The organism is Stutzerimonas stutzeri, from assembly GCF_000952685.1.
GTDB lineage: Bacteria > Pseudomonadota > Gammaproteobacteria > Pseudomonadales > Pseudomonadaceae > Stutzerimonas > Stutzerimonas stutzeri_E.
In genome coordinates, this window is the sequence record NZ_JYHV01000011.1 from 57,672 (window position 1) to 429,018 (window position 371,347).

A 371,347-nucleotide genomic window follows, 5' to 3' on the forward strand; every position below is an offset into this window, starting at 1 on the left:
AGCCATGCGGGCCTGCCGATCTGGCAGGCTCCGTGCGTGGTGGTGCACTCTGGTCGATGTTGCCGGTATCGTGGGCGTCTCAGTCGAACAGGCCGAAGGTCAGATAGCTCCACCAAGAGCGGCCTTCGTCTTGTTGTTCATTTTCCGCTCCAGCATCCCTCAATACCGGACGCAGCTCATCCGGAAGATCCTGGGCGGCGTTCTCATACTGACGTACCACGTCGCGGTTGGATTGCGAACTGTCCGGGGCCTTATTTTCCGTTTCGATCAGGCCGAGGGTGGCGCGGGACAACCAGCTCCGATTGTCGGCTTCCTGCTGGCGAGGCACGAACTTGCCGTCTTCCAGGCTTGGATGTTCCGGGTAGTTGAGCTTGAGCGTTTCCAGGCTGGTGTTCGCGAGGTCGTCCAGCCCCAGGCGCTGGTAGGCTTCGGTCATGACCGCCAGGCCATCGCCAACGGCGGGGGTACCCTGGAAGTTTTCTACGATGTAACGCCCGCGATTGGCAGCGGCGACATAAGCCTGGCGGCGCAGATAATAGTCGGCGACATGGATCTCGTTTGCGGCCAGCAGGTTGCGCAGGTAGACCATCCGCGCCTTGGCGTCCGGCGCGTAGCGACTGTTCGGAAAACGTGTGGTCAGTTGAGCGAATTCATTGAACGAGTCGCGCGCGGCGCCCGGGTCACGCTTGGTCATGTCCAGCGGCAGAAAGCGTGCAAGCAGGCCGCGATCCTGGTCGAAGGAGGCCAACCCTTTGAGGTAATAGGCATAGTCGACACTAGGGTGCTGCGGGTGCAGGCGGATAAAACGGTCTGCGGAAGAGCGAGCGGCTTCTGGCTCTGTGTTGCGATAGTAGGCGTAGATCAGTTCCAGCTGCGCCTGTTCGGCGAAACGGCCGAAGGGGTAGCGGGATTCCAAAGCCTTCAGTTTGTTGATAGCGCTGGTGTAGCTCTTGCTGTCCAGGTCGGCCTGCGCCTGACGGTAGAGTTCCGCTTCGCCGAGGTTTTCGCTAATAGTTTCGTTGGACGAACAGGCAGCGGTAAGGGCGAAAATGGCGATCAGCAGCAGGTGTTTCACTCGCATGGCGGCTTGCGTCCCTGTGACGGCTGGCTGTCTCGCGCGGAGCCGTCCTGTTATGATGGGCGCCCCGGCTGGCCGGGACAAAGACGCCGTATTTAAACACAAGCGTGTTGTCGAAACCAAAGCCCCACCTGTGTCTCCGTCGAAGAGGTTCCTTGGCGGGTTGCCCAACCATGCGGCATGCCAGTCGACCCGAACATCGCGACCATTGTCGCGCGCAGTTGCCGATCGCCTGTCTCGTCGAACCGCATTATTGCCTCTCCCTATTTATGAAGCGCCCTTAATTATGTCCACGATCTCCACCCAGGCCATTCATCTCCGCGCCGAGGTGCCGTTCGCCCTCGGTGGACAGCGCCTCGATCAGGTCGCGGCTCAGCTGTTTTCTGAGCATTCCCGGTCACGCCTCGCCGCATGGATCAAGGATGGGCTACTTACGGTCGATGGCGCCGCGCTGCGCCCGCGTGACACGGTGCATGCCGGCGCGGTTCTGGAATTGTCTGCCGAACAGCAGGCACAGGGTGAATGGGTGGCCCAGGACATTCCGCTGGATATCGTCTTCGAGGACGAGCACATCCTCGTATTGAACAAGCCGTCTGGCTTGGTGGTGCATCCCGCCGCCGGTCATGCCGATGGCACCCTGCTCAATGCCCTGCTGCATCATGTGCCGGACATTATCAATGTGCCGCGCGCCGGTATTGTGCATCGCCTGGACAAGGACACTACCGGGCTGATGGTCGTGGCCAAGACGCTGCAGGCGCAGACGCGTCTGGTCGAGCAGCTGCAGGCGCGCAGCGTCAGTCGCATCTACGAGGCCATCGTCATTGGCGTGATCATCACTGGTGGCACGGTCGATGCGCCGATCGGGCGCCACGGTCAGCAGCGTCAACGCATGGCTGTGGTCGAAGGCGGCAAGCCCGCCGTCAGCCATTACCGCGTGCTCGAACGCTTCCGTTCGCATACGCATGTCAGGGTCAAGCTGGAGACCGGCCGCACGCACCAGATCCGTGTGCACATGACGCATATCGGCTATCCGCTGGTGGGCGATCCGCTGTACAGCGGGCGCTTCCGCATTCCGCCGGCGGCAAATCCGACCATGGTGCAAACGCTGCGCGATTTCCCGCGCCAGGCCCTGCACGCGCGCTTCCTCGAACTCGATCACCCGGTCACGGGGAAACGGCTGAAATGGGAGTCGCCATTGCCGGACGATTTCGTCTGGTTACTCACCCTGCTGCAGCAGGACCGTGAGGCGTTCGTCGGGTGAGCGACTGGCCAGCGGACTGGATCCGTCCCGAGTGGCCGGCGCCTGCCCGCGTGCGGGCGTGCGTCACGACCCGTGGCGGTGGGATGAGCCCGGCGCCTTTCGATAGTTTCAATCTGGGCGACCATGTTGGCGACGCCGCGGATGCAGTGGCTGCCAATCGTCTGAATTTGCGCCGCGTGCTCGGTTGCGAGCCGGCCTGGATGAGTCAGGTTCATTCGAATATCGCAGTCGAAGCCGATCCGCGCGGCTGTCCTACCGCCGATGCCAGCTGGACGGGCGCGCCGGGCATCGCCTGCGCGGTATTGACCGCCGACTGTCTGCCGGTGCTGTTCTGTGACCTCGTCGGGACCCGGGTCGCGGCCGCGCATGCGGGTTGGCGCGGGCTGGCCGCGGGCATACTCGAGGCTACCGTTGCATCCATGAGCACTCCTGGCACACAGCTGATAGCCTGGCTCGGCCCAGCGATCGGACCCGAGGCCTTCGAGGTCGGTGCGGAGGTGCGCGAGGCGTTCGTGTCACAGCATGCCGTCACAGCCGAAGCCTTTTCCCTCAGCCGCAACGCCGGCCGCTACATGGCTGACATCTACCAGCTCGCCCGCATCCGTCTGGCCGCTTGCGGCGTCACGGCGGTGTTCGGTGGCGGCTTCTGTACGGTCAACGACCCGCGTTTTTATTCCTATCGCCGTTCTGCCCGCACCGGTCGCTTCGCCAGCCTGATCTGGCTCGACTGAGCGCCGGTTCTGTTTCGGTGCCTCCGCTGAGGTGGCCAGGTCGCGCGGTGCGTCGCCGAGATGACCTGCGTCAATGCCATTCGGCTTGAATCTCCAACAATCAACCTCATCTAAGTTCCATCTCGCAGGCTTTTGTCGAGGTGCGATTGAGTGCGCCGGCCTGCCAAACCAGAAAGGGTGATTACATGCGTATCGATCGATTGACCAGCAAGCTGCAGCTTGCGCTCTCCGATGCCCAATCCATCGCCGTCGGCCTCGACCATCCGTCTATCGAACCGTTGCACTTGATGCAGGCGCTGCTCGATCAGCAGGGTGGTTCGATCCGGCCGCTGTTGATGCAGGTGGGCTTCGATATCAACGGCTTGCGCCAGGCGCTGACTAAGGAGCTGGATCAGTTACCCAAGCTCCAGAACCCTACGGGCGACATGAACATGTCGCAGGATCTGGCGCGCCTGTTGAACCAGGCTGACCGACTGGCGCAGCAGAAGGGTGACCAGTACATCTCCAGCGAACTGGTGCTGCTCGCCGCGCTGGATAGCAATACCCGACTGGGCAAGCTCTTGCTGGCCCAGGGAGTGAGTAAGAAAGCACTGGAAAACGCCATCAGCAATCTGCGCGGTGGCGATGCGGTCAACGATCCCAACGCCGAGGAGTCGCGTCAGGCGCTGGACAAATACACCGTCGATATGACCAAGCGCGCCGAGGACGGCAAGCTCGATCCGGTGATCGGTCGCGATGATGAGATCCGCCGAACCATTCAGGTGCTGCAACGGCGTACCAAGAACAACCCCGTGCTCATTGGCGAGCCTGGCGTCGGCAAGACCGCGATCGTCGAAGGTCTGGCCCAGCGCATCGTCAACGGCGAGGTGCCGGATGGGCTCAAGGACAAGCGTCTGCTGGCACTGGACATGGGCTCTTTGATCGCTGGCGCCAAGTTTCGCGGTGAGTTTGAGGAGCGTCTGAAGGCGGTGCTCAACGAGCTGAGCAAGCAGGAAGGGCGGGTCATCCTGTTCATCGACGAGCTGCACACCATGGTCGGTGCCGGCAAGGCCGAGGGCGCCATGGATGCGGGCAACATGCTCAAGCCGGCGCTGGCCAGAGGCGAGCTGCATTGTGTTGGTGCGACCACGCTCGATGAGTATCGCCAGTACATCGAAAAGGATGCGGCGCTGGAGCGGCGTTTCCAGCGCGTGCAGGTCGATGAGCCGAGCGAGGAGGACACCATTGCCATTCTGCGAGGCCTGAAAGAGCGCTACGAAGTGCACCACGGCGTTTCCATCACCGACGGCGCGATCATCGCCGCGGCGAAACTGTCGCATCGCTACATCACCGACCGGCAGCTGCCTGACAAGGCCATCGATTTGATCGACGAGGCGGCCAGCCGCATTCGCATGGAAATCGACTCCAAACCGGAGGAGCTGGATCGCCTCGATCGCCGCCTGATCCAATTGAAGATCGAGCGTGAGGCGCTGAAGAACGAGGACGACGAAGCAACCAAGAAGCGTCTGGCCAAGCTCGATGATGAAATCGTCAAGCTGGAGCGTGAATACGCCGACCTGGAGGAAATCTGGAAGTCGGAAAAGGCTGAAGTGCAGGGCTCGGCTCAGATGCAGCAGAAGATCGAGCAGGCCAAGGCCGATCTGGAGGCTGCGCGGCGCAAGGGCGACCTGTCGCGTATGGCCGAACTGCAGTACGGCATCATTCCCGATCTGGAGCGCAGCCTGCAAATGGTCGACCAGCACGGTAAGACCGAGAATCAGTTGTTGCGCAACAAGGTCACCGACGAGGAAATCGCCGAAGTCGTTTCCAAGTGGACCGGCATTCCAGTGTCGAAGATGCTCGAAGGCGAGCGCGAGAAGTTGCTCAAGATGGAAGACCTGCTGCATCAGCGCGTAATCGGGCAGCACGAGGCAGTTGTCTCGGTCGCCAACGCGGTGCGTCGTTCGCGCGCCGGACTGGCAGATCCGAATCGTCCCAGCGGTTCCTTCCTATTCCTTGGCCCGACCGGCGTGGGCAAGACCGAGTTGTGCAAGGCGCTGGCCGAATTCCTCTTCGATACCGAGGAGGCGATGATCCGCATCGACATGTCGGAGTTCATGGAAAAGCATTCGGTCGCACGTCTGATCGGCGCGCCGCCGGGGTACGTCGGCTACGAGGAAGGCGGTTACCTGACCGAGGCAGTGCGCCGTAAGCCTTATTCGGTAGTGCTGCTCGATGAGGTCGAGAAGGCGCATCCCGATGTGTTCAATATTCTGCTGCAAGTGCTTGAGGACGGCCGCCTGACGGATAGCCATGGGCGTACGGTGGACTTCCGCAACACCGTGATCGTGATGACGTCGAATCTGGGATCGACCCAGATTCAGGAGTTGGTGGGTGATCCTGATGCTCAACGCGCAGCCGTGATGGATGCGGTAAGCAATCACTTCCGCCCCGAGTTCATCAATCGTATCGACGAGGTGGTGGTGTTCGACCCGCTGGCCCGCGAGCAGATCGCAGGTATCGCGCAGATCCAGCTCGGTCGTCTGCGGCAACGCCTGGCAGAGCGCGAGCTCAGCCTGGAACTCAGCAACGAGGCCATGGACAAGCTGGTTGCCGTTGGCTACGACCCGGTCTATGGTGCGCGACCCCTGAAACGCGCCATCCAGCGCTGGATCGAGAACCCGCTCGCGCAGAACATACTGTCTGGCGCGTTCGAGCAGGGTTCTTCCATCGTCGGCAAAGTGGAGGGCGACGAGATCCGCTTCGCCAAAGCGTGAGCCTGGCAAAGAGCCGCCCATGCGGGCGGCGCTGAGGTCATTGCGACGGGCTCGTTGCCGTCGCTCGACGGGAGGGCTGAGGTAACTCGCAAAGCATTGTAGTAAATCGCATTTTTTCTGTTGACAGGCGCGTCGAGAACCGTAAAATGGCGCGCCTCTGAGGGGGGTTTGCAAGGCGGCACAGCAAACCATCCAACGAGCTGGAAGTGATAGTTCCGCGATAGCTCAGTCGGTAGAGCAAATGACTGTTAATCATTGGGTCCCAGGTTCGAGTCCTGGTCGCGGAGCCAATTTCCAATCGGGGTATAGCGCAGTCCGGTAGCGCGCCTGCTTTGGGAGCAGGATGTCGGGAGTTCGAATCCCCCTACCCCGACCAATTTTGGGTCGTTAGCTCAGTTGGTAGAGCAGTTGGCTTTTAACCAATTGGTCGTAGGTTCGAATCCTACACGACCCACCAAACTGCCTTGCAGAAAGGCATGAGAACCGGAAGATTCCGAGCGAATCTTCCGGTTTTTTATTGCCTGCCAATTATTTCGCGGTCACCCGGTCATGGTTGCGCCATGTTCTGCCGGCACCGTCCTCGTGTAGGGCGGTGCTGGCTCTGTGCGTTCGGTCAGTGCAGCTTGAGGCGGGGTACCGTGCTGGTCGTGAGCTTGTCACCGATCATCATCAGCCCCGTGCGCGCGACTCCGTACAGCGCGATCTGGTGCATTCGGTACAGCGAAACATAGAACATCCGGGCCAGCCAGCCCTCGAGCATGACATTGCCGGTGAGGTTGCCCATCAAATTGCCGACGGCGGAAAAGCTCGACAGGGAAATCAGGGAGCCATAATCGCGGTAGCGATAACTGGGCAGGCTCTGCCCTTGGAGTCGTCGGGCGAGCGATTTAGCGAGCATGGAGGCCTGCTGATGTGCGGCCTGTGCACGCGGTGGTACGTTGCGGTCGCTGTCCGGTTGCGGGCAGGCCGCGCAGTCGCCGAAGGCGAATATGTTTTCGTCTCGCGTGGTCTGCAAGGTTGGCAGTACCTGCAATTGATTGATTCGATTGGTTTCCAGGCCATCTATTTCGCGCAGGAAGTGTGGCGCTCTGATGCCGGCCGCCCAGACCTTCAGCGTAGCTGGTACGAAGTCGCCATTCTTGGTGTGCAATCCTTCATCCGTCACTTCACTGACTGCGGCGTCGGTGAGCACGCTCACGCCCAGGTCGCGAAGAGTCTGGTGTACCGGTTGGCTGATGCGCTCCGGTAACGCTGGCAGAACCCGCGGGCCAGCTTCTATAAGCGTGATATGGACGTTTTCCGGCTTGATGCCGTCCAACCCGTAGGCGGCGAGTTCGCGCGCGGCGTGGTGCAGTTCCGCGGCCAGCTCGACACCGGTAGCGCCAGCACCGACGATGGCCATGTCGATGGTGCTGTGGTGACCTTCGCTGGCGTGGGCGCGCATGTAACGGCTGAGCAGTTGGCGGTGGAAGCGTTCGGCCTGCTCGCGGGTGTCGAGGAAAATGCAGTGCTCGGCCGCGCCCTTGGTGCCGAAGTCGTTGGTAGTACTGCCGACTGCGATCACCAGGGTGTCGTAGCTGAGCGTGCGAGCCGGCACCAGTTCGACGCCATGCTCGTCGAACGAGGCGGCGAGATGTACGCACTTGCGTTCCCGGTCCAGGCCACTCATACGGCCCATCTGAAACTCGAAGTGGTTCCACTTCGCCTGGGCGACGTAATTGAGCTCATCGGCGGATGAGTTCAGCGAGCCGGCGGCCACCTCATGCAGTAAAGGTTTCCAGATATGCGTCAGGTTGGCGTCGATCAGCGTGATGCGGGCCTTGCCGCGCTTGCCCAACGTTCTACCCAGGCGGGTGGCAAGCTCCAGGCCGCCGGCGCCGCCGCCGACGATTACGATGCGATGTGTCATGAAATGAACTCATAAGGCTTTGCGGAATTCGGTCGTCATCTGGGCGAGGAACGGCTTGCTCATAACACCAGATGGCTCAGGAAGCGGCTCAGCAGGCCTAAGCCGGCGACCACGACCAGTACCAGCACAAGAAGCAGCCAGGGCCGAAAGGGTCGGCGCTCGACTTGATGCTGCGGCGCGCTGAGGTACTGATCAACGCGTTTCTGGTCTTCTGGATTCAGGCGGCTGGGCATACGCACCTCGAAAGGGAATGCAGGCATTCTAGCGGTGCGACGGTAAAAGCCAAGCGCGATGGCAGAACGCCTGAGGCTTCGGTGGAATGGCGGGACGGTGTGGGGCGGTGCTGCGGTTTCAAAATGGCACGGCACGCAGGCTTTTTCCTGCATGCCGTGTGGGGGCTATCGACCGTTGTTTTTCAGGTTTCGAAGGTTGCCGATCACGGATTCCAGTGCGCGGTCGAAGAGCAAGGCATCGTTGAGCAGGCGTATGGCGTTGCGACGGAACTCGATGGCGAGTCCCATCCGGGTCTTTTCCAGGACCTTCATGCCGGTGCGATTGACGAAAATGTATTTGCCCGTGGGTTTGATCACGGCGGCCAGCTTGCAACGAAGCTTGTGGTCCTCGTCTTCCTGAAATTCGACCCAGCTGCCGACGCGCAGATTGTCAACCTGGATCAGCGCTTCGTCATTATCAGCCAGGTTGATTTCGGGTTCCTGCTCACGACTTTCGCCGGGAGCCAGCAGGACGATTTCCTCGTTTACCTCGACCATTGCGGGAACAGCGGTCTCATCGGCGTGATCTTCACGCGGAGGTAGCTCCAGCTTGTCTCCGGTGAGGATCTTGTCGCGAGCGAGCGGATTTGATTGAGCCTGCTGCGCCGGCGGGTTGAGTTGCTGCAGTGTCTGTACGTGCAGCGCTTCGAGTCGGGTGAAGAAGTCGCTGGTGGAGAAGGGGTCGAACGCCGCGCTGACCAGTCCTTCACGAAGGTTCTTTAGCAGGCTTGGAACCAGCTCAAGCAGCTGTTCCCGGGACTCGGGATCATCATGCGGTGTAACGCTCCAGATTAGATCGTCCATGGTGGCAAGAGCGGCCTGCCACTGCTCGGATTGGGTGCCATGTTTCAGGCAGGTCAGCAGCAACACTTTGCTCCAGGCTTCCTGCAGCAGGCGGACGACCACCTCGGGGAGGGTTTTGCCAAGCAAGCGCTGGTTGAGCGCGTGCTCCACTTCCTGACGGGCCATTTCGGCCTTGGCGCGTCCTTCCTCAGCGTCGCGTGTGCGCTGTTCGAGAAGCTCGCTGCGTCGGCGCTCGTCACCTGTGAAGGCAAGGAAATCGGCAAGCAGCTCGGAAAAGATGGCAGGGTCGTCGACGAAATCGTTCAGCAAGCGAGACACGACCTGCTCGATCTTCTGGTACAGGCTGTCGCGTTGGGCTGCGTCCTGATCGACCCAACCCATGGCGGCTGAGGCGATCTCGTTGAGCAGACGGCGTGCCGGATGACTGCCACGGCTGAAGAAGGTCTTGTCGAGAACGGCAACCTTCAGTACAGGGATCTGCAGGCGTCCGATCAGGGCCTTGAGTGAGTCGGGCAGGGTGCGGTCGTCGAGAATGAATTCGAACAGCATCGACACCAGATTTATGACGTCTTCGTCGACCTCGCCGACCACGCGTGATTTGCCGCTCTTGGCGCTGACACGATGCAGGAGCTGCTCGAGCTGGCTCTGCAGATCGTATTCATCGATCTGCTGAGGTGCGCGTGACTGAAGATGCGACAGCAGGCGCATCAGGTCATTGCTGGAAATCGGTACGGCGTCGCTGGGCATGTTGCGAGCTGGCAGCGCGCTTCCACGCAGCTCTGAAAGCAGCGCCTGCAGGGTGCCGAATGCTTCCTGGGCGCCTTCATCGGCGAATGCCGGGGCCTCGCTGAATCCTGTGCCTGAGCGCGGTGCGCTGCCGCTCGAGGCACCGGGGCGGCCATGCGAGCGGCGCGGCTGGGCGGATTGCAACTCTGGAAGGATGCCGGCTGCGACCAGTGTCTGGTTCGATTCAGCGTAGAGCTGGTCGAGGTCCGTCAGCACGTAGCGCTCGAACAACTTGAGAATGATCAGCTTGACCTTGATCTCAACGCCCAGGCTGCGGCAGGCCTCGAGGAAGTATTCACAGAGTTGCTGGGGGCCGAGCGGGTTGTTCTTGTCGTCCAGCTTTCTGCTGACCAGCACATTCATGCGAGTGGTGAGGTGGCTGAGTGACTGGCTGGCGCGGCTCATGACCTTGGCGACCATGGTGTCGATCGCGACCGACTCTTCCAGCTCGTCGTTCTGCACCAGTGCCAGGCTTTCAAAGGATGTTTCCGGCTGTGCCGGTTTGCCGATTTCGTACTGGTTGAGCTTGGCGAACGACTCGAAAACCTGCTGCAGGAAGCCGCGCTCGATACCGCGGCGCTTCATGCGCAGGTCGCGCATGGCCTCGAAGAACGCATTCTGTTCGGCATTGCTGGTGGCGCGATCGGCGATTTCAAAAAGTGAGTCGTCGGCGTTATCGAACAGGGTTTGCAAGGCCAGGCGCAGCTGCTGTGCCGCTTTGTCGCGCACGCTGATGAGCGCGACAGGTAGTCTACCTGCCGGCGAGGTCGGCTTTTGCTCAGGGGCGGCCTTGAGGTGCACCACTTTCGCATCGGTTCGCATCGAGACTCTCCGGTCGCCTGTGATTCAGGCGCTCAACACCGCGTAGCATGCCGCTGATCACGGGCAGGGGCAACGGCTTGTCAATTCGGCAAGGGTTCGCCATTTCCGTGGCGCCAATTTACGGGTCCATTATATGCACCTTGTTAATAAGCCTAGCGCGGATTTGTTATGGACATGATGCAGCTCACACATACTCGCCAAATTCCTACAGGCGGTCGGAAAAGGCATGAGACGGTGGCATTGGCCTGACGTCATTCATCCCCGTCTCCAGTCCCATGCTGCATGATCGGCCGAAGCTTTATACTCTCGCCGAATTATATGGGAGCCCGTCGTGACCAATATCACCCTTGCGGACTTGTCCGCGGAAATCGAAACCAATGTACGCAAGGCGCTGGCCGAGGATGTCGGCAATGGCGATATCACCGCGCAGCTGATTCCGGCAGAGCGACTCGCTCATGCCTCGGTCATTACCCGTGAACCGGCCGTGATCAGCGGTACGGCCTGGGTCGACGCGGTGTTTCGGCAGTTGGACCCGCGGGTTGCGGTGCATTGGCAGGTGACGGATGGCGAGCAGGTGGCGGCCGACCGTGTGCTGTTTCACCTTGAGGGTCCTGCGCGTGCGTTGCTCAGTGGTGAGCGCGCGGCGCTGAATTTCCTGCAGATGCTGTCAGGCGTCGCAACCCGTTGTCGACACTATGCCGATCTCGTCGCAGGCACTGGTGTGCAGTTGCTCGACACCCGAAAAACCATTCCCGGCTTGCGTCTGGCGCAGAAGTACGCGGTTACCTGTGGGGGCTGTCATAACCATCGAATAGGTCTTTACGACGCCTTCCTGATCAAGGAAAACCATATCGCCGCCTGCGGCGGAATCGCCGAGGCCGTTGCGACGGCTCATCGTATCGCGCCCGGCAAGCCGGTCGAAGTCGAGGTGGAGAATCTTGATGAGCTGGAGCAGGCGCTCGGGGCCGGTGTCGATGTCGTGATGCTCGATGAGTTGAGTCTGGTCGACATGCGTGCCGCGGTTGGCATTGCGGCGGGGAGGGCGAAGCTGGAGGCGTCGGGGGGAATCGATGATGAATCGCTGCGCACGATTGCCGAAACCGGCGTGGATTACATTTCGATCGGTGCTCTGACCAAGCATGTCAGAGCAATCGACCTGTCCATGCGTCTGACCCAATAAGGAATGCACGAAAGCGGCACCAAAGTGCCGCCGATTCGACTCAATGCTTGCTTTTCAGTCCGAAGTTCTCGTGTAGCGTGCCGGGAACATCGGTGTCCTTGGGCGCGTAATCCTTCGGTGGCTCGGTGAACGTCGGTGAGGTAAGACGCTCCCGGTGGCTGTGGCTTTCCTCGCTGTGCAATGCGGCGAGCAGGCGCTGCCGGGTCTGTTCGTCCAACGCGAGCTTATCGGCGCCCTCGGACAGATGATCCTGCATGTCCTGATAGCTGTTGGTCAGCTTGCGCAGCAGGCTTGCGGTCGTGTTGAAATGAGTCACCACTTCGCTTTGATAGGTGTCGAAGCGCTCCTGCAGCTCATCTACCTGACGCTGTGTGCTGGTCGGCGCGCTGTTGCGCGCGATCAAAAAACCAATAGCGATGCCGACAATCACGCCGACAATTGGGAGCAACCAGGTCGCGAGGGTCTGTTCCACGAGTACTTCCTCTATATAAACGGCTTGCCTTCAGGCCGCGAAAAACCGTGTGACGGCGCTCAAATGGGGCGGCTATCAGGCCAGGACACAACTGATAGCCGGGTTCTGCAGCGCCTTGTGCAGTGGTTTTCCCACGGCCTGATACGTTAACGTCTCGTACCTGCCCTGTATACCGCGATGCGATGCGAGCGGCCACAGGCGACGTCTATGCAAGACGAGTCGACTTGCCCCAAGGTCACGGAGTTACTTTCTTGAAACGTGAAAACCCTATATCGATCGACGGTCCGGCCGGCGTGCTCGAAGGCTTGTATTTCGATCAGCCGGATGCACGTGGGCTGGCATTGATCTGTCACCCCAATCCCGTCAAGGGCGGGACCATGCTGAACAAAGTGGTGTCGACGCTGCAGCGCACGGCCCGCGATGCGGGCTATGTCACGCTTCGCTTCAACTTTCGCGGGGTCGGCGGCAGCGCGGGCAGCCATGACATGGACACGGGAGAAATCGACGATGCAGAAGCGGCGCTGCAGTGGTTGCGGGCGCAGCACCCCGAGTTGCCTCTGACATTGCTCGGGTTTTCATTTGGAGGGTTCGTTGCGGCGGCGCTGGCCGGGAGAGTCGAAGCGAGAGCCGAGCCGCTGGAAAAACTGTTCATGGTCGCGCCGGCGGTGTCGCGACTTGCAGATCAGCCGCTGGCCGAGCGTTGTGCGCTCACCATTATCCAGCCGGACGATGACGAAGTGATCGACCCGGCCTCGGTGCATGCCTTCTCCGCCGAGCTTCAACGTCCCCACGAGCTGCTGAAAGTGGCAGAATGCGGCCACTTTTTCCACGGCAAGCTGGTGGACCTGAAAGAGCTGGTGGCACCGCGGATGGCGTAGCGCGCTGACGGTGTGCGGGCGATCTCGCCTAGCCCCGCGTGCACGCCCGCTCAACGGTCCACTGGCCGTTTGCGCTGACTGAATCGAGATGATCGTATGAAAACCCGAATCCTTACCGGTATCACCACCACCGGCACGCCCCACCTGGGCAACTACGCCGGTGCCATCCGACCGGCTATCGTGGCCAGCCGGGAGGCTGATGCCGACTCCTTCTATTTCCTCGCTGATTACCACGCATTGATCAAATGCGACGATCCGTTGCGTATCCAACAGTCGCGCCTGGAAATCGCCGCCACGTGGCTGGCCTGTGGATTGGATGCGGATCGGGTGACCTTCTATCGCCAATCCGACATTCCGGAGATTCCAGAGCTGACCTGGCTCCTGACCTGCGTTGCTGGCAAAGGGCTACTGAACCGCGCGCACGCCTACAAGGCCTCGGTGGACAAGAACCTCGAACTGGGCGAAGACCCGGATGCCGGGGTCACCATGGGATTGTTCAGCTACCCGGTATTGATGGCCGCGGACATTCTGATGTTCAACGCACACAAGGTGCCGGTCGGTCGCGACCAGATTCAGCACGTGGAAATGGCTCGTGACATCGGTCAGCGCTTCAATCACCTGTTCGGCAAAGGCAAGGAGCTGTTTACCCTGCCAGCCGCCGTGATCGAAGAGGGCGTGGCGACACTGCCGGGGCTCGACGGGCGCAAGATGTCCAAGAGCTACGACAACACCATCCCGCTGTTCTCCAGCGCCAAGGCACTCAAAGGCACTATCGCCCGCATCGTCACCGACTCGAAGTTGCCCGGGGAGCCGAAAGATCCGGACGATTCCCACCTGTTCACGATCTACCAAGCGTTCGCAACACCGGCGCAACTGACCGAGTTCCGCGCTGATCTGGTCGGCGGCTTGGCGTGGGGCGAGGCCAAGGAACGTCTTTTCCAGTTGCTCGACAATGAGCTGGGCGAGGCGCGCGAACGCTATCACGGGCTGATGCAGCGCCCCGGCGAGCTGGAAGACATCCTGCAAGCGGGCGCCGCCAAGGCGCGGAAGATCGCTAAGCCGTTCCTCGGCGAGTTGCGTGAGGCGGTCGGGTTGCGCAGTTTCCGTAGCGAAGTGACGAGCGCCGCGCCGGTCAAGAAGAAGGGCGGCAAGGCCGCTCGATTCGCCAGCTTCCGCGAGAGCGACGGCAGCTTTCGCTTTCGCTTTTTCGCCGCTGGCGGTGAAGAGCTGTTGCTGTCGCTCCCATTCAGCGATCCCAAGGCGACAGGCGTGATCAGTCAGCGCCTGATTGCCCAGGGCGTGGACGCGTTGGAACTCCGTGCCGACGAAGACAATCAATTCACCGTGTGGCTGGATCACGAATGCATCGCGAAAAGCCCGGTCTACGGCGATGAACAGGCACTGGATGCCGCCATGCAGCGCCTGCGCCAGGCGTTGGCCACGCTTTCCGTGTAATCCCACACGGGTTCGCCGGTCGCGGCTTGGCCGGCGCATTTCTGCCGAAATCCTGTTACCACTCGAGGCTCGAGCGCTTGAACGACCTGCGTAAATTGCCAACCACCGAGGGCACGGCTAAAGTGTCGGCCCCGTTTCACTACCCAGACCCCGCCATGACCCCTCTTGAGCGCTATCAGGAAGACCTGAAACGTCCCGATTTCTTTCACGATGCCGCCCAGGAAACTGCTGTGCGACATCTGCAGCGTCTGTACGACGACCTGATTGCCGATGACCGCAACAAGTCCGGGCTGTTCGGCAAGCTATTCGGCAAGAAACAGCAGGAACCGGTCAAGGGCCTGTATTTCTGGGGCGGCGTCGGTCGCGGCAAAACCTATCTGGTCGATACGTTTTTCGACGCTCTGCCGTTCGAGCAGAAGACGCGCACCCACTTCCACCGCTTCATGAAGCGCGTGCACGAGGAAATGCGTACCCTCAAGGGCGAGAAGAATCCGCTGACTATCATCGGCAAGCGCTTCGCCGACGAATCGCGGGTGATCTGTTTCGATGAGTTCTTCGTATCCGACATCACCGACGCGATGATCCTCGCCACTCTGCTCGAAGAACTGTTCAAGAACGGTGTGAGTCTGGTGGCGACCTCCAACATCGTTCCGGATGGCCTGTACAAGGATGGACTGCAGCGCGCTCGCTTCCTGCCGGCGATCGAACTGCTGAAGAAGCACACAGAGATCGTCAACGTCGACAGCGGCATCGACTATCGTCTGCGCGCACTCGAACAAGCCGAGCTCTACCACTTCCCGTTGGATGCCGAGGCGGAGCAGAGTCTGGAAAAGAGCTTTCGTAGCCTGCTGTCGGAACAGTGCCGCGTTCAGGAGAACGAAGCGCTGATGATCGAGAACCGCGAAATCGTCGCGCGCAAGACGGCCGGCGGCGTCGCCTGGTTCGAGTTCCGCGAGCTCTGCGACGGTCCGCGCAGTCAGAACGACTATATCGAGCTGGGCAAGATCTTCGATGCGGTGCTGGTTTCCAATATCGAGCGGATGGACGTTTCCAAGGACGACATGGCGCGGCGCTTCATCAACATGGTCGACGAGTTCTACGACCGCAACGTGAAGCTGATCCTCTCCGCCGAGGTCGAACTCAAGGACCTATATGCTGGCGGCCGCTTGGAGTTCGAATTCCAGCGCACGCTGAGCCGCCTGCTGGAAATGCAATCGCACGAATATCTGGCGCGTCCACATAAGCCGTAGAGAACCAGCGGTAAGCCTGAAGCTATAGGCTTGAAGTAAGCGCGAAAAGGTTGACAGCGTTGCGGCTGCGACCTTCTTTCCAGCTCCCAGCTCTTAACTGCTCTTATACCGATACTGCTGCCGGTACTGATTCGGCGATAGCTCGGTATGCTGGCGGAACAGCCGTGCGAAGAAACTCGCATCGTCATAGCCGACTTCATAGCTGATGGTTTTGATGCTCTTGCGGGTGGTGGAGAGCAAGGTCTTGGCCGTCTCGATGCGCAGTCGCTGCAAGTAGTGCAGCGGCTTGTCGCCGGTCGCCGTCTGAAACCGCCGCATGAAGTTGCGAATGCTCATGCCATGATCGCGCGCGACGTCCTCGAAGCGGAACTTCTCCGCGAAATGCTCTTCGAGCCACTCCTGAATCTGCAGGACCCGGGTATCCAGGTGGAGCTTTTGACCACCAAAACCGATGCGGCCAGGACTGTAGTTGCGTCTTACCTCGAACAGGATGTCGCGCGCCATGCCCTGCGCAATATGCGCACCGCAGAAGCGCTCGACCAGATGCATGTAGAGATCGCACGCCGAGGTGGTGCCGCCTGCACAGTACAGATTGTCGCTGTCGGTCAGATGCTTTTCCTGCGTAAAGAGCACGCGCGGAAAGCGCTCGGCAAACTCGCGGGCGAAGCGCCAGTGTGTAGTGCCTTCGCGGTCGTCGAGCAGTCCTGCGGCAGCCATCCAGAATGCTCCCGAGGCTTCACCGCAGATGGCGCTGCCGGCCAGGTGCCGCGCCTGTAGCCAGGGTGCTACCTGCGGATATTGGCGGCTGAGTGCGTCGAAATCGCCCCAGAACGCTGGCAGGATCACCGCATCGGCGTCGTCCAGCATTCCGTCGACTTCGATGCGGGGGCCGCTGAAGGTACTGACAGGCAGCCCATCGGGGCTGACCAGCACCGTTTCGAAGGCGGGTGTGAGATCCAGGCCCAGTTGCTTGCCATATCGCAGGCTGGCCATGTGAAAGAAATCCTTGGCATGCAGCAGGGTCGATGCAAATACCCCGTCGGTGGCCAGAATACTGATACGTTTCAATGGTGGGGCTGTGTGCATGCCGTGTCTTCTGACTATTCGGATTATTTTTTGTACGGGCAAAGCAGGGTGTAACTGCCGCAGTTCGGCGGGAGCGTCTTATTTTTTTGCGTGACTGTCCAGTCGCTCTTCAGTCTAAGTCGGGGAACCGCTCTGGGGTGCTGCTGATCTGACAGGCAGGAGGGCTTTTCATGACAGTCAACATACCGTTGGTTCGCCCCGATGCATTCGACGGCTGGGACGGCAGCCCTGCCGCCGCCCGGGAGATGCAGAAGCAGCTGGCCGGCAAGGTCGTATTGGAAGATGATTTTGGTTTGCTGCGGCTGATTGCGGGCGTCGACGTCGGCTTCGAGGAGGGTGGCAACATCACCCGCGCCGCGGTGGTTCTGCTCGATGCAGAGTCCCTCGCGCCGGTGGCGCAGGCATTGGCGCGAATTCCGACCCGCATGCCTTACATCCCTGGTTTGCTTTCCTTTCGCGAGCTGCCGGCGGTGCTGCAGGCACTCGAATCGCTCGGGCAGACGCCCGATCTGATCTTTTCCGATGGGCACGGCATTGCCCATCCTCGTGGCCTCGGCATTGCCGCCCATCTTGGCGTAATCACGGGTTTACCAACCATTGGCGTGGCGAAGAAGATTCTCACGGGCCACCATGCGCCGCTTGGCGAGCGGCGCGGCGATCAGGTCGATCTGCTGGACAAGGGCGGCAAGGCGATCGGCACCGTGTTGCGGAGCAAGGACAAAGTACGCCCGCTGATCATCTCGCCGGGCAACCGCGTCAGTCTCGCCACCGCGCCGGAACTGGTGATGCGCTATGTCACCCGCTATCGATTGCCGGAACCGACACGACTGGCCGACCGCTTGGCCTCGCGTCGCGATGAGAAGCGTGTCGGCCCTCAGCAGGCCATGGATATCGAATAGCCTAGGCCGCTTGCAGGCTGACACTCGCAGGCGCTAGCCTGCAGACCCGCAGGTTACCCAGGTCTCGCCACGATGCAGCTGGATCACGCGACAGGCTGGTGCCGAGGCATTCACCATTGCCCCTCGCCCAATTTCAACCAGCGCCCCGATGGTGAGATTTCGCTGCTAGTCATCCATAACATCAGCTTGCCACCGGGGTGCTTTGGTACCGGTAAGGTCCAGCAGTTCTTTCAGAACTGTCTGGCCCGCGACGAGCATCCCTTCTTCGAGGAGATCGCTAGCCTGCAGGTCTCGGCGCATTTTCTGATCGAACGTGATGGCGCGATCACCCAGTTCGTCTCCTGTCTGGATCGTGCCTGGCACGCTGGCGTGTCGCGCTTCGGCGGGCGTGAAAGCTGCAACGACTTCTCCCTCGGCATCGAACTGGAAGGCACTGATGAAGCGCCATTCAGCGAGGCCCAGTACGACAGCCTGATCCGCCTCTGCCAGTTGTTGCAGCAAGCGTACCCGGCCATCAGCCCGGAGCGAGTCTGCGGCCATAGCGACATCGCACCTGGGCGCAAGACCGACCCGGGCCCGGCATTCGACTGGCAGCGCCTGCGCGCGGCCTCGATCGTTGCCTGAGAAGGCCTTCATAGGATACGAACATGATTTTTCTGGTGCTGCTGCTGGTTCTGCTCATCGACAAACTCACCGATTGGCGGCGTGATGTGCAGCACGACGGCCCCTGGCTGAGCCTGCTGCGGCGAGTCGAAGGCCATTCGGAAGTGGCGTCCAGGCCATGGCTGGGCCTATCGCTGTCGGTGCTCCTGCCCGTGCTGTTATTGGGGCTGCTGCTGATGGCACTCAAGCCGCTGGCGTACGGTTGGCTCAGCCTGCCATTGCATCTGCTGGTGTTGCTCTACAGCTTGGGTCGTGGGCAAGGGAAGCTCGAGTTCGGGGCCTTTCGCGACGCCTGGCGTCGAGGCGATGACGAGGCCGCCGTGCTGGTGGCCGAGCGCGACCTGGGGCTTACTGCGTCGGATGCTCCGAGCCTGCTGCACGCCGTCGAAGCGCAACTGCTCTGGCGCAGTCACCAGGGCTTTTTTGCGGTGATTTTCTGGTACGTGCTGCTGGGTCCGATAGCTGCGCTGGCCTACCGGCTGCTTGCATTGACGATCGAGCATGCCAGCAGCGAGGCCATGCGCGAACGCGCCGGGCAAATCCGGCACGCCTTCGATTGGTTGCCGGTGCGCGTCCTGCTTGCCAGCTTCGGCCTGGTCGGAAACTTCGTCGCGGTCAATCGCGCCTTGTTGCACGACCTGCTGCACTGGGAGATTCCCGCTCAGCGGCTGTTGGCCGAGGTTGGTCCGGTTGCGGCCGACCTGGGCGAGCGCTGTGAAGGCGAGGCGGGCATCTCCCGGCTCGACAGCCTGGCCGCGCTGCTGGTGCGTGCCCGCATGCTCTGGTACGCCGCCATCGCGCTTTGGGTTCTTCTTCTATAGCCCTATTCAGAGCCCCGCTGCGGAACGCATCTGGCTTCATCTGGCGCGGCTACCGGACGTCGGATAAGCCGGGTGGATATGCCGGAATCGGCGCGCTTTCTGCCAGTTGCTGGGCCATCATCCTGCCATTACCTTAAGTTACATAAACCGCGACCGATATCCCGTATAAGTTTCTCGCGCCACTTCTCTGACGAGCCCTGCTGCGGCCTCGATGCTGCCGGCAATACAACAATAATTGGGAGACGTCTTTTGAAACGTTTGTTGTATCCCGCGATCGCGTTCATGAATCGCTTGAGCTTCGGGATGAAGTTCAGCCTGATCAGTGTCCTCTTCTTCGTCCCCATGCTGTTAACCAATTTCTATCTGGTGCGCGACTCGTACCGGGAGTTCGTTGGTACCCGCACCGAATTGCAAAGCCTGGAACTGCTGGGGACGGCGTTGCAGATGCGTCGCGAGATGGAAAGCTGGAAAGACCTGGTGGAAATCGAAAGCATCATCGGTCAGGCCGGCGAAGTACAAGCGCTGGTGACCCGGCTGACCAATGCCGAAGGTGAGCTCTCGACGCTGATGCAGAGCCTGGCGCCAGTCAGCGAAAACCCTGAGCAGGTCGCCGAGTTCAGCACGCGCCGAGATGAGCTCGATGCGGCGTTGCGCGAGGCAAAGGCGCAGCAGTCGTTGCAGGCCAAGGTAGCGATGGCGCGCGCACTGCTGGGCAAGGCTCAAGTGATGATCAAGCTGATCGCCAGCCAATCGGGCCTGAGCCAGGACGGCCAGCGCGATGTGCGAATGCTCGCCGAATTGCTGACTTCGGTCACGCCCACCATTACTGCGGCGCTCGGCGAAGGCAGGGCCGTGGGCTCCTACACGTTCGGCCAGGGCTACCTGAACTCCGACGCGAGCAACAAGCTGGACAACCTGCTCCTTGAGCTTGAGAAGCAGCAGGCGCAGTACAATGCCCAATTGCAGGACGTGCTTGGCAGCAGCGCTGCGGCACTGCGCCAGCTCGAACGCTATACCGAAGCCAGCCGCGCGTCCCTGCAGAACAGCAGTGATATCTTTCAAGATCAGGTGATCATGGCCGAGGCCATGGATCGCCCCTGGGAGAGCTTTTACGACCAGATCAGCGCCGAAATGGCGAAGACCTACGCGCTCAATGACGCCATTCTCGCTTTTCTCGATGATGAGCTCGAACAGCGACTGGAGCAAAAGCGTCGGCTGATGACCCTCCTGCTTGTCGCCCTGGCAATGGTGTTCCTCCTCGTGGTTTATCTCTACAGCGCTTTTTACATGTCCACTCGCGCGTCGCTGCGTAGCCTCGGCGCGACCATGGACCGTGTGGCTGCCGGGGACATGACCGCCCGCTTCAAGGTGCAGAGCCGCGACGAGCTGGGCGAGCTGGGTCAGGTCTTCAACGAGACTGTGGCGCGGATCCGCGAACTGATCGAGCGTGTCGGTCAGACGGTGGGCGAGGTGGAGCGCCAGGCGTCGCGGGTCGAGACCGTTTCCGGCGAGAGCAACCAGACCGTTTCCGAACAGCGCGGGCAGATCGAGCAAGTCGCCACCGCCATGAACGAGATGTCGGCGACCGCGCAGGAGGTGGCGACCAGCGCCGAAGCCGCGGTTGGCAGTGCGCAAAGCGTCAATGACGAAACCGTCAGCGGTCGCGGTCTGGTGGCGGCCCAGGTCGATGGGATCGGGCGATTGGCCGCGGAGATCGATCAGTCGGTCAAGGTCATCAATCAGTTGGCCAGCGACAGCAAGGCCATCAGCCAGGTGCTGGACGTCATCAAGGGCGTGGCCGAACAGACCAACTTGCTGGCGCTCAACGCGGCCATCGAGGCGGCGCGTGCTGGTGAGCAAGGGCGCGGATTCGCTGTGGTAGCCGACGAGGTGCGCAGTCTGGCCAAGCGCACCCAGCAGTCCACCGAGGAAATCGAGCAGATGATCGGGCGGCTGCAAGGCGGCGTCGGCGCTGCGGTCAAGACGATGCATTCCAGCCATTCGATGGCCGAGGAAACCGTCAGTCAGTCGGCTCAGGTCCAGCAGGCTTTGGAGAACATTCTCGGTGCCGTCGGCGTGATCGTCGATCAGAACCAGCAGATCGCCGCGGCAGCTGAAGAACAAACCGCCGTCGCGCATGACATCGATCGCAACATCGTCGCCATCAACGAGGCGGGTCAACGCACTGCCGAAGGCGCAGGCCATACCGAACAGGCCAGCCGTGAACTCACCGAACTGGTTGGGCGCTTGCAACAGCTGATAGGGGCGTTCCGGGTCTAGGACCGCTTTAAGAAGGTCAGCGCCAGCCAAACAACTCGCAGCTGTTTCGGTAGCTCGCCTCGGCCAGTTGCTCAGGGCTGATGCGTTTGATGTCGGCCAGCTCGCGGCAGATGTCCGGCAGAAACTCCGGGCTGTTGCGCTGGCCGGCGTGGCTGTAGGGCGCGATGTCGGGCGCGTCGGTTTCCAGCACGATGCTGTCCAGCGGTAGCTGCTGAAGCACCCGGTGCATGCGATGCGCCTGCGGCCAGGTGCCCGCGCCACCCAGGCCGAGCTTGTATCCCAGCTTGATGTACTCCCGCGCCTCCTCCCAACTGCCGCTGAAGGCATGGGCGATACCGGCGCGCTTGAGCTTGCGCTGCTTCAGGGTGGCAATCATCTGCGCGTGGGCGCGGCGCACATGTAGTAAAACCGGTAGTTCGAACTCCTCAGCCAGTTCCAGCTGGGCTTCGAGCAATTGTTGCTGACGGGCTTTGTCGGGGGCCTCGATGTAGTAATCCAGACCGATCTCGCCGATGGCGCAGAGCTTGTCCTGTCCGCGAAGACGGCCCAGCCAATCGCGCAGATCATCGATGTGTTCCGCTTGATGGTCCTGGAGAAACACCGGATGCATGCCCAGTGCGGCGTAGACGGCTGGTTCGTCCATCGCCAACTGCCAGACGCGCGCCCAGTTCGCCTGGTGTACGCCGAGCACGAGTAGCCGTTCCACACCTGCCTCGCGGCAACGCGTGAGCACCTCACTGCGGTCTGCGTCGAACGGGTCGAAGTCGAGATGGGTGTGGGTGTCGATCAGGCGCACGGGTTCTCCTGGTCTGGTGCGGATACGGGCGGCGTTCAGCGATTCGGTTCTTCCTCGATCTGGATGTCGCTGACACCGAGTTCGGCCATACGGCTGTCCTCGCTGGGGCGCACCGGAATTTCCCAGGGGGCATCGATTGCCGCGCGTGGCTCACGGACATGATGCAGCAGAATCTCCAGTTCGGCTTGCTCCATGTCCGGTTCTTCAAAGGAGCTGAGCGTCAGCGACGACGGTTTGCCATTGATCAGGTAGTGGATGCGATAGCGTTTCAGTTCGGTCATGGCGGCTCTCGACTCCAGTGTGTGGAGTATCGGACCGCCAAATTGCCTTCAGGCTCCCGAATCCTCGCGCTCCGATTCGAGTAGCGCGGCCTTGCGTTCGAGTCCCCAGCGATAGCCGGTCAGCGATTGATTGGCGCCGACGACTCGATGACAGGGCACCAACAGCCCGACCGGATTGCTGGCGCAGGCCCTGGCGACGGCCCGGGCGTGGCTGCCAAGATGTTCGGCCAGCTCGCCGTAGCGCCGAGTCTGGCCCCTGGGGATGTCTTGCAGCGCTTGCCAGACCCGTTGCTGAAACGCGCTGCCACGCAGGTCGAGTGGCAGTCGGGCGGCGCGCGAGGGCTCTTCCAGCTGGGCCAGGATCGAGCGTAGCCACTCACCCAGTCCTTCCTGATCCCGGAGCAACTCGGCCGCGGCAAAGCGCGACTGCAATTCGTTCAGCAGCGCCTGTTCGTCGTCGCCAAACAGCAGCGCACAGATTCCTTGGTCGCTGGCGGCGATCAGTAACAGCCCCAACGGACAGGCGCTGACGGCATAGCGCAGCGACTCGCCGGCGCCTTTGCGGCGACGCTGCGCCGGGCTCAATGCCGTGACGTTCTGATAGGCGCCGCGCGTACTGCCATAGCCTGCATCCAGGGCGGCGCCCAGCACCGAGTCGGCGGCGGGCAGGCGCGTCTCCAGCCGTTCGCGGCGTCGGGCGGCGGCCCAGGCGCGTGGCGTGAGGCCGGTGCGGGTTTTGAACGCACGAGCTAGGTGCGACGAGGACAGACCGATACGCGCGGCCAGTTGCTCCAGTGTCATCGGCTCGGGGCTTTCATCCAGCAAGCGACAGGCGGCGATGACCAGCGCGTCCAGTTGCTCGGCCGGGCTCTGCCCCTGAGGGGAGCAGCGCCTGCATGCGCGGTAACCGGCGGCTTCGGCATCCGTGGCCGTGCTGAAGAAGCTGACGCCGTCACGCCGCGGACGACGTGCCGGACAGCTGGGACGGCAGAAGATTCGGGTCGAGCGAACGGCGAACACGAAGCGATCGTCGTAACCAGCGTCGCGTTCGCAGAGTGCTTGCCAGCAGCGGTCGAAATCGAGCATTGCGGTGCTCCCTGAGTGGTTGATTGCGATTGTCCGCCCAGCTCGTCCTGGATGCCAATCCACAACGCGCTTTTAAACTTGCTAGCGAGCATGGAAGCCCGCTGACGATTACCGTAACCTGCAGACCTGCATAGTCGAAAAGGGTCTGTAAGCTGCTGATGAAAACGCCAAAACGACTCGAGCCGCTGGTCGAGGATGGGCTGATCGACGAAGTGCTGCGGCCGCTGATGAGCGGCAAGGAAGCAGCGGTCTATGTGGTGCGCTGCGGTGATGAGCTGCGTTGCGCGAAGGTATACAAGGAAGCCAATAACCGCAGTTTCCGTCAGGCCGTGAAGTATCAGGAAGGCCGCAAGGTCCGTAGCAGCCGAGATGCCAGGGCCATGGCCAAGGGCTCCAAGCACGGGCGTAAGGAAAAGGAAGAGAACTGGCAGAACGCCGAAGTGGCCGCCTTGTTCCGACTGGCGGACGCCGGTGTCCGCGTCCCCAAGCCTTACGACTTCCTCGACGGCGTGCTGCTGATGGAGATGATTTCAGGCGAGGACGGCGATGCCGCACCTCGTCTCAATGACGTCGACTTGCATCCTGACGATGCGCGCGAATTTCACGCGTTCATGATTGGCGAAGTGGTGAAGATGCTCTGTGCCGGTCTGGTGCACGGCGATCTGTCCGAATTCAATGTGCTGCTCGACGAACACGGTCCGGTCATCATCGACCTGCCGCAGGCGGTGGACGCGGCAGGCAACAACCATGCGTTCGAAATGCTTGAACGGGATGTTGGCAACATGTCGGCCTACTTCGGGCAGTTTGCGCCGGAGCTAAAATTCACCCGTTACGCCAAGGAGATGTGGGCGCTCTACGAAGACGGCAAGCTGACACCGGATTCCGAGCTGACCGGGGAATTCGCCGAGCCGGAAGACGCGGCGGATCTGGATGCCGTGATGCGGGAGATCAAGGCGACCCTGGCCGATCAGGCGCGCAAGGAAGCCCTGCGCAACGCAACGGACGAACCCAGCGACGAGCCGCCCACGCCGCCCTGGATGCGTAACTGACCCTGAACCCCGAAAGGGCTCGCTCGTTGTCGTGCCACGCTTGCGTATGGGACGGGCTGCTGCACGGGTAGGCTGTTTCGCTCGGCGAAATTTCGCGTTTCCGCTCTGGTCCGGGAGTTCGCCTATGCTCAAGTGAACGGCCACTGATCCGTCTGCGGCAATGCACAGCAGCTCGCCGGCCGCCGATGGGCGTATCATGGCCGGCGTTCCAATTTCGAGCGGGAGAGTCGTGATGCAAGGTAAGCCACAGGTCGTTGAATACCTGAAAGAACTGTTGCGTGGAGAGCTGGCCGCGCGCGATCAGTATTTCCTGCATTCTCGGATGTATGCCGACTGGGGCTTCAGCAAACTCTACGAGCGCATCAACCACGAGATGGAAGAAGAAACCCAGCACGCCGATGCGCTGCTCAAACGCATCCTGTTCCTCGAAGGAACGCCTGATATGACGCCGGAGACGATGCATCCAGGCCACACTGTGCCGGAGATGCTACGCGCCGATCTGGCATTGGAGTACAAAGTGCGCGAAGCGCTGGCCAAGGGCATCGAGCTGGCTGAACAGCATGGCGACTACCCTACGCGCGACATCCTCGCGGCGCAGCTGATGGATACCGAAGAAGATCATGCCTACTGGCTTGAGCAGCAGCTCGGGCTGATCGATCGGATCGGCCTGCAGAACTATTTGCAGTCGCAGGCTTAGAACGGCCGCTCACCGTTCAGCAGCATCCTCCCGATTCCAGATCCTCGAGGATCGGGCAATCCGGGCGGTCGTCACCGTGGCAATGCTCGATCAGCTGTTGCAGCGTATCGCGCAGGCCCACCAGTTCGGCAATCTTCTGGTTCAGCGCGTCGATATGCGCGCCGGCCAAGGCCTTTACATCGGCACTGGCGCGCTGACGGTCCTGCCATAACGTTAACAGCTTGCCCACTTCCTCCAGGGAAAACCCAAGATCGCGCGAGCGCTTGATGAATGCGAGGCGGTGCAGGTCTTCCTGACCGTAATAGCGATAGCCGTTGGCGCTCCGTCCCGCAGGACTGATCAGGTCGATGGATTCGTAATAGCGAATCATCTTCGCTGAGAGTCCGGTCTTCTTTGCGGCTTGGCCAATGTTCATGATGATATCCCCAGGCGTGTCAGGGTTGTGCTGGAAAGGCGTCGCTGCGCCGGAACGCATACTGCGGGCCTGCTGGTGAGCCAGTGGCCAAGCACAGCGTCATCGTTCTATTCTTCGGGCTTCCAACGCTTGAGCAGCAGCGCATTGCTGACCACGCTGACGCTGGACAACGCCATCGCAGCCCCGGCGACCACCGGGCTGAGAAAGCCCAAGGCCGCCAGCGGGATGCCCACCAGGTTGTAGATAAAGGCCCAGAAGAGGTTCTGCTGGATCTTGCGATAGGTGCGACGGCTGATCTCCAGCGCCGCCGGTACCAGCCGGGGATCACCGCGCATCAGGGTAATGCCCGCGGCGTGCATGGCCACATCGGTGCCGCCGCCCATAGCGATGCCCACATCGGCGGCTGCCAGTGCCGGCGCATCATTGATACCGTCGCCAACCATGGCCACCACCGCGCCGCCTTGTTTCAGCTCGGAAACCGTAGCGGCTTTATCTGCCGGTAATACCTCGGCGTGCACACTGTCGATGTGCAATGCGTCGGCCACCACCCGCGCGCTGCCGCGGTTGTCCCCGGTGATCAGATGGCTGCGGATATGCCGCGCGTTGAGGCTGGCGATGGCCTCGGCTGCTCCCGCTTTGAGGCTGTCACCAAAGGCGAACAGACCGAGTATCTGCGGCTGCGGGGCCGTCTCGATCAGCCAGGACAGTGTACGTCCTTCGGCTTCCCAGGCCTCGGCCTGGGTAGCCAGCTCGCCTGGTTGCAGACCGCTGTCGTCCAGCAGCCGTCGGTTGCCCAACGCCAGTGATCGCCCGTCGAGCTTGCCAGCGATGCCACGACCGGTTAGCGACTGGCTCCTATCCACGTCAGCGATGGTCAAACCCTGTTCCGCACAGCGATCGAGCACCGCCTGTGCCAGCGGATGTTCGCTGCCGCGTTGCAGCGCACCCGCTTGTTGCAGCAGGGCGGCCTCGTTGCCATCTATTGCGTGCAGATGAACGATGCGCGGCTTGCCGGATGTCAGGGTGCCGGTCTTGTCGAAGGCCACGGCACTAACCGCATGTGCGACCTCTAATGCCTCGGCGTCCTTGATCAGAATGCCGTGGCGTGCCGCCACACCCGTGCCCGCCATGATCGCCGCCGGGGTGGCCAGGCCAAGGGCGCAGGGGCAGGCGATTACCAGGACGGCAACGGCGTTGATCAGCGCGACCTCTGCCGGCGCGCCAGCGAGTATCCAGCCGATCAGCGTGAATAGGGCAATGACCAGCACCGCCGGGACGAACACCTGGCTGACCTTGTCCACCAGCTTCTGGATCGGCGCCTTTGCCGCCTGGGCATCCTCGACCAGCCGAATGATGCGCGCCAGCACCGTCTCGCCGCCTAATGCAGTGGTGCGGACCAGCAATCGGCCTTCGCCGTTGATCGCCCCGCCGGTAATGCGATCGCCGGGCACCTTGGCTACGGGCAGACTTTCGCCGCTGATCAGCGCCTCGTCGGCCTGGCTCTCGCCTTCTACCACCTCGCCATCGACAGGGAAGCGTTCCCCGGGCTTGACCAGCACCAGATCGTCCAGCCGCAGCGCGGCGATGGCGATGTCCTCCTCGCGGCCATCAACGACGCGCACCGCGCGATCCGGACGCAACGCTTCTAGAGCGCGGATGGCGGCGCTGGTCTGACGTTTGGCGCGGCTCTCCAGGTATTTGCCCAGCAAGACCAGGGCGATGACCACCGCCGAGGCCTCGAAATACAGGTGCGGCATCTGCCCGGCCGACGCCGCCCACCATTGATAGAGGCTCAGACCGTAGCCGGCGCTGGTGCCGATGGCGACCAGCAGATCCATGTTGCCGGCACCGGCGCGTACGGCCTTCCAGCCAGCGATATAAAAACGCGCACCGAGAATGAACTGCACCGGGGTGGCGAGCGCGAACTGCACCCAGGGTGGCAGCATCCAGTGCAGACCCAGCAGGTCGCCAAACATTGGAATTACCAGCGGTGCAGCCAGTGCCAAGGCAATGATTACGGCCCAGCGCTCTTGGCGTAGGCGGCTTTCGCTGCGGTCCGCATCGGGTGGGATATCGGCGCTCGCCTGTGCCTGATAGCCGGCCGCTTCGACGGCCTGGATCAGGACCGCGGCATCGACAGCGCCAAGTACCTCGACCCGTGCGCGTTCGTTCGCAAGGTTTACCGACGCACTGCGCACGCCTGGGACCTTAAGCAGGGCGCGTTCAACGCGGCCGACGCAGCTGGCGCAGGTCATGCCCTCGATGGTCAGTTCCAAGGTCTGCACCGGCACGCCATAGCCGGCCCTTTCCACCGCCTGCACCAGTCCGGCGAGATCGGCGTCCTTGGCTTCCACTCGCACCTGCTCGGCGGCGAGGTTCACTGCGGCGGTAGCAACGCCTGGCACTTTCAGTAGAGCGCGCTCGACCCGTCCGGCACAGCTGGCGCAGGTCATGCCTGCGATCGGCAAGGTGTAGGTTGCGCTGGTCATTTTTCGCTCCCGGGGGTGATCTGATGCATCGATGGTCAACCTTCACCTAATGGCAAGGTCAAGTCGAGGGTCGGGGTGTCGCAGGCAAGTGTTTGACCTTCCCGGTATGGCAAGGTTGAGCATGCTGATCTCGTCAATAAGCGAAAGGAGCATCCGATGCAGACGTTCAATGTGAGAGGCATGACCTGCGCACACTGCCAGCGCGCAGTGGCCCAGGCGATCCAGTCCCGTGATGCCGCTGCCAAGGTCGACGTCGATCTTGAGGCGGGCATCGTGCGAGTGGATGGAAAACTGGAGGAAGCCAGCATCCGTGAGGCAATCGAGGAAGAAGGCTATGAGGTTCAATGACGGACGGAACGGGCGGCAGCAGGAGGCTGCCGCGTCTGTGTCAGTGAGCGGCGAAACTGTCCCAGTCTCTGACCAGGCCACGGAACACGGGGTCGATCAGGGCGGCGCAGTCCCTTTCCGGATCGAACAAGGTCGGGTCACGGGTCCAGTCGCTGAACAACCCGACGATCAGTGCGTGCAGGGTACGAGCGGCCAGGCGTGGTGAGATGCCCGGGTACAGACTGTCGGCGGCGCGCTCGAGCAGCTTTTCACAAAGGTCGATGAACATATTGATGAACGCATGATGGCGCTCTTCGGCTTCGCGTAGCTCCTCAGTGAACTCGCAGCGGTGCAGCAGAATGGTCATTACGCGGCGCTTCTGTTCATCACGGCCCAGCGCGCTGATCCCTTCGATGCAGAGGTCGCGCAAGGTCCGCAAGGGCTGCTGCTGGGTGCAGCTGCAAAGTCGTTCGGTCATCTGCTCCGGCGGTAGCCGTACCTGATTGAGCATCTCGTGAAACAGGTGAGCCTTGTTTTGAAAGTGCCAATAGACGGCGCCGCGGGTCACCCCGGCATCACGGGCGATCTGATCGAGGCTGGTGTGCGCCACACCCTTGTCCAGAAACAACCGCTCGGCTGATGCGAGCAGAGCAATACGGGTCTTTTCGGCGTCTTCTTTGGTTCTTCGCATGTCTGAGCTACGGCAGCATCGGGCTGCGTTGGGGCCCTTGAAGGGCGGATGATGCGGAGTTGTCCTTCAGACTCTGCAACTTTGGCTGTTTACAATCGTCTTTGTATGTAACAGCATCTCACCATCTCTGTAAATGTTCGATATCAGCCACGACCCGGTCGTGCGCTGGCGAGACGCTTTTTCTTCCTGCGAGTTGCCAATGCCTCTTCCTATTCTGCTCATTCTGGGCGCGCTTAGCGCCTTTGGCCCGTTGGCCATCGATTTCTATCTGCCCGCATTCCCAGCGATGGCGCGGGCTTTCGCCACTGACGTGGAGCATGTTCAGCTGTCGCTGGCGGCGTACTTCATCGGCCTGGCCATTGGTCAGCTGATTTATGGACCTCTGGCGGATCGGTATGGCCGTCGCTGGCCACTGTTGGTTGGTGTCGCATTGTTCACCCTGGCCTCGCTCGCCTGTGCTTTCGCGCCCTCGTTGGACTGGCTGATAGCGGCCCGTTTCGTCCAGGCGCTGGGCGGCTGTGCGGGCATTGTGGTAACACGTGCCGTGGTGCGTGACAGCTGCGATCCGGTACAGAGCGCCAAGGTCTTTTCGCAGCTGATGCTGGTGATGGGGCTGGCGCCGATCCTTGCGCCGTTGGCAGGTGGGGTTTTGATGAATGCCTTTGGCTGGCAGGCGATCTTCGTTTCGCTGACGCTCTTCAGTGCACTCTGCGGTGTTGCGGTCGCGCTGCGGCTGCCGGAAACGCTGCCAGCCGATGCCCCGAAGCATCCGTTGCGCGGCACCTTCGGCCGTTATATCGCCCTGTTCGGCGACCGCGAGTTCATCGCTTTCGCGCTCGCCGGGGGCGTCGCGATGGCGGGTATGTTCGCCTATATCGCCGGTTCGCCGTTCGTCTTCATCGAACTGTACGGCGTTCCGGCTGAGCACTACGGCTGGCTGTTCGGCAGCAACGCCGCGGGTTTCATCCTCGTCTCACAGATCAACGCTCGGCTGTTGCGTCTGCGGGGGCCGGGCTTATGGCTGCGGCGTTTCGTCTGGTTCTACTTCGCTTGTGGGGTGGCACTGCTCGCCGTCGCATTGAGCAGACCGGATGTGCTCTGGCCGCTGCTGATTCCGTTATTCGCGGGCATGGCGAGCCTCGGCAGTATCCTGCCGAACGCCACGGCCTGCGCCATGGCGAAGCAGGGCCAGCAGGCCGGATTGGCGTCGGCGCTGATGGGTAGCCTGCAATTCTGCATCGCCGCCGTTTCGTCGGCTGCGGTCGGTTGGCTGCACAACGGCACGGCCGTACCGATGGCGCTGGTGATCACGGTGTGCGCACTACTGGCGGCGTGTCTGGCCTGGTACACAGGGCAAATCGCCGCTGCGTCGCGCAGTCAGGATGCCGCCTCGTCCTGAGGCGGCACTCGCTGAGTGGTCAGAATCCCTCGAGGACAATCTTCCCCTTGGCCTTGCCGCTTTCGATGAAGGCATGGGCGCGGCGCAGATTCTGTGCGTTGATCGTCCCGTAATGCTCGCCCAGAGTGGTTTTGAGCACGCCGCTGTCGATCAGCTCGGCGACGCGGTTGAGCAGTTCGTGTTGCGCGATCATGTCCGGCGTCTGGTACAGCGAACGGGTGTACATGAACTCCCAGTGCAGCGACAGGCTCTTGCGCTTGAGCAGGCTGATGTCGAGGCTCGCCGGATCGTCGATCAACGCCAGACGGCCCTGAGGCTGCAAGGCCTCGACGATTTGCGGCAGATGCAGGTCGGTGTGGGTCAGGCTGGCCACATGGGTGACGCCAGCGATGCCCAGGCGTTGCAGTTCGGCGGCGAGCGGCTGGCTGTGATCGATCACTTCGTGGGCGCCGAGCTCACGCACCCAGGCCTGGGTATCGCCGCGTGAGGCGCTGCCGATCACCTGGAGTCCGGTCAGCTGCCGTGCCAGTTGGGTGAGGATGGAGCCTACGCCACCGGCCGCGCCGACAATCAGCAGGCGCTGATCGCGATTTTCCTTCCCTTCGCTGATCTGCAGGCGTTCGAACAGCAATTCCCAGGCAGTGATCGAGGTCAGCGGCAGCGCCGCAGCGGCGGCGAAATCGAGACGGGCCGGCTTGCGGCCAACGATGCGTTCGTCCACCAGGTGCAGCTCGCTGTTCGCGCCGGGGCGGTCCAACGCGCCGGCGTAGAACACCTCGTCGCCGGGCTGGAACAGGCTGACATCGCTGCCAACCGCACGCACCACACCCGCCACGTCCCAGCCGAGTACCTGATGCTGGCCCTGGTCCGGCTGCACGCGCATACGGATTTTGGTATCGACCGGGTTCACCGAGATGGCGCGCACCTCGACCAGCAGGTCGCGGGGGCCGGGTGTCGGCTCGGGTAGGTCGATATCGAGCAGTGAGCGTGGATCATCAATGGGTAGCGATTGCTGGTAGCCGATGGCTTTCATGGCAGTTCCTCAAGTTGGAAGGGGATACGTGCCATGTTCGGCTTTCGCGCCGGGAAGAAAAACAGCATATTCTGCAGAGGCTCTTTCAACAGAATATTGAAAATGCTGCGCAGTAATGACTTGCAAGTGTTCGTATTGACCGCTGAGTTGGGGAGCCTTTCTGCTGCCGCTCGCCAGTTGGAATTGTCACCCGCCGTTGCAAGCGCGGCTCTCAAACGGCTTGAGGCTGAGCTGGGTTGCCGTTTGCTGGTGCGCTCGACTCGCAGCCTGAGGCTGACGGGCGAAGGCGAGCTGTATCTGCCTCATGCGCGCTCGGCCTTGCAGAGTCTGGTAGAAGGTCAGCAACTGCTGGCCGGGGGAAAAGCGGTCATCAGCGGCACGCTGCAGTTATCGGCACCGTCGGACTTCGGGCGCAATGTGCTTTTGCCCTGGATGGACGAATTCCAGTTGCGCCATCCGCTGCTGACGCTTCGATTGTTGTTGGCTGATCGCAATGCGGATCTGTTTCGACAGCCGGTCGATATCGCGCTGCGCTACGGCCAACCGGAGGATTCCAGTCTAGTGGCGCTGCCCGTGGCGGCCGCTAATCGACGAGTGCTCTGCGCCGCGCCGAGCTATCTCGCGAACCATGGATCGCCGCGCTCGCTGGCTGCACTCTCCGACCATAATTGCCTGCGCTTCATGCTGGCGGGGCGGGCGCATGAGCGCTGGTGCTTTTACGACGGTCGGCATGAGCTGGAGCAGGTCGTGAGCGGTGATCGAGTCAGTGACGACGCCGATGTGGTGCGACGCTGGGCGTTGGCGGGGCAGGGGCTGGTGTACAAGTCCTGGTTGGACGTTGCCCAGGATGTGCAGGCGGGGCGTTTGGTTGTGCTGTTGCCGGAATTGCTGGGCGAGCCGGCGCCGCTGAATCTGATCTGCGCTCACCGCGCGCATCTGGGCGAAATGGTGCGGTTGCTGCGTGAGCATCTGGTCGAACGGTGCCAGGTGCTGCTTGAGCAAGCACCGTTCACCAGTTGATGCAGGTCGCGCCTGGCTACCCGCTGTTGACTACTTGGCCAAGCGGGCGTCCAGGCTGTTCTGCGCCAGGCGCCGCGCCTGGCTCTCGGTCATGCCCAGGCTATCGTGCAGGGCCATGAAATTCTCGGTGACGTAACCGCCGAAATAGGCCGGGTCGTCCGAATTCACCGTGACTTTCACGCCCTGTTCCAGGAGATTCAGGATGTTGTGCTGGCTCATGTCGTCGAACACGCAGAGCTTGGTGTTCGATAGCGGGCACACCGTGAGCGGAATCTGCTCGTCGATTAGCCGTGCAATCAGCTTCGGATCCTCGGCGGCACGCACGCCATGGTCGATGCGGCTGACCTTGAGCAGGTCCAGTGCCTGCCAGATATAGTCGGGTGGGCCTTCCTCGCCGGCGTGTGCAACCGCGAGAAAACCTTCGGCGCGCGCCTTGGCGAAGACCCGCTCGAATTTGCTGGGTGGATGCCCCATTTCCGAGCTGTCGAGGCCGACCGCGAAGAAGGCATCGCGAAACGGCATCGCCTGTTCCAGCGTCTTGAAGGCCTCTTCCTCGGGCAGGTGACGCAGAAAACTCAGGATCAGACCGCTGCTGATGCCCAATATCTCGCGCCCATCGGCGAGGGCGCCGCTGATGCCGCTCATGGCGACTTCGAACGGAATGCCGCGATCGGTGTGCGTCTGCGGATCGAAGAAAGGCTCGGTGTGCACCACGTTCTGCTCTTCGCACTTCTGCAGGTAGGCCCAGGTCAGGTCGTAGAAATCCTGTTCGGTGCGCAACACGTCGGCGCCGGCATAGTAGAGGTCGAGGAACTCTTGCAGGTTGCCAAAGTTGTAGGCGCTGCGTAGCGCCTCGACGTCGTTCCAGGGGAGGGCGATCTTGTTGCGTTCGGCCAGGCGGAACAGCAGTTCAGGTTCCAGCGAGCCTTCCAGGTGAAGGTGCAATTCGGCTTTGGGCAAGGCATTGAGCCAGTCGTACATGGTCGGGTTCTCGTCATCTGGTTTGCGAGGCATTCTAGTCATGAGTGCCTGCAACCGATATGCCGGTGTGCGGCCTGCTTCGATAGTTGAGCAGGGCAAGATTGCCGGGGCATGGCGGCAAGATGAATAAGCGATGACATTGGCGGAATTTTGATCAGTATCGCCAAGCGCAGCAACCATCAGGGCTCGGCGGGTTATTACCAGGGTTATCCACAGACTTCTCCACCTCTTTCGGGCATAACTATCGAACCGTTTTGCCATGATTGATAGCAAAACGATTGCGCGGTCGAAAAAGTCAAAAAAAGCTTGATATTCATGCGCTTGAGAGTTGCGTCTCAGGCGATAAGGCAGCTTTGTTCAATAAGTGAGCAAGTTTCCGTAAGCCGCGCCGTTTCGGTGATGCAGCCACTCATCAAAAGGTTATCCACAGCGCGCTCCACAAGAAATGTGGGCAATAAACGCGGCGTTGTCAGCATTCAGCATCCGACAGACGGCTCCGTCCGCGGCTGATATCGGCGAGCAGTTGCTGCAGCCCATCGCGTTGTGCACTCGGTAGTGCGAGGACCAGCTCAGCGCCTTGGGCATCGAAGGTTTCGCTTTCGATCAGTGCCTCGTGATCGCCCAGGCGGGCTTTGAGCAGCGCCAGTTCAGCAAAGCGGCAATGGCAGCGGCAGCGAACCCTCACCACCAACGCCAATCGCTCGCCTGCTTGCAGGCATTTCGCCGCGGAGCCGCCATAGGCGCGTGCCAGCCCGCCGGTGCCGAGCTGAATCCCGCCGAACCAGCGCGTCACCACGACGACTACCTGATCGCAGCCCTGGCCTTCGATGGCCGTCAGCATGGGCCTGCCGGCCGTGCCGCCGGGTTCGCCATCGTCACTGAAACGGTACTGATTGCCGATTTTCCAGGCCCAGCAATTGTGCGTGGCGGTGCTGTCGCTGACTGTCTGGATGAACGCCTGCGCGTCCTCCGGTTGAGCGATCGGGGCAGCCCTGGCAAGGAAGCGACTCTTGCGAATCACTTCCTGGTAGTCGCAGGGCATGGCGAGGGTAAAAGGCATAGGCGCTAGGACAGCAGCAAAAGCGTGCATTGTAACGGGTCACCCGGCCCGGTGTGCCGCTCCCGATACCGCCCAGCCACTGACGTGAACTTCCGCGGATGATGCGACACACAACTGTATGCGTCTGACTGTCGGTTCGAGACCAGACGCGACGAATTTCGTGGCTCGGTAGCGTGCGTCAGGCCCATCCGCCCGGTCAAGTGGCCAACCTTCTATCAGCGGAGGCGGCCGCAGATGGTCGGCGTTGCGCATCCCTGCTAACGAAAAAAGATCGGATACCAGAGGCGATCAAGGCCTGCGTTATCTGCCACTTACGGGAGGATCATTTCATGCTCAATTCCACCTACCAATCCTGCATCCAGGCCTGCTCCAATTGCGCCGTTGCCTGCGAGATATGCGCCGCATCCTGCCTGCGCGAGGATGACGTGAAAATGATGGCGCGCTGCATCCAGCTGGACCGCGACTGTGCCGATCTCTGCGCGCTCGCCGCGGTGCTGATGACCCGTGACAGCGGCCTGGCCAAGGAAATGTGCCGCATCTGCGCACAAGCCTGTCGTGAGTGCGCCGAGGAGTGCGGCAAACATCAGATGGATCATTGCCAGGCCTGCGCCGAGGCGTGTCGCAAGTGCGCTGATGAATGTGAAAAGATGGCCGCCTGATCGAAACCACGCTGTACCGTGGGGCCGTGCAGCTATGGCTGCCGGCCCTTTTATTTCAGGCTAGCCAGTCCAGTGTCAGGATCAGCCTGCGCTCCCCGGATCCAACCTGCGGTGAACGGTGAATGATTCCGGCGCCCTCGTTACCCTGCCATTTCTCGCCTTTGAACAATGCGACCTCACCCGCCTGCAGTCGCTCGATGTCCCCTATGTCGGCGGGCTCGGCGCTCGGTTCGCCCAAGCGCTGGCGGAGCATGGCCTCTTCGCGGAGCCACTCGCTGCCGATCCCCGCATAGGTTGTGATCAGACGTAGCGGTACGTGATCCACGTGAAAACGCGGGCACATCGCCTTATCCAGCACGCGCAGGCGCAGCCCGACGCGGCGTGCGTCTATCAGGCAGGCGAACGCGCTCGTCAGCCAGGCGACATCGGCGACAAACCCGGCGTGTCCGGCGATGTCCCGATAGGCCTCCGCCAGGGGAAGAGTCTGCAGGTTGTTTGCATCGGGTTCGAGCGTCAGCGATTCGGCCAGTGGCTGGCCCAGCGCCAACAGGGCCTGGGCGAAGTCTGCGACGGGCTGCGGCAACGGGCGCTGCCACACCGCCAGGTTGACGCCATCGCGCAACGCGTCGCCCAGCACCGCAGGCGTGCTGCCGAACACTTGCTGCGGGTACGGCCGGGCGAGAGAGGGCGCTAGCATCAGGCGACTTCCTGCTGCCACGGGCCGAACGGATCCGGCATGCGCATCCAGCGCTCCGGGCCGAGGTTCCATTCGAGTTCGCTTAGCAGGCACCCATCGAGCTCGGCGCGCAGCCGGTCGAAGTCGATGTTCTGGCCTATGAAGACCAGTTCCTGGCGGCAGTCCCCGCTGTCCTCGTCCCATTTCAGGCGAATGGCGGCGCGCGCATCATTGTCGGTGGGCCACTGCGCTTCTGGTGTGAAGCGCCACCAGCGTCCGGCATATTCGTAACGCATCAGCCCGCCAGCCTGAGACCAGGCACCGGCGTCCTGCGGACGACTGGCCAGCCAGAAGTAGCCCTTGGAGCGCAGCAGGCGGCCATTGGTCCATTCGCGATTGAGGAAGTCGTGAAACCGCTGCGGATGGAAGGGCCGCCGCGCGAGGTAGGCGGTCGACGCGATGCCGTACTCCTCGGTTTCCGGCACGTGCTCGCCGCGCATTTCCTTGAGCCAGCCGGGAGCAAGGGCGGCACGCTCGAAGTCGAAACGGCCGGTATCGAGGATGTGCGCCAGCGGTACGCGGCCCATGCTCATCGGCAGAATCTCGGCGTGGGTATTGAGACGACTGAGGATCGCCGTCAGCTCTGCGCGCTCGGCGCTGGATATCAGGTCGATCTTGCTGATGAGGATGACGTCGGCGAATTCGACCTGTTCGATCAGCAGGTCGGTAATCGAACGTTCGTCCTCTTCGCCGAGGGTTTCGCCACGGCTTGCCAGGCTCTCGGCAGCATGAAAGTCCTGTAGGAAATTCACGCCGTCGACTACCGTCACCATCGTGTCCAACCGCGCCAGATCCGCGAGACTCTGTCCCTCGTCGTCCCGGAAGGTGAAGGTTTCAGCCACCGGCAAGGGTTCGGAGATGCCGGTGGACTCGATCAGCAGATAGTCGAAACGGCCTTCGCGAGCCAGCTTGCCGACCTCCTCGAGCAGGTCTTCGCGCAACGTGCAGCAGATGCAGCCGTTGCTCATCTCCACGAGTTTTTCCTCGGCGCGGTTGAGGCTGACGTCGCGCTGGACCTCGCTGCCGTCAATGTTGATTTCGCTCATGTCATTGACGATGACCGCCACCCGGCGGCCTTCGCGATTCTTCAGGATGTGGTTGAGCAGGGTGCTCTTGCCGGCACCCAGAAAGCCGGACAGCACGGTGACAGGGAGGCGATTCATGGTGATTTCTCAGGCGGTTCGTTGGTGTTTTTCGCGCTGTTCCTGGCGCTCTTTCGCTTCAATGCAGAGCGTGGTGGTGGGGCGTAGCAACAGCCGTTTCAGCCCGATGGGCTCGCCGGTTTCGGCGCACCAGCCGTATTCGCCGCGGGCGAGGCTGTCCAGCGAATCATCGATCTTGTCGAGCAGCTTCTTCTCCCGTTCCAGCAAGCGCAGCTGCCATTGGCGCTGCTCTTCGGCGGTGCCGATATCGGACGGATCGCTGCTCGGCTCCTGCTCGCGTAGCGCCTGGAACTCCTCGGCGATACGCGCCTGCAGCTCGGCACGCTGGTGCAGCAGTAAGGAGCGGAAAAAGGCTTGCTGAGCCTCGTTCATATAGGCGTCGGCGGGTTGGGCGAGGAGTTCGGCTTCGGTCATGGGTGGCACGTGAATATCAAGATTTGATAAAAGTTATAACATAACATTACGGCGTTAGCCAATACGATCATCGAATGGCCGGTAAACAGCTTTCAACAGACGCTGTGCCTGACGAGGCGTAGGGAATCGAGGAGGGAGTTAGATGACGAGCAAAGAGCGGATCATCCAGCTTCTACAATGAATCGCGGCAGCGCCTGCGCTTACTGATAGCAAACAGGATTCAGCTGTGCCGAAGGCATACGCTGCGGATACGATCTACTGATTAGATGAAAGGAACGGTAATGTTCGAAGTAAAGGCAACCCAACATGTTCTGGCAGTCAATGACCTGGAACGTACCGAGCAATATTTCCTCAACGAACTTGGTTTTTCACTTCGATTTCGCGTGGAGGGCTGGTCGTTCGTCAGCCTGGGTAGTTTTCACGTGATGTTGGGGCACTGTGGCGACCAACTGCCGGCCCGTGATACGCATGACCATGCCTACTTCGCCTATGTGAATTGTGAAGGCATCGACGATCTTTACCGCGACTACCGGCAGCGCGACGTCATCGTTTTCCAACCCATATCCGACAAGCCGTGGGGAATGCGTGAGTTTGGCGTGGCCACACCAGAGGGGCACCGGATCGTGTTTGGCCAGGATATGCAAAGCGGTGGTTCTGTCCTGTAGACGAGACGCCATGAACGAGATGACTCGAATCCGCTTCTCCGAAATCGAACAGTTCGTGCCCGCGCGACCGGGTATCTATGAGATCCACAGCGTGGACGGGATACCTTTGAAAGTGGGTATCGGCGTCAATTTGCGAAAGCGGCTTATTCAGCATCGGAGGTCGCGGCAGAGCCGCCTGATTCTCAAGGCCGGCGGCGACTGGAGCAATCCGGCCGATGCTCGGAGCAGTCAGTCGATTCTGGCGAAGCATCTGTTTTCTGCCGGGAAATAGATGGATTCGATCTCACCTGTGAGGCCGGCCGGCAGGCGTTCCTCGAGCAGCGCTGCTACATCCTTTTTTGTCCCACTACGACGCGTGAGGAGGCGCACGAATTAGAACGGTTAGAGGTGAGCGGTGCTTTTCTGTTTACAGGACCGGTATACCCCAGCGATCTGGTGACGCTGCCCAACTGGGCTGCAGGCCTCCTTCAGGCCACCTGCCGCTTCCGATAAGCCTCGCCGATCTGCACCAGCACAACCAAGGTCACGATCGGCAGAAGCCCGACGTTAACAGCGGACCAGCCCGCTCCTGCGATAAGCGCGCCAGAGGCGAAGGACATCACGGCCGCCACGCTGCCGTTGCTCAACTCCATCAGGCCCTGCGCCCGGGCCCGCTCTTCCGGCCTGTGGCCCTGGCCCAGTTGGGTGGTACCGGCGACCAGCATGAGGTTCCAGCCGATACCGAGCAGGCAGCTGCTGATCATGAAGTGCCAGTGGCTGAGGCCGAGCAGGGCGACGACTGCACTGGATATCAGCAAACCGCCACCGACGCACGCCACCAGCCGACTGCCCAGTCTGTCTACCAGCGGACCGGCGATGAATGCAGGCAGGAACATCCCGAGCATGTGCCACTGGATTACCTGGCTGCTGGCCTGAAGATCCATGCCTTCAGCGTGCATCGCCAATGGGGTCGCGTTCATGACCAGGATCATCAGACCATGGCCGGCTGCGGTAGTCAGTACGGCAGCTCTGACGGTGGGCCGTGTGAGCAACTCGCGCCATGAGACGGCCGCCGAGGCGACGGGCGAAGCAGTCGTTCCGCTACCAGGCTTCAAGCCAGCCAGGATGACGAATCCAATTGCGGCCAATGCGGCGATCAGCAAGTAGGCGCCGGCGAAGGGCGTCGTGACCAGCCCGCTTGCCGCAGTACCAAGTGCCGGCGCAATCAGGGCGGCAACCACGCCACCGCCGATTACGCAGGCGGTGGCCCGACCCTTGAACGCTTCCGCCACCGATTCCAGGGCGGCAAAGCGGTAATACATGGCCGAGGCCTGATAGGCCCCGATGGGCAGCGCACCGAGGCAGAGCAGGGTGAAGCTGTCGAGCCAGAGCGAAAGTGCGCTCAGCAGACCACCCAGTACGCCGGCCAGCGCGCCGAACAGGAAGCCGACCCTGCGACCACGGTGCTGCATGAGCCCGGCGATGGGTTGCAAGGCGAGCAGGCCGCCCAGCATCAGCAGGGCGAGTGGCAGAGTCGCCAGACCGGCAAAGGGGGCAAGTCGCAGGCCGACGATGGACGTGAGGATGATGCCAATCATCGAGCAGGACCAGTACAGCGCCTGGGCGGCGAACAAGCGAAAAATCTGGGCGTTGCTGAATAAGAGGGGCACGGGGTTCGTCCTTTGTCTGGAGATAAGCGGGGACAGCCACGCCTGGCTTGGCGCCGCGTGCGTGAGCAAACATGTGTTCGAAGCGGGTGATGCTCGGCTGGGGTTGCCGATCAGCCGAAACGCTGGAAAAAGTCTCGAGGGCTCACCGACAAATGTTTCTGGAAGGTGCGCCTGAGGTTTTCCGGATGGCCGAAGCCGGTCAGCCGCGACACCGTCGCGATCGATGTTTCCGCGCTCAGCAACAGGCTCCGCGCGGCCTCCAGCCGTACGCGCTCGATATATTGTCCTGGCCCCATGCCCACTTCCTGACTGAACAGGCGGCACAGGGTGCGCGGGGTCATGTGCGCCTGTTCGGCCAAGGCTTCGATGGAAAGATCGTCACCCAGGTGACCAGGAATCCATTCGAGCAGCGCGGCGAGCCGTGCCACGGCGCCGGTTGGCGTGGCCAGCATGGGGCTGAACTGCGTCTGCCCGCCTGGCCTTCGCAAAAACATCACCAGCCGCTGAGCGACCGAGAGGGCCAAGGCGCGCCCCAGATCGGCCTCGACCAGGGCCAGCGCGAGGTCGATACCCGCGGTGACCCCGGCCGAACTGAACAGGTGGGCGGTCGCCGGATCCTTCGGGTCATAGGTGTGCAGACGGTCGCCTTGTACGTCCACGGCTGAGTACTCGCCGAGCGCCTGCAAGTCGGCCCAGTGGGTGGTCGCCTTGCGCCCATCGAAAAGCCCGGCTTCGGCCAGGACCAAGGCCCCGGAGCACACCGATCCCAGTCGTCGCACATGCGGTTCGGCGCGTCGCAGCCAGTCGAGCAATGGGCGATTGCGCAGCTGCGCTTTCACGCCATTGCCTCCCGGAATCAGCAGCGTGTCCAGCGTGGCCGGATCTATGCTGGACCAATCCATGTCGGCGACCAGCTTCAATCCTGCAGAGGTCGGGAAGGGGCCGGGCTGCTCGCCGATCAGCAGCAATTGGTAATGAGCCGGCAAGCCCTGGCGCTGGCGCTCGACATTGGCCGAGGCGAACACCTGCATCGGGCCGGTGACATCGAGGCTCATCACATCCGGGTAAACCAGGCAGGCAACGGTGCGAGTGGTGTCCATCGCGGCACCTCTACAGGGAAGGTGCTGGCAGTCTGCGATGGCGGCGTGTATGTCGCAATGACAAGGTTCACACGGATCTTGCCATTGCAATAATTTCAATGGCCTGGATTGTGACGGCGAGCCGGCTCGGCATGCTCTATACGCGGCGCTATTACGTCTCGGTGGGCTGCGCGCGGAGACGGTACTGGCCGGGTGTCATGCCGACCACGGCTTTGAAATCGTGGATGAAGTGGGCCTGGTCGGCGTAGCCGCAGGCCAGTGCCGTCTCCAGTAGCGACTCACCGGCCCGAAGTTCGCGGCGGACCAGCGCCACGCGCTGGATGCGGCTGAACTGTTTCGGCGTCAGCCCGACCTGATGACGGAACAGGCGCTCCAGTTGTCGCTGGCCGAGCGGTACCGCCTGCATCAACTCGTTCAGGCGCGCGCGGCCCTGGCTGTCGGCGATCCGGGTGAGCAGTTGTTGTACCGGCGCTCGTGGGTCCTGCGCATCTTTCAGGCGCGCAAGCAGCTCGCGTTCGACCAATGCCTGCTGGGCGTCCAGATCCAGCTCGGCCAATGCATCGACCAGGCTGCTCAGCCGCAGATCGGACCAGTCATCGCCATGAAAGCCGGAGAGTTCGTCTAGTCCCACGCGGAAGAAAGCGGTGCCCATCCCGGGACGAAAACGCACGCCCATCAGGTTTACCCGAGCGGCCAACTGCAATCGGCTGCTGGCCAGCTGCGGACCGGCGATCAATGCGGCAGGCAAGTGAGCGACGCCGTTGACGATCAGCGGCTCGGCGAAGTTGAAGATCACGCCGCTGCCGCCATCCGGATGCAGCAACTGTGCGTCGTAAACGGTTGCGGCATTGTCCTTCAGCCACCAGAAACGCTGCACATACGCGGCCAACGCCGGGCTCGGCGGTCGGGTGATGAAGCCCTGGATGCGTGGCAGGCGCTCGTGCAGTGAGGACATGGCAATCCCGCATTCGAAGATGTCGAAATTCTACAATAGCGCGCCTCCGCGGCTGCGTAGGCTACGCCCATATTCAATCCGAGGAGAAACATCATGCGTATGAACTACCAAGCAGCCGCTCCCGAAGCCGTCAAGGCGATGATCGGGCTGGAAACCTACCTGGCCCGCCAGAGCCGCAGCGAAGACGGCGTCGACAAACCATTGATGGAACTGGTGAAGATCCGCGTTTCGCAGATCAACCGCTGCGCCTTTTGCATCGATATGCATACCAAGGATGCCCGCGCCCACGGCGAAACCGAGCAGCGCATCTATGCACTGAGCGCCTGGCGCGAAACGCCCTTCTTCACTGATCGCGAGCGCGCCGCGCTGGCTTGGGCCGAGGCCAATACGCTGTTGCCAAACGGTGTCGAGCAATCCTTGTTCGATGAAGTGCGCCAACACTTCTCCGAAGCGCAGCTGACCAATCTCACACTGGCCATCGCGACCATCAACGCGTGGAATCGATTCGGAGTTTCCTTCGCGCCGGTGCCGGGCAGTTACCAGCCGGCGTAAGCGCGATTCGGTTGACCTCGTGCGACGCCCCTGGCTTGGCTCCCGGGGCGTTCGCCGCTCAAGACTTGAGGTCCTGATTGCTCATGGCGCATAAGCTCTGCGCCTGCCTGGCCAGGGAAAGCGCGCGCAGTTGTGCCATGCATTGGGCCTGGCTAGGGATTCGCGACACACTGAGCACTGCCTTGTCGTCGACGCTGATCAGGTACGCCCGGTTGTAGCGCGGGCCGTCCCCCCAACTGCTGAACCGTTGCTCGCTGAAGGCACAGCGGTACTGCATATGGCCGGAAAAACCTTTGAACCGGTCGCTCCGAAAGATGTGCCGGTATTTTTGCCAGTCGCGTGAGCGCTGGCCCTCACGGACCGCTTCGAGACAGCCTTCCAGCTCGGTAATGTCCGGCTCATGCAGGAATATGGTCTGAGCCAGGGTGGACCCATCCAGCTGCATCGTCGCCACTAGATAGATGCGTTGCTCGTCTGCCTGAGCCGATAACGCCATCAGTAGGCCAAGCGCCAACATCCCTGTTTTGATCATCTGTAGTACTCCGGAGTGAACCCTGCTGTCGAGGGCGGCACCCTAGCCGACGAGCGCGGTCGGAACAAGCGGGTAATGGACCAAACTCGGCCGTTCCAACCCGCGCGGCACAATCGGTCAGCAGCACGCGCTGACGATGAAAATCTTCAGGCCATCCGATCTGCAATCAGGAAATGAAATGTTGCATGCGCTTCCAGCCATGCGTGGGTCTTTGCGGTAAATTGCGCTGCCTTTGGCAACGAAATTCCTCTACATGACCCTCCTGATAGCATTCGCTGTCTTATCCATCCTCGTTTCATTCATCTGTTCCATCCTTGAAGCCGCGCTGCTATCGCTTACGCCTAGCTTCATCGCTCACCAAAGAGCGTCCCGACCCAAGCTTTATGAGCGCCTTAAAGAGCTGAAGGACAAAGTCGACCAGCCGCTTGCTGCCATCCTGACGCTGAACACCGTTGCGCATACCGTAGGCGCGACTGGCGTGGGCGCGCAGGTGACCGTTGTATTCGGCAACGGCTATGTCGGCGTCGCCTCTGCGGTCATGACCGTGCTGATCCTGGTGCTTTCGGAAATCCTTCCCAAGACCATTGGTGCTCGTTACTGGCGCTCGCTTGCACCCTACCTGCCGCCGTTGCTGAGCGGCATGATCTGGATGCTCAAACCTTTCATCCTTCTATCCGACATGATCATGCGGCTGATCGGTGGCAAGGAACCGGAGCACGACATTCGGCAGGAAATCAAAGCGCTGACGATATTAGGCCGCGAGAACAAAAGCCTCGACGAGGACGAGCAGCGCGTTATCAGTAATATTCTCGACCTGCACGAGATCAAGGTTCGCGATGTCATGACGCCGCGCACGGTGTGCGACTACACCGGACCTGATACGGCTATTGGCGCGTTCAAGGAAAAGGTTGCCGACAGCCAATTCTCGCGTTACCCGGTGATTGGTGGAGACGAAGCTCCACTGGGCGTGGTTTTTCGCTATGACGCGCTCGCGGCGACCGACGATGATGCACCTGTTTCCTCGATCATGAAGCCTATGAAGGTCGTGCCCGAAATGACCAGCGTTGAGCACCTCATGACCCAATTGCTGCATGAGCGTCAGCATATGTGTCTGGTCTACGATGAGTTCGGCAGCTGGCGCGGGCTGATCACCCTTGAAGACATCATGGAAACCATACTCGGCAAACCGATCATGGACGAAACCGACGACATTCCGAATATGCGGCGCTTCGCCAAGCGTCGCTGGGATCATCGCATCAAGCGAACCCGGGAGGGGTAAGCTCGATTGCCCCTCCGCCCGCCCAGGAAGGGCGGGCGAGGGGCTTGATCTACCTTAGCGTTCGACCATCCCCAACCGCATGAAACGCGTCTCGCCGCTGGCGTCCTCCACGCCGTCGTTGTCGGTTACCACGAACAACCGGCCCTGCTTATCGACCGCAGCGCCTTCGACCTTATCCAGCACCCAGCCGCCGGTGCTCTTCAGGTCGGGCAGAAGGTCACGTTCCAGACGTTTGTTCACCACCGGGAAACCCTGGCCTTCCGCGGCGGGCTGCATGCCGCTCAGATCGATGCGGTACAGCCGTTTGACTTCGGCGGCAGGGCCTTGCTGGTTGTCGCGTTCGATAACCAAAAACTGGCCATTGCCGATCGAGGTGAGCTCGGACAATCCGACCCAGCCGCCTTCGACAGCCGGGTCGAGCGGGTAGTGGTAGAAGCCCCATTCGCCGCTGTTCGGATTGAACACGCCGATGCGCACCTTGCCGGCTGGGTCGTTCTTCCATTCGCGCTGGAAGGCGACATACACGCGGGTGCTGGCGCCTTCCCCCACCACCGCAACGCCCTCGAAACCGTTGCTGGTCTGCTGAGCCGCCACGTTCGCCGGCAGCGCATTCTCCTCGAGTACTTCGCCCTTTGCGTTTGTGCGGATCAGCAGGTTCGGCTTGGCTTTGCCGTTGCCTTCGGAAGCCAGCCAGAAATCGCCATTGCTGGCCTGGGCGATGCCTTCCAGATCGTAGTCGACCGTTCTGCCAGCCTTGCGCAATTCGATCTGCCCGTCGATGACGGCGGGCGTCTTGCTCGTATCGATGCTGAAGATGCGCGAGGCCTTGTAGTAGCTGTCCGGGACGGCGTAGAGGCGGTCGTTCTGCGTGCGGTCGGCGGCCAGGCCGCTCAGTGCGCCCCAGGGGATCAACTGGCTCTCGGTCGAGCGGATCTCCGGATACGAGGCCGTTTTCGCGCCGTACTGGTAGATCGAGATCGTCGAACGATAGCCATCCTCGGCCGAATCCTCTTCGCTACTGACCACCAGCAGATTGCGCGACGGGATCGGCAGAATGCCTTCCGGTCCCATGCCTGCCGGTAGCAGTTGATGCATCACCGGCGCCCATGGGCGTGCGACGTCATACACGGCTACCGCATTGCCGCGCTCGCTGCCCACAAATAGAAGGTCATGCTTGCGGTAGCTCGCCGCGGCGATGCCTTCTGGCTCGATGCCCTTGTTCTCCGAGCGGCTTTCCGGGTAGTGACCGGCACGGATGAAGGCGTGCTCCATCGAGGTGCCGGCTTCGTGCCAGACGCGTCCGTTGTAATCAAACAGGGTGAAGCTTCGGCTGCCGCCTTCTTCGCCATTGGCGTCTTCGTAATCACCTTCGTTCGCCGTCGCTATCAGCGGGCCGACCCAGGCGATTGCATCCGGTTCGCGGCGCTTGCCTTTGAGCACGCCGACCGGCTCGATGCGGTCGTTCTCTTTAACGTCGACACCTTCCAGGTCGACCTGGCCCGCGCTGAAATGGCGCATGATGCGGCCGCGACGTAGATCGACCAGCACGATGTGATTGTTTTCCTGCAGCGTGACGGCTGCGACGTCCTGATCGTTGATGCTGACGTATTCGGGCTCCGGATCGCCCGGTGCGACGTCCGCCAGGCCGGTCAGATCGACGTCCCGTGTCCGCCAGCGCGAGGGCTGGCCCTTGAGGTCGACGATGCGCAGAAAGCCGGCCGGCAGTTGTGGAAGCAACCCGTCGTTCAGATCCTCATCCCGCTCGTTTTCGATCGCCACCGCGGCATAACGGCCCTTCGGGCTGATGGCGATGGAGTCCGGTTGACCGCCCATTGGCAGCGTGGCGACACGCTTGGGCTGGGCGGGATTGCGGATGTCGAACACCGCCAGCACACCGTCGGGCTGGGCGAAGCTGAGGGACGTGTTGATGGCGACCAGAGCGAAGTGCTGATGCACGGCGACCGAGGTCGGCTCGCCTTCGAGCTGCACGAAGCCAGCAGGTTTCGGCAATTTCGGGTCGCCAATGTCCACCAGGCCAATCCGCTCGCCAGGACTGTCGGTGTAGATCAGCGTGCGGCCGTCGCGGCTCACAGCGGTGATCTCGGCGACGGTCTGGCGCGCGACGTCCTCATCCGAGCCGAGGTTGCGGTACACCGGAAAGGTCGCGATCCGCTCGAAGTATTCCGCGGCCCGCGAAACGGTGGCCTGCGAGGTCAGCGGCAGCAAGGCCGCTATGAGCGCGGTCGAAAGCGCAGTGCGGGTCAGGCAGGTCGGTCTGTTCATGCGGGCCTCGGCGTTCGGTGATTGGGGTTAGCCAAAACACGCTAGGCCGGGTTTGTTACCGGACGGTGACGAGGTTGTGCTTGTTTCGCCTCAATAGGTCAGGGCACACCGAGACGGCAGGAGCGTCCCGCAAATGCCCCGGCCAAAATAGCCAGCGGTGCCATCGGCCGAAGCCGCCTGTCATTCAAACGCAGTACCTCAACCGCGAGGCTTTGGCGCGTCGGCTGCCGCGCCCGGTTGCGCCGCCGCTGCGCCGGCCTCTTCGAAGATGCGGTTCAGTTCGGAGAAGGGGGCTGCGTCTGCAAGCCCGCTAAAGCTGCCTTCTTCAGCGATCGCCCGCGCCGCGCGGATGAAGCTGCCCCACGCCGTTCGCGCGAGGGCAGATCCGACACTGATGCGGCGGACGCCAAGCGCTGCCAGATCCGCTACCGTCATGCCCATATCACCCATCACGATCGCGTTTACCGGTTTCGGCGAAACGGCGTTCACGATCGCGCGAATCTCTTCCGATGTCCGTGGACCGGGAGCGAACAGAACGTCTGCACCCGCCTCCGCATAGGCGGTCAGCCGCCGCAGTACGTCGTCGAGTGGTTCGGGGCGGCCCACCAGATAGCTTTCGGCCCGCGCCGTCAGAAGCACCTGCACGCCCTTTGCATCGATAGCCTCGCGGGCTGCTCTGATGCGCTCGACCGCAAGCGGCAGTTCATACAACTCGCCAGGCTCCCCGGTTGCATCTTCAATGGACAGGCCGGCAACGCCCGTATCGACGCATAGCGAGACATTGGTCGCGACACTATCGGGCTCATGAGCGTAGCCAGACTGAAAATCCGCGTTGATGGGCAGCTCCGTCGCCTCGACGAGGCCGGCGATGTGCTCCAGGACCGTCGTCAGGGGCAACCCCCATACCGTGTCCGGTTGACCCAGTGTGAACTGGAACCCCGCGCTGGTGGTCGCCAGCGCTCGAAAGCCGCAGTGCGCCAGAAAGCGCGCCGAGCCGACATCCCAAGGATTGGGGATGACAAAACAACCTGATTCGTGGAGTTGCGCAAATGTCGCGCGGCGGCTCGCGAACCTGTCCATAAAGAGCTCCTTGATATTTTCTTTAGGCGTATGGCTTTAAACGTATGGCACTGGCAGGCGCAGCGTTCGCCTGATCAATCGAGAAGACCCTTCGATGAAAAGCAGGCGCGCAAGCGGCGAATTGTCTCAGGTGTGAATGAAGCGACCGCCCCCGAACGACCAGTTTTCCCAGGTAGTTTCCTTGAAACAGACCATCACGTTTTCGGGGTTCAGCCCCTGCTCGGAGAGCCTGGGCATAAGGTCATCAAGGAGCTTCTTCTTGACCTTTACGCTGCGGCCGGCGGACCACAGAACTTCAATAAGAACGAAGTCAGCGGTCCTTTCCGAGGTGAGATCGGGGTAGCTGGCGTCGAAGCGGAAGTCTTCTTCGGACAGCTCCAATACGCGCTGGAATTTATCGGTCGGTGGCACCCCTGACGAGACCAGCGCAGCGTGGACTGCGTCGAGCACGCCGGATTTGAAGGCGCTGGACTTGGGCTTACGAACGGTGAGCGTGACGAGTGGCATGTGATCTCCCGGTGCGGCTGATCATGACAAGGGCTGCGGCTGACGTGAGCGAAGCGGGGTGAACAGCGCCCGCCCGATGGGAATGGCTAGGTGCTGCTGCTCACGCTGAGCCGCGTACGGACAAATGCATGAGGACGAGTCGTCCGTTCTCAGGGCTTTCGAACAGCTTGTCGCAAGGCGTTTTCTCGGTCCGGCAGCGAGCGACTCGCTTGAATATAGACGCCACTTGCGCGTTGGCTTGAGGAAATGACGAACGACTGTTGTGCAAGGTCGAAGTGCTCATACGCGACCACTGCGCAGTGCCGGTTCGGCAGAATCGCGGACCGATGTCGCTCTGATCAGCGCAAAGATCCATTTGAGCGCGCCGGCAGGCTCGGCACTGTTTCTCGTTCTGAGGTTTTTTCAGCCCGGAGCCGAGTGGCATGCGACGCACAGCTTGTTGCCTTCGGTGTCCCGAAGGTACGCCCCGTAGTAGTTGGCGTGATATTCGGGCCGCAGCCCCGGCGCGCCTTCGGATATGCCTCCGTTCGCCAGTGCGACGGTAAAGGCTTGATCGACGACGGCTCTGCTGCTGGCCAGAAAGGCAACCATCTGCCCGTTACCGACATCATGCGGCTGTTTGTCGTAGGGCTTGCCGATTACGAATAGCGGCCGGGGTTCCGGATGGGACTGCCAGCCAGCCCAGGGTTTGCCTTTGTCGCAGAAGCGCTCCTGGACGCCTAGCACTGGCATAAAGGCCCGGTAGAAGGCCAATGCGCGATCGAAATCCGAGACGCCAACGAAGATATGGGAGAACAAGCTGAGTACCTCGCGTGAAGCGTTGTAGCCGACGCCAGGGCGTAAGCGAAGAAGCCGGGCGGGCCAAGCCGTAGCCTTGGAGCGTTTTCTACCTTACTCAAACACCGGCCGGAAGAAGCTGCGCTCGTAACTAAGAATGCAGCGCGTTTCTTCGGCGTACCTGAAGGCTGCTTGGCACTCCGGATCGTGCAAGGACTTCTCTCGGTATTCCTCATAGCGCGCGAGACTCGGGAAGGTAAACAGAGCCAGAGCCACGTTATTGGCACCCTCCGATGGCATGAAATAGCCATGGTGGCTACCTCCGAATTTCTCCACCAGAGGAATCCACAGCCTCCCATAGTGCTCAAATTCCTTCGACTTGAACGGATCAATAACGTATCGGAGATAGCAGGTGATCATGTTCTGCCTCGGTCTTGTTTGCTGTCTAGGCTGGACTTAAGCCGCGCCGCGAAGCGGCGTCAGCTTAGACGCCCTGTACTGGTCCTGCATTTATTAGTGGGTGATTAGAACCAAAAGCAAGCCTATTGCGCCTGGCAGCGCCTGCACAAACAGAATTTTTCGGCTGGCTGTAACTGCGCCATAAATACCGGCCACCACGACGCATGCCAAGAAATACAACTTGAAGTCATAGCCAGCCGCTCCTTGTATCAGGCCTACCAGAAGACCCGCCGCAATAAAGCCGTTGTAGAGGCCTTGGTTGGCTGCCAATACCTTTGTATTAGCGGCTTTCTCCCTGGAATTACCGAAGACTTTAAGGCCTATCGGCTTTTCCCAAAGGAACATTTCCAAAACCATGAAATACCCATGGAGCAAGGCGACTAATAAAACTACTAAATCGGCGATCAGTGTCATCTCTATTGCCTGTTTTGCTAATCAAAGTTCGGTTTTTATTTTTATGGATAGAAACTTTCGATATGTGTTAAGCCATGCTCATCCTTTTGATCTCAATCCATATGTTGTTAGCTCCCGCAATGAACTAACGCCTCGCTTTGACCGATCGCATGGAGTGGAAAAACGCCGGTGCTGGGCTGTCCGACCAAGCCAGCCAGTGAACGAGCCTCATAGCCGAGCGACCGCAAGCCTTACAAGCTTCAAAATGTTCTCTATGTCATCAGCATTGCTGTACCGCAATTCAATCCATGGTGAGCTAGGCGACCTGTTGGGGTGATGAACAGAGCCGGGCGGGTGTGACAAGCCAAGCGCCTGGATGACTTTCTTGGTAAGCCTCAGGTCCAGCTCATTCTCGTCATGGAAGTGCGCAAACTCCCTCCCGTGAAAAAAAATCGCTGAGCCGCCTGATACCGGGGATGGCCTGTCTTCGACGCCGTCTATATTTCGCAGTCCTGCAATTAACGCTGCCTTCAATGCGACCATGGGGCTCTGGTTCCTTTGGGCCCAACGTGAACGGACTGACGCTCGGGTTGATCCTCAGCGCCTAGCGCTTGAATCTAGCTGCGACACGAAGCGACGTCGATATGAATGAACGGCCGGGCGGTAACTTGCTCCACAACCAGGCAAACGCAAGCCCGTACAGAAGCCACTGCAGCACCATTGCCGCCACTACCAGCGCTGCCGTTGGGGCCTGCCCGCCAAATGCACCGAGTGCAAAAAGCATGGTTGGCAAGTTCGCAGCCGATGCGAGATTCGTAGGCAGCGGGCGGCTGAGCACCCAATCGGCCGCTGGTGAATTTTCGCCAAGGACAAGCCAGCTAAGGAGCAAGCCAAGCGATGCTATCGCGACGCTGTGGACGATGAGTCTCGGCATCTATGCCTCGGAGCCTTGCGTTCGGTTGAGGGGAGGGCTTTAGCCCGGTCTCGGTGATATGCGTTTTATGCCGGACGACGTAAGTGCTTTTGCGCAGGACGTTTACGGTTTTGAACCTTTTCCATCGTGCTCGTTTTTCAACGACAGCACGGCTTGCGCGAACTCATGTGGAGCTTCTTGTGGGAGATTGTGGCCAACGCCGGGAATCGCCCGATGTTCGTAGTGACCGGTGAAGAAATGAAGGTGGCTGGCCGAGCCACCTAAAGGGGCAACGCCATCGTCGAGTCCATCCAAAGTGATGGATGGCACCGAGATTCTGGGTAGTGTCGTAAGGCGTCGCTCGGTTTCTTCGACTGTAGGATCGCCAGGTACCAGACCATAGCGATGTCGGTACGAATGAATGACCACGTCTGCAAAGTCGGGGTTTTCAAAGGAATCAGCCGTCTGGTTGAAATCCTCGTCGGTAAATGTCCAGGTCGGCGACCACTGCCGCCAAAGCAACCTGCAAAGCTCGCGGCGATTGTCGATGAGCCCTGCCCGGCCCCGTTCGGAGTGGAAATAGTACTGATACCAGTACCGGCACTCGTTCTCTGGAATCTGCGGTTTCACCGAGCCCGGAATGTCCTGAATGTTATAGCCACCTGCCGACACGAGGGCACGTACACGCTCAGGCCAGAGGGCAGCCACGATGCAAGCCGCACGGCCTCCCCAGTCATATCCGGCAAGCACAGCTGTGGAAATCTTCAGCGAGTCCAGGAAGGCAAGCAGATCATGCGCAAGCACTGCCTGCTGGCCGGAGCGTGGCGTGTCTGGATAGAGAAACTGCGTAGGTCCATACCCACGCAGATAGGGGACGAGTACTCGGCAGCCTTGCGAGACCAGGATAGGCGTCACCTGGTCATAAGCGTGCACATCGTAGGGGAAGCCGTGGAGGAGCAGTACGGGCGTGCCGTCCGACGGGCCGCTATCGAAATAGGCAACCCGCAAAACGCCTGCCTCGATCTGTCTCAACATGATCGGTGCTCCCCTTTGGCCACCAAGGTCAACGCCTGACTAAACCGCTTGAACACTACTCCAGCAGAATCGAGCCTGTCTATGCGGCCTCAGGCGCTGCACTTGGCACATGACCAGGTCCGTTGACTGCATCGCCTATCGTTCAGGTCACCCAGGATGGTCCCAGGTCGGGCGTGCGGGCAGCGGCTGGGCTATCTGCTTCGACGTATTGCAAGCGCTGGCGTTCAGCTGCCCGTCGCTGACGGGCCTGTCGAAGTGCGCGGGCTGGAATGGGGACGCATGGAGAGGGCGAACGCGCCGGTTTGGCGGCACGTTCGCCACAATCGCCGTTACAGCTCGATGGAAATACCCGCCTGCAGGGTGCGCGGCGCACCCGGATAGGCCCAGATGTTGCCCCAGGCGCGCTCGTCGTACTCCTCGTCGAAGACGTTGTCGAGGTTGAGGTTGAGGCGAACGCGGTCGGTGAGCGGGTAGTAGGCCAACAGGTCGACCACGGTGTAGGCGCCCATATCGAAAGCGGTGTCCGAAGTGCTGCCCTTGCGCGAACTGACGTACTTCACGCCAACCCCGAGCCCCAGTCCATCCAGCGCGCCGTTGTCGAACTCATAGGTGTCGAGCAGGTTGAAGCTGTGCTCTGGCACGTTGGCCAGGCGGCTGCCCACCGGCATGGTGGCGCTGTTGCTTTCGGTCACTTCAGCGTCAACGTAGGCATAACCGCCGATTACGCGCCATTGCGGCGTGATGTTGCCGGCAACGCTGAGGTCGAAGCCACGGCTGCGGACTTCACCGGCAGCGACTTGGAAGTTGCTGTCCACCGGATCAGCAGTCAGCACGTTTTCCTTGGTGATATGGAAAACGGCAGCGGTCACGCTCAGGTTGTGTTCGGGCAAGTCGTATTTGATGCCGGTTTCGTAAGCGACGCCTTCCTCCGGGTCGAACGCTTGGCTGCTGCGGTCCGCTCCGCGGTTGGGCTTGAACGAGCGGGCCGCATTGGCGTACACCGCCAGCGATTCGGTGAGGTCGTAGATGACGCCGAGTCGGGGCGATACCGCGTTATGCGCCTGGTCCCAGCTGCCTGCCTCTGTCAGCTTGTTGGTGTAGCTCTGCTCGAAGCGCTCCAGTCGGGCGCCCAGCTGAAGCGTGAGACGCTCGGTGAGTTCGACTTGATCCTGTACGTACAGCGCATAGGATTTCAGGTCTTCGTCGTCAAAGGTGGTGGTGCGGGTCAGGGCGGGCAGAGGCTGGCCGTAGACCGGCTCGTAGATGTCGATCGGAAAATCGTTGACGCCTCCGGCGGAGCGGTCGATGCGCGACTGGTAGTTGAAGTCGTCGTACTCGACGCCGGTCAGCAGGGTGTGGGCGAAGCCCAGCGCCTGGAATCGGCCCTCGAGGTTGAACTGGGTGGCGACGTCGTTCCACTCCAGCCATCGCTCGCTGTAGTTGCGGCCGACAGTACGGCCGTCAGCGGCCAGGCCGTTGTTCTCCACGGCGCCACCTTCCAGAGAACCGTCGAGGTATTGCACACCACCGCGCAGGGTCCATTGGTCATCCAGCAGATGCTCGATGCGCAGCTGGGTCGTGGCGTTCTCGTTCGCGAACTTGCCGGCGCTTTCCTCGCCCAGAAAGCGGTCACGTGGAAGCTGGCCTTGCTGGCCGGCGTAGCGCGTCACGCCCCGGTCGAGCGGGTGGCGGTTATGCAGATAATCACCTTCGAGGATGATGGCGGTGGCGTCGCTCAGGTCCCAGCGCAGCACCGGAGCGACGTTGTAGCGCTCACTTTCGACATGGTCGCGGAAACTGTCGCTGCCCTCGGCCACCAGATTCAGGCGATAGGTGAACTCGGCCTGCTCGTCGACCGCGCCGGTTGTATCCAGCGTGCCGCGGCGCAGCCCCTCGCTGTTGAACTGGGTGCCCAGCACGGTGCGTCGCTCGACTTGAGGCTGTTTGCTGACGATGTTGAAGGTGCCGCCTGGGTCGCCACGGCCGTAAAGCATCGAAGCCGGTCCGCGCAGCACCTCGATGCGCTCCAGCGTGGCGGCGTCCGGCATGTTGGGATAGCCGCGATTGATGGCAAAGCCATTGCGGTAGAACTCTTGGGAGCTGAAGCCTCGCACTAGAAACTCGGTCAGCCCCTGGCCGCCGAAGTTATTGCCCCGCTCGACACCACCCGCATAGTCCAGCGCATCCTCGAGCCGCGTCGCGCCGATATCTTGCACCACCTGTGCAGGCACAACACTAATCGACTGCGGAATTTCATGGATGGGCGTGTCGGTCCGCGTGGCACTGACCGAGCGGGTGGCGCGATAGCCCTCTACCGGCCCGTCGGCGCGCTCGACTTTCGAGGCTGTGATATCCATTTGGCCGAGCGCGATGGGGTCGCTGGAGGGAGCTGGCCGTTCAGCCGCGTGGGCAGTGCAAACAAGGGCCTGGAGCGACAAGACCGGTACGATAAAGCGACGCATTGCTGACTTCCCTACAAGAAGAGGTTTCGGGCGGAAAAGCGGCAAATGCTATAGATGTTGATAATTATTATCAATAAGGATCGAGACCGGTGAGCTTTGCTCAGATGGCACCGGCTGGGTGATCCTCAATCGTCCGAAAAACAAAATGAAGTGAACGGTTTCTGGTGGTTCTGGTGAGAAGCGAGACTGTCGGAATGAGCGAGTCCTGCAGCAGAGCAAGGTCATCTAACAAAGATGATCTCGGTGATCGTTTGAACGCTTAGCCCCTGCTGCGCGAACTACAGAATGGCGAGGGCAGCACCAGGAACAGGCCGGGGATTTGACCGCATCGGTTGGGTACGGCATCCGGCGGCGGCATCGAGCTCGACGCTCAATCCTCCAACCTATAGCTCCAATGCCAACAGATACCGCCGACTATCCTCACGTTACGCCGCAAGCGGCTCGGCGAGCCGCTTGCGGGCGTAATGATTGCAAAAGAGATCAAGGCCGAACCTCGGTCGGGCATATCAGCTGGCGCGGTTGGTTTTGTCGTATTACTGCGCTCGGGTCACGCGCCACAGGGTATTAGCCAGATCGTCAGCGACGATCAGTGCTCCGCTCGGGTCAACCGTCACGCCGACTGGCCGGCCGCGCGTTTTCCCATCGGCGGTCTGAAAACCGGTGACAAAATCCACTGCCTCACCCGCTGGACGGCCGTTGCTGAACGGCACGAAAACGACCTTGTAGCCGGACGGGACCTCTCGGTTCCAACTGCCGTGCATGCCTACGAACGCACCCTCAGCGAACTTTTCGCCCATAACCGCAGAGGAGAAGTCCACGCCGAGGGCGGCGACATGAGGGCCTAGCGCATAGTCCGGCTTGATGGCAGAAGCGACCAGATCGGGCTTCTGCGGCCGAACACGATCGTCGACATTCTGGCCCCAGTAGCTATACGGCCAGCCGTAGAAGCCACCTTCGCGTACCGATGTGAGATAGTCCGGAACCAGGTTCGGTCCGAGCTCGTCACGCTCGTTAACCACCGCCCAAAGCTGGTCGGAGCCAGGCTGTATCGTCAGCGCCGTCGGGTTACGTAGACCGGTTGCGTAAGGTTTATGGGCTCCCGTCTCGGCGTTTATCTGCCAGATCATGGCTCGGTCGACCTCGGCCTCCATGCCGCGCTCGGTAATGTTGCTGTTCGACCCGATGCCTACGTACAGAAAACGACCGTCGGGGCTGACCGTCAGTGCCTTGGTCCAGTGGTGATTGATCTCTGAAGGCAGGTCTGTGACCTTGACCGGTTCGCCACTGGCTTGGGTCTGGCCTTCCTGGTAATCGAATCGCACAAGCGCATCCTGGTTCGCCACGTATAGATTGCCGTCGTAAAAGGCCAGCCCGTAGGGGGCGTTGAGGTTGTCCGCGAACACGTTCTGCGTTTCGTACGTACCGTCACCATCGCCATCGCGCAGTAACGTCAGGCGATCGCCGCCTTTGACCGACGTCGTACCTTTCGACTTGATATAGCCGGCAATCACATCTTTCGGTTTGAGCTTCGGTGCATTGCCGCCTTTGCCTTCTGCAACAAGAATGTCCCCATTGGGCAGCACCAGGGTCTGACGTGGCACTTTCAAGTCGGTCGCGATGGCGGTGATGGTGTAACCCTGCGGCACAGTCGGCTTCTCTTCGCCCCAGTTGACCGGGTCGGCAATCGTCATGCTGGGCAGCAGGCCGCGCTGGGGCTCCCCGAGCTTGGGATCGGGACCGGTAACCTGGGCGATGTCATCATCCTGGCCACCGCAAGCACTCAGCAACAGTGCGACAGTCAGGGCGCTTAATGGGCTTACATGTTTCATGCTTCACCTCCATCACGCAGGTTGGTGAAACCGATCCATGTCGCAACGCAGGCCAGCAGGGTCACGATGACCGATAGGACCAGGCCTGCGGGCATCGTTGCCCAGGCGTCCTTGGCATGCTCGAGTGCATTGATGAAGCCCAGCACCCAGGTCACTAGCAGGAGAGCGAAATAAACCAGCGGCCGGCCTTTTTTGTGCTGCGCTCGAACTAGATTGACCAGCGCGAACAGGATCGCCAGCCCACAGAAAACCAAGCCTCCGACGATCAGCCACGAAGAGAAGTTGCTCCACTGAATCTCGTACGTGCGGTAGTAGGCGATATCACTCAGCATGCCGCCAAGAAACAGGGAAATAGTCCCGGCTAGCAGCGTTGCGTGCAACGGATTGGGTAGGTGGCGGGAGATGCTGTGTGTCGTGTGGTGAGTGCTATGGGTAACAACGGTCACGAAGGCGTCCTCATCGCTGGGCGACTTGGCGGGCTGTCGTAGATGCGCTGGCCCGCCATGTTCGCTCGGAATGTGCATAAGAGAGGATCATGCCGCTGGGGCGTTAGTTCACTGCGATCGCGCTTCGGCGAATAGTGGGCCGTCACTCTTGATTAAAGTTATGGTTGTTAACGTAACCCGCTGGAATAATTAGACTTCTGCAGTCAGCGATGGGGGCTTTTAGCACTGTTATAGCAGCATCTGTTGGGTTGGCTACGTTTCGCGAAAGCTGTTTTTTGAAAATGTAGTTAATTGACATAACTATATTTGCACGCTAGCTTTGCCTCACGAGCTGACAACCCCAACAAGAGGTGCGTGATGAGCAACTACGAGAATCGCTGGCAGACCGTGAAAGTCGAGGTCGAGGAGGGCATCGGCTGGGTGGTCCTCAACCGGCCGGAAAAGCGCAATGCCATGAGCCCGACGCTGAACCGTGAGATGGTCGAAGTGCTGGAGACCTTGGAGCAGGATGCAGACGTCGGCGTGCTGGTGCTGACCGGTGCCGGCGAGTCCTGGACTGCCGGCATGGACCTGAAGGAATACTTTCGCGAAGTTGACGCCGGCCCGGAGATTCTTCAAGAGAAGATTCGTCGCGAAGCCTCGCAATGGCAGTGGCGGCTGCTGCGCATGTACAGCAAGCCGACCATCGCCATGGTCAATGGCTGGTGCTTCGGTGGTGGCTTCAGCCCGCTGGTGGCTTGCGACCTGGCGATCTGCGCGGATGAGGCGACTTTCGGCCTGTCGGAAATCAACTGGGGTATCCCGCCAGGCAACCTGGTGAGCAAGGCCATGGCCGATACCGTGGGCCATCGCCAGTCGCTGTACTACATCATGACCGGCAAGACCTTCGGTGGACCGAAAGCCGCCGAGATGGGGCTGGTCAACGAGAGCGTGCCATTGGCGCAGCTGCGCGAAACCACCATCGAGCTGGCGCGCAACCTGCTGGAGAAGAACCCGGTAGTGATGCGCGCGGCGAAGATCGGCTTCAAGCGCTGTCGCGAGCTGACCTGGGAGCAGAACGAGGATTACCTCTATGCCAAGCTCGACCAGTCACGCCTGCTCGACAAAGAAGGTGGTCGCGAGCAGGGCATGAAGCAGTTCCTCGACGAGAAGAGCATCAAGCCGGGGTTGCAGGCCTACAAGCGCTAATGCGCCTGTTGCGACCGCTTTCAGGCCGCTGCTGCTGACGTGGCGCTACGCAAAAGACGGGGTCATTAGCTCTCTCAACTCCATTTTTGCCTTGGCGCGCCTTGCCGGGAACGCTTGGAAACGCTCTCGCTACGGCGATCGATTTGAACAACCACAATAAGAGGAATTTCCCCATGTTCGAGGTGCCCCTGCTGATTGGTGGTCAGTCGCGACCGGCTGCCGATGGTCGTATGTTCGAGCGCTGCAATCCTGTGACCGGTGAAGTGGTCTCTCGGGTCGCCGCCGCCACTCTGGAAGATGCCGATGCGGCGGTGGCCGCGGCGCAGGCGGCGTTTCCAGCCTGGGCCGCGCTGGCACCCAATGAACGGCGCGCACGCCTGTCCAGAGCTGCCGAGCTGCTCGAGGAGCGTGCGGCGGAATTCCTCGCGGTGGCAGGTGAGACCGGGGCCATGGCCAACTGGTACGGCTTCAACGTGCATTTGGCCGCGGGCATGCTGCGGGAGGCGGCGGCAATGACCACGCAAATTAACGGCGAGGTGATCCCCTCCGACGTGCCCGGCAGTTTCGCCATGGCCCTGCGCCAGCCTTGCGGTGTGGTGCTCGGCATCGCGCCGTGGAACGCGCCGGTAATTCTCGGTACGCGCGCATTGGCGATGCCCTTGGCCTGCGGCAATACCGTGGTGCTCAAGGCTTCCGAGCTGAGCCCGGCGGTTCATCGGCTGATCGGGCAGGTGCTGCAGGATGCCGGGCTCGGCGATGGCGTGGTCAATGTGATCAGCAACGCACCAGAAGATGCGCCGGCGATCGTCGCCCGGCTGATCGCCAACCCGCTGGTACGCCGCGTGAATTTCACCGGCTCCACCCATGTCGGGCGCATTGTTGGTGAGCAGGCCGCGCGGCATCTGAAGCCGGCGCTGCTGGAGCTGGGCGGCAAGGCGCCCTTGCTGGTGCTGGACGATGCCGATCTGGATGCGGCGGTGGAGGCCGCGGCTTTCGGTGCCTACTTCAACCAGGGACAGATCTGCATGTCCACCGAACGGTTGGTCGTCGACGCCAAGGTCGCCGATGCTTTCGTCGAGAAACTGGCGAACAAGATCGCTAGCCTGCATGCCGGCGATCCGCAGGATGCGACTTCTGTGCTCGGCTCGTTGATCGACGCTTCGGCCGGGCAGCGGATCAAGGCCTTGGTCGACGATGCCCTGTCCAAGGGCGCGCGCCTGGTAGCGGGTGGTCAGCTGGAGGGCAGCATCATGCAGGCGACGCTGCTCGACGGCGCCACGACTGAAATGCGCCTATACCATGAAGAATCCTTCGGTCCGGTGGCGGTGGTGCTGCGCGGCGACGGCGACGAGGAGTTGTTGCGCCTGGCAAACGATTCCGAGTTCGGCCTGTCGGCGGCGATCTTCAGCCGCGACGTGTCTCGGGCGCTGACCTTGGCGCAACGGGTCGAGTCGGGTATCTGCCATATCAACGGGCCGACGGTGCACGACGAGGCGCAAATGCCGTTCGGCGGGGTCAAGGCCAGCGGCTACGGCAGCTTCGGCAGCAAGGCGTCGATCGATTTCTTTACCCAGTTGCGTTGGGTCACCGTTCAGAACGGGCCGCGCCACTACCCGATTTAAGGGCGTTCGATCTGAAGCATCTGATCTCAGGAGCATTCGATGCGAGCTTCCATGCGGGATCAGCAGCGCGATCCAGAAGCAGCACCATAAGAACAATCGACCCGGCAACCCGGGGGCGCTTTGCGGAGGAGTTTCATTGGTGAACAGTCAATCCAGCACCTCAGGTGCTGCGGCCTACCGTCAGGTATCGATCGGCATGCCGGCCGTGCAGCTGCGTCAGGCCGGGCAGACGCTTTATATGCAGTCTTCCGAACCGTTGCAGGACCATCCGCCGCGCCTGCTTGACCGTCTGTTGCAGTGGGCCGATGAGCGTCCTGAGCAGACGTTTGTCGCCCGCCGCGGTGCGGATGGCGAATGGCAGCGTATCGGTTATGCCGAAATGCTCGGGCGAGTACGCAGCATCGCCCAGTGGCTGTTGGGCTTCGAGCTGTCGGTCGAGCGGCCGCTGATGATTCTCTCAGGTAACGATCTGGAGCATCTGCAACTGGCCTGCGCCGCCTTGTACGCCGGCGTGCCCTATTGCCCGGTGTCGCCGGCCTATTCGCTAGTGGCCCAGGATTACGCCAAGCTGCAGCACATCTGCTCGCTGCTGCAGCCGGGGCTGGTGTTTGCCGCTGACGGGCGAGCCTTCGCTCGCGCCATTGAGGCGGTGGTGCCGGCCGACACGCCGCTGGTGCTGACCGCGGGCGAACTGGCGGGGCGCGACTGTCGGTCGTTCGCCAGTCTGCTGAACGCACCGGACTGCAATGAGGCTGATGCGGCCTTTGCGGCAACCGGCCCCGATAGCATCGCCAAGTTCCTCTTTACCAGCGGTTCGACCAAGCTGCCCAAGGCGGTGATCACCACCCAACGCATGCTCTGCGCCAACCAGCAGATGCTCCTGCAGACCTTCCCGGTGTTCGGCGAGGCGCCACCGGTACTGGTCGACTGGTTGCCGTGGAATCACACCTTTGGTGGCAGCCACAACGTCGGCATCGTCCTGTACAACGGCGGCACCCTGTATATCGATGATGGCAAGCCGACTCCGCAGCATTTCGCCGAGACCTTGCGCAACTTGCGCGAGATCTCCCCGACCGCCTACCTCACCGTGCCCAAGGGCTGGGAAGAGCTGGTTGCCGCCCTGGAGATGGATGCCGAGCTGCGCGAGATGTTTTTTGCGCAGATGAAACTGTTCTTCTTCGCCGGCGCCGGGCTGTCGCAGGCAGTCTGGGATCGCCTCGACGAAGTGGCCGAGGCGCATTGCGGCGAACGGATCCGCATGATGGCCGGGATCGGCATGACCGAGACCTCGCCATCCTGCACTTTTACCACCGGGCCGCTGTCCATGGCCGGCTATGTTGGCCTGCCGGCGCCGGGCTGCGAGGTCAAACTGGTGCCGGTCGACGGCAAGCTCGAAGGGCGTTTCCGCGGTCCGCACGTGATGCCCGGCTACTGGCGTTCGCCTGAGCAGAGTGCAGCGGTCTTCGATGAGGAGGGCTTCTACTGCTCTGGCGATGCCTTGAAGCTGGCTGATCCCAGGCGCCCGGAGTTGGGCTTGATGTTCGACGGCCGCATCGCTGAAGACTTCAAGCTCAACACCGGGGTGTTCGTCAGTGTCGGCCCGTTGCGTACGCGGGTGATCATGGCCGGCGCGCCCTATATCCAGGATGTGGTGGTGACCGCACCGGACCGCGAGTGCATCGGTTTGCTGGTATTCCCGCACCTGCCGGCCTGTCGCGAGCTGGCCGGTTTGTCGTCCGAGGCCACGGTTGAGCAGGTATTGGCCGCGCCGCGGGTCCGGGACTGGATGGCCGAACTGCTCGCGCGCCTCAATCAGCATGCCACCGGCAGCGCCTCGCACTTGGCCTGGGCCTGTCTGATGAGCGAGCCGCCGTCGCTGGACAAGGGTGAAGTCACCGACAAGGGATCGCTCAATCAGCGGGTGATCCTCGACTGCCGCGCTGCGCATATCGAGGCGTTGTACCGTGGCGACGATCCACAGCGGGTCACGGCGGAGCGGGGTGCATAAGCGCTGGGCGAGCCAGCGGGTGGGGTTGTCGGGTTCGCCGACATGAGTAGCGACCGTAGACGCACACCCCCGGATTGCCTTCGGGCTACAAGCGCGCTCCCATTGTAAGCGTGGCTTGGCCGCGATCGGTGGTAGGTCGTGCTCGCGCCCCACGCGCTCAGACGGCGGCTGGCTCGTCTTACCGATAGATCTTGTGCAGTAGCTGCAACAGTTGCTGGCGTTCGGCGTCGTCGAGGGCGGCGGTCGCCTCGCGGTCGCTTTGTGCGGCTACCTCCTTGAGTTGCTTGAGCAGGGTTTCTCCGGCCTTGCTCAGGAAAATGCCATAAGAGCGTTTATCCGGTTTGCAACGCACTCGTAACGCCAGGCCAAGCTTTTCCAGTTTGTTCAGCAGGGTGACTACCTGCGGCGGCTCGATGGCAAGAATCCCCGCCAGGTCGGTCTGCATCAGTCCTGGGTTGGTCTCAATGATCAGCAGGGCGGAAAACTGCGCGGGACGCAGGTCGAAGGGGGCCAGTTGCTCGACCAGCTCCTGCGCGACTTTCAGCTGGGCGCGCCGCAGGGCATAGCCGATCAGTTGATCCAGCAGCGGCGCATTTTGCACCGGAGTCGTACTGCTCTGTTCCGGAGCGGGAGGGGCTTTCTTGGCCATTGGCTGGGACCGGGTACTCGCTAGAAATGGAATATAGGGTACTGATTAATAAACCTAATCAGTTTCGCACCGACAGGCCGGTTCTGGCCAGTTTCCGATTTCCGTAATGCGGCATATGGCGCTTGGAGTTTTCGGGTCGTAATTTGCCGTTCGCCGGGCGGCGCTGCAGGTGGCTGTTTTTAGCTCATCCGTAAAAAGCTAAGAAAGGAAGTTCCTCGCCTTTGCCGTACGGCACTGTAGAGCCGCTGGGGCTGCGTGCTCATCTAGCTATTTAGTGCTGACTGATAACGATCCCGAACCTAGCTGGCCAAAGGAACAAGGTCGATGCTTTCTGTTGCACGGCCTGTAACTCACTTGGTGGGTTGCAGGCCGTGCAGCAAATTCGATGGGTGTCGCCTGATTCCAGTAAAAGGGTTTCGTACGGCGGACGCTTTAGGCCTGCACGGCTGCGGAAGACTGCTGTGCAGCCTTTTCCCGATCGCGCAGCAGGAAGCGCTGGATCTTGCCGCTCGGGGTTTTCGGAAGCTCGGGGACGAACTCGATCTCGCGCGGGTAAGCGTGGGCGGACAGCCGCTGCCGCACATGTTGCTGCAGCTGTTCAGCCAGCATGGCGTCGCCCTGGTGGCTGGCATGCAGCACGACGAAGGCCTTTACCAGTTCGGTGCGTTCCGGGTCGGGCTTGCCGATGACCGCCGCTTCGATCACGGCTGGGTGCTCGACCAGTGCGCTCTCGACATCGAATGGACCGACGCGGTATCCAGAGGTGGTGATCACATCATCGGCGCGGCCGACGAAGCTGATGCTGCCATTGGCATTCAACTCGACGGTGTCGCCGCTCAGGTAGTAGTCGCCGACGAATGCTTTGGTCGGAGTGCCCGCATAGCCTGAGAACCAGAGCAGCGGCGAACGGCGGCGGTCCAGCGCCAGTATTCCCGGCGTGCCAGGTTCCAACTCACGCTGTTGGTCGTCCAACACCACGACGCGATGCCCGGGCATGGCATATCCGGCGGTGCCGATGCTGACCGCGTGGCTCAGGGCGTGGTGATTGCACAGCACCATGCCCAGCTCGGTCTGGCCGTAGTGATCGTGGATGGTGCAGCCGAGGCCGCTGCTGAACCAGCGGATCACCTCGGGCGTGAGCGGTTCACCGGCGCTGCTTACGGCACGCAGGCGGCCCTTGATCCTGCCTTCCACTTCGTCGCGGGCCGCCAGCAACAAGCGGAATGCGGTAGGTGAGCCCGCCATGTTGGTGATGCCGTATTCGCTTATCACACGGCAGGTGCTATCGACCGTGAAGCCGCCTTCGTAGAACACTGTGGCGTGCCCCATGGCGAGCGGTCCGGTGACGGCGTAGTACAGGCCATAGGCCCAGCCTGGATCAGCGATGTTCCAGAAGTTGTCATCGGGACGCAGATCGACCGCATCGCGCATGTAGGTGACGAAGGCGACGATGGCCTTGAGCGGCACATACAGTTGCTTCGCCGGCCCGGTGGTGCCGGAGGTGAACATCGCCAGAAAGGGCGCCTCGCCACTCAGCAGTACCGGCTCGAATTCGGGCGACTGGCGATTCACCTGGGTCCAGAAGTCTTCGGCACCGTGGCCGACCACCAGCCGGCGCGGTGCCGCCGCGATGGCGTCCAGCTTCTCGTTGTTACCGGCATCGGTGACGACCATCTTCGTGCCGGATTCCGTGATCCGATGCTCGACCGCTTTAGGGCCGAAGGCAGTAAACAGCGGCTGATAAATGGCGCCTACACGCCAGGTGCCGAGGATGGTGATCAGCAGCTCAGGTGTACGTGGCAGCAGACCGGCAACCGTATCGCCCGGCCCGATGCCATGGCTGTGCAGGAGATTGGCGAAGCGCGCGGCCGCTTCCTTGAGTTGTGCGAAGGTCCAAATGGCTCGCTGGCCGTCGCGCCCCTCCCAGATGAGCGCGATTTTGTCCGAATCGGCGTGGCGGTCGCAGCACTCGACGCAGGCATTCATGGCCGATAGATCGCCGGACAGGATCGCCGAGACGGTCTGGTGATAATCGAACTCGCTGGCCGCGGTGGCGTAGTCGCGCATGGCTGGCTCCTGGCTTCTTGTTATTGGGGTGCCTCGGATATTGGCTCCGCGTCCCGCACGCAACAATGGCAAAAGCCACCAACCTGGATGAGCGGTTTGGACAAGCGTCGCTGACAGAAACGAGGGGTCGGGTTCCGGGCTCGGGTCTCAGCGTAGCAGCCGGGTGACATGGCGATTCCGTTGTCGGCTTTGGCTTGCGAAGCCGGCGTGCCGCCTTCAGGTCATGTCGCGGTCAGCTGATCCGATCCGTTCGTCAAGCGCACCTCAAGGCGCCCTGGATACAGCCGATAGCTGTGTTACGGGCTCAACCCGCAGTTGGTGCGGTTTTACGTCCGGAAAGCCCGATCTGACAGACCTCCTTGCAGGTGCGTTGAATGAACATAAAACAAAAATTGACATGGGCCTTCGCAGCAATTGCCTGCGTGCCCATGGTTCTGGTTGCGGCGGTGGTGATCACGCATCTTCGCAGCCAGGCGATGGTGGGATTCACCGATAACAGCACGCGCGAGATTCGACAGATCGAAACGGCGATGAAGCTGTTCTTTGAAGGAATTTCACAAAACGTCGACTACTTGGCGAAGCATCCTGAGATCGTCCAGGCTCAAGGCCTGAAGAGTTATATCGCGGCAGACGCGGCCAGTCTTCCGTTGCCAGAGATCAACCAGCGCGTGCTGGATATATTCACGCACTTCGCCGAGACGCATCCCACAACGGCTTACCTTTCGCTTGGGCTCGTTGACGGGGGCTATGCGATCTGGCCGGACGATTCGAAGCTGCACAGCTACGACCCGCGCGTTCGCCCTTGGTACAAGGCGGCGATGGCCGAGCCAGGCAAGACGGTTCGTTCGAGTGCGTATTACTGGGCTCCGGACGACGCCGTGCTCATCGGCACGGTGCGGACCGTTCAACGTAGCGGCCAGCCGGTCGGTGTGGTGGGGCTTGACGTTTCCCTTAAGCAGCTGACTGACTTGATCAAGCAAATCAAGCTTGGCAAAAGCGGTTATCTCATGCTCGTGGAGAAAGGCGGCAACGTGCTCGTCGACCCGAGCAACGCGGAGCACAACTTCAAGCAACTCTCCGAGCTCGGTGCCGGCTACGCTGAGCTCGCCAAGGCAAACGGCACCGCCGAGGTAGAACTCAACGGTAGCGTCTACATGGCTAACGTGTGGTCGTCCGAGACGCTGGGTTGGCAGTTCATCGGCCTCATTCAACGCGATGAAGTTATGTCCACCGCGAACCGGCTGACCTGGCTGACCGCGGGCGTGGCGATTGTACTGGCCGTCGTGTTCGCATTGCTCGGCGCGGCGTTTGCCGGCCTGATCGCGCGGCCGATCCGCAGCGTCGCCGGTGGGCTCGAAGGTATCGCCCAGGGTGAGGGTGACCTCACGCGTACCCTGGAGGTGCGAGGGAAGGATGAAACAGCCCTGCTTGCCCGCTGGTTCAACCAATTCCTCGGCGCGATCCGAGAGCTGGTACAGCGCATCGGCAGTGCCTCGGCGTCGCTGCAAACCGCTTCCGAGACTGCCACGCGTGTCGCCGACGATATGAACGACGCAGCAGGTCGGCAACGCGAGGCCGTGGAGCTTGTTTCGACGGCATTCAACGAAATGGTCGCCACGTCGAACGAAGTGGCGCGCTCTTGCAGCCAGGCGGCAACGTCTGCGGATGAGGGGCAACATCAGGTCTACGAAGGTCAGCTGCAGATCGACGATGCGAGCGGAAGCGTTACCCAACTGAGCGAAAGCCTTCTGCGGTCGATGCATGCGATGAAAGAGCTGGAGCAAGACAGCCAGAACATCAACGCCATCCTGGATACCATTCGGTCGATTGCTGATCAGACCAACCTGCTAGCACTCAATGCGGCTATCGAAGCCGCGCGCGCAGGCGAGCAGGGTCGAGGATTTGCCGTCGTGGCGGACGAGGTGCGTGCGCTGGCTAAACGCACGGCGGATTCCACCGGCGAAATCGACTCGCTGCTCGGCGGACTTGCTCGCCGGACGCAAGGCGTGAGCAGCGAAATGCAAAGCAGCGTTGAAATATCCAAGTCCAGCGTCGAGCGAATCCATAAGGCACGGGAAAGCTTTGAGCGCATTCGTGGATCGGTCGACCATATCCGGGACCAGAACACCCAGATCGCGACCGCAGCGGAAGAACAGCATCATGTCGCCGAGGAAATTAACCGCCATATCGTCCAGATTCACGAAGACGCTCTGCTGGTGGAGCAACTGGCCGGGTCTTCCATGAGCGACTCGCAACGCCTCGCCCATCTTTCCGGTGAGCTGCAAGGGCTGGTTGGACGTTTCCGGACCTAAGTCCGACGATGTGCGGAATGCTTGGCGCGCTGCCAAGCAAACCCAGCTGCCGCGTGACTGGCCACGCGGCAGGCCATCCAGCGGTTGCGTGCCGGGCGTTCAGGCCCCTGTTTCAAGGTCCATGCGCGGCAAATAATGCGCAGAACAGCCGCCACCGCATCGCAGGTGATCGCGTAGCGTGCGACGGGGTTATGGCTGCTTCAAGTCGCTGCTAACGCCGACTGAGCGGCGTCGGTCACGGGGTTTTCCGATAGAGAGGGTCCATCCGTCGATCCAGTCTGATTTCCTTCGAAGGTCGGTGCCCGAAGTACTCGGTGTAGCACTTGCTGAAGTGGCTCGATGTCACGAAGCCGCATGCCAGGCCTACCTCGATGACTGAAAGCGAAGAGTGCTGCAGCAACCGTCGAGCCTCCGTTATACGAAGCTCGAGATAGTGGCGCTGAGGCGTGGTGCCGAGCTGCTCGCTGAAGAGCCGCTCGATCTGCCGACGAGACTTACCTGCGTAGTGGGCAAGCTGATCAACCTGCAACGGGTCTTCCAGATTGGCTTCCATCAGGCTGATCACTTCCTGGAGGGAGGGCGAAAGGTTTCGGTAGCGCGCACCGGTGACCGCACGCACACGGGTCATGTCGAACGCCAGGATATCGACGACTCCGTTCACCAGCCCGCAGCCGTACAGCCCCCTGATCCACTCCAAAAGCATGTAGAACGCGCCGTTGGGGCTGGCGGCCGTCAACCGGTCTCGATCAACCATGTGGGTGACATTGGTGACCTGGGTAGTGGGCGCTATTTCAGTCAGCGCCAGACGCTGTTCCGGATGGATTGCGCAGCGGTATCCGTCAAGTAAGCCGGCTTCGGCGAGGAACCAGGCGCCGTTCCATAGTCCTCCCAGCGCCACGCCCTGGGCCGCAGTCTTCTTCAGGATTTCGCCCAGCTGCCGCGTCATGTTGCATGGGGTTCGCAGGCCGCCGCAGACGATCAGCGCATCGAGCTGCGCCGTGTTGGCAGCATCTATGACTTGGTTGACACCAATCGGTATCCCCAGATCACTCAGGACATCCTCCTCCGTCAGGCCGAAGATGACGAACTCGAAAGCGTGGGCTTGGATAAGGTTGGCGGTGACCAGCGTGTCGAGCGATTGGGTGAAGGAGGGTAGCGAGAAGTTGCTGAGCAGCAGGAAACCGACTCTCGACGTGGTGCCTTCGAGACCTTCGTCGTGTCGTGCAGGCTTAATGTTTCGGCCCTGCAAACTGTCACTGAACGTGCGCGTGGACGTCATGGTGAACCTTTACCCTAAGAACCCAGGGGCTGACCGCTGGCATGGCCCGAGCCAGGCTGCATACGGATTGGGCGGCTTCGCTCGAAAGTGATCCGATGGTGCAGGGGCGCAGTGCCGAAGAACTTGCGGAATCGACGATCGAATGCGGATAGCTTTTGAATCCAGTAGCCAGGGGCAACCTCAGTCAGCGACCTGTTGCTTTTTGTAGTACCAGCTGACGGGCTCGTGTCAGCCTTTGCTCAAGATAGTAGCGCGTCGGGGGCGCACAGATGAAACGGAAGAGGCGACGTTTCAGCTGCCGTCGCCAGACACCTATGCAGGTTGTGATCTCGTCGACGCCAGTAGCTCCTCGATGTTTTGCCACAGTTCGAGGTCGACTTCTCGCGATTGTGGCGGAGTCGGGGCCCGGTCTGGGTGAATGGAAAAGACGTCGACACGCCAGCGGGGCCGATTCGTTGCGGCGGGGCTTCCGCTGCCGATTGGCAGCGGACGTTCCGGTAAATGAATCGCAGAAGGGGGGAGGACCTGTGATCAACCGAGCGCTACGGCGGGGCGGGCGCTAGGCAGCCGGAACATCAGAACGACGCAGGCAGCCGCAACGAATACCACGGCGTAAGCCATATATAGCTGGTTCGGGGTCCAGTTGGCGTCGATCAAATGGCCAGCGACTAGCGGCGAAAGGATTGCACCGATACGACCGATACCGATGCCCCAGCCCACACCGGTAGCCCTCACTGACGCGTCATAAACCAGCGGCGAGGTGGCATACAACCCGGCAACACAACCGTTGGCGAACAGGCCAATCAATGCGCCAATGACGAAAGCGGCGGTCAGATGAGATGTCGTGCCCACGAAGACGGCCAGCAGAATCGCGGTCACGATCATGAACAGCGCAAGAATGTGGTGCAGCCTGAAGCGAGCCGAGGCGAGGCCGAGCAGGGTTGACCCGAATATGCCGCCTACGCTCAACAGCACACCGCCGGTCACACCCTGCTCTGCGGAGAGACCTGCCGAGACAAGCAGTTTCGGCGTCCAGCTCATGACGAAGTAGAAACCGAACATCACCAGAAAAAAAGCGACCCACAGCAGCAACGTGCTGCTCAGCAGATCTGGTGCGAACAACCGCTTGAAGGTGCCGCCGGCGGTGGTGGGGGGTTCGCTGGCTACCGGCATCGAGCCGAGTGGCGCCTGCCCGAGGCGCACGGCCAGCTTATTCAGGCGCTCCAGTGCGCCGGCGGGGCGACGGGAGATCAGGTAATCGATGGACTCCGGCAGGCAGAGGATCGTCAGCGGAATGGCCACCAGCGTCGCTGCGCCTCCGAACATGAACACCGACCGCCAGCCGAACTGGCCGAGCAGATAGATCGCGATCATGCCGCCACAGGTTGCGCCCAATGCGTAACCGGTCGACTGCAGGCTCACTGCCAGACCGCGCCAACGCTTGTTCGAGTATTCGCTGGCGATGACGTTGCTGCTGGCCAGGATCCCGCCGATTCCCAGGCCGGTGATCATCCGCAGCAGGCCCAGCTGGGTTGGGCTCTGGCTGTAGGCAGCCAGGATCATGCTGACGCCGGAGATGGCCAGACACAGTAGGATCAACGGGCGGCGTCCGAAGCGGTCGGCCCAGGGGGCGATGAACAGAGAGCCGCCTGCCATGCCGAACAGTCCGGCGCTGAGCAGCATGCCAATCTCAGAACCGCTCAGGCCCCACTCGGCGGATACCGATGCCGCGGTAAAGGCCATCACCAGTACATCGAAGCCGTCAATCATGTTCAGTACGATGCAGATGCCAATGGCAGTCCACTGGAAGCGGTTCATCGCACCGGCATCCACGGCTTGACGCAGTTGGTTGTTCATAGGGGGTTCTCCGTCAAAGGGCCGAGCCGAAACGGCGATGCGAAGAAACAACCTGCAAAGGCGGGTAGGTGAAGCAAAGCGCAAGACGCAGCATGACGGTCAGTCCTCGTGATTATTTTTGTAATGCGAGGCTAACTTTCCACTAATGGATCCATTGAGCAATAACCGAAGACGACATCTGTTCGGTAAACGAACGGATCATTCTCCTGAGGATGATTGCGCGAGCCTTGCTCGGCGTCGCTGAGGATTCTGATAGAGGGAGTGACGCTGGCGACATGGTGTAATGCTGCAGGCCAAGCAGAAGCCGTTGGTCTTCGAGGTTCTCGCTAACGCAATGATCGATGCGAATGGCGGCTCTGATCTTCATCCAGCTTTACGGCAATGGTTTTCTTTTGTTGGATCCAATAGCCGGAAAGCATAGAAGGCCTCCGATGGCTTCTGGAGCGCTTGGTATGAGTGAGTTGCTGCGCGCAGGCGGACATTTCTCTTAGATACGGCAGGCTCGGACAGCACAAAGCCCTGGGTACGGGCTCTATGCGCCGGGGGATTTGAACCCCATAATTTGCTCCGCTTTACGTCGCAGAGTCCGGCGTTATGGGCGTTTGCGCCTCGTGTTCCCAGCATTGCTTAGCGATGATCGGCAATGATCTCGACACTTTTTTGACACATAGGGGCTGTGCCTCTAGAGATATCCTGATTTAAGCTACTCGCCACCGCCCTTCCTTCGAAGAAGGCACCAGACCGCGCCGAGCAAAATACAGGCAAGCGATCTATATTTAAAAGGAGTTATTAATGAAAAAGGAATTTTGGGCTACCTCTAAGTCCGCAAAGATAATGCAAATAGCTGGTTGGGTGTTTATCCTGGTCCTGCCCGTTTATGGTGTAACGAAAGTTGGTTTGGGCATGCCGGCGCTAATGTTCATAGCTGTTGTGTCAGGGCTGCCAGGTGTCTATTTTTTACACGCAAGCAGAAAACTAAAAACCGAGGCAATCATCCTTCTAACTGATTCAGATATAACTATACGGACGCCTTTAAATAAAACAGTCACGGTGCCGTTTTCTGAGATTTGCACGATAAAAGAAGACATGAATCAGGGTGTTGTTCTAAAAGGGAGTGGAAGGTTCAAGGTCACAAGAATTCCTGCAAAGATGCTTTCGTCTTCGGATAGGGCGGATTTGATTTACTGCTTGAATTCTTCTGTCTCGCCCACCTAAGCGTCTATAAATTTTATTTTCAATAATCAGGGTCAAAAGGATTTCACCTTGGAAACAACGAAGAAAGACAAATACATTTCCGCGACTACTCCTCTCCTAATTTTTTTATCAGGCTTGATTGACGTTTGGGTGATGCTGATAGCTCCTGTTATCCTCTATTTCGTTTACAGAAGATTCGCTCTCAGTTACGCGCAATTAACAGCGCTAAAGATCTTTGACTTATCCATTTCTCTGTTGGCGCTGGCCTTTGCCTTGGGGTTGGTAAATTCATCTCTTTTAATTGTCGCGCGTGATTTTCAAGTAGAAATTCCGCTAGTTTCGAGCGGGTTTTCAAAATACCTAATCGGAATTAGTGTGCTTGGCTACTATTTTATCTACCTAATAGTTTTCACGGTGTTATCTTTCCGTCAAAAGATCGCGTCACCTTACTTTTCTTTTAAAATTTTTGAAGCCCTTAGGGGTAAGCGCGTCGTTGCCGGCTAGGGAATGCGATTGGCAGATGGTAGAGAGAGTCGAACTCCTTTTTTTTGCCTTTCAGTGACTGGCAATCTTCAGCTTTGCTGAGCCTGCGGCGTGTGCATGCAGGCTTTGTTCCGCTCTAGACTGCAAGTGTTTTCGACACTTTATCGACACAGTAAGGGAACAAAGGAGGGGCTTGTGACGCCGCGCGGTGCAATCTATGGATTGGGATCAATTTCAAGCTTCTCGAAGCTGGTGTATAAACATGCTGACTGAGGATGGCGAAGCTAGGCCCGGAAGAAGTGAACGCAATTAAGCACCGAGACCGGTCCGCATATTATTTACAATTATTGACTAATTATAGCTATGTGATCTGGAGGAACCGCTCGTATGCCATGGAGTAGCGCACAAATCTTGCATTCCAAACAATATACTTGTGGGCATTGTGGGAACATCATAGCCACAGGAAAAGGATTTGTTTCCGATAACAGTCAGGTAATTTATATTTGCAGTCATTGTGACAGGCCAACACACTTTGATAGGTATGGACGTCAATATCCAGATGTTGCTCCCGGCAATGATGTAAATCATCTACCGGAGAATTTGGCCGCGCTCTATAAAGAGGCTAGGAACTGTGTGGCTGCGTCCTCATACACAGGCGCTGTTCTTCTATGTCGAAAATTGTTAATGAATATCGGGGTCCAGCAAGGCGCCGACGTAGGTAAACCATTTATACATTATGTTGGCTACTTAGCTGACCAAGGATATATCCCTCCGAATGGTCGGGGCTGGGTAGACCATATCCGCCGAAAAGGAAACGAGGCAACACACGAAATTGCTCTAATGGCTAAGCAAGATTGTGAGGATCTTATAGCGTTTTCTGAAATGCTCATGAAATTCATTTATGAATTTCCAAATAAAATTCCACCTGCAAAGTAGTCACATAACAAAACGAACAAGTTTTTCATTTCGCCAACTGGGATGGGCTACGGCCAACCTCAGTTCAGCGTAAGCATTGAAAAAAATGATCATTGTATGACTGCAAAAGGAGGCTGTTAAGTGGCTACCACTATGTACTTTGAAGAAACGATAAAAGATCAAGGTGGAAGGACAGAAATGGATTTGGAAATTGGCCGTTCTTCTTTTTATCCAGAGGACAGTATTTACATAACTGTTGATGGAAAGACTGTAATAATGGATCGAAAAACGGCTAAAAAGTTTGTAGAAGCCGTCAACTCTGTCGGCTTCTACCACGGCTTCGTAGACTAAAATTTTCTCACAGTGCGCAAGTCGCTCATTCCGTTTAAAGGGACGGGCTAAAGCAGCGCTTGTATTCCGTCTCATCGACCAGGGAATCGACCGGCAGACCGACCCGCCCATCGTCGCGCATCAGTGTCCAGATCTGTTCCTGGGAAACCTCGTAAGCCTGCTGGCAAGGGAGCGAGTGGGCGCTAAGAAAGCATTCGAGACCCTGAAGCTATGGGATTGCTGGCCGGTCATCCGCGATCACTACGCCGCCAAGGACATGACCGAGCGCCACCTTTACAAGCACATCAAGGATCTGCTGCAGGAACGCCATGTGAGGTGGGGCAGGGCGATATGATGGCGACTCAGCAAACCGACGATGGGTGCTGGAAAGTCGATGTAGAGCCGATCAAGGGCAAGCGCTTCCGCAAGACGTTCAAGACCAAAGGCGAAGCCCTGCGGTTCGAGGCGACGTGTCGAGCAAAGGTAATCGAGAACCGGGAGTGGTCGCCCAGCACGGCAGATACGCGACGGCTAACGGGGCTAATCGAATCCTGGTATGACCTACACGGCCAATCGCTAAGGGATGGATTGCGGCGTCGTAAGAAACTCGATGCTTTGGCTAAGCGGTTACAAGATCCCATCGCCTCGCGGATCGACCCGCAAGCCTATGCGCATGATCGTCGTGTTCGCCTGGAAGCAGGTGCTTCGCCGAAGACACTCAACAATGAGTTGGGCTATCTGCGCTCGGTATACAACGAGCTAAGGGGACTCGGGGTCATCAAGTACGAGAATCCGCTCGCGCTGGTGAAGCCATTGAAGATCCAGGAACGAGAGCTTTCCTGGCTGACGAACCCTCAGATTGCTGAGCTACTCGATTCGATCCGTAGTGGCTGCGAAAACGCTCACGTCGAACCGGTTGTGTTGATCTGCTTGGCTACCGGTGCTCGATGGTCTGAGGCGGAAAAGCTGAAGGCAACCAGTGTTCGGAATGGCGTCATCACGTTCAGCGGGACGAAAAGCGGAAAGGTGCGGTCGGTGCCGATCTCGGCCGAGCTAGAGAAGCGACTTGCGAAACATTGGAAACAGCACGGTCCCTTCATGCACACGATCACTTCGTTCCGCCGTGCTCTGGCCCGAACGACCATCAGGCTACCGAAAGGGCAAGCCGCCCATGCGCTCCGGCATACCTTCGCCAGTTACTTCATCCAGAACGGCGGAAACATCCTCACGCTACAGAAGATCCTGGGCCATTCGAGCTTGGCCATGACGATGCGGTATGCGCATCTGGCGCCGGATCATTTGCAGGATGCGGTACGGTTGGGACCGGCCTTGTCTTTGGTGGCATAATTCCATTGAAGGAATATTCCATAGGAGCTATATTTCGCATGACTTGGGATGTGGAGTACACCGACGAATTCGGTGACTGGTGGGAGTCGCTCTCGGCTGACGAGCAGGAATCCATCGCGGTTTCCGTGCAGCTGCTGGAAGAACGTGGACCTTCCCTTGGCTTTCCGCATAGCAGCGCTATCAATGGGTCACGCCATGGGCATATGCGTGAGCTGAGAACCCAGCATAACGGACGCCCGATGCGGACACTGTATGCGTTCGATCCCAGGCGTTCGGCGATCTTGCTGATAGGTGGTGACAAGACGGGCGACAACCGCTGGTACGAAATCAACGTTCCGTTGGCGGATCATCTCTACGATGAACACCTGGAACAGATTAAAAAGGAGGGCTAATAGATGGCCAGGAAATTTGCAGACTTGCGCGCGAAGATGTCGCCAGAGGCTCAGGCTCGCGTAGAAGCCAAGGCCCAGAAACTGCTTGCTGAAATGCCGCTGAACGAGTTGCGTCAGGCACGTGGTTTGTCACAGAAAATGCTGGCCGAGCTCTTACACGTACAGCAGCCGTCGATCGCGAAAATGGAAAAGCGCACCGACATGTACATCTCCACACTGCGTAGCCATATCGAAGCAATGGGCGGACAGCTCGAGGTCGTTGCGCGATTTCCGGATGGATCCGTGAAAATCAGCAACTTTGCCGAGATTGAAGTTGCCGCTCAGCAGGCGTAAGTCTTCGACACTCTTTCGACAGTCGCTACGCCTGAAAGCAAAAACCCCTGAAATCACTAGAAAAATCAGGGGTTTAGGTGTTTCGAATTGGTGGAGCCGGGGGGATTTGAACCCCCGTCCGCCAGCTCTCCACTGTCGGTACTACATGCTTAGCCAAATCTACTGAGTTAACTCCGCGCCGCCCGATTGGCAGGGTGCTTGGAGCGAGCTGCATGAGTTTTAGCCGTTACGTCTGCAGCGAACTTGGCGGCGATCCTGTTCTATCTGACAGTCATTTCGGGTTTACAGGCATCCCCTAGTGACCGCTGGCGCCGAAGCGACCAGATGAAGGTTAGGCGGCTAGCGCGTACCCTTCGTAGTTGTCGTCGTTGGCAACTATAAGTTTGCAACAGTGGATTTACGAGTTCTGTTACCAACTCGGCATGCACCTAGAGTTTTGTTACCGGCGTCGAATCCTAATCGGCCCCATGAAGCGTGTCGCAGCCTCATGTGCTGCGCAGTGTACGCCAGAAAGCCTGGTCACGTCGAACGCTTGATCCCTTAGATGGGGGGCCTTTTGTCGGTATTCAAGGGAAGGGGGAAATTGGCAAGGCCAACCGCGGGTGGCCCTGCCGAGGGTGGTGTCAGTTACTGGAACCCGAGCCGGTGCCGCTGCTGCCGGTACTGCCTGAGCTGCCGGGGCCTTCTAGCTCTTGCAGGGCTTTGGTCGAATGCGCGATGCAGGTTTCGGTATCGCCGGATTGCTGGGCTTGACGGGCCTGCTTGATGAGGTCCTCGACTTCGCTGCGTGCCGGCTCGCCGAGCGTCGCCTGGCTGGTGGCCATGTTGTCGTCGATTTCCTGCATGTTCAGCTGGCAGAGATCTTTGTCGGCGGCAAATGCAGCGGGACTGGCGATCAGAGCGGCTGCAGCAAGTAGGGCAAATTTTTTCATGAGATCCTCCAGGGAGTTAACTTCCCGGCGGGCCTGCCTGATTCTGCTATTGCGCGGCAGCGCCGAGGCGAGTCGAGCCTCTATGCAAAATGGGCTCATAACTTCGGACTGCGGCTGCGCTCGAGCGTTTCATCTTTCTGACAGGGACGCTGGCCGAGGACTATCAGGTCGGGGCGGCAACGACTCTGGCCCGGCTATTGCGATTCACGAGATAAACCAGTCCGTGATAATCGATGCCGCCGTGCTGCGACAGGCCGATTTCGCAAGTGCGGCTGGTGGAAATGCCTTCGTCGCAGATCTGTACGGCATCTTTCAGGCTGCGCAGCGCGTGCGCATTGAGCTCGGGCGTGGTGAAGCCTTTGTCGCCGGCGAAGCCGCAACAGTGGATGCCTTCGGGAATCACGACTTCCTTGGCGCAGCGTCGGGCGATGTCGATCAATGCCTGGGCTTCGCCGAGGTGCTGGGTGCTGCAGGTCACGTGCACGGCGATTGGGCCATCCTGTGGCTCGAAGTCCAGCCTGTCGAGCAGGTGGGTGCGGATGAAACGTACCGGATCGAAAACCTGCAGGCGCTCATCCGCCAGGTCCTGAACCAGGCGTAGGGTGCATGGACTGGTGTCGCAATAGATGGGGTCCAGTCCGCCGCGGCTGGCTTTGAGCAGCGCATCCAGGGTTTCCTGACGCTTGCGATCGGCTTGTTCGGCGTAGCCCTTGGAGGCGAATGGCTGGCCGCAGCAAAGACTGTTCAGGTTGTCTGGGAAGACCACTTGATAGCCGGCTTTCTCCAGCAAGACACGGGTGGTGTCTAGCAGCGGTTCCTGTTCCTGGTCACGGGCGGCAGGGCCCATGGCGCGAGACACGCAAGCGGCCAAGTAGACAACGCGTGGTCGTTCGTCTTGCGCCGTGGGTTGGGGCAGGTGCAAGCGTTGCAACGGTTGCGGCATGGCCGGCGTCCATTGCGGCACGCGCCCTTTACTGGCATTGCTGAACGTCGCAGAGGTTTTGCTCAACAGCCGCGTGCCCATCATCAGGTGCGCGCCGTTGGCCACATGCAGCATGAATCGGGTGCCTTGCACGGCGGTGCTGAAGTGATCGGCCAGCCAGCTGGCCGCGCGAGTTTTGTCGGCGTTACGACCCCGCAGTTTGCGCACCAGGTCGCCCGTGTTGATGCTCACCGGGCAGCGCTGGGCGCAAAGGCCCGTGGCGGCGCAGGTTTCGACGCCATGGTAGTCGTAGCGTCGTTCAAGTTCGGCGGTGTCGATGCCGGCGCGCTTTTTCGCCTGAATGTCGCGCCAGACCACGATGCGCTGGCGCGGTGTCAGGGTCAGTCCGTTGGACGGGCAGACCGGCTCGCAGAAGCCGCATTCGATGCATTTGTCGACGATCTCGTCGGCCGCCGGCATCGGCTTGAGGTGTTTGAGGTGGATCTGCGGATCCTCGCTGAGCACGACGTCTGGATTGAGGATGCCCTGCGGGTCGAGCAAACGCTTGATCTGCCACATCAGCTGATAGGCATCGTGGCCCCATTCCAGCTCCACAAAGGGCGCCATGTTGCGGCCGGTGCCGTGCTCGGCTTTCAGCGCACCACCGAACTCCACGGCGACCAGCTGGGTGACGTCCTGCATGAAGGCTTCGTAGCGCGCAACTTGCTGTGGATCTTCGAAGCCTTGGGTGAAGACGAAATGCAGGTTGCCTTCCAGGGCGTGGCCGAACAGGATCGCTTCGCGGTAGCCGTGCTTGTCGAACAGTTGGATCAGACGATTGACGCCTTCGGCAAGGCGCTCGAGGGGGAAGGTCACGTCCTCGATGATGACCGTGGTGCCGGTCTGGCGCACCGCGCCGACAGCGGGAAAGGTATCCTTGCGGATCTTCCAGAGCTGGTTGTAGACCACCGGGTCATCGCTGAAGTCGACCTGCTTTTCCATCGAGAAATGCGCGATCGAGGTCATGATCAGGTTGATCTGCTCATGCAGCAACGACTGGCTGGCCGCGCGTGATTCGATCAGGAGGGCGCAGGCGTTGGCCGACAATCCCTTGACCCACTCCGGCATGCCGACCTTGTTCTCCACCGAACGCAGGCTGCGACGGTCGAGCAGTTCGACTGCCGAGACCGGTTGCTGCTTGAGCACCGGCACGGCGAGGCAGCAGGTTTCGACGTCCGGGAAGACGACCAGGGCGCTGGCCTTGTGCGGGTGGTCCGGCACGGTGTCATAGGTAACCGCGCTGATGAAACCGAGCGTCCCTTCGGAGCCGACCATCAGGTGGTTGAGGATGTCGAGCGGCTCGTCGAAATCGACCAGTGCATTGAGCGAGAAACCGGTGGTGTTCTTCAGCCGGTACTTGTGGCGAATCTTCGCCGCCAGTTCGGCATTCGCACGGGTCGACTGGCCAAGCTCGGCGAGCTGATCGAGCAGCGCCGCGTGGCTTTGGCGGAAAGATTCGACGCTGGAGGGGTCTTCGCTGTCGACCACGGTGCCGTCGGCCAGTACCAGGCGCAGGCCGGCAAGCGTCTTGTAGCTGTTCTGCGCCGTGCCGCAGCACATGCCGCTGGAGTTGTTGGCGACGATGCCGCCGATCTTGGCCGCGTTGATCGAGGCTGGGTCAGGGCCGATCTTGCGCTGGAGGGGTGCCAGGACCGCGTTGGCGTTGGCGCCGATGACGCCCGGCTGCAGGCGGATCCGTTCGCCACCGTTGCGAATCTCGCGGCCGTTCCAGTTGTCGCCCAGGACGATCAGCACCGAATCGGAAATCGCCTGGCCGGAGAGGCTGGTACCCGCGGCGCGAAAGGTCACCGGAACACGCTGTGTGTGGGCCAGTTTGAGCAAACCCACCACTTCGGCTTCGGACTCGACGCGCACAACCAGTTTCGGAATCAGCCGGTAGAAGCTGGCATCGGTGCCGAACGCCAGCGTGGAAAGTGGGTCGTCGAAGCGCCGCTGCGCCGGTATCAACTGTTCGACGGCGACGAGGAAGTCGTTCGGCAGGGCGGCAGGCGCGTTCATGTGGGCTCCAGGAATTCAAGCGGGCCGCGCAAGGAGTCGCGCGGCCTCGTGAGGCTCATTCGACGTGTTTGGTGGTCTGGTACTGGCCCAGTTCACGAACCAGCGAATCGGTGGTTATCTCGCTGATCGACTTGGCGCCGGTCAACACCATGGCCACGCGCATTTCCTTTTCGATCAGGTCGAGCAGGTTGGTTACTCCGGCTTCGCCATCGGCCGCCAGTGCATAGGCGAAAGCGCGGCCGAGCATGACGGTATCGGCGCCCAGGGCGATCATGCGCACCACATCGAGGCCGCTGCGAATACCGGAATCGGCGAGAATCTTCAGGTCACCCTTCACTGCGTCGGCGATGGCCGGCATCGCGCGGGCGCTGGAAAGTACGCCGTCGAGCTGACGGCCGCCGTGATTGGACACGATGATGCCGTCGGCGCCGAAGGTCACTGCGTCGCGGGCATCTTCGGCATCGAGAATGCCCTTGATCACCATTGGGCCGTCCCAGAACTCGCGAATCCACTCCAGGTCTTTCCAGGAAATCGAAGGATCGAAGTTGGCTGCCAGCCAGCCGATGTAGTCTTCCAGTCCGGTCGGGTTGCCCCGATAGGTGGAAATGTTGCCCAGGTCGTGTGGCTTTCCATGCAAGCCCACATCCCAGGCCCAGAAGGGATGGGTCATGGCTTGCAGTACGCGGCGGATGCTGGCATTTGGGCCGCTCATGCCGGAGTGCGCGTCGCGATAACGCGCGCCGGGGGTCGGCATGTCCACGGTAAACACGAGGGTGGTGACGCCCGCTGCCTTGGCGCGCTCCAGGGCGTTCTTCATGAAACCGCGGTCTTTCAGCACGTAGAGCTGGAACCACATTGGCCGCTGGATCGCCGGGGCAACTTCTTCGATCGGGCAGACCGATACGGTGGAAAGGGTGAAGGGGATACCCTTCTTGTCGGCGGCACGGGCAGCCTGGACTTCACCGCGACGCGCGAGCATGCCGGTCAGGCCGACCGGGGCCAGCACTACGGGCATGGACAGGGTTTCGCCGAACAGTTGGGTTTCCAGACTGAGCTCGGACATGTTGCGCAACACCCGCTGGCGCAAAGCGATGCTGGCCAGATCGTCGACGTTACGCCGCAGCGTGTACTCGGCGTAGGCGCCGCCGTCGACGTAGTGGAACAGGAACGGCGGCAGCTTGCGTTTCGCGGCAGCGCGGTAATCCGTGGAGGCAGAGATGATCATCGTTGTTCTCACCAGTTGAAACGAGGTATGTCTCGTGATGCTCCCCATGTCGACGAGGGGCATGATTGTCGGGTCTGGCTTTTTGCCCTGATCGCGCTTTACGCGAAGTGCGCGGTGACGTCGGGCGGGTTCGAAGCGCCGTTGCCCCGAATTTCGTCGGGGCAACGGTTGTACCGGGTTAGACGCCGACGAGCGGGTCCGTCACGCCCATCAGGTAGATCGCCACCAAGCCGATTACGCCTGTGGCCAGCACGTAGTACAGGGTAGGCCAAACGGTCTTGCGCAGGGTGACGCCCTCGCGGCCCAGCAAGCCGACGGTAGCCGAGGCCGCAACCACGTTGTGAATCGCAACCATGTTGCCTGCTGCGGCGCCGACCGCCTGAATGGCCACGACCATGGCGCCGGAAATGCCCAGCGATTGCGCCACGCCGAACTGGAACTGGCTGAACATCATGTTGCTGACGGTGTTCGAGCCGGCGAGGAAGGCGCCCAGTGCACCGACTGAAGGTGCCAGCAGTGGATAGATGCCGCCTACGCTGTCCGCGACGTAGCGAGCCATGGCGATCGGCATGCTTGGCAGATCGCTGGCGTTGACGCCGGAGTTGATCAGGATGCGAACCATCGGCACGGTGAACAGCAGCACGAACCCGGCGCTGAGCAGCACGCCGCTGGATTCTTTCACGGCGGCTTTGAGCTCGGCTGCTCGCATGCCATGCATGAAGAAGGTGATCAGCACGACCGCGACCAGAATGCCGCCCGGCAGATACAGCGGTTCGATGCTGGCGCTGACACCGGTCTCACCGAGGATGTTGGCGAAGGCGATGGACACCGACTTCAGCGCGGCGGACACCTGTGGGAAGACGCGGCTGATCACCAGGATCGCGCCGACCAGCACATAAGGCAGCCAGGCACGGAATGCGCTCATCGGACGTGCGGCAAGGTCGTCGAGCTTCATCTCGATGGTGCCGATCCACTCTGCGGGCCAATCTTTCGCGTCGGCGAAATCCCAAGTGTTTTTCGGGACCAGGAAATTGAAGCGAGCAGCCGTCGTAACGATGGCCAGGCCGACCAGGCCACCGAGCAGCGATGGAAACTCAGGGCCGAGGAATACGCCGGTTGCCACATAAGGAAGCGTGAAGGCGAGGCCGGCAAAGATTGCGAAGGGCATCACCTCGAATCCGGCTTTCCAGCTTTTTTCCTTGCCGAAGAAACGCGTCAGCATCATCACCATGATCAGCGGCATGATCGTGCCGACGATTGCGTGGGTGATCGCGACGCTGCTGGTGATCTGTTGCAGAAAGATCGGCCAGCTGGAGCCCTGGGCGATCAGTTGTGCGCCGAGAGTGGCGGTGTCCAGGCCACTGTTAACGCCGACGATGATGGGGGTACCCACGGCGCCGAACGAGACCGGCGTACTCTGCACCAACATGCCCATCAGCACCGCGGCCATAGCCGGGAAACCGACGGCGACCAGTAACGGCGCCGCGATGGCGGCAGGGGTGCCGAAGCCGGATGCGCCCTCGATGAAGCAGCCGAACAGCCAGGCGATGATAATGGCCTGGATACGACGATCGGGACTGATGGTGGTGAAGCCCGCGCGGATGGCGGTAATGCCGCCGGAGTGCTTCAGGGTATTGAGCAGCAGGATCGCACCGAAAATGATCCATAGCAGGCCGAGAGTAATGACCAGGCCTTGTAAGGTAGAAGCGATGATGCGGGTGAAGCTCATATTCCAGATGAACAGGCCGATCGCGGCCGTGAAGATAAATACAACAGGCATGGCGCGGCTGGCCGGCCAGCGCAGACCTATCAACAACACTGCAGCGAGCAGAATCGGGGTAAAGGCGAATAGGGCGAGCAGTCCGTTGGACATGTCAGGCTCCCATGGTCGAGTTGAACGAACGGAAGCCCGAGCGGACCGGTGATGAGCAGATGGCTGGAGACCGCATTCAGTAGTCCTCTTATTGTTGGATGCGCTTCGATGTAAAGTGGTATTACCAATTTACAGCGAAGTTCGGCCAGCGTAAGAGCTCTGTCCTGTCTGCGTCAATTAGCAAGCTATAGACTTTGGTCGCAGCGATGCATGTTGCGGTGGTTCGGGCGGCTGGCTACGCTTGAATTCGTATAGTGGTCAAACCAATCGAGGTTGTCATGGAAGTGGGAGTGGTGCGTCAGCGGAGGCTGGCCGATAACATTGTCGAGCAACTCGAAGGCATGATTCTCGAAGGCACGCTCAAGGCTGGCGAGCGGCTGCCGGCGGAGCGATTGCTGGCTGAGCAGTTCGGTGTGTCCCGTCCTTCATTGCGCGAGGCGATCCAGAAGCTGGCAGCAAAGGGCCTGCTGGTCAGTCGTCACGGCGGTGGTAATTTCGTGGCCGAATCCTTGGGCTCGACGTTCAGCGACCCGCTGTTGCATCTCCTGGAAAATAATGCCGATGCACAACGCGATCTGCTCGAGTTTCGCCATACGTTGGAAGGCAGTTGCGCCTATTACGCAGCGCTGCGGGCGACAGATGTCGACCAACAGCGGCTCGGCGAGGCCTTCGCGGTGCTGCAGGACTGCTATGTGCGCGAGGGGACGGTTACTCGGGCTGAAGAAGGCGCTGCGGACGCGCGCTTTCATCTCGCCATTGCCGAGGCCAGCCATAACGCGGTGTTGCTGCATACCATCCGCGGCTTGTTCGATCTGCTCAAGCGCAATGTGGTGACCAATATCGGTGGCATGTATGCGCTGCGCAAGGAAACCCGCACCATGCTCATGCAGCAGCATCAGGAGCTCTACGACGCGATCATCGCCCGGCAGGCCAATGAGGCGCGCGAGGTGATCCATCGCCACATCAGTTATGTGCAGGAAGTGCTCGCCGAAGGGCAGCAGGAGGCGCAGCGGCTGGCGAGGGCGCAGCGACGGCAAGGCACGGCGGGGAAATCCGGGGGCGTGGAATGATCAAGGTAGGAAAGGTGTGAAGTCGTGAGCGTGGAGCGGAGGGTTTTCCGCTCCACGCCAAGGGCAGCTCAGTCTTCCTTGCCCTTGGTGCGCATGGCGCGCTGGATCTCGCGGTCGGAGTCACGCTCCTTCTCGGTGTGGCGCTTATCGAACTCTTTCTTGCCCTTGCCCAAGGCGATCTCGCATTTGATCAGATGCTTTTTCCAGTAGATCGCCAGGGCAACGCACGCATACCCCTTTTGTTGCACGGCACCGAACAGCTTGCCTAGCTCACGCTTGTTCAGTAGCAGCTTGCGGGTGCGTGTCGGGTCTGCGATCACATGGGTGCTGGCCGTCGTCAGCGGTGTGATGTGGCAGCCCATCAACCAGGCTTCCCCATCCTTGAGCAGGACGTAACTGTCCACCAGTTGGGCTTTGCCTGCGCGCAGGCTTTTCACTTCCCAGCCGGCCAGAACGAGGCCGGCCTCGAATTTCTGTTCGATGAAGTAGTCGTGTAGCGCCTTCTTGTTCAGCGCGATGGTCCCGGGGGACTGTTTCTTCTGTTTGGCCATAGGCTGCGCATTATAGGGAGTCGCGTTGCGGCTGGCGATAAGCAGTGCGCTGCGACTGTGTGAAACTTGAGAGGGGTGCGCTTATCCTCGACAATATGCCAATCTTTACGTCTGTTCGGCCACTGGAGTCGCTCTGTGGCGGAGCTGCGTGATCACTTGCTCTCGGTAAGCGCTGTTGCCATTAGCGGCTTCGGTTGCCGATGTCGAAATGAACTAGAAGGACCGAATGACGACGCATATTCAACGCTCGGCGCTGCTGCCCTATCCGGCGCGCGCGCTGTTCGACATGGTCAATGATGTTGCCAGCTATCCACAGTTTCTCCCTTGGTGTTCGGCGACCGAAGTTCTGTCCAGCAGCGAAACTGAGATGCAGGCCAGCATGACGGTGGCGAAAGCCGGCATGAGTCAGCGTTTCCTCACGCACAACGAGCTGCAGGCGGGCAAGCGCATCGAGATGACGCTCAAAGAGGGCCCGTTCAGTCACCTGCACGGTGTGTGGGAGTTCAAGGCACTGGGCGAAAAGGCCTGCAAAATCAGCCTCGATCTGACCTTCGATTACGCCGGGCCCCTGGTCCGCGCCACCCTGGGGCCGTTGTTCAATCAGGCCGCCAACACCTTGGTCGATGCATTCTGTGACAGGGCGAAGCAGCTTTATGGATAAACCGGAGTCGGTCATAGCGGTCGAGGTGGTCTATGCCCTGGCCGACAAGCAGAAGTTGCTGCGTCTGACGGTTCCGCAGGGCACAACGGTGCGCCAGGCCGCGTTGCGCTCGAAGATGGATAGTTTTTTTCCCGGCCTGGATTTGGCGAACGCCCCGCTTGGCATCTTCGGCAAGGCGGTGCCCAAAGCCGAAGAGCGTGTGCTTGAAGAGGGCGAGCGAGTGGAAATTTACCGCCCGTTGATCGCCGATCCCAAGGAAGTGCGCAAGCAGCGTGCGGCAAAGGCGGCGCAGAGCAAGGCCGCCGGGTCGGCTGAATAACCATCGCGGATAGCAAAAAGCCCGGCACGCCGGGCTTTTTCATGTGTGGTCAATGTATTCGCTAGTCGGTTTCCAGTCGGCCCGGAGTCGGGACCGGGACAGGCTCGGCGGCATCGACGTCGCGCTGGATCTCTTCGAGCAGTGAGCCGGGTTCGGGCGTCTCTGGTTCGGTACGGACCGGCGTCTCGCTAGTTGGGCGATCGGTGCCGAGAATGGCTTCGTCGCGACTCACGCCTGGCTTGAAATCGCCAGCGAGGCCGGCCAGTTGGTCGTTGGCGTTGAAGACCAGGCTGACCCGCTCCTGCTGGCGCTGGCTGCCGCCTGGCTGGATGCTGTACAGGTAATCCCAGCGATTAGCGTGGAAGGTATCGGTGATCAGCGGGTTGCCCATGATAAACCGTACTTGCGAACGGGTCATTCCCGGGCGTAACTGGTCTATCATGTCCTGCGTAACGACATTGCCCTGTTGAATATCGACCTTGTAAACCCCGGGGAATGAACAACCGGCGAGTGCGAACAGGCCCACGAGGGTGAGACTGGACAGCATGAGCTTGGTGTTTTGCATCGGTAGGTGACTTCCACTATCTTGGCTGGGCAAAGCCCGGATCATACCCGTATTGAAGGAGGCTGCGAAACAGCAGCAGCGAGAAAGCCAACCATGGTTGAAAATAGCGAACTACGCAAAGCTGGCCTCAAAGTAACCCTGCCGCGGGTCAAGATCCTGCAAATGCTGGATACCACTGATCAGCGCCACATGAGCGCCGAGGATGTCTATAAGGCCCTGATGGAGGCCGGCGAGGATGTCGGCCTGGCGACGGTCTACCGAGTGTTGACTCAATTCGAGGCGGCCGGTCTTGTGGTTCGGCACAATTTCGATGGCGGTCATGCGGTATTCGAGCTGGCTGATAGCGGCCATCACGATCACATGGTCTGCGTCGACAGTGGCGATGTGATCGAGTTTTTCGACTCCGAAATCGAAAAGCTTCAGAAAGAAATCGTCAAACGCCACGGTTATGAGCTGGTCGACCATAACTTGGTGCTCTACGTGCGCAAGAAGACCGACTGACTGTCGGCACCGAAACAAAAAGGCGACCCACGGGTCGCCTTTTTTGCCTGCTTAAGAAGTCTGGGCCGAGCCTATCATCTGTCTAGCGTGGGCCAGGGCTTGCTCAGTCAGATCGACGCCGCCGAGCATCCGGGCGATTTCTTCTACCCGTTCGCCTCCTTCCAGGGCTGCCACTGCCGTGTGCGTCTCGTCACTGCCGCGTGCTTTGTGCACGAATAAATGGTGATGCCCCTGCGCGGCCACTTGGGGCAGGTGAGTCACGGTAAGCACCTGGCCCCGCTCACCGAGACGGCGCAGCAACTGTCCGACCACTTCGGCCGTCGGCCCGCCAATGCCAACATCCACCTCGTCGAATACCAGTGTCGGTGTTCGCGAGGTCTGCGCTGTGATGACCTGGATCGCCAGGCTGATACGCGACAATTCACCGCCGGACGCGACCTTCGCCAACGGGCGCAGTGGTTGCCCCGGGTTGGCGCTGACGAGAAACTCCACCTGTTCCAGCCCGTGCGGCATAAGATCGCCAGCCGATGAGGGTTTGAGTACCACGCTGAACTTGCCGCCAGGCATGCCCAGCCGCTGTATCTCTGCTTCGACTGCGGTGGCAAGGGATTCGGCCGCTTGCTGGCGAGCGCTGCTCAGCTCTCCAGCTTTTTCCTGATAGTGGCGCGTATAGGCTTCAAGCTCTTCACTCAGCTGCTCCAGAGCATCGTCGTCTGCATTCAAGCTTTCCAGTTCTTCGAACAGGCTCTGTTGCAGTGTTGGAAGCTCCTGTGGCTGCACTCGGTGTTTGCGCGCCAGGGTATAGATGCTGTCCAGGCGTTCTTCCAGCGCCTGTTGACGCTGCGGATCGGAGTCGAAGTGGTCGAGGAAACGGTTCAGTTCGCCAACCGCTTCTTCCACCTGGATCTGCGCGCTGGAAAGCAGGTTGACCGCTTCGCCAAGCGCTCCGGGCTGGTTCTGGAATCCGGTGAGGCGCTGCAGGCTCGAGGTCAGTGCCGATAACACGTTACCTGCATCGCTCTCGCTGCACAGGTCGATAACCTGGCGGCAAGCGCCGAGCAGGTGCTCAGCGTTGGCGAGATTCTTATGCTCGCTTTCCAGTTGCTCCAGCTCTTCTTCGCCAAGCGCCAGGGTTTCCAGCTCTTCGAGCTGATAGCTCAGGAGCTGATGGCGTGCGCGCTGCTCATCGCTGCTGTTGCTCAGTCGCTCAAGCGTCTGTCGGGTCTGGCGCCAGCGCTGCGCGGCCATTTGCACCTGGCGGGCCAGGTCCTGGCAGCCGCCGTATTCATCGAGCAGGCGTCGGTGGGTGTCGAGCTTGAGCAGCGACTGATGCTCATGCTGGCTATGGATATCGATCAGCAAATCACCCAGTGCCTTCAAGTCGCCTTGCGGGCAGGGTGTGCCATTGATATAGCCGCGCGAGCGGCCTTCGGCGGTGATTACGCGACGGAGAATGCAGGGACCATCGGAGTCGAGATCGCGCTCGGCCAGCCAGGCGCGTGCATCCGGGATGTCATCGAGATCGAAACTGGCGAGGATATCGGCCTTGTCAGCGCCAATACGCACAACACTGCTATCGGCGCGGTCGCCCAGCGTCAGCCCCAAGGCGTCGAGCATGATTGATTTTCCGGCCCCGGTTTCGCCACTGATCACGCTCATGCCTCGCTTCAGCTCGAGGTCGAGGTGTTCGACGATGGCATAGTTTTGAACGGACAGATGAACCAGCATGGCAAGAACTCCCACTCGATGACTGGGTATTTATACAGTTATTTTGATTGACCTCACAAGCGTCTCGACATGGCTGGTATGTAAACAAAGCGCACTGGCAGATCGATGGTATTCGTTCTGAGGGGCTGATCTCATTGTCGCCCTTGAAGCCTGCTTCGCCGCCCCCATATAGCCGCACAAGCGCGAGCTGACCGCTCGCTGAAGTGTTGATGAGGAGGACCGCATGGCCGACGAGCAGAACCTGGAAAACCAGACCCCCGAAGAGAATGAAAGCGCACAAACCGAAGTTGCCGAAGACCTGGCTGCTCGGGTGCAATCCCTTGAGGAGCAGCTCGCAGCGGCCCAGGACCAGTCTCTGCGTGTCGCCGCTGAGCTGCAGAACATTCGTCGCCGCGCCGAACAGGACGTGGAAAAGGCGCACAAGTTCGCCCTCGAGAAGTTCGCTGGTGACCTGCTGGCCGTCGCTGACAGCCTGGAGCGCGGGCTGGAACTGTCGAATCCGGATGACGAGGCCGTCAAGCCAATGCGCGAAGGCGTCGAGCTGACGCTCAAGCTGTTGCTCGACACCCTGGCGCGCCATCAGTTGGTGCCGGTCGATCCTCAGGGCGAACCCTTCAATCCCGAGCATCACCAGGCGATGGCAATGGAAGAAAGCACCCATGCCGAGCCGGGCAGCGTGCTCAAGGTGTTCCAGAAGGGGTATCTGCTCAACGGCCGCCTGTTGCGCCCCGCAATGGTCGTCGTCAGTAAGGCGCCGGCAGAAACACCGCCTTCGATCGACGAGAAGGCTTGAATTTCGGCGGCCGACCCCCATCTGGTAGCCAAGCGTTTTTGTGTTACCGCAGCCGGTAAGCAGGCGCGGATCAATCAAAGTTCGGAGAGAAGCATATGGGCAAAATTATCGGTATCGACCTGGGAACGACCAACTCCTGCGTCTCCATTCTGGAAAACGGCAAGGCCAAGGTGATCGAGAACGCCGAAGGCGGCCGCACCACCCCGTCGATCATCGCCTACGCCAATGATGGCGAAATTTTGGTTGGCCAGTCGGCCAAGCGTCAGGCCGTGACCAACCCGCACAACACTCTGTACGCGGTGAAGCGACTGATTGGCCGTCGTTTCGATGAAGACGTCGTGCAGAAAGACATCCAGATGGTCCCTTACAAGATCGTCAAGGCAGACAACAATGACGCCTGGGTAGAAGTCAGCGGCCAGAAAATGGCGCCACCGCAAATCTCTGCCGAGATCCTGAAGAAGATGAAGAAGACCGCCGAAGACTATCTCGGCGAGCCAGTGACCGAAGCGGTGATCACCGTTCCGGCCTACTTCAACGACAGCCAGCGTCAGGCCACCAAGGACGCCGGTCGTATCGCCGGTCTGGACGTCAAGCGCATCATCAACGAGCCAACTGCCGCTGCGCTGGCCTACGGCATGGACAAGGCCAAGGGCGACCATACCGTGATCGTCTATGACCTGGGCGGCGGTACCTTCGACGTATCGGTAATCGAAATTGCCGAAGTCGATGGCGAGCACCAGTTCGAAGTGTTAGCTACCAACGGCGACACCTTCCTCGGTGGTGAGGACTTCGATATCCGCCTGATCGACTACCTCGTCGACGAATTCAAAAAAGAAACCGGCATGAACCTCAAGGGCGATCCGCTGGCCATGCAGCGCCTGAAGGAAGCTGCCGAGAAGGCCAAGATCGAGCTGTCCTCGAGCCAGCAGACCGACGTCAACCTGCCGTATATCACTGCAGACTCGACCGGTCCGAAGCACCTGAACGTGAAGATCTCCCGTGCCAAGCTGGAAGCTCTGGTCGAGGATCTGGTGCAGCGCACCATCGAGCCGTGCCGCATGGCCATGAAGGACGCCGGTATCGACGTGTCCAAGATTGACGACGTGATCCTGGTCGGCGGTCAGACCCGCATGCCGCTGGTGCAGCAGAAGGTCGCCGAGTTCTTCGGCAAGGAAGCGCGCAAGGACGTGAACCCGGACGAGGCGGTTGCCATGGGTGCTGCTATCCAAGGCGCCGTTCTGGCCGGTGATGTGAAGGACGTACTGCTGCTTGACGTCTCCCCGCTGACGCTGGGTATCGAAACCATGGGCGGCGTGATGACTGCGCTGATCGAGAAGAACACCACCATTCCGACCAAGAAGTCGCAGGTGTTCTCCACTGCGGACGACAACCAGAGCGCGGTGACCATCCACGTACTGCAAGGTGAGCGCAAGCAGGCGGCGCAGAACAAGTCGCTGGGTCGCTTCGATCTGGCCGAGATCCCGCCTGCGCCACGCGGTGTGCCGCAGATCGAGGTCACCTTCGACATCGACGCCAACGGCATTCTGCACGTGTCGGCGAAGGACAAGGCCACCGGCAAGCATCAGTCCATCGTGATCAAGGCCAACTCGGGTCTGTCCGAGGAAGAAATCGAGCAGATGGTGCGTGACGCCGAGGCCAACGCCGAGGAAGACCGCAAGTTCGAAGAGCTGGTCACCGCGCGTAACCAGGGTGATCAGCTGGTCCATGCGACCCGCAAAATGCTGACCGAGGCTGGCGACAAGGCCACTGAGGAAGATAAGGCCAGCATCGAGAAGGCTATCGGCGAACTGGAAGTGGCCATCAAGGGCGACGACAAGGCTGAGATCGAAGCCAAGATCGCAGCGGTCTCTCAGGCCTCCACGCCGTTGGCGCAGAAGATGTACGCCGAGCAGCCTCAGGGTGGCGAAGGCGCCCAGACGGGCGACAACGCGCAGTCCGGTGACGACGTGGTCGACGCCGAGTTCGAAGAGGTCAAGGACAACAAGTAAGCTGCGGCTTATGACCTCCATGACCTGGGGCAAAGCAGCGACCGCGATTATGGCCGCTGCCTTTCGCTCCAACCCGATGCGGTGATGCCGCGACGGGGGTGATCGCCGCGCGGGGGCTTGCTCCCGCGTCGGCGTGTCTGGAGGGTACGAATTGAAGGTTCAGGATATTTATGGCCAAACGTGACTATTACGAAGTGCTGGGTGTCGAGCGTGGCGCCAGCGAGGCGGAGCTGAAAAAGGCTTATCGTCGCCTCGCGATGAAGCACCATCCGGACCGTAACCCCGGAGACAAAGCCGCCGAAGACGCGTTCAAGGAAGCCAACGAGGCTTACGAAGTGCTGTCCGACGCGAGCAAGCGTCAGGCCTACGATCAGTACGGCCATGCCGGCGTCGATCCGCAGATGGGGGCGGGTGCCGGTGGTGCAGGCTATGGCGGTGCTAACTTCTCCGACATCTTCGGTGATGTCTTTAGCGATTTCTTCACCGGCGCGCGCGGCAGTTCACGCGGCGGTGCTCAGCGCGGCAGCGATCTGCGTTACACGCTGGAGTTGGATCTGGAAGAGGCTGTGCGTGGCACCACGGTGACCATTCGCGTGCCGACGCTGGTCGAGTGCAAGACTTGCGATGGTTCGGGCGCGAAGAAAGGCACCAGTCCGGTCACCTGTACTACCTGTGGCGGGATCGGCCAGGTGCGCATGCAGCAGGGCTTCTTCTCCGTACAGCAGACCTGCCCGCGCTGTCATGGCAGCGGCAAGATGATCTCGGATCCCTGCGGCAGCTGTCATGGCCAGGGGCGCGTGGAAGAGCAGAAAACCTTGTCTGTAAAAGTGCCGCCAGGCGTCGACACGGGCGACCGTATTCGTTTGACCGGCGAAGGCGAGGCGGGCGCGCAGGGTGGCCCGGCAGGCGACCTCTATGTCGTGGTCAACGTGCGCGAGCATCCGATCTTCCAGCGCGACGGCAAGCACCTGTACTGCGAGGTACCGATCAGTTTTGCTGACGCGGCGCTCGGGGGTGAGTTGGAGGTGCCGACGCTGGATGGTCGGGTCAAGCTGAAGATTCCCGAAGGGACCCAGACCGGCAAACAGTTCCGCTTGCGTGGTAAGGGTGTCGCTCCGGTTCGTGGCGGTGCCGCCGGTGATCTGCTGTGTCGTGTCGCGGTGGAAACGCCGGTCAACCTGGGTAAGCGTCAGCGCGAGCTGCTCGATGAGTTCCGCAAGACGCTGCAGAGCGACAGCTCCCATTCACCCAAGGCCAGTGGCTGGTTCGAGGGCATGAAGCGCTTTTTCGGCGATCTTTAACTCAGCGGCAGGCTGCGGTCGGCGGGCTTGTCGAAAGCGGTCGCTGCAGCATGTGGCTGGCAGCTTGGAGCGGTTTCTATGCGACGTATAGCAGTGATGGGCGCCGCTGGGCGCATGGGCAAGACCCTGGTCGAGGCTGTTCAGCAGACCGGCGGAGCCGCGGGTCTTACCGCGGCGATCGATCGGCCCGACAGTACCTTGGTCGGCGCCGATGCGGGGGAGCTGGCAGGCATCGGCCGCCTGGGCGTCCCGCTGATCGGTGACGCGGCAAAGGTGGCGGAAGAGTTCGATGTGCTGATCGACTTCACTCATCCTTCGGTGACGCTGAAAAACCTAGACGTGTGTCGCCGGGCGGGCAAGGCGATGGTGATCGGCACGACCGGCTTCTCGGTTGAGGAGAAGGAGAAGCTGGCGGCGGCGGCGAAGGAAATTCCGATCGTGTTCGCTGCCAACTTCAGCGTCGGGGTCAACCTCTGTCTGAAGTTGCTGGACACGGCGGCGCGGGTGCTCGGCGATGAGGTGGATATCGAGATCATCGAGGCGCATCACCGGCACAAGGTCGACGCCCCGTCCGGCACGGCGCTGCGCATGGGCGAGGTGGTCGCCGAAGCACTCGGGCGTGATCTGCAGAAGGTGGCGGTATATGGTCGCGAGGGGCAAACCGGCGCGCGCGCGCGCGACACCATTGGCTTCGCTACCGTCCGTGCGGGGGATGTGGTCGGTGACCATACAGTGCTGTTCGCTGCCGAAGGTGAGCGCGTCGAGATCACGCACAAGGCGTCCAGTCGCATGACATTCGCCCGCGGCGCGGTGCGCGCCGCCCTGTGGCTGGAGCAACAGCCAGCCGGGCTGTATGACATGCAGGACGTGCTTGGGCTGCGTTGAAACAGCTGCCGCTTGGCGTTCGGGCTGATTTCGGCTAGACCTGAAAAGGCGTTTTCTGTAAGCTTCCCGTTTTAGTGTGTCCACTAAAAGTTGCGCAGAAATGACTCAAATAAAAAGCGGGATGACCTTCACACGTCATCCCGCTTTTTTACAATCTGCGCCTGCTTCAGCCTTGATCTTTGGGAGGTCTCTTGACTAAGCCAGCCCTTGCGCCAGCCATTTTGGCCCTTGCCGATGGCAGTATCTTTCGCGGCGAATCCATCGGCGCCGACGGCCAGACTATCGGTGAGGTGGTGTTCAACACCGCCATGACCGGCTATCAGGAAATCCTCACCGATCCTTCCTATGCCAAGCAAATCGTCACCCTGACCTACCCGCACGTCGGTAACACCGGTACGACGCCGGAGGATGCGGAGTCCTGGAAGGTATGGGCCGCGGGGCTCGTTATCCGCGACCTGCCACTGATCCCGAGCAACTGGCGCGACAAGCAGTCACTTCCCGACTATCTCAAGGCCAACGGTACCGTTGCCATAGCTGGCATCGATACTCGTCGCCTGACTCGTATCCTCCGCGAGAAGGGTGCCCAAGACGGCTGTATTCTGGCAGGTGCCGACGCTACCGAAGAAAAGGCGTTGGAACTGGCGCGCAGCTTCCCGGGGCTCAAGGGCATGGACCTGGCCAAGGAAGTCAGCGTCAAGGAGCGCTACGAATGGCGCTCAACGGTCTGGAACCTGAAAGATGACGGCCATGCCGAGATCCCGGCTAACGAGCTGCCCTACCACGTCGTTGCCTTCGACTATGGCGTTAAATACAACATTCTGCGCATGCTGGTCGCGCGTGGCTGCCGCGTTACCGTATTGCCGGCGCAGACGCCCGCCAGCGAGGCCTTGGCGCTGAACCCGGACGGTATCTTCCTGGCCAACGGCCCGGGTGACCCTGAGCCATGCGACTACGCGATCAAGGCGATACAAGAAGTGCTCGAAACCGACATTCCGGTGTTTGGCATTTGCCTCGGCCATCAGTTGCTGGCGCTCGCTTCCGGTGCCAAGACCGTGAAGATGCCCAACGGTCACCACGGTGCGAACCACCCGGTTCAGGATCTGAAGACCGGTGTGGTGATGATCACCAGTCAGAACCATGGCTTTGCCGTGGACGAAGCGAGCCTGCCGGCCAATGTGCGTGCTACGCATAAGTCGCTGTTCGATGGCACCCTGCAAGGCATCGAGCGAACCGACAAGGTCGCCTTCAGCTTCCAGGGTCACCCCGAGGCAAGTCCCGGCCCGCATGACGTGGCGCCGCTGTTCGACCGCTTCATCGATGCCATGGCCAAGCGCCGCTAAGCCCGCCGAGCACAGAATTCGAGAGAGACCATGCCAAAACGTACAGATATCAAAAGCATCCTGATCCTCGGCGCCGGGCCCATTGTCATCGGCCAAGCCTGCGAGTTCGACTACTCCGGTGCTCAGGCCTGCAAGGCGCTGCGCGAGGAGGGATTCCGCGTCATTCTGGTGAACTCCAATCCGGCCACCATCATGACCGACCCGGCCATGGCTGACGCTACCTACATCGAGCCGATCAAGTGGGCCACCGTGGCCAAGATCATCGAGAAGGAGCGCCCCGATGCGCTGCTGCCGACCATGGGCGGCCAGACGGCGCTGAACTGCGCTCTGGACCTGGAAAAGCATGGCGTGCTCGAGAAGTTCGGTGTCGAGATGATCGGTGCCAACGCCGACACCATTGACAAGGCAGAGGACCGTTCGCGCTTCGACAAGGCGATGAAGAACATCGGTTTGGCGTGCCCGGTTTCAGGCATCGCGCACAACATGGACGAAGCCTACGGCGTATTGGAGAAGGTCGGTTTTCCCTGCATCATCCGCCCGTCTTTCACCATGGGTGGAACCGGTGGCGGTATCGCCTACAACCGTGAAGAGTTCGAGGAAATCTGCGCCCGCGGCCTCGACCTGTCGCCGACCAGCGAGCTGCTGATCGACGAATCGCTGATCGGCTGGAAGGAATACGAGATGGAGGTGGTCCGCGACAAGAAGGACAACTGCATCATCGTCTGCGCCATCGAGAACTTCGACCCTATGGGTGTGCACACCGGTGACTCCATTACCGTTGCTCCTGCCCAGACTCTGACCGACAAGGAATACCAGATCCTGCGTAATGCGTCCCTGGCGGTGCTGCGCGAGATCGGCGTGGAAACCGGCGGCTCCAACGTGCAGTTCGGCATCTGCCCGAATACGGGGCGCATGGTGGTAATCGAGATGAACCCGCGTGTGTCGCGTTCCTCGGCGCTGGCCTCCAAGGCCACCGGTTTCCCGATCGCCAAGATCGCAGCCAAGCTAGCAGTCGGCTATACCCTCGACGAGTTGCAGAACGACATCACCGGCGGCCGCACGCCGGCGTCCTTCGAGCCGGCGATCGACTACGTGGTTACCAAGATCCCGCGTTTCGCCTTCGAGAAGTTTCCCAAGGCGGATGCCCGTCTGACCACTCAGATGAAGTCCGTTGGCGAAGTTATGGCCATCGGTCGCACTTTCCAGGAATCCGTACAGAAAGCGCTGCGCGGCCTGGAAGTAGGTGTTTCGGGCTTTGATCCGAAGTTGGATCTGGCCGATCCGGAGAGCGAAAGCACGCTCAAGCGTGAGCTAACCGTGCCGGGTGCGGACCGTATCTGGTATCTGGCTGATGCCTTCCGTGCTGGCAAAAGCGTCGCCGAAGTCTTCGACCTGACACGTATCGATGAGTGGTTCCTGGTGCAGATCGAGGATCTGATCAAGGACGAAGAGCGGATCAAGACCATGGGTCTGTCCAATATCGATCGCGACGTCATGTACAAACTCAAGCGCAAGGGCTTCTCCGATGCGCGCCTGGCCAAGTTGCTCGGCGTAACCGAGAAGAATCTGCGTAATCATCGTCACAAACTCAAGGTGTTGCCGGTCTACAAGCGCGTCGATACCTGTGCCGCCGAGTTCGCTACCGACACCGCCTACATGTATTCGACCTACGAGGAAGAATGCGAGGCCAACCCGTCGAGCCGCGACAAGATCATGATCCTCGGCGGTGGCCCGAACCGCATCGGCCAAGGCATCGAGTTCGACTACTGCTGCGTGCATGCGGCCCTGGCGATGCGTGACGACGGTTACGAGACCATCATGGTCAACTGCAACCCTGAAACCGTCTCCACCGACTATGACACCTCGGATCGCCTGTATTTCGAGCCGGTGACTCTGGAAGACGTGCTGGAAATCGTCCGGGTCGAGCAGCCCAAGGGCGTCATCGTGCAGTACGGCGGCCAGACTCCGCTGAAGCTGGCTCGAGCTCTGGAAGAGGCCGGCGTGCCGATCATCGGGACCAGTCCCGACGCTATCGACCGTGCCGAAGACCGCGAGCGCTTCCAGCAGATGGTCGAGCGCCTGAACCTGCGTCAGCCGCCGAACGCGACGGCGCGCAGCGAAGAGGAAGCCCTGGCCGCGTCCAAGGTCATCGGCTATCCGCTGGTGGTGCGCCCGTCCTACGTGCTGGGTGGCCGGGCGATGGAAATCGTCTATCAGGAAGAAGAGCTGCGCCGTTACATGCGCGAGGCGGTCAAGGTGTCCAACGACAGCCCGGTCTTGCTCGACCACTTTCTCAACTGCGCCATCGAAGTCGACATCGACGCGGTATGCGACGGCGAGCAGGTGGTGATCGGTGCGATCATGCAGCACATTGAGCAGGCGGGCGTGCACTCCGGTGATTCCGCGTGCTCCCTGCCGCCTTACTCGCTGCCGGCGCATATCCAGGACGAGATACGCGACCAGGTCAAGAAGATGGCGCTGGAGTTGGGCGTCGTTGGCCTGATGAACGTGCAGATGGCCGTGCAGGGGGAGGATATCTTCGTCATCGAAGTGAACCCCCGTGCCTCGCGTACCGTTCCCTTCGTGTCCAAGTGCATCGGCGTTTCGCTGGCGATGATCGCAGCGCGCGTCATGGCGGGCAAAACGCTGACCGAAGTTGGACTGACTGAAGAAATCATCCCCAACTTCTACAGTGTCAAGGAAGCGGTGTTTCCGTTCGCCAAGTTCCCAGGCGTCGACCCGATCCTCGGTCCGGAGATGAAATCGACCGGCGAGGTTATGGGCGTTGGCGACAGCTTCGCCGAGGCCTTCGCCAAGGCGCAGCTCGGTGCCAGCGAAATCCTGCCGAACAGCGGTTGCGCCTTCATCAGCGTACGTGACGACGACAAGCCGCATGTCGCCCAGGTGGCGAGAGACCTGATCGAGCTTGGTTTCGAGGTCGTCGGCACAGCCGGCACGGCCAAGATCATCGAGGCTGCCGGCCTCCCGGTGCGCCGCGTGAACAAGGTGACCGAAGGTCGTCCTCATGTTGTCGACATGATCAAGAATGACGAGGTCACCCTGATCATCAATACCACCGAGGGGCGTCAGTCCATCGCTGACTCCTACTCGATTCGTCGTAACGCCCTGCAGCACAAGATCTGCTGCACCACCACCCTGGCTGGTGGTCAGGCGATCTGTGAGGCGCTGAAGTTCGGTCCCGAGAAGTCCGTACGCCGGCTGCAGGATCTCCATGCAGGAATCCAGGCATGACTAAATACCCCATGACGGTCCAGGGCGCGCGCGCCCTGGAAGAAGAGCTCAAGCATCTCAAAACCGAACTGCGCCCGCAGATCACCCAGGCCATCGCCGAAGCGCGCGAGCTGGGTGATCTCAAGGAAAATGCCGAATACCATGCCGCCCGTGAGCAGCAAGGTATGGTGGAAGCGCGCATTCGCGACATCGAGGGGCGTCTGCAGAACGCCCAGGTCATCGATGTGGCGAGTATTCCGCATACCGGCAAGGTGATTTTCGGCACCACCGTGGATATCGCCAACGTCGAAACGGATGAAACCGTGACGTACCAGATCGTCGGTGACGACGAGTCGGACATCAAGCGCGGCAAACTGTCGGTCAGTTCCCCTATCGCTCGCGCGCTGGTGGGAAAGGAAGAGGGTGATGTGGTGACGGTAAGGACGCCCAGCGGCGTGGTCGAATACGAGATCGTCGAGGTTCGCCATATCTGACCGTCGACCGATGCGCGCAGGAATCATCAGTTGGCAGCTGGCCCAGACGTTCTGGGTCGGCGGCCTCTGGTTGCTACAGTTCGTGATGCTGCCGGCGCTGGCGAAAATTGGCCTGGCACCGCTGTTGATTGACGAGATCGCGTCCAGTCTGCGGCCATTGTTGGTAGGCTTTGCCGCGTTCTGCGTGGTTCTTCAGGCGGTCGTGTTGATCCAGTTGAGCGGCTTTCGCGCCCTCTGGCGGGACGTGCGTGGGCAGTTGCTGTTATCGGTGCTGCTGCTTGCGGCGAGTCATTTCGTGGTGCGGGCTGGTGTTGTCGAATCACCTTATTGGCTTGTATTCAGCTACTTGGTGATTGGATTGTGCGGGCTGATGCTGGTGCTGCAAGTCGCTCCCGGACGGGAGCGATAGCGGCAAGCCCGAGAGTGGCTCAGCCTTGAAAGCGATGCACGTTCGACAGCTGCTTGTTTACATTCGGGTTCTTGCGATAGACCAATGCCATCTTGCCGATGGACTGGACCAGTTCGCAGCGGCCGATCTTGCATAGTTCTTCTGTCACCGCACGACGATCATCGCGCTCGGTGATTCGCAGTTGTACTTTGATCAGTTCATGATCGCTCAAGGCGCGCTCCAGTTCGGCCTGGACCCCGTCGGTCAGGCCATTCTCGGACACGATCAAAACCGGCTTCAGATGATGGCCGATGGATTTGTACTGCTTCTTCTGCTCATTGGTGAGCGGCATAATTCGACCCTTGCGTCAGAACCCTTGAAAACGGCGGCTAGTGTAACTGACACACCCAGAGCCGCACAGATGAGGTATCAGCTTGGCACGTTCCAAGACCAGCCCGCGTTGGCTGAAAGAGCATTTCGACGATCCTTACGTGAAGATGGCGCAGCGCGACGGCTATCGGTCCCGGGCAAGCTACAAGCTGCTCGAGATTCAGGAGAAGGATCGTATCCTTCGGCCAGGCATGACCGTGGTCGACCTCGGCGCTGCGCCGGGCGGGTGGTCTCAGGTCACCAGCCGAGTGATCGGCGATCGTGGGCGGCTGATCGCATCCGACATTCTGCCGATGGATAGCATCGCCGATGTGACCTTCGTGTTGGGTGACTTCACCGAGGACGAGGTGTTTGCTGAAATTCTTCAAGCCATCGGGGAAACGCAAGTCGACCTTGTGATTTCAGATATGGCCCCCAATATGAGTGGGGTGAAGGTAGCTGACCAAGCGCGAGCGATGTTTCTCTGCGAGCTGGCCTTGGATTTGGCCATGCGGGTATTGCGCCCGGGTGGCGATTTCCTGATCAAGATCTTCCAGGGCGAAGGCTTCGACGCCTACCTGAAGGAGGTCCGGCAGAATTTCGACAAGGTCCAGATGCGTAAACCCTTGTCTTCCCGGGATCGGTCGCGCGAACAGTACCTGTTGGCCCGCGGCTATCGTGGCGATGGCAACGAGATGGATACGCCGCGGTCCTAGTAGTAAGGATACCCAGGCAGGTACCTACCGCCGGAATTACGGGCTGGTTTCATATCGGGTTACAGACCAAGCTGCCCGTTCAGCGACGTTGTGTAGTAAGTTAGGCCGAGAGCGAGCATCGGCCGTCATGCAGGCTCCCGACAACAGGCCTGCTCTAGAGGGTAGTGAATTGAACGACATGGCAAAAAACCTGATCCTGTGGTTGATCATTGCCGCTGTCCTGGTGACGGTGATGAACAACTTTTCCAGCCCGACCGAGCCGCAGACGCTCAATTACTCGGATTTCATCGAGCAGGTGAAAGAAGGTCGTGTGGAGCGCGTGACCGTCGATGGTTACGTCATTACCGGCAAACGCAGTGATGGTGAGACCTTCAAGACGATCCGTCCGGCGATTCAGGACAATGGCCTGATCGGCGACCTGATCAACAACGACGTGGTGATCGAAGGCAAGCAGCCGGAGCAGCAGAGCATCTGGACGCAGTTGCTGGTCGCCAGCTTCCCGATTCTGGTCATCATCGCGGTCTTCATGTTCTTCATGCGCCAGATGCAGGGTGGTGCGGGTGGCAAGGGTGGGCCTATGAGTTTCGGCAAGAGCAAGGCGCGCCTGCTTTCCGAAGACCAGGTCAAGACCACCTTCGCCGATGTGGCTGGTTGTGATGAGGCCAAGGAAGAAGTTACCGAGCTGGTCGAATTCCTGCGCGATCCGGGCAAGTTTCAGCGCCTCGGTGGTCGCATCCCGCGCGGTGTGCTGATGGTCGGTTCGCCGGGTACCGGTAAGACGCTACTGGCCAAGGCGGTCGCTGGCGAAGCCAAGGTTCCTTTCTTCACCATTTCGGGCTCCGACTTCGTCGAGATGTTCGTTGGTGTGGGTGCCAGCCGTGTACGAGACATGTTCGAGCAGGCCAAGAAGCACGCGCCCTGCATCATCTTTATCGATGAGATCGATGCGGTCGGTCGTCACCGTGGCGCCGGTCTCGGCGGCGGACATGACGAGCGCGAGCAAACGCTCAACCAGCTGCTCGTGGAGATGGACGGTTTCGAAATGAACGACGGCATCATCGTCATCGCCGCAACCAACCGTCCGGACGTCCTCGACCCCGCATTGCTGCGCCCCGGCCGCTTTGATCGGCAGGTAGTGGTCGGGCTGCCGGATATCCGTGGCCGCGAACAGATTCTGAAAGTTCATATGCGCAAGGTTCCGCTTGGTGACAGCGTCGAGCCGGCGTTGATCGCTCGCGGCACGCCCGGTTTCTCCGGTGCTGATCTAGCCAATCTGGTAAACGAAGCCTCGCTGTTCGCCGCGCGTGCAGGCAAGCGTGTGGTCGAAATGAAAGAGTTCGAGCTGGCCAAGGACAAGATCATGATGGGCGCCGAGCGCAAGTCGATGGTCATGTCCGAGAAGGAGCGCCTTAACACGGCGTATCACGAAGCGGGCCACGCAATCGTCGGGCGCGTCGTGCCGGAGCATGATCCTGTCTACAAGGTTTCGATCATTCCGCGTGGCCGGGCGCTCGGTGTCACCATGTTCCTTCCCGAAGAAGATCGTTACAGCCTTTCCAAGCGCGCCTTGATCAGCCAGATCTGCTCGCTGTTCGGTGGTCGTATCGCCGAGGAGATGACTCTTGGTTTCGAGGGGGTTACGACAGGGGCGTCGAACGACATCATGCGTGCCACGCAACTGGCTCGTAACATGGTCACCAAGTGGGGTTTGTCTGAAAAGCTCGGCCCTTTGATGTACGCCGAAGAAGAAGGAGAAGTCTTTCTGGGGCGCAGTGCCGGCAGCCAGCACACCAACGTCTCCGGCGACACCGCCAAACTGATCGACCAGGAAGTCCGCAGTATCATTGATCACTGCTACGGTACGGCCAAGCAGATCCTGGCCGACAACCGTGACAAGCTCGATCTGATGGCGGAAACGCTGATGAAATACGAAACGATCGACTCCGATCAGATCGACGACATCATGGCGGGCCGTACACCCCGCGAGCCGCGCGACTGGCAAGACGGCTCGGGGCCTACCGGAACGCCGGTGCAGCCTGAGGGTGGTCGCCCGCAGACGCCGATTGGTGGTCCTGCTGGCGAGCACTGAGCTAAGGCTGTTTCGATGACTGAATCGTTGCACCCAACCCGGCTGTCTTGTGGCAGCCGGGTTCTCGATTTATCCCGCCCACATGTCATGGGTATTCTCAACGTCACTCCCGATTCATTCTCCGATGGCGGTCAGCACAACGGGGTTGATGCGGCGCTGCGCCATGCAGAGGCGATGGCAGCTGCTGGCGCGTCGCTGATCGACATCGGTGGCGAGTCCACGCGGCCTGGTGCGCGCGTCGTCTCCCCTCTGGAGGAGCTTGAGCGAGTGGCGCCGGTGGTTGAGGCGATTGCGCGCGAGCTTGATGTAATCATCTCGGTGGACACCTCGACGCCTGCCGTGATCCGCGAGAGCGCGTGTCTCGGCGCGGGGCTGATCAATGACGTGCGTTCGCTCTCCCGTGATGGAGCACTGGACGCGGTGGCTGACAGTGGCCTTCCGGTGTGCTTGATGCATATGCGCGGTGAGCCGGCTGACATGCAGAACGATCCTCGCTATGAGGACGTCACCGCTGAAGTGCTGAGGTTTCTCCGCGAACGCATGGACATTTGTGTTGCTGCGGGGGTTCCGGTCGAGCGGATCGTACTCGATCCAGGGTTTGGGTTCGCAAAGACCCTTTCGCATAACCTCAGCTTGTTCAAGCATATGGAGCAGCTGCATGCGTTGGGGCGACCTTTGCTGGTCGGAGTGTCACGAAAGAGCATGATTGGGCAGGCGCTTGGGCGCGACGTCGAGCACCGCTTGCATGGCAGCCTCGCGCTTGCGGCGTTGGCGGTTGCCAAGGGTGCGCGCATTCTGCGTGTGCATGACGTGGCTGAAACGGTTGATGTGGTTCGAATGATCGCTGCAGTGCAGGCGGCAGAATAGGGAATTCTTCATGGCTAGAAAGTATTTTGGAACCGACGGCATTCGTGGTCATGTCGGGCAGTTTCCGATCACTCCGGACTTCATGCTCAAACTCGGATGGGCGGCCGGAATGGCGTTCCGCAAGCATGGGAAATGCCGCATTCTGATCGGCAAGGACACCCGTATCTCTGGCTATATGTTCGAGTCCGCTTTGCAGGCTGGGCTATCGGCCGCAGGCGCCGACGTGTTGCTGCTCGGGCCCATGCCAACTCCGGCTGTCGCTTATCTGACCCGTACCTTTCACGCGGATGCGGGCATCGTGATCAGCGCCTCGCATAATCCTCATCATGACAACGGCATCAAGTTCTTCTCTGGCCGGGGAACGAAACTTCCGGACGAAGTCGAGCTGATGATTGAGGAGCTGCTCGATACACCGATGTCTGTGGTGGAATCGGCGCAACTCGGTAAGGCATCGCGTATCAACGATGCAGCGGGCCGTTACATCGAATTCTGCAAGAGCAGCGTGCCGACCAGTACCGATTTCTCTGGTATGAAGATCGTGCTCGATTGCGCTCACGGCGCCACGTACAAAGTTGCGCCCAGTGTCTTCCGCGAGCTTGGGGCAGAGGTGGTGGTTATCGCCGCTCAGCCTGACGGCCTGAATATCAATGCTGATGTCGGATCGACCCATGTGGGGCAGCTGCAGAAGGCGGTGATCGAGCATGGTGCGGACCTCGGGATCGCCTTCGACGGGGACGGCGATCGCGTGATGATGGTCGATCATACCGGGGCTCAGGTGGACGGTGACGAGTTGCTCTACATCATCGCCACCGACCTGCAGGATCGTGATCGCCTGGCGGGAGGGGTGGTTGGCACTCTGATGAGTAATCTTGGCCTTGAGCTGGCGCTCAAAGCGCGTGATATCCCTTTCGTTCGCGCTAAGGTGGGTGATCGCTACGTGATGGCGGAAATGCTCGAGCGTGACTGGGTGCTCGGGGGGGAGAATTCAGGGCATATCGTCTGTGCACAGCATGTGACAACCGGGGATGCGATCATCGCGGCGCTACAGGTCGTACTCGCATTGAGACGTCGTGGGCAGAATCTTGCGCAGGAGCGACTGGCCTGGAATAAATGCCCACAGGTGTTGATCAATGTGCGCTTCGCCGGTGATCGAGATCCTATTTCTCACCCTCAGGTTCAAGCGGTCTGTGACAGCGTCACCGAGCGGATGGCGGGTCGTGGCCGGGTGCTGTTGCGCAAGTCGGGAACCGAGCCGTTGGTGCGTGTAATGGTCGAAGGGGATGATGAAAAGCAGGTTCGGTGTTATGCCGAAGAACTGGCGAATGCGGTTACCGAAGTTTGTGCGTGATTGTCGCTTGCCAGGTCTGTTTTCGTTGAGTACCATCTGCGCCCACTTTGACCGACGAGGTAAAGCATGCGTCGCCCCCTGGTAGCTGGTAACTGGAAAATGAACGGTACCCGCGCCAGCGTCGCAGAGCTGATCGAGGCGCTTCGTCAACAGGAAATTCCTGCCACGGTAGAAGTGGTCGTGTTTCCATCCTGTTTGCATCTGGTGCAGGTCGTGAGCGGTCTGGAAGACAAGGCGATCGCTGTTGGTGCTCAGGATTGCGCGGTACAGGCCGGCTTTGGCGCCTTGACCGGCGAAGAGTCTGTCTCTCAGCTGGCTGATGCGGGTTGCGGATGGGTGTTGGTCGGCCATTCCGAGCGGCGCCTGATTCTGGGCGAAAGTGATGAAGTGGTAAGTAAGAAGTTCTCTGCAGCATTGGAGTGTGGAATGACTCCGGTGTTGTGTCTGGGTGAGACGCTTGAGCAGCGTCAGTCTGGGCAGACTTTGGAAGTGGTGGGGCGTCAGCTGGCTCGCATAGTCGCTGATGCCGGAATTGCCGCTTTCGAGCGGGCGGTTGTGGCGTACGAGCCGGTCTGGGCGATAGGTACCGGGCTTACAGCTACGCCACAGCAAGCTCAGGAAGTGCATGCGGCTATTCGAGGGCAGTTGGCGCGTGAAGATCAACGTATCGCCGATGGTGTGCGTCTTCTCTATGGCGGCAGCGTAAAGGCGGATAATGCCGCCGAGCTTTTCGGGATGGCTGATATCGATGGGGGGCTCATCGGTGGGGCTTCTCTGAACGCGAATGATTTCGGTGCGATCTGTCGTGCCGCAGGGAACTGATCAGATGTTGCAGACTGTTGTGATTGTGGTGCATCTGCTGGTTGCCATTGGTGTGGTTGCGCTGGTGTTGCTGCAGCAAGGTAAAGGGGCGGATGCAGGGGCTTCTTTTGGTTCGGGTGCTTCGGCAACTGTTTTCGGAAGCCAAGGTTCCGCTACCTTTCTTAGTCGGTTTACTGCTATACTTGCCGGCGTTTTTTTCGTGACGAGTCTGGGGTTGGCGTTCTTCGCAACGCGGCAAGCCGATCAGATGTCGCAGGCGGGGCTACCGGATCCAGCGGTACTGGAAGTCCCGGTTAGCAAGCCGGCAGTTGAAGATGTGCCTGTTCTGGAAGCTACTCCGTCCGCACCTGGTGCAGACGATGTACCTCAAGTCCAAGAGCAGAAGTAAAAAGGTTTTTGCCGAGGTGGTGGAATTGGTAGACACGCTACCTTGAGGTGGTAGTGGCCATAGGCTGTAGGGGTTCGAGTCCCCTCCTCGGTACCAAACAAGCAGGCCCGCAGATGCGGGCTTTCTTGTTTTCAGTGTTTGGGTTGACCTATTTCAGGTGCGGTCGTATAATTCGTGCCCAGTTTGACGCGGGGTGGAGCAGTCTGGTAGCTCGTCGGGCTCATAACCCGAAGGTCGTTGGTTCAAATCCAGCCCCCGCAACCAGTTGATGAAAAGCCCCTGTCGAGGGGCTTTTTATTAGCTTCAAGCCAGGTCGCCGGCATCTACAGGCGATCATCAGGGATGGGCGTTTCGCCCATTTTTCATTTCTACGGCATGCACGAGGGACTTCGATGTCGAGCAAGCTAGAACAGTTGCAGGCCTTGTTGGCCCCGGTGGTCGAGGCGCTCGGCTATCAATGCTGGGGTATCGAATTCATTTCGCAGGGTCGGCATTCCTTGTTGAGGGTCTATATCGATCATTCAAACGGGATTCTTGTCGACGATTGTGAAAAGGTCAGCCGCCAACTCAGCGGTGTGCTCGACGTCGAAGATCCGATCAGCTCCGATTACACCCTTGAGGTGTCCTCGCCTGGTATGGATCGGCCGCTGTTCACGCTTGAACAGTATGCGGCGCACGTGGGTGAACAAGTCAAAATAAAGCTGCGCTCGCCCTTCGAGGGGCGGCGCAATTTCCAGGGTCTTCTGCGCGGGATCGAGGAGCAGGATGTGGTGGTGCTGGTCGATGATCACGAATATCTGTTGCCGATCGACATGATCGACAAGACCAACATAATTCCCCGTTTTGAGTGAATCGCGGATCCCGCGGACCCCAATGGATTGCGATAGGCGAGGCGTACGATGAGCAAAGAAGTACTGCTGGTTGTGGAGTCGGTATCCAACGAAAAAGGCGTACCGGCCGGTGTGATCTTCGAAGCATTGGAGCTGGCTTTGGCCACTGCTACCAAGAAGCGTTTCGAGGATGAGGTGGACCTGCGGGTTGAAATCAATCGGCAGAACGGTAGCTATGAGACCTTCCGCCGCTGGACGGTGGTCGAAGAGGAAGATTTCGACGATCCAGCGCATCAGCTGACCGTCGACATGAAGCAGGCTCAGGAAGCCAACGCCAAGGTCGGCGACGTTCTGGAAGAAAAGATCGAGTCGATCGAGTTCGGCCGTATCGCTGCGCAGACTGCCAAGCAGGTCATCGTGCAGAAGGTTCGGGAAGCCGAGCGTGCACAGGTGGTCGAGGCTTATCGTGATCGCCTGGGCGAGATCATCTCCGGCACCGTGAAGAAGGTGACACGCGACAGCGTCATCGTCGACCTGGGTAATAACGCCGAGGCATTGTTGGCGCGCGAAGATATCATTGCGCGTGAAACCTTCCGTGTCGGCGCCCGAGTACGTGCGCTGCTTAAGGAAATCCGCACCGAGAATCGCGGTCCGCAGCTGATTCTGTCGCGCACCGCGCCGCAGATGCTGATTGAGCTGTTCCGTATTGAAGTACCGGAAATTGCCGAAGGCCTGATCGAGGTGATGGGGGCTTCGCGAGATCCAGGTTCACGCGCCAAAATCGCAGTTCGCTCGAAGGACAAGCGCATCGATCCGCAGGGTGCCTGCATCGGCATGCGCGGTTCACGCGTTCAGGCCGTTTCCGGCGAAATCGGTGGCGAGCGTGTCGATATCGTGCTCTGGGACGAGAACCCGGCGCAGTTTGTCATTAACGCAATGGCGCCCGCAGAAGTGGCCGCCATCATCGTCGACGAAGATGCCCATGCCATGGATATCGCGGTTGGCGAAGACAATCTGGCCCAGGCCATCGGTCGTGGTGGCCAGAACGTGCGCCTTGCCAGTCAGTTGACCGGCTGGACGCTGAACGTGATGACCGAAGCGGACATCCAGACCAAGCAGCAAGAAGAAACCGGCGATATCCTGCGTAATTTCATCGAAGAGCTGGACGTCGATGAAGAGCTGGCACAAGTACTGGTCGAGGAAGGTTTCACTTCGCTCGAAGAGATCGCCTACGTCCCAATGGAGGAAATGCTCGGCATCGAAGGCTTCGACGAAGACATCGTCAATGAGCTGCGAACGCGCGCCAAGGATCGCCTGCTGACGAAAGCGATCGCAACGGAAGAAAAACTGGCAGACGCCCAACCGGCCGAGGATTTACTCGAGCTGGAAGGCATGGACAAGGAACTGGCGGTCGAGTTGGCAATGCGGGGTGTCATCACCCGCGAAGACCTGGCCGAGCAGTCGATTGACGACCTGCTCGACATAGACGGCATAGATCAAGAACGTGCCGGCAAGCTGATCATGGCCGCCCGAGCCCATTGGTTCGAGTAAGTATTTAGCGGCCTGAGGAGAGAGATGCATGACGCAAGTCACGGTGAAAGAACTGGCCCAGGTGGTCGACACACCGGTCGAGCGACTGCTGCAGCAGATGCGTGAGGCAGGACTGTCGCACACCAGCGCCGAGCAAGTAGTGACCGATAATGAAAAGCAGGCCCTGTTGGCGCACCTCAAGAGCAGCCATGGTGCCAAGGTGGACGAACCGCGCAAGATCACCTTGCAGCGTAAGACCACGACCAAGCTGAAGGTTGGCGGCAGCAAGACCATCAGCGTTGAAGTTCGCAAGAAGAAGACCTTCGTCAAGCGTAGTCCTGACGAGATCGAGGCTGAAAAGCAGCGCGAGCTGGAAGAGCAGCGTGCAGCCGAAGAAGCGGCTCGGCAGAAGGCTGCCGAGGAAGCGCGTCTGCGTGCCGAGGAAGAAGCACGTCGCGAAGCCGAAGCTAAAGCCTCGGCCAAGGTCGAGACGCCCGTCTCCGAGCCCCAGGAGCCGGTTGCGGCCGTTGCGCCTGAACCCGCCCCGGTCGTTCCTGCGGCTCCGGTCGAGGAACGCAAGAAGGACGAGGCACGTCGCCCTGACAAAGCTCGTAGCGATGATGACGAACGTCGTGATCGCAAGCAGGCTCAGCATCGTCCTTCGCTGAAAGCGAAAGCACCGCTTTCGCGTACCGTGCGCAGCGGCGAAGACGACGCTGATGGATTCCGTCGCGGTGGTCGTGGCAAATCGAAACTGAAAAAGCGCAATGCGCATGGTTTCCAGAGCCCGAGCGGCCCGATCGTTCGCGAAGTAGCGATCGGCGAGACCATCACCGTTGGCGACTTGGCGCAACAGATGTCGGTCAAGGCCGCTGAAGTCATTAAGTTCATGTTCAAGATGGGCAGCCCGGTGACCATCAACCAGGTACTGGATCAGGAAACTGCCCAGTTGATTGCCGAAGAGCTGGGCCACAAGGTCAAGCTGGTCAGCGACAACGCCTTGGAAGAGCAACTGGCCGAACTGCTGAAGTTCGAAGGCGAGGCCATTACGCGTGCGCCGGTCGTAACCGTCATGGGGCATGTCGATCATGGTAAGACGTCGCTGCTCGATTACATTCGACGCGCCAAGGTTGCAGCCGGCGAGGCGGGTGGTATCACCCAGCATATCGGTGCCTACCACGTCGAGACCGACCGCGGCATGGTCACCTTCCTCGATACGCCCGGTCACGCTGCGTTTACCGCGATGCGTGCACGGGGTGCGCAGGCGACCGACATCGTCATTCTGGTGGTGGCTGCCGATGACGGCGTGATGCCGCAAACCATCGAAGCGATCCAGCATGCCAAAGCCGCCGGTGTTCCGCTGGTCGTGGCGGTGAACAAAATCGACAAACCGGGCGCCGATCTCGATCGAATCCGCAGCGAACTGTCCGTTCACGAAGTGACGTCCGAAGAGTGGGGCGGTGATACGCCGTTCGTGCCGGTTTCCGCCAAGATGGGTACGGGCGTCGATGACCTGCTCGAGGCCGTGTTGCTGCAAGCCGAGATCCTTGAGCTGACGGCAACGCCTTCGGCTCCGGGCCGCGGCGTTGTGGTTGAATCGCGTCTGGATAAAGGGCGTGGACCGGTTGCTACCGTACTGGTACAAGACGGTACCCTGCGTCAGGGTGACATGGCGCTGGTCGGCTCGAACTATGGCCGTATCCGCGCCATGCTCGACGAGAACGGCAAGCCGATCAAGGAAGCAGGCCCGTCGATTCCGGTCGAAATTCTCGGCCTCGATGGCACACCGGATGCGGGCGATGAGCTCAGCGTACTGGCTGACGAGAAGAAGGCGCGCGAAGTGGCCTTGTTCCGTCAGGGCAAGTTCCGCGAAGTCAAGCTGGCTCGTGCGCATGCCGGCAAGCTCGAAAACATCTTCGAGAATATGGGCCAAGAAGAGAAGAAGACGCTCAATATCGTCCTCAAGTCCGATGTCCGTGGTTCCCTCGAGGCGCTGCAAGGTTCGCTCAGCAGCCTGGGCAACGATGAAGTTCAGGTGCGCGTCATCGGCGGCGGTGTCGGTGGTATCACCGAAAGCGACGCCAACCTGGCATTGGCGTCCAACGCCGTACTGTTCGGCTTCAACGTCCGTGCCGATGCCGGTGCGCGCAAGATCGTCGAGCAGGAAGGTCTGGATCTGCGTTACTACAACGTGATCTACGACATCATCGAAGACGTCAAGAAAGCCCTGACCGGCATGCTTGGCAGCGACGTGCGGGAAAACATTCTCGGCATCGCAGAGGTTCGCGATGTGTTCCGCTCGCCGAAATTCGGCGCCGTGGCAGGCTGCATGGTCACCGAGGGTATGGTGCACCGCAACCGCCCGATCCGTGTGTTGCGCGATGACGTGGTCATCTTCGAAGGCGAGCTGGAGTCCTTGCGTCGCTTCAAGGATGACGTCGCTGAAGTGCGCGCCGGCATGGAATGCGGTATCGCAGTGAAGAGCTACAACGACGTCAAGGCTGGCGACAAGATCGAAGTGTTCGAGAAAGTCGAAGTGGCGCGTTCGCTCTAACCGCAGCTGTAAGGTAATAGGCGGCAAGCTTCCAGGGGCGACCCTGGAAGCTTGCCGTTTGCCTTTGCAGCATGATGATTTCCAGGTTTGCAGCTTGCTGCTCGAGGCAGATTTTATGGCCAAAGAATTCAGCCGTACCCAGCGTATCGGTGACCAGATGCAGCGCGAATTGGCGCTGTTGATTCAACGTGAAGTGAAAGACCCGCGTCTGGGTCTGATCACCATTACCGCCGTCGAGGTCAGTCGCGATCTGTCCCATGCCAAGGTGTTCATCACTGTTATGGGTAAGGATGACGATGAAGATGCGGTCAAGACCAATCTCAGGATTCTCAACGATGCCGGTGGCTTCTTGCGGATGCAGCTGGGCAAGGCGATGAAGCTACGCACCGTGCCCCAACTGCATTTCAACTATGACGCCAGCGTGCGCCGTGGTGTCGAGCTTACATCTCTAATCGAACGTGCAGTGGCAGAAGACCGCAAGCACAGCGATGATCTCGGAGAGTAAAGCGTGGCACAGGTAAAACGCGTACGCCGAGCAGTCAGCGGCATCATTCTGCTCGACAAACCCCGTGGGTTCACTTCCAACGCTGCCTTGCAGAAGGTTCGCTGGCTGCTCAATGCCGAGAAGGCTGGGCACACCGGCAGCCTGGATCCATTGGCAACCGGTGTGCTGCCCTTGTGTTTCGGTGAGGCGACCAAGTTTTCGCAGTATCTGCTCGATGCCGACAAGGGCTATGAGACTGTTGCCCAGCTTGGCATTACCACCACTACGGCCGATGCCGAGGGCGAGGTGCTCGAGCGTAGGTCCGTCGACGTCAATCAGGCGCAGCTTGAAGCGCTACTGCCCCGATTTCGCGGCGATCTCTTGCAAGTGCCACCGATGTATTCGGCGCTCAAGCGCGATGGTCAGCCGCTGTACAAACTCGCTCGTGCAGGTGAGGTAGTGGAGCGCGAGCCGCGTTCTGTTACCATTACCCGCTTGGATTTACTGTCGCTCGAAGCTGACCGGGCTCGCCTGGCTGTTGCTTGCAGTAAGGGCACCTACATTCGCACCTTGATCGAGGATATCGGGCAGGCGCTGGGCTGTGGTGCCCATGTGGCCGAACTGCGGCGAACTCAGGCCGGTCCATTCGACCTGACCCAGACGGTCAGCCTCGAGGAACTTGAACGGGTTCATGCCGAAGGTGGAGCGGAGGCGGTAGATGCCTTCCTCAAACCGGTCGATAGCGGACTCGAGCACTGGCCGCTGTTGCAGCTTTCGGAGCACAGCGCCTTTTACTGGCTGCACGGTCAGCCGGTACGTGCACCGGAAGCGCCGAAGTTCGGCATGTTGCGGGTGCAGGATCACAACGGTCGCTTCATTGGTATTGGTGAGGTGAGCGAAGACGGGCGTATTGCGCCGCGTCGATTGATTCGGTCGGAATGACCGATACGTGGTGCGCCTCGAAGGTGTGCTGCGTGACGAGGGTGGCTGTCGGCAGGCACGGTCACTCCTCTTTTTAGAATACGGGACCCGTCCCGGCCTGTTCATTGAAGGAGCCCATCATGGCACTTAGCGTTGAAGAAAAAGTCCAGATCGTTAACGAGTACAAGCAAGCTGAAGGCGATACCGGTTCTCCGGAAGTGCAGGTTGCCCTGCTGACCGCCAACATCAACAAGCTGCAAGGTCACTTCAAGGCCAACGGCAAGGATCACCACTCGCGTCGTGGTCTGATCCGTATGGTCAACCAGCGTCGTAAGCTGCTGGATTACCTGAAGGGCAAGGACACCACTCGTTACAGCACCCTGATCGGTCGTCTGGGTCTGCGTCGCTAAGCGATGCTTGTGCGAAGCTGAATGCCAAAGCTGGAAGTGGGGCTCGTCCCTGCTTCCAGCTTTTGCCTTTCAGCGGAGCACATTCGGACAGCGTAGGGGTTCGATTCCCCGCACTGCCCAAGAATTCGCTACGAAGCGTCTCGCGCGAGGCATGGCCCGCGAGATGTAAAAACGTTTCCCCCAAGGCAACATAGAGAAGGAACCACCGTGAACCCGGTAATCAAGAAATTTCAGTTCGGTCAATCGACCGTAACCCTCGAGACTGGCCGTATCGCCCGTCAGGCTTCAGGCGCTGTTCTGGTCTCTGTTGATGATGACGTTACTGTCCTGGTGACGGTAACCGGCGCCAAGACCGCCGATCCGAGCAAGGGCTTTTTCCCGTTGTCAGTGCACTACCAGGAAAAAACCTACGCAGCCGGCAAGATCCCTGGCGGCTTCTTCAAGCGTGAAGCGCGCCCGTCGGAGAAAGAAACCCTGACCTCGCGCCTGATCGATCGCCCGATCCGTCCGCTGTTCCCAGAAGGCTTCCAGAACGAAGTGCAGGTCATCTGCACTGTCGTATCGACCAGCAAAAAGACCGATCCGGACATCGCTGCGATGATCGGTACCTCCGCTGCGCTGGCCATTTCCGGTATTCCGTTCAACGGCCCGATCGGTGCTGCACGCGTAGCTTTCCATCCCGAGACCGGCTATCTGCTGAACCCGACGTACGAGCAGCTCAAGGCTTCCAGCCTCGACATGGTCGTGGCCGGCACCAAAGACGCCGTGCTGATGGTCGAATCTGAAGCCAAAGAGCTGACCGAAGATCAGATGTTGGGTGCCGTACTGTTCGCCCACGATGAATTCCAGGCCGTAATCCAGGCGGTTACCGAGTTGGCAGCCGAAGCGGCCAAGCCGATCTGGGACTGGCAGCCCAAAGCGGAAAACACTCAGCTGCTCGATGCGATTCGTAGCGAGTTCGGTGATGCCATTTCCCAGGCCTACACCATCATTATCAAGCAAGATCGCTATGCCCGTCTGGGTGAGCTGCGTGACCAGGTCGTCGCGAAGTTCTCCGGTGAGGAAGGCCAGCCGTCCGCCAGTGAAGTCAAAGATGCCTTCGGCGAGATCGAGTACCGCACCGTTCGCGAGAACATCGTCAACGGCAAGCCGCGTATCGATGGCCGTGACACCCGTACCGTGCGTGGCCTGAACATCGAAGTCGGTGTACTGGACAAGACCCACGGCTCGGCGCTGTTCACCCGTGGCGAAACCCAGGCGTTGGTGGTTGCGACCCTCGGTACCGCGCGCGACGCGCAACTGCTCGATACCCTTGAAGGCGAGAAGAAAGATCCCTTCATGCTGCACTACAACTTCCCACCGTATTCGGTAGGCGAGTGTGGTCGTATGGGCGCTACTGGCCGCCGCGAAATCGGTCACGGCCGTCTGGCCCGTCGTTCCGTTGCCGCCATGCTGCCGAGCGCCGATGAGTTCCCGTACACCATTCGCGTGGTCTCGGAGATCACCGAGTCCAACGGTTCCAGCTCCATGGCTTCGGTTTGCGGTGCTTCCCTGGCCCTCATGGATGCCGGTGTGCCGATGAAGGCGCCGGTAGCCGGTATCGCGATGGGTCTGGTCAAGGAGGGCGAGAAGTTCGCCGTACTGACCGACATTCTGGGTGACGAAGATCACCTGGGTGACATGGACTTCAAAGTCGCCGGTACCGCCAAAGGCGTGACCGCGCTGCAGATGGATATCAAGATCCAAGGCATCACTGAAGAGATCATGGAAATCGCGCTGGGCCAGGCACTGGAAGCGCGTCTGAACATTCTCGGTCAGATGAACCAGGTCATCGGTCAGTCGCGTACCGAGCTGTCGGCCAATGCACCGACCATGATTGCGATGAAGATCGACCAGGACAAGATCCGTGACGTCATCGGCAAGGGCGGCGCCACCATCCGCAGTATTTGCGAAGAAACCAAGGCCTCGATCGACATCGAAGACGACGGCTCGATCAAGATCTTCGGCGAAACCAAGGAAGCCGCAGAGGCCGCCAAACAGCGTGTTCTGGGCATCACCGCTGAGGCGGAGATCGGCAAGATCTATGTCGGCAAGGTCGAGCGCATCGTCGACTTCGGCGCCTTCGTCAACATCCTCCCGGGCAAGGACGGTCTGGTGCACATCTCCATGCTGAGTGACCAGCGGGTGGAGAAGGTTACTGACGTGCTCAAGGAAGGTCAGGAAGTGAAAGTGCTGGTACTGGACGTGGACAACCGCGGCCGTATCAAGCTGTCCATCAAAGATGTGGCGGCTGCCGAGGCGTCTGGCGCCTAAACGCACCAGCGGTGACAGAAAGGGCCCTTCGGGGCCTTTTTTGTTTCGGGCCTTGGAGCTTAGCGTCGCCCAACACAATCGGCTCGGAGCACGCGAAATTGATTGCAACTTGCACGCTTCGCTAGGACAAAACATGCAGTGTGCTAGTGGCCTTCAGCTACTGTGATTTTGCAAACTATTGAAGTTAAAGGGTTATTTTTATAATAAAAAGTGGCATGTCACTTGCGACATTACCTGTGAACTGCGGTCGGAATAGATGCCGCAGACATCTGAAGAAAACAGGAGTGCCACTATGAACATGATCCAGAATTCTCTTACCGCTGCTGCCGTCGCCGCTGCGTTGAGCTTGCCCATGGCGGGCGCTGCCTTCGCCGACACAACTCCGGCGCTGGATAAGGCTGATACGGTCATGCTGGCTACCAACGACACCATGAAAGAGGCTGGCGACGCCACCTCTGATACCTGGATCACCACCAAGGTGAAATCCGTTCTATTGGTGGAAGACGCTACCCCAGGTATGGATATCGAAGTCGAAACCAAAGACGGCGTTGTTTCGCTGTCCGGCACTGTGGCCACCGAGGCTGAGCGCGAAATGGCGATCAACAAGGCCAAGGGTGTCGAAGGCGTTCGTGACGTGTCGGCTGACGGCCTGAAAGCCGCCGACTAAACAATAGCTGTCGCCGTAACAGTGATATACGAAACCCCACCTTCGAGTGGGGTTTCCTTTTTCAGCGACCGCGCTGGCTGTCGATCCGACGCAGACGGTTCCCTTCGAAGCGTAGGAAATGGTACATCCCGTTGGTTGGTCCATAGAGCCATTCTTCGACCTGCACTTCATGACGAAAGCCGTAGTCATCGAGGACTTCCTTGTATCCCACCAGCGAGGCACTGGAAGGCTCGCCGCATTTGCTTCTGACTTCGGCGGTGGACGCTTCAAGGCTGACCAGCGCACTGCCGCAGCGATGGGTGGAAGCGGCCTGGGCGCTACAGGCGAACACAAGCAGACTCAGCAAGATCACGACGAGTGTAGTGGGCACGAGGAATCCTTTTCCGTTCAATGATCTCGGCGAGACTCGATGCGTACAAGTCGATTGCCTTGGAAGGTCAGAATGCTGAACATGCCGTTATTGGGGCCGTAAAGCCACTCTTCGATAACCAGCTCCTGCCTGGCGTAAGGGCCCAGTGTGTGGCCGATCAAATCGCGCTGCACAGGCGTGCCGCATTTGCGTTCGACCTCGAATGTCCTGTCGCCGGTACTGATCAACTGGCTGCCGCAGCGTAGGGTTTCTGCCTGTGACAGCGGAGACGCAAGCACGAAAATAAATAGCCAGGCGAGACGAGCGTGGGTGGGCATGTCATTCGCTCCCCAAATGCAGTGAGGTCGGAATCCGTCCGGCTTCTTCGGTTTGCGTGATGCCAGTGTCCAGTAGGTAGACCCGTGAATCGTCAAGCCCGGTCTGATCGACCAGGTAGTCCTTGATCGAAGCGGCGCGAGCACGGCTCAGGCTGCGCAATAGCGCGGTGCTATCCGCTCGGCTGGCGAGCACGGCGTCGCGCATGCGCTTGCTGCGTTCCTGCTCGTCGAGTTCATCCCATTGAGCGGGTGGCTGTTTCCCGAGTCGGCTGCGATAGATGCCTTCGAGCATGGCGACCTTTTCCTCCTCACCGATTTCCAACTGTGCGGCGTCGGCAGGTACCTTGTCACCTCGGCGCTGCAGCACCTTGTACCAAGTCTCCTGAAACTCGCGCTGTAGCCATTGCTCGGCCATCAGCGGTCCATCCGCTTGCGGTGAGCTCTGCCCTTCGACTTCCAGGCGCAGCACCGGACGTTCCTGTAATGCACGTGCCAACGTGGTCAGGTTGCCGCGCGCCTGTTCATCCAATTCGTTACTGCCTGGTGCAAACAGGACTTGGCTGAGGTCGTTCTGCTCGCCGCCCGCCAGTCCCGCAAGAAACTTGAACGGCGCCTGGACAGCACGTGCCACAAGGTTGCGCAGCGTTTGCCAGACGATCGGCATGACGTTGAATTGAGGGTTGTTGAGGTTGCCCTGCACCGGCAGTTCAAGCGAGATGGTGCCATGGGTGTCCTTCAACAGTGCGACGGCCAGTCGGACAGGAAGGTCGACCGCCTCGGGGCTATCCACTTTCTCTCCGAGTTGTAACTGCTGCAGAACGACCTTGTTTTCGGCATTCAACTGGCCTTGCTGAATGCGGTAATGCAGATCGAGGTCCAGGCGGCCCTTGCGGATGCGATATCCGGCGAACTTGCCGGAGTAAGGCGAGAGTGTAGTGAGCTCGACCTGCCTGAATCGGGTGGCGATATCCAGACTCTGCAGCGGATCGAAGGGTGTGAGGCTTCCCTTGATGCTCACCGGCGCGTAGCGATCGACCTTACCTTTCACATCGACGGTGGCTGGTCGTTGGGCCCGGTTGTCAAGCGTCCCGATCTGGCCGTTGAGCTCTTGCACCGCAGTGATGAAGGGGGGGCGCAGACTGAGATCGGAGAAGTTGGCCGAGCCGTCATTGATCGCAATGCCACCGATGTGGATGCCCATCGGCTCCGCCTGCGTCGTTTCCGGCGAGGCGGCATCGGAGTCGTCCGGCGTCGATTTGTCCACCAACAGGTCATTGATATTGGTGGTGAGGTCGGGATTGATGATGAAGCGTGCGTAGGGCTGGCTCAGTTCGACGTGCTCGACCTGCAACTGCTGAGGGTGTTGGTATTTCAGCCCGTCGAGCTTCAGACGTTGCCATTTGACGAAGTCGCGATTCTTGATGGTATCCAGCGTATGCAGCTGGGTGATTTCCGCTGCCCCGCCTAGATTGAATGCCAGGGGTTCGGTGCCGGTCAGCTCGAACTCCAGCTGGCTGGCCAGCATCCCGCTGCGCAACTCGAGATGAACCAAAGGAGTCAGATAGGCTTGTGCGATGCGCAGGTCGATATCCTGCGTGCTGATCTTGAGCCGCCCCGTGGCCGGTTGCAGTTGCAGCTGCCCCGCGGCCTGCAGGACGCCTCGGTTGCCGACACCGGTGTTCAGGTCAAGGGTGAAAGGTGAGGTGCCCAGACTGTCGAAATCGGACACATCGAGGTTCAGCGGGCCTAACTCCAGGGCGACGTGTTCATCCGGGACGCGATCGCTCAGATGAACTCTGTATTCACGCAGCTGTGCATCATGCAGCAGAACCTGCCAGGCGCTTTTGTCCGCGGCCGTGCTGTCGTTTGCTGGCGGGGTTGGCTCTGCGCTTTGCGATTGGTCGGGGGTCTGGCCCGCCACAGCGGTAGCCGAAGGCGCCAGCAGTTTCAGCCAGTTCAGCTCGCCGTCCGGCTCTCGAGCCACCCAGGTTTCCAGCGCCCGGCTGCGCAACTCGCCGATCACCACTTGCTGCTTGGCCAGATCCAGCGCCGTTTTGCTGATTTCCAGGCTCTCCAGGCGAACCAGAGGCTGTCCATCGGGGGTGTCCAGTTTGAGGGGTGCCAGTTGTGCATTCAGATTGCTCAGCTGCAGCTCGATGCTCTGCGCAAGGTCGAGCCGATAGTCACTGGCGAAACTCAGCCGGCCTTCCTGCAGGCGCAGCGGTACGGTGTCATGCGCATAGGCCCAGAAGTCTTTCAGCAACAGGTTGCTGATTTTCAGCTGGCCGGATGAGCTGATCGGCGACAGATTGATTTGCCCGGTCCAGTCCACACGGGCCCCGCTAGGGCCGGTTGCGACCAGTACCGCATCGGCGGCGTCATCCGAGCGGGTGGCGAAGTTCAACAGCTCGAAGTTGAGCGAATCGAGCAGGAAATCGATGGGCTCATCGGGCCGCTGATCGGCGAAGCGGACCGACCCCTCCACCAGTTGAAGCCGGCCAATGCGTAGCGCGAAAGGCTCTTGCCCCGCCGCTTCAGGCTGCTCTTCGCTTGCGGGCAAGTCGAACAGCTGCGTCAGGTTGAGTACGCCATCCTTGTCGAAGATCACCTCGGTGTGCAGCTGAACCAGCTCGACGTCCTCGATCTGCAAGGCGCGACGCCAGAGGCTGCTCCATTCCAGGTTGAGATAAAGGCGCTCGAAGCCCAGCTGCGGCTGATCCGTCTCGCCGAGGCGCAGATTGAATAGCGTGAGTTCGAGGCTCAACGGGTTGAACTCGATTCGCTCCAGGCGTGCTGGCACCGTGGCGTACTGGATCAGCTGCTGATTGACGACACGTTGGGCGACCCCGGGCAGTATCAGGAAGCCGAGGAGGCAATAGCAGACCAGTGCGGTCATCAGGCCGATGAGTGCGCGCTTCATTCCGTTGGGCATGCGAAATCTACATTCCGGGCAGTGACTGCCTTGGAGTATGGCACGACAGACGGGTTCCTCTAAGGTCTCAGTGTATTGCTGCGCTTCACAATTGCAGCGTCAGAACCTTCAGGGGAGGTTGCCCATCGGCGGACGGAAAGTCATGTGCTGGTGACAACACCTGGCAATCGCGCACCGGTCGTCCCGTCTTTATCGCGCAACGCAAAACCTGCTCCCGCCAGTCTTCGAGGCTGATTTTCGCCAGGTTATTACAGCAGACCAGCACCCCGTCTTCCGCCGTGGCAAGTAATGCGGGCTTGAGCAGGCTCTGATAGTCGCGCAGCAGATCGACCGTGCCGAACGCGCTTTTCGACCAAGCCGGAGGATCGAGCAGTATCAGGTCGAACTGTCTGGGCATCAGGCGCGGATAGTCGGGCAGCGCGCGTGCGCGTCGTTGGGGGATAGGCAAACCCGCCAGCTGTCGGATCGCCGGAAAATAATCCGACTGAACGAATTGCATCGGGGCCAGCTCGGGATTGAGTACGCCGTTCTCCCGCCCGACCGCGAGGTTGCTCTCGGCAAAGTCCAGGTTCCACACCTCGCGCGCGCCGCCGGCTGCAGCACAGAGGCCGACGCCACAGGTATACGCGAAGAGATTGAGCACCGACTTGCCGGCGCTGTTGGCTTTGACCCAGCCGCGAGCGTTGCGCAGATCGAGAAACAACAGTGGATCCTGCCCGCTATGGCGCGCGCGGATGCGGTAGTTGAGGCCCCACTCCTGGCCAACCTGATCGTCCAACGCCGCAGGGTCGGCGCGAAACACCGAGTCGTTGCGGTCGATGCGTGAGTTGCCCTGGGAGCGGTCGTTGTAAACCAGCGACAAGGATTTGCCGAGGCTGGTGCAGAGCTGCTCATGCAGCGCCAGCAGCGCGTTGCGTTCGAGGGGTTGATGAAAGCTTTGCACGAGTAACAACGGCCCATAGCGATCAGCTGTCAGGCCTGGAGCGCCTTCCTGGCTGCCATGGAACAGTCGGTAGCAGTCGGTACCCTGTGAATGCAGCTGAGTCAGCAGCGTTTCGCGGCTGCGGTAAGCGGCGCGCAGCGCCTGTTCTAGAGAAGGCATGCGCGGCGACTCGGCGAGAAAGGCACGCAGTCTAGCGGAAAACACTAGCGGCTAGGCAGGCCCATGCGTCGACGGGCCCGGTGCACCGAGCCGCTGCGCACCGCCCAACGCAGTACGGGTGCGGTGCGTCTGACGCCCAGCTGTATCAGCTGGCGCTGGCGCGGGCTCTGCTGCAGTTCGAGCATGGCGCTCGCCCAATCCGGCAACAGCTCCACGCCAGCCTGCATCATGAGTGCGCCAAACGGCCGGGTCAGCGCGCTGGGAGCCGGGGCGTTGAACAACACACGAAGGATTTCCCGAGAGCGTTCATCGCACTGCAGCTGCGGGCGCACCATCTGCAGATAGTCGGCGATCTGCTGCCTCGAGCGCGGCACGTCGCGAGCGCCCAACGACTCGGCGATCAGCGCGACCTCCGTGTAATAGCGGTCCTGATCATTGCCAGACAGAGCAGGATTGAGATAGCGCAAGTGCGCCTTGAGAAAGCTGCTGACCTCGGCGACATGCACCCAGGTCAGTAGATCGGGGTCATAAGCGGCATAAGGTCGGCCATCGGCGGCGTGACCGGTGACGTTGAGGTGAATCGCCCGAACCCGCTCGATCAATCGTTGTGCGTCGGCCTGGCTGCCGAAGGTGGTCGCCGAGATGAACTGCCCGGTGCGACGCAGGCGTCCAAGTAAGTCTTCGCGGAAATTCGAATGATCCCAGACGCCGGCCAGCGCCAGCGGGTGCAACGCCTGGAGTAGCAGGGCGGAGATGCCGCCGACCAGCATCGAAGTGAAATCGCCGTGTACACGCCAGCAAACGGAATCCGGCCCGAACAATCCCGGGTCGCCCGGCGGGCTCTCGTAGTCGACACCGCCAATGGCCAGGCCGGTAAGGCTGAGCACCTGCGATTCGATATGACGGCGGATGAACTCCATGGGAACGTCTGGCTTGTCTGGGATAGGCGAATGTTACCCGATGCGCACATGTTACCCGGCCGGTCGATGGATATCGGCCGGGACTACGTCGAGTCGTAGAGAGAGCGATGGAAGAGGCGGGAGCCGGGCAGCGAGACGCCGCCCGGTTTGTATGGCGGATCAGCCGCGATGACGCCCGCGGAAGAAGTCGATCAGACCTTGCGTCGAGGCATCCTCGGCCGGTGGCGCATCGAAGCTGGTCATCTGGCCGTAGACGGCCTTGCCCAGGTCTTTGCCCAATTCCACACCCCACTGGTCGAAGGAGTTGATTCCCCAGATCACGCCCTGTACGAATACCTTGTGCTCGTACAGCGCGATCAGCGCACCCAGGCGACCGGGGCTGATGGTTTCCATCACCAGAGTGTTGCTCGGTCGGTTACCAGGAATGACTTTGTGCGGCGCCAGGCGTTGGATCTCGGCTTCGCTCATGCCCTTGGCACGCAGTTCGGCTTCTGCTTCTTCACGGGTTTTGCCAAGCATCAGTGCCTGGCTCTGCGACAGACAGTTGGCATAAAGCCACTCATGATGATCGGCCACCGGATTATGGCTGACCACCGGCACGATGAAGTCGGCTGGAATCAGCGGAGTGCCCTGATGCAACAATTGGTGGTAAGCGTGCTGGCCGTTGGCCCCGACGCCGCCCCAGATGACCGGGCCGGTGCTGCAAGAAACTGGCGAGCCATCCTGCCGGACGCTCTTGCCGTTGGATTCCATGTCCATCTGCTGCAGGTGTTTGACGAAGTTGCGCAGATAATGATCGTAAGGCAGAAAGGCGTAGCTCTGCGCCCCCCAGAAGTTGTGATACCAGATCCCGAGCATTGCCAGCAGCACTGGCATATTGCTTTCGAAGGGCTCGTTGAGGAAGTGGGTATCCATGCTGTAGGCGCCGGACAGCAGGTCCTTGAAGTTGGACATGCCAATAGCCAGGGCAATGGGCAGGCCGATCGCCGACCACAGTGAATAGCGCCCACCGACCCAATCCCACATCGGAAAGATGTTCTTCTCGCGAATACCGAAATCGATGGCGGCCTGCTTGTTGCTGGTCACCGCAATGAAGTGGCGGTAAAGCTTCTCCTCGGTGCCACCCTTGCCGAGATACCAGGTGCGCGCCGCCTGGGCGTTCTTCAGTGTTTCGAGGGTGCCGAAGGTCTTGCTGGAAATGATGAACAGGGTGGTTTCGACGTTCAGTTTGGCGGTCACTTCGCGGAATTCGCTGCCGTCTATATTCGCCAGATAATGAGTACGCACACCGTGCTGGGTGAACGGCAACAGCGCCTCGGATACCAGCTGCGGGCCGAGGAACGAGCCCCCAATGCCGATATTAACCACGTCGGTGATGGTCTTGTCGCTGAAGCCACGCCAAAGATTGTTGTGGATCCGGGTGACGATGTCGGTCATCTGCGCCAGCGCGGCGTGCACGTCGCGCATGATGTTGCGGCCGTCGACTTGTACGGAGTCGCCCATCGGGCGGCGCAGGGCGGTATGCAGTACCGGTCGGTTTTCCGACGCGTTGATCCGCTCGCCTTCGAACATCGCATGGGCAGCCTGTTCGACGCCGGCCTCGCGCGCTAGGTTCACCAGCAGACTGCGAGTCTCGCGAGTGATCAGGTTCTTTGAATAGTCGAGAAACAGGCCGCAGCAGGAAACCGACAGGTCATCGAAGCGAGTCGGGTCGGCCTTGAAGGCCTCGCGCATGCTGAAGTGCTGCATCGCCAGGCGATGTTCTTCCAAGGCCTTCCAGGACGACAGGCCGGTGGCATCGAGAGGGTGCTGGTAGTAGCTCATGGTTGTGCGGCTTCCTTTGCTTTGGCGGACTATCTGCGGTCCTGCAATGGGGACAAACAGTCATTCGAACATGCTGGCACGCTGGCATTCATCCTGAATGGAGCAGGCGCATACCGCTGCGGTTGAGGCCGCGGCGGCGACGGTGCTTCCTGCACCGTCGAGACTGGTCTGACTGGCAAAAACGCGCGGCGTTCCGAAGCGTCGCGTTTGCAGGGTCGTTGGGCATCGGAACACTGCGACCATTGCAGATTTACGCTGCCAGGGGAAACCCTTGACCACAAAAAAGCCCGCAGCGCGGCAGGCGTTGCGGGCTTGTTCAATCACCAGATCAATCAGGCGACCTGAACCGGAATGGCGTTGCTGGTGTGGCTGAGCTCTCCATCGGCGCCCATATAGAGGACATGGGGTTTGAAGCTGGCCAGTTCGGCTTCGCTGTAATGAGCATAGGCACAGATGATCAGACGATGGCCGACACCGGCCTTGTGCGCGGCCGCACCATTGACGGAGATGATCTTCGAGCCTTCTTCGCCGCGGATCGCGTAGGTGGTGAAACGCTCGCCGTTGTCGACGTTGTAGATCTGGATCTGCTCATATTCACGGATGCCGGCGAGGTCCAGCCAGTCGCCGTCGATGGCGCAGGAGCCTTCGTAATCCAGCACAGAGTGGGTTACCTGGGCGCGGTGCAGTTTGGCCTTGAGCATGATGGCGTGCATGGCGGGGTCCTCCGGGTGCGCAAGCGGCGCAGAGTGTGCCCGAACCCCGGGGTGCGATCAATACCGGGGCGGGCAGAGCGGGTGCCGATGATCGGCTCGGTCAGCTACGGATTAGCTGATGTGTACCTGCAGATTGTCGATCAGGCGGGTCTTGCCAAGGAATGCCGCCGCGAGGATCACCAGTTCATGGTGTTCGTCGGTGGCTGGCTGCAGATCCAGCGCATTGCGGATTTCCAGGTAATCCGGACGAAACCCCGCAGCCTGCAGCGCCTGTTTACCGGAGGCCAGCAGAGCGGGGTAGTCGCGTTCGCCGTGGCGGATGGCATCGGCCAGTTGCTGCAGCGTTCGATGCAGCGCCGGCGCAGTCGTGCGTTCGTCGGCGCTCAGGTAACCGTTACGCGAGGACAGCGCCAGCCCGTCCTCGGCGCGCACGATGGGCTCGCCAATGATCTGCACCGGCATGTTCAGGTCGCGGACCATGGTGCGGATAACCGCCAGCTGCTGATAATCCTTCTCGCCGAACACCGCGAGGTCCGGCAGCACCATGTTGAACAGCTTGCTGACCACGGTGGATACGCCGTCGAAATGGCCGGGGCGGCTACCGCCGCAAAGGCCTTCGGAGACGCCGGGCACACGGACGATGGTCTGCAACGCCTGGCCGTGGGGATACATCTCTTCGACGCTGGGAGCGAACAGCAGGTGGCAACCGGCATCGAACAGCTTGTCCTGGTCGGCGGTCAGCGTTCGCGGATAGCTGGCCAGGTCTTCGTTGGGGCCGAACTGCAGCGGATTGACGAAGATGCTGGCTACCACGAAGTCGGCGCGCTGGCCGGCCTTCTTAACCAGCGCGACATGGCCGGCGTGCAGGTTGCCCATGGTCGGCACGAAGCCGATGCGCTTGCCTTCACCACGCGCGCGGGTCACCGCGGCGCGCAGATCGGCGACAGTCCTAACCACGTTCATGCGGAGAATCCATGTTCGGCTGCGGGAAAATCCGTACTCTTCACCGCCTGGACGTAGGCGGCGATGGCGCTGGGGATGTCGTCATGCTCCTGCATGAAGTTCTTGACGAACTTCGGTGCGCGTCCGCTGAGTGACAGCCCGAGCAGGTCGTGCAGTACCAGAACCTGACCATCGGTGGCGTTGCCGGCACCGATGCCGATCACCGGCACCGTGACCGCCCGGGTGATGCGGGCGGCCAGGTCGCTGGGGACGCACTCGAGTAGCAGCATCGCGGCGCCGGCGGCTTCGAGGGCCTGGGCATCGGCAATCATCTGCTGCGCCTGAGCGTCCTGCCTGCCCTGCACCTTGTAACCGCCGAACAGGTTTACTGCCTGAGGGGTCAGGCCCATGTGCGCGCAGACTGGAATTCCCCGTTCGGCGAGCAGCCGAATGGACTCGGCCAGCCAGGCCGCGCCCTCGACCTTGATCATGTGTGCTCCGGCTTTCATCAGCGTGGCGGAGTTGTCCAGCGTCTGCTCGATGGTCGCGTTGGCCATGAAGGGCAAGTCGGCAAGAATCATCGCGCCACGGTTGCCGCGTTTGACGCAGGCAGTGTGATAGGCCATTTCTGCAACGGTTACCGGCAGGGTGCTGTCGTGTCCTTGCAGAACCATGCCAAGGGAGTCGCCGATCAGCAGCACCTCGACCCCGGCTTCGCAGGCGGTCTTGGCGAAGGTCGCGTCATAGCAGGTCAACATGACGATCTTCTCGCCTTTCTGCTTGAGGCCTTGCAGGGTGGTCAGGGTTACGTCTGGCATGAATGCCGTCCTCCTAGAGCCTCTGAGGGATCACGGTTGCACTCGGAGCGCGCTGGGGCGCCCCAAATCGATGCGTGCCGGTAGCGGGCGCTTATAGTCCCGATGGCGGCGTGCTAAGTCAATCGGGAGTGTTACCAGGACTGTTACAACTGTTACCGGCTGGTTACAAGGCCTCGTTCAGGCGTTCCAGGCCTTCGAAAGGGCAGGCGGCGAGCAGATCGGCGAGACGTCGCCCATCGGCTAATTTCAGGGTTTCAGGTGCTACTTCGGCCAGCGGATACAACACGAACGCCCTGGCGTGCAGGTGATAATGCGGCACCGTCAGGCGTGGCCCGTCGAGTTGGTAGTCGCCGAACAGCAGGATATCCAGATCCAGCGTTCGCGGACCCCAGCGCTCAGCCTTGCGTTCCCGGCCCTGGGCTCTTTCGATGGCTTGCAATGCATCGAGCAGCTCGAGCGGCACCAGTGCGGTGTCGAGTACAGCGACGGCGTTGTAGTAGCGCGGTTGGTCCGGTGGGCCCAGCGGGTCGCTGACGTACAGCGAAGACACGCCGGCGAATCGGGATGAGGGGATGGCTGCAAGTGCCTTGAGTGCGCCACGCAGCTGCTCGCGAGGCTCGGCCAGGTTGCTGCCAAGGCCAATGTAAACCCGTTCCATTTAATCGATGGACGCCGGTGCGTTTTCGTTCGGGCCGCGCTTGCGCCGTCCGCTGCGGCGCCGCTTGCGAGGTGCTCCGCTACCCTCGTCCTTGCTGCTGAGGCCGCGAATCATATTGCGGCGTTCGCTCTCGCTGGCTTCTTGGTAGTCGGTCCACCATTCGCCCAGGTTATCGGTCTGCTCCCCGGCGCTTTCGCGCAGTAGAAGGAAGTCGTAGCCGGCGCGGAAGCGCGGATTGTCCAGTAGCTGATCGGCGCGGCGGCCCTGACGGCGCGGCAGACGCTCCTGCATGTCCCATATTTCCCGCATCGGCATGGTGAAGCGCTTCGGGATGGCGGTGCGTTGGCACTGTTCCCATATCAGCTCATGGGCCGCTTCCTGCATCGCTGGTATCGGCGGCAAGCCTCTGGCCTGTGCTTCGGCGACGCGCGCCGGTAAGGCTGGCCATAGCAAGGCGGCAAACAGGAATGCCGGGGTCACCGGCTTGCCCTGGGCAATGCGCTGGTCGGTATTGGCTAAAGCGTTACGGATCAGGGTGCCGGCGTAGTCGGGATTGTCTTCCAAAGCATCGGCGCTGGCTGGGAACAGCGGGGCGAAGAGATCGTATTCCAGTAGCAACTCGAAGGTGCGTTCGGCCTTGCCACTGAGGAAGAGCTTGATGATCTCGTCGAACAAGCGAGCCGAAGGCACATCGTTCAGCAGGTCAGCCAGTTCGGCGATGGGCTCGGCGCTGTGCTGTTCGATTTCGAAGTCCAGTTTGGCCGCGAAGCGGACCGCTCGAAGCATGCGCACCGGATCTTCCAGATAGCGCTGCTCGGGATCGCCTATCAGGCGTATCAGCCGATTGCGAATGTCGCGAACGCCATGAGTGTGATCGAGAATGCGCTCGCTCGACGGGTCGTAGTACAGCGCGTTGATGGTGAAGTCGCGACGCTGGGCGTCGTCTTCCAGGGTGCCATAGACGTTGTCGCGCAGGATTCGTCCGCTCTCGTTGCGTGACGCAAGATGATTGTCCTCATCATCGTCCGCCTCGGGATGGTTGGCCCGGAAGGTGGCAACTTCAATGATTTCGCGGCCGAAATGCACATGAACCAGCTTGAAGCGACGGCCAATGACCCGGGCGTTGCGAAACTCGGCGCGTACCTGTTCGGGCGTGGCGCTGGTGGCGACGTCGTAGTCCTTCGGAGCCAGCTCCAGCAGCAGGTCGCGGACGCAACCACCTACGACATAGGCCTCGTACCCGGCATGCTGAAGCCGTTCGACGACGCTGACGGCGTGCCGGCTGAGATCGTTTCGGTGCAGCGAGTGCTGCCGGCTGGACAGTATTTCGGGTGTGCGACGGGGATGCGGGAAGCGGCGCAGGGGAGAACGAAAAGACTGGAACAGCTTTTTCAGCATGAGAGGCACTGTGTGGCGAAATGACAAGGTGGCGAAGGAAATAGCCACGAACGAGCGTGGATTCTAGCACCGGGAAAGGGGATGGTGAACGAAGCGCGGGGAGGTGTCAAAACAACGGCCAAAGCCAGAAAGCACTAGGGGGAGCCGAAGCTCCCCCTTTAAATGATGTCGCGTGCTTTGTTGTTATTAGTATTTCGGGCCTGTTGTTTTTGTTTGGTCACCCGTTCCCTTCGGCTATCGCGTCCGGGAATCGCTCCTACGTTGGGAGCAAAGAGCAAACGGATTTCTTTGGTCGCTGACTTGCCATCGATCATTGATCCAACCAGTTCAGGCACTGCTTAGGCAGTTTTTGTTGTTCTCGGCCTGGTCGTGGGGCAAAACCCCATTTGGCATTTCCTCTCCAAAAGAATCAGTTAGCTACGCCTCTGCCTTCTTGTATTTATTTTGCTAGAGCCGGTACGTCTTGTTCTTATTGTGGGTCTGCTTGTTATTGTTGTTGTGCCAGATAGAAAGCATTTGCCGTGCCAGTTTTTGAAAAGTCTTTGTAATCAACGACTTGTTTGTTTCGGTAGTTATGCCCGCTTACAAAAAACCGGGTTCCCGTTACCGATGAACCCGGTTTTTGTTACGTGTCGGTGGGGTGGGTAACAATCTGTTAGCCGGTGGCACTGGATTTGCGCCGGGGAATCCCCAGTCGCTGGCGCCGTTCCCACAGACACTTACGACTGATTCCCAGCTTGCGGGCCAGCTCGGTCTCGGTCATGTGGTCCTGGTGCTCGAGCACGAAATGCTGGAAGTAGTCTTCCAGCGAAAGATCCTCGGTCGGCTCGTTGCTGGTCGCGATGGAAGAACCAAGCGGGGCACAAGGCTCATCGTAATCGTCATCGAGGTTGTCGAGTTCGATGTCAATGCCCAGCAACTCCGCACTGATTTCCTCGCTCTCGCTGAGGATCGCTGCCCGCTCGATGGCATTCTCCAGTTCCCGGACGTTCCCGGGCCAGGCGTAATGCCGTACGGCCTGCTCAGCCTCCCGGGAGAAGTGCAACGCCTCGTTACCCATTCGTTCGCTCTGCCGTGCCAGGAAAGCCTTGGCGATTTCCAGCACGTCGGCACCACGCTCACGTAGAGGCGGCAGCTTCAGTGCGATGACATGCAGGCGGTAATAGAGGTCTTCGCGAAACTGCCCGTTCTTGGCCAGCGTCTTGAGGTCGCGGTGGGTAGCGGCAATCAGGCGTACGTCGACCTTCTGCGATTGGGTGGAGCCGACACGGCGAATTTCCCCTTCCTGTAACACCCGTAACAACCGCGCCTGCGCTTCCAAGGGCAGTTCGCCGATTTCGTCCAGGAACAAGGTGCCGCCATCGGCAGCCTCAACCAGCCCGGCGCGTCCGGCGCTGGCGCCGGTGAACGCGCCTTTCTCGTGGCCAAAGAGCTCGGATTCAATCAGTGTTTCAGGGATCGCAGCGCAGTTGACCGAGATCATCGGCGCCTTGGCGCGGCGGGAAAGATTGTGCAAGGCGCGGGCGACAAGCTCTTTGCCGGTACCCGACTCTCCTTGAATCAGCACATTGGAGTCGGTGGGTGCGACCTTGCGGATCTTGCCGAACAGATCCTGCATGGGACCACAGCGTCCAATGATGCCGATCCCGCTGTTGTCCGAGTCGGTCTCGACCGCCGCATCCGACGGCGTCGATGCGCTGCGTGAAGTTGCGGGGGCAGCGACGGCTGCCTGCTGCCGATCATGAAGGATGCGGGCTACGGTCTGCAGCATCTCGTCGTGGTCGAAGGGTTTGGCGATGTAATCCACCGCGCCCATTTTCATCGAGTCCACGGCCGAGCGCAGGCTCGCATAGCTGGTCATGATCAACACAGGAGTGCCTTCGGCGAGCTTGATCAGCTCGGTGCCGGGTGTTCCGGGCAGGCGCAGGTCGCTGACGATGAGATCGAAACCCGGAATGCTGAAGCGCTCTTGCGCTTCCTGCACCGAACCGGCTTCGCTGACCTCGTACTGATTGCGTTCGAGGAGTCGGCGCAAGGCGGAGCGGATAATGGTTTCGTCTTCGACGATCAGAATATGTGACATCAGTACTCTCTCGACGGTCTGAAGGCGGCTACAGGCAGGCGGGAAATAGCGCCCAGGAGCGCTCGTCCCATGACCTGGGCAAGCTGTCGCGATGCGGTGTGGGTCTGTCCGTGCAGGATTGCGGCGCCATCTCGCGCGGGCCTTTTTATGGCCGGTCGTTCGCTGAGTCGCTCATGGGCCGATACCGGACGAACAACGCCCATCGCTTCGTCAATCAATGGCATCTGTCGCCTCGACATACCGCGGCAGGGTAATGCGGAAACGGGTACCGCGTTGGGTCTCAGGGTCTGCCGGGCTGTCAATATTGATCTGGCCATAATGCTCTTCCACGATCGAATAGACCAGAGCGAGGCCCAGGCCTGTGCCTTCGCCGGGGTCCTTGGTGGTAAAGAACGGCTCGAACAGGCGGTCCTGAATGGACTGGGGAATACCGCTGCCTTCGTCTTCGACAATAAGGTAGACGGTCTGCTCGGATTCCTCGCTACGCACCCGAATCGCGCCGCCAGGCTCCGACGCATCGCGGGCGTTGGAGAGCAGATTGATCAGCACTTGGGCCAGACGTTGCGGATCGCCTTCGGCCAGGTGGCTTGGGTCGCAGAGGTTGAAGAAGCGTACCTCCGTCCCTCTTCGGTTGAGCGACAGCAGGGCGATTGCGTCCTGCGCCACCTCGGCCAGGCTCACCGGATAAAGATCCTGCTGCCTGCCACCGGCGTGAGCGAAGCTCATCAGCGATTGGACGATGCGCGAGACGCGCTTGGTCTGTTCGACGATCTGATTGCTGATCTCGTTGATCTCGTTATCGGCCTCTCGCTCCTCGCGCAGGTTCTGCGCCAGGCAGGCGATGCCGGTGATCGGGTTGCCGATTTCGTGCGCGACACCGGCCGCCAGCCGGCCGATGCTGGCCAGGCGTTCGGAATGTACCAGGCGGTCTTCCAGTTGCTGGGTCTCGGTGAGGTCTTCGATCAGCAGCACCAGGCCGCTGTTGCCGGGTGCCAGGGGTTCGGCAATCGCCGCCTTGTGCAGGTTCAGGCAGCGGCTGTGGCCGTCCAGTTGCAACCGCTGCTTGTGCAAATGCTCCTCGCTCTGCTGAATGAAGTCGCTCAGAAGACTCTGCCAGGGCTCGGCGATGGTCGACAGGCGTGAGCCCACCACTTGCAGCGCCGGAATCTCGGTGAGCTCCTCCAGCGCTCGGTTCCACATCAGAATTTCCTGATCCTTGGCCAGCGAGCAGACGCCCATCGGCAGTTCCTGCAACGTCTGGCGGTGATAGCGACGTAGCGCATCGAGCTCAGCGGCCAGGCCGGTCAGGCGCGAGTGATAGTCCTCCAGGCGACTTTCGATGAAATGGATATCTTCGGTGACGTAACCTTCCGCGCCGTTCTTGTAGGACAGGAAGTTCTCGACGATATCCTGGGCGACGCTCGGGCCCATCAGGCCGGACAGGTTGGCCTCGATGCGATCGCGCAGTCGGCGCAGCGCATAAGGCCGATGTTCATCGAAGGGCAGCTGGAGATCTCGCAGTGCCTGTTCCACCTCACGTTGCGCAGTCTTGGCACCCAGCGGCTTGGCCAACTGGGTGGCGAATTCCTGTGGCGAGGCGGCTGCGAGTTCGCGTCGTTGTGGTCGGCGCACGTTTTCCACCGCGCAGGCCTCGGCGGCCGCCTGCTCCTCGGCGCTGGTCTCGGTGAACAGCGAGAACAGCGAGAAAGCCAGCACATTCACGGCCAGCGAGGCGATCGCCGCCAGGTGCCAGCTAGTGTCGTCGAGTACATAGACGACGTTGAGCAGCGGAATGTAGAAGCCGTCTAGATTGCCCACCAGTGGCAACAGCATGGTGACCACCCAGACGCTGATGCCTGCCAGCAGGCCGACGATGTAACCGCGGCGGTTGGCGGTCGGCCAGTAAAGCACCGAAAGCACGCCGGGCAGGAATTGCAGTGTGGCGACGAAGGCGACGATGCCCAGGTTGGACAGGTCCTGCTCGGCGCCCAGCAGCAGATAGAAACCGTATCCGGCCATGATGATGGCCAGGATCAGGCTGCGGCGGGTCCATTTCAGCCAGCGATAGATGTTGCCTTCGGTGGGTGGCTGATAGAGCGGCAGCACCAGGTGGTTGAGGGCCATGCCCGACAGCGCCAGGGTGCTGACGATGATCAGTCCGCTGGAGGCGGACAGCCCGCCGATGAAGGCGACCAAGGTGAGTGCCTCGCTCTGTGCGGTCAGGCCCAGGCCCAGAGTGAAGTACTCCGGGTTGGTGCTGACGCCGAGCTTGAGACCGGCCCAGAGAATCAGCGGCACGGCCAGACTCATCAGTAGCAGATACAGCGGCAGCCCCCAGCTGGCACTTACCAGGGCGCGCGGGTTGAGGTTCTCGGTGAAGGTCATGTGATACATGTGCGGCATGACGATGGCCGACGCGAAGAACACTAGCAGCAGGGTGCGCCAGGGACCTTCCTGCAATGGCGTATGCAAGGCCTGCAACGCCGACTGGTTCTGCAGCAGCCAGATCTCCAGCTGATGGGGGCCACCGAATACGACATACAGCGCATACAGGCCGATGGCGCCGAAAGTCAGCAGCTTGACTACCGATTCGAAGGCGATGGCGAAGACCAATCCCTCGTGCTTCTCCCGCGTGGCGATATGCCGGGCACCGAAAAGAATGGTGAACAGCATGATCATTACGCAATAGCCCAACGCGACCCGCTCCTGCAGGGGCTCGAGGGTGAGAATGCCGATGGCGTCGGCTACCGCCTGAATCTGCAATGCCAGCAGCGGCAGCATCCCGATCAGCATGACGATGGTGGTCAGCGCGCCGCTCCAGGTGCTGCGGAAGCGGAACGCGAACAGATCGGCCAGCGAGGCCAGCTGATAGGTGCGGGTGATACGCAGGATCGGATAAAGCAAAACCGGCGCCAGTAGGAAGGCCCCGCAGACGCCCAGATAGGTGGCGAGGAATCCGTAACCGTACTGATAGGCCAGGCCAACGGTGCCATAGAACGCCCAGGCGCTGGCATACACGCCCAGCGACAGGGTGTAGGTCAAGGGATGACGGATCACCCAGCGCGGGATTAGCCCGCGCTCGCTGACCCAGGCCACGCCGAACAGCACCAGCAGATAGGCGACGCTGATCAGAATCAGGTGGCTGAGGCTAAAGCTCGTCTGCATCGCGCTGACTCTGAAGGATGAAAGTCACCACGATGAGGATCAGCCACAACAGATAGGGCCGGTACCAGGCGCCGTTGGGGTCGATCCACCAGTCCATGATCGCGGGGGAAAACAGATAGATCCCCACCACCAGGAGCAGCACCAGTCGGTAGATGTACATGCTGGAACTCGTGTCGGAAGTAGCGGAATGGTAAAGCAGCGCCAAGCGGCAAGCCACAAAAGGCAGTTAAAGCGGCTGCATCGGTCGTTCCAACCACATGAAGCTTGCTTCCAGCTTCCAGCCCTAGCGCAGCTGCGCTTCGGCCAGGGTGCGGCTGTGAGGGATGCGCTCGGCACCCCAGCGCGGAATTGCCCAGGCCAGTATCTCGCTGGGATGTGCGTCGTCGAGCTCGCTGACGGTGGGTTGGCCGAGGGCTCTCAGCGCTCTCAACAGCAGGGGCGTCGCTTCTTCCGGTTGCAGCGGTGGCGAGCGGTAACGCTTGCCGAGCTTATGGCCGTCCGGCTGGATGATCAGCGGTACGTGCAGGTAACGCGGCTGCGGCAGGCCGAGCAATTCTTGCAGATACAGCTGGCGCGGGGTGGAATCGAGTAGGTCGGCACCGCGGACGATATCGGTCACGCCCTGCCAGGCGTCGTCGAGCACCACGGCCAACTGATAGGCGATCAAGCCGTCTCGACGGCGAATGACGAAGTCGCCGACCTCGCGACCGATGTGCTGGCGGAACTCGCCCTGCAAGCGATCGGTGAAGGCGTATTCGCGATCAGGAACGCGCAGACGTATGGCGGAATCCTTCAGGTCTCGACCGGCGTCTCGGCAGAATCCGGGATAAAGCCCGGCGAAGGGCTGCAGCTGTTTGCGCGAGCAAATACAGGCGTAGGCGTCGCCGTCCCGCCACAGGCGATCGATCACCGCGTTGTAGGTATCCAGCCGCTCGCTCTGGCGAACCATCCGCCCGTCCCACTCGAAACCGTAGGTTTCCAGCGCCTGTAGTATCGCCGACTGTGCCCCGGGCATTTCACGTGGTGGGTCGAGGTCTTCCATGCGTAACAGCCAGCGGCCACCGGCCGCGCGGGCGTCGAGATAGGAGGCCAATGCGGCGATCAGCGAGCCGAAGTGCAGATAGCCGCTAGGCGTTGGGGCGAAACGGCCCACGTAGGCGGATGGGCAGGAGGCGGTCGATGGCATGGCGGGGCCGGCTCGGGTGAAGCATCAGCGAGGCGGGGTGCGCAGTACGCGAGCCCTGAAATGAAGCGGGGCGCCGTAGCGCCCCGTTCGGGATCAGGAACCGATCTGCTTTTCCTTGATCTCCGCCAGCGTCTTGCAGTCGATGCACAGTGTGGCGGTGGGGCGGGCTTCAAGACGACGGATGCCGATCTCGACGCCACAGGAATCGCACCAGCCATATTCGTTGTCTTCGATCAGCTGCAGCGTCTCGTCGATTTTCTTGATCAGCTTGCGCTCACGATCGCGGGCGCGCAGTTCCAGGCTGAACTCTTCTTCCTGGCTGGCGCGGTCGGCTGGATCCGGGAAGTTCGCCGCTTCGTCCTGCATGTGATGCACGGTGCGATCGACTTCCTCCATCAGCTCCTGCTTCCACTTGTTGAGAATGCCGGTGAAGTGAGCGCGCATATTGTCGCTCATGTACTCCTCACCCTTGGATTCCTTGTAGGGCACGAAGGCGCGAATCAGTTGGTTGCTGGGTGTCGTTTTGGTAATGGGCATGGATGAACGCCTCTCGCTATGTCCATTGCGCAGGATAGTGAAATCCCTCTGCCGGCCCGTGCCGGCCCTGCGGCTGCAAGCGGGCGAACTTACCAGATCGTATCGGGGTGCGCTACTCCCGAATATCACGGTGGCTGCGGTGTCAGAGGGACCTTCGGTAGAATTCACGTTTTGTACTCATCAGGAAGGTCAGATGACCTCGTCATATAGCGCGCGTAGCCGTGCAATCGAACCCTTTCATGTCATGGCGCTGCTGGCGCGAGCCAACGAGCTGCAGGCGCTGGGCCGTGACGTCATCCACCTGGAAATCGGCGAGCCGGACTTCACCACCGCTGCCCCCATCGTCGCGGCCGGTCAGGCTGCCCTGGCGGCCGGCCATACGCGCTATACAGCCGCCCGGGGGCTGCCGCAGCTGCGCGAGGCGATTGCCGGCTTCTATGCTCAGCGCTATCAACTGTCTATTGACCCCGAACGCGTGCTGATTACTCCCGGCGGTTCGGGCGCTTTGTTGCTCGCCAGCAGCCTGCTGGTCGATCCCGGTAAGCACTGGCTGCTGGCCGACCCTGGCTATCCCTGCAATCGGCATTTCCTGCGCCTGATCGAAGGCGCGGCACAGCTGGTGCCGGTGGGCGCCGACGTGCGCTACCAGCTGACGCCCGATCTGGTCGAGCGCCATTGGGACAGGGACAGCGTGGGTGCGCTGGTCGCCTCTCCGGCCAACCCTACCGGCACGCTGCTCGATCGCGACGAGCTGGCAGGGCTGTCCGCCGCCCTGAGAGCGCGCGGTGGGCATCTGGTGGTGGACGAGATCTACCACGGGCTTACCTACGGAACCGATGCGGCCAGCGTGCTGGAGGTGGATGACGAGGCCTTCGTGCTCAACAGCTTCTCCAAATATTTCGGCATGACCGGCTGGCGTCTCGGTTGGCTGGTGGCGCCGCCGGAGGCCGTGCCGGAGCTGGAGAAGCTGGCGCAGAACCTCTACATCAGCGCGCCGACCATGGCCCAGCACGCGGCGTTGGCCTGCTTCGATCCGGCCACGCTGGACATACTCGAGGCGCGCCGGGCCGAGTTCGGTCGTCGCCGCGATTTCCTCTTGCCGGCCCTGCGCGAACTGGGATTCGGCATCGCCGTGGAGCCTGAAGGCGCGTTCTATCTTTACGCCGATATCCGTGCGTTCGGCGGCGACGCCTACGCCTTCTGCCAGCACATGCTGGAGACCCAGTTCGTGGCCATCACGCCGGGGCTCGATTTCGGCCGCCATCAGGCCGGGCATCATGTGCGGTTCGCCTATACCCAGGATCTGCCGCAGTTGGAGCAAGCGGTCGAGCGCATCGCCCGTGGCCTGCAGAGCTGGGCTGGCTGATGCGCTTCGCAACGCCCTTGGAACAGGGCCGTCTGGTGCGACGTTACAAGCGCTTCTTGGCCGATATCGTCACTGATGCCGGCGAACACCTGTGTATTCATTGCCCCAATACCGGCTCGATGCTCAATTGCATGGGTGAAGGTGCACGGGTCTGGTTTCAGCGCAACAGCGATCCAAAACGCAAGCTGCCGGGAACCTGGGAGTTGGTGGAAACGCCACAGGGCCGGCTGGCCTGTGTCAATACCGCACGTGCCAATCGCCTGGTCGAGGAGGCGCTGCTAGGCGGTGTGATCGGCGAACTGGCCGGTTTCACGGCGCTGAAGCGCGAGGTGGCCTATGGCGTGGAAAACAGTCGAGTGGACTTTCGTCTGGATTTCGCCGGTGGCCCGGCATTTGTCGAAGTGAAAAGCGTGACCCTCGGCTTTGGCGACACGGCCGTGGCGGCCTTTCCCGATGCGGTGACGACGCGAGGCGCACGCCATCTGCGCGAACTGGCGGCACTGGCCCGCAACGGGGTCCGGGCGGTGCAGCTGTACTGCGTGAATTTGTCCGGGGTCGAGGCGGTGCGACCGGCCAGTGAAATCGATCCGCTGTATGCGGAGGCGCTGCGTGATGCCAAGGAGGCTGGTGTAGAGTTGCTGGCGTATGGGGTCGAGCTGTCGCCAGAGGAGATTCGCCTGGCGCACGGGTTACCTGTGATGCTGTGAGCCCCGTTAGCGTGAATCGATGCGGTCAGCCAGACCAGCCGACCGCACCCCTGCTCAATCGCCGCTGGGCGTCACTCGCCAGATACTGTCGCCGACGTCATCCGCTACCAGCACCGCGCCGGTCTTGTCGATGGCCACTCCCACCGGACGGCCCATGGCCTCTTCTTCGTCATTGACGAAGCCGGTCAGAATGTCTTCGGCTTCACCGTTCGGCTGGTCATTCTTGAACGGCACGAAGACCACCTTGTAGCCACTGCGGGGTTTGCGATTCCAGGAGCCGTGCTGGCCGATGAAGGCACCGTTGCGGTAACGCTCCGGCAGCAGCGAGCCTTCATAGAAGGCCAAACCCAGCGAGGCGGTATGGGCGCCGAGGGCGTAGTCCGGCACCAGGGCTTTGGCCACCAGCTCCGGCCGCTGCGGTTTGACACGCTCGTCGACGTGCTGGCCGTAGTAGCTGTAGGGCCAGCCGTAGAACCCGCCATCTTTTACTGAAGTCATGTAATCGGGGACCAGATCGCTGCCGATCTCGTCGCGTTCGTTGACCGTTGTCCAGAGCTCACCGCTGTCCGGTTGCCAGGCCAGGCCGTTGGGGTTGCGCAGCCCCGAAGCGAACGGCCGCAGGGTCTTGTTCTGTGGATCGACCTCTAGGATCGCTGCACGATTTTCCTCGGCTCCCATGCCGTTTTCGGCGACGTTGCTGTTCGAGCCGCTGGTTACGTACAGGCGTGAGCCATCCTGGCTAGCGATCACGTTCTTGGTCCAGTGATGATTGATCGGCCCGGCTGGCAGGTCGACGACCTTTTCGCCGGCACCGTCGATGCGGGTGGTGTCCTGCTCATAAGGGAAGCGCACCAGGGCATCGGTATTGGCGACATACAGCTGGTCTCCGACCAGCGCCATGCCGAACGGGGAGTTCAGTTCTTCGAGGAAGACCGTGCGCTGTTCCGGTGTGCCGTCGCCATCCTTATCACGCAGCAGGGTGATGCGGTTGGCGCTCTGGCCGCCTGATCCGGCGCGGGCCATGACCTTCTCCGTGATCCAGCCACGAATGCCCTTGCCGTCCTCCGGCTTGGGCGGGGCGTCACTTTCGGCCACCAGTACGTCGCCATTGGGCAGCACATAAAGCCAGCGTGGATGGTCGAGGTCCTGCGCGAATGCTTCGACGCGCAGGCCAGCGGCGGCTTGCGGCTTTGCTTCGTCAGGCCAGCCGGTCGCCTTGGCGATGTTGACGGTTGGCAGCAGTGACTTGTTGGGTTCAGGGAGTGATGGGTCTGGCCCGTAACCCAACTCCACGGGCACTTTCGCGGTATCACCGCACCCAACGAGGCTTAGCATCAGGGTGGTGCTGAACAGATAGGCATAGCGGCGCTGCATGTGCGACTCCTGCTGATGGCTGAACAATGATGCGTCGCGCCCAATCAGGGGGCCTGATCGCGATCGCGGCCTTTCTTTTCATCGTGCCGGGCTTTTCTGGCGGTGCGCTGTTCCAGTCGTGGCATTAGCAGAAAGATCATCATGGCGAGGCACGTTGTAAGCACGGCCGTGGCTTCATGGCCCAGTCCGGCGGCAACCCCAATGGCGGCGGTCAGCCAGATTCCGGCCGCAGTGGTCAGGCCTTTGACGTCCCGCTGGGAGCTGCCCTTGAGAATAGTGCCCGCACCGAGAAAGCCAATCCCGGTAATGATGCCCTGCATCACGCGCGACAGATCTTCGAGCGGCATACCGCCCTCTAGCGGCACCAGCACGAACAGGGCCGCGCCCAGGGCGACCAGCATATGGGTCCGCAGGCCGGCGGCCTTACCCTTGGACTCCCGTTCGTAGCCGAGCACGCCACCCAGTATCGCGGCCAACAACAGTCTTATCGATACCCGAACCCCGTGCTCGAGGTCGGGAATGTCAGAGAATTCCGATGCAACGGTGCGGCTGAGTATTTCCCACCATTCCATGAACGCCCCCCGGCTAGCTACACGATAACGGCTGTCTGAATTTCGAGTTGCGGCGCGCACGGCGGTTCACTCTGTGACCTCGAAGCGCAGCATGCCGATCATCTGTCCGGCTTCGGTCAGGACTCGCACGCGCCAGCGGCCTGCTGCCTTCGCAGGGAAGTTGCGCTTGTGAGTCCAGGCCCGGTAGCCCGCGTCACGGCCTCCGCTTATCTCCAGGGGAATGCGCTCGACCTGTCGACCGTCATGTTCCCATTCGTGGAAGATGCGCTCCTTCAGCCCACGCGGCGCATTGATCGCGGTAAAGGCGTACAGGCCATTTTCGTGCAGCTCACGGCTGGACAGCTGGCGAAGACGGTTACCCGGTTTGCGCGAGGCATCGTCCATGCTCATGGTTACCGCGACGTCGGTGAGCCACAGCGTCGCTGGCGGCACCCAGGTGCGCCCCATCCACCCGCCAAACCCGACGGCGAGCGCCAGTAGCGGTACCGCGACCAGGCTCTTCCAGTTCCAGTCGGGAAACAAATCCCTCAGGCTGGGCAGAGCCAACAGCACGGCAATGACCAGCGAACAGAGATAACTCTGCCGAGTGGACAGGTGAAAGATGATGGGCAGCGCCGTCAGCAGGACCGCGAACAGCGTCAGGGCATGGAATCCCAGGTAGATCCAGCGGCGCGGCGCCAGCCACTTGTAGTACAGCGGGTCGACCAGCGAAATCAGCGCCGCGAGCCCCAGGATCACCGTGAAAACGGACTGGCCGCTGTTCCAAGTAGTCGTGATGAAGAAGAACGGAATGATGAAGAACAGGCTTTCCTGATGCACCATCTGCGTGACGTAACGCAACAGCGGGCGCGGCACCTTCCAGCCGAATCGGCGTTCCAGGCCTTGACGCAAGCTGTTCTCTAGCATCAGCCAGAGCCAACTGACCAGCATCACCGCGGCGATGACCTTGGCCAAGCCGGCTTGGCGATCGACCAGCACGAAACTGGCGACGCCCGAGCAGAAGCCGAACAGTGCGATGGTGCCGGGGTAGCGGCGGATCAGGCGCGAGGCCAGGTCGAAAAGGAAGTAAAGCCGGGATTTCAGCAGCATGTCGATTTCACGTTTAGGAGTGTCTCCGGTTCGTCGTTCACGGGCGGCCCCAGGCCTGGGTGCCTGGCTGGGTCGCGCCGTCCGTGTAGCCGGGAAAGTGCCAGAAATCCAAGGTCTGGCGGGCGTTCTGGTTGTTCGTACCTCGAACGGGCCGATCGAACGGTGAGGCGGCTTGGGGTAGTGATGCGGGCGTGTGACAAATGATCCGCCGCCGGATTCCATTCTGTCGAGTGAAAGCCGCTCGATACCGATGAGGGCTCCGATGCCGTCATGCAGGGGGGACGGTTGCCCGATCTATCGCGGTGCGCACTTCGCCATAGGAGCGTGCCGTTTCCGGCGTCAGGCGCACCAATGGCAGGCCGATCGTCTGGCAAAGCTCATCGAGGAAGGCGTTGGTTTCGGATGCTTGTTCCATCTCGATGGCGCAGCGAGGCTCCAGCGTATCCCGGTCGCACAGAAGAAAGTCGAAGCACGCCGCCGAGATCCGGTTGACAGCCTGGTACCAGGGCGCGCGTCGGGGAATCGCTGTCACCTCGGCTACCTCGGCGAGCCGTACCTTGGCCAGGATGAGGTAATCGTCGCCTGCCGCTTGCTGCAGCAATGCCAGCAATTCCTGTTCGCTCGGTTGCAGGAAGGGGCGCTTCAGTTGGTAGGGCATCCGTAGCGCGGGGTGGTTGAATTGCCGCTGCTTGATATAGAAGACCAGCGCGAAGCAGACGAAAGCCACCAGCACCAGTCCAAGAAAAGCGGTCATCTCGCGGCTATCGACAGGGGGGCGGGCTGGACTGCCTGAACGGGTCGGATGCACATGGGGTTGTTCCTCAACGTTTAAAAAAGAGTATCGAGCCTGCACCTTGGAGCGGGCAGAGCGAGGGGAGTTCGTTCAGGCATAGGCTGTACTTATCCCGAGTATCTGTGCAGCGTTCTGTGGATAACCTATGAGCTTACCGCCGGAGGCCATGTGGCACTAGCGCTTTGCGTGTCTGGTCATGCTTTGATCAGTTGTCGAGGAGCTTGCTTCGAGGCACAGTGTCGTCTCATGCACAAGCTCTTAAACATTGATATTCAAGAATTTTTATTCAGACCAGAGCACCACGCTTACAGTTATCCCCGTTTACTGTGGAGAGTGTTGTGGATAAGTGCAGGTAAAGGTCCCGGAGGCGCCACGCCCGTTGGGCTGGAAAAAACTGTTCGTTTTTCATACAGCCGCCGAGGGCGGTCCCGGCGGCGGAGACTCTTGGAATCAAACCGCCGAAGCGTTGTGCCAACGGCTGTCGGCGCTGGGCTGCCAATCGCCCAACAGCTGCAACAGGGTTAGAGGTGATTCGCTGCGCTGCAGCATGTCGCGGTACCGCGGCTTCACGAAACCTTCTTCGACGAGGTGGTCCAGGAAGTGGCTGAGCTTGCTATAGAACTGGTTGATATCCAGCAGACCGAGGGGCTTGCTGTGATAGCCCAGTTGCCCCCAGGTCCATACTTCGAACAGTTCCTCCAGGGTGCCTAGGCCGCCCGGCAGCGCAATGAAGGCATCGGACAGTTCAGCCATGCGGGCCTTGCGCGCGTGCATGCCGTTGACGACTTCCAGCCGCGTCAGCCCGGTGTGGCCGATTTCAGAATCTTTCAGACTTTGCGGGATGATGCCGATCACTTCGCCGCCAGCAGCCATCGTGGCATCGGCTACCACGCCCATCAGACCAACCGCGCCGCCTCCGTAGATCAGCCGGATGCCGTTCGCCGCCAGCGTCTGGCCCATTGCGATGGCCGCTTCACGATAGATGGGGTTGGCGCCGGTGCTGGCGCCGCAGAATACGCAAATCGATTGCAGGGACATGATTCACTCCGTCAGTAGGACGGCTGGCAGCGTAACGCCGGCTTCCTCCAGGGCCAAGCGTCAGTAGGGCTCGCCGATGCAGGCGCCGCTGATTCCCAAGGCATAGTTGGCAAATAGGGTCTGGATCATCTCGAGGCTGGGCATGGGGACGCTCCTTGGTTGTTGAAAACAAGCCTAGTCGCTCCTTGGCGCCCAGCCTTGTAGCTTTTTCGCATCGCTCCGATAGCGTAACGGGCAAACTTATCCCCGAAGGCTGTGCAAACTTCTGTGGATAAGCTCTTCGTGTTTTGCTCAAGTAGGCGTGGGTGCTGGCATTGCTGGCGCTGATCAAGAAATGACCAACGGCTATGCGATGTCCTAAGTGCTTGTTAAGAAGGTTCTTTTGCGTTACTGCGGCTAGAAGCTCGCAGTCGGATTGCGCCGTTTTGTTATCCAGCGTTACTGTGGGGCGCTCTGTGGATAACGTGGGGAAACCAGGCGCTAGCCTGCTGCGTGTCTGGTTTGTAGTGGGGTGGTCGAAAATTGATCAATTAGCATCTTGCGAAGCGACCTCCTCAATTACCCATCGATCGGCTTCGCTGCATGCCTCGAGCAGGCAGGTCGAGCAGCGTGTCAGTCCTAAGTGCCCCCGCGCGGCGCTGGGCTGACAGCGGCGCTGACGCCGGACTCGACATCATCCCGACGCCTTATGCCGCGGCATTCATTCGTGGCGGTTTTGATTGTGGGCAGGTTTGGCCTGACTGACACTCGCCTGATCCCATACAACACATCCAATCAAAACCGCTGGAGGATATCCGATGAGTGAAGCCATTCGCTTCGAAGACAAGGTGGTCGTGGTGACCGGCGCCGGTGGTGGTCTCGGCCGCGCCCATGCGCTGCTGTTCGCCCGTCACGGGGCCAAGGTGGTGGTCAATGATCTGGGTGGCAGCGCCCAAGGCGAGGGTGCCAACGCCTCGGCTGCCGATCGCGTCGTTGAGGAAATCCGTCAGGCCGGCGGCACCGCGGTGGCCAACCATGACTCGGTGACCGACGGCGGCAAGATCGTCCAACAGGCGCTGGACAGCTTCGGCCGCATCGATGTGGTGGTGAACAACGCTGGCATCCTGCGCGACAAGACCTTCCACAAGATGGAAGACGCCGACTGGGATCTGGTCTACCGCGTGCACGTCGAGGGCGCCTACAAGGTAACCCGCGCCGCATGGCCGCACATGCGTGAGCAGGGTTATGGCCGGGTGATCTTCACCGCATCGACGTCAGGTATCTACGGCAACTTCGGCCAGTCCAACTACGGCATGGCCAAGCTCGGCCTCTACGGGCTGACCCGCACTCTGGCGCTGGAAGGACGCAAGAACAACATTCTGGTCAATGCCATCGCCCCCACTGGCGGCACGCGCATGACTGAAGGGCTGATCCCGCCGCAGGTCTTCGAGCAGCTCAAGCCCGAGCTGGTCAGCCCGTTGGTGGTCTTCCTCGCCAGCGAACAGTGCCAGGAAACCTCCGGGCTGTTCGAAGTGGGCGGCGGCTGGATGGGCAAGGTGCGCTGGGAGCGCAGCCTGGGGGCTGGTTTCGACCCGAAGGTCGGCTTCGATGCCGAAGACGTCGCAGCCAGCTGGCAGCAGATCTGCGATTTCGAGAATGCCGCGCACCCGGCTGACAACATGGAAGCGCTGAAGGAAATGATGGCCAACCTGCAGAAGCACGCCGGTTAAGGCCTCCGGGTCGGGCTGCGCTCCGTGGGCGGTCGCGCGCCCGCTCTGGTCCGGCCCGGGGCGAATCAGCTCGCGGCGGCGGTCGGTGCGCTTGCTAATAGCAGGCGCAAGGCCTTCGCCCGGGCCTGGGTGAGATCGCGCACGTAGTACAGCTGTCCTTCGAGCAGGTGGATGCCGGCGCGGCGCAGCTTGAGTCTTATCCGGGCATTGCTGCCACAGAGGATCAGCGCGATATCCTGTTTTCGGTAGTCCAGCAGAACGTTTTCCAGCGCTGCCAGAGCGGTCATGTCCAGCGTTGGCACGCCACTGATATCGACGATGACGATCTTCACTTCCGGGTTGAAGCGTCGCAGCACGCTCAACGCCTTCTCCGCAGCACCGAAGAACAACGGACCGCGAATCGCATAGGCGGCGACGTGCTCGGGCAGATCCTGCAGCAGCCGGTTCTGGGCGGATCGCAGGCTAGTGGTATCGGTCAGCTCGCTCATGCGCTTGATAAACAGACCCGCGGCCAGCAGCAGGCCGACGCCAACCGCCAGCACCATGTCGAACAGCACCGTCAGGATCAGGCACGTCAGCAGCACCAGTACGTCGCTACGAGGTGCGATGCGCAGGGTCTTGAGCACATGCGGTGCCTCGCTCATGTTCCAGGCCACCATGAGCAGCAACGCCGCCAGGGCCGCCATCGGCAGATAGCTGAACAAGGGCGCCAGCCAGAGGATGGCGACCAGCACCACGCCCGCATGAATGATCGCCGCCAGCGGTGAGAAGGCACCTGCGCGCACATTGGTGGCACTGCGGGCGATGGCTGCGGTGGCAGTGATGCCGCCGAACAACGGCGCGATCAAATTACCGATGCCCTGACCCAGTAACTCGGCGTTCGGGTCATGGCTGCTGCCAGTCATACCGTCGGCCACTACGGCGCAGAGCAACGACTCGATAGCGCCCAGCATGGCAATGGCGAACGCAGGTGCCAGCAACTGACGGAACAACTCGAAACTCAGCATCAGCGGTTGCCCGTCCGGGCCCGGCAACAGCCAGGGCCAAGCGAAATCGGGAAGAAACGGCGGTATGCCGGGATGGGAGACGCCATCGCCCATGTAGCTGAAGCGTTCGCCCAGCGTGGCCACGGCCAGACCGGACGATTCCAGTGCCATGCCGGCCAGCGCGCCGACGACCAGTGCCACCAGGTGGCCGGGTACCTTCGGCACCAGACGCGGCCATATGATCAATACCGCCAGGCAGAGCACCGCCACCAGTGCATCACCCGGCTGTGCGCTGGGCAGCGCGCGAGCCAGTTGGGTCAGTTGCTCCACGTAGTGCTGAGGTGGTTCGGTAATGGTCAGCCCGAACACATCCTTGAGTTGCAACGTCGCGATGACGATGCCGATGCCCGCGGTGAAACCCAGGGTCACCGGATAGGGTACGAAGGCAATCAACTTGCCCGCGCGCAGCAATCCGAGCGCAATCAGGATCAGCCCGGCGAGCATGGTGCAGAGCAGCAGTCCGCCAAGGCCGAACTGCTGGGTGATCGGCAGCAGAATGACCACGAACGCGGCCGTTGGGCCGGACACGTTGAATCGGGAACCTCCCGTCAGCGCAATCAACGGCGCGGCGATCAGCACGGTATACAGACCATGCTGCGGGGCAACACCCACCGCGATCGCCAGTGCCATCGCCAGCGGGATGGCGATGATGCCCACGGTCAGCCCGGCAATGATGTCACCGCGCAATGCGTTGGTGCCGTAGCCCGCGCGCAGGGCCTGACGCCAGGCAGCGAAGAGGGGCGGAAGGTTCATGCCAGACACTCCTTGTGGGCAAAGCGCGAGTATAAGCACAGCGCTCGAAGGTGCGTCTGCAGCGACGCAACAAGCTCGATAAATCGACGATATTCGAGTACGACCTTGGTCGCAACGCACGCTGGCGCGTTGAGTGCGACCGTTGCGCGGAGTAAACTGCCGCCCCCGTAAGGCTCGTCGAACCGGAGAAACCATGCGTAAAGACAAGAAACAGGTGATCGGCGAAGAGATCAGCGACGAATCGATCCGTTTGTTTCTGGAGCCGGAGCCGGCTGACGAAACACCGCCCTCGCTGCACAAGCTGATCAAGGCCTATCGAGGACTGCGCGTCGATGATTTCGAGCGTTTTCTCGGATTCTTTGTCGAAGCCGGATACGACCTGAATGCGAAAGATGCCAAAGGGCGTGATTTCGTTGCGCTGATTGCTGACCAGCGCCAGGCCGAGCCCTATATCGAGCTGATCGAGGCCGCTCGCGGCTGATTTCATTTCACTGGCGGAGCGCCTGTCGAGGCGCGATACCCGTCGGACTGGCTGCGCAACCGACAGCCGCAATCGATTTTCTCGCTGCATGCGTCCCGTAGAGCCCAGGCCTATCGCCCCGCTCCGGGAAGCCTCGGAGCGAGAGGGAGGAGGCCAAAAGCCGTTCTCCCGACAGCGGACAGGCACCCAGCGGTGACTGTCTTCGGGCACAAGCCCGAGCAGCGGTATGGAAACCTACTCCGTTTCTAGCCGCCTGGCTGGTGGTTCTACACGATCGCGTACTGCGGTCGTGACAGTTTAATGCTGTGATTCTGGAGAACGCGTTAATGACGCAACACGATAGCGAAGCCGTGGATTTGGTACTGGTGGGAGCCGGTATCATGAGTGCGACTCTGGCAGTACTGCTCAAGGAACTCGATCCCGACATCAAGCTGGAAATCGTCGAACTGCAGGAGTCCGGGGCCGTCGAAAGTTCGAATCCCTGGAACAACGCTGGCACTGGCCACGCCGGGCTGTGTGAGTTGAACTACACGCCGGACACTGGCGGCCCGATCGATATCAAGAAAGCTGTCACCATCAATACCCAGTTCGAGGTTTCCAAGCAGTTCTGGGCCTACCTGACGGGTCGTGAAGGCTTCGGCAGCCCCCGCGACTTCCTCAACGTCGTGCCGCATCTGAGCTTCGTTCGCGGCAGCAAGAACATCGATTTCCTGAAGCGTCGCTTCGACGCGTTGAAAACCCATCATGCCTTCGAAAACATGGTCTACACCGAAGACCGTGCCACTATGGAAGAGTGGATGCCGTTGATGATGCCGGGCCGCCCGGTCGACGAGCCGATTGCCGCCACCCGTGCGCTGAACGGCACTGACGTCAACTTCGGTGAACTGACTCGGCAGATGCTCGAATATCTCGCGGTCAAGCCGGGCGTGAAAATGTCCTATTTCCAGAAGGTCACCGGCCTCGAGCGCAACGGCAAGGGCTGGCGCGTGGAAATCAAGAACACGCGCGACGGCAGCAGCCGTGAACTCGATGCCGGCTTTGTCTTCCTGGGCGCGGGTGGCGGGGCGCTGCCGCTGCTGCAGATGTCCGATATCGAAGAAGGCAAAGGCTACGGCGGCTTTCCGGTCAGCGGCCAGTGGCTGCGCTGCGACAACCCGGAAATCGTCAAGCAACACCAGGCCAAGGTCTACAGCCTGGCGGCCGTGGGCGCACCGCCGATGTCCGTTCCGCATTTGGACACACGCGTCGTTGACGGCAAGACGTCCCTGCTGTTCGGGCCCTATGCCGGCTTCACCACCAAGTTCCTCAAGCATGGATCGCCGCTCGACCTGCCATTATCGATCCGTCCGAGCAACCTCAAGCCGATGCTGGCTGTCGCGCGCGACAACATGGACCTGACTCGCTACCTGATCAAAGAGGTCAGACAGTCCATGGAGGATCGTCTGGAAACGCTGCGTGGCTTCTACCCCGAAGCCAAAGCCGAAGACTGGCGTCTGGAGGTGGCGGGTCAGCGCGTGCAGATCATCAAGAAAGACCCGAAGAAGGGCGGCATTCTGCAATTTGGCACAGAGCTGGTGGCGGCGCGGGACGGCTCCATCGCCGCCCTGCTAGGGGCGTCCCCGGGTGCTTCGGTCACCGTATCGATCATGCTCGATCTGATCGAGCGATGCTTCCCGGAGCAGGCGAAAAGCGAAGCCTGGAGCCGCAAGCTTGGCGAAATCTTCCCGGCCCGCGAAAAGGTCCTGGAAACAGACGCGGTGGCGTATCGCGAAGTGGCCGCCGTGGTCGACAAGCGTCTGGGCCTGGCCGACTAAGCACGGCTTTCGGTTGTACCTGAAGCCGCGCCGCCCTTAACGGGCCGCGCGGCTTTTTATGCGTCGTGCCGAAGCGCCACCTGCGGCAATGCCTGGCCGATCCATCCAAGGTGTATTTCCATGACTTCTATCCAGCGTTCGCCTTGGGGGCGCTGGGTGGACGTCAACAGCATGCGGCAGCGCTGCTCATCGTCGAGCAGGGCGTAATGGCGCCGTATCGGACGCCTGAATAGTGCGGTCAGCAAGGTCATGAAGCGGCTTCCTGGAGGCTTCGGCGCTTTATCGCACCCTGGTGTTACCGTTCGATGACCGCAGCCTTATCGGGCCCGGGCGGGTCTTTAGCGCATCCGCTGTCAGGCGATTGCAAGGCTGGTTATACTTCGCGGCATTCATCCCTCATCTGGAGAAAGACAGCATGCTGAAACGCCTGTTGTTCAGTCTTGCCGCCGCGTCGGCCCTGGCTCTGGCAGGTTGCGCACATAGTCCGCAGCAGCTCGACCCGACCCCTAAGCTCACTGGCACCATCAATCCTGTCGGGCAGGGGCAGCCGGTATCGGTACGGGTCGTGGACGGTCGCCCCTCCGCGACGCTGGGCACCCGTGGCGGCCTGTATCCGGAAACCAGCGCTGTGATCGTGCCGAAGGAGAAGGTCATACCCAAGCTTCAGGCAGAGACCGAAGCGGCCGTACGCCTGCTCGGCTTCACACCGTCGCCCAATGCCTATAACGCCCCTCAGTTGACCCTGACGTTGGCCGAGCTGAAGTACCAGTCGCCGAAGGAAGGGCTCTATGTGACCGAGGCAACCATCGGCGCAACCTTCCGGGTCGAAGTACAGAACGGTGGCCGTCGTTATACCGGCCGTTATGGCGCCTCGCTGAACCAGCGTTTCGGTATGGCCCCGAACGAGCAGACCAACACCAAGTTGGTCAGTGAAGTATTGAGCGATGCGTTGAGCCGCGCTTTCCGCGACCAGAGCATCGGCCAGGTATTGGCTCAGTAATCAGCAACGACTGGTCATGCCTCGGTAACGCAAACCCGCATCTCGATGCGGGTTTTTTGTTTCGACGCACTCTGTGAAAGGCTTCGAAGATGCAATGCTTGGGAGCCAAGCCTTGCCGTCACGGGTGCTCAGTTGCCATAGCGAGCCAAAGGTCGAGCGCAAAAAAAAGCCCCGACAGCGCACTGCTCGGGGCGTTTTTTTATGAGCGGGCAAGTGCTCGGATCAGCGCACGCCGGAATTGCGCAGCGCAGCCGGGGTGTACTGATTGGAGTTGGCTTCGTAGTTGTAAACGTACGGATTCTTCTCCTCGTTCTTCATGCCCATCACCAGATAGCGACCGGAAACCAGGTCATACAGGGTTTCCATCGAATACAGCGGTACCTGCACGTTGAAGAAATATTGTGCATGAGCCTCGGCGACGCGCCATAGGGTGTTACGGCCGTCGTAGTGGTCGATCACCGCGGCCTGCCAGGTATCCTCGTCGATGAAGAAGTGGCGCTTGGCGTAGATGTGCCGCTCGCCGTTCTTCAATGTCGCTTCGACTTCCCACACGCGGTGTAGCTCGTAGCGGGTCAGGTCCTGATTGATGTGGCCAGCCTGGATGATGTCGTCATATTTTAGCTTCGGTGAGTCCAGGCGGTAGGAGTTGTAGGGAATGTACATCTCCTTCTTGCCCACCAGTTTCCAGTCGTAGCGGTCCGGTGCACCGTTGAACATGTCCAGGTTGTCGGCGGTACGCAGGCCATCGGCCGCGGTGCCGGGACCGTCATAGGCAACCTGTGGGGCACGACGCACACGGCGCTGGCCGGCGTTATAGATCCAGGCCATGCGGGGTTCTTTCACCTGGTCCAGGGTCTCGTGCACCAGCAGGACGTTGCCGGCCAGTCGCGACGGCTCGGTGACTTGCTGCTTGAAGTAGAAGAGGACGTTGCCGTGCTTCTCTGGGTTGTAGTCGCGCAAGGTGTCGGTATAGACCACTTCGTCGACGAACTTGACCAGGTTGTAGCTGCCATTCACCTGAGGCGTAGCCTGCGCCACCACGCGACGGGCCGAGCCGCCACGGTAGCGGGTGATATGGTTCCAGGCCACTTCCAGGCCATTCTGAGGAATCGGGAAGGCGATTGCGGTATCGAAGCCTTCCAGGCCGTTGCCGCCGCGGACCAGTTTGGTATGGGTCGCGTTCTTCTTCGCCGCGTCGTAGATTCGTTGCGGTACTGCAGCACTACGGTGGGTTTCGAAAACAGGCAGGCGATAGGTGTCGGGGTAGCGCTTGAGCATGGCGATCTGGCCAGGGCTCAGGTTGTCTTTGTATTGCTCGACGTTTTGCGCCGTGATGGTGAACTTCGGCTTGTCGTTCGGGTACGGATCGCCGACGAAGCCATCGGCGCTGACGGCTGCGGCATCCTGTGGCAAACCTCCCGTCCACGCCGGAATAGTGCCAGCGGCGTTGCCGGCTTTCTCTGCTCCGGTGGGCGTCAGGCTGTCACCCAGCTTGGCGGCCTCGGATTCGGATACCTCCGCCATGGCTCCACTTGCCAGCAGGGCGCTGGCCAGCAAAGAGACTGTGAGGGCCCCCGTCTTTAACATGTTCTTATTCATTGTTAGTCCTGTTGATCTTGGGTAACTGATTCCCTGCGAGGGGTACCGTAAGCGCGGCGTTCGCAGGTAGCGACCTCCACAACGTAGTGGCGGACCTTGTGGTCCGGTAAGTGGCGTCAGGGACGCAGCGACTTACAAGTTGCCGTTCGCTCGACTCCGTGGCAGTCCCGCCTGCTTGCTCAATTCAGGCGCACGCTCTATTCCGGTTGTCCGAGACGAGATGAGGGTGGAGCTGAGGAGGACTATAAGTCAACAATCGAGACGGGGCCTATCTGCATAAATGGCGCAAATACCCGGCAAATTGCCATCTGTCGGTTGCGTTTCGCTTTGTCGGAAATGGCTGAACCGGCGGTTGCGCTTCGGTAGACTCCGCAGCCGCATTGGCACTCGATACCGGGCCAGCATTTTTTGTGTTCGTGGAGGTTCGGTTGTTACTGAATATCGACTTTTCGGGGCTATCCAGCCTCGCCACCGTGCTCAATTCGATGGCGTTACTGATCGCGCTCAGCGGTGGCTGGTTGTTGCTGGCGACACGTTGGCGTCAGCAGCTCGCGGCCAATTCCGCGCCGCTCGCCAGCGTCAGCCCATCGACCGCCAGGCCGATCGGGGCAGCGCGAACCCAGCGCATCGATTCTTTTTTCTATGGCTTCGGCTTCAGCAGCCTGGCACTGGCCTGGCTGCTTTCTGAGCTCGCCCGGCTGACATAGTCACCCGCCGGGTCGCTCTTGGCGATCAGAGGCTCAAGCCTGCCTTCAGCCTGTGCTGATTACGTACCGGAGTGGCGTACTGCTGGATCAGGTAAGGCTGTTGCACGCTGGGACATGCGGCCAGGCGCTTGCTCCATTCAGCCTCGGCACGCGCGATTTCTTCGCGACTGAACAGTTCGCCGAGCTCGGGTATCGATAGCTCCGTATCGCGTCCGTCCCAGATCTGGTACGCCAGATAATTTACCGGGAACAGGCGGTAGTCGCAGAGAATCTGCTGGTCGATGGCGAGCGCCAGTTGCTTGGCATCGCTCGGGACGTCGGTGATCGGTGTGCCGAAGCTGACGTGCACGCGGCCTTTGTAGCCGGTGATACCCAAGGCAATGCTGGTGTCATCCTCTCCCGGTGCCTTGGTGTAGGTGCCGGTGGTGGCGCGGATGTAAAGCTCGCGAGCCTTGGCCTGATCGCAGGGGTCGTACTCGTAGCTGATCGAGACCGGGGTGGGACGCAGGGCGGCCATGGCTTCGGCAAAAGGTTCGTCCTTGCGGCTCATATGCAGCATTTTCAGTATTGCCGAGTCGGTGCGATCGTCACCATCCTTGGCGCGACCTTCGGCTTGCGCAATCCAGATCGATTCGCCGTCGTTGAGGATCGAGTGGTTGATGTAGGCGGAGAGCACCTGGTAAGCCGCGAGCTTCTCGCGTCGACCGGTCACCGAGCGGCGCACGATGAAGCTCTTGTTCAGCCGCATCAGGTCGCTGACGAAGGGGCGTTGCAGCAGGTTATCGCCGATGGCGATGCGCGGTGTGCGCATCTTGGCTTGGAATACCGCGTAATTGACGAAGGCCGGATCCATCACGATGTCTCGGTGGTTGGCCAGAAATAGATAGGCGCAGCCGGGCTGGATTTTTTCAAGCCCGGAATAAGTGATGCCATCCGTGGCTCGTTCGATGGTGCGTTCGAGATACATCTCGATCCGCGCCTGCAGCGTGTCGACCGAATGGATGCTGGCGAACTCGCGCCGCAGGCGTTGCGCTATAAGGGGTTTCAGCAACCAGCCCATCGGGCCGGCCAGCCGCGGAAAGCGGAAGTGCGCCAGAATATCGAGGAACTCTCGGTCGGCGAACAGTCGCGCCATCACGGCAGGGACTTCAGCGTCGGCGTAGGGTCGGATGGCTTCGAATTCGTCCATCATGCTCTCTGTAAGGGAAACAACTGAATGACCCCACTCATGTTGGGTCGAAATTAGGTCTGTTGGTGTTTCGGTGCGGTCTCGGCGCAAGCGCTGAGCAGGACGCGAGTCGTCCGGTTTGTTCATTCGCAACGGGCGGCGAGTTACACCGCTATGCTCCAAGCAGGGCCGCCCTTCGGGAGGCAACGCGACGGGCGCATTCTCAACAGACTGGACGGCGATTATAGCGGCAAGTCAGGCAGGAGACGCTGATGCTGGAATCACAGGACTACCAATGCCCCTATTGTGGCGAAGCAGTGGACGCGCTGCTTGACCTGAGTGGTGGGGACCAGCGTTACATCGAGGATTGTCCGGTCTGTTGCCGGCCGATCATTTTCGATCTACGGACCGACGGTACCGACTGGCAACTCGATGTGCTGCGGGAGGATGAATAGGTGCAGCGCGTTTACGAGCCGCGCGACCTGCTCGAGGCCGAGATGCTGCGCGGCATGTTGATCGCCGAGGGCATCGAGGTGTTTCTGAGCGGGCGGCACCTGATCGGTGCGATGGGCGAATTGCCGGCTGCCGGTCTGCTCGGGTTGATGGTCGACGATGAGCAGGCCGAGCGCGCGCGACGGCTGATCGCTGAGTACAATGGCGCCGAGCCGCTGCCGGGTGACGAGCCGGAAAGCTATCCGGGCGAGCTCATCTGCTGATACTGGCCGAATCAATGGCCACAGCCGTGCCCTGAGGCCGGCGCCGTCGATCTTTCTCCTACGAGTTCCGTTTCCATGTGTGGCCGCTATGCGCTGTTTCGCTGGAGCCCGGCCTTTGCCGCGCTGCCTGGTTTTCCCGCCGATCAACAACCGCACTGGAGCCTGTCGCCCGGTGCGTCGGTCTTGCTGCTGCGGCAGATCGACGACGTGCTGCAACTCGACAGTGTGCGGTGGGGGCTAACCCCGGCCTGGTTGACCGATTTCACCCGGACGCCAGCGCAGGCGCGGGCAGAAACCTTGGCCGAGCAGCCGATGTTTCGTGACGCCTATCGCCTGCGCCGGGGTGTGCTGCCCGCCAACGGCTTTTACGAATGGCGCGGCACCGCTCGCAAACGGCCCTACTGGATGACTGGAGAAGATTCGCTGCTGTATTTCGCAGCCATCTGGGAGGCCTATCCGGTGCACGGGCATACCTACCTCAGCGCGGCTGTGGTGACGCTGCCCGCAGCAAATCAGCGGCGGCCATTGATGCTGGATCAGGCTGCGATGGCCGCCTGGCTCGATCCGCAGAGCTCGCCTGAGGCGCTGCAGTCCCTGCTGGCCGCACCGCAGCCGGCGCTACGCGAGCGCCCCCTGGCGACCTTGGTCAATGACCCCAAACTGGATGCTCCAGAATGCCTGACACCGGTGAACTAGCCGCAAGCCAAGCAGGCCGGTTGCTCGGCCGCCGGGCTCGCTCTAGCATACGGCGCAGAATCAACGGGAGACGCGACATGCTCAAGCGGCATCCATTAGCTCTTTTTCTGGCGACCTCCGTGCTCGTCGGTTGTCAGGCCGTCAATACCACCAGTGGCGGTGCGGTCGGGGTCGATCGCAAACAGTACATGTTCAGCATGTTGTCGACCGAACAGGTCAATCAGATGTATGCCCAGTCCTACCAGCAGACCCTGAGCGAGGCGTCGAAGAAGGGCATGCTGGAAAAAAACAGCGCCATCAGCAAACGCGTCAATGCCATCGCTCAACGGCTGATCGCCGAAGTACCGGCCTTTCGCCCGGACGCGGCGCAATGGGACTGGGACGTCAACGTCATCGACAGTCCGGAACTGAACGCCAACTGCGGCCCGGGCGGCAAGATCATTTTCTATACGGGGCTAATCGAAAAGCTGAAGCTGACCGACGACGAGATCGCTGCGGTGATGGGCCATGAAATCGCCCACGCGCTGCGCGAACACGGCCGCGAGGCGATGTCCAAGGCTTACGGCGTGCAGATGGCTACACAGATCGGTTCGGCGTTCGGGGTTGGCGATGGCAGTCTGCAGCTCGCCAACATGGGCGTTGAATACCTGATGACGTTGCCTAATAGCCGCAGTAACGAAAACGAGGCCGACCTGATTGGATTGGAGTTGGCGGCGCGCGCGGGCTACAACCCGAATGCGGCGGTCAGCCTGTGGCAGAAGATGGCCGCCGCCGGTGGCTCGGCCCCGCCGGAATTCCTCAGCACGCACCCGTCTTCGAGCAGCCGCACGCAGGCGCTGCAACAGAACATTCCGAAGGTCATGCCGCTGTACCAGCAGCGACGCTGAGGCCGGCAGCTGTCATCGCCCGGATCAGGTCGGTGGCAGCGTTACCGGGATGGGGCTGTCCATGCCCAGTTGTTTACGCGCGCTTTCGAGGTCGAACAGCGTGTTGATTTCCTCGATGTCGCCTCCGGGGTTGAGCGTCCAGATCGACATGGCGGCGACGGTGAGAATCTTGCCGCTCGGCGCGAGGCCGAACACCGGTTTTTCCAGCGTACCGAATAGGGTGCTTGAGGTGACTACGCGATTGCCTTCGCTGAGGCATTCATCCACCACTACTTCGAGGTCCGGGAGCGCCTGGCGGATCTCGCGCACGATCAGACCGAAACCGGCACTGTTGACCGGTTGTGCGATGAACGAGCTCCTGTAACTGAAGTAACGACTCTGCAGTTGTTCGGCCAGTGCCAGACGACCTTTACTCCAGCTCAGGTCGATATGCTGCTGCACCCTCCGTTTTCGTTCCTCCGGTGACATGCCGCTTGCTCCCCTCAAGTGCCGCCAGAATGCGGTGAAGACCCACTCTAACAGCACCGGCGACATGGCAATTTGCGCTGCGTATCAGACTGGAAGCGTGCCGCTCAAGGTCAGGGCCTGATAGACGGCATACAGCGCCAACGCGGCGAAGCCAGCGGCGGCAACACGGCGAATCAGGGTAAGGGGCATGCGATCGGCTGCGAAATTTCCAGCCAGTACCACCGGTACGTTGGCGATCAGCATGCCCAGGGTGGTGCCGATGATTACCAAGACGAAATTGGGGTATTGCGCAGCGAGCATGACGGTTGCGATCTGGGTTTTGTCACCCATCTCCGCCAGAAAGAACGCGATGAGGGTGGCAGCGAAGGGACCGAAGCGCCGACCGCGCGAGGCTTCGTCTTCCTCCAGTTTGTCCGGTACTAGCGTCCACAGCGCCACGGCGGCAAAGGAGGCGGCGAGAATCCAGCTGAGAATGGTCGGAGAGACCAGCGATGAAACCCAGTTGCCGACGGCTCCGGCTGCGGCATGGTTGGCCAGCGTGGCGACGACGATACCCCAGATGATCGGCAGCGGGCGCCGATAGCGGGCCGCCAGCAGCAGGGCGAGCAGTTGCGTCTTGTCGCCGATCTCGGCCAGAGCAACGATCAGGGTTGGGATGTAGAACGATTCCAAGCGAACTTCCTTGCGGGGGCGGGTCGACGAAATCACCATGACACGCACCGCCTGCCCGCCCCGGGTCAGGTGTACGTGTCATGGGTCTTGTCAAACCAGGCGAGGCTGCGTGAACAGGCCGCGCGGGTCGCATGCGCCATGGTCTGTGGACCAAGTGTGTTGACGCATGCCAGGCGAGCAGGGCGCTCGCCGGAGACTACTCCCCCAGGACGGGCGCGAGTTTGCCCAAGCGCGGCGTGTAGTGCAAGTCGATCAGGCGCGCTGTGCACGGTAGATGCGGAAGCCCTCCGCATTGCTCAGCGTCTCGCAATGGCCCAGATGGGCCTCGATCAGTGGCGGATACTTGAGGAAGGCATTGGCTACCAGGCGCAACTCGCCGTTGGGTCGCAGATGACTGGCGGCACGTTGCAGCAGTGTTTCGCTGGCGGCGTAGTGGGTATGCACGCCCTGATGGAACGGCGGATTGCTGATGATCGCAGCGCAGTCGTCTGGCGCCGCGTCAATGCCATCGCCGGCAATGACCTGGGCCTGTAACTGGTTGGCTGCCAGCGTCATGCGGCTGCTCTGGACGGCGAACGCATCGACGTCCAGCAACACCACCTCGCTTTGCGGATAACGTCTCTTCAGCGACGCACCGATGACGCCTGCACCGCAGCCGAAATCCAGCAGCCGGCCGGTAGGCAGATCGTCGAGCCGTTCCAGCAGCAGAGCGGTGCCACGATCGAGTCGGCCATGGCTGAACACGCCGGGCAGGCTGACGACCTGCAGCGGGCCGTCAGCCAGGTCGAGTTCGAAGCGCTGTGCAAGGGTTTCCAACTCGGGCGCCGGCGGACTGTTCGCTATCTTGACCTGCCACAATTGGCAATGGCGGGCGCTGTCGAGCTTGCGAGCCTCGCCGAACGGCGACAGCTGTCTGGCGGCGCGCTCGACGCCTGCGCGCTTTTCTCCGACCAGATACAGCAAACGTCCCGGTAACCGCGCCGCCAACGCGTTCAGCAAGTAATCGGTCAGCTCACGTGACTTGGGCAGAAACAGCACGGCAGCGTCGAACGCGGCCGATGGGGGCTCGACACCGAATGTGCAGCGCCCGGCGAAGCGAGTCTGCAGCCACTGCTGTTCGCCTGCGTGCCAGCTCCAGCCGATGGCTCCGGGCAGCTGGCCGAGCAGGTCGTCGGCCGGCAGCCCGGCAAGCAACAGCTCGCCGCTGAAGAGTTCGGCCTGACGCAGCAGTACTTCGCTTCGGGGGTCCATGATGCCTCCGGACAAAAGCTGGCGAGCTTAGCAGTCTTGTCCCTGGCAGCAGAAGCGTCAGCCGACCTGACGCTTCGGCGCGCCGGCGAAAAACGCTTCGGCGTTTTCACACATTTGATCAACGATGCGCTGCCGTGCTTCACGGCTGCCCCAGGCGCTATGTGGCGTCACGATCAGGCGCGGCACGTCCGCAGCCAGCAGTGGGTTGTCGTTGCTGGGTGGCTCGCTGGTGAGCACATCGGTGGCGGCGCCGCCCAAATGTCCGCTGCGCAATGTGTCAGCCAGCGCCTGTTCATCAATTAAGCCGCCACGGGCGGTATTGATGATGAATGCCGTGGGCTTCATCAATCGCAGCTCGCGTGCTCCGATGAGGTCGCGTGTCTGCTCGGTCAGCGGGCAATGCAGCGTCAGGGCGTCGATCTGTGGCAGCAGTTCGTCGAGGTCCAGGCGGTCGGCGCGTGGCGGGCGGCCAGGCAGGTTGCCGGTCAGCACCCGCATGCCCAGCGCCTCGGCCAGTCTGGCGACGGCGCTGCCCAGCTCGCCGTGACCGAGCACGCCGAGGGTCTTGCCGGCGAGCTCGACGATGGGAAAATCCAGTAGGCAGAACTGCCCGCTTTCCTGCCAGCGACCTCGGGCGACGGCGCCTTGATAATCGGGTAGCCGTGTGGCCAGCGCGAGCAGTAGCATCAAGGTGTGCTGGGCCACGGTGGCGGTGCCATAGGCCTGGCAGTTGCAGACCGCGATGCCGCGCTGTTTGGCGGCGACCAAGTCGATGTTGTTGACGCCGGTCGCGGCTACTAGGATCAGCTTGAGCTCCGGACAGGCGGCGAGCGCTGCTTCGTTCAGTGGCACCTTGTTAACGATGGCGACTTGGGCGCCCTGCAGCCGTTCGACGATCTGCGAGTCGCTGGTCTGCGCATGGCAGCTCAGTTCATCGAAGGTCGACCGCAGCGCAGCCAGGTCCAGGTCGCCCTGGTCGAGTGGGGATAGATCGAGGAATACAGCGCGGCGATTGCTCATGGACTTTACTCGTATGAATCAGCGGGCGGATGTCCCGCCCCGGAAATAGCGGAGTCGCTAGATGTATTGGATGGAGTTTCTTACCGTGGCGCTGGTTCATCTGCTTGCTGTGGCCAGTCCCGGACCGGACTTTGCGGTGGTCGTGCGTGAAAGTGTGACCCGTGGTCAGCGCAGCGGCAGCTGGACGGCTATCGGTGTGGGCAGCGGTATTTTGCTACACGTGGGTTATTCGTTGCTTGGTATTGGCCTGATCGTCTCGCAGTCGATCGTGCTGTTCAACCTATTCAAGTGGCTGGCAGCCGGTTATCTGTTCTATCTCGGTGTTCAAGCGCTACGCGCCAAGCCCGTTGCGGTCGGCGATCTGCCACCGCCCGGCACTGGCGGAGCACAATCTTGCAGACGTGCCTTTACGGTGGGTTTCGTTACCAACGGCTTGAATCCCAAGGCCACACTATTTTTTCTGTCGCTATTCACAGTGGTTATCGACCCCCATACCCCACTCGCCGTTCAGGCGGGCTATGGGGTATATCTGGCGTTCGCTACCGGCTTGTGGTTCTGCCTGGTGGCCTGGCTGTTCAGCCGCGAGCGCGTGCGGGCAGGCTTCGCGCGCATGGGGCACTGGTTCGATCGGGTCACCGGCGCGGTGCTGATCGGCCTTGGCGTCCGCCTGGCGGCAAGCGAGATTGCCTGATCGCCGGGTTATGCAATCGGCTGTTACACAGCGGGCCTCGACGCGTTGAACGACGGCCAGGTTGACTGTCGACTCGGGACGCCGCGCGACGGTTTGCGCGGCGAACATCCGACGCCGTGTCCAGCGTGCCTCTCATAACATCAATAACAGGAAGCCCTATGTTGCAGACCCGAGTGATCAAACCCGCCGCGAATGCCTACCAGTATCCCCTGTTGATCAAGAGCCTGCTGTTGTCGGGCCAGCGTTATGAGCGCACTCGTGAGATCGTCTACCGTGATCAGGTGCGTTTCGACTATCGCACCCTCAATCAGCGCATTGCCCGGCTCGCCAACGTACTGACCGCCGCCGGGGTCAAGGCGGGTGACACCGTGGCGGTCATGGACTGGGACAGTCATCGCTACCTCGAATGTATGTTCGCCATCCCGATGATTGGTGCGGTGGTTCATACCATCAACGTGCGCCTGTCTCCGGAGCAGATCCTCTACACCATGAATCATGCCGAAGATCGCTTCGTTCTGGTCAACAGCGAATTCGCGCCCCTGTATCAGGCGATCGCCGGGCAGCTCACCACGGTCGATAAAACGCTGCTGATTACCGATGCCGATGACAAGACCTGCGATCTGCCCAACTGCGTGGGCGAGTATGAAAGCCTGCTTGCCGAGGCGCAGCCGCACTACGATTTCCCGGACTTCGATGAGAACTCGGTGGCGACGACCTTCTACACCACCGGCACCACCGGAGATCCCAAGGGCGTTTATTTCACCCATCGCCAGTTAGTCCTGCATACCCTTGCCGGAGCGATAACGGTCGGCTGTCGCGAGAATCCCCAGCTGATGGCGGCGGGCGACGTCTACATGCCGATCACGCCGATGTTCCACGTGCATGCCTGGGGGCTGCCGTACGTGGCGACGATGATGGGCCTCAAGCAGGTCTATCCTGGGCGCTACGATCCAGAATTGCTGATCGAGCTGTGGCGCAAGGAGAAGGTCACTTTCTCGCATTGCGTGCCGACTATCGTTCAGATGCTGCTCAACGCCAAGGCGGCGAAGGGCACGGACTTCAACGGCTGGAAAATCACCATCGGCGGCAGTGCGCTGACCCGTGGTCTCTACGAATCAGCCCGTGCCTGCGGCATGCAGCTGGTGGCTGCCTATGGCATGTCGGAAACCTGCCCGCTGATTTCCGGTGCCCATATCAATGATGAGCTGCGTGAGGCCAGCGAGGACGAGCAGAGTAGCTACCGCCTCAAGGCTGGGGTGCCGGTGGTGCTGGTCGATGCCGCCATCCAGGCACCGGACGGCAGTTTTCTACCAGCCGACGGCGTATCCCAGGGCGAGTTGGTGCTTCGGGCGCCCTGGCTGACTCAGGGCTATGCCGGCAATCTTGAAAAGAGCGAAGAGCTATGGGCTGGCGGATGGCTGCATACCGGCGACGTCGCGACCGTCGACGAGATGGGTAACATCGACATTCGCGATCGCATCAAGGATGTCATCAAGACCGGCGGCGAGTGGGTTTCCTCGCTGGCGATTGAAGGCTTGATCAGTCGTCACGAGGCTGTACGCGACGTGGCGGTGGTGGGTGTGCCTGACGAGCGCTGGGGCGAACGCCCATTCGCCCTGGTTGTGCTGTGCGAGGGCAAACAGCTCGATGCGCGTACGCTGCAGCGCTTTCTCGAGCCTGCGGTGGAGCAGGGGCAGATCAATAAGTGGGCGATTCCGCAGCAGATCGCGGTGGTAGCTGACATTCCCAAGACCAGTGTCGGCAAGCTGGACAAGAAGCGTATCCGGGTCGACATCGCGCGCTGGCTGGAAGAGGGCAGTCACGCCATCTCCTCGATCTAGCAACGAGACGGGAAAGGAGCTAGGCGTCGTCTGGCTCCTGACCGGGCTCCAGCATGCTGCGGACTTTGTCTTCGAGGTTCGAGATGCTGAACGGCTTGGTCAGGACCTCGTAGTCGTACGAGGCGTTGCTGCGCTGTAGCACCGAGCTCTCGGCGTAGCCGGTGATGAATAGCACGCGCAAGGACGGCCGCTTTTCCCGGGCGGCATCGGCGAGTTGCCGCCCGTTCATGCCGCCGGGCAGCCCGATATCCGATATCAGCAGATCCAGATGTGCATCGCTCTCGAGAATGCGCAGGCCGCTGGGACCTTCCGCCGCTTCCAGGGTGTTCAGCCCCATTTCCTGCAGCACCTCCGTCACCAGCATACGGACGTTTGGTTCGTCATCCACCACCAGAACGGTACGCCCTTCGACCGAAGCGGGTGGCAGGTCCGTAGTGGACGGCGCATGCAGGCTGGTCGACTGGCCGTGGTGGCGGGGCAAGTAGATCCAGACACTGGTGCCTTCGCCCACCGTGCTCTCGATACGCACGCCTCCGCCCGATTGCTTGGCGAAGCCGTAGACCATGGATAAGCCGAGCCCCGTACCTTCGCCCAGAGGTTTGGTGGTGTAGAACGGATCGAAGACGTAGCCGAGCTTTTCCGGAGGAATGCCGACGCCCGTATCGCGGACGCCGAGTGCGACGTACTCACCGGATTGCAGGCCGATTTCCTGGGCGAGCGGCTCGTCCAGTCGCAGGTTTTCGCTGATCAGCGTCAACTGACCACCATCAGGCATCGCATCGCGGGCGTTGATGGTGAGGTTCAGCAAGGCGTTTTCCAGCTGGTTGGTGTCACAGAGGGTGAGCCAGAGTTCGTCCGACAACTGCGTCGAATAGCTCACCATTGGCCCGATGGTGCGTTGCAGCAGCTCCATCATGCCTTCTATCAGGGTGTTGAGATCGGTGGGGCTGGGGTCGAGCGTCTGGCGTCGTGAAAAAGCCAGCAGGCGGTGGGTGAGCGCGGTCGCGCGAGTGGCGGAGGTCAACGCGCTGCGGATATAACGCTGCAGGTCGTCGGTGCGGCCCTGATCCAGGCGAACCGATAGCAGCTCCAGCGAGCCGATTACGCCCGCCAGGAGGTTGTTGAAATCGTGCGCCAGGCCGCCGGTCAGCTGGCCGACCGCTTCCATTTTCTGCGACTGCCGCAGCGCCGCCTCAGTCTTGGCGCGTGCTGCGACTTCAGCGTTGACGCGCTGCTCGAGGGTTTCGTTGAGGCGGTGCAGTGCTCGTTCGGTACGCTTGTGCTGAGTAATGTCGAGACAAGCACCGACCATGTATGAGGGTCTGCCGTTGGCGTCGGTGAAGGTCTGGCCCTTGTCGAATATCCAGCGCTCGTTGCCCTCCGGCAGTCTGACCCTGAATTGCATCTCGAAATCGTCCCCGTAGCGTGCACAGCGCTCGCACTGCTGGGCGATGCTGTCCCGATCGTCAGGGTGGATCGTATCGAGAAGGTCGTTGAGCCAGCCTGATGTCAGGCCCTCCAGGCCGAACAGGCGCTGCATGGGCAGGTCCATGTCCAGGCGATTGTTGCGCAGATCCCAATAGAAAGTACCGGTGCCGGAGGCCAGCAGTGCCGCGTTCAGGCGCTCGTCGCTCTCGCGCAGGCGTAGCGCCGCAGACTCCTGCTCGAGAAGGCTTTCGGTGACGTCTTCGGCCTGGTGGATGATGTAGCTGACCTGGCCTTGTTCATCCAGCACCGGCACATTGACCACGTCCCAATAGCGATTTTCGTCACGGGTGCCTTCGCCGTGCGGACGCCGCAGTGGATAGCCGACCGTCTTGAGGTGTTGTAGGCGTCCGGTGCGCGCGACCTCCGCCAACGATGCGCGCAGCAGATCGTAGCCGGGGGACGTTGACACCGAGGCGTCGCCGCCGTGATAGGCCTCGAACAGCGGGCGGCCAATGATGTCTTCACGACGCGCCATGGTCGCTCGCAAGCGCTCCTGGCTGGCGGCGACCATGGTGTAGTCGGCATCGTTGGCAACCACGAGGACGATTCCAGGCAGGGCATCGAAGATGCGCTGCAGATCCGCTATGTCGATGGCTCGGCTCTCCGTCTGAATGACACGTCTGCGTGTGCCGTATAGGTTAGTAGTGGCTGTTTTGCGGAAAAAATTCGGTTACCTGAGGAGTCAAGGTGCTAGACAAAGGCCATACGTTGATCAGTGAAACCTTTCCCGTCGGTCCGCTGCAATGCAATTGCACGATCATTGGCGATTCGTTGACGGGCCGGGCCGTCGTCGTGGACCCGGGCGGCGATCCGGAGGTGATCCTTGCGCGAATCGATGCCCTGGGATTGAAGGTCGTCAATGTCATTCACACCCATGCGCATCTGGATCACTTCCTCGCGTCCGGGCAGATCAAGGAGCGAACCGGCGCCACCTTGCACCTGCACAAGGACGACCAGTTCCTCTGGGACAGTCTTGAGCAGCAGTGCCGGCTGTTCGGGGTACCCTATACGCCGGTGCCGGCCCCGGATTGCTGGTTGGCCGACGATCAGGCACTGGCCTGCGGCTGTGGCGTCGCGCTCCACACGCCGGGCCATACGCCGGGCTCGATGTGCTTCTGGTTCCCTGACGTGAAGTTGCTGGTTGCCGGGGATACGCTTTTTCGCCGTGGAATCGGCCGGACCGATCTCTGGGGTGGCGATTATGCCACCATCGAGCGGTCGATCAGACAGAGGCTGTACTGCCTGGACGAGGACGCGACTGTCATCACTGGGCACGGACCGCAAACGCGGTTGGGTGACGAGATGCGAGAGAACCCTTTTGTCCGTGCTTAATTCGTCGTGGGTTCGTCGGCACGTTCCGGTTCTACTGCTGGCTGAGTGTTAACCTAGCGGCGCATTTCAGCCTGCGGACGTGTAGTCCCTGCAGGCTGGCGTCCCGCAGATGAAGGAAGTCACCATGAAAAAACTCAGCAATCTGACCGCATTCGCCGCCACCATCGCACTGCTGGCCGGCTGTACTAACAACCCCTACACCGGCGAACGAGAAGCGGGCAAGGCGGGCATCTACGGTGGCATCGGCGCGGTCAGCGGCGCAGTGATCGGCGCCGCTACCTCCAGCAAGAAGGACCGTGCCAAAGGCGCCCTGATCGGCGCGGCGGTCGGCGGCGCCGCCGGTGGCGGCTATGGCTACTATGTCGATACCCAGGAAGCCAAGCTGCGCCAGACCCTGCAGGGCACCGGGGTTCAGGTCCAGCGCGAGGGCGACAACCTGACGCTGATCATGCCGGGTAACATCACTTTCCCGAGCAACTCGGCAGATATTTCCAGCAGCTTCTACCCGACCCTGAACTCCTTGGTTCGGGTGTTCAAGGAATTCAACAAGAACGGCATCGACATCGTTGGTCATACCGACAGCACGGGCTCGCTACAGCTCAATCAGGATCTGTCCAACCGTCGTGCGCGGAGCGTTGCCGCCTACCTGGAAGGCAACGGCGTGGCCGCGTCTCGAATCTCATCCTTCGGGGCCGGTCCGAGCCAGCCGATCGCCAGCAACGATACCGCTGCTGGGCGTGCACAGAATCGGCGTGTAGAGATCAATCTGCGCCCTCTGTAAGCGACCTTGATAGGCGAGCCGCAATGGCTCGTCTATGTCATTTAAGTGACGTCATTTTTCCCTCTTTTCTTCATCTGTCATTGAACCTCTCGGCAATCCACGACTCTGAAGCTGGTGACAAACGAGCCATGTGGTGGCATTGAGGAGGTCGAATGGATGATCGTTCTGCTCTCCATTCTCGTAAGCCTTGGCTGCCATTGGTCGTGACGTTGGCCTTGATGGCCGGGCTTGGAGGATGGGTCGTCTGGCAGTGGCAGGTACAGGAAGCACGGATCCGCGCGGAGCAGGCGCAACGATTCAATCTGGCGGTCAATGACGTCGAAAGCAACCTGCGCGAGCGCATGCGCGCGTACGAGATGGTCATGCGTGGCCTAGCCGGTCTTTTCGTTGGCAGCGATACCGTCAGTCTGGACGATTGGAACCGGGCCTCCGATCAGCTTCAACTGCAAGATTTCTACCCCGGCATCCAGGCGATCGCCCTAGCTCGATACGTGCGTGCGGATAACCTGGCCTCACTGCTCACGGAGATGCGTAAAGAGGGTCGCAGCAATTTTCGTATGTACCCGGCTGGCGATCGCGACGAATACCTGATTACGGATTTCATTCACCCGCTCGATTGGCGCAATCGTCGCGTGCTGGGCTTCGACATGCTGAGCGAAGAGACTCGGCGAGAAGCCATCATGGCGGCGCGCAACATTGGCACGCCGATGCTCACCGGACCGTTGCGACTCAAGCAGGAAACCGAACAGAACGCCCAGGTGGGCATTCTGCTTTACCTTCCGCTGTACCGGGTCGGCGCTCCCGTCACGACCCTGGAAGAGCGCCAAGCAGCCTTTGCCGGCACGTTGCACGGGGCTTTTCGACTGACCGATCTGATGGAAGGTGTGCTGGGGTCGCGCAGCAAGCTGTTCCAGCTGCAGCTGTTCGACGCCGCCATACCAGACGAACCGCTGCTGGTGGGCCGAGCGGCGGTGAGCGATGATGCGCGCTTTCATCGCACCCGCAATATCTACATGTACGGTCGCAGCTGGCAGCTGCAGGTGGGCAGCACGCCCGAATACGAAGCCATCCTGAACAGAAGCAGCGGGGCCTTCAACCTGGCGGCCGCCATGACCGCCGCGATCCTATTCTCCCTGCTGATCGGTGGCTACCTGTATTTGCGCGAGCGCGCACTGCGCAGCAGTCAGGCGTTAGGTGCGCAGCTGCAGGAGCGCGAGGCTTGGTTTCGTCAGTTGATCGAGCAGTTGCCGGTGGCAACCTTGCTGTGTAACGACCAGGGCCGAATAGAGCTGGCGAACCAGAGCGCCGCGGCACTGCTGGGGAGCAGCGCCGGCCTGCTCGCGGGTGAGCGCCTCAATCGTTATGTTCCCGGTGCGCTGGTAGATTCCACCGGTGGACCGCGGCTGGAGGCCACTCATCAGGAGAGCCAGGCGCTACGCGAAGATGGCACGCCGATACCGGTTTCGCTGAGCCTGACCAGCTTCAGGCGCGATAACGCCATTTATCATTTGCTCAACCTGGTTGATCTTCAGCAGCGCAAGCGTGACGAAGAGCGGTTTCGCAATGTGGTCGAAGCGTCGCCGAACGCCTTCCTGCTGTTCGACCACGACGGTCGAATCGTCATGGTCAATCGGCAAACCGAGCTGCTGTTCGGCTATAGCCGGCAAGAGCTGCTGGGTCAGCCGGTCGAACTGCTGATCCCCGAGTCGATGCGCAAGATCTATCACGAGGTGCGCTACCGTTTCGGGCAGGATGCCGAATCACGCCGTCTGGGCGAAAACCGCGAACTGTTCGGTCGCCATCGGGATGGTCATCTATTGCCCGTGGAGGTTGGCCTGTCACCGCTGCGCAGCGGTGAAGAACAATTGGTGCAGGCCGTGGTGATCGATATCGGCCACCGCAAGGCCGCCGAGCGGCGTTTGCGTGATCAGGCCAATGAGCTGGTCGTCGCCAACCGCTATAAATCCGAATTCCTCGCCAACATGTCCCACGAGCTGCGCACGCCGCTCAACAGCATCCTGATCCTCAGCGACCAGTTGCGGCAGAACGCCGCGAGCAACCTGACCGAAAAGCAGGTGCGGCATGCCGACATCATCCATCGTGCCGGTCATGACTTGCTGCAACTGATCAACGATGTACTTGATCTGGCCAAGATCGAGGCCGGTCATATGCAGATCAAGCCGGAGCCGGTCAACCTGGCCGAGCTGTTGGCTGAGTTGGTGGCCGGACTCGAGCCGATGGCCGAGCAGAACGGCCTGACCCTCGGCTCTCGAATCGACCCGGATGTGCCGGTCTCGATCATCAGTGATCGCGCCCGTCTGCAGCAGATCCTGCGTAACCTCATCACTAACGCCTTGAAGTTCACCGAGCACGGCTCCGTGGACATCCATGTCTCGCAAAAACCTGCCGAAAATCCCGTCGGCGAAGATCTTTTGCAGATCTGCGTGACCGACACCGGCATCGGCATTGCCGAAGACCAACATGAACGGATCTTCCAGGCGTTCCAGCAGATCGATGGTTCGATCAGCCGACAGTACGGCGGCACAGGACTTGGCCTGGCCATCGCGCGGCAGCTGGCCGAAGTGCTCGGCGGCGGCATCCGGCTCAGGAGTGCGCCGGGCCAAGGCTCCAGTTTTACCGTCGAACTGCCCCTGAAACTGGCGACGACCACGGAGGTCCGGACGCTACGGCCGTCCCAGCGTCGCGGCCAGGGCGGCGGTTTATTGATTGTCGAGGACGACGCCGATTTCGCCTCCGTGGTAGCTGAGGTTGGGCAATCCCATGGTTTCCCCAGCGTGATTTGCGGTACCGGGCAAGAGGGGCTGGAGGCACTCGAGCAGGACCGCTTCGCGGCGGTCATTCTCGACATCCTGCTGCCGGACATCAGCGGTTGGCAGGTTCATCGTGTGCTGCGCTCCGACTCTCGGCACCAGGACACGCCGGTATACATCATCTCTTGCGTACCGCAGCCGCAAGGCTGGTCGGATGACGGCTCGCACTACCTGCTCAAACCTGTGGCTCAATCGGAGCTGGAGCGGCTGTTCATCGATCTGGCGCGTCAGGAAATCAGTTCGATGCGATTGCTGTTGGTCGAGACGGACCCTGAGCGGCGTCGGCAACTGCGTGAGCATTTCGAGCGTCTCGGCTACCGGGTCACCGAGTGCCGGCGCAGCGAGGAGGCCAGGCTGGCCTATGCCGAGCACAGCTTCACGGTGCTGATCATCGACTTCGATCTACCCGGCGAGGATGGCCTGGATCTGCTCGAAGCGCTGGATCGCCTGCGCTCGCTGAAAGATGTGCGTGTGATATTGAACAGCCGTGAACCGCTTTCGGAAAAGAATCTACAGCGACTTCGGCGCTATTCGTCGGTTGCGTTGTCAAAAACAGAGGAATTGGAGCATATGGAAGATGCATTGAAGCCCGCCGCAGCCGAGCCTGCGCCGCTGGGCATGGATGAAGTGGAACATCCTCTACTGGGTCAGCGGGTGCTGCTGGTGGATTCGGATGTGCGATCGATCTACTCCATCAGCGCCATGCTCGACGAGCAGGGGCTGCAGGTGGTGCCGGCCACCACGCGTTCCGAGGCACTTGAACGATTCGATGAAGATGCATTCGATTTGGCATTGGTGGACATGGCTATGCCGGACAATGGCGGTCCTGCACTGATCCGGCAGCTCAGAAACGACTATGGTTGTCAGGTGCCAATCGTGGCACTGGCGGTTGGTGACGATCCGACCGTCAGGGATCAAAGCATCGCCGCGGGTGCGGACGATGTGTTGTTCAAGCCGGTCGAAAATCCCAGGTTGGTCGACCTGCTGCGGCGTTGCCTCGAGCAGGCTGATGGCCCTGGCGAGAGCCCATGAAGGAGAAGTGTGTGACGCATTGTTCATGCCGGAGTGGCGCCTCTATCGACGCCATCGTGGTCGGAATCAACTGTGCATCGGGTAGGAGAGTCAGGTGATGGGCCGGGTACAAGCCAAATCACAGCCTCGTACCCGGACGTTGCTGGTCGTCGATGATCGCGAGGCGAATCTGGTTGCGATGGAGGCCTTGCTGGGCGACGGCGACTGGCAGGTGCACACGGTCAATTCCGGCGAAGCCGCGCTGCAGGCGCTGCTCGATCTGGATGTGGAGCTGGTACTGCTGGACGTGCAAATGCCGGGTATGGACGGCTTCGAAGTCGCTCGCCTGATGCGTGGCAGCCCGCACACGCGCTACACCCCGATCATTTTCGTCTCGGCCATCGCGCATACCCGTGAGTCGGTATTGCGGGGATATGCGACGGGGGCGGTTGATTTCATCCTGAAACCCTTCGATCCACAGGTGCTCAAGCACAAGATCAACACGTTGCTCAGCCACGAGCACAACCGGCGCGATCTGCAATTGCTGACCCAGCAGCTCGACAGCGCGCGGGCATTCAACGCCTCGGTGCTGAACAACGCCGCCGAAGGCATTCTGGTGGTGGGCGAGGATGGCTACATCAACTTCGCCAACCCGGCGATCGCACAAATGCTACACACCAGCGTCGACGATCTACAGGGCACGGCATTGGTCGATCATCTCGCCGCGCCGCAAATGCCCGAAGCCTGGCGCGACACCGAGTTCTACAAGCAATGGCGTAGCGGCAATACCTTCCGTCTGCACGAAGCACAGCTATATACCGCCAACGGCGGCACGCTGCCGGTGGCTTTGTCTGCGTCACCACTGCCTCGTCAACAGCGATCAATGGTGGTGATCGCCCTGGACATGTCGGTGGTGCGCAATCTGCACGTGCAGCTGGAAACCCAGGCGGTGACCGACTCGCTGACCGGCTTGCTGAATCGGCGGGGCTTCCACCAGGCGCTGGATTCGGCCTTGGCGAGGGTTGACCGGAACGGCAAGCGCATGGCCATCCTCTACATCGACCTGGACGGATTCAAGCGTATCAACGATTCGCTGGGGCACGATGCGGGCGACGAGATTCTCTGCCGCGTGGCGCGGGTGCTGGAAACCTGCATGCGGCCCTACGACATTATTGCCCGCATGGGCGGCGACGAGTTCACCGCATTGCTGGATTCGCTCGATCATCCGGAAGACGCTGCCAAGGTGGCGGAAAAACTCATCGAGCTGATTTCGGTCCGGCATACCATCGGCGGTACCGACGTGACGCTCGGCGCCAGTATCGGTATCGCGCATTTTCCGGATTGCGGCCAGAGCGTCGAGGAGTTGCTGCGTTCAGCGGACATGGCCATGTATGAAGCCAAACGCAACGGACGGCAGCAGTATCGGTTTTTCTCCAACGAAATGAACGGCCGCGCCCATGCGCGCCTGATGATGGAGGAGAATCTGCGCAGCACCATCGACCGCAATGGCTTCGGCTTGGTCTACCAGCCCCAGATCGTGCTCGAAACAGGCGAGCTACGCGGCTTCGAGGCTCTGCTGCGCTGGGATTACAGCGGTCGCGGTGAAGTCGAACCCAACGTGTTCATTCCCTTGCTGGAAGAAACGCGGCTGATCGACCGGGTCGGTAAATGGGCTCTGCGCGAGGGCCTGGCTCAATGTCGTGACTGGCGTGAGCGATTCGGTGAAAAAATGATCCTGAGCTTCAATGTCAGCCCGGTTCAGTTCGGCCGGGTCGGCTTGATCGATGAATTGCGTCGCCTGCTCGACGAGTCCCAGCTTGATCCTCGCCAGCTGGAACTGGAGGTCACCGAAGGTGCGCTGATGCAGGATCTGGAGCAGAGCTGCGACAAGCTCCGGCAACTGCGGGAGCTGGGCGTAAGGGTGGCGGTGGATGACTTCGGCACGGGCTATTCGTCACTGGCCTACCTGCGGCACTTCGATCTGGATACGCTGAAGATCGACCGCCTGTTCATCGCCAATATGCTCGATTCGCCCCGCGATGCCGCGGTGGTCAGCACCATCATCGACCTGGGGCGCAACCTGGGGCTGGAAGTCATCGCCGAAGGCGTCGAAACAGCGGCTCAACGCGATTGGCTGATTGCCAATGGTTGCCAAGTGATGCAGGGCTTTCTGGTAGCGCCGGGATTGGCCGTCGAGGATGCATTGGCGTTTCCGCGGACGGTCGACTGGGCGAAGCTCGATCACCAGGTGCGCGATTAGGCCGTCAGCGACTCGGCGGGTATTGCCGGTGCAGCGTTTCGAGCAAGGCGTCCTTGTCGCTCCAAAGCTCGTTGACCCATTCCTGGAAGCTCAGTCGATAGCGCTCGTCCTGATCGTAGCTGCGATGCAGGAACTCGGCCGGGATGGCCCGTGAGTCGATGCGCATCACTACCCGTCCGATGCGGCCGCAGAGCAGGTCCCAAAAGCTGGGATTGCCGTCCGGGTAGTGGATGGTGATGTTGATCAGTGCGGTCAGCTGCTCGCCCATGGCGTCGATCACGAAGGCGACGCCGCCGGCTCTGGGTTTGAGCAGATGGCGGTAGGGTGAAGCCTGCTCGTCATGCTTGTCCTGGGTAAAGCGTGTGCCTTCGAGAAAGTTGAATACCGACACCGGATTGGTCCGGTAGCGCTCGCAAGCCTTGCGGGTCGTGGCCAGATCCTGGCCACGTTTTTCCGGATACTTGGTCAGATACTCCTTGGTGAAGCGCTTCATGAAGGGGAACTCTAGCGCCCACCAGCACAGACCAATGACGGGTACCCATATCAGCTCCTGCTTGAGAAAAAACTTCAGAATCGGCATGCGTCGATTCAACTGGTATTGGAGCATCAGGATATCGGCCCAGCTTTGGTGGTTACTGGTGACGAGATAGGAGTGTTGCATGTCGACCTTTTCCAATCCTTGCACATCCCATTGCGTGCGCCGCACCTGATCCATCCAGAAGCCGTTGACCGCCATCCAGGACTCGGCGATCCAATGCATGCCGAAGCGCAGCGCACGCTGGACGCGAGGGATCGGCAGTGCCAGTTTCAGCAACGAAAGCGCGAAAAGGGGCCAGCACCAGAACAGCGTATTCAGCGCCAGCGTCAGGCCGGCAAGGACGCCGCGGAAGGGAGCAGGGAGGACATTCAGCATCGATTGGCTCGTATACCCGTCAATTAAGGCGGCAAGAGTACCGATTGCGCGCTGGACTGCAAGACGAATACGCCCAGCGAAAGGTGTTGCGACCTACCCAGCCGCGATGGGCCGGGCAGGTCGGATCAGCGGATCAGGCTTTCTGGCTGTCGGCCTGCAAGGCGGTGAGGGCGATGGTGAATACGATGTCATCCACCAATGCGCCGCGGGACAGGTCGTTAACCGGCTTGCGCAGGCCTTGCAGCATGGGCCCGACGCTGATCACGTTGGCGCTGCGCTGGACCGCCTTGTAGGTGGTATTGCCGGTGTTCAGATCGGGGAAGATGAATACCGTCGCCTGGCCCGCAACCAGACTGTTCGGCGCTTTCTGCTTGCCGACGCTGGCGACCGAAGCGGCGTCGTACTGCAGTGGACCGTCGATCGGCAGGTTGGGTGCACGCTCCTGGGCGATGCGCGTGGCTTCGGCAACTTTCTCCACCTCGGCGCCGCTGCCGGAGGTGCCGGTGGAATAACTGATCATCGCCACGCGTGGATTGACGCCCAGGGCGACGGCGGATTCGGCGCTTTGTAGCGCGATCTCCGCCAGCTCGGCAGCGCTCGGGTTGGGATTCACCGCGCAGTCGCCATAGACCAGCACCTGGTCCGGCAGCAGCATGAAGAATACCGACGACACCAGGCTGTAGCCCGGTGCGGTCTTGATCAACTGCAGCGCCGGGCGGATGGTGTTGGCCGTGGTATGCACGGCGCCTGAAACCAGGCCGTCCACTTCATCGAGCGCCAGCATCATGGTGCCCAGCACCACGGTGTCCTGAAGCTGTCCACGTGCGTCCTCGGCGGTCAGCCCCTTGGCCTTGCGCATCTCGCACATGGGCTCGACGTACCGGTTGATGATCAGCTCCGGATCGAGGATTTCCAGGCCGGACGGCAGCGTGATGCCTTGTTCGCGGGCGACCGCCTGGACTTCATCCGGCTTGGCCAGGAGCACGCAACGGGCGATTCCGCGCTCCTGACAGATCGCCGCAGCACGGATGGTGCGCGGCTCGTTACCTTCCGGCAGCACGATGCGCTTGTTCGCCTGTTGGGCGCGCTTGACCAACTGATAGCGGAACGCCGGAGGCGACAGTCGCAACTCGCTACGCGGTACGCTGAGGCGTGTATGCAGCAGTTCGGGCTGCAGGTGCTGGGAGATGAAATCGGTCACCTGGCTGGCGCGTTCGATATCGTCCGCCGGCGTTTCCTTGTTTAGCGCGAACAGGTTGGTGGCCGTGTCGTAGGAGCCAGTCTGCACGGTCATGACGGGCAGGCCGCCGTCGAGCGCAGCCTTGCACAGGTCGAGGATGCGCGGATCCGGGGCGAAGTCGCTGCACAGCAAGAGGCCCGCCAGTTCGACGCCATTGAGCGATGCCAGGCTCGCGGCCAAGATGATGTCGTCGCGATCGCCGGGGGTAACCACCAGCACACCCGGCTGGAGCAACTGCACGGTGTTGGGGACAGCACGGGCGCAGAGGACGATCTTGCTGATGCGACGCCGTTCGGCTTCGCCGGCATGGAGCACTTTGGCATCCAGCAGCTGGGCGATGTCCCGGGTACGCAGGGCGTTCAGTTGTTCGGCGTAGGGAACGGCGCCGAGCAACTGGAAGTCCGCGGTGCCGAGCAGTGGTAGCTGTTCCTTCAGGCGATCGATGAACGCAGGCACACCGTCGTCGCACTTGATCTTGTTGAGCACCAAGCCGAGCACCTTCGGATCCTTGGCACCACCAAACAGCTGCGCCTGGATCTCGATGCGCTCGGCCATGCGTTTGAGCGTGTCGCTACCTTGCGCAGCGATCAGAATGACTTCCGCGTCCAGGCTTTTGGCCAGATGGGTGTTGATCCGCGAGGTGTGGTTGAACTCCCGCGTCGGCACCATGCCCTCAACGATCACCACATCCTTGCCGGCGGCTACTTCCTGATAACGGCTGACCACGTCTTCGAGCAGGAGATCGAGCTCGCCATCGGCCAGTTGACGCTCCACCTGTTCCAGCGGCAGTGGCTCCGGTGAAGCGATATTCAGGGTGTTTTCCACCAGCACACAGGAACGTTCGCGGCCTTGGTCGAGCGGAAAGGGCTGGGCGATGGGCTTGAAGAAGCCGACCGTCAACCCGGCACGTTCGAGTGCCCGGATCAGACCGAGGCTGACGGAATTGAGGCCGCCACCAAAACCACAGGGGGCGAGGAAGAGCGTATGCATGGTGATCTCCTGTCGAGCGAAGGGCGATGGCGCTGTCGAATCGACTAAACCCGACGCCCCTTACGGTCGCCGGATTTTGCAATGCAATCCGTGTCGGCGCGTTGTCAGGCGTCAAGCAGAGCTAGGGTGTCCAGCGCGATCTGACGTTCCTCGTTGGTGGGCACCACCAGAACCCGCGGGCTGCCCACTGCCTGGATTTCGCCACCGACGCCGCGGGTGCAGCGTGCGTTAGCCGCTTCGTCCAGCTTGAAGTTGAACAGCTTGAGATGCTCGAGGGTACGGCTGCGCGCGGCTGCCGAGTTCTCGCCGATACCGCCGGTGAAGATCAGGCCGTCGAGCTTCGGCAAGGCGCAGGCCATGCTCGCCAGCGATTTGGCCAGGCGATAGCAGAACACCTCGAAGGCCAGCGTGGCGCCCGGATGGCCGGCAATGCGGGCTTCGTAGAGCGTGCGCATGTCGTTGGACAGGCCTGACAGGCCCTTGAGGCCGCTGTCATGGTTGAGTACGCGATCGATCTGCTCGAGGCTCCAGCCAAGGGTCCGGTTCAGGTAACTGTGCAGATTGGGGTCGACGTCGCCACTACGCGTGCCCATCACCAACCCTTCCAGCGGGGTCAGTCCCATGCTGGTGTCGCGGCTTTCGCCATTGACGATGGCGCAGGTCGAGCAGCCGTTACCCAGGTGTGCGGTCAGCCAGCAGCTGTCATCGACCGGCAGCCCGGTCATCTCGGCGGCGCGCTTGCTGACATAGTTGTGGCTGGTGCCATGGAAGCCGTAGCGGCGTACACCGTGCTCCTTGTAGAGAAATTCTGGCACGGCGTAGCGGAAGGCGTGCTCGGGCATGCTCTGGTGGAAGGCCGTGTCGAATACGCTTACCTGTGGCAGACCTGGGAAGAGCGCAATGGCCGCGTCGATGCCGACCAGGTTGGCCGGATTGTGCAGCGGGGCCAGCTGAGCGCTGTCGCGGATCGCCTGGAGCACGTCCTCGTCGATCAGGCTGGAGCCGGTGAAGTGCTCGCCGCCATGAACCACCCGATGGCCGATGCCGTCGAGCTTGCCGCCTGCAGCGTCCTGTGCCAGTGGCAGCAGCTCCTCCAACGCAGCACGATGGTCGGCTCCCGGGATATCTCGGCTCTGCTTGGCGTCTCCCAGCTGCCAATGAAGCACCGCTTCCGGACTGCCGAGGCGTTCGGCCAGGCCTTGCAAAGGGAAGGTCGCTTGCGTTTCGTTGACCAGTGCGAACTTGATCGACGAACTGCCGCAGTTAATCACCAGGATGTTTCGAGCCGACATCGGTGTTCCTCTGATGCGTATTAATTGTTGAAATACATCACTTAGCTTGCGGCGCGGATTCTGGCATAGGCCATGACGAACCGATGTTCTCCAAAGGTTGTATGCGACACCGCCAGAGGCAGGGGCTACGGATGTTCGTCAAGTCTGCTGCTGGTCCCGTTTATCCGGGCTCGGTTCGCAATCGACGCTGCTCGCGGTTAAACTTTGGTATCACATTCCCCAGCAAAGGTTTCACCTCATGCAGATTGCCGCTAAGAAGGCTGTGTCAATCGACTACACACTCACCAACGACGCCGGTGAGGTGATCGACAGCTCTGCCGGCGGCGCGCCGCTGGTTTACCTGCATGGCGCAGGCAACATCATCTCCGGTCTGGAAAAGGCGCTGGAAGGTAAGCAGGGCGGCGACGAGGTAAAGGTCGCCATCGAGCCGCAGGATGCTTACGGCGAGTACAGCCCGGAGCTGGTCGCCACGCTCAACCGCGCTATGTTCGAAGGTGTCGACGAACTGGAAGTCGGTATGCAATTTCATGCATCCGGCCCGGACGGCGGCATGCAGATCGTCACTATCCGTGATGTCGAAGGTGACGACGTGATCGTCGACGGTAACCACCCGCTGGCCGGGCAGCGTCTGAATTTTGAAGTCAAGATCGTCGATGTGCGTGACGCCACCGAAGAAGAAATTGCCCATGGTCACGTCCATGGCGAAGGTGGTCACCAGCACTGACGGCTCGCCGCCAGGCGAGTGAGTGGCGGCAAGGTTCGATCCAGATGATCGACCTATGGAAGCGCTTCGGTATGCCGAAGCGCTTTTTTACCCTCTGGAGAAGAGAGAATGAGCGCGTTCCACGAGTTGGTCCTACCCGGTATCGCTGGGCAGGAGTTGCCCCTAGCGCCGCTGAAAAATCAGGTGACGCTGGTGGTCAATGTGGCATCCGAGTGCGGGTTGACCCCGCAGTACGCTGGCCTGCAGGCGCTGCATGAGCGTTATCTGGATCGTGGTTTCGGCGTACTGGGTATTCCCTGCAATCAGTTCGCCGCTCAGGAGCCGGGCAGCGATGCGCAGATCCTGCAGTTCTGCAGCGGAACTTACGGCATCAGCTTTCCGTTGAGCAGCAAACTCGAGGTCAACGGGCCACAGCGGCATCCGCTGTACCGGATCCTGGCCGGCGAGGGTGCCGACTTCCCAGGAGACATCAGCTGGAACTTCGAGAAGTTCCTCGTCGATAAGGACGGTCGCGTGCTAGCGCGTTTTTCGCCCCGTACCGCCCCAGACGATCCTGCCTTGATTCAGGCGATCGAAAGCGCGCTCGCCTGACCGGATGCATCTTCTGCGCAGCGGCATCATCGCTGCGCTTATTCAGTTCATTTCCGTCACTCCATCGCTGCGATCATGGCGGCGCAATAAGCGCCATGGATGATGCTGTTTTCGCGAGACGACCGGTCATATGCTCAGGCCATGAGCAACCAAGCCCGAATCGACAAGCGTGAACTGATCCTTGCCAAGGGTGCCCAGGTGATGACCTTGCGTGGCTATCACGGCACCGGTGTCCTGGAAATCGTCCAGGCGGCCGGCATTCCCAAAGGCTCCTTCTATCACTACTTCGCCAGCAAGGAAGATTTTGCCCTGCAGGCGCTGGAGCACCTCTACCAGCCGCGCCTGGAGCGCTATCAGGTCGCGCTCGCCAATTCCGCGCTGAGTCCGCGTGAGCGAATCCTTGGCTACTACGCCGAACTGGTCGCTCATTTCGCCCGCCAGGAACGCCCGCAGTATCACTGCTTTATTGGCAGCCTGAGTTTCGAGATGGCCGAACTTTCCCAGCCCATAGGGCAAAAGGTCGAAGCGGTTCTGTCGCGTTCGGCCGCAATCCTGGCGAACTGCCTCGAGCAGGCTCGACAGGTCGGTGAAATCGATGCGCATACCGATTGCCAAGCATTGGCCGAGTTCGTCGGCAATGCGTGGGAGGGTGCGCTGCTACGCATGAAAGTAGGCGCACGCGCCGCGCCCCTGGAGAATTTTCTGACGCAACTGGAACGTCTGCTGACGTTCCGCTGATTTTTGTAGCGAGCGGCAAGACGACCGGTCGCTTTATTGCTTCTGCGATGAATTAACGAGGAGATAACAATGACTGCTGCCTTGAATGCCCTGTTTCAGCCGTTCCAGCTCGGCGATCTGCAATTGCCGACCCGCGTGGTGATGGCGCCGATGACCCGGTCCTTCTCGCCGAACGGCGTGCCGACCGCCGATGTCGTCGAGTACTACCGCCGCCGTGCCGCATCGGGCGTTGGGTTGATCATCACCGAGGGCACCACGGTCGGGCACAAGGCCGCCAATGGTTATCCGCATGTGCCGCGCTTCTATGGCGAGGACGCCCTGGAAGGCTGGAAGACGGTGGTTGAGGCCGTACACGCGGTCGGTGGCAAGATCGTTCCGCAGCTCTGGCATGTTGGCAACGTCCGCCGCAAAGGCACCGAACCGGAGGCGGAAGTGCCGGGCTACGGGCCGATGGAGAAGCTCAAGGATGGCCAGGTCGTCGTGCATGGTATGAGCAAGCAGGACATTCAGGAGGTGATCGCGGCGTTCGCTCAGGCTGCTGCAGATGCCAAGGCGATCGGCATGGATGGGGTCGAGATTCACGGTGCGCATGGCTACCTGATCGACCAGTTTTTCTGGGAAGGCAGCAATCAGCGCACCGACGAATACGGCGGCAGTCTGGCTAATCGCTCACGCTTCGCCGTCGAGTTGATCGAAGCCGTTCGGGCCGCAGTGGGTGCGGGTTTCCCGATCATCTTCCGCTTCTCGCAGTGGAAACAGCAGGACTACACCGCACGTCTGGTGACCACGTCAGAGGCGCTCGGCGAGTTCCTGGCGCCGTTGTCGGCCGCCGGCGTGGACATTTTCCATTGTTCGACACGGCGCTTTTGGGAGCCTGAATTCGAAGGCTCCGACCTCAACCTGGCGGGCTGGACTCGTCAACTGACCGGCAAGCCGACCATCACGGTAGGCAGCGTGGGACTTGACGGTGAATTCCTGCAATTCATGGTCAAGACCGACAAGGTGGCGCAGCCGGCGAATATCGAAGGCTTGCTGGAGCGTCTGAACAAGCAGGAATTCGATCTGGTAGCGGTGGGACGTGCGTTGATCTGCGATCCGGACTGGGCACTGAAAGTCCGGGAAGGTCGCATGCAGGACATTCTGCCGTTCAGCCGTGAGGCGCTGAAGACCCTGGCCTGACCCCTGCGATCATTGAAGCGGTGATCGAGCCGCTTCGCAGGATCGCGTTGCACCGGCCCCAAGGATGGCACCGGTGCAGTCGTGCTAGCCCGACGCGCCTGGATAGTCCGCTTGCTTGAGCAGCTTGGCCAGATGAACAGCGTTGCGTGCAAGCATCGCGTTGGTCTTGGTGATCTTCTCACCGGGATGATCGAGGTCCTTGTAGTCAATTGAACCCATCGCCTGCCCGACCCAGTAGGTACAGCCATTGGCGGGAATGCTGAAGCCCACATCGTTCAGGCCTTGAAACAACTCGGCCACCACGTGGTGGGCGCCGTCCTCATTGCCCACCACGGCTACGCAGGCGACTCGACCGTAAGACACCATGCGCTGCTGCTCATCCACTTCGCCGAGAAAGGCATCGAGCCGCTCGAGTACTCGTTGGCATACGCTGGAAGGATGACCCAGCCAGATCGGTGTACCCAGCAGAAGGATATCGGCGGCAAGAATCTTTTCGCGGATCGCCGGCCAGGCGTCGTTCGGACCTTCGTCGGAGGTCACGCCCGGTTCGATGTTGAAATCCACCACGCGTATCTGCTCACAGGCCACACCGAACTTTTCCAGTTCGCGCTCGGTCTGGCTTAGCAGCAGGCCGCAGGACGAGTCGTTGGGGGATCGCTTGAGCGTGCAATTTATCGCCAATGCGCGAAGTGCCATTTGCGAGTCTCCTGAATCCGAGGATGTCCGGATCTAGACAGCCCAGCGATTCGCAGTTCACTCCGGTGTAGCAGGCACCAGATGCTTCTTTCCGCCCTCGCGCACCCAGAACAGCGTCGCACCGGCCACCGCCGCCGGCATGATCAGCAGGTTAAGCACAGGTACGAGCAACGCAGCATAGGTCACCGCGCCGAAGCTCAGGCTCTTCCAGCGCCGCTGACGCAGCCACGCCATCATCTCGATCCAGCTCATCTTGTTGTTGTCTGCCGGATAGTCGATGTACTGCACCGCCATCATCCAGACGCCGAACAGCAGCCACAGTGGGGCGGCAAAGAGATTGACCACAGGGATGAACGAAAGGATCAGCAGCGCAATCGCGCGAGGTGCGAAATAGGCCAGTTTGCGTGCTTCGCGACCGATGGTGCGCGGCAGCATCGCCAGCAGCTCGGCCCAGCTGAACGGCGGGGAGCTGTCCTCGCCGCGCGCGACCGTTTCGACTTTTTCGGCAAGAAACCCGTTGAATGGAGCGGCGATGATGTTGGCGAGCAGGGTGAAGGTAAAGAACACCATCAGCAGCACCAGCACCACGAACAGGGGCCAGAGGATGTATTCCAGAAACATCAGCCACTCCGGCAGACTCGGCATGAAGGCATCGACCCAGCCGCTGAACTGGCGTAGAGCGAGATAGATGAGCCCACAGAACAGCAGCAGGTTGACCGTCAGTGGCAGGATGACGAACAGCCGTAGCCCCGGGCTCAAAATCAGTTTCAGACCTTCGCGCAGGTACTGCGGGCCGGAAAGGGCGGCGATGGGCATAGGGAACACTCCGGATGGGACGGTCCGGACCTTACCGGCTTTATCCGGGCGGGAAAAGCCCGGCGGCGGCTTGGGCTGTCCAATAGCGGTTGCTTATGCTGGCAATGGAGATTGAACAATGGCCGGCGTTGCGCCTGGCGATCAGACTTGGCCTCGAAAACGCTTCGTTGTTTCAGGGCCGTCCGCTATCAAGCCTTCCCCCGAGTGCCTGGCCGGCCCTTTTTTATTGCCTTATTTCTCGTCGAAGTGAATCGGTTTACGCCTCAGCGGCTGCTGATCGAAGCGCACCCCCGGGAGCCCGGTATCCATCAGAGCCCGGATATTGCGATGGTCAGTCCCGCTGGGGTTTTCCAGCACCGCTTGATAATGCTCACCGAACGCCAGCAGCGCCTCTTCGGTGGTGAAGCCTTCCAGTACGGCCAATCCAAGCGTCTTGCACGAGCCTTCGTTTTCTCCGGCGGCGTTTTCCACGTCGCCGTTGAAGAAGCGGCTTGGCTGGTAATCATAGGCATTGGCGATGAAGGCCAGCGTCTCGCTGAAGGGGTGGTTGCGATTGCGCAGGCTGGCGCGGAAGTCTCTGAGACTGGTCATGACTTCTGGCTCTTGTCGAAGGCGGCCTGCTGCTCGGGTGTCGCGTCCTTCTGGTAGCGCTTCTTCCATTCGGCGTAGGGCATGCCGTAGACCTCCTCGCGTGCTTCGTCGATGCTGACTTCGATGTCCAGGTCATCGGCGGCGGCCTTGTACCACTTCGACAGACAGTTGCGACAGAAACCGGCCAGGTTCATCAGGTCGATGTTCTGGGCATCCGGGCGGCTGCGTAGATGCTGGACCAGGCGGCGGAAGGCGGCGGCTTCGAGTTCGGTGCGTTCTTGATCGTTCATGTTCATGGGTCTCGGCATTGCAGACGTGTCTGGATCATAACCTCCCACGGAGGCCCTGAGCCAGATGCCGGCAGGGAACTTTAGCGTGCAGATCCGCCTCCGCTGAACAGGTTGGCCAGCCAACGATTCAGCAGAGGAGATCGGACGTGATCGGAAAAAGACATTGGGTAATTGCCGAGGGCTACTTGCCAGCGTTGGGACCGAAGCCCGACGAGCCGGCGCTGCGCAGTCATGAGACGGCCTGCATTCTCAATGCGGGTCCGCTGGAGGCGATGATCGAGTTGACGCTCTACTTCGCCGATCGCGAACCGGCCGGTCCATACCAGATAAGGGTGCCCGGGCGGCGCACGCTGCATCTTCGTTTCGATGATCTGCAGGTCCCGGAGAGGGTGCCCCGCGAGACCGATTACGCCAGCGTGTTTGTTTCGAGTGTGCCGGTGGTCGTCCAGCACACCCGGCTGGATGCCCGCAGCGGCGACCGTGCGCTGATGACCACCATCGCCTACGGCAGCGACTGATGCGGCGGTTCAGTCGCGATGGGAGGCCAGGGTGATCGATACCGATTCGGCGAAGCGCAATGCGTGTGGCTTGTCGACTTCGACCTCGGCGTAACGCACTTGTCGATGCGCCATCACCAGATCGAGGATCTCCTGGGTGAGCCGTTCGAGGAGGGCGAAGCGGTTGTCCTCGACGTGCTGGATGATGGCCTTGGTAATGGTGCGGTAGTTCAACGCGTGCTCGATGTCGTTGTCGCGTACGGCGTCGGCCGCCGGATAAAGCATCGTCAGGTTGATCAGAATGTCCTGCTTGTTGAGGATTTCCTCTTCCTTGATACCGATGAAGGTGCGTAGTCGCAGGTCTTTGACGCGGATGCGCGCCATGGCGGGTTCCAGTCTAGGCATGGGATTCCTTGGCAATTAGATCAGATGACGGCCACCGTTGACGGTCAGCGTGGTGCCGGTGACATAGGGATTATCCAGCAGATAGCGCAGGCTCAGGTAGATCACTTCGGCGCCGGGTTCGATACCTAGCGCGGATTTGGCCAGCGCCTTGCGCCGATACGCCTCGTCGTCGCCCTCGTTGAACTGTATCAGCGCCGGCGCGATGCCGTTGACCTTGATGGTTGGCGCCAGGCTGGCCGCAAACGAAAGGGTGAGGTTGTCCAGTCCGGCTTTGCTGGCCGCGTAGGCGATGTGCTTCTTGCTGCCTGCGCGGGTGACGTCGTCGCCAATGTGGATGATGTCCGCCGCGCCGCCGTGTCGCAGCAGCTCGGCGCAATGGAGGTTGATCAAGTAGGGCGCGAGCATGTGCACTTCGAACATGCGCTGGAATACCTCGGCTTCCGCTCCCGGTGTCTCGGGATGCCAGTCCGAGGCGTTGTGAACGATCGCGCGCAAGGCGCGGGTTTGCTGTTTCAGCGCCGCCACGAAAGCATGGATGCCTGCCGCGCCGGAAAAATCCGCCTGCAGCGTCACTGCGCCGCGATCGCGTAATCGTTCGAGGCTGGGACGGGGGGTGCGGTAGGTGACGATCACCGGCTGGCCATCATCAAGCAGTCGCTCTGCGCAATGCAGACCGATGCGCTGGCTGGCGCCGGTAATCAGGATCGGGGCCGTTGGTTGGGGCATGCTTTTCACTGAGGTTCGGCTGTCGAGGGGGTACGCATGGCCGTCAGCTTACCTTAGGGCGCGCTACCGTACCTTAGCCGACGTACTCGCAAACGGCACGCTGCGATGCCGCTAGGAGGGTTCGGGCGCGTCGGCGAGCGTTTCCGTCGGGAGTTCCGGCTGCAGCTCCGGATGCAGGCGCTGGTGCTGTTCGTAGAGATACGAGCGAATGCGCTCGGCGTCCCTGTCCCGTGGGTATTCGACTTCGTAGGCGGTCATGCCGCCCTCGGCTTCGCGAATCCGGTGTGCGTCGATCTCGAGCGAGCCCTCACCCGGAAGCGCCAGGTGCAGGTGAAGATGCTTGGGCGCCTTCCGTTTTGGTCCCGCGTCCACCAGCAGGCCATTAGGGGACAGTTCATGAACGCTCAGCGCGGTTTCGTTACCGTCGTTGGAAAGCAGCGGCAGGGGCTCATCCAGGTGCAAGCGCCAGGCGCGAAGCACCGGCCCGCGTTCGTAAATGGTCGGCGGTGCAAGCTGCAGCTGGATCGCCTGAAATTCGTCCTGGTTCAGTTGCAGGGGAAACGACATGCAATAGTCTTCGAGCTCGGCTTCAAGCGTCAGATTGGCTTTTGCTGCAAGCTGCAACAGTAGTCCGTTGGCCTTCTCGCCACCGTCCACGCGAAAGCCGGGCCGTGCTTCACCCGGCTCGACTGGCGAGCCGCTCACGAGTTCGTTGATGTACGCCAGCTCGGCGCTGGTGAGAACGGTTTTCTTTGCCATCCCGATTTCCCCCTCAAGGGCAGCAGGACAGGCCTACCCATGCCTTGAACGCTCCGGTGCCTCGGCGCCGCGAGATCCTCTACCAGGACGGCCTTGCGACAATGTTTTCGTCAATCAGTTCCTTGCAGCACGCCTTGATGGCGAGTGTAGATCGCGCGGTCGGGTACAGAGGCCGAATACGGCATAATGCTTCGCTTCAATTCGCAACGGAGCCCACCATGAAAGTCGCCATCCTCTCCGGTACGGTCTACGGCACCGCCGAAGACGTCGCTCGCCATGCCGCATCATTTCTGAAAGCGGCGGGTTTCGACACCTGGCACGACCCGCGTGCGCAACTGGCGCAGATCGTCGACTTCGCGCCGCAAGCGCTGCTGGTGGTGACGGCCACCACTGGGATGGGTGAATTGCCCGACAACTTTGTCCCGTTGTATTCGGCCATTCGCGATCAGTTCCCGGCGTGGCAGGGCTTGCCGGGCGGCGTCATCGCGCTGGGCGACGCCAGTTATGGCGATACCTTCTGCGGCGCCGGTGAGCTAGTCCGAGAACTGTATGCCGAGTTGGGCGTGCGCGAGGTGCAGGACATGCTGCGTCTCGATGCCAGCGAAACGGTAACACCTGAAAACGATGCGGAGCCTTGGCTGGAACGCTTCGCTGCAGCTCTACGGGGCTGAGTGCATTTCGCGGCGAGCGCCGATTATTTCAGCTGATCTACCGCGCTCCGGCTGGTGCCTTTGAGCCGCGCAAAATCCTGCAACTGCGGATAGAACTCGCGGAAATCCTGCTGGAGCGGCAGGTATAGCCGTTCCAGCTCGGCGACCCCGCCCGCCAACCCTTCCGGGCGCGACAGTCGTCGACTCATTCCGGCCACCACCTGCTCCATTACGGCGAAGTCCCGGTAACTGCCGAGCCAGTCCTGAGCCGCCATGCGGGGCGCGATAAATGCGAGCTTGCCGGGGAGCTCGGCCTCTTCATGTAGCACCTGATAGACCCGCGCGGTGAATCGCTGCAGGGGTTCTTCGGCATAGTCATGCCAGTGCGCGGCCAGACAGTGGTCAAAAAACAGGTCGATCAATATCCCCGCATAACGCCGCCGCTCACTGGGAAAGCGCTGCTTGGCTTGCAGCACCAAGGGATGGCTGTCGGTATAGACGTCGATCTGCCGGTGCAGGCGTATTCCAGCTTCGATGTCGGCAGGCCAGCGGCCTTGCAAGGGGCCTTTGACGAAGTCGCCGTAGAGACTGCCGAGCATCTCGCCGGGCTGCGAGCCGCCGAGATGCAGATGTGCGAGATAGTTCATACGGCGAGTCTAGCAGCGCTTCCTTGCGCTCGGCTTACATCAGGCCGCCACGGATACTGGCGTGGCTGCGTCGTACAGCGCGTCGGAGATGGCCGTGTGGCAGGTGCGTGCCAGCCGGTTGCGCTCCATGCCGCAGCTGTCGATGGGTTGCAGCAGCTGTATTTCCACGACTGCAACCTCGACCGCCAGCAGCCGGAACAGGTGCGAAAGCAGATCGTCTTCACCGATGAACGGCGTGATGAGATCGGCCTCGCCACCGCGCAAATAGCGGATTGCCACGGGTTGGATCGGTGTACCGGTTTCGATCGCGCACGCCAGCAATCGTGAATGAAAGGTGCGCAGAATCGTGCCGTCCGTGGTTGTGCCTTCGGGAAAAATCAGCAGATTGCGACCCTGCTCTAGCTCGGCGCTCAACAGCTGATTCAGCGTGCTGCTGTCGCCGCTTCCACGCCGAATGAACTGCGTGCCCGCCTCGGCAGCGAGCCAGCCGAGCAATGGCCATTGACGTACTTCGGATTTGGCCAGAAAAGTCATCGGCTGCAGCATCCCAAGCAGCGGAATGTCCGTCCAGGACAGGTGATTGGAGAGCCATAGCATTGGCTGAGCGGGGCGCTTGCCGGTCAGCCGAACCTCGTACGGCAGCGCTGCGGCCAGCCGTGCGAGAAACCAGCGGCACAGCCGATGGCGCATCCCTTGGGATGGCCTGAGTCGGAGCAAGGACAGCAACTTCAATCCGCTCGCCAGCGAGAGCCCGACTGCAATCACTCCACACAGCCGGGTCAGTCGCAGATACAAGCGCAGCCTGCCCATTCAGACGGCCGCCTTGAAGTGGCGTGCGTAGCGCGGGCACAGCTCGTCGCGTTTGAGCAGGATGAAAACGTCGGCGACCTGGAAGTCCGGGTCCCAGCACGGCTCGCCGCAGATTTTCGCCCCGAGTCGCAGATAGGCCTTGAGCAGCGGCGGGGTTTCTGCGATCACATTGTCCGGCAGCTCCAGCGTGGGCAATGGGTTCTTCGGGTTGGCGTGCAGCAGCTCGGTGCACAGATACCGCTCGCGCAGGCGCTGCATGATCGCTTGAGCCTGGACGCCGCCGTCGCGCATCGGAATGCTCGCGCAGCCCATCAGGTAGCGATAGCCGCCCTGGTTCAGCGCATCGGCCAGCGCGCTCCAGAGCACGGCGATGGTCGCCCCGTTGCGGTAGGCCGGATGCACGCAGGTACGACCGATCTCGAGTATCGGTGCGTCCAACTCCGCGAGACCCTGCAGGCTGAATTCCTCTTCGCTGTAGAAGCGCCCGAGTCCGCGTGCCGTCAGGTTATCGAGCAGGCGTGTGGTAGCGACCAGTTCGCCACTATCGAGATCGCGCACGCCGATGTGGCTGCAGTGCGCGTCGAAGTCGTCGCAGTCCAATCCAGCTTCGGCGCCTTGCAGCTGCGCGCCGAACTCGCTGCTAAACACCCGGTAGCGCAAGGCTTGGGCTTCGAGCAGCGCGGCCTGGCCGTGCAGCCGCTCTGCTTGCAGGCGTCGCGTGGTGCGAGGAAAAGCGATGGTGGTCATACCCTGTCTCCTGGTCAGCCTTGGCGTGGCAATGCATTCGGAGCGCTTGGTTGTTATGGTTGGCGTTCCGTCAATCAGTGATGCCGACTCAGGCTAGGCAGAGGCAGTGTCATGACTGTTACGGATCGATGATGCTTGGATGACGGTGATTGCCATTGGCTATCCCTTCGCTGAACCCATGGAGTGAGATTCGATGTCTTGGCATGAGCTGCTCGTCCCGCTGCAACGCCTGCCGCCGCCTGCTGCGCTGGAGGATTGGTTCGCCGATCTGCGGTCGCGAAGCGCGGAGGATCCTTTCGCGCTGGCAGTGCTGGGTGGCCGACTGGCGGCCACGCCGGGCCTGGCCTTTCTGGCGGGCTATCAGGCGGCGTTGCGGCGACTTTGGCCGGCCGCGCCAGAGGGGCTCGGTGCGTTGTGCGCCACCGAGAACCGTTCATTGCGTCCGGCCGACATGCTGACTCGTCTGGACGGGCTGCTGCTGACGGGTTGCAAGGATTTCGTCACAGCCGGCTCTGCGGCGACCTGGCTATTGGTGCCTGCGCGCGATGAGGAGCCCGGCGAGCGTCCGCGGCTGAGCCTGTGCGTCGTCGGTTCCGGTGAGCACGGTGTGATCGTCGAGTCGAGGCCGCCGTTACCCTTACTGGTCGATATTCCGCATGGTCGCTTGCGGCTGGAAGGTGCGGCATGCCACCGGTTGTCCGGTGATGGCTGGGACGACTACGTCAAACCGTTCCGCACGCTGGAAGATCTGCATGTACTGGCGGCTCTGGTCAGTTGGCTTTACGGCGTCAGCTTGGAATGTGGCTGGCCGCAACGGTTGCAATTGCAGCTCTTGGGGCTGTTGGCCGGCGCGGCTGAGGTTTCGCGACTTTCGCCTGCAGCATCCGCAACACACCTGTTACTGGCTTCTCTGAATCTGCAGTTCGCGGTGCTTGCCGATGAGGTGGACGTCGCGCTGGCGCTAGGCCCGCAGCAGTGGTTGGATCTTTGGCGGCGCGACCGCGGCGTGCTGCAACTGGCGCGTGGTGCGCAGGCCAAGCGGCTCGCACAGGCTGCGGAGGTGTTTGGGCTGACACCCGAAGGTGACCAGGCGTAGAGCAGGTAATGGCGGCAACTCGGGAACTCCTCGTTACGGTACGAACCTATAACAGGCGTGCCGCGACAGCACGGTTCAATCTTCACAGGTTTCAGGGGCGCTCGTGGTTGGCGTCCAGTGTTCACCAGACAAGGATTTCAATGTCTTTCAGCTGTATCGCCATCCCTGCTCAGCGCGCGGCGTTATTGTGGAGCGTCCTGTCATGATACTGGCCGGGGACGTTTTCCCCTGGCGAGAGGGCAATCGTTTCCAGCTGTTGATCGATGGACCGGCTTTCTTCCCGCGCATATTGGCGAGTATCGATGCCGCCGAGCGTCGGGTGGATGTCGAGCTCTATCTCGTCGAAGACGGGCAATGCGCGGATCGGCTGATCGATAGCCTGGTGACGGCCGCCGAGCGTGGAGTACGGGTGCGCTGTCTGTTCGATGGTTTCGGTTGCCTCAAGCTGGGGCAGAAGACCCGACAGCGGCTGACTGACGCCGGAGTCGATCTGCGTCAGTACAACCCGCTGAAACTTCATTTGAAGTTTCGCAACCTGCATCGAGATCATCGCAAGCTGATTCTGATCGATGACGAGCACTGTTTCGTTGGTGGCACCGGAGCCACTGACGAGTTCTGGAACCCCTCAAATCCCGAAGAGCACTGGCACGAAGCAATGGTCGAGATTTCCGGTCCGTTACTGGAGGACTGGCGGCGGCTGTTCGACGTGCAGTGGGCGTTGTGTCTGAAAAGGCGGATATGGCAGCTGCCATTGCCGCAACGAATGCCCAAAGTTCCGGCCAACCCGCCATCGGACGACGGCATGGGGCGAGTCGCCTATTCGGCGGCGCGACAGCATCGCGACATCCTCCACAGCCTGCTGCGCAACATGCGGCACGCGGAGCGTCGGATCTGGCTGGCGACACCTTATTTCCTGCCCACCGGCCGTGTTCGTCGTGAGTTGATGCGCGCCGCGAGACGCGGGGTCGACGTACAACTGTTGCTCACCAGCCGCAACACCGACCATCCCTCGGTTCGCTACGCGGGGCAGCGCTATTACCCACGATTGCTACGTGCCGGCGTGCGGATCCACGAATATCAGCCACACTTCCTTCATCTGAAAATGGTGCTGGTCGACGATTGGGTCAGTGTCGGCTCCTGCAACTTCGATCACTGGAATCTGCGCTGGAACCTGGAAGCCAATCTGGAAGCGGTCGACACTCAGTTCAGCGCTTCAGTGGAGAAGAGCTTCGAGCACGATTTCGCCCGCAGCCTGGAAATCGATATGCAGCAATGGCATTCGCGTCCGCTGAGCCAGCGCCTCTATCAGCGCATGTGGGGTCTGCTCGATAGGCTCATGATCAATATATTCAATCGAAGTGGCTGACGGCGTGGCCGAACCGCCGCAATGTTCTATGACTGGGAGAGTGTTTCGATGGCTGCGAAAAAAATTCTGATGCTGGTTGGCGATTACGTCGAAGACTACGAAACCATGGTGCCGTTCCAGGCGCTGCAGATGGTCGGTCATACGGTGCACGCCGTCTGCCCGGACAAAAAGGCCGGTGACACGGTGCGTACGGCGATTCACGACTTCGAAGGCGATCAGACCTACAGCGAAAAGCCTGGCCATAATTTCGCGCTGAACTTCGATTTCGACGCGGTGCGCGCCGAAGACTACGATGCGCTGGTGGTGCCGGGCGGGCGTTCGCCGGAGTATTTGCGGCTCAACGATCAGGTGCTAAGCCTGGTCAGGGCGTTCAGCGAGGCGCAAAAGCCAATCGCTGCGGTGTGCCATGGCCCGCAGCTGTTGGCGGCTGCCGGGATCCTCGAAGGCCGTGCCTGCAGCGCCTATCCAGCCTGCGCACCGGAAGTGAAGCTGGCTGGGGGCGAGTTCGTCGATATTGGTGTCGACAAGGCGCATACCGACGGCAACCTGGTTACCGCACCGGCATGGCCGGCGCATCCCGAGTGGCTAGCCGCCTTCCTCGAGGTGCTCGGCACACGCATCAGCCTGTAATATGGCGTGCTGTTTACAAGGTCCGCCTCGGCGGGCCTTTTTCGTTGAAGCGTTCTTTCAGGCTCGATAACACCATGACCCAGGCAAAAGATCCTCTCCACGGCGTAACGCTGGAATCCATTCTGGTGGAGCTTCAGGCACATTTCGGGTGGGAGGGGCTGGCCGAGCGGGTCGACATTCGCTGCTTCAAAAGCGACCCCAGCATCAAATCGAGCCTGACCTTCTTGCGCAAGATGCCCTGGGCCAGGGCGAAGGTCGAGGCGTTGTTCGTTCAGCTACGTCGATCTACCGCCTGATTTTTCGTAATGCAGAGACCTGTAATTCGTCCGATACCGTTTTATTAATCGAAGTCCGGCTCAAGTTAGCCTCCATCCGACCGATTCCTTGTAACAGTTTGATTCGTCATGACTGACGAGTCTGTTTTGTTATCGAATCGCCATCATGGAGATTGGGACGATGAGAAATAACGGGCCGGTAAGCAACACCGAGCGGAGTTTTCCGGCGCATCAGCGACTAATCTCGGCAACCGATACACAGGGCAAGATTCTTTACTGCAACGATGAATTCGTTGCAGTAAGTGGCTATTCCAGGGCCGAGCTGATCGGGAGTGACCATAATCTGGTTCGCCACCCAGACATGCCGCCCGCTGTGTTCGCCGCCATGTGGGGCTATCTGAAGGCAGGCAAGAGCTGGATGGGGGTGGTCAAGAACCGCTGCAAGAATGGCGATTTCTACTGGGTCAGCGCCTATGTCACGCCGATCCTCGACGATGGCAAGCTGACCGGTTTCGAGTCGGTTCGGGTCAAACCTACCGCCGAGCAGGTCGCGCAAGCCACTGGGCTATACGAGCGTCTGCGTAACGGCCAACCGGCGATTTCCTTCGGGCGTCGACTTCAGGGCTGGGCCCGTACCTTGGCGATGCCAATGTGCGCGGCATCGCTTGCAGCGGCAGGAATCTTCTGGCTACCGCCGGCAGTTGAAGTGGTAACCGTGCTGGGTTTGTTCTTCGCGCTTGGGCTCAGTTCCCATTTCGTCGCAGAGCGGAAGCTGCATTCGATACTCCAAAGCGTTCCGCAGGCATTCACCGATCCGGTCGTTGCGCTCACCTACACACAGCAACACGGCAATGCCGCCCGCCTCGAGATGGCGCTGATCAGCGAGGATGCTCGCCTGCGCACCGCACTGACGCGGCTGTCCGATTTGGCTGGGCAGGTCGAACGTGCCTCTGCGGAAACGTCCATGCTGGCCAGCCAGACCGAGAACGACCTTCGTCAGCAGCGTAGTGAAACGGACATGACTGCCACTGCAGTCACCGAGATGACCGCGTCGATCACCGAAGTGGCCGGCCATGTGCAGCAGACAGCCGAGGAGGCCATTACCGCGAATGCGCTCGCGAACGACGGTGATCGAGTCGCTGCCCAGTCGCGCCAGGCGATCGAATCGCTGGCCGGCACCGTTACCAACATCGGCAGCGCGGTGAATGAGCTGGCAGGGGAAACCCAGCAGATCATGTCGGCTGCGGGGATGATCCAGAGCATTGCCGAGCAGACCAACTTGCTGGCGCTGAACGCTGCGATCGAGGCTGCCCGCGCCGGTGAGCAGGGCAGGGGCTTTGCTGTCGTCGCAGACGAGGTGCGGGCGCTGGCGAGCAAGACCCGTGACTCGACGCAGCAGATCCAGGCCATCATTCAGTCGCTGACCAGCAAGGCTGACGGGGCGGTCGCCATCGCCCAGGTCGGCGACCGGGAGGCGGCTCAGGGGCTGGCGCAGGTGGTCAAGGCGCAACAGGCACTGCAAGGAATTCGCGAGGCGGTCAGTCGCATTACCGGCATGAGTCAGCAAATGGCCACCGCCGCCGATGAACAGGCACACGTGGCCGAAGACATCGCGCGGCAGGTCACCAGCATCGCTGTCAGCACCGACGGCAACGTGACCAAGGCTGACCAGACCATGCAGCGCGGTCGCGAGCTGGAAGACGCTGCTCGAGGGCTGCGCGCCCTGGTCGAGCGGTTCAATCGCTGATCCGGCACGCAGAAACAAAAAAGCCCGGCACTGAGCCGGGCTTTTTTGTGGGTGTTGCTTACTGCACTTCGACGGCCAGGCTGTCCGAAATCTTCTTCTGCCAGATCGCCGGCCCGGTGATATGGACCGACTCGCCGTTGGTATCGACGGCGACGGTGACCGGCATGTCCTTCACTTCGAACTCGTAGATGGCTTCCATGCCCAGTTCGGCGAAGGCCAGCACCTTGGACTTCTTGATCGCCTGGGCGACCAGATAAGCCGCGCCACCGACGGCCATCAGGTAGACGGCCTTGTTGTCCTTGATCGCGTCGATGGCGATCGGGCCGCGCTCGGACTTGCCGATCATGCCCAGTAGGCCAGTACTTTCGAGGATCTGACGGGTGAACTTGTCCATCCGCGTCGCGGTGGTCGGGCCAGCCGGGCCCACCACTTCGTCACCGACCGGATCCACCGGGCCGACGTAGTAGATGAAGCGGCCTTTGAGGTCCACCGGCAGCTCTTCACCCTTGTTCAGCATGTCGACCATGCGCTTGTGCGCGGCGTCGCGGCCGGTGAGCATCTTGCCGTTGAGCAGCACGGTTTCGCCCGGCTTCCAGCTCTGCACTTCTTCCGGGGTGATGGTGTCGAGGTTGACGCGGCGGGCGCTCGGGCCGGCTTCCCAGACGATCTCGGGGTAGGCATCCAGCGGCGGCGGGGTCAGCTCGGCCGGGCCGGAACCATCGAGCACGAAGTGTGCGTGGCGAGTGGCGGCGCAGTTGGGGATCATGCACACCGGCAGCGAGGCGGCGTGGGTCGGGTAGTCCATGATCTTCACGTCGAGCACGGTGGTCAGGCCGCCCAGGCCCTGGGCGCCGATGCCCAGCTGATTGACCTTCTCGAACAGCTCCAGACGCAGCTCTTCAATGCGGTTCTGCGGGCCACGAGCCTTTAGCTCATGGATGTCGATGGACTCCATCAACACTTCCTTGGCCATCACCGCGGCTTTCTCGGCGGTGCCGCCGATGCCGATGCCGAGCATGCCGGGCGGGCACCAGCCTGCGCCCATGGTTGGAACGGTTTTCAGGACCCAGTCGACGATCGAATCGGACGGGTTGAGCATGGCCATCTTCGACTTGTTCTCTGAGCCGCCGCCCTTGGCCGCGACGTCCACTTCCACCTTGTCACCCGGGACGATGGAGTAGTGGATAACGGCGGGTGTGTTGTCTTTGGTGTTCTTGCGGGAACCAGCCGGGTCGGCGAGGATCGAAGCACGCAGGACGTTTTCCGGCAGGTTGTAGGCGCGGCGAACGCCTTCGTTGATCATGTCGTCCAGACTCATGGTGGCGCCATCCCAGCGTACGTCCATGCCCACGCGCACGAACACGGTGACGATGCCGGTATCCTGACAGATCGGCCGGTGGCCGGTTGCGCACATCCGCGAATTGATCAGAATCTGCGCCATGGAGTCGCGCGCTGCCGGCGACTCCTCCCGCAAGTAGGCCTCGTGCATCGCCTGGATGAAATCGACGGGGTGGTAATAGGAAATGAACTGCAAAGCGTCGGCAACGCTTTGTATCAGGTCGTCTTGCTTGATCACGGTCATGCAGCGCGTCCTCTTGGCGGGGCGGAGACAAGGCGCGCGGGGAATTTGGCCAACGCGCTCAGGTTAAAAAATGCGCGGCAGTATAACTCGCTGCGCCGCAGGGTACACAGACGAGCTAAAGGTGAAGGGATGCACATCGAAGCGGGTGTCGGTGAGGCTGTGGGTCAACTGCACACTGACAATAATGCGCCTGTGGTGCTCGGGCAGAAAGCAGTTGGAATGATCGAGCAGAAGGTGGCAGAACTGCCGCACATCGGACGATCGGTAGCTCGTCCTGTCAGAAGAACCGGGGCTTGTAGGCTTTTGCAAGTGGCCAGCGTAAAGTATGTCTAATTGCCATTATGGGAAGGATTCCATGCGCGTGACTCGTGACGAAAGCGAACAGCAGGCGCTGCAGCAGCTGGTCATCAAGCGCTTCGGTATGGCAGCAGGCACCTACGGCCTCGCCTTGCTGCTGACATGGATTACCGTCGCCGGGGGCTTCTATCAAGCGCCGTTAGACACTGCTATTGCGGGCTCTGTGATGATCCTGGTCAGCCAGTTGGGGTTCTTCTGGGTGTTTTCCCGAGGCTACAACCTGCGCTTTCGCGACCCCAGTCTGACCGAGCCGCAGGTGTTGGTTGCGCTGGTGTGGCTGACCTTCTTCCTGTTCAATCTCGGCGATAGTCGCGGCTCTTTGCTGGTGCTCTATGTGCTGGTGCTGATGTTCGCCGTGTTTCTGCCGCCGAAAGTATTCATCCGCTACGCCGTACTGGCGCTCGTCAGTTTCGTCGGCATGTCGCTGTACGATGCATATCTCGATCGTCTCGGCGACTCGCAGGTAGCGCTGCTGGAGGCTGGCGTATTGCTGGTAACGCTCATCTGGATGTGCCTGTTCGTCGGTTACGTCTACAAGCTGCGTCAGCGCATGCGTCAGCGCCGTTTCGCCTTGCAGGCGCACCAGGAAACGCTGCGCGGCATGATGCGGCAACTGGAGGATCTGGCCTCCACGGACGAGCTCACCGGGTTGTACAACCGCCGTCATTTCATTCGGCGGGCCGAGGCGGAGCTGAGTCGATTACGGGCGGGCCATCAGTCCGGCCTCGCATTGATCGACCTCGATCATTTCAAGCGGGTAAACGATCTGCACGGGCACGCCACGGGCGATCGTGTGCTGCAGATGTTCGCCTCGGTAGCGCGTTCGTGCTTGCGCGACGGCGATATCCTGGCCCGCTACGGTGGCGAGGAGTTCGTCCTGCTGTTGCCGCACACCGATGCCGAGCAGTTCAGCGCTTGTTGTGAGCGCCTGCGCGAGGCGTTTGCCAATGCCCAGCCGCTGGACGTGGAGTTACAGGCGGGGCATCTCAGTCTGTCGGTCGGGCTGACGCTGCTCAATGCTGGCGACGATCTGGACGAGTCATTGCAGCGCGCCGACATGGCGCTCTATCGGGCCAAGGCCAACGGGCGTAATCGCTGCGAGGCAAGCTGGGCGGCCGTCGATGCCTGAAATTACCCATGGGGCGCGGTCCTGGACGGTGAGCGAGGGGAAGAACCTGCTCGATGCGCTCAATGATGCTGGCCTGAACGTGCCCTACAGCTGTCGTGCGGGCAGTTGCCACGCCTGTCTGGTGCGCTGCCTGCGGGGTGAGCCAAAGGATGCCCAGCCGGACGCGCTCGATGTCGGTCGGCGTTTACAGGGGTGGAGACTCGCCTGCCAATGCGCCGTCACCGAAGATCTCAGTGTCGCCGTGTACGACCCGGTGCGCGAGGGGCTGGCGGCACGAGTGGAAGGGCTCGATTGGCTCGATGGACAGGTCCTGCGCCTGCGGCTGCAGGCCGAGCGTCCGCTGCGTTACCGCGCCGGCCAGCACGTGCTGCTGTGGACTGACCGTGGCGTTGCCAGGCCTTATTCATTGGCGAGCGTGCCCGGGGAGGATCCCTGGCTTGAGTTTCACCTCGATTGCCACAATCCGGGTGCCTTCTGCGATTCGGCGCGCGCCCTGAAGATGGGAGACAGCCTGCGCCTTGGTCAGCTGCACGCCGGCGCGCTGCGCTACGAGCCCGAATGGCAGACGCGTCCCCTGTTGATGCTGGCGGCCGGTACCGGGCTCGCACCTCTTTGGGCCCTGTTGCGCGAGGCGCTGCGTCAGGATCATCTAGGGCCGATACGGCTGCTGCATTTCTGTCGAGGTGCGTCCTACCTGCGAGCGTCGTTGGAGCGTCTCGCACAGGGGCATGACAACCTGAGTATCGAGTGGGTCGATTCCGAACAGACGCATGACAGTCTGCAATCCGTACGCGCTACGTCGCGCCAGGAAATCGCACTGCTCTGCGGGGGAAGCGGATTCGTCGAGGACTGCGCCAAGCGCCTGTTTCTCGCGGGACTGCCGCGGGGGCAGGTGCTGAGCGACGCTTTTCTGGTGCGCCACGTCGAGCCTTGAGCAACGACGGCGCATCGCCCCCAAGAGATGGCTAGGGGCGCGTGATCGAAGCACGCCAAGGTATCAGGCCCCCATTGGCCGTCACCTGGCGTGCTTCGAGACCATCAACTCAATGAATCGCCTACACGCAGGATCTTCATGGTGTTGGTGCCGCCGGTGCCGTGATAGGTATCGCCCTTGGTCAGGATCACCCAGTCGCCAACGTTGACGATGTTGCGTTTGAGCAACTCATCCACCGCCGCCTGGCTGACCTTGTCCGCTGGCAGTGCGGCCGGATCGAACGGAATGGTCTGCACACCGCGGAACATGGCGACCCGTGCCTGGGTCTCGCGATGGGGCGAGTATGCAAAGATCGGTACCGACGAGCGGATGCGCGACATGATCAGCGGGGTATAGCCGCTTTCGGTCAGGCTGATGATCGCCTTAACGCCGGGGAAGTGGTTGGCGGTGTACATCGCCGCCAGCGCGGTGCTTTCATCACTGCGCTCGAAGCGCTGGCCGAGACGGTGGCTGGACTTGATGCTGGTCGGATGCTTCTCGGCTCCGACGCAGACGCGTGCCATCGCCTTGATCGCCTCGATCGGGTATTCGCCGGCAGCGCTTTCGGCCGACAGCATGACCGCGTCGGTGTAGTCCAGCACCGCGTTGGCTACATCGGAAACCTCGGCGCGGGTCGGCATCGGGTTCTGGATCATCGACTCCATCATCTGGGTCGCGGTGATGACGACCTTGTTGTTGCGGCGTGCGTGAAGAATGATCTTCTTCTGAATGCCCACCAGTTCGGCGTCGCCGATCTCGACGCCCAGGTCGCCTCGCGCGACCATCACGCCATCGCTGGCGCGGATCAAGCCGTCCAGCGCCTCATCATCGGCGACCGCTTCGGCGCGCTCGATCTTGGCGATCAGCCAGGCGCTGGAGCCGGCCTCGTCGCGCAGGCGGCGGGCCAGTTCCATATCGGCGGCATCGCGAGGGAAGGACACGGCGAGGTAGTCCAGATCCATCTCGGCGGCCAGCTTGATGTCGGCTTTGTCCTTGGCGGTCAGCGCCGGCGCAGTCAGCCCGCCTCCCCGACGATTGATGCCTTTGTTGTCCGACAGCGGCCCGCCAATCAGTACAGTGCAATGCAGTTCGTCGGCCGTGGCGTTGTCAACGCGCATGACCACGCGACCATCATCGAGGAGCAATTCATCGCCAACGCTGCAATCTTTGACCAGATCCGGGTAGTCGATGCCCACCACGTCCTGGGTGCCTGCATCGCGAGGGTGGGTGACGGAGAAGCGGAAGTTGTCGCCCTCTGCTAATTCGATACGCTTGCCGGCGAACTTGGCGATGCGGATTTTCGGCCCTTGCAGGTCGCCCAATAGGGCGACGAAGCGACCGTGTTTCGCGGCGATGTCCCGTACCAGCTGCGCCCGGGCGCGGTGCTCATCTGGAGCACCATGAGAGAAATTCAAGCGGGCGACATCGAGGCCCGCCAGGATCATCTTTTCCAGTACATCCGGTGAGCTGCTGGCAGGACCCAGCGTGGCGACGATTTTGGTACGGCGCGAGATCATTCAATGCTCCTTTTTCAGAATGGCCGGGAGGCTACTATGCCGTGCGGCTGTAGTCATTGTTGGCTTGCACTACTCTTTGGCGGCTGCATGCGAGCTGCCGCGACGTGTTCTGGTGCGCCGAGCGGGGCTGTAGTTTTTCTCGCCGCGGTCGATAAGTCGGCAACGGAGGATTCATCCATGCGCACCCTTGTCATACTGTCTCTGATCACTCTCAGCGTAGGCTGCAGCAGCCGAAGTGCACTCGATCGCCATCTGGACAGTGCTTACCAGCACTATCAATCAGGCGATTGCGAGCAGGTAATGCTCGCCCTATCGCAGGCCGAGCGCAGCAGTCGGCCACGCGACAACGTTCAGCCGGAAATATCGCTGCTACGCGGGCAGTGCCTGGAGCGCCAGGGGTTGTTCGTCGATGCGGCGCAAACCTATCGCTTCATTCAGACCCGCTATCCGGCCAGCGAATATGCCTTCCGTGGTCGCGCCAGACTGGAGACGTTGCGTCAGTTGGGGCACTATCAGCCGGAGGAGCGGGTGGTAACTCACGCCGCCAAACCCTGAGCGAAGCCGGTTAGTCGAGACCGGCTGGGAAGGAACCCATGCACATCGCACCGATACTGCTTATAGCGCTGTTGTCATCGCCGTTGGCGGCTGCCGAGATCTACCGCTGGGTCGATTCGCAGGGAAATGTGCATTTCGATGCACGACCGCGTCCCGGTGCCGAACCAGTCGAGGTCAGACCGCAGGTCATCGAGCGCGACGAGGCGACTCGCGAGCGCGAAGCGCGTACCGAGCGCTTCTTCGAGGCTCGTCGGCAAGAGCAGCAGGCTGCTGATCAGGCGGCCAGTGAACAGCATGCCCGGCGCGAGCAGGAATGCCGTCAGCTGCGTCAGCAGCTGTCGCGTCTGTCCCATGGCGGACGCTACTTTCGTGCCGATGCAAAGGAGGGGCGGGTCTACTACAGTGATGAGGAAATAGAGACGGCGCGGCGGCAGTTGGCCAGTCGTATCAGTCGAAATTGCAGCTGAGCGGCCCGAACGGCCGCTGCGATCAAGTTGGCGGCAGGGCCGGAACCGATGAACATGCTTAATCAGCGCAGCATCCAGCGGCACCAGTTGCCGTACTATCTCAACGTTTTCAACCGCTTTACCGATAAGCCATTGGGCTTCATCGGCAATCTGTCGGAGACTGGACTGATGCTCATCAGTCCATATCCGATGATGACCGATGCGTGCTTCGAGATGCGCCTGAAGATCCCCGGCCAGCACGGCCAGCTGCGTTACATCGATTTCAGCGCGATCTGCCGCTGGTCCCGCGAGGATGTCACTCCCGGCAGCTTCGATTCGGGTTTCGTACTGATTACGCCGCCCAGCGAAATTCGCCACATGATCGACGCGCTACATCACTATTTCAGTTTCCGGCCGATGCTGAGCATTCCGCCAGCTCGTCTGCCGCTCAGCGATGTCCCACCCAACCGGGCCATCGACCAGGATCACTGTCACGGGATCTGAGTGATTCGGCTTGGTTGGGTGATGTTCACGTTTCCCTGCGAAGTCGAATGATGTTCTACAGAACGCCGCCTTTTTTCCACGCCAGGTAGCGGCTGATCAACGCCGGCCCCAGCTCGTGCGGACGCGCATCGAGCACCGGGACGCCGTGCGCCATCAGCCGTTCATGCAACTGATCTCGGGCGTTCAGGTAGTTCAGCGTGCCGCAGTAGCCCAGCGCATCCTGGGCGCTGCTCACTGGTTGATGACGTAGTCCGTCGAGCACCGGCTCACGCAAGCTCACCACCAAAACCCGGTGCCGGCGCGAGAGCCGGCGGACCGCGCCGAGCAAATCCTCATCATCTTCGTCGCGCAGATTGCTCAGGATCACCACCAGCGCCCGTCGTTTCTGTCGCGTCAGAACCTCCCCGGCGGCTCGCATGAAATCGGCTGGCTGTCTCGTGTTGGTCAAATCGTAGACGCCGTTCAGCAAGGCGTTCAGCTGCAACTGGCCCTTGGCCGGCGCGAGGAAGCGGCGTTGCTCGGTGGCGAAGCTGTAGAGTCCCAGCGCGTCGCCTTGGCGCAAGGCGACATAAGCCAACAGCAGGCTTGCATTAAGCGCGTGGTCGAAATGCGAGAGTGCATCATCCTGGCTGCGCATCCGCCGGCCGCAATCGAGCATCAACAGGATCTGCTGGTCGCGGTCGTCCTGATATTCCCGGGCGATCGGCGTGCGCTTGCGTGCGGTGGCCTTCCAGTCGATCTGCCGCAGAGTATCGCCTTCGCGGAATTCGCGGAGCTGATGGAAATCCATACCCAGCCCGCGGCGCGGCTGCTGCCGCACACCCAGGCGACTCAACCAGCTGTCTACGGCCATCAGCGGTGCGCCGTGCAGTCGAGTGAAGTCGGGGTAGACGCGCGACTGTGACTCCAGCTTCAGCAGCCGGCGTTCGCGCCATAATCCCAGTGGACCGTGCAGGCGGATCTCACATTGATCGAAGTGTACGGGGCCACGGCGTTCCGGGCAGATTCGGTACGCGACCTCGCAATGTTGCCCCGGTACGAGGGTTAGATGTTGTGGCAGGTGCTGAAACGCCATCCCGGCTGGCGGATGGTCGAAGATATCCAGGCGCAAGGGACGAGTCAGCGAGGCGTGAAGCTGTAGCTGCACATCATGCCAACGACCCAGCGCCAGGTGGCCGGGTAGGGTGCGTTGCAACGTGGGCGAAGGCAGCCGGTGCAAGGAAACCGCGTCTAGGGCCGAAAGCAGGCCCAGGCACAGCAGCAGTCCCCACCAGGCCGTATTCACCGCGGCGGGCAGGGGATGGCCTAGCGCAGCCAGCACGCCCAGCGGCAGGGCAAGGACAAGCAGCAACACCAGCAGAAAGGTTTGTCGCCGTGATGGGCTCATCGCAACATCCGCGAGCTGGGCTGGATCACAGGCGCGGCGCCGTGACCTGGTCGAGCAATTGCAGCAGCAACTGATCCACCGAAGTCCCCTCGATATCCAGTTCGGGCGAGAGTCTGACACGATGCCGCAGCACCGCGAGTGCGCAGCCCTTGATGTCGTCCGGGGTGACGAACTCCCCGCCGCGTAACAGCGCGCGTGCTCGCGCGCAGCGAACCAGTGCGATCGAGGCGCGTGGTCCCGCGCCCAGCGCCAGACCGGGCCAGTTGCGCGTGGCGCGGGCCAGGCGCACCGCGTAGTCGAGTACTTGCTCGTCGAGTGGCACTTCGCTGGCGATCTTCTGCAAGGCCTGGACATCCTTTGCCTGCAATAGCACGCGCAAGCCGCTGACGTCGAGGATATCGGTACGCGCCGAGCGGGTGACTTGACGGACCAGTTCCAGCTCCTCGTCGGCCATCGGATAGTCCATGCGCAGCATCAGCATGAAGCGGTCCAGCTCGGCTTCAGGCAGTGGGTAGGTGCCTTCCTGCTCGATGGGGTTCTGCGTGGCCATCACCAGGAAGGGTTGCGGCGCCGCCAGCGCGCGACCTTCGAGCGTGACCTGGCGTTCTTGCATGACCTCCAGCAGCGCCGCCTGGGTTTTTGCCGGGGCGCGGTTGATTTCATCGGCGAGCAGCAGGTTGGTGAAGACCGGCCCTTTGCGTAGCTTGAACTGTTCGCTGGCCAAGTCATAGACGGCGTGGCCGGTGATATCGCTTGGCATCAGGTCGGGCGTGAATTGGATACGCGAAAACTCGCCACCGAAGCAACGAGCCAGCGCGCGGACCAGCAAGGTTTTACCGAGCCCCGGCACTCCCTCGACCAGCACGTGGCCGCCGGCTATCAAGGCGGTGAGAACGCCATCGACGATATCCTGCTGACCGATTACGGCCTTGTGCAATTCCTGACGCAGCGCCTGTGCCAGTTGGCTGGCGCGCTGACGCTGGCTGCTTGCGCCAGCAGCGGGGGCATTGTTCTGTTCGCTTGGGATTTCGCTCATAGGGCATTCCTGAGGCTTTGCAGGCGGGCGACCTGGCTGGTGAATTCGGCGGCGCTGACAGGCTTTTCCGCTGGCAGGCGCAAGGCCTGATCGATGGAGTCGGGGGGCAGCTGGCTGAGTTTCGCCAGCACCAGACACTGCTCGGTATAGGGCAGCGCTTCGAATCCCGGATGGCGTCGGCGCGCCTGCCGTTGTATGTCGCGCTGCAAGCCGATCAGCAGATGGCGCTGGCCGGCATGGCGGTAGAGGAAGTCGGCACTGGCGCGCAGATGTTCATGCAGTTGCCGGCGGCTACGGTCGGCCGTCTCGATGATGGGACCCTGTCGTTGGCCCAGATGCCAGGCGGCAAAGATCAGTATCAGCAGCAGGGCGGTCAGCGCTTCGGGGAAATAGCGCAGCAGCTGTCGCAACAAGCCGACGTGCTCGGTGCGATAGGCGAGGGCCACGTCACGATCCTGGGTGAGATACCAGAGCAGCCAAGCATGGTCATACTGCCCGATGCGATCGTTCTGCCAGATCCAGCTGTCTGTGAGCGCGGTGATCAGACCGTTACCGTGCTGCAGCTGCAGCATGTGCGTGGCACCGTCGCTGTTGGCCCAGGCATGAGCCCTCTTGTCGGCATCGTAGAGGTGATAGTCGGTGTCGAAGGCGAAATAGGCCGGTGCGTCTTCGTTCTCCAGATACAGTCGGGTCAGCGTGGAGCGCTTCTCCGTGCTGGCGATCTGTTTGGTGGCTTCGTTGGTCTCGTCATCTGTGGTTTCGTACTGTTGCAAGCCCAGCGTATCGAGAAGCAGATCACCACTTTTACCGGTGTGCTCGTCCCACAGGCGTTCGGCCACGAACACCAGGTGGCCGCCGTCAGAGACCCACTCAAGCAAGCGTGCGGACTGACTCGGTTTCATATCTGCACGGTCGCCCAGCAGTAGCAGGATCCGGTTGTCCGGTTGCAGCTCGAGCAGCCCGCCAAGGCCTTCGGTGTGGGTGACCGCTCTGCCTTGGTCGATGAGAAAACGTTCAGCTGCCAGGTAGGGATTGGCGCGCACCTGCGGCGCAGGACCTCGCTCAATGACCTCCTGGTAGCGTGTCGCCTTGCTCGCGACGAATAGCAGCAGGGTGACTAGCAGTACGCCCGCGACGGTCAGGCCAATTGTGCGAGCGCGGCTCATGTGGACATCCTTGTGTCGAACAATTCGCGCCAGCGATCGCAGAGCTCGTTTCTGGCGGCGCCTGGCGGGGCCTGGTGACCATAGGCGAGATTCTGCCAGTGGCGGGTCAAGGTCTCGGCATAGCGGACCAGTTCCGGTCGACCGTCCTGGCGCAGCAGATCGAGGATTTCGCCCTCCGTATGAGCGGACTTCAATGGCAGCTTGCGTTCATGCAGCAGTCGGCTGAGAAACGCCCGGTAGAGCAACCCGAGCGCTTCGCGCGGCTGCTGGTCCCAGAGTCGGCTGACTTCACCGGCGACATCTGCAGGAATGCTCTCGGGCTGGACATCGAAACCGAACAGCACGGCCGGCGTATCCTGACGCTGCCTTGCAGCGGGAGGGCGAAGTCGCCCGACATGGACTCTCAGCCACTCGCGATAGCGCCAGAGGCAAAGCGCGATCAAACCGAACAGTGCCGCCCAGAGCAGGATTTCGACACCCGTGGCGATGTGTTCCAGGCTGCGCTGCAGGCTGCCGCCGCGCAGTAGTTTGTTGAGTAGGCGTTCCAACCAGCCCGGTTCTGCAAGCGTCTGGGGCTCGCCAAAGCGCCAGCGAGTCACGGTCTCGCGGTTTTTGAACGGCGGCTGGTTCAGCAGCTCGGTGATCCGCTCGTTTGCGGCCTGACTGGTCAGTGGCTGGTTGAGCAAGCGTTCGTGTTCGGGGCTCGGCTCGGTCGGTGTCGTTTGTTCACGCTGCGGGGGCGCCGGGGTATCGGCCCGAGCGTCCTCTAGGGGCAAACCCAGCGACAGGCCGATGCTCAGCAGCAGGGCCGGCAATAAGGGCTGCAGACGCTCCTGCAATCGGCGAAAGCTCAGCTCGATATCCCAGGCCTCGAGCATGGTGCGTCGGTTGAGGTAGAGGCTGAAGCCACTGGCAACGTAAATCGGTTCCCAGATGATCAGGATCAGCACGTATAGCAGGTTGGACAGATGCTCAAGCCAAAGCCAGTCGCCTTCCACCTTCAGCAGGTCCTGCCAGGTCCAGTCAGCGAGTAACTGCGGCGGGATCAACATGTAGAGTAAGGCCAGCGCGCCCATCCACAAGCCGCTTTCCAGGTGGATGCCGACAATGGTCAACCAGCGTGCCGCGCCGGTGTCGCGTCGCTTCAAGACGGCCAGGCGATTCCGTCTGGTCGAGCCTGATAACCCTTCGAGCTGCAGCACTGGCAGATCGAAACTGCGGGTCAGGCTGAATCGGCGCCAGGTCAGGCTGGAAAACCATTGCGAGCGTAGCAGGCCAGGCAAGGCTCTGAAGCTGCGGCGCAGGGTCGGGGTATCGCCAAATAGTGACCGAGAAAGAATGAACAGCGGCAGGCGTTCATAGAGCGGTTTAAACCACCAGAACAGCAACAGTGACAGCGTTGGATGTTGCCAGAGCATCAGGCTGAGCAGGGCGAACACTGGCAGGGTCAGCAGCGCCCAGCTGGTCATCAGTAGGCGCGCTTGCCGGCGTGCCAGCAGGATGCCGAGATCCAGCGATTCCCAGGCACTGCGCGGGCGGATCTCCATGGTCGCGTCACTCAGGCGCATGACTGTTCCTGCCGCTCAGCAAGAGATACAGGCCGACCAACAGCCACAGCAGCGCGCCCACGGCATATTTGACCGACGCGGAAGGATAGGTCATCGATGACCAATAGGCTTCGACGAATGCGGCGATCAGCAACAGCAAGGTGGCGCCGGCGACCAGCCGTACCGCCTTGCTGGCGGCCAGCCGCAAGGCTTCCCCGCGGGTAAGGTTGCCGGGGGCGATGAGCGCGCCGCCGAGTTTCAGCCCGGCGCCTCCGGCCAGGGTGATGGCTGTCAGCTCGAAGGCACCGTGACCGATGACGAATGACCAGAACGGCTGGTGATAACCAACTCCGGTCAGGTGGCCCGCGATCGCGCCGATGGTCAGCCCGTTGAACAACAGGTAGAACAAGCTTCCCAACCCGAACAGAAGCCCTCCGGCAAACGTCTGGAAGGCGATGCCGATATTGTGCATGACGTAGTAGCCGAACATCACCCAGTCTTCGCTGGATCCACGCTCGCCAAAGCGACCGAGGCGGCTGGCATCGGGATCGTACATCGCCTCCATCTGTGCGATCTGCTCAGGACTGATCAGGCTGTAAACCATTTCCGGAAACGCCAGGACCAGTGCCGCCATGCCTAGCAGGCTGATATAGAACAACAGGCTGGCGGCTGCCACGTAGCGCCATTGCTCGCGAACCAGCCGGCCGAACCCGCCAAGGATGAAACCGAGCAGACGACCTGCCAGGGGACTTCGGTGACGGTAGAGCTGCTGATGTCCGCGCTGCACCAGCACCTGCAGATTATCGATCGCATGGGTGCTGTAGCCGCGTGCTTGAGCCAGCGCCAGCTGTTGGCAGATGCGTCGATAGGCGGCCGGAAATGCCACGATCGAAACGGATGAAGGCTTCTTGCGGCGCTCGAGGGCATCGAGTGTTTCGCTGAACCCTTGCCATTCGGCTCGGTGAAGGCGCTCGAACTGGCTCTGTTTCATGCTGGCCCCACCAGACCGCGAGCGATGCCGTTTAGGCGCGCCTCGGCCTGCTCGGGGGCTACCTGCAGGGGCGTCGCCAGAATTGCAGCCAGTTCCTGCCGGCGTTCCGGCGACAGATTCGACTGTCGCTCGGCGAAGCCGATCAGCGCGCGCTGTTCGGCCAGTTCTAGCGGGAAGGGTGGTGCAATGGCGTCGACGATCGGAAGCGTCGCTGCGGCTGCGCCGTGCTCGTGGTACACCACCAGCGTTCCGGCGGCCAGATCGCCAAGGCGTTTGAAGGAGGGGTGCCAGAGGCAACTGATCGCCCCCACAAAGTAGCCGAATGGCAGCATGTCGACGAAACGCAGCAGGTTGCGTGTCAGAGACGACGCCCAGCCGATCGGCGTACCGTCATCATGGATCACCTTCAGGCCCAGCCAGCGCTTGCCAGGCGTGCTGCCTTCATTGAGCACTTCGAACAACACCATGTACCACCATTGCACGACGAACAGCAGCAGGGCGCCAGCGCCTATGCCAAACGTGCCTAACGAGCCGAGACCCAGCGCCAGGGTCAGAAATAGCGCGACCCGAATCAGCAGGTCCAGGGCGAACGCCAGAGCGCGAGGCACGAGGCCGGCCGGACGAAGCACGAGATCAATACCCTCCGGCGTTTCGACCCTGTGCGTATTGTCCAGCGGTGCTGTTAGAGCGGAAGGCAATGGTTGTGCTCGACGATCGATCTGGTGGGCTGGTGCGAGGCTGCTGCTCATGGCCGATCAACCGATCGGGCGCGTTGGCCAGGCGATATCGCGGCTATGTAATCATCGAACGTGGTTTTCGGCCAGAACCTGCTCGGCATTTTCAATCGAAATGCCATCATTCATACGCTGTGATCGCCCCGTTGCGCGGACCTGTCGCACAAGGAGTCGGGCGATGCGGCCGGCGGTCGTTCAAGCGCGTTAGACTGGTGTGCAAAGGCCGAGAGGGAGGCTCCCGTGACATCCAGCATCTTCTGGTACGACTTTGAAACCACTGGCATCTCGCCGCGTTGCGACCGACCGCTGCAGGTCGCCGGGATCCGCACCAACGAGGCGTTGGAGGAAATTGGCGAGCCGCTGAATATTTACTGCCGGCTCAGCGACGACATCCTGCCGCACCCGGCCGCTTGCCTGGTGACTGGCATTACTCCGGCCACCCTGACTGAAAAGGGGTTATGCGAAGCGGAGTTCATCGCTCGGCTGCATCAGGAACTGTCACAACCGGGCACCTGTAGCGCTGGCTATAACACCTTGCGTTTCGATGATGAGGTGCTGCGCTACAGCCTGTACCGCAATTTCTTCGATCCCTATGCGCGCGAGTGGCAGGGTGGCAATAGTCGCTGGGATCTCATCGATCTGGTCCGCACCGCTTATGCGTTGCGTCCCGAGGGGCTGGTTTGGCCTGAGGAAGACGGCCGCGTGACGCTCAAGCTGGAGCGTCTCAGTGTCGCCAACGGGCTCGAGCATTTGCAGGCGCACGACGCCCTGTCGGACGTGCGGGCGACCATTGCGCTGGCTCGATTGATACGGGAACGCCAGCCGAGGCTGTATGACTACCTGTACAAACTGCGGCGTAAGAACGCGGTAGTCGAACAGGTCGAGATTTTGAAACCAATGGTGCATGTCTCCGGGCGCTTCTCCGCTGCGCGGCACTATTTGTCCGTGGTGCTGCCACTGGCCTGGCATCCGCGCAATCGCAACGCACTGATCGTCTGCGACCTCAATGCCGAATGCTCGCCGCTATGGGAGGACACGGCCGAAGATCTCCGCGAGCGGCTGTATACCCGCCGTGAAGATCTCGGTGAGAAGCTGCCGACTCCGTTGAAACTGGTGCACGTCAATCGCTGCCCGGTACTTGTACCGATGAATGTCTTACGCAAGTCGGATATCGAGCGATTGAATCTGGATTTGCAATGTTGCGAGTCCAGGGCAAGCGATCTACGTGGTCGACAAGCAGAATGGAGCGCGAAACTTGCTGACGTCTATCAGGAGCAGGCGTTCACCGGCTTGTCGGATCCGGAACAGCAACTCTATGAAGGCTTTCTGGGTGAGCGAGATCGCCGGTTATGCGAGCAAGTCAGAAGCTTTGTACCCTCATCTGGTTCGAGTGGAGTGCCGTCGTTTGATGATGCCCGTCTACCGGAACTGCATTTTCGTTACCGTGCTCGGAATTTTCCCGAATGCCTTTCGGCTGCGGAACAACTGCAGTGGCAGGAGTTTTGTCGGCAGCGTTTAACCGCGCCCGAGTTTGGCGCGCCAAACACCTTGGATCAGTTCGAGAGTTCGCTGCAGGCATTACTGGCTTCAGCCAGTTCGAACCAGATGCAGCTACTGCAGCAATGGGCCGTGCATGCCCGTGGTCTGCGTGAGCGCTACATTCGCTGAGCTTCTTATCAAACGCCCGCAAAAAAGCCATCTGACGCGGCATGCTCGGCATGCAGCGTCGGATGGCTTTAGGTCCCGCGCCGAAATTTAACCGAGCAAGGTGGCCCAGCTTTCAACTTCGTCGGAACCCCACTGGGCTTTCCATTCTTTCAGAGTCTTGTGATTGCCACCTTTGGTTTCAATCACTTCGCCGTTATGTGGGTTCTTGTACTGCTTTACGCGGCGCGCGCGCTTGGTAGCTGCCGGCGTCTTTGCGGTGCGTTGTGTTTTGCTATTTCTAGCGTCCGGATCGAGCAGGGCGATGATATCGCGAAGCGATTTTTGATATTCACCCATCAGTTCGCGCAGTTTGCCTTCGAACTCAAGCTCTTTTTTTAGCTTGTCATCTGCAGAAAGAGACTTCAGGCGTTCCTGGAGCTCCTTGATAGCTTCTTCTGTGGCGCGGTATTCATTGATTAGCGACATGTCACTTCCTTGGTATAGGTTGAACGCAAGTGTTAGCAATCATAGACAGCCACCATGCACAAGTAAATATGGCTTTGATAAAGATTAGCTACGGTTTTCTTCCGCTTTTGCGTTGATGGCTAATGTCGCTCAGTTAGTTTCATGAAGGAAAATCGAGACTCTCTTGGAAAATAGCGTCTGGAACGAATGCTTGGCTGATATATCGGTACGAAACCCCGCGGTGTTAATCATCCGCCTTGGTTGCGGGGCGGTCTAATTGGCCATGTGTACGGTTGCCTCGAGTCGATAACCTTATTGTTACTGCGCGATGACGGCGTTATCGGTTGCTTGAGCCAGCCTGTAGCAGCGGGCTAAGGCTTGGCCCGACCCAATACTCTGGCTGCAGAATTATTCGCTGCGCTAGAATGCGGCACCTTTTTAAGCTGGAGTTATTTTAATGCGCACGTTCAGGCTGGTTATTGCCTGCCCCGATGGCGTTGGCATTGTCGCCAAGGTCAGCAATTTCCTGGCCACGTACAACGGCTGGATCACCGAAGCGAATCATCACTCGGATCACCAGAGCGGCTGGTTTTTCATGCGCCATGAAATTCGTGCCGACTCGCTGCCGTTTGATCTCGCTGGCTTCCGGCAGGCGTTTGCGCCTATAGCGCGTGAGTTTTCGATGGAGTGGCGGATTACCGATTCGGAACAGCGCAAGCGCGTCGTGCTAATGGCCAGTCGGGAATCGCACTGCCTGGCGGACCTGCTGCACAGGTGGCACAGCGGCGAACTGGATTGCGATATTCCCTGCGTTATTTCCAACCACAACGACTTGCGCAGTATGGTCGAGTGGCACGGCATTCCTTATTTCCACGTTCCGGTCGAGCCGGGGCGCAAGGAAGAGGCGTTTGCCGAGGTATCGCGTCTGGTGCGTGAGCAGCAGGCCGATGTGATTGTGCTTGCCCGTTATATGCAGATTCTTCCACCCGAACTGTGTGAAGAATATGCGCAGCGGGTGATTAACATTCATCACAGCTTTCTACCTTCGTTTGCAGGCGCCAAGCCCTACCATCAGGCTTCGCTACGCGGGGTCAAGCTGATCGGCGCGACCTGCCATTACGTGACCGAGGAGCTGGACGCCGGCCCGATCATCGAGCAAGACGTCGTGCGCGTCAGCCATCGCGATAGCATCGAAGACATGGTTCGGCTGGGCAAGGACGTGGAAAAGATGGTGCTATCGCGCGGTCTGCGCTATCACTTGCAAGAGCGTGTGCTGGTCCATAGCAACAAGACGCTGGTATTCAATTAATCGTCGCCGGTGGCGCGGGAGGAATGCATGGTCGATCCGTTGGAGAAGGCTGTCGCGAACGCGCCGCCAATTATTGGGAATGGTTGTACGCAGCGTTACGATCCGGAGCGCCTCGGACCGGAGCTCGGCACCGATTTCCCAGATGCCGAAGCGCTGTGGAAGCATCACCAATCCGCTGCCGAGTTGACGGTCGAATGCACTGTTTCGACGGTTCCGGATGGCGATTGAACAAACATGAACGGGGCACCGGGTGCTGCTCGTTCGCCCTCTGCTTCCCGCTCTGGAGATCGCCAGATGACAGATAATGATCGCTTCGTGCTTGGCGCCGATGCTACCGGTGAACCCAATACTCACCCGCTTCGGCTGATCAATCGTCACGGTTTGGTTGCTGGCGCGACCGGGACTGGCAAGACGGTTACTCTGCAGCGACTCGCAGAACAGTTCAGCGAAGCTGGTATCGCTGTCTTTGCCGCCGACATCAAGGGCGACCTGTGTGGGCTGGGGGCCGTGGGGGCGCCTCATGGGAAAATCGCCGAGCGCATCGCCAGCATGCCTTGGCTCGAGCATCAACCGCAGGCATATCCCGTCACCCTATGGGACGTATTCGGTGTTAGCGGTCATCCATTGCGGACCACCCTCACCGAAATGGGGCCACTCCTTTTGGGTAGCCTGCTCGAACTGACCGATAGCCAGCAGGCTGCGCTCTACGCGGCGTTCAAGGTGGCCGATCGCGAAGGTTTGCTGCTGCTGGATCTGAAGGATCTGAAGTCACTGCTCGGCTACCTCAAAAAGAGTCCCGAGGTGCTCGGCGATGACGCTGCGTTGTTGACCAGTGCGTCTTCCCAGGCACTGTTGCGACGGCTGGCCACCCTCGAGCAGCAGGGTGCCGATGCGCTGTTCGGCGAACCGGCGCTGGCGCTTGAAGACATCCTGGAGCCCGGGCGCGATGGGCGAGGCAGGATCCATCTGCTCGACGCCAGCCAGCTCGTACACCAGGCCCCTAAAGTCTACGCGACATTCCTGCTGTGGTTGTTGGCCGAGCTGTTCGAGCAGTTGCCCGAACGAGGCGATGCGGATCGTCCGCTGCTGGCGTTGTTCTTCGACGAGGCGCATCTGCTGTTCAACGACACCCCGAAGGCACTGCAGGATCGGCTGGTGCAGGTCGTTCGGCTGATTCGTTCGAAAGGGGTAGGTGTCTATTTCGTCACCCAGTCGCCGTCCGATCTGCCCAATGAGGTTTTAGCTCAGCTGGGCCTGCGCATTCAGCACGGATTGCGGGCGTATACGATCAAGGAGCAGAAGTCGCTGCGTGCGGTGGCGGAAGGCTTTCGAGCCAATCCTGCGTTTTCTGCGCTGGACTCGCTGGTTGACTTGGGTATCGGAGAAGCGCTGGTCGGAGGATTGGAAGACAAGGGAACGCCAGCCATGGTGCAGCGTGTGTCCATTGCTCCGCCCCGATCACGCATAGGGCCGCTGGACCAGGATGAAAGGCGCGCCCTGATCGCGAACTCACCATTGCGGGCGCGCTACGATAAGGCCGTGGATCGTGAGTCCGCGTATGAGATTCTGCTTGATCGAGCGCATCGAGCAATAGAGGTCGAGCCGCAGGGGAAAGCTGCAACGGCCAAGAATGACGTAGGGGGCGCCTTCGGCGATCTCGCCGAACGAGTGTTCAAGAGCGCTGTGCGCCAGGCGGCCTCTCAGCTGGGGCGGCAACTGGTAAGGGGCCTGATGGGCTCCCTATTAGGCGGGAAACGTTGACCTGAAATCGAGTAGCTGGCCATTCGATCGCTCGTTGTATTGAGCGTTCGCCCAAGAAAGTCTTCGCTCCCGATTTATTGGCTGTCGGAAGACTGTTTCGCCATCTCTTTCTCGATCTTTTCCAATTCTTTCTTGAAAACCTGATCGTGGACGGTCTGCTTCTTGCGCCAAGGCTTTCGTTCAGGATCGGGTTGTGCGGCGTAAGTGGTTATTTCGCCCCCGTATACGGTCTTGAACCTGTTGGCCTGTCTTTCCAGTTCGGCACGTAGTTCTTCTTTCGTCACTCTTGAGCTTTTCCTTTTCTTGAAAAATTGACGCCAGCGGCTGGCAAACGGAATGCCGATTGCAGCGCAGTTAGAGAATGTCTGGCGGTTGCTTATTTAATGGTTTGGCTCATGCCATTGCAAGCAGGTCGTGAAAACAAGTGTGTGCATAAGTTAAATCGGCGAATGGCAGGCTGGTGCGCCTGTTGGCAACCTGAAGCAAATAAGAGGCACCGGTGCAGCTTGCGCTCATCGAAAGACACTGAAATTGGAATCGCACCTGCCACGTCAGTTTTCGCTGTCACAATTATTCTTGCTTGAAGCTTTCCAGTTCAACGCTATTGCGTTCTGACCTGTTCTCAAAAAAAACCGCGCCGGAGGGCGCGGTTTTTGTCATTGCACGGTCGATTCAGCGCGCCGATTGGCTCGCGACTGTGTCATGGGCGCGACCATAAACGTCGTCCAGCCGTTCGATGTCGTCTTCACCGAGATAGCTACCCGACTGGACCTCGATAATCTCCAACGGAATCTTGCCCGGGTTGGCGAGCCGGTGAATAGAGGTCACCGGGATATAGGTCGATTGATTTTCGGTCAGCAGGAAGGTCTTGTCATTGCAGGTGACCTGGGCGGTGCCAGAGACGACAATCCAATGCTCGGCACGATGGTGGTGCATCTGCAGTGACAGCTGTGCGCCTGGGTTGACGCAGATTCGCTTGACCTGGAAGCGGCCGCCCATGTCGACCGAGTCGTACCAGCCCCAGGGGCGATAAACCGCGCAGTGGTTCTGCGTTTCGGAGCGCTTCATGGCGTCGAGCTTGTTCACGAGCTTCTTGACGTCCTGAACCTTGTCCTTGTGCGCGATCATGGTCGCGTCTTTGGTTTCGACCACAACGATGTTATCCAGCCCCACGACGGTGACCAGCTTGCCGTTGCCGTGGACCAGGCAGTTGCGGCTGTCTTCGACGATCACGTCGCCTCTGGTCACGTTGCCGTTTTCGTCCTTTTCAAGTACATCCCATAGCGAGGACCAGGAGCCCACGTCGCTCCAGCCGGCGGACATCGGCACCACGCAGGCCAGTTCGGTCTTTTCCATGACCGCGTAGTCGATTGAATTGTCGGGGCAGCAGGCGAAGGTCGCCGGGTCGATCAGTACTTCGTCACCGTTCTTGGCGCTGCGCTCCAACGCAACCCAGCAAGTGTCGTAAATATCCGGGTCGTGCTTCTTCAATTCTTCCAGGAATACGCTGGCGCGGAACAGGAACATGCCACTGTTCCAGTAATAGTCGCCTGACTCGACGTATTGCTGGGCACGCGCTTCGTCTGGCTTCTCGACGAAGTTGGTGACACGGTTGACGCCTTCGGGCAGGCCGTTACGCTCGGTATGGTCGCACTTGATATAGCCGTAACCGGTCTCAGGACTGGTGGCAGGAATGCCGAACAGCACCATCTCACCGTTTTCCGCGGCGTTGGTGGCAAGAGCTAGGGAACGCTGGAACGCCTTATGATCTTCGATTACATGATCCGCGGGCAGTACCAGCAGCAGTTCGTCACGGCCATCCTCGATCAATTTCATCGCGGCAATCGCGATGGCTGGGGCAGTGTTGCGGCCGAAGGGCTCGAGCATCAGGCCCTGAATACCCAGCTTGCGTGCCGCCAGTTGCTCCTTGACGATGAAGCGATGCTCCTGGTTGCAAACCAGCAGAGGCGGCTGCATACCTTCAAAAGCGAGTCGTTCAATGGTTTGCTGGAACAGCGTCTGTTCAGCCGTCAACGCGAGGAATTGTTTGGGGAATGCTTTGCGAGAAAGAGGCCAGAGTCGGGAACCGCTGCCGCCTGAGAGGATGACCGGAATCATATTGTTTCTCCTGAATCGTTGAGAAGGGGATTTCTTCTTGTCCATTTGGGCGGCCAGAGGTCTGGTGCTCGCCGTACGCTTCTGAGTCGAGCCTTCAGGCGGCGTGCGCCGTCAAGCTCCGTTCTCCAGCAGGGAAACTGCTTTCGGGGCGAACTGCTTGCTCCGAGCCTGAACGGGGAAATTCTGTCGACTGGCCGATAACCGCCGAAGGTGAAGCTGCGGCACTGATTGCCGCTTTGAAATGGAATGGCTGCAGGCCCCCTATCGATCTGGCGCAGGTGGATGCGCGCTGACTTCGATGGCGTTCCGTCTGACTGGGTTGGTGCGGTTGGCAAAGTGCGATGAGCGTCGACCCTGCTTTGATTCGGCCTGTCTGGCCTCGACTGGTCACACCCGACGATCTCCGAGGATTGTCTTGGCTGACACATTGAAAACTCTGTTGTGAATTCCACTGCACGTTCATGTGCGACGTCCCTTTCCGCCTGGAAATGCCGGTACGCGCTTATGATTGCTGACGCCTTCGGATAGTTCCCTGGGCAATTGCCGCTGATCGGAGAGTTTTTGCGGGTAGGGTCAGCGCACACGCTAGCCCGCATTGCAGACGACACGGGAAATTTCAGGCGTGTGGCCAGTCAGCGATGAATGGTGCTGTGAAATGAATCAGGATCAGAAAAGCTGGAACGGGGAAGAGCAGGAGAGCCCCCTCGGCTTTTTTTAACGAGGGGGCGAAAGTGATCCAGTCGACGTGGTTTCAGGCATGCGGGTCGCGCAGAAATACCAGATGATCAGCCGAGGAATCATCAGGGCTGTAGCGATAGCCATCGTAGTTGAAATGCTTTAGCTGCTCGGGCTGGTGGATGCGCTCCTTGATCACGTACCGGCTCATCAAACCTCGCGCTTTCTTGGCATAGAAGCTGATGATCTTGTACTGGCCGTTCTTCATGTCCTTGAAATCAACGTCGATTATCCGCGCGTTCAAGGCGTTACGTTTTACGGCCCCGAAATATTCATTCGAAGCCAGGTTGAGCAGTACGTCATCGCCCTGTATCGCCAACGCCTCGTTTAGCCAGCCGCTGATACGCTCGCCCCAGAAGGCATACAGATCCTTGCCACGAGCGTTGGGCAGCTTGGTTCCCATTTCCAGCCGATAGGGCTGCATCAGGTCGAGCGGACGCAGAACGCCGTAGAGCCCTGACAGCATTCGCAGATGCTTCTGGGCGAAATCGAAATCCTGCTCGGAAAAATCAATGGCATTCAATCCGGTATAGACGTCGCCCTTGAAGGCAAGGAGCGCCTGCTTAGCGTTGGTCGGGGTGAATTCGGCCGTCCAGCTTCCGTAGCGGGCGACGTTGAGTGCGGCGAGCTTGTCCGAAAGGTGCATGAGTTCGCTGATCTGCTGCGGTGACAGGTCGCGCAGTTGATCGATCAATTGCTGAGCGTGGTCGAGATGTTCGGGTTGGGTGAAGCGTTTGGTCGTCGGTGGGGTGTCGTAATCCAGAGTCTTGGCCGGCGAAATCACCATCAGCATGCATCGGTCTCCTTTAATGTGCGCTGATTTTAGGCGTTAAGCCTGGCCGGGCTCTACCTATGGATTCGATTGAGAAGAAAGGTTGACCTTGCCGAGGCGCAGGGGGCCAAACTTGCTGGTGGAAAAGGAGCAATTATGACCGACTGCAATCATTCTCATTGGGAGCAATCCCATGACTACCGCCCCCTCGAGCAAGGCGCCGAGCGGCAGACCTGGGCCGTAGTGGGACTGACGGGGTTGACCATGGCGGCCGAGATTTTCGCCGGCTACTTATTCAACTCCATGGCGTTGCTTGCCGATGGATGGCATATGGCTTCGCACATGGTGGCTATCGGCATGGCAGCGATCGCCTATCTCTTGGCCCGTCGCTATGCTCATGATCGGCGCTTCACCTTCGGGACCTGGAAGATCGAGGTCCTGGCGGGCTTCTCCAGTGCGGTGCTGCTGGTGGTGGTGGCGCTGATGATGATCATCGAGTCGCTGTCGCGCTTCTGGTCGCCAGCGCTGATCGGCTTCGATGAAGCGTTATGGGTGGCCGTGATCGGGCTACTGGTCAATCTGCTGTCGGCCTGGTTGTTGCGAGATCAGCACGACCACCATGCTCATCACGATCACGATCACGATCACGATCACGATCACGATCACGATCACGATCACGATCACGATCACTCGGAGGCGCCAGGACGTGACCTTAATCGCCATGCTGCATTCATTCACGTGCTGACTGACGCGATGACCTCGGTAGCTGCAATTGTCGCCTTGCTGGGAGGCAAGTATCTGGGCTGGAACTGGCTGGACCCGCTGATGGGTATCATCGGGGCGATCGTCATTCTGGTTTGGGCCAAGGGCCTGTTGCGCGACACCGGAAAGGCGTTGCTGGATCGGGAAATGGACGATCCGCTGGTGCGGCGTGTGCAGAGGCAACTGGAGGCGGTGCCCGATACCGAAGTGACCGACCTGCATCTGTGGCGAGTAGGGCGAGCGCAATACAGCTGCATTGTCACCATCGTTACTCACCAAGAGTACTCAGCGGATCGCTACAAGGCCGAACTGGCAGGCTTCTCAGAGTTGGTTCACGTGACCGCGGAAGTGAATCGGTGTGGCAAAAACGCACAGGTTGATTACTCAGCCTAGCGATCCATTAGAGCTGCGCCAAGGGCAATTCGTCATTTACATAAAAAAACCTCACTGGGTAGAAAAAGACTTTTTACTGTCATCTGTTTTGCGGTATTACCTCATCAAGACCGCCGAAACCTGCACTCACAGGTGGCGGCCTCTGGGTGGCCCCAAGCCCCTGCCTCCCAAGTCCGCTCACCTTGCGCACGGTGGTTTTCTCTTCGGCGGAGAGCTTTTGGCCCTCCGTCGTCCCGGCTCCGAAAAGGTGATCGCGTATGGATGATTACGGCAGACCCCGCGCAACGCAGCCCACGCTCTACGTTCTTGATACCAACGTTCTGATTCACGATCCCAACGCGTTATTGAATTTCCAGGAACACCAGGTCGCGATTCCAATGACTGTGCTGGAAGAGCTGGACCAGCTCAAGACTGGCAAGCACTCTGTGGCTGCCGAGTGCCGGCAGGCGATCCGTCTGATCGACAAGGTGCTAGGCGACGCCACCCCCGAAGAGGTCGAGCTCGGCGTGCCGATTCAGCGCGAGAAAAGTGGGCCGTGCGGCAGCCTTTCCATCCTCATGAGCAAGGGCGCTGACTCCAGTGCGCTTCCTGAGGATCTCAACGACAACAAGATCATCAACCAGGTTGTGGACCTGCAGCGGCGTAGGGCTGGCGTTCCGGTGGTGCTGGTGACCAATGACATCAACATGCGACTGAAGGCGCGTGCTTGTGGTGTTGCTTCGGAGGATTACCACACCGATAAGCTGGTAGATGATGTAGGGCAGCTGTCACGTGGCTATCACAGCCTGAGCGGGTCGTTCTGGGATCGCGTCAGCAAGGTCGATACGCATCAGGGGCACGGGCGGACCTGGCATCGTGTGCAGTTGATCGACAACCTGCCAGCGGTGCATGTCAACGAGTTCATCCTCGATGAGCAGGGCTTCGTCGGCTGGATCAAGGGCATCAAGGCTGACGAGCTGCTGCTGCTCGACATGCACCAGGAACCGCTGCTGCACCAAGAAGCCTGGGGCCTGCGGCCGCGTGATATCCATCAGGCCCTGGCGCTGTTCGCCTTGCTCGATCCGGACATTCACCTGGTCAACCTGTCAGGTGCGGCAGGGTCCGGCAAGACCATCCTGGCACTGGCTGCGGCTATCGAGCAGACCGTGGTGAGCAAGCGTTACCGTCGAATCATCGCAACGCGTAGCGTGCAGGGGCTGGACGAGGACATCGGCTTCCTGCCGGGCACCGAAGCGGAAAAAATGGAACCCTGGCTCGGCGCAATCACCGATAACCTCGAAGCGCTGCACATAGACGACGAAAGCACCCACGGCAGCGTGGACTACATCCTGCAGAAGGTGCCCTTGCAGTTCAAATCGCTGAATTACATCCGTGGCCGCAGCTTCCAGCAGAGTTTGATACTGATCGACGAATGCCAGAACCTCACGCCGCACCAGATGAAAACCATCATCACGCGGGCTGGCAGTGGGTCTAAAGTCGTCTGTCTGGGGAATCTGGCGCAGATCGATACGCCCTATCTATCGGCCACAAGTTCCGGGCTGACCTATCTCACGGAGCGCTTCAAGGACTTTCCGCACGGCATGCACATTACCCTGCAGGGTGTCCCCCGCTCGATATTGGCGGAATACGCCGAGGCTCATATGTAGCGGCTTCTGGAAGTTGGAAGCCAACCGCGTGCTAAGGCGGTATCGAGCACACTGGCTTCCAGCTTCCAGCTTCCAGCTTCCAGCTGAGCTAAACTCGGGGACCCGACAGTTTCAGCAGGATTGCAAATGCTCACCCACCTCGATTCCCAGGGCAGGGCCAACATGGTCGACGTCACCGCCAAAGCCGTTACGGCACGTGAAGCGGTGGCGGAGGCGAAGGTCCGTATGCGCCCCGAAACCTTGCAGATGATCCAACAGGGTGGACATCCCAAGGGCGACGTTTTTGCGGTCGCCCGTATCGCCGGCATCCAGGCCGCGAAGAAAACCCATGAACTGATTCCTCTGTGTCATCCGTTGCTGCTCACCAGCATCAAGGTCGAGCTGCAACCGCTGGGCGACGACTGCGTACGGATCGAGGCTCGCTGCAAACTGGCTGGCCAGACCGGCGTGGAAATGGAGGCGTTGACCGCCGCAAGCATCGCTGCGCTGACGATCTATGACATGTGCAAGGCTGTCGACAAAGGCATGATCGTCGAGGGCATTCGGCTGTTGGAAAAACTCGGTGGAAAGAGCGGCCATTGGCAGGTGCCGGCATGATTCAGGTGCAGTATTTCGCCCGCTATCGTGAGGCGCTTGGGCTCGATGTGGAGCAATTGGAGTGGGATGCCTCTTTGCAACACGTAGACGACCTACGCTTGCTGCTATTGGCGCGGGGCAACGAATGGGCGGTGCTAGGCGAGCAAAACCTGATGTGCGCTCGCAATCAGGAGCTATGCGACCTGGACGAGCCGCTGGCAGACGGCGATGAAGTCGCATTTTTCCCCACTGTGACCGGAGGCTGACCATGGGCGTGCGTGTACAGCAGACCCCTTTCGACCCAGGCGCCGAACTCAACGCGTTACATGCGTCGAACCTCGGTATCGGTGCAGTGACTGGATTTGTCGGTTACGTCCGCGATTTCAACGATGGCCAGGACGTAGCAGGGATGTTTCTCGAGCACGCGCCCGGAATGACGGAGAAGGCATTGCTGAAGATCATTGAGGAGGCAGCCGCACGTTGGCCTTTGCTCAAGCTGGAGATTCTGCACCGGGTCGGACGACTCGAGCCGGGGGAGCCAATCGTCTTCGTCGGCGCCGCCAGCGCCCATCGTGAGGCGGCGTTCGATGGCTGCCGATTCGTGATGGATTACTTGAAAACCCGCGCGCCGTTCTGGAAGAAAGAAGACACCCCGTCAGGCCCGCGTTGGGTCGAAGGCCGCTGCAGCGATCAGGCTGCGGCGCAGCGGTGGGATCAGTCGTAGTGGGTCAGCCAAGCTAATGAAGTACACGACTTATTTCAGCTAAGGCATTCGCCGGACAGCACTGATTGGGTTCAGAAACATGTGGCGGGTTTGAACGGCGATTGCGCAAGGCAATAAAAAAGGCGAAGCCATCAGTGGCTTCGCCTTTTTTACTGCACATAGTTAGGTGCTATTGGTGTCTAACGCTTGGGCGGGACGGGAGCCAGAAGTTCGGCTGGAGGCATCTCACAGCTGATCTTGCGTCCTAGCAATGTTTCGATCGCTGGCAAGGCAAAGGCGTCATCCTCGCCGGCGAAGCTGATCGAGGTTCCGGTGGCGCCGGCCCGACCGGTGCGGCCGATGCGGTGCACGTAATCGTCAGGCACTTCCGGCAGGGTGAAATTGATTACGTGGCTGATGCCATCGACGTGAATGCCACGGCCCGCGACATCGGTCGCCACCATGACGCGAATCTTGCCCTCGCGAAAGCCTTCCAGTGCGCGGATACGTTTGTGCTGGGGTACGTCGCCAGACATCTGTACGGCGCTGATTCCGTCGCGGGTCAGGCGTTCCTCGATACGGCGAACCTCGTCCTTGCGGTTGGCGAATACCATCACGCGGGTCCAGTCGTTCTGAGTGATCAGGTTGTAGAGCAGTTTGTATTTATCGCTGCCCGCTACGGCGTAAACGTGTTGCTCGACGGTGTCGCTGGCCACATGTTCCGCTTCGATTTCGACGATCGCCGGGTCAGTGGTCCACTGTTTGGCCAGATTCATCACGTCTTCAGTGAAGGTGGCGGAGAACAGCAGCGTCTGGCGTTCGCTCTTCGGCGGGGTTTGGCGGATGATTTGGCGAACCTGTGGAATGAAGCCCATGTCGAGCATGCGGTCGGCTTCATCAAGGACCAGTACCTCGACCATGTCCAGGTGCACTTCGCCGCGCTGGTTGAAATCCAGTAGCCGCCCCGGTGTGGCAACCAGAATGTCGCAATAGCGACTTTCCAACGCTTTGAGTTGCTTGTCGAAGTCCATTCCGCCGACGAAGCTCATCACGTTCAAACCGGTGTATTTGGTCAGGTTCAGCGCGTCGTTGGCAATCTGCACCACCAGTTCGCGTGTCGGCGCGATGATCAGCGCGCGAGGCTCACCCATGTAGCGGTCGCTGGGTGGTGGGGTTTGCAACAACTGGGTGATCGTCGAGATTAGGAACGCAGCGGTTTTGCCGGTTCCCGTCTGGGCGCGACCGATCGCATCACTGCCTTTGAGCGTGAAGCCCAGAACCTGCGCCTGGATTGGTGTGCAGTAAGGGAAACCGAGATCGTGGATGGCGTGCATCAGCTCGGGGGCGAGCTTGAAGTCGTGAAAACGGGTCTTGCCCTCGGCTGGCTCGACTTGGAAGTCTTCCAGTTTCCAAGCTGGCGCGGGTGGTGCGGCGGGTTTGCGTGAACGCTCCCGGCGGGGCTTGGTTTCCGTTGCTGCAGGTGCGTCCGCTCTCGCTTCGAGTTGCGCAGGCGTATCGGTAGGCTTCGAGGTGTCGCTGGCGGGCTGGGCGGTAGGTAGCTCTGCCGGGCCTTTGCCAAAGATTTTCTTAAGTGCTTTGAGCACGGTTTCTTCTCTGTCTATAAAGGTTCGCCCGCCAGTGTAATGCAAGAAGCAGATACGGCGAAGACTTGCTCAGGCCGGCACTGCGGTTGCCCGGGGCGCGCTGCACATGCTGCGCCTGCTTAGCCGCACACGCGGTTTCGTCCTTGCGCCTTGGCTTGGTAAAGCGCTTGGTCGGCAACCTGGATCAGCGCTTTCAAATCGTCGTTGGGCTGCATCGGTGCAACACCGATGGAAATCGTCACGCCAGGCAAGATGCCTATCGGCGAACGGAAGGAGGTGATCTCATCGAGGCTCTGGCGCAGGCGCTCGCCGACCCCGCGCGCATCCCACAGCGCCATATCGGGAAGCAGAATCACGAACTCCTCTCCACCGTAGCGCACCAGGCTGTCCGTTGGACGGAGCAATTTCCCCAAGGTGTCGACAACCAAGCACAAGGCATGGTCACCGGCTAGGTGGCCATGCTTGTCGTTATAGTCCTTGAATCGATCGACATCGAGCATTAGGAGGGAGAGGGGTTGGTTATTGAAAACGCAGCGGGCGCTCTCGCGGTTGTAGATGTGTTCGAGCCAGCGCCTATTGAAGGATCCGGTGAGGGTGTCGACGTTGGCGTTCTGCTCGCTATTGATGATCAGCCGGTCACTCAGGCGAACCCGCTGGCAAAGCAGTTCGGCGAGGTTCTGCATCAGCTTGGGCGAGCGGGTGAGCAGTTGCATCGAACGTCGATGCAGCCGCAGCAGCACCGAGGGTTCGAGGGCAACGACATAGGCTGACGGCGGCAGGTTGTCCATGAAGCTGATCTCACCCGCACAATCCCCAGGCCCGATGGCTCGTACTGGTTGACCGTCGAGTGAATCGAGATGGACGGCAAGCTCGCCATCGAGCACTAGGTAGAGGTAATGGTTGTGCTCGAGCGGCGAAAGCAGGATATCGCCGGTTGCGATCAGGCATGGCTCGAAGGCCTCCTGGAGCAAGCGCAGGCAGGGCTCGTCAACATGGTCCAGCAAGCGCGCTCGTTTGAGGTGCTGCATTTCAGCCCGCCATTCGGCAAGCCTCATGACCGCAACATCCAGTTGGATGACCTCTTCGTCATGACTATCGCTGCGCCCCGTGACTACTGGCTGGGTCGGCCCCGTCTGGCCGCGATGGGCGCTGCAACAGCAGGCGCATCGAGATAGTGTCCACCCATGCAAAGCGTAGCCTTATTTGACCGTACGGACAGGCGTGCGGCGTCACATTTCTTCGATGACCCGCCCGCCGTAATGCCGATCAATCGAGACGTGCAGCGAGCCAGTCGCCTATGTCGCGAATCTCGTCCGGCACCACTTCGTGAGCCATTGGATATTCGCGCCACTCGGCTGCGATCTGATTTTGTACCAGGCAATCGTAAGCGGTACGTCCCATCGCGGACGGAACGACATTGTCGTCCGAACCATGCAGGCAGAGGACCGGCAGGCTTTGCTGCAGTGGCGACAGGCCAAGATCGGCGCCGAAAGTGGGTGCATAGGTAGACAAGGCCAGGACGCCACCGAGCGGGCCGGCCCAGCGCAGGAACGCGGTGTGATAGACCACGGCGCCGCCTTGAGAGAAGCCAGCTAAAAAGATGCGTCGAGGATCGATGCCGCTATCACGCTGCGCCTCGATCAGCGCTATCACAGTCTGTGCCGACTGTTCGAGCTGTGCCTGATCGATCGCCCGCGCCGGGCTCATGGCGAGGATGTCGTACCAGCTTGGCATCGCCCAGCCGCCATTGATGGACACCGCTCGGGTCGGCGCCTGGGGCAACACGAAGCGTGTCCTCAGTAGCCGCTGCTGCAGAGCCTCGGCTACAGGTAGAAAGTCATAACGATCAGCGCCGAGGCCATGTAGCCAGATGACGCATGAGTCGGCGGTTGTTTCCGGTTCGATGATCAGGGGGGCACTCATGTCAGGCTCCGTCTGGGGCGATCGCCTCATATTGGGGCGGTCGCGAAGGGTAGATGCAGCAATATGCGGCGAGAGTACCTTTACGAGGGCTCTCAATGAAGCGGGCAGGCCCGCCGAGTGCGCGCTGAAGGATTGGTATGCCGCTTGCTTTGCTCCGATGCGTCATATGTGCCGGTGTCGTCTGCGTCCTTGCAGACAAGCGCATCGGGAGGAGTTGCCGATAATCAATCGGCGGCTAGACTCAGGTCAGGTTCTTCTGCCGCAGCGGTTGACGCGTGTCACTGGCCCGCGGCAACGCTGTAGAAGACCCCGACCCCGCAGAATAAAAGCAAACTGGAGGTTTCGATGATAAGGGTTAAATCCACACTGGCCGTGCTTGGTGCCGCGACACTTTTGGGCACCAGCGGCTTGGCGCAGGCAGGGGCGACTCTGGATGCAGTAAAGAGCAAGGGCTTCGTGCAGTGCGGCGTCAGCGACGGGCTGCCGGGCTTTTCCTACACTGACGCCAAGGGCGAGTACAAAGGAATCGATGTGGATGTCTGCCGTGCGGTAGCGGCTGCGGTATTCGGCGATGCAGAAAAGGTCAAGTTCAGTCCGTTGACCGCCAAGGAACGCTTTACCGCTCTGCAATCGGGCGAAGTCGATGTGCTTTCGCGGAACACGACCTGGACCAGTTCGCGGGACGCGGCCATGGGGCTTAACTTTACCGGGGTTACCTACTATGACGGGCAGGGCTTTCTGGTAAACAAGGAGCTCGGCGTATCCAGCGCTAAGGAGCTCGACGGTGCCACAGTCTGCATTCAGGCGGGGACCACCACCGAACTGAACCTCTCCGACTATTTCCGCGCCAACAACCTCAAGTACACCCCAATCACTTACGACACCTCCGACGAAAGCGCCAAGTCGCTGGAATCCGGTCGCTGCGATGTGCTCACCTCCGACCAATCGCAGTTGTACGCGCAGCGCATCAAGCTGGCCAAGCCGGACGCCTATGTCGTGCTACCCGAAGTCATCTCCAAGGAACCGCTCGGCCCGGCCGTGCGTCAGGGGGACGAGGAGTGGTTCGATATCGTGCGCTGGTCGTTGCTGGCGATGGTCAATGCCGAGGAGTTGGGCGTGACTGCTGCTAACGTCGAGGAAACCGCCAAGAGCACCAAGAACCCTGACGTGGCGCGTCTGCTCGGAGCGGAAGGCGAATACGGTAAGGACCTGAAGCTGCCCAAGGATTGGGCAGTGCAAATCGTTAAACAGGTCGGCAATTATGGCGAGGTGTTCGATCGCAACGTTGGTTCCGGTAGCGAGCTGAAGATCGAGCGCGGACTGAACGCGCTTTGGACCAATGGAGGTCTGCAGTACGCACCTCCGGTGCGCTGACCACGCCGGGCCAGCGGGAAGCTGGCCTTGTTTCAAGGATGAGTGTTGCCGGTGCGCCCGCATCGGCAGCGCCGTATGAGGTTTCTTGATGCGAACCATCGCCAAAACGGGGGCAGCGCGCGGCTCGCTGCTCACGGATCCGCAGGCACGTGCCTGGGTGTTCCAGGTCATCGCCGTCATCACAGTAGTAGGGATCGGCTGGTTTTTGTTCGACAATACCCAGACCAATCTTGCCCACCGGGGCATTACTTCAGGCTTCGGTTTTCTCGACAACGCTGCCGGTTTCGGCATCTCCCAACATCTAATCGACTACAGCGAAAGCGATTCTTATGGACGCGTGTTTTGGGTCGGCTTGCTCAACACGCTTCTGGTCAGCGTCATCGGGATTATCCTGGCGACTATCTTCGGATTCATTCTCGGCGTCGCCCGATTGTCGCCGAACTGGTTGATCCGCCAGATCGCCACTGTCTATATCGAGACATTCCGCAATATCCCGCCGCTGCTGCAGATCTTTTTCGTCTACTTCGCCGTGCTCAGCCCGTTGCCGGGACCGCGTGACAGCCTGAGCTTGTGGGACATCATTTTTGTCAACAACCGTGGCGTGCAAATGCCTTCACCGAGTGCGGGGGAGGGCTTCTGGCCGTTCTGGATTGCGATGTTCCTGGCGCTGGTGGCGATCGTCATGCTCAACCGCTGGGCTCGGGCCCGACGCCATGCCACGGGACAGATTTTCCCGGTGTTCTGGAGCAGCCTGGCACTGTTCATCGCGGTGCCGGGGCTGTCCTCGTTGCTCTTCGGCGGGCCGTTCCTATGGGAAATCCCCGAGCTGCAGCGGTTCAACATCCGTGGCGGTTGGGTGGTAATCCCTGAGCTGGTGTCGATCGTGCTGGCGCTGTCGATTTATACCGCCGCATTCATTGGTGAAACCGTAAGAGCGGGCATCCAGTCGGTCAGCCATGGACAGACCGAAGCGGCGGCGTCGCTCGGGCTCCGGCCCGGCCGTGTGCTGCGCCTGGTCATCATTCCCCAGGCACTTCGGGTGATCATTCCGCCGCTGACGAGCCAGTACCTCAACCTGGCGAAGAATTCGTCGCTAGCGGCTGCGATCGGCTATCCGGACATGGTCTCGCTGTTTGCCGGCACGGTGCTCAACCAGACCGGACAGGCGATCGAAACCATGGCCATTACCATGAGCGTGTACCTCGCCATCAGCATCAGCATTTCGCTGTTGATGAACTGGTACAACAAGCGCATCGCGCTGATCGAGCGGTAAGGACGAGCGCATGACGACCCATACTTTCAAACCGGACCTGCCGGCGCCTTCCACCAATATCGGTGCAGTGGCCTGGATGCGGGCCAATCTGTTCTCCAGCTGGATCAACACACTGCTGACGCTTGTCGGGTTGTACCTGATCTGGTTAGTCGTTCCGCCCATCATTGAATGGGCAATCATCAAGGCCGATTGGAGTGGCGAGTCACGAGCCGATTGCACTCGAGAAGGGGCGTGCTGGGTGTTCGTGCAGACCCGCTTCAGCCAGTTCATGTACGGCTTCTACCCGGCAGAGCTGCGCTGGCGGGTGGACCTGACGGGCTGGCTCGCAATCATTGGCGCTGCGCCTCTGTTCCTTAGGCAAATGCGACACAAGGCGCGCTACGGTATTGCCTATCTAGTGATCTATCCGCTGCTTGCCTACTGGCTGTTGCACGGTGGTTTCCTCGGTCTGGAAACGGTGCCGACCAGCCGTTGGGGCGGGTTGATGCTGACTATCGTCATCGCTGCCGTGGGCATTGCTGGCGCTTTGCCGCTGGGTATTCTGCTGGCGCTCGGTCGGCGTTCCAGCATGCCGGCTATCCGTGTGCTCTGCGTGACGTTCATCGAGTTCTGGCGTGGTGTACCCCTCATCACCGTGCTTTTCATGTCCTCGGTGATGCTGCCGCTGTTTCTGCCAGAGGGGATGAATCTCGACAAGCTGATGCGGGCCATGGTGATGGTGGTGTTCTTCGAGGCGGCATACATCGCTGAAGTGGTGCGTGGCGGCCTGCAGGCGATCCCCAAAGGACAGTACGAGGCGGCCGCGGCGATGGGGCTGGGCTATTGGCGCAGCATGGTGCTGGTAATCCTGCCGCAGGCACTGAAGATGGTCATCCCCGGGATAGTCAATACCTTCATCGCGCTGTTCAAAGACACCAGTCTGGTGATCATCATCGGCTTGTTCGACTTCCTCAACAGCATCAAGCGTGCGACGTCGGACCCTGCCTGGCTCGGTATGTCGACCGAGGGATACGTCTTCGCGGCGCTGGTCTACTGGATGTTCTGCTTTGGAATGTCGCGCTATTCCATGCACCTGGAGCGCAAGCTCGACACCGGCCACCGGAATTAAGGAAAAGCATCATGAACGAAACATCTCTGCGATCCGATCAGCCCGAGCAAGCTGGTGAGCCTGTCATCCAGATGCAGGGCGTGCACAAGTGGTTCGGCCAGTTCCATGTGCTCAAGGACATCAATCTCAACGTTACCCAGGGCGAGCGCATCGTTCTATGCGGGCCTTCGGGCTCGGGCAAGTCCACCACCATCCGCTGTCTCAATCGTCTCGAGGAGCATCAGCAGGGCCGGATCGTGATCAACGACGTGGAGCTGACCAACGATCTGAAGCAGATCGAGGCGATCCGCAGCGAAGTCGGCATGGTGTTCCAGCACTTCAACCTGTTCCCGCACCTCACGGTGCTACAGAACTGTACCCTGGCCCCAATGTGGGTGCGCAAGCTACCGCGGCGTCAGGCCGAAGAAATCGCCATGCATTATTTGGAGCGTGTGCGGATTCCGGAGCAGGCCGACAAGTTTCCGGGACAGCTGTCGGGCGGCCAGCAGCAACGGGTCGCGATCGCTCGGGCACTGTGCATGAAGCCGAAGATCATGCTGTTCGACGAACCCACCTCGGCGCTGGACCCGGAAATGGTCAAGGAAGTACTGGATACCATGGTCGGCCTCGCCGAAAGCGGGATGACCATGCTGTGCGTGACCCATGAAATGGGCTTCGCTCGCACCGTAGCCGACCGGGTGATCTTCATGGATAAGGGCGAGATCGTCGAAGAAGCCGATCCCGAAACCTTCTTCACCAATCCGAGGAACGAGCGCACCAAGCTGTTCCTGAGTCAGATACTGCACTAAGCGCGCAGCGGCACATTCCAGGCGAGCGTGAATGGCGTCTTTCGCATCCACCGTGTGAACGGTGGATTGCAGACGCGTGATCCACCCTGCGTGTGTGGAGCTTGCAGCAGGCTTAGCCTCGGACGCTGTCATGGGCTAGAATACGCGGCCCGACTGCTCCCCCCTCCGAGGCTGTTCCGACGATGTTGATCCTGCGCGGCGCTCCCGCTCTTTCCGCCTTCCGTCACGGCAAGCTCCTGGCACAATTGACCGCGAAGGTCCCCGCCGTGAGCGGGTTGTACGCCGAGTTCGCTCATTTCGCCGAAGTATCCGGCACGCTTGGCGCGGATGAGGAACTCGTGCTCTCCCGGCTGCTGAAGTACGGTCCAAGCGTTCCCGTTCAGGAGCCCGCGGGTCGGTTGTTCCTCGTTATTCCGCGATTCGGAACGATTTCCCCCTGGTCGAGCAAGGCCAGCGATATCGCCCGCAATTGTGGACTCGCCAAGGTTCAGCGCCTCGAGCGTGGCATCGCTTACTACGTGGCAGGGGATTTCTCCGACGCTGAGGCCCAACAGATCGCCGCCGCCCTGCATGACCGCATGACCCAATTGGTGCTCGCGCGTTTCGAGGAAGCCTCGAACCTGTTCAGCCATGCCGAGCCGAAGCCACTGACCGCGATTGATGTGCTGGGCGGCGGGCGCGCTGCGCTGGAGCAGGCCAACGTGGATCTGGGCCTAGCGCTGGCTGAAGACGAGATCGACTATCTGGTGACGAGTTTCACCGGGTTGGGGCGCAACCCCCATGACATCGAACTGATGATGTTCGCCCAGGCCAATTCCGAGCATTGCCGTCACAAGATCTTCAACGCCAGTTGGGACATCGATGGCGAGAATCAGGACAAGTCCCTGTTCGGCATGATCAAGAACACGTTCCAGCTGCATGGCGAAGGGGTGCTGTCCGCCTACAAGGACAACGCCGCGGTGATCGTCGGCAACGTGGCGGGGCGTTTCTATCCGAATCCCGACACCGGCGAATACGCGGCCAGCCAGGAGCCGGTGCATATCCTGATGAAGGTGGAAACCCACAACCACCCGACGGCGATCGCCCCCTTTCCTGGTGCTGCCACTGGCTCCGGCGGCGAAATCCGCGATGAGGGTGCCACCGGCCGTGGTGCCAAGCCCAAAGCGGGCCTTACCGGCTTCACCGTTTCCAACTTGAACATCCCTGGCTTCGAGCAACCTTGGGAAGTCCCGTACGGCAAGCCCGAGCGTATCGTCACACCGCTGGACATCATGATCGAAGGCCCGTTGGGTGGCGCGGCGTTCAACAATGAGTTCGGCCGGCCGGCGTTGAACGGTTACTTCCGCACGTTCGAGCAATCGATCAGCACCCCGCGTGGCGATGAGGTTCGCGGCTACCACAAGCCGATCATGCTCGCCGGCGGCATGGGCAATATTCGTGAAGGTCACGTGCAAAAGGCCGAGATTTCGGTTGGTGGCAAGCTGATCGTGCTCGGTGGTCCGGCAATGCTGATCGGCCTCGGCGGCGGTGCTGCCTCGTCGATGGCAACCGGCAGCAGCTCGGCGGATCTCGATTTCGCATCGGTGCAGCGTGACAACCCTGAAATGGAGCGCCGCTGCCAGGAGGTCATCGACCGTTGTTGGCAGCTGGGCGACAAGAACCCCATCAAGTTCATTCACGATGTCGGCGCCGGTGGCCTCTCCAACGCCTTCCCGGAGCTGGTCAACGACGGTGGTCGTGGCGGGCGCTTCGAGCTGCGCAAAGTCCCCAACGACGAGCCGGGCATGGCGCCACATGAAATCTGGTGCAACGAATCCCAAGAGCGCTACGTGCTGTCGGTCGATGCCGCCGATCTCGAGCGTTTCGAAGCCATCTGCAAGCGCGAGCGCTGCCCCTTCGCCGTCGTAGGCGAAGCCACAGCCGAACCGCATCTGACCGTTTCTGACAGCCACTTCGGCAACGATCCGGTCGATATGCCGCTCAACGTGTTGCTCGGCAAGGCGCCGCGCATGCACCGCAGCGCTGTCCGTGAGGCCGAGCTTGGCGATGATTTCGCAGCTGACCAAGTTGAACTGTCCGAGGCGATCGACCGTGTGTTGCATCATCCGGCAGTGGCCAGCAAGAGCTTCCTGATCACCATTGGTGACCGCAGCATCACTGGCATGGTGGCACGCGATCAGATGGTCGGCCCTTGGCAGGTCCCGGTGGCGGACTGTGCGGTGACCGCCACCAGTTACGATGTTTATACCGGTGAAGCCATGGCCATGGGCGAGCGGACGCCGCTGGCCCTGCTCGACGCGCCTGCATCAGGACGCATGGCGATTGGCGAAACCCTGACGAACCTGGCCGCCGCCCGGATCGAGAAGCTTTCCGATATCAAGCTGTCCGCCAACTGGATGGCCGCAGCCGGCCATCCAGGTGAAGACGCGCGTCTGTACGACACGGTCAAGGCGGTGGGCATGGAGTTGTGTCCGGAGCTGGGGATCACCATCCCGGTCGGCAAGGACTCGATGTCGATGAAGACCCGCTGGACTGACGAGGGCGCCGAGAAAAGTGTGACCTCGCCGTTGTCGCTGATCGTGTCCGGTTTCGCGCCGGTAGTGGACATACGTCATACCCTGACCCCCCAGCTGCGACTGGACAAGGGCGAAACAGATCTGGTGCTGATCGACCTCGGCCGCGGCCAGAATCGTATGGGGGCGTCGATCTTGGCGCAGGTCTACGGCAAGATGGCACGTCAGGCGCCGGACGTGGATGACGCCGAAGATCTGCAGGCGTTTTTCGCAGTAATCCAGGGGCTCAATGTCGATGGGCTGTTGTTGGCCTACCACGATCGCTCGGACGGTGGCTTGCTGACCACGGCGTTGGAAATGGCCTTTGCTGGACACTGTGGTCTTAACCTCAACCTCGATGGTCTGGTAGAGAGCGCGGCGCAAATCCCGGCTGCACTGTTCAACGAGGAATTGGGTGCGCTGATTCAGGTGCGCCAGGGCGATACCGAGGTCGTGCTCGCGCAGTTCAGCGCGGCGGGCCTCGCCGACTGCGTTTCGGTTATCGGGCAGCCAGTCAACAATGGCCACGTGGCGATCAGGTTCGATGGCGCGGATGTGTTCGCCGGTGATCGTCGCCTGCTGCAGCGCCAGTGGTCCGAAACCAGTTATCAGATCCAGCGTCTGCGCGACAACGCCGACTGTGCCGATCAGGAATTCGACGCGCTGTTGGAAGAAGATAATCCTGGTTTGAGCGTCACGCTGGGCTTCGACGTCAATGAAAATATCGCCGCACCTTACATCAAGCGTGGCGCGCGACCCGAGGTGGCGATTCTGCGCGAGCAGGGCGTCAACGGCCAAACCGAGATGGCGGCCGCTTTCGACCGTTCCGGTTTCGCCGCGGTCGATGTGCACATGAGCGATATCCTGTCCGGGCGTATCAGCCTCGAGCGCTTCAAGGGGCTGGTCGCGTGTGGCGGCTTCTCCTATGGCGACGTCCTCGGCGCCGGCGAAGGCTGGGCCAAATCAATCTTGTTCAACAGCCGTGCCCGTGAAGACTTTAGCGCCTTCTTCGAGCGCAGGGACAGCTTCGCACTTGGTGTCTGCAACGGCTGTCAGATGCTGTCCAACCTGCATGAGCTGGTGCCTGGCAGCGAGTCCTGGCCACACTTCGTGCGTAACCGCTCCGAGCAATTCGAAGCGCGTGTGGCCATGGTCCAGGTCCAGGACTCTCCGTCGATCTTCCTCCAGGGCATGGCCGGTTCACGCTTGCCTATCGCTATCGCGCACGGCGAAGGTCACGCGGAATTCGAAAGCGAAGAAGCGCTACTCGAAGCCGATCTCTCTGGCACCGTCGCGCTGCGCTACATCGACAATCACGGCAAGGTCACCGAACGCTATCCGGCCAACCCGGGCGGGTCACCGCGCGGGATCACTGGGCTGACCACCCGCGATGGCCGGGTGACCATCATGATGCCGCACCCCGAGCGGGTGTTCCGCGCCGTGACCAACTCCTGGCGCCCGGACGAGTGGCAGGACGATGGTGGCTGGATGCGCATGTTCCGTAATGCGCGAGTCTGGGTCGACTGACCTGACCCTGGACGGAACGGAAAGCTCGGAGGCGTACAGGCGCCCCGGGCTTTTTTGTTAACTGTGATTCGGTCGACGATGCCTGCTGAACCAAGCATCAGTGGCAACGTCTGATATCGGCAATGCAGAGATGCCGAGTCGGTCGGCGAATCGGTTGTCTCGGCGGAGAGGTGCTCCGCCGTCTGTTCTTGCGGAGACGTTGATGTACAAGCTGTGTTTCTATGTTCCGGAAAGCCACCTGGACGCAGTCAAGAAGGCAGTCTTCGCTGCCGGTGCCGGGCGCATCGGTGCATACGACAGTTGCTGCTGGCAGGTGCTCGGGCACGGTCAGTACCGCCCGCTGGAGGGCAGCAAGCCATTCCTTGGGCAACTTGGCCAGGTGCACTCGTTGTCGGAATGGAAGGTTGAATTGGTGGTGGCTGACGAGCTGATTCATGACAGCGTCAAGGCACTCAAGCGTACCCACCCGTACGAGACGCCCGCATTCGAGGTGTGGCGGCTGTCCGATTTGCAGTTCTGATTGGTGCGTTACGAACAAACCCGAGTCGCCACTGACCACTCGGGTTTTTTGTGCGCGTCAGACGTGAACCGGCTTAGACAGCGACATTCAGGCGAACCTCGATATTTCCGCGGGTGGCGTTGGAGTAGGGGCATACCTGGTGAGCGGCTTCGGTCAGTTGCTCGGCAGCTGATCGCTCAAGACCTGGCAGGCTGACGTTCAACTGGACTTCGAGCCCGAATCCGCCGGGAATCTGACCGATGCCCACCTGGCCGGTGACCGCTGTATCGATCGGCAGTTGCTGTTTCAACTGGCTAGCGGCGAACTTCAGCGCGCCAATAAAGCAGGCTGAGTAGCCAGCGGCAAACAGTTGCTCCGGGTTGGTGCCTTCGCCGCCTTGCCCGCCGAGTTCTTTGGGAGTGGAGAGCTTTAGATCGAGCAGGCCGTCGGACGATGCTGCACGGCCATCGCGACCTCCGGTGGCAGTGGCGGTTGCGGTATAGAGGGCCTTGATGGTTTGCATGTTTCGTTTCCTCGGGAGTGGCGTTCAGTTGCGGTTTAACTTATCGCGATAATATTTATCGCACAAGATAAATCCGATCGCGACTGCTTGAGCAGCGTCTGCGGAGTCACTGGCGAGGGTAGCGCCGCGCCCGGCGGCGCTTAGTTACCTTTCAGCAATGCGCTGCGAAGGGCGACAAGTTGATTGCGTAGCACCAACAGCGCATCGCGTGACTGCCCGGTACATTCGAGCATGCAGTCGGGGAAGTGCAGGGCGCGTTGCTTCATGGCACGCCCCGCGTCAGTGAGATGCAGTTCGACTACTCGTTCATCGCTGCTGCTGCGGGTCCGGCTGATCAAACCTTCGGCTTCCAGGCGTTTGAGCAATGGCGTCAGCGAACCGGGCTCGGTCAGCAACCGAGCGCTGATTTCCCCGACGGTGAGCCCGTCGCGCTCCCAAAGCACGAGCATCGCCAGATATTGCGGGTAGGTCAGACCGATGCTTTGCAACAAGGGCTTATAAGCTTTGGTCATCTGCAGCGAGGCGGAATACAGGGCAAAACACAGCTGATTATCCAGCTGCAGCTGCTCGTCTGAAGGCGTCTTCGTCATGGGTGGCCGAATGGCAGGAGAATGGCTTTCACGTTAACGTGCGGCCTCGCCTGGTGCCAAGCTCGGCGCGTATTTGTCAGGGGCGGATCTCGATCAGCGTACCGTTCTTCACCAGATTCCAGATCTCGCGCATATCATCGTTTTTCAGCGCGATGCACCCCTCGGTCCAGTCGAGAGTATGGAAAAACCACTCCGGATATTCTTCATCGAGCGGTGTGCCGTGAAGCATGATCATGCTTCCCGGGCGCTCGCCTTCGCGGCTGGCCCGTGCCAGGTCCTTGGCGTTCGGATAGGAGATGTGCATCGCCAGGTTGTATTTGTCGGAGGTCTTGCGCCAGTCGATCCAGTAAAACCCCTCGGGTGTCCGCTGGTCGCCTTCACGCTCCTTGGGACCTGGTTGCTTGCCCAGGGACACGCGGTAGCTCTTCATGGTAACGCCGCGGCTAATGAGGTGAAGCTGACGCTCGGACTTGACCACCAGCACCTTGTCGATGAAAGCATCATCGAATACTGGCGCGGCGGTAGCATGTGAGAGGGCAGCAAATGTGAAGCAGAAGATCGCTAACAGCCAGCGCATTGGAGCTTTCCTGAATCCTTACGGCATCAGACCTGTTTGCGCGCCACTCGCATTGCTTCGATGGCTTCGTTGCGCACCGGGAAGGTCTGCTGCACCCGGTCGGCGAAAAAGTATTCTAGGGTACGGCCAATCGTCGGAAAAGCCAGCTCTGACCAAGGGATGTCAGCCTGTCGGAAAAGCCTGACTTCGAGGCTCTCGTCTCCCGCGCAGAATCGTTCGTCCACCAATTCTGCGCGAAAGAACATGTAGACCTGATTGATATGTGGCAGGTCGAACAGCGTGTAGAGCTGCAAGTCCGTGACTCGAGCGCACGCTTCCTCCAGAGTCTCCCGCTCCGCCGCCTGCTGTACGGTCTCACCGTTCTCCATAAAGCCGGCCGGCAGTGTCCAATAACCGCGTCGCGGTTCTATCGCCCGGCGGCAGAGCAATACGTGGTCTTCCCATATAGGCAGACAACCGGCGACGATGCGTGGGTTCTGATAGTGAACCGTATCGCAGGATGTGCAGACAAATCGGGTCCGATTATCCCCATCAGGGACCCGCTCGGTGATCGAACCGCCGCACTGGCTGCAGAATTTCATCGCGCTTCCTTCGGTATACGGATCATTCCCACAGCCCGGGGCGACGGGCTGCGTTATTGCTGAAATCTAGTTTGCCGCGAAAAGCTTGCCAGCGACAGTTGGGTCTCTTTGGTTGTGTTCGTTGTCGTCGAGTCAGAGCTGCCGGATTTTGCCCTTGCCCGTCTTGGGCGCCTCGGTGATTCATGCCATGATGCCTGTCAAAGACTGAAAGAGATGTTTCATGCTGGACAAGATTCTCCAACGGGTGCGTGACTATTCCCCGCATCTCCTGGAGCCGGAAGGCCGGATGCCCGAGGCGGCGGTATTGATGCCGATTACTCGTAGTGATTCGCCGGAGCTGGTGTTGACCCTTCGCGCCAGCGGCCTATCCACCCACGGCGGTGAGGTAGCGTTCCCCGGTGGACGCCGCGATCCAGAGGATCGAAATCTGATCCATACCGCACTGCGCGAAGCCGAAGAAGAAGTGGGGTTGGCGCCGGGGATGGTAGAAGTCGTCGGGCCGCTCAGCAGCCTGGTTTCGCTCCATGGCATTCATGTCACGCCTTATGTCGGCGTCGTGCCTGACTATGTCGAATATCGCGCCAACGATGCCGAGATCGCTTCGGTCTTTTCCGTGCCGCTGGACTTCTTTTGCCAGGACACGCGAGAGGTTACCCACCGTATCGATTACCAAGGTGACGCCTGGTATGTCCCGTCGTACCGGTACGGCGAATACAAGATCTGGGGCCTGACGGCCATCATGATCGTCGAGCTGGTGAACCTGGTGTACGACGCCGGGATCGAAATGCGCCGTCCCCCCGTTTCCTACGTCGATCTGAGCCAGAAGAGGTCATGACCGTGAAATATCGCCTGGGTGATTCCCGTGTTGAAGCCGATCCACAAAGCTGGGTCGCGCCAAATGCCACGCTGGTCGGCAAGATCCGACTGGATGCTGGTGCAAGCGTTTGGTTTGGTGCGGTGCTGCGCGGGGATAACGAGCTGATCCATCTTGGCGAAAACAGCAACGTGCAGGATGGTAGCGTGATGCACACCGATATGGGGTATCCACTGACATTGGGTACCGGAGTCACTGTTGGACACAATGCCATGCTGCATGGCTGCACCGTCGGTGATTACAGCCTGGTCGGTATCAACGCGGTAATCCTCAATGGCGCAAAGATTGGCAAGTACTGCATCATCGGCGCCAATACCTTGATTGCCGAAGGAAAGGAGATTCCAGACGGTTCACTGGTGGTGGGCTCACCCGGCAAGGTGGTGCGTGAATTGACTGAACAACAGAAGAAAATGCTCGAAGCGAGCGCGGCGCACTACGTGCACAACGCCCAGCGTTACGCCCGTGATCTGGCGGAGCAGGACGATTGAGCGACGAGGAAAAGCCGGTCGCTTCTCCCTGCGTCAGCATCTGCGCACTGGATGAGGACGATTTATGCACGGGCTGCCAGCGCAGCATCGATGAGATTCGTCGCTGGAGCCGTATGGACAATCAGGAGCGGCGTCAGGTGCTGCTGCGTTGCCACGACCGGGCACGCGCCAGCGGACTGCTGCTCTAATTCGAGGTGCGGTGCGCCTCCGCCCGCTCATCACAATCCGTATAACGAGGAATCCCATGCCCCGAATAGGCACGCCGCTGTCCGCCAGCGCGACCCGTGTACTGCTTTGCGGTTCCGGCGAGCTCGGCAAGGAACTGGTTATCGAGCTTCAACGCCTGGGCGTCGAGGTCATAGCGGTTGATCGTTATGCCAATGCGCCGGCCATGCAGGTGGCGCATCGTCACCATGTCATCGATATGCTCGATGGCGCTGCGTTGCGAGCGGTTATCGAGCAGGAAAAGCCGCATTTCATCGTGCCGGAAATCGAAGCGATTGCCACCGCGACGTTGGTCGAGCTGGAAGGCGAGGGCTATAACGTCATCCCGACTGCACGGGCCGCGCAGCTCACCATGAATCGTGAGGGTATTCGCCGCCTGGCGGCTGAAGAGCTGGGGCTGCCGACCTCGCCCTATCGCTTCGCCGATTCGCTGGAAGAATGTCGCGCGGCTATTTCGGCGCTCGGGTTTCCGTGTCTGATCAAGCCCGTCATGAGCTCGTCCGGTAAAGGCCAGTCGGTTCTGCGGGACGAGTCAGAGATTCTCGCGGCTTGGGAATACGCCCAGGCAGGCGGGCGTGCCGGCAAGGGACGAGTGATCGTTGAAGGCTTCGTCGATTTCGACTACGAGATCACGCTGCTGACCGTCCGCCATTCGGGCGGGACGACGTTTTGCCAGCCGGTCGGGCATCGGCAGGAAAAGGGCGATTATCAAGAGTCGTGGCAGCCCCAGCCAATGACGCCGGGCGCGATGGCGGAGGCCGAACGCATTGCCCTGGCCGTCACCGATGCGCTGGGTGGTCGCGGCATCTTCGGTGTCGAGTTGTTCGTCAAAGGCGACAAGGTCTGGTTCTGTGAGGTCTCACCGCGGCCACACGATACCGGTCTGGTGACCTTGATCTCTCAGGATCTCTCCGAATTCGCCCTGCATGCGCGAGCGATTCTGGGACTGCCGATTCCGGCAATTCGCCAGTTCGGTCCGTCCGCTTCGGCGGTGGTGCTGGTTGAGGGCGAGTCCGATCAGGTGAGCTTCGGCAATCTGGCGGCCGCTATGGCCGAGCCGGACACGGCGCTGCGTTTGTTTGGCAAGCCGGGCGTCAGCGGGCAGCGGCGTATGGGTGTCGCGCTGGCTCGCGACGTCTCGATCGATGCTTCACGCGCCAAGGCGTTACGGGCAGCTGCGGCAATCGATACAGCGTTCTGATGATCCAGGGGTGCGTGACGCCCATCAGGGCGTGTCGCCCGTTGCGTCCGGAACGTCTTCGATCACCCAGGCGCGTACGCTTTTGACGCGGTTGTCCGCCGCCTGCAGGATCTCGAGCCGGTACTGGTTGATCTGCAGGCAGATACCGCTATCGGGAATATGCTCCAGCGCCTCGGTAATCAACCCGTTAAGGGTCTTGGGGCCGTCGCAGGGCAGCTGCCAGCCCAGCGCCCGGTTGACTTCGCGCAGGTAGGCCGCGCCATCGATCACCAGGGTGCCGTCGTCCTGCGGGTGGATGTCCGGGCTGCGTAATGCGTCCTGGTTGCTGAATTCACCGACGATCTCTTCGAGAATGTCTTCCAGCGTCACGATGCCCAGCACATCTCCGTATTCGTCGACGACGATGCCGATGCGCCGTTTCTGCTTCTGGAAATTGACCAGCTGAGTGGACAGTGGGGTGTTCTCGGGAATGAAGTAGGGCTCGTTGCAAGCGTCCAGCAGGCTTTTTCGGGTCAGTTGGTCGTGGCTGAGCAGTCGCGCGATCTGGCGCATGTGCACGATGCCTTCTATCTGATTGATGTCCTTGCGAAATACCGGGAGGCGCGTGTGGGGTGTGGTGCGCAGTTGGGTCACGATGGTTTCAAGGTCGTCCTCGAGGTCGATACCGGCGACCTCGTTACGGGGGATCATGATGTCGTCGACCGTGACCTTTTCCAGGTCCAGGATGCCGAGCAGCATGCTTTGCCGATTCATCGGCATGTCGCTGCCCGATTCACGGACCACGCTGCGTAGTTCCTCTGTGGATAGGCTGTCGTTGCCCTTGTTGGACAGGTCGACACCGAGCAGTTTGAGCAGGCCATTGCTGATCCAATTGAGCGACGCCACCAGCGGATACAGCACTTTCTGCAGCAACAGCAGCGGAAGGCTGACCGGGTACGCAACGGTTTCCGGTCGCAGGGCGGCGAGCGTCTTCGGCGTTATCTCTCCGAATATGAGCAGGAGGATGGTCAGGCCGATGGTCGCAATCGCGATTCCGGCTTCGCCCCATAGCTTGATTGCCAGCACCGTGGCGATCGACGAGGCGAGGATATTGACGAAGTTGTTGCCGACCAGAATTGTCCCGAGCAGCCGGTCCGGCCGCTCGAGCAACGCGCTTGCCCGCTTTGCCCCGCGGTGCCCGTCTTTGGCCTTGTGGCGCAGGCGGTAGCGGTTGAGGCTGAGCATCCCGGTTTCGGAACTGGAAAAGAACGCCGAGCACAAAAGCAGGAAAACCAGCATGCCGACCAGGAAGCCGGGGTGTAGATGTTCCACTTGGTGGTCCTAGAGTCTGTTGATGTTTCGTCGTGCGCTGCTAGACGTGCAGGATGAATTCGCGGACCAGCTTGCTGCCGAAATAGGCCAGCATCAGCAGGCAGAAGCCGGCCAATGTCCAGCGAATGGCCTTGTAGCCGCGCCAGCCAAGCTGGTGCCGTCCCCACAGCAACAGGCCGAAAACCACCCAGGCGACCACCGACAACAGTGTCTTGTGCACCAGATGTTGGGCGAACAGGTTCTCCAGAAACAGCCAGCCGGAGATCAAGGATGCCGACAGCAGCAGCCAACCGGCGAGCAGAAAGCCGAACAGCAGACTCTCCATGGTCTGTAGCGGTGGGAAGTTCTTGATCAGCCCGGATGGGTGTTTGTGCTTCAGGTGGTGGTCCTGCAAAAGCAGCAGCAACGACTGGAAGACCGCAATGGTGAGCATCCCGTAAGCCAGTATGGAGAACAGGATGTGAGCCAGGATGCCCGGCTCTTCGGCAATGGCCGGTACCGTTCCGGAGGGCGCGAACTGGGCGAACAGTACCGTCAGACAGCCGAGTGGAAAGAGCAACAGCAGAAGGTTTTCGACCGGCATGCGGTAGAGGGCAAGCAGGATCAGCAGGATGACGGCGGCAGCGATCAGGCTCGAAGCCGTGAAGAAATCCAGATGCAATCCGCTGGGCGACAGCAGCTGAATGAACAGGCTCACCCCGTGCGCGACGAGCGCCAAGGCGCCCAGGACGAGAAGAAGACGTTTGTCCGGCACGGTGCGTTGCACTAGGCGCAGGCCTTGGTATCCGGTGACGCCGGCGTAAAGGCAGGCGGCAGCTAGGCTCGGTAGCAGAGGGTGCATAGGTCTGTTAGCAGGCTCGAAAGGCGCTGAGTGTGGCACAAACGCTGGTCGCACAAAAGCGTGCGTATGGCGGTGGGTACTGCCCCGGCGGGCGGCCTGCAGTGTGTTGCCCAATGTAGCGCCGATAGTCTTCGGGGTTGGCTCACCTGTGCGATGAAAAGGCTCGACGGCGGGGTACCGGCCTGGGCCTCACAGCTTCTATAATCGGTGCCTTAACCACACCCAGCGTGGAAACGGCACATGTTTGAAAACCTAACCGACCGCCTCTCCCAGACACTTCGCCATGTTACCGGCAAGGCCAAGCTGACCGAGGACAACATCAAGGACACCCTGCGCGAAGTGCGAATGGCGCTGCTAGAAGCTGACGTCGCACTGCCGGTGGTCAAGGAGTTCGTGGCCAAGGTCAAGGACAGGGCCGTCGGCACCGAGGTCTCCAAGAGCCTGACACCTGGTCAAGCGTTCGTGAAGATCGTTCGCGCCGAGCTGGAAGAGCTGATGGGCGCGGCCAATGAAGATCTTGCCCTGAGCGTGGTGCCCCCGGCCGTTGTGCTGATGGCCGGCCTGCAGGGGGCGGGAAAGACCACTACGGTTGGCAAGCTGGCGAGGTTCCTAAAGGAGCGCAAGAAGAAGTCGGTGTTGGTTGTTTCCGCGGACGTCTACCGCCCTGCGGCGATCAAGCAGCTCGAAACCTTGGCTGCGGAAGTGGGCGTGACCTTCTTTCCCTCCGATACCAGCCAGAAGCCTGTCGAAATCGCTCAGGCAGCGATTCGCGAGGCCAAGCTCAAGTTCATTGATGTGGTACTGGTCGATACCGCCGGCCGTCTGGCCATCGATGCCGAGATGATGGCCGAGATCCAGGCCGTCCATGCGGCGATCAATCCGGCCGAGACGCTGTTCGTCGTCGATGCCATGACGGGTCAGGATGCGGCCAACACCGCCAAGGCATTCGGCGAAGCGCTGCCATTGACCGGTGTCGTGTTGACCAAGGTCGACGGGGATGCGCGAGGCGGTGCCGCATTGTCGGTCCGTCACATCACCGGTAAGCCGATCAAATTCCTCGGCATGGGAGAAAAAAGCGACGCGCTCGAACCGTTCCACCCGGACCGAATTGCCTCGCGCATCCTCGGTATGGGTGATGTGCTCAGCTTGATCGAACAAGCCGAGCAGACGCTGGACCGAGAAAAGGCCGAGAAACTCACCAAGAAGCTGAAGAAGGGCAAGGGCTTCGATCTAGAAGATTTCCGCGACCAGCTTCAGCAGATGAAAAACATGGGCGGCCTTGGCGGCCTGATGGACAAACTGCCTTCGATCGGCGGCGTGAATCTCTCGCAGATGGGCAATGCCCAGGGCGCGGCTGAGAAGCAGTTCAAGCAGATGGAAGCCATCATCAACTCGATGACACCTGTCGAGCGGCGCAACCCAGATATCATTAGCGGTTCTCGCAAGCGCCGCATCGCCATGGGTTCTGGCACGCAGGTGCAGGATATCGGTCGCCTGATCAAGCAGCACAAGCAGATGCAGAAGATGATGAAGAAGGTCAGCGGCAAGGGGGGCATGGCCAAGATGATGCGCGGTATGGGCGGTATGTTTCCGGGCGGCGGTGGGATGCCCAAATTCTGACCCAGAGCCTTTCAGCGAGCCCTTTTGCTGGGCGCCGCCGAGGCTGGGCAGGCCTGCTGTCGAGGCCTGTAGCTGTTTTTAAAAAAGCCATTTGCAAAAGTCCGGATAATCCTTAGAATATGCGGCCTTTCGGGCCTTGGGCCCTGCATTCAGATTTGCTGTACCGACTACAGGAACGATGTTCACATGGTAACTATTCGTCTCGCCCGTGGCGGCTCCAAGAAGCGCCCTTTCTACCACCTGACCGTGACCAACAGCCGCAATCCGCGTGATGGTCGCTTCGTTGAGCGTATCGGCTTCTTTAATCCGATCGCCTCGGGTGCGGAAGTGAAGCTTTCTGTAAACCAGGAGCGTGCTACTTACTGGCTGAGCCAGGGCGCACAGCCGTCTGAGCGCGTTGCTCAGCTGCTGAAGGAAGCTGCCAAGGCCGCTGCCTAAATACATGAACGCAACGTCTGTTCCGGCCGAAGACCTGATCGTTATCGGTAAAATCGTTTCGGTGCATGGCGTGCGTGGTGACGTAAAGATCTATTCCTTTACCGATCCGATCGACAATCTGCTGGGTTATCGCCGCTGGACGCTCAGGCGAGGCGACGAGGTCAAGCAGGTCGAGTTGGTCAAGGGGCGCCTCCAGGGCAAGGTTCTGGTGGCTACGCTGGGCGGACTGACTGATCGTGAAGTGGCGCGTACATACGCCGACTTCGAGATCTGCATACCCCGCAGTGAACTGCCTGACTTGGCTGGCGAAGAGTACTACTGGTTCCAGCTTCAGGGCCTGACGGTCATTAATCAGCTCGGGCAAGTGCTTGGGCGGGTGGATCATCTGCTGGAAACCGGAGCTAACGATGTCCTGGTGGTCAAGCCGTTTGACGGCAGCCTGGATGATCGTGAGCGCTTGCTGCCCTATACCGACCCCTGCGTGTTGAAGGTCGATCTGGATGCAGCCGAAATGCACGTCGAATGGGATGCGGATTTCTGACTGACATGTCCGGCTTTCGTGTCGAAGTGATCAGTCTGTTTCCGGACATGTTCGCTGCCGTCCGCGACTACGGTATTACCAGTCGCGCGGTGAAGCAGGGGCTGCTCCAGCTGCGTTGCTGGAATCCCCGGAACTACACCGAAGATCGTCACCAGACCGTGGATGATCGTCCCTTTGGCGGCGGCCCCGGCATGGTGATGAAGATCAAGCCGCTGGAGCTTGCGCTGGCAGACGCCAGACAGGCCGCTGGCGAGAAGGCGAAGGTGATTTACCTGTCGCCTCAGGGGCGGCAGTTGAAACAGGCTGACGTCCGCGACTTGGCGAAGGAAGAGGCGCTTATTCTCATCGCCGGTCGCTACGAAGGTATCGACGAGCGCTTCATCGAGGCGCATGTCGATGAGGAATGGTCGATTGGCGATTACGTGTTGTCCGGCGGTGAATTGCCGGCCATGGTGCTGATTGATGCGGTGACCCGCTTGCTCCCCGGAGCGCTGGGTCATGCTGATTCCGCCGAGGAGGATTCGTTTACCGACGGCCTGCTCGATTGCCCGCACTACACGCGACCGGAAGTGTATGCGGATAAACGTGTTCCTGAAGTGCTGCTTAGCGGCAATCATGAGCACATCCGGCGCTGGCGTTTGCAGCAATCCCTCGGAAGAACCTGGGAACGCCGCGCTGATCTTCTGGATAGCCGCTCGCTTTCTGGAGAAGAACAAAAGCTGCTGACGGAATATATCCGTCAGCGGGACGATAGTTAACGTATCGATGGCACGCCACGAAGGCCTGTCTTAGGAGCACAGCATGACCAACAAGATTATCCAGGCGCTCGAAGCTGAGCAGATGACCAAAGAACTGCCTCCGTTTGCCCCGGGCGACACCGTTGTCGTCCAGGTGAAAGTGAAGGAAGGCGAGCGTGAGCGTCTGCAGGCATTCGAAGGCGTTGTGATCGGCAAGCGTAACCGCGGTCTGAACAGTGCATTCACCGTTCGCAAGATTTCCAACGGTGTGGGTGTCGAGCGTACTTTCCAGTACTACAGCCCGATGGTTGACAGCCTCAGCGTCAAGCGCCGTGGCGATGTTCGCAAGGCCAAGCTGTATTACCTCCGCGCGCTGTCCGGCAAGGCAGCCCGCATCAAGGAAAAGCTTTCCTGAGGAAAGCGTCCTTCAAAAAAAGCAGCCTTCGGGCTGCTTTTTTTTCGCCGGTCAGTTGCTTTCAGTATCATCGCTGCGATTCTGCTGTCTGGCTTTTGGGATTCTGGTGTTCCTTCGTACACTTTCAGCCTAAGCGCCCATGGCATTGTGATTGAGCGCTTCGGGCATCCAATGATGCGTGCAGGACAAGCTGCTCATGTTCACCGCTACAGGGCGGGCCGATCTGACGCGTCTGGTGCTCTATGGAACAAACATGCGTTTACCTGCCGATGAGTTTTCATGCCCGCACTCGATGATCCAATGATCGACCGTTTCCTCGATGCCCTCTGGCTCGAGAAAGGGCTATCGGATAATACCCGTGAGGCTTATCGGAGCGATCTGGCCCTGTTCAATGGCTGGCTCAACGCGCGAGGCGCTCGACTGATGGACGCCGGCCGGGAGGCGATTCTCGATCATCTTGCTTGGCGATTGGCCAATAACTACAAGGCGCGTTCCACCGCACGGCTGCTTTCCGGGCTTCGCGGTTTTTATCGGTTTCTGCTTCGCGAAGGGGAGATCTCGGTAGATCCCACGCTGCGCGTCGAGCTGCCGCAGCTTGGGCGACCGCTACCCAAGGCGTTGTCCGAAGCCGACGTGGAAGCATTGCTGGCCGTACCTGATTTTAGCGATCCGCTGGGGTTGCGCGACCGGGCGATGCTTGAAGTCCTTTATGCGACCGGCCTGCGTGTGACGGAGCTGGTGAGTCTCAGTCTGGAGCAAGTCAATCTTCGCCAGGGCGTGCTGCGCACGTTCGGCAAGGGCAACAAGGAGCGTCTGGTGCCGCTCGGAGAGGAGGCCATGCACTGGTTGACGCGTTATCTGCGTGACGCTCGGGATACCCTACTGGCGGGCAAGGCGAGTGACGTGGTGTTTCCCAGTCGGCGTGGTGATCTGATGACGCGGCAGACGTTCTGGCATCGAATCAAGCTGCACGCTCGGCAGGCTGGGATTGCGGCATCGATTTCACCTCACACGTTGCGTCATGCGTTCGCCACGCATCTGCTCAACCATGGCGCGGATCTTCGGACCGTGCAGATGCTGCTCGGTCATAGCGACTTGTCTACTACACAGATCTACACGCACATCGCGCGCGCGAGGCTGCAGGAGCTCCACGCGCAGCATCATCCGCGTGGCTGACCACAGGTCCCGTGAGCCTGCGCGGCAGGCCACAAAATCCGCGACCAAACGCCCAATGCCATGCGCTGGGGCGAAGTGGCTATGTTAATCTGCGGCCTTCCCTCGATCGAAGTCGCCAGGAGATTCCATGCGCGTGATTCGTTTATTTGCTGCGGCGACCCTCGGTCTTGCCAGCACCGTCGTCCTGGCTGCCGATGCCGACAAGGCAATTCGTGAATCGCTGCAATCCGTGCAGCCTGGCATGCCGATCGAAGCGATTGCCGAAAGCCCCATGGACGGTGTCTATCAGGTCCAGCTCAAGGGCGGGCGCCAGCTGTACGCCAGCGCCGATGGGCAATTCGTGATCCAGGGGTACATGTTCCAGTTCAAGGACGGACAGGCCGTCAACTTGACCGAGCAGGCCCAGAGTCGCTCGGTTGCCAAGATGATCGACGCCATTCCCGCTAATGAGATGGTGGTCTTCTCGCCAGAGAAGCCGAAGACTCATATCACGGTTTTCACAGATACCGATTGTGGCTATTGCCAGAAACTGCACAGCGAAGTGCCGGAGCTTAATCGCTTGGGTGTCGAGGTTCGCTATATGGCATTTCCGCGGCAGGGTATGGGCAGCCATGGCGCCAATACCCTGGCCAACGTCTGGTGCGCCAAGGATCGTCAGGCGGCGATGAATAAAGCCAAGGCGCGTGAGGAAGTACCCGATGCCAGCTGCGACGACCCCGTTGCGAAACAGTACGAGCTGGGTCAGCTGATCGGTGTTCAGGGGACTCCGGCGATCATTCTGGCTGATGGGCAGGTCATCCCTGGCTACCAGCCTGCACCCCAGCTTGCTGAGCTCGCTCTGAAAGCCCATTAAGGCCCTGGCAGCATCCTGAGGGTGCTGCCCCGTGCGCTACTGAACTGTTCCGCTCCTCACGTTCAAAAGCTGAAGGCATTCCGAGGAGATGTGAACATGAAGCTTGAAGGTTCCTGTCATTGCAAGGCTGTGCGGTTCTCGCTCGAATCGGCTGAACCCTATCCGTTCATGCGTTGCTACTGCTCCATCTGTCGCAAGACCGCCGGGGCGGGTGGCTATGCAATCAACCTGGGCGGCGATCAGCGGACATTGGCTGTCGAAGGCCGCGAGAATCTAAGCATCTACCAAGCCAAAATGGTCGATCCGGCAACGGGCGCGATCCGCGTCAGCGACGGTCAGCGTCATTTCTGCAAGCTATGCGGCAGCGCGCTCTGGTTGTGGGACCCCAACTGGCCGGATCTGGTCCACCCGCATGCATCGGCTATCGATACCGATCTGCCGGTGCCCCCGGAGTCTACGCATTTGATGCTGGCTTCGAAGGCGTCATGGGTTGAGCCGCAGATTGGACCGGACGACCGCTGCTTCGACCAATATCCAGACGAGTCGCTCGCCCAGTGGCATCAGCGCCTGGGATTGCAGAGCGAACCCGGTTAACGGAGATTTTCGGCGCCTCTGTCGATTTGACTAAATCTCGTGCGCTTCGTAATGTGCGACTCTTTTGTTCGGCCGCTGTGCGGGGCCGTTCGCTGGTAATGGGGAGTGCAGCTTGAAACCGGTGAAAGTTGGCATCTGTGGGCTGGGGACCGTCGGTGGCGGTACCTTCAATGTGCTCGAGCGCAACGCTGCGGAAATTGCCCGCCGTGCCGGGCGAGGAATCGAAGTCGCACAGATTGCGGCTCGTCATGCGAACCCTAGATGCAACACCGGCGACACCCCAATCACCGCCGATATTTTCGAGGTGGCGAACAACCCCGAGATCGACATCGTCGTCGAACTCATCGGCGGTTATACCCTGGCCCGTGAATTGGTCCTCAAGGCTATCGAGAATGGCAAGCATGTGGTCACGGCGAACAAGGCGCTGATCGCCGTGCACGGCAATGAGATCTTCGCCAAGGCCCGTGAAAAAGGCGTCATTGTGGCATTCGAAGCCTCGGTCGCTGGTGGCATTCCGGTAATCAAGGCGATCCGCGAAGGCCTGGCGGGCAACCAGATCAATTGGCTGGCCGGCATAATCAATGGCACCGGTAACTTCATCCTCACTGAGATGCGTGAGAAGGGCCGTACTTTCGAGGACGTGCTCAAGGAAGCGCAGGAACTGGGTTATGCCGAAGCCGATCCGACCTTTGATGTCGAAGGCATTGATGCCGCTCACAAGCTGACCATCCTCGCGTCCATCGCTTTCGGGGTGCCGCTGCAGTTCGACAAGGCTTACACCGAGGGCATTTCCCGTCTGACCACTGCCGACGTCAACTATGCCGAGGCGCTGGGTTATCGCATCAAGCACCTGGGTGTCGCGCGGAGCACCGATTCGGGTATCGAGTTGCGCGTCCATCCGACGCTGATTCCGGCCGATCGGCTGATCGCCAACGTCAACGGCGTGATGAATGCGGTCATGGTCAACGGTGATGCGGTCGGCTCGACCCTGTATTACGGTGCCGGCGCCGGCATGGAGCCGACGGCTTCTGCGGTAGTGGCAGACCTGGTCGATGTGGCGCGAGCGCTCACCACCGACCCGAACAACCGCGTCCCACATCTGGCGTTCCAGCCCGACTCGCTATCGGCCCATCCGATCCTGCCTATTGGCGCCTGCGAAAGCGCCTATTACTTGCGTATCCAGGCCAAGGATCATCCAGGTGTGCTGGCTCAGGTCGCGACCATCCTGTCCGAGCGCGGGATCAACATCGAGTCGATCATGCAGAAGGAAGCCGAGGTGCATGATGGCCTGGTTCCGGTCATTCTCGTCACCCACCGGGTGGTAGAGCAGCGTATCGATGATGCGATCACGGCGCTGGAATCGCTGACTGACGTGGTTGGCAGCGTCGTGAGAATCCGAGTGGAACAGCTGAATTAATCTGAGCTGAATCCGGAGCTGGAAGCTGGAGCGGATTGCTCTGCTTCAGTCTAAGGCCAACGGCTCAAAACGAAGGTTTGAAAACATGCGCTATATCAGTACCCGTGGCCAAGCGCCGGCCCTGAATTTCGAGGATGTTCTGCTCGCCGGTCTCGCCAGCGATGGCGGTCTCTACGTTCCGGAAAACCTGCCGCGCTTCACCGTCGAGGAAATCGCGTCCTGGTCGGGCCTGCCGTACCATGAGCTGGCTTTCAAGGTGATGCGACCGTTCGTTGCCGGCAGCATTCCCGATGCCGATTTCAAACAGATTCTTGAAGAGACCTACGGTGTTTTCGCCCACAGCGCCGTCGCGCCGCTGCGTCAGCTGAACGGCAACGAGTGGGTGCTGGAGCTGTTCCACGGTCCGACTCTGGCGTTCAAGGATTTCGCCCTGCAACTGCTGGGGCGCCTGCTCGACTACGTGCTGGCCAAGCGTGGTGAACGTGTGGTGATCATCGGCGCGACGTCCGGTGATACCGGGTCGGCGGCGATCGAAGGCTGCCGTCGCTGCGATAATGTCGATATCTTCATTCTTCACCCGCACAACCGTGTATCGGAAGTGCAGCGTCGGCAAATGACTACGATCTTTGGCGACAACATCCACAATATCGCAATCGAAGGCAACTTCGACGATTGCCAGGAAATGGTCAAGGACAGCTTCGCTGACCAAGGCTTCCTCAAGGGCACTCGCCTGGTCGCCGTCAACTCGATCAACTGGGCGCGGATCATGGCCCAGATCGTCTATTACTTCCATGCGGCGCTGCAGCTGGGCGGACCGGCGCGTTCGGTGGCGTTCTCCGTGCCGACTGGTAACTTCGGCGACATTTTCGCCGGCTACCTGGCGCGCAATATGGGCTTACCGATCAGCCAGCTGGTGGTGGCGACCAACCGCAACGACATCCTGCACCGCTTCATGAGCGGCAACCGTTACGACAAAGATACGCTGCACCCGTCGCTGTCGCCTTCGATGGACATCATGGTGTCGTCGAACTTCGAGCGTCTTCTGTTCGATTTGCACGGACGTAACGGTGCCGCCGTGGCCGAGCTGATGAGCGCTTTCAAATCCAGTGGCAAGCTGTCAGTGGAAGAAGAGCGCTGGACTGAGGCACGCAAACTGTTCGACTCGCTGGCCGTGGATGACGAGCAGACCTGCAAGACCATTGCCGAAATTTTTGAGACCACTGGCGAGTTGCTCGATCCCCACACGGCCATCGGTGTGCATGCCGCGCGTGAGTGTCGTCGCAGCTTGTCGATACCGATGGTGACGCTCGCAACTGCGCATCCGGTAAAGTTCCCCGAGGCGGTTGAGAAGGCGGGCGTCGGCAAGGCGCTGGAGCTGCCAGCCCATCTCGCCGATCTGTTCGAGCGGCCGGAGCGTTGCACGGTGCTGGCCAACGATCTGAAGGCCATGCAGGCTTTTGTCGGTGAGCACGGCAATCGCGGCAAGCCGCTATGATCCAGCGCCGCTGATCGACTCGATGGCATGCGCTTGGTTTATCGCAACCAAGCGCAATCCGCTTCACTGTTCCCGCTCGTGACAGGCTTTACCTGGGCTGACGAGGTACGATATCTCTCGGCAAATCCCTGATTGGCTACCGGGGCCCTGCGCTACGCTCGCTCATATGGGCTGTCTGGCCGTACCGCCATATCAGTCGGCGACGATCACACCGTCGAGATTGACCGCTTCCAGCTTGTGGCTGAGATGGCCTCTAAGAATGTTGCCCAAGCGCTTACCATCACGATCCCGCAGCGCCTCGATCATTTCCACGTGGTCATTCACCGCTTTGCGCCAGAAGTCCTCATTCATCTCCATCGTGTAGCGGACTCTTTTCACTCGCTGGCTGAGGTTGTTATACATCTCCAGCAGTATCGGGTTGCCAGACGCCAGCAGAATTCGTTCATGGATCTGCTGGTTGACTTGGAAATAGGCCTGCAAGTCTTTGCGTTCGTAGTGGTCGATCATCCTCTGATGAAGCTCGCAGATGCGTGCCAACGCCTCGTCGTCCAGGTGCAGACAGGCGGCTTCACCGGCCAACCCCTCCAGCGCTGCCATTACGTCGTACGTATGCTCTACGTCACTGAGGGACAGACGGCTCACGCGCGCGCCCCGATTCGGCAGAATTTCCACCAACCCTTCTGACGTCAAAACTTTCAGCGCTTCGCGAAGCGGCGTCCGGGAAATACCGAACGTCTCGCAAAGCTGCTTCTCGGAAATCTTTTCGCCTGCAACCAGCGAACCGTGTTCGATCAGCTCACGGATTCGATTGGCAGCTTCCTGATAAAGAATCTTGTGCTGGATTTTTTCCAAGGCTGTTTTTCCTGGTTGAGGCGGCCAGACCGACACGCAAAATCTTGCCTGTAATTGATATCAGCGAGAGGTCTGCTAGCGTTTTGAATTAAGAATACAAAATAGGTCAGAAATACGACATAAGCTAAACATGCAAGAGCAAAAAGTGGTTGGCGCAACGTCCTCTCGCCAGCCTCCAACACCGTCCCGTCGTTTTGCAACGGTGCCCTGATCAGTTTCGCCTGGTCTAGCACCCGGCTATCGGAGAAAAATCACATGGCTGGCAAGGTCTATCGTTCGAGCGTAGTCATAACACGAGTACAAGCCCGGCAAATTATCGATGCAGCGTTCGCCGAGGCAAGAGTGCAAAACATGGAACCGCTGACCCTCTTCGTCATGGACGCGGGCGGCAACCTTATCGCAGCCGAGCGCGAAGATGGTTGTGCCCCGTTGCGCTTTTCGGTTGCCAGGGGCAAGGCCTTCGCAGCGCTGGGCAACGGCGTATCCAGCCGCACGGTGGGCGAGCGAAACGAATCGCGCCCCGCTTTTCTGGCCTCGGTGGCGGCGGCTTCCGACGGGCATTTCGTTCCCGTGCCGGGCGGCGTTTTGATTCTCTCGAATGATGACGAGGTAATCGGCGCCGTGGGCGCTAGCGGCGCGTCTTCCGATGAAGACGAACAAGCCGCGGTTGTGGGAATAGAAACGGCTGGCTTGCGCGCCGGTATCGTTCCAGCCTGACTTCATGCATTGGCGGTCGGCGCAGCCACCAACTGCTTCGTGCGGGCAGGGTCGCGTTCGGCCATCGGCATCGCTCTGATGCAGCATTTAGGCGTTCATTCATCGTGGCCTCCCGTTCAGCCTGCTTGGGCTGACTGATCTCCGGCGGGGGGCTTCTTGAGCCCCCCTGGCCAGATGGCGATAGAGCGCTGGCCCCACCTTCTTTTTTCGCCTGGATCCGCCCGCCCGTTTGGGCGGAGCGGACGGACGGTGGCAGTTTTTCTTGGCTCGTTTCTGGCGTACCGCAAAAAGCTGGTCTAAGGTCTGGATCGGGTTATGAATAATGAATTCATTTTTGTTGTTCACGTCCCGTTAGCCGGTTCCCGCCGCTGCCGGCGCTGTCGTTGGAGCAATGGGTCAGCCCGATTGTGAAAGAAGGTTTTGCGGTACGCCTCAATAAAAACAAGAGTGGAGGTCAGCATGAAAGTCTTGAAGACAGCCTTGATCGCATCCCTGTTAGGTCTCGCCACCTCTGCAGTGCAGGCGGCCGAACTACAGATCAAATTCGGCCACGTGGGTGGGCCGGGTTCCCTGTTCGAAATCACCGCCAATAAATTCGCCGAGACCGTTAATGAGAAGCTCAAGGGTAAAGCCAAGGTGGTGACCTATGGCTCCAGCCAGTTGGGTAGCGACTCGCAGATGCTCAACAAGCTCAAACTGGGTTCGCTCGATCTGGCTTTGCCCTCGACGGTGATGAGCAGCGTGGCGCCGGAGTTTTCCTTGTTCGAAATGCCTTACCTGATCACCGATCGCGAGCACATGCAGCGCGTTCGCGACGAGCTGGTTCGCGACGTGATGTACAAGGCCGCCGAAGGCAAGGGTTACCGGATCATCGGCGTATGGGAAAACGGAGTTCGGCAGATCACCAACAACTCCCGGCCGATCGTCGTACCGGCCGATCTGAAAGGCTTGAAGTTGCGTACGCCCAACGGGATATGGCGGGTCGAAATGTTCAAGAGCTACGGCGCCAACCCGGCTCCGATGGCGCTCTCCGAAGCCTTCGTGGCGCTGCAGACCGGCGCCATGGATGGTCAGGAAAACCCTCTGGTGCAGATCTATTCCCAGCGCTTTCACGAAGTCCAGAAGTACCTCTCCCTGTCCAACCATGTCTACACCCCGGCTTTCGTTCTCGCGGGCGCCAGTTGGCAGCGCTTTCCTGAGGACGTCAGGAAGGTTCTGAGCGAGGCGGCGCTGGAAGCCGAAGCTTTCGCGCTGGAGCAGGGCGCAGCGCTGGATGAAAGCCTCGTCAAGAAAATGAAGGAGGCAGGCATGGAGGTGAACGAGGTGGACCAGCAGGCCTTCATCGACGGCTCCAAGGATATCTACGCGAAGTTCGCCGAAGAGGTCGAAGGTGGCCAAGCAATGCTCGACGAGGTCGAACAGCTTCGCCAGATGTAGCCACCTGCCTGTCGCAGAGATCGCATCCTGACTAACGCCTGAGCGCTGCGGTGCTACAGGCCGACCGGAGAGAGCCGATGGGGTTTTTCACCGCTTTCAGAAAGGGCTTTTCCAAGTTTTTGGAAATCATCGTGGTTGCCAATGTGATCGCATTGACGTTGGTCGTTACGGTTGGCTTTGCGTCGCGACTGGCTGGCTCGCCGTTCAGCTGGTACGACGAGGTGGCATCGGTCGGCCTTGCCTGGCTCACCTACTACGGTGCCGCCCTGGCGGCGGCCAAGGGCGCCCACATCGGTTGCCCCACCGTGGTCAATTACTTCCCGCCGAAGCTGCGCGTGCCGATCGCTCTGCTCGCCGAGGCGATCACCATCGGGTTCTTCGTGCTGCTGGCCTACACCGGCACGCAGGTGGTGCTCATCCTGGAGGGGTCTTCACTGGTCAGCCTCACGCACGTTTCGCTGCAACTGACGCAATCGGTGCTGCCCATTGGCTCGGTGCTTTTCATCATTGCCGAGATCCTGCGCCTGCCTGAGGTGATCGAAAGCGCGAAAGGCGATGGTTTCGTCGATCACGAGCTGGAAGAAGCGGGGGTCAGGCCCGCGAAGGCATGACCGGGACAATCCAGAGCGAGTGCCTGCTGCGGCGCTCGGGAGAATAACGATGACCATCTTTTACATGTTCGCAGGGTTGATACTGCTCATCCTGATCAATGTCCCGGTCGCCATTTCGCTGGGCATCGTCGGTGCGGTGGCGATCTTCTCCAGCTACGGCGCACTGGCCCTTCCGAATATCGGCATGGTGATGTTCGACGGCACGACCAGCTTCCCGCTGATCGCCATTCCTCTGTTCATCCTGGCCGGCGCGATCATGAACGCCTCGAGCATCTCGCGGCGCCTGATCGACCTGGCCTCGGCGATGCTCGGCTTCATCAAGGGCGGCTTGTCGATGGTGACCATCGGTGCCTCGATCTTCTTCGCGGAGATTTCCGGCTCGGCGGTCGCGGGCGTATCGGCTATCGGCAGCATCATGATCCCGGCGATGACCAGCAAGGGCTATTCAAAGGAATTCTCCGCCGCGTTGTCGTCCTCGGCCGCCAGTCTCGCGATCATTCTGCCGCCGTCGATTCCGATGATTCTCTACGCCGTAATGTCGGGAGAGTCGGTAGTGAAGATGTTCGTTGCCGGCATCTTCCCTGGATTGCTTGGTGCGATGGGGTTGGCAGGCATGTGCTACTACCTGGCTAGGAAGAACGACTTTCCGTCCGAGGGGGCGTTCCAGACCAAGCGGTTGTGGGAGGCGTTCAAAGGAGCGATCTGGGCGCTGTCGATTCCGGTGATCATCCTCGGAGGCATCTTTGGCGGGATCGTCACGGCCACCGAAGGAGCTGCGCTGGCGGTGGTGGTGGCGATCTTCATCAGCGCCTTCGTCTATCGCGAGTTCACGCTGCGCACCTTTTACAAGGCGTGCCTGGACGCCGGCGTACAAACCGCGGTGGTCATGTTGCTGGTAGCGAGCTCCGCGGTGGTGGGACTCTACCTGACCGAAACGCAACTGCCACAGCAGTTGGCCAGTTCCATCAGCGAGTGGACCAGCAACAAGTATGTGATTCTGGCGCTACTCAACATCATCTTTCTGATTCTCGGTGTTTTTCTGCACTCAGCGGCGGCGATCATTCTGGTCGTCCCTATCGTGCTGCCGCTGGTGCTGGCTGTCGGCATCGACCCGATCCACTTCGGGCTGATCGTCACGCTCAACCTGGCGATCGGGCAACAGACACCACCGGTTGCCAGCGTGCTGATCGCGTCCTGCTCGATCGCAAAGTCCGATATCTGGGCCACCTCCCGGACCAACCTGTGGTTCCTCGGTGTGCTCTTCGTGATCCTGCTGATCAATACCTATGTGCCGGCGTTTGCCTTGGCGCTGGTGAACCTGATCTACGGCGCCTGACCGCTATTTGATGCCCCACTGCCAAGCAGGCGGCGGGCAGGAGGAAACAAAGATGAGTGACGTGTCTCAAGGACAAGTCGACTGTCGTGTCGACCAAGGCGTCGCCTGGGTCGGCTTCAACCGGCCGGAGAGCCGTAACGCGATGACCTGGCAAATGTACGACGCGCTGGAGCGCTTGTGTCGGGAGTTGGAGGCGGACTCGAACGTCGTCGCCGTGGTGTTTCATGGCTGCGGTGGGAAGGCGTTCGTGGCCGGCACCGATATCAAGCAATTCGCTGAGTTCGAAGGCGGCGAGGCGGGCGTGAATTACGAGCGCCGCATCGATAGCGTAATCGCGGGGCTGGAGAACCTGCGCAAGCCGACCATTGCCTTGCTCGAAGGCTTCTGTGTCGGCGGCGGCGCGGCCATCGCGCTGGCCTGCGATTTTCGATATTGCACACCGTCGCTGAAGTTTGGTGTTCCGATCGCCGAGACCCTGGGCAACTGCCTCTCGGTGACCAACGTATCACGTCTCATGGATCTGCTCGGCGTACCTCGCACGAAGGAGGTGCTGATGGCGGCCGAACTTATCGAAGCACCAGAGGCGTTAACGGCCGGACTGGTCAGCGCTGTATTCGAGCCCGACGTTATCAGCGCGGAGGTTGCTCGCAAAGCGCAGGCGTTTGCCGGTCGCGCACCGCTGACCGTGCAGGCGACCAAGGAGACCATCAACCGAGTACTGGCGCACCGGCGTACGCCGGCGGACGCCAGCGATGACTGGATACGCGCCTGTTACGGCAGCCGTGACTTCAAGGCTGCGGTCGACAAATTCGTCAGCAAGACCCCGTTCGAATGGACCGGTGAGTAGCTTTTGCCGATCCCCGTGTTGGAGAACCAAGCATGCTTCCGCTGAGCAACGTGAAAATCCTGGATATCTCGCAAATCATGGCGGGCCCTTACTGCACCATGGTGCTGGGTGACCTCGGAGCCGAGGTCATCAAGGTCGAGAAAGCCAATGGTGGTGACGACAGCCGACAAATGGGGCCCTACGTCAACGGCGAGTCCACCTGCTTTTTTCAGATCAACCGGAACAAGAAAAGCATCTCGCTGAATCTCAAGGACGAGCGGGCCCGGGACGTTTTCTATCGGCTGGCCTTGGATGCGGACGTCATCGTCGAGAACTACCGGCCGGGAGTGACGCAGTCGCTTCAAATCGATTACGAGACGATCCGTGCCCTGAATCCCGGGATCATCTATTGCTCGATTTCAGGCTATGGCCAGACCGGTCCCTCCCGCAACAAAGGCGGGTTCGATCTTGTAGCGCAAGGAATGAGCGGCCTGATGTCTATGACTGGCGAGCCTGGCAAGCGCCCCTTGAAAACCGGCATTGCGGTTTATGACATCGGCGCTGGCCTCACCGCTATCTATTCGATTCTTGCTGCTTATATTCACAAGCAGGGCACCGGTGAAGGACAGCACATTGACATCGCTATTACCGAATGCGGGCTGCCTTGGTTCGCCTGGGAAGCGGCCGCCTACTTCGCCGAGGGTACCGTGCCGCAGCCCACGGGATCGCGTCATCGCATCTCCGCGCCTTATCAGGCAGTCAAGGCTCGAGACGGCTACCTGATGCTTGGCTGCGCCAATCAGCGGACCTGGGAACGCCTGTGTCGCGACGTGATTGCGCGCGAGGACCTGCTTGGCGACGAGCGCTTCGTCACCAACAGCGACCGCGCGCGCAACGTCGAGGCGCTCGAAGAGATCCTCGAAGCGATCCTGTCCCAGCAGCCCATGGCGCATTGGCTCGGCCTGTGCGAGACGGCAGGGGTGCCGGCAGGGCCGATCAATGATTTCGCGCAGGCCATGCACGACGAACACTACCTGGAGCGTGGCATGGTTCAGGAGGTCAGCCACCCTGTGATCGGCAATATGAAAACCATTGGCTTTCCCGCGAAGTTTTCCCGCACGCCTTCACGGATTCGCCGACCTGCTCCGCTGTTTGCCGAGCACACCGACGAGGTACTGCATGAAATCGGTATGACCGGCGAAGACATCAGCCGGCTACGTAGTGAGGGCTGCATCCGCTGAACTGTTTAGTTCTATGTGGTATTGAATTCAAAACTCAAAATACAAGATCAAGCGTCCTGGAGAACCGTCATGCTGAAGCTCGATTTCCACCCGTCCGGCCGCCATTTCCTACAGATCCCGGGGCCTTCTCCAGTACCGGATCGTATTTTGCGCGCCATGAGCTTGCCGACCATCGATCACCGTGGTCCTGAATTCGGCGCCCTGGGTCGCGAACTGCTGAGCAAGGTTCGGCAAGTGTTCAAGACCCAGCAGCCAGTGGTGATCTACCCCGCGTCCGGTACCGGCGCGTGGGAGGCGGCGCTGGTCAATACGCTGTCGGCAGGTGACCGGGTACTGATGTTCGAAACAGGCCACTTTGCCACCCTATGGGAAAAAATGGCGCGACGGTTGGGGCTCGAGCCTGAATTCATCGGGTTGCCGGGTTATGAAGGCTGGCGCCGTGGCGTGCAGGCGGAAATGATCGAGCGGCGCTTGAAGGAAGACAGCGGCAACACGATCAAGGCCGTCTGCGTGGTGCACAACGAGACGTCCACCGGTGTGACCAGCGATATCGCGGCGGTGCGCCGCGCCATCGATGCGGCCAAGCATCCGGCACTGCTGCTGGTCGATACTATTTCCGGCCTGGCCTGCGCTGATTATCAGCACGACGCCTGGGGCGTGGACGTGACCATTTCCGGTTCGCAGAAGGGCTTGATGCTGCCCCCGGGTATCAGCTTCAACGCGGTCTCGGAAAAAGCGATCGCAGCCAGCCGCAGCGCGAAATTGCCGAAAAGCTTCTGGGCCTGGGACGAAATACTCGAGCTCAACCGCAGCGGCTATTGGCCCTACACGCCCAACACCAATTTGCTGTACGGGCTGAACGAAGCGCTCGACATGTTGCTGGGAGAGGGCCTCGATCATGTCTTTGCGCGGCATCAGCGCTGGGCGGCCGGGGTTCGCAAGGCCGTCGAGACCTGGGGCCTGGAGGTGCAGTGTCAGGAGCCAAGCGTCTATTCGCCGGTGCTGACCGGTGTGGTGATGCCGGAGGGGGTGGATGCCGACGAGGTGCGCAGCCTGATCTATCGCCGTTTCGACCTTTCGCTAGGGACCGGGCTGGGTAAGGCGAAGGGCAAGATGTTCCGCATCGGTCATCTCGGTGATTGCAACGACCTCACCCTGATCGCCACGCTCGGTGGTTGCGAGGCTGGCCTGAAGATGTCCGGCGTGTCGCTCACGGGCAGCGGGGTGCTCGCCGCACTGGACTACTTCGCAGCGAACCCGCTGGACGAGTCGCACTGACATTTCCCCTTTGATGGCAGACATGGGAGGTCGTGATGACTTCGTTTACCGAACCCAGAATAACGGCGAGCAAGGTGTCATCGGAGCGCTCGTCGGCCTTGGCTGAGCGCTTGCGGCGCGAGATCGCCGGCGACGTACTGTTCGATCCGGCGTCACGTGGTCGCTACGCGACGGACGCTTCGATCTACCAGATTACGCCGGTCGGCGTGGTGATTCCGCGTCATCAGCATGATTTGCTGGTCGCATTGGATATCGCCCGAGATGCCAAGGTGCCGCTGCTGGCGCGCGGTGGCGGCACCAGTCAGTGCGGGCAGACGGTGGGTGATGCCCTGGTGGTCGATACCAGCCGTTGGCTGAACCAGATCGTCGAATTCGATGCGGATGCCCTGACCGTGGTGGTAGAGCCAGGGGTCGTGCTCGACGACCTGAATCGCTGGCTCAAGCCACATGGTTTGTGGTTTCCGGTGGACGTGTCGACCTCGGCCCAATGCACCCTGGGCGGCATGGCCGGCAACAACTCCTGCGGCTCGCGCTCCATTCGCTACGGCAACATGGTGCACAACGTTCTAGGCATCGATGCGTTGCTGGCGGATGGCAGCGAGGCGCGCTTCGGTCTGCTCCATGAGCTGGCGCAGGGCGATCGGGTACGCCAGATCGCCCGCGAGGTGCAGCAAATCGCCGAGCGCGAGCAGAGCAATATTCGAGAGTATTACCCGAAGGTGCTGCGCCGCGTGGGCGGGTACAACCTTGATCTGTTCGACTGCCAAAACCCGCTTCCTTACGATTCGAATGGGCAGGCCAACCTGGCCCATTTGCTGATCGGCTCAGAAGGTACGCTCGCGGTCACCCGGCGGATCAAGCTCAAACTGGCGCCGCTACCCCAGCACAAAGTGCTGGCCGTGGTGAACTTCCCGACCTTCTATCAGGCCATGGACCTGACCCAGCACATCGTGACGCTCGACCCAACAGCGGTCGAGCTGGTCGATCGCACGATGATCGACCTGTCGATGGAAAACCCGTCCTTCAAGCCGGTGATCGAGAAGGCATTGATCGGCCAGCCGGAGGCATTGTTGCTGGTTGAATTCGCGGGCGAGGAGGTCGCCGGTCTGCAGGAACAGCTCGGCCGACTGAGCGAGCTGATGGCTGACCTCGGTCTGCCCGGCAGCGTGGTCAAAATGACCGAAGCGGTGGAGCAGACAGCCCTGTGGAACGTACGTAAGGCCGGCCTGAACATCATGATGAGCATGAAGGGCGACGGCAAGCCGGTGTCCTTCATCGAAGACTGTGCCGTGCCGCTGGAGCACCTGGCTGAATACACCGCCAAGCTCACCGAGGTGTTCCACAAACATGGCACCGAGGGCACCTGGTACGCCCACGCCAGTGTTGGCACCTTGCACGTGCGACCGATTCTCGACATGCGCCGCGACGGTGCGCAAAAGATGCGCGCCATCGCCGAAGAAGCATCGGCGCTGGTGCGTGCCTACAAGGGGGCCTTTTCCGGCGAGCATGGGGACGGCTTGTGCCGCGGGGAGTGGGTGGCATGGCAGTTCGGCCCGCAGCTCAATGCCGCGTTCAAGGAGGTTAAGCAGCTGTTCGATCCGGACAACCTGTTGAACCCGGGCAAGATCGTCGATACCCCGCGCATGGACGATCACAGCTACTTCCGTTTCCCCAAAACCTATCAGCCGATTCCGGTGACGCCGGTGCTCGACTGGTCGGACTGGAATGTGTTGCGCGATCCACTTACCGGCGAGCAGAGTGCGCCCGGCAGCGGCGCCGATCCGACCGGTGGGCTGATCGGCGCCGTGGAGATGTGCAATAACAACGGTCATTGCCGCAAGTTCGATGCGGGCACAATGTGCCCCAGCTACCGAGCGACACGCGATGAGCAGCATCTGACCCGCGGCCGTGCCAACACATTGCGATTGGCGCTATCCGGCCAACTGGGTCCCGATGGGTTGGCCAGCGAGGACGTCAAGGCTGCGCTCGATCTGTGTGTCTCCTGCAAGGGCTGCAAGCGTGAATGCCCGACGGGCGTCGACATGGCGAAGATGAAAATCGAAGCCCGCGCAGCCTGGGCGAAAGCCCATCCGATGCCGCTGCGTGAGCGCCTGGTGGCGCAAATGCCGCGCTATGCACCGTACGCCAGGCATTTGGCTGGCCTGACGGACATCGTCGAGCGCATGCCGCTGCTGTCGCAATGGCTCAAGCGCTCCTTGGGATTGGCTGGCCAGCGTGCGCTGCCACGCTTCGCGGGCAACTTCCTGGCGACCGCTCCGACAAGCCGTTCGACGCATACGCGGGAGGCCCTGCTATTCGTTGATACCTTCAACAACTACATGGAACCGGAGAACGCGCGGGCCGCCTGTCGTGTCCTCGAGGCGGCTGGCTATCGGGTCCACTTCAACCAGGCGCCACGGGAGCGGCCGTTGTGCTGCGGACGCACCTACCTGGCGTCGGGGCAGATCGGCAAAGCAAAGGCGGAGGCCCGGCGCACGCTCGACTATCTGCTGCCGTTCGTCGAACGTGGCGTGAGCATCGTCGGGCTTGAACCTTCGTGCCTGTTGACCATGCGCGACGAATTCCTCCGCTACGGTTACGGCGAGCAGGCCAAGATGCTGTCCAAGGCATCCTTCCTGTTCGAGGAGTTTCTAGTCAGGGAGCAGGCGGCCGGTAATCTGCAGCTCCAACTCAAGAGGCTGGACGCATCGCGCGCGCTGCTGCACGGTCATTGCCATCAGAAGGCGTTCGATGCGCTACGGCCGGTGGAGCAGGTGTTGCGCTGGATACCGGATCTGGAGGTTAGAACCGTCGAAACCTCCTGCTGCGGGATGGCCGGTAGTTTCGGCTACGAGCGCGAGCACTACGATGCTTCGGTGCAGATGGCCGAACTAGCGTTGTTGCCGGCGGTGCGCAAGGCGCAAGCGGAGGATCTGATAGTGGCCGACGGGACCAGCTGTCGTCACCAGATTCATGACGGGGCCCAGCGTGAAGCCTTGCATGTGGCTAGGGTGCTGGAGCGGGCGTTGGCGTGATGTATCAACGCGGGCGATCTCCCGCGCGATATCAACGCCGGATCGCCCGGGATTTAGCGCGAGGGCCGGCCAATGCCCGGCTGGGCGAGCAGGGGTAGTGTCCGCTTCACTCGTCGAACTCTTCCCAGCCGCCCATTTCTCTCCAGCGATTGACGATGCCGCAGAACAGCTCGGCGGTCTTTTCGGTGTCGTAGCGAGCCGAGTGAGCTTCCCGTCCATCGAAATCGATTCCAGCCGCCTGACAGGCCTTGGCCAGCACGGTCTGGCCATAGGCGAGGCCGGCGAGGGTGGCGGTGTCGAAGCTGGAAAACGGGTGGAACGGGTTGCGCTTGATGTCGCAGCGCGCAATGGCCGCGTTGAGGAAGCCCAGATCGAAGCTGCTGTTGTGACCAACCAGAATGGCGCGCTTGCAGCCGGCTGACTTCACCGCCTTGCGTACACTGCGGATGATTTCGTTCAGCGCCTGAGATTCAGGAACCGCCATCCGTAGCGGATGGTCCAGCTTGATGCCGGTGAATTCCAGCGCTGCGGCCTCGATGTTGGCCCCAGCGAAGGGCTCTACCCGGAAAAACAGCGTTTCCTGTGGGTAGAGCAGGCCCTGCTCATCCATGCCGATGGTCACCGCGGCGATTTCCAGCAGCGCATCGGTGGCGCAATTGAAGCCGCCGCACTCGACGTCCACCACAACCGGAAGGAAGCCACGAAAGCGCCTTGCCATGGGCGAGCGCGGCTTGCCAGGGACATTGCCTTCGAGTTCGTCGTCGAACTGCTCGTCACTCATGCGCTTGTCTCCAACCGCCACTGCAGGGTTTCGCCGGCGCGCAGGGGCACCACGTTGTGCTCGCCGAATGGCAGGTTGGCCGGCACGCTCCAGGATTCACGGACCAGGGTGATCTGCTCGGTGTTGCGCGGCAGGCCATAGAAGTCCGCACCGAAATGGCTGGCGAAGGCCTCCAGCTTGTCCAGCGCCTGGCGTTGCTCGAACGCCTCGGCATACAGCTCGATCGCCGCAAAGGCGGTGTAGCAGCCGGCACAGCCGCAGGCATTTTCCTTGGCATGCTGGGCATGGGGGGCTGAGTCGGTACCGAGGAAGAACTTCGGATTGCCGCTGGTGGCCGCGTCGAGCAGGGCTTCCTGATGGATGTTGCGCTTGAGGATCGGCAGACAGAAGAAGTGCGGACGGATGCCGCCGACCAACATGTGGTTGCGATTGTAGAGCAGATGGTGGGCGGTGATCGTCGCGCCGACATTGGCGCTGGCCGCCTCGACGAACTGCACCGCGTCGCGGGTGGTGATGTGTTCGAACACCACCTTGAGGCTGGGGAAACGCTCGGTAATCCGACTCAGCTGTTCGTCGATGAAATATTTCTCACGATCGAAGATGTCGATCTCGGAGCGCGTGACCTCGCCATGCACCAGCAGCGGCAGGCCGACTTCGGCCATGGTCTCCAGCACTGGGAAGATGTTGTCGATGCGGGTTACGCCCGACGCCGAATTGGTGGTCGCGCCGGCGGGGTAAAGCTTGGCCGCATAAACGAAGCCGCTGGCCTTGGCGGCGCGGATGTCGTCGGGCTGCGTGCCATCGGTGAGATAGAGCACCATCAGCGGCTCGAATACGCTTCCGGCTGGGCGGGCGGCTAGGATCCGCTGGCGGTAGGTCTGCGCTTCCGCGGCATTGCGAACCGGCGGAACCAGGTTCGGCATGATGATCGCGCGCGCGAACTGGTGTGCGGCGTCCGCCACGGTGTGCGGCAACGCTGCGCCGTCGCGCAGATGAATGTGCCAATCGTCGGGGCGCAGTAGTGTCAGTCGGTCAGACATGCAGGGTTCCAGGCGGGTAAAACGTGCGCAAATGCTACCGGAAAATTCGGTGGCTCGCTTCAGCCCCTGAAACTATAAGCGCCGATCGGGCGGAACAGTGAAGTTGCCAGGGCGCCGCGAAGAACCGCAATGGTGGGCGCATGGCCGGCATCAGGGCCGCGGGCAATCGCCATTGGGATTCGTTGCCCAATGCCGAGCCGTCCGGGCAATGCTGTCGGCCAGCCCGGCGATGGCGCGCTGGTGGGCCAGCACAAGGCTGTCCAGCTCGACGCCCGCCTGCTGGTGGATCACGCTGGCGCAGGTCAGTGTCCGGCTGCTCCCGCCGCGTTCGCTCAGCTCCAGACTCCATACAACGTCCAGTGCGGCATGCACGCCGGGCAGCGAGTCGAAACGACGAACATCGGTACGCAGGCTCATCACCGGTGCTCCCGCCCGTCCCGGCAGACCCGCCAGGTCGCGTACGCCGAGGCGGTGTTCCAGCTCGATCGCCAATGCATCATGGAACTCATCGGCAGGCGGCGAGGCCCAGAGCGCGTTCTCGAGAATCGCTAGGCGGCCATCGCTTTCGCGCACCACCAGGCTCGGCTGGTCGACTTGCACGGGAATTCGCACGGGCAGCACCTGCAACTGGAACGCGACCGGCTCGACGGTGCCGGTCGTCTGCGGCTGGGTGGCAATGAGCGTGTGGTAGCGCGTCGGCACCGAGCTGCAGGCGCCCAGGATCAATGCGCCGACGAGCATGAGGAGAGAGGGACGCGGGGTCATGGCTGGTGCTCCGAATTCAGTTCGCGGGAAGTGGCTTGGCCCTTGTAGTTGGCCGGTGTTTCGTCACTGCTGCGACCGCGGATCAGCGATTCCGGGTGGCGTCCGAGATAGTCGGAAAGTGCCCGTACGGAGCGTACCGCACGCTGGACTTCTTCGAGCGTGTCGCCCAGTTGCTGACGCTGCGGCGAACCCTCGGCCAGCGTTTGGTTGGCGTTCTGCAGGGTTTGTTCCGATCGCTCCAATGTTCGCTGGAGCTGGGGAAGGACATCACCGTTGACCTGCTTCAGGGTCTGTCGCAACTCACCGAGACTGCCATTCAGGTTATCGGCCAGGGACTCGATGGGCAGCTTGCTGAGTTTGTCGACCATGGCCTGCAGTTGTTCCTGCAGCTTGTCGAAGCTGCCGGCGATGGTGGGAATGACCATTGGGCGGGCATTCTGGTCGAAGGCGACCTTCGGCGCCCGCTGGTCGAAGTCCAGCGAGATGTACAGCTGGCCGGTAAGCAGATTGCCTGTTCGTGCCTGCGCCCTCAGCCCGCGCTCGACGAATATCTGCATGAGACGAGCGGTGTGCTCTTCGGTATTGCCGCCCAGGGTCTTGGTCAGCTTGTCGTGCGCAGCGCCCAAGCGATTGGGGAAGATCACCGCACCGACTACTACGGGAAAGGTTTTGCTCTTTTCGTCGTAGTCGAGCTTGACCGATACCACGCGACCGACCGGCACGCCGAGAAACTCCACCGGCGCATCGACTTTCAGGCCGCGTAGGGGCTGACCGAAACGCATCTGAATGTAGCGCGGCTGACCGTCAGCGGGTGCCATCGCCTGGCGAACATCGGCAAACAGCGAGAACTCGCTGTCTTGCGTGGCTGGCTTCGCGTCCGGGCTGTAGTTGGGCGCGCGAAAAGCGATGCCGCCGGCGAGTATGGCCGACAGTGACTCGGTATTGACTCGAAGGCCATCCGCAGCGATGGACACGTCGACGCCGCTGGCATTCCAGAAGCGGGTGTCGTCGGTGACGAACTGATCGTAGGGGGCATTGACGAAGACCTGAACCTGAACGCCCTTGCCGTCGTCGGCAAGCTTGAACGAGATCACTTGGCCGACCTGAATGCGACGGTAATACAGCGGCGAGCCGATGCCGAGCGAACCCAGGTCATCGGTGTGCAGCGTGAACTGCTTGCCTTTAGCGCCGAAGGTCACCGGCGGCGGGGCTTCCAGGCCGATGAATTCGCGCCGGGTTTCTTCCGCGCGACCGGCATCGGCCCCGATGAAGGCGCCGGAAAGCAGGGTATCGACGCCGGACACGCCGCTGGCCCCGATGCGCGGACGCACGACCCAGAACTTGGTGTCTTCGCGGGTGAATGGCTCGGCGTTCTGATCCAGCTGCACGGTGGCGATGACGCGGGTTTGATCCTCACTGAGCGCGATCGCGGTGACCTGACCTATGACCACGTTCTTGTACTTGACCTGTGTCTTGTTGGCCTCGAGCCCTTCCGCCGTCTCGAAACTCACGCTTATCTGCGGTCCGGCTGAAAGCCAGTTCTGCATGACCATGGAAAATCCCACCAGCGCGGCGACGATGGGAACCAGCCAGACCAGCGAGACACGGACACGCCGGTGCCTGATCTCGGGGGAGCCGGCTGATAATTCAGGAGAGTGAGGGTTATCTGACATCGTTTTTCTCTGCGTCCCAGATCAATCGCGGATCGAAGCTCATCGAGGCCATCATCGTCAGCACCACGACCAGCCCGAAGAACAGAATACCCAGGCGCGGCTCGATGGTGCCCAGGGCGCGGAACTGCACCAATGCCGCCACCAGCGCGACCACCAGCACGTCCAGCATCGACCAGTAGCCGATGGTTTCGATGAAACGGTACAGCCGTGCGCGTTCGCGCATGGCCCAGCGGCTACGGCGTTGGGTGCTGATCAACAACATGCCGAGGACGAAGAATTTCATGCAAGGCACCCCGACGCTGGCGATGAAAATCAGCAGGGCTATATCCCACGAGCCGTCTTTCCAGAATTCCACCACGCCGCTGAGAATGGTGTTTTCGCTGCCGCTGCCGAACATGTCGGTGTACATCACCGGCAGCATGTTGGCCGGGACATACAGAACCAATGCTGCAATGAGCAATGCCCAGGTGCGCGCCAGGCTATTCGGTTTGCGCCGATGCAGCGGGGCCTCGCAGCGCGGACACTCGAGATCTTCCAGGCGACATGCCAGGCCGCAGTCGTGGCAAAGCTGCAGGCCCAGCTCACAAGCGTAGGGCGGCCGTATCATCGTCCCGGTACGCCCAGTTCGTCCCACAGACCGTCGCGCACATCGCGGCCCGCGATCAGCAGGATCAGAATGGTCAGGACGGCCGTGGCCCAGAGTCCGATCCCCGGATGCACGTCGGCCATGTCGCCGAGCTTGATGATGGCGACCAGAATGCCGAGCAAACACACTTCGAGCATGCTCCAGGGGCGAAGATGTTCCAGCGCCCGCATGCAGGCGCTAAAACCCGGCGCGATTTGGCCGCTGCGCGCATACACCAGGACCCAGGTCAGCAGAATGATCTGCAAAGCCGGCGCGAAGATGATGCTCAGGCCAGCGACCAGCGCGATGGGCGTGATCCGCCCTTGCGCCAATGCCTCGACGGTCCCCCATAACGTCGCCTCGTTGCTGAGGCCCTGCAGGCCTATCTGCATGATGGGAAACGTGTTGGCGAATAGAAACAGGATGGCGGCAGCCAATGTCAGCGCCAGCAACTGATCGGCGTTCAGGAATCTGGCCCGCTCCAGCAGTGCGCCACAGCGCACGCAGTGGGCCGTCTGGCGGCGCGCCAATGCAGGGCGCTGATACACCGAATCGCAGTGCTCGCAGATGATCAGCGGCGTTCCGCCCAGGATGTCCAGATGTGACACCGGAAGCGGGTCGGGCGATTCGGCTGTTTGTCGGGGTGGCAGGCTGTCTTGCTTCAAGGCATCCACTCGATGGGAAGAATCGACAGAAAACGACACGCAGGCTTTGCCCAGACGCTCGTTTGCGGCTCGGTATCATGGCGCGGCTGCTGGCTGCGCCGTTGCTCCAGCCAATGGAGTTTGCCTGATTTGGTCAGCAACACTTCCTAAGCGCTGGCGGGAATAGTGTCACCGAACGTTGGTTCTATCGCCAGCGCCAAACGCAGGCTTCGCCTCGTCTACTTCAAGTTTCCGTGAGTACGACCGATACCCAAGAGACTAAGACACTACTTTCGCTCCTGGAGCCCATCGTGCGCTTGCGCCTTCTAATTCTTGCCTGCCTGCTGGCCCAACCGGCCGATGCTCTCACGTTCCAGACACGTCTGGAGCGGGCGCAGTGGCAGGTGGAAGGCGATCAGTTCGAGTGCCGTCTGACGCAGCCGGTGGCCGGTTTCGGCGCAGGGGAATTCGTGCGGCGAGCGGGAGAGCAACCAACGTTCCGTTTGCAGTCACCTGAGCGCTGGTTGGGCAACGGCTCGGCGACGCTGCTCGCGGCCGCTGCCCCCTGGCAGCCAGAACGGAGCGATATCAATCTGGGCGTTGTTGCTGTAGCGGGTGGCGAAATCCCATTCAACAGTTCGCAGCTACAGGCCGGCCGTCTGCTCAGCGGGCTGCTCGAAGGGCGGAGTCCAGTGGTGCGTCACTACACACGGCAGGGCGGTGAAGCGCTGGAGGTGCGGTTGCTGCCCGCACGTTTCGGCAAGGCCTACGAGGATTTCCGCGCCTGTACGGCGAAGCTGTTGCCGGTCAATTTCGAACAGATCCGCCATTCGCAGGTCGGGTTTCCCACCGGTGACGTCGCGCTCGATGCCTTGGGGCAGGCCAAGCTCGACATCATCCTGCAGTTTCTCAAGGCCGATCCGAGCGTCAATCGAGTCCAGCTCGACGGTCACTCTGACAACAGCGGTAACCGCCTGACCAACCGCGACCTGTCCCGTCGCCGGGCGTTGGCGGTCGAGGAATATCTGATCGCCAATGGTGTGCCAAAGGAGCAAATCACGCTACGTTTTCATGGTGAGCGCTATCCGTTGGTTTCCAATAGCAGCGCGGCTAACCGAGCCAAGAACCGGCGGGTGACCCTGCGCTTGGAGCGTGGTCCTGCGACCACCACAGCCGCTGCCGAAGGCAACGCTCCGTCGTCCTGATGCCGAGCGACGCTCACGCCCCTGTAAAACAAACGTCGCGACCAGTAGAATCCCCGCTTTCCTTACAATCCCGGGAGTGGATGGCAATGGCCGACGTAAAGAAGGTAGTCCTGGCGTATTCCGGTGGCCTGGACACCTCGGTGATCCTCAAGTGGCTGCAAGACACCTATAACTGCGAAGTGGTGACCTTTACCGCTGACCTCGGCCAGGGCGAGGAAGTCGAGCCAGCGCGTGCCAAGGCCAAGGCCATGGGTGTCGAGGAAATCTACATCGACGACCTGCGCGAAGAATTCGTTCGCGATTTCGTCTTCCCGATGTTCCGCGCCAACACCGTTTACGAAGGCGAGTACCTGCTGGGTACGTCCATTGCCCGCCCACTGATCGCCAAGCGTCTGATCGAGATCGCCAACGAAACCGGCGCCGATGCCATCTCCCATGGTGCCACCGGCAAGGGTAACGATCAGGTGCGCTTCGAGCTGGGCGCCTACGCGCTCAAACCGGGTGTCAAGGTCATTGCACCCTGGCGTGAATGGGATCTGCTCTCGCGCGAGAAGCTGATGGACTACGCCGCCACGCACGAGATTCCGATCGAGCGCCACGGCAAGAAGAAGTCACCGTACTCCATGGATGCCAACCTGCTGCACATCTCCTATGAAGGTGGCGTGCTGGAAGACACCTGGACCGAGCACGAAGAAGACATGTGGCGCTGGACCCGCTCCCCGGAAACCGCGCCGGACACCCCGACCTATATCGAGCTGACCTATCGCAAGGGCGACATCGTCGCTATCGACGGCAAGGACATGACCCCGGCCGAGGTACTGACCTACCTGAACAAGGTCGGTGGCGAGAACGGCATCGGGCGCCTGGACATCGTCGAGAACCGCTACGTCGGCATGAAGTCGCGTGGCTGTTACGAGACTCCCGGTGGCACCATCATGCTCAAGGGGCACCGCGCTATCGAGTCGATCACCCTCGACCGTGAAGTCGCTCACCTGAAAGACGAGCTGATGCCCAAGTACGCCAGCCTGATCTACAACGGCTACTGGTGGAGCCCGGAGCGCAGCATGCTGCAGCAGATGATCGACGCCTCCCAGATCAATGTGAACGGTGTGGTGCGCCTGAAGCTCTATAAGGGCAACGTCATCGTCACCGGCCGCAAATCGGACGATTCGCTGTTCGACGCCAACATCGCCACCTTCGAGGACGACGCTGGCGCCTATGACCAGGCCGATGCCGGTGGCTTTATCAAGCTCAACGCGCTGCGCATGCGCATCGCTGCGAACAAGGGCCGGACGCAGTTCTAACGACTGCCCATGCCTGACCATGACCCCGGCCACGAGCCGGGGTTATGCTTTCTGCACCTTTAGACGCCTTGCTGAGGAGACAAGACCATGAGACTGCTGCATACCATGCTGCGAGTCGGTGACATGGAGCGATCCATCGCCTTCTACACCGAAGTGCTGGGCATGACACTGCTACGCCGCAAGGATTACCCAGAAGGGAAGTTCACGCTCGCTTTCGTCGGCTACGGCGATGAAGCGCATAACAGTGTGCTGGAGCTGACCCATAACTGGGGCGTCGACCAGTACGATCTAGGCAATGGTTACGGCCATATCGCGTTGGAAGTGGAAGACGTCTACAAGGCTTGCGAGGATATCCGCAGCCGCGGCGGCAAGGTCACCCGCGAACCTGGACCGATGCTGCACGGCAGCAGCATCCTCGCGTTTATCGAGGACCCGGACGGCTATAAGGTCGAACTGTTGTCCCCATCGCGCCGCGATTGATCTGGCCGGCAAAAGAAAAGCCCCGAATCGCGGGGCTTTTTCACTTCAGAGATCGAAGTCGAAGTCATTGAGTTGCTTCTGCAGACGGCGCTCTTCAAGCAGGTTGTCGATAATCCGGCGCTTGGTCAGGTTGGTCTTGGCCACTTCGACCGGAGCCTCTGCAGTATCGTCTTCGTCATCAGCGACGAAGTCATCTTCAATCTGGATCTCTTCTTTCTCGGACACTTGGCTTACTCCACGGCTAAGGCGCGCTGTTGGCGCACCTTATAGCGGCAAAAGAGAAGGCCGTAAAAAAGATTTTTTCAATCAGGCGATAGCTTTTCTACCTGACTGATCAATCGTCCGAGGTCTTATGCTTGTACTCGCAAAGATCTTCGATGCGGCAACTGCCACATTGCGGCTTGCGGGCCTTGCAGACGTAGCGCCCGTGCAGGATAAGCCAGTGATGGGCATCGAGCAGATACTCTTTCGGGACGAACTTGACCAACCGGCGCTCGACCTCCAGCACGTTCTTACCTGGGGCGATGTTGGTGCGGTTGGCGACGCGGAAGATATGTGTGTCCACTGCCATGGTGAACTGGCGAAAGGCGGTGTTGAGCACAACATTAGCCGTCTTGCGGCCTACGCCAGGCAGGGCTTCGAGGTCCTCGCGATTGTCCGGCACCTGGCTGCCATGTTTCTCGATGAGGATGCGACAGGTCTCGAGCACGTTCTTCGCCTTGCTCGGATACAGGCCGATGGTCTTGATATAGCTACATAGACCGTCGTAACCCAGCGCGTATATGGCTTCCGGTGTATTGGCAACAGGGTAGAGCTTGGCCGTTGCCTTGTTGACGCCGACGTCCGTGGCTTGAGCCGACAGGATCACTGCGATCAGCAGTTCGAAGGGCGTGCTGTAGGCCAACTCGGTTTTCGGCTCGGGGTTGTCTTCGTGGAAGCGACGAAAGATTTCCCGGCGTTTCGTGGCATTCATCGGGCAAAGCCTACGGTCTTCATTCGATCGCCCCTGTGACGCGAACGCGACGGCTCTGTACCGGTTCTGCCGGCTGCTGGGCCTTGGCCCGCTCGGCCAGTTGCAGGTCGATGCGGTTCTTCAGAGCGATCAGCAGGCCGAGCACGATGAACGCGCCGGGCGGCAGGATCGCCAGTAGAAAGCCCTTGTAGTCACTGAAAAGGGTGAGCTGCCAGTCGGCGGCGATCGGGCCGAACAGCAGATGCATGTTGGCGAATAACGCGCCCGTCCCGAACAGTTCGCGCAAGCCACCCAGCACCACCAGCACCAGGGCGAAACCCAGACCCATGACGAGCCCATCGAAGGCTGCGATGAGTGGATTGTGTTTGGCCGCGAAACCATCGGCGCGGCCAAGGATCACGCAATTGGTGGTGATCAGCGGGATAAAGATGCCGAGAATCTGATACAGCTCGTAGGTGTAGGCCTGCATCAGTAGCTCGATGCAAGTCGTCAGCGCCGCGATGATCATCACGAACGCCGGCAGGCGAACGGCTGTGTTGACCACACCGCGCACCAGCGACACGCCGATGTTCGAGCAGATCAGTACGAGTGCGGTGGCAAGGCCCAGCCCCAGGGCATTGACCACTGAATTGCTCACCCCGAGCAATGGACAGAGGCCTAGCAGTTGGACTAGCGCGGGGTTGTTTTTCCACAGGCCGTTGATGCTCAGTTCGCGATAGCTGGGATTGCTCATGGTGTCTGGCCCTTCTGTTCGGGCTGCGGACTCTCGGTCGGCAACGCGTCACGGGTTGCGGCGGCGCCGGCGCGCGAATGGGTGGTGACATCGGCGGGTTCTGCCATGTCCTCCAAGGCCTGCTCCGGTGTAATTGGGTTACCGCTGGCATTGAGCAGCTCGGCCTTGTGCGCGTCGAAGTACTGCAAGGCCCGATGCACTGCGCCGACCACTGCGCGCGGCGTGATGGTAGCGCCGGCGAACTGGTCGAACGCGCCACGGTCCTTCTTCACGGCCCAACCGGACTCGTCTGGGTCGGTCAGTGAACGGCCGTCGAAGCTGCGGATCCAGGAACTCTTGGCCAGTTCGATCTTGTCGCCTAGGCCGGGTGTTTCGCGATGACCGACCACCCGTACTCCGGCCACTCGTCCATCCGCGCGTACGCCGACGAGCAGCTGTATCGCACCGCTGTAGCCATCAGGCGCGATGGCTTGGAGAATCACCGCACTGGGCTTGCCGTCCTTGCGGGCGATATAGGCCGCCAGCGGCTTGCGGGTGCCGAGCAGTGGATCGTGCACCTCGATGCTGCTGTCGAGCAGCTGGTTATCGTAGCTGTCGCGGGGCAGAATTTCGTTCAAGGCACTTAGCTGCGCGGCACGTTCGGACGCCTGGATGCGCTCGGCAGTGAATTGCTGCAGCAAGGTCACGGCACCTACCGTCACCACGGCGAACAGGCCCAGAACCAGGCTGTTCTTGAACATTGAGCGGCTGAGTTCAGGAACAATCATGTCATTCGCCCACCTTGAAACCGCGCTCGGCCTTGCGGTGGCCGTAGGTGCGCGGGCGGGTGTAATAGTCGATGGTGGGGGCGGCCAGGTTCATCAGCAGCACGGCGAATGCCACGGCATCCGGATAACCGCCCCAGGCGCGGATGACATAGACCAGAATGCCTACCCCGGCACCGAAGATCAGCCTGCCTTGATTGCTGGTGGCGCCGCTCACCGGATCCGTCACGATGAAGAATGCGCCAAGCATGGTGGCGCCGCTGAGCAGATGAAACAGCGGCGAGCCGTGGCTGTCGGAGCCCGAACCGTTCCAGAACAGCAGGCTCATCAGCGTGAGCGCGGCGAGCATGCCCACCGGCGCATGCCAGCTGAACAGGCGCTTGTGCAGAAGGAACAGGCCGCCAGCCAGGAATGCCAGATTGACCACTTCCGAACCGATTCCGCCGAAATGGCCGAAGGCCGGGTTCGCCCAGAGTTCCTCGACCGTCAGGCTCTTGTTGACCTTGAGCACGTCGAGGGCAGTGGCCTGGGACCAGCCATCGGGTAGCGAAGCGATGCCGAGGATCTGCTGTAGTCCGGCACCCAGGCCGACGCTGTGCGGCACTGGCCAGGTGGTCATTTCCACGGGGAAGGAAACCAGCACCACTACGTAGCCAATCATCGCCGGGTTGAAAGGATTCTGCCCCAGTCCGCCGTAGAGCTGTTTGCCAAAAGCGATGGCGCTACCCGTGGCAATCAGGGTCAGCCACCAGGGCGAATAGGGGGGGAGCGCCAGAGCCAGCAGCACGGCGGTGACCAGCGCGCTACCGTCGCGCAGGAAGAATGGCACCGGGCGTTGCCGAAGCTTGAGGATCAGCGCCTCACAACCAAGCGCGACGGCGCTGGCCCAGACCAGGTTGATCAATGTGCCGGCGCCATACAGCCAGGTCAGTACAATTGCGCCGGGCAGCGTGGCGGCCAGCACCAGCAACATGACCCGTTGGGTGCGGTTGTTACCCTTGGTGTGCGGTGAAGTGATGCGGGGCAGGGCCATTGGCTCTCCGGTCGAATGCTGATTAGGGCGGTTGATGTCGCGCCACCCAGGATGGTCACGCCAGGGGCGTGTCCACTCCTATAGAATCGGTGTATTCCTGCAGCTTGCGTTCCGCTTCGCTCAGCCGAAGCCTGGCGGCCTCGATTGCGCTGGCTTCGCTGGCCTCGTCACGCTCCAGCTTACGTAGGTCGGCACGGGCGAAGGCAACGTCGGTCTTTAGCGCGCGAGCCTGCTCGTCCACCGGACGTTTTTCGGTACGAACCAATTCTGGTGCGGGCTTTCCTGAATTTTCTTCGGCGTCATGCAGCGCTTGCTCGGCGCTGGCCAAGCCATCACGGAGCTTGCTCAGTTCGGCCTCTTCGGTGCCTTGCTTTTCGGCCTTTTTCAGCTCGGCTCGCTTCATCGCCAGTTCGATCTTGGCTTTCTTCAGGGCCTCGTCGCCAGCAGGCTTGGCCGGGGCGGCAACACCTGCGCTCTGCTGCGCGGAGGCGAGCGTCCGTTCGGCGTCGGTCAGTTGGCCCTGGAGTTTGCTCAGTTCCGCCTGCTGGTCCGTATCCAGCGTTTCGAGTTTTTCCAGCTTGCGAATCTGTGCCCGCAGCATGGCCGCTTCGATCTTGGCCTTCTTCAGGGCCTCGTCGTCGGCCGGTTTGGCCGGGGCGGCGGCAGGTGCGCTCTGCTGCGCGGCGGCAATGGCCTGCTCGGCCGTGGCCAGTTGGCTCTGAAGCTTGCTCAGTTCGCTTTGTTGGTCTGTGTCCAGCGTTTCGAGTTTCTCCAGCTTGTGAATCTGCGCGCGGAGCATGGCTGCTTCGATCTTGGCTTTTTTTGCGGCCTCATCGGCAGGTGGCGCTACCGGTAACGGCGCGGCGGTGGCGATTGCGTCGTCCAGTGCCTTTTGCGCGGCAGCTGCGGCCTGGCGCAATTCGGTGACCTGGGATTCAAGCTCCGGCGTTGCGTGAGCGGCGAACTGCTTCTCGGCCTTCTTCAGAGCAACCTGGGCCATGCTCGCTTCGATTTTGAGCTTCTTCTGCTCATCGGACAGCCCGGCTTTGGTCGCCTGAACGCGGGCCACTGGATCGTCTTGACTGGCGGTCGCGCTGGCGTCGGCCTGAGCGGCCTTGGCTCGGGCGGCCCGCTCAGCGCGTGCCTTGCGGTCGGCTTCCTTCTGCTCTTCGGCGCGTCGTAAGCGGTCCTGGCGCAGTTCGAAGCGCTGTTTGGAATGCTCGGCCTTTTGCTGTTTCTGCTCCAGTGTGCGAATTTCGCCCTTGGCGGCGCGGTAGTACTGCACCAGCGGGATGCTCGACGGGCAGACATAGGCGCAGGCGCCGCACTCAATGCAGTCGAACAGGTTATACGCCTTGAGCTGTTCATGCTCCTGGCCCAGCGCGAAGAAATGCAGCTGTTGCGGCAACAGGCTGGCTGGGCAAGCCTCCGCACACTCGCCGCAGCGAATGCACGGCAGCGCCGGAGGCGGGGGCGGCAACTCCTCCAATGTACTGGCAAGCAGACAGTTGGTGGTCTTGATCAGCGGGACATCCATCGAGGGCAGGGTGAAGCCCATCATCGGCCCACCCATGATCAAACGGTTGAGCCTGTTCTGTTCGAGACCTGCGAAGGCCAGCAGCTCCGCGACCGGTGTTCCGATCAACACCTCGACGTTCATCGGCCGTGCCAGCGCCTCACCGGTCAGCGTGGTGATACGCGAAATGAGTGGCTTGCCCAGCAGCACCGCATCATGAACGGCCACACAGGTCCCGACGTTCTGGCAAAGCATGCCGATGTCCGCCGGCAGGCCGCCGCTGGGGACCTCTTCGCCAGTCAGAATCTGAATTAACTGCTTCTCGCCACCGGAGGGGTATTTGGTCGGAAACACCTTTACGACATAGTTGCGCTCACCGACCGCCGTGCGCACGGCTTCGATGGCTTCGGGCTTGTTGTCTTCAATGCCGATCAGTACCTGCTCCGGCCGGATCAGGTGCGCAAGGATCTCGATGCCAGCGACCAGTTGCGCGGCTTTCTCGCGCATCAGCAGGTCGTCGGCGGTGATATAGGGCTCGCATTCGGTCCCGTTGATGATCAGCGTGCGGATCTGCTGACCGGGAGGGGTTGTCAGCTTGACGCCAGTGGGAAAGCCCGCGCCACCGAGGCCGCTGATGCCTGCCTGTCGAATCAGCTCCAGCAGGTCGCGAGGTTGCATGGCCTGGTAGGCCGTTTTCGGCTCCAGTTCGATCCACTCGTCCTGCCCGTCACTGTCGATGACAATGGCAGCGCTGGGCATGCCCGACACGTGCGGGTAGGGCTGAGGGCCGATGAAGCTGATGGTGCCTGAGGTGGGTGCATGTACCGGCGCGCTGACGAAGCCCGTGGCCTCGGCAATTTTCTGTCCCTTGAGCACTCGTTCGCCCAGAATGACGCAAGGCTCGGCCGGTGCGCCAAGATGCTGGGCAAGCGGCACCACCAATCGAGTGGGCAGCGGCGCTTGCTGGATCGGCGTCCGGTTGGACAGGTCTTTACGCTCCGGCGGGTGAATGCCGCCATGGATATCCCAGACGTTCAGCGAAGTCATGCGGCCTGCCCCCGGTCACTGGCGATCAGTTGGCCCGGCATCAGCGGTTGATCCCACTTCCAGCTCTGCAGGTTGCTGCCAACTTCGATCATGTCGATACAGTCCACGGGACAGGGCTCAACGCACAGATCGCAGCCGGTGCACTCGGAAACGATAACTGTGTGCATCTGCTTCGCCGCGCCGACAATGGCGTCGACCGGGCAGGCCTGGATGCACTTTGTGCAGCCGATGCACTCGGCTTCGCGGATATAGGCGACGCGGGGCGGGACTTCACCCTCGACGGCGTCCAGCGGTTCTGGCTCGACATCGAGCAGATCGGCCAGGGCCTGGATGGTCGATTCGCCGCCCGGCGGGCACTTGTTGATTTTGTCGCCGCCGGCAATCGCCTCGGCGTAGGGTTTGCAGCCTGGGTAGCCGCATTGGCCGCACTGCGTCTGTGGCAGTAGCGCATTGATCTGTTCGGCGATCGGGTCGCCTTCCACGCGAAAACGCACCGCGGCAAAACCGAGGATCGCGCCGCACACCAGACACAGCGCCAGGAGCGAGAGAACGGCAATCACAACCAGACTCATAGCTTGATCAACCCACTGAAGCCCATGAACGCCAGCGACATCAATCCGGCGGTGATCATGCCGATGGCAGCGCCCTGGAAAGACCTTGGAACGTCGGCAATGGCGATGCGCTCACGCATGGCGGCAAACAGCACCAATACCAGCGAGAAGCCCAGACCGGCGGCAAAACCGTTAGCCGTGGCGGTAATGAAGGTGAACTCGGTTTTGTTGGCGTTGAGCAGGGCGACACCGAGCACGATGCAGTTGGTGGTGATCAACGGCAGGAAAATCCCCAGAACTCGGTACAGCAGTGGACTAGTCTTGTTCACCACCATTTCGGTGAACTGCACTACGACGGCGATCACCAGGATAAAACTGATGGTGCGTAAGAATTCGAGGTCCAGCGGTTTCAACACGTACTGCTGAATGATGTAGCTGCACATTGCTGCCAGGGTCAGGACGAAGGTCGTAGCCAGCGAGAGGCCGATGGCGGTTTCGATTTTCTTCGAAACACCCATAAACGGGCACAGACCGAGGAACTGCACCAGCACGAAATTGTTGACCAGGATGGCGCTAACCATGATCAGGGCGAGTTCGGTCATCGCGGGGTTCCTGTGGCGCTCTGCATGAGCCGAGGCTAAAAGGCCGCCATTATCGGGGAACCGGTGGTAGCCATACAAGGCCGCGACGGTCGGCGGCTTCTGCTCATGCTGCGGCTCGGTGACACATATGGAAATGCACCAGCCGTCCGCTCGGATATCAGCCTGCCATTTGCTGTGGTCTGATAGGGTGAGGTCGCAGCTTTCAGATGGAGCGGCTGCTGGAGGTGTTCAATGAATATTCGAATGGCGGTCCTATTGCTCGGACTGGGATTCGGCACCCATGTGTGTGCTGATTCGCGGGGTGGCGTGTGGTTCTACCAGCCGGACGGCGGCAGCTATCGAGTCGAAAGCCGTTCGTACCAGTACGATCCTCGCAGTCCATACTCTCACTACCGGCAATATCCGCAGAATCTGCCGCCGCGCTATCAAGGGCAGCTTCCTCCGCAGTATTACGATAGGCACCGTGGGTCTGATCGGCACCGCTGGAACCATGGGCGCCGGGGTGAGATTCGCCAGTTTCAGCGTTGGGACAATGGACGCAGGTCAGGATTTGACCATCCCCACCGCTTACGCCAGGACCGTCCGCAGAATTTTGGTCGACCGCCCCTGGTCCGCGATGGACGCGATTATCGGCACCAGCGGCGTGGCTTCAACGATCGCCATTACCGCTGAGTGTTTCCGGGGTCAGCACACCGGGCATGGGGCGAGCGAGGGCAGACTGGATAGCGTCGGTCTGCGGCGCTCGGCCCCACCTTCGGCCCTTGGCGATCGCCTCTACGCTTCAGTCTTCAGCGATTTCTCCAGCGCGGATCGCGCTTCTCCAGGAAGGCGTTGACGCCTTCAAGGGTATCCTCGGCATCGAACAGATCGACGAAGGCCTCCCGCTCGGCGGCCGCGAGGCTCACGGGCCCGCGGCTACGCATCGAATCGATCAGCGGTTTGATCGTGCGTACTGCAACTGGGCTCTGACGCGCAACACGAGAGGCCAGCAGCAATGCATGACCGCGCGCTTCGCCAGGTTCTACGACCTGTTCCACCAGACCGATACGCAGAGCCGTATCCGCCGTTACCCGCTCACCACAGAGGATCATTCGCTTGGCCCAGCCTTCGCCCACTAGCCAGGCGAGCGCTTGTGTGCCGCCGGCGCAGGGCAGCAAGCCGACCGAAGCTTCCGGCAAGCCGAGCTGAGCCTGTTGTTCGGCAATGCGGATATCGCAGGCCAATGCACATTCGAGGCCGCCGCCGAGCGCGAAGCCATTGATGGCCGCTATCGATACCCCGCGAAACTCGCGTAGGGCCTCGAAGGCATCGCCGAAGCGCTTCGCCATCTCGCGCGCCCGGGTGCGGTCGCCGTCGGCGAAGAGCTTGAGATCTGCACCGGCGCTGAAGAACTTTTCACCCTGACCGCTGATGACCAGTGCGTAAACTTCGTCGTCATGGTTCAGATGTTCGACCACCTGCTTGAGGCCGATCAGTGAGTCGCGATCCCAGGTGTTGGCCGGCGGATGGTTGATGGTGATCAGTGCGGTATGGCCATGCTTTTCCACGGTCAGCTTGTGGGTCAGGTCGAAGACTCCGGACTTGTAAGGTTCAACTGCGGTCGTGCTCATGATGATGGTCATCCTCGTCGGGATTCGTTGCGTGCGCCTCGTCTGCATCAGATGCGCGAATAGCCCGTGTGTTGCAGGACGGTCGTCGTGACAGAACAGGCTGCCTGTAAGACAAGTCTAGGCGCGATCACTCCCGCCAGGGCGGGGCGTCGTATGGGAGGGCGGGATGCTATCGCGGGGGCGGACGATGCTTCCGGGGTCGGGTGTTGATTCGATGCGTCTGGAGCGGCCTGGGTCGACCCGTGCCGCTCCTCCCGCGTTTATTGCAGTGCCAGCGCTTGGCCACCGGCGCGGCGCTCGGCCTGCCATTCGGCGAGGGATGGCGCAGCCTGCTCTCCGGTCAGGCGGTGGACAATCTCGAAGTAATCCTGCTTGAAGCGGTCTTTGAGTACCTCCTCGCGGGGCTTGACCTTCACTGCGTACACCGTCTGCACATTCTGATGATCGAAGGCACGCCATTGCTGCTCGCCCTTGAGCAGGCTGTAACGATGGCCTTCGAGTGCTGCGATGATCCGCTCGCTGTCGAGACTGCGCGCGCGCGTCGCCGCATCGGCCCATTGATAGACGATGCTGTAGGCCGAAGCGGCCGAGCTGGAAGGGTGGGTCTGGTAACGCTCATCGTATCGTTCGACGAACTGCTGGCCCGCTACCGAGCCTTCCAGCTCCGGTACGCGCCAGGTCCACGGCTCGGTGCCCAGGACGCCGCGCATAATGTCGGGACCTGCGGTTTCGACCATGCTCAGCGTCAGGTTGGGGACGGCGACCTGCATCCTTTTGTTCAGGCCGAGTTCGTCGGCAATTCGCATTGCTCGAACCAGATCTTCGCCGAATAGCACCAGCACAAGCACTTCAGCGTCGCTCTTGGCAACCTGGGTTAGGGCCTCACGGTAGTCAGAGAGGCGCGCGCCGGGAAACGCAGTTTTAATACCGGGGTGCTGGTTGCTGTTCTGAGTGTTGGTCGCCTGGCGCAGAGAGCTTTCGCTGGTATGGCCCCAGGTGTAGTCGGAAGTGATGTAGAAGTAGCGCTTGTTCGGCAGGTTTTTGTTCAGATACTGCCCCAGCACCTGCGCGCTCATCCAGGCGCTGTTGCATTCACGGAACAGGTAACGATGGGCATCCTTGCCTGTCGTGTCGTTGGAATAGGTGAGTGTGCCGAAGTAGAGCAGACCGCGCTCCTTGGCGCGCTTGCCAGCGGCAATCGCGACCGCGCTCGAGGCGCCGCCGAACAGCATGGCAGCGCCTTCGTCGGCCAGTTTGTCGACGTTTGCCACGGCCTTCTCCGGTCGCGACGCCGAGTTGCGGCTGGAAAGCTTCAGTGGCCGACCCAGCACGCCTCCCTTGGCGTTGATCTCGTCGATCGCCAGCAGAGCGCCGCGCATTTGCGAGAGGCCTTCTTCTTTATAACTGCCGGTTCGCGGGTAATTGAGGCCGAGGGTGATCGGCTCGGCAGCTTCGGCAGTCAGGCAGAAACCCAACCCCAAGGCTAGGAGGGTCGTCCGTTTCATTGCAGGATCCTTATTGTAGTTGTTGTTGGCGAGAGCCTTTTTTACTGCGCATCACCAGGGGCCGTCACGCTTTCATTGGTCGTATACCTGCGGTCGGTTAGCCAATTGTGCGGTGAGCGGCATTTCCACGGCGTGGCTGGCCGCAACCTTGCAAAATATGCGCTGCCAGGGGTGCGGCGGAGTGCGGGCATTGACTCTCCGGATCCCTTTCCTTAGGGTTCAGCGCCTCGGCAGATAGGGCAGCGCCATGACTCAGGGTGATCGCGTCAAACTCGAAGACAGCTGGAAGGCGGCTTTACAGAGTGAATTCGAACAGCCGTACATGAAGGAGTTGGGCGCGTTTCTGCGTCGCGAGAAGGCGGCAGGGAAAATCATCTACCCGCCGGGCCCATTGATCTTCAATGCCTTGAACTCGACCCCGCTGGAACAGGTGCGGGTCGTCATTTTGGGGCAGGATCCTTATCACGGTCCCGGCCAGGCGCATGGCTTGTGCTTCTCGGTACAGCCCGGAGTGGCGCCACCCCCATCGTTGCAGAACATCTTCAAGGAACTCAAGCGCGACTTGAATCTGGACATTCCCCGCCATGGCCATCTGCAGCACTGGGCGGATCAAGGCGTGCTGATGCTCAACACCTCGCTGACGGTGGAGCAGGGCATGGCGGGGTCACACGCGAAGATGGGTTGGCAACGTCTGACCGATAGAATCATCGAAGTCGTCAGCGAGTGCCGTTCAAGTGTGGTCTTCATGCTCTGGGGCGCACATGCCCAAAGCAAGGCGAAACTGATCGACCCGACCAAGCACCTACTGCTCAAATCGGTTCATCCTTCGCCGCTGTCGGCTCACCGGGGATTCATTGGCAACGGTCACTTCAGCCGGGCCAACCAATTTCTCCAGCAGCAGGGGTTGTCGCCGATCGACTGGAAGCTCCCGGCCGACCTGTAAGATTGGCGCCGCGACCGCGGCGCCAAAGATAGCTGTAGCCTATTCTTTGCTGCCGTGCGCGGATGCCAGTTCCTGCGCATGCTGCAGATGCTGCTCCAGTTCTTTCAGCGTCGACTCGGCGTATTGTTTCAGCTCGGCGTTCTCACCACTCTTCACGTATTCGCGATACAGCTCAATGGTCTGCTCGTGGGCCGCTACTTGGTTATTGGCATAGGCCTTGTCGAAGTTCTCGCCATCACGCAGTTTCAGGATCATCGCCTTGGCCTTGTCCATGAGCGTCGCTTCGTCGGAAATCTCGAGATCATCATGCTGGCCGGCAAGCTCTGCGAGCTTCTGATTCGACTTTGTATGGTCGTCGATCATTTTCTGCGCAAAGGTCTTGACGTCTTCGGCCGTGCCTTTATCGAGTGCCAATTTGGCAGTTTCGATTTCCGCTAACCCTTTCGCGGACGCTTCATCGACGAAATTCTCGCCCTCCGCTGCCAAGGCGAAATTGGCTGCTACACCGAACAGCATGGCTGCGGTTCCCGAAAAGAAAGCTTTGGTCGTGCGGGTCATCGTTGTTCTCCTTCCTCTACCTGACAAGCGGGTGGACCGCGGCGTGGCCGCGGGCACCTGCGAGATGCGGCAAGAGCGCCGTCTATTTTGTGACCTGAGGCTAGAAGGAGCGGTTCCTCGCACTCCGGCGAGCGGTCATAGGAGATCGAGCAGGGTCAGGAGGCGGGTGCCGAGTGGCACCCGAAGACAGCTATTGCAGCATGCTCATCGCAGCGTCCATCGCGGCGGATAGATCTTCGTCTTCCTGCAGCAGGGTGTTGGGATCAAGTCCCAGCTTGGCGAACGCAGGAATCTGGTTCCAGTCGAGCTGCGTGAAGGGGTGCGAGGTGCCGATGTAGCTTTGCAGGGTCGCCACTTGAACGATGTCGACGTAATCCACCTTGTCGGACACACGAGAGAAATTCAGATGTTGGCCCGGAACCGCCGCGATCGCATCAGGAAACTCCCATGCGCGCAAAATCCTCTCGCCGACGACGGGATGGATCCGGTCGATGACGTGGTTGAGGCTTATTGAGTCGCTGAGCAGGGCGCTGTGCTCCTCCGCATAGGTGAGGATGGGCAGAATTCCTATCAGGTGTACCAGGCCTGCCAATGTCGCCTGATCAGCCGGCAGACGTGTGAAGTTGCGGCATAGCACGTGACTGATGGCAGCGATCTCGGTGCTTTTGTTCCACACCTCGCGCATCTTGCGGTCCACCACATCGGTGGTGGCCTGGAACATCTGCTCCATGGCCAGGCCGGTCGCCAGGTTCGACGTGTAATTGATGCCGAGACGGCTGATCGCCATCTGCAGGTCGTTGATTTCCCTGTTGGTGCGCAGCAGGGGGCTGTTGACCACCTTGATGATGCGCGCGGTGAGGGCGGTGTCGTTGCCGATCACCTTGGCCAGCGTCGGGATACTCACATCCGGATCTTCCGCGGCCTCGCGGACTCGCAGGGCTACTTCCGGGAGGGTCGGCAGGACCAGCTCGTCGTTTTCGATCGCCTGCATCAGTTCCTGCTGGACCTTATCGGCAAGAGTACTCATGTCGTTCCTTATTGATGATTCTGTGTTGGCGTGACGGGCTAGCGCTGGATTTCTCGGTCTGCGTCTAGCGTATATGGCAAATCGAGCAGGGTCAGCGGAAGACCGTCCGGCGAGCCAAGGAATACCCGGCCGTCAGCCGCCGCGTCTTCCTGCAAGACCGCGAGCAACTCCAGCGTACCTTCTGCGGCTGCTGCCAGGACCACCTCGCCCACGCTGGAACCATGCACCGGAGAATACAGTTCGAGCCCCGGAGCCGGCACTTCGGCTTCGGCACTTTCAGCGGCAAGCCGGTACAGACGACGCTTTAGTTTGCCGAGGTACTGCATCCGCGCCACGATCTCCTGACCGGTATAGCAACCCTTCTTGAAGCTGACTCCGCCTAGCGCCTGCAGATTGATCATTTGCGGAATGAACAGCTCGCGGGTGCCGGCTACGACCTGGCCGACACCGGCGCGGATCTGCGCCAGCAGCCAGCGCTCGATCGATGCTTCGCGGAGCTGAGCGGTCAACCTTAGGCGTGTGGTTTCGGCATCTACCGCGCGGGTCCAGAGTTCGGCGCGCCCATCGGAGAGGCGGACGGCGATCAGCCCGTGCTCGGCAATCACCTGATTAGCTGTTTGCGAGAGATCCAGGCCAAGACTGAACAGCGCACCGTCGCCCCCGCTAAGCCCGAAGCGAACCCATTCAGTGCTTTCGTCATACAGCTTGGATTTTGAAAACGCGGCGTATTTGGCCAGATCGGCGCGCTGAGTTGGAACCAACTCGCGGTCCATCGCCAGCAGGTAGCCGTCGCCTTCCGGCAAGATGCGGAAGCTCGACTGCATCCGGCCTTTGGGCGTGCAGCGCGCACCGAGGCTCGAGTGATGGGCGTCAAGGTAATTCAAGTTGCAGGTCAGTTGCCCCTGCAGGAACTTGCTCGCGTCCGGGCCGCGTACAGCCAGGACGCCTTCGTGCGACAGGACGCAAAAAAAAGCAGTGTCGGTCATGACGAGTCGCCGTGAAGAAATCCGGACCGGCATCATAGCAGGACGTCGGCAAAACACAGCGTGCGCCAGTTGCCGCTCCGTGCCGTGATTGCTAATGATGTGCCGACCCGTTGCGCCAGTCGCTATAATGCCGGGCTTCAACTCAGGAGCATTTGCATGGTCGAACAATCCGAACTCAATCGCCTGTTTTGGCAGAGCCGCCGCGGCATGCTCGAACTGGACGTCCTGCTGGTGCCGTTCGTCAAAGAGGTCTATCCGCAGTTGAATGAGGAGGATCAGCGGCGCTACCGCAAGTTGTTGAGCTGTGAGGATCAGGACATGTTTGGCTGGTTCATGGAGCGCGCGGAGCCGGACGACGAAGATCTGCGTTACATGGTTCGCATGATCCTCGATCGTGTCCAACCCAAGTAATCAAATCTTCGAGTGTCGCTGGCAGGCGTCTGGCCTGTTGCTGACGCTCTATGTGGCGATACTTTTGCTGGCGGCCGCCGTCCTGCTGGTGCTGCCCGTTCCGCTTTGGCTCCAGGTGCTCGGTCTGCTGATCTGCCTGTTGCACGCCGTCTGGGCCATACCGTCGCATATCACGCTTTCCCGCAGCTCGTCCTGGCTCGGTTTACGGCATGATCAGCTGGGCTGGTCGCTCTGGAACCGGCGTGACGGTTGGCAGTCCATTCAGTTACGACCCGACAGCCTTGCGCTGCCGTCGGCGGTGATCTTGCGCTTCAAGCTGCCGGGCGACAGGTTCGCTCGTGGCCTCTGCATTCCCCGCGGGGCGATGTCGGCCGATCTGCACAGACGTCTGCGGCTCAGGCTGAAGTTCAGTCGTCGAAGGTGGGCGGCGCCAGGATAGTGTCCTTCGCTTGCGGAAGCTGCTCGGGATAGTCCAGGGTGAAGTGCAGGCCGCGGCTCTCCTTGCGCTGCATCGCCGAGCGGATCATGAGTTCCGCCACCATTGCCAGGTTGCGCAACTCAATCAGGTCACGGCTGACCTTGTAATTGCTATAGAACTCGTCGATTTCCCCCAGCAGCAGGCGCACTCGGTGCTGTGCCCGTACCAGGCGCTTGTTGGTCCGGACGATGCCGACGTAATCCCACATGAAACGCCGCAGCTCGTCCCAGTTGTGCGCGATGATGACGTCTTCGTCCGAATCGGTGACCTGACTCGCATCCCAGGTAGGAAGGACGTGCGGCGTCTCGATCGTTGGCAGCTCGCGGAGCATGTCCTGTGCGGCGGACTGTGCATAGACGAAACACTCAAGCAGTGAGTTGCTGGCCATGCGGTTGGCACCGTGCAAGCCGGTAAAGCTGGTTTCGCCAATGGCGTAAAGGCCGGGAACGTCGGTTCGGCCAGCCTGATTGACTACAACGCCACCGCAGGTGTAATGCGCTGCCGGGACCACCGGAATCGGCTCGCGAGTAATGTCGATGCCAAATTCCAGGCAGCGCTCGTAGACGGTCGGGAAGTGTGCCTTGATGAATTCCGTAGGCTTGTGGCTGATGTCCAGATAGACGCAATCGACGCCTAGCCGCTTCATCTCGTGGTCGATTGCGCGGGCTACGATGTCACGCGGTGCCAGCTCGGCGCGCTCATCGAAGCGCGGCATGAAGCGTTCGCCGTTGGGCAGCTTGAGTACTGCGCCTTCGCCGCGTAAGGCTTCGGTGATCAGGAAGCTCTTGGCCTTTGGATGGTATAGGCATGTTGGGTGAAACTGATTGAACTCCAGGTTGCCGACTCGGCATCCAGCACGCCAGGCCATCGCGATGCCGTCACCGCATGCGCCGTCAGGGTTGCTGGTATAGAGGTATACCTTCGCCGCACCGCCCGTAGCCAGAACGACGAATTTTGCCTGAAAGGTATCCACTTCACCGGTTGCACGGTCCAGCACGTAGGCGCCTAAGCAACGTTTGCCGCTCAGGCCTAGCTTGCGCTCGGTAATCAGGTCGACGGCGACGCGCTGGTGCAGCAGGTCGATGTTGTCCCTGTCCTGGGTACGCATAAGCAGAGTATTGAAAATCGCGGCCCCGGTGGCGTCCGCGGCGTGGATGATGCGCCGATGGCTATGGCCGCCCTCGCGCGTGAGGTGGTATTCGAAGCTACCGTCTTCCCGGTCGGCTTCGTCTCTAGTGAAGGGCACGCCTTGCTCGATCAGCCAGTGGATGGCTTCGCGGCTGTGTTCAACGGTAAAGCGTACGGCGTCCTCTTTGCACAGTCCGCCACCTGCAACGAGTGTGTCGGCGACATGGGACTCGACCGTGTCGGTCGTGTCGAGCACTGCCGCGACGCCACCTTGAGCCCAATAGGTAGAGCCATTGGCCAGATCGCCTTTGCTCAATACCGCGACGCGTAGCGTGGCGGGCAGATTGAGCGCCAGGGTCAAGCCTGCGGCGCCGCTGCCTATGACTAGAACGTCGTATTGATAATGTCGGCTCATTTTGGATCTCACGTTGAGGCGGCCCCTAGTATATAGGCGCATCCCCCGGCAATATAGCGGCCCGCGTTTAGGTGGTTGAAGCCTTGGAACTTTTCTTGCAGGCCCGTCTCTATAGACAGTTGTGGATGCAGGCCGGCTGGCCATCGATCGGTGGGCGGTTGGGCCTTGCTGTGGATATCAGGAGAGCGTCATCGAAGCGATCCGCTTCGAGGCGTTGCTCGCCAATGCCGACAGGTGTGTTGCAGGACAGCTTGCTTGAAGGGGGAGAACTTTTGTGTAAAGCCCGGGTCTATTCTGGCAGGTCAGCTCACAGGCGAGCGCAGCACCCCTTCCAGGTCATGGAGGAGTGTTTATGCTAACCCAGGAGCAGGACCAGCAGTTGGTCGAGCGAGTGCAACGGGGAGATAAGCGGGCTTTTGACCTACTGGTACTCAAGTACCAGCACAAGATTCTTGGGTTGATCGTTCGCTTCGTACATGATTCTCATGAAGCTCAGGATGTTGCGCAGGAAGCCTTCATTAAAGCCTATCGCGCGCTTGCGAACTTTCGCGGAGATAGCGCCTTTTATACATGGCTATACCGCATTGCCATCAATACGGCAAAGAACCATTTGGTGGCCCGTGGAAGAAGGCCGCCCGACAGCGATGTCAGTTCCGAAGATGCAGAATTCTATGAGGGCGATCACGCGCTCAAGGATATTGAATCGCCGGAACGAGCGCTTCTCAGGGATGAAATAGAAGACACGGTTCATAGAACCATTCAACAACTTCCAGAAGATTTGCGTACGGCTCTAACACTGCGTGAATTTGATGGTCTTAGTTATGAAGACATTGCAAACGTCATGCAGTGTCCGGTGGGTACTGTTCGCTCGCGGATATTCCGGGCGCGGGAAGCCATCGATAAAGCATTGCAACCCTTGTTGCATGAATCCTGAGACAGCGGCGACAGCCAAGAGAGGAACCGCCATGAGTCGTGAAGCCCTGCATGAATCGCTGTCCGCGGTGATGGATAACGAAGCGGACGAGTTGGAATTACGTCGAGTGCTCGCCGCAGACGGCGATGCCGAAATGCGATCGACGTGGTCGCGTTATCAGATCGCTCGTGCCGCGATGCACAAGGAGTTGATCGAGCCTCGTCTGGACATCGCTTGGGCGGTTTCAGCTGCGCTGGCCGACGAGCCGGTTATCACTGCGGTCAAGCCGCAGCGTTTCGCCTGGCGCAACGTTGGTCGCCTCGCCGTTGCGGCATCGGTTACAGTCGCTGTACTGGCAGGTGTGCGTCTGTACAATCAGAGCGAAGTAGCGGGTCCGCAAATCGCACAGCAGGCTGCACAGCCTAGCATCGCGGTACCGCAGGCCAATCAGGGGCCGGCCGTGTTGGCAGGCTACAGTGAAGATGCGGGGGCGCCGGAAGCTCAGGTGGCGGGTGCACAGGCATCGGCTGAAGGCTGGCATGAAAAGCGGCTACCGGCGTATGTCCGTCAGCATGCTCAACAGGCCGCTTTCGGTAGTGGTTCTGAAAGTGCACTGCCCTATGCGCGTGCTGCCAGCATGGAAGATCGTTAAGGAACAACATGCGTGTAATACCGCTGTGTGTGGTGCTCGGAGGCTGGCTATCGATGCCGGCCTTTGCTGCTGATGCCGATGCCTGGATGCAAAGGCTCGCGGCAGCCGAAAAGAAACAAAGTTACCAAGGCACTTTTGTTTATGAGCGCAACGGTAGCTTTTCCAGTCATGCTGTCTGGCAGCTTGTAGAAGGCCAGCAACTACACGAGCGACTCTTGCAACTGGACGGTCCACCTGCTGAGGTTTCGCTGGTGGATGGCCAGATTCAATGCGCAAGCGAAGATCTGGCGTCTCAGGTCAGGGATACGAAACCCTGGCGTCAACAGCCGCTTGAGCCTGATTCGTTGTCCAAATGGTATAACGTGCAGGTCATCGGCGAATCTCGCGTGGCGGGGCGTCCGACCGTTGCACTGTCGATACGGCCGCAGGATCAGCACCGTTACGGTTTCGAATTGCATCTTGATCGGGAAACAGCGCTGCCGCTCAAGTCCCTGTTGCTTGATGAAAACGGGCAGTTGCTCGAGCGTTTTCAGTTCACTCATTTTTCGCCAGATTCGATCGGGCCGTCCGATGTCGAAACCGGGTCGGCGTGCAAGCCCGTTTCATTGGCTGCGGAAAAAGCGTCGACTACACCGAAGTGGCGCTCTGACTGGCTGCCGGACGGGTTCCAACTTCTCGATTCGGACGTGCGACCCAGTCCTGCTTCCGATGAGTCCGTAACCTGGCTCTCGTATGGCGATGGGCTTGCCCGCTTTTCAGTATTTCTCGAGCCTTTGCACGGCGCGGTCGTCGAGGACGCACGTAATCAGATGGGGCCGACCGTGGCGGTATCCAAGCGCATTTCCACGGCGGGTGGCGATGTCATGGTGACGGTTGTCGGCGAGATTCCGCTGGGTACTGCCGAGCGAATCGCGTTGTCGATGCGCTCCGGGGCCGATCAGGCAGCGCGATGATCGAGGAGTCGGGGCGCGTGATTGCCGTTGAGCCCGGCGCTGTCTGGGTCGAAACGCAACGCAGTAGTACCTGTTCCGGTTGCTCCGCCAAGAACGGTTGTGGCCAGGGGCTGATGGATAGGCTTGGCGTTCGCGAGCGGCGCGGGTTGATACGAGCCTTGTCCGATCTGCAATTGAATGTGGGTGATTCGGTTGTAATCGGCGTTCGAGAGAGCGCGTTGCTGCGTGGCGCGGTTCTCGTTTATCTTTTTCCCCTGATCATATTGTTTGTCTCGGCGTTCCTCGCTTCCAAGCTTTCGGTTGACGAGCCGTACGTGATTCTTGCCGGCATTGCCGGTTTTTTTGTTTCTTGGCTGTTCGTGCGTAAGCGCAGTCAGCAAACAGCAGACGACTCGGGGCTTCAGCCGATCGTATTGCGCGCGATGCTGGTGGGCGCGGCAGGAAAGGGTCAGACTGGTTTGTTTTCGTCAAGGGAGAATGATCTTAATGGCTTCACGGAATAGCTGCTTTGCCTTCTTCGCTGCGTTGTTTTGCCTGGGGCAGGTCGCGGCGGCCAATGCGCAGCTACCCGACTTTACCCCCTTGGTAGAAGACGCCTCACCTGCAGTAGTCAATATCAGCACCAAGCAGAACGCTCCTGTTCATGGTGCGAACGCGCGCATGCCAGACCTGGAAGGACTTCCCCCCATCATTCGAGAGTTCTTCGAGCATGGCATGCCGGGCATCCCGGAGGGCGGCCAGCAGCGCGAGGCGCAGTCGCTGGGTTCGGGCTTCATCATCACAGCTGACGGCTATGTACTGACCAATAATCACGTGGTTGCCGATGCCGACGAGATAATCGTCCGTTTGCCGGATCGCAGTGAATTGAAAGCAGAGCTTGTCGGCGCGGATCCTCGTACCGATGTCGCTTTGCTGAAAATCGAAGGTACCGGGTTGCCTACGGTCAAGTTGGGCAAATCGGACTCGTTGAAGGCGGGGGAATGGGTGTTGGCGATCGGCTCGCCGTTTGGTTTTGATCACACCGTAACGGCCGGAATTGTCAGCGCGACGGGACGTAATCTACCCAGCGAAAGCTACGTGCCCTTTATACAAACCGATGTTGCGATCAATCCTGGGAATTCCGGCGGGCCGCTGTTCAATCTGCAGGGTGAAGTGATAGGTATCAATTCGCAGATATTCACTCGATCGGGCGGTTTCATGGGATTGTCGTTTGCCATTCCTATCGACGTCGCCATGGACGTTGCCGATCAATTGCGTACGGAGGGCAAGGTCAGCCGTGGTTGGCTTGGGGTGGCGATACAGGAGGTCAACCGGGATCTGGCGGAATCTTTCGGCCTGGAGCGTCCAGCGGGTGCGCTGGTTGCTCAAGTGATGGACGGCGGCCCTGCAGCCAAAGGTGGGTTGCGGGTGGGTGATGTAATTCTCAGCGTCAACGGCAGCGCCATCGATATGTCGGCTGACCTGCCGCATTTGATCGGAGCCATCAAACCAGGCACCAAGGCGACGCTGGGCATCGTCCGTGATGGGGAGCGCGAAACTCTGACCATCCAGATCGGCGCCTTGCCGGACGAAGGAGAAGAGGTAGCAGAAGCCAGCGGCCGCGCCGAGAAAAGCAGCAACAGGCTCGGCGTCAAGGTGTCCGAACTAAGCGCCGAGCAGAAGCGCAGTCTCGATCTGCCAGGGGGAGTGGTGATTACCGAGGTCTTGAACGGACCCGCTGCAATGATCGGTTTGCGTCCAGGTGACGTGATCACCCATCTGAACAATCAGGCCATCGATTCTGCCTCGACGTTTGGCCGCGTTGCGGAGCAGTTACCGAAGAACCGGTCGGTTTCAATGCGCGTGTTGCGCCAGGGCCGGGCGAGCTTTATTACCTTCAAGCTCGCCGAGTAGTGATCCAGTAAGGAAAGCGGCCTCCGGGCCGCTTTTTTTTGTGCTCGGGTTCCGGTCTGGATGTTCAACTGGCCCTCTGCGGCGAGTACAAATGGGGCTGGGGTCCGGCGTGGCGCTGAATAGACCTATCAGGTACACTTTGCGGCTATTTTCAGCGGGCAATCGGCCCGCGCATATTCGAGTGTTTAGCTGTGAGTGACCTGAGTCATATCCGCAATTTCTCCATCATCGCGCACATCGATCATGGCAAGTCGACCCTGGCTGACCGCTTCATCCAGACGTGTGGTGGCCTGACCGAGCGTGAGATGAACGCTCAAGTCCTCGACTCGATGGACCTCGAGCGCGAACGAGGGATTACCATCAAGGCGCACAGCGTTACGCTGTACTACAAGGCGCGGGACGGCAAGACCTACCAGTTGAACTTCATCGACACCCCCGGACACGTCGATTTCACCTATGAGGTGAGTCGTTCGTTGGCCGCATGCGAGGGTGCACTTCTGGTCGTAGATGCGGGCCAGGGAGTTGAAGCTCAATCCGTCGCCAATTGCTATACAGCGATCGAGCAAGGCCTTGAGGTCATGCCAGTGCTGAACAAGATGGATCTGCCGCAGGCGGACCCCGACAAGGTCAAGGACGAAATCGAGCACATCATCGGCATCGATGCGACCGATGCTGTCGCATGCAGCGCCAAGAGCGGTATGGGTGTGGACGACGTGCTCGAGCGCCTGGTGCAGGTGATCCCTCCGCCAACCGGCGACATCGACGCGCCGCTGCAAGCGCTGATCATCGACTCCTGGTTCGATAATTACCTGGGCGTCGTCTCGCTCGTGCGGGTACGCCATGGCCGAATCAAGAAAGGCGACAAGGTCCTGGTCAAGTCCACCGGCAAGGTCCATCAGGTCGACAGCGTCGGCGTGTTCAATCCAAAACACACCAGCACAGCTGATCTGAAGGCTGGCGAAGTGGGCTTCATCATTGCCGGCATCAAGGACATCCATGGCGCCCCTGTGGGTGACACGCTGACTTTGTCCAATACACCTGACGTCGAAATGCTGCCCGGCTTCAAGCGGGTCAAGCCGCAGGTCTATGCCGGTCTGTTTCCGGTCAGCTCGGACGACTTCGAAGATTTCCGCGAAGCGTTGCAGAAACTCACCCTGAACGATGCCGCTCTGCAGTACGAGCCGGAGAGTTCTGACGCGTTGGGCTTTGGTTTCCGCATCGGCTTCCTCGGCATGCTGCACATGGAGATCATCCAGGAGCGGCTCGAGCGCGAGTACGACTTGGACCTGATTACCACTGCGCCTACTGTGGTTTACGAACTGGCGCTGAAAAATGGCGATCTTCTCTACGTCGACAGCCCGTCAAAACTGCCGGATATGTCATCGATCGAAGACATGCGCGAACCCATCGTCAGGGCCAATATCCTGGTGCCTCAGGAGCATCTGGGTAGCGTCATAACGCTGTGTATCGAAAAACGTGGCGTGCAGCGGGATCTCCAGTTTCTCGGATCGCAGGTGCAGGTACGTTATGACCTGCCGATGAGTGAGGTGGTCCTCGATTTCTTCGACCGATTGAAGTCGGTGAGCCGTGGCTACGCTTCGCTGGATTACAGCTTCGAATGCTTCCAATCGGCCAACTTGACCCGTCTGGACATTCTGATTAACGGCGACAAGGTCGATGCATTGGCGCTCATCGTGCATCGCGACAATGCTCATTACAAAGGCCGCATGCTAGTCGAGAAAATGAAGGAGCTCATTCCTCGACAGATGTTCGATGTGGCGATTCAGGCGGCCATCGGTGGTCAGATTGTTGCGCGGAGCACCGTCAAGGCCTTGCGCAAGAACGTCTTGGCGAAGTGCTACGGTGGTGACGTGAGCCGCAAGCGCAAGCTTCTTGAAAAGCAGAAAGCCGGCAAGAAACGCATGAAACAGGTCGGCAATGTTGAAATCCCGCAAGAAGCTTTCCTCGCGGTGTTGAAGGTAGATAGCTGATTATGTCGATCAATTTCCCGCTGTTATTGGTGATAGCCGTTGCGGTATGCGGTTTTCTGACGCTTATCGATTTGGTGTTCTTTGCGCCACGCCGGCGGGCAGCGATAGCGAATTATGAAGGGCGTACCGGTGGCGAGCCTGATCAGTCGACGTTGGAGGCCTTGAACAAAGAGCCGGTGCTGATCGAATACGGCAAATCATTCTTCCCAGTGCTTGCAATCGTTCTGGTCTTGCGTTCTTTTCTTATCGAGCCGTTTCAGATCCCTTCAGGCTCTATGATCCCGACGCTCGAGGTGGGTGATTTCATTCTGGTCAACAAGTTCGCTTATGGCATTCGCCTACCAGTCGTCGACACCAAAGTCATTGATGTCAGCGATCCAGAACGCGGCGATGTCATGGTGTTCCGCTATCCCAGCGACCCGAATATCAATTACATCAAGCGAGTCATTGGCCTGCCGGGAGATGTGATTCGATACAGCAGCAACAAGCAGCTAAGCATCAACGGCAAGCCGGTGCCCCAAATGCTGATCGGCGAGGAGCCGGGAAGTCTGGGGAGTGCCAAGCTTTACCGGGAAAAGTTGGGTGAGGTCGAACATATCATTCGCAAGGAGATGGGCCGCTACCGAGTAGAGCCCGACCGCGAGTGGCGCGTTCCCGCAGGCCATTATTTCATGATGGGCGACAACCGCGACAACTCCAACGACAGTCGCTACTGGCATGACCCGGCGATTCCCACCGAGCTGGCCGGCATGGTTCCGGATCGCAACATCGTCGGTAAGGCCTTTGCCGTATGGATGAGCTGGCCGGATCCGAAATTCAGCAATCTGCCTAATTTTTCACGGGTCGGGCTGATTCACTGAGTCTGTGAATCAGGGCCTGGTTCCCGGGCCCTGGCTCGCTATATTGAGTAGCCCCGATAGGTGGGTATCGTACGACAGAGGTCGACATGAGTTTCGCTCGTTCGCAAAAAGGGCTGTCCATGCTGAGCTGGATCATGGTGCTCGCACTGGTGGCGTTCTTTGCCAGTACTGCATTCAAGATGCTTCCGCATTACTTCGACTATATGTCCATGGACAAGATCATCTCAGGGGTTGAAAGTGACCCGGCTTTGGAAGTCCGCACCGTTCGCGATTTCTATAGCCACGTCCGTAAAGGAATGGATGTCAATGGCATCCGCGACCTGAACCTCGAAGAGGCATTGAAGGTCGTGATTGAAAACAACGAATTCAAGGTTCACCTTGACTACGAAAAACGCGAGCCCCTGATCCGTAATCTCGATCTGGTGGCGAACTTCGATAAAGAATATCGCCTAAGGATGCCGTGAGCACTTCGTTAGCCCGACTCGAGCGCAGGCTCGGTTATCAATTCAAGGACCAGGAGCTGATGCTTCTGGCCCTGACGCACCGCAGCTATGCCGGACGCAACAATGAGCGTCTGGAGTTTCTTGGCGATGCCATTCTCAACTTCATTGCCGGTGAGGCACTGTTCAGTCATTTTCCCCAGGCCAAGGAAGGTCAGCTGTCACGTTTGCGCGCGCGCCTTGTCAAGGGAGAGACCCTTGCGGTGCTTGCTCGAGGTTTCGAGCTCGGCGAATACCTGCGCCTCGGCTCAGGTGAGCTGAAGAGTGGCGGTTTCCGGCGCGAATCCATTCTGGCCGACACGCTCGAAGCCCTGATCGGCGCCATCTACCTGGACGCCGGTATGGAGGCCGCTCGCGATCGTGTACTCGCCTGGCTCGCCAACGAACTGGAGGGGCTGACGCTGGTCGACACCAACAAGGACCCGAAAACCCGCTTGCAGGAGTTCCTGCAATCGCGTGCTTGCGATCTTCCAAAGTACGAGGTGGTGGCAATTCAGGGCGAACCGCATTGCCGAACCTTCTTCGTCGAGTGCCAGGTGTCGCTGCTCAATGAGAAGACGCAAGGACAAGGTGCCAGCCGGCGTATTGCCGAACAGGTTGCCGCTGCCTCGGCATTGATCGCCTTGGGCGTGGAGAATGGTAATGAGTGATGAACAGCTGCAGGACGATGCGGTAAGCCGCTGTGGTTACGTTGCGATCGTTGGGCGTCCCAATGTCGGCAAGTCGACGCTGCTCAATCACGTGCTCGGGCAGAAACTAGCGATCACTTCGCGCAAGCCACAGACCACGCGCCATAACATGCTCGGAATCAAGACCGAAGGCGCCGTCCAGGCTGTCTACGTCGATACCCCCGGCTTGCACAAGAATGGCGAGACCGCTCTTAATCGCTATATGAATCGCACGGCGTCGTCGGCCCTGAAGGATGTCGATGTCGTGGTGTTCGTCGTCGACCGCACACGCTGGACCGATGAAGATCAATTGGTGCTCGAACGCGTTCAGTATGTCGAAGGACCAGTGATCGTCGCCGTGAACAAAACCGATCGTGTCGAGGACAAGGGTGAACTGCTGCCCCATTTCGAATGGCTGGCGCAGCAGTTGCCGAAAGCCGAGATCGTGCCGATTTCCGCCCAGCACGGGCAGAATCTGGATGTGTTCGAGAAACTGGTGGCTTCGCATCTGCCTGAAGGCGACCATTTCTTTCCAGAAGATCAGATCACCGATCGCAGCAGCCGTTTCCTCGCAGCCGAACTGGTTCGGGAAAAGATCATGCGTCAGCTGGGTGCCGAAGTCCCTTACCAGATCACGGTTGAGATCGAGGATTTCAAGCAGCAAGGGCACGTGCTGCATATCCATGCGCTGATACTGGTCGAGCGCGACGGGCAGAAGAAAATCATCATCGGAGACAAGGGCGAACGCATCAAACGCATCGGCCAGGAAGCGCGCAAGGACATGGAAGTGCTGTTTGACTCCAAAGTCATGCTCAATCTCTGGGTGAAGGTGAAGAGCGGCTGGTCCGATGATGAGCGGGCGCTGCATTCGCTTGGCTATAGCTGAGGGGCTGAGCGCTTCCGGTTGCAGTCTTACCTGATTGCCTGCCGCAGCCAGTCGCTGCGATTGGCTCATCGTTGATCACCCGCCTGCGGCGCTTTCCAATGACCGCTCAATCCGCCTTCGTTCTGCACAGTCGACCCTACCGCGAGAGCAGCGCGCTGGTGGATTTTTTCACGCCCGAAGGAAGGCTGCGCGCAGTGCTTCGCGGCGCGCGCGGCCGGGCTGGCACATTGGCGAGGCCTTTCGTGCCGCTCGAAGTCGAGTTTCGTGGCCGTGGCGAACTGAAAGCCGTGGCGCGTCTGGAAAGCGCTGGCCTGGCGTACTGGTTGGATGGCAATGCGTTGTTCAGCGGTATGTATCTCAACGAGTTGCTGATTCGCTTGCTCCCGGCCGAAGACGCGCATCCCGTCATGTTCGAGCACTACGTTGCGACCCTGCCTGCATTGGCGGCCAAGCGCCCGCTGGAGCCTATTCTGCGCGCATTCGAATGGCGGTTGCTGACCGAGCTGGGTTACGGGTTCGATCTTGATCAGGACATCTCTGGGCATCCCGTGAGTAGCGCAGGGCTTTATCGGTTGCTGCCGGATACCGGTCTGGAACCGGTTGGCGAGTTTCAGCCCGGTCTATTCAATGGCGCGGAACTCTTGGCTATGGCCGAAGCCGACTGGGAGGTGCCGGGTGCGCTGGCGGCAGCGAAAAGATTGATGCGGCAGGCGTTGGCACCGCATCTCGGCGGTCGACCTCTAGTCAGCCGCGAACTGTTCATGAACATGAAGGAGGTCCCGCGTGACTGAAGCCAATCGAATTCTGCTCGGTGTCAATGTCGATCACGTCGCCACCCTGCGCCAGGCGCGTGGTACGCGTTACCCAGATCCGGTCAAGGCCGCGCTGGATGCCGAGGAGGCGGGAGCCGACGGAATCACGGTGCATTTGCGCGAGGACCGTCGGCACATCCAGGAGCGCGACGTGCTGATGATGAAGGACGCGCTGCAGACCCGGATGAATTTCGAGATGGGTGTTACCGATGCGATGCTGGTCTTCGCCGAGCAATTGCGTCCGGAACACGTTTGCCTGGTGCCGGAAACACGCCAAGAGCTGACCACAGAGGGCGGCCTGGATGTGGCGGGGCAGGAAGCACGCATCCGGGAGGCGGTCAATCGCCTGGCTGCCTGCGGAGCGGAGGTGTCGCTGTTCATCGATGCCGATCCACGTCAGATAGAGGCTGCCGCTCGCGTTGGGGCGCCGGCTATCGAGTTGCATACCGGGCGTTATGCCGATGCGCACGGCGTCGCCGAGCGGGCCTGCGAGTTGGCGAGAATCCGTGACGCCGTCGAGTCCGGCCTGAGCCACGGGCTGATCGTCAACGCCGGCCATGGTCTGCACTACCACAACGCCGAGGCCATCGCGGCAATTCGGGGCGTCAATGAGCTGAACATCGGCCACGCCATCGTCGCCCACGCGCTGTTCGTTGGTTTCAAACAGGCCGTCAAGGAAATGAAGCACCTAATCCTTGCTGCGGCCGCTCGCGGCTGATCAGCGTGGCGACTTGCTGGCTGCTGGTCGCCTTAGCGTTTGAACAAGTTCAGTAGAATTGTCAGCAACACGCTCAGGATTATCATCGACGTGATCGGAATGAATATCTTGCTGCGTTCTGACTCGATGCGAATGTCACCGGGTAGCTTGCCGAACCAGCTCAGCAACCCTGGCGCGTAGTGCAGGAGCGCCCCGAGAAGGAGCAGCAGCAACCCAGCGGCCATCAACCATTTCGCCATCGTCGTCTGCTCTCTTTGCTGTTGCTTACCCGTTGCGTCGCCTATCGGTGATAGGCGGCAAACGCTGCGATGACATGCCGGGACAGCACCTCCACCGCCTCGCTGCGGCCAGCGGCGCGAAGCAACTTGATCTGATATTCACCAAGGCTTGGCAGGCTGTCGCCTTCCTCCAATCGCTTCAGTGGCGGTCTGACCAGGCTCAGCGGATAGGGCGCCACCGCAAGGTCGGCGACCATTGCCGCTTCTTGCCCGGCGCACTGCTCGCTGGAGTAGGCAATGCGATAGGGACGGCCGGCGCGGTCCAGTGCGTCCAGTGCCTGCCGTCGCCATGCGCATTCAGGGCTCGAAAGGGCCAGTGGCAATGGGTTGCGCTCGACCGCGACACCTCCGGCGCGGCCGGCCCAGACCAGGGGCTCGCTGTGAATGACCTCGCCGCGCGAGTCGTCCTGTCCGAGGTTTCCAACACTGACGATCGCGACGTCCAGTTCGCCGGCATCGATGCGCTGGATCATGTCGACACTACGGCCGACCGAGACATTCACTTCGATGCCTGGATGGGTTCGGGCGAACAGTGACAGTAGCCCGGGCAGGATGTGCGTGCCGATATCAGCCGGGGTGCCAAAGCGAACCCGTCCGCTCAGCCGCGGGGCGATGAAGGCGCTGACTGTCTCTTCGTTAAGCTTGAGCAGCCGTCGTGCATAACCCAGCAGTCGCTCGCCTTCGGCGGTAAGCGCAATGCGTCGGGCCTCGCGAACGAACAGTGCGCAGCCGAGCATGGTCTCGAGTCGTTTTATCTGCATGCTGACCGCCGAGGTGGTTCGAAAGATCTGCCCCGCCGCGCGCGTGAAGCTGCCACTTTCGGCAATGGACACGAAGGTGCGCAACACATCGATCTCAAGCAGGGGCATGGCTGATTGGGGGAGCTCTTCCGGCATTCCGGGCATGGGGCTGTCCTTCAATTTTTCTGAACCGACAGTTCTATTGTAGTCGTTTGTCTGAATCGTCAAGGGCGCTCAAGCTGATTCTGTCGATCACGAGACGGTCGGCAGGCATCGGGTGCGTCTACGGCACCCTCTTACAGGCAGGAGGATGCGATGCGTCATTCTGAACGAGAGCAACAGTGCGATAGGGTCGACGACCGGCCTCGGCCGGCGATGCCGGAGTTCTATATGCCGGCGATGTGGCCACTCGAGCTTCAGCAAGCGGTGATCGACTGGTTCGTCGCCTGGCGCAGGCGCCGTTTATACCAGCGCCTGCTCAGGCTCAGTGATCGGCAGTTGCGCATGCGCGATTTAAGCCGGCCGCGGTTGATCGAGAAGTTGCAGATGCCGCTTCGACAAGCGGTGCAGGAGCAGCGCTGCCGGCGCGGTGGCTAAGGGTTGTGCGCTTCGTTCCGCGCGGACGAGACGGGAGCGGACCTACGGCTTACGTGCGATCAACACGGCGCGCATCGGTGCTGGAAGCCCTTCGATGGTTTTGCTGTGATCCTGCGGATCGAGGAAATCGGGCAGCGACTGATAGCGCATCCAGTCGGTGCTGCGCTGCTCCTCGACGCTGGTGACGCTGACATCGACGCAGCGCACATCAATGAAGCCGGCGCGGCGCAGCCAGCATTCCAAGGCGGCCACCGAGGGCAGGAACCAGACGTTGCGCATCTGCGCGTAACGATCTTCAGGAACCAGCGCTGTATGTTCGTTGCCCTCGACCACCAGGGTCTCCAGCACCAGCTCGCCGCCTTTGAGCAGGCAGTCCTTGAGGTCCAGCAGGTGATCGATGGGCGAACGCCGGTGGTAAAGCACGCCCATGGAAAACACCGTGTCGAAGCCTTCGAGCTTCGCCGGCAGTTCTTCCAGGGCCAGCGGCAGATGCCAAACAGGCTGCTCGGCAAGATAGCGCTTCATGGCGTGGAACTGGCAGAAGAACAGCCAGTTCGGGTCGATTCCGACAATCGAGTCGGCTCCTGCGCCAAGCATGCGCCACATGTAGTAGCCATTGCCGCAGCCGACGTCGAGGATGCGCTTGCCGGTAAGGTCAAGGTGCGGCGCTACTCGATCCCACTTCCAGTCCGAGCGCCATTCGGTATTCACGTGCACGCCGAATACATCGAAGGGTCCCTTTCGCCAGGGCGACAAGCCAAACAGTGCATCGTGGGTGATGGCGCGTGTTGCCTCGTCGCAATCGGCGTCCAGCCGGAAGGCATCGCGCAGTTCGACGGTGTCAGGCTGGATGTCTGGTAGCGCATCGACCGCGCGGCGCCAGCGCGGCAAATCGCCATGCCCCATGGCGAGCTTGGCGTCGAGTTGCTGCTGCAGGCCATTTGCCCAGGCCGCCAGCGGGGTGCCGGCCAGACGCCAGGCGAGAGGAGTCAGGTCGAGATTCATGGCAGCGCGATCAGGGAGGCGAAATTCAGGCATTGAAACCAGGGCACGACCTTCGAGAAGCCAGCGTCCAGCAAGCGCTGGCGGTGAGTCGCCAGACTGTCGGGCTTCATCACGTTCTCGATAGCGCTGCGTTTCTGGGCGATTTCCAGTTCGCTGTAGCCGTTGGCACGCTTGAACGCGATGTGCAGATCGGTCAGCAACGCCTGCTCCTGCTCGTCTTCGAAGCGCAGCTTTTCCGACAGGATCAACGCGCCGCCGGGAACCAGTGCTTCGTGGATGCTGCTCAGCAGCGCCGGTCGCTGTTCGCGCGGGATGAACTGCAGGGTGAAGTTGAGCGCCACCAATGAGGCCGGTTGGTATTGCAGCGTGAGGACATCGGCGTCAATTACCTCCACCGGCAGTAACTCTTGGAACATCGAATCCTGAGCGTGCAGGTACTCGCGGCAGCGCTCGACCATGGCCGCGGAGTTATCGATGGCGATCACCCGGCAGTTGTCCGCCTTCACGTGCCGGCGCAGCGCCTGAGTGACCGCGCCCAACGAGCAACCGAGATCGTAGAGGTGGGTATTGGGCTGAGCGAACTGCGCGGCCAGCACGCCGATGTTCTCGACGATGGTTGGATAGCCCGGCACCGAGCGTTTGATCATGTCAGGAAACACCCGCGCCACGTCTTCATTGAAGGTGAAATCCTGGGGCTGGGCGAGGGGCTGGGCGAACAAGCGGTCAGGGTCGTGGATCACGGCGGCGTTTGGGCAGGCTGAAAAACAGGGGCCGTAGTGTACCGGAAAGCTCGGTGGATCGCCGGTGCTGAGTGGACGGCCGGCGCACCGAGGACCGGGCGCCCGATCACTGCACCTCGATGCGGCAGTCGAACAGGCCGGCCGGTTCCGCCTCGTTTTCCCAAGGGCGCTGATAGGTGAGGTAGAGGCGCCCGCTGCCGTTGTTGGCGGCCTCGAAGCGCCAGGTCGAAACGCCGTCGCCACCGATCAGGTCGTTCTTGGGTGAACTGAATACTTCCGGGCCGAGGCTCTTGAGCTGCTCGGACGAAACTTCGCGAAGGCTCCAGCGGTAGCCGCTGGCCGGGTTGCTGGGCAGGCTAAGAATCAGCGTCTGGCCAGGCTGCATAGACAAAGGGCAAGCCGTGTCGTCGCTCAACGCGACGCTGCTGGGTGGGGCGCCGGCGCAGCCGGCGAGCGCGAGCAAAACAGCAAACGGCAACAGGCGGGGCAGGGATCGAAGCATGGGCGACCGACTCGGTAGGAAAATGGAAACGCTCGGCGTCGGATGAAACCTTAAGACGCTGACGGTCGACCGTAAAGGTGTCATGCCGATTGCCGAGGCGTTCATGTCGTTCCGGATACGGCGTGCCGAGCGGGCCAGCGATGGCCCGCTCGGCGGGTGATCAGAACAGTACCTTGACGACATCCTGGAAGCGCTTGGCGAAATGCATCGTCAGGCCGTCTTTGAGGTAGTCCGGCAACTCTTCGAAGTCGCCGCGGTTGAGCTCTGGAATGATCAGTTCGTAGAGCTTCAGGCGCCGCGCCGCGATGACCTTCTCGCGCAGGCCACCGATGGGCAGCACGAGGCCGGTCAGGGTCAGTTCGCCGGTCATGGCCACGCCCTTCTTCGGCGCCTGGTTACGGGCCAGCGACAGCAGCGCGCTGGCCATGCTGATGCCCGCGCTGGGGCCGTCCTTCGGCGTCGCGCCTTCGGGCACGTGCATATGCACGAAGGCTTGATCGAAGAACGCCGGATCGCCTTTGAATTCCTTAAGATGGGAATTGATGTAGCTGAAGGCGATCTCAGCCGACTCCTTCATCACATCGCCGAGCTTGCCGGTGAGCTTGAAGCCGCGGTTCAACGTATGGATGCGCGTTGCCTCGATCGGCAAGGTTGCACCCCCCATGCTGTTCCAGGCGAGGCCGGTGACCACTCCGACCCCGTGGAGCAGCTGTTCGGGGTGCCAGTACGCCATGCCCAGGTAACCTTCGATATCCTTTGGGCCGATCTTGATCTTGCTGTCCGGTTCCTCCAGCAGCTTGACCACTGCCTTGCGCACCAGCTTGCCGAGCTGCTTGTCCAGCTGCCGCACCCCGGCTTCGCGCGCGTAGCCTTCGATCAGGTTGCGCAGAGCGCTGTCGCTGATCGCCAGACGGTTTTTCGGTACGCCGGCACGCTCGAGCTGCCGTGGCCAGAGATGGCGTTTGGCGATCGCCAGTTTTTCCTCGGTGATGTAACCCGATAGCCGAATGATTTCCATGCGGTCGAGCAGCGGCCCGGGAATCGAGTAGAGGCTGTTGGCCGTACAGACGAACAATACCTTGGACAGGTCCAGGCGCAGGTCGAGGTAATGATCGAGGAAGCCGACGTTCTGCTCCGGATCGAGGGTTTCCAGCAGCGCTGACGCCGGATCGCCCTGATGGCTGTTGCCCAGCTTGTCCACCTCATCGAGCATGATTACCGGATTCATCACCTCGACTTCCTTCAGCGCCTGCACCAGCTTGCCGGGCAGGGCGCCGATATAGGTGCGTCGGTGGCCCTTGATCTCCGCTTCGTCGCGCATGCCACCGACACTGAAGCGATAGAAGGGACGGCCCAGCGATTCGGCAATGGACTTGCCGATGCTGGTCTTGCCCACGCCCGGCGGGCCGACCAGCAACACGATGGAACCCGCGATCTCGCCGCGGAATGCGCCGACGGCGAGAAATTCGATGATGCGGCTCTTGATGTCGTCGAGGCCGGCGTGATGCTCGTTGAGTATCTTGCGCGCGCGTCCGAGGTCGAGCTTATCTTCGCTGTACAAGCCCCAGGGCATCGATGTGGCCCAGTCGAGATAGTTACGGGTCACCGCATATTCCGGCGAGCCGGTTTCGAGTACCGAGAGCTTGGTCAGCTCATCGTCGATACGCTTCTGCGCGGCAGGCGGCACCACTTTTCCTTCCAGGCGCGAACGGAATTCGTCAGCATCGGCGCTGCGGTCGTCTTTGGTAATGCCCAATTCCTGCTGGATGATCTTCAGTTGCTCTTTAAGGAAGAACTCGCGTTGGCGCTCGCCGATCTTTCGGTTCACCTCGCCGGTCAGCTCCTTCTGCAGCTTGGCGACTTCGACCTCCTTGCGCAGCAGCGGCAGGACCTTTTCCATGCGCTTGAGCACCGGCACGGTGTCGAGCACCTCCTGTAGCTCAAGGCCGGGTGCGGTGGTCAGGGCGGCGGCGAAATCGGTCAGCGGCGATGGCGCGTTCGGGCTGAAGCGATTGAGGTAGTTCTTCAACTCCTCGCTGTATAGCGGGTTGAGCGGCAGCAGTTCCTTGATCGCGTTAATCAGGGCCATGCCGTACGCCTTGACCTCGTCGCGGGGGTCTTCGTCGCTCTGCGGGTATTCCACCTCCACCAAATAGGGCGGCTTGCGCCGCAGCCAGCCGCGAATCCGCACGCGGGCCATGCCTTGCGCGACGAACTGCAGCTTGCCGCTCTCCTTCGATGCGTGGTGCACACGGACCATGGTGCCGTGTTCGGGCAGGCTGTCCGGGTCGAAGCTGGCAGCGTCCTGTGCTGGGGTGTCCATATAGAAGAGGGCCAGGCGCTGATGCGGTGTCTTGGATACCAGTTCGAGGGTTGCCGCCCAAGGATCCTCATTGACGATCACTGGTAGCACCTGCGCCGGGAAGAAGGGGCGGTTGTGCACCGGGATGATATAGAGCTTGTCCGGCAAATCCTGGTCGGGCAGGACCAGCCCGGTGGAAGACATGCTCTGCTCGAATTCCTGATTGCTGTCGTCGTTCATGAGGCACCTGTCTCGAGTAGATGCTTGTTAGATGGGTATCGTCGGAATGATTTCAATCTATTGACCTTTTGCCCGTTTGACCCGGCTGGGAAAAAAACGGCGGCTCCGGTACAGTGCGCCGATACTCAGGTGCCTCGATATATGCTCAACGCCCGCCTGCTTCGCCTCGATGACAAGGCCCACGAACACGCGCACGACTACCATCAATTGGTCCTGTCGTTGTCGGGCAGTGCCGAATTCGAAGTGGATGGCTCAGGAGGCGAGGTCTGTCGCATGCGTGCCTGCCTGGTGCCGGGCCATGCCGACCATGAGTTCGCCGGCAAGGGCGATAACCGCATGTTGATCATCGATCTCGACGATCAGGATTTGAGCGCCGACGATCCGCGGCTGCTGGTTCAGCTGTTCGAAACGCCGCGTTATCCCGTGCTGGATGCCGATTTCCACAACCTGCTCAATTACGCGGGTGCCGAGCTGGCCCGCTACGGCAGCGATCCGCTGCTGGCGCGGGCGTTGGGTGGAGTGCTGTTGCGCGCCGTGCACCTGCGGGTGTTCGGCGAGGCGACACGCCAGCCCACCGGCCCGTTGGATATCGCCCGGCTGGACGCTCATATCGAAAGCAACCTGGCGCGCCGCATCACCGTTGCCGAGCTGGCACAGGTAGCCTGCTTGAGCCCTAGCCACTTCCATGCGCAGTTCAAGGACAGCGTCGGCCTTACCCCGCATCAATACCTGCTCAAGAGCCGCCTCGATCGCGCGGCCCGACTACTGCGCGAGAGCCCGCTACCGCTGGTGCGGATTGCCGAGGAGTGCGGTTTCTCCAGCCAGAGTGCGCTGACCACAGCGACCCGTCGTTATCTCGGGCTAACGCCCAAGCGTCTGCGATGCAGTGACAGCTGAAGCGAGGAAAAACGCACCGATCCGGTGCGTTTTGCTTTACGGAGATATTATTTCGCGCTGCTCTAGCGAACTTTCATGACGGTTCGTTTGCTGGAGTAGAAAGCCGTAGTTTTTTGTAAAAGTTCCGTAGATTTGCGCAACAACGCAAAACCCTCTCGCCGTAGATTCCCCTACCCGTTTGGCGGCCATCGCAGTGCAATCACTGGCGCGAGCGACCCGCTGGCCCTGATTCAACACAACAACACTCCACGAGAGGAGCGGCGCGATGTTCAAAGCCGGTCAAGTCTTGCAGGGCGATTTCGCCAATCTGAAAGCCGCCGAATTCTTCCCCGTCATAAGCGCCAACTACAGCGTTGACGAGGCAGCCTATCTCACCGAGCTGCTGCAGCTCGCCGACCCAGGTGACGCCGGGATCGAGGCTGTCCGCCGCAACGCCCGCGCACTGATCGAAGACGTGCGCGGCCGGGACAACGCCGTCGATACGCTCGACGCGCTGCTGCGCCAGTACAGCCTGGATACGCACGAGGGCCTGATGCTCATGTGTCTAGCCGAAGCGCTGCTGCGCGTGCCGGATTCGGCGACGGCCGATGCGCTGATTCGCGACAAGCTCAATGCGGCCGAGTGGGAACGCCATCTCGGCCAGAGCGATAATGTGCTGGTCAACTTCGCCGCCTGGGGGCTGGTCATGACCGGCAAGGTGGTCGATCCGGAAAATGCCGACGGCCGTCCGAAGAATGTCATCGGCCGGCTGATCAAGCGCTCCGGCGAGCCAGTCATCCGCGCTGCGATGAACCAGGCGATGAAGCTGATGGGCAAGCAGTTCGTGCTGGGTCGCAGCATCTCCGAGGCGCTGAAGAACGGCCGCCCCGAGCGGGAGAAGGGCTACACCTATTCCTTCGACATGCTCGGCGAAGCGGCGCTGACCGCCGAGGATGCACGCAAGTACATGGCTGACTACCGTCAGGCTGTTGAGACTGTCGGTGCCGAGCCGCAAGTCGGTTCCGGCCCGCGTCCGTCGGTGTCGATCAAACTGTCGGCCCTGCATCCACGCTATGAAGTGGCTCAGCGCGAGCGAGTGCTCACTGAACTGTTCGAAAGCGTACGCGAGCTGGCAATCCTGGCGCGCCGCCTGGATGTCGGCATCACCATCGACGCCGAAGAGGCGGATCGCCTCGAGCTGTCGCTGGAGCTTTACGAAAAACTGATGCGCGACCCGGCCATCGCCGGCTGGGGCGAGTTCGGCCTGGTCATCCAGGCATACTCCAAGCGCTGCCTGCCGGTGCTGGTCTGGCTGACCCTGCTGGGTAAGGAGCTGGGCGCGCGCATCCCGCTGCGGCTGGTCAAGGGTGCTTACTGGGACACCGAGATCAAGCAGTGTCAGGTTCAGGGCTTGAACGGCTATCCGGTATTCACTCGCAAGGAAGGCACCGACACCTCCTACCTGGCCTGCGCGCGCTACTTGCTGTCCGAGCACACCCGCGGCGTGATCTATCCGCAGTTCGCCAGCCACAACGCGCACACCGTCAGCTGCATTCTGTCGATGGCCGACGAGCTGAAAGTCCCGCGCGAGTTCGAGTTCCAGCGCTTGCATGGGATGGGCGACGCACTGTACGACACGGTGATCGAAAAGCATCGCAAGAACGTGCGCATCTACGCCCCGGTCGGTGCCCACAAGGACTTGCTGCCCTACCTCGTGCGGCGCCTGCTGGAAAACGGCGCCAACTCGTCGTTCGTTCATCAGCTGGTCGACCCGCGCGTGCCGGTGGACACCCTGATCGACCACCCGGTGACCCAGCTGCGGCAGTTCAGGACCCTCGGCAACCATCGCATCCCGCTTCCACCGGCGCTGTACGGCAACCGGACCAACTCGCAAGGCATCAACATGAACATCCAGACTCAGTGGAACGACCTGTCCAGCGCCTACCAGACCTTCCTCGGCCGTCAGTGGCAGGCCGCCCCGGTGATCGGCGGGCAGAAGCTCACCGGTGCGCCACACAAAGTGCACTGCCCGTATCAGCTCAGCCAGGAGGTGGGCACCGCCCAGTTCGCCACCGCTGAGCAGGCCAAGCAGGCCGTCGACGGCCTGGCCGCTTTCTGGCCGCGTTGGAACGCCACACCGATCGAGCAACGCGCACAGGTCCTCGAGCGCCTTGGTGACCTGCTCGAAGCCAACCGCGCCGAGCTGATGGCGATGTGCACGTTGGAAGCCGGCAAGACCTTGCAGGACGGCATCGACGAAGTCCGCGAGGCCGTGGATTTCTGCCGTTACTACGCCCTGCAGGCTCGCCTGAAACTCGGTCGTGAAGAACTCAAAGGACCCACCGGCGAGCGCAACGAACTGTTCCACGAAGGCCGCGGCGTATTCGTCTGCATCAGCCCCTGGAACTTCCCCCTGGCGATCTACCTCGGTCAGATCACCGCAGCACTGGTCGCCGGTAACACCGTGCTGGCCAAGCCCGCCGAGCAGACCAGCCTGATCGCCGCCCGTGCGCTGGAGCTTATGTTCGAGGCCGGCCTGCCCAAGGATGCCATCGCCTTCCTACCCGGCGACGGCGCCACCTTGGGCGGTGTCTTCTGCCGTGATCCGCGTGTGGTCGGCGTGTGCTTCACCGGCTCCACTGATACCGCGCGCATCATCAACCGCCAGCTGGCGGAGAAGGAAGGAGCCATCGCCACCCTGATCGCCGAAACCGGCGGCCAGAACGCGATGATCGTCGACTCCACCGCGCTGCCTGAGCAGGTCGTCAAGGATGCGGTCGGTTCCGCCTTTACCAGCGCCGGCCAGCGCTGCTCGGCTCTGCGCGTACTCTATGTGCAGCGCGACATCGCCGATCGCGTGATCGAGCTGATCAAGGGCGCCATGGCCGAGCTGAAGGTCGGCCCGACTCACTTGCGTGAGAACGATCTGGGCCCGGTGATCGATGCCGAGGCGCGCGAAGGGTTGCTGGCACATATCCAGCAGCTCAAGGCCGAAGGCAAGCTGATCGCCGAAGCCAAGCTTCCGGGGAGCCTGAACGGGCATTTCGTCGCGCCGGTGGCGTTCGAGATCGGTGGGATTCATGAGTTGAAGAAGGAGCAATTCGGCCCGGTGCTGCACGTGGTGCGCTTCGACGCGGCGGATCTGGAAAAGGTCGTTGCGGACATCAACGCCACCGGTTACGGCCTGACGCTCGGCGTGCACAGCCGCAACGAGGAAACCGCCGAGCGCATCGAGGCACTGGCTCGGGTCGGTAACCTCTACGTCAATCGCAATCAGGTTGGCGCCGTGGTCGGTGTGCAGCCGTTCGGCGGCTGTGGTTTGTCCGGCACCGGCCCGAAAGCCGGCGGTCCCAGCTACCTGCTGCGCTTCGTCAACGAGCGCACCACCTCCACTAACACCACCGCTGTTGGTGGTAACGCGTCCTTGCTGTCGCTGGGTGACGACTGATCGTCGGCTCGGTTAAAACGTCCGGCGGCTCGGTTCAGAGACCGCCGGTTCACTAGAACAATCAGAACAGTTGGCGGATCGCTCTTCCGCCACTGATGGGCTCAGGTGAGCCCGTCCCGGTGATGGCGCGAACCGCCATCGCCCTCTGCCAGGTGGGATCGGGAATACCCTCGCGCCCATCAACAACAACTAACGAGGGAACAAAATGAGCATCAGTACTCCCACTTTAATCACGTTCGTGATCTACATCGGCGCCATGCTGTTAATCGGCTTCGTCGCTTACCGTGCCACCAAGAACTTCGATGACTACATCCTGGGGGGACGTAGCCTGGGAAGTTTCGTCACGGCACTGTCGGCCGGCGCTTCGGACATGAGCGGCTGGCTGCTGATGGGCCTGCCGGGGGCGATTTTCGTTGCGGGCTTGTCGGAAAGCTGGATCGCCATCGGCTTGATCGCCGGTGCCTGGCTGAACTGGCTGTTCGTGGCCGGGCGCCTGCGCGTGCATACCGAGCGCAACAAGAACGCGCTCACGCTGCCTGACTATTTCTCGCACCGTTTCGAAGACGACAGCCGGTTGCTGCGTATCTTCTCGGCGCTGGTCGTCCTGGTGTTCTTCACCATCTACTGCGCCTCCGGAGTTGTCGCCGGCGCCCGTCTGTTTGAAAGCAGCTTCGGCGTGCCGTACGACCTGGCACTCTGGATCGGCGCGGCAGCGACCATCCTCTACGTGTTCATCGGCGGCTTCCTCGCCGTGAGCTGGACCGACACCGTGCAGGCCACGCTGATGATCTTCGCGCTGCTGATCACGCCAGTATTCGTGATCCTGGCGCTGGGCGACATGGGCGCTGCGATGGATACCATTGCCACGCAGAACCCGGCCGCGTTCGACATGTTCAATGGCCTGTCCTTCGTTGCCATCGTTTCCTTGCTGGCCTGGGGCCTGGGTTACTTCGGTCAGCCGCACATCCTTGTGCGCTTCATGGCCGCCGACTCGGTGAAGACCATCCCCAACGCCCGCCGCATCGGTATGGCCTGGATGATCCTGACCCTCGCCGGTGCGGTCGCCGTGGGCTTCTTCGGTATCGCCTACTTCGCGGGCCATCCGGAACTGGCCGGTCCCGTTTCCGAAAACGGCGAACGTGTATTCATGGAACTGGTGAAAATCCTGTTCAACCCCTGGGTGGCGGGCATCATCCTTTCGGGTGTTCTGGCTGCCGTGATGAGTACCCTTAGCGCTCAGTTGCTGGTCAGTTCCAGTGCGCTGACGCAGGATTTCTACAAGGCCATGTTGCGCAAGAATGCTTCGCAGACCGAGCTGGTTTGGGTCGGCCGCGCAATGGTCTTGCTGATCGCCTTCGTTGCCCTTGGCATCGCGTCCAACCCGGACAGCAAGGTGCTGGGCCTGGTCTCCTACGCCTGGGCCGGCTTTGGTGCCGCTTTTGGTCCGGTGGTACTGATTTCGCTGCTGTGGAAGAACATGACGCGCAATGGCGCGCTGGCCGGCATGGTCGTTGGTGCCGTCACCGTGGTGGTCTGGAAGCAGTTCATCGGTCTCGGTCTTTACGAAATCATTCCGGGCTTCATCCTCGCCAGCATCGCCATCGTGGTATTCAGCAAGGTGGGGCAGGGCGCTTCGACGACCATGATCAAGCGCTTCGAAGACGCTGAGCGTGAATACCAGGGGCACTGATCGCTATCGCTGGTTGTAACGACAAACGAAAAACCCCGCTGCCAGCGCCCTGGCAGCGGGGTTTTTTACGTTGGAGCCTTGTTCCGGGCTCAACCGTCAACGATCAGATTTTCGCGGTCGTCCTTGGCTCCTGCGGCAATCAGATGTTCTGCTTGGTCCTCGGTGATATGGGTGTTGGCGCCGCCGATGTGCGCGACGGACATGCGCGCGTTCGGGTCAGTGCTTACACGTGTGTCCATTATGGCGCTGCGGTAGGTGGTACCTTCGACTGTGGTGGAACAGGTGCCGGTGGCGGTATCGATCGTGACGGACATGGCGGACCTCCAGAGATGTCGAGTGGAGCGGCACTGGACGTGCGCGACCCTTATTCGTCTGACCGCTACAGCGCCGATCCGTTGCCCTGAACCATGGAGCCGGGAGAGGCAGCGCGGGTGCGATCGGCGAAAGGATTACGCTGAGCAAAACCTATGCGGGTGGCGGCGGAAATGTCTTTTTTGCGGCGGCTTCCGGGCCACGTATATGGTCGTTATGTCCTGCGGCTGCCCCTGCTAAGAGGCGGCACACCATCCGGTCACGGGCGAAAGCGCCAAGCAGACGCTATCCTTGAGCTACCGGGCTATCCGTTGCTGGCGCTGTGCAACCTAGCGTTTGCGTATCGTCAGTGGAGGCGGGGCTCCTCCGCAGCACAAGGACATTCTAATGAACGTGAGCACTCCGACCCTGATCACCTTCGTGATCTATATCGCGGCGATGATCCTCATCGGCTTCACGGCCTATCGCGCCACCAAAAATTTCGACGATTACATCCTGGGCGGTCGCAGCCTCGGCAGCTTCGTCACGGCCTTGTCGGCGGGGGCTTCGGACATGAGCGGCTGGTTGCTGATGGGCTTGCCGGGCGCTGTGTTCGTTGCCGGCCTGTCGGAAAGCTGGATTGCCATCGGCCTGATCGCCGGTGCCTGGTTGAACTGGCTGTTCGTTGCTGGACGGCTGCGTGTGCATACCGAGCACAACCATAATGCACTGACGCTACCTGACTACTTTTCTCACCGTTTCGAGGACACCAGCCGCCTATTGCGGATCTTCTCGGCCCTGGTCATTCTAGTGTTCTTCACCATCTACTGCGCCTCAGGCGTCGTCGCCGGCGCGCGTTTGTTCGAATCCACCTTTGGCATGTCCTACAACGTGGCCTTGTGGGTAGGGGCGGCGGCGACGATTCTCTATGTATTCGTTGGCGGTTTCCTTGCTGTGAGCTGGACCGACACCGTGCAGGCGACGCTGATGATCTTTGCGCTGCTGATCACGCCGGTGTTCGTCATCTTCGCCCTTGGCGACATGGGGACAGTGATGAACACCATCGCGGCGCAGGACCCCTCGAATTTCGACATGTTCAAAGGGCTGTCCTTCATCGCGATCATCTCCCTGCTGGGTTGGGGGCTGGGGTATTTTGGCCAGCCGCACATCCTGGTGCGTTTCATGGCAGCCGACTCGGTGAAGACCATCCCCAACGCCCGCCGCATCGGCATGACATGGATGATCCTGACGCTGACCGGCGCGGTTACCGTGGGCTTCCTCGGCATCGCCTATTTCGCGGACAACCCGACGCTGGCGGGTGCGGTCACCGAGAATGGTGAGCGTGTGTTCATGGAGCTGGTCAAACTGATGTTCAATCCCTGGGTCGCTGGCATCATCCTTTCTGGCGTATTGGCCGCAGTGATGAGCACTCTCAGTGCGCAGTTACTGGTCAGCTCCAGCGCCCTGACGCAAGACTTCTATAAGGCCTTCCTGCGCAAGGGCGCATCGCAGACCGAGCTGGTTTGGGTTGGTCGTGCCATGGTGCTGTTGATCGCGTTGATCGCTATCGGCATCGCGTCGAACCCGGACAGTAAAGTGCTGGGCCTGGTGTCCTACGCCTGGGCTGGTTTCGGCGCTGCGTTCGGTCCGGTGGTGCTGATTTCGCTGGTCTGGAAGCGCATGACCCGCAACGGCGCGTTGGTCGGGATGCTGGTTGGAGCGATAACCGTGGTGGTTTGGAAGCAGTTCATTGGCCTCGGTCTGTACGAAATCATCCCGGGCTTCATCCTCGCGAGCCTTGCCATCTACGTGGTGAGTCTCATGGACAAGGAGCCAGCCGCGTCCATTCAGCAACGTTTCGAAGTGGCAGACGCGGAATATCGTGCAGGTTGAGCAGGCTCTTCGGATCATCGCCATAGCGATGACCCCGTCGTGCTCGGGTTTTAACTGATCGCGGCATTAAGCCTAAAGATGGCCTGTCGTTAATTCGCGCAGCGGTGGATACTGTGCCAGGCGCCAGGGCATTGGCGCCCCGTTAGGAAATTCAGGAGTATTCCGATGAAAGCGCAATCCGTGATGATGACTCGCGCAATGGCCGTCGTGCTGGCGGCTTTCTTGATGACCGGCTGCAGCCTGCGCCTACCGGGCGTCGGTATCGACATCGGCGACGGTGGCGGCCATGGCGGCACTCACTGCCCTCCAGGACAGGCAAAGAAAGGCAACTGCTGAACCGCAGCGTCTTCACCGGGCCGAGTCGCATTGCCTCTCGGCCCACTTCAACGCATCACCTTGCTGTCGGCGCCCTGCCGATTCGCCCCGTGCAAGTCCGCCTTCGTTCGTTATTCCCTCTTGGTACGTCTAAGCGCCAGTCCTCGTCACTATAAGCGCGGCGACACCCCGCGTATTTCCGATATGAAACTCGCCGGTCACCTCCTGAATATCTGCTGTGTTTGACAGGTCGAAGCTTTCTGCCACGGTTAGTCAACGTGCGCGTTGTGCTTCCGCCCGGCAATCGCGGTAAAGCTCGCATCGATAGAACAACAACAATAATTGAGGAAATTCACATGCTCCCAAATAAGTTGGCTTCAGCTTGCGCGCGCGTCGTTGCCGGCCTGATGTTGGTAGGCACGATCGTAGTCGCCGTCGATGTTCAGGCCCGGACGAAGCCGATCAAGCCACCGCTGTCACACAGCGATTCGCGACTACAGGACTCGCGGACCTTCGTACCGGTCGAATCTCCGCTGGCGCCTTTTCCCGGTCTGCCAAGCGAGCGCTGGACTGGCGTCTATCAGGGCTCGTCCTACCAGATCGAAGTACCACCGAACTGGAATGGCATGTTGGTGATGTACGCGCACGGCTATCGCGGCACGGGCCCGGAACTCACCGTGGGGCCGCCGCCGATCCGACCATGGCTGCTGCAACAGGGCTATGCCTGGGCTGCATCCAGCTACAGCAAAAATTACTACGATGTACGTGCTGGCATTGAGGACACCAACGCTCTGGCGCTGGCCTTCAGCAGCCTGACCGGCAAGGCGCAGCCGACCAAGACCTATATCACCGGCCATTCCATGGGCGGGCACGTCGCAGCGGCCGCGGTCGAGGCAGAGACCTATGCCACCGCCAACAATACGGTGCGGTATAGCGGTTCGGTGCCCATGTGCGGCGTCACCGGGGACGTCTACGAATTCGAGTATCTGATGAACTTCACCCTGGCCGCCCAGCATCTGGCAGGCCTGGGGCCGACCTCGTTTCCGGCCACCGATTTCCAGGCCAAGCTGCCGCAGATCATCGGCGCGCTGTGGAACAACTATCCGACCGATCCGTCATCGCAGGGTGAAAAGCTCGAAGGCATCGTCCGAGAGCTCAGCGGTGGCGAGCGCCCGATCTTCGCCGAAGGCTTCCGCACCAGCTTGCAAAGCGTCGTGCTGGGTACCGGTGGTCGAGACGGTTCGGTCGACGGAATTCTCGCCGATTCGCTCTCCGGCAACCTTGCCACCCGCTATCAGTTCGATACGAACAAGGCGGTGTCCCGCGAGGAACGCGAATTCAACGATTCGATCATCCGTGTCATTGGCCATCCGCCGGCCAATAGCATCCGCCCGGACGGCCTGCGCTGGATCCCTGTGGTGAACGGCCAGTTCAACGTACCGGTGGTCAGCATCCATACCCTGGGCGATCTGTATGTGCCGTTCAAGCATCAACAGATATATCGCCGCAACGCTGAAGCCAACGGCAACGGCGATCTGCTGGTGCAACGTGCCATTCGCGCCCCGAGCCACTGCGATTTCAGCTATCAGGAACAGGTCGACGCCATGGCGGCGATGTTGCAATGGGAACAGCAGGGCATCAAGCCGGCCGGAGATGACGTGATCAACCCGCGCGTCGTCGCTAATCCTGCATATGGTTGCCAATTCACGCGCAATGAGGGCATTCCGACACGCGAATTGCTGCCGGCTTGTCCGGGTAGCTGATGCCGCAGGTGTCCTGAACGAGAAAAGCCCTGCTTGTGCAGGGCTTTTCTATTGGAGCGGGGCGATTCCTTTGTGTTTATGCTCGCTGCGTTGCTTTCATGTGACTTCTCGCTGGGGCTCCGTCTCGTTTCGGGCATTGCATGTCAGCGCTTTCGGCTCCTCGTCGATGCCCGATACCCCGAGCTGAAACGCGTGAGTGCACCTCGATTCGATAACGGGTGGGTTATTGCTGGACGACGCTCGCAACGTTGCCGCTACCGTTCTGAATGATAGTGGCGGCGGTATTTTCATACGTGAACGTCTCCTGCCTGAGGAAAGCCTGGTTGCCATCACCTGACTGGCTGATGAGCGCCTCATGCATATGGAACCCCTGATAGGCATCGATCTGGTTGTTGGATCCGACCTGAGCGATATCCAGGCTGTTGTCGTCGCCAACCTGCGAAATGTCGACCAGGTTATAACTCCCTTCCGAATATCCACTGATGCTCGAGCCTTGCCCGACGAAGCGCGCATTAAGCTCGTTGCCGGTGCCCCGCTGGGTATAGTCCAGCGTGCTGTAACCGTCGCCCGCTTCGATCTTCGCTATGTTGGCAACACCAATCTGTTGAAGGGCTACGTCGCCTGCTGGGTAACGGCCGGAGATTTGCTCGATGTCTGCCTCGTTGGACGTGCCTTCTTGTGCGACCACCGCGGAACCGCCACCGAAGCCGTTGCTCACCTGTTCAAGCTGCACCCGGTTTGCCGTGCCGGTCTGCTGAATGTCCGCCGTGCTGAAACCGGACTGGGTCACTTGAACCGCGTTGTCCTGGCCGATGGAAACCACATCGAGCTGGTTGCCTACCCACGTCTGTATGGCATCGAGTTGGTTGCCACTGCCGTCCTGATGAATCGTCGCGGTACTAGCGAGCTCGTCATGGTGTTCATGCTGTTCGAGCGTGGCGCGGTTGGACGACCCGGCTTGATAGACATCCGCACTCGCCATACCCGGCCGGCTTCCATTCACCTGGTAGATCTCGGCTGAGTTCAGCGAGCCAACTTGCTCCACGCTCGCCTGGCCTCCCTCGCTACTGGTGCCGGACTGGTCGGTGAGCGCGCTGTTTTGAGTACCATTCTGATAGATAAAGGAGCGCTGCATGATGCCGCTCTGCGTCTGCTCTGCGCTGTTGTCGGTGCCGTGCTGCTCTATCTCAGCCACATGTCCGCTAGCCAATATGCTGCCGCTCGCTATCAGCAAAAGCGCTGCAGCCAAAGGAGTTATTTTAAGCATTGGAAACCTCCTGTTCGCATTGGATGAGCTCCGTACATCACAGGCGAAGCAAGAGGAGTGTTGTCGGTTCGTTTATATCTCGGTATAGGTAAATAGAGTCAATTTCATGGCTGAACGGGATTAGCTCTTCACGGCATAAGCAACTTTATTCTGCATGAACACGGTCGGGTCTACGGCTTTCAAGCTGCGTTCCGATGGATATCCACTGTCGGTTAGCACTGCACCGCCCGTATCGAAACGATGAAAAAAGAGTCTGGTTAATTTCGCTTTGTGCGAAAGCAGAGGTCATCGCTCCATACCCTGTAGGCGATGAAGTCTGCGAGGCGTAAGACCGCAAATGAATAGTCCCGTCTCTCTTTTGATTCAATGGAAGCGCTTATCCGCCGAAATACACCACCATTCTGAGATGCCGGTGTTCATCCACCACCAGCGTTTCATGGCGCAAGTCCTGTCGCTCGGCATTGGCCGTCAGGACCGATCCAATCCCGCGCCGCGCCTCCTCGCTATCGTGTGTCTCCCACCAACGCCTAAAGTCGGCCGATAGTTCATTGAGGTCCTCAATTAACGCCAGCATCGCTGGATCCTGCGGAGCAACGGCAAAGTCATAACGGAACTGCGCCAGTAGCTTGGGCGCATCATCCCGCCAAGCGGGCAGACGTCGTCGCATGTCAGGATCGGCAAACACCATGCGCAGGATATTGCGGACCTCGCGCTGCCGAGCACTGAAATCGAATAAAGCATCGGCCGCTGCATTCCAAGCAATGACATCCCAGCGCAGGTTGAGCACATAGGCAGGTTTTGTCGCCAAATCGTCCATTATTTGTTGGATGAGGGGGGTGACCGACGACCAGTGATGGGCCTCTGGAGGAGGCGGGCGTTTGTGGGCCAGAAGAAACAGGTGGCAGCACTCGGCGTCGTCGAGCTTTAGCGCGTGAGCCACGCTCAGCAAAAATTTCTCCGATACCTGAATATCCCGCCCTTGCTCGAACCAGGTATACCAAGTCAGCCCCACGCCAGCCTTCGCTGCAACTTCCTCTCGGCGTAGGCCCGGCGTTCGGCGCCGCCCATGTGAGGGCAGGCCAACGTCGGCCGGCGTCAGTTTCTTGCGGTGCCAGGTAAGAAATTCGGACAACTCGTTCTTGGTGCGGTTGAGGCTTCGCTCGATCATGGCTATTGCCACCAGTAATAGGATAACTACTTAAATTGTACTAACACTTGATCGCTCCGAAGATGAGACCTTCCGCAACCAAGCCGGGCAAACCGGGAGGTCACACTTGAATACATCTGGCGATTCAACCCTTAAAACCGAAACCTTCCAGGCGCATGGCCAAGCCGCTGAAAACCGCGCGAGTAACCGTGAGTGGCTTGGGCTGGCGCTGCTGTCGCTGCCTACCATGTTGCTTGGGCTGGACATGACACTCTTGCACCTGGCCTTGCCCGCGCTGGCGGTTGATCTGCGGCCGACAAGCGCGCAAACACTTTGGATCGTCGATGCCTATGGCTTCATGATCGCTGGGTTTCTTATCACGATGGGAACGCTAGGTGATCGCATAGGGCGGCGCAAATTGCTCATGATCGGCGCAACTGCTTTCGGGGTCGCCTCCGTAATGGCGGCCTACTCGACTAGCGCTTCCATGTTAATTGCCGCACGCGCCGTGTTAGGTGTCGCGGGCGCGACCCTGATGCCATCAACACTGGCGCTAATCAGCAACATGTTTCTTCACCCCCATCAACGCGCGCTTGCCATAGGGATATGGGCCACCATGTTTGCGCTGGGCATGGCCGTTGGGCCCGTGTTGGGTGGCGGCTTGCTTGAACACTACGGGTGGGGGGCTGCATTTCTCGTCGCGCTGCCGGTCGTGGGGCTTTTGCTGGTAGCCGCCCCGTATCTACTGCCGGAATACAGCGCTCCGCAACAAGGGCGTCTGGATCTGCCTAGCGTCGCGCTGTCGCTGCTGGCTTTGCTCCCGATCATCTATGGCATCAAGCAAATCGCCAAGGATGGGATAGGAGCCAGCGCCGCGCTTGGCATCGCGGTCGGGCTGATATTCATGTTTGTTTTCATCCGGCGGCAGCGCCTATTGGCCAGTCCGCTCGTCGATCTCAGCCTGTTCTCCAATAAGGCAACTAGTGTGGCCTTATTGGTGCTCCTGGTTGGCCTGATAGGCGTCGGCGGGACGATGTTGCTAGTGACTCAGTATCTGCAGCTGGTGGCTGGACTGTCACCGCTAGTCGCAGGGCTGTGGATGGGGCCGCCCGCTCTCGCCATGCTGGCGGCAGGCATTACCGCACCGCTGCTTGCAAGGCGCATTCGGCCAGGCCATGTCATAGCGGGAGCGCTGGGCCTATCTGCAGTGGGCTATCTGATGTTGGCCCAGCTCGACAATTCGCCCCATGGGGTAACCTTGGTAACGGCATCGTTTTCGCTGGTCTACCTTGGCTTGGGCACCATTGCTGCGTTGGGAACGGATCTGGTAGTAGGGGCAGCACCTGCCGAAAAGGCAGGATCTGCCTCGGCTATGTCTGAGACGGTGCAGGAGCTTGGCTTGGCGGTAGGCATTGCCGCGCTGGGTAGCCTGACGACCGCTGTTTATCGCAACAGCATGACCGACCAGCTCAGCGGGTTAATGGCGCAGGATATCCAGCATGTGGTATCGGACAGCCTCGCCGGCGCCCAGTCGGTATCGCAACAGCTGCCCGCTGGTGTATTGGAACAGGCGCAAGCAGCATTCGTGATGGGGTTCAATGTAGCTGCAGTGACCAGCGGCATCAGCATTGCTGTGCTGGCTGGGCTGGCGGCAATCAATTTACGACATATCGGCTTGAGCGCTGACACTTCCTCCCGCGAATCCAACGATCGCCCCCCGTTTAGTTAGAAGGCACGCCTATTTGCGTAACGGGAGCGGGTAGCAAGCATCGCGATACTGCCATCGATCCGTTGAAGAACCGCGAGGAAAAGAGGGCAGATTGATTTTTCTGCCTCCCCCGCCTAGTCAACCGATGACATCACTCGGAACAGGCGAAACCCCAAACTAAGAAGTTCTGCAAGTAGGGCTTTTTTATCTGGAGCGGGCGAAGGGAATCGAACCCTCGTCATGAGCTTGGGAAGCTCAGGTAATGCCATTATACGACGCCCGCTCAGGGGTGCCTTTGTACCAGAAGGCCGTGTGGAAATGAAGCGGGCGTGAGGGCTTTTTCGGTGAGTGGGTTAGATCTGGGCGGTCTCGGCGGCGGTCAGTGTTCGGTAGCGGCCAGGGGCGAGGGCGGTATCCAGGGTCAGTGGCCCCATGCGCTCGCGGTGCAGGGCGGTGACCTTGTTGTTGAATTGGCCGAACATCCGTTTGACCTGATGGTAGCGACCTTCACGCAGAGTCAGGCGTGCCTGATGCGAGTCCAGTAGTTCCAGTTTGGCAGGCAGGGTGGTGAGGTTCTCGAAGCGAAAGTAGAGGCCTTCGGCAAAGCGATCGACACACGCCGGGTCGATGGGGTCTTCGGTTTCCACCAGGTAAGTTTTACCTAGCTGGCTTGAGGGTTGGGTTAGGCGGCGCGACCAGAGCCCATCGTTGGTGATGATCAGCAGCCCGGTGGTGTTGAAGTCTAGCCGTCCGGCGATGTGCAGCTGGTCCTTGTCGGGTTCGTGCAACAAATCCAGTACCGTTGGGTGTTGCGGATCGGATGTCGCACTGACGCAGCCAACCGGTTTGTTCAGCATAAAAAATCGAGCAGGCTTGCCTGCCTGCAATATTTCACCGTCAAGTTCGACGCGGTCGAAGAGGCGGACCTCATGGGTGCCATCGCAGATGATCTTGCCATTCACCGACGCGCGGCCCGAAGCCAACAGCAGGCGTGCCTGACGATGGCTGCAGTGGGGCAGGTTGGCTAGAAAGCGGTCGAGGCGCATCAGGATTTTGTAGGCAGCTCGCCACGCGCGCAGCGCTGGCAAATACAGGCTTTGTTCAGCGCGTCGTCAGGAATCTGTTCACTGGCTTCTGGCGCGATTTCAGCGTTGAAGCACCAGCAAGGCTGCGTTGCGGTAGCCGGGTTGCTGAGGCTGCATTGATTGGGTTCGCCGCAGACCGGGCATTTACTGGAATCGAGCGTGTGAGTCATAACCGCCTCCAGACAGTGGCTGCGCATGATGGTGGAGCGGCCATTCGGGGCTCGAAGCGGGAGACCGGCGTTGCGCACGGCTCCCGCACGGTCACCTCGTTACTTGACGCGCTGCCCTGGTTTGGCGCCGCTGTCCGGGCTGAGTAGATAGATTTCTTCGCCGCCTGGGCCCGCTGCGAGCACCATGCCTTCGGACACGCCGAATTTCATTTTGCGCGCCGCGAGGTTGGCGACGTAGAGGGTCAGTCGGCCTTCCAGCTGGCTCGGGTCCGGGTAGGCGCTCTTGATGCCGGAGAACACGTTGCGCTTGGCGTCGCCGATATCCAGCGTCAGGCGCAGCAGCTTGTCTGCGCCTTGGACGAATTCGCATTTCTCTATCAGGGCGATGCGCAGGTCGACTGCCGCAAAGGCGTCGAAGGCGATCTCAGCTGCCAGCGGCTCCTTGACCAGCTCGCCGTTGCCTATGGATTGGGCGGCGGCTTCGGTGGAGGCGAGGTCTTCCTTGGATGATTCGATCATGGCTTCGATTTTCGCGGGCTCGATACGGGTCAGCAGTGGCGTGAAGGCGTTCAGCTGGTGGTTGCTCAGAAGCTCGGCGTGGTCGTTCCAGGTCAGCGGCTCGACATTGAGGAAACGCTCGGCGTCCGCTGCCAGATTCGGCAGCACCGGCTTGAGGAAGATCACCAGCTGGCGGAACAGATTGACACCCGTGGCGCAGATCGCCTGGACTTCAGCCTGTTTGCCTTCCTGCTTGTTCAGCGCCCAAGGCGCCTTGTCGGCAATCCAGGCGTTGGCGCGATCGGCTAGGCCCATGATCTCGCGCATCGCTCGGGCGAAGTCTCGGCTTTCGTAAGCTTCGGCGATCGACGGGGCGGCCGCGCGGAAGGCATCGGTCAGTTCGGGAGCGGCGTTGTCCGCTACCAGCAGTCCCGCGTTGCCCTTGTGGACGAAGCCGGCGCAGCGGCTGGCGATGTTGACCACCTTGCCGACCAGATCGGAATTGACCTTCTGCACGAAGTCTTCGAGGTTGAGGTCGAGATCGTCCACACCACGGCCGAGCTTGGCGGCGTAGTAGTAGCGCAGATACTCGGGGTTCAGGTGTTCGAGGTAGGTGCGCGCCTTGATGAAGGTGCCGCGTGATTTGGACATTTTCTGACCGTTCACCGTCAGGTAGCCGTGCACCGCGACGGCGGTTGGCTTGCGCAGGCCCGCGCCTTCGAGCATGGCGGGCCAGAATAGGGTGTGGAAATTGATGATGTCCTTACCGATGAAGTGGTACAGCTCAGTGGTCGAATCCTTCCTCCAGAAGGCATCGAAGTCTAGCTCCGGGTGGCGCGCGCAGAGATTCTTGAAGCTGGCCATATAGCCGATCGGGGCATCCAGCCAGACGTAGAAGTACTTGCCGGGCTCGCCTGGGATTTCGAAACCGAAGTAGGGGGCGTCGCGGGAAATATCCCATTCGTGCAGGCCCGCATCGAGCCACTCGGCGATCTTGTTCGCCACCGAGTCTTGCAGGGTGCCGCTGCGCGTCCACTGCTTGAGCATCGCCTCGAAGTCGGGCAGTTTGAAAAAGAAGTGCTTGGAGTCGCGCAGCACCGGCGTAGCGCCGGAAATGGCCGAGCGCGGATCTTTCAGTTCGGTGGGCTCGTAGGTCGCGCCGCACTTCTCGCAGTTGTCGCCGTACTGGTCCTCAGCGCCACACTTCGGGCAGGTGCCCTTGATGAAGCGGTCCGCGAGGAACATGCCTTTCTCGGGATCGAAATACTGGGTCACCGAGCGGGTGGCGATATGTCCGGCGTCGCGTAGACGCGTGTAGATCATCTCGGACAGTTCACGGTTCTCTTCGGAGTGGGTCGAATGGAAGTTGTCGAAATTGACCAGGAAATCGGCGAAATCTGCACTGTGCTCGGCCTGCACATTAGCAATCAGCTGTTCGGCGGTGATGCCTTCCTTCTCGGCACGCAGCATGATGGCCGAGCCGTGGGCGTCGTCGGCGCAGACATAAATGCACTGGTTGCCGCGCAGTTTCTGAAACCGCACCCACATGTCCGTCTGGATGTACTCGAGCATGTGGCCAAGGTGGATCGAACCGTTGGCGTAGGGCAGGGCACTGGTAACGAGGATCTGGCGAGCTTCGGACATTGGAGATCTGCAGTCGGGATTGCGAAGTGAGTCAGTAACTATAAAGGTGCGGCGCTTTTTTTTCATCCGCACTGGCGCGGCCGGTGCTGGTCGAATACCGAGTGCCGCGCCATGTTGACGCGGTTGATGAGCCCATACGGCGCCACGGGGTAAGATGCCCGTCTGTTTTACTAGGTTTTCTTGGGAGTAGTCATGACCGTCACACGCGAAGCTGTGGAAGCCGTACTGCGTCAGTACACCGACCCGAACCTGAACCAGGACCCGGTAGCGGCCGGTTGCCTGCGTTCGATCGATATCGAGGGCGATCGCGTCAGCGTAAGGCTTGAACTCGGTTATGCGGCCGGGTTGTTTCGCAGCGGATGGGCGCAGATGTTGGCCATGGCCATTGAGCAGCTCGAAGGTGTGACACACGCCGATGTAAAGGTCGATTGCATGATCCAATCGCACAAGGCGCAGGATCAGCTGGAAGCGCTGGGCAATGTGAAGAACATCATCGCCGTGGCGTCAGGTAAGGGCGGTGTGGGTAAATCTACTACCGCTGCCAACCTGGCACTGGCGCTGGCGCGTGAAGGTGCGCGTGTAGGCGTACTGGATGCGGATATCTACGGGCCGAGCCAGGGCATTATGTTTGGCATTCCCGAAGGCACCAGGCCTGAGATACGCGATGGCAAAGCATTCATCCCGCTTGAGGCGCACGGTGTACAGGTCATGTCGATGGCCTTCCTTGCGGACGACAAGACGCCGATGGTCTGGCGCGGCCCGATGGTATCCGGTGCGCTGCTGCAACTGATCACCCAGACGGCGTGGAATGATCTCGACTATCTCGTTGTGGATATGCCACCGGGTACGGGTGATATCCAGTTGACGTTGGCGCAGAAGGTGCCGGTGGTTGGTGCCGTTATCGTTACGACACCCCAGGACCTGGCGCTGCTGGACGCCAAGAAGGGCGTGGAGATGTTCCGTAAGGTGAACATTCCGGTGCTCGGTGTGGTGGAGAATATGGCCATTCACATCTGCTCGAATTGCGGGCACGCCGAGCATCTGTTTGGTGAGGGTGGCGGTGAGAAGCTGGCTGCCCAGTACAACGTCGAGCTGTTGGCCTCGTTGCCACTGTCGATGGCCATTCGCACCCAGGCTGATGCGGGCAAGCCGACCGCCATCGCCGATCCGGAAAGCCAGATCGCGATGATTTATCAGCAGATGGCCCGTAGCGTAGGGGCGCGGATTTCCCAGAGCGGGCAGATCATCGCGCAATCGATGCCGAACATTTCCGTGTCCGACGATTGATATGATCAGCGGGTGGCGCATGGCGCCGCCTGTCTCTGGATGTCAGGTTTCACGAATCGCAGGCATAAAAAAGCCCCGCCGAAGCGGGGCTTTTTCAGAGAAGCCTCAGGTTAGATAACCTGAACTTCCTCAGCTTGCATGCCCTTCTGGCCGCGGGTAGCGACGAAGGAAACTTGCTGGCCTTCTTTCAGGCTCTTGAAACCGTCGCCTTGGATGGCGCGGAAGTGTACGAAGAGGTCGTCACCGGATTGCGGAGTGATGAAGCCGAAGCCTTTTTCATCATTGAACCACTTAACGGTACCGGTTTGGCGATTGGACATTTGAATGTCTCCTTGAACGATGTAGAGATAATTTGAACGGGCAAATACCCCGAACGGTGACTGTGTGCAAGGAGTTAGGAGTCGTAGCAATGATCGGATCGAAATCTAAACATGTAGCGATTCACGGTGACACATGCAGCAGCAGCCAATGAAAGATACTCCATTTCTGTCGCAATGCGAGCATTATTTTCAGTTTCCGGCCAAAGCGTCAGAGATGCGACGCAAGGTCCTGAGTCGCGGCCTTTGAACCCGCTTCATGGCCTCGGTAAGATGCGCACCTTATCTAAACGCCCACCAGCCAAATCAGGACGCCCGCCATGAGCATCAAATCGGACAAGTGGATTCGCCGGATGGCCCAGGAGCACGGCATGATCGAGCCCTACGTCGAGCGTCAGATGCGCGGCGAGGGCAGCGAGCGCCTGATCTCCTATGGCGTGTCCAGCTATGGCTACGACGTACGCTGCGCCGACGAATTCAAGATTTTCACCAACATCAATTCGGCAATTGTCGACCCGAAAAACTTCGACGAGAAGAGCTTCGTGGACATCAAGAGCGACGTCTGCATCATTCCGCCGAACTCGTTCGCGCTGGCCCGCACCGTCGAGTATTTCCGTATTCCGCGCAACGTGCTGACCATCTGCTTGGGGAAAAGCACCTACGCCCGCTGCGGCATCATCGTCAACGTGACGCCGTTGGAACCCGAGTGGGAAGGGCATGTCACCCTGGAGTTTTCCAATACCACCACGCTGCCGGCAAAGATCTATGCCAACGAGGGCGTAGCGCAGATGCTATTTCTGGAGTCGGATGAAGAATGCGAGACGTCCTACCGCGATCGCGGTGGCAAATATCAGGGTCAACGAGGCGTGACGCTGCCCAAGGCGTAAGCCGTTCGGGATGCTCTGATTCCTTCTTAAGAATGCGGATGGTAGCTGTTGCTGCCATCCGCATTTTCATTCCAGGGCTGGCTCGTCACGCCCCGTTCATCACCAAGGCAGCGCTTCGCCTTGGTAGTCGATGAAGCGGTGGCCGCGTTGTCCGGCTGCGCGCTTGACCTGCTCGACCATGCCGCGGCAGCTGGTTTCGATGTCCAGCGGCGCTTCCGCCCCGCCCATATCGGTCTTCACCCATCCCGGATGCATAGAAAGCACCGTAAGACACGTATCTTCGCCAAGCTCTGCAACGAAGGTTCGGGTCAGGTGGTTGAGTGCCGCCTTGCTCGCACCGTAGAGCGGCATCCCCATTCCAGGACCGGTTTCAACGCTGCCCATGATCGAACTCATGAATGTAATGACGCCCATGCGCGGGTCGACCAGGGCGCGCATGCGCTGGGCCAGTCGCACCGGCGCGATCGCGTTGGTCACAAACAGCCGGCGGACGTCTTCGTCAGTGGCGGTATCGGCCGAAAGCGTGCGGGAGCCCGAGATGCCTGCGTTGATATAGAGCACGTCCAGTGTGATGCCGGACAATCGTTGGGCGAGGGCGTCGACGCTGGCCGCATCGTCGATATCCAGCGTTTCGATACGAATATCCTCGACGGCCTTCAGCTCTTCTGCGCGCTGTGGATCACGAACGGTTGCAATCACCTGCCATCCGTCGCGGGAGAACTGTTCCACCAGGCCCAGGCCGAGGCCGCGTGATGCACCGATGATCAGGACTGTATTGGGCATGGGAAAGCTCCAAAATAGGACGGGCTAGCAAGCATAGCTGATGTCGCCACTGCGTTCGTCCGTGCGGCCCGCCTGGCTCGTATCGCTATCTCCTGAAACGAAAATGCCCGCATCACTGTGATGCGGGCATTTTCGTTGCGAGCAGCATGGGCCGGGCGGGCCGTCCCATACTGCAGTCTGGGGCTCAGCCCGCGAAGTTTTTCGCGACGAAGTCCCAGTTGACGATGTTCCAGAACGCTTCGACGAACTTCGGACGCGCGTTGCGGTAGTCGATGTAATAGGCGTGTTCCCAGACATCGCAGGTCAGCAGCGGCTTGTCGCCAGCGGTCATTGGGTTGCCGGCACCGATGGTGCTCGCCAGGCCGAGGCTGCCGTCGGACTTCTTCACCAGCCAGGCCCAGCCGGAACCGAAGGTGCCGATGGCGGTTTTGGTGAACTCTTCCTTGAACTTGTCGAAAGAGCCGAAGGAGGCGTTGATGGCATCAGCCAGAGCGCCGGTCGGCTGGCCACCGGCGTTCGGCGCCATGCAGTTCCAGAAGAAGGTGTGGTTCCAGACCTGAGCGGCATTGTTGAAGATGCCACCAGATGAGGTCTTGATGATGGTTTCCAGATCCTTGCCTTCGAACTCGGTGCCTGGGATCAGGTTGTTCAGGTTGGTCACGTAGGCCTGGTGATGCTTGCCGTGGTGATATTCGAAGGTCTCGGCGGAAATGTGCGGCTCGAGGGCGGTTTTTTCAAACGGAAGCGGCGGCAATTCGAAAGCCATGGTGTATCTCCTGCTCAGGTGTCGAGAATAGATGCGGCTCGGAAGGAGGCAGTCTGCGCTGGCTACCAGCGCCTCGCGGAACGGAGAAACTACTGCACCGATGTTCGTCCGTTTGCGCCTGTCTTTCCCTTCGCCAGCTACATGCGTGCGCATTCTTTCGGCCGTTCACGGGCGGCCGTAATAGCGGACTGAAGCGTTCCACTTCATGCCCGCGAACCAAGGATCATAGCACCCACCCTGAGGCAAAACCACGCGCCAACTGTGTGGGAAAGCGGAGGCCAGAGCCACTTGGTTGAGGCTTATGCGGGCTTGTTGCTGCTTGAAGCCCTCTGCGTGGACCGCTGATAGAAGCCGGTGTTCCTCAGGCGAGAACAACCAGCTGCGCGGCGACGAAAAACATCATTCCCGCCACACCCAGATCGATTAGCCGCCAGGTCAGCGGTCGTGCGAGCCACGGCGCAAGCCACGCGCCGCCAAGGGCGAGCAGCAGAAACCACACAGTAGATGCGCTCGCGGCGCCGAGCGTATAGGCGCCTGGCTCGGGTTGTTGAGCACCGAGCGAGCCAATCAGCAACACCGTGTCGAGGTAGACGTGTGGGTTGAGCAGGGTGACGGCCAGCGCGGCGAGCAGAACGTTCTGCAGCGATCGCGGCCGACGCTGGGCATCCTGCTGCAAAGCGTGCGGGCGTGCCGCGCGATGCAATGCCATTGCGCCGTAAAACAGTAGGAAAATCACGCCTCCCCAACGCGTGATCTGCAGCAGCAAGGGGCTTTGCGCCAGCAGCGCCGCGAGCCCGAAAACCCCCATGCTAACCAGCAGAATATCGCAGAGGATACAAAGGGCCGCGACAGACAGATGGTGTTCCCGGCGCAAGCTCTGCGCCAGTACGAACGCATTCTGGGCGCCGATGGCGATGATCAGGCCTGCCGTGACCAGTAAACCGTTGAAGTAGCTCTGCCACATAACGCTCTGCCTTTGCATTGAGAGAATGCTCGCAGTCTCCGTGGAGTAGGATTATAAGGAAAACGAAATATGGTAATGACATATAAGGAATGCTAATGCTCGATTACAAGCTCTTGACTGCTTTGGCAGCGGTGGTCGAGCAGGCCGGATTCGATCGAGCTGCTCAGGCGCTGGGGCTGTCGCAGTCGGCGGTGTCGCAACGCATCAAGCTGCTGGAGGCACGACTCGGGCTACCGGTCCTGCTGCGCGCGTCGCCACCCCAGCCGACCGAGATTGGTCGTCGGCTCCTCAATCATGTGCAGCAGGTGCGGTTGCTGGAGCGTGATCTTCAGGGCCAGGTGCCGGCGCTGGCGGAAGGCCGATTGCCCGAGCGGCTGCGCATCGCCCTCAATGCCGACAGCCTCTCGACTTGGTGGGCTGATGCGGTGGCACCGTTCTGTACGACGCACGGCGTGGTGCTCGACCATGTATTGGAGGACCAGGACGTGGGCCTCAAGCGTATGCGAGCGGGGGAGGTGGCGGCTTGCGTATGCGCGGTGGAGCGGCCCCTGGCGGGGGCTCGCAGTCAGTTTCTCGGAGCCATGCGCTATCGCGCATTGGCCAGTCCGGCATTCGTTGCCCGACATCTTGGGGATGGCGCGTCGGCAGACGCATTACTGCGGGCACCGGCGATCGTGTTCGGCCCCGATGATCAATTGCAACATCGCTATCTGGCTTCGCTGGGGCTGGTCGGTGCCTTCAGCCATCACCTGTGCCCGTCATCCGAGGGCTTCGTGCGCTTGCTCAAGAGCGATCTCGGCTGGGGGCTGGTGCCTGAACTTCAGGTGCGTGGGGAACTCGCCAGCGGCGTGTTGGTCGATGTGTTCCGGGGTATGCCCATCGACGTGCCGCTTTACTGGCACCACTGGCGCAATGGCGGTGCATTGCTCGCCGAACTCACGCAGCAGCTGACACGCTCGGTGAGGCAATGGCTGGTGGATTGACGGGGTTCAGCTCACGACACGCTGGCCACGATAGATGCGCACCGACGGCTCATGTCGCCCATGGCTCCCGGGAGGTGAAGGCTTCGTCACAACGGGTGGAGGCATATCACTGTAGGTCGCCAGCTGCTTGCCGAGATCGCGAGTCGTTTCGTCACTGGAGCAAAGACAGGCGGTCAACATCGCCTGGATCACGTCGGGTTGGCTCAGGCGGATATCCAGTTGCTGTTCCTCGCGCAACCGACGTCGCAGATGTTGCATGCAATCCAGCACAGGCTTGTTGAACTCCATGATGATTCGTTCTCCTGATCGTGCCGTCGTCCGGATCCTTGGCCCGACATCCGTGTCGGAAAGCGCTATCCGCTGGCATGGCTGACGAAGCAACAGGCGTACCAGTTCTCGATTTTGCCGCCGTGACATGGACGGAATTTTGCCGAGGCCAGGCGTGGCTGGGCTTATGCAACGGTTGAATCGTTGCCGGAAGCACGACGTGCCGGCGCTCTCGAACCACCCGCTGCGCCTGGACTGCACGATCTTGAGCCGTCGCAGCGTGATACGCCTGTTGACGGTGCAACTTATGGCAAACGATGCCGCTGAAGTGACTCGGTTGAATCGTTATACTGCGCGTTGTTTCTTGCTTCGCGCCACTTAAAGGTACTCCATGCGCAACGATGCTCACGATGAACTGGACCACGTACCCAGCCTGACCGCCGGCCGTGACCGCAACCCCTATCCTGCGCCGGAGTTCGAGCCGATCAGCAAGCCCGTTGAGCGCGACCCGGACGACACGCGGCCGAGGCAAAAGCGTCGTGCGGTCAGCACCGCTCCGCTGTGGATCATGATCGTCGCGCTGTTCGCCTCGCTGGTAGCGCTGGGCTGGTGGAACCAGCAGCAGGTCTCCAGGCTCGAGGCGCAGCTGGTGGCCACCCAGGAGAGCTTTGCGCGTATCAGTGAAGACGCCACCGGCCGGCTGCAAGATATTTCTGGGAAGATCGTTGCGACGGAATCCAACGTCACCACCGAAGGCGAGGCTTTAAAACTGCGGATCAAACAGCTGGAAAAGCAGGCACTGGATCTGGCTGAGCAGCAGCGAGCGATCACTACCCAGCAGCAGAGCCTGACCGGCAAACAGAGCAATCAGGATCAACGCCTGGACGAGCAGGGGATACGCATTGAACGTGTCGCCACTGACGTGCGCGGCCATCAATCCACCACCGCAACGCTAACCGAAACCATCAAGAGCCTCGCCAGTGAGCAGGCGGCGCTCAAGTCGTCGGTAGCGAGGCTGAAAGGTTCGGTGGATGACTTGAGCACGCTAACCGCCCAAGTCGGTGGGTTGGAGAAGCTTCCCGCTCGGGTCGAGGGGCTGAGCAAGGATATCGCCGCGCTGAAGCAGCAAGGCGGCGACAGCCAGGCCATCAGCCGGCTCGAGCAGGATGTGCTGGTTCTGCGCAGCGAACTGGATAACCGGCCAGCAGCCAAGCCTGGTGTCAATACGTCGGAGTTCGATTCGTTCCGCGCTCAGGTGACCCGCACCATCAATGGCTTGCAAGGCCAGATCGCCAATCTGCAGCAGCAGATCGACCAGCGCTAACGTGAGGCAAAAAAAAAGCCGCTGTGCATGAGCAGCGGCCGGGCAAATCAGCCAACGAGGAGTAACGGTTTACAGATCCAGCGCCAGTGACACGCCGATTCCCTGGTTGCGGTTGTCATTGCCCTGGTAGTTGTAATTGGCGCGCAGACTCAGCCCCGTCGTCAGCTGGTGAGCGACGCCCACAGTGAAGCGAGTCTGACTGCCGGTGGGCGTGGCACCTGGCAGCTCGAAGCTGTTGTTCTCCACGCTGTTCAGCGACATTCGCAAGTCTTCACGCTCGTCATCTTTTCGTTCCACTTCGCGGGCCACTTCGGCAAACAGGCGGGTGCGCTGCGTGAGGGCATAATTGCCGAACAGGCCGACCGATAGGCGCAGCGACTCGAGCTCCTGGTCCTCGTAACTCAGGGCCGTCGAGCTGGCGCCTTTCTCGCTGTAACCATCCACTTCGACTTTCTGATAGCTGGCGCCGACAAATGGACCGAACTGCAGCGGATCGCCGATGTGCATTAGATTGAAGCCGGTCTTGGCCGACGCGCCCCAGAGCACGCCTTCGGTACTGCCTTTCTCGGAACGTTCCGCTATCCCCAAGGCAAAGGTGCGCTTCAGGTCGTCGTAATCCAGATATCCGGCGCTGACGTTGAAATCCGCGAAGAATCGGTCCTGCTGATAGCCGGCGAATGCACTGGCCAGATAGCTGCGCATGGCGTAATCCGAATCGTCTTCGCCGAGGTTTAGCGTGTTTTGCGCCAGCCCCAGGCTGAGCCCCGCCAGCCAGCTGTCGTTGACCCGGTTGGTCACGCCGACTGCCAGGGTCGGGCTGTCGCCGTCTCCGCCGCCAAAACCGTCGTACTCCGGCCGGTTGTAACCGCCCTGGACGAAGGTGCGCCACGACCCGATCGATTGCCAGTTACCGCGTTGCGCAGCCAGTTCGTTATCCAGCATTTGCAGGTGATTGCGTAAAGCCGAGCGGCCCATTTCCGGCAGCAGCGACACCTCTGCAGGCGCGGACAGAATCGAATAGATGTAGTCGGCGCCGATCTGGTGAACCGCGGTGGTCGGATGCACGCCATCGTTGAACAGCAGGCGGCTCGGGTCGGCGTTGAGGTTGGTGTTGTTGACCGGGTCCGTAAGACCGTAGGTCGGGTCGCTCGCGCAGCCGTCGCCACTGAAGCAGACTGCGGTCTGATCGATCGTCGCATCAAAGCCGAAACGGGCGAGGTCGGCCCTCACTTCCGAGAGCAGCAGGCGGTTGTTCAGCAGCACGTAGTTACCACCTTGAGCCTGAAGCCCGGCCGCGAGTTCGGCATTGAAGCTGTCGCTCAGGCCGTTCAGCAGGCTGCCCAAGCCCGGCAGGCTGTTACCCAGCGGTGTATTGCCGACATCTGGAAGGTCGGAGATGACGATATAACGGGCGCCGGCAGCCTGTAGGGCGCCGACGGCGGCTATCATGTTGGCGGCTGCCTGTGCCATCGTGACCGGATAGCCATTCTGGACCAGTTGGAAAATGTCGTTGGCGCCGCCATTGAGGTAGTACAGCCCGTTCGGGTCGACCTGCGGATTGTCCACCAGATAGCCCAGGCGGCGGCGAGGAGGCAGCCCAGCAGCGGCAACTGTCGAGAAGCCGACAAGCGAATCGAGAATCTGATCCGAACGGTAACCCCCTACCGCATAGTTGGTACCGTCCGGGTTACCGGTCAGAAGGGCGGGCAGCAACGGCGTCGATGGCAAGGACTGCAGACCCAGGCGGTTGGCGAGTAGCTGAGTAGCAACCCGGCCGGCATATTCGCTGTTGTCTGCCGTGTAATCGGGGCCGGTGCGGTTGGTGAAACGCAGACCGCCTGTCGGATTTCCGCCCAGCAGCGGGCTACCTGCATCTGGGAAGTTGCCAGCGTCGCTGAGGGAGTCCCCAAAATTGACGAACTGGCTGTACGGGCTGGTTTGCGCCTGGGCTGCAATGGACGTCCCGGCCAGCAAAATAGCGAGAGCAAGGGGTTTGAGGGTGTTCTGCACGGAGGCAACTCCTAGTTATTTTTATTGGCAGTCGGGAGGCTTATAGCTCCGTAACCCAAACTAATCCCGACAGTTATTCGACATAAGCGCTCTAAAGCGTCATTTTTTTCGCAGCGGCCTTGTCCCTCTTAAGGAGTACTGGGCTCTGCGTCCGCGATTGGTTGGGCTTGTGCGGATAGAACTTCATAGTCCGCTCTCTGGTATTGGCGATGTCGGCCGTTAACTGGGTGAGCAACCCGGGCCGCGCACGGTGATATCGAAGTGATATCATTGCCGACGGCTAATGCCCAGGCGTGGCTGGCCTTAACAACCTCCATTCGGTGATTCTGAAATGCCGTCCTTGATCGACTTGTTGTCGAGCCGCCTGGCGTCCTTGCTGCCCGGTGAGCTCAAGCCCGACGAGTTCATGAAACTGATCGTTCCTCACCGCCACTCGATGCTGCTGACCCAGCGTCGCGCGACTCTGATCGTCAACCGCGTCAGGCTCTTTGCGTTCCTCTTCGCCGTCTTGACGCCGGTGTGGGGAATCATCGATCTGATGGTCTTCAGCTACCCGTTGTGGCTCGGTCTGGCAACGTTCCGCCTGCTCGCCTGTGCGGCCTTCGCGTGCCTGCTGCTGTTCTATCGACCCAGCGGTAATCTGTTCGATGCCTACCGCGCCTTGGCGCTGCTGTTCGCCATCCCCACTGCGTTCTATATCGCTTCGCATACACTGCTTGGCGGCTATCAGCTCACGCAGCTATCCGCGGTGGTGGCGACAGGCTATGCCTTTCTACCTTTCGTGCTGATGGCTGGGCTGGCGATATTTCCGCTCACCCTGGTGGAGAATGTTGTCATGGCTTGCGTCTTGCTCCTGGCGCACGCGTTGGCCGGTTATCTATCGTGGGCGACACTGAACTGGCCTTCCTTCGCCGGCGGCTTCTGGTTGCTGATCTTGATCGCTGCGGTCACGGCACTCGCCAGCCTCAGTCAACTGGCGTTCATGGTCGCGCTGGTACGTCAGGCGATTCGTGATCCGCTCACCGGCGTCTTCTCCCGTGGTAGCGGGCAGGAGATCCTCCAGCTGCAATGGGATACCGCGCGACGCCACGACACCGGTCTTGCCGTTGCCTTCATCGATCTCGACCATTTCAAGTCGATCAACGACACCTTTGGTCACGAAGCCGGGGATCTCATGCTGCGTGACTGCACCCAACACATGCTGGCCAGCCTGCGCAGCACCGACACCTTGCTGCGTTGGGGCGGTGAAGAGTTCGTTGTGATCATGCCTGACACCGATCTGGAACACGCTCGCCTAGCGCTCGTTCGCATGGTTCGCAACGGTCTCGGAATGCGGCCTGACGGCAATGCCCTGACGGCCAGTATTGGCCTGGCCGAGCGCTGCGTCGATTTCGCCGAAAGTGCCCGAGAGCTGCTCGACATCGCCGACAAGCGGATGTACCGAGCGAAAACCACAGGCCGCAACCGGCTCTGCTCCGGGACGGATGGCGTGGATGAATCCGAGTTGCCGTTTTCTTAGGGTGAGCGCTGGTCTACCGAGAACACATGCTTGAGGTAAGAGACGAAGGCCTCGTCGCGGCACATGGTTTTGCCCGGAGAGTCGGAGATCTTTGCCACCGGCTGGCCGTTGCAGCTGGTCATCTTGATTACCATGTTGGTCGGTTCGACGCCCGGTATGTCGCAGGTCAGCTGGGTGCCGATGCCGAAACTGGTCTTGCTGCGCCCGGCGAGTGCGCGATAGATGCCAAGGGCCTTGGGAATATCGAGACCATCGGAAAATACCAGCTGTCGGGTCATCGGGTCGATGCCGAGGCGTTGGTAATGGGCGATGGCCTTTTCCGCCCACTCGATGGGGTCTCCCGAATCGTGGCGTAGTCCGTCGAACAGCTTCGCCAGATACAGATCGAAGTCGGCTGTGAAGGCGTCCATGGTGATGCAATCGGTAATGGCGATGCCCAGCGCGCCGCGATATTCGCGAGCCCAGCAATCCAGCGCCGCGCTCTGGCTGTCGATAAGCCTGGGCCCCAGTTGCTGGTGCGCCATGATCCATTCATGCGCCATGGTGCCCATCGGTTTGAGATCGAGTATTCGGGCCAGATGGACGTTGCTGGTGCCAACGAAATGACCGGGGAAGCCTTCTCTCAGCCGTTCGACGACCATCGCCTGCACCGCAAAGGAAAAGCGTCGGCGGGTACCGAAGTCGGCGAGCTTGAATCCTGCCAGCTCTTCAGGGGTGGCTTCGTCGCGCAACCATTGGAGTTTTTCATCTAGCCGTGCTTCGGCTTGTTCCAGGGTAACGTGCCGATAGCGTGTCCGATTGCGCACCTCGCTGATGATGGCCAGCAGCGGGACCTCGAACAAAATTACGTGAAGCCAGGGTCCGCGCAGGTAAACCACCAGTTCGCCGGCTTCGAGCTCGACCCTCACATAGCGCAGATCGAAGCGAAACAGCCCGAGAAAGCGAATGAAATCCGGCTGTATGTAGGGAATCGCATCGAGGAAGGCGAGCTCGTCCTGGCTGAATGTAAGCTCGGCGAGCGCTTCTATTTGCTGTCGGATGTCGTCCAGATAGGGCGCCAGATCTTCTTCAGAGCGGCTACGGAAGGCCCATTCCACTTCGGCATTGGGGTAATGGTGCAGCACCGCCTGCATCATCGTCAGCTTGTAGTAGTCGGTGTCCAGTAGGCTCTGGACGATACGGTCGGAAAAAATGCTGACGCTCATGGGGCTGCTCCAGGACGGCGGGTTGGTATCAGGCTCCTCCGATACCTTCGATCACCTTACCGGTGCCGCCGCAGTTTTGGCATTCCCCGGGCTCATCACGACCACTGCCGTTGCATGCAGGGCAAATATTTTCGCCGGTACCGGGCGTGCCTGGCGCTGCTTGATCACCAGGGTTGGTTGGCACTGCTCCGTTTTCTTCATCGTCCATGCCTATGGTTCCCCACGGAAATGTCTATATTTAACTCTCATGCTAAGTAGTGATCGGGTCGTACTCTGTGTGTCGGTTTATTGTCGCAATACAGCACGCGGCTAACTTTTACTTAATAGTTAAAAAGAAAACGTTTTAAACAAAAAAGGCAAAGGGTTTAACCTTTGCCTTTTTATGGCGAGACAAATCAGCTATTGCTGTTGCGTCCACCGCCGTGGCTGTTCTGTCCACCTTTACGGCCTGCTTCCGAGGCCTTTTCCCGGTCGTTGGCAAAGTTGCCGCCACTGTTGTGGCCACCTTTCTTGCCAGCTTCCGAGGCTTTTTCGCGATCGTTGGCAAAGTTGCCGGGGTTCTTGTTTGGCATGTCTTTTTCTCCTCAATGGATACAGACGCTAAAGGGTCGATAAACTCATCGGCCTTCATGGTTTCAGAGCTCGGTTTCGTCTCAGGAGTTTCCATTGGCGAACAAACGGCAGACGAATGGTTATCGTGGCTAGTTGGAACTATGTCGAGTGCAAAGTTAAGCGAAACGGCAATGCTATTAGTACAGCAAGTTACATCGAACTTGCTGCCACATTGATTTCACGCCGCCAGTATCAGTTGACGCTGCGCGAGCAAGCGCATCACATAGCCGATCTTGAGCGCGGTGGGACCGAGAATCACCAGCGCATGGCAGGCAACCACGGCACCGAGCGGCAGATGGCGGTCGAACATGTACGCACCAGCGACGCCGGACAGAAGCAATACCAGGCCGATCGTCATGCAGAGATTGGCGATAACGAGCAGGCGATGCGGATCAAAGGGTTGCAGGGTCATCGGAATTCCCTCATGACGATGGGCTGATTTGAGGGGCAGCGGCAGGCTGACCCTCCCGAACTCACTCCAGCGCCGAAGCCGGGCCGAAAAACTCGTAGCGGGTCTGCTGCTCCGGTACTCCCAGCGTCCGCAACTGCCGGCGAATCGCCGCCATGAAGGGTTTTGGACCGAGGAAATAGGCGTCCAGATCGCGGTCGGCAGGCAGCCAGGCATCCAGCCGTTCCTCAGTCATCAGACCAACAGCGTCCGGCTGGTTGTCCTCGCCCTGATGTTCGTCATAGCAGTAGAAGCGCTTGAGATGCCCATGCCGCTCGGCCAGTGCGTCGATCGTCTGGCGGAACGCGTGGCTGTCGGCATTGCGAGTGCAATGGATGAAGTGGATCGGTCGTTCGGTGGCGACGGCTTCCTCGAGCATTGCCAGCGTCGGGGTAATCCCTACACCGCCACTGATGAGCACGAGGGGCTTGTCGCTGGGCTGCAGCGTGAACTCGCCAGCGGGTGCAAACAGCTCGAGGCTTTGGCCTTCTTCCATGCGATGCAAGGCATTGGACGCCACTCCGCCTGGCTCGCGCTTGACGCTGATGCGGTAGTCGCGGCCGTTGCTAGCGGCAGACAGCGAATAGTTGCGGCGAATCTCCTGACCATCCACTTGAAGGCGCAGGCCGATGTATTGCCCGGGCTTGTGCCTGACCACTGCACCGCCATCTTCCGGTTCCAGGTAGAGCGAGACGATCTCTGCGCTCTCGGCCACTTTGCGGGCGAGTCGGAAGCGTCGCGCGCCGCGCCAGCCGCCGGGGGCATCGGCCGTGGCGCTGTACAGCTGTTCTTCAGTGCCGATGAGAATGTCGGCTAGCTGGCCATAGGCGGCGGCCCAGGCATCGATCACCTCGTCGGTGGCTATCGCTTTGCCGAGCACTTCGCGAATCGCGCGCAGCAGACATGAACCGACAATGGGGTAGTGCTCCGGCAGTACTTGCAGAGCGACATGCTTGTTGACGACCTGGGAAACCAACCCGCCGAGCTGGTCCAGACGATCGATATGCTTGGCGTACATCAGCACGCCATTGGCCAAGGCACGGGGCTGGTCGCCGCTGGCCTGGTGTGCCTGGTTGAACAAGGGACGTACTTCGGGGTGTTCGGCCAGCATTAATTTGTAGAAGTGATTGGTCAGCGCTTCACCACCGGTTTCCAGCAGCGGGACGGTGGCTTTGATCAGGGCACGTTGTTCAGCGCAAAGCATGGATAGGCTCCAGATGATTGGGACGCCTGTCTCTGATGTACGGTGCGCAATCAAGCGCTGCACGGACAGGTTGCCCTATCTCTTTCAATAACCGTTCCAGCTTGGAATTGACCAGAATCAAGGGCTTGCGCAGCGGAGGGGTGATTTAAACCCCTATTAAGAGGGTTCGCGGAACCCTTATCGGTCATAACTACCATTTTTTTCTTGCCCCGAGTCATTGACCGAACCGCTATGCCGCGCTGGTGTTCTATAGCAATGACTATTAGCAGGCTTATGGAGGCAAGTATGGAGAATTACCACATCATGCACGACGGCGACCGCTGGGTACTGCGCGAGGAAGGAGACAAGCGAGCGCTACTCGAGGCCACGACCAAGGAAGACATCATCAACGAGACCCGCGACTACATGAAGCTGCGTACCGCCTCGGTGAAAATCCATACTCAGGATGGCCAGATCGAAGAGGAGCGGACCTACCCCCGCGACCAGGATCCTCGCGCGACCAAGGGTTGAAATCAGGCGAGTCGTATATCGAGTCGGTGCTGGGCCAGCCGCACGCCCAGTGCCACAGTCCAGCACGAGAGAATGAAAGGCATGGTCAGCGCGGGCAGGCCCAGCTGATCGAAAACCAGCTTGGAGCCTATGGCCAGCGCGATGCCCAGCGCTGGCATCAGCGCAGATCGGTGCATCTGGCTCAGCGCCAGAGCTGCCAGCGCCGGGTTATAGCCGGCCAAGCCGGCCAACGCCTGCGATTCCGTTATGCCAGTCAGCAACGCGGCATATACCCCGACGGCCGAGCCACATAAGGCCCACAGCCCGGCGCGTCGATCGGCGATCAATACGGCCAGTAGCAGGCAAAGCCCCGCCGCGGGCTCACCGAGAAACATCACCTGACCCATGCCGCTCGCCATGGCGCCTATGGCAACCAAACCATCCAAGCCGGATTCGTGCGCTCGAGCGTCGGCGACCGAGCCGAGCATGCCGGCCCCGGCCAAGGCCAACCAGCCGAAAAGTACGAAAGCCAGAGTGAACACTGCTGGCCCTCCACGTTCGCGCATGGTTTGCAGCAAGCGCCGCTGCAACAGACTGGAGAGCGCCCCGGCCAGGGCCACCAGTAGCAGTGCGGGTGCCGACGGTCCCAGCACAAGGGTGATCAGCAGTCCCAGCAATGTCGAGTTGTAGCCGTAGAGGCCACTCTCGATATCCTGGCGTTCATAAGCCAGGCATCGGGCGGTAAGGGTTCCGCTGATCAGGCCGAGCAGGCCGCCGGGCAGCAGCGAAGGCGCGTACAGGCTGATAGTGACAAGGATCATCAACCCGCAGACCGGATTCGCCTGCAGAAAAATCTGGCTGACGCCGTTGAGCAGCGCATGTAATGCAGGCGGCAGGTGGATGCGGCGCATGGTGGGATATCTATACGCGAAGCGGGCGATTGGGGCGGCAGCTGGCGCCTCGCCTGCATGGCAGATGCAGGCGAGGGCACCGGTTAGTTGAGTGTCTCGATTCGCAGAGAATTGGTCGTGCCCGGCTGCCCCAGGGGCACGCCTGCGGTGATCACCACGGTGTCGCCGGTGCCGGCCATGCCCTGTGCGCGAGCGATATCCAAGGCGTTCAGGCAGACGTGCTCCATGTCGTGCATCGGTGCATCGATTACCGAATAGACCCCCCAGGCCACGGTCAGTTTGCGTGCGGTCGCCACGTTGGGCGTCAGGCTGAGAATCGGTGTGCTCGGCCGTTCGCGCGAGGCGCGCAGGCTCGAACGGCCGGACTCGGTGTAGTTCACCAGCACCGCGACCGGCAGGATGCCGCTGATACGGCGGATGGCGCAGCTGATGGCATCCGGCAGCGTGGCTTCGGCGTTGGGCCGATGCACGTCGAGCTGGGCCTGGAAGTCAGGACCGCTCTCCACCTGGCGGATGATCTTGCTCATCATGCTCACCGCTTCGAGTGGGTAATCGCCGGATGCGGTTTCGGCCGAGAGCATCACCGCGTCGGCACCTTCAGCCACGGCGTTGGCGACGTCCGTCACTTCGGCTCGGGTTGGGGCGGGAGAGAAGCGCATCGACTCCAGCATCTGTGTAGCGACCACCACCGGACGGCCCAACTGACGGCAGGTGCGGACGATGTTTTTCTGGATGCGAGGAACATTTTCCGCCGGTACTTCGACTCCCAGGTCACCGCGCGCCACCATGATCGCGTCGCTCAGGCGGGCAATTTCGCGCAGATGCTGCACCGCCGAGGGCTTCTCGATCTTGGCCATGAGGAAGGCGCGGCCACCGATCAGCTCGCGGGCTTCGTGAATGTCCTGTGGACGTTGGACGAACGACAGCGCTACCCAGTCGACACCCAGATCCAGGCCGAAGGCCAGATCGCGCCGATCCTTCTCGGTCAGCGGGCTGAGTTCCAGTACCGCTTCGGGCACGTTGACGCCCTTGCGGTCGGACAGCTCGCCACCGGCGATCACTCGTGTGTCGATGGCATCGGCGTGCTTGGAAACTACCGTCAGGCGCAGGCGGCCATCGTCCACCAGCAGGCTCATGCCTGGCTGCAGCGCATCGATGATTTCCGGGTGTGGCAGGTTGACCCGCGTGCGGTCACCCGGTGTCGGGTCGAGGTCCAGGCGCAGCGTCTGGCCGCGGGTCAGCTGTATCTTGCCTTCGGCGAAGCGGCCGACGCGCAGCTTTGGGCCTTGCAGGTCCATGAGGATGCCGATCGGCTGATTCAGCTGGCGCTCCACCTCGCGAATCCAGGCGAAGCGCTCGGCATGGTCGGCGTGCTCGCCATGACTGAAATTGAGACGGAACAGGTTGACCCCGTTCTCCACCAGCTCGCGCACGTCATCGATGCTGCGGGTGGCAGGGCCCAGGGTGGCGAGGATCTTGACCTTCTTGTCGGGTGTCATGGCAGGCTCTATCGGCAGTTGTTTTTATGAAACGCGTGTAACAGACGCGTGTAACAGACGCGTCTGGCTGATGTATGAACAGACGCGCGTAGCTACCGCCCGCTAGCGGGGCGACGGCAGGATAAGGATGGCGCGGAAATCGTTGACGTTGGTGCGGGTCGGGCCGGTCACCAGCAGGGCGTCGAGCGCCTGGAAATAACCGTAGCCATTGTTGTTGGCCAGTTCGTCCGCGGCGCTGAGACCCAGGGCTTCGGCGCGTGCGTAGCTGTCTGGAGTCATCAGCGCGCCGGCGTTGTCTTCCGAGCCGTCGATGCCGTCGGTGTCACCGGCCAGCGCGTACACGCCGGGCAGGCCCTGCAGGTTTTCCGTCAGGCTCAGGAGGAATTCGGCGTTGCGTCCACCGCGACCGTTGCCGCGCACCGTCACGGTGGTTTCCCCGCCGGAGAGGATCACGCAGGGCGGGGCGATCGGCTGGCCGTGCAGCACCACCTGGCGGGCGATGCCGCCGTGAACCTTGGCCACTTCACGCGATTCGCCTTCCAGGTCGCCGAGGATCAGGGGGGGGATGCCGGCGGCGCGAGCCTTCTCGGCCGCGGCGTCGAGAGACTGCTGCGGCTTGGCGATCAGCTGGAAGTGGCTGCGCGACAGGCAGGGATCGTTGGGCTTGACGGTTTCGGAGCGTGGGTCTTCCAGCCAGGCACGAACATTCGCCGGAATCTCGATGTCGTAGCGTGTCAGGATCGCCAGCGCTTCGGCCGAGGTGGTCGGGTCCGCCACTGTGGGACCGGAGGCGATCACCGTCGCTTCATCGCCCGGCACATCGGAAATCGCATAGGTATAGACACTCGCCGGCCAGCAGGCCTTGGCCAGACGACCGCCTTTGATCGCCGAGAGGTGCTTGCGCACGCAGTTCATCTCGCCGATATGGGCACCGGAGCGCAATAGCGCCTTGTTGATCGCCTGCTTGTCGGCCAGGCTGATGCCTTCGGCGGGCAGTGCCAGCAGCGAGGAGCCGCCGCCGGAGAGCAGGAAAATCACCCGGTCGCTTTCCTCGAGATTGCTGACCATGTCCAGCACGCGGCGGGCGACGCGCTCGCCGGCATCGTCCGGCACCGGGTGGGCGGCCTCGACCACTTCAATCTTGCGGCAATCGGCACCGTGGCCATACCGCGTCACCACCAGCCCGGAGAGTTCGCCTTCCCATACCGCTTCGATGGCTTCGGCCATGGCGGCCGCTGCCTTGCCAGCGCCAATGACGATGGCACGTCCGCTGCGATCGGCCGGCAGGTGATCGGCCAGTACCTGGCGTGGGTGGGCGGCGTCGATGGCGGCGGTGAACAGCTCGCGCAGCAGGGCTTGTGGGTCGAGGCTCATGTACTGCTCCTTCTAATGGGTCTGGAGCCGATTCCAGACCTTAGTGCTCGACAATGCAAGCGCTAAGGTCTGGAATCGACCTACCCGGCAGTCGGGCCGTGACTCCTTCTGCCGGGCGGGTCGAAAGGGGCGCCGCCCGGAGGCGGCAAGCAAAGCAGGTGCTGAACAGGGTTTGTTGCGTCGTGGGAACGTGATTCCAAGTACGGCAACCGACTTCGCTTTTGAGTGGCGTTGAGCGCAGCGCCATTCAGCGTTGCTGTCTGGGTCCAACGCTGAATGACGCGGCTCAACTCAACTCGGTTGCTTCCCGATCACTGCTTGCGGATCGAGAAGTTGGCCATGTGTTCCAGGCCTTTGATCAAGGCCGAGTGGTCCCAGCCGCTGCCACCGATCGCCGCACAGGTGCTGAACACTTGCTGAGCGTTGGCGGTGTTGGGCAGGTTCAGGCCCAGCTCGCGGGCGCCGGCCAGGGCGAGATTCAGATCCTTCTGGTGCAGGCTGATGCGGAAGCCCGGATCGAAGGTGCCCTTGACCATACGCTCGCCGTGCACTTCGAGAATCTTCGAGCTGGCAAAACCACCCATCAATGCCTCGCGGACACGGGCCGGATCGGCACCGTTCTTCGCCGCGAACAGCAAAGCTTCGGCGACCGCCTGGATGTTCAGCGCGACGATGATCTGGTTGGCGACTTTGGCCGTCTGGCCGTCACCGTTTTCACCGACCAGGGTGATGTTCTTGCCCATCGCCTGGAACAGCGGCAGCGCGCGAGCGAAGCTCTCCTCGCTGCCGCCGACCATGATCGACAAGGTCGCGGCCTTGGCGCCGACTTCACCGCCGGATACCGGGGCGTCCAGGTAGCGGGCGCCAGTGGCGTTGATCTTCTCGGCGAACTGCTTGGTGGCGCTGGGAGAGATCGAGCTCATGTCGATCACCAACTTGTTCGGGCCGACGCCTTCGGCGACACCATTCTCGCGGAACAGCACGTCTTCGACCTGTGGCGTGTCCGGAACCATGATGATGATGTACTCGGCTTCCTGGGCGACTTCCTTCGGGTTCGCCAGGGCGACGGCGCCCGCTTCGACCAGCGCGGCAGGTGCCGAGTCGTGGTGTTCGGACAGAAAGAGGCTGTGCCCAGCTTTTTGCAGGTTCTGAGCCATGGGCAGGCCCATGATGCCGGTGCCGATAAATCCAATCTTAGCCATGAGTGTTCTCCTTCAATCTTCTCGTGTTCGGTCAGTTCAGATGGCGTTGTGCACGCTGTTCTGGTAAGGAGCCAGCCAGCCGAGGCCGGCAGCGGTAGTGGTGGCCGGCTTGTACTCGCAGCCGACCCAGCCCTGGTAGCCGATGCGATCCAGATGCTCGAACAGGAAGCGATAGTTGATTTCGCCCGTACCCGGCTCGTTACGTCCCGGGTTGTCGGCCAGCTGCACGTGGTTGATCGCCGCCAGGTTGGTTTCGATGGTGCGCGCCAAGTCTCCTTCCATGATTTGCATGTGGTAGACGTCGTACTGCAGAAACAGGTTGCCGCTGCCGACCTTGTCGCGGATCTCCAGCGCCTGCGAGGTGTTGTTGAGGAAGAAACGCGGGATGTCGCGGGTGTTGATCATCTCCATGACCAGGCGTATGCCTTCGGCTTCGAGCTTCTGCGCGGCGTAGCGCAGGTTCTCGATAAAGGTCATCTCCAGTTTGCCGAGATCGGCGCCCTTGGGTGCGATACCGGCCAGGCAGTTGACCTGCGTATTGCCCAACACCTTGGCGTAGGCGATGGCCTGATCGACGCCGGCGCGGAATTCCTCGACTCGTGCTGGATCGCAAGCAACGCCACGGTCGCCCTTGGCCCAGTCGCCGGCCGGCAGGTTGAACAGCACCTGGGTCAGGCCGTTGGCATCCAGCTGAGCCTTGATCTGCTCGGCCGGGTAGTCGTAGGGGAACAGGTACTCGACACCGGCGAAGCCGGCTTCGGCAGCGGCGGCGAAGCGGTCGAGGAAGTCCATCTCGGTGAACAGCATGGACAGGTTGGCGGCAAAGCGGGGCATGGTTTTCTCCTGATCTGTAGGGATCACATTCGGTTTCGCATTGCGGTGGTGTGGTGGCCACCCTGGGTGTTGTGTTTGCGGTGGATATGCTTCGCGATATCCACCCTACGGACCGAAGTGTTCGTAGGATGGAAGACCGCGAAGCGTCTTCCACGCGTTTGGTTACGGTTGAATCAATCCAGCAGCGCGACCGCAGTCGGTGCGTCTTCTCGGCCCTCGGCCAGCGGCTCGAATTCGTTGATGGCGTCGATCTCGGTGCCCATGGCGATGTTGGTGACGCGCTCGAGGATCACCTCGATCACCACTGGCACCTGGTGCTCGGCCATCCACGCCTGGGCCTGCTCGATGGCTGGGCGCAAGTCTTCCTGCCTGAACACGCGGATCGCCTTGCAGCCCAGACCCTCGACCACCGCGACGTGGTCGACGCCGTAGCCTTCCATGCCGCTTTGGTCGGCATTGATGTTCTCGAAGCCCAGCTGCACGCAGTAATCCATCTCGAAGCCGCGCTGCGCCTGGCGGATCAGGCCGAGGTAGGCGTTGTTCACCAGAATGTGGATGTAGGGCAGCTTGAACTGCGCGCCCACCGCCAACTCCTCGATCATGAACTGGAAATCGTAGTCGCCAGAGAGCGCCACCACCTTGCGGGTCGGGTCCGCCGCGACCACACCGAGCGCCGCCGGAATGGTCCAGCCGAGCGGGCCAGCCTGGCCACAGTTGATCCAGTGGCGCGGCTTGTACACGTGCAGGAACTGCGCGGCGGCGATCTGCGACAGGCCGATGGTGCTGACGTAGCAGGCGTCCTTGCCGAACGCGTTGTTCATGCACTGGTACACACGCTGCGGCTTCATCGGCACCGAGTCGAAGTGGGTCTTGCGCAGTAGGGTGCGCTTGCGCTCCTGGCAATCGGCGGCCCAGGCGTTACGATCCGGCAGCTTGCCCGCGGCCTTGCGCTCCTTGGCGACTTCCACGAACAGTTTCAGGGCGGCGCCCGCATCGGAAGTGATGCCGAAGTCCGGCGAGAACACCCGGCCAATCTGAGTCGGTTCGATGTCGACGTGTACGAATTTGCGGTCCTTGGTGTAGACGTCGACCGAGCCGGTATGACGGTTAGCCCAACGGTTGCCGATGCCGAGCACGAAGTCCGAGGCCAGCATGTTGGCGTTGCCGTAGCGATGGCTGGTCTGCAAGCCGCACATGCCGGCCATCAACGGGTGATCATCCGGGATCGAGCCCCAGCCCATCAGGGTCGGGATCACCGGCACGCCGACGGTCTCGGCGAACTCCACCAGCAACTCTTCTGCACTGGCGTTGTAGATACCGCCACCGGCGACGATCAGCGGGCGCTCGGCAGCGCAAAGCATGTCGATGGCTTTCTCGATCTGCTTGCGGCTGGCTGCCGGTTTGTAGACCGAAAGCGGCTCGTAAGTCTCGACGTCGAATTCGATCTCGGCCATCTGCACGTCGAACGGCAGGTCGATCAGCACCGGACCAGGGCGGCCCGAACGCATGACGTGGAAGGCCTGCTGGAATACGCGCGGCACCAGGGCCGGCTCACGCACGGTCACCGCCCATTTGGTGACCGGCTTGGCGATGGACTCGATATCCACGGCCTGGAAATCTTCCTTGTACAAACGAGCACGCGGCGCTTGCCCGGTGATGCAGAGAATCGGGATCGAGTCGGCCCAGGCGGAGTAGAGGCCGGTGATCATGTCCGTGCCGGCCGGGCCCGAAGTGCCGATGCAGACGCCGATGTTGCCGGCCTTGGTGCGGGTGTAACCCTCGGCCATGTGCGAGGCGCCTTCGACGTGGCGGGCGAGGATGTGGCGGATGCTGCCGTCGGCGCGCAGGGCGGAATACAGCGGGTTGATCGCGGCACCGGGGATGCCGAAGGCGGTGTCGATGCCTTCCTTGCGCAATACCGCAACGGCGGCATCGATTGCTCTCATTCGGGCCATGGATCATTCCTCCTACGTTTGACTCGATAGTTTTTATACGTGGCCCAAGCATGCAGTGCTGGAACCCAAGGCGGAATTGGCCGAAACTTCAGTTCTGTCGATATCAGGAGTATCGAATGGATCGCTATACGATGCTGAACAGCTTCGTGCTGGTGGCCGAGAACGGCAGCTTCGCGGCGGCTGCATTGAAAGAAGGCGTGACGCCGGTGGTGATGGGCCGACGGCTCGATGCGCTGGAGCGGCACCTGGGCGTCAAGCTGATGCACCGCTCCACGCGCGGGCTGGCGCTGACCGATCTGGGCGAGCAGTACCTGGATCGTGCCCGCGGGCTGCTCAAGGATTTCGACGAAGCGGACGCCAGCATCAGCAACGATCGCACTTCGGTACGCGGACATCTGGTGGTTTCGGCACCGGCCGCGTTCGGTCGCCGACATATCGGCCCACACGCGCCGGCGTTCCAGGCACGCTACCCGGACCTGCAACTGTCGTTCAACTTCACCGACAGCGTGGTCGATCTGGTCCGGCATGGCTATGACATGGGCATCCGCATTGGCGAAGTGACCGACCCCAACTACGTCGCCATCAAGCTGTTTCCCAATCGCCGCGTGGTCTGCGGTGCACCGGACTACTTCGAGCGCCAGGGCGTGCCGCGTACCCTGGAAGATCTCGCGCGGCACAATTGCCTGGCGTTCAACCTCCAGGGCGGCCAGCAGCGCGGCTGGACCTTTCTGCGTGACGGCAAGCAGGTCGCTGTGCGGGTCTCGGGCAACCTCGATTGCAACGATGGCGAGCTGCTTTTCGACTGGGTCAAGCAGGGCCTGGGCATCGGCTGGCGCTCGACTTGGGAGATCCAGGCTGAGCTCAAGCGCGGCGAACTGGTGACGGTGCTCGACGAGTTCGCGTTGTCGGCCTACGACATCCAGGCGGTCTACCCGCAGCAGCGTTATCTACCGGCCAAGGTGCGTTTCTTCATCGACTACCTAAAGACGATCTACAACGCGCCGGGGTATTGGGAGAGCCGCTGAGTCGAGGTGTACAGGCAGGTTCGTATGGCGCTTTGATGGGGGAAAACCCATCATCGTGCCAGACGACACAGCGAACCACGCCACGCCGCCGCGAGTCACAACAAGGGTCATCCATCGGCGCGAGGCTACCCGTGGACTCCCTTAAAATTGCCACCTTCAACATCAACGGCATCCGCGCCCGGCGCACCAATCTGCTCGATTGGCTCGAGCGCGAGCAACCTGACGTGGTCTGCCTGCAGGAGCTGAAGGCGCAGGACGCCGACTTTCCCATCGACGATATCCGTGCGGCTGGCTACGGCGCGATCTGGCATGGGCAAAAGTCCTGGAATGGTGTGGCGATTCTCTCGCGCGGCGATGATCCGCTGGAGATCCGCCGCGGTCTGCCGGGTGATCCGGATGACAGCCATAGTCGCTATCTGGAGGCGGCGGCGCACGGCATCATCGTCGCCTGTCTTTACCTGCCCAACGGCAATCCGCAGCCGGGGCCGAAATTCGACTACAAGCTGGCCTGGTTCGAACGCTTGATCGAGCATGCGGCGGGGTTGTTCGACAATGGGCATCCAGTGGTGCTGGCGGGCGACTACAACGTGGTGCCCACCGACGAGGACATCTACAACCCGCGCTCCTGGCTCAAGGACGCGTTGCTGCAACCGGAAAGCCGCGAGTGCTATCGACGCCTGCTGGCACAGGGCTGGACCGATGCGCTGCGTGCGCAATACCCGGACGAGCGCGTCTACACCTTCTGGGATTACTTTCGACAGCACTGGCAAAAGAACTCCGGCTTGCGTATCGACCATCTACTGCTCAGTGCCGACCTGGCGCCACGCATGCTTGACGCCGGTGTCGATCGTTGGGTGCGCGATCAGGACCACGCCAGTGATCATGCGCCGACCTGGGTCAAGCTGGCCGCAGCTGATGCCGCGAATGAGCAGAAAAAGAAACCGGCCAAGCGCCGGTCGTCGTCCTCCGCCTAGCAACGTCGGAATGAGCGCTAGGCTCAAGACAGGGCTCTGCTGCGCGTGCCAGCCCCGTACCTGAGCATCAAACGCCACGACTCTTCCGCTGGAAGAGCGAACGGAGTACCCATCGATGAACCGGGATTCTGAACTAGTCGGCGGCAGCGAGTTGCTACAGCAGGTAGCGCGGGATGAACGGGTCAGTCTGTCCGTTGACGAGATACTGACCGAGGCCTTGTATACGGTCCGTCGCCATCTAGGAATGGAAGTCGCCTTCATTGGCGAATTTCGCGAAGGGCTGAGGGTGTTTCGCCATATCGACGGGAATCCTCGCGCGGTGGCGTTGACGGTCGGAGATGGCGGCCCTCTGGAAGAAAGCTATTGCCAGCGGATCGTCGATGGCCGCCTGCCGGAGCTCATTCACGATGCCGCCGAGCTCAAGGAAGCGTTGGCGCTACCGGAGACTCAGACGATACCGATTGGGGCGCATATGAGCGTACCGATCCGCTTCAGTGATGGCTCGCTCTACGGCACCTTCTGCTGCTTCAGTACGCAAGCGGATCAACACCTGGACCAAAGCGATCTGAGTACCATGCGCTTGTTCGCCACCTTTGCCGGCGGCCTTCTCGAGCGCAACGCACAGCGCGAACAGCTGCACCGTGACAAGCTCGAGCGCATCAAGGCGGTTATCGCGCGCCGCGATTTCTGGACGGTCTACCAACCCATTTTCCACCTGGCCGACGACACGATCGTTGGCTACGAAGCGCTGGCGCGATTTCGTGCCGAGCCCTACCGTTCACCGGATCTTTGGTTCGAGGAAGCCGGCGAAGTCGGGCTGCGCACCCAGTTGGAAACCCTGCTGCTGGAAACCGCCCTCGAAGGCCTGCGGCTGATTCCAGAAGATGTTTACCTGTCGCTGAACGTCTGTCCGGAAGCGTTGCTGGACGGTTCGGTGATCGATTTGCTCGCCAGGCAACCGCTGCATCGTCTGATGCTGGAGGTGACCGAGCATACCTCCATCGTCGACTATGTGCTGATCGCCGCTCAGCTCGAACCGCTCCGTCAGGCCGGGCTGCGTCTGGCGGTCGACGACGCGGGAGCCGGCTACGCCAGCCTCCGCCACATCCTCAAGCTCAAGCCTGACGTCATCAAGCTCGACCGGAGCCTGATCAGCAATGTCGACAGCGACAGCGATTGTTGCGCGATGGCCGCGGCGCTGATTCGCTTTGCCGACCAGACCGGCAGCAAGATCATCGCCGAAGGCGTCGAAACAGATGCGGAGCTGAAAGTGCTGCGCGACTTGAAGGTGACCAAGGCCCAGGGCTTCCTGCTGGGCATGCCGCTGCCGCTGGAGCACCCGGTAGGCTGAAAGCGGGGCCACTTACGCGCCGAGGGCAACCAGTCGAGTGCGGCGTGGTACTTCCCGACCAGGGCACCTACAATCCAGTCCAATTCATTCGCTGCGCTTCTTTGTTGCTGGAGCCATCAACTCTTCCCATGCATCGTCCTCGTCGCGCCCCGCTCTGGATAGCCGCTCTGGCGGTACTACTGCACCTGTTCGCGATGCCGCTGATGGGCGTCGGTGTGCGGGCAGCGGGCATGGCCGGGCACTGCCCGATGAGCGAGCCCGGCCGGCACGATTCTGGTCCGCTGGTTGCGCACGGGGACCACGCGCTGCATGCCGGCCAGGTGTCGTCTGAGGACGAACCCGCACCGGCGCCTGTTCATCATCTCGGCATGCCTTGTTGTTGCGCGGCGGGCGCGACGTCGCTGGCAGCGATTCCGGCCAGCACGCCCGAGCTGCACGAGCCACGGCGGTTGCGGATGGGCGTTCTTGCGCTCGTCACGGCGCCGCCCCTGTCACCGCGTTACCGCTGGCCCAGCCTCAATCCCCGCGCCTCTCCGTTCACCTGATCGTCATATGCACTGTTTTGAACCCGCCTGAGGCGACGTAGTACCGCGGGCGGTGGATCTGTCTCGCCAACCCGAGTGCCGGGTTGGTCTGCCAGGCGTAACTTCTCGATCGAGTGAATCTGCATGTCATCACCTATTTCCGGAGCCCGGCCCGAGGCCCCACCCCTTGTATCCGTGGCGCAGCGACCTTTGCTGGGGTTGCTGATTCGTTTGCATCTTCATGTGGGCCTGCTGGTTGGGCCATTTATCCTCGTCGCGGCGTTGAGCGGCTTGTTTTATGCGCTGACGCCACAGCTGGAGAGCCGGCTCTATGCGCAGCAGTTGTTCACCGATAACCGGGGGCCGACACTGCCCCTGGCGCGCCAGGTGGAAATCGCCCAGGCCCACATCGGTTCGGCCGCGACACTGTCGGCGGTGCGCCCGGCACCGCAACCCGGCACCACCACGCGGGTGATGTTCAACGCCCCAGGACTGGCACCGTCGGAAAGCCGCGCCGTATTCATCGACCCGGTAACGGCCGAGATCCGTGGCGATCTGCTCGTTTACGGCACCTCTGGCGTACTGCCGTTGCGAACCTGGATCGATGGTTTTCATCGCAACCTGTTACTGGGGGAGGCGGGGCGGCTCTACAGTGAGCTGGCGGCGTCCTGGCTATGGGTTGCGGCGCTGGGTGGGCTGGCGCTCTGGACGATCCGCCGTCAGCGTAGTCGCACGTCGCGCGTGGCCAGCACGCAACGGCTGCGGCGCTGGCACGCCACGCTGGGGCTGTGCTTGCTGGTGGGCTTGCTGTTCTTCTCCGCCACCGGACTGACCTGGTCGCGCTGGGCCGGGGACAATATCGGCATCGCCCGGGCTGCGCTCGGGATGTCCACGCCGAGCGTCTCCACCGCGCTAACCGGCCAGGCGTCAGCCCCCGCGAGCGAACATGCTCATCACGCCGGGATGCCGATGGCTTCGGCCGCACCTGGCGACCCCGCGCTATTCGACGCCGTGCTGGCCGTCGCGCGCCGCGCCGGGATCGATGCCGGCAAGCTGGAGATCGTTCCGGCGGCGGGCCTTGATCGAGCCTGGACGGTGACCGAGATCGACCGCAGCTGGCCGACGCAGGTCGATGCGGTTGCGGTCGATCCACGTTCGTTGACCATCACCGATCGCATCGACTTCGCCACCTTCCCGCTGGCGGCCAAACTGACCCGTTGGGGAATAGATGCCCACATGGGCGTGCTGTTCGGCCTGCCCAACCAGTTGCTGCTCGCGGTCACTGCGCTCGGTCTGATCACGCTGGTGAGCTGGGGTTACCTGATGGGGTGGCGTCGCCGTGCGCCGGTGCGTAGCGCCGGGCTGCTGCAGGCGCTGCGCGATCTTTCACCGACCGCTCGGATGATGACCGTGACGCTCGCGGTGCTGTTCGGCTATTGCCTGCCGGTGTTGGGTGGCAGCCTGCTGCTGTTTCTCCTCGCTGAGCTGGCCCTCGGCGGAAGGCGGCGCATCGACCGCGAGGCCGCGCGTCAGCCGGGCTGAACGATCAGTGTTCGGCGGCGGGCTGCCAGCCCCCGCCGAGCACCTGATAGAGGCCGATGAGCATGTTGATCTGGTTTTCGCGCAGCTGCACCGCGGTGAGTTCGGTGTTGAACAGGTTGCGTTGGGCGTCGAGCGTCTCGATGTAAGACGAATAGCCGGCACGGTAGCGATCCTCGGCGTAGGTCAGCGAACGCTCCAGCACCGCGCGCCGCGCCTCGACGCGTTCGATCTGCTGCTGCAGATTGCCCACCGCTGAAAGGCTGTCCTCTACGTCGGAAAATGCCTGGAGCGCGGCCGCGCGGTAGGCGAAGGCGGCCTGATCGCGCTGGGCGGTGGCGATGTTGACACCCGCTTCAAGGCGTCCGGCATTGAAGATCGGCGCGAGCACACTGGCGCCGAGGTCCCAGATGCGGACCGGGTCGTAATCCAGCGAATTGACGAACAGCAGGCCGATGCTCGCCGAGAGTTGTACCTGTGGCAGGAAGCGGTCGCGCTGGGCTTGCAGGTTGATATCGCTGGCGGCCAGCAGCAGCTCGGCCTGATGGATATCCGGCCGTCGCCTCAGCAATTCCGAGGGAAGTGCCTGCGGCACGGGAGGGGAGTGCAAGGCCGTGAACGCCTCGCCGCGTTGCACCGGCCCCGGCAGCTCACCGATCAGCAGGCGCAGCGCATGTTCCTGTTCGCGGATCGCCTGTTGCAATTGAGGGAGCAACTGCGCCGCGGCTTCGTATTCCGATTGTGCCTGGCTCAGTTCCAACTGCGAGGTGTAACCGAGGCTGGCGCGGTCTTCGGCGACGCGCAGCGCCTGCTGCCGGGAGTCGACCGTCTCGCGAGTCACGTACAACTGGCGGTCCAGCGACAGCAGCGAAACATAGGCGCGTGCGGTGGTGGCGGCGACTGCCAGACGCACGGCATCGCGTTCGGCCTCGCTGGCCTGATATTGCAACCTTGCGGCGTCGCGCAGACGCCGCAACCGGCCCCAAATATCCACTTCATAGGACACCTGAAGCGAGGGCTGCAGCGCGGTGGTGTGGGCGATTCCAAGAACGCTCAGTTCGCGGGTGCGCTGCGCGCCCAAGGCAGCGTCGAGCGTCGGCAGCAAGGCGGCGCGTGATAGTCGGATCTGTTCGCGCGCCTGTTCGACGCGAGAAGCGGCGCTCAGCACATCGGTGTTGTTGGCCAGCGCCGCCTCGACCAGGGCCGTCAGCTGAGAGTCGCCGAACGCCGCCCACCAGTTCGCTGAAATTTCCGTTTTGCGGCCGGGAGCGTCGCGCCACTGTGCAGGCGGGGCGACGTTCGCCTCGGTTGGCGGCGGCTGGCGCGGTGGCATGCAGCCGGTCAGCGCGACCAGCAGTACGCAGGACGACCATTGGCGCAAAACACGGGAAGGACGAATCATTGCTCGCCGTCCGCGGTGGATCGCTCCTGCGCCGTAGTGCCGCCGGTGTCCACATGGGTAATCACCGACAGCCCCGGTCGCAGGCGTTGCGCGAGCGGCTGGTCCGGATCGATGGAGATACGCACCGGCAAGCGCTGGACCACCTTGGTGAAATTGCCGGTGGCGTTGTCCGGTCGCAGAATGCTGAATTCCGAACCGGTGGCCGGCGCCAGACGCTGCACGCGACCGTTCAGGTGTGCGCCGTCCAGCGCGTCGACCTCGATTTTCACGGGTTGGCCGGGGCGCATGGCGAAGGTCTGGGTTTCCTTGTAGTTGGCGATCACCCAGAGCTGCTCCGGCACCAGGTAGAGCAGCTGCGAGCCAGCCGTCACGTATTGGCCCTGGCGTACCGTGATCTCGCTGACCTGGCCGTCGCGCGGCGCCTGGATCTCCGTGTTATCGAGGTCGATTTGTGCCCGCTTCAATGTGGCCTCGGCGATCTCCACCTGCGCCTGCAAACCACCACGGGACACTTCGCTGGCTTTCAAGGTCTGCTCGGCAATGGCGATAGCCGCCTGCGCCTGTTGCACCTTGGCCGCGGCGGCACGGGCGCCGGCGCGGATCTGGTCGCGTTCGCGGATGGAGACCGAGCCACGCTTGGCCAGCTCGTTGACGCGCTTTTCATCCGCGAGGGCGCGTAGCCGTTCGGCTTCGGCGGCAGACAGTTCGGCGCGGCGTGACGCCAGCGTCGCCTGATTCGAGGCCAGGGTCTGTTCCAGGTTCTCCAGTTCGAAGCGTCGCGCGGCGAGCTCGGCGCGGCGCTGCTCGACGGTCTGGCGATACTGGCGGTCGTCGATACGTACCAGTGGCTGGCCCTGTGCGACCTGCTCGAAGTCCTGCACCAGTACCTCGGTGACGTAGCCGTTGACCTGCGGGGCGAGCACGGTGATCTGCCCGCGCACGTAGGCATTCTCGGTCACCGCCACCTGTCCACTGAACGGCCACAGTTGCCAGGCGTAGAGAATCGCCAGCACGCCGATCAATGCCACCAGCAGCATCAGGATGACCGAGCGTCGACTCGGCTTGATGGTCTTTGGCGGATCGTCCGGCGTCGGGCCGGCATCGGTAGCGGCCGCCGAAGGTTGGGGAGGCTGAGCCGTCTTGAGGTTTTGCTGATCCTCGGTTTGGGTGCGTTCGCTCATGGAGAGGCGGCGTTCCTGTTCTGCTGCGCGATGCGCAGGGTGCGATAGAGCGTCCAGCCGAACACGCCGATGGAGAGCATGCCGATCAGCCGGAATACATCATTGAAGGCCAGCACATTGGCTTCCCGCGTGGACGCCTGACTCAGCTGCGCGGCGCTTTGCGCCTGGCGTAGTCGAGGGTCGGTCTGGCGTGGTGTCAGCGCCTGGTTCTGGGCCTGCAATCGGCCCGCGACCCGAGGGTCGCCGGGCACCAACTGCTCGGTCAGATGGCTGGAATGGTATTTCTCGCGCATCACCTGGTAGGTGCCGAACAGCGCTGGGGCTGCCAGGCCGCCCAAGCTCTGGGTCATGGTGAACAAGACGATGAAAGTCACCAGATAGTTCGGCCCGTTGCGCAGCGCCCGACCGATACCGGTGATCAGCAGCGGCCCGAGAAACATGCCGCTGGCGAATGCCAGCAGGCCCTGGCTGAGAAACATGTCGTGCGGGCGGGTCAGGTTGGTGGCGTCGATGTCGAGAAAGCTGGCGATGGCGATCAGCACGATCGACAGCAGGATCTGTGGGAAGGCCATGGCCGGGCTGAAGGTCATCGCACTGCCGGCAATGCCCATGATCAGCCCCAGCAGAATCACCGCATACAACGGCTGCAGTTGCTCGGTGCCCATGCCGAGGGTCTGCAGCAGGCCAACCGCGCCATAGGTCTGTTCGGACAGCAGCAGTCGCAGCATCAGCGCACCGAAGGCGAAACGCAGCATCTCGGCGGTACCCAGCCAGCGGGTGTGCAGCAGCGGATTGCGCCGGTGATGTTCGATCATGAAGGCCGCGCACATCAGCAGCAGCGCAGCGATCAGGGCGTAGCCCAGCCACGGCTGCTCGGTCCACCAAAGGATCCGGCCCTGCGCCAGCACCGCCGCGATCAACGCCAGGGCGGGGGCGAGCAGGGCGAAGGTCAGGAAGTCCAGCGGTTCGAAGACCTTGATGCGCTCGCCCAACGGCAGCTTGAGCACGACCACCGCCGCCAGCGAGCACAGCGCCAGACCGCTTTCGAACACGTAGAGGCGATGCCATTCGCCAAGAATCAGCAAGGCCGGCGACATCAGCCAGGCCAGCGGCGTGCCCAGCTGGGAAATGCCGAAGCCGAGGATCACCGCCTTCGGCAAGTCCGCCTTGCGAAACGCCTGGAGCATGTAGAACAGCCCCAGCGACGAGGTCGTGGCCGCGGCCAGGCCGCTGGCCGCGCGCACGAAGATGGCCATTTCGAGCCCTTCGACGAATACGTGGGCGATGCTCAGCGCCGCGTAGAGCGCCAGCCCGATCTCGGCGAAACGGCGCAGGCCGTACTGCTGGCGAAATTTGATCATCAGCAGGTTGGCGGAGACGTTGACCATGAAGTAGGCCGCTGGCAACCAGGCCGCCTCGGAGGGCGTCAGACCGAGATCGCCCTGGATGCTCGGCAGATTGGCGATGAACAACGCGTTGCCCAGGCCGCCCGTGAGGCCCACCAGTACGGCGACGCAGGCATAGGCGATGCGCACCGGCATCGGATGCAGCAGGATCGCCGGGGATCCGGGCATCGACGGGCGTTCATGGGGTTCCCAGCGAGGAACGGGTGCGAGGTATTGCGGCATGTTTTGCAGAACTCGACGGCTAGGGGCATGCACGGGCGTCTGCCGAGCCGGCGGACATCCTTTAGGACAGCCGCGGGCGCGAAATGATTGATTCTACCCGTGCCGCTCCGTTGGTCGCGATGAAAAATCGCCCTGTGCGGCGGGCCGGTCACTGGGCGGGGCGGCTGAACCTTTGCCGAAACGCGGCAGTCGACTCAACAGGTTGGCCGTGTTGTTACCGGCCTTTAACTGAGCCTCAGGAGGACCTTCAAATGGACACCAACGACACCATTTCCGTACTCAACGACCTCATCGAAACCAGCAAGGACGGTGAGAAAGGCTTCCGCGAATGCGCCGAAGACCTGAAGAATCCGCAGCTGAAAACCACCATGACCCAACGTGCGCAGGACTGCGCGACGGCTGCCGCCGAGCTGCAGCAACTGGTCAGGTCCCTGGGCGGCGATCCGGAAACCTCCACCAGCACGGCGGGCGATATGCACCGGCGCTGGGTCGATCTGAAGTCCGCGATTACCGGTCACAGCGACGAAGCGATTCTGAACGAGTGCGAACGAGGTGAAGACGTAGCACTCAAGAGCTATCGCAAAGCGCTGGAGAAAGACCTGCCGGTCGATATCCGTGCGGTTGTGGAGCGCCAGTTTCAAGGCGTGCAGCGCAATCATGACCAGGTGAAGGCGCTGCGTGACGCAGAACGCGCGCGCAGCTGATCCGGCGCGCCGATCAACCTGATCGACACGGCTCCCGAGTCCGACAACGCCCCGACCATTCGGGGCGTTTGCTTATCTGCCTGGTGCCCGGAGGCGACTACGCCTTGTTTCGACCCGCTGGTGCCGTCGCCACGCCTCACGTTCGTTAAACATCGGGAATGACTGTCCCAGCCCGGGCTGCACGGCGATTCGGTTCGGCTTGCTAGCCTCCGGCTCGTCTGCTGCCCACCGGCAGCAATTTCGTTGCGAGCTGCTAAGCTAAACCCCTTCGTTTTCCTGAGAGCCGGCTGCCATGAATTCATTCATCACTCCTCCGGCCGATGACACCGGTGCCCAGCGTGCCGAACTGGCGCGGCTGGTCGATGGCTTCGTCAGCGGTGACGGCATGCATCCGACCATCATCGAACCGCTGCACCTGATCCGTTGCGAGACACCCGGCGAGATGACCTATGGCGTACACAAGCCGGCGTTGTGCATCATCGTTCAGGGCGGCAAAGAAGTGCGTCTGGCCGATGAACTGTATTGCTATGACCCACTGCATTACCTGGTGGTGTCGGTGACGTTGCCGGTGGCCGGTTGTGTGGTACGGGCCTCGAGCGCGGAGCCTTATATTTGCATCCGCCTGGATATCGACCCCCCGTTGATCGCCGGGCTGATCAGCGAGGCCGAGCCGCTCATGGCGAGCAGCGAGCCGGACGGGCGCGGCCTGTATCTGGACCGCATCGATGCGCCGCTGCTCGATGCCACCCTGCGGTTGGTCCGCCTGCTTGGCAACCCGAAGGACATTCCGGTGCTGGCACCGTTGGCCTTGCGCGAAATCTTCTATCGGTTGCTCTGCGGACCGCAAGGTCGGCACTTGCGGGACATAGCGCTGCAGGGCAGCCAGTCGCACCGGGTCAATCGCGCCATCGAATGGCTCAACCACAACTACGTCGAGCCGCTGCGCATCGATGAGCTGGCGAGCCGGGTCAACCTCAGCAGTTCCAGCCTGCATCATCGCTTCAAGGCGCTCACCGCCATGAGCCCGCTGCAGTATCAAAAACAGCTTCGCTTGCAGGAGGCCCGGCGCTTGCTGATGACCGAAGGCCTGGAAGTCTCGGCAGCCGGCTATCGGGTCGGCTACGAAAGCCCTTCGCAGTTCAGTCGCGAATACAGCCGGCTGTTCGGCGCCTCGCCGGTCAAGGATATGGCGCGTTTGCGCAGCATCGCCTGATCAGCGCGAGGCGTTCGCCAGCCCCAGCATTCAGCGCAGCGCCGCCACCTTGCCGCGTGCCGCGTGCAGCTTCTTGTAGCTGTCGATCAGGCGCAGGTGGCGATCGAGTCCTTCCAGCTTGGTGCTGGTGGGCGTCAGGCCGAAGAAGCGCACGCTGCCGTCGACCGAGCCCATCGCGGCGTCCATCCGCTCGTGGCCGAACAGGCGACGGAAGTTGGCTTCGTAGTCATCCAGCTGCATCTCGTCATCCAGGGCCACTTCGAGCACCACGTTCACGGCCTGATAGAACAGCCCACGCTCGACCGTGTTGTCATTGAACTGCAGGAAGGCTTCGACCAGCTCCTTTGCCTCTTCGAGCTGGTTCAGGGCGAGATGGATCAAAAGCTTCAGTTCGAGAATCGTCAGCTTGCCCCATGCTGTGTTCTCGTCAAATTCGATCCCGATCAGTGTGGTGATGTCGGTGTAATCATCCAGTTCACTGTCTTCGAGACGCTCGACCAGTGCTTTCAGGCTGCCATCGTCCAGCCGGTGCAGGTTAAGGATGTCTTCACGGAAAAACAGTGCCTTGTTGGTGTTGTCCCAGACCAGATCTTCTACCGGGTAGATTTCCGAATAGCCGGGCACAAGAATCCGACAGGCCGTTGCGCCTAGCTGGTCATACACGGCCATGTACGCTTCCTTGCCCATGCCTTCGAGAATCCCGAACAGCGTGGAGGCCTCCTCGGCGTTGGAATCTTCGCCATGCCCGGAAAAGTCCCACTCGATGAACTCGAAATCAGCCTTGGCGCTGAAGAAGCGCCACGACACCACACCGCTGGAATCGATGAAGTGTTCGACAAAGTTGTTCGGCTCCATCACAGCCTGGCTTTCAAAGGTCGGCTGGGGCAGGTCGTTCAAACCTTCGAAGCTGCGGCCCTGCAACAGTTCGGTGAGGCTCCGCTCCAGCGCCACCTCGAAACTCGGGTGCGCCCCGAACGAGGCGAAGACACCGCCGGTGCGCGGGTTCATCAGGGTGACGCACATCACCGGATATTCCCCGCCCAGCGACGCGTCCTTGACCAGCACCGGAAAACCCTGCTCCTCCAGCCCCTGGATGCCTGCCAGGATTGCGGGGTACTTCGCCAGTACTTTCTGGGGTACGTCAGGCAGGGCGATTTCGCCTTCGAGGATCTCGCGTTTGACCGCGCGCTCGAAAATTTCCGACAGGCACTGTACCTGCGCTTCGGCCAAGGTATTGCCGGCGCTCATGCCGTTGCTGAGAAACAGGTTTTCGATCAGGTTGGAGGGGAAGTACACCACTTCGCCGTCCGACTGGCGCACAAAGGGCAACGAGCAGATGCCGCGCTCGACGTTGCCCGAATTGGTGTCGTACAGGTGTGAGCCGCGCAGCTCGCCATCGGGGTTGTAGATCTCCCGGCAGTACGTATCGAGTATTTCTGCCGGCAACGCATCTTTGCGGCCCGGCTTGAACCAGCGCTCGTCGGGGTAGTGCACGAAATCGGCATGGGCGATGCCTTCGCCCCAGAACTGGTCGTTGTAGAAGAAGTTGCAGTTGAGTCGCTCGATGAACTCTCCCAACGCCGACGCCAACGCGCTTTCCTTGGTCGCGCCTTTACCGTTGGTGAAGCACATCGGCGAATGCGCATCGCGAATATGCAGCGACCACACGTTGGGTACGATATTGCGCCACGACGCGATTTCGATCTTCATCCCGAGGCCGGCCAGAATCTCTGACATGTTGGCGATGGTCTGCTCGAGTGGCAGATCCTTACCGGCGATGTAGGTGCTCGCGTCGGCCGCGGTGTCGGGTAGCAGCAGCGCCTGGGCGTCTGCATCGAGATTGTCCACTTGCTCGATGACGAACTCCGGCCCAGTCTGCACCACCTTTTTGACCGTGCACCGCTCGATGGAACGCAGGATGCCCTGACGGTCCTTGTCGGAGATGTCCGCCGGAAGCTCGACCTGAATCTTGAAGATCTGCTTATAGCGGTTTTCCGGATCGACGATGTTGTTCTGCGAAAGGCGGATGTTTTCGGTCGGGATGCCGCGCGTCTGGCAGTACAACTTGACGAAGTAAGCCGCACACAGCGCGGAAGAGGCCAGGAAATAATCGAACGGGCCTGGCGCTGAGCCGTCGCCCTTGTAGCGAATCGGTTGATCGGCTACCACCGAGAAATCATCGAACTTGGCTTCAAGCCTGAGGTTGTCGAGAAAGTTAACTTTGATTTCCATGGGCGATACCAGAACAACACGATTTGGCCGCCCATTATCCGGTTTATCAGCCTTGCGTGCGTGATTTTCCAGCCTGGCGGTCTGTGCAGCCTCTCGCTCCCCGAATATCAGCGCTAACACGAATGCACGGTAGTGACCCGCCACGACCTCGTCGTCCCAAATGGCTACGAGGATTAGAACTCGTTCTTTCGTGCCTTCCGTCAGTGGGAAAGCCGTACGCTTGCTACCTGGCGAAAGCAGCAAGAGGCTCAAAGAAAGGCCTGAGCGCGCCCATTTTCGCCGCGACGGACGTGACGGGGACACCGCTGCTGCCCGTCTGTCGCAGTCATCTCCAGCACTTGGGCTCAGCGTGACGAGGCGTGCCCTTTGCCCGCTTGCAACTCGAACGCGATACTCCAGTTGTGCAGCGGATAGGGTTTGTCCACCAGTGCGGCGATGTTGGCTTCGCGCGGCATGCCTTCGTCCGGCAAGTATTCGTAGCGGGCGTCGGCCTGGCTCGGGTCGCTGTCGCGTAATTCACCGGCGCCTCCAACCCCATGGCTGGCATAGCGGATGCGCGGCGTGCCGACCAGATCGCGGCCGGCATTCAGGCGCACAACCGTGTCGGCGACGATCTCCACGGCTTCGATCGGCACCTCGCCCTGCTCGTCGATCAGGATGAAGCCGCGGTTCTCGATCGGCCGTGCCTGATGGCCGAGATAGGGTTGGTCGAATACCAGCGGCGGGGACGGCACATGGAAGTCAATGAGTATTTCGCGATCTTCGTAAGTGGCGCCGCGCGGCGACAGCGGTTGCCAGTTGCGGCCCTCTATCACCACCTGGTGATAGACCTTGCCGAGCATCTGGCCGAACCAGCGATAACCATTGGCCGACAGGTGAGTGCCCTTGTCCACGTAGGGGTAAACCGGCCCGGCGAGGTACCAGTTCGGCTCCTCCTGCGCCAGTTCCCACTGCGCCATGCCGATGTCGAGGCTGCCATTGACCACCGATGATTTGGCATCGGTCTGGTAGCTGATGAACGCCGGCATCCGCTGCTGTCCGGCGATCGCCTGCGCGGTATCGGCGTTCAGGTCGTCGCGCAGCTGGCGCAGCATCTTCTTGTAGTAAGCCTTGTCGTTGATGCCACCCTGGGTCTGCGAGTAGTCGTATTCACCCTGCAGCCAGAAGAAGGCGCTTAGGCGGTAGCTGGCGCCTTGCGCGTCAGCGATCTGCTTGGCCTGGTCGACCGCCTGCAGCACCCGTCGATACTCGTGGGTGCCGCCGACCTTGGACAGCTGCGCGATGGAGCGCCCGGAGGTGGACGCGTTGCTGGCCACGAACAGGTGCTCGGGGTCGGCTGCGACGCCGTGCTTTGCGAGATAGAGGCGGCGGGCCATATTCAACGCGCCGACTTCCACGGATTCGCCTTCCTCCTGCGCATGCTCGTCCAGTCTCGCCACCGACCGGCCATCGAGGATGACCTTCGGATCGCGCTTGAGCTGGACAACGGCCCTGAGCGGCTTGAACGCGAATTCGCCGACCGGTACGAATCGGTCGCCGCTGAATGTCGCCGAACGCACCGAGTCGCCCAGCATCAGATTGTCGTACTTCGGCTGTTTCGACAGCGCCGGCCAGCCTTCGGCGGCCGAGGCCAGGGACTGACCGTAAGTGACGATGTGGTTGTATCTGGCCGTCGGCGCCGGTGCGCGATGATTGGGGGATGCCATGAGCTGCTCGCTGAAGCGCTTGTTCTGCGCGTCGCGGGTCGCCAGAGAGGCGTCGTCGGCCAGCGATGAGGCAGAGGTGCTCAACAGTACGGCGGCGACCGTTGCGTAAGTGAAGGGCCAGGCGGTGAGGAGCTGTGCAGGCATGCCATTTCCTTTGTTGAACTGCGACCAGGCCCTGTGCCAAACAGGTTCGGACCGGGTCGTTTCGGAATTGGCGTTCGACGGTGAAGGCTGTGCTTAGTTCGGCTTCGGCTCGCCGAGGCGGTATTTCGACGTTTCGCTCAGTGACGTGATGAGGCGAGCGGCTGAGGGGCGTGCCGTGGCGCGGGTGCATTGTCCATCGCGTCTTTGATCGCCTGCGCGAGTTCTTCCAGTCGATAGGGTTTGGCCAGTACGTAGACACCTTCCTCATCGGCGGTTTTTTTCGCGGCTTCGGCGTAGCCGCTGGTGAGCAGCACCGGAATGTCGCGGTGTTTCGTGCGGATCTCTCGTGCCAGCTCCACGCCGTTCATACCGCCGGGCATCATCACGTCGGAGAAGACGATATCCACCTTGCGTCCGTTTACCAGGGCGCCCAGCGCCGCCGCGGCACTGGTGGCGAGGGTCACGGTGAACCCCAGGTGTTGAAGCATTTCGCCGACCAGTGCCGCGACCGCTTCGTCATCGTCAACCAGCAAGACATTGCCGGCCGAGACCTGCGCCGCGACCTCCACTTGCATGCCTGCCTGGCCAGGCGCGTCCGGGACGGATGTTGCACGGGGCAGTAGCAGCACCACGCTGGTGCCCCGTTCACACTCGGTATCGATCCACACCGTGCCGCCAGACTGCCGGGCGAAACCATAGACCTGCGCCAGGCCGAGGCCGGAGCCCTTGCCGATTTCCTTGGTGGTGAAGAAGGGGTCGAATACACGTCCGCGTACATCGTCCGGGATACCGGTGCCCGAATCGATCACCGCCAGGCGGACAAAATCGCCACGCTGGCCCAGCACCTGCTCGTCTGGTGCATTCGAGGCCTGCAACAGGATCGTGCCACCGTCAGGCATGGCATCGCGGGCATTGACCGCCAGGTTGAGGATCACCAGCTCCAGCTCGCCGGGATCGACTTCCACTGGCCACAGATCGTCGGCGAACTGCACCTCGACGTGCACGTCGCCACGCAGGCTGCGGTCGAGCAGTTCGCGCATCCGGCTGATGCGATGGGCCAGATCGACCGCCTCGGGTGCCAGCGACTGCCGCCGCGAGAAGGCCAGTAGCTGTCGGGTCAGGGCGGCGCCACGCTGTGCGGCCTGGCGCATGCCGTCCATCAGACGCTGGCGGCGATCTGGATCGGAGCGGCGATCGAGCATGTCGAGGCCGCCAGCGATAACCATCAGCAGATTGTTGAAATCATGTGCGATGCCGCCGGTGAGCTGCCCGATGGCCTCGATCTTCTGCGTTTGACGCAATGTTTCTTCGATGTGGGCACGTTCCACCATTTGCGTGCGCAGCTCGACGTTGGCCTGCTCCAGTGCCCGGGTACGTTCGACCACCAGCGCTTCGAGCTCATGCGAGGCCTGCTCGCGGGCCTCGATCAATGCGCGGACCTCGTACTGGCGAAGGCGGCCGCGTATGGCCGCCTGGACGGCGCTGGTGAGGGTGATGCTTTGCACCGGGCGTTCGAGCAGAGAGACATTGCGCAACGCCGCGACCAGGCGTTGCCGCCAGGCACTGACCGCCGGCTGTCGGTGCTTGCTGGTCAACACCACGAACGGAAAGTCGGACCAGGCCGGTTGTGCATCGACCCACGCACCCAGGGCCTTAAGGTCCTGGCCGAACAAGGCCTCTTCGGCGATGAACACCGCGTCGGCATCGTGTTCGGCGCGCTCCAGCACCTCGGCGACGCTGTGGCAGACATCGGCAGCCATCCCGCTGCGGCGCAGCAGGTCGGCCGTTGCCGGGCCGTCCCTGCCGATGGGTGCGAAGACGACTACTAATGGGCTTTCTCGCTTAGGCGTCGTCATGCTCGTCTTTCATGAGAGGGCTGGCATCGCCGGTGTACGTCGGCGTGCCCAAGAATATGCCGCTGAAGTGCACGAGCGGCAGTCCGACCTTGATGCCGGAAGCGCCAAGGCGAAACTCCCGGATGCTGTTTTCGTGGCGTCCGCTGCGCTTTTTAACCACAGACATCGCGCGCCGGACGACGCCGGCATGCTCGAAGTAGCGCAGCATGATAACCGCATCACTGAGATAGCTGATATCGATGGGCGTATCCATCGGTCCCACCAGGCCGTGCTGAGCGAGCACCATCACGCTGATCACACCTTTCTGACCCAGATAGCTCAGCAGCTCGTGCATTTGCAGGATCAAGAAACGGCCATCGGGCATGGCGTTCAGGTAGCCGTTGAGGCTATCCAGTATCACCAGTTGCGCCCCTTGCTCCTCGACGCTGTGCCTCACGGCGGCGGTGAACTCGCCGGGCGACAGCTCGGCGGGATCGATCTGTTGCAGGTGCAGCAAACCGCGTTCGATCCAGGGTTCGAGATCCAGGCCGAGCGCTCGAGCGCGCGCCAGCAGCGTGCCGATGCCCTCGTCGAAGATGAAAAACGCCACGTGCTCGCCGCGCTTGCAGGCCGCTGCGGCAAAACCCAGTGCCACCGAGGATTTACCGACGCCGGCCGCTCCGATCAGCAATGCGTTGGTGCCACGTTCCAGACCGCCGCCCAGCATCTTGTCCAGTTCGTCGTTGCCGCTCGAGGTGAATTCGCCGACGAACGGCGAGTGGTGTTCGGCGGCGATCAGACGCGGGTAGATCGCCAGGCCGCCGGTCTTGATCGTGAAGTCGTGGTAGCCGCCCCGGAATTTGATGCCGCGCATCTTGATCACCCGCAGGCGTCTACGCTCCGCGCCGTAATCAATGGCCAACTGCTCCAGCATCACCACCCCGTGTGAAATCGAGTGGAGTTGCAGATCGCCGCTTTCGGAGGTCTGGTCATCGAGCAGGATCACCGTGCAACGGCGCGTGGTGAAGAAGTGCTTGAGCGCCAGGACTTGTCGGCGATAGCGCAGCGGGCTCTGCGCCAGCAGACGCATTTCGGACAGGCTGTCGAAAATAACCCGGGTCGGGTTGGTTGCGCTGACGCGGTCGAAGACCTGTTTGGTGGTCTCGCTCAGCTCCATCTCGGCCGGATGCAGCACGGTCAGTTCGAGCTCGGGGTCGAGGGCGTCTTCGGGCGTCACCAGCTCGAAAACATCTATACCATCGAGCGTCCAGCCGTGACGCTTGGCGACGAGTTCCAGTTCCTTCTTGGTTTCCGAGAGCGTTATGTAGAGCACTCGCTCGCCATGGCGTACACCTTCGAGAAGAAACTGCAGAGCGATAGTGGTCTTGCCGGAGCCTGGGCTGCCCTCGTAGAGATACATTCGATTAGGGTCCAGTCCCCCACCGAGGATGTCGTCGAGGCCTGCGCTGCCAGTCGAGATACGAGGGCATTCGTCATCGGTCGTCGGCAACTGATCAAAGGAATCGGTCATTCCATACTCCTTACGCAGGGCTCCAGACGGAGGCTGCGTGTCCTTGTTCCAGGCTTCGTGACGTATGGCAATGAAGCAGCTGGAACACGCCCGTAAATGCCGCGTGGCGGTCGGGCAAAAAGCCCCTTCAATCGGTTCGCCGATGGCTCTGACGAAGCTTCGCATAGATGCTGCCGGCAGGCGATAACCGAGGGGCACCGTCCTCTAATCCGACTGGGCTTTCGTCGCACCGTTCCCCTTCCCCCTGCCGTTAGCGGTCATCACCGGAACGCTGTCATAGGCGCTAGGCCACGTCGTAGAGCCGTTCGGATGTCGTTTCGCTTGTAAGGTGCGAGTGCACCGCCTGCGCTGCGCCGATGCAACAGATCGTAATCATTGGCGCTTGGATCGCCTGACCGGCTGGCCCATGATCGGGCTTTGTTTGATCAGGTGGCCCGGATGTCACGACCCTCACGTCCATCGGCCTCGGCTCTCGGCCGGTTGCTGCGCCTGGGTGGCACCGGCGCGCGGATCGCTGGCAATCTCGTGGTGCAGCGCATCACGTCGGGTAAGGCGAGTATCGACTGGGCGCCGGTCGGTGAGCTGCTGGGCGATACGCTGGGGCAGATGAAGGGCCCGGTGCTCAAGCTCGGTCAGCAGGCATCGCAATGGCAGGATGTGCTGCCGCCACCGATCAGCGCGGCGCTGTCCCGGCTGCAGAATCAGGTCCCGTCACTGCCGTTCGCCCCGCTCGAATCCCACCTGCAGCGCCTTTACCACGGCCGGTTGTATGAGCTGTTCGACAGCATCGAGGCGCAACCCGCCGCGGCGGCGTCGCTGGGGCAAGTGCACCGTGCGCGTGACCGGCAGGGGCGAGCGCTGATCATGAAGATCCAGTACCCGGGCATTCGTGCAATTTGCGATGCCGACCTGCGACAGCTGCGCCGGCTGATGCCGTTGGGGCGGCTGTTCGGCACGCCCTCGGCACGGCTCGAGTCGGTCTACCGCGAGCTGCAACGCGTGATCGACCAGGAACTCGATTACGGTGCCGAGCGCAACAATCTTGAGCGCTTTCGCCAGCACTTCGCGGACTGGCCCGGCGTGCGCATTCCGTTTTCCGTCGCGGCGCTGTGCCGCCCGGGTGTGCTGGTGCTGGAAGAGCTGCCGGGGCGCTCGATGAATGAGGTCGACCAGGCATCCGCCGAGATTCGTCAGCGACTGGCCGAAGCCCTCTGCGACTGGCTCGCCGAGCAGGCATTCGGCCTCGGACAACTGCACGCCGACCCGCATCCGGGCAATCTTGCCTGGACCGATGCCGGGGAACTGGTGATTTACGATTTCGGCAGTGTCGTCCCGCTGCCGATGCGCTTGCTGCGCGCTTATGTACAGATCTTCGATGCCTTGCGCGGCCCATCCAGCGAGGCGCTGGAGGCGGGCTTCCAGGCTCTCGGTGGGCGCCAGCCAGGCAGCGCCCCGCCGCATGGCCTGTATCGCCGCATTCATCTCCTGCTGCATCCGTTACTGCAACCCGGAGCGCAATGGGATTTTCGCGGCGCGTCCCTGCATCAGCAACTGGTCGAACTCTCGCCGTTGCTGATGTCTGCGCTCGGCAGTCTGCAGCCGGCGTCCGGTACGCTGCTGGTCAACCGCACGCTGGAAGGGCATTACTGGAACCTCTACCGGCTCGGCGCCTGCCTGCCAGTCGCTGATCTGCTGGCAAGCCGCATCGCGCAATGGCGTGCCATCGTACAACCCGACAAACCGGTCTAAGCGCTCAATGAAATCGGATTCGACCATTCAACCAGGCCCGATTGCGGCCAGAAGGCAAACAGGTGGATGCGCCGCAACGGGCTGCGACGCATCGACTTTCATTCAGCGCCGCACCATGGCCGCACGGCGCTGAACAAGCGGTTACGGGGCGCGGTAGATCGCGCACAGTTTGTTTCCGTCAGGATCGCGTACATAGCCCAGGTGCATCGCGCCGAGGCTGCCTTCACGCAGCCCCGGCGGCTCTTCACAGGTGGTGCCGCCATGCGCGACGGCTACGTCGTGAAACGCCTGGACCTGCTCGGGTGAGTTGCATTTGAAGCCAATCGTGCCGCCATTGCCTACCGTCGCTGGTTCACCGTTGATGGGCTCGGTGACACCGAACAGGCTCCCGTCGTGATGGTAGAAAAGGCGAGTGTGCCCGGAAGGAGCGGTATTGCGGAGCGGCTCGCCTGCGCCGAGCACACCGAGCACTGCGTCGTAGAACCGCTTCGACCGTTCAATATCATTCGAACCGACCATTACATGATTGAGCATGGACCCCTCGCTACGTGGTTGGATGATGCAAACACGCACTCTAGCACCGGTAACAAGCGAGCCGTCAAAGGACGGATCCCGCTGTGCACGGGGCGCTCCGACACATCCATACCGGTACTACAGACATGCGCGCCAGGGGCGGCAACCTAGGGGATGGCGATCTCCCCGTTCTTTCCGGCTTCCCGGTACCGAGCCCGCAGCACATCGGCCAGTCGCTGCTTGGCCTGGTCTTCGCCGTGGATGAGGCGGATTTCCTTCGGCCATTCCGTCATCCGGGTGACGAAGCCGACCAGGTCAGCTTGATCGGCGTGTGCGGAATAGCCACCGACGCTGTCGATACCGGCGCGGATGTCGATGCGCTGTCCGTCCAGATCGACGAAACCACCATCCGGTCCATGGGTCTGGATGTCGCGCCCCGGCGTGCCCTTGCCCTGATAACCGACGAACACCACATTGTGGCGCGGATCGCCCAGCATCGCTTTCAAGTAGTTGACGATCCGCCCGCCCGAGCACATCCCATTGCCCGCGATGACGATTGCGGGCCGTGCGGTCTGGGTGAGGTGCTCGACGATGCGCATATGCTCGTCGTGGCTGTCGACGGTGATGAGCTGCTTGAACGACAGCGGCTTGCGGCCTTCCTTCATACGATCGCGAGCATCTTCGTCCCAGAATGCCTGCAGCTCCTTGTAGGTTGCGGTGAATCGGCTGGCCAACGGCGAGTCGAGAATGATCGGAATCTGCGGCCAGTCGATATCGGGATCGCCTTCCTGCGCTTGCCGCCCGGATTCGCCCACCGTCCTGTCCGCTTCTACCAACTCGCTCCGCTCATGGAGGATCTCTTCCAGCTCGTACAGCAGCTCCTGAGTTCGGCCAATGCTGAACGAGGGGATGAGCACGGTGCCCTCGTCGGCCAGGGCCCGCTCGATGACCGCCTGCAGCCGTTCGCGCCGATGCACGCGGTCTTCATGCCGGCGGTCGCCATAAGTGCTTTCCATAATCAGCAGGTCCGCGCGTTCGGGCGGCACCAGGTCAGGTAGCAGCGGTGAATGCGGAGCGCCCAGGTCACCGCTGAATACCACCCGCTCTGCCGGGCCCTCGGCGTCACTTAGTTCCAGCTCGACATAAGCCGACCCCAACACATGCCCGGCCGGCTGCAAGCGTACCCGGCAGCCGCCGCTATCCGTCTCGTTCAGGGTGAACCAGTGGCCGTAGGGCAGGGCGATGATGCGCTGCTCGACTACCTTGATATAACGCTCCAGTTGCGCCTGATCACGGCTGATGGACAGGCGAAAGGCGTCCTCCAGCACGATCGGCAACAGCCGGGCGGACGGCTCGCTGCACAGGATCGGCCCGCTGAACCCCGCCGCCAGCAGGTTCGGAATCCGTCCCACGTGGTCGATGTGCACGTGGGTGACGATCAACGCCTTGATGCCCTCGATGGAGAAATCCAGCGCCAGCTCATCGTCATCTGAATTTGCATCCTGCCCCTGAAACTGGCCGCAATCGATAAGGACGCTACAGCTGTCATCCATCCACAACTGATGGCACGACCCGGTGACGCCTTCATGAGCGCCGTGATGGATGAGTTTCGGATGCTTCATCGGAATTCCTTCACCAGCGGATGCCCCGACAATGAGTCGAGGCAGGGAAAGCGGTACGAGCCGCTTTTGCTAATGAAGCATTTGGCCGCCGGCGGGGTTGAACAGTTTCCGGCGACCGCCGAGCGGGAGCTCGGTTACGGTGCGAGAGTGGATACGGTTGTACCGTTCGCCGGGTGTCCTTTTTACTTTGGGCAGCGGCTTGGGGCAGCGGCCGCTTTCGGCCGAGGCTGTGTAAAAACGCGTTCCCCGTTTTGAAGTCTGCGTTCCTACGTGAAATCTGACAGAGCTTGGCTATTCAGCAGACCTGAATCTTTCGTAGCGACGCGATTTTGGGGACGATCCAGCTAGTCGCGTCCAGGCAAGAACGTTTTTACACAACCTCGGCCAGAAGCGGACGGTGGCTTCCGACCGTTCACCATAGATTGCAGTCTTGACACCGTAGATAACCGTTCCGCTTCCAAAAAAGATCTCAGCTCAATTCGACTTATTCGGATCTAGGGTCCACCATCATGTAACCCGCAGTTGCAGTACGGGTTTCCCCGCAGGGAGACGATCGCGCCTTATCGCTTACGAGTGATATCCATGGCTAACTGCAACGATTTGATCATCTGCGAACACTGCAATTGCGTGTTCGAGAAGGCTGCCCTTAATAGGCATCAGACCTCCCTTTGCTCACGTTGCGGTAGCGTGCTTCAGCGCTTTAATGGCCTGGCCATTGATCAACGGCTGGCGCTGACGATCACGGCTGCGGTGCTATGGCTTCTCGCAAACTTCTATCCCGTCATGGTCATCAGCCTGCAAGGGCTCAAGAGCAGCGCCACCTTATGGGATTCGGTGCTGGCGTTAAGCGTCGGACCGATTACGTTCATCGCGCTGGTCGCGGCAATTTCCATCATCATCGCACCGCTTTTCCAACTGTGCTTGCTGACTTGGGTACTCAGCTTCGCTCTTTCCCGAAGACGTGCCCCTGGCTTCGGTCTGTGCATGCGCTGGCTGGAGTCGCTCAGGCCATGGAGCATGCTTGAGGTGTGTCTACTCGGGGCACTTGTTGCAGTGTTCAAACTCGCCGGCATGTTGGATGTGCTGCCTGGCATCGGCTTGTTCGCCCTGGCCGTGCTTAGCTTGTTGCTGATTCGCATTGCCGGCCGCGACGTGCGCGAGCTTTGGGACGTTCTATGAATACGCCATACGTTGCCAGCGACCTCAATCTTTGCCTCTGCCACAGCTGCGGCAAGACGTGCGATATGACCGACCAGCCCTTGTCATGCGACCGTTGCGGCGCAGCGCTGCACGACCGAAAGATCAACTCCTTATCCCGCGCCTGGGCGTTCTTGTTGGCCGCCCTGGTGTTCTACGTTCCGGCCAATCTGCTACCGGTGATGAACACCAGCATGCTCGGTACAGGCGCAGACAGCACCATCATGAGCGGGGTTTTGGAGTTTTGGCAGCACGGCGCGTGGGACATTGCGCTGATCATCTTCATCGCCAGCATTGCTGTACCGGGCATCAAATTCGCAGCTCTTTCGCTCTTGCTTATTACCGCTCAACGCGGCAGCCAATGGGCCCGCAAGGAGCGCTCGAGGCTCTACCGTTTCATCGAACTCATCGGCTATTGGTCGATGCTCGACGTGATTGTGGTGGCACTAGTGGCTGCGCTGGTGAAATTCCACGGTTTGGCCAATATCGAGCCGCGTGCCGGCATTCTGTTTTTTGGGCTGGTGGTGGTCTTTACGATGCTATCGGCCATTAGCTTCGATCCACGTCTGATCTGGGACGGGCCGCGTGAAAAGGAGATCGTGAATGGAGTCACAAGTCACTGATCTGGTGCGAGGTAATGCCAAGCCCGTTATCAAAACGCGCCGTTTCAAAGTTTCGTTGGTTTGGATCGTTCCCATCGTGGCGGTGCTGGTAGGCATTTCGCTCGTGGTGCACAACGTCATGCAGGAAGGGCCGACCATAACGGTGACCTTCAGGACCGGTAGCGGGCTGGACGCCAACAAGACTCAGGTCAAATACCGCAATGTAGTAATTGGGTATGTATCGGATGTAGCGCTGAGCGAAGATCAAAGAAGCGTCGACGCCACCATAAAACTGGCCAAGGAAGCAGAGAGCTTCACACGCGAAGACTCACAGTTCTGGGTCGTGCGACCGCGTATCGGTGCAAGCGGCGTGTCGGGTATCGATACATTGCTGTCCGGCGATTATATCGGCGCCGATATCGGCCAGGCCGATGCGAGGGCCAAGCGATTCGAAGGCCTGGAAACGCCGCCGCCCATTACCTATGGCGAGCCTGGGAAGCGTTTTACGCTACGCAGCACGGATCTGGGGTCGTTGGACATTGGCTCCCCGGTCTACTTCCGCAAAATTCCTGTCGGTCAGGTTGTGGCATACGGATTGGAAGCAGACGGCAAAAGCGTCAGCATCGAGGTGTTCGTGCATGCCCCCAATGATGTTCACGTCACTCAGAACACGCGGTTCTGGAACGCTAGCGGTATCGACGTTAAATTGGGTGCTAACGGTTTTGCGGTAGACACCGAATCGCTGTCATCGATCCTCATGGGTGGCATTGCCTTCCGCGCCCCGCTTTACAGCCCCAACGACCTCCCCGCTACTGAAAAGAGCACCTTTGAGCTGTTCGACGATCAACTGGCTGCATTGGCCCCGCCGGACGGAAAAGCACAGTTTCTGAGCCTGCGCTTCGACCAGGCACTACGAGGGCTAAAAGTAGGCGCTCCTGTCGAGTTCCTCGGAGTGGAAATTGGCAAGGTGGTGGCGGTTGATCTGAATTTCGATCCCAAAGAGCGCAGCTTTCCTCTGGATGTTGGAATCGTGATTTATCCGCAACGACTCGGCAGGGCCCATGCGGAGATGCTCAAAGCCTTGAAGCATGATCCCAACGATGAGGCCGCCAGCGTTCGGCTCATGGGAGCATTCATCGAGAATGGACTGAGAGCGCAAGCACGAACCGGCAACCTGCTTACCGGACAACTATATATATCCCTCGATTTCCATCCAAAAGCGCCCAAGGTTGCGTTCGACCCCACCGCACGCCCTGTGGTCATTCCTTCGATTCCTGGAGATTTCGAGCAGGTTCAGGAGCGACTGCAATCCGTCGTTGAAAAGATCAGCAAACTGCCATTGGATCGCATTGCCGCGAATCTCGACGGCAGCCTCGTGGAATTGCGCAAGGTGCTGGCGCAAGTCAATGCCTCAACGCTTCCCGGCGTGTCAACGACATTGACGGAGGCTAGCAAAGCTCTGGAGTCGGCCAGTTCCACGCTCGCTGAGGATTCGCCGCAACGTGAACAGCTGACGCAAACGCTGGAAGAGCTGAGCCGCACGTCGCGCTCGCTTCGCGAACTCTCGGACTATCTGGGACGACATCCGGAATCGTTACTTCGCGGCCGGCCCGACAATGCCACGCCGCAACGAGCGCTAAGCAACTGAACGAGGGAGCACACTATGGTATTTCCCCGGACTACCTCGCTGGCAGCTGCGTTGCTTGCGCTCGTTGCATGCCGCAGTGATCCGATCCAGTTCCACACCCTGACCCCAATCCAGCCAGTCGCCGCAGTACGGCTCGATGCGGAAGTGGGGATCGAAGCCATTAGCGTACCGCCTCAGGTCGACCGACAGCAGATCGTAATTCGCCAGAGTGACAGCAGCCTGGCGATCCTTGAAACCCACTGGTGGGGCGCGAGCCTGGCTGAAGAACTGCGCAGTGCTATCGCACAGCAACTGCCTAATATCGCCGCTGGACGTAGGGTTTCGGTACGGCTGGATGTGCTGCGTCTGGATTCGATTCCCGGCCAATACGCATTGATCGACGTTAAATGGCGGCTGCGGGACCTCGGAGAGGGAGGCAATGCAATGGTGCATTGCAGGAGCACACTACAGACAGCGGCGGGCGTAGACATCGACGACATAGTGATCGCCCATCAGAACAATCTGCAACGCTTGGTCGAGCAAATCAGCGATGCGGCTAACGACGTAGCTCGGAAATGTCGTTGAAGAATTAGGGAGAAACAGAAGCTCATTCGCTGAGCCAATGGGAAGAAACCGGCCATCCATCCTTAGAAAGGTAATACATCATGACCACGGCAAGCGTTTCGGTAGCGCCAGAATCCGCGAAGTGGCGTTTCAAACTTGGCATCGCCTTGCTCTGTTTGATGCCCATCTTGTGGCTGCTTTTGCCGTTGGCCGCGGCAGCAGATGTCCCTGGGTCCACCATCGCGGCCCTGACCGGTGCGTTGTTCATCGTCAACAAAGTGCTGCTGCTACTGGTGATAGCGGTAATGGGCAAAGCCGGATTTCAGGAGCTCAAACAACACCTTTTTCGTCATGTATCAGGCTTTGCCACCAGCGCTGACGTCGAAGTGAGCCCCACGCGCCACCGTATCGGAATGGTGATGTTCTGCCTGCCCTTGCTCTCTTCGTTTCTCGAGCCCTATATCGACGCCCTGGCGCCGGGCCTTCGCCCCAACAGTTGGGCACTGCAGTTGTTGGGAGACGTGCTGTTGATCGGTAGCTTCTTTGTGCTCGGTGGCAACTTCTGGGAAAAGCTGCGGGCGCTGTTTATCCGCAGAGCACGGGTCATTACTCCCGGCGTGGTCTGAGTAACTCCAGCTCGCTCCGGCCCATACCCGATGACCCTCGACTGCATGCTTCGCAGGAGTACATATGGCCGAAACTCCGAACACGCCGGACCACGCCGAGCCGGCGAGTGCCCCTGAGCCGCTCCTGGAAAAACCTGCATCGGCCAACCCGCTGCGACGCGTCGCGCTGATAGTGGTGGCCTTGATTGCGGTGCTATTTGCTGTGTCCATTGCATTGGAGCGTCACACGCCATTGACTTCGCAAGCCGTGGTGCAGGCCTATGTGGTGCCGATGGCGGCCGAGGTAAGTGGCCGTGTGACCGAAATTGCCGTGATCGACAACGCGCGGGTAAAGCCCGGCCAGTTGTTGTTCCGCATAGACCCACTCCCTTACAGGCTGGCAGTCATTGATGCCGAGGCGCAGTTGGAAGCAGCGGGGCAGGCAATAGGGGCGAATACCGCCTCGGTGGACGCTGCCCAAGCCATGCTGGTGTCGGCTCGTGCACAGCGCGACAACGTGCGTGAACAAGCCCGGCGCGTGACTCATCTGGTCGAGCGAGGCGTGTTCGCCCGCGCGCGTCAGGATGAAACCGATGCGGCCCTTGGCTCCGCCGAAGCAGCCGTGAGCAAAGCACAGGCAGACTTGCAACGTGCACGTCAGCAACTGGGTGCCGATGGCAACGACAATCCGCAGCTCAAGCAAGCCCTGGCTACGTTGGAAAAAGCCAGGCTCGATCTGGTCCGTACTGAAGTTGTCGCGCCGTCCGATGGCGTTGTGACCAACCTTCAGCTTGCTGTCGGCCAGGTAGTGAGCGCCGGCCAACCAGCGCTAACCGTTATCGATGCCGGCACCGTTTGGGTTTCCGCTGCCTTTAAAGAAAACAGCCTGGAGCACATGCAGGCCAATGATCGCGCAGAACTGGTATTCGATCTGTTGCCTGGCCGTGTGTTCAAGGGCCATGTCGAGAGCGTCGCTTGGGGCGTTGCGCCGGCAGGCAGCAGCCAATCTGCATTGCCATCAGTGCGTAATCAGAGCGGTTGGGTACGCGACCCGCAGCGTTTTCCTGTACGTCTGATCGTGGAAGGTCCCCGCCCAACCGGTCCGCGCTACGGCTCACAGGTGACCGTCGTGGTGTATACGGAAGACGATCGCGTCACCAACTGGTTGGGCGCATTCACCATACGGCTGGGTGCCTGGCTCAACTATGTCAATTGAAAAACCATCGCGACTGGAGCTGCAGTGGGCCAAACGCCAGGGGCTGCGCGTCGCCATCGCCGTCACCGTAGGCTTATGTATGGGGCTGTTGCTAGGCGATCCTTTGCCATTTCTTGCGCCGTTGTTTGCGTCCCAGTTCCTCTTGGCGAGCCGTCGTCCGCCTGCGTTGCTTCAAGGGGTGGTGATTGTGTTGGTGATTATCCTAACCGGTGCGCTATTAGTATTTTTATCCGGCCTTCTTAGGGAGCGTCCGTGGGTACTGCTACCCCTGCTGTGGCTGTTTTACTTCGTGTGCTTCGTTGCCCAAGGACGACAGCGGGGCGGTGCCGTGCCGGTGTTGATGCTGCTGATCGCCATCGTCGTTCCGTTGCTCGACATTCTGCAGGACAACCTGGGTGAGCCGATCGTGCTGTTGTTGGCTAAGGCGATTAGCCTGGGAATGATGTTGTCATGGGCTACCCATGCCTTGCTGCCAAATCCAGTCGGTGACTACCGGGAAGAGCAATGTACGCTCGGGTATGATCTTGCTCTGGTGATTCGCCAGGCCGCGGCCAGCGGAGTAATTCTACTGGCCATGGTTGCCCTGTGCTTGAGCGATCCGCGATTGGCCACTGCAATGGTCATTCCGATTACTGTCGCCTCGTTGCTAAGCCAATTCGAGTTGAGCATGAACTTTCGGACTGCGCTTGGTCTGGTATTGGTCAACCTACTTGGAGGAGCGGCGGCATCGCTGGCGTTCGCCATAGTCGAGCTGCGCCCCTCTCTGTGGCTTGTAGCGCTGATCGTGCTGCTGGTCAGTCTATTGTTCGCAGGCAACGCAGCCATCGGCAACACCCGGGGTAAGATCTTTGGTGGCGGGCTTATCGTCTTTCTGATCCTCTTCGGACTCGGTATATCGCCACTACCGACCAGCACGTTGGAGCTGTTTTCGACCCGTATCGCCTATGTACTGTGTGCAGCCCTGTACGCCGTTGTTCTGGCGGCATTGCTGTGGCCGAGACCGCGTTCGTTTGAACATGTGGCTAACAACATTTAAGGATCAGCGCTAAAAGAACGACGAGCCGAGTGCCGATTTTTGATCCTGGTGCGCGTGCTTTTGGTGACCGCGGTGCCTCATTACGGATGCAACTGCTGAAGGCTGCTGGGAACGAAGAAGGTTTGATATCGCTTGGCAGAGATTCGCACGAGCCAACAAACAAGCAGTTGACCAGCTATACCTATTGAGTGAGACCGCATCCGCTTTTCGTAGGCATTCATGAGCTCGCTGCGAAGCAAAATGCAAAGTCGGCGTGTTAGCGGGGCAGCACATGTCTGGCTGCGAGCAAATGCTTTTCAATTGGCAGTGTTTCGCTTGTTCAGAAGCGTCGTTATCGAACTAAAGGTTTCAATTATAGGAGGCAACGAGTCTCTCAATGCATTAACGGAGACTAGGGATGAACACCGCATTGCTACAGGTAACACCTTTGCAAATGTTGTTAGAGCGCCAATAAACGGAGAGCCTTGAATGAACATGTCAAAAGCGTTTTTGATAAGCGTTGTTCTGAGCAATGTCATGCTCGGCGGGTGTGCTTCGAAGGTTACAGAAGAAGGGCAATACTCTGGCTTCCTGACAAGCTACGAAGGCTTGAAGCAAACCACTTCGGCAAACGGTCAGCCTGTCATGCGTTGGGTAGCTGAGGGTTTCAACCCCGACGCCTACGACACGATCGTGTTCGATCAACTCGAGCTTTATCCGACACCGAAGCCGAATGAGCGAATCAATTTACAGACCTTGCGGGAACTTCAGTTACTCACAAGCACAAGCGTAAAAAGCGCATTGGCTCAAAAGTACACTATTGTGCCTAGCGAAGACGCCGCGTTAGCAAGCTCCCGCTCCTTAGTTTTAAATGCCGCGATCACAGGCGTGACTGCTTCCAACGAAGGTATGCAGTGGTACGAAGTATTGCCTGTAACAGCAGTGGCCGGCATGGTTGCAGGCGCAGCGGGTTACCGCGACCAGAATACTGAACTGTATGTGGAAGCCGATCTTCTCGATGCAGCGACGGGGCAACCGGTTGTGAAAATCGTGCGAAAGGTTCTTGGCGATACTTTGGGGAGCAGTCGTCAGGCTATTACCGTCAATGACTTCAAATCGGCGATAAAGGGCTTGGCCGAAGACGTAAACGCTTTCGTTAATAATCGATATGAAGCCAACTAATCCGAACATGGCGGAAGACAGTGTCGTAGGCTGCCAGCCCTCGAGGATCGCGCGTTTGACGCCTAAGGCAACTATTGGAAACAGTTGAACGGGTGCGAAAAGGTCGAGCATGAAGAAGCTATGGGTGTGTTACCTGAGGCTGTTAGAAAAAGACCTTTGCGCCAAGGTCTTTGACAACGTAAAGAATCTATTGGTATGTGCACTTCTTTTTGCAGCGGGTACCAGTGCTCTGCACGCAGAGCAGCCGGTGATGCTCGGCCTGGTAAGCACGCGGGTAACTGGCGTAGGGCTGTTAGTGATATCTGCGCTTTTAATGTTTCTCACCATAAGTGATGGGTTGCACCGCGTCGCCCGGATGCGTTACCACAAGCTGCTGCAATTATCACTGTGGGTGTTTTATCTGATTCTGGCAGTAAGAATGGTGCAACTAGTTTGGAGCTTCCGGGCAGAGTAGCGCGTGGGATTAGGGTCATCCAACCACCACTCCAGTTTCATTTATAGCGTGCGTAAGCTGATGGGTCCCTTTGTCTGAATCCACAGCTATCTCTCAAGCGCAAACTGTCATGTCCGCTATCGGGCGATTCTGTTGAAAAAGTAGCTGCTTCCCCATGCCTTCGGCAAAATTGCTCTGTCAGTGAGCGTGGGGGCGAACAGCATGATGGGACAGTTACCGGGAGGGCAGCAGCGCCTGTTTTACTCGTTCAATCTGGAAGATCACGTCCCGCCCCAACACCTCCTGCGCAGCATCGACCAATGCCTGGATCTCAGTGATCTGCGCGCCTACCTGGCGGATTTCTATAGCCCCATCGGGCGTCCCTCGATTGACCCGGAATTGATGGTGCGTATGCTCGTCGTCGGCTACTGCTATGGCATTCGTTCCGAGCGTCGATTGTGCGAAGAGGTGCACCTGAACCTTGGCTATCGCTGGTTCTGCCGGCTGGGTCTGGAAGACGAAGTACCCAATCACTCGACCTTCTCGAAGAACCGACACGGCCGTTTTCGTGACAGTGGCCTGTTCCGCTGGTTGTTCAATGAGGTGCTGCGCCGCTGCATGGCGGCTGGCCTGGTCAAAGGCGAAGGCTTCGCTGTGGACGCCAGCATCATCAAGGCCGATGCTAGCCGCCAACGTGGCATGGCGGGTAATGAAGTCGATTGGAACGATCCAAAGCTCAGCAGTCGCGCCGTGCGCGAGTACCTCGAAGCCCTTGATGAAGAGGCGCTGGCTGAGGCTCTTCCTAAGAAAATTTCGCTCACCGATCCTCAGTCCCGTTGGACAGCAGCACCAGGCGGCCCGGCCTTCTTTGCCTACTCCACGAATTACCTGATCGACACTGAGCACGGTGTGATCATGGACGTGGAAGCTACCTCGGCGCACCGTACCGCCGAAGTCGATTCGACCAGGACGATGGTCGAGCGTGTCGAAGCGCAGTTCGATCTCACACCGGAACGCCTTATCGGCGATACCGCTTATGGCATCGCCCCGATGCTGGCCTGGATGGTAGAAGAAAAGGACATCGAGCCGCATGTTCCGGTGTGGGACAAGACCGAGCGCAAGGACGACAGCCTCTCCAGTAACGACTTCCACTGGAACCAGGAAGCCAATGAATATCGCTGCCCAGCCGGCAAACCACTACGCAGTGAATGGCGCGCCTTCACCCAGAAAAGATCGCGGGTGACCAAGGCCAACACCATCATTTACCGCTCCAGCCAAACCGACTGCGCCACCTGCTCGTTGAAAGCGAAGTGCTGCCCCAACACGCCGACTCGGAAGATCGTCCGCAGCATCCATGAGGCTGCCCGCGACGTGGCTCGACGTATCGCCAAGACACCGGAATACCTAGTCTCTCGCTGCGAACGAAAGAAGGTGGAAATGCTATTCGCCCACCTCAAGCGGATAATGAAACTTGATCGCTTACGGCTGCGCGGTCTGACGGGTGCGACTGATGAATTCACCCTGGCGGCGACGGTGCAGAACCTGCGCCGCATGGCCAAGCTTTTGCCTCAAGGGCCACCATTAATGGGATAGGTACGCCTGCTGCGAGCAGAAACCCTCAAATTAACCCTCAGAGCTGAGCAATGACGCTCAGCGAAACGCCGAAAGGCAACTTGAAGTGGCTTGCAGCCACTTCGACAGCCGGTACATCCGACCGCCTGGCTGCCGCTAAACCTGCTTTTTCAACAGAATCGG

General features: G+C 60.7%; 346 protein-coding genes, 6 tRNA genes, 1 other RNA gene, 1 pseudogene and 1 riboswitch. Of the genes and pseudogenes, 184 read left to right on the plus strand and 170 right to left on the minus strand.

What is annotated here, in order from left to right; genetic code table 11:
• Positions 1-79: 79 nt before the first annotated feature.
• Positions 80-1,081, minus strand: a complete 1,002-nt coding sequence (locus tag UF78_RS04100; protein ID WP_045160767.1) for an outer membrane protein assembly factor BamD — start codon at positions 1,079-1,081, stop codon at positions 80-82.
• A gap of 283 nt (positions 1,082-1,364) precedes the next feature.
• On the opposite strand from UF78_RS04100, the gene rluD reads away from it, so the two are divergent.
• The 6 genes from rluD to UF78_RS04130 all read left to right on the plus strand — a co-directional run bounded on the left by rluD (position 1,365) and on the right by UF78_RS04130 (position 6,283).
• Positions 1,365-2,339, plus strand: a complete 975-nt coding sequence (gene rluD / locus UF78_RS04105) for a 23S rRNA pseudouridine(1911/1915/1917) synthase RluD (RefSeq protein ID WP_045160768.1) — start codon at positions 1,365-1,367, stop codon at positions 2,337-2,339.
• Entirely contained in the window at positions 2,336-3,070 is a 735-nt protein-coding gene (gene pgeF / locus UF78_RS04110) for a peptidoglycan editing factor PgeF (protein WP_045160769.1), read from the plus strand. Before rluD ends, pgeF begins: the two co-directional genes overlap by 4 nt.
• A gap of 185 nt (positions 3,071-3,255) precedes the next feature.
• Positions 3,256-5,826, plus strand: coding sequence for an ATP-dependent chaperone ClpB (clpB, locus tag UF78_RS04115; protein ID WP_045160770.1), 2,571 nt, complete (start codon positions 3,256-3,258; stop codon positions 5,824-5,826).
• Between the two features lie 214 nt (positions 5,827-6,040).
• A tRNA-Asn gene (locus tag UF78_RS04120) sits at positions 6,041-6,116 on the plus strand.
• A gap of 9 nt (positions 6,117-6,125) precedes the next feature.
• Positions 6,126-6,202, plus strand: a tRNA-Pro gene (locus UF78_RS04125).
• 5 nt (positions 6,203-6,207) lie between these two features.
• Positions 6,208-6,283: transfer RNA gene (locus UF78_RS04130), tRNA-Lys, on the plus strand.
• Positions 6,284-6,439: 156 nt separating this feature from the next.
• Here the strand turns inward: UF78_RS04130 and UF78_RS04135 are convergent.
• The 3 genes from UF78_RS04135 to UF78_RS04145 form a co-directional block, all read right to left on the minus strand.
• A complete protein-coding gene (locus UF78_RS04135; protein WP_045160771.1) occupies positions 6,440-7,735 on the minus strand; it encodes an NAD(P)/FAD-dependent oxidoreductase in 1,296 nt (431 codons plus the stop codon).
• Between the two features lie 59 nt (positions 7,736-7,794).
• The gene (locus UF78_RS04140) at positions 7,795-7,968 is read right to left on the minus strand and encodes a DUF3094 family protein (RefSeq protein WP_045160772.1); all 174 of its coding nucleotides are present in this window, start codon (positions 7,966-7,968) and stop codon (positions 7,795-7,797) included.
• Between the two features lie 165 nt (positions 7,969-8,133).
• A complete protein-coding gene (locus UF78_RS04145) occupies positions 8,134-10,419 on the minus strand; it encodes a DUF1631 domain-containing protein (protein WP_045160773.1) in 2,286 nt (761 codons plus the stop codon).
• 331 nt (positions 10,420-10,750) lie between these two features.
• On the opposite strand from UF78_RS04145, the gene nadC reads away from it, so the two are divergent.
• Positions 10,751-11,599 carry a carboxylating nicotinate-nucleotide diphosphorylase gene (gene nadC / locus UF78_RS04150; RefSeq protein ID WP_045160774.1) on the plus strand — a complete coding sequence of 283 codons (849 nt, stop codon included), beginning with the start codon at positions 10,751-10,753 and terminating at the stop codon, positions 11,597-11,599.
• A gap of 40 nt (positions 11,600-11,639) precedes the next feature.
• Here the strand turns inward: nadC and UF78_RS04155 are convergent, their stop codons facing one another.
• Positions 11,640-12,071: a YhcB family protein gene (locus tag UF78_RS04155; protein WP_045160775.1), complete on the minus strand. Its 432-nt coding sequence runs from the start codon at positions 12,069-12,071 to the stop codon at positions 11,640-11,642.
• Between the two features lie 251 nt (positions 12,072-12,322).
• On the opposite strand from UF78_RS04155, the gene UF78_RS04160 reads away from it, so the two are divergent.
• From UF78_RS04160 to zapE, 3 genes are all read left to right on the plus strand, one after another.
• Entirely contained in the window at positions 12,323-12,949 is a 627-nt protein-coding gene (locus tag UF78_RS04160; protein ID WP_045160776.1) for an alpha/beta hydrolase, read from the plus strand.
• Between the two features lie 96 nt (positions 12,950-13,045).
• On the plus strand, positions 13,046-14,404 hold the full coding sequence (locus UF78_RS04165) for a tryptophan--tRNA ligase (RefSeq protein WP_045160777.1): 1,359 nt from the start codon (positions 13,046-13,048) through the stop codon (positions 14,402-14,404).
• 155 nt (positions 14,405-14,559) lie between these two features.
• Positions 14,560-15,654, plus strand: coding sequence for a cell division protein ZapE (gene zapE / locus UF78_RS04170; protein WP_045161090.1), 1,095 nt, complete (start codon positions 14,560-14,562; stop codon positions 15,652-15,654).
• A gap of 93 nt (positions 15,655-15,747) precedes the next feature.
• Here zapE and UF78_RS04175 read toward each other — a convergent pair whose 3' ends face one another.
• Positions 15,748-16,740, minus strand: coding sequence for a GlxA family transcriptional regulator (locus tag UF78_RS04175; protein ID WP_045160778.1), 993 nt, complete (start codon positions 16,738-16,740; stop codon positions 15,748-15,750).
• 170 nt (positions 16,741-16,910) lie between these two features.
• Here UF78_RS04175 and nfi point away from each other — a divergent pair, with 170 nt between their 5' ends.
• The 4 genes from nfi to UF78_RS04195 all read left to right on the plus strand — a co-directional run bounded on the left by nfi (position 16,911) and on the right by UF78_RS04195 (position 21,403).
• Positions 16,911-17,639: a deoxyribonuclease V gene (gene nfi, locus UF78_RS04180; RefSeq protein ID WP_045160779.1), complete on the plus strand. Its 729-nt coding sequence runs from the start codon at positions 16,911-16,913 to the stop codon at positions 17,637-17,639.
• 72 nt (positions 17,640-17,711) lie between these two features.
• A complete protein-coding gene (ampD, locus tag UF78_RS04185; protein ID WP_045160780.1) occupies positions 17,712-18,263 on the plus strand; it encodes a 1,6-anhydro-N-acetylmuramyl-L-alanine amidase AmpD in 552 nt (183 codons plus the stop codon).
• 23 nt (positions 18,264-18,286) lie between these two features.
• Positions 18,287-19,123: a regulatory signaling modulator protein AmpE gene (ampE, locus tag UF78_RS04190; protein WP_045160781.1), complete on the plus strand. Its 837-nt coding sequence runs from the start codon at positions 18,287-18,289 to the stop codon at positions 19,121-19,123.
• Positions 19,124-19,372: 249 nt separating this feature from the next.
• Positions 19,373-21,403 carry a methyl-accepting chemotaxis protein gene (locus tag UF78_RS04195; RefSeq protein WP_045160782.1) on the plus strand — a complete coding sequence of 677 codons (2,031 nt, stop codon included), beginning with the start codon at positions 19,373-19,375 and terminating at the stop codon, positions 21,401-21,403.
• A 16-nt stretch (positions 21,404-21,419) separates the two neighbouring features.
• On the opposite strand, the gene UF78_RS04200 is transcribed toward UF78_RS04195, so the two are convergent.
• From UF78_RS04200 to ada, 3 genes are read right to left on the minus strand one after another with little or no spacing between them, the layout of a single operon-like run.
• Complete coding sequence (locus UF78_RS04200; protein WP_045160783.1) at positions 21,420-22,199, minus strand: TatD family hydrolase; 780 nt, start codon at positions 22,197-22,199, stop codon at positions 21,420-21,422.
• A 35-nt stretch (positions 22,200-22,234) separates the two neighbouring features.
• Positions 22,235-22,480, minus strand: coding sequence for a hypothetical protein (locus tag UF78_RS04205; protein ID WP_045160784.1), 246 nt, complete (start codon positions 22,478-22,480; stop codon positions 22,235-22,237).
• Between the two features lie 48 nt (positions 22,481-22,528).
• Positions 22,529-23,566, minus strand: coding sequence for a bifunctional DNA-binding transcriptional regulator/O6-methylguanine-DNA methyltransferase Ada (gene ada, locus UF78_RS04210; protein WP_045160785.1), 1,038 nt, complete (start codon positions 23,564-23,566; stop codon positions 22,529-22,531).
• A gap of 158 nt (positions 23,567-23,724) precedes the next feature.
• On the opposite strand from ada, the gene UF78_RS04215 reads away from it, so the two are divergent.
• Positions 23,725-24,615: a PA4780 family RIO1-like protein kinase gene (locus UF78_RS04215; protein WP_045160786.1), complete on the plus strand. Its 891-nt coding sequence runs from the start codon at positions 23,725-23,727 to the stop codon at positions 24,613-24,615.
• Between the two features lie 232 nt (positions 24,616-24,847).
• Complete coding sequence (gene bfr / locus UF78_RS04220; RefSeq protein WP_045160787.1) at positions 24,848-25,312, plus strand: bacterioferritin; 465 nt, start codon at positions 24,848-24,850, stop codon at positions 25,310-25,312.
• Between the two features lie 16 nt (positions 25,313-25,328).
• Here the strand turns inward: bfr and cueR are convergent, their stop codons facing one another.
• A complete protein-coding gene (gene cueR, locus UF78_RS04225; RefSeq protein ID WP_045160788.1) occupies positions 25,329-25,727 on the minus strand; it encodes a Cu(I)-responsive transcriptional regulator in 399 nt (132 codons plus the stop codon).
• Positions 25,728-25,834: 107 nt separating this feature from the next.
• Positions 25,835-28,216, minus strand: a complete 2,382-nt coding sequence (locus UF78_RS04230) for a heavy metal translocating P-type ATPase (RefSeq protein ID WP_045160789.1) — start codon at positions 28,214-28,216, stop codon at positions 25,835-25,837.
• A gap of 156 nt (positions 28,217-28,372) precedes the next feature.
• Between UF78_RS04230 and UF78_RS04235 the strand changes: the two genes are divergently transcribed.
• Positions 28,373-28,564, plus strand: a complete 192-nt coding sequence (locus UF78_RS04235; protein ID WP_045160790.1) for a heavy-metal-associated domain-containing protein — start codon at positions 28,373-28,375, stop codon at positions 28,562-28,564.
• A 40-nt stretch (positions 28,565-28,604) separates the two neighbouring features.
• Here UF78_RS04235 and UF78_RS04240 read toward each other — a convergent pair whose 3' ends face one another.
• Positions 28,605-29,234: a TetR family transcriptional regulator gene (locus tag UF78_RS04240; RefSeq protein WP_045160791.1), complete on the minus strand. Its 630-nt coding sequence runs from the start codon at positions 29,232-29,234 to the stop codon at positions 28,605-28,607.
• 199 nt (positions 29,235-29,433) lie between these two features.
• On the opposite strand from UF78_RS04240, the gene UF78_RS04245 reads away from it, so the two are divergent.
• Positions 29,434-30,633: a Bcr/CflA family multidrug efflux MFS transporter gene (locus tag UF78_RS04245; RefSeq protein WP_045160792.1), complete on the plus strand. Its 1,200-nt coding sequence runs from the start codon at positions 29,434-29,436 to the stop codon at positions 30,631-30,633.
• A gap of 19 nt (positions 30,634-30,652) precedes the next feature.
• On the opposite strand, the gene UF78_RS04250 is transcribed toward UF78_RS04245, so the two are convergent.
• Positions 30,653-31,666 (minus strand): zinc-binding alcohol dehydrogenase family protein, encoded by a 1,014-nt coding sequence (locus tag UF78_RS04250; RefSeq protein ID WP_045160793.1) that lies wholly within the window; start codon positions 31,664-31,666, stop codon positions 30,653-30,655.
• 102 nt (positions 31,667-31,768) lie between these two features.
• Between UF78_RS04250 and UF78_RS04255 the strand changes: the two genes are divergently transcribed.
• Positions 31,769-32,686 (plus strand): LysR family transcriptional regulator, encoded by a 918-nt coding sequence (locus UF78_RS04255; RefSeq protein WP_045160794.1) that lies wholly within the window; start codon positions 31,769-31,771, stop codon positions 32,684-32,686.
• 30 nt (positions 32,687-32,716) lie between these two features.
• Here the strand turns inward: UF78_RS04255 and UF78_RS04260 are convergent, their stop codons facing one another.
• Both UF78_RS04260 and UF78_RS04265 read right to left on the minus strand, forming a co-directional pair.
• Positions 32,717-33,667 carry an adenosine deaminase gene (locus UF78_RS04260; protein WP_045160795.1) on the minus strand — a complete coding sequence of 317 codons (951 nt, stop codon included), beginning with the start codon at positions 33,665-33,667 and terminating at the stop codon, positions 32,717-32,719.
• A gap of 469 nt (positions 33,668-34,136) precedes the next feature.
• Positions 34,137-34,727 (minus strand): IMPACT family protein, encoded by a 591-nt coding sequence (locus tag UF78_RS04265; RefSeq protein ID WP_045160796.1) that lies wholly within the window; start codon positions 34,725-34,727, stop codon positions 34,137-34,139.
• A 329-nt stretch (positions 34,728-35,056) separates the two neighbouring features.
• Here UF78_RS04265 and UF78_RS04270 point away from each other — a divergent pair, with 329 nt between their 5' ends.
• A complete protein-coding gene (locus UF78_RS04270; protein ID WP_045160797.1) occupies positions 35,057-35,386 on the plus strand; it encodes a four-helix bundle copper-binding protein in 330 nt (109 codons plus the stop codon).
• Positions 35,387-35,441: 55 nt separating this feature from the next.
• Here UF78_RS04270 and UF78_RS04275 read toward each other — a convergent pair whose 3' ends face one another.
• The 3 genes from UF78_RS04275 to dksA (UF78_RS04285) are packed head-to-tail and all read right to left on the minus strand — an operon-like array spanning position 35,442 to position 37,699.
• A complete protein-coding gene (locus UF78_RS04275) occupies positions 35,442-36,083 on the minus strand; it encodes a DUF1826 domain-containing protein (protein WP_045160798.1) in 642 nt (213 codons plus the stop codon).
• On the minus strand, positions 36,083-37,285 hold the full coding sequence (gene zigA, locus UF78_RS04280) for a zinc metallochaperone GTPase ZigA (protein ID WP_045160799.1): 1,203 nt from the start codon (positions 37,283-37,285) through the stop codon (positions 36,083-36,085). The genes UF78_RS04275 and zigA overlap by 1 nt, the downstream gene beginning before the upstream one ends.
• 9 nt (positions 37,286-37,294) lie before the next feature.
• Entirely contained in the window at positions 37,295-37,699 is a 405-nt protein-coding gene (gene dksA, locus UF78_RS04285; RefSeq protein ID WP_045160800.1) for an RNA polymerase-binding protein DksA, read from the minus strand.
• Positions 37,700-37,980: 281 nt separating this feature from the next.
• Between dksA (UF78_RS04285) and UF78_RS04290 the strand changes: the two genes are divergently transcribed.
• Positions 37,981-38,364 (plus strand): VOC family protein, encoded by a 384-nt coding sequence (locus UF78_RS04290; protein ID WP_045160801.1) that lies wholly within the window; start codon positions 37,981-37,983, stop codon positions 38,362-38,364.
• Positions 38,365-38,374: 10 nt separating this feature from the next.
• A complete protein-coding gene (locus UF78_RS23080; RefSeq protein ID WP_230623567.1) occupies positions 38,375-38,635 on the plus strand; it encodes a hypothetical protein in 261 nt (86 codons plus the stop codon).
• Positions 38,636-38,831: 196 nt separating this feature from the next.
• Here the strand turns inward: UF78_RS23080 and UF78_RS04300 are convergent, their stop codons facing one another.
• The 3 genes from UF78_RS04300 to UF78_RS04310 form a co-directional block, all read right to left on the minus strand.
• Complete coding sequence (locus tag UF78_RS04300; protein WP_045160802.1) at positions 38,832-40,013, minus strand: MFS transporter; 1,182 nt, start codon at positions 40,011-40,013, stop codon at positions 38,832-38,834.
• Positions 40,014-40,123: 110 nt separating this feature from the next.
• On the minus strand, positions 40,124-41,113 hold the full coding sequence (locus UF78_RS04305; RefSeq protein ID WP_045160803.1) for a GlxA family transcriptional regulator: 990 nt from the start codon (positions 41,111-41,113) through the stop codon (positions 40,124-40,126).
• A 151-nt stretch (positions 41,114-41,264) separates the two neighbouring features.
• Positions 41,265-42,068, minus strand: a complete 804-nt coding sequence (locus UF78_RS04310) for a helix-turn-helix transcriptional regulator (RefSeq protein WP_045160804.1) — start codon at positions 42,066-42,068, stop codon at positions 41,265-41,267.
• Positions 42,069-42,161: 93 nt separating this feature from the next.
• Between UF78_RS04310 and UF78_RS04315 the strand changes: the two genes are divergently transcribed.
• Positions 42,162-42,620, plus strand: coding sequence for a carboxymuconolactone decarboxylase family protein (locus tag UF78_RS04315; protein ID WP_045160805.1), 459 nt, complete (start codon positions 42,162-42,164; stop codon positions 42,618-42,620).
• Between the two features lie 58 nt (positions 42,621-42,678).
• On the opposite strand, the gene UF78_RS04320 is transcribed toward UF78_RS04315, so the two are convergent.
• Positions 42,679-43,137, minus strand: a complete 459-nt coding sequence (locus UF78_RS04320) for a hypothetical protein (RefSeq protein ID WP_045161091.1) — start codon at positions 43,135-43,137, stop codon at positions 42,679-42,681.
• A 268-nt stretch (positions 43,138-43,405) separates the two neighbouring features.
• On the opposite strand from UF78_RS04320, the gene UF78_RS04325 reads away from it, so the two are divergent.
• The gene (locus UF78_RS04325; RefSeq protein ID WP_045160806.1) at positions 43,406-44,431 is read left to right on the plus strand and encodes a CNNM domain-containing protein; all 1,026 of its coding nucleotides are present in this window, start codon (positions 43,406-43,408) and stop codon (positions 44,429-44,431) included.
• A 54-nt stretch (positions 44,432-44,485) separates the two neighbouring features.
• Here UF78_RS04325 and UF78_RS04330 read toward each other — a convergent pair whose 3' ends face one another.
• The 11 genes from UF78_RS04330 to UF78_RS04385 form a co-directional block, all read right to left on the minus strand.
• Positions 44,486-46,714 (minus strand): esterase-like activity of phytase family protein, encoded by a 2,229-nt coding sequence (locus tag UF78_RS04330; RefSeq protein ID WP_045160807.1) that lies wholly within the window; start codon positions 46,712-46,714, stop codon positions 44,486-44,488.
• A 198-nt stretch (positions 46,715-46,912) separates the two neighbouring features.
• Positions 46,913-47,794, minus strand: coding sequence for an isocitrate lyase/PEP mutase family protein (locus tag UF78_RS04335; protein ID WP_045160808.1), 882 nt, complete (start codon positions 47,792-47,794; stop codon positions 46,913-46,915).
• 126 nt (positions 47,795-47,920) lie between these two features.
• Positions 47,921-48,301 (minus strand): tautomerase family protein, encoded by a 381-nt coding sequence (locus tag UF78_RS04340; RefSeq protein WP_045160809.1) that lies wholly within the window; start codon positions 48,299-48,301, stop codon positions 47,921-47,923.
• Between the two features lie 402 nt (positions 48,302-48,703).
• Positions 48,704-49,099, minus strand: a complete 396-nt coding sequence (locus UF78_RS04345) for a VOC family protein (protein WP_045160810.1) — start codon at positions 49,097-49,099, stop codon at positions 48,704-48,706.
• A gap of 93 nt (positions 49,100-49,192) precedes the next feature.
• Complete coding sequence (locus tag UF78_RS04350) at positions 49,193-49,498, minus strand: NIPSNAP family protein (RefSeq protein WP_045160811.1); 306 nt, start codon at positions 49,496-49,498, stop codon at positions 49,193-49,195.
• A gap of 93 nt (positions 49,499-49,591) precedes the next feature.
• Positions 49,592-49,951, minus strand: a complete 360-nt coding sequence (locus tag UF78_RS04355; RefSeq protein ID WP_045160812.1) for a DUF1304 domain-containing protein — start codon at positions 49,949-49,951, stop codon at positions 49,592-49,594.
• 207 nt (positions 49,952-50,158) lie between these two features.
• Complete coding sequence (locus UF78_RS23270) at positions 50,159-50,473, minus strand: luciferase family protein (protein ID WP_045160813.1); 315 nt, start codon at positions 50,471-50,473, stop codon at positions 50,159-50,161.
• A gap of 493 nt (positions 50,474-50,966) precedes the next feature.
• Complete coding sequence (locus UF78_RS04370) at positions 50,967-51,878, minus strand: alpha/beta fold hydrolase (protein WP_045160815.1); 912 nt, start codon at positions 51,876-51,878, stop codon at positions 50,967-50,969.
• Between the two features lie 329 nt (positions 51,879-52,207).
• A complete protein-coding gene (locus tag UF78_RS04375; RefSeq protein ID WP_045160816.1) occupies positions 52,208-54,340 on the minus strand; it encodes a TonB-dependent siderophore receptor in 2,133 nt (710 codons plus the stop codon).
• 533 nt (positions 54,341-54,873) lie between these two features.
• Complete coding sequence (locus UF78_RS04380; protein WP_045160817.1) at positions 54,874-56,169, minus strand: PQQ-dependent sugar dehydrogenase; 1,296 nt, start codon at positions 56,167-56,169, stop codon at positions 54,874-54,876.
• Positions 56,166-56,615 (minus strand): DUF2231 domain-containing protein, encoded by a 450-nt coding sequence (locus UF78_RS04385; protein ID WP_045161092.1) that lies wholly within the window; start codon positions 56,613-56,615, stop codon positions 56,166-56,168. The genes UF78_RS04380 and UF78_RS04385 overlap by 4 nt, the downstream gene beginning before the upstream one ends.
• Positions 56,616-56,972: 357 nt before the next feature.
• Between UF78_RS04385 and UF78_RS04390 the strand changes: the two genes are divergently transcribed.
• The 3 genes from UF78_RS04390 (at position 56,973) to UF78_RS04400 (ending at position 61,433) form a co-directional block, all read left to right on the plus strand.
• Positions 56,973-57,803 (plus strand): p-hydroxycinnamoyl CoA hydratase/lyase, encoded by an 831-nt coding sequence (locus UF78_RS04390; RefSeq protein WP_045160818.1) that lies wholly within the window; start codon positions 56,973-56,975, stop codon positions 57,801-57,803.
• Positions 57,804-57,976: 173 nt separating this feature from the next.
• Positions 57,977-59,425 carry an aldehyde dehydrogenase gene (locus UF78_RS04395; protein WP_045160819.1) on the plus strand — a complete coding sequence of 483 codons (1,449 nt, stop codon included), beginning with the start codon at positions 57,977-57,979 and terminating at the stop codon, positions 59,423-59,425.
• A gap of 196 nt (positions 59,426-59,621) precedes the next feature.
• Positions 59,622-61,433, plus strand: a complete 1,812-nt coding sequence (locus UF78_RS04400; RefSeq protein ID WP_080890555.1) for a feruloyl-CoA synthase — start codon at positions 59,622-59,624, stop codon at positions 61,431-61,433.
• A 178-nt stretch (positions 61,434-61,611) separates the two neighbouring features.
• On the opposite strand, the gene UF78_RS04405 is transcribed toward UF78_RS04400, so the two are convergent.
• Together UF78_RS04405 and UF78_RS04410 are read right to left on the minus strand one after the other, a co-directional pair.
• A complete protein-coding gene (locus UF78_RS04405) occupies positions 61,612-62,082 on the minus strand; it encodes a MarR family winged helix-turn-helix transcriptional regulator (protein ID WP_045160821.1) in 471 nt (156 codons plus the stop codon).
• A gap of 432 nt (positions 62,083-62,514) precedes the next feature.
• On the minus strand, positions 62,515-64,149 hold the full coding sequence (locus UF78_RS04410; protein ID WP_045160822.1) for an AMP-binding protein: 1,635 nt from the start codon (positions 64,147-64,149) through the stop codon (positions 62,515-62,517).
• A 374-nt stretch (positions 64,150-64,523) separates the two neighbouring features.
• Between UF78_RS04410 and UF78_RS04415 the strand changes: the two genes are divergently transcribed.
• Positions 64,524-66,461, plus strand: coding sequence for a methyl-accepting chemotaxis protein (locus UF78_RS04415; protein ID WP_045160823.1), 1,938 nt, complete (start codon positions 64,524-64,526; stop codon positions 66,459-66,461).
• 235 nt (positions 66,462-66,696) lie between these two features.
• Here the strand turns inward: UF78_RS04415 and UF78_RS04420 are convergent, their stop codons facing one another.
• Together UF78_RS04420 and UF78_RS04425 are read right to left on the minus strand one after the other, a co-directional pair.
• Entirely contained in the window at positions 66,697-67,740 is a 1,044-nt protein-coding gene (locus tag UF78_RS04420) for a GlxA family transcriptional regulator (protein ID WP_045160824.1), read from the minus strand.
• A gap of 531 nt (positions 67,741-68,271) precedes the next feature.
• Complete coding sequence (locus UF78_RS04425) at positions 68,272-69,597, minus strand: MFS transporter (protein ID WP_045160825.1); 1,326 nt, start codon at positions 69,595-69,597, stop codon at positions 68,272-68,274.
• Positions 69,598-70,389: 792 nt separating this feature from the next.
• Between UF78_RS04425 and UF78_RS04435 the strand changes: the two genes are divergently transcribed.
• The 8 genes and pseudogenes from UF78_RS04435 (at position 70,390) to UF78_RS04460 (ending at position 74,591) form a co-directional block, all read left to right on the plus strand.
• Positions 70,390-70,812 carry a hypothetical protein gene (locus UF78_RS04435; protein ID WP_045160827.1) on the plus strand — a complete coding sequence of 141 codons (423 nt, stop codon included), beginning with the start codon at positions 70,390-70,392 and terminating at the stop codon, positions 70,810-70,812.
• 48 nt (positions 70,813-70,860) lie between these two features.
• On the plus strand, positions 70,861-71,295 hold the full coding sequence (locus tag UF78_RS04440; RefSeq protein WP_045160828.1) for a hypothetical protein: 435 nt from the start codon (positions 70,861-70,863) through the stop codon (positions 71,293-71,295).
• A 366-nt stretch (positions 71,296-71,661) separates the two neighbouring features.
• Positions 71,662-72,210 (plus strand): DUF4145 domain-containing protein, encoded by a 549-nt coding sequence (locus UF78_RS23085; protein ID WP_230623568.1) that lies wholly within the window; start codon positions 71,662-71,664, stop codon positions 72,208-72,210.
• A 120-nt stretch (positions 72,211-72,330) separates the two neighbouring features.
• Complete coding sequence (locus UF78_RS04445; RefSeq protein WP_155397599.1) at positions 72,331-72,540, plus strand: hypothetical protein; 210 nt, start codon at positions 72,331-72,333, stop codon at positions 72,538-72,540.
• A 130-nt stretch (positions 72,541-72,670) separates the two neighbouring features.
• Positions 72,671-72,874, plus strand: a pseudogene (locus tag UF78_RS22530) (hypothetical protein); the annotation flags it as partial.
• The gene (locus UF78_RS04450; RefSeq protein ID WP_045161094.1) at positions 72,874-73,866 is read left to right on the plus strand and encodes a phage integrase; all 993 of its coding nucleotides are present in this window, start codon (positions 72,874-72,876) and stop codon (positions 73,864-73,866) included. The pseudogene UF78_RS22530 and the gene UF78_RS04450, both read left to right, overlap by 1 nt.
• A 38-nt stretch (positions 73,867-73,904) precedes the next feature.
• Complete coding sequence (locus UF78_RS04455; protein WP_045160830.1) at positions 73,905-74,258, plus strand: type II toxin-antitoxin system RelE/ParE family toxin; 354 nt, start codon at positions 73,905-73,907, stop codon at positions 74,256-74,258.
• A gap of 3 nt (positions 74,259-74,261) precedes the next feature.
• The gene (locus UF78_RS04460) at positions 74,262-74,591 is read left to right on the plus strand and encodes an XRE family transcriptional regulator (RefSeq protein ID WP_045160831.1); all 330 of its coding nucleotides are present in this window, start codon (positions 74,262-74,264) and stop codon (positions 74,589-74,591) included.
• Between the two features lie 88 nt (positions 74,592-74,679).
• Here UF78_RS04460 and ssrA read toward each other — a convergent pair.
• From ssrA to UF78_RS04480, 5 genes are all read right to left on the minus strand, one after another.
• Positions 74,680-75,058, minus strand: a transfer-messenger RNA (tmRNA) gene (gene ssrA, locus UF78_RS22535).
• 156 nt (positions 75,059-75,214) lie between these two features.
• The gene (locus tag UF78_RS04465; protein ID WP_045160832.1) at positions 75,215-75,523 is read right to left on the minus strand and encodes a hypothetical protein; all 309 of its coding nucleotides are present in this window, start codon (positions 75,521-75,523) and stop codon (positions 75,215-75,217) included.
• A gap of 163 nt (positions 75,524-75,686) precedes the next feature.
• Positions 75,687-78,524, minus strand: a complete 2,838-nt coding sequence (locus tag UF78_RS04470) for an FAD-binding and (Fe-S)-binding domain-containing protein (RefSeq protein WP_045160833.1) — start codon at positions 78,522-78,524, stop codon at positions 75,687-75,689.
• Between the two features lie 55 nt (positions 78,525-78,579).
• A complete protein-coding gene (gene lldD / locus UF78_RS04475; protein WP_045160834.1) occupies positions 78,580-79,749 on the minus strand; it encodes an FMN-dependent L-lactate dehydrogenase LldD in 1,170 nt (389 codons plus the stop codon).
• A 178-nt stretch (positions 79,750-79,927) separates the two neighbouring features.
• A complete protein-coding gene (locus tag UF78_RS04480; RefSeq protein ID WP_045160835.1) occupies positions 79,928-81,622 on the minus strand; it encodes an L-lactate permease in 1,695 nt (564 codons plus the stop codon).
• Between the two features lie 278 nt (positions 81,623-81,900).
• Here UF78_RS04480 and UF78_RS04485 point away from each other — a divergent pair, with 278 nt between their 5' ends.
• Positions 81,901-82,692 carry an FCD domain-containing protein gene (locus UF78_RS04485; RefSeq protein WP_045160836.1) on the plus strand — a complete coding sequence of 264 codons (792 nt, stop codon included), beginning with the start codon at positions 81,901-81,903 and terminating at the stop codon, positions 82,690-82,692.
• Between the two features lie 68 nt (positions 82,693-82,760).
• Here the strand turns inward: UF78_RS04485 and smpB are convergent, their stop codons facing one another.
• The gene (gene smpB, locus UF78_RS04490) at positions 82,761-83,243 is read right to left on the minus strand and encodes an SsrA-binding protein SmpB (RefSeq protein WP_045160837.1); all 483 of its coding nucleotides are present in this window, start codon (positions 83,241-83,243) and stop codon (positions 82,761-82,763) included.
• 226 nt (positions 83,244-83,469) lie between these two features.
• On the opposite strand from smpB, the gene UF78_RS04495 reads away from it, so the two are divergent.
• Both UF78_RS04495 and UF78_RS04500 read left to right on the plus strand, forming a co-directional pair.
• On the plus strand, positions 83,470-83,904 hold the full coding sequence (locus UF78_RS04495; RefSeq protein ID WP_045160838.1) for a type II toxin-antitoxin system RatA family toxin: 435 nt from the start codon (positions 83,470-83,472) through the stop codon (positions 83,902-83,904).
• Positions 83,897-84,223 (plus strand): RnfH family protein, encoded by a 327-nt coding sequence (locus UF78_RS04500; protein ID WP_045160839.1) that lies wholly within the window; start codon positions 83,897-83,899, stop codon positions 84,221-84,223. The genes UF78_RS04495 and UF78_RS04500 overlap by 8 nt, the downstream gene beginning before the upstream one ends.
• Before the next feature lie 61 nt (positions 84,224-84,284).
• Here UF78_RS04500 and UF78_RS04505 read toward each other — a convergent pair whose 3' ends face one another.
• A complete protein-coding gene (locus UF78_RS04505) occupies positions 84,285-84,788 on the minus strand; it encodes an outer membrane protein assembly factor BamE (RefSeq protein ID WP_045160840.1) in 504 nt (167 codons plus the stop codon).
• A gap of 93 nt (positions 84,789-84,881) precedes the next feature.
• Here UF78_RS04505 and fur point away from each other — a divergent pair, with 93 nt between their 5' ends.
• Positions 84,882-85,289, plus strand: coding sequence for a ferric iron uptake transcriptional regulator (gene fur, locus UF78_RS04510; RefSeq protein ID WP_045160841.1), 408 nt, complete (start codon positions 84,882-84,884; stop codon positions 85,287-85,289).
• A 51-nt stretch (positions 85,290-85,340) separates the two neighbouring features.
• Here fur and recN read toward each other — a convergent pair whose 3' ends face one another.
• A complete protein-coding gene (gene recN / locus UF78_RS04515; protein WP_045160842.1) occupies positions 85,341-87,017 on the minus strand; it encodes a DNA repair protein RecN in 1,677 nt (558 codons plus the stop codon).
• A gap of 223 nt (positions 87,018-87,240) precedes the next feature.
• On the opposite strand from recN, the gene grpE reads away from it, so the two are divergent.
• From grpE to UF78_RS04555, 8 genes are all read left to right on the plus strand, one after another.
• Positions 87,241-87,810 (plus strand): nucleotide exchange factor GrpE, encoded by a 570-nt coding sequence (gene grpE, locus UF78_RS04520; protein WP_045160843.1) that lies wholly within the window; start codon positions 87,241-87,243, stop codon positions 87,808-87,810.
• 95 nt (positions 87,811-87,905) lie between these two features.
• On the plus strand, positions 87,906-89,819 hold the full coding sequence (gene dnaK, locus UF78_RS04525) for a molecular chaperone DnaK (protein WP_045160844.1): 1,914 nt from the start codon (positions 87,906-87,908) through the stop codon (positions 89,817-89,819).
• 170 nt (positions 89,820-89,989) lie between these two features.
• Positions 89,990-91,120 (plus strand): molecular chaperone DnaJ, encoded by a 1,131-nt coding sequence (gene dnaJ / locus UF78_RS04530; protein ID WP_045160845.1) that lies wholly within the window; start codon positions 89,990-89,992, stop codon positions 91,118-91,120.
• A gap of 78 nt (positions 91,121-91,198) precedes the next feature.
• Positions 91,199-92,005 (plus strand): 4-hydroxy-tetrahydrodipicolinate reductase, encoded by an 807-nt coding sequence (dapB, locus tag UF78_RS04535; protein WP_045160846.1) that lies wholly within the window; start codon positions 91,199-91,201, stop codon positions 92,003-92,005.
• Positions 92,006-92,196: 191 nt separating this feature from the next.
• Positions 92,197-93,345, plus strand: coding sequence for a glutamine-hydrolyzing carbamoyl-phosphate synthase small subunit (gene carA, locus UF78_RS04540; RefSeq protein WP_045160847.1), 1,149 nt, complete (start codon positions 92,197-92,199; stop codon positions 93,343-93,345).
• A gap of 30 nt (positions 93,346-93,375) precedes the next feature.
• Positions 93,376-96,597 carry a carbamoyl-phosphate synthase large subunit gene (gene carB, locus UF78_RS04545; protein ID WP_045160848.1) on the plus strand — a complete coding sequence of 1,074 codons (3,222 nt, stop codon included), beginning with the start codon at positions 93,376-93,378 and terminating at the stop codon, positions 96,595-96,597.
• Positions 96,594-97,070 (plus strand): transcription elongation factor GreA, encoded by a 477-nt coding sequence (gene greA / locus UF78_RS04550; RefSeq protein ID WP_045160849.1) that lies wholly within the window; start codon positions 96,594-96,596, stop codon positions 97,068-97,070. The genes carB and greA overlap by 4 nt, the downstream gene beginning before the upstream one ends.
• 10 nt (positions 97,071-97,080) lie before the next feature.
• The gene (locus tag UF78_RS04555) at positions 97,081-97,479 is read left to right on the plus strand and encodes a hypothetical protein (protein WP_045160850.1); all 399 of its coding nucleotides are present in this window, start codon (positions 97,081-97,083) and stop codon (positions 97,477-97,479) included.
• A gap of 19 nt (positions 97,480-97,498) precedes the next feature.
• Here the strand turns inward: UF78_RS04555 and UF78_RS04560 are convergent, their stop codons facing one another.
• Complete coding sequence (locus tag UF78_RS04560) at positions 97,499-97,810, minus strand: YhbY family RNA-binding protein (RefSeq protein WP_045160851.1); 312 nt, start codon at positions 97,808-97,810, stop codon at positions 97,499-97,501.
• An 82-nt stretch (positions 97,811-97,892) separates the two neighbouring features.
• Between UF78_RS04560 and rlmE the strand changes: the two genes are divergently transcribed.
• From rlmE to UF78_RS04640, 16 genes are all read left to right on the plus strand, one after another.
• Positions 97,893-98,543: a 23S rRNA (uridine(2552)-2'-O)-methyltransferase RlmE gene (gene rlmE, locus UF78_RS04565; RefSeq protein WP_045160852.1), complete on the plus strand. Its 651-nt coding sequence runs from the start codon at positions 97,893-97,895 to the stop codon at positions 98,541-98,543.
• A 178-nt stretch (positions 98,544-98,721) separates the two neighbouring features.
• Positions 98,722-100,632, plus strand: coding sequence for an ATP-dependent zinc metalloprotease FtsH (gene ftsH, locus UF78_RS04570; protein ID WP_045160853.1), 1,911 nt, complete (start codon positions 98,722-98,724; stop codon positions 100,630-100,632).
• 15 nt (positions 100,633-100,647) lie between these two features.
• Positions 100,648-101,499: a dihydropteroate synthase gene (gene folP, locus UF78_RS04575; protein ID WP_045160854.1), complete on the plus strand. Its 852-nt coding sequence runs from the start codon at positions 100,648-100,650 to the stop codon at positions 101,497-101,499.
• Positions 101,500-101,509: 10 nt separating this feature from the next.
• Positions 101,510-102,847: a phosphoglucosamine mutase gene (gene glmM, locus UF78_RS04580; RefSeq protein ID WP_045160855.1), complete on the plus strand. Its 1,338-nt coding sequence runs from the start codon at positions 101,510-101,512 to the stop codon at positions 102,845-102,847.
• 66 nt (positions 102,848-102,913) lie between these two features.
• On the plus strand, positions 102,914-103,669 hold the full coding sequence (tpiA, locus tag UF78_RS04585) for a triose-phosphate isomerase (protein WP_045160856.1): 756 nt from the start codon (positions 102,914-102,916) through the stop codon (positions 103,667-103,669).
• A 4-nt stretch (positions 103,670-103,673) separates the two neighbouring features.
• Entirely contained in the window at positions 103,674-104,057 is a 384-nt protein-coding gene (secG, locus tag UF78_RS04590; RefSeq protein WP_045160857.1) for a preprotein translocase subunit SecG, read from the plus strand.
• Between the two features lie 10 nt (positions 104,058-104,067).
• Positions 104,068-104,153, plus strand: a tRNA-Leu gene (locus UF78_RS04595).
• A 91-nt stretch (positions 104,154-104,244) separates the two neighbouring features.
• A tRNA-Met gene (locus tag UF78_RS04600) sits at positions 104,245-104,321 on the plus strand.
• 128 nt (positions 104,322-104,449) lie between these two features.
• Positions 104,450-104,908 (plus strand): ribosome maturation factor RimP, encoded by a 459-nt coding sequence (rimP, locus tag UF78_RS04605; protein WP_025240595.1) that lies wholly within the window; start codon positions 104,450-104,452, stop codon positions 104,906-104,908.
• A 48-nt stretch (positions 104,909-104,956) separates the two neighbouring features.
• Positions 104,957-106,438, plus strand: coding sequence for a transcription termination factor NusA (gene nusA / locus UF78_RS04610; protein WP_045160858.1), 1,482 nt, complete (start codon positions 104,957-104,959; stop codon positions 106,436-106,438).
• A 28-nt stretch (positions 106,439-106,466) separates the two neighbouring features.
• Positions 106,467-108,971, plus strand: coding sequence for a translation initiation factor IF-2 (gene infB, locus UF78_RS04615; protein ID WP_045160859.1), 2,505 nt, complete (start codon positions 106,467-106,469; stop codon positions 108,969-108,971).
• Positions 108,972-109,086: 115 nt separating this feature from the next.
• Positions 109,087-109,476: a 30S ribosome-binding factor RbfA gene (gene rbfA, locus UF78_RS04620; RefSeq protein ID WP_045161096.1), complete on the plus strand. Its 390-nt coding sequence runs from the start codon at positions 109,087-109,089 to the stop codon at positions 109,474-109,476.
• A gap of 3 nt (positions 109,477-109,479) precedes the next feature.
• Entirely contained in the window at positions 109,480-110,397 is a 918-nt protein-coding gene (gene truB, locus UF78_RS04625) for a tRNA pseudouridine(55) synthase TruB (RefSeq protein ID WP_045160860.1), read from the plus strand.
• Positions 110,398-110,516: 119 nt separating this feature from the next.
• Positions 110,517-110,786: a 30S ribosomal protein S15 gene (gene rpsO / locus UF78_RS04630; protein WP_025240600.1), complete on the plus strand. Its 270-nt coding sequence runs from the start codon at positions 110,517-110,519 to the stop codon at positions 110,784-110,786.
• Positions 110,787-110,993: 207 nt separating this feature from the next.
• Positions 110,994-113,099, plus strand: coding sequence for a polyribonucleotide nucleotidyltransferase (gene pnp / locus UF78_RS04635; protein WP_045160861.1), 2,106 nt, complete (start codon positions 110,994-110,996; stop codon positions 113,097-113,099).
• 292 nt (positions 113,100-113,391) lie between these two features.
• Positions 113,392-113,766 (plus strand): BON domain-containing protein, encoded by a 375-nt coding sequence (locus UF78_RS04640; protein ID WP_045160862.1) that lies wholly within the window; start codon positions 113,392-113,394, stop codon positions 113,764-113,766.
• Between the two features lie 61 nt (positions 113,767-113,827).
• On the opposite strand, the gene UF78_RS04645 is transcribed toward UF78_RS04640, so the two are convergent.
• From UF78_RS04645 to dksA (UF78_RS04720), 16 genes are all read right to left on the minus strand, one after another.
• The gene (locus UF78_RS04645; protein WP_045160863.1) at positions 113,828-114,136 is read right to left on the minus strand and encodes a DUF2845 domain-containing protein; all 309 of its coding nucleotides are present in this window, start codon (positions 114,134-114,136) and stop codon (positions 113,828-113,830) included.
• 17 nt (positions 114,137-114,153) lie between these two features.
• Positions 114,154-114,453, minus strand: coding sequence for a DUF2845 domain-containing protein (locus UF78_RS04650; RefSeq protein WP_045160864.1), 300 nt, complete (start codon positions 114,451-114,453; stop codon positions 114,154-114,156).
• A 1-nt stretch (position 114,454) separates the two neighbouring features.
• Positions 114,455-117,385 carry a DUF748 domain-containing protein gene (locus UF78_RS04655; protein ID WP_045160865.1) on the minus strand — a complete coding sequence of 977 codons (2,931 nt, stop codon included), beginning with the start codon at positions 117,383-117,385 and terminating at the stop codon, positions 114,455-114,457.
• 85 nt (positions 117,386-117,470) lie between these two features.
• A complete protein-coding gene (locus tag UF78_RS04660) occupies positions 117,471-118,487 on the minus strand; it encodes a class I SAM-dependent rRNA methyltransferase (protein WP_045160866.1) in 1,017 nt (338 codons plus the stop codon).
• 44 nt (positions 118,488-118,531) lie between these two features.
• Positions 118,532-119,407, minus strand: a complete 876-nt coding sequence (locus UF78_RS04665; RefSeq protein WP_045160867.1) for an oxygenase MpaB family protein — start codon at positions 119,405-119,407, stop codon at positions 118,532-118,534.
• Between the two features lie 159 nt (positions 119,408-119,566).
• A complete protein-coding gene (gene pgi, locus UF78_RS04670) occupies positions 119,567-121,231 on the minus strand; it encodes a glucose-6-phosphate isomerase (protein WP_045160868.1) in 1,665 nt (554 codons plus the stop codon).
• Positions 121,232-121,563: 332 nt separating this feature from the next.
• The gene (gene panD, locus UF78_RS04675) at positions 121,564-121,944 is read right to left on the minus strand and encodes an aspartate 1-decarboxylase (protein ID WP_003298244.1); all 381 of its coding nucleotides are present in this window, start codon (positions 121,942-121,944) and stop codon (positions 121,564-121,566) included.
• Positions 121,945-122,055: 111 nt separating this feature from the next.
• The gene (gene panC, locus UF78_RS04680; protein ID WP_045160869.1) at positions 122,056-122,907 is read right to left on the minus strand and encodes a pantoate--beta-alanine ligase; all 852 of its coding nucleotides are present in this window, start codon (positions 122,905-122,907) and stop codon (positions 122,056-122,058) included.
• Entirely contained in the window at positions 122,904-123,704 is an 801-nt protein-coding gene (panB, locus tag UF78_RS04685) for a 3-methyl-2-oxobutanoate hydroxymethyltransferase (protein WP_045160870.1), read from the minus strand. Before panB ends, panC begins: the two co-directional genes overlap by 4 nt.
• A gap of 163 nt (positions 123,705-123,867) precedes the next feature.
• On the minus strand, positions 123,868-124,362 hold the full coding sequence (gene folK / locus UF78_RS04690; protein WP_045160871.1) for a 2-amino-4-hydroxy-6-hydroxymethyldihydropteridine diphosphokinase: 495 nt from the start codon (positions 124,360-124,362) through the stop codon (positions 123,868-123,870).
• The gene (locus UF78_RS04695) at positions 124,363-125,760 is read right to left on the minus strand and encodes a polynucleotide adenylyltransferase PcnB (protein ID WP_045160872.1); all 1,398 of its coding nucleotides are present in this window, start codon (positions 125,758-125,760) and stop codon (positions 124,363-124,365) included.
• Between the two features lie 655 nt (positions 125,761-126,415).
• A complete protein-coding gene (locus UF78_RS04700; RefSeq protein ID WP_045160873.1) occupies positions 126,416-127,843 on the minus strand; it encodes a sigma-54-dependent transcriptional regulator in 1,428 nt (475 codons plus the stop codon).
• A gap of 210 nt (positions 127,844-128,053) precedes the next feature.
• Positions 128,054-131,008 carry a sensor histidine kinase gene (locus UF78_RS04705; RefSeq protein WP_045160874.1) on the minus strand — a complete coding sequence of 985 codons (2,955 nt, stop codon included), beginning with the start codon at positions 131,006-131,008 and terminating at the stop codon, positions 128,054-128,056.
• A complete protein-coding gene (locus UF78_RS22835; RefSeq protein WP_003095129.1) occupies positions 130,992-131,168 on the minus strand; it encodes a hypothetical protein in 177 nt (58 codons plus the stop codon). Before UF78_RS22835 ends, UF78_RS04705 begins: the two co-directional genes overlap by 17 nt.
• A 123-nt stretch (positions 131,169-131,291) precedes the next feature.
• Positions 131,292-132,194: a tRNA glutamyl-Q(34) synthetase GluQRS gene (gene gluQRS, locus UF78_RS04715; RefSeq protein WP_045160875.1), complete on the minus strand. Its 903-nt coding sequence runs from the start codon at positions 132,192-132,194 to the stop codon at positions 131,292-131,294.
• A gap of 93 nt (positions 132,195-132,287) precedes the next feature.
• Entirely contained in the window at positions 132,288-132,731 is a 444-nt protein-coding gene (dksA, locus tag UF78_RS04720) for an RNA polymerase-binding protein DksA (protein ID WP_021205864.1), read from the minus strand.
• A gap of 193 nt (positions 132,732-132,924) precedes the next feature.
• On the opposite strand from dksA (UF78_RS04720), the gene UF78_RS04725 reads away from it, so the two are divergent.
• Positions 132,925-134,097, plus strand: a complete 1,173-nt coding sequence (locus UF78_RS04725; protein ID WP_045160876.1) for a pyridoxal phosphate-dependent aminotransferase — start codon at positions 132,925-132,927, stop codon at positions 134,095-134,097.
• On the plus strand, positions 134,097-134,804 hold the full coding sequence (gene sfsA, locus UF78_RS04730) for a DNA/RNA nuclease SfsA (protein ID WP_045160877.1): 708 nt from the start codon (positions 134,097-134,099) through the stop codon (positions 134,802-134,804). Before UF78_RS04725 ends, sfsA begins: the two co-directional genes overlap by 1 nt.
• A 54-nt stretch (positions 134,805-134,858) precedes the next feature.
• Here the strand turns inward: sfsA and UF78_RS04735 are convergent, their stop codons facing one another.
• The 5 genes from UF78_RS04735 to UF78_RS04755 all read right to left on the minus strand — a co-directional run bounded on the left by UF78_RS04735 (position 134,859) and on the right by UF78_RS04755 (position 139,670).
• Positions 134,859-136,178 carry a PQQ-dependent sugar dehydrogenase gene (locus tag UF78_RS04735; RefSeq protein WP_045160878.1) on the minus strand — a complete coding sequence of 440 codons (1,320 nt, stop codon included), beginning with the start codon at positions 136,176-136,178 and terminating at the stop codon, positions 134,859-134,861.
• A 44-nt stretch (positions 136,179-136,222) separates the two neighbouring features.
• A complete protein-coding gene (locus tag UF78_RS04740; RefSeq protein ID WP_045160879.1) occupies positions 136,223-136,750 on the minus strand; it encodes an MgtC/SapB family protein in 528 nt (175 codons plus the stop codon).
• A gap of 66 nt (positions 136,751-136,816) precedes the next feature.
• Positions 136,817-137,839, minus strand: a complete 1,023-nt coding sequence (locus UF78_RS04745) for a DUF5924 family protein (RefSeq protein ID WP_045160880.1) — start codon at positions 137,837-137,839, stop codon at positions 136,817-136,819.
• A gap of 268 nt (positions 137,840-138,107) precedes the next feature.
• A complete protein-coding gene (locus UF78_RS04750) occupies positions 138,108-138,593 on the minus strand; it encodes a DUF2726 domain-containing protein (RefSeq protein WP_045160881.1) in 486 nt (161 codons plus the stop codon).
• A gap of 489 nt (positions 138,594-139,082) precedes the next feature.
• Complete coding sequence (locus UF78_RS04755; RefSeq protein ID WP_045160882.1) at positions 139,083-139,670, minus strand: TIGR00730 family Rossman fold protein; 588 nt, start codon at positions 139,668-139,670, stop codon at positions 139,083-139,085.
• A 797-nt stretch (positions 139,671-140,467) separates the two neighbouring features.
• On the opposite strand from UF78_RS04755, the gene UF78_RS04760 reads away from it, so the two are divergent.
• Positions 140,468-141,379 carry an SDR family oxidoreductase gene (locus UF78_RS04760; RefSeq protein WP_045160883.1) on the plus strand — a complete coding sequence of 304 codons (912 nt, stop codon included), beginning with the start codon at positions 140,468-140,470 and terminating at the stop codon, positions 141,377-141,379.
• 65 nt (positions 141,380-141,444) lie between these two features.
• On the opposite strand, the gene dauA is transcribed toward UF78_RS04760, so the two are convergent.
• Entirely contained in the window at positions 141,445-143,178 is a 1,734-nt protein-coding gene (gene dauA, locus UF78_RS04765; protein WP_045160884.1) for a C4-dicarboxylic acid transporter DauA, read from the minus strand.
• 193 nt (positions 143,179-143,371) lie between these two features.
• On the opposite strand from dauA, the gene UF78_RS04770 reads away from it, so the two are divergent.
• Entirely contained in the window at positions 143,372-143,659 is a 288-nt protein-coding gene (locus tag UF78_RS04770) for a PA4642 family protein (RefSeq protein WP_045160885.1), read from the plus strand.
• 326 nt (positions 143,660-143,985) lie between these two features.
• Positions 143,986-145,473: a malate dehydrogenase (quinone) gene (gene mqo / locus UF78_RS04775; protein WP_045160886.1), complete on the plus strand. Its 1,488-nt coding sequence runs from the start codon at positions 143,986-143,988 to the stop codon at positions 145,471-145,473.
• A gap of 56 nt (positions 145,474-145,529) precedes the next feature.
• Here the strand turns inward: mqo and UF78_RS04780 are convergent, their stop codons facing one another.
• Positions 145,530-145,724 (minus strand): hypothetical protein, encoded by a 195-nt coding sequence (locus UF78_RS04780; protein WP_045160887.1) that lies wholly within the window; start codon positions 145,722-145,724, stop codon positions 145,530-145,532.
• A gap of 164 nt (positions 145,725-145,888) precedes the next feature.
• Here UF78_RS04780 and UF78_RS04785 point away from each other — a divergent pair, with 164 nt between their 5' ends.
• The gene (locus tag UF78_RS04785) at positions 145,889-146,473 is read left to right on the plus strand and encodes a YajG family lipoprotein (RefSeq protein WP_045160888.1); all 585 of its coding nucleotides are present in this window, start codon (positions 145,889-145,891) and stop codon (positions 146,471-146,473) included.
• A 222-nt stretch (positions 146,474-146,695) separates the two neighbouring features.
• Here UF78_RS04785 and UF78_RS04790 read toward each other — a convergent pair whose 3' ends face one another.
• Positions 146,696-148,060 carry a DUF1329 domain-containing protein gene (locus tag UF78_RS04790; protein WP_045160889.1) on the minus strand — a complete coding sequence of 455 codons (1,365 nt, stop codon included), beginning with the start codon at positions 148,058-148,060 and terminating at the stop codon, positions 146,696-146,698.
• A 440-nt stretch (positions 148,061-148,500) separates the two neighbouring features.
• On the opposite strand from UF78_RS04790, the gene UF78_RS04795 reads away from it, so the two are divergent.
• Entirely contained in the window at positions 148,501-148,779 is a 279-nt protein-coding gene (locus tag UF78_RS04795) for a hypothetical protein (protein WP_230623569.1), read from the plus strand.
• A gap of 25 nt (positions 148,780-148,804) precedes the next feature.
• On the opposite strand, the gene UF78_RS04800 is transcribed toward UF78_RS04795, so the two are convergent.
• On the minus strand, positions 148,805-149,968 hold the full coding sequence (locus tag UF78_RS04800; protein ID WP_196298636.1) for a 1-acyl-sn-glycerol-3-phosphate acyltransferase: 1,164 nt from the start codon (positions 149,966-149,968) through the stop codon (positions 148,805-148,807).
• A 251-nt stretch (positions 149,969-150,219) separates the two neighbouring features.
• On the opposite strand from UF78_RS04800, the gene UF78_RS04805 reads away from it, so the two are divergent.
• From UF78_RS04805 to UF78_RS04820, 4 genes are all read left to right on the plus strand, one after another.
• Positions 150,220-150,402 carry a CPXCG motif-containing cysteine-rich protein gene (locus UF78_RS04805; protein ID WP_045160891.1) on the plus strand — a complete coding sequence of 61 codons (183 nt, stop codon included), beginning with the start codon at positions 150,220-150,222 and terminating at the stop codon, positions 150,400-150,402.
• Positions 150,403-150,663 (plus strand): DUF2007 domain-containing protein, encoded by a 261-nt coding sequence (locus UF78_RS04810; RefSeq protein ID WP_045160892.1) that lies wholly within the window; start codon positions 150,403-150,405, stop codon positions 150,661-150,663.
• A gap of 75 nt (positions 150,664-150,738) precedes the next feature.
• On the plus strand, positions 150,739-151,359 hold the full coding sequence (locus tag UF78_RS04815) for an SOS response-associated peptidase (protein ID WP_045160893.1): 621 nt from the start codon (positions 150,739-150,741) through the stop codon (positions 151,357-151,359).
• 77 nt (positions 151,360-151,436) lie between these two features.
• Positions 151,437-152,246 carry a M48 family metallopeptidase gene (locus UF78_RS04820; RefSeq protein WP_045160894.1) on the plus strand — a complete coding sequence of 270 codons (810 nt, stop codon included), beginning with the start codon at positions 151,437-151,439 and terminating at the stop codon, positions 152,244-152,246.
• A gap of 24 nt (positions 152,247-152,270) precedes the next feature.
• Here UF78_RS04820 and UF78_RS04825 read toward each other — a convergent pair whose 3' ends face one another.
• The 4 genes from UF78_RS04825 to UF78_RS04840 form a co-directional block, all read right to left on the minus strand.
• Positions 152,271-152,714 carry an ester cyclase gene (locus UF78_RS04825; protein ID WP_045160895.1) on the minus strand — a complete coding sequence of 148 codons (444 nt, stop codon included), beginning with the start codon at positions 152,712-152,714 and terminating at the stop codon, positions 152,271-152,273.
• Between the two features lie 84 nt (positions 152,715-152,798).
• A complete protein-coding gene (locus UF78_RS04830; RefSeq protein WP_045161099.1) occupies positions 152,799-153,386 on the minus strand; it encodes a TMEM165/GDT1 family protein in 588 nt (195 codons plus the stop codon).
• 18 nt (positions 153,387-153,404) lie between these two features.
• Positions 153,405-153,610, minus strand: a riboswitch (yybP-ykoY riboswitch).
• Between the two features lie 28 nt (positions 153,611-153,638).
• A complete protein-coding gene (locus UF78_RS04835; RefSeq protein ID WP_045160896.1) occupies positions 153,639-154,637 on the minus strand; it encodes a class I SAM-dependent methyltransferase in 999 nt (332 codons plus the stop codon).
• 57 nt (positions 154,638-154,694) lie between these two features.
• The gene (locus tag UF78_RS04840; protein ID WP_045160897.1) at positions 154,695-155,657 is read right to left on the minus strand and encodes a 2-hydroxyacid dehydrogenase; all 963 of its coding nucleotides are present in this window, start codon (positions 155,655-155,657) and stop codon (positions 154,695-154,697) included.
• Between the two features lie 61 nt (positions 155,658-155,718).
• On the opposite strand from UF78_RS04840, the gene UF78_RS04845 reads away from it, so the two are divergent.
• Entirely contained in the window at positions 155,719-156,348 is a 630-nt protein-coding gene (locus UF78_RS04845; protein WP_045160898.1) for a LysE family translocator, read from the plus strand.
• Positions 156,349-156,506: 158 nt separating this feature from the next.
• A complete protein-coding gene (locus tag UF78_RS04850; RefSeq protein ID WP_045160899.1) occupies positions 156,507-158,189 on the plus strand; it encodes a fatty acid--CoA ligase in 1,683 nt (560 codons plus the stop codon).
• A 19-nt stretch (positions 158,190-158,208) separates the two neighbouring features.
• On the opposite strand, the gene UF78_RS04855 is transcribed toward UF78_RS04850, so the two are convergent.
• Positions 158,209-160,290, minus strand: coding sequence for an ATP-binding protein (locus UF78_RS04855; RefSeq protein ID WP_336434153.1), 2,082 nt, complete (start codon positions 160,288-160,290; stop codon positions 158,209-158,211).
• Between the two features lie 74 nt (positions 160,291-160,364).
• Here UF78_RS04855 and UF78_RS04860 point away from each other — a divergent pair, with 74 nt between their 5' ends.
• The 4 genes from UF78_RS04860 (at position 160,365) to UF78_RS04875 (ending at position 167,892) form a co-directional block, all read left to right on the plus strand.
• On the plus strand, positions 160,365-161,009 hold the full coding sequence (locus UF78_RS04860; protein ID WP_045160901.1) for an MBL fold metallo-hydrolase: 645 nt from the start codon (positions 160,365-160,367) through the stop codon (positions 161,007-161,009).
• Positions 161,010-161,133: 124 nt separating this feature from the next.
• A complete protein-coding gene (locus tag UF78_RS04865) occupies positions 161,134-161,790 on the plus strand; it encodes an OmpA family protein (protein ID WP_045160902.1) in 657 nt (218 codons plus the stop codon).
• A gap of 152 nt (positions 161,791-161,942) precedes the next feature.
• The gene (locus tag UF78_RS04870) at positions 161,943-165,653 is read left to right on the plus strand and encodes a CHASE domain-containing protein (RefSeq protein ID WP_045160903.1); all 3,711 of its coding nucleotides are present in this window, start codon (positions 161,943-161,945) and stop codon (positions 165,651-165,653) included.
• Positions 165,654-165,750: 97 nt separating this feature from the next.
• Positions 165,751-167,892 carry a putative bifunctional diguanylate cyclase/phosphodiesterase gene (locus UF78_RS04875; RefSeq protein ID WP_045160904.1) on the plus strand — a complete coding sequence of 714 codons (2,142 nt, stop codon included), beginning with the start codon at positions 165,751-165,753 and terminating at the stop codon, positions 167,890-167,892.
• A 4-nt stretch (positions 167,893-167,896) separates the two neighbouring features.
• Here the strand turns inward: UF78_RS04875 and UF78_RS04880 are convergent, their stop codons facing one another.
• The 3 genes from UF78_RS04880 to UF78_RS04890 form a co-directional block, all read right to left on the minus strand.
• Positions 167,897-168,805 (minus strand): acyltransferase, encoded by a 909-nt coding sequence (locus tag UF78_RS04880; protein ID WP_045160905.1) that lies wholly within the window; start codon positions 168,803-168,805, stop codon positions 167,897-167,899.
• A gap of 133 nt (positions 168,806-168,938) precedes the next feature.
• The gene (gene pta, locus UF78_RS04885) at positions 168,939-171,035 is read right to left on the minus strand and encodes a phosphate acetyltransferase (RefSeq protein WP_045160906.1); all 2,097 of its coding nucleotides are present in this window, start codon (positions 171,033-171,035) and stop codon (positions 168,939-168,941) included.
• 104 nt (positions 171,036-171,139) lie between these two features.
• Positions 171,140-172,327 (minus strand): acetate kinase, encoded by a 1,188-nt coding sequence (locus UF78_RS04890; protein ID WP_045160907.1) that lies wholly within the window; start codon positions 172,325-172,327, stop codon positions 171,140-171,142.
• A gap of 238 nt (positions 172,328-172,565) precedes the next feature.
• On the opposite strand from UF78_RS04890, the gene UF78_RS04895 reads away from it, so the two are divergent.
• The 4 genes from UF78_RS04895 (at position 172,566) to UF78_RS04910 (ending at position 175,559) form a co-directional block, all read left to right on the plus strand.
• On the plus strand, positions 172,566-173,051 hold the full coding sequence (locus UF78_RS04895) for an FKBP-type peptidyl-prolyl cis-trans isomerase (RefSeq protein WP_045160908.1): 486 nt from the start codon (positions 172,566-172,568) through the stop codon (positions 173,049-173,051).
• Between the two features lie 108 nt (positions 173,052-173,159).
• Positions 173,160-173,642, plus strand: a complete 483-nt coding sequence (locus UF78_RS04900) for a glutathione peroxidase (RefSeq protein ID WP_045160909.1) — start codon at positions 173,160-173,162, stop codon at positions 173,640-173,642.
• A 141-nt stretch (positions 173,643-173,783) separates the two neighbouring features.
• The gene (locus tag UF78_RS04905; RefSeq protein WP_045161100.1) at positions 173,784-174,380 is read left to right on the plus strand and encodes a TetR/AcrR family transcriptional regulator; all 597 of its coding nucleotides are present in this window, start codon (positions 173,784-173,786) and stop codon (positions 174,378-174,380) included.
• Positions 174,381-174,449: 69 nt separating this feature from the next.
• Entirely contained in the window at positions 174,450-175,559 is a 1,110-nt protein-coding gene (locus UF78_RS04910; RefSeq protein ID WP_045160910.1) for an NADH:flavin oxidoreductase, read from the plus strand.
• 84 nt (positions 175,560-175,643) lie between these two features.
• Here UF78_RS04910 and UF78_RS04915 read toward each other — a convergent pair whose 3' ends face one another.
• From UF78_RS04915 to UF78_RS04930, 4 genes are all read right to left on the minus strand, one after another.
• The gene (locus UF78_RS04915) at positions 175,644-176,255 is read right to left on the minus strand and encodes a flavodoxin family protein (RefSeq protein WP_045160911.1); all 612 of its coding nucleotides are present in this window, start codon (positions 176,253-176,255) and stop codon (positions 175,644-175,646) included.
• 57 nt (positions 176,256-176,312) lie between these two features.
• Positions 176,313-177,071 (minus strand): sulfate transporter CysZ, encoded by a 759-nt coding sequence (gene cysZ, locus UF78_RS04920; RefSeq protein ID WP_045160912.1) that lies wholly within the window; start codon positions 177,069-177,071, stop codon positions 176,313-176,315.
• Between the two features lie 231 nt (positions 177,072-177,302).
• A complete protein-coding gene (locus tag UF78_RS04925) occupies positions 177,303-177,662 on the minus strand; it encodes a HopJ type III effector protein (RefSeq protein ID WP_045160913.1) in 360 nt (119 codons plus the stop codon).
• Positions 177,659-177,952: a DUF1244 domain-containing protein gene (locus UF78_RS04930; protein ID WP_045161101.1), complete on the minus strand. Its 294-nt coding sequence runs from the start codon at positions 177,950-177,952 to the stop codon at positions 177,659-177,661. The genes UF78_RS04925 and UF78_RS04930 overlap by 4 nt, the downstream gene beginning before the upstream one ends.
• A gap of 146 nt (positions 177,953-178,098) precedes the next feature.
• Here UF78_RS04930 and UF78_RS04935 point away from each other — a divergent pair, with 146 nt between their 5' ends.
• Positions 178,099-178,470, plus strand: a complete 372-nt coding sequence (locus UF78_RS04935) for a sensory rhodopsin transducer (RefSeq protein WP_045160914.1) — start codon at positions 178,099-178,101, stop codon at positions 178,468-178,470.
• Positions 178,471-178,479: 9 nt separating this feature from the next.
• On the opposite strand, the gene folX is transcribed toward UF78_RS04935, so the two are convergent.
• From folX to UF78_RS04950, 3 genes are all read right to left on the minus strand, one after another.
• On the minus strand, positions 178,480-178,854 hold the full coding sequence (gene folX / locus UF78_RS04940) for a dihydroneopterin triphosphate 2'-epimerase (RefSeq protein WP_045160915.1): 375 nt from the start codon (positions 178,852-178,854) through the stop codon (positions 178,480-178,482).
• Between the two features lie 15 nt (positions 178,855-178,869).
• Positions 178,870-179,580 (minus strand): dihydromonapterin reductase, encoded by a 711-nt coding sequence (gene folM, locus UF78_RS04945; protein WP_045160916.1) that lies wholly within the window; start codon positions 179,578-179,580, stop codon positions 178,870-178,872.
• 111 nt (positions 179,581-179,691) lie between these two features.
• Positions 179,692-180,339 carry a PilZ domain-containing protein gene (locus UF78_RS04950; protein ID WP_045160917.1) on the minus strand — a complete coding sequence of 216 codons (648 nt, stop codon included), beginning with the start codon at positions 180,337-180,339 and terminating at the stop codon, positions 179,692-179,694.
• Between the two features lie 218 nt (positions 180,340-180,557).
• Here UF78_RS04950 and UF78_RS04955 point away from each other — a divergent pair, with 218 nt between their 5' ends.
• Positions 180,558-181,010: a flavodoxin gene (locus tag UF78_RS04955; protein WP_045160918.1), complete on the plus strand. Its 453-nt coding sequence runs from the start codon at positions 180,558-180,560 to the stop codon at positions 181,008-181,010.
• A 23-nt stretch (positions 181,011-181,033) separates the two neighbouring features.
• Here the strand turns inward: UF78_RS04955 and UF78_RS04960 are convergent, their stop codons facing one another.
• From UF78_RS04960 to olsB, 3 genes are read right to left on the minus strand one after another with little or no spacing between them, the layout of a single operon-like run.
• The gene (locus UF78_RS04960) at positions 181,034-181,636 is read right to left on the minus strand and encodes an ACP phosphodiesterase (protein WP_045160919.1); all 603 of its coding nucleotides are present in this window, start codon (positions 181,634-181,636) and stop codon (positions 181,034-181,036) included.
• A 39-nt stretch (positions 181,637-181,675) separates the two neighbouring features.
• The gene (locus UF78_RS04965) at positions 181,676-182,446 is read right to left on the minus strand and encodes a lysophospholipid acyltransferase family protein (protein WP_045160920.1); all 771 of its coding nucleotides are present in this window, start codon (positions 182,444-182,446) and stop codon (positions 181,676-181,678) included.
• Positions 182,447-183,193, minus strand: a complete 747-nt coding sequence (gene olsB, locus UF78_RS04970) for an L-ornithine N(alpha)-acyltransferase (protein ID WP_045160921.1) — start codon at positions 183,191-183,193, stop codon at positions 182,447-182,449.
• Between the two features lie 193 nt (positions 183,194-183,386).
• Between olsB and UF78_RS04975 the strand changes: the two genes are divergently transcribed.
• From UF78_RS04975 to UF78_RS04995, 5 genes are all read left to right on the plus strand, one after another.
• A complete protein-coding gene (locus tag UF78_RS04975) occupies positions 183,387-184,289 on the plus strand; it encodes an acyl-CoA dehydrogenase (RefSeq protein ID WP_045160922.1) in 903 nt (300 codons plus the stop codon).
• A 202-nt stretch (positions 184,290-184,491) separates the two neighbouring features.
• The gene (locus UF78_RS04980) at positions 184,492-185,655 is read left to right on the plus strand and encodes a phospholipase D-like domain-containing protein (protein WP_045160923.1); all 1,164 of its coding nucleotides are present in this window, start codon (positions 184,492-184,494) and stop codon (positions 185,653-185,655) included.
• Positions 185,656-185,703: 48 nt separating this feature from the next.
• Entirely contained in the window at positions 185,704-186,285 is a 582-nt protein-coding gene (locus tag UF78_RS04985; protein WP_025240670.1) for a DJ-1/PfpI family protein, read from the plus strand.
• A gap of 74 nt (positions 186,286-186,359) precedes the next feature.
• Positions 186,360-186,581, plus strand: coding sequence for a VF530 family DNA-binding protein (locus UF78_RS04990; RefSeq protein WP_045160924.1), 222 nt, complete (start codon positions 186,360-186,362; stop codon positions 186,579-186,581).
• Between the two features lie 160 nt (positions 186,582-186,741).
• Positions 186,742-188,307 (plus strand): methyl-accepting chemotaxis protein, encoded by a 1,566-nt coding sequence (locus tag UF78_RS04995; RefSeq protein WP_045160925.1) that lies wholly within the window; start codon positions 186,742-186,744, stop codon positions 188,305-188,307.
• A gap of 58 nt (positions 188,308-188,365) precedes the next feature.
• Here UF78_RS04995 and UF78_RS05000 read toward each other — a convergent pair whose 3' ends face one another.
• Positions 188,366-189,889: a fumarate hydratase gene (locus tag UF78_RS05000; RefSeq protein ID WP_045160926.1), complete on the minus strand. Its 1,524-nt coding sequence runs from the start codon at positions 189,887-189,889 to the stop codon at positions 188,366-188,368.
• 355 nt (positions 189,890-190,244) lie between these two features.
• Here UF78_RS05000 and UF78_RS05005 point away from each other — a divergent pair, with 355 nt between their 5' ends.
• Together UF78_RS05005 and UF78_RS05010 are read left to right on the plus strand one after the other, a co-directional pair.
• Entirely contained in the window at positions 190,245-191,375 is a 1,131-nt protein-coding gene (locus UF78_RS05005; protein WP_045160927.1) for a GGDEF domain-containing protein, read from the plus strand.
• Positions 191,368-192,309, plus strand: coding sequence for an iron-sulfur-binding ferredoxin reductase (locus tag UF78_RS05010; RefSeq protein ID WP_045160928.1), 942 nt, complete (start codon positions 191,368-191,370; stop codon positions 192,307-192,309). Before UF78_RS05005 ends, UF78_RS05010 begins: the two co-directional genes overlap by 8 nt.
• Positions 192,310-192,413: 104 nt before the next feature.
• Here UF78_RS05010 and pyk (UF78_RS05015) read toward each other — a convergent pair whose 3' ends face one another.
• Positions 192,414-193,865, minus strand: a complete 1,452-nt coding sequence (pyk, locus tag UF78_RS05015; protein WP_045160929.1) for a pyruvate kinase — start codon at positions 193,863-193,865, stop codon at positions 192,414-192,416.
• 177 nt (positions 193,866-194,042) lie between these two features.
• Between pyk (UF78_RS05015) and UF78_RS05020 the strand changes: the two genes are divergently transcribed.
• From UF78_RS05020 to UF78_RS05030, 3 genes are read left to right on the plus strand one after another with little or no spacing between them, the layout of a single operon-like run.
• Positions 194,043-194,420 (plus strand): tetratricopeptide repeat protein, encoded by a 378-nt coding sequence (locus tag UF78_RS05020; RefSeq protein WP_045160930.1) that lies wholly within the window; start codon positions 194,043-194,045, stop codon positions 194,418-194,420.
• 38 nt (positions 194,421-194,458) lie between these two features.
• On the plus strand, positions 194,459-194,887 hold the full coding sequence (locus tag UF78_RS05025; RefSeq protein WP_045160931.1) for a DUF4124 domain-containing protein: 429 nt from the start codon (positions 194,459-194,461) through the stop codon (positions 194,885-194,887).
• A gap of 48 nt (positions 194,888-194,935) precedes the next feature.
• Positions 194,936-195,370, plus strand: coding sequence for a PilZ domain-containing protein (locus tag UF78_RS05030; RefSeq protein WP_045160932.1), 435 nt, complete (start codon positions 194,936-194,938; stop codon positions 195,368-195,370).
• A gap of 55 nt (positions 195,371-195,425) precedes the next feature.
• Here the strand turns inward: UF78_RS05030 and UF78_RS05035 are convergent, their stop codons facing one another.
• Genes UF78_RS05035 through UF78_RS05060 form a run of 6 tightly spaced genes read right to left on the minus strand, consistent with a single transcriptional unit; the run spans position 195,426 to position 202,246 of the window.
• Positions 195,426-196,757, minus strand: a complete 1,332-nt coding sequence (locus tag UF78_RS05035) for a DUF58 domain-containing protein (protein ID WP_045160933.1) — start codon at positions 196,755-196,757, stop codon at positions 195,426-195,428.
• 25 nt (positions 196,758-196,782) lie between these two features.
• Positions 196,783-197,793, minus strand: a complete 1,011-nt coding sequence (locus UF78_RS05040; protein WP_045160934.1) for an AAA family ATPase — start codon at positions 197,791-197,793, stop codon at positions 196,783-196,785.
• Positions 197,790-198,959, minus strand: a complete 1,170-nt coding sequence (locus UF78_RS05045) for a DUF4350 domain-containing protein (RefSeq protein WP_045160935.1) — start codon at positions 198,957-198,959, stop codon at positions 197,790-197,792. Before UF78_RS05045 ends, UF78_RS05040 begins: the two co-directional genes overlap by 4 nt.
• A complete protein-coding gene (locus UF78_RS05050; RefSeq protein WP_045160936.1) occupies positions 198,956-200,527 on the minus strand; it encodes a DUF4129 domain-containing protein in 1,572 nt (523 codons plus the stop codon). Before UF78_RS05050 ends, UF78_RS05045 begins: the two co-directional genes overlap by 4 nt.
• Entirely contained in the window at positions 200,514-201,497 is a 984-nt protein-coding gene (locus UF78_RS05055) for a stage II sporulation protein M (protein WP_045160937.1), read from the minus strand. The genes UF78_RS05050 and UF78_RS05055 overlap by 14 nt, the downstream gene beginning before the upstream one ends.
• Positions 201,494-202,246: an RDD family protein gene (locus UF78_RS05060; RefSeq protein WP_196298638.1), complete on the minus strand. Its 753-nt coding sequence runs from the start codon at positions 202,244-202,246 to the stop codon at positions 201,494-201,496. The genes UF78_RS05055 and UF78_RS05060 overlap by 4 nt, the downstream gene beginning before the upstream one ends.
• A gap of 225 nt (positions 202,247-202,471) precedes the next feature.
• Between UF78_RS05060 and sbcB the strand changes: the two genes are divergently transcribed.
• The gene (gene sbcB, locus UF78_RS05065; RefSeq protein WP_045160938.1) at positions 202,472-203,899 is read left to right on the plus strand and encodes an exodeoxyribonuclease I; all 1,428 of its coding nucleotides are present in this window, start codon (positions 202,472-202,474) and stop codon (positions 203,897-203,899) included.
• 87 nt (positions 203,900-203,986) lie between these two features.
• Here the strand turns inward: sbcB and mvaT are convergent, their stop codons facing one another.
• Positions 203,987-204,364: a histone-like nucleoid-structuring protein MvaT gene (gene mvaT, locus UF78_RS05070; RefSeq protein WP_045160939.1), complete on the minus strand. Its 378-nt coding sequence runs from the start codon at positions 204,362-204,364 to the stop codon at positions 203,987-203,989.
• A 436-nt stretch (positions 204,365-204,800) separates the two neighbouring features.
• Between mvaT and purU the strand changes: the two genes are divergently transcribed.
• The 3 genes from purU (at position 204,801) to UF78_RS05085 (ending at position 207,413) form a co-directional block, all read left to right on the plus strand.
• A complete protein-coding gene (gene purU, locus UF78_RS05075) occupies positions 204,801-205,652 on the plus strand; it encodes a formyltetrahydrofolate deformylase (protein ID WP_045160940.1) in 852 nt (283 codons plus the stop codon).
• A gap of 27 nt (positions 205,653-205,679) precedes the next feature.
• Positions 205,680-205,880, plus strand: a complete 201-nt coding sequence (locus tag UF78_RS05080; protein WP_045160941.1) for a hypothetical protein — start codon at positions 205,680-205,682, stop codon at positions 205,878-205,880.
• 66 nt (positions 205,881-205,946) lie between these two features.
• Positions 205,947-207,413 (plus strand): helicase HerA-like domain-containing protein, encoded by a 1,467-nt coding sequence (locus UF78_RS05085; protein WP_045160942.1) that lies wholly within the window; start codon positions 205,947-205,949, stop codon positions 207,411-207,413.
• 74 nt (positions 207,414-207,487) lie between these two features.
• Here UF78_RS05085 and UF78_RS05090 read toward each other — a convergent pair whose 3' ends face one another.
• From UF78_RS05090 to yaaA, 3 genes are all read right to left on the minus strand, one after another.
• On the minus strand, positions 207,488-207,697 hold the full coding sequence (locus tag UF78_RS05090) for a hypothetical protein (RefSeq protein ID WP_045160943.1): 210 nt from the start codon (positions 207,695-207,697) through the stop codon (positions 207,488-207,490).
• Positions 207,698-208,085: 388 nt separating this feature from the next.
• The gene (locus tag UF78_RS05095) at positions 208,086-209,531 is read right to left on the minus strand and encodes a mannose-1-phosphate guanylyltransferase/mannose-6-phosphate isomerase (protein WP_045160944.1); all 1,446 of its coding nucleotides are present in this window, start codon (positions 209,529-209,531) and stop codon (positions 208,086-208,088) included.
• Positions 209,532-210,282: 751 nt separating this feature from the next.
• A complete protein-coding gene (gene yaaA, locus UF78_RS05100) occupies positions 210,283-211,059 on the minus strand; it encodes a peroxide stress protein YaaA (protein WP_045160945.1) in 777 nt (258 codons plus the stop codon).
• A gap of 135 nt (positions 211,060-211,194) precedes the next feature.
• On the opposite strand from yaaA, the gene dmeF reads away from it, so the two are divergent.
• The 5 genes from dmeF (at position 211,195) to moaE (ending at position 215,139) form a co-directional block, all read left to right on the plus strand.
• Positions 211,195-212,193 (plus strand): CDF family Co(II)/Ni(II) efflux transporter DmeF, encoded by a 999-nt coding sequence (gene dmeF, locus UF78_RS05105; protein WP_045160946.1) that lies wholly within the window; start codon positions 211,195-211,197, stop codon positions 212,191-212,193.
• Between the two features lie 257 nt (positions 212,194-212,450).
• The gene (locus UF78_RS05110) at positions 212,451-213,839 is read left to right on the plus strand and encodes a PhoH family protein (protein WP_045160947.1); all 1,389 of its coding nucleotides are present in this window, start codon (positions 212,451-212,453) and stop codon (positions 213,837-213,839) included.
• A 126-nt stretch (positions 213,840-213,965) separates the two neighbouring features.
• Positions 213,966-214,436 (plus strand): cyclic pyranopterin monophosphate synthase MoaC, encoded by a 471-nt coding sequence (gene moaC / locus UF78_RS05115; protein ID WP_045160948.1) that lies wholly within the window; start codon positions 213,966-213,968, stop codon positions 214,434-214,436.
• Positions 214,433-214,681, plus strand: a complete 249-nt coding sequence (locus UF78_RS05120) for a MoaD/ThiS family protein (protein ID WP_045161104.1) — start codon at positions 214,433-214,435, stop codon at positions 214,679-214,681. Before moaC ends, UF78_RS05120 begins: the two co-directional genes overlap by 4 nt.
• Positions 214,682-214,683: 2 nt before the next feature.
• Entirely contained in the window at positions 214,684-215,139 is a 456-nt protein-coding gene (gene moaE / locus UF78_RS05125) for a molybdopterin synthase catalytic subunit MoaE (protein ID WP_045160949.1), read from the plus strand.
• A 179-nt stretch (positions 215,140-215,318) separates the two neighbouring features.
• On the opposite strand, the gene rhlB is transcribed toward moaE, so the two are convergent.
• From rhlB to UF78_RS05140, 3 genes are all read right to left on the minus strand, one after another.
• Positions 215,319-216,722 (minus strand): ATP-dependent RNA helicase RhlB, encoded by a 1,404-nt coding sequence (rhlB, locus tag UF78_RS05130; RefSeq protein ID WP_045160950.1) that lies wholly within the window; start codon positions 216,720-216,722, stop codon positions 215,319-215,321.
• 119 nt (positions 216,723-216,841) lie between these two features.
• The gene (locus tag UF78_RS05135; protein WP_045160951.1) at positions 216,842-217,777 is read right to left on the minus strand and encodes a GGDEF domain-containing protein; all 936 of its coding nucleotides are present in this window, start codon (positions 217,775-217,777) and stop codon (positions 216,842-216,844) included.
• 211 nt (positions 217,778-217,988) lie between these two features.
• On the minus strand, positions 217,989-218,645 hold the full coding sequence (locus UF78_RS05140; RefSeq protein WP_045160952.1) for an alpha/beta hydrolase: 657 nt from the start codon (positions 218,643-218,645) through the stop codon (positions 217,989-217,991).
• 345 nt (positions 218,646-218,990) lie between these two features.
• Here UF78_RS05140 and UF78_RS05145 point away from each other — a divergent pair, with 345 nt between their 5' ends.
• The 6 genes from UF78_RS05145 (at position 218,991) to UF78_RS05170 (ending at position 227,787) form a co-directional block, all read left to right on the plus strand.
• A complete protein-coding gene (locus tag UF78_RS05145) occupies positions 218,991-220,019 on the plus strand; it encodes an amino acid ABC transporter substrate-binding protein (RefSeq protein ID WP_045160953.1) in 1,029 nt (342 codons plus the stop codon).
• 88 nt (positions 220,020-220,107) lie between these two features.
• Positions 220,108-221,292 carry an amino acid ABC transporter permease gene (locus tag UF78_RS05150; RefSeq protein WP_045160954.1) on the plus strand — a complete coding sequence of 395 codons (1,185 nt, stop codon included), beginning with the start codon at positions 220,108-220,110 and terminating at the stop codon, positions 221,290-221,292.
• A gap of 10 nt (positions 221,293-221,302) precedes the next feature.
• The gene (locus UF78_RS05155) at positions 221,303-222,400 is read left to right on the plus strand and encodes an amino acid ABC transporter permease (protein ID WP_045160955.1); all 1,098 of its coding nucleotides are present in this window, start codon (positions 221,303-221,305) and stop codon (positions 222,398-222,400) included.
• A gap of 11 nt (positions 222,401-222,411) precedes the next feature.
• Positions 222,412-223,188 (plus strand): amino acid ABC transporter ATP-binding protein, encoded by a 777-nt coding sequence (locus UF78_RS05160; RefSeq protein ID WP_045160956.1) that lies wholly within the window; start codon positions 222,412-222,414, stop codon positions 223,186-223,188.
• A 182-nt stretch (positions 223,189-223,370) separates the two neighbouring features.
• Positions 223,371-227,267 carry a phosphoribosylformylglycinamidine synthase gene (purL, locus tag UF78_RS05165; protein WP_045160957.1) on the plus strand — a complete coding sequence of 1,299 codons (3,897 nt, stop codon included), beginning with the start codon at positions 223,371-223,373 and terminating at the stop codon, positions 227,265-227,267.
• 202 nt (positions 227,268-227,469) lie between these two features.
• Positions 227,470-227,787, plus strand: a complete 318-nt coding sequence (locus UF78_RS05170) for a YqfO family protein (RefSeq protein ID WP_045160958.1) — start codon at positions 227,470-227,472, stop codon at positions 227,785-227,787.
• A 73-nt stretch (positions 227,788-227,860) separates the two neighbouring features.
• Here the strand turns inward: UF78_RS05170 and UF78_RS05175 are convergent, their stop codons facing one another.
• The 4 genes from UF78_RS05175 to UF78_RS05190 all read right to left on the minus strand — a co-directional run bounded on the left by UF78_RS05175 (position 227,861) and on the right by UF78_RS05190 (position 230,037).
• On the minus strand, positions 227,861-228,289 hold the full coding sequence (locus tag UF78_RS05175) for an organic hydroperoxide resistance protein (RefSeq protein ID WP_045160959.1): 429 nt from the start codon (positions 228,287-228,289) through the stop codon (positions 227,861-227,863).
• Positions 228,290-228,429: 140 nt separating this feature from the next.
• Entirely contained in the window at positions 228,430-228,879 is a 450-nt protein-coding gene (locus UF78_RS05180) for a MarR family winged helix-turn-helix transcriptional regulator (RefSeq protein ID WP_045160960.1), read from the minus strand.
• 76 nt (positions 228,880-228,955) lie between these two features.
• Positions 228,956-229,456 carry a L,D-transpeptidase family protein gene (locus tag UF78_RS05185; protein ID WP_045160961.1) on the minus strand — a complete coding sequence of 167 codons (501 nt, stop codon included), beginning with the start codon at positions 229,454-229,456 and terminating at the stop codon, positions 228,956-228,958.
• Between the two features lie 26 nt (positions 229,457-229,482).
• Positions 229,483-230,037, minus strand: a complete 555-nt coding sequence (locus tag UF78_RS05190) for an NUDIX hydrolase (RefSeq protein WP_045160962.1) — start codon at positions 230,035-230,037, stop codon at positions 229,483-229,485.
• Between the two features lie 220 nt (positions 230,038-230,257).
• Between UF78_RS05190 and UF78_RS05195 the strand changes: the two genes are divergently transcribed.
• Genes UF78_RS05195 through purT form a run of 4 tightly spaced genes read left to right on the plus strand, consistent with a single transcriptional unit; the run spans position 230,258 to position 232,825 of the window.
• Positions 230,258-230,872 (plus strand): CoA pyrophosphatase, encoded by a 615-nt coding sequence (locus tag UF78_RS05195; RefSeq protein ID WP_045160963.1) that lies wholly within the window; start codon positions 230,258-230,260, stop codon positions 230,870-230,872.
• A 2-nt stretch (positions 230,873-230,874) separates the two neighbouring features.
• Positions 230,875-231,399, plus strand: a complete 525-nt coding sequence (locus UF78_RS05200) for a gamma carbonic anhydrase family protein (RefSeq protein WP_045161105.1) — start codon at positions 230,875-230,877, stop codon at positions 231,397-231,399.
• Positions 231,396-231,587, plus strand: a complete 192-nt coding sequence (locus tag UF78_RS05205) for a DUF1289 domain-containing protein (RefSeq protein ID WP_045160964.1) — start codon at positions 231,396-231,398, stop codon at positions 231,585-231,587. Before UF78_RS05200 ends, UF78_RS05205 begins: the two co-directional genes overlap by 4 nt.
• A gap of 56 nt (positions 231,588-231,643) precedes the next feature.
• Entirely contained in the window at positions 231,644-232,825 is a 1,182-nt protein-coding gene (purT, locus tag UF78_RS05210; protein WP_045160965.1) for a formate-dependent phosphoribosylglycinamide formyltransferase, read from the plus strand.
• 24 nt (positions 232,826-232,849) lie between these two features.
• On the opposite strand, the gene UF78_RS05215 is transcribed toward purT, so the two are convergent.
• Together UF78_RS05215 and UF78_RS05220 are read right to left on the minus strand one after the other, a co-directional pair.
• The gene (locus UF78_RS05215; RefSeq protein WP_045160966.1) at positions 232,850-234,136 is read right to left on the minus strand and encodes an HlyC/CorC family transporter; all 1,287 of its coding nucleotides are present in this window, start codon (positions 234,134-234,136) and stop codon (positions 232,850-232,852) included.
• A 40-nt stretch (positions 234,137-234,176) separates the two neighbouring features.
• Positions 234,177-234,977, minus strand: a complete 801-nt coding sequence (locus tag UF78_RS05220; protein ID WP_045160967.1) for a cytochrome C assembly family protein — start codon at positions 234,975-234,977, stop codon at positions 234,177-234,179.
• Positions 234,978-235,217: 240 nt separating this feature from the next.
• On the opposite strand from UF78_RS05220, the gene ffh reads away from it, so the two are divergent.
• The 10 genes from ffh to thrC all read left to right on the plus strand — a co-directional run bounded on the left by ffh (position 235,218) and on the right by thrC (position 244,263).
• Entirely contained in the window at positions 235,218-236,597 is a 1,380-nt protein-coding gene (gene ffh, locus UF78_RS05225) for a signal recognition particle protein (protein WP_045160968.1), read from the plus strand.
• A gap of 186 nt (positions 236,598-236,783) precedes the next feature.
• Positions 236,784-237,035: a 30S ribosomal protein S16 gene (rpsP, locus tag UF78_RS05230; protein WP_003282953.1), complete on the plus strand. Its 252-nt coding sequence runs from the start codon at positions 236,784-236,786 to the stop codon at positions 237,033-237,035.
• A gap of 4 nt (positions 237,036-237,039) precedes the next feature.
• On the plus strand, positions 237,040-237,576 hold the full coding sequence (gene rimM / locus UF78_RS05235) for a ribosome maturation factor RimM (protein ID WP_045160969.1): 537 nt from the start codon (positions 237,040-237,042) through the stop codon (positions 237,574-237,576).
• Positions 237,577-237,581: 5 nt separating this feature from the next.
• Positions 237,582-238,334 carry a tRNA (guanosine(37)-N1)-methyltransferase TrmD gene (gene trmD / locus UF78_RS05240; RefSeq protein ID WP_045160970.1) on the plus strand — a complete coding sequence of 251 codons (753 nt, stop codon included), beginning with the start codon at positions 237,582-237,584 and terminating at the stop codon, positions 238,332-238,334.
• A gap of 43 nt (positions 238,335-238,377) precedes the next feature.
• Positions 238,378-238,728 carry a 50S ribosomal protein L19 gene (gene rplS, locus UF78_RS05245; protein WP_021208319.1) on the plus strand — a complete coding sequence of 117 codons (351 nt, stop codon included), beginning with the start codon at positions 238,378-238,380 and terminating at the stop codon, positions 238,726-238,728.
• Positions 238,729-239,007: 279 nt separating this feature from the next.
• On the plus strand, positions 239,008-239,904 hold the full coding sequence (xerD, locus tag UF78_RS05250) for a site-specific tyrosine recombinase XerD (protein WP_045160971.1): 897 nt from the start codon (positions 239,008-239,010) through the stop codon (positions 239,902-239,904).
• Positions 239,905-240,031: 127 nt separating this feature from the next.
• Complete coding sequence (locus UF78_RS05255; RefSeq protein ID WP_045160972.1) at positions 240,032-240,757, plus strand: thioredoxin fold domain-containing protein; 726 nt, start codon at positions 240,032-240,034, stop codon at positions 240,755-240,757.
• A gap of 96 nt (positions 240,758-240,853) precedes the next feature.
• Positions 240,854-241,351 (plus strand): GFA family protein, encoded by a 498-nt coding sequence (locus tag UF78_RS05260; protein WP_045160973.1) that lies wholly within the window; start codon positions 240,854-240,856, stop codon positions 241,349-241,351.
• Between the two features lie 112 nt (positions 241,352-241,463).
• Positions 241,464-242,768 (plus strand): homoserine dehydrogenase, encoded by a 1,305-nt coding sequence (locus UF78_RS05265; protein ID WP_045160974.1) that lies wholly within the window; start codon positions 241,464-241,466, stop codon positions 242,766-242,768.
• A gap of 85 nt (positions 242,769-242,853) precedes the next feature.
• Complete coding sequence (gene thrC / locus UF78_RS05270; protein WP_045160975.1) at positions 242,854-244,263, plus strand: threonine synthase; 1,410 nt, start codon at positions 242,854-242,856, stop codon at positions 244,261-244,263.
• 192 nt (positions 244,264-244,455) lie between these two features.
• On the opposite strand, the gene UF78_RS05275 is transcribed toward thrC, so the two are convergent.
• On the minus strand, positions 244,456-245,115 hold the full coding sequence (locus tag UF78_RS05275) for a GntR family transcriptional regulator (RefSeq protein ID WP_045160976.1): 660 nt from the start codon (positions 245,113-245,115) through the stop codon (positions 244,456-244,458).
• 255 nt (positions 245,116-245,370) lie between these two features.
• Between UF78_RS05275 and UF78_RS05280 the strand changes: the two genes are divergently transcribed.
• The 8 genes from UF78_RS05280 to UF78_RS05315 all read left to right on the plus strand — a co-directional run bounded on the left by UF78_RS05280 (position 245,371) and on the right by UF78_RS05315 (position 255,596).
• On the plus strand, positions 245,371-245,832 hold the full coding sequence (locus tag UF78_RS05280) for a GlcG/HbpS family heme-binding protein (protein WP_045160977.1): 462 nt from the start codon (positions 245,371-245,373) through the stop codon (positions 245,830-245,832).
• A 459-nt stretch (positions 245,833-246,291) separates the two neighbouring features.
• Positions 246,292-247,269 carry a TRAP transporter substrate-binding protein gene (locus UF78_RS05285; protein ID WP_045160978.1) on the plus strand — a complete coding sequence of 326 codons (978 nt, stop codon included), beginning with the start codon at positions 246,292-246,294 and terminating at the stop codon, positions 247,267-247,269.
• 77 nt (positions 247,270-247,346) lie between these two features.
• Complete coding sequence (locus UF78_RS05290; protein ID WP_045160979.1) at positions 247,347-247,880, plus strand: TRAP transporter small permease; 534 nt, start codon at positions 247,347-247,349, stop codon at positions 247,878-247,880.
• Between the two features lie 49 nt (positions 247,881-247,929).
• A complete protein-coding gene (locus tag UF78_RS05295; RefSeq protein WP_045160980.1) occupies positions 247,930-249,216 on the plus strand; it encodes a TRAP transporter large permease in 1,287 nt (428 codons plus the stop codon).
• A gap of 52 nt (positions 249,217-249,268) precedes the next feature.
• Positions 249,269-250,063, plus strand: a complete 795-nt coding sequence (locus UF78_RS05300; protein ID WP_045160981.1) for an enoyl-CoA hydratase/isomerase family protein — start codon at positions 249,269-249,271, stop codon at positions 250,061-250,063.
• 32 nt (positions 250,064-250,095) lie between these two features.
• The gene (locus UF78_RS05305) at positions 250,096-251,283 is read left to right on the plus strand and encodes a CaiB/BaiF CoA transferase family protein (protein ID WP_045160982.1); all 1,188 of its coding nucleotides are present in this window, start codon (positions 250,096-250,098) and stop codon (positions 251,281-251,283) included.
• Positions 251,284-251,352: 69 nt separating this feature from the next.
• Positions 251,353-252,561, plus strand: coding sequence for a pyridoxal-phosphate-dependent aminotransferase family protein (locus tag UF78_RS05310; protein WP_045160983.1), 1,209 nt, complete (start codon positions 251,353-251,355; stop codon positions 252,559-252,561).
• Between the two features lie 35 nt (positions 252,562-252,596).
• Positions 252,597-255,596, plus strand: a complete 3,000-nt coding sequence (locus UF78_RS05315) for an FAD-binding and (Fe-S)-binding domain-containing protein (RefSeq protein WP_045160984.1) — start codon at positions 252,597-252,599, stop codon at positions 255,594-255,596.
• A 106-nt stretch (positions 255,597-255,702) separates the two neighbouring features.
• On the opposite strand, the gene rnt is transcribed toward UF78_RS05315, so the two are convergent.
• The 6 genes from rnt to UF78_RS05345 form a co-directional block, all read right to left on the minus strand.
• A complete protein-coding gene (gene rnt, locus UF78_RS05320) occupies positions 255,703-256,377 on the minus strand; it encodes a ribonuclease T (RefSeq protein ID WP_045160985.1) in 675 nt (224 codons plus the stop codon).
• A complete protein-coding gene (pyrC, locus tag UF78_RS05325; protein ID WP_045160986.1) occupies positions 256,374-257,417 on the minus strand; it encodes a dihydroorotase in 1,044 nt (347 codons plus the stop codon). The genes rnt and pyrC overlap by 4 nt, the downstream gene beginning before the upstream one ends.
• Positions 257,418-257,567: 150 nt before the next feature.
• Complete coding sequence (locus tag UF78_RS05330; RefSeq protein WP_045160987.1) at positions 257,568-258,182, minus strand: PqiC family protein; 615 nt, start codon at positions 258,180-258,182, stop codon at positions 257,568-257,570.
• The gene (locus UF78_RS05335; protein WP_045160988.1) at positions 258,179-259,855 is read right to left on the minus strand and encodes an intermembrane transport protein PqiB; all 1,677 of its coding nucleotides are present in this window, start codon (positions 259,853-259,855) and stop codon (positions 258,179-258,181) included. Before UF78_RS05335 ends, UF78_RS05330 begins: the two co-directional genes overlap by 4 nt.
• Complete coding sequence (locus UF78_RS05340; protein WP_045160989.1) at positions 259,845-260,462, minus strand: paraquat-inducible protein A; 618 nt, start codon at positions 260,460-260,462, stop codon at positions 259,845-259,847. The genes UF78_RS05335 and UF78_RS05340 overlap by 11 nt, the downstream gene beginning before the upstream one ends.
• Positions 260,459-261,073: a paraquat-inducible protein A gene (locus UF78_RS05345; protein ID WP_080890557.1), complete on the minus strand. Its 615-nt coding sequence runs from the start codon at positions 261,071-261,073 to the stop codon at positions 260,459-260,461. Before UF78_RS05345 ends, UF78_RS05340 begins: the two co-directional genes overlap by 4 nt.
• A gap of 362 nt (positions 261,074-261,435) precedes the next feature.
• Here UF78_RS05345 and UF78_RS05350 point away from each other — a divergent pair, with 362 nt between their 5' ends.
• From UF78_RS05350 to gloA, 3 genes are all read left to right on the plus strand, one after another.
• The gene (locus UF78_RS05350; RefSeq protein ID WP_045160990.1) at positions 261,436-262,329 is read left to right on the plus strand and encodes a flagellar protein MotY; all 894 of its coding nucleotides are present in this window, start codon (positions 261,436-261,438) and stop codon (positions 262,327-262,329) included.
• An 86-nt stretch (positions 262,330-262,415) separates the two neighbouring features.
• A complete protein-coding gene (locus tag UF78_RS05355) occupies positions 262,416-263,633 on the plus strand; it encodes an argininosuccinate synthase (protein WP_045160991.1) in 1,218 nt (405 codons plus the stop codon).
• An 87-nt stretch (positions 263,634-263,720) separates the two neighbouring features.
• Positions 263,721-264,113: a lactoylglutathione lyase gene (gloA, locus tag UF78_RS05360; protein WP_045160992.1), complete on the plus strand. Its 393-nt coding sequence runs from the start codon at positions 263,721-263,723 to the stop codon at positions 264,111-264,113.
• Positions 264,114-264,158: 45 nt separating this feature from the next.
• Here gloA and UF78_RS05365 read toward each other — a convergent pair whose 3' ends face one another.
• The 10 genes from UF78_RS05365 to UF78_RS05415 form a co-directional block, all read right to left on the minus strand.
• Complete coding sequence (locus tag UF78_RS05365) at positions 264,159-264,338, minus strand: PA3496 family putative envelope integrity protein (RefSeq protein ID WP_045160993.1); 180 nt, start codon at positions 264,336-264,338, stop codon at positions 264,159-264,161.
• A 109-nt stretch (positions 264,339-264,447) separates the two neighbouring features.
• Complete coding sequence (gene nth, locus UF78_RS05370) at positions 264,448-265,086, minus strand: endonuclease III (protein WP_045160994.1); 639 nt, start codon at positions 265,084-265,086, stop codon at positions 264,448-264,450.
• A 19-nt stretch (positions 265,087-265,105) separates the two neighbouring features.
• The gene (locus UF78_RS05375) at positions 265,106-265,819 is read right to left on the minus strand and encodes an electron transport complex subunit E (RefSeq protein ID WP_045160995.1); all 714 of its coding nucleotides are present in this window, start codon (positions 265,817-265,819) and stop codon (positions 265,106-265,108) included.
• Positions 265,816-266,586, minus strand: coding sequence for an electron transport complex subunit RsxG (gene rsxG, locus UF78_RS05380; RefSeq protein WP_045160996.1), 771 nt, complete (start codon positions 266,584-266,586; stop codon positions 265,816-265,818). Before rsxG ends, UF78_RS05375 begins: the two co-directional genes overlap by 4 nt.
• Position 266,587: 1 nt before the next feature.
• Positions 266,588-267,616, minus strand: coding sequence for an RnfABCDGE type electron transport complex subunit D (locus tag UF78_RS05385; RefSeq protein WP_045160997.1), 1,029 nt, complete (start codon positions 267,614-267,616; stop codon positions 266,588-266,590).
• A gap of 55 nt (positions 267,617-267,671) precedes the next feature.
• Positions 267,672-270,179: an electron transport complex subunit RsxC gene (gene rsxC, locus UF78_RS05390; protein WP_045160998.1), complete on the minus strand. Its 2,508-nt coding sequence runs from the start codon at positions 270,177-270,179 to the stop codon at positions 267,672-267,674.
• Positions 270,176-270,751 carry an electron transport complex subunit RsxB gene (rsxB, locus tag UF78_RS05395; RefSeq protein WP_045160999.1) on the minus strand — a complete coding sequence of 192 codons (576 nt, stop codon included), beginning with the start codon at positions 270,749-270,751 and terminating at the stop codon, positions 270,176-270,178. Before rsxB ends, rsxC begins: the two co-directional genes overlap by 4 nt.
• Positions 270,748-271,332 carry an electron transport complex subunit RsxA gene (gene rsxA / locus UF78_RS05400; protein WP_045161000.1) on the minus strand — a complete coding sequence of 195 codons (585 nt, stop codon included), beginning with the start codon at positions 271,330-271,332 and terminating at the stop codon, positions 270,748-270,750. The genes rsxB and rsxA overlap by 4 nt, the downstream gene beginning before the upstream one ends.
• Positions 271,333-272,120: 788 nt before the next feature.
• Entirely contained in the window at positions 272,121-272,942 is an 822-nt protein-coding gene (locus tag UF78_RS05410; RefSeq protein ID WP_045161107.1) for an enoyl-CoA hydratase, read from the minus strand.
• Between the two features lie 260 nt (positions 272,943-273,202).
• Complete coding sequence (locus tag UF78_RS05415; protein ID WP_045161002.1) at positions 273,203-274,447, minus strand: ABC transporter substrate-binding protein; 1,245 nt, start codon at positions 274,445-274,447, stop codon at positions 273,203-273,205.
• A gap of 247 nt (positions 274,448-274,694) precedes the next feature.
• Between UF78_RS05415 and ung the strand changes: the two genes are divergently transcribed.
• Positions 274,695-275,390 carry a uracil-DNA glycosylase gene (gene ung / locus UF78_RS05420; RefSeq protein WP_045161003.1) on the plus strand — a complete coding sequence of 232 codons (696 nt, stop codon included), beginning with the start codon at positions 274,695-274,697 and terminating at the stop codon, positions 275,388-275,390.
• 39 nt (positions 275,391-275,429) lie between these two features.
• On the opposite strand, the gene UF78_RS05425 is transcribed toward ung, so the two are convergent.
• The 3 genes from UF78_RS05425 to UF78_RS05435 form a co-directional block, all read right to left on the minus strand.
• Positions 275,430-275,948 (minus strand): DUF4142 domain-containing protein, encoded by a 519-nt coding sequence (locus UF78_RS05425; protein WP_045161004.1) that lies wholly within the window; start codon positions 275,946-275,948, stop codon positions 275,430-275,432.
• A 190-nt stretch (positions 275,949-276,138) separates the two neighbouring features.
• Complete coding sequence (locus tag UF78_RS05430) at positions 276,139-276,975, minus strand: HDOD domain-containing protein (protein WP_045161005.1); 837 nt, start codon at positions 276,973-276,975, stop codon at positions 276,139-276,141.
• A 38-nt stretch (positions 276,976-277,013) separates the two neighbouring features.
• Positions 277,014-277,961: a YgfZ/GcvT domain-containing protein gene (locus UF78_RS05435; RefSeq protein ID WP_045161006.1), complete on the minus strand. Its 948-nt coding sequence runs from the start codon at positions 277,959-277,961 to the stop codon at positions 277,014-277,016.
• Positions 277,962-278,117: 156 nt separating this feature from the next.
• Here UF78_RS05435 and UF78_RS05440 point away from each other — a divergent pair, with 156 nt between their 5' ends.
• Positions 278,118-278,372: a succinate dehydrogenase assembly factor 2 gene (locus tag UF78_RS05440; protein ID WP_045161007.1), complete on the plus strand. Its 255-nt coding sequence runs from the start codon at positions 278,118-278,120 to the stop codon at positions 278,370-278,372.
• The gene (locus tag UF78_RS05445) at positions 278,356-278,811 is read left to right on the plus strand and encodes a protein YgfX (RefSeq protein WP_045161008.1); all 456 of its coding nucleotides are present in this window, start codon (positions 278,356-278,358) and stop codon (positions 278,809-278,811) included. The genes UF78_RS05440 and UF78_RS05445 overlap by 17 nt, the downstream gene beginning before the upstream one ends.
• On the opposite strand, the gene nadB is transcribed toward UF78_RS05445, so the two are convergent.
• Complete coding sequence (gene nadB / locus UF78_RS05450; RefSeq protein ID WP_045161009.1) at positions 278,780-280,393, minus strand: L-aspartate oxidase; 1,614 nt, start codon at positions 280,391-280,393, stop codon at positions 278,780-278,782. The two genes, UF78_RS05445 and nadB, sit on opposite strands and share 32 nt — an antisense overlap.
• A gap of 352 nt (positions 280,394-280,745) precedes the next feature.
• On the opposite strand from nadB, the gene rpoE reads away from it, so the two are divergent.
• The 12 genes from rpoE (at position 280,746) to pdxJ (ending at position 291,239) form a co-directional block, all read left to right on the plus strand.
• Positions 280,746-281,327: an RNA polymerase sigma factor RpoE gene (rpoE, locus tag UF78_RS05455; protein ID WP_019342233.1), complete on the plus strand. Its 582-nt coding sequence runs from the start codon at positions 280,746-280,748 to the stop codon at positions 281,325-281,327.
• A gap of 31 nt (positions 281,328-281,358) precedes the next feature.
• Positions 281,359-281,958, plus strand: a complete 600-nt coding sequence (locus UF78_RS05460) for a sigma-E factor negative regulatory protein (protein WP_045161010.1) — start codon at positions 281,359-281,361, stop codon at positions 281,956-281,958.
• An 8-nt stretch (positions 281,959-281,966) separates the two neighbouring features.
• Positions 281,967-282,911: a MucB/RseB C-terminal domain-containing protein gene (locus UF78_RS05465; RefSeq protein WP_045161011.1), complete on the plus strand. Its 945-nt coding sequence runs from the start codon at positions 281,967-281,969 to the stop codon at positions 282,909-282,911.
• Entirely contained in the window at positions 282,908-283,414 is a 507-nt protein-coding gene (locus UF78_RS05470; RefSeq protein ID WP_045161012.1) for a SoxR reducing system RseC family protein, read from the plus strand. The genes UF78_RS05465 and UF78_RS05470 overlap by 4 nt, the downstream gene beginning before the upstream one ends.
• A complete protein-coding gene (locus tag UF78_RS05475; protein ID WP_045161013.1) occupies positions 283,398-284,804 on the plus strand; it encodes a DegQ family serine endoprotease in 1,407 nt (468 codons plus the stop codon). The genes UF78_RS05470 and UF78_RS05475 overlap by 17 nt, the downstream gene beginning before the upstream one ends.
• Positions 284,805-284,995: 191 nt before the next feature.
• Complete coding sequence (gene lepA, locus UF78_RS05480) at positions 284,996-286,795, plus strand: translation elongation factor 4 (RefSeq protein ID WP_045161014.1); 1,800 nt, start codon at positions 284,996-284,998, stop codon at positions 286,793-286,795.
• A gap of 2 nt (positions 286,796-286,797) precedes the next feature.
• Positions 286,798-287,655, plus strand: coding sequence for a signal peptidase I (lepB, locus tag UF78_RS05485; protein ID WP_045161015.1), 858 nt, complete (start codon positions 286,798-286,800; stop codon positions 287,653-287,655).
• Positions 287,656-287,741: 86 nt separating this feature from the next.
• Positions 287,742-288,119, plus strand: a complete 378-nt coding sequence (locus tag UF78_RS05490; RefSeq protein ID WP_045161016.1) for a DUF4845 domain-containing protein — start codon at positions 287,742-287,744, stop codon at positions 288,117-288,119.
• Complete coding sequence (gene rnc / locus UF78_RS05495) at positions 288,116-288,805, plus strand: ribonuclease III (protein ID WP_045161017.1); 690 nt, start codon at positions 288,116-288,118, stop codon at positions 288,803-288,805. The genes UF78_RS05490 and rnc overlap by 4 nt, the downstream gene beginning before the upstream one ends.
• A complete protein-coding gene (gene era, locus UF78_RS05500) occupies positions 288,798-289,709 on the plus strand; it encodes a GTPase Era (protein ID WP_045161018.1) in 912 nt (303 codons plus the stop codon). Before rnc ends, era begins: the two co-directional genes overlap by 8 nt.
• A gap of 98 nt (positions 289,710-289,807) precedes the next feature.
• Positions 289,808-290,500, plus strand: coding sequence for a DNA repair protein RecO (gene recO / locus UF78_RS05505; RefSeq protein ID WP_045161019.1), 693 nt, complete (start codon positions 289,808-289,810; stop codon positions 290,498-290,500).
• The gene (gene pdxJ / locus UF78_RS05510; protein ID WP_045161020.1) at positions 290,493-291,239 is read left to right on the plus strand and encodes a pyridoxine 5'-phosphate synthase; all 747 of its coding nucleotides are present in this window, start codon (positions 290,493-290,495) and stop codon (positions 291,237-291,239) included. The genes recO and pdxJ overlap by 8 nt, the downstream gene beginning before the upstream one ends.
• A gap of 32 nt (positions 291,240-291,271) precedes the next feature.
• On the opposite strand, the gene UF78_RS05515 is transcribed toward pdxJ, so the two are convergent.
• The gene (locus tag UF78_RS05515; RefSeq protein ID WP_045161022.1) at positions 291,272-291,478 is read right to left on the minus strand and encodes a DUF2905 domain-containing protein; all 207 of its coding nucleotides are present in this window, start codon (positions 291,476-291,478) and stop codon (positions 291,272-291,274) included.
• Positions 291,479-291,519: 41 nt separating this feature from the next.
• Positions 291,520-292,413, minus strand: a complete 894-nt coding sequence (locus tag UF78_RS05520; RefSeq protein WP_045161108.1) for a LysR substrate-binding domain-containing protein — start codon at positions 292,411-292,413, stop codon at positions 291,520-291,522.
• 159 nt (positions 292,414-292,572) lie between these two features.
• Between UF78_RS05520 and UF78_RS05525 the strand changes: the two genes are divergently transcribed.
• Positions 292,573-292,854, plus strand: coding sequence for a hypothetical protein (locus UF78_RS05525; protein WP_080890550.1), 282 nt, complete (start codon positions 292,573-292,575; stop codon positions 292,852-292,854).
• A 42-nt stretch (positions 292,855-292,896) separates the two neighbouring features.
• Here the strand turns inward: UF78_RS05525 and cmoB are convergent, their stop codons facing one another.
• From cmoB to lon, 4 genes are all read right to left on the minus strand, one after another.
• Positions 292,897-293,859 (minus strand): tRNA 5-methoxyuridine(34)/uridine 5-oxyacetic acid(34) synthase CmoB, encoded by a 963-nt coding sequence (gene cmoB, locus UF78_RS05530; protein ID WP_045161024.1) that lies wholly within the window; start codon positions 293,857-293,859, stop codon positions 292,897-292,899.
• Positions 293,856-294,599 (minus strand): carboxy-S-adenosyl-L-methionine synthase CmoA, encoded by a 744-nt coding sequence (gene cmoA / locus UF78_RS05535; RefSeq protein ID WP_045161025.1) that lies wholly within the window; start codon positions 294,597-294,599, stop codon positions 293,856-293,858. The genes cmoB and cmoA overlap by 4 nt, the downstream gene beginning before the upstream one ends.
• A 106-nt stretch (positions 294,600-294,705) precedes the next feature.
• Positions 294,706-295,101: a protease inhibitor I42 family protein gene (locus UF78_RS05540; protein WP_045161026.1), complete on the minus strand. Its 396-nt coding sequence runs from the start codon at positions 295,099-295,101 to the stop codon at positions 294,706-294,708.
• A gap of 160 nt (positions 295,102-295,261) precedes the next feature.
• A complete protein-coding gene (gene lon, locus UF78_RS05545) occupies positions 295,262-297,643 on the minus strand; it encodes an endopeptidase La (RefSeq protein ID WP_045161028.1) in 2,382 nt (793 codons plus the stop codon).
• A 141-nt stretch (positions 297,644-297,784) separates the two neighbouring features.
• On the opposite strand from lon, the gene UF78_RS05550 reads away from it, so the two are divergent.
• From UF78_RS05550 to putP (UF78_RS05560), 3 genes are all read left to right on the plus strand, one after another.
• Positions 297,785-298,540, plus strand: coding sequence for an AraC family transcriptional regulator (locus tag UF78_RS05550; protein ID WP_045161029.1), 756 nt, complete (start codon positions 297,785-297,787; stop codon positions 298,538-298,540).
• Positions 298,541-298,805: 265 nt separating this feature from the next.
• The gene (gene putA, locus UF78_RS05555; protein ID WP_045161030.1) at positions 298,806-301,967 is read left to right on the plus strand and encodes a bifunctional proline dehydrogenase/L-glutamate gamma-semialdehyde dehydrogenase PutA; all 3,162 of its coding nucleotides are present in this window, start codon (positions 298,806-298,808) and stop codon (positions 301,965-301,967) included.
• A gap of 205 nt (positions 301,968-302,172) precedes the next feature.
• Positions 302,173-303,657 (plus strand): sodium/proline symporter PutP, encoded by a 1,485-nt coding sequence (gene putP, locus UF78_RS05560; RefSeq protein ID WP_045161031.1) that lies wholly within the window; start codon positions 302,173-302,175, stop codon positions 303,655-303,657.
• An 89-nt stretch (positions 303,658-303,746) separates the two neighbouring features.
• Here the strand turns inward: putP (UF78_RS05560) and UF78_RS05565 are convergent, their stop codons facing one another.
• Positions 303,747-303,971 carry a DUF3203 family protein gene (locus tag UF78_RS05565; protein WP_045161032.1) on the minus strand — a complete coding sequence of 75 codons (225 nt, stop codon included), beginning with the start codon at positions 303,969-303,971 and terminating at the stop codon, positions 303,747-303,749.
• 385 nt (positions 303,972-304,356) lie between these two features.
• Between UF78_RS05565 and putP (UF78_RS05570) the strand changes: the two genes are divergently transcribed.
• From putP (UF78_RS05570) to UF78_RS05575, 3 genes are all read left to right on the plus strand, one after another.
• The gene (putP, locus tag UF78_RS05570) at positions 304,357-305,841 is read left to right on the plus strand and encodes a sodium/proline symporter PutP (RefSeq protein WP_045161033.1); all 1,485 of its coding nucleotides are present in this window, start codon (positions 304,357-304,359) and stop codon (positions 305,839-305,841) included.
• A gap of 183 nt (positions 305,842-306,024) precedes the next feature.
• Positions 306,025-306,177 (plus strand): hypothetical protein, encoded by a 153-nt coding sequence (locus UF78_RS22840; RefSeq protein WP_230623572.1) that lies wholly within the window; start codon positions 306,025-306,027, stop codon positions 306,175-306,177.
• A gap of 335 nt (positions 306,178-306,512) precedes the next feature.
• Positions 306,513-307,919 (plus strand): alpha/beta hydrolase, encoded by a 1,407-nt coding sequence (locus tag UF78_RS05575; protein WP_045161035.1) that lies wholly within the window; start codon positions 306,513-306,515, stop codon positions 307,917-307,919.
• 223 nt (positions 307,920-308,142) lie between these two features.
• On the opposite strand, the gene UF78_RS05580 is transcribed toward UF78_RS05575, so the two are convergent.
• Together UF78_RS05580 and UF78_RS05585 are read right to left on the minus strand one after the other, a co-directional pair.
• Entirely contained in the window at positions 308,143-309,186 is a 1,044-nt protein-coding gene (locus tag UF78_RS05580) for a hypothetical protein (RefSeq protein ID WP_052679274.1), read from the minus strand.
• Positions 309,187-309,562: 376 nt separating this feature from the next.
• A complete protein-coding gene (locus UF78_RS05585; RefSeq protein WP_045161036.1) occupies positions 309,563-310,354 on the minus strand; it encodes a helix-turn-helix transcriptional regulator in 792 nt (263 codons plus the stop codon).
• A 226-nt stretch (positions 310,355-310,580) separates the two neighbouring features.
• Between UF78_RS05585 and UF78_RS05590 the strand changes: the two genes are divergently transcribed.
• Positions 310,581-312,062: an MFS transporter gene (locus UF78_RS05590; RefSeq protein ID WP_080890558.1), complete on the plus strand. Its 1,482-nt coding sequence runs from the start codon at positions 310,581-310,583 to the stop codon at positions 312,060-312,062.
• Positions 312,063-312,250: 188 nt separating this feature from the next.
• Here the strand turns inward: UF78_RS05590 and UF78_RS05595 are convergent.
• From UF78_RS05595 to metG, 4 genes are all read right to left on the minus strand, one after another.
• A tRNA-Gly gene (locus UF78_RS05595) sits at positions 312,251-312,324 on the minus strand.
• Between the two features lie 70 nt (positions 312,325-312,394).
• The gene (locus UF78_RS05600) at positions 312,395-313,087 is read right to left on the minus strand and encodes a pseudouridine synthase (RefSeq protein WP_045161038.1); all 693 of its coding nucleotides are present in this window, start codon (positions 313,085-313,087) and stop codon (positions 312,395-312,397) included.
• A complete protein-coding gene (locus tag UF78_RS05605) occupies positions 313,087-313,296 on the minus strand; it encodes a cysteine-rich CWC family protein (protein WP_045161039.1) in 210 nt (69 codons plus the stop codon). The genes UF78_RS05600 and UF78_RS05605 overlap by 1 nt, the downstream gene beginning before the upstream one ends.
• A gap of 99 nt (positions 313,297-313,395) precedes the next feature.
• Positions 313,396-315,438: a methionine--tRNA ligase gene (metG, locus tag UF78_RS05610; protein ID WP_045161040.1), complete on the minus strand. Its 2,043-nt coding sequence runs from the start codon at positions 315,436-315,438 to the stop codon at positions 313,396-313,398.
• 192 nt (positions 315,439-315,630) lie between these two features.
• Between metG and apbC the strand changes: the two genes are divergently transcribed.
• The gene (gene apbC, locus UF78_RS05615) at positions 315,631-316,725 is read left to right on the plus strand and encodes an iron-sulfur cluster carrier protein ApbC (RefSeq protein WP_045161041.1); all 1,095 of its coding nucleotides are present in this window, start codon (positions 315,631-315,633) and stop codon (positions 316,723-316,725) included.
• A gap of 110 nt (positions 316,726-316,835) precedes the next feature.
• Here the strand turns inward: apbC and UF78_RS05620 are convergent, their stop codons facing one another.
• The gene (locus UF78_RS05620) at positions 316,836-317,045 is read right to left on the minus strand and encodes a cold-shock protein (RefSeq protein ID WP_003282211.1); all 210 of its coding nucleotides are present in this window, start codon (positions 317,043-317,045) and stop codon (positions 316,836-316,838) included.
• Positions 317,046-317,362: 317 nt separating this feature from the next.
• Here UF78_RS05620 and dcd point away from each other — a divergent pair, with 317 nt between their 5' ends.
• On the plus strand, positions 317,363-317,929 hold the full coding sequence (gene dcd / locus UF78_RS05625) for a dCTP deaminase (RefSeq protein ID WP_045161043.1): 567 nt from the start codon (positions 317,363-317,365) through the stop codon (positions 317,927-317,929).
• A gap of 99 nt (positions 317,930-318,028) precedes the next feature.
• Here the strand turns inward: dcd and UF78_RS05630 are convergent, their stop codons facing one another.
• The 3 genes from UF78_RS05630 to UF78_RS05640 all read right to left on the minus strand — a co-directional run bounded on the left by UF78_RS05630 (position 318,029) and on the right by UF78_RS05640 (position 320,442).
• A complete protein-coding gene (locus tag UF78_RS05630; protein WP_045161044.1) occupies positions 318,029-318,712 on the minus strand; it encodes an SDR family oxidoreductase in 684 nt (227 codons plus the stop codon).
• 184 nt (positions 318,713-318,896) lie between these two features.
• Positions 318,897-319,478 (minus strand): superoxide dismutase, encoded by a 582-nt coding sequence (locus UF78_RS05635; protein WP_045161045.1) that lies wholly within the window; start codon positions 319,476-319,478, stop codon positions 318,897-318,899.
• A gap of 361 nt (positions 319,479-319,839) precedes the next feature.
• Positions 319,840-320,442 (minus strand): LysE/ArgO family amino acid transporter, encoded by a 603-nt coding sequence (locus UF78_RS05640; RefSeq protein ID WP_045161046.1) that lies wholly within the window; start codon positions 320,440-320,442, stop codon positions 319,840-319,842.
• 95 nt (positions 320,443-320,537) lie between these two features.
• Between UF78_RS05640 and UF78_RS05645 the strand changes: the two genes are divergently transcribed.
• A complete protein-coding gene (locus UF78_RS05645; protein WP_045161047.1) occupies positions 320,538-321,425 on the plus strand; it encodes a LysR family transcriptional regulator ArgP in 888 nt (295 codons plus the stop codon).
• Between the two features lie 6 nt (positions 321,426-321,431).
• Here the strand turns inward: UF78_RS05645 and UF78_RS05650 are convergent, their stop codons facing one another.
• A complete protein-coding gene (locus tag UF78_RS05650) occupies positions 321,432-321,713 on the minus strand; it encodes a hypothetical protein (RefSeq protein WP_045161048.1) in 282 nt (93 codons plus the stop codon).
• 370 nt (positions 321,714-322,083) lie between these two features.
• Between UF78_RS05650 and UF78_RS05660 the strand changes: the two genes are divergently transcribed.
• A complete protein-coding gene (locus UF78_RS05660) occupies positions 322,084-323,016 on the plus strand; it encodes an ATPase (protein ID WP_045161050.1) in 933 nt (310 codons plus the stop codon).
• Between the two features lie 69 nt (positions 323,017-323,085).
• Here the strand turns inward: UF78_RS05660 and UF78_RS05665 are convergent, their stop codons facing one another.
• Positions 323,086-325,026: an autotransporter domain-containing esterase gene (locus UF78_RS05665; RefSeq protein WP_045161051.1), complete on the minus strand. Its 1,941-nt coding sequence runs from the start codon at positions 325,024-325,026 to the stop codon at positions 323,086-323,088.
• Between the two features lie 331 nt (positions 325,027-325,357).
• On the opposite strand from UF78_RS05665, the gene UF78_RS05670 reads away from it, so the two are divergent.
• Positions 325,358-326,545 (plus strand): GGDEF domain-containing protein, encoded by a 1,188-nt coding sequence (locus UF78_RS05670; RefSeq protein WP_045161052.1) that lies wholly within the window; start codon positions 325,358-325,360, stop codon positions 326,543-326,545.
• On the opposite strand, the gene pncB is transcribed toward UF78_RS05670, so the two are convergent.
• The 5 genes from pncB to hmpA all read right to left on the minus strand — a co-directional run bounded on the left by pncB (position 326,542) and on the right by hmpA (position 330,014).
• The gene (gene pncB / locus UF78_RS05675; protein ID WP_045161053.1) at positions 326,542-327,750 is read right to left on the minus strand and encodes a nicotinate phosphoribosyltransferase; all 1,209 of its coding nucleotides are present in this window, start codon (positions 327,748-327,750) and stop codon (positions 326,542-326,544) included. The two genes, UF78_RS05670 and pncB, sit on opposite strands and share 4 nt — an antisense overlap.
• 28 nt (positions 327,751-327,778) lie before the next feature.
• Positions 327,779-327,958 (minus strand): hypothetical protein, encoded by a 180-nt coding sequence (locus UF78_RS22540; protein WP_080890551.1) that lies wholly within the window; start codon positions 327,956-327,958, stop codon positions 327,779-327,781.
• Between the two features lie 187 nt (positions 327,959-328,145).
• Entirely contained in the window at positions 328,146-328,322 is a 177-nt protein-coding gene (locus UF78_RS05680; protein WP_025240802.1) for a general stress protein, read from the minus strand.
• Between the two features lie 218 nt (positions 328,323-328,540).
• Positions 328,541-328,774 carry a hypothetical protein gene (locus tag UF78_RS05685; RefSeq protein WP_045161054.1) on the minus strand — a complete coding sequence of 78 codons (234 nt, stop codon included), beginning with the start codon at positions 328,772-328,774 and terminating at the stop codon, positions 328,541-328,543.
• A gap of 61 nt (positions 328,775-328,835) precedes the next feature.
• On the minus strand, positions 328,836-330,014 hold the full coding sequence (gene hmpA, locus UF78_RS05690; RefSeq protein WP_045161055.1) for an NO-inducible flavohemoprotein: 1,179 nt from the start codon (positions 330,012-330,014) through the stop codon (positions 328,836-328,838).
• A gap of 285 nt (positions 330,015-330,299) precedes the next feature.
• Here hmpA and UF78_RS05695 point away from each other — a divergent pair, with 285 nt between their 5' ends.
• Entirely contained in the window at positions 330,300-330,524 is a 225-nt protein-coding gene (locus UF78_RS05695) for a DUF2188 domain-containing protein (protein WP_045161056.1), read from the plus strand.
• Between the two features lie 2 nt (positions 330,525-330,526).
• Here the strand turns inward: UF78_RS05695 and UF78_RS05700 are convergent, their stop codons facing one another.
• The 6 genes from UF78_RS05700 to gcl all read right to left on the minus strand — a co-directional run bounded on the left by UF78_RS05700 (position 330,527) and on the right by gcl (position 338,278).
• Positions 330,527-331,414 carry an urea transporter gene (locus UF78_RS05700; RefSeq protein ID WP_045161057.1) on the minus strand — a complete coding sequence of 296 codons (888 nt, stop codon included), beginning with the start codon at positions 331,412-331,414 and terminating at the stop codon, positions 330,527-330,529.
• Between the two features lie 83 nt (positions 331,415-331,497).
• Complete coding sequence (pyk, locus tag UF78_RS05705; protein ID WP_045161058.1) at positions 331,498-332,913, minus strand: pyruvate kinase; 1,416 nt, start codon at positions 332,911-332,913, stop codon at positions 331,498-331,500.
• Between the two features lie 102 nt (positions 332,914-333,015).
• Positions 333,016-334,287 carry a glycerate kinase type-2 family protein gene (locus tag UF78_RS05710; protein ID WP_045161059.1) on the minus strand — a complete coding sequence of 424 codons (1,272 nt, stop codon included), beginning with the start codon at positions 334,285-334,287 and terminating at the stop codon, positions 333,016-333,018.
• A 311-nt stretch (positions 334,288-334,598) separates the two neighbouring features.
• A complete protein-coding gene (locus UF78_RS05715) occupies positions 334,599-335,489 on the minus strand; it encodes a 2-hydroxy-3-oxopropionate reductase (protein WP_045161060.1) in 891 nt (296 codons plus the stop codon).
• 36 nt (positions 335,490-335,525) lie between these two features.
• Positions 335,526-336,323 carry a hydroxypyruvate isomerase gene (hyi, locus tag UF78_RS05720; protein WP_045161061.1) on the minus strand — a complete coding sequence of 266 codons (798 nt, stop codon included), beginning with the start codon at positions 336,321-336,323 and terminating at the stop codon, positions 335,526-335,528.
• A gap of 173 nt (positions 336,324-336,496) precedes the next feature.
• Positions 336,497-338,278, minus strand: a complete 1,782-nt coding sequence (gcl, locus tag UF78_RS05725; RefSeq protein WP_045161062.1) for a glyoxylate carboligase — start codon at positions 338,276-338,278, stop codon at positions 336,497-336,499.
• A gap of 116 nt (positions 338,279-338,394) precedes the next feature.
• On the opposite strand from gcl, the gene UF78_RS05730 reads away from it, so the two are divergent.
• From UF78_RS05730 to UF78_RS05750, 5 genes are all read left to right on the plus strand, one after another.
• On the plus strand, positions 338,395-339,303 hold the full coding sequence (locus tag UF78_RS05730; protein WP_045161063.1) for a LysR family transcriptional regulator: 909 nt from the start codon (positions 338,395-338,397) through the stop codon (positions 339,301-339,303).
• Between the two features lie 131 nt (positions 339,304-339,434).
• Positions 339,435-340,277: an exodeoxyribonuclease III gene (gene xth, locus UF78_RS05735; protein WP_045161064.1), complete on the plus strand. Its 843-nt coding sequence runs from the start codon at positions 339,435-339,437 to the stop codon at positions 340,275-340,277.
• Between the two features lie 115 nt (positions 340,278-340,392).
• Positions 340,393-341,628: a sensor domain-containing phosphodiesterase gene (locus tag UF78_RS05740; protein ID WP_045161065.1), complete on the plus strand. Its 1,236-nt coding sequence runs from the start codon at positions 340,393-340,395 to the stop codon at positions 341,626-341,628.
• Between the two features lie 128 nt (positions 341,629-341,756).
• The gene (locus UF78_RS05745; RefSeq protein WP_045161066.1) at positions 341,757-342,173 is read left to right on the plus strand and encodes a DUF2946 family protein; all 417 of its coding nucleotides are present in this window, start codon (positions 341,757-341,759) and stop codon (positions 342,171-342,173) included.
• Positions 342,174-342,296: 123 nt separating this feature from the next.
• Positions 342,297-343,694, plus strand: coding sequence for a PepSY-associated TM helix domain-containing protein (locus UF78_RS05750; RefSeq protein ID WP_080890552.1), 1,398 nt, complete (start codon positions 342,297-342,299; stop codon positions 343,692-343,694).
• Positions 343,695-343,698: 4 nt separating this feature from the next.
• Here the strand turns inward: UF78_RS05750 and UF78_RS05755 are convergent, their stop codons facing one another.
• Genes UF78_RS05755 through UF78_RS05765 form a run of 3 tightly spaced genes read right to left on the minus strand, consistent with a single transcriptional unit; the run spans position 343,699 to position 347,848 of the window.
• Positions 343,699-345,093: an efflux transporter outer membrane subunit gene (locus UF78_RS05755; protein ID WP_155397601.1), complete on the minus strand. Its 1,395-nt coding sequence runs from the start codon at positions 345,091-345,093 to the stop codon at positions 343,699-343,701.
• On the minus strand, positions 345,090-346,274 hold the full coding sequence (locus UF78_RS05760) for an HlyD family secretion protein (RefSeq protein ID WP_045161068.1): 1,185 nt from the start codon (positions 346,272-346,274) through the stop codon (positions 345,090-345,092). Before UF78_RS05760 ends, UF78_RS05755 begins: the two co-directional genes overlap by 4 nt.
• On the minus strand, positions 346,271-347,848 hold the full coding sequence (locus tag UF78_RS05765; protein WP_045161069.1) for an MFS transporter: 1,578 nt from the start codon (positions 347,846-347,848) through the stop codon (positions 346,271-346,273). Before UF78_RS05765 ends, UF78_RS05760 begins: the two co-directional genes overlap by 4 nt.
• Before the next feature lie 305 nt (positions 347,849-348,153).
• Here UF78_RS05765 and UF78_RS05770 point away from each other — a divergent pair, with 305 nt between their 5' ends.
• Positions 348,154-348,606 (plus strand): PA2169 family four-helix-bundle protein, encoded by a 453-nt coding sequence (locus UF78_RS05770; protein ID WP_045161070.1) that lies wholly within the window; start codon positions 348,154-348,156, stop codon positions 348,604-348,606.
• Positions 348,607-348,898: 292 nt separating this feature from the next.
• Positions 348,899-349,819, plus strand: a complete 921-nt coding sequence (locus UF78_RS05775; RefSeq protein WP_045161071.1) for an AraC family transcriptional regulator — start codon at positions 348,899-348,901, stop codon at positions 349,817-349,819.
• Positions 349,820-349,849: 30 nt separating this feature from the next.
• On the opposite strand, the gene UF78_RS05780 is transcribed toward UF78_RS05775, so the two are convergent.
• The 4 genes from UF78_RS05780 to UF78_RS05795 form a co-directional block, all read right to left on the minus strand.
• Positions 349,850-352,051: an OsmC domain/YcaO domain-containing protein gene (locus tag UF78_RS05780; RefSeq protein WP_045161072.1), complete on the minus strand. Its 2,202-nt coding sequence runs from the start codon at positions 352,049-352,051 to the stop codon at positions 349,850-349,852.
• Positions 352,052-352,395: 344 nt separating this feature from the next.
• Complete coding sequence (locus UF78_RS05785; protein ID WP_045161073.1) at positions 352,396-353,901, minus strand: sialate O-acetylesterase; 1,506 nt, start codon at positions 353,899-353,901, stop codon at positions 352,396-352,398.
• Between the two features lie 137 nt (positions 353,902-354,038).
• A complete protein-coding gene (locus UF78_RS05790) occupies positions 354,039-355,757 on the minus strand; it encodes a response regulator (protein WP_045161074.1) in 1,719 nt (572 codons plus the stop codon).
• Positions 355,744-357,267: an ATPase domain-containing protein gene (locus UF78_RS05795; protein WP_045161075.1), complete on the minus strand. Its 1,524-nt coding sequence runs from the start codon at positions 357,265-357,267 to the stop codon at positions 355,744-355,746. Before UF78_RS05795 ends, UF78_RS05790 begins: the two co-directional genes overlap by 14 nt.
• 438 nt (positions 357,268-357,705) lie before the next feature.
• On the opposite strand from UF78_RS05795, the gene UF78_RS05800 reads away from it, so the two are divergent.
• A complete protein-coding gene (locus tag UF78_RS05800; protein ID WP_045161076.1) occupies positions 357,706-359,016 on the plus strand; it encodes an ABC1 kinase family protein in 1,311 nt (436 codons plus the stop codon).
• A gap of 141 nt (positions 359,017-359,157) precedes the next feature.
• On the opposite strand, the gene UF78_RS05805 is transcribed toward UF78_RS05800, so the two are convergent.
• On the minus strand, positions 359,158-359,550 hold the full coding sequence (locus UF78_RS05805; RefSeq protein ID WP_045161077.1) for a VOC family protein: 393 nt from the start codon (positions 359,548-359,550) through the stop codon (positions 359,158-359,160).
• 146 nt (positions 359,551-359,696) lie between these two features.
• A complete protein-coding gene (locus UF78_RS05810) occupies positions 359,697-361,151 on the minus strand; it encodes an MBL fold metallo-hydrolase (protein ID WP_080890553.1) in 1,455 nt (484 codons plus the stop codon).
• 582 nt (positions 361,152-361,733) lie between these two features.
• On the opposite strand from UF78_RS05810, the gene UF78_RS05820 reads away from it, so the two are divergent.
• From UF78_RS05820 to UF78_RS05865, 10 genes are all read left to right on the plus strand, one after another.
• Positions 361,734-362,330 (plus strand): paraquat-inducible protein A, encoded by a 597-nt coding sequence (locus tag UF78_RS05820; RefSeq protein ID WP_045161080.1) that lies wholly within the window; start codon positions 361,734-361,736, stop codon positions 362,328-362,330.
• Positions 362,327-362,971: a paraquat-inducible protein A gene (locus UF78_RS05825; RefSeq protein WP_045161081.1), complete on the plus strand. Its 645-nt coding sequence runs from the start codon at positions 362,327-362,329 to the stop codon at positions 362,969-362,971. Before UF78_RS05820 ends, UF78_RS05825 begins: the two co-directional genes overlap by 4 nt.
• On the plus strand, positions 362,952-364,598 hold the full coding sequence (locus UF78_RS05830; RefSeq protein WP_045161082.1) for an intermembrane transport protein PqiB: 1,647 nt from the start codon (positions 362,952-362,954) through the stop codon (positions 364,596-364,598). The genes UF78_RS05825 and UF78_RS05830 overlap by 20 nt, the downstream gene beginning before the upstream one ends.
• Before the next feature lie 15 nt (positions 364,599-364,613).
• On the plus strand, positions 364,614-365,162 hold the full coding sequence (locus UF78_RS05835) for a PqiC family protein (protein ID WP_045161083.1): 549 nt from the start codon (positions 364,614-364,616) through the stop codon (positions 365,160-365,162).
• Between the two features lie 80 nt (positions 365,163-365,242).
• Positions 365,243-365,767, plus strand: a complete 525-nt coding sequence (locus UF78_RS05840; RefSeq protein ID WP_045161084.1) for a transporter suffix domain-containing protein — start codon at positions 365,243-365,245, stop codon at positions 365,765-365,767.
• A gap of 64 nt (positions 365,768-365,831) precedes the next feature.
• Positions 365,832-366,962 (plus strand): HlyD family secretion protein, encoded by a 1,131-nt coding sequence (locus tag UF78_RS05845; RefSeq protein ID WP_080890554.1) that lies wholly within the window; start codon positions 365,832-365,834, stop codon positions 366,960-366,962.
• A complete protein-coding gene (locus UF78_RS05850; protein ID WP_045161085.1) occupies positions 366,952-367,998 on the plus strand; it encodes a DUF2955 domain-containing protein in 1,047 nt (348 codons plus the stop codon). The genes UF78_RS05845 and UF78_RS05850 overlap by 11 nt, the downstream gene beginning before the upstream one ends.
• A 468-nt stretch (positions 367,999-368,466) precedes the next feature.
• Positions 368,467-369,159, plus strand: a complete 693-nt coding sequence (locus UF78_RS05855; protein ID WP_045161086.1) for a DUF3313 domain-containing protein — start codon at positions 368,467-368,469, stop codon at positions 369,157-369,159.
• Between the two features lie 109 nt (positions 369,160-369,268).
• Entirely contained in the window at positions 369,269-369,613 is a 345-nt protein-coding gene (locus tag UF78_RS05860; RefSeq protein ID WP_045161087.1) for a hypothetical protein, read from the plus strand.
• Between the two features lie 201 nt (positions 369,614-369,814).
• Complete coding sequence (locus tag UF78_RS05865) at positions 369,815-371,185, plus strand: IS1182 family transposase (protein WP_045161088.1); 1,371 nt, start codon at positions 369,815-369,817, stop codon at positions 371,183-371,185.
• Positions 371,186-371,347 lie beyond the last annotated feature (162 nt).

Coding starts and splice junctions, on each gene's coding strand:
- UF78_RS04100 (WP_045160767.1), bottom strand. CDS start 1,081: ATGCGAGTGAAACACCTGCTGCTGATCGCCATTTTCGCCCTTACCGCT.
- rluD (WP_045160768.1), top strand. CDS start 1,365: ATGTCCACGATCTCCACCCAGGCCATTCATCTCCGCGCCGAGGTGCCG.
- clpB (WP_045160770.1), top strand. CDS start 3,256: ATGCGTATCGATCGATTGACCAGCAAGCTGCAGCTTGCGCTCTCCGAT.
- UF78_RS04135 (WP_045160771.1), bottom strand. CDS start 7,735: ATGACACATCGCATCGTAATCGTCGGCGGCGGCGCCGGCGGCCTGGAG.
- UF78_RS04140 (WP_045160772.1), bottom strand. CDS start 7,968: ATGCCCAGCCGCCTGAATCCAGAAGACCAGAAACGCGTTGATCAGTAC.
- UF78_RS04145 (WP_045160773.1), bottom strand. CDS start 10,419: ATGCGAACCGATGCGAAAGTGGTGCACCTCAAGGCCGCCCCTGAGCAA.
- UF78_RS04165 (WP_045160777.1), top strand. CDS start 13,046: ATGAAAACCCGAATCCTTACCGGTATCACCACCACCGGCACGCCCCAC.
- zapE (WP_045161090.1), top strand. CDS start 14,560: ATGACCCCTCTTGAGCGCTATCAGGAAGACCTGAAACGTCCCGATTTC.
- UF78_RS04175 (WP_045160778.1), bottom strand. CDS start 16,740: ATGCACACAGCCCCACCATTGAAACGTATCAGTATTCTGGCCACCGAC.
- nfi (WP_045160779.1), top strand. CDS start 16,911: ATGACAGTCAACATACCGTTGGTTCGCCCCGATGCATTCGACGGCTGG.
- ampD (WP_045160780.1), top strand. CDS start 17,712: ATGCAGCTGGATCACGCGACAGGCTGGTGCCGAGGCATTCACCATTGC.
- ampE (WP_045160781.1), top strand. CDS start 18,287: ATGATTTTTCTGGTGCTGCTGCTGGTTCTGCTCATCGACAAACTCACC.
- UF78_RS04205 (WP_045160784.1), bottom strand. CDS start 22,480: ATGACCGAACTGAAACGCTATCGCATCCACTACCTGATCAATGGCAAA.
- ada (WP_045160785.1), bottom strand. CDS start 23,566: ATGCTCGATTTCGACCGCTGCTGGCAAGCACTCTGCGAACGCGACGCT.
- UF78_RS04215 (WP_045160786.1), top strand. CDS start 23,725: ATGAAAACGCCAAAACGACTCGAGCCGCTGGTCGAGGATGGGCTGATC.
- bfr (WP_045160787.1), top strand. CDS start 24,848: ATGCAAGGTAAGCCACAGGTCGTTGAATACCTGAAAGAACTGTTGCGT.
- cueR (WP_045160788.1), bottom strand. CDS start 25,727: ATGAACATTGGCCAAGCCGCAAAGAAGACCGGACTCTCAGCGAAGATG.
- UF78_RS04230 (WP_045160789.1), bottom strand. CDS start 28,216: ATGACCAGCGCAACCTACACCTTGCCGATCGCAGGCATGACCTGCGCC.
- UF78_RS04235 (WP_045160790.1), top strand. CDS start 28,373: ATGCAGACGTTCAATGTGAGAGGCATGACCTGCGCACACTGCCAGCGC.
- UF78_RS04240 (WP_045160791.1), bottom strand. CDS start 29,234: ATGCGAAGAACCAAAGAAGACGCCGAAAAGACCCGTATTGCTCTGCTC.
- UF78_RS04245 (WP_045160792.1), top strand. CDS start 29,434: ATGCCTCTTCCTATTCTGCTCATTCTGGGCGCGCTTAGCGCCTTTGGC.
- UF78_RS04250 (WP_045160793.1), bottom strand. CDS start 31,666: ATGAAAGCCATCGGCTACCAGCAATCGCTACCCATTGATGATCCACGC.
- UF78_RS04255 (WP_045160794.1), top strand. CDS start 31,769: ATGCTGCGCAGTAATGACTTGCAAGTGTTCGTATTGACCGCTGAGTTG.
- UF78_RS04260 (WP_045160795.1), bottom strand. CDS start 33,667: ATGTACGACTGGCTCAATGCCTTGCCCAAAGCCGAATTGCACCTTCAC.
- UF78_RS04265 (WP_045160796.1), bottom strand. CDS start 34,727: ATGCCTTTTACCCTCGCCATGCCCTGCGACTACCAGGAAGTGATTCGC.
- UF78_RS04270 (WP_045160797.1), top strand. CDS start 35,057: ATGCTCAATTCCACCTACCAATCCTGCATCCAGGCCTGCTCCAATTGC.
- UF78_RS04275 (WP_045160798.1), bottom strand. CDS start 36,083: ATGCTAGCGCCCTCTCTCGCCCGGCCGTACCCGCAGCAAGTGTTCGGC.
- zigA (WP_045160799.1), bottom strand. CDS start 37,285: ATGAATCGCCTCCCTGTCACCGTGCTGTCCGGCTTTCTGGGTGCCGGC.
- dksA (WP_045160800.1), bottom strand. CDS start 37,699: ATGACCGAAGCCGAACTCCTCGCCCAACCCGCCGACGCCTATATGAAC.
- UF78_RS04290 (WP_045160801.1), top strand. CDS start 37,981: ATGTTCGAAGTAAAGGCAACCCAACATGTTCTGGCAGTCAATGACCTG.
- UF78_RS23080 (WP_230623567.1), top strand. CDS start 38,375: ATGAACGAGATGACTCGAATCCGCTTCTCCGAAATCGAACAGTTCGTG.
- UF78_RS04305 (WP_045160803.1), bottom strand. CDS start 41,113: ATGGACACCACTCGCACCGTTGCCTGCCTGGTTTACCCGGATGTGATG.
- UF78_RS04310 (WP_045160804.1), bottom strand. CDS start 42,068: ATGTCCTCACTGCACGAGCGCCTGCCACGCATCCAGGGCTTCATCACC.
- UF78_RS04315 (WP_045160805.1), top strand. CDS start 42,162: ATGCGTATGAACTACCAAGCAGCCGCTCCCGAAGCCGTCAAGGCGATG.
- UF78_RS04320 (WP_045161091.1), bottom strand. CDS start 43,137: ATGTTGGCGCTTGGCCTACTGATGGCGTTATCGGCTCAGGCAGACGAG.
- UF78_RS04325 (WP_045160806.1), top strand. CDS start 43,406: ATGACCCTCCTGATAGCATTCGCTGTCTTATCCATCCTCGTTTCATTC.
- UF78_RS04330 (WP_045160807.1), bottom strand. CDS start 46,714: ATGAACAGACCGACCTGCCTGACCCGCACTGCGCTTTCGACCGCGCTC.
- UF78_RS04335 (WP_045160808.1), bottom strand. CDS start 47,794: ATGGACAGGTTCGCGAGCCGCCGCGCGACATTTGCGCAACTCCACGAA.
- UF78_RS04340 (WP_045160809.1), bottom strand. CDS start 48,301: ATGCCACTCGTCACGCTCACCGTTCGTAAGCCCAAGTCCAGCGCCTTC.
- UF78_RS04350 (WP_045160811.1), bottom strand. CDS start 49,498: ATGATCACCTGCTATCTCCGATACGTTATTGATCCGTTCAAGTCGAAG.
- UF78_RS04355 (WP_045160812.1), bottom strand. CDS start 49,951: ATGACACTGATCGCCGATTTAGTAGTTTTATTAGTCGCCTTGCTCCAT.
- UF78_RS23270 (WP_045160813.1), bottom strand. CDS start 50,473: ATGGTCGCATTGAAGGCAGCGTTAATTGCAGGACTGCGAAATATAGAC.
- UF78_RS04370 (WP_045160815.1), bottom strand. CDS start 51,878: ATGTTGAGACAGATCGAGGCAGGCGTTTTGCGGGTTGCCTATTTCGAT.
- UF78_RS04375 (WP_045160816.1), bottom strand. CDS start 54,340: ATGCGTCGCTTTATCGTACCGGTCTTGTCGCTCCAGGCCCTTGTTTGC.
- UF78_RS04380 (WP_045160817.1), bottom strand. CDS start 56,169: ATGAAACATGTAAGCCCATTAAGCGCCCTGACTGTCGCACTGTTGCTG.
- UF78_RS04390 (WP_045160818.1), top strand. CDS start 56,973: ATGAGCAACTACGAGAATCGCTGGCAGACCGTGAAAGTCGAGGTCGAG.
- UF78_RS04395 (WP_045160819.1), top strand. CDS start 57,977: ATGTTCGAGGTGCCCCTGCTGATTGGTGGTCAGTCGCGACCGGCTGCC.
- UF78_RS04400 (WP_080890555.1), top strand. CDS start 59,622: ATGCCGGCCGTGCAGCTGCGTCAGGCCGGGCAGACGCTTTATATGCAG.
- UF78_RS04405 (WP_045160821.1), bottom strand. CDS start 62,082: ATGGCCAAGAAAGCCCCTCCCGCTCCGGAACAGAGCAGTACGACTCCG.
- UF78_RS04410 (WP_045160822.1), bottom strand. CDS start 64,149: ATGCGCGACTACGCCACCGCGGCCAGCGAGTTCGATTATCACCAGACC.
- UF78_RS04415 (WP_045160823.1), top strand. CDS start 64,524: ATGAACATAAAACAAAAATTGACATGGGCCTTCGCAGCAATTGCCTGC.
- UF78_RS04420 (WP_045160824.1), bottom strand. CDS start 67,740: ATGACGTCCACGCGCACGTTCAGTGACAGTTTGCAGGGCCGAAACATT.
- UF78_RS04425 (WP_045160825.1), bottom strand. CDS start 69,597: ATGAACAACCAACTGCGTCAAGCCGTGGATGCCGGTGCGATGAACCGC.
- UF78_RS04435 (WP_045160827.1), top strand. CDS start 70,390: ATGAAAAAGGAATTTTGGGCTACCTCTAAGTCCGCAAAGATAATGCAA.
- UF78_RS23085 (WP_230623568.1), top strand. CDS start 71,662: ATGCCATGGAGTAGCGCACAAATCTTGCATTCCAAACAATATACTTGT.
- UF78_RS04450 (WP_045161094.1), top strand. CDS start 72,874: ATGGCGACTCAGCAAACCGACGATGGGTGCTGGAAAGTCGATGTAGAG.
- UF78_RS04455 (WP_045160830.1), top strand. CDS start 73,905: ATGACTTGGGATGTGGAGTACACCGACGAATTCGGTGACTGGTGGGAG.
- UF78_RS04460 (WP_045160831.1), top strand. CDS start 74,262: ATGGCCAGGAAATTTGCAGACTTGCGCGCGAAGATGTCGCCAGAGGCT.
- UF78_RS04465 (WP_045160832.1), bottom strand. CDS start 75,523: ATGAAAAAATTTGCCCTACTTGCTGCAGCCGCTCTGATCGCCAGTCCC.
- UF78_RS04470 (WP_045160833.1), bottom strand. CDS start 78,524: ATGAACGCGCCTGCCGCCCTGCCGAACGACTTCCTCGTCGCCGTCGAA.
- lldD (WP_045160834.1), bottom strand. CDS start 79,749: ATGATCATCTCTGCCTCCACGGATTACCGCGCTGCCGCGAAACGCAAG.
- UF78_RS04480 (WP_045160835.1), bottom strand. CDS start 81,622: ATGTCCAACGGACTGCTCGCCCTATTCGCCTTTACCCCGATTCTGCTC.
- UF78_RS04485 (WP_045160836.1), top strand. CDS start 81,901: ATGGAAGTGGGAGTGGTGCGTCAGCGGAGGCTGGCCGATAACATTGTC.
- smpB (WP_045160837.1), bottom strand. CDS start 83,243: ATGGCCAAACAGAAGAAACAGTCCCCCGGGACCATCGCGCTGAACAAG.
- UF78_RS04495 (WP_045160838.1), top strand. CDS start 83,470: ATGACGACGCATATTCAACGCTCGGCGCTGCTGCCCTATCCGGCGCGC.
- UF78_RS04500 (WP_045160839.1), top strand. CDS start 83,897: ATGGATAAACCGGAGTCGGTCATAGCGGTCGAGGTGGTCTATGCCCTG.
- UF78_RS04505 (WP_045160840.1), bottom strand. CDS start 84,788: ATGCAAAACACCAAGCTCATGCTGTCCAGTCTCACCCTCGTGGGCCTG.
- fur (WP_045160841.1), top strand. CDS start 84,882: ATGGTTGAAAATAGCGAACTACGCAAAGCTGGCCTCAAAGTAACCCTG.
- recN (WP_045160842.1), bottom strand. CDS start 87,017: ATGCTGGTTCATCTGTCCGTTCAAAACTATGCCATCGTCGAACACCTC.
- grpE (WP_045160843.1), top strand. CDS start 87,241: ATGGCCGACGAGCAGAACCTGGAAAACCAGACCCCCGAAGAGAATGAA.
- dnaK (WP_045160844.1), top strand. CDS start 87,906: ATGGGCAAAATTATCGGTATCGACCTGGGAACGACCAACTCCTGCGTC.
- dnaJ (WP_045160845.1), top strand. CDS start 89,990: ATGGCCAAACGTGACTATTACGAAGTGCTGGGTGTCGAGCGTGGCGCC.
- dapB (WP_045160846.1), top strand. CDS start 91,199: ATGCGACGTATAGCAGTGATGGGCGCCGCTGGGCGCATGGGCAAGACC.
- carB (WP_045160848.1), top strand. CDS start 93,376: ATGCCAAAACGTACAGATATCAAAAGCATCCTGATCCTCGGCGCCGGG.
- greA (WP_045160849.1), top strand. CDS start 96,594: ATGACTAAATACCCCATGACGGTCCAGGGCGCGCGCGCCCTGGAAGAA.
- UF78_RS04555 (WP_045160850.1), top strand. CDS start 97,081: ATGCGCGCAGGAATCATCAGTTGGCAGCTGGCCCAGACGTTCTGGGTC.
- UF78_RS04560 (WP_045160851.1), bottom strand. CDS start 97,810: ATGCCGCTCACCAATGAGCAGAAGAAGCAGTACAAATCCATCGGCCAT.
- ftsH (WP_045160853.1), top strand. CDS start 98,722: ATGGCAAAAAACCTGATCCTGTGGTTGATCATTGCCGCTGTCCTGGTG.
- folP (WP_045160854.1), top strand. CDS start 100,648: ATGACTGAATCGTTGCACCCAACCCGGCTGTCTTGTGGCAGCCGGGTT.
- glmM (WP_045160855.1), top strand. CDS start 101,510: ATGGCTAGAAAGTATTTTGGAACCGACGGCATTCGTGGTCATGTCGGG.
- tpiA (WP_045160856.1), top strand. CDS start 102,914: ATGCGTCGCCCCCTGGTAGCTGGTAACTGGAAAATGAACGGTACCCGC.
- secG (WP_045160857.1), top strand. CDS start 103,674: ATGTTGCAGACTGTTGTGATTGTGGTGCATCTGCTGGTTGCCATTGGT.
- rimP (WP_025240595.1), top strand. CDS start 104,450: ATGTCGAGCAAGCTAGAACAGTTGCAGGCCTTGTTGGCCCCGGTGGTC.
- nusA (WP_045160858.1), top strand. CDS start 104,957: ATGAGCAAAGAAGTACTGCTGGTTGTGGAGTCGGTATCCAACGAAAAA.
- infB (WP_045160859.1), top strand. CDS start 106,467: ATGACGCAAGTCACGGTGAAAGAACTGGCCCAGGTGGTCGACACACCG.
- rbfA (WP_045161096.1), top strand. CDS start 109,087: ATGGCCAAAGAATTCAGCCGTACCCAGCGTATCGGTGACCAGATGCAG.
- rpsO (WP_025240600.1), top strand. CDS start 110,517: ATGGCACTTAGCGTTGAAGAAAAAGTCCAGATCGTTAACGAGTACAAG.
- UF78_RS04640 (WP_045160862.1), top strand. CDS start 113,392: ATGAACATGATCCAGAATTCTCTTACCGCTGCTGCCGTCGCCGCTGCG.
- UF78_RS04650 (WP_045160864.1), bottom strand. CDS start 114,453: ATGCCCACCCACGCTCGTCTCGCCTGGCTATTTATTTTCGTGCTTGCG.
- UF78_RS04655 (WP_045160865.1), bottom strand. CDS start 117,385: ATGCCCAACGGAATGAAGCGCGCACTCATCGGCCTGATGACCGCACTG.
- UF78_RS04660 (WP_045160866.1), bottom strand. CDS start 118,487: ATGCCTTCTCTAGAACAGGCGCTGCGCGCCGCTTACCGCAGCCGCGAA.
- UF78_RS04665 (WP_045160867.1), bottom strand. CDS start 119,407: ATGGAGTTCATCCGCCGTCATATCGAATCGCAGGTGCTCAGCCTTACC.
- pgi (WP_045160868.1), bottom strand. CDS start 121,231: ATGAGCTACTACCAGCACCCTCTCGATGCCACCGGCCTGTCGTCCTGG.
- panD (WP_003298244.1), bottom strand. CDS start 121,944: ATGCACGCCATCATGCTCAAGGCCAAACTGCACCGCGCCCAGGTAACC.
- panC (WP_045160869.1), bottom strand. CDS start 122,907: ATGAACGTGGTTAGGACTGTCGCCGATCTGCGCGCCGCGGTGACCCGC.
- panB (WP_045160870.1), bottom strand. CDS start 123,704: ATGCCAGACGTAACCCTGACCACCCTGCAAGGCCTCAAGCAGAAAGGC.
- folK (WP_045160871.1), bottom strand. CDS start 124,362: ATGGAACGGGTTTACATTGGCCTTGGCAGCAACCTGGCCGAGCCTCGC.
- UF78_RS04695 (WP_045160872.1), bottom strand. CDS start 125,760: ATGCTGAAAAAGCTGTTCCAGTCTTTTCGTTCTCCCCTGCGCCGCTTC.
- UF78_RS04700 (WP_045160873.1), bottom strand. CDS start 127,843: ATGTCACATATTCTGATCGTCGAAGACGAAACCATTATCCGCTCCGCC.
- UF78_RS04705 (WP_045160874.1), bottom strand. CDS start 131,008: ATGCAGACGAGCTTTAGCCTCAGCCACCTGATTCTGATCAGCGTCGCC.
- UF78_RS22835 (WP_003095129.1), bottom strand. CDS start 131,168: ATGTACATCTACCGACTGGTGCTGCTCCTGGTGGTGGGGATCTATCTG.
- gluQRS (WP_045160875.1), bottom strand. CDS start 132,194: ATGCCATCGACCGCCTCCTGCCCATCCGCCTACGTGGGCCGTTTCGCC.
- dksA (WP_021205864.1), bottom strand. CDS start 132,731: ATGCCCATTACCAAAACGACACCCAGCAACCAACTGATTCGCGCCTTC.
- UF78_RS04725 (WP_045160876.1), top strand. CDS start 132,925: ATGACCTCGTCATATAGCGCGCGTAGCCGTGCAATCGAACCCTTTCAT.
- sfsA (WP_045160877.1), top strand. CDS start 134,097: ATGCGCTTCGCAACGCCCTTGGAACAGGGCCGTCTGGTGCGACGTTAC.
- UF78_RS04735 (WP_045160878.1), bottom strand. CDS start 136,178: ATGCAGCGCCGCTATGCCTATCTGTTCAGCACCACCCTGATGCTAAGC.
- UF78_RS04740 (WP_045160879.1), bottom strand. CDS start 136,750: ATGGAATGGTGGGAAATACTCAGCCGCACCGTTGCATCGGAATTCTCT.
- UF78_RS04745 (WP_045160880.1), bottom strand. CDS start 137,839: ATGCTGCTGAAATCCCGGCTTTACTTCCTTTTCGACCTGGCCTCGCGC.
- UF78_RS04750 (WP_045160881.1), bottom strand. CDS start 138,593: ATGACCGCTTTTCTTGGACTGGTGCTGGTGGCTTTCGTCTGCTTCGCG.
- UF78_RS04755 (WP_045160882.1), bottom strand. CDS start 139,670: ATGTCCCTGCAATCGATTTGCGTATTCTGCGGCGCCAGCACCGGCGCC.
- UF78_RS04760 (WP_045160883.1), top strand. CDS start 140,468: ATGAGTGAAGCCATTCGCTTCGAAGACAAGGTGGTCGTGGTGACCGGC.
- dauA (WP_045160884.1), bottom strand. CDS start 143,178: ATGAACCTTCCGCCCCTCTTCGCTGCCTGGCGTCAGGCCCTGCGCGCG.
- UF78_RS04770 (WP_045160885.1), top strand. CDS start 143,372: ATGCGTAAAGACAAGAAACAGGTGATCGGCGAAGAGATCAGCGACGAA.
- mqo (WP_045160886.1), top strand. CDS start 143,986: ATGACGCAACACGATAGCGAAGCCGTGGATTTGGTACTGGTGGGAGCC.
- UF78_RS04780 (WP_045160887.1), bottom strand. CDS start 145,724: ATGACCTTGCTGACCGCACTATTCAGGCGTCCGATACGGCGCCATTAC.
- UF78_RS04785 (WP_045160888.1), top strand. CDS start 145,889: ATGCTGAAACGCCTGTTGTTCAGTCTTGCCGCCGCGTCGGCCCTGGCT.
- UF78_RS04790 (WP_045160889.1), bottom strand. CDS start 148,060: ATGTTAAAGACGGGGGCCCTCACAGTCTCTTTGCTGGCCAGCGCCCTG.
- UF78_RS04800 (WP_196298636.1), bottom strand. CDS start 149,968: ATGGACGAATTCGAAGCCATCCGACCCTACGCCGACGCTGAAGTCCCT.
- UF78_RS04805 (WP_045160891.1), top strand. CDS start 150,220: ATGCTGGAATCACAGGACTACCAATGCCCCTATTGTGGCGAAGCAGTG.
- UF78_RS04815 (WP_045160893.1), top strand. CDS start 150,739: ATGTGTGGCCGCTATGCGCTGTTTCGCTGGAGCCCGGCCTTTGCCGCG.
- UF78_RS04820 (WP_045160894.1), top strand. CDS start 151,437: ATGCTCAAGCGGCATCCATTAGCTCTTTTTCTGGCGACCTCCGTGCTC.
- UF78_RS04825 (WP_045160895.1), bottom strand. CDS start 152,714: ATGTCACCGGAGGAACGAAAACGGAGGGTGCAGCAGCATATCGACCTG.
- UF78_RS04835 (WP_045160896.1), bottom strand. CDS start 154,637: ATGGACCCCCGAAGCGAAGTACTGCTGCGTCAGGCCGAACTCTTCAGC.
- UF78_RS04840 (WP_045160897.1), bottom strand. CDS start 155,657: ATGAGCAATCGCCGCGCTGTATTCCTCGATCTATCCCCACTCGACCAG.
- UF78_RS04845 (WP_045160898.1), top strand. CDS start 155,719: ATGTATTGGATGGAGTTTCTTACCGTGGCGCTGGTTCATCTGCTTGCT.
- UF78_RS04850 (WP_045160899.1), top strand. CDS start 156,507: ATGTTGCAGACCCGAGTGATCAAACCCGCCGCGAATGCCTACCAGTAT.
- UF78_RS04865 (WP_045160902.1), top strand. CDS start 161,134: ATGAAAAAACTCAGCAATCTGACCGCATTCGCCGCCACCATCGCACTG.
- UF78_RS04870 (WP_045160903.1), top strand. CDS start 161,943: ATGGATGATCGTTCTGCTCTCCATTCTCGTAAGCCTTGGCTGCCATTG.
- UF78_RS04875 (WP_045160904.1), top strand. CDS start 165,751: ATGGGCCGGGTACAAGCCAAATCACAGCCTCGTACCCGGACGTTGCTG.
- UF78_RS04880 (WP_045160905.1), bottom strand. CDS start 168,805: ATGCTGAATGTCCTCCCTGCTCCCTTCCGCGGCGTCCTTGCCGGCCTG.
- pta (WP_045160906.1), bottom strand. CDS start 171,035: ATGCATACGCTCTTCCTCGCCCCCTGTGGTTTTGGTGGCGGCCTCAAT.
- UF78_RS04890 (WP_045160907.1), bottom strand. CDS start 172,327: ATGTCGGCTCGAAACATCCTGGTGATTAACTGCGGCAGTTCGTCGATC.
- UF78_RS04895 (WP_045160908.1), top strand. CDS start 172,566: ATGCAGATTGCCGCTAAGAAGGCTGTGTCAATCGACTACACACTCACC.
- UF78_RS04900 (WP_045160909.1), top strand. CDS start 173,160: ATGAGCGCGTTCCACGAGTTGGTCCTACCCGGTATCGCTGGGCAGGAG.
- UF78_RS04905 (WP_045161100.1), top strand. CDS start 173,784: ATGAGCAACCAAGCCCGAATCGACAAGCGTGAACTGATCCTTGCCAAG.
- UF78_RS04910 (WP_045160910.1), top strand. CDS start 174,450: ATGACTGCTGCCTTGAATGCCCTGTTTCAGCCGTTCCAGCTCGGCGAT.
- UF78_RS04915 (WP_045160911.1), bottom strand. CDS start 176,255: ATGGCACTTCGCGCATTGGCGATAAATTGCACGCTCAAGCGATCCCCC.
- cysZ (WP_045160912.1), bottom strand. CDS start 177,071: ATGCCCATCGCCGCCCTTTCCGGCCCGCAGTACCTGCGCGAAGGTCTG.
- UF78_RS04925 (WP_045160913.1), bottom strand. CDS start 177,662: ATGACCAGTCTCAGAGACTTCCGCGCCAGCCTGCGCAATCGCAACCAC.
- UF78_RS04930 (WP_045161101.1), bottom strand. CDS start 177,952: ATGAACGATCAAGAACGCACCGAACTCGAAGCCGCCGCCTTCCGCCGC.
- folX (WP_045160915.1), bottom strand. CDS start 178,854: ATGCCTAGACTGGAACCCGCCATGGCGCGCATCCGCGTCAAAGACCTG.
- folM (WP_045160916.1), bottom strand. CDS start 179,580: ATGCCCCAACCAACGGCCCCGATCCTGATTACCGGCGCCAGCCAGCGC.
- UF78_RS04950 (WP_045160917.1), bottom strand. CDS start 180,339: ATGGCAAAGAAAACCGTTCTCACCAGCGCCGAGCTGGCGTACATCAAC.
- UF78_RS04955 (WP_045160918.1), top strand. CDS start 180,558: ATGAAAGTCGCCATCCTCTCCGGTACGGTCTACGGCACCGCCGAAGAC.
- UF78_RS04960 (WP_045160919.1), bottom strand. CDS start 181,636: ATGAACTATCTCGCACATCTGCATCTCGGCGGCTCGCAGCCCGGCGAG.
- UF78_RS04965 (WP_045160920.1), bottom strand. CDS start 182,446: ATGGGCAGGCTGCGCTTGTATCTGCGACTGACCCGGCTGTGTGGAGTG.
- olsB (WP_045160921.1), bottom strand. CDS start 183,193: ATGACCACCATCGCTTTTCCTCGCACCACGCGACGCCTGCAAGCAGAG.
- UF78_RS04975 (WP_045160922.1), top strand. CDS start 183,387: ATGTCTTGGCATGAGCTGCTCGTCCCGCTGCAACGCCTGCCGCCGCCT.
- UF78_RS04980 (WP_045160923.1), top strand. CDS start 184,492: ATGATACTGGCCGGGGACGTTTTCCCCTGGCGAGAGGGCAATCGTTTC.
- UF78_RS04985 (WP_025240670.1), top strand. CDS start 185,704: ATGGCTGCGAAAAAAATTCTGATGCTGGTTGGCGATTACGTCGAAGAC.
- UF78_RS04990 (WP_045160924.1), top strand. CDS start 186,360: ATGACCCAGGCAAAAGATCCTCTCCACGGCGTAACGCTGGAATCCATT.
- UF78_RS04995 (WP_045160925.1), top strand. CDS start 186,742: ATGAGAAATAACGGGCCGGTAAGCAACACCGAGCGGAGTTTTCCGGCG.
- UF78_RS05000 (WP_045160926.1), bottom strand. CDS start 189,889: ATGACCGTGATCAAGCAAGACGACCTGATACAAAGCGTTGCCGACGCT.
- UF78_RS05005 (WP_045160927.1), top strand. CDS start 190,245: ATGCGCGTGACTCGTGACGAAAGCGAACAGCAGGCGCTGCAGCAGCTG.
- UF78_RS05010 (WP_045160928.1), top strand. CDS start 191,368: ATGCCTGAAATTACCCATGGGGCGCGGTCCTGGACGGTGAGCGAGGGG.
- pyk (WP_045160929.1), bottom strand. CDS start 193,865: ATGATCTCGCGCCGTACCAAAATCGTCGCCACGCTGGGTCCTGCCAGC.
- UF78_RS05020 (WP_045160930.1), top strand. CDS start 194,043: ATGCGCACCCTTGTCATACTGTCTCTGATCACTCTCAGCGTAGGCTGC.
- UF78_RS05025 (WP_045160931.1), top strand. CDS start 194,459: ATGCACATCGCACCGATACTGCTTATAGCGCTGTTGTCATCGCCGTTG.
- UF78_RS05030 (WP_045160932.1), top strand. CDS start 194,936: ATGAACATGCTTAATCAGCGCAGCATCCAGCGGCACCAGTTGCCGTAC.
- UF78_RS05035 (WP_045160933.1), bottom strand. CDS start 196,757: ATGAGCCCATCACGGCGACAAACCTTTCTGCTGGTGTTGCTGCTTGTC.
- UF78_RS05040 (WP_045160934.1), bottom strand. CDS start 197,793: ATGAGCGAAATCCCAAGCGAACAGAACAATGCCCCCGCTGCTGGCGCA.
- UF78_RS05045 (WP_045160935.1), bottom strand. CDS start 198,959: ATGAGCCGCGCTCGCACAATTGGCCTGACCGTCGCGGGCGTACTGCTA.
- UF78_RS05050 (WP_045160936.1), bottom strand. CDS start 200,527: ATGCGCCTGAGTGACGCGACCATGGAGATCCGCCCGCGCAGTGCCTGG.
- UF78_RS05055 (WP_045160937.1), bottom strand. CDS start 201,497: ATGAAACAGAGCCAGTTCGAGCGCCTTCACCGAGCCGAATGGCAAGGG.
- UF78_RS05060 (WP_196298638.1), bottom strand. CDS start 202,246: ATGAGCAGCAGCCTCGCACCAGCCCACCAGATCGATCGTCGAGCACAA.
- mvaT (WP_045160939.1), bottom strand. CDS start 204,364: ATGTCGCTAATCAATGAATACCGCGCCACAGAAGAAGCTATCAAGGAG.
- purU (WP_045160940.1), top strand. CDS start 204,801: ATGCGCACGTTCAGGCTGGTTATTGCCTGCCCCGATGGCGTTGGCATT.
- UF78_RS05080 (WP_045160941.1), top strand. CDS start 205,680: ATGGTCGATCCGTTGGAGAAGGCTGTCGCGAACGCGCCGCCAATTATT.
- UF78_RS05085 (WP_045160942.1), top strand. CDS start 205,947: ATGACAGATAATGATCGCTTCGTGCTTGGCGCCGATGCTACCGGTGAA.
- UF78_RS05095 (WP_045160944.1), bottom strand. CDS start 209,531: ATGATTCCGGTCATCCTCTCAGGCGGCAGCGGTTCCCGACTCTGGCCT.
- yaaA (WP_045160945.1), bottom strand. CDS start 211,059: ATGCTGATGGTGATTTCGCCGGCCAAGACTCTGGATTACGACACCCCA.
- dmeF (WP_045160946.1), top strand. CDS start 211,195: ATGACCGACTGCAATCATTCTCATTGGGAGCAATCCCATGACTACCGC.
- UF78_RS05110 (WP_045160947.1), top strand. CDS start 212,451: ATGGATGATTACGGCAGACCCCGCGCAACGCAGCCCACGCTCTACGTT.
- moaC (WP_045160948.1), top strand. CDS start 213,966: ATGCTCACCCACCTCGATTCCCAGGGCAGGGCCAACATGGTCGACGTC.
- UF78_RS05120 (WP_045161104.1), top strand. CDS start 214,433: ATGATTCAGGTGCAGTATTTCGCCCGCTATCGTGAGGCGCTTGGGCTC.
- moaE (WP_045160949.1), top strand. CDS start 214,684: ATGGGCGTGCGTGTACAGCAGACCCCTTTCGACCCAGGCGCCGAACTC.
- UF78_RS05135 (WP_045160951.1), bottom strand. CDS start 217,777: ATGAGGCTTGCCGAATGGCGGGCTGAAATGCAGCACCTCAAACGAGCG.
- UF78_RS05140 (WP_045160952.1), bottom strand. CDS start 218,645: ATGAGTGCCCCCCTGATCATCGAACCGGAAACAACCGCCGACTCATGC.
- UF78_RS05145 (WP_045160953.1), top strand. CDS start 218,991: ATGATAAGGGTTAAATCCACACTGGCCGTGCTTGGTGCCGCGACACTT.
- UF78_RS05150 (WP_045160954.1), top strand. CDS start 220,108: ATGCGAACCATCGCCAAAACGGGGGCAGCGCGCGGCTCGCTGCTCACG.
- UF78_RS05155 (WP_045160955.1), top strand. CDS start 221,303: ATGACGACCCATACTTTCAAACCGGACCTGCCGGCGCCTTCCACCAAT.
- UF78_RS05160 (WP_045160956.1), top strand. CDS start 222,412: ATGAACGAAACATCTCTGCGATCCGATCAGCCCGAGCAAGCTGGTGAG.
- purL (WP_045160957.1), top strand. CDS start 223,371: ATGTTGATCCTGCGCGGCGCTCCCGCTCTTTCCGCCTTCCGTCACGGC.
- UF78_RS05170 (WP_045160958.1), top strand. CDS start 227,470: ATGTACAAGCTGTGTTTCTATGTTCCGGAAAGCCACCTGGACGCAGTC.
- UF78_RS05175 (WP_045160959.1), bottom strand. CDS start 228,289: ATGCAAACCATCAAGGCCCTCTATACCGCAACCGCCACTGCCACCGGA.
- UF78_RS05180 (WP_045160960.1), bottom strand. CDS start 228,879: ATGACGAAGACGCCTTCAGACGAGCAGCTGCAGCTGGATAATCAGCTG.
- UF78_RS05185 (WP_045160961.1), bottom strand. CDS start 229,456: ATGCGCTGGCTGTTAGCGATCTTCTGCTTCACATTTGCTGCCCTCTCA.
- UF78_RS05190 (WP_045160962.1), bottom strand. CDS start 230,037: ATGAAATTCTGCAGCCAGTGCGGCGGTTCGATCACCGAGCGGGTCCCT.
- UF78_RS05195 (WP_045160963.1), top strand. CDS start 230,258: ATGCTGGACAAGATTCTCCAACGGGTGCGTGACTATTCCCCGCATCTC.
- purT (WP_045160965.1), top strand. CDS start 231,644: ATGCCCCGAATAGGCACGCCGCTGTCCGCCAGCGCGACCCGTGTACTG.
- UF78_RS05220 (WP_045160967.1), bottom strand. CDS start 234,977: ATGCACCCTCTGCTACCGAGCCTAGCTGCCGCCTGCCTTTACGCCGGC.
- ffh (WP_045160968.1), top strand. CDS start 235,218: ATGTTTGAAAACCTAACCGACCGCCTCTCCCAGACACTTCGCCATGTT.
- rpsP (WP_003282953.1), top strand. CDS start 236,784: ATGGTAACTATTCGTCTCGCCCGTGGCGGCTCCAAGAAGCGCCCTTTC.
- rimM (WP_045160969.1), top strand. CDS start 237,040: ATGAACGCAACGTCTGTTCCGGCCGAAGACCTGATCGTTATCGGTAAA.
- trmD (WP_045160970.1), top strand. CDS start 237,582: ATGTCCGGCTTTCGTGTCGAAGTGATCAGTCTGTTTCCGGACATGTTC.
- rplS (WP_021208319.1), top strand. CDS start 238,378: ATGACCAACAAGATTATCCAGGCGCTCGAAGCTGAGCAGATGACCAAA.
- xerD (WP_045160971.1), top strand. CDS start 239,008: ATGCCCGCACTCGATGATCCAATGATCGACCGTTTCCTCGATGCCCTC.
- UF78_RS05255 (WP_045160972.1), top strand. CDS start 240,032: ATGCGCGTGATTCGTTTATTTGCTGCGGCGACCCTCGGTCTTGCCAGC.
- UF78_RS05260 (WP_045160973.1), top strand. CDS start 240,854: ATGAAGCTTGAAGGTTCCTGTCATTGCAAGGCTGTGCGGTTCTCGCTC.
- thrC (WP_045160975.1), top strand. CDS start 242,854: ATGCGCTATATCAGTACCCGTGGCCAAGCGCCGGCCCTGAATTTCGAG.
- UF78_RS05280 (WP_045160977.1), top strand. CDS start 245,371: ATGGCTGGCAAGGTCTATCGTTCGAGCGTAGTCATAACACGAGTACAA.
- UF78_RS05285 (WP_045160978.1), top strand. CDS start 246,292: ATGAAAGTCTTGAAGACAGCCTTGATCGCATCCCTGTTAGGTCTCGCC.
- UF78_RS05290 (WP_045160979.1), top strand. CDS start 247,347: ATGGGGTTTTTCACCGCTTTCAGAAAGGGCTTTTCCAAGTTTTTGGAA.
- UF78_RS05295 (WP_045160980.1), top strand. CDS start 247,930: ATGACCATCTTTTACATGTTCGCAGGGTTGATACTGCTCATCCTGATC.
- UF78_RS05300 (WP_045160981.1), top strand. CDS start 249,269: ATGAGTGACGTGTCTCAAGGACAAGTCGACTGTCGTGTCGACCAAGGC.
- UF78_RS05305 (WP_045160982.1), top strand. CDS start 250,096: ATGCTTCCGCTGAGCAACGTGAAAATCCTGGATATCTCGCAAATCATG.
- UF78_RS05310 (WP_045160983.1), top strand. CDS start 251,353: ATGCTGAAGCTCGATTTCCACCCGTCCGGCCGCCATTTCCTACAGATC.
- UF78_RS05315 (WP_045160984.1), top strand. CDS start 252,597: ATGACTTCGTTTACCGAACCCAGAATAACGGCGAGCAAGGTGTCATCG.
- rnt (WP_045160985.1), bottom strand. CDS start 256,377: ATGAGTGACGAGCAGTTCGACGACGAACTCGAAGGCAATGTCCCTGGC.
- pyrC (WP_045160986.1), bottom strand. CDS start 257,417: ATGTCTGACCGACTGACACTACTGCGCCCCGACGATTGGCACATTCAT.
- UF78_RS05330 (WP_045160987.1), bottom strand. CDS start 258,182: ATGACCCCGCGTCCCTCTCTCCTCATGCTCGTCGGCGCATTGATCCTG.
- UF78_RS05335 (WP_045160988.1), bottom strand. CDS start 259,855: ATGTCAGATAACCCTCACTCTCCTGAATTATCAGCCGGCTCCCCCGAG.
- UF78_RS05340 (WP_045160989.1), bottom strand. CDS start 260,462: ATGATACGGCCGCCCTACGCTTGTGAGCTGGGCCTGCAGCTTTGCCAC.
- UF78_RS05355 (WP_045160991.1), top strand. CDS start 262,416: ATGGCCGACGTAAAGAAGGTAGTCCTGGCGTATTCCGGTGGCCTGGAC.
- gloA (WP_045160992.1), top strand. CDS start 263,721: ATGAGACTGCTGCATACCATGCTGCGAGTCGGTGACATGGAGCGATCC.
- nth (WP_045160994.1), bottom strand. CDS start 265,086: ATGAATGCCACGAAACGCCGGGAAATCTTTCGTCGCTTCCACGAAGAC.
- UF78_RS05375 (WP_045160995.1), bottom strand. CDS start 265,819: ATGAGCAATCCCAGCTATCGCGAACTGAGCATCAACGGCCTGTGGAAA.
- rsxG (WP_045160996.1), bottom strand. CDS start 266,586: ATGATTGTTCCTGAACTCAGCCGCTCAATGTTCAAGAACAGCCTGGTT.
- UF78_RS05385 (WP_045160997.1), bottom strand. CDS start 267,616: ATGGCCCTGCCCCGCATCACTTCACCGCACACCAAGGGTAACAACCGC.
- rsxC (WP_045160998.1), bottom strand. CDS start 270,179: ATGACTTCGCTGAACGTCTGGGATATCCATGGCGGCATTCACCCGCCG.
- rsxB (WP_045160999.1), bottom strand. CDS start 270,751: ATGAGTCTGGTTGTGATTGCCGTTCTCTCGCTCCTGGCGCTGTGTCTG.
- rsxA (WP_045161000.1), bottom strand. CDS start 271,332: ATGACCGAACTCGCCCTGATCATGGTTAGCGCCATCCTGGTCAACAAT.
- UF78_RS05410 (WP_045161107.1), bottom strand. CDS start 272,942: ATGAGCACGACCGCAGTTGAACCTTACAAGTCCGGAGTCTTCGACCTG.
- UF78_RS05415 (WP_045161002.1), bottom strand. CDS start 274,447: ATGAAACGGACGACCCTCCTAGCCTTGGGGTTGGGTTTCTGCCTGACT.
- ung (WP_045161003.1), top strand. CDS start 274,695: ATGACTCAGGGTGATCGCGTCAAACTCGAAGACAGCTGGAAGGCGGCT.
- UF78_RS05425 (WP_045161004.1), bottom strand. CDS start 275,948: ATGACCCGCACGACCAAAGCTTTCTTTTCGGGAACCGCAGCCATGCTG.
- UF78_RS05430 (WP_045161005.1), bottom strand. CDS start 276,975: ATGAGTACTCTTGCCGATAAGGTCCAGCAGGAACTGATGCAGGCGATC.
- UF78_RS05435 (WP_045161006.1), bottom strand. CDS start 277,961: ATGACCGACACTGCTTTTTTTTGCGTCCTGTCGCACGAAGGCGTCCTG.
- UF78_RS05440 (WP_045161007.1), top strand. CDS start 278,118: ATGGTCGAACAATCCGAACTCAATCGCCTGTTTTGGCAGAGCCGCCGC.
- nadB (WP_045161009.1), bottom strand. CDS start 280,393: ATGAGCCGACATTATCAATACGACGTTCTAGTCATAGGCAGCGGCGCC.
- rpoE (WP_019342233.1), top strand. CDS start 280,746: ATGCTAACCCAGGAGCAGGACCAGCAGTTGGTCGAGCGAGTGCAACGG.
- UF78_RS05460 (WP_045161010.1), top strand. CDS start 281,359: ATGAGTCGTGAAGCCCTGCATGAATCGCTGTCCGCGGTGATGGATAAC.
- UF78_RS05465 (WP_045161011.1), top strand. CDS start 281,967: ATGCGTGTAATACCGCTGTGTGTGGTGCTCGGAGGCTGGCTATCGATG.
- UF78_RS05470 (WP_045161012.1), top strand. CDS start 282,908: ATGATCGAGGAGTCGGGGCGCGTGATTGCCGTTGAGCCCGGCGCTGTC.
- UF78_RS05475 (WP_045161013.1), top strand. CDS start 283,398: ATGGCTTCACGGAATAGCTGCTTTGCCTTCTTCGCTGCGTTGTTTTGC.
- lepB (WP_045161015.1), top strand. CDS start 286,798: ATGTCGATCAATTTCCCGCTGTTATTGGTGATAGCCGTTGCGGTATGC.
- UF78_RS05490 (WP_045161016.1), top strand. CDS start 287,742: ATGAGTTTCGCTCGTTCGCAAAAAGGGCTGTCCATGCTGAGCTGGATC.
- era (WP_045161018.1), top strand. CDS start 288,798: ATGAGTGATGAACAGCTGCAGGACGATGCGGTAAGCCGCTGTGGTTAC.
- recO (WP_045161019.1), top strand. CDS start 289,808: ATGACCGCTCAATCCGCCTTCGTTCTGCACAGTCGACCCTACCGCGAG.
- UF78_RS05515 (WP_045161022.1), bottom strand. CDS start 291,478: ATGGCGAAATGGTTGATGGCCGCTGGGTTGCTGCTGCTCCTTCTCGGG.
- UF78_RS05520 (WP_045161108.1), bottom strand. CDS start 292,413: ATGCCGGAAGAGCTCCCCCAATCAGCCATGCCCCTGCTTGAGATCGAT.
- UF78_RS05525 (WP_080890550.1), top strand. CDS start 292,573: ATGCGTCATTCTGAACGAGAGCAACAGTGCGATAGGGTCGACGACCGG.
- cmoB (WP_045161024.1), bottom strand. CDS start 293,859: ATGAATCTCGACCTGACTCCTCTCGCCTGGCGTCTGGCCGGCACCCCG.
- UF78_RS05540 (WP_045161026.1), bottom strand. CDS start 295,101: ATGCTTCGATCCCTGCCCCGCCTGTTGCCGTTTGCTGTTTTGCTCGCG.
- lon (WP_045161028.1), bottom strand. CDS start 297,643: ATGAACGACGACAGCAATCAGGAATTCGAGCAGAGCATGTCTTCCACC.
- UF78_RS05550 (WP_045161029.1), top strand. CDS start 297,785: ATGCTCAACGCCCGCCTGCTTCGCCTCGATGACAAGGCCCACGAACAC.
- putA (WP_045161030.1), top strand. CDS start 298,806: ATGTTCAAAGCCGGTCAAGTCTTGCAGGGCGATTTCGCCAATCTGAAA.
- putP (WP_045161031.1), top strand. CDS start 302,173: ATGAGCATCAGTACTCCCACTTTAATCACGTTCGTGATCTACATCGGC.
- UF78_RS05565 (WP_045161032.1), bottom strand. CDS start 303,971: ATGTCCGTCACGATCGATACCGCCACCGGCACCTGTTCCACCACAGTC.
- putP (WP_045161033.1), top strand. CDS start 304,357: ATGAACGTGAGCACTCCGACCCTGATCACCTTCGTGATCTATATCGCG.
- UF78_RS22840 (WP_230623572.1), top strand. CDS start 306,025: ATGATGACTCGCGCAATGGCCGTCGTGCTGGCGGCTTTCTTGATGACC.
- UF78_RS05575 (WP_045161035.1), top strand. CDS start 306,513: ATGCTCCCAAATAAGTTGGCTTCAGCTTGCGCGCGCGTCGTTGCCGGC.
- UF78_RS05580 (WP_052679274.1), bottom strand. CDS start 309,186: ATGCTTAAAATAACTCCTTTGGCTGCAGCGCTTTTGCTGATAGCGAGC.
- UF78_RS05585 (WP_045161036.1), bottom strand. CDS start 310,354: ATGATCGAGCGAAGCCTCAACCGCACCAAGAACGAGTTGTCCGAATTT.
- UF78_RS05590 (WP_080890558.1), top strand. CDS start 310,581: ATGTTGCTTGGGCTGGACATGACACTCTTGCACCTGGCCTTGCCCGCG.
- UF78_RS05600 (WP_045161038.1), bottom strand. CDS start 313,087: ATGCGCCTCGACCGCTTTCTAGCCAACCTGCCCCACTGCAGCCATCGT.
- UF78_RS05605 (WP_045161039.1), bottom strand. CDS start 313,296: ATGACTCACACGCTCGATTCCAGTAAATGCCCGGTCTGCGGCGAACCC.
- metG (WP_045161040.1), bottom strand. CDS start 315,438: ATGTCCGAAGCTCGCCAGATCCTCGTTACCAGTGCCCTGCCCTACGCC.
- apbC (WP_045161041.1), top strand. CDS start 315,631: ATGACCGTCACACGCGAAGCTGTGGAAGCCGTACTGCGTCAGTACACC.
- UF78_RS05620 (WP_003282211.1), bottom strand. CDS start 317,045: ATGTCCAATCGCCAAACCGGTACCGTTAAGTGGTTCAATGATGAAAAA.
- dcd (WP_045161043.1), top strand. CDS start 317,363: ATGAGCATCAAATCGGACAAGTGGATTCGCCGGATGGCCCAGGAGCAC.
- UF78_RS05630 (WP_045161044.1), bottom strand. CDS start 318,712: ATGCCCAATACAGTCCTGATCATCGGTGCATCACGCGGCCTCGGCCTG.
- UF78_RS05635 (WP_045161045.1), bottom strand. CDS start 319,478: ATGGCTTTCGAATTGCCGCCGCTTCCGTTTGAAAAAACCGCCCTCGAG.
- UF78_RS05640 (WP_045161046.1), bottom strand. CDS start 320,442: ATGTGGCAGAGCTACTTCAACGGTTTACTGGTCACGGCAGGCCTGATC.
- UF78_RS05645 (WP_045161047.1), top strand. CDS start 320,538: ATGCTCGATTACAAGCTCTTGACTGCTTTGGCAGCGGTGGTCGAGCAG.
- UF78_RS05650 (WP_045161048.1), bottom strand. CDS start 321,713: ATGGAGTTCAACAAGCCTGTGCTGGATTGCATGCAACATCTGCGACGT.
- UF78_RS05660 (WP_045161050.1), top strand. CDS start 322,084: ATGCGCAACGATGCTCACGATGAACTGGACCACGTACCCAGCCTGACC.
- UF78_RS05670 (WP_045161052.1), top strand. CDS start 325,358: ATGCCGTCCTTGATCGACTTGTTGTCGAGCCGCCTGGCGTCCTTGCTG.
- pncB (WP_045161053.1), bottom strand. CDS start 327,750: ATGAGCGTCAGCATTTTTTCCGACCGTATCGTCCAGAGCCTACTGGAC.
- UF78_RS22540 (WP_080890551.1), bottom strand. CDS start 327,958: ATGGACGATGAAGAAAACGGAGCAGTGCCAACCAACCCTGGTGATCAA.
- UF78_RS05680 (WP_025240802.1), bottom strand. CDS start 328,322: ATGCCAAACAAGAACCCCGGCAACTTTGCCAACGATCGCGAAAAAGCC.
- UF78_RS05685 (WP_045161054.1), bottom strand. CDS start 328,774: ATGACCCTGCAACCCTTTGATCCGCATCGCCTGCTCGTTATCGCCAAT.
- hmpA (WP_045161055.1), bottom strand. CDS start 330,014: ATGCTTTGCGCTGAACAACGTGCCCTGATCAAAGCCACCGTCCCGCTG.
- UF78_RS05695 (WP_045161056.1), top strand. CDS start 330,300: ATGGAGAATTACCACATCATGCACGACGGCGACCGCTGGGTACTGCGC.
- UF78_RS05700 (WP_045161057.1), bottom strand. CDS start 331,414: ATGCGCCGCATCCACCTGCCGCCTGCATTACATGCGCTGCTCAACGGC.
- pyk (WP_045161058.1), bottom strand. CDS start 332,913: ATGACACCCGACAAGAAGGTCAAGATCCTCGCCACCCTGGGCCCTGCC.
- UF78_RS05710 (WP_045161059.1), bottom strand. CDS start 334,287: ATGAGCCTCGACCCACAAGCCCTGCTGCGCGAGCTGTTCACCGCCGCC.
- UF78_RS05715 (WP_045161060.1), bottom strand. CDS start 335,489: ATGGCTAAGATTGGATTTATCGGCACCGGCATCATGGGCCTGCCCATG.
- hyi (WP_045161061.1), bottom strand. CDS start 336,323: ATGCCCCGCTTTGCCGCCAACCTGTCCATGCTGTTCACCGAGATGGAC.
- gcl (WP_045161062.1), bottom strand. CDS start 338,278: ATGGCCCGAATGAGAGCAATCGATGCCGCCGTTGCGGTATTGCGCAAG.
- UF78_RS05730 (WP_045161063.1), top strand. CDS start 338,395: ATGGATCGCTATACGATGCTGAACAGCTTCGTGCTGGTGGCCGAGAAC.
- UF78_RS05740 (WP_045161065.1), top strand. CDS start 340,393: ATGAACCGGGATTCTGAACTAGTCGGCGGCAGCGAGTTGCTACAGCAG.
- UF78_RS05745 (WP_045161066.1), top strand. CDS start 341,757: ATGCATCGTCCTCGTCGCGCCCCGCTCTGGATAGCCGCTCTGGCGGTA.
- UF78_RS05750 (WP_080890552.1), top strand. CDS start 342,297: ATGTCATCACCTATTTCCGGAGCCCGGCCCGAGGCCCCACCCCTTGTA.
- UF78_RS05755 (WP_155397601.1), bottom strand. CDS start 345,093: ATGATTCGTCCTTCCCGTGTTTTGCGCCAATGGTCGTCCTGCGTACTG.
- UF78_RS05760 (WP_045161068.1), bottom strand. CDS start 346,274: ATGAGCGAACGCACCCAAACCGAGGATCAGCAAAACCTCAAGACGGCT.
- UF78_RS05765 (WP_045161069.1), bottom strand. CDS start 347,848: ATGCCCGGATCCCCGGCGATCCTGCTGCATCCGATGCCGGTGCGCATC.
- UF78_RS05770 (WP_045161070.1), top strand. CDS start 348,154: ATGGACACCAACGACACCATTTCCGTACTCAACGACCTCATCGAAACC.
- UF78_RS05775 (WP_045161071.1), top strand. CDS start 348,899: ATGAATTCATTCATCACTCCTCCGGCCGATGACACCGGTGCCCAGCGT.
- UF78_RS05780 (WP_045161072.1), bottom strand. CDS start 352,051: ATGGAAATCAAAGTTAACTTTCTCGACAACCTCAGGCTTGAAGCCAAG.
- UF78_RS05785 (WP_045161073.1), bottom strand. CDS start 353,901: ATGCCTGCACAGCTCCTCACCGCCTGGCCCTTCACTTACGCAACGGTC.
- UF78_RS05790 (WP_045161074.1), bottom strand. CDS start 355,757: ATGACGACGCCTAAGCGAGAAAGCCCATTAGTAGTCGTCTTCGCACCC.
- UF78_RS05795 (WP_045161075.1), bottom strand. CDS start 357,267: ATGACCGATTCCTTTGATCAGTTGCCGACGACCGATGACGAATGCCCT.
- UF78_RS05800 (WP_045161076.1), top strand. CDS start 357,706: ATGTCACGACCCTCACGTCCATCGGCCTCGGCTCTCGGCCGGTTGCTG.
- UF78_RS05805 (WP_045161077.1), bottom strand. CDS start 359,550: ATGCTCAATCATGTAATGGTCGGTTCGAATGATATTGAACGGTCGAAG.
- UF78_RS05810 (WP_080890553.1), bottom strand. CDS start 361,151: ATGAAGCATCCGAAACTCATCCATCACGGCGCTCATGAAGGCGTCACC.
- UF78_RS05820 (WP_045161080.1), top strand. CDS start 361,734: ATGGCTAACTGCAACGATTTGATCATCTGCGAACACTGCAATTGCGTG.
- UF78_RS05825 (WP_045161081.1), top strand. CDS start 362,327: ATGAATACGCCATACGTTGCCAGCGACCTCAATCTTTGCCTCTGCCAC.
- UF78_RS05830 (WP_045161082.1), top strand. CDS start 362,952: ATGGAGTCACAAGTCACTGATCTGGTGCGAGGTAATGCCAAGCCCGTT.
- UF78_RS05835 (WP_045161083.1), top strand. CDS start 364,614: ATGGTATTTCCCCGGACTACCTCGCTGGCAGCTGCGTTGCTTGCGCTC.
- UF78_RS05840 (WP_045161084.1), top strand. CDS start 365,243: ATGACCACGGCAAGCGTTTCGGTAGCGCCAGAATCCGCGAAGTGGCGT.
- UF78_RS05845 (WP_080890554.1), top strand. CDS start 365,832: ATGGCCGAAACTCCGAACACGCCGGACCACGCCGAGCCGGCGAGTGCC.
- UF78_RS05850 (WP_045161085.1), top strand. CDS start 366,952: ATGTCAATTGAAAAACCATCGCGACTGGAGCTGCAGTGGGCCAAACGC.
- UF78_RS05855 (WP_045161086.1), top strand. CDS start 368,467: ATGAACATGTCAAAAGCGTTTTTGATAAGCGTTGTTCTGAGCAATGTC.
- UF78_RS05860 (WP_045161087.1), top strand. CDS start 369,269: ATGAAGAAGCTATGGGTGTGTTACCTGAGGCTGTTAGAAAAAGACCTT.
- UF78_RS05865 (WP_045161088.1), top strand. CDS start 369,815: ATGATGGGACAGTTACCGGGAGGGCAGCAGCGCCTGTTTTACTCGTTC.